This is a genomic window from Rhizobium aethiopicum (assembly GCF_014197535.1).
In the GTDB taxonomy this organism is placed as follows: Bacteria; Pseudomonadota; Alphaproteobacteria; order Rhizobiales; family Rhizobiaceae; genus Rhizobium; species Rhizobium aethiopicum_A.
The window spans coordinates 1-374,756 of record NZ_JACIFV010000004.1; the positions used below are offsets into that span (position 1 = coordinate 1).

At 61.6% G+C, this 374,756-nt stretch carries 333 protein-coding genes, 2 tRNA genes, 1 other RNA gene, 5 pseudogenes and 1 riboswitch; of the genes and pseudogenes, 160 read left to right on the forward strand and 181 right to left on the reverse strand.

Translation table 11 applies throughout. From position 1 onward, the window contains the following. Positions 1-425 precede the first annotated feature (425 nt). The 9 genes from GGD53_RS07410 to GGD53_RS07450 all read right to left on the reverse strand — a co-directional run bounded on the left by GGD53_RS07410 (position 426) and on the right by GGD53_RS07450 (position 8,855). Entirely contained in the window at positions 426-1,556 is a 1,131-nt protein-coding gene (locus GGD53_RS07410; RefSeq protein ID WP_184454855.1) for a calcium:proton antiporter, read from the reverse strand. A gap of 162 nt (positions 1,557-1,718) precedes the next feature. Then, positions 1,719-2,426 carry an SDR family NAD(P)-dependent oxidoreductase gene (locus GGD53_RS07415; RefSeq protein ID WP_184454856.1) on the reverse strand — a complete coding sequence of 236 codons (708 nt, stop codon included), beginning with the start codon at positions 2,424-2,426 and terminating at the stop codon, positions 1,719-1,721. 165 nt (positions 2,427-2,591) lie between these two features. Further along, complete coding sequence (locus GGD53_RS07420; RefSeq protein WP_064805188.1) at positions 2,592-2,942, reverse strand: ribbon-helix-helix domain-containing protein; 351 nt, start codon at positions 2,940-2,942, stop codon at positions 2,592-2,594. A gap of 23 nt (positions 2,943-2,965) precedes the next feature. Beyond that, positions 2,966-3,562 (reverse strand): DJ-1/PfpI family protein, encoded by a 597-nt coding sequence (locus GGD53_RS07425; protein ID WP_184454857.1) that lies wholly within the window; start codon positions 3,560-3,562, stop codon positions 2,966-2,968. A gap of 165 nt (positions 3,563-3,727) precedes the next feature. Beyond that, positions 3,728-4,120 (reverse strand): DUF779 domain-containing protein, encoded by a 393-nt coding sequence (locus GGD53_RS07430; protein ID WP_184454858.1) that lies wholly within the window; start codon positions 4,118-4,120, stop codon positions 3,728-3,730. Positions 4,121-4,333: 213 nt separating this feature from the next. Further along, complete coding sequence (gene adh / locus GGD53_RS07435; protein WP_184454859.1) at positions 4,334-5,842, reverse strand: aldehyde dehydrogenase; 1,509 nt, start codon at positions 5,840-5,842, stop codon at positions 4,334-4,336. A 169-nt stretch (positions 5,843-6,011) separates the two neighbouring features. Further along, positions 6,012-6,971 (reverse strand): helix-turn-helix domain-containing protein, encoded by a 960-nt coding sequence (locus GGD53_RS07440; protein WP_184454860.1) that lies wholly within the window; start codon positions 6,969-6,971, stop codon positions 6,012-6,014. A 181-nt stretch (positions 6,972-7,152) separates the two neighbouring features. After that, on the reverse strand, positions 7,153-8,361 hold the full coding sequence (locus GGD53_RS07445) for a TIGR03862 family flavoprotein (protein ID WP_184454861.1): 1,209 nt from the start codon (positions 8,359-8,361) through the stop codon (positions 7,153-7,155). A 71-nt stretch (positions 8,362-8,432) separates the two neighbouring features. Further along, complete coding sequence (locus GGD53_RS07450; RefSeq protein ID WP_184454862.1) at positions 8,433-8,855, reverse strand: MerR family transcriptional regulator; 423 nt, start codon at positions 8,853-8,855, stop codon at positions 8,433-8,435. A gap of 70 nt (positions 8,856-8,925) precedes the next feature. On the opposite strand from GGD53_RS07450, the gene GGD53_RS07455 reads away from it, so the two are divergent. From GGD53_RS07455 to GGD53_RS07480, 6 genes are all read left to right on the forward strand, one after another. Further along, positions 8,926-11,133 carry a heavy metal translocating P-type ATPase gene (locus tag GGD53_RS07455; RefSeq protein WP_184454863.1) on the forward strand — a complete coding sequence of 736 codons (2,208 nt, stop codon included), beginning with the start codon at positions 8,926-8,928 and terminating at the stop codon, positions 11,131-11,133. 389 nt (positions 11,134-11,522) lie between these two features. Continuing rightward, positions 11,523-11,748, forward strand: a riboswitch (cobalamin riboswitch). Between the two features lie 261 nt (positions 11,749-12,009). Beyond that, on the forward strand, positions 12,010-12,231 hold the full coding sequence (gene nrdH / locus GGD53_RS07460) for a glutaredoxin-like protein NrdH (protein ID WP_184454864.1): 222 nt from the start codon (positions 12,010-12,012) through the stop codon (positions 12,229-12,231). A gap of 13 nt (positions 12,232-12,244) precedes the next feature. Next, positions 12,245-12,646 carry a class Ib ribonucleoside-diphosphate reductase assembly flavoprotein NrdI gene (gene nrdI / locus GGD53_RS07465; protein WP_184454865.1) on the forward strand — a complete coding sequence of 134 codons (402 nt, stop codon included), beginning with the start codon at positions 12,245-12,247 and terminating at the stop codon, positions 12,644-12,646. After that, positions 12,625-14,793, forward strand: a complete 2,169-nt coding sequence (nrdE, locus tag GGD53_RS07470) for a class 1b ribonucleoside-diphosphate reductase subunit alpha (RefSeq protein WP_184454866.1) — start codon at positions 12,625-12,627, stop codon at positions 14,791-14,793. Before nrdI ends, nrdE begins: the two co-directional genes overlap by 22 nt. A gap of 173 nt (positions 14,794-14,966) precedes the next feature. Beyond that, positions 14,967-15,941 carry a class 1b ribonucleoside-diphosphate reductase subunit beta gene (gene nrdF / locus GGD53_RS07475; protein ID WP_184454867.1) on the forward strand — a complete coding sequence of 325 codons (975 nt, stop codon included), beginning with the start codon at positions 14,967-14,969 and terminating at the stop codon, positions 15,939-15,941. A 103-nt stretch (positions 15,942-16,044) separates the two neighbouring features. Further along, positions 16,045-17,268: an adenylate/guanylate cyclase domain-containing protein gene (locus tag GGD53_RS07480; protein WP_184454868.1), complete on the forward strand. Its 1,224-nt coding sequence runs from the start codon at positions 16,045-16,047 to the stop codon at positions 17,266-17,268. 108 nt (positions 17,269-17,376) lie between these two features. Here GGD53_RS07480 and queE read toward each other — a convergent pair whose 3' ends face one another. From queE to GGD53_RS07500, 4 genes are all read right to left on the reverse strand, one after another. After that, the gene (gene queE / locus GGD53_RS07485) at positions 17,377-18,105 is read right to left on the reverse strand and encodes a 7-carboxy-7-deazaguanine synthase QueE (RefSeq protein ID WP_184454869.1); all 729 of its coding nucleotides are present in this window, start codon (positions 18,103-18,105) and stop codon (positions 17,377-17,379) included. Then, positions 18,102-18,458, reverse strand: a complete 357-nt coding sequence (gene queD / locus GGD53_RS07490; protein WP_184454870.1) for a 6-carboxytetrahydropterin synthase QueD — start codon at positions 18,456-18,458, stop codon at positions 18,102-18,104. Before queD ends, queE begins: the two co-directional genes overlap by 4 nt. Then, positions 18,458-19,168: a 7-cyano-7-deazaguanine synthase QueC gene (gene queC / locus GGD53_RS07495; protein ID WP_184454871.1), complete on the reverse strand. Its 711-nt coding sequence runs from the start codon at positions 19,166-19,168 to the stop codon at positions 18,458-18,460. Before queC ends, queD begins: the two co-directional genes overlap by 1 nt. A gap of 115 nt (positions 19,169-19,283) precedes the next feature. Then, positions 19,284-20,336, reverse strand: a complete 1,053-nt coding sequence (locus tag GGD53_RS07500; protein WP_184454872.1) for a substrate-binding domain-containing protein — start codon at positions 20,334-20,336, stop codon at positions 19,284-19,286. A 307-nt stretch (positions 20,337-20,643) separates the two neighbouring features. On the opposite strand from GGD53_RS07500, the gene GGD53_RS07505 reads away from it, so the two are divergent. From GGD53_RS07505 to GGD53_RS07520, 4 genes are all read left to right on the forward strand, one after another. Further along, complete coding sequence (locus tag GGD53_RS07505) at positions 20,644-21,903, forward strand: ABC transporter substrate-binding protein (protein WP_184454873.1); 1,260 nt, start codon at positions 20,644-20,646, stop codon at positions 21,901-21,903. 140 nt (positions 21,904-22,043) lie between these two features. Further along, positions 22,044-22,997: a carbohydrate ABC transporter permease gene (locus GGD53_RS07510; protein WP_184452833.1), complete on the forward strand. Its 954-nt coding sequence runs from the start codon at positions 22,044-22,046 to the stop codon at positions 22,995-22,997. Beyond that, on the forward strand, positions 22,994-23,971 hold the full coding sequence (locus GGD53_RS07515; RefSeq protein ID WP_184454874.1) for a carbohydrate ABC transporter permease: 978 nt from the start codon (positions 22,994-22,996) through the stop codon (positions 23,969-23,971). The genes GGD53_RS07510 and GGD53_RS07515 overlap by 4 nt, the downstream gene beginning before the upstream one ends. A gap of 3 nt (positions 23,972-23,974) precedes the next feature. Continuing rightward, positions 23,975-25,090: an ABC transporter ATP-binding protein gene (locus tag GGD53_RS07520; protein ID WP_184454875.1), complete on the forward strand. Its 1,116-nt coding sequence runs from the start codon at positions 23,975-23,977 to the stop codon at positions 25,088-25,090. 75 nt (positions 25,091-25,165) lie between these two features. Here the strand turns inward: GGD53_RS07520 and GGD53_RS07525 are convergent, their stop codons facing one another. The 4 genes from GGD53_RS07525 to GGD53_RS07540 form a co-directional block, all read right to left on the reverse strand. Then, positions 25,166-27,412, reverse strand: a complete 2,247-nt coding sequence (locus GGD53_RS07525; protein ID WP_184454876.1) for a glycoside hydrolase family 2 protein — start codon at positions 27,410-27,412, stop codon at positions 25,166-25,168. Between the two features lie 284 nt (positions 27,413-27,696). Continuing rightward, positions 27,697-28,608 carry an SMP-30/gluconolactonase/LRE family protein gene (locus GGD53_RS07530; RefSeq protein WP_184454877.1) on the reverse strand — a complete coding sequence of 304 codons (912 nt, stop codon included), beginning with the start codon at positions 28,606-28,608 and terminating at the stop codon, positions 27,697-27,699. Between the two features lie 93 nt (positions 28,609-28,701). Then, positions 28,702-29,523, reverse strand: coding sequence for an SDR family oxidoreductase (locus GGD53_RS07535; RefSeq protein ID WP_184454878.1), 822 nt, complete (start codon positions 29,521-29,523; stop codon positions 28,702-28,704). 200 nt (positions 29,524-29,723) lie between these two features. Next, positions 29,724-30,911 (reverse strand): phytanoyl-CoA dioxygenase family protein, encoded by a 1,188-nt coding sequence (locus tag GGD53_RS07540; protein ID WP_184454879.1) that lies wholly within the window; start codon positions 30,909-30,911, stop codon positions 29,724-29,726. A 93-nt stretch (positions 30,912-31,004) separates the two neighbouring features. Between GGD53_RS07540 and GGD53_RS07545 the strand changes: the two genes are divergently transcribed. Together GGD53_RS07545 and GGD53_RS07550 are read left to right on the forward strand one after the other, a co-directional pair. Next, on the forward strand, positions 31,005-32,030 hold the full coding sequence (locus GGD53_RS07545; RefSeq protein ID WP_184454880.1) for a substrate-binding domain-containing protein: 1,026 nt from the start codon (positions 31,005-31,007) through the stop codon (positions 32,028-32,030). A 64-nt stretch (positions 32,031-32,094) separates the two neighbouring features. Then, positions 32,095-33,312: an adenylate/guanylate cyclase domain-containing protein gene (locus GGD53_RS07550; protein WP_184454881.1), complete on the forward strand. Its 1,218-nt coding sequence runs from the start codon at positions 32,095-32,097 to the stop codon at positions 33,310-33,312. A 22-nt stretch (positions 33,313-33,334) separates the two neighbouring features. Here GGD53_RS07550 and GGD53_RS07555 read toward each other — a convergent pair whose 3' ends face one another. The 4 genes from GGD53_RS07555 to GGD53_RS07570 form a co-directional block, all read right to left on the reverse strand. Continuing rightward, complete coding sequence (locus GGD53_RS07555; RefSeq protein WP_184454882.1) at positions 33,335-34,114, reverse strand: SDR family oxidoreductase; 780 nt, start codon at positions 34,112-34,114, stop codon at positions 33,335-33,337. 70 nt (positions 34,115-34,184) lie between these two features. Next, entirely contained in the window at positions 34,185-34,580 is a 396-nt protein-coding gene (locus GGD53_RS07560; RefSeq protein ID WP_184454883.1) for a DoxX family protein, read from the reverse strand. Positions 34,581-34,676: 96 nt separating this feature from the next. After that, positions 34,677-35,825: a galactonate dehydratase gene (gene dgoD / locus GGD53_RS07565; RefSeq protein WP_184454884.1), complete on the reverse strand. Its 1,149-nt coding sequence runs from the start codon at positions 35,823-35,825 to the stop codon at positions 34,677-34,679. 46 nt (positions 35,826-35,871) lie between these two features. After that, positions 35,872-36,600: a FadR/GntR family transcriptional regulator gene (locus tag GGD53_RS07570; protein WP_184454885.1), complete on the reverse strand. Its 729-nt coding sequence runs from the start codon at positions 36,598-36,600 to the stop codon at positions 35,872-35,874. 235 nt (positions 36,601-36,835) lie between these two features. On the opposite strand from GGD53_RS07570, the gene GGD53_RS07575 reads away from it, so the two are divergent. The 10 genes from GGD53_RS07575 to GGD53_RS07620 all read left to right on the forward strand — a co-directional run bounded on the left by GGD53_RS07575 (position 36,836) and on the right by GGD53_RS07620 (position 49,930). Beyond that, complete coding sequence (locus tag GGD53_RS07575; RefSeq protein ID WP_184454886.1) at positions 36,836-37,819, forward strand: arabinose ABC transporter substrate-binding protein; 984 nt, start codon at positions 36,836-36,838, stop codon at positions 37,817-37,819. A gap of 69 nt (positions 37,820-37,888) precedes the next feature. Further along, positions 37,889-39,394 (forward strand): L-arabinose ABC transporter ATP-binding protein AraG, encoded by a 1,506-nt coding sequence (gene araG, locus GGD53_RS07580; protein WP_184454887.1) that lies wholly within the window; start codon positions 37,889-37,891, stop codon positions 39,392-39,394. Between the two features lie 17 nt (positions 39,395-39,411). Beyond that, positions 39,412-40,362: an L-arabinose ABC transporter permease AraH gene (gene araH, locus GGD53_RS07585; RefSeq protein ID WP_184454888.1), complete on the forward strand. Its 951-nt coding sequence runs from the start codon at positions 39,412-39,414 to the stop codon at positions 40,360-40,362. Continuing rightward, complete coding sequence (locus tag GGD53_RS07590) at positions 40,359-41,249, forward strand: aldose 1-epimerase (RefSeq protein ID WP_184454889.1); 891 nt, start codon at positions 40,359-40,361, stop codon at positions 41,247-41,249. The genes araH and GGD53_RS07590 overlap by 4 nt, the downstream gene beginning before the upstream one ends. Continuing rightward, positions 41,250-42,029, forward strand: coding sequence for an SDR family oxidoreductase (locus GGD53_RS07595; RefSeq protein ID WP_184454890.1), 780 nt, complete (start codon positions 41,250-41,252; stop codon positions 42,027-42,029). It begins immediately after the preceding gene. A gap of 147 nt (positions 42,030-42,176) precedes the next feature. Beyond that, the gene (locus GGD53_RS07600; protein ID WP_011426902.1) at positions 42,177-42,608 is read left to right on the forward strand and encodes an OsmC family protein; all 432 of its coding nucleotides are present in this window, start codon (positions 42,177-42,179) and stop codon (positions 42,606-42,608) included. A gap of 204 nt (positions 42,609-42,812) precedes the next feature. Beyond that, on the forward strand, positions 42,813-43,421 hold the full coding sequence (locus GGD53_RS07605; RefSeq protein WP_085860528.1) for a TetR family transcriptional regulator: 609 nt from the start codon (positions 42,813-42,815) through the stop codon (positions 43,419-43,421). 49 nt (positions 43,422-43,470) lie between these two features. Further along, on the forward strand, positions 43,471-44,610 hold the full coding sequence (locus GGD53_RS07610; RefSeq protein WP_184454891.1) for an efflux RND transporter periplasmic adaptor subunit: 1,140 nt from the start codon (positions 43,471-43,473) through the stop codon (positions 44,608-44,610). Between the two features lie 84 nt (positions 44,611-44,694). After that, positions 44,695-47,838, forward strand: coding sequence for an efflux RND transporter permease subunit (locus tag GGD53_RS07615; RefSeq protein WP_184454892.1), 3,144 nt, complete (start codon positions 44,695-44,697; stop codon positions 47,836-47,838). A gap of 181 nt (positions 47,839-48,019) precedes the next feature. Continuing rightward, positions 48,020-49,930: a beta-N-acetylhexosaminidase gene (locus GGD53_RS07620; RefSeq protein ID WP_184454893.1), complete on the forward strand. Its 1,911-nt coding sequence runs from the start codon at positions 48,020-48,022 to the stop codon at positions 49,928-49,930. Here the strand turns inward: GGD53_RS07620 and GGD53_RS07625 are convergent. After that, the gene (locus GGD53_RS07625; RefSeq protein ID WP_184454894.1) at positions 49,927-50,844 is read right to left on the reverse strand and encodes an ROK family protein; all 918 of its coding nucleotides are present in this window, start codon (positions 50,842-50,844) and stop codon (positions 49,927-49,929) included. The two genes, GGD53_RS07620 and GGD53_RS07625, sit on opposite strands and share 4 nt — an antisense overlap. A gap of 307 nt (positions 50,845-51,151) precedes the next feature. Here GGD53_RS07625 and GGD53_RS07630 point away from each other — a divergent pair, with 307 nt between their 5' ends. The 9 genes from GGD53_RS07630 to GGD53_RS07670 all read left to right on the forward strand — a co-directional run bounded on the left by GGD53_RS07630 (position 51,152) and on the right by GGD53_RS07670 (position 61,042). Then, on the forward strand, positions 51,152-51,730 hold the full coding sequence (locus tag GGD53_RS07630; RefSeq protein ID WP_184455133.1) for an exopolysaccharide biosynthesis protein: 579 nt from the start codon (positions 51,152-51,154) through the stop codon (positions 51,728-51,730). A 113-nt stretch (positions 51,731-51,843) separates the two neighbouring features. Continuing rightward, positions 51,844-52,797 (forward strand): sugar-binding transcriptional regulator, encoded by a 954-nt coding sequence (locus tag GGD53_RS07635; RefSeq protein ID WP_184454895.1) that lies wholly within the window; start codon positions 51,844-51,846, stop codon positions 52,795-52,797. A 144-nt stretch (positions 52,798-52,941) separates the two neighbouring features. Continuing rightward, the gene (locus GGD53_RS07640; RefSeq protein WP_184454896.1) at positions 52,942-54,252 is read left to right on the forward strand and encodes an ABC transporter substrate-binding protein; all 1,311 of its coding nucleotides are present in this window, start codon (positions 52,942-52,944) and stop codon (positions 54,250-54,252) included. Positions 54,253-54,388: 136 nt separating this feature from the next. Then, a complete protein-coding gene (locus GGD53_RS07645; protein ID WP_020922334.1) occupies positions 54,389-55,261 on the forward strand; it encodes a carbohydrate ABC transporter permease in 873 nt (290 codons plus the stop codon). Between the two features lies 1 nt (position 55,262). Continuing rightward, entirely contained in the window at positions 55,263-56,093 is an 831-nt protein-coding gene (locus tag GGD53_RS07650) for a carbohydrate ABC transporter permease (RefSeq protein WP_184454897.1), read from the forward strand. Between the two features lie 16 nt (positions 56,094-56,109). Next, a complete protein-coding gene (locus GGD53_RS07655) occupies positions 56,110-57,108 on the forward strand; it encodes an ABC transporter ATP-binding protein (RefSeq protein WP_184454898.1) in 999 nt (332 codons plus the stop codon). A gap of 82 nt (positions 57,109-57,190) precedes the next feature. After that, positions 57,191-58,672, forward strand: coding sequence for a mannitol dehydrogenase family protein (locus GGD53_RS07660; protein WP_184454899.1), 1,482 nt, complete (start codon positions 57,191-57,193; stop codon positions 58,670-58,672). Positions 58,673-58,769: 97 nt separating this feature from the next. Next, positions 58,770-59,459: an HAD family hydrolase gene (locus GGD53_RS07665; RefSeq protein ID WP_184454900.1), complete on the forward strand. Its 690-nt coding sequence runs from the start codon at positions 58,770-58,772 to the stop codon at positions 59,457-59,459. Beyond that, positions 59,459-61,042, forward strand: a complete 1,584-nt coding sequence (locus tag GGD53_RS07670) for an FGGY-family carbohydrate kinase (RefSeq protein WP_184454901.1) — start codon at positions 59,459-59,461, stop codon at positions 61,040-61,042. Before GGD53_RS07665 ends, GGD53_RS07670 begins: the two co-directional genes overlap by 1 nt. A 10-nt stretch (positions 61,043-61,052) precedes the next feature. Here the strand turns inward: GGD53_RS07670 and GGD53_RS07675 are convergent, their stop codons facing one another. Further along, the gene (locus tag GGD53_RS07675; protein WP_011426888.1) at positions 61,053-61,907 is read right to left on the reverse strand and encodes a MurR/RpiR family transcriptional regulator; all 855 of its coding nucleotides are present in this window, start codon (positions 61,905-61,907) and stop codon (positions 61,053-61,055) included. A gap of 230 nt (positions 61,908-62,137) precedes the next feature. Between GGD53_RS07675 and GGD53_RS07680 the strand changes: the two genes are divergently transcribed. Beyond that, positions 62,138-62,851: a sulfate transporter family protein gene (locus tag GGD53_RS07680; RefSeq protein WP_184454902.1), complete on the forward strand. Its 714-nt coding sequence runs from the start codon at positions 62,138-62,140 to the stop codon at positions 62,849-62,851. Between the two features lie 3 nt (positions 62,852-62,854). On the opposite strand, the gene GGD53_RS07685 is transcribed toward GGD53_RS07680, so the two are convergent. Beyond that, positions 62,855-63,280 (reverse strand): VOC family protein, encoded by a 426-nt coding sequence (locus GGD53_RS07685; RefSeq protein WP_184454903.1) that lies wholly within the window; start codon positions 63,278-63,280, stop codon positions 62,855-62,857. A 76-nt stretch (positions 63,281-63,356) separates the two neighbouring features. Here GGD53_RS07685 and GGD53_RS07690 point away from each other — a divergent pair, with 76 nt between their 5' ends. Further along, positions 63,357-63,935 (forward strand): TetR/AcrR family transcriptional regulator, encoded by a 579-nt coding sequence (locus GGD53_RS07690; RefSeq protein ID WP_184454904.1) that lies wholly within the window; start codon positions 63,357-63,359, stop codon positions 63,933-63,935. On the opposite strand, the gene nth is transcribed toward GGD53_RS07690, so the two are convergent. After that, entirely contained in the window at positions 63,900-64,673 is a 774-nt protein-coding gene (gene nth / locus GGD53_RS07695; protein WP_184454905.1) for an endonuclease III, read from the reverse strand. The two genes, GGD53_RS07690 and nth, sit on opposite strands and share 36 nt — an antisense overlap. Before the next feature lie 22 nt (positions 64,674-64,695). Here nth and GGD53_RS07700 point away from each other — a divergent pair, with 22 nt between their 5' ends. Both GGD53_RS07700 and GGD53_RS07705 read left to right on the forward strand, forming a co-directional pair. Beyond that, positions 64,696-65,193, forward strand: coding sequence for a DUF2244 domain-containing protein (locus tag GGD53_RS07700; protein ID WP_184455135.1), 498 nt, complete (start codon positions 64,696-64,698; stop codon positions 65,191-65,193). Positions 65,194-65,272: 79 nt separating this feature from the next. Then, positions 65,273-66,145, forward strand: a complete 873-nt coding sequence (locus GGD53_RS07705) for a methylated-DNA--[protein]-cysteine S-methyltransferase (RefSeq protein WP_184454906.1) — start codon at positions 65,273-65,275, stop codon at positions 66,143-66,145. 64 nt (positions 66,146-66,209) lie between these two features. On the opposite strand, the gene GGD53_RS07710 is transcribed toward GGD53_RS07705, so the two are convergent. Continuing rightward, a complete protein-coding gene (locus GGD53_RS07710; protein ID WP_064805089.1) occupies positions 66,210-67,193 on the reverse strand; it encodes a sugar-binding transcriptional regulator in 984 nt (327 codons plus the stop codon). Between the two features lie 423 nt (positions 67,194-67,616). On the opposite strand from GGD53_RS07710, the gene tal reads away from it, so the two are divergent. The 3 genes from tal to GGD53_RS07725 all read left to right on the forward strand — a co-directional run bounded on the left by tal (position 67,617) and on the right by GGD53_RS07725 (position 69,905). After that, positions 67,617-68,582, forward strand: a complete 966-nt coding sequence (tal, locus tag GGD53_RS07715; RefSeq protein WP_184454907.1) for a transaldolase — start codon at positions 67,617-67,619, stop codon at positions 68,580-68,582. A 92-nt stretch (positions 68,583-68,674) separates the two neighbouring features. After that, positions 68,675-69,349 carry a DUF1345 domain-containing protein gene (locus tag GGD53_RS07720; RefSeq protein ID WP_184454908.1) on the forward strand — a complete coding sequence of 225 codons (675 nt, stop codon included), beginning with the start codon at positions 68,675-68,677 and terminating at the stop codon, positions 69,347-69,349. 112 nt (positions 69,350-69,461) lie between these two features. Beyond that, positions 69,462-69,905: a DoxX family protein gene (locus GGD53_RS07725; protein ID WP_184454909.1), complete on the forward strand. Its 444-nt coding sequence runs from the start codon at positions 69,462-69,464 to the stop codon at positions 69,903-69,905. An 85-nt stretch (positions 69,906-69,990) separates the two neighbouring features. Here the strand turns inward: GGD53_RS07725 and GGD53_RS07730 are convergent, their stop codons facing one another. From GGD53_RS07730 to GGD53_RS07760, 7 genes are all read right to left on the reverse strand, one after another. Further along, positions 69,991-70,164, reverse strand: a complete 174-nt coding sequence (locus GGD53_RS07730; RefSeq protein WP_004678026.1) for a DUF1328 domain-containing protein — start codon at positions 70,162-70,164, stop codon at positions 69,991-69,993. 120 nt (positions 70,165-70,284) lie between these two features. Then, positions 70,285-71,712: a gamma-aminobutyraldehyde dehydrogenase gene (locus GGD53_RS07735; RefSeq protein WP_184454910.1), complete on the reverse strand. Its 1,428-nt coding sequence runs from the start codon at positions 71,710-71,712 to the stop codon at positions 70,285-70,287. 13 nt (positions 71,713-71,725) lie between these two features. Further along, a complete protein-coding gene (locus GGD53_RS07740) occupies positions 71,726-72,538 on the reverse strand; it encodes an ABC transporter permease (protein ID WP_184454911.1) in 813 nt (270 codons plus the stop codon). Then, on the reverse strand, positions 72,528-73,490 hold the full coding sequence (locus tag GGD53_RS07745; protein WP_184454912.1) for an ABC transporter permease: 963 nt from the start codon (positions 73,488-73,490) through the stop codon (positions 72,528-72,530). Before GGD53_RS07745 ends, GGD53_RS07740 begins: the two co-directional genes overlap by 11 nt. Further along, the gene (locus GGD53_RS07750) at positions 73,487-74,473 is read right to left on the reverse strand and encodes an ABC transporter ATP-binding protein (RefSeq protein WP_184454913.1); all 987 of its coding nucleotides are present in this window, start codon (positions 74,471-74,473) and stop codon (positions 73,487-73,489) included. Before GGD53_RS07750 ends, GGD53_RS07745 begins: the two co-directional genes overlap by 4 nt. Before the next feature lie 217 nt (positions 74,474-74,690). Continuing rightward, on the reverse strand, positions 74,691-75,851 hold the full coding sequence (locus GGD53_RS07755; RefSeq protein WP_184455136.1) for an ABC transporter substrate-binding protein: 1,161 nt from the start codon (positions 75,849-75,851) through the stop codon (positions 74,691-74,693). 119 nt (positions 75,852-75,970) lie between these two features. Continuing rightward, on the reverse strand, positions 75,971-76,879 hold the full coding sequence (locus GGD53_RS07760; protein WP_184455137.1) for a LysR family transcriptional regulator: 909 nt from the start codon (positions 76,877-76,879) through the stop codon (positions 75,971-75,973). 178 nt (positions 76,880-77,057) lie between these two features. Between GGD53_RS07760 and GGD53_RS07765 the strand changes: the two genes are divergently transcribed. Further along, the gene (locus GGD53_RS07765; protein ID WP_184454914.1) at positions 77,058-77,798 is read left to right on the forward strand and encodes a hypothetical protein; all 741 of its coding nucleotides are present in this window, start codon (positions 77,058-77,060) and stop codon (positions 77,796-77,798) included. A 64-nt stretch (positions 77,799-77,862) separates the two neighbouring features. On the opposite strand, the gene lysS is transcribed toward GGD53_RS07765, so the two are convergent. From lysS to GGD53_RS07790, 5 genes are all read right to left on the reverse strand, one after another. Beyond that, complete coding sequence (lysS, locus tag GGD53_RS07770) at positions 77,863-79,356, reverse strand: lysine--tRNA ligase (RefSeq protein WP_184454915.1); 1,494 nt, start codon at positions 79,354-79,356, stop codon at positions 77,863-77,865. Positions 79,357-79,538: 182 nt separating this feature from the next. Then, on the reverse strand, positions 79,539-81,005 hold the full coding sequence (gene gltX / locus GGD53_RS07775) for a glutamate--tRNA ligase (RefSeq protein WP_184454916.1): 1,467 nt from the start codon (positions 81,003-81,005) through the stop codon (positions 79,539-79,541). A gap of 242 nt (positions 81,006-81,247) precedes the next feature. Further along, a complete protein-coding gene (locus tag GGD53_RS07780) occupies positions 81,248-81,997 on the reverse strand; it encodes a TerC family protein (protein ID WP_184454917.1) in 750 nt (249 codons plus the stop codon). Between the two features lie 219 nt (positions 81,998-82,216). Continuing rightward, positions 82,217-83,053, reverse strand: a complete 837-nt coding sequence (locus GGD53_RS07785; protein ID WP_184454918.1) for an AraC family transcriptional regulator — start codon at positions 83,051-83,053, stop codon at positions 82,217-82,219. 107 nt (positions 83,054-83,160) lie between these two features. Further along, positions 83,161-83,841 (reverse strand): TetR/AcrR family transcriptional regulator, encoded by a 681-nt coding sequence (locus GGD53_RS07790; RefSeq protein ID WP_184454919.1) that lies wholly within the window; start codon positions 83,839-83,841, stop codon positions 83,161-83,163. Positions 83,842-83,991: 150 nt separating this feature from the next. Here GGD53_RS07790 and GGD53_RS07795 point away from each other — a divergent pair, with 150 nt between their 5' ends. From GGD53_RS07795 to xylA, 5 genes are all read left to right on the forward strand, one after another. Then, entirely contained in the window at positions 83,992-85,203 is a 1,212-nt protein-coding gene (locus GGD53_RS07795) for an HlyD family secretion protein (protein WP_184454920.1), read from the forward strand. Between the two features lie 44 nt (positions 85,204-85,247). Then, complete coding sequence (locus tag GGD53_RS07800; protein ID WP_184454921.1) at positions 85,248-86,849, forward strand: DHA2 family efflux MFS transporter permease subunit; 1,602 nt, start codon at positions 85,248-85,250, stop codon at positions 86,847-86,849. 206 nt (positions 86,850-87,055) lie between these two features. Continuing rightward, entirely contained in the window at positions 87,056-88,078 is a 1,023-nt protein-coding gene (locus GGD53_RS07805) for a LacI family DNA-binding transcriptional regulator (protein WP_184454922.1), read from the forward strand. 20 nt (positions 88,079-88,098) lie between these two features. Beyond that, complete coding sequence (gene xylB / locus GGD53_RS07810) at positions 88,099-89,553, forward strand: xylulokinase (RefSeq protein ID WP_184454923.1); 1,455 nt, start codon at positions 88,099-88,101, stop codon at positions 89,551-89,553. A gap of 182 nt (positions 89,554-89,735) precedes the next feature. After that, on the forward strand, positions 89,736-91,046 hold the full coding sequence (xylA, locus tag GGD53_RS07815) for a xylose isomerase (RefSeq protein ID WP_184454924.1): 1,311 nt from the start codon (positions 89,736-89,738) through the stop codon (positions 91,044-91,046). Positions 91,047-91,102: 56 nt separating this feature from the next. Here xylA and GGD53_RS07820 read toward each other — a convergent pair whose 3' ends face one another. Then, the gene (locus GGD53_RS07820) at positions 91,103-92,134 is read right to left on the reverse strand and encodes a LacI family DNA-binding transcriptional regulator (protein ID WP_097597195.1); all 1,032 of its coding nucleotides are present in this window, start codon (positions 92,132-92,134) and stop codon (positions 91,103-91,105) included. 258 nt (positions 92,135-92,392) lie between these two features. Between GGD53_RS07820 and GGD53_RS07825 the strand changes: the two genes are divergently transcribed. From GGD53_RS07825 to GGD53_RS07845, 5 genes are all read left to right on the forward strand, one after another. Further along, a complete protein-coding gene (locus GGD53_RS07825; protein WP_184454925.1) occupies positions 92,393-93,919 on the forward strand; it encodes a sugar ABC transporter ATP-binding protein in 1,527 nt (508 codons plus the stop codon). Between the two features lie 77 nt (positions 93,920-93,996). After that, positions 93,997-95,001 carry an ABC transporter permease gene (locus GGD53_RS07830; RefSeq protein ID WP_184454926.1) on the forward strand — a complete coding sequence of 335 codons (1,005 nt, stop codon included), beginning with the start codon at positions 93,997-93,999 and terminating at the stop codon, positions 94,999-95,001. Between the two features lie 86 nt (positions 95,002-95,087). Further along, positions 95,088-96,035, forward strand: a complete 948-nt coding sequence (locus GGD53_RS07835) for a substrate-binding domain-containing protein (RefSeq protein ID WP_011426857.1) — start codon at positions 95,088-95,090, stop codon at positions 96,033-96,035. A gap of 247 nt (positions 96,036-96,282) precedes the next feature. After that, positions 96,283-97,335 carry a sugar phosphate isomerase/epimerase family protein gene (locus GGD53_RS07840; RefSeq protein ID WP_088396187.1) on the forward strand — a complete coding sequence of 351 codons (1,053 nt, stop codon included), beginning with the start codon at positions 96,283-96,285 and terminating at the stop codon, positions 97,333-97,335. Between the two features lie 196 nt (positions 97,336-97,531). Continuing rightward, positions 97,532-98,719, forward strand: coding sequence for a Gfo/Idh/MocA family protein (locus GGD53_RS07845; protein WP_184454927.1), 1,188 nt, complete (start codon positions 97,532-97,534; stop codon positions 98,717-98,719). Between the two features lie 81 nt (positions 98,720-98,800). Here the strand turns inward: GGD53_RS07845 and GGD53_RS07850 are convergent, their stop codons facing one another. Then, complete coding sequence (locus GGD53_RS07850) at positions 98,801-99,202, reverse strand: DoxX family protein (RefSeq protein ID WP_184454928.1); 402 nt, start codon at positions 99,200-99,202, stop codon at positions 98,801-98,803. A gap of 266 nt (positions 99,203-99,468) precedes the next feature. Between GGD53_RS07850 and GGD53_RS07855 the strand changes: the two genes are divergently transcribed. Further along, a complete protein-coding gene (locus GGD53_RS07855) occupies positions 99,469-100,845 on the forward strand; it encodes a GH1 family beta-glucosidase (protein ID WP_184454929.1) in 1,377 nt (458 codons plus the stop codon). A gap of 97 nt (positions 100,846-100,942) precedes the next feature. Further along, complete coding sequence (locus GGD53_RS07860) at positions 100,943-103,156, forward strand: bifunctional diguanylate cyclase/phosphodiesterase (protein WP_184454930.1); 2,214 nt, start codon at positions 100,943-100,945, stop codon at positions 103,154-103,156. A gap of 27 nt (positions 103,157-103,183) precedes the next feature. On the opposite strand, the gene GGD53_RS07865 is transcribed toward GGD53_RS07860, so the two are convergent. The 3 genes from GGD53_RS07865 to GGD53_RS07875 form a co-directional block, all read right to left on the reverse strand. Beyond that, positions 103,184-104,113, reverse strand: a complete 930-nt coding sequence (locus GGD53_RS07865; RefSeq protein WP_184454931.1) for a rhodanese-related sulfurtransferase — start codon at positions 104,111-104,113, stop codon at positions 103,184-103,186. Between the two features lie 86 nt (positions 104,114-104,199). Continuing rightward, positions 104,200-105,108, reverse strand: a complete 909-nt coding sequence (locus GGD53_RS07870) for a CHAD domain-containing protein (protein WP_184454932.1) — start codon at positions 105,106-105,108, stop codon at positions 104,200-104,202. Further along, on the reverse strand, positions 105,086-105,574 hold the full coding sequence (locus GGD53_RS07875) for a CYTH domain-containing protein (RefSeq protein ID WP_184454933.1): 489 nt from the start codon (positions 105,572-105,574) through the stop codon (positions 105,086-105,088). Before GGD53_RS07875 ends, GGD53_RS07870 begins: the two co-directional genes overlap by 23 nt. A 155-nt stretch (positions 105,575-105,729) precedes the next feature. Here GGD53_RS07875 and GGD53_RS07880 point away from each other — a divergent pair, with 155 nt between their 5' ends. From GGD53_RS07880 to GGD53_RS07895, 4 genes are all read left to right on the forward strand, one after another. Further along, complete coding sequence (locus tag GGD53_RS07880) at positions 105,730-106,368, forward strand: 2-dehydro-3-deoxy-phosphogluconate aldolase (protein ID WP_064805034.1); 639 nt, start codon at positions 105,730-105,732, stop codon at positions 106,366-106,368. Between the two features lie 111 nt (positions 106,369-106,479). Continuing rightward, positions 106,480-107,199, forward strand: coding sequence for a tellurite resistance TerB family protein (locus tag GGD53_RS07885; protein WP_184454934.1), 720 nt, complete (start codon positions 106,480-106,482; stop codon positions 107,197-107,199). 117 nt (positions 107,200-107,316) lie between these two features. Next, positions 107,317-108,012 carry a GNAT family N-acetyltransferase gene (locus tag GGD53_RS07890; RefSeq protein ID WP_184454935.1) on the forward strand — a complete coding sequence of 232 codons (696 nt, stop codon included), beginning with the start codon at positions 107,317-107,319 and terminating at the stop codon, positions 108,010-108,012. After that, positions 108,009-108,218 carry a hypothetical protein gene (locus GGD53_RS07895; RefSeq protein WP_184454936.1) on the forward strand — a complete coding sequence of 70 codons (210 nt, stop codon included), beginning with the start codon at positions 108,009-108,011 and terminating at the stop codon, positions 108,216-108,218. The genes GGD53_RS07890 and GGD53_RS07895 overlap by 4 nt, the downstream gene beginning before the upstream one ends. 35 nt (positions 108,219-108,253) lie before the next feature. Here the strand turns inward: GGD53_RS07895 and GGD53_RS07900 are convergent, their stop codons facing one another. From GGD53_RS07900 to GGD53_RS07910, 3 genes are all read right to left on the reverse strand, one after another. Next, positions 108,254-109,330, reverse strand: a complete 1,077-nt coding sequence (locus tag GGD53_RS07900) for a nickel/cobalt transporter (protein ID WP_184454937.1) — start codon at positions 109,328-109,330, stop codon at positions 108,254-108,256. After that, positions 109,324-109,965, reverse strand: coding sequence for a DUF1007 family protein (locus GGD53_RS07905; protein ID WP_184454938.1), 642 nt, complete (start codon positions 109,963-109,965; stop codon positions 109,324-109,326). Before GGD53_RS07905 ends, GGD53_RS07900 begins: the two co-directional genes overlap by 7 nt. 131 nt (positions 109,966-110,096) lie before the next feature. Continuing rightward, on the reverse strand, positions 110,097-110,990 hold the full coding sequence (locus GGD53_RS07910; RefSeq protein WP_064805022.1) for a LysR family transcriptional regulator: 894 nt from the start codon (positions 110,988-110,990) through the stop codon (positions 110,097-110,099). Between the two features lie 531 nt (positions 110,991-111,521). On the opposite strand from GGD53_RS07910, the gene odc2 reads away from it, so the two are divergent. The 4 genes from odc2 to GGD53_RS07930 all read left to right on the forward strand — a co-directional run bounded on the left by odc2 (position 111,522) and on the right by GGD53_RS07930 (position 114,960). Beyond that, positions 111,522-112,655 (forward strand): ornithine/lysine decarboxylase, encoded by a 1,134-nt coding sequence (odc2, locus tag GGD53_RS07915; RefSeq protein ID WP_085860485.1) that lies wholly within the window; start codon positions 111,522-111,524, stop codon positions 112,653-112,655. 95 nt (positions 112,656-112,750) lie between these two features. Next, the gene (locus GGD53_RS07920) at positions 112,751-113,341 is read left to right on the forward strand and encodes a GNAT family N-acetyltransferase (protein WP_184454939.1); all 591 of its coding nucleotides are present in this window, start codon (positions 112,751-112,753) and stop codon (positions 113,339-113,341) included. 196 nt (positions 113,342-113,537) lie between these two features. Further along, positions 113,538-113,738 (forward strand): hypothetical protein, encoded by a 201-nt coding sequence (locus GGD53_RS07925; RefSeq protein WP_246717719.1) that lies wholly within the window; start codon positions 113,538-113,540, stop codon positions 113,736-113,738. 67 nt (positions 113,739-113,805) lie between these two features. Then, positions 113,806-114,960, forward strand: a complete 1,155-nt coding sequence (locus GGD53_RS07930) for a GGDEF domain-containing protein (RefSeq protein WP_184454940.1) — start codon at positions 113,806-113,808, stop codon at positions 114,958-114,960. A 28-nt stretch (positions 114,961-114,988) separates the two neighbouring features. Here the strand turns inward: GGD53_RS07930 and cysE are convergent, their stop codons facing one another. The 5 genes and pseudogenes from cysE to GGD53_RS07955 form a co-directional block, all read right to left on the reverse strand. Then, a complete protein-coding gene (gene cysE / locus GGD53_RS07935) occupies positions 114,989-115,807 on the reverse strand; it encodes a serine O-acetyltransferase (RefSeq protein WP_184454941.1) in 819 nt (272 codons plus the stop codon). 89 nt (positions 115,808-115,896) lie between these two features. Next, a pseudogene (locus GGD53_RS07940) lies at positions 115,897-116,115 on the reverse strand (GNAT family N-acetyltransferase); the annotation flags it as partial. Positions 116,116-116,129: 14 nt separating this feature from the next. Next, positions 116,130-117,119 (reverse strand): WD40 repeat domain-containing protein, encoded by a 990-nt coding sequence (locus GGD53_RS07945; RefSeq protein ID WP_184454942.1) that lies wholly within the window; start codon positions 117,117-117,119, stop codon positions 116,130-116,132. Then, on the reverse strand, positions 117,119-118,207 hold the full coding sequence (locus GGD53_RS07950) for a CobW family GTP-binding protein (RefSeq protein ID WP_184454943.1): 1,089 nt from the start codon (positions 118,205-118,207) through the stop codon (positions 117,119-117,121). The genes GGD53_RS07945 and GGD53_RS07950 overlap by 1 nt, the downstream gene beginning before the upstream one ends. A 145-nt stretch (positions 118,208-118,352) precedes the next feature. Then, positions 118,353-119,141 carry a creatininase family protein gene (locus GGD53_RS07955; protein ID WP_184454944.1) on the reverse strand — a complete coding sequence of 263 codons (789 nt, stop codon included), beginning with the start codon at positions 119,139-119,141 and terminating at the stop codon, positions 118,353-118,355. Positions 119,142-119,226: 85 nt separating this feature from the next. Between GGD53_RS07955 and GGD53_RS07960 the strand changes: the two genes are divergently transcribed. The 3 genes from GGD53_RS07960 to GGD53_RS07970 all read left to right on the forward strand — a co-directional run bounded on the left by GGD53_RS07960 (position 119,227) and on the right by GGD53_RS07970 (position 121,870). Then, entirely contained in the window at positions 119,227-119,739 is a 513-nt protein-coding gene (locus GGD53_RS07960; RefSeq protein WP_088396205.1) for a MarR family winged helix-turn-helix transcriptional regulator, read from the forward strand. A gap of 117 nt (positions 119,740-119,856) precedes the next feature. After that, positions 119,857-120,879: a LacI family DNA-binding transcriptional regulator gene (locus GGD53_RS07965; RefSeq protein ID WP_184454945.1), complete on the forward strand. Its 1,023-nt coding sequence runs from the start codon at positions 119,857-119,859 to the stop codon at positions 120,877-120,879. Between the two features lie 25 nt (positions 120,880-120,904). Continuing rightward, positions 120,905-121,870, forward strand: a complete 966-nt coding sequence (locus GGD53_RS07970) for a 2-hydroxyacid dehydrogenase (protein ID WP_184454946.1) — start codon at positions 120,905-120,907, stop codon at positions 121,868-121,870. Positions 121,871-121,883: 13 nt separating this feature from the next. On the opposite strand, the gene GGD53_RS07975 is transcribed toward GGD53_RS07970, so the two are convergent. Then, a complete protein-coding gene (locus tag GGD53_RS07975) occupies positions 121,884-122,663 on the reverse strand; it encodes a gamma-glutamyl-gamma-aminobutyrate hydrolase family protein (protein WP_184454947.1) in 780 nt (259 codons plus the stop codon). 289 nt (positions 122,664-122,952) lie between these two features. On the opposite strand from GGD53_RS07975, the gene GGD53_RS07980 reads away from it, so the two are divergent. Next, entirely contained in the window at positions 122,953-124,059 is a 1,107-nt protein-coding gene (locus GGD53_RS07980) for a TRAP transporter substrate-binding protein (RefSeq protein ID WP_088396208.1), read from the forward strand. 79 nt (positions 124,060-124,138) lie between these two features. Here GGD53_RS07980 and GGD53_RS07985 read toward each other — a convergent pair whose 3' ends face one another. Further along, entirely contained in the window at positions 124,139-125,629 is a 1,491-nt protein-coding gene (locus tag GGD53_RS07985; protein WP_184454948.1) for a TRAP transporter large permease, read from the reverse strand. Positions 125,630-125,649: 20 nt separating this feature from the next. Next, positions 125,650-126,189, reverse strand: coding sequence for a TRAP transporter small permease subunit (locus tag GGD53_RS07990; RefSeq protein WP_184454949.1), 540 nt, complete (start codon positions 126,187-126,189; stop codon positions 125,650-125,652). Between the two features lie 327 nt (positions 126,190-126,516). On the opposite strand from GGD53_RS07990, the gene GGD53_RS07995 reads away from it, so the two are divergent. The 6 genes from GGD53_RS07995 (at position 126,517) to GGD53_RS08020 (ending at position 133,318) form a co-directional block, all read left to right on the forward strand. Next, positions 126,517-128,820 (forward strand): putative bifunctional diguanylate cyclase/phosphodiesterase, encoded by a 2,304-nt coding sequence (locus tag GGD53_RS07995; RefSeq protein ID WP_184454950.1) that lies wholly within the window; start codon positions 126,517-126,519, stop codon positions 128,818-128,820. Between the two features lie 141 nt (positions 128,821-128,961). Next, positions 128,962-129,714, forward strand: coding sequence for an N-acyl amino acid synthase FeeM domain-containing protein (locus GGD53_RS08000; RefSeq protein WP_184454951.1), 753 nt, complete (start codon positions 128,962-128,964; stop codon positions 129,712-129,714). A gap of 224 nt (positions 129,715-129,938) precedes the next feature. Then, complete coding sequence (locus GGD53_RS08005) at positions 129,939-130,163, forward strand: aa3-type cytochrome c oxidase subunit IV (RefSeq protein WP_011426827.1); 225 nt, start codon at positions 129,939-129,941, stop codon at positions 130,161-130,163. Between the two features lie 206 nt (positions 130,164-130,369). Further along, positions 130,370-131,518 (forward strand): Re/Si-specific NAD(P)(+) transhydrogenase subunit alpha, encoded by a 1,149-nt coding sequence (locus GGD53_RS08010; RefSeq protein WP_184454952.1) that lies wholly within the window; start codon positions 130,370-130,372, stop codon positions 131,516-131,518. Beyond that, positions 131,518-131,916, forward strand: coding sequence for a proton-translocating transhydrogenase family protein (locus GGD53_RS08015; protein WP_003582338.1), 399 nt, complete (start codon positions 131,518-131,520; stop codon positions 131,914-131,916). Before GGD53_RS08010 ends, GGD53_RS08015 begins: the two co-directional genes overlap by 1 nt. A gap of 7 nt (positions 131,917-131,923) precedes the next feature. Then, positions 131,924-133,318 carry an NAD(P)(+) transhydrogenase (Re/Si-specific) subunit beta gene (locus GGD53_RS08020; protein WP_184454953.1) on the forward strand — a complete coding sequence of 465 codons (1,395 nt, stop codon included), beginning with the start codon at positions 131,924-131,926 and terminating at the stop codon, positions 133,316-133,318. Between the two features lie 31 nt (positions 133,319-133,349). Here the strand turns inward: GGD53_RS08020 and GGD53_RS08025 are convergent, their stop codons facing one another. Together GGD53_RS08025 and GGD53_RS08030 are read right to left on the reverse strand one after the other, a co-directional pair. Further along, the gene (locus GGD53_RS08025) at positions 133,350-133,832 is read right to left on the reverse strand and encodes a DUF992 domain-containing protein (RefSeq protein ID WP_184454954.1); all 483 of its coding nucleotides are present in this window, start codon (positions 133,830-133,832) and stop codon (positions 133,350-133,352) included. 59 nt (positions 133,833-133,891) lie between these two features. Then, positions 133,892-135,544, reverse strand: coding sequence for a sensor histidine kinase (locus GGD53_RS08030; RefSeq protein ID WP_184454955.1), 1,653 nt, complete (start codon positions 135,542-135,544; stop codon positions 133,892-133,894). On the opposite strand from GGD53_RS08030, the gene GGD53_RS08035 reads away from it, so the two are divergent. Beyond that, positions 135,529-135,774, forward strand: coding sequence for a hypothetical protein (locus tag GGD53_RS08035; protein ID WP_184454956.1), 246 nt, complete (start codon positions 135,529-135,531; stop codon positions 135,772-135,774). The two genes, GGD53_RS08030 and GGD53_RS08035, sit on opposite strands and share 16 nt — an antisense overlap. A 188-nt stretch (positions 135,775-135,962) precedes the next feature. On the opposite strand, the gene GGD53_RS08040 is transcribed toward GGD53_RS08035, so the two are convergent. The 3 genes from GGD53_RS08040 to GGD53_RS08050 all read right to left on the reverse strand — a co-directional run bounded on the left by GGD53_RS08040 (position 135,963) and on the right by GGD53_RS08050 (position 138,884). Beyond that, complete coding sequence (locus GGD53_RS08040; RefSeq protein ID WP_184454957.1) at positions 135,963-136,829, reverse strand: tetratricopeptide repeat protein; 867 nt, start codon at positions 136,827-136,829, stop codon at positions 135,963-135,965. Positions 136,830-136,964: 135 nt separating this feature from the next. Further along, complete coding sequence (gene rpsU, locus GGD53_RS08045; RefSeq protein ID WP_003585885.1) at positions 136,965-137,177, reverse strand: 30S ribosomal protein S21; 213 nt, start codon at positions 137,175-137,177, stop codon at positions 136,965-136,967. 156 nt (positions 137,178-137,333) lie between these two features. Continuing rightward, positions 137,334-138,884 carry an adenylate/guanylate cyclase domain-containing protein gene (locus GGD53_RS08050; protein WP_246717722.1) on the reverse strand — a complete coding sequence of 517 codons (1,551 nt, stop codon included), beginning with the start codon at positions 138,882-138,884 and terminating at the stop codon, positions 137,334-137,336. 331 nt (positions 138,885-139,215) lie between these two features. Here GGD53_RS08050 and GGD53_RS08055 point away from each other — a divergent pair, with 331 nt between their 5' ends. Beyond that, positions 139,216-141,387: a CHASE2 domain-containing protein gene (locus GGD53_RS08055; RefSeq protein WP_184455138.1), complete on the forward strand. Its 2,172-nt coding sequence runs from the start codon at positions 139,216-139,218 to the stop codon at positions 141,385-141,387. A 6-nt stretch (positions 141,388-141,393) separates the two neighbouring features. On the opposite strand, the gene GGD53_RS08060 is transcribed toward GGD53_RS08055, so the two are convergent. Continuing rightward, entirely contained in the window at positions 141,394-142,410 is a 1,017-nt protein-coding gene (locus GGD53_RS08060; RefSeq protein ID WP_184454959.1) for a FecR family protein, read from the reverse strand. Positions 142,411-142,725: 315 nt separating this feature from the next. Between GGD53_RS08060 and GGD53_RS08065 the strand changes: the two genes are divergently transcribed. The 5 genes from GGD53_RS08065 (at position 142,726) to GGD53_RS08085 (ending at position 148,408) form a co-directional block, all read left to right on the forward strand. Next, the gene (locus GGD53_RS08065; protein WP_184454960.1) at positions 142,726-143,979 is read left to right on the forward strand and encodes a sarcosine oxidase subunit beta family protein; all 1,254 of its coding nucleotides are present in this window, start codon (positions 142,726-142,728) and stop codon (positions 143,977-143,979) included. Positions 143,980-144,088: 109 nt separating this feature from the next. After that, complete coding sequence (locus tag GGD53_RS08070) at positions 144,089-144,430, forward strand: sarcosine oxidase subunit delta (RefSeq protein WP_064804970.1); 342 nt, start codon at positions 144,089-144,091, stop codon at positions 144,428-144,430. Then, positions 144,427-147,420 carry a sarcosine oxidase subunit alpha gene (locus GGD53_RS08075; protein WP_184454961.1) on the forward strand — a complete coding sequence of 998 codons (2,994 nt, stop codon included), beginning with the start codon at positions 144,427-144,429 and terminating at the stop codon, positions 147,418-147,420. Before GGD53_RS08070 ends, GGD53_RS08075 begins: the two co-directional genes overlap by 4 nt. Further along, on the forward strand, positions 147,413-147,961 hold the full coding sequence (locus GGD53_RS08080) for a sarcosine oxidase subunit gamma (protein ID WP_184454962.1): 549 nt from the start codon (positions 147,413-147,415) through the stop codon (positions 147,959-147,961). The genes GGD53_RS08075 and GGD53_RS08080 overlap by 8 nt, the downstream gene beginning before the upstream one ends. A gap of 48 nt (positions 147,962-148,009) precedes the next feature. Continuing rightward, positions 148,010-148,408, forward strand: a complete 399-nt coding sequence (locus GGD53_RS08085; protein ID WP_184454963.1) for a VOC family protein — start codon at positions 148,010-148,012, stop codon at positions 148,406-148,408. Between the two features lie 16 nt (positions 148,409-148,424). On the opposite strand, the gene GGD53_RS08090 is transcribed toward GGD53_RS08085, so the two are convergent. The 14 genes and pseudogenes from GGD53_RS08090 to GGD53_RS08155 form a co-directional block, all read right to left on the reverse strand. Next, positions 148,425-148,913 (reverse strand): MaoC family dehydratase, encoded by a 489-nt coding sequence (locus tag GGD53_RS08090; RefSeq protein ID WP_184454964.1) that lies wholly within the window; start codon positions 148,911-148,913, stop codon positions 148,425-148,427. A gap of 89 nt (positions 148,914-149,002) precedes the next feature. Beyond that, entirely contained in the window at positions 149,003-150,979 is a 1,977-nt protein-coding gene (gene glgX / locus GGD53_RS08095) for a glycogen debranching protein GlgX (RefSeq protein WP_184454965.1), read from the reverse strand. Between the two features lie 13 nt (positions 150,980-150,992). Continuing rightward, positions 150,993-152,624, reverse strand: a complete 1,632-nt coding sequence (locus GGD53_RS08100; RefSeq protein ID WP_184454966.1) for an alpha-D-glucose phosphate-specific phosphoglucomutase — start codon at positions 152,622-152,624, stop codon at positions 150,993-150,995. A gap of 6 nt (positions 152,625-152,630) precedes the next feature. Then, positions 152,631-154,073 (reverse strand): glycogen synthase GlgA, encoded by a 1,443-nt coding sequence (glgA, locus tag GGD53_RS08105; protein ID WP_184454967.1) that lies wholly within the window; start codon positions 154,071-154,073, stop codon positions 152,631-152,633. 3 nt (positions 154,074-154,076) lie between these two features. Beyond that, the gene (glgC, locus tag GGD53_RS08110; RefSeq protein WP_184454968.1) at positions 154,077-155,339 is read right to left on the reverse strand and encodes a glucose-1-phosphate adenylyltransferase; all 1,263 of its coding nucleotides are present in this window, start codon (positions 155,337-155,339) and stop codon (positions 154,077-154,079) included. 18 nt (positions 155,340-155,357) lie between these two features. Beyond that, positions 155,358-157,565, reverse strand: coding sequence for a 1,4-alpha-glucan branching protein GlgB (gene glgB / locus GGD53_RS08115; protein ID WP_184454969.1), 2,208 nt, complete (start codon positions 157,563-157,565; stop codon positions 155,358-155,360). After that, complete coding sequence (locus tag GGD53_RS08120; RefSeq protein ID WP_184454970.1) at positions 157,562-160,024, reverse strand: glycogen/starch/alpha-glucan phosphorylase; 2,463 nt, start codon at positions 160,022-160,024, stop codon at positions 157,562-157,564. Before GGD53_RS08120 ends, glgB begins: the two co-directional genes overlap by 4 nt. 277 nt (positions 160,025-160,301) lie before the next feature. Then, positions 160,302-161,549 (reverse strand): vWA domain-containing protein, encoded by a 1,248-nt coding sequence (locus GGD53_RS08125; RefSeq protein ID WP_184455139.1) that lies wholly within the window; start codon positions 161,547-161,549, stop codon positions 160,302-160,304. Positions 161,550-161,663: 114 nt separating this feature from the next. Continuing rightward, positions 161,664-162,542 (reverse strand): transglutaminase domain-containing protein, encoded by an 879-nt coding sequence (locus GGD53_RS08130; protein WP_184454971.1) that lies wholly within the window; start codon positions 162,540-162,542, stop codon positions 161,664-161,666. A gap of 5 nt (positions 162,543-162,547) precedes the next feature. Beyond that, positions 162,548-164,965 (reverse strand): circularly permuted type 2 ATP-grasp protein, encoded by a 2,418-nt coding sequence (locus tag GGD53_RS08135; RefSeq protein WP_184454972.1) that lies wholly within the window; start codon positions 164,963-164,965, stop codon positions 162,548-162,550. A gap of 37 nt (positions 164,966-165,002) precedes the next feature. Continuing rightward, a complete protein-coding gene (locus tag GGD53_RS08140; protein WP_184454973.1) occupies positions 165,003-168,329 on the reverse strand; it encodes a DUF2126 domain-containing protein in 3,327 nt (1,108 codons plus the stop codon). A gap of 107 nt (positions 168,330-168,436) precedes the next feature. Continuing rightward, positions 168,437-169,819 carry a sensor histidine kinase gene (locus GGD53_RS08145; RefSeq protein ID WP_184454974.1) on the reverse strand — a complete coding sequence of 461 codons (1,383 nt, stop codon included), beginning with the start codon at positions 169,817-169,819 and terminating at the stop codon, positions 168,437-168,439. Next, positions 169,816-170,295, reverse strand: a pseudogene (locus GGD53_RS08150) (winged helix-turn-helix domain-containing protein); the annotation flags it as partial. The gene GGD53_RS08145 and the pseudogene GGD53_RS08150, both read right to left, overlap by 4 nt. Before the next feature lies 1 nt (position 170,296). Then, a pseudogene (locus GGD53_RS08155) lies at positions 170,297-170,500 on the reverse strand (adenylate/guanylate cyclase domain-containing protein); the annotation flags it as partial. 326 nt (positions 170,501-170,826) lie between these two features. Here GGD53_RS08155 and GGD53_RS08160 point away from each other — a divergent pair. The 5 genes from GGD53_RS08160 (at position 170,827) to GGD53_RS08180 (ending at position 175,532) form a co-directional block, all read left to right on the forward strand. After that, complete coding sequence (locus GGD53_RS08160) at positions 170,827-171,873, forward strand: ABC transporter substrate-binding protein (RefSeq protein ID WP_184454975.1); 1,047 nt, start codon at positions 170,827-170,829, stop codon at positions 171,871-171,873. Between the two features lie 293 nt (positions 171,874-172,166). Further along, positions 172,167-173,111: a tripartite tricarboxylate transporter substrate-binding protein gene (locus GGD53_RS08165; protein WP_184454976.1), complete on the forward strand. Its 945-nt coding sequence runs from the start codon at positions 172,167-172,169 to the stop codon at positions 173,109-173,111. Continuing rightward, positions 173,108-173,599 (forward strand): tripartite tricarboxylate transporter TctB family protein, encoded by a 492-nt coding sequence (locus tag GGD53_RS08170; RefSeq protein WP_184454977.1) that lies wholly within the window; start codon positions 173,108-173,110, stop codon positions 173,597-173,599. Before GGD53_RS08165 ends, GGD53_RS08170 begins: the two co-directional genes overlap by 4 nt. A gap of 87 nt (positions 173,600-173,686) precedes the next feature. Continuing rightward, entirely contained in the window at positions 173,687-175,204 is a 1,518-nt protein-coding gene (locus GGD53_RS08175) for a tripartite tricarboxylate transporter permease (protein WP_011426797.1), read from the forward strand. A gap of 157 nt (positions 175,205-175,361) precedes the next feature. Further along, positions 175,362-175,532: a hypothetical protein gene (locus GGD53_RS08180; RefSeq protein ID WP_094299101.1), complete on the forward strand. Its 171-nt coding sequence runs from the start codon at positions 175,362-175,364 to the stop codon at positions 175,530-175,532. A gap of 113 nt (positions 175,533-175,645) precedes the next feature. Here GGD53_RS08180 and GGD53_RS08185 read toward each other — a convergent pair whose 3' ends face one another. Beyond that, complete coding sequence (locus GGD53_RS08185; protein ID WP_184454978.1) at positions 175,646-176,737, reverse strand: DUF475 domain-containing protein; 1,092 nt, start codon at positions 176,735-176,737, stop codon at positions 175,646-175,648. 348 nt (positions 176,738-177,085) lie between these two features. Between GGD53_RS08185 and GGD53_RS08190 the strand changes: the two genes are divergently transcribed. From GGD53_RS08190 to GGD53_RS08200, 3 genes are all read left to right on the forward strand, one after another. Beyond that, on the forward strand, positions 177,086-177,316 hold the full coding sequence (locus tag GGD53_RS08190; protein ID WP_184454979.1) for a hypothetical protein: 231 nt from the start codon (positions 177,086-177,088) through the stop codon (positions 177,314-177,316). Between the two features lie 75 nt (positions 177,317-177,391). Further along, a complete protein-coding gene (locus GGD53_RS08195; protein ID WP_184454980.1) occupies positions 177,392-177,571 on the forward strand; it encodes a hypothetical protein in 180 nt (59 codons plus the stop codon). Between the two features lie 160 nt (positions 177,572-177,731). Then, positions 177,732-178,457 (forward strand): hypothetical protein, encoded by a 726-nt coding sequence (locus tag GGD53_RS08200; RefSeq protein WP_184454981.1) that lies wholly within the window; start codon positions 177,732-177,734, stop codon positions 178,455-178,457. Positions 178,458-178,463: 6 nt separating this feature from the next. On the opposite strand, the gene GGD53_RS08205 is transcribed toward GGD53_RS08200, so the two are convergent. The 4 genes from GGD53_RS08205 to cpdR1 form a co-directional block, all read right to left on the reverse strand. After that, positions 178,464-178,958 (reverse strand): hypothetical protein, encoded by a 495-nt coding sequence (locus GGD53_RS08205; RefSeq protein WP_184454982.1) that lies wholly within the window; start codon positions 178,956-178,958, stop codon positions 178,464-178,466. Positions 178,959-179,559: 601 nt separating this feature from the next. Next, positions 179,560-179,841, reverse strand: coding sequence for a hypothetical protein (locus GGD53_RS08210; RefSeq protein ID WP_302751087.1), 282 nt, complete (start codon positions 179,839-179,841; stop codon positions 179,560-179,562). Positions 179,842-179,940: 99 nt separating this feature from the next. Beyond that, a tRNA-Val gene (locus GGD53_RS08215) sits at positions 179,941-180,015 on the reverse strand. Between the two features lie 84 nt (positions 180,016-180,099). Further along, a complete protein-coding gene (gene cpdR1 / locus GGD53_RS08220; protein WP_003542883.1) occupies positions 180,100-180,462 on the reverse strand; it encodes a response regulator CpdR1 in 363 nt (120 codons plus the stop codon). A gap of 188 nt (positions 180,463-180,650) precedes the next feature. On the opposite strand from cpdR1, the gene GGD53_RS08225 reads away from it, so the two are divergent. Both GGD53_RS08225 and hisN read left to right on the forward strand, forming a co-directional pair. Continuing rightward, positions 180,651-181,532, forward strand: coding sequence for an N-formylglutamate amidohydrolase (locus tag GGD53_RS08225; protein ID WP_184454983.1), 882 nt, complete (start codon positions 180,651-180,653; stop codon positions 181,530-181,532). Positions 181,533-181,800: 268 nt separating this feature from the next. Further along, complete coding sequence (gene hisN, locus GGD53_RS08230; RefSeq protein WP_184454984.1) at positions 181,801-182,574, forward strand: histidinol-phosphatase; 774 nt, start codon at positions 181,801-181,803, stop codon at positions 182,572-182,574. A 70-nt stretch (positions 182,575-182,644) separates the two neighbouring features. Here hisN and GGD53_RS08235 read toward each other — a convergent pair whose 3' ends face one another. After that, positions 182,645-183,619 (reverse strand): alpha/beta fold hydrolase, encoded by a 975-nt coding sequence (locus GGD53_RS08235; protein WP_184454985.1) that lies wholly within the window; start codon positions 183,617-183,619, stop codon positions 182,645-182,647. A 401-nt stretch (positions 183,620-184,020) separates the two neighbouring features. On the opposite strand from GGD53_RS08235, the gene GGD53_RS08240 reads away from it, so the two are divergent. Continuing rightward, positions 184,021-184,491: an Hsp20 family protein gene (locus GGD53_RS08240; protein ID WP_184454986.1), complete on the forward strand. Its 471-nt coding sequence runs from the start codon at positions 184,021-184,023 to the stop codon at positions 184,489-184,491. Positions 184,492-184,563: 72 nt separating this feature from the next. Here GGD53_RS08240 and GGD53_RS08245 read toward each other — a convergent pair whose 3' ends face one another. Continuing rightward, the gene (locus tag GGD53_RS08245; RefSeq protein ID WP_184454987.1) at positions 184,564-185,568 is read right to left on the reverse strand and encodes a bile acid:sodium symporter family protein; all 1,005 of its coding nucleotides are present in this window, start codon (positions 185,566-185,568) and stop codon (positions 184,564-184,566) included. Between the two features lie 92 nt (positions 185,569-185,660). On the opposite strand from GGD53_RS08245, the gene GGD53_RS08250 reads away from it, so the two are divergent. Beyond that, positions 185,661-186,515, forward strand: a complete 855-nt coding sequence (locus GGD53_RS08250; protein ID WP_184454988.1) for a LysR family transcriptional regulator — start codon at positions 185,661-185,663, stop codon at positions 186,513-186,515. 42 nt (positions 186,516-186,557) lie between these two features. Here the strand turns inward: GGD53_RS08250 and GGD53_RS08255 are convergent, their stop codons facing one another. Beyond that, on the reverse strand, positions 186,558-187,610 hold the full coding sequence (locus GGD53_RS08255) for a threonine aldolase family protein (RefSeq protein WP_184454989.1): 1,053 nt from the start codon (positions 187,608-187,610) through the stop codon (positions 186,558-186,560). 538 nt (positions 187,611-188,148) lie between these two features. Here GGD53_RS08255 and gltB point away from each other — a divergent pair. From gltB to GGD53_RS08270, 3 genes are all read left to right on the forward strand, one after another. Then, positions 188,149-192,870 carry a glutamate synthase large subunit gene (gene gltB, locus GGD53_RS08260; protein WP_184454990.1) on the forward strand — a complete coding sequence of 1,574 codons (4,722 nt, stop codon included), beginning with the start codon at positions 188,149-188,151 and terminating at the stop codon, positions 192,868-192,870. A gap of 224 nt (positions 192,871-193,094) precedes the next feature. Next, complete coding sequence (locus GGD53_RS08265; protein WP_184454991.1) at positions 193,095-194,549, forward strand: glutamate synthase subunit beta; 1,455 nt, start codon at positions 193,095-193,097, stop codon at positions 194,547-194,549. A gap of 214 nt (positions 194,550-194,763) precedes the next feature. Further along, a complete protein-coding gene (locus GGD53_RS08270) occupies positions 194,764-195,390 on the forward strand; it encodes a hypothetical protein (protein WP_184454992.1) in 627 nt (208 codons plus the stop codon). A gap of 23 nt (positions 195,391-195,413) precedes the next feature. Here GGD53_RS08270 and GGD53_RS08275 read toward each other — a convergent pair whose 3' ends face one another. Beyond that, a complete protein-coding gene (locus GGD53_RS08275; protein ID WP_184454993.1) occupies positions 195,414-196,622 on the reverse strand; it encodes an SGNH/GDSL hydrolase family protein in 1,209 nt (402 codons plus the stop codon). Between the two features lie 113 nt (positions 196,623-196,735). Continuing rightward, positions 196,736-197,959: a lytic murein transglycosylase gene (locus GGD53_RS08280; RefSeq protein WP_184454994.1), complete on the reverse strand. Its 1,224-nt coding sequence runs from the start codon at positions 197,957-197,959 to the stop codon at positions 196,736-196,738. A gap of 203 nt (positions 197,960-198,162) precedes the next feature. Between GGD53_RS08280 and galU the strand changes: the two genes are divergently transcribed. Continuing rightward, complete coding sequence (galU, locus tag GGD53_RS08285) at positions 198,163-199,050, forward strand: UTP--glucose-1-phosphate uridylyltransferase GalU (protein ID WP_088396021.1); 888 nt, start codon at positions 198,163-198,165, stop codon at positions 199,048-199,050. A gap of 52 nt (positions 199,051-199,102) precedes the next feature. On the opposite strand, the gene GGD53_RS08290 is transcribed toward galU, so the two are convergent. Continuing rightward, the gene (locus GGD53_RS08290) at positions 199,103-200,638 is read right to left on the reverse strand and encodes an outer membrane beta-barrel protein (RefSeq protein WP_184454995.1); all 1,536 of its coding nucleotides are present in this window, start codon (positions 200,636-200,638) and stop codon (positions 199,103-199,105) included. Between the two features lie 143 nt (positions 200,639-200,781). Here GGD53_RS08290 and GGD53_RS08295 point away from each other — a divergent pair, with 143 nt between their 5' ends. Then, positions 200,782-201,777, forward strand: coding sequence for a KpsF/GutQ family sugar-phosphate isomerase (locus GGD53_RS08295; RefSeq protein WP_184454996.1), 996 nt, complete (start codon positions 200,782-200,784; stop codon positions 201,775-201,777). On the opposite strand, the gene GGD53_RS08300 is transcribed toward GGD53_RS08295, so the two are convergent. The 10 genes from GGD53_RS08300 to GGD53_RS08340 all read right to left on the reverse strand — a co-directional run bounded on the left by GGD53_RS08300 (position 201,778) and on the right by GGD53_RS08340 (position 213,081). Next, on the reverse strand, positions 201,778-202,233 hold the full coding sequence (locus GGD53_RS08300) for an NfeD family protein (RefSeq protein WP_184454997.1): 456 nt from the start codon (positions 202,231-202,233) through the stop codon (positions 201,778-201,780). A 3-nt stretch (positions 202,234-202,236) separates the two neighbouring features. Then, positions 202,237-203,268, reverse strand: a complete 1,032-nt coding sequence (locus tag GGD53_RS08305; RefSeq protein ID WP_184454998.1) for an SPFH domain-containing protein — start codon at positions 203,266-203,268, stop codon at positions 202,237-202,239. A gap of 143 nt (positions 203,269-203,411) precedes the next feature. After that, positions 203,412-204,446, reverse strand: a complete 1,035-nt coding sequence (gene hemH, locus GGD53_RS08310) for a ferrochelatase (RefSeq protein ID WP_184454999.1) — start codon at positions 204,444-204,446, stop codon at positions 203,412-203,414. A 122-nt stretch (positions 204,447-204,568) separates the two neighbouring features. Beyond that, positions 204,569-206,542: a bifunctional metallophosphatase/5'-nucleotidase gene (locus GGD53_RS08315; protein ID WP_184455000.1), complete on the reverse strand. Its 1,974-nt coding sequence runs from the start codon at positions 206,540-206,542 to the stop codon at positions 204,569-204,571. 202 nt (positions 206,543-206,744) lie between these two features. Further along, a complete protein-coding gene (locus tag GGD53_RS31620) occupies positions 206,745-207,119 on the reverse strand; it encodes a hypothetical protein (protein WP_082240334.1) in 375 nt (124 codons plus the stop codon). A 174-nt stretch (positions 207,120-207,293) separates the two neighbouring features. Continuing rightward, positions 207,294-208,745, reverse strand: a complete 1,452-nt coding sequence (locus GGD53_RS08320) for a homospermidine synthase (protein WP_184455001.1) — start codon at positions 208,743-208,745, stop codon at positions 207,294-207,296. Between the two features lie 166 nt (positions 208,746-208,911). Next, positions 208,912-209,196 carry a YciI family protein gene (locus GGD53_RS08325; RefSeq protein ID WP_184455002.1) on the reverse strand — a complete coding sequence of 95 codons (285 nt, stop codon included), beginning with the start codon at positions 209,194-209,196 and terminating at the stop codon, positions 208,912-208,914. A gap of 2 nt (positions 209,197-209,198) precedes the next feature. Next, positions 209,199-209,828 (reverse strand): aminotransferase class IV family protein, encoded by a 630-nt coding sequence (locus GGD53_RS08330; protein WP_184455003.1) that lies wholly within the window; start codon positions 209,826-209,828, stop codon positions 209,199-209,201. Then, on the reverse strand, positions 209,825-210,931 hold the full coding sequence (locus GGD53_RS08335; protein ID WP_246717724.1) for an aminodeoxychorismate synthase component I: 1,107 nt from the start codon (positions 210,929-210,931) through the stop codon (positions 209,825-209,827). The genes GGD53_RS08330 and GGD53_RS08335 overlap by 4 nt, the downstream gene beginning before the upstream one ends. Before the next feature lie 293 nt (positions 210,932-211,224). Then, complete coding sequence (locus GGD53_RS08340; RefSeq protein ID WP_184455005.1) at positions 211,225-213,081, reverse strand: M3 family oligoendopeptidase; 1,857 nt, start codon at positions 213,079-213,081, stop codon at positions 211,225-211,227. Positions 213,082-213,288: 207 nt separating this feature from the next. Between GGD53_RS08340 and GGD53_RS08345 the strand changes: the two genes are divergently transcribed. Further along, a complete protein-coding gene (locus GGD53_RS08345; protein WP_184455006.1) occupies positions 213,289-214,833 on the forward strand; it encodes a sigma-54-dependent transcriptional regulator in 1,545 nt (514 codons plus the stop codon). 178 nt (positions 214,834-215,011) lie between these two features. After that, a complete protein-coding gene (locus GGD53_RS08350) occupies positions 215,012-216,853 on the forward strand; it encodes a DUF882 domain-containing protein (protein WP_184455007.1) in 1,842 nt (613 codons plus the stop codon). 155 nt (positions 216,854-217,008) lie between these two features. Here the strand turns inward: GGD53_RS08350 and GGD53_RS08355 are convergent, their stop codons facing one another. From GGD53_RS08355 to GGD53_RS08365, 3 genes are all read right to left on the reverse strand, one after another. Further along, a complete protein-coding gene (locus GGD53_RS08355; protein WP_008533181.1) occupies positions 217,009-217,272 on the reverse strand; it encodes a DUF2312 domain-containing protein in 264 nt (87 codons plus the stop codon). A 91-nt stretch (positions 217,273-217,363) separates the two neighbouring features. Then, positions 217,364-217,669, reverse strand: a complete 306-nt coding sequence (locus GGD53_RS08360; RefSeq protein WP_184455008.1) for a DUF1244 domain-containing protein — start codon at positions 217,667-217,669, stop codon at positions 217,364-217,366. A gap of 26 nt (positions 217,670-217,695) precedes the next feature. Then, positions 217,696-218,484, reverse strand: coding sequence for an N-formylglutamate amidohydrolase (locus GGD53_RS08365; protein ID WP_184455009.1), 789 nt, complete (start codon positions 218,482-218,484; stop codon positions 217,696-217,698). Between the two features lie 200 nt (positions 218,485-218,684). Between GGD53_RS08365 and GGD53_RS08370 the strand changes: the two genes are divergently transcribed. The 3 genes from GGD53_RS08370 (at position 218,685) to GGD53_RS08380 (ending at position 221,368) form a co-directional block, all read left to right on the forward strand. Continuing rightward, positions 218,685-219,170 carry a DUF1036 domain-containing protein gene (locus GGD53_RS08370; RefSeq protein ID WP_011426762.1) on the forward strand — a complete coding sequence of 162 codons (486 nt, stop codon included), beginning with the start codon at positions 218,685-218,687 and terminating at the stop codon, positions 219,168-219,170. Beyond that, positions 219,170-220,609 (forward strand): pyruvate kinase, encoded by a 1,440-nt coding sequence (gene pyk / locus GGD53_RS08375; protein ID WP_184455010.1) that lies wholly within the window; start codon positions 219,170-219,172, stop codon positions 220,607-220,609. Before GGD53_RS08370 ends, pyk begins: the two co-directional genes overlap by 1 nt. Positions 220,610-220,735: 126 nt before the next feature. Further along, positions 220,736-221,368 carry a LysE family translocator gene (locus GGD53_RS08380; RefSeq protein ID WP_184455141.1) on the forward strand — a complete coding sequence of 211 codons (633 nt, stop codon included), beginning with the start codon at positions 220,736-220,738 and terminating at the stop codon, positions 221,366-221,368. Positions 221,369-221,370: 2 nt separating this feature from the next. Here GGD53_RS08380 and GGD53_RS08385 read toward each other — a convergent pair whose 3' ends face one another. Genes GGD53_RS08385 through GGD53_RS08395 form a run of 3 tightly spaced genes read right to left on the reverse strand, consistent with a single transcriptional unit; the run spans position 221,371 to position 222,736 of the window. Further along, positions 221,371-221,922: a DUF4865 family protein gene (locus GGD53_RS08385; protein ID WP_184455011.1), complete on the reverse strand. Its 552-nt coding sequence runs from the start codon at positions 221,920-221,922 to the stop codon at positions 221,371-221,373. Then, positions 221,919-222,320, reverse strand: coding sequence for a cupin domain-containing protein (locus GGD53_RS08390; protein ID WP_184455012.1), 402 nt, complete (start codon positions 222,318-222,320; stop codon positions 221,919-221,921). Before GGD53_RS08390 ends, GGD53_RS08385 begins: the two co-directional genes overlap by 4 nt. Beyond that, positions 222,317-222,736 (reverse strand): tautomerase family protein, encoded by a 420-nt coding sequence (locus GGD53_RS08395; RefSeq protein ID WP_184455013.1) that lies wholly within the window; start codon positions 222,734-222,736, stop codon positions 222,317-222,319. The genes GGD53_RS08390 and GGD53_RS08395 overlap by 4 nt, the downstream gene beginning before the upstream one ends. 117 nt (positions 222,737-222,853) lie before the next feature. Here GGD53_RS08395 and GGD53_RS08400 point away from each other — a divergent pair, with 117 nt between their 5' ends. After that, on the forward strand, positions 222,854-223,750 hold the full coding sequence (locus GGD53_RS08400; RefSeq protein WP_184455014.1) for a LysR substrate-binding domain-containing protein: 897 nt from the start codon (positions 222,854-222,856) through the stop codon (positions 223,748-223,750). Positions 223,751-223,806: 56 nt separating this feature from the next. Here the strand turns inward: GGD53_RS08400 and GGD53_RS08405 are convergent, their stop codons facing one another. From GGD53_RS08405 to GGD53_RS08440, 8 genes are all read right to left on the reverse strand, one after another. Then, positions 223,807-224,781: a threonine ammonia-lyase gene (locus tag GGD53_RS08405; RefSeq protein WP_184455015.1), complete on the reverse strand. Its 975-nt coding sequence runs from the start codon at positions 224,779-224,781 to the stop codon at positions 223,807-223,809. A 122-nt stretch (positions 224,782-224,903) separates the two neighbouring features. After that, on the reverse strand, positions 224,904-226,640 hold the full coding sequence (gene ggt / locus GGD53_RS08410; RefSeq protein WP_184455016.1) for a gamma-glutamyltransferase: 1,737 nt from the start codon (positions 226,638-226,640) through the stop codon (positions 224,904-224,906). A gap of 124 nt (positions 226,641-226,764) precedes the next feature. Next, a complete protein-coding gene (locus GGD53_RS08415; protein ID WP_184455017.1) occupies positions 226,765-227,820 on the reverse strand; it encodes an alpha/beta fold hydrolase in 1,056 nt (351 codons plus the stop codon). Between the two features lie 110 nt (positions 227,821-227,930). Continuing rightward, complete coding sequence (locus tag GGD53_RS08420; RefSeq protein ID WP_184455018.1) at positions 227,931-228,545, reverse strand: tetratricopeptide repeat protein; 615 nt, start codon at positions 228,543-228,545, stop codon at positions 227,931-227,933. A 107-nt stretch (positions 228,546-228,652) separates the two neighbouring features. Further along, positions 228,653-228,778 (reverse strand): type B 50S ribosomal protein L36, encoded by a 126-nt coding sequence (gene ykgO / locus GGD53_RS08425; RefSeq protein WP_003582204.1) that lies wholly within the window; start codon positions 228,776-228,778, stop codon positions 228,653-228,655. 164 nt (positions 228,779-228,942) lie between these two features. After that, positions 228,943-230,019 carry a 5-(carboxyamino)imidazole ribonucleotide synthase gene (locus GGD53_RS08430; protein WP_184455019.1) on the reverse strand — a complete coding sequence of 359 codons (1,077 nt, stop codon included), beginning with the start codon at positions 230,017-230,019 and terminating at the stop codon, positions 228,943-228,945. After that, positions 230,016-230,510 (reverse strand): 5-(carboxyamino)imidazole ribonucleotide mutase, encoded by a 495-nt coding sequence (gene purE / locus GGD53_RS08435; protein WP_064811306.1) that lies wholly within the window; start codon positions 230,508-230,510, stop codon positions 230,016-230,018. Before purE ends, GGD53_RS08430 begins: the two co-directional genes overlap by 4 nt. A 16-nt stretch (positions 230,511-230,526) precedes the next feature. After that, positions 230,527-230,730: a YdcH family protein gene (locus GGD53_RS08440; protein WP_010028538.1), complete on the reverse strand. Its 204-nt coding sequence runs from the start codon at positions 230,728-230,730 to the stop codon at positions 230,527-230,529. A 228-nt stretch (positions 230,731-230,958) separates the two neighbouring features. On the opposite strand from GGD53_RS08440, the gene GGD53_RS08445 reads away from it, so the two are divergent. Then, complete coding sequence (locus GGD53_RS08445; RefSeq protein WP_064804872.1) at positions 230,959-231,132, forward strand: YdcH family protein; 174 nt, start codon at positions 230,959-230,961, stop codon at positions 231,130-231,132. 188 nt (positions 231,133-231,320) lie between these two features. Here GGD53_RS08445 and GGD53_RS08450 read toward each other — a convergent pair whose 3' ends face one another. Together GGD53_RS08450 and GGD53_RS08455 are read right to left on the reverse strand one after the other, a co-directional pair. Further along, on the reverse strand, positions 231,321-231,581 hold the full coding sequence (locus GGD53_RS08450; protein WP_003552646.1) for an ArsR/SmtB family transcription factor: 261 nt from the start codon (positions 231,579-231,581) through the stop codon (positions 231,321-231,323). Between the two features lie 67 nt (positions 231,582-231,648). Continuing rightward, positions 231,649-232,413 carry a sulfite exporter TauE/SafE family protein gene (locus tag GGD53_RS08455; protein ID WP_184455020.1) on the reverse strand — a complete coding sequence of 255 codons (765 nt, stop codon included), beginning with the start codon at positions 232,411-232,413 and terminating at the stop codon, positions 231,649-231,651. 108 nt (positions 232,414-232,521) lie between these two features. Here GGD53_RS08455 and GGD53_RS08460 point away from each other — a divergent pair, with 108 nt between their 5' ends. Both GGD53_RS08460 and GGD53_RS08465 read left to right on the forward strand, forming a co-directional pair. Further along, entirely contained in the window at positions 232,522-233,175 is a 654-nt protein-coding gene (locus GGD53_RS08460) for a thiamine phosphate synthase (protein ID WP_184455021.1), read from the forward strand. 10 nt (positions 233,176-233,185) lie between these two features. Continuing rightward, the gene (locus tag GGD53_RS08465) at positions 233,186-234,268 is read left to right on the forward strand and encodes a tetratricopeptide repeat protein (protein ID WP_184455022.1); all 1,083 of its coding nucleotides are present in this window, start codon (positions 233,186-233,188) and stop codon (positions 234,266-234,268) included. 126 nt (positions 234,269-234,394) lie between these two features. Here the strand turns inward: GGD53_RS08465 and GGD53_RS08470 are convergent, their stop codons facing one another. Beyond that, on the reverse strand, positions 234,395-236,137 hold the full coding sequence (locus tag GGD53_RS08470) for a chemotaxis protein (RefSeq protein ID WP_184455023.1): 1,743 nt from the start codon (positions 236,135-236,137) through the stop codon (positions 234,395-234,397). A 339-nt stretch (positions 236,138-236,476) separates the two neighbouring features. Here GGD53_RS08470 and GGD53_RS08475 point away from each other — a divergent pair, with 339 nt between their 5' ends. The 12 genes and pseudogenes from GGD53_RS08475 (at position 236,477) to GGD53_RS08530 (ending at position 249,374) form a co-directional block, all read left to right on the forward strand. Next, positions 236,477-236,806 carry an STAS domain-containing protein gene (locus GGD53_RS08475; protein ID WP_184455024.1) on the forward strand — a complete coding sequence of 110 codons (330 nt, stop codon included), beginning with the start codon at positions 236,477-236,479 and terminating at the stop codon, positions 236,804-236,806. Continuing rightward, positions 236,803-237,171 (forward strand): response regulator, encoded by a 369-nt coding sequence (locus GGD53_RS08480; RefSeq protein WP_184455025.1) that lies wholly within the window; start codon positions 236,803-236,805, stop codon positions 237,169-237,171. The genes GGD53_RS08475 and GGD53_RS08480 overlap by 4 nt, the downstream gene beginning before the upstream one ends. Then, positions 237,168-239,219 (forward strand): chemotaxis protein CheA, encoded by a 2,052-nt coding sequence (locus GGD53_RS08485; RefSeq protein WP_184455026.1) that lies wholly within the window; start codon positions 237,168-237,170, stop codon positions 239,217-239,219. Before GGD53_RS08480 ends, GGD53_RS08485 begins: the two co-directional genes overlap by 4 nt. Next, positions 239,216-239,726 (forward strand): annotated as a pseudogene (locus GGD53_RS08490) (chemotaxis protein CheW). Before GGD53_RS08485 ends, GGD53_RS08490 begins: the two are co-directional and overlap by 4 nt. A 31-nt stretch (positions 239,727-239,757) precedes the next feature. Then, on the forward strand, positions 239,758-241,461 hold the full coding sequence (locus GGD53_RS08495; RefSeq protein WP_184455027.1) for a methyl-accepting chemotaxis protein: 1,704 nt from the start codon (positions 239,758-239,760) through the stop codon (positions 241,459-241,461). 266 nt (positions 241,462-241,727) lie between these two features. Beyond that, the gene (locus tag GGD53_RS08500) at positions 241,728-243,653 is read left to right on the forward strand and encodes a methyl-accepting chemotaxis protein (RefSeq protein WP_184455028.1); all 1,926 of its coding nucleotides are present in this window, start codon (positions 241,728-241,730) and stop codon (positions 243,651-243,653) included. Between the two features lie 2 nt (positions 243,654-243,655). Continuing rightward, the gene (locus GGD53_RS08505) at positions 243,656-244,132 is read left to right on the forward strand and encodes a chemotaxis protein CheW (RefSeq protein WP_184455029.1); all 477 of its coding nucleotides are present in this window, start codon (positions 243,656-243,658) and stop codon (positions 244,130-244,132) included. A 27-nt stretch (positions 244,133-244,159) separates the two neighbouring features. Beyond that, a complete protein-coding gene (locus GGD53_RS08510; protein WP_184455030.1) occupies positions 244,160-245,017 on the forward strand; it encodes a CheR family methyltransferase in 858 nt (285 codons plus the stop codon). An 8-nt stretch (positions 245,018-245,025) separates the two neighbouring features. Further along, positions 245,026-246,123: a protein-glutamate methylesterase/protein-glutamine glutaminase gene (locus tag GGD53_RS08515; protein ID WP_184455031.1), complete on the forward strand. Its 1,098-nt coding sequence runs from the start codon at positions 245,026-245,028 to the stop codon at positions 246,121-246,123. Positions 246,124-246,322: 199 nt separating this feature from the next. Then, positions 246,323-247,123, forward strand: a complete 801-nt coding sequence (locus GGD53_RS08520) for an inositol monophosphatase family protein (protein WP_085779364.1) — start codon at positions 246,323-246,325, stop codon at positions 247,121-247,123. Between the two features lie 112 nt (positions 247,124-247,235). Continuing rightward, positions 247,236-248,339 (forward strand): MotA/TolQ/ExbB proton channel family protein, encoded by a 1,104-nt coding sequence (locus tag GGD53_RS08525; protein WP_184455032.1) that lies wholly within the window; start codon positions 247,236-247,238, stop codon positions 248,337-248,339. 3 nt (positions 248,340-248,342) lie between these two features. Then, entirely contained in the window at positions 248,343-249,374 is a 1,032-nt protein-coding gene (locus GGD53_RS08530; RefSeq protein ID WP_184455033.1) for a peptidoglycan -binding protein, read from the forward strand. On the opposite strand, the gene GGD53_RS08535 is transcribed toward GGD53_RS08530, so the two are convergent. The 5 genes from GGD53_RS08535 to GGD53_RS08555 form a co-directional block, all read right to left on the reverse strand. Next, the gene (locus GGD53_RS08535; protein ID WP_184455034.1) at positions 249,375-250,625 is read right to left on the reverse strand and encodes an RNA polymerase sigma factor; all 1,251 of its coding nucleotides are present in this window, start codon (positions 250,623-250,625) and stop codon (positions 249,375-249,377) included. Between the two features lie 6 nt (positions 250,626-250,631). Continuing rightward, positions 250,632-250,970 carry a YciI family protein gene (locus tag GGD53_RS08540; RefSeq protein WP_184455035.1) on the reverse strand — a complete coding sequence of 113 codons (339 nt, stop codon included), beginning with the start codon at positions 250,968-250,970 and terminating at the stop codon, positions 250,632-250,634. Positions 250,971-251,221: 251 nt separating this feature from the next. After that, positions 251,222-251,410: a YegP family protein gene (locus tag GGD53_RS08545; protein WP_064804840.1), complete on the reverse strand. Its 189-nt coding sequence runs from the start codon at positions 251,408-251,410 to the stop codon at positions 251,222-251,224. A 160-nt stretch (positions 251,411-251,570) separates the two neighbouring features. Further along, positions 251,571-252,563, reverse strand: coding sequence for a Bug family tripartite tricarboxylate transporter substrate binding protein (locus GGD53_RS08550; protein ID WP_184455036.1), 993 nt, complete (start codon positions 252,561-252,563; stop codon positions 251,571-251,573). 138 nt (positions 252,564-252,701) lie between these two features. Beyond that, complete coding sequence (locus GGD53_RS08555) at positions 252,702-254,501, reverse strand: ABC transporter transmembrane domain-containing protein (RefSeq protein ID WP_184455037.1); 1,800 nt, start codon at positions 254,499-254,501, stop codon at positions 252,702-252,704. 192 nt (positions 254,502-254,693) lie between these two features. On the opposite strand from GGD53_RS08555, the gene rpmE reads away from it, so the two are divergent. Further along, positions 254,694-254,915: a 50S ribosomal protein L31 gene (rpmE, locus tag GGD53_RS08560; protein ID WP_009990270.1), complete on the forward strand. Its 222-nt coding sequence runs from the start codon at positions 254,694-254,696 to the stop codon at positions 254,913-254,915. A gap of 136 nt (positions 254,916-255,051) precedes the next feature. On the opposite strand, the gene GGD53_RS08565 is transcribed toward rpmE, so the two are convergent. The 3 genes from GGD53_RS08565 to GGD53_RS08575 form a co-directional block, all read right to left on the reverse strand. After that, positions 255,052-255,567, reverse strand: coding sequence for a DUF1465 family protein (locus GGD53_RS08565; protein ID WP_004679442.1), 516 nt, complete (start codon positions 255,565-255,567; stop codon positions 255,052-255,054). Positions 255,568-255,958: 391 nt separating this feature from the next. Then, the gene (locus tag GGD53_RS08570) at positions 255,959-256,150 is read right to left on the reverse strand and encodes a DUF1192 domain-containing protein (RefSeq protein ID WP_184455038.1); all 192 of its coding nucleotides are present in this window, start codon (positions 256,148-256,150) and stop codon (positions 255,959-255,961) included. A 159-nt stretch (positions 256,151-256,309) separates the two neighbouring features. Then, positions 256,310-257,590, reverse strand: coding sequence for an MFS transporter (locus tag GGD53_RS08575; RefSeq protein WP_184455039.1), 1,281 nt, complete (start codon positions 257,588-257,590; stop codon positions 256,310-256,312). Positions 257,591-257,762: 172 nt separating this feature from the next. On the opposite strand from GGD53_RS08575, the gene GGD53_RS08580 reads away from it, so the two are divergent. Continuing rightward, entirely contained in the window at positions 257,763-257,927 is a 165-nt protein-coding gene (locus GGD53_RS08580; RefSeq protein WP_184455040.1) for a hypothetical protein, read from the forward strand. A gap of 27 nt (positions 257,928-257,954) precedes the next feature. Here GGD53_RS08580 and GGD53_RS08585 read toward each other — a convergent pair whose 3' ends face one another. The 8 genes from GGD53_RS08585 to tkt form a co-directional block, all read right to left on the reverse strand. Beyond that, entirely contained in the window at positions 257,955-258,878 is a 924-nt protein-coding gene (locus tag GGD53_RS08585) for a PhzF family phenazine biosynthesis protein (RefSeq protein ID WP_184455041.1), read from the reverse strand. A gap of 397 nt (positions 258,879-259,275) precedes the next feature. Continuing rightward, complete coding sequence (locus GGD53_RS08590; RefSeq protein ID WP_184455042.1) at positions 259,276-260,301, reverse strand: class I fructose-bisphosphate aldolase; 1,026 nt, start codon at positions 260,299-260,301, stop codon at positions 259,276-259,278. A 223-nt stretch (positions 260,302-260,524) separates the two neighbouring features. Next, entirely contained in the window at positions 260,525-261,727 is a 1,203-nt protein-coding gene (locus tag GGD53_RS08595; protein WP_184455043.1) for a phosphoglycerate kinase, read from the reverse strand. A gap of 70 nt (positions 261,728-261,797) precedes the next feature. Beyond that, positions 261,798-263,672 carry a potassium/proton antiporter gene (locus tag GGD53_RS08600; protein ID WP_184455044.1) on the reverse strand — a complete coding sequence of 625 codons (1,875 nt, stop codon included), beginning with the start codon at positions 263,670-263,672 and terminating at the stop codon, positions 261,798-261,800. Between the two features lie 329 nt (positions 263,673-264,001). Beyond that, on the reverse strand, positions 264,002-264,178 hold the full coding sequence (locus GGD53_RS08605; protein WP_184455045.1) for a hypothetical protein: 177 nt from the start codon (positions 264,176-264,178) through the stop codon (positions 264,002-264,004). 136 nt (positions 264,179-264,314) lie between these two features. Further along, the gene (locus GGD53_RS08610) at positions 264,315-264,635 is read right to left on the reverse strand and encodes a hypothetical protein (protein ID WP_184455046.1); all 321 of its coding nucleotides are present in this window, start codon (positions 264,633-264,635) and stop codon (positions 264,315-264,317) included. A 132-nt stretch (positions 264,636-264,767) separates the two neighbouring features. Continuing rightward, positions 264,768-265,778, reverse strand: a complete 1,011-nt coding sequence (gene gap, locus GGD53_RS08615) for a type I glyceraldehyde-3-phosphate dehydrogenase (protein ID WP_064811756.1) — start codon at positions 265,776-265,778, stop codon at positions 264,768-264,770. 84 nt (positions 265,779-265,862) lie between these two features. Beyond that, on the reverse strand, positions 265,863-267,836 hold the full coding sequence (tkt, locus tag GGD53_RS08620) for a transketolase (RefSeq protein WP_184455047.1): 1,974 nt from the start codon (positions 267,834-267,836) through the stop codon (positions 265,863-265,865). Positions 267,837-268,169: 333 nt separating this feature from the next. On the opposite strand from tkt, the gene GGD53_RS08625 reads away from it, so the two are divergent. The 3 genes from GGD53_RS08625 to ssrS all read left to right on the forward strand — a co-directional run bounded on the left by GGD53_RS08625 (position 268,170) and on the right by ssrS (position 269,067). Beyond that, the gene (locus GGD53_RS08625) at positions 268,170-268,445 is read left to right on the forward strand and encodes a DUF4164 domain-containing protein (protein ID WP_184455048.1); all 276 of its coding nucleotides are present in this window, start codon (positions 268,170-268,172) and stop codon (positions 268,443-268,445) included. A 16-nt stretch (positions 268,446-268,461) separates the two neighbouring features. Next, positions 268,462-268,839: a cell division protein ZapA gene (locus GGD53_RS08630; RefSeq protein ID WP_184455049.1), complete on the forward strand. Its 378-nt coding sequence runs from the start codon at positions 268,462-268,464 to the stop codon at positions 268,837-268,839. A gap of 69 nt (positions 268,840-268,908) precedes the next feature. Then, a non-coding RNA gene (gene ssrS, locus GGD53_RS08635) (6S RNA) lies at positions 268,909-269,067 on the forward strand. A 78-nt stretch (positions 269,068-269,145) separates the two neighbouring features. Here the strand turns inward: ssrS and GGD53_RS08640 are convergent. The 4 genes from GGD53_RS08640 to GGD53_RS08655 all read right to left on the reverse strand — a co-directional run bounded on the left by GGD53_RS08640 (position 269,146) and on the right by GGD53_RS08655 (position 272,854). After that, positions 269,146-270,618 (reverse strand): esterase-like activity of phytase family protein, encoded by a 1,473-nt coding sequence (locus GGD53_RS08640; RefSeq protein ID WP_184455050.1) that lies wholly within the window; start codon positions 270,616-270,618, stop codon positions 269,146-269,148. A gap of 199 nt (positions 270,619-270,817) precedes the next feature. Beyond that, entirely contained in the window at positions 270,818-271,801 is a 984-nt protein-coding gene (locus GGD53_RS08645) for an NAD-dependent epimerase/dehydratase family protein (RefSeq protein WP_184455051.1), read from the reverse strand. Positions 271,802-271,869: 68 nt separating this feature from the next. Continuing rightward, positions 271,870-272,436: a helix-turn-helix transcriptional regulator gene (locus GGD53_RS08650; protein ID WP_184455052.1), complete on the reverse strand. Its 567-nt coding sequence runs from the start codon at positions 272,434-272,436 to the stop codon at positions 271,870-271,872. Between the two features lie 94 nt (positions 272,437-272,530). After that, positions 272,531-272,854: an ArsR/SmtB family transcription factor gene (locus GGD53_RS08655; protein WP_184455053.1), complete on the reverse strand. Its 324-nt coding sequence runs from the start codon at positions 272,852-272,854 to the stop codon at positions 272,531-272,533. A 55-nt stretch (positions 272,855-272,909) separates the two neighbouring features. Here GGD53_RS08655 and GGD53_RS08660 point away from each other — a divergent pair, with 55 nt between their 5' ends. From GGD53_RS08660 to GGD53_RS08680, 5 genes are all read left to right on the forward strand, one after another. Then, positions 272,910-273,392 carry an SRPBCC domain-containing protein gene (locus GGD53_RS08660; RefSeq protein ID WP_184455054.1) on the forward strand — a complete coding sequence of 161 codons (483 nt, stop codon included), beginning with the start codon at positions 272,910-272,912 and terminating at the stop codon, positions 273,390-273,392. Positions 273,393-273,505: 113 nt separating this feature from the next. Continuing rightward, positions 273,506-274,537 carry a phosphogluconate dehydrogenase (NAD(+)-dependent, decarboxylating) gene (gnd, locus tag GGD53_RS08665; protein ID WP_184455055.1) on the forward strand — a complete coding sequence of 344 codons (1,032 nt, stop codon included), beginning with the start codon at positions 273,506-273,508 and terminating at the stop codon, positions 274,535-274,537. A gap of 206 nt (positions 274,538-274,743) precedes the next feature. Then, positions 274,744-276,858: a mechanosensitive ion channel domain-containing protein gene (locus tag GGD53_RS08670; RefSeq protein ID WP_184455056.1), complete on the forward strand. Its 2,115-nt coding sequence runs from the start codon at positions 274,744-274,746 to the stop codon at positions 276,856-276,858. A 224-nt stretch (positions 276,859-277,082) separates the two neighbouring features. Then, positions 277,083-279,686, forward strand: a complete 2,604-nt coding sequence (gene mprF, locus GGD53_RS08675; RefSeq protein WP_184455057.1) for a bifunctional lysylphosphatidylglycerol flippase/synthetase MprF — start codon at positions 277,083-277,085, stop codon at positions 279,684-279,686. Then, positions 279,683-281,065 carry a virulence factor family protein gene (locus tag GGD53_RS08680; RefSeq protein WP_184455058.1) on the forward strand — a complete coding sequence of 461 codons (1,383 nt, stop codon included), beginning with the start codon at positions 279,683-279,685 and terminating at the stop codon, positions 281,063-281,065. The genes mprF and GGD53_RS08680 overlap by 4 nt, the downstream gene beginning before the upstream one ends. A gap of 47 nt (positions 281,066-281,112) precedes the next feature. On the opposite strand, the gene GGD53_RS08685 is transcribed toward GGD53_RS08680, so the two are convergent. From GGD53_RS08685 to ruvC, 8 genes and pseudogenes are all read right to left on the reverse strand, one after another. Beyond that, the gene (locus GGD53_RS08685; protein WP_184455059.1) at positions 281,113-281,676 is read right to left on the reverse strand and encodes a DinB family protein; all 564 of its coding nucleotides are present in this window, start codon (positions 281,674-281,676) and stop codon (positions 281,113-281,115) included. Positions 281,677-281,713: 37 nt separating this feature from the next. Then, positions 281,714-282,219, reverse strand: a pseudogene (locus tag GGD53_RS08690) (NUDIX hydrolase). Positions 282,220-282,226: 7 nt separating this feature from the next. Then, positions 282,227-283,129 carry a metallophosphoesterase gene (locus tag GGD53_RS08695; protein ID WP_184455060.1) on the reverse strand — a complete coding sequence of 301 codons (903 nt, stop codon included), beginning with the start codon at positions 283,127-283,129 and terminating at the stop codon, positions 282,227-282,229. After that, positions 283,130-284,170 carry a Holliday junction branch migration DNA helicase RuvB gene (ruvB, locus tag GGD53_RS08700; RefSeq protein WP_184455061.1) on the reverse strand — a complete coding sequence of 347 codons (1,041 nt, stop codon included), beginning with the start codon at positions 284,168-284,170 and terminating at the stop codon, positions 283,130-283,132. 82 nt (positions 284,171-284,252) lie between these two features. Then, complete coding sequence (ruvA, locus tag GGD53_RS08705; RefSeq protein WP_126923135.1) at positions 284,253-284,867, reverse strand: Holliday junction branch migration protein RuvA; 615 nt, start codon at positions 284,865-284,867, stop codon at positions 284,253-284,255. A 13-nt stretch (positions 284,868-284,880) separates the two neighbouring features. Continuing rightward, entirely contained in the window at positions 284,881-285,294 is a 414-nt protein-coding gene (locus GGD53_RS08710) for a type II toxin-antitoxin system VapC family toxin (protein WP_184455062.1), read from the reverse strand. Continuing rightward, positions 285,294-285,545: an AbrB/MazE/SpoVT family DNA-binding domain-containing protein gene (locus GGD53_RS08715; protein ID WP_184455063.1), complete on the reverse strand. Its 252-nt coding sequence runs from the start codon at positions 285,543-285,545 to the stop codon at positions 285,294-285,296. Before GGD53_RS08715 ends, GGD53_RS08710 begins: the two co-directional genes overlap by 1 nt. Before the next feature lie 56 nt (positions 285,546-285,601). Continuing rightward, on the reverse strand, positions 285,602-286,111 hold the full coding sequence (ruvC, locus tag GGD53_RS08720; RefSeq protein ID WP_184455064.1) for a crossover junction endodeoxyribonuclease RuvC: 510 nt from the start codon (positions 286,109-286,111) through the stop codon (positions 285,602-285,604). Positions 286,112-286,353: 242 nt separating this feature from the next. On the opposite strand from ruvC, the gene GGD53_RS08725 reads away from it, so the two are divergent. Further along, positions 286,354-288,669, forward strand: coding sequence for a methyl-accepting chemotaxis protein (locus tag GGD53_RS08725; RefSeq protein WP_184455065.1), 2,316 nt, complete (start codon positions 286,354-286,356; stop codon positions 288,667-288,669). A 122-nt stretch (positions 288,670-288,791) separates the two neighbouring features. Next, entirely contained in the window at positions 288,792-289,793 is a 1,002-nt protein-coding gene (locus tag GGD53_RS08730) for an LLM class flavin-dependent oxidoreductase (RefSeq protein ID WP_184455066.1), read from the forward strand. A gap of 214 nt (positions 289,794-290,007) precedes the next feature. Here GGD53_RS08730 and GGD53_RS08735 read toward each other — a convergent pair whose 3' ends face one another. Further along, a complete protein-coding gene (locus GGD53_RS08735; protein ID WP_184455067.1) occupies positions 290,008-290,754 on the reverse strand; it encodes a YebC/PmpR family DNA-binding transcriptional regulator in 747 nt (248 codons plus the stop codon). 141 nt (positions 290,755-290,895) lie between these two features. Between GGD53_RS08735 and GGD53_RS08740 the strand changes: the two genes are divergently transcribed. Further along, complete coding sequence (locus GGD53_RS08740; RefSeq protein WP_184455068.1) at positions 290,896-291,399, forward strand: pyridoxamine 5'-phosphate oxidase family protein; 504 nt, start codon at positions 290,896-290,898, stop codon at positions 291,397-291,399. Positions 291,400-291,430: 31 nt separating this feature from the next. Here GGD53_RS08740 and GGD53_RS08745 read toward each other — a convergent pair whose 3' ends face one another. The 6 genes from GGD53_RS08745 to GGD53_RS08770 form a co-directional block, all read right to left on the reverse strand. Next, complete coding sequence (locus GGD53_RS08745) at positions 291,431-292,276, reverse strand: MBL fold metallo-hydrolase (protein WP_184455069.1); 846 nt, start codon at positions 292,274-292,276, stop codon at positions 291,431-291,433. 101 nt (positions 292,277-292,377) lie between these two features. After that, positions 292,378-293,202 carry a TIGR00282 family metallophosphoesterase gene (locus GGD53_RS08750; protein WP_184455070.1) on the reverse strand — a complete coding sequence of 275 codons (825 nt, stop codon included), beginning with the start codon at positions 293,200-293,202 and terminating at the stop codon, positions 292,378-292,380. A gap of 3 nt (positions 293,203-293,205) precedes the next feature. Continuing rightward, positions 293,206-293,793, reverse strand: a complete 588-nt coding sequence (locus GGD53_RS08755) for a 5-formyltetrahydrofolate cyclo-ligase (protein WP_184455071.1) — start codon at positions 293,791-293,793, stop codon at positions 293,206-293,208. Positions 293,794-293,924: 131 nt separating this feature from the next. Continuing rightward, complete coding sequence (locus GGD53_RS08760) at positions 293,925-294,845, reverse strand: NAD-dependent epimerase/dehydratase family protein (RefSeq protein ID WP_184455072.1); 921 nt, start codon at positions 294,843-294,845, stop codon at positions 293,925-293,927. Beyond that, on the reverse strand, positions 294,842-295,666 hold the full coding sequence (locus GGD53_RS08765; protein ID WP_184455073.1) for a glycosyltransferase: 825 nt from the start codon (positions 295,664-295,666) through the stop codon (positions 294,842-294,844). The genes GGD53_RS08760 and GGD53_RS08765 overlap by 4 nt, the downstream gene beginning before the upstream one ends. A gap of 267 nt (positions 295,667-295,933) precedes the next feature. Further along, complete coding sequence (locus tag GGD53_RS08770) at positions 295,934-297,154, reverse strand: NAD-dependent epimerase/dehydratase family protein (protein ID WP_184455074.1); 1,221 nt, start codon at positions 297,152-297,154, stop codon at positions 295,934-295,936. Positions 297,155-297,295: 141 nt separating this feature from the next. Here GGD53_RS08770 and ybgC point away from each other — a divergent pair, with 141 nt between their 5' ends. From ybgC to serA, 14 genes are all read left to right on the forward strand, one after another. Next, the gene (gene ybgC / locus GGD53_RS08775; protein ID WP_184455075.1) at positions 297,296-297,751 is read left to right on the forward strand and encodes a tol-pal system-associated acyl-CoA thioesterase; all 456 of its coding nucleotides are present in this window, start codon (positions 297,296-297,298) and stop codon (positions 297,749-297,751) included. Between the two features lie 365 nt (positions 297,752-298,116). Then, positions 298,117-298,836 (forward strand): protein TolQ, encoded by a 720-nt coding sequence (gene tolQ / locus GGD53_RS08780; protein WP_004671617.1) that lies wholly within the window; start codon positions 298,117-298,119, stop codon positions 298,834-298,836. A gap of 18 nt (positions 298,837-298,854) precedes the next feature. Then, positions 298,855-299,310, forward strand: coding sequence for a protein TolR (tolR, locus tag GGD53_RS08785; protein ID WP_003566333.1), 456 nt, complete (start codon positions 298,855-298,857; stop codon positions 299,308-299,310). 8 nt (positions 299,311-299,318) lie between these two features. Continuing rightward, entirely contained in the window at positions 299,319-300,464 is a 1,146-nt protein-coding gene (locus GGD53_RS08790; protein ID WP_184455076.1) for a hypothetical protein, read from the forward strand. Beyond that, positions 300,465-300,908 (forward strand): cell envelope integrity protein TolA, encoded by a 444-nt coding sequence (locus tag GGD53_RS08795; protein ID WP_184455077.1) that lies wholly within the window; start codon positions 300,465-300,467, stop codon positions 300,906-300,908. A gap of 22 nt (positions 300,909-300,930) precedes the next feature. Then, positions 300,931-302,241 (forward strand): Tol-Pal system beta propeller repeat protein TolB, encoded by a 1,311-nt coding sequence (gene tolB / locus GGD53_RS08800; RefSeq protein WP_184455078.1) that lies wholly within the window; start codon positions 300,931-300,933, stop codon positions 302,239-302,241. 153 nt (positions 302,242-302,394) lie between these two features. Then, positions 302,395-302,931: a peptidoglycan-associated lipoprotein Pal gene (gene pal / locus GGD53_RS08805; protein WP_064804779.1), complete on the forward strand. Its 537-nt coding sequence runs from the start codon at positions 302,395-302,397 to the stop codon at positions 302,929-302,931. Between the two features lie 158 nt (positions 302,932-303,089). After that, on the forward strand, positions 303,090-304,076 hold the full coding sequence (gene ybgF / locus GGD53_RS08810) for a tol-pal system protein YbgF (RefSeq protein ID WP_184455079.1): 987 nt from the start codon (positions 303,090-303,092) through the stop codon (positions 304,074-304,076). 11 nt (positions 304,077-304,087) lie between these two features. Then, entirely contained in the window at positions 304,088-305,551 is a 1,464-nt protein-coding gene (gene tilS / locus GGD53_RS08815) for a tRNA lysidine(34) synthetase TilS (protein ID WP_184455080.1), read from the forward strand. 97 nt (positions 305,552-305,648) lie between these two features. Beyond that, the gene (gene ftsH, locus GGD53_RS08820; RefSeq protein ID WP_184455081.1) at positions 305,649-307,580 is read left to right on the forward strand and encodes an ATP-dependent zinc metalloprotease FtsH; all 1,932 of its coding nucleotides are present in this window, start codon (positions 305,649-305,651) and stop codon (positions 307,578-307,580) included. Positions 307,581-307,821: 241 nt separating this feature from the next. After that, a complete protein-coding gene (glmM, locus tag GGD53_RS08825) occupies positions 307,822-309,174 on the forward strand; it encodes a phosphoglucosamine mutase (RefSeq protein WP_184455082.1) in 1,353 nt (450 codons plus the stop codon). A gap of 257 nt (positions 309,175-309,431) precedes the next feature. Further along, the gene (locus tag GGD53_RS08830; RefSeq protein ID WP_184455083.1) at positions 309,432-310,268 is read left to right on the forward strand and encodes an outer membrane protein; all 837 of its coding nucleotides are present in this window, start codon (positions 309,432-309,434) and stop codon (positions 310,266-310,268) included. A 186-nt stretch (positions 310,269-310,454) separates the two neighbouring features. Next, positions 310,455-311,633, forward strand: coding sequence for a phosphoserine transaminase (locus GGD53_RS08835; protein ID WP_184455084.1), 1,179 nt, complete (start codon positions 310,455-310,457; stop codon positions 311,631-311,633). Positions 311,634-311,718: 85 nt separating this feature from the next. After that, positions 311,719-313,314 (forward strand): phosphoglycerate dehydrogenase, encoded by a 1,596-nt coding sequence (gene serA / locus GGD53_RS08840; RefSeq protein ID WP_184455085.1) that lies wholly within the window; start codon positions 311,719-311,721, stop codon positions 313,312-313,314. Between the two features lie 106 nt (positions 313,315-313,420). Here serA and GGD53_RS08845 read toward each other — a convergent pair whose 3' ends face one another. Continuing rightward, on the reverse strand, positions 313,421-313,687 hold the full coding sequence (locus tag GGD53_RS08845) for a hypothetical protein (protein WP_184455086.1): 267 nt from the start codon (positions 313,685-313,687) through the stop codon (positions 313,421-313,423). A 455-nt stretch (positions 313,688-314,142) separates the two neighbouring features. On the opposite strand from GGD53_RS08845, the gene mnmA reads away from it, so the two are divergent. Both mnmA and GGD53_RS08855 read left to right on the forward strand, forming a co-directional pair. Further along, positions 314,143-315,342 (forward strand): tRNA 2-thiouridine(34) synthase MnmA, encoded by a 1,200-nt coding sequence (gene mnmA / locus GGD53_RS08850; RefSeq protein ID WP_184455087.1) that lies wholly within the window; start codon positions 314,143-314,145, stop codon positions 315,340-315,342. A 135-nt stretch (positions 315,343-315,477) separates the two neighbouring features. After that, a tRNA-Met gene (locus tag GGD53_RS08855) sits at positions 315,478-315,554 on the forward strand. A 140-nt stretch (positions 315,555-315,694) separates the two neighbouring features. Here the strand turns inward: GGD53_RS08855 and GGD53_RS32110 are convergent. The 8 genes from GGD53_RS32110 to pobA form a co-directional block, all read right to left on the reverse strand. Beyond that, positions 315,695-315,826, reverse strand: coding sequence for a hypothetical protein (locus tag GGD53_RS32110; protein WP_281413899.1), 132 nt, complete (start codon positions 315,824-315,826; stop codon positions 315,695-315,697). 144 nt (positions 315,827-315,970) lie between these two features. Next, entirely contained in the window at positions 315,971-316,801 is an 831-nt protein-coding gene (locus GGD53_RS08860) for a VCBS domain-containing protein (protein WP_097597348.1), read from the reverse strand. 204 nt (positions 316,802-317,005) lie between these two features. Continuing rightward, a complete protein-coding gene (locus GGD53_RS08865; RefSeq protein WP_184455088.1) occupies positions 317,006-317,722 on the reverse strand; it encodes an ABC transporter ATP-binding protein in 717 nt (238 codons plus the stop codon). Then, entirely contained in the window at positions 317,703-318,467 is a 765-nt protein-coding gene (locus GGD53_RS08870) for an ABC transporter ATP-binding protein (RefSeq protein ID WP_085779309.1), read from the reverse strand. Before GGD53_RS08870 ends, GGD53_RS08865 begins: the two co-directional genes overlap by 20 nt. Further along, positions 318,464-319,465 carry a branched-chain amino acid ABC transporter permease gene (locus GGD53_RS08875; RefSeq protein WP_184455089.1) on the reverse strand — a complete coding sequence of 334 codons (1,002 nt, stop codon included), beginning with the start codon at positions 319,463-319,465 and terminating at the stop codon, positions 318,464-318,466. Before GGD53_RS08875 ends, GGD53_RS08870 begins: the two co-directional genes overlap by 4 nt. Position 319,466: 1 nt before the next feature. Beyond that, positions 319,467-320,330 (reverse strand): branched-chain amino acid ABC transporter permease, encoded by an 864-nt coding sequence (locus GGD53_RS08880; protein ID WP_184455090.1) that lies wholly within the window; start codon positions 320,328-320,330, stop codon positions 319,467-319,469. Positions 320,331-320,397: 67 nt separating this feature from the next. Beyond that, on the reverse strand, positions 320,398-321,570 hold the full coding sequence (locus tag GGD53_RS08885) for an ABC transporter substrate-binding protein (RefSeq protein ID WP_184455091.1): 1,173 nt from the start codon (positions 321,568-321,570) through the stop codon (positions 320,398-320,400). A gap of 185 nt (positions 321,571-321,755) precedes the next feature. After that, the gene (gene pobA, locus GGD53_RS08890) at positions 321,756-322,928 is read right to left on the reverse strand and encodes a 4-hydroxybenzoate 3-monooxygenase (protein WP_184455092.1); all 1,173 of its coding nucleotides are present in this window, start codon (positions 322,926-322,928) and stop codon (positions 321,756-321,758) included. A gap of 118 nt (positions 322,929-323,046) precedes the next feature. Between pobA and GGD53_RS08895 the strand changes: the two genes are divergently transcribed. Next, on the forward strand, positions 323,047-323,937 hold the full coding sequence (locus GGD53_RS08895; RefSeq protein ID WP_184455093.1) for a helix-turn-helix domain-containing protein: 891 nt from the start codon (positions 323,047-323,049) through the stop codon (positions 323,935-323,937). A gap of 48 nt (positions 323,938-323,985) precedes the next feature. Here the strand turns inward: GGD53_RS08895 and GGD53_RS08900 are convergent, their stop codons facing one another. The 4 genes from GGD53_RS08900 to GGD53_RS08915 form a co-directional block, all read right to left on the reverse strand. After that, positions 323,986-326,373, reverse strand: a complete 2,388-nt coding sequence (locus tag GGD53_RS08900; protein WP_184455094.1) for a phosphoketolase family protein — start codon at positions 326,371-326,373, stop codon at positions 323,986-323,988. A 70-nt stretch (positions 326,374-326,443) separates the two neighbouring features. Beyond that, positions 326,444-327,622, reverse strand: coding sequence for an acetate/propionate family kinase (locus tag GGD53_RS08905; protein WP_184455095.1), 1,179 nt, complete (start codon positions 327,620-327,622; stop codon positions 326,444-326,446). A 138-nt stretch (positions 327,623-327,760) separates the two neighbouring features. Continuing rightward, a complete protein-coding gene (locus GGD53_RS08910) occupies positions 327,761-329,332 on the reverse strand; it encodes a putative bifunctional diguanylate cyclase/phosphodiesterase (protein ID WP_184455096.1) in 1,572 nt (523 codons plus the stop codon). A gap of 477 nt (positions 329,333-329,809) precedes the next feature. After that, positions 329,810-330,358, reverse strand: coding sequence for a histidine phosphatase family protein (locus GGD53_RS08915; RefSeq protein WP_184455097.1), 549 nt, complete (start codon positions 330,356-330,358; stop codon positions 329,810-329,812). 231 nt (positions 330,359-330,589) lie between these two features. Here GGD53_RS08915 and GGD53_RS08920 point away from each other — a divergent pair, with 231 nt between their 5' ends. The 3 genes from GGD53_RS08920 (at position 330,590) to GGD53_RS08930 (ending at position 332,271) form a co-directional block, all read left to right on the forward strand. Continuing rightward, positions 330,590-330,799 (forward strand): CbtB domain-containing protein, encoded by a 210-nt coding sequence (locus tag GGD53_RS08920; protein ID WP_085779300.1) that lies wholly within the window; start codon positions 330,590-330,592, stop codon positions 330,797-330,799. A gap of 114 nt (positions 330,800-330,913) precedes the next feature. Further along, positions 330,914-331,648 (forward strand): CbtA family protein, encoded by a 735-nt coding sequence (locus GGD53_RS08925; protein WP_184455098.1) that lies wholly within the window; start codon positions 330,914-330,916, stop codon positions 331,646-331,648. A gap of 53 nt (positions 331,649-331,701) precedes the next feature. Continuing rightward, positions 331,702-332,271 carry a hypothetical protein gene (locus GGD53_RS08930; RefSeq protein ID WP_246717720.1) on the forward strand — a complete coding sequence of 190 codons (570 nt, stop codon included), beginning with the start codon at positions 331,702-331,704 and terminating at the stop codon, positions 332,269-332,271. Here the strand turns inward: GGD53_RS08930 and GGD53_RS08935 are convergent. After that, the gene (locus tag GGD53_RS08935; RefSeq protein ID WP_184455100.1) at positions 332,256-332,918 is read right to left on the reverse strand and encodes a sulfite oxidase-like oxidoreductase; all 663 of its coding nucleotides are present in this window, start codon (positions 332,916-332,918) and stop codon (positions 332,256-332,258) included. The two genes, GGD53_RS08930 and GGD53_RS08935, sit on opposite strands and share 16 nt — an antisense overlap. A gap of 109 nt (positions 332,919-333,027) precedes the next feature. Between GGD53_RS08935 and GGD53_RS08940 the strand changes: the two genes are divergently transcribed. From GGD53_RS08940 to GGD53_RS08965, 6 genes are all read left to right on the forward strand, one after another. Next, positions 333,028-334,902 (forward strand): sensor histidine kinase, encoded by a 1,875-nt coding sequence (locus GGD53_RS08940; protein ID WP_281413900.1) that lies wholly within the window; start codon positions 333,028-333,030, stop codon positions 334,900-334,902. Then, the gene (locus tag GGD53_RS08945) at positions 334,899-336,233 is read left to right on the forward strand and encodes a sigma-54-dependent transcriptional regulator (protein WP_184455101.1); all 1,335 of its coding nucleotides are present in this window, start codon (positions 334,899-334,901) and stop codon (positions 336,231-336,233) included. The genes GGD53_RS08940 and GGD53_RS08945 overlap by 4 nt, the downstream gene beginning before the upstream one ends. A gap of 252 nt (positions 336,234-336,485) precedes the next feature. Next, the gene (locus GGD53_RS08950) at positions 336,486-337,469 is read left to right on the forward strand and encodes a tripartite tricarboxylate transporter substrate-binding protein (RefSeq protein WP_184455102.1); all 984 of its coding nucleotides are present in this window, start codon (positions 336,486-336,488) and stop codon (positions 337,467-337,469) included. A 194-nt stretch (positions 337,470-337,663) separates the two neighbouring features. Then, positions 337,664-338,125 carry a tripartite tricarboxylate transporter TctB family protein gene (locus tag GGD53_RS08955; protein ID WP_184455103.1) on the forward strand — a complete coding sequence of 154 codons (462 nt, stop codon included), beginning with the start codon at positions 337,664-337,666 and terminating at the stop codon, positions 338,123-338,125. A gap of 9 nt (positions 338,126-338,134) precedes the next feature. Continuing rightward, complete coding sequence (locus tag GGD53_RS08960; RefSeq protein ID WP_184455104.1) at positions 338,135-339,640, forward strand: tripartite tricarboxylate transporter permease; 1,506 nt, start codon at positions 338,135-338,137, stop codon at positions 339,638-339,640. Between the two features lie 199 nt (positions 339,641-339,839). After that, a complete protein-coding gene (locus GGD53_RS08965) occupies positions 339,840-341,009 on the forward strand; it encodes a M20 aminoacylase family protein (protein ID WP_184455105.1) in 1,170 nt (389 codons plus the stop codon). Between the two features lie 84 nt (positions 341,010-341,093). On the opposite strand, the gene GGD53_RS08970 is transcribed toward GGD53_RS08965, so the two are convergent. After that, positions 341,094-342,866: an SLC13 family permease gene (locus tag GGD53_RS08970; protein ID WP_184455106.1), complete on the reverse strand. Its 1,773-nt coding sequence runs from the start codon at positions 342,864-342,866 to the stop codon at positions 341,094-341,096. A gap of 480 nt (positions 342,867-343,346) precedes the next feature. Here GGD53_RS08970 and GGD53_RS08975 point away from each other — a divergent pair, with 480 nt between their 5' ends. The 6 genes from GGD53_RS08975 to GGD53_RS09000 all read left to right on the forward strand — a co-directional run bounded on the left by GGD53_RS08975 (position 343,347) and on the right by GGD53_RS09000 (position 350,616). Continuing rightward, positions 343,347-344,888 carry a UbiA family prenyltransferase gene (locus GGD53_RS08975; RefSeq protein WP_184455107.1) on the forward strand — a complete coding sequence of 514 codons (1,542 nt, stop codon included), beginning with the start codon at positions 343,347-343,349 and terminating at the stop codon, positions 344,886-344,888. A 9-nt stretch (positions 344,889-344,897) separates the two neighbouring features. Beyond that, positions 344,898-345,329, forward strand: a complete 432-nt coding sequence (locus GGD53_RS08980; RefSeq protein WP_184455108.1) for a GtrA family protein — start codon at positions 344,898-344,900, stop codon at positions 345,327-345,329. Between the two features lie 7 nt (positions 345,330-345,336). After that, positions 345,337-346,659 (forward strand): FAD-binding oxidoreductase, encoded by a 1,323-nt coding sequence (locus tag GGD53_RS08985; protein WP_184455144.1) that lies wholly within the window; start codon positions 345,337-345,339, stop codon positions 346,657-346,659. After that, the gene (locus GGD53_RS08990; protein ID WP_184455109.1) at positions 346,656-347,405 is read left to right on the forward strand and encodes an SDR family oxidoreductase; all 750 of its coding nucleotides are present in this window, start codon (positions 346,656-346,658) and stop codon (positions 347,403-347,405) included. The genes GGD53_RS08985 and GGD53_RS08990 overlap by 4 nt, the downstream gene beginning before the upstream one ends. After that, positions 347,402-349,036 carry a hypothetical protein gene (locus tag GGD53_RS08995; protein WP_184455110.1) on the forward strand — a complete coding sequence of 545 codons (1,635 nt, stop codon included), beginning with the start codon at positions 347,402-347,404 and terminating at the stop codon, positions 349,034-349,036. The genes GGD53_RS08990 and GGD53_RS08995 overlap by 4 nt, the downstream gene beginning before the upstream one ends. A gap of 200 nt (positions 349,037-349,236) precedes the next feature. Continuing rightward, on the forward strand, positions 349,237-350,616 hold the full coding sequence (locus tag GGD53_RS09000; protein ID WP_348647404.1) for a hypothetical protein: 1,380 nt from the start codon (positions 349,237-349,239) through the stop codon (positions 350,614-350,616). 463 nt (positions 350,617-351,079) lie between these two features. Here the strand turns inward: GGD53_RS09000 and GGD53_RS09005 are convergent, their stop codons facing one another. Next, positions 351,080-352,123, reverse strand: coding sequence for a class I SAM-dependent methyltransferase (locus tag GGD53_RS09005; RefSeq protein ID WP_184455112.1), 1,044 nt, complete (start codon positions 352,121-352,123; stop codon positions 351,080-351,082). A gap of 249 nt (positions 352,124-352,372) precedes the next feature. On the opposite strand from GGD53_RS09005, the gene GGD53_RS09010 reads away from it, so the two are divergent. Next, positions 352,373-354,349: a putative bifunctional diguanylate cyclase/phosphodiesterase gene (locus GGD53_RS09010; protein ID WP_432443121.1), complete on the forward strand. Its 1,977-nt coding sequence runs from the start codon at positions 352,373-352,375 to the stop codon at positions 354,347-354,349. A gap of 112 nt (positions 354,350-354,461) precedes the next feature. Here the strand turns inward: GGD53_RS09010 and GGD53_RS09015 are convergent, their stop codons facing one another. From GGD53_RS09015 to GGD53_RS31430, 18 genes are all read right to left on the reverse strand, one after another. Continuing rightward, entirely contained in the window at positions 354,462-356,249 is a 1,788-nt protein-coding gene (locus tag GGD53_RS09015; RefSeq protein ID WP_184455113.1) for an adenine deaminase, read from the reverse strand. Continuing rightward, positions 356,246-357,166 (reverse strand): nucleoside hydrolase, encoded by a 921-nt coding sequence (locus GGD53_RS09020; protein WP_184455114.1) that lies wholly within the window; start codon positions 357,164-357,166, stop codon positions 356,246-356,248. The genes GGD53_RS09015 and GGD53_RS09020 overlap by 4 nt, the downstream gene beginning before the upstream one ends. Before the next feature lie 4 nt (positions 357,167-357,170). Continuing rightward, positions 357,171-358,196, reverse strand: coding sequence for an ABC transporter ATP-binding protein (locus GGD53_RS09025; RefSeq protein WP_184455115.1), 1,026 nt, complete (start codon positions 358,194-358,196; stop codon positions 357,171-357,173). After that, positions 358,189-358,968, reverse strand: coding sequence for an ABC transporter permease (locus tag GGD53_RS09030; protein ID WP_184455116.1), 780 nt, complete (start codon positions 358,966-358,968; stop codon positions 358,189-358,191). The genes GGD53_RS09025 and GGD53_RS09030 overlap by 8 nt, the downstream gene beginning before the upstream one ends. Further along, positions 358,965-359,792, reverse strand: coding sequence for an ABC transporter permease (locus tag GGD53_RS09035; RefSeq protein ID WP_184455117.1), 828 nt, complete (start codon positions 359,790-359,792; stop codon positions 358,965-358,967). The genes GGD53_RS09030 and GGD53_RS09035 overlap by 4 nt, the downstream gene beginning before the upstream one ends. A 62-nt stretch (positions 359,793-359,854) precedes the next feature. Then, on the reverse strand, positions 359,855-360,877 hold the full coding sequence (locus GGD53_RS09040) for an ABC transporter substrate-binding protein (RefSeq protein ID WP_184455118.1): 1,023 nt from the start codon (positions 360,875-360,877) through the stop codon (positions 359,855-359,857). A 1-nt stretch (position 360,878) separates the two neighbouring features. Further along, positions 360,879-361,922, reverse strand: a complete 1,044-nt coding sequence (locus GGD53_RS09045; protein ID WP_184455119.1) for a LacI family DNA-binding transcriptional regulator — start codon at positions 361,920-361,922, stop codon at positions 360,879-360,881. A 165-nt stretch (positions 361,923-362,087) separates the two neighbouring features. Further along, positions 362,088-363,524, reverse strand: coding sequence for an efflux transporter outer membrane subunit (locus tag GGD53_RS09050; RefSeq protein WP_184455120.1), 1,437 nt, complete (start codon positions 363,522-363,524; stop codon positions 362,088-362,090). A 150-nt stretch (positions 363,525-363,674) separates the two neighbouring features. Continuing rightward, a complete protein-coding gene (locus GGD53_RS09055; protein WP_184455122.1) occupies positions 363,675-366,785 on the reverse strand; it encodes an efflux RND transporter permease subunit in 3,111 nt (1,036 codons plus the stop codon). 48 nt (positions 366,786-366,833) lie between these two features. Beyond that, entirely contained in the window at positions 366,834-368,042 is a 1,209-nt protein-coding gene (locus GGD53_RS09060) for an efflux RND transporter periplasmic adaptor subunit (RefSeq protein WP_184455124.1), read from the reverse strand. Positions 368,043-368,200: 158 nt separating this feature from the next. Beyond that, positions 368,201-368,803: a TetR family transcriptional regulator gene (locus GGD53_RS09065; RefSeq protein WP_184455125.1), complete on the reverse strand. Its 603-nt coding sequence runs from the start codon at positions 368,801-368,803 to the stop codon at positions 368,201-368,203. A 108-nt stretch (positions 368,804-368,911) separates the two neighbouring features. Beyond that, positions 368,912-369,856 (reverse strand): phosphoribosylaminoimidazolesuccinocarboxamide synthase, encoded by a 945-nt coding sequence (locus GGD53_RS09070; RefSeq protein WP_184455127.1) that lies wholly within the window; start codon positions 369,854-369,856, stop codon positions 368,912-368,914. 85 nt (positions 369,857-369,941) lie between these two features. Continuing rightward, positions 369,942-371,684 carry an SLC13 family permease gene (locus GGD53_RS09075; RefSeq protein ID WP_184455129.1) on the reverse strand — a complete coding sequence of 581 codons (1,743 nt, stop codon included), beginning with the start codon at positions 371,682-371,684 and terminating at the stop codon, positions 369,942-369,944. A 140-nt stretch (positions 371,685-371,824) separates the two neighbouring features. Beyond that, positions 371,825-372,520 (reverse strand): phosphoribosyltransferase, encoded by a 696-nt coding sequence (locus GGD53_RS09080; RefSeq protein ID WP_184455147.1) that lies wholly within the window; start codon positions 372,518-372,520, stop codon positions 371,825-371,827. Between the two features lie 14 nt (positions 372,521-372,534). Further along, complete coding sequence (locus GGD53_RS09085) at positions 372,535-373,338, reverse strand: pseudouridine synthase (RefSeq protein ID WP_184455130.1); 804 nt, start codon at positions 373,336-373,338, stop codon at positions 372,535-372,537. 156 nt (positions 373,339-373,494) lie between these two features. Further along, entirely contained in the window at positions 373,495-373,701 is a 207-nt protein-coding gene (locus GGD53_RS09090; RefSeq protein ID WP_184455132.1) for a hypothetical protein, read from the reverse strand. A 140-nt stretch (positions 373,702-373,841) separates the two neighbouring features. Beyond that, on the reverse strand, positions 373,842-374,180 hold the full coding sequence (locus tag GGD53_RS09095; protein ID WP_085779272.1) for a hypothetical protein: 339 nt from the start codon (positions 374,178-374,180) through the stop codon (positions 373,842-373,844). A gap of 358 nt (positions 374,181-374,538) precedes the next feature. Continuing rightward, positions 374,539-374,756, reverse strand: a 218-nt coding sequence (locus GGD53_RS31430; protein ID WP_210303122.1) for a hypothetical protein, incomplete at its 5' end; no start/stop codon positions are given.

Below are 374,756 nucleotides of genomic sequence, written 5' to 3' on the forward strand. Positions count from 1 at the left end.
GCGTAAACCTCAATCTCTCGAACCGCCCGGTGCGGACCCGCATGCCGGGTGGTGTGGCAGGGGTGCGATCACATCGATCGCCCCCTATGCCGATTGGTAACGGGTCGAGGAGTTAACGCCTCTTCAGGGGCCTGCAAGCAGGCAACGCCCACGCCGCGGGACAGAATAACCCCAAAGCCTGCCCGAAACCAAAACTCCCTCTCCAAGTATCACAAAGCCTTTATCGCTGGCGGAAAAGCTTCACTTTCCCTTAGCGACCGTAGCTCGTCGTTCGCTAAAGCTCACCATAACCTGAAGGGTCAGCCTGCGAACGGTTCAAATCCCGCCTCCGCAACCAAAATTCCCTTCATCTCCTGCAACACCACGGTCAGTTATGGCCGGCGCGAAGACTTCATCTTTGCTGGTCCGTTCCTGCATGCCGGACATCATTGCTGGAAAATCAACAGGACGTAGGCCAGGAAAAGCACGAGATGGACCGCACCCTGCATCAGATGCGTGCGACCGCTGGCAAAGGTGATGATGCTGACGGCAAGAGTGAGCAGCAGCATCACAAGATCTCCATGCTCCAGACCGAGTGTTACCGGGTGTCCATAAAGGCGGCTGATGACGAGCATCGCCGGCACGGTCAGCCCGATCGTCGACAAAACCGACCCGAGAAAAATATTGACGGAGCGTTGAAGATTGTTGGCGATGGATGCGCGCACGGCGCTGATTGCCTCGGGGGTCGCGACAAGAATGGCCATGACGACACCGCCAAATGCGGTTGGAGCCTGCAGGGTTTCGATAATGTAATCGATCGGCCGCGCGAGTTGTTCGACCAGAAACACCACGGGCCCCATATAGGCGAACAGCAAAAGGGCATGAGGCCACACCGGCGCGTGGTAAAGCGCTGCTTCGCCGGGAGGTTCGCGGCGATTGCTGCCGTCGGTGAAATAGTCCTGATGGCGACCGGCTTGAAGAAACAGAAACGTGGCATAAAGGCCGACGGAGAGTATGCCGAGGATCAATTGACGTGGCGCCGACGGGTGCTGTCCGTCCGGGCCGGAAAGAAATGTCGGCATCACCAGGCTGAGTGTTGCCAAGGGCACGATGACGCCGAGATAGGCGTTGGCGCCCTGGAGGTTATGCTGTTGCTCCGGGCGCCGCCATGCACCCAAGAGCAATGACAGGCCGACCATGCCGTTCAGGATGATCATGACGACCGCAAACAAAGTGTCGCGGGCCAGCGTCGGGTTGTTTTCGCCATGAATCATCACGGCGGAAATCGCCATCACTTCGATCGAAGTGATGGCGAGCGTCAGAATAAGGGTGCCGTAAGGCTCCTTAAGGCGCTCCGCCAGGTGATCCGCGTGCCGCACGACCGACAGAGCCGAACCGAGCACGACGGTAAATAGCCACGCGAAAACGACGGTGAACCAAAGCGGATCGGAAAGTCGGCTGAACAGGTCGTCCTGGAAAACAAGGAACGCCAAGCTCGTCGCGATGCTGACGCCCAGGAACCATTCCTCGCGCATCAGGTCGGTTGCGCCGGTGGGCAATGCCGGCCCGTCAGCCATCGCAACCACCGTAATCCGGCAGATGCCGCCGCAATGCGATCATTGACACCATCGCCTGCCCGATCCTGAGATAAAGTCGTTCATTTGTCGTCGGCCCACAGTAGCAAAAGGACCGTGCTCCAGGCCAGATGGCAGTGACCATTCCAAATGGGCGCAGCTTGCCTATTCGCGGCCGGTGGCCGGAATCGCTGCGCCGGTAACGACGGCTGCGGCGGGTGATATCAGGAAAGCGATGAGCCGGGCGATCGACTGCGGCGATACCCAGGCGTCCGTTTTTGCGTTGGGCATGGCAGCACGATTCTCGGGCGTATCGATCGTGCCGGGCAGAATGCAGTTGGCGGTGATGCGGTCGTCGCGGCATTCGGCAGCAAGCGCTTCCGTCAGCCGGATGACGGCCGCTTTCGAGGCAGCATAGGCGGCTTGATTGGGGCCGGCCTTCAGGCCGGGCATCGCAGCGACGTGTACAATGCGGCCGTAGCCTGCAGCTTTCATCGTCGGCAGAACCGCCGCGCTGATCGTCAGCGCGGTGCGGGCGTTTGCCGTCATCATGGTATCCCATTGCGCCGGGGCCTCCGGCCCGACCGGTCCCATCTGAAAACCGCCGACTGTGTTGACCAATGCGCCTACGCCGCCGAAGCGCTTGACGGCTCGGGCGACGGCGGTAGCGCAGGAGGCATAGTCGGTGAGATCCGTTCCGGCGATCGAGAGAAACTCCGTGGATGCGGGAAGCTCACCGGCCAAAGTTTCCAGCTCCTGGCTCGAACGGTTCATGCAGACGAGTTTTACGCCGGCGCCTGCAAGCTCCCGGACAACGGCGCTGCCGAGGTTGCCGCCGGCTCCCGTGACGATCACGGCTTTCTGGTCGTTCATGGCAAGCGATCTCCTGACGGTGCCGGTGCTGGATGATGCCGCGCATTGTTGGTCCAGGCTGCGCCGTAACGCAACCCCTGCGCAACCGCGCCAGTCAGGTATCTTGAGAAGGCGGGCGGAGCAGAGAGCTCCGCCCGCCTTCATCCCGGCTCGGTCGGGTCGGGGTCAGTGATATTTTTCCCGTTCGCGGCCGAGGATGACCGGCGCATCCAACTCAGAGATCGGGCGGGTGACATCTGCCGGGATGTCACCGGCGAGCTGCAGGTCGAGATATCGGGCGCAGCAGACGCGCAGGAAGGATGTGAAGTTCCCGAGATCATGGCCGGCATCGATCGATTCATGGTGCAGCCGGGTAATCAGCTGCACGACGTTCATGCCGTCGCGCCGGGCAATTTCCTCAAGCTTCGACCAAAAGAAGTTCTCCAGCCTGACGCTGGTGACCATGCCGTCGATGCGCAGCGACCGGGTGGTGCTTTCCCATAGCCGCGCATCCGCCTTGATGAAGAGTTCACACATGTCGTCCTCCCGGCGCCGCCACCTCAGGCGGCGTTGGTTTCAGGTATTGACGAGGCATCGAGCACGGCCATGAACTGCCGCAGCCAGGAGGGATGCGCCGGCCAGGCCGGCGCGGTGACCAGGTTGCCGTCCGAGACCGCATCGGTGATGGAAATATCGGCGTAAATGCCGCCGGCAAGTTCGACTTCCGGCCTGCAGGCGGGATAGGCCGAGCAGGTGCGGCCCTTCAACACGCCGGCGGCGGCAAGCAGCTGCGCGCCGTGGCAAATGGCTGCAACGGGTTTTCCGGCATCGAAGAAATGCCGGACCGATTTGATGACGTCGGCATTGAGGCGAAGATATTCCGGCGCGCGACCGCCGGGGATAACCAAGGCATCGTAATTCTCCGACCGCACGCTGTCGAAAGTGGCGTTCAGCGCGAAATTATGGCCGCGTTTTTCCGAGTAGGTCTGATCGCCCTCGAAATCATGAATGGCGGTGGCAACGGTCTCGCCCGCCTTCTTGCCTGGGCAGACGGCATCGACCGTATAGCCGCAGGCGAGCAGTGCCTGAAACGGCACCATCGTTTCATAATCTTCGGTGAAGTCACCCGTGATCATCAGGATCTTAGAAGCTGGCATCGCATCCTCCCTTGAAACCAACAGACGAAGATTAACAAAGACCGCTCAGCAGCAGGTACTATGGGAATACTACAGACGAAATTCTCGGCCGGAAGCAGGTGAGCATCACGAGCTTTCAGACCCTCTCCCGTATGTAAAACCGTTGCATCTGTCGGGCGGCAGATGTCAGACCGTCCTGACCGTCGCATCCGGGACGGCACAGGCCTCGCCGCCGCCGAAGAGACGGGAACGGGTGAGGAAGCGTTTCTCGCGGCCGTTGTCGAGCGAGAACATGCCGCCGCGTCCCGGCACGACGTCGATGATGAGCTGCGTATGTTTCCACGCCTCGAACTGGCTGATGCTGATATAGACCGGCACGCCGCCGATCTCGCCGAGCTTGACGTCGCTGTCGCCGACCATGAACTCATTGGCGGGATAACACATGGGGGAAGAGCCGTCGCAGCAGCCGCCGGACTGGTGGAAGAGGATATCGGGATGATCCCGCTTGATTTCTGCGATCAGATCAAGGGCCGCATCGGTTGCGAGAACACGCGGTTCGCCGTTGACGGTCGTTTCCATGGTTCTTCCTCCTAAAATTTGGGGAAGAAAAGACCCCTCCCCAAACCCCTCCCCACAAGGGGGAGGGACTTAACTTGTTGAATAGCCTCGTCTAAAAGCGATGTATTGCCTTGCTGAGACTTCGGTAAGGAAAGCTGGTGGAGCGGCATCATAGGCCCCTCCCCCTTGTGGGGAGGGGTTGGGGAGGGGTTACCTCTCCCATATGAAAGCATCTCAGAAGAAACCCAGTGCCTTCGGGCTGTAGCTGACCAGCATGTTCTTGGTCTGCTGGTAATGCTCGAGCATCATCTTGTGGGTTTCGCGGCCGATGCCGGATTGCTTGTAGCCGCCGAAGGCGGCATGGGCCGGGTAGGCATGATAGCAGTTGGTCCAGACGCGGCCGGCCTGGATCTCGCGGCCGAAACGGTAGCAGCGATTGGCGTCGCGGCTCCAGACACCGGCACCAAGACCGTAGAGCGTGTCGTTGGCGATTTCGAGCGCTTCCTTCTCATCCTTGAAGGTCGCGACCGAGACCACAGGTCCGAAGATCTCCTCCTGGAACACACGCATCTTGTTGTGGCCCTTGAAGATCGTCGGCTTGACGTAATAGCCGTTCGCCAGTTCGCCGCCGAGATCGTTGCGCGAGCCGCCGGCCAGAACCTGGGCGCCTTCCTGCTTGCCGATATCGAGATAGGCGAGGATCTTCTCAAGCTGCTCCGTCGATGCCTGAGCGCCGATCATCGTTTCCGGATCGAGCGGGTTGCCCTGTTTGATCGCCTCGACGCGTTTGACGGCTTTCTCCATGAAGCGGTCGTAGATCGATTCCTGAACGAGGGCGCGGCTCGGGCAGGTGCAGACTTCACCCTGGTTCAAGGCGAACATCGCAAAGCCCTCGAGCGCCTTGTCGAGGAAATCGTCGTCCTCGGCCATCACGTCGGCGAAGAAGATGTTCGGGGATTTGCCGCCGAGCTCCAGCGTCACTGGAATGAGGTTCTGGCTGGCATATTGCATGATCAGCCGGCCGGTCGTCGTTTCGCCGGTGAAGGCAATCTTGGCGATGCGCGTGCTGGTCGCCAGCGGCTTTCCGGCCTCGATCCCGAAGCCGTTGACGATGTTGAGCACGCCGGGCGGCAGGAGGTCGCCGACGAGTTCGGCCCAGAGCAGGATCGAGGCCGGGGTCTGCTCGGCGGGCTTCAGAACGACGCAGTTGCCGGCGGCAAGTGCCGGCGCCAGCTTCCAGGTCGCCATTAGAATCGGGAAGTTCCAGGGAATGATCTGGCCGACGACGCCAAGCGGCTCGTGGAAGTGATAGGCGACTGTATCTTGGTCGATCTCGCCGATCGAGCCCTCCTGGGCACGGATGCAGGAGGCGAAGTAGCGGAAGTGGTCGATCGCCAGCGGAATGTCGGCCGCCATGGTTTCGCGGATCGGCTTGCCATTGTCCCAGGTCTCGGCCTGGGCGAGCAGTTCCAGCTTGTCTTCCATGCGCTGGGCGATCTTCATGAGGATATTGGAGCGCTCGGCGGCGGAAGTGCGGCCCCATTTTTCCTTGGCCGCATGGGCCGCATCGAGCGCGAGATTGATGTCCTTTTCATCGGAGCGCGGGATGTCGCAGAGTTTGCCGCCTGTGACCGGCGTCACGTTTTCAAAGTATCTGCCTTCGACCGGCTCGCGCCATTCGCCGCCGATATAGTTGCCGTATTTCAGCTTGAACGGCGATTCCACGATTTTCTGATGAAGCATGTCATCCTCCCTTGATGGTCCAGGTTCCAATCGAACCAGTGGGAGCAAAATGTGCGCGTTTTGCCGAAGGGAACAGGGTGGAGGATCAATACCGCAGCGCACACTGTCGCAGACATGCGACAGGGTCGCGTTTTGATTGCGATGTCCTATGGAACCGCCGGAGCCTGGTTTAATGGAGGCCTAATTTCTTCATCTTTCGGTGGAGCGTGGCGCGGCTGATCCCGAGGGCGATCGCCGCCTGCGAGACATTGCCGCTGGTGCGCGATAGCGCGCGCAGCAGGGCCGCTTTTTCAGCTTCGACAATCTCTTCCTGTTGTGAGACGGTGGCTTCATGTAGCGCATCGGCGGCGGGTATGCCGGCCGCGATCCGTTTGTCGTCCAATTGCAGCGCGATCCGGGCTGCACGGGTGGCGCCGAGGACGAGATCGTGCCTGTCGACGGCGAGCAGGGCGGCCGCGGAATTGGCGCTCGTGGGGACCATCAGGAAACGGGCGCCGGCAAAGGCCGATCGAAACAGATTGAGCTCGATGCGCAACGCCGCGTCGCGCACAGTCTGCGTGAGGATCGCCAGCGTCATCTCGTTGACCTCGTCGCGGCAGGTCGAGATGTCGAGGGCAGCGGCGAGTTCGCCGCGATGATCGCGGATTGGGGCCGTCGTGCAACTCAGGCGGATATTCGAGCAGAAGAAATGTTGATCCCGAAAAATGGCGACGGAGCGCTCGTCGGCAAGGGCGGTTCCAATGCCGTTGGTGCCCATGCTCGCCTCGGTCCATACCGAGCCGGTCCAGAGGCCAAGATCGTGGAAATCCTTGTCGTCGCCGGCAGAGCCCCGGCGCTCCAGCGCGATGCCCTTCCTGTCCGTTAGAAGAATGCAGCAGCCGGCCCTGCCCACCGTGGTGAAGAGGCGGTCCAGTTCCTCGGTTGCGCCGGCGATCAGTTGTTCCGATTGTTTGCGAGCGTCAAGAAATTCCTGGTCGGTCAGGCGCATCGGCGCGCGCTCGTCCTCGGGGACGAGGCGATGCATGGTCATACACCGCCGCCACGACGCGACGATCGGAGAACTCGCGGCAGCGGAATTCCGTTGCGCAGAGGTGTAGACATGCTCCGCATGTGCTGACTGTTCCTGCATCTGCTCCTCCCACGGAACTTCAGCATAGTCTGATGGAAAAGCGGGCGGTTTGCAATTGCACGCTCGGCCGTCTCCCTCTTCGCCCTTGGTGATCAGACGCAGTGCTGAAAAGCTTCAGGGATCGTTGCACGACATCGTGCTCCACGTCATTGATCTAGATCTGGTTCAAAACCATCGATGTCTATCGCGACAGCCAGGCCTCGATGCCGCGCGAGGCCGCCCTGCCGGTCGCAAGGCAGGCGGTGAGCAGATAGCCGCCGGTCGGCGCCTCCCAGTCGAGCATCTCGCCGGCGACGAAGGTGCCCGGCAGCGCCTTCAGCATGAAGCCGTCGTCGATGCTGGTCCAGCGGATGCCACCGGCAGAGGAGATCGCCTCGGCGATCGGCCTTGTATCGAGAACCGGTACCGGCAGAGCCTTGATCATACCGGCGAGACGTTCGGGATCGGTTCGGTCGCGGTCCGGCGCGAGTTCGCGCAGCAATGCCGCCTTGACGCCGTCAAGCCCGGCGCCCTTGCGCAGGCGGTTTGAAAAGCTCGACTTGGTGTCCTGCCGCGTCAGGTCGCGCGCCAGCCTTTCGATCGCCCGACCCGGGGCGAGGTCGAGCGTCAGGGCCGCGCTGCCGTGATGCAGCAGCCGGTCGCGGAGGCTGGCCGCATGGGCATAGACCAGACTGCCCTCGATGCCGCTGTCGGTAATGACGAACTCGCCGGGAAAGGTGCCGGCTTCGGATGTGGCGGTGACCGACTTGACGGGCTCGCCGGCGAAACGCGCGCTTAAGCTGGCGCTCCAGCCGACGATGAAGCCGCAATTGGCGGGCCGGAAGGCGTCGATCTCGACGCCCCTCTCGGCCAACCAGGGCAGCCAGGCCGCATCCGAGCCGAGGCGCGGCCAACTTGCGCCGCCAAGCGCCAGCAGGGCGGCGTCGCAATGGACGATGCTACGCCCTTCCGGCGTTTCGAAAACGTAACCGCCTTCGACAAGGCCGGTGCAGCGGTGGCGGGTGCGCAACGCGACACCCCGCTCTCCCAGCCGCTTGAGCCAGGCACGCAGCAAAGGAGAAGCCTTCATCACCTTCGGGAAAACCCGGCCGGAGGAGCCGACGAAAGTCTCGGTGCCGAGCCCTGCGGCCCAATCCCTGATATCGGCAGGGGTAAAGGCATCGAGAGCGGGACGCAGACAGGCTGAAGCCGCGCCGAAGCGGGTGACGAAGCGGGCATAGTCCTCGGAATGGGTGATATTGAGGCCCGACTTGCCGGCCAGCAGAAACTTGCGGGCGAAGGTCGGCATGGCGTCGTAGACCGTCACCGCATGGCCGGAGAGCGACAGCCGCTCGGCAGCCGCAAGACCCGCGGGGCCGCCGCCGATGATCGCAATCCGGTTCTGGCTCATGATGTCTTCGCCCGATTCTTTCCCGCGCAGTTTTGCCGCGGGCGCTGATCACCTGCAAGGGTGCAGGTTCGTCAATGGTGCGAATGCGTGCATTGACCGTGGTCGGCGAGAACCTCGATGACGCGGCATTGGTCAACGCGGCCGTGGCCGCAGCTCTCCACCATCATTTCCAGCTCGGCCTTTAAAGCCATCAGGCTGCGGATGCGCTGCTCGACTTCGACGAGGCGAGCCTTGGCGATGGCGTCGGCCGAGGCGCAGGACTGGTTCGGATCATCCTGCAGAGTGAGCAGCGTACGGATCGCCTCGATCTCGAAACCGAGCTCGCGCGCGTGGCGGATGAAAGCGAGGCGGCTGATGTCGGCAGGTTCGAAGGATCGCTGGTTGCCTTCGCTGCGGCTCGGGGCCGCGAGCAGGCCGATGCTCTCGTAATAGCGCACCGTCGGCACCTTGACGCCGCTTCGGCGGGCCGCCTCGCCAATCGTGATCTTTTTCATGATTTTTCTCTTGCACCTCTAGTCGCTAGAGGATGTAGGGGGGATGCTTCTGTTTGACAAGGAAGCGGATATGGCTGAGACGAGCGAGACACGATACAGGGTCGGCGGCATGGATTGCGCCGCCTGCGCGAGCAAGATCGATACCGCGGTCAGGCGCGTAGCAGGCGTTGCCGATGTCTCAGTCTCGGTGGTGACGGGCACCATGACCATCCGGCATGACGGCAGCAGCGATCTCAAGGCAGTCGAGAGGAAGGTGACGGGGCTTGGTTATTCCGTCTCGCCCTTTACCACGCCCGCGCGTGAAGGCCGCCCGCACCATCATCACGATCACGCCGCTCATGGCCATGGAGATCACGACCATGCCCATGACGAGAAGGAAATCGAAGGCCTGCATGGGCACGACCATGCGCCGATGGCCGGTCCCTGGTGGCGGAGCAGGAAAGGCCGCCTGGCCATTTTTTCGGGTGCGGCACTCGTTGTCGCCTATGCCGTCGGCCATCTGGTGCCGGCGATCGCGTCCTATGCCTTCTTCGTTGCGATACTGGTCGGTCTGCTGCCGATTGCGCGGCGAGCCGTCATGGCGGCTTTGTCAGGCACGCCGTTTTCGATCGAGATGCTGATGACGATCGCCGCCGTCGGCGCCGTCATCATCAATGCGGGCGAGGAGGCAGCAACGGTCGTATTCCTGTTCCTCGTCGGCGAGCTGCTCGAAGGTGTGGCGGCGGGCAGGGCGCGTGAAAGCATCCAGTCGCTGACGGCCCTGGTGCCGAAGACCGCGCTGCTTGAACACAATGGTCAGATGCGGGAGGTGCCGGCGGAAAGTCTTGCCGTCGGCGCGGTCATCATGGTTCGTCCCGGCGATCGCATCTCTGCCGACGGCGTCATCGTATCAGGCGAGAGCGCGATCGACGAGGCTCCGGTGACAGGCGAGAGCACGCCGCTGCGCAAGGGCGTCGATGCCGTCGTCTATGCCGGTACGGTCAATGGCGATGCGGTGCTCAGGGTTCGCGTCACGGCAGCCGCTGCCGACAATACCATCGCTCGCGTCGTCAAGCTGGTGGAAGAAGCGCAGGAATCGAAGGCGCCGACGGAGCGCTTTATCGATCGGTTCTCTTGCTACTACACGCCGGGCGTGGTCGTGGTCGCAGCACTGGTCGCAGTCGTTCCGCCGCTGTTTTTCAGCGGCGCGTGGGGGGAATGGATCTACAAGGGACTTGCCATCCTCCTGATTGGCTGCCCCTGCGCCCTCGTCATCTCGACGCCGGCGGCGATCGCCGCTTCGCTGTCGGCGGGCGCACGGCGCGGGCTGCTGATGAAGGGCGGCGCGGTCCTGGAGACGCTCGGCAAGGTGACGATGGTCGCCTTCGACAAGACGGGCACGCTGACGGAAGGCAAGCCTCGGGTGACCGACATCCTTTCCTTCGGGTTGAGCGAGGCGCAGCTCCTGTCGCGCGCGGCTGTGCTCGAGCAGGGCTCCAGCCATCCGCTGGCACTGGCGATCCTCGACCGCGCCAAGGCGGACGGCGTGCCCGTGCCGCCCGCCTTCGAACTGGAAGCGCTGCCGGGCAAGGGTGTCACCGGCAAGATCGGCGGCGAGACAGTGGATCTCTTGTCGCCGCCCGCCGCCCGCGAGCGTGGGGCGCTCAACGCGGAACAGGAGGCGCGTATTGCAGGGCTCAATGATGAGGGCAAGAGCGTATCGGTGCTGCTCGTCAATGGCGCTGCGGCCGGCCTGATCGCCATGCGCGACGAGCCGCGCGAGGATGCCGGGGCGGGGCTCTCGGCGCTCAAATCGGCCGGTGTCAAGGCGATGATGCTGACGGGCGACAACAAGCGGACGGCGGCCGCCGTCGCCGGCATGCTCGGCATCGACTGGCGTGGGGAGATGATGCCCGAGGACAAGCAACGGGTCGTCGGCGAATTGAAGCGCGAGGGCTTCGTCGTCGCCAAGGTCGGCGACGGCATCAACGACGCGCCGGCGCTCGCTGCCGCCGATATCGGCATCGCCATGGGCGGCGGCACCGACGTGGCGCTGGAGACCGCCGATGCCGCCGTGCTGCACGGACGCGTCGGCGACGTGGCGCGGATGATCGCGCTTTCCAAGCGCACGATGCGCAATATCTCGCAGAATATCACCATCGCGCTCGGGCTGAAGGCTTTCTTTCTGGTGACGACGATCGCCGGCATCAGCGGACTCTGGCCAGCGATCCTCGCCGATACCGGCGCCACCGTGCTGGTGACGATCAATGCGCTCAGGCTGCTTCGTGTACGGGAATGAATGTTTTGCCGCTGGCGGTTTGAAGACCAGCGATTAGGACCGGTCTCCGTTAGGTCGGCTCTCGGTTTGCTGACAAGGTCTCCTCGGTCATGCTCGGCCTTGTGCCGAACATCTGACCACTGCAATTATTTGGCAGGAAAACTCTTATTTTCAGATGCTTAGTTGACCTGGGTGGGGTCCTCGGCACGAGGCCGAGGATGACGTCGCGGGTTTTGCGTCGTCTGTCGGCAGCCAAGGAGCTGGCTATAGGCCAGCCGTCATCACGGTCTGTTCCACAGCGTCTTTTTCTTAAGATTTCGTTATCCCTGTTTTTCACAGGAACGCAGCGATTTCAAACCTGCCCTAACGCAAGGCGCCAACCATCTGTTGACGTGATTTTTGATTCGCGTACTATATCTAGTGTTTGAGGTTCCCTCGATTCGTAAGGGTCGCGGGCTAAGATGGGAATACGGTGCATTTGCGCCATCATGGCGTGGCAATGCCGGAGCTGCCCCCGCAACTGTAAGCGGCGAGCAACTGTCCGATTTCAGGTCACTGGAGCATGATGCTCCGGGAAGGCCGGGCAGGGTGCTTCGACCCGTGAGCCAGGAGACCTGCCTTGAACGAAACGTCCACGGGCGGGGTGTCCGGAAGGTCGCGTGATCAAAGGCGGAATGATCCGTGCTTGTTGCGCTGCCCCGAACGTCCGCATGAGCACTTCGGGGTTTGAAGCATGTCGAAAACATCAAGGCCGTCGCCCGCGCACATCCTGCGAGGGATGATATCAGGCGTTTAAAGCGCCAACCTTGCCACATCATTATCAAGCATTGTCCCGGACGCCGTACGACGCCCGATCCAGTCCTGCGTCCTGAATCCACTGACATCACGAGGAACATGATGAGCGTTACCGTTTACAGCAAGCCGGCCTGCGTCCAATGCACCGCCACCTACCGCGCCCTCGACCGCCTGGGCGTGGACTATGAAGTGGTCGATATTTCCCAGGATGCCGAAGCGCTCGATCGTGTGCGCGGCATGGGCTACATGCAGGTTCCGGTCGTGGTTGCCGGCAGCCAGCATTGGGCGGGTTTCCGTCCCGACATGATCAGCGCGCTCTCCTGAGCCGAGAAAGGCGATGGGGCTGATCGTCTACTATTCCAGCCGGTCCGGGAACACCCATCGGTTCGTCGCCAAGCTCGGATTGCGCGCGGCGCGCATTCCCCTCGGCGCTGAGGCCATCCACATTCGCGAACCCTATGTGCTGATCTCACCCACCTATTGCGGCGATGGCGGCAAAGGGGCCGTGCCCAGGCAGGTGATCCGCTTCCTCAACGATGCGGAAAACCGTTCCAACATCCGCGGCGTGATCGCCGCGGGCAACAGCAATTTCGGCGAGACCTACGGGCTTGCCGGCGATGTGATCTCGCGGAAATGCCAGGTGCCGTATCTCTACAGGTTCGAGCTTCTGGGGACGGCCGAGGATGTCGCCAATGTCAAAGACGGGATGGGACGATTTTGGACACGGGAACGAATTTGACGCGGGATGCGGGCGCAAAAGCGCTGAAGGCGGCCGAAACGCTCGATTATCATGCGCTGAACGCGATGTTGAACCTCTACGACGATGAGGGCAGGATCCAGCTCGACAAGGACCGCATGGCGGCCAAGCAGTATTTCCTGCAGCATGTGAACCAGAACACGGTGTTCTTTCACAATCTTCGGGAAAAGCTCGATTACCTCGTCAGCGAGGGCTATTACGAGCAGGAGGTTCTCGATCAGTATTCCTTCAATTTCGTTCGCGACCTGTTCGATCAGGCCTATGCCAGGAAATTCCGGTTTCCCACCTTTCTCGGCGCCTTCAAATATTACACCAGCTACACGCTGAAGACCTTCGACGGAAAGCGTTATCTCGAGCGCTATGAGGACCGCATCTGCATGGTGGCGCTGACTTTGGCACGCGGCGATGAGGCCCTTGCGCGCGACATGGTCGACGAGATCATTTCCGGCCGTTTCCAGCCGGCGACGCCGACCTTCCTCAATGCCGGCAAGAAGCAGCGCGGCGAACTCGTCTCGTGTTTCCTGCTGCGCGTCGAGGACAACATGGAATCGATCGGCCGCTCGATCAATTCGGCGCTGCAGCTCTCGAAGCGCGGCGGCGGCGTGGCCTTGTCTCTGACGAACATCCGTGAAGCCGGCGCACCGATCAAGCAGATCGAGAACCAGTCCTCCGGCATCATTCCGGTGATGAAGCTGCTCGAAGACAGCTTCTCCTATGCCAACCAGCTTGGTGCGCGCCAGGGCGCGGGCGCGGTCTATCTCAACGCCCATCATCCCGACATCATGGGATTTCTCGACACCAAGCGTGAAAACGCCGACGAGAAGATCCGCATCAAAACGCTATCGCTCGGCGTCGTCGTGCCAGACGTTACCTTCGAGCTCGCCAGGAACAATGAGGACATGTACCTGTTCTCGCCCTATGACGTGGAGCGCGTCTATGGTGTGCCCTTCACCGAGATTTCGGTGACGGAAAAGTACCGGGAGATGGTGGCGGACGCCCGTATCTCGAAGAAGAAGATCAAGGCGCGCGAATTCTTCCAGGTGATCGCCGAAATCCAGTTCGAAAGCGGTTATCCCTACATCATGTTCGAGGACACGGTGAATCGGGCGAACCCGGTGGCCGGGCGCATCTCCATGAGCAATCTCTGCTCGGAGATCCTGCAGGTGAGCGAGGCGAGCGAATACAATGACGACCTCTCCTACAAACATCTCGGCAAGGATATTTCCTGCAATCTCGGCTCGCTGAACATTGCGGCGGCGATGGATTCAGCCGATTTCGGCAAGACGATCGAGACCTCGATCCGGGCGCTGACGGCGGTCTCCGACATGAGCCATATCTCCTCGGTTCCGTCGATCGAGAAGGGCAATGACGAGAGCCATGCGATCGGGCTCGGCCAGATGAACCTGCACGGATACCTCGCCCGCGAACGCATCCATTATGGTTCGGAAGAAGGCGTCGATTTCACCAATATCTATTTCTATACGGTGACCTATCACGCCATCCGCGCCTCGAACCTGCTGGCGGTCGAACGCGGCACTAGCTTCAAGGGCTTCGAGAACTCGAAATATGTCTCGGGCGAATACTTCGACAAATATACCGAGCAGGAATGGAAGCCGGCGACCGAAAAGGTGCAGGCGCTGTTCGACAAATCAGGCATCGATATTCCGGCGCGGGAAGACTGGGTGGCGCTGAAGAAGGCCGTCATGACCTCCGGTCTCTATAACCAGAACCTGCAGGCGGTGCCGCCGACGGGATCGATCTCCTACATCAACCACTCGACCTCCTCGATCCATCCGATCGTCTCGAAGATCGAGATCCGCAAGGAAGGCAAGATCGGCCGCGTCTATTATCCGGCGCCGTTCATGACCAACCACAATCTCGATTACTACCAGGACGCCTACGAGATTGGGCCGGAGAAGATCATCGACACCTACGCGGCGGCGACCCAGCATGTCGACCAGGGTCTGTCGCTGACCTTGTTCTTCCGCGATACGGCAACGACGCGCGACATCAACAAGGCGCAGATTTACGCCTGGAAGAAGGGCATCAAGACGATTTATTACATCCGTCTTCGCCAGATGGCACTTTCGGGTACGGAAGTGCAGGGGTGTGTGTCTTGTACGCTTTGAGTTGATTTCGGCCGTGAACCTTTGAGTGCGTGGCCCCCTCACCCTGCCCTCTCCCCGAGGGGAGAGGGGATGTCGCGCCTGCCGCAGATGTCTTCTCCCCATAGGGGAGAAGGTGCCGGCAGGCGGATGAGGGGGCTCCGAACGCCATCATCTATTGGAAGGACATAATCACCATGAACATCGCTGTAAAGCCAACCTGCCGCGGGCGCGCCATCAACTGGAACCGCATCGAGGACGATAAGGATCTCGAAGTCTGGAACCGGCTGACCGGCAATTTCTGGCTGCCGGAGAAGGTGCCGCTGTCGAACGATATCCCATCCTGGGCGACGCTGACGGCGGCCGAGCAGCAGCTGACCATCCGTGTCTTCACCGGATTGACGCTGCTCGACACGATCCAGAACGGTGTCGGCTCCATCAGGCTGATGGAGGATGCGGCGACACCGCATGAGGAGGCAGTGCTTTCCAATGTCTCCTTCATGGAGGCGGTGCATGCGCGCTCCTATTCCTCGATCTTCTCGACGCTGTGCTCGACTGTTGATGTCGACGATGCCTATCGCTGGTCGGAGGAAAACGAATTCCTGCAGCGCAAATCGGCGATGATCATCGAGCAGTATCGCTCCGGCGATCCCCTGAAGAAGAAGGTCGCCAGCGTCTTCCTCGAAAGCTTCCTGTTCTATTCCGGCTTCTACCTGCCGATGTATTGGTCGAGCCGCGCCAAGCTCACCAATACGGCCGACATGATCCGCCTCATCATCCGGGACGAGGCGGTGCACGGTTATTACATCGGCTACAAGTTCCAGCGTGGCCTTGAAACGCTCTCCGAAGAGCGCCGGCAGGAGATCAAGGATTTCGCTTTCGACCTCTTGCTCGAACTCTACGATAACGAGGCGCGATATACCGAGGCGCTCTATGACGGCGTCGGGCTGAGCGAAGACGTCAAGAAGTTCCTGCATTACAACGCCAACAAGGCGTTGATGAACCTCGGCTACGAGGCGCTGTTCCCGGCCGAAGCCTGCAAGGTCAATCCGGCGATCCTGTCGGCGTTGTCGCCGAATGCCGACGAGAACCACGACTTTTTCTCCGGCTCCGGGTCCTCCTATGTCATCGGCAAGGCAGTGGCCACCGAGGATGAAGACTGGGATTTTTGAGACTTGATCGCAGTTTCCCCTTATCATTTGCCTGCCTGTCGACCACATACAGCGGAAATCGGATCCGGCCTTTGCCGGTGACGCGGCGTAACGGGAGTTTTTGATGTCGTCTTTTCCAAACAAGGTCGGGAGGGCCGTTGAGGCGGAGGAGGGTGTCTGGCCGATCCGCCGGAGACGGATTCTCGACTGGCTGGTGAACGAGACGCGCGGCGAGCGCTTCATCGACAATATCCTGGTGGAGATGTGCGGCAAGCTGCTTTCGGCAGGGGTGCCGGTGGCGCGGGCGACGCTGCATTTCAGGGTGAACCACCCGCAATGGATCGGAGCGCGCATTCTCTGGAAGGAGGGGCTCACGGAGGCGAAGATCGACACATTCGCCTATGGCGTCGAAAACACGCCGGAGTTTCTGAACAGTCCGATCAATGCGATCCATCAGGGTGCCGAGGAACTGCGCAAACGGCTGGAAGGCGCAGCCGACGGCGACCTGGATTCATTCTATCAGGAACTGCATGACGACGGCCTGACCGAATATATCGCCTGGCCGGTCGAACACACCTTCGGCAAACGGCATGTCGTGACATTTTCCACCCGCCGGCCGGGCGGTTTTGCGAGCGAACATGTCGATTTCCTGCGCGATCTCCTGCCGGCGCTGACCCTCGTCAGCGAAATCAGGCTGAAGAACATCATGGCGCGCACGCTGCTGCAGACCTATGTCGGGCCGCATGCGAGCGAGCAGATCTTGTCGGGTGTCACGACCCGCGGCAGCGGCGCGACCGTCGGCGCGGCCATCATGATCTGCGATCTGCGCGATTTCACGGCGATCTCCGATCTCTGGCCGCGTGACGACGTCATCCACCTGCTGAACGATTATTTCGACGCCATGTCCGATCCGATCGAACGACATGGCGGGGAAATCCTGAAGTTCATGGGAGACGGGCTGCTGGCGATCTTCCCGCTAGCCAAGGAGACGGCCTGCCTCGATCTGCTGCAGGCGATCCGCGAAGGGCAGGCGTCGATGGCCGAGCTGAACGAGGAGCACCTGCGCACGGGACGGGAACCCCTGCGCTACGGCGTCGGTGTGCATGTCGGCGACGTCATGTACGGCAATATCGGCTCGCGCCGGCGGCTGGATTTCACCGTTATCGGCCCAGCGGTCAATGTCGCGTCACGGCTGGAAAGCCTGACCAAGGAGGTTAAGCGTCCGGTGCTCTTGTCGCGGGCCTTCGTCGAAATGGCAGGCTGCGCGAAAGACATGGACGGTCTCGGCACCTTCCCGCTGCGCGGGCTCGGAGAGCCTGTCGATGTCTTTGCTTTCCCGGAACGGTAGAGCATGTCGCGCAAAAGTGCGCAGCGGTTTTGCGACAACGAACTGCGCAAAAACAAAGACCTAAAGCGTGGAGCGAATCTGAAAGATCGCGACACGCTTTAGACGGGCTCAGACGCCTCGCTTGTTTCCCCACAGCAGCACGTGCAACTGCGGCAGCACGCGCGGGGCAAACCATCGGTCGGCCGTTACCTTCTCGACCAGCCAGTGCATGCGATCCATGACGCCGTCGATATCGATGCGGGCGTCGACGTCATCGGGCGGCGGCGGTGTATGGTTGCCCGGCTGAAGGTACAAGGGAATATAGGGGTAGCGCTGGCCCACCTCTCGGGCGAAAGCATAATCGGCATCGTCGAAGACGACGATTTTCAAGGCGATCTCCGGTCCGCCGGCGGTCAGCCGGAGACAGTCGTCGACCTCACCCCAGTCTGTCAGCATCCCGCTTGACGGCGGCTTGGGACTGAGGACCAGGGTGTCGAGATCGCGAAACCAGTTCCGGGCCACACTTCCCTGTGTTTCCAATGCGAAGCGATATCCCTGGGAATGGCCGAGTTCGATCAGCGGCCCCAGTGGCTGGATAGCCGGATTGCCCCCGGAAAGGGAAACCATTATCGGCTTGCCTCCGGAGAGTTTCGTAACCTCCTGCCAGATCGCCTCGACCGACATGGGGGCCCATTGATCCCGGAAGGCGCTATCGACCGCGTGAAGACTGTCGCACCAGGAGCAGCGGTAATCGCAGCCGCCTGTCCTGACGAATACCGTCGGCAGCCCGATCAATGCGCCTTCGCCCTGTATGGTCGGACCGAAGATCTCGCTGACGCGGATGGTCTCCGCGCTCACGGTCTGTACTCCGCCCAGGTCTTCGGCGTTTCGCTGACGCGGACGGACGAAGTCTCGGGGAAGCGCTGCTTGCACCAGTCGTAGAAATGCCTGGCTAGGAACTCGGAGGTGACTTTCGAGTGGCCGAAGACCTCGTTCAGATGCCGATGATCGAGAGCCTCGTCGATATAGCGCTTGAGCGGGGAGAGGTCGTGATAGTCGCGAACGAAGCCATCGTCATTCAGGGTTTCGGCAGACAGTTCGACGACGACGATATAGTTGTGACCATGGAGCCGGGCACATTGATGACCGGCCGGCAGATGATCGAGCTGATGCGAGGCGGAGAGATGAAATTCCTTGGTGATGCGGTACATCAACGCACCTCCGTCGCGGCATGTTGCGACACCGCCGCCTTCCAGAAGTCGCGGTCCTCGTATTCCGTCGGATCGGCGACACCGGCAAGATGGAAGGCTTCGCGGCGTTCGACACAGGTGCCGCAGCGTCCGCAATGAAGCCTGCCACCCTTGTAGCAGGACCATGTTTCCGCGAAGGGCGTGCCATGTTTTGTGCCATCGGCCACGATCGCTGCTTTGGACACCTCGACATAGGGTGCAAGCAGTCTGACGCTGGCATACCCATCCAGTGCTTCGTTCTGCATGCGCTGGAAAGCGTCGATAAAGCCCGGCCGGCAGTCGGGATAGATGAAGTGGTCGCCACCGTGGACGGCGACGGCGACCGCATCCGCCTTTTGCGCGGCTGCCAGGCCGAAGGCGATGGCCAGCATGATGGCGTTGCGATTGGGTACCACAGTGGCCTTCATGGTCTCCTCGGCGTAGTGGCCGTCCGGGACCTCGACATTATCGGTCAGCGCCGATCCGCTGAGATGGCTGCCGATGGCGGCAATGTCGATGATATGGTGGGGAACGGCAAGGCGTGCGGCACATTTGGCGGCGAAGTCGAGTTCCTTGCGATGCCGTTGGCCGTAATCGAAGGAGACGAGGCCGATAAGCTGTTCTTCCGCCGCTATCTTGTGGGCAAGCGAAACGGAGTCGAGTCCGCCAGAGCAGACGACGATGGTCTTCATATTTTGGATTCCCTTGTTTTGACCGGGTGGGCTGCGACCGGATTACGCGGTGCTTTTAAGCCAAATCACGCGCCATGAAAACAGTTTTAATATGACCGCCCTTCGATCCGGCGGGCTAACCGACCGGAAAGTTGATCTGCGGCGGCAGCAGGAGGTGCAGATCCTCGGCGTCGGGATTGTTGATGCGCTGCAGCAGCATGCGGCCGAGATCCTCTCCCGCCGCCGTCAGGTCCTCATGGATCGTGTCGACCTTCGGCTGCAATTGGGTGAGAAGGCGGGATGTCTCCTTGGCGACGATATCATAATCGGTGGCGAGTGTACGGCCGGCATCGCTCATGCCGCCGATGACGGCGAGCGCCGAAACTTCGCCGGGGCAGACGAAACCATCGGGCGCATCTGGTGCGGCTGCGCGGGCGCGCACAAAATCGCGCAACACATCCGCTGGCGTGTCGAGATCGACCTTCTCCGGGACTTCGTATGCGATGCCGGCCTCGCGCACGGCCGTCATGAAACCATGCAGGATATGCTGGCAGAAGGTCAGCCGCTTTGGCGGCAGGATCACCGCCACCTTTGTCCGGCCCTTCGCGATCAACCGGCGGGTGGCTTCATAGGCAAAGGTGAAATTGTCGTAGTCGACATAGGGATGCGGTGTCGAAAATTCGGTGCGGCCGTGACAGATGAAGGGAAAACCGGCTTCGAGCAGCAGGCGGACGCGGGCATCGAGCGGCTCGGTCCGCGTGAAGATCAGCCCGTCGGCCAGGTGGTTGCGGATGATGTATTCGGCAGCTTCGGCGTTGGTCGTCGACAGGAAGTTCGGGGCGACGACAAGATGGTAGGGCGTCTCTTTCAGCGCCTTGGCGATGCCGTACATGATCGAGGTGGTGAAACCGACCACCTCCTCGTGTGGATCGAGCAAGATGGCGACGACGTTGGTGCGGCCGGTCTTCAGACGCTGGGCGGCCCGATCCGGGAGATAGCCGATCTCGCGGGCAATGCGGTGCACGCGCTGGCGGGTTTCAAGAGAGATCTGCGGCGCATCGGAGAGCGCCCTCGACACGGTTGTCACCGCAAGGCCGGCGATCGTGGCGATCGTTCGCAAGGTCGGCTTGCCGCGCTTGTGCGTGATATCGAGATTTTCGCCGCGCTGCGGCCGGGACGGTTCGGTCACTCTAGGCTTTCCATGCTGGAATTGCCGATACAATAACACGATGACCCGAGTGGGCAATCTGGGAATGAAAACGTTTTAAATTTTAACGCTTTATTATCCAATTGGATTATTTCAATATAATTCAATATGTTATGGTAGTAATCATATTTTTCTCGAGAGTCGAGAAAGGGCTTGACGACCAAAGGCTTATAACGTTTTAAATTGTTAACCGCGCGGAGGAGCGCGGCTTCATGCCGACCGCTGCAATGGCGGGACGCATCTGGTGGCGGGGAGGGTCCTGCCGCCGATTTCAAACGGGAGGAAATTCATGCGCAAGTTCATGAGCTCGGCAGCTGTTGCTGTCGTGATGCTGGCTGGTTTGGGTGCGGCGCAGGCTGCTGACGTCAAGGAAGTGCAGATGCTGCACTGGTGGACGTCGGGCGGCGAGGCAGCGGCTTTGAACGTTCTGAAGCAGGATCTGTCGAAGGAAGGCTTTGCCTGGAAGGACGTGCCGGTTGCCGGCGGCGGCGGTGATGCGGCGATGACGGCGCTGAAGGCGATGGTGGCGGCCGGTACCTATCCGACGGCCTCGCAGATGCTCGGTTACACCGTGCTCGATTATGCCCAGGCCGGTGTCATGGGCGACCTGACCGAGACGGCCAAGAAGGAAGGCTGGGACAAGTCGGTGCCGGCCGCACTGCAGAAGTTCTCCGTCTATGACGGCAAATGGGTTGCCGCCCCGGTCAACGTCCATTCGGTCAACTGGCTGTGGATCAACAAGGCGGTGATGGACAAGATCGGCGGCACTCAGCCGAAGAGCTTCGACGATCTGATTGCGCTCCTCGACAAGGCCAAGGCCGCAGGCGTCATCCCTTTGGCGCTCGGCGGTCAGAACTGGCAGGAAGCGACGATGTTCGATTCGATCGTGCTGTCGACCGGCGGGCCGGAATTCTACAAGAAGGCCTTCAACGATCTCGACGAGGAGTCACTGAAGTCGGACACGATGAAGAAGTCGTTCGACAACCTTGCGAAGATCGTCAAATATGTCGACCCGAACTTCTCCGGCCGCGACTGGAACCTGGCGACCGCCATGGTCATCAAGGGTGATGCGCTGGTGCAGGTGATGGGCGACTGGGCCAAGGGCGAATTCGTCGCCGCCAAGAAGACACCGGATAAAGACTTCCTGTGCTACCGCTTCCCCGGAACCGAAGGCAGCGTCATCTACAACTCCGACATGTTCGGCATGTTCAACGTTCCCGACGACCGCAAGGCCGCGCAGGTGGCGCTGGCGACGGCGACGCTGTCGAAGAGCTTCCAGTCGGCCTTCAACGTCGTCAAGGGTTCGGTTCCCGCCCGCACCGACGTTCCCGACACCGACTTCGACGCCTGCGGCAAGAAGGGCATCGCCGATCTGAAGGCCGCCAACGAGGGCGGCACGCTGTTCGGTTCGCTCGCCCAGGGTTACGGCGCCCCTCCGGCGATCGCCAATGCCTATAAGGACGTCGTCTCGAAGTTCGTCCATGGCCAGATCAAGAGCTCCGACGAGGCCGTCACCCAGCTCGTCCAGGCGATCGACGACGCCCGCTGAGACCATCGTCGATGAACAAGGCTTCCCCGCGCGCTTCGCGAGGAAGCTCCAGGCCCCTGACGGAGATGCAGGGGCGATCATGCGGGGACAGGCATGCTGGCCAGCCCCCCATGACGACATGCAGGGAGGAGATGACATCCATGAGCACAGTTGCCACCACCGATCCGGTTCTGACGCCGCGGCAAGCGACGCGGGTCTCACTGCGCGGCCGGCTGCAGGATGCGCTGCCGAAGATCGTGCTGGCGCCGAGCTTCGTCATCACGCTCATCTTCGTCTACGGCTTCATCGTCTGGACCGCCTATCTCTCCTTCACCAATTCCAAGACCTTCCCCTCCTATGCGCTGACCGGGGCGCGCGCCTATCAGCGGCTGTGGCGCTGGACCTTCGAGAACGATCCGCCGTCCTCCTGGTATACCTCGATCACCAACATGGCGATCTTCGGCTTCCTCTATGTCGGCATCTGCCTGGCGCTCGGCCTGCTGCTCGCCATCCTGCTCGACCAGAAGATCCGCGGCGAGGGGCTGCTGAGACCGATCTTCCTCTATCCGATGGCGCTCTCCTTCATCGTCACCGGGGTCGCCTGGAAATGGTTCCTCGACCCCGGCCTCGGGCTCGAGCAGACGCTGCACCACTTCGGCTGGACGAGCTTCCACTTCGACTGGATCAAGAACAAGGACTTCGTCATCTATACCGTCGTCATCGCCGGCGTCTGGCAGGCGTCGGGCTTCGTCATGGCGATGTTCCTCGCCGGGCTGCGCGGCATCGACGGCGAGATCATGAAGGCGGCGCAGATCGACGGCGCCTCACCCTTCCAGCTTTATCGCCGCATCGTCATTCCGCTGTTGCGGCCGATCTTCCTGTCGGCCTTCATCGTGCTCGCGCATATGGCGATCAAGTCCTACGACCTGGTGGTGGCGCTGACCTCGGGCGGGCCGGGCGGCTCGGCCTGGCTGCCGTCCAACTTCATGTATGAATATACCTTCAAGCGCAACGAGATGGCCGTCGGCTCGGCCAGCGCCATCATCATGCTGATGACGATCTCGGCGATCATCGTTCCCTATCTCTATTCCGAACTGAAGGAGAAGGCCCGATGAGCAGCCTTACCTCTTCCATCGGCAGGTCCTCATCGGCAACGGCCGCCGCAGGCGAAGGCGTTGAGAGCGCCAAGCATGCCCGCTGGGTCGGTCGCCTGGTCATCTACGGCCTGCTGGTGATCTTCGCCATCCTCTACCTGATGCCGCTCTTCGTCATGCTGACGACCTCGTTCAAGACGATGGACGAGATCCAGGGCGGCAACATGCTGGCGCTGCCTGAGGCGCCGACCTTCGATCCCTGGGTCAAGGCCTGGGGCGAGGCCTGCGTCGGGCTGACCTGCGCCGGCATCAAGGGCTACTTCTGGAACTCGATCAAGATGGTGGTGCCGGCGGTAGCGATCTCCACGATCATGGGGGCGCTCAACGGTTATATCCTGACCAAATGGCGCTTCCCCGGCCACACGCTGGTGTTCGGCCTGATGCTGTTTGCCTGCTTCATCCCGTTCCAGTCGGTGCTGTTGCCGATGGCGACGATCCTCGGCTCGCTCGGCCGCTTCGGCGTCACCCTGCAGAACGCCACCGGCTGGAACTTCGGCTTCGGCAATTCGACGGTCAATCTGGTCTTCGTCCATGTCGTCTACGGCCTCGGCTTCACCACGCTGTTCTTCCGCAATTTCTACGAGGCCTTTCCGACCGAACTGGTCAGAGCCGCCCAGGTCGATGGCGCGAGCTTCTTCCAGATCTTCCGCCGCATCATGCTGCCGAACTCGCTGCCGATCATTGTCGTCACCGTCATCTACCAGTTCACCAACATCTGGAACGACTTCCTGTTTGCCTCGGCTTACGCCGGCACCGGTGATTCCATGCCGATGACGGTGGCGCTCAACAACGTCGTCAACACCTCGACCGGGGTGGTCGAATACAATGTCAACATGGCGGCGGCGATGATCGCGGCCGTGCCGACGCTCATCGTCTATATCCTCGCCGGCCGCTATTTCGTGCGCGGCCTGATGGCGGGCGCAGTCAAAGGGTAAGTCATGGCCTTCCTGGAAATCTCCGGTCTCAGAAAGCGCTTCGGCGCCGTCGACATCCTCAAGGGGATCGATCTCGAACTCGAAAAGGGCGGCTTCCTCGTGCTGGTCGGCCCGTCCGGCTGCGGCAAGTCGACCCTGCTCAACACCATTGCCGGGCTGGAGACGATCACCGCGGGCGAGATCAAGATCGACGGCCGCGACATCAGCGGGTTGCATCCGTCCAAGCGCGACATCGCCATGGTGTTCCAGTCTTATGCGCTCTATCCGAACATGACGGTGGCTGGAAATATCGCCTTCGGCATGGAGATCCGCGGCATTCCCAAGGAGGAGCGGGCCAAGGCGATCAAACAGGTCTCCGACATGCTGCAGATCGGCCATCTGCTCGACCGCAAGCCGAGCCAACTGTCCGGCGGCCAGCGCCAGCGCGTCGCCATGGGCCGGGCCTTGGTGCGCAATCCGCAGGTCTTCCTGTTCGACGAGCCGCTCTCCAATCTCGATGCCAAGCTGCGCGTCGACATGCGCACCGAGATCAAGCGGCTGCACCAGCGCATGGGCACCACCTTCGTCTATGTCACTCACGACCAGATCGAGGCGATGACGCTGGCGACCAAGATCGCCGTGCTGAAGGACGGGGTGCTGCAGCAGTTCGGCACGCCGGCCGAGATCTATAACAGCCCCGCCAATCTCTTCGTCGCCGACTTCATGGGCTCGCCGGCGATGAACCTGCTCAACGCCACCGTCGAGAACGGTGCCGCCGGGCTGGCGGTCTCGCTCGAACGGCCGAATGGCGCGCCGCTCAGATTGCCCGTCATGGCAGGCAATGACGGGCTGACCCGCTATGCCGGCAAGCCGGTGATCTTCGGCATCCGTCCCGAAGCCTTGACCGATCCCGACGGCGCCGATCGCAAGGCGCGTTCGCTGACCGAGGACGATTGCCTGATCGAGGTCGTCGAACCGGCCGGCTCCGACACCTTCGCCGTCACCAAACTCGGCGGCAAATCCGTCGTCGCCCGCCTGCGCGCCGATGCCGGCATCGCCCCAGGCCAGAACACTCGCCTCGCCTTCAATCTCGACAAGGCCGTGTTCTTCGATCCGGAAACGCAGGCCAGGATTTCGTAAGTGGCGCCACGCGTCCGATAAGACGCGCGGCGCTCTATGCTCTCAGAAAATCGATTTCGATTTTCGGGCTATGCGTTAGGCGACGGCCGTTACGTTGAGGGTCACCGGCGCGAAGCGTGAGGAGACCGCTTCGACGGTAATTTCTCCCACCAGCCCCGTCGCTTCCAGCCAGAAGCCTGATGTGCCGCCCTGCAGCGGCACATTGGTCGGGCCGACGATCCTTGCGGGTCCATGCACCTTCAGCGAAATGCTGTCGTTCATGAAAGGCAGGCGCTGGCCGCACTGGTCGAGGGCGCGGATGATGACGCGGGTGCTGTCGCGTTCGCGAGTCTTCAGCGTCGAGCTGTCGGCGACCATTTCCAATGTCGTCGGCAAGGGATCGGCTGCCAGCTTCAGGCTGGCTACCGCTTCGCCGGCGATATAGCCGGTGAGGGTGCCGTCGATCCATTCCAGACCCCAGGTGCCGAGCTCATCTGATGTGAAGTGCCGGTGATCGAGCACAACAGGCGGATGCGGCAGATGCGGGTAATTCTCGCGATCCGGGCCGACGCGTTTGCTGAGCGCGCCATATTGCAGTTCCACCTCGTCGCAGTTGGTCAGGATGATCAGCGGCAGCACGCCGCCGATATTGCGCTCGCCGCGCGCCCAGAAGGTAACGGGCTTCATGACGATCTCTTCGGAACGATCGCATTGGCTGATATAGGCATAGGCCGCGAATTTCGGTTCGCGGAACATGTCCATGACGCCGTGATAGCAAATGCGATCGCCGGAGCCGAAATCCTTGTGGGTATTGTAATCGAACATGCACCAGCCGATGGCGCCGGAAATATCCGGATCGCCGTAGGCGGCATTCAGCACTTCGAGGTGACGGCGCACATGCTCGGCCTGGCGCTGTTCCTGATCGTAGATCTTGGTCGGGTGCATATGGCCGTTGAACTCGGTGATGAGGTACGGCACCTTATGTGACAGCCCGGTATTTTCCTGCTGGGTGCGGAGCGCGGTGCGCGGGCGGTTGGAGCCCGGCAGTTCCTCGTTGCCGAGGATGAAGTCGTTCATCGTGTAGACGTCTTCGAGCAGCTCGCTTTCGGTGATGTAACGCACGCCGCCGGTCTGGCGGGTGCTGTCGAGTTCACGGGCCAGCCGATTGGTCTCGACGTAGAAATCGTGACTGTCCTGTGATTCGTTGATGCGCACGCCCCAGATGATGATCGACGGATGGTTCCAGTCGCGCTCGATCATGCGGCGGACGTTTTCGATCGATTCCTTCTGCCACTCGGCATCGCCGATATGCTGCCAGCCGGGGATTTCCTCGAAGACCAGCAGGCCGATCGCATCGCAACGGTCGAGGAACCATTTCGACTGCGGATAATGCGAGGTGCGGACGATATTGCACTTCAGCACGCTCTTCATGATGTCGGCGTCGCGCTCCTGGGCCGACCGGCCGGCGGCATAACCGACATAGGGGAAGGCCTGGTGGCGGTTGAGGCCGCGCAGCTTCAGCGGCTTGCCGTTCAGCAGGAAACCTTCAGGTGTGAATTCGGCGGTGCGGAAGCCGAAACGGGTGGAAAGACGGTCGGAGCCGTGCTCGGTCCTGACTTCGACCGTCACCTCATAGAGCGTCGGGTCGGTGATGTCCCAGAGCACGATGCCGGTGAGGCCGCCGAAGGAAAGCGTCGTGCGGTCGCCGATCGTTTCGGTCGCTGCGGTGGCGATCACCGTGCCGTCGGCCTGTTTCAGCGTGGCCGTGACAGTCGCCGAGAAGCTGCGACCCTCCGGGTTGGCGAGATGAACGCGGATGCTTGCCGACTTCTGCTGGGCAAGAACGTCAGCCGTTTCGATCTTGAGATTACGGATCGAAACCGGATCGGTGACCTTCAGCCAGACGTCGCGGTAGATGCCGGCATAAGTCAGATAATCGATGCGGCCGCCGAAGGGTGGGATCTCGGGGTTTTCGCTGCCGTCGATCTTGACGGTCAGGAGGTTCTCGCCCTTGAGCAGCCTGCCGGTGAGGCGGGCCTCGAAGGGTGTATAGCCGTCCTTATGGGCGATGATCTCTTCGCCGTTCAGGTAGACGACGCTATCGGCCATGGCTGCGTCGAAGACGAGGGAGACCTCGCGACCCTCGAATTCCGGTAGCCAACGCAGCACCTTCTGATAGGTGAAGGCACGCTGATAGCTCTTCTCATCGAAATAGTTGAAGGGCAGTTCGACGGCGGTGTGGGGCAGGCTGACCGACTTGGCGGCATCGAAGCTTTCGAGCAGGCGCTGGCCGAAGCCCTCGTGGAAACTCCAGCCCTCATTGAAGGAAACGACGGAACGCATCTCAGGCTCTCCCGGGCGTGGCATCAGGAGCCGTGCGGCGCCCCTTGCTGCGTGAATATCGGATCATCGGGTATTCCTCCTTGATGCAATGAGGTGCGAGCGCTCCAGTGCGTCGTATCAAATCTGATTCATGTGATGCGCTTTAGCTTTTTTCGTGCAGGTCGTCATCCGGAACTGCTGTTGCTCCTTGCAGATGACGCGCCGGGGGCAACACCGTCCTGTCAGACGATGGCGATATCGTCAGGCGTGTCTGTCGAGCGCACGGCGCGCCGTGCTTCCATAAGTTACGGATATTGTGCGCCGTTCGTCTTGGTATAGATCGAATAGACCGAGCGGGTCGCGGTGATGAAGAGTCGGTTCTTCTTGGGGCCGCCGAAGGTGAGGTTGGACACTGTCTGCGGCACTTTGATCTTGCCGAGCAACGTGCCGTCGGGTGAGAAGCAATGCACACCATCACCCGCGCTCGTCCAGAGATTGCCGCTGACATCGAAACGAAAGCCGTCGGGATGGCCGGCATCGAGGCTGCAGAAATAACGGCTGTTGGCAAGCTTTCTGCCGTCGACGACATCGAAAACTCTTACATGGCAAGGCACTTCGTGTTTGCCCGAACCGGAATCGGCAATGTAGAGTTTCGTTTCATCGGGCGAGAAGGCAAGGCCGTTCGGCTGGATGAAATCCTCGACGACGGCGTCGATTCCGCCGCTTGCGGGGTCGATCCGGTAGACGTTGCGGGTCAGCTGCTCGGGTTCGGCCTTATGGCCCTCATAGTCCGAGAGGATGCCGTAGGTCGGGTCAGTGAACCAGATCCCGCCGTCCGAATGGACGACGACGTCGTTCGGCGAATTCAATCTCTTGCCCTTGTAGCTGTCGGCGAGGACGGTGATGCTGCCGTTGAGTTCGGTGCGGGTGACGCGGCGGCCGCCATGTTCGCAGGAGACCAACCGGCCGTGCCGGTCCCGCGTATTGCCGTTGACATAGTTCGAGGGCGAGCGGAAGACGGAGACCGTCCCATCCGGTGTCCAGCGCATCATGCGTTCGTTCGGGATATCGCTCCAGAGAAGGCAGTTCAGGTCGGAAAACCAGACCGGGCCCTCCGTCCAGCGGCAGCAGGAATAAAGCTCATCGAGGGAGGCGCTGCCGATAACCAGAGCGGCGAAACGTTCATCGCGGATCTCATAAAGCGGATTGTCAGCCACGCCAGTTCCTCCCTGAATGCGTCGTCCTTCTCGTAACGATAAATCCTCCCGGGTGCCAGAGCCCGGCAACGGGAAATGTAAGCTTGGGTTTTCTCAGAGAGCGGCGACCGGATGCGGCGAGCCGTCGTAAGCCCCCCAGATCGATTGATCGAAACAGATGACCGAGCCGGTCATCAGGCCGGATTCCGCCGATGACAGGTAGGCGCAGGCGCGCGCCACCTCGTGCGGATCGACGAGCCGGCCGAAGGGCTGGTTCGCCGCCGCCTTCTCCAGCCAGTCGGCAGGTGCATCGTGATATTCGCGCTGGATGCGGTCCTCGCCTTCGGAGGCCATCCAGCCGATGTTGAGGCCGTTGACGCGAATGCGGTTGCGCAGCAGCGCATAGGCGGTGTTCTTCGTCAGGGTTTCCAGCGCGCCCTTGGAGGCGCAATAGGCGGCGATGAACGGCTGGCCGGCTTTGGCCGACATCGAGCCGATATTGACGATGGTGCCTTCGATCTTTTCGCGGCGCATGATCTTTACCGCCTCCTGCATCAGGAAAAACGGTGCGCGTACATTGACGGCGAACATGGCATCGAACAGCTCGGGGCTGGTGTCGAGAATGGTGCCGCGATCGGTGATGGCGGCGGCATTGACCAGGGCGTCGACACGGCCGAAGGCCTGGTCGCAGACGTGCACCACATTTCGGGCATCCTCGACCTTGCCGAGATCAGCTTTGACATAGACGACCCTGGCACCGGTCGCAGCCGAAATCTCCGCGGCCTTCGCTTTGCCCTTGGCTTCGTTGCGGCCGCAGATGACGATGCCTTCCGCGCCGCGTTCGGCGAAGAGACGGGCGATGGTTGCGCCCAATCCCTGCGTACCACCGGTGACGATGGCAATCTTACCGTCGAGGCGGCCGTGATCTGTGCTCATGTGGTTGCTCCTTGGTGATGATGTGCGAATGGCCTCCCGCGGGGGTGCGGAAGGCTCTTAGATTGGTGCCGTGTGGCCCCCTCATCCGCCCTACAGGCACCTTCTCCCCGAGGGGAGAAGAGGAACCGAGACATCGCCTCAAATCTCTTCTCCCCTCGGGGAGAAGCCGGCAGGCGGATGAGGGGGCCCCTATCTCTACTTCAGCTCAATTTCTTCTGCGCCTGCTCGGCAAGCGCTGCCTTAAAAGTCTCGTCGCTCCAGCCTTCCCGCAGCGCCTCGTGCATCAACTGCGCCTGCGTCTTCGGCGCCAGCCCGCCGAGCGGCGGGTCGCGGTCGAGATTGGTGGGGAAGGAATAACCTTCGGCGCAGGCGGCGATGGCGTTGGCGATTTCGTCGGGCGAGAGCCGGTCTCGCAACGCCTTAAGGGCGGGAAAGAGTCTGGCGCTCATTCTCTCTCGGTTGACGGTCTCCATGGCTCGTCCGAAGGCGGAGGAGACCTGCAGGAGGTTGGCGACACGCTTGATGTCGGCCGAGCGGTTGGTGCCGGCGGCGTGGAAGAGGGCGGGATTGAAGAAGACGACGTCGCCCTTTTCGAGTGGCAGCTGGACGTGGTTGGCCTCGAAATAATCACGGAACTCCTGGCGCTTCAGCGCCAGATAACCTGGCACATAGGTCTGGCTGTGCGGCAGGAAGAGTGTCGGACCGCTTTCGAGCGGCATCTCGCAATGGGCGACCGCACCCTGCAGCGTCAACACAGGCGAGAGACGGTGCACATGCGCCGGGAATTGCTCGATGACCGCAGACGACTGGAAGCCGAGATGATAGTCGCGATGGGCCGACTGCGCCGCACCGCCCGGATTGACGCGGTTGACCTGCGCCGTCATCTGGTAGCTCGGGCCGAGCCAGGCTTCGCTTGCGAGCGCGATAATGGCGTTGCTGTAATATTCGGCGAAATTTTTCGGATCGGCGAGGCAGTGTTTTTCCAGCGAATTCCAGATGCGGTCGTTGGCGCCGGGCTTGGCGAAGTGATCGCCGCCGCCTGTCGAGGTGCGGTGCTGTTCCTCGATGATGGCCTCGAAAATCGCGCTGGCGCGGTCGATGGTGGCGGTGTCTTGGTAAGCATGCTTGAAAACGACGACGCCGGGGCCTTCACCGAAAGCTTCGCAGATTTCAGCCAGCACGAGGCGTTTGCCTTCGCCGGTTGCCGCCGCTGCCGTTACCTTGCTGCTGTCATAGATCAGCACGTTCTTCTCGACTGCTGAAGCTGTCGGGTAATCGGCAAGGGCGGTCGTCTTTTGCGCAAGGCGGCGAAAATCGCCGAGGTCGCAGGCGTCTTCGCTGAGCCAGACGCGGTCAGCGCGCAGCTTCTGCGAATTGTCGGCTTTCATGATGGCTCCTCCTCTTTTTGATGAAGGCACTATACGCCGCGATGGCGGGTGATATAGATCAGAAACCCATCAAAAAACCATCAAGCGGATTCCGTGGCCCATCTCTTCCTCGTCAAGGACATTGCCTTCCAGGCCGGCTTGAGCACCGCGACCGTCGACCGCGTGCTGAACGGCCGGCCGGGTGTGCGTCAGCAGACGGAAATGAGGGTGAAGGCGGCGATCGCGGAGCTGGAAAAACAGCAGGCAGTGGCGATGGGCAGCGGGCGCATGCTGGCGATCGATATCGTTATGGAGACGCCTCAGCGTTTCAGCGATGCGGTGCGCGCCGCCTTCGAGGCCGAGATGGCGACCTTCCTGCCCGGCGTCTTCCGCTGCCGCTTCCACTTTGCCGAGGTGATGAAGCCGGCCGAGCTGGTGCAGCTTCTCGATCGCATCCGGTTACGCGGCACGCACGGGATCGTGCTCAAGGCGCCTGACGTTGCCGAGGTCGCTGCCGCCGTCGCGCGGGCGGATGCGGCCGGCATTCCGGTGGTGACGCTGGTGACCGATCTGCCGAATTCGCTTCGCATCGCCTATGCGGGCGCCGACAACCGGGCGGCGGGAGAGACCGCCGCCTATCTGATGGGCGAATTCCTCGGACGTGACGGAGGCAAGGTGCTGGTGACACTGTCGAGCGGGCGGTTCCGCGGTGAGGAGGAGCGTGAAATCGGTTTTCGCCGCATCATCCGCGCCCGTTACCCGGATATCGGCATCACCGAAATCAGCGAAGGGCACGGCAGCGACAGGGCGACGGGAACACTTGCGGCGGCAGCGCTCGCGGCCGATCCCGCCATCAACGCCGTCTATTCGATCGGCGGTGGCAATCGCGCGGTGCTGGCAGCCTTCGATGCCGCCGACCGTCCCGTCCGAGTCTTTGTCGCCCACGACCTCGATGCCGATAACCGCGCCCTGCTTGCCGCAGGCCGTATCGGCTTCGTGCTGCATCACGATCTCAGAACCGACGCCCGCTCGGCCTTCAGGGCGATCATGAGCCGGGCACAAGCACCGGGGCGGGCCGTTCCAGCTTCGCTTTCTTCCATCGAAATCGTCACGCCCTATAATATGCCTACGGACGGTTGAACCAATCGACTTCCTTCCACGCTGAGTTCGGGCTACAGCTTCGGAACGTACAAAGGTGAGCGGCATGGATTACAGCGACGTCAGCACGATTGCAGCCTGGGTTACGGAGCAGGGGCTGAAGGGCGCTTCGGAAGCGGAGCTCATGACCGGCTTCTGCGCGGCCTGTCGCGATGCCGGCCTGCCGCTCGACCGCGGCATGGCGCTGATGGACACGCTGCACCCCGTGCATGAGGGCCGGGCCTTCCGCTGGGACAGCGTCGAGGAGATCGAAACCGAATTCGAGTATGGCCCGACGGGCTCGGGCGAAGCGGCTGCGACCTGGCAGCGCTCTGCCTTCTATCATCTTTGGTCGGGCAACGAGCGGGAGGTCCGCCGACGCATCGGCTTCGGCGATCCGATCGATTTCACCATGCTCGACAAGATCGCCGAAGCCGGCAACACCGATTTCGTAGCAATGATGCATCGTTTCAGCGAAGCCGGCACGATCGGTGAGATGGATTGCTTCTTCTCGCATTTCGCAACCAAACATCCCGAGGGCTTTTCCGATCACGATCTCGCCATCCTGCGCAAGCTGGTGCCGGTCCTCGGATTGGCGATCAAGTGCGTTGCGCTCGGGCGCATCGCCCGCACCATCGCGGAAGTCTATCTCGGCGAGGATGCGGCGCGCCAGGTGATGGAAGGCAAGATCAGCCGCGGTAAATCGGAGCGGATCTCGGCCGCGCTGTGGTTTTCCGATCTGTTGAACTACACCAAGATTTCCGATCGCGTGCCACCGGAGGAAATCATTCCGCTGCTCAACGATTACAGCGAGGTAGCCATCTCGGCGATCCATGAGGCCGGCGGCAATGTGCTGAAGCTGATCGGCGACGGTGTGCTCGCCATCTTCAAGGGCGAGGTACCGGCCGAAACCTGCCGTGCGGCGCTCGGGGCCGAATCGCTGCTGCGGGAAAAGCTCGCCAAGCTGAATGCGGCGCGCGCTGCCGACGGCCGGGCGACGACCGACGTCTATATCGGCCTGCATATCGGCGATGTCTTCTACGGCAATATCGGCAGCCAGGACCGGCTGGACTTCACCGTCATCGGCCCCGCCGTCAACGAAGTCAGCCGGATCGCTTCGATGTGCCGTTCGGTCGACCTCAACCTGCTGATCTCCTCCGATTTCGCCGCGGCCATACCGGCGGAAGAGCGCGCCGCGCTTGCCTGCGTCGGACGTTATGCGTTGCGCGGGGTGCAGCGCGCCCAGGAACTCTATACGTTCGACAGCGCCCGGCTGAACGGCTGATATTCCGCCAAACATTCGAGGCTTACCGCAACAGGCCTTGGCCGCCGTCGATCCAGATAGGTGTGCCGGTGATGTGCCGGGCGCGATCGGAGGCAAGGAAGAGGATGGTTTCGGCAACATCCTCGCTTTTGCCTGCCCTTCCGCCAGCAATCGGAATATCGCCCTGCGGCCAGATGACCGGCACCTCCGTCTCCTCGCGACGGCGGCTATCGGTATTGGCATTGATATTGGTCTCGATCTCGCCGGGGCAGACGGCATTGACGCGGATGTCGTGGCGGCCGAGTTCCAGGGCAAGCTGCTGGACCATGGCGACCTGGCCCGCCTTGGTTGCGCTGTAGGCGGTGGCGCCCGGCGTCGTGAAGGTGCGGGTGCCGTTGATCGACGAGACGACGACGATCGAACCGCCGCGGCGCTTCAGATGCGGAACCGTCAGATGCAGGGTCAGATAGGTGCCGCGCAGATTGACGGCAATGGTCTTGTCCCATTCTTCCGGCTTCAGATCGTCGATCGGTGCCCAAACGCCATTGATCCCGGCATTGGCGACAACGATGTCGAGGCCGTTGAAGGTCTCTGTGAGTTTCTGCACCGCAGCTCGCATTTGGCCTTCGTCGCTGGTGTCGGCGGTCAGCGAGATCGACTCGCCGCCGGCGGCCCCGATCTCGGCGCAGGTCTTCTCGACCTCGTCTGCCGTCCGGCTCAGCACTGCGACCTTTGCCCCTTCGGCGGCGAGTTTCAATGCGGCCGCTTTGCCGATGCCGGAACCGGCACCAGTGACCAGCGCAACCTTGTCCTTCAGCTCCATGGGCGACCCTCCGTAACGTTCTGCAGATAGGCCAATGTTTGGCGCGGCAGTTCGTTCCGGAGGGAAAAGCCTAACGGAGGAACGTTTGCCGCAAGGCCCATCTCTCCGGCCCGTGGACGGCGGCGAAGAGCAGGCCGGCGAGGAAGGTGAAGTGATCGACGAAGAAGCCGAATTCGGCCTGGTTCTGTTGCCAATGGGACGGACCGTGGAAGGCGAACGCAAGGAAGATCACGTAGATGCCCGCCAGCAGGCTCGCCTCGGTGAAGAAGGCGCCCGAGATGAAGGCTAGGGCCAAGGCGATTTCGAAAAAGGCTGCGACCCAGGTGAGGAAGGTCGCCATCGGGAAGCCGGCGGCGGCAATGTAGCTCGCCGTGGCGCCGATATCGGCGAATTTGAAGCCGGCGGCCATGAAGAAGATGAAACTAAAGATGAAGCGGGCGATGATGATTGCGATTGCTCTGGCCATGGGAAACCTCCTCTTGAGCTTCCATTATGACGCAGGAGATGGTTGATATCCTACAATGCGAATGAAAAAGGGCCGCTGGCGCGACCCTTCATTCTCTCACCACTCGGCAAAGCTGCCGTCGGCGTGCCGCCAGATCGGGTTGCGCCAGCGATGGCCCTCCTTGGCGCGCTCGATGACATAGGCCTCGTCGACCTCGATGCCGAGGCCCGGCCCCTGCGGGATCGAGACGAAACCATCGGCATAGTGGAACACCTCCTTGTTCGAGACGTAGTCAAGGATGTCATTGCCGGTATTGTAATGAATGCCGAGGCTCTGTTCCTGGATGAAAGCATTGTAGCTGACGGCATCGACCTGCAGGCAGGCGGCGAGCGCGATTGGGCCGAGCGGGCAATGCGGCGCCAGAGCGACGTCATAGGCTTCGGCCATGGCGGCGATCTTGCGGCATTCGGTGATGCCGCCGGCATGGGAAAGATCCGGCTGGATGATGTCGACATAGCCGTCCGAGAGGACCTGCTTGAAGTCCCAGCGTGAATAGAGCCGCTCACCAAGCGCGATCGGTGTCGAGGTATGATTGACGATGTCGCGCAACGCTTCCTTGTTTTCCGAAAGCACCGGTTCCTCGATGAACATCAGCTTGTAGGGCTCGAGTTCCTTGGCGAGAACCTTGGCCATCGGCTTGTGCACGCGGCCGTGGAAATCGACGCCGATGCCGATATGCGGACCGATCGCCTCACGGATGGCGGCGATGGTCTCGACCGCCCTTTCCACCTTCTCGTTGGTGTCGACGATCTGCATTTCCTCGCAGCCGTTGAGCTTGATCGCCTTGAAGCCGCGGGCAACCACGTTTCTGGCATTGTTGGCGACGTCAGAAGGACGGTCGCCGCCGATCCAGGAATAGACCTTGATGCGGTCGCGCAGCTGGCCGCCGAGCAGGGAATGGATCGGCTGGCCGAGCGCCTTTCCCTTGATGTCCCAGAGCGCCTGGTCGATGCCTGAGATCGCGCTCATATGGGCGGCGCCGCCGCGATAGAAACCGCCGCGATACATCACCGTCCAATGGTCCTCGATCAGGAAGGGATCCCTGCCGATCAGGTAGTCTTCCAGTTCGTGGACGGCGGCCTCGACGGTCAGCGCACGGCCTTCGACGACCGGTTCGCCCCAGCCGACGATGCCTTCATCGGTCTCGACCTTCACAAACAGCCAGCGCGGCGGAACGATATAGGTGGTGAGTTTGGTGATCTTCATCTTAGGTCTTAATCTCTTCTCGGATTTGCGATGGGACAGCGCGTGATCATTTCGTTCTGCCGATCACCTTCTCGGCGGCGGCAAGGTCGCGAACCGCAAGGTCGAGCATGCGATTGGCGCATTCCCTCGCGCCGGTTTTGTCGCGCATGCGCAAGGCCTCGACCAGTTCGCCGTGAACGAGCACCGCATCCTCCCGGTTTTCAACGGCGATGTTGGAGGCATGCAGCGCATATTTCAGCGCCGCGTGAATGGCGCTCGACAGACGGCGGAACACTTGGTTGTGACTGGCGGTCAGCAGCACCGTATGAAACATTACGTCGGCATCGGTGAAGCTTTCCGGATCGCCTGCACTGTCGCGCATCTGACGCCAGGCCTTGTCGAGGTCGGCGATTTCCTGGGCGCTGGCGCGTTCGGCGGCATATTCTGCGGCCGCCGGCTCTATGGTGCGCCGGGCTTCGAGAATGCAGCCGAGCAGGTCGAAGTCCCTGATGTAGGGCCCCATCCAGTCGAGCACCTCGGCGTCCAGGATGTTCCAGTCATCCCGATCGCAAACGGTCGTTCCGACCCGCGGCTTGCCACGGACAAGCCCCTTGGATTCCAACACTTTTAATGATTCGCGGATCACCGTGCGGCTGACGCCGTAGAGTTCGCAGAGGTCGTTCTCGCGCGGCAGCGGCGAGCCCGAGGGATAGCGGTCCGCGCAGATGTCCTGAGCGATGGCCGCCGTCACGTTGCGGCGTACGCGCGGGCGGCGTTCGCTGCCGGAGGTTTCCATTCGGCCTTGTTCCTCAGTCGATTCCAACTTCACCTCTCCGCGCTCTCTCCCAGGCAGCCACCGAACCTGATTAACCGAATTCGATCCAGTTTGCGACGGGTCCATCCGTCTGTCGTCCCTATCCTATTATTCCAATCATCATACATTGGCAATTGACTGGTATGATGATTTAACCTAATTCATTGGGCGCTGCCTGGGAGGCAGTTGCTCGATTTCAGAGTTTAGGGAGAGAGACATGCGCTTGTTCAAAGCAGCTATTCTGGCTGGCACTTTCGCCATTCTGACAGCCGGCTCGGCATTTTCCGCAGACGTCAAGATCGGTTTCATCGTCAAACAGCCGGAAGAGCCCTGGTTCCAGGACGAATGGAAATTCGCCGACCAGGCCGCCAAGGAAAAAGGCTTCACCGTCGTCAAGATCGGCGCTGAAGACGGCGAGAAGGTTCAGTCGGCGATCGACAATCTCGGTGCTCAGGGCGCGCAGGGTTTCATCATCTGCACGCCCGACGTCAAACTCGGTCCCGGCATCGTCGCCAAGGCCGAAGCCAACCAGCTGAAGCTGATGACGGTCGACGATCGTCTCGTCAGTGCCGACGGCAAACCGCTGGAAGAGGTGCCGCATATGGGTATCTCAGCCACCAAGATCGGCGAGACCGTCGGACAGGCCATCGTCGACGAAATCAAGAAACGCGGCTGGGACATGAAGAATGTCGGCGCGATCCGGGTCTCCTACGATCAGCTGCCGACCGCCGTCGATCGCGTCGAAGGTGCAATCTCGGTATTGAAGTCGGCCGGCTTCCCGGCCGAGAACATCTATGATGCGCCGCAGGCGAAAACGGATACCGAGGCAGCGCTCAATGCGGCGACCACCGTCCTCAACAAGCATGCCGACGTGAAATACTGGGTGGCTTTTGGACTCAACGACGAAGCCGTTCTCGGCGCCGTCCGCGCTTCGGAATCGGTCGGAATTCCGGCTGCCAACGTGATCGGCGTCGGCATCGGCGGCGCGGAATCGGCGATCAACGAGTTCAAGAAGCCGGCTGCGACCGGCTTCTTCGGCACGGTCATCATCTCGCCGAAGCGTCACGGCTATGAAACGGCGCTGAACATGTACGACTGGATCGCCAACAACAAGGAGCCGGAAAAGCTGACGCTGACCTCCGGTTCGCTGGCACTGCGCGGCGACTACGAGAAGGTCCGCAAGGAACTCGGCATCGAGTAATCATCGCCCGCGATGATGCATCTCCGGCGGCCGCTTGAATGTGCCGCCGGGACCTTCGGTGGAGTGACGATGGCTTTTCTCGAATTCAAACATATCTCCAAGGGCTATCCGGGCGTGCAGGCGCTGTCGGATGTTTCCTTCACGGTCGAGAAGGGCGCTGTCCACGGCCTGATGGGTGAGAACGGCGCGGGCAAATCGACGCTGATCCGCGTATTGTCAGGCGATCAGGCCGCCGATGCCGGCAGCATTCTCATCGATGACGAAGAACAGAAATATGCCTCGGTGCGTGACGCCTTCCATGCCGGCGTCATCGTCATCCATCAGGAACTGCAGCTCGTTCCGGAGCTGACGGTGGCCGAGAATCTCTGGCTTGGCCGCTTTCCCGGCAAGGGCGGCGTGATTAATGCCAAAACACTGATCGAGACGGTGCGGTCGAAACTCGAAGAGATCGGCATCGATGTTGATCCATCGGCCAAAGTCGCTTCGCTTTCGATCGGCGCGCGGCAGATGGTCGAGATCGCCAAGGCGGTCATGCTCGACGCACGGGTCATTGCGCTCGACGAGCCGACCTCCTCGCTTTCCTCGCGCGAAAGCGAAATCCTGTTTTCACTCATCGACAGGCTGAAGGCGAGGGGAACGGTCATTCTCTACGTTTCGCATCGCCTTGACGAGATTTTTCGGCTTTGCGACAGCCTTACCGTGTTGCGCGACGGCAGGCTTGCCGCCCACCATGCCGAGATCGCGAAGACGACGCGCGAGCAGATCATTGCCGAAATGGTCGGGCGCGAGATCAGCAATGTCTGGGGGTGGCGTGAGCGCCCGCTCGGCGGCGTCAGGCTTGAGGTCAAGGGCCTGTCGGGACCAAGGCTGCGCAATCCCATCAGTTTTTCCGTCCGCCAGGGTGAGATTCTCGGCTTCTTCGGCCTGATCGGTGCTGGCCGCAGCGAGATGGCGCGGCTGCTTTACGGCGCCGACAACAGGCATCAGGGCGAGGTTACGATCGACGGCGTTGCCGTTTCGCCGAACGATCCGAAGGCGGCGATCCGGGCCGGCATGGTGCTCTGCCCGGAGGACCGCAAGTTCGACGGTATCGTCCAGGGCCGATCGATCGAAGAGAATATCGCAATCTCGTCGCGCCGGCATTTTTCGCCATTCGGCATATTGAACCCGAAGAAGGAGGCGGCGATGGCCGATCAGTTCATCGCCCGGCTGCGGGTGCGCACGCCGTCGCGCAGGCAGGACATCATCAATCTGTCCGGTGGCAATCAGCAGAAAGTCATCCTTGGCCGCTGGCTCTCCGAGCAGGGCATCAAGGTTCTCGTGATCGACGAACCGACGCGCGGCATCGACGTCGGGGCGAAGTCGGAAATCTATGAAATTCTTTATGAGCTGGCGGCTGGCGGCATGGCGATCGTGGTGATCTCGAGCGAGCTGCCCGAGGTGATGGGCATTGCCGATCGCATCATGGTGATGTGCCAGGGCAGAGTGGCGGCCAATGTCGCCCGCCCGGATTTCCACGAGCGCAGCATCCTGACGGCGGCACTCCCTGACAAGAACGCCGCCGGCATCATTTAAGACTGGGAACACGGACGATGACTTCGTTGAAAAAAATCCTTCTGGGCGAACAGGGGCTGGTGGTGATCTTCGCCGCCGCCTTCGTGATCGTCTCGCTCTTCGTTCCGAATTTCCTGACCGAGCGGAACATGCTGGGGCTGCTGCAATCGGTCGTCACGATCGGCATCGTCGCCTGCACAATGATGTTCTGCCTGGCCTCCCGCGATTTCGATCTTTCAGTCGGATCGATCGTCGCTTTCTCCGGCATGGCCGCGGTGATGGTGTCGAACGCGACAGGCTCCATTCCCGTCGGGCTGCTGGCAGCCCTGCTCTGCGGCGCCGTCGTCGGTTTCGTCAACGGCATCGTCATCGCCCGGTTCCGCATCAACGCGCTGATCACCACGCTTGCGACCATGCAGATCGTCCGCGGGCTGGCGCTGATCGCTTCGGACGGCCGCGCCGTCGGCATCAACGATCCCGGCTTCTACCAGCTGGCGCTGTCGCGCTTCCTCACGGTGCCGACGCCGATCTGGATCATGCTGATCCTTTTCCTCTTCTTCGGCTTCGTGCTCAACAGCACAGTCTTCGGCAAGAACACGCTGGCGATCGGCGGCAATCCGGAAGCCTCGCGGCTTGCCGGCGTCAATGTCGTCACCATGCGCGTCTGGATCTTTGCGCTGCAGGGTCTCGTCTGCGGCATTGCCGGCATCCTGCTTGCCTCGCGCATCACTTCCGGCCAGCCGAATGCGGCGACGGGGCTCGAGCTCTCGGTGATTTCGGCCTGCGTCCTCGGCGGCGTTTCGCTCGCCGGCGGCCGGGCGGCAATGAGCGGTGTCATCGTCGGCGTGCTGATCATGGGTATTGCCGAAAACGTTATGAACCTGCTGAATATTCAGGCATTCTATCAGTATGTCGTGCGCGGGCTGATCCTGCTGATCGCCGTGCTGCTCGACAATTTGAGATCTTCGGCTGCGGGGCGACGCGGATGAGCCATGAGCGGGCAGGGGACGAAATCGAACTGAGCCACGGCGATCTCGCCGTTCGGGTCAGCCGCCGGGGTGCTGCCGTCACCGCGGCAACATATCGGGAGACGCCCTTTCTCGTCGCGGCCGGCGGGCCGGATGGGGCGATGGCGAATTTTGCGATGGTGCCGTTCGGCAATCGTGTGGAAGGCAACACCATGTCCTTTGCCGGACGTGCCTATACCTTCCAGCCGAATACTTCCGATCCGCTCTATCGGCACGGCGATGGCTGGCTCGGCTTCTGGCAGCTGGAAGAGGCCAGCGTCGAGCATGTGCAGTTCTCCTTTTCCCGCAGTGTCGACAGGGTTTCACCCTATGCCTATCTGACCCGGCAGGAGATCCGTCTCGCCGGCGATAGCCTGGTGCTGACGCTTTCCGTGGAAAACCGCGGCGAAACCGCTCTTCCCTTCGGGCTCGGTCAACATCCCTTCTTCGCCCGGACCCCAAAGACGAGGCTGACGATTGCTGCCGACCGCTACTGGAACGAGCGACCCGACCATCTTCCAGATATGCCTGGGCCTGTGCCTGATGATTTCGATTTCAGGTCCGGCAAGCTGTTGCCGCAGAAATGGATGAATAATGCCTTCGAGGGCTGGAACAGGCGGGCGGCAATCGCCTGGCCGGAGCTAGGAATTCAGGCGGCGCTGAAAGCCGAGGGCGCGCTTGACCGCTTCATGCTCTATATGCCGACCGACCGGAACGACTTCTTCTGTCTCGAGCCGATGAGCCACCTTCCGAACGGCCATCACTTGCCCGAATTCGGCGGGCTCATGCCGCTTGCGCCGGGTGAAGCCCTTGCCGGCAAGGTGATGATCGATCTGTCGGCGCTGCCGCTTCAGCCGGAGGGGAGATAGATGAGCGATCGCCTGCAAGGCAAAAATATTCTGGTCACCGGCGCTGCGCAGGGTATCGGCCTTGCGATCGCCAGGGCTTTCCTCAGGGAGAATGCTGCGGTCTATCTCGTCGATCGCGATGGAGCGCTGCTGGCGCAGGCAGCGGCAGAGCTCGCAAGCACAGGCGGCCGGCTTGGTTATCTGCCGGCCGACATTACCGATGCCGGAACGATTACGAAGGCGGTTGCTCAGGCGAACGACGAGATCGGCCCATTGAATGGGCTCGTCAACAATGCCGGGGTCAACGTCTTTGCCGAACCGCTCCACACGACCGACGAGGAGTGGAGCCGCTGCTTCGATATCAATCTCAAGGGAGCATGGAATTGCTGCAAGGCGGTGCTGCCGGGGTTTATCGAGCGCGGCGGCGGCGTCATCCTCAACATCGCCTCCACGCACGCTTTCACGATCATTCCGCACACCTTTCCCTATCCGCTGGCGAAACATGCGCTGCTCGGCATGACGAAATCCCTCGGCCTGGAGTACGCGCCCCGCAATATCCGGGTCAACGCGCTGGCGCCGGGTTATGTCTCGACACAGAAGGTCATCGACTACTGGAACAGCTTCCCCGATCCGGAGGCAGCTAAAGCCGAGACGATGAAGCTGCATCCTGGCGGGCGGATCGCGACGCCGGAAGAGATCGCCATGGCGGCGGTGTTCATGATCTCCGACGAATGCCCGTTCATGAACGCCACCTGCCTGACGATCGACGGCGGCCTCGGCGTGCAGCAGCATCCCGCCTGAAAGGCTTTCTATTCCGCCGATTTTTACGAGCCTGTCGTCTTCTCAGGATAGAGCGTTATATTGTCTCGCGGGGAGCCTATCCAATCTCCCTCAGGCATGGAGCGGCGCCCTGCCGCTTCCTCAAAACCATCGAAACAGGAGGACGGCATGCAGATCAATCGCACGGCTTCGGCTCATTGGAGCGGCGGCCTCAAGGACGGCAAGGGCCTGATCTCGACCCAGAGCGGCGCCCTGACAGACTATCCCTACGGCTTTGCCAGCCGCTTCGAAGGCATTCCCGGCACCAACCCGGAAGAGCTGATCGGTGCTGCCCATGCCGGCTGCTTCACCATGGCGCTGTCGCTGATTCTCGGCGAAGCCGGTTTCACCGCCGAGCATATGGAAACCTCGGCCAAGGTGACGCTCGAAAGCGTCGAGGGTGGCTTCGCCGTCACCGCCATCCATCTCTCGCTTTCCGGCCGCATCCCCGGCGCCGATGAGGCAACCTTCACCGAACTCGCCAACAAGGCGAAGGCCGGCTGCCCGATTTCCAAGGCGCTCGCCGCCGTTCCGATCACGCTCGACGTCAAGCTCGCCTGATTTTTCTGCTGTCGCCGACGAAGTGCCGCGCGTCTCACGTCGCGGCACTTTTCAATTTTGGCCGACGCTCATCATCACATCGTTTCGAAATTTCATCACGCTCAGCCGCTCGTGCCACGCAGGCGGCATTGACAAATGACGCCTGATATTTTACGACTGACGAAATTCGAAAATCGTCAGTCGTAATTCGAGGCACCAATACTCATGAACGACATTGCGGAAAATACGCTCGACGTCACGCGGCAGGAGAATGTCACGCGCATTCTCGACGCGGCCGAGCGGCTGTTCCGTCACTACGGCTACAGCAAGACGACAGTGGCCGACATCGCCCGCGATCTCGGCATGTCTCCCGCCAATATCTATCGTTTCTTCGCCTCCAAGGTGGAAATCCATCAGGCGCTTTGTGGGCGCATGCTCGCGACCTGCTATCAGCTTGCTTATGACATCCGCCACCAGCCGCTCAGCGCCAGCGAGCGGCTGCGCCTCTATGTCGAGACCCAGTATCAATGGACGATGGATACGATGCTCGACGAGATGAAGGTGCACGAGATGATCGTGGTTGCGATCGAGCGCGACTGGCATGTCATCGAAAAACATATCGATCGCGTCCATGATCTCATCGCCGAAATCATCGCCGAAGGCATCGCAGCCGGCGAATTCGCCGAGCAGGACCCGGTCGTCGCCTCCCGCTGTTTCGGCGCGGCGACGATCAATCTCTGTCATCCGCAGATGGTGGCGCAATGTCTTGCCAAAACCAACCGCGCAAGCGTCGACGAACTGATCGACTACGTCATCAGGGCGCTCAAGAAATAATCGACGGCAGCCACCGTCGATCCCCCGAAACATTCCAGGAGTGCGGAAGATGTTTTCGCTCAAGACCCTCAGCAAACGCATGCCGTCCGTCGCAAGCCTCGCGCTTGTCGGCGCCATCGGCATCGGCCTTTCCGCCTGCTCGGAAGAAAAAGCTGAGGTCAAGGAAGTCATCCGGCCGGTGAAGGTCGTGGAGATCGCCAAGGCCGACGATACTCGCAAGCTTGATTATTCAGGGGCGGTCAAGGCGCGCACGGAGATGAACCTCGGCTTCCGGGTGGCTGGCAAGATCACCGAGCGTCTCGTCGATATTGGTGATCGGGTGACGCCCGGCGACGTTCTCACCCGCGTCGACGCCACGGACTACCAGCTCGCGGTCAAGACGGCGGAGGCCAATCTCGCCGCGGCGGAAAGGGGCGTCGAAACCGCCGATCTCGCCAACAAGCGCGCCGAGCAGCTGTTCGACAAGAGCGTCGCTCCGAAGTCGCAGCTCGAGCAGGCCGCGCTCAGCCATGACCAGGCGATCTCGCAGCGGGACGCAGCGCTCTCGGCGCTGGACCAGGCGAAGAACCAGGTGAGCTATACCGAGCTCAAGGCCGGGCAGAATGGCATCGTGACATCGATCAATGCCGATATCGGCCAGGTCGTCGGCTCCGGCAGCCCCGTTGTTACCGTTGCCGTCGATGGCGAAAAGGAAGTGCAGATCGCGGTTCCGGAAAACGACATTGCCGAATTCAAGCCCGGCAAGACGGTCAAGGCCAGTTTCTGGGCGGACGACAGGCTGGTGCTCGACGGCAAGGTGCGCGAGGTTTCCGGCAGCGCCGACCAGCAGTCGCGCACCTTTGCGGTTCGCGTGAGCCTGCCGAACGATCCCCGCGTGTTGCTCGGCATGACCGCGACGATCGAAGCCGATGTCAATAACGATAACAGCTATGTCTCGATCCCGCTCACTGCGCTGGCCGAGAGGGACGGCAAGCAAATGGTCTGGACGGTCGACCGCGACACGGCGACGGTACATGGCCGCGATATCAAGGTCGCCGATTTCACCGGCGACGGCGTGCATGTGACCGAAGGCCTCGATAGCGGCGATCTCGTCGTTGCCGCCGGCACCCAGTTCATGAGCGAGAACCTGAAGGTGAAGATGCCCGAGCAGCAATCGGCCTCGGCCGATACGGATCAGACCGTGCGCTGATCGCGCAAATTAAAGCAATTTGAGCATGATGTTCCCGAAAACCGCTGACACTTTTCGGCATCATGCTCCAAAGGAAACATGACCATGGACGCCAATACCGAAAAGCGGCCCTTCAATCTGTCGCGCTGGGCGATCGGCCATCCAAGCATCGCCCGCTTCCTCTTCGGACTGATCATCATCACCGGCGTGCTCGGCCTGATGCGCATGGGCCAGCGCGAAGATCCGGAATTCACTTTCCGCGTCATGGTCGTGCAGGCGATCTGGCCCGGCGCTTCCATTCAGGAAATGGAAGATCAGGTCGTCAACAAGATCGAACGCAAGCTGCAGGAGACGCCGCATATCGACTGGGTCAAGTCCTATACGCGGGCGGGCAGTGCGATCATCACGCTGCAGGTCAAGGGCGACACGAATTCGAAGGACGTGGCGGATGCCTTCTACCAGGTGCGCAAGAAGGTTGGCGACATTTCCAGCGAACTGCCGCAGGGCCTGCTCGGTCCCTATTTCAACGACGAATTCGGCGATACCTTCATCACGCTGCATTCGATCAGCGGCGACGGTTATTCCTATCCGGAACTGAAGAAATTCGCGATCCAGGCGCGCGACATGCTGCTGACGACGCCGGGCGTCGAGAAGGCCGTCATCATCGGCGACCAGCCTGAGAAGATCTATATCGACGTTTCGTCCAAGGCGCTTGCCGAGCGCGGCCTGACCATCCCAGACCTGCAGAATGCCATCAAGGGCCAGAACAATGTCGATCCGGCAGGCTCGGTCGATACCGGCCTGCGCTCGGTGCGCATTTCGGTCGAAGGCGACATGAAGAAGGTGGCCGATATCCGCGATCTCAGCCTTCGCGCCGGCGGCCAGGTGACCCGCCTCGGCGATATCGCCACCGTCAGTTCCGGGCTCGAGGATCCCTACCAGCGCAAATACCGTTTCAACGGCCATGACAGTGTTCAGGTCGGCGTTGTCATGGCCAAGGGCTTCAACGTCACCGACGTCGGCAAGGGCGTGGAGGCGACCTATCAGCGCTTCGAAGAGGCTCTGCCTTACGGTGTTGCCGTCGATCAGATCGCCAACCAGCCCGACGTGGTGACGGATGCGGTCAGCGAATTCATGCATGCGCTCGGCGAAGCCCTCGTCATCGTGCTCGTCGTCTCGTTCCTGTCGATCGGCTGGCGCTCGGGCTTGGTCATCGCCATCGCCATTCCGCTGGTGCTCGCCGCCACCTTCGCACTGATGTACGAACTCGGCATCGACCTGCAGCGCATCTCGCTCGGCGCGCTGATCATCGCACTCGGCCTGCTGGTCGACGATGCAATGATCGTCGTCGAGATGATGGAGCGAAAGCTGGAGGAGGGGCTCGTCAAGATCGAGGCGGCAAGTTTCGCCTATTCTTCGACCGCTTTCCCGATGCTGACGGGGACGCTGATCACCACGGCCGGCTTCATTCCCGTCGGTTTCGCGGCATCGACGGCAGGCGAATATGTCCGTTCGCTGTTCTACGTCGTCGGCATCGCGCTTGTTACCTCGTGGTTCGTCGCGGTCTACTTTACGCCGTGGCTCGGCTACATGATCCTCAAGCAGCGCCATCACGCCGGCGAGCATCACGATGCTTTTGACACGAGCTTCTATCGCCGGCTGCGCGGCACGGTCGGCTGGGCGGTTCGCCATCGGGTGATCGTGCTGCTCTTGACGCTCGGAACCTTCGTTACCAGCCTCTGGGCCTTCCAGTTCATTCCGCAGAATTTCTTCCCGCAATCTTCGCGGCCGGAAATCCTGGTCGATCTCTGGCTGCCCGAAGGCACCAGCGTTCGGGAAGTCGAGGTGCAGGCAAAGGCGCTCGAAGCGAAGATGATGGATGATCCCGACAAGCGGTTCATCGCTACCTATATCGGCGAAGGCGCACCGCGCTTCTTCCTGCCGCTCGACCAGCAGCTGCGCAATCCGAACTTCGCCCAGCTGCTGGTCATGGCGAAGGACGAACCGGCGCGCGAACGCTTGATCGTCAAGCTGCGCACGATCCTTGCGGAGGATTTCCCCTCGATCCGCGGCAAGGTCGACCGCCTCTTCCTCGGTCCGCCCACCGGCTGGCCGGTGCAGATGCGCATCATGGGACCTGACCGCCAGGAGGTGCGAGCGATCGCCGATCAGGTGAAGGCGCGTTTCGAAGCCAATCCGATGCTCGGCGCCATCCACGACGACTGGCTGGAGCCGGTGCCGGCGATGAAGCTGGTGATCGACCAGGATCGCGCCCGGGCGCTTGGTGTGACCTCGCAGCGCGTGCGTCAGATGCTGCAGACCGCCATGTCCGGGGCGCCGCTCGACGATTTTCGTGACGGCGAGGAGACGGTCTCGATCGTCGCCCGCGAGCCGGATGCCAACCGCTCGTTGCTGTCGGCGGTCAACTCGGTCTATGTCCCGACCGATTTCGGCGGCTTCGTGCCGGTCTCGCAGGTCGCCAAGGTCGTACCTGTCATGGAGCAGGGCATCGAATGGCGGCGCGACCGGCTGCCGACGATCACGGTGCGCGCGACGCTGCCGGATGGCGTGCAGCCGAACGACGTCGTCATGAAGATGTACGCCGACATGAAGGACCTGCGCGACAGCCTGCCGGCCGGTTACAACGTCGAGATTCAGGGCGGCGCCGAGGATGCGGCGGAAAGCCAGATGTCGATCGCCGCCAAGGCGCCGATCATGCTCGCCGTCATCATCGTGCTGCTGATGGTGCAGCTGCAGCATTTCGGCAAGGCGATGCTGGTGCTCGCCACCGGGCCGCTCGGCATCATCGGGGCTGCGGCCGCCCTGCTGATCAGCGGCGCGCCCTTCGGTTTCGTCGCGATCCTCGGCGTCATCGCGCTGCTCGGCATCATTATGCGCAACTCGATCATCCTGGTCGACCAGATCGACCAGGATATCAAGGCCGGCATGCACCGGCAGGAGGCGATCGTCGGTGCTGCCGTTCGGCGTTTCCGGCCGATCATGCTGACGGCGCTGACCGCCGTGCTGGCGCTGATCCCGATCTCGCGCGGCGTCTTCTGGGGTCCGCTCGCCTACGCGATGATGGGCGGCATCCTGGTTGCGACAGTGCTCACCATTCTGGTTCTGCCCGCCGGTTACGCCCTTTTCTTCGGCCGCGAGCCGAAGGCAAAGGACGAGCCGGGCCGGGATGCCGACGCCATCCAGGAAGAGGCGGATGACAGAGATCCGCCGGCGTTGGCAGCCGAGTGAGGACGGCGCGGCGAAAGCCGCGCCGTTTTCCTTGCAGGTCGAAATCTCACGGTTCTCATCACTGCCCGGTTCCTCTCGACTCGCGCCGATTCCCTTGCCGCCTCGAAAAAGCTAAGCTCGTGAAAGCATGTCGGGAGAGCAGCCGCGATCCCGGCCGCTCATCGACCGAGGAGGCGCGACCATGGCCGATTATCGTCTGGAAACAAGCTGGCGTCCGGTCGAAGGCAGTTTCGGGCGCTTGATCTTCACCCTCTTCAATCTTTCAGCCGAGCCGCTTTCCGGCTTCTCGCTCGCCTATACGTCGGAGACGCGGGTTGCCGACAAACATGTCTGCGATGGCGGCAGCCTGAAGCGACAAGTCGCGCATCTGCATGAGTTCCGGCCGCCAGAGGGGCTGAGCGTGCCGCCGGGCGGCCACTGGCGGTTCACCGTCGAGGGGCTGACCCGAGAACCGAAACATGTGACATCAGGGGTCAAATCGGCCTATCTGACACTTGGCGACGGGCGCCATCTTCCTGTCGGTTTCGGCGATCTCCTTCTCGAAGGCCGGGATGGCGGCATTTCGCCGCCGCTTCTGCCGCCGGGCCGGGTGGAGGAGCCCTATTCGCTGCTGCCCTGGCCGCTGGCGCTCGCGCTGAAGGCGGGAGAGCTGCCGGTCGTCCTTTATCCGGCCGAGAGCACACGACCCGAAGCGGTCAAGGCACTGTCCCTTGTTCTTTCGCTTTACCAGCGGCTCTATCCGGCCGAAAACGTGCCGTTTTCGCTCTGCGGCGTAAAGGGCGGGCGCGCTGTTCGTTTCGTCAACGAATCATCGATCGCTGCGCTCGCCTATGAAATACGATTTACCGCGCATGAGGTCGTGCTCTCCAGCGCGGATGCGGCGGGTCGGCACTATGGCCTGATCAGTCTGGCGCAAATCATGCACGGCGCGCGTGCCGATCGCGAGAGCTTCAGATTTCCGAATTTCGGCACGATTGCCGACCAGCCGCGTTATGACTGGCGCGGCTGCCATCTCGATGTGGCCAGACAGTTCTATCCGGTGGCTGACGTCATGCGGCTGATCGATATCCTCGCCTGGAACAAGCTCAACGTCTTCCATTGGCACCTGACCGACGACGAAGCCTGGCGGCTGGAGATCAAGGCCTATCCCCAGCTTACGGAGATCGGCGCGCGGCATGGCCCGGACGAGGCGCTCGTGCCGCAGCTTGGTGACGGGGCGGAACCGCGCTCCGGCCATTACACGCAGGAGGACGTCAGGCGGATCGTCGCGCATGCCGCCGCGCTGCATATCGAGGTGGTGCCGGAAATAGATGTCCCCGGCCATAGCACCGCGACGCTGTTGTCACTCCCCGGCCTCGTCGACGGGCAGGAGGCGCCGGACAGCTATCGCGCCGTCCAGGGTTATCCCAACAATGCCCTCAATCCGGCGGTCGAATTCACCTATGAATTTCTCGGCAAGGTGTTCGACGAGATGATCACGCTGTTCCCCGGTGAATATATTCACATCGGCGGCGACGAGGTCGCAAGCGGCGCCTGGCTTTCGTCGCCGCTTTGCAAGGCGCTGATGGAGCGGGAGAAAATCGCCGGCACGGCCGAGCTGCAATCCTATTTTCTGAAACGGATCAAGGCCATGTTGTCGGATCGCGGCAAGAAGCTCGCCGGCTGGAACGAAGTCTCACATGGTGGCGGCGTCCACCGCGACGGCACTTTGCTGATGGCTTGGGAAGAGTCCGCTGTCGGCATCGAGCTGGCGCAGCAAGGCTATGATGTGGTGATGACGCCGGGCCAAGCCTATTATCTCGACATGGCGCAGGCGGAAGCCTGGGATGAGCCCGGTGCGAGCTGGGCGGGCCATGCACCGCCGGAACATACCTATGCTTACGAGGCCGAGGGCGAGTTGTCGGAAGCATTGCGGGACAGGATGCGTGGGGTTCAGGCCTGCATCTGGACCGGAAATTTCCTTTCTCGAGCCTACTTCAACCGGCTGGTCTTCCCGCGCCTTCCGGCAGTCGCCGAAGCCGGATGGACGCCGTTGGAACGCAAAGACTGGAGCCGGTTCGCAGCGATCGTGCGGATGTGGCCGGTGCTTTAGGATGCAGCGGCATTGGCTTTCAGTCCCAGCAGCGCTGCGCCGATCAAGCCTGGTTCGATGCGGCATTCGCTCGGCACCACCAGCGGCCGGTCGAACTTGCGCAGGGTGCGGGTACGCACCGCCCGGTCGAGCTCGGCCAGCAGGGGCGCGACATTGGAAAGTCCGCCGCCGACCGGCACGATGGTGGCGCCGGTGATGTTGATCGTCAGGGCGAGCGGCGAGGCGACGAGATCGATATAGACGTCGACGGTGCGCGTCGCCTTCTCCTCGCCGCGCCGCCACTGATCGATGATCTCTTCGCTCGCAAGGTCGAGATCATGCAGCGTCTTGTGCAGGCGCTCCAGGCCGCGGGCGCCGCCGACGGTGTCGACACAACCCTTCTGACCGCAGCCGCAGGCATAGGCGGGAATGGCGACGGGCGGATTGCCGGCCACCGATGCGATGATCGGGCCATGGCCCCATTCGCCGGCAAAGCCTCCGGCCTCGTTGACGAGGCGCCCATCGGCGACCAGGCCGCCACCGACGCCGGTGCCGAGGATGGCGCCGAAGACGATACGGTGGCCGCGGCCGGCGCCGAGACCGGCTTCAGCCATAGCGAAACAGTCAGCGTCATTGGCGATCAAAACAGGCAGAGCAAGTTCGGCTTCGAGGTCGGCTGCGAGCGTGCGGCCGTGGATGCAGGGAATGTTGGCGCAGGTCAGCCGCTGGGTATCGGGATCGACGACGCCGGCGATCGACAGAGCAACGCGGCTCGGCTGTTCGCCGATTTCGGCGATGATGTCGCGCAGGGTCTCGACGAAAGCGGCAAAATCCTCCTTCGGCGTCGCACGGCGGCCGAGGGGAACGATGTCTGTTTCGGAGCGGGCGATGCCGCCCTTGATGGCGGAGCCGCCGATGTCGAACGAAATAATCATTGCCTGCCTGCCGTTTCTCTGACCTTCAGCGTCTGCTCGCACTGTTGGCCAAGAATTACAAGACTTGATGCATCTGCCTGGCATGGGCTTGCTGCGCAAAGGAGAGATAGTCGAACGCAAATAGCCGCCGACAGGTCTTCTCATTGATTTCCTATCCCTTAAGTCATTCAATTGGCATATTGCGCGGCCAAACTCGGACCCTGCACTTCCATCATCTACCGGTATCATGAGCATCGAAAACGCCGATTCCAACAGACGCAGAAGACCCCGTCCGCCACGTCCCCAAGGCCGCCGCCTCTCAGCGGTCCTGCGGCAGCTGGCAGGCGACCGAAGCCGGGAGTGGATTTCGATCGGCGATCTGTTCGAGACGATGGGTGACAGGGCGATCAGTGCTCTAATGCTGATCTTCGCGCTGCCGAACGCCTTTCCCACCCCGCCCGGCACCTCGGCCGTGCTCGGCGCGCCGCTGGTTTTTCTGGCAGTGCAATTGACCTTCGGGCTGAAACCCTGGCTGCCGAAGGCGATCGCAAACCGTTCGATGCGGCGAGAAGATTTCGAGGCCATCGTCGGCCGTATCCACCGCTGGCTCGCCTGGGCGGAGCGCATGCTGAAGCCGCGGCTTGCGATCTTCGCCGAGCCGCCGGCGGAATATTTCGCCGGCCTTGCCTGTCTGCTGCTTTCGATCGTGCTGGTTCTGCCGGTTCCGCTCGGCAACATCCTGCCGGCAATCACCATTTCGGTGTTCGCTTTCGGCATTATGGGCCGTGACGGGCTCTTCGCGCTCATCGGCTTTATCATGACGACCGTGTCGCTCGTCATTGCCGGCAGCGTGATTTACGGTCTCGCGAAGGCGTCGATTTATTTCGTCATGCAATGGTTCGCCTGAGCGGTGGCGTCAACAGGCTCGACATTTTCGGGAATTTTGTTTTGATCTGGCGCATAGAGACTCACATCAAGCCGGCGGCGGCAAGCCGGCTCATTTTGCGCGGTAGGCAGTAGATGGCAAAAAGATCAGAGACCCCTGCACGGCTCGACGATGCAGCCCGTGCCGGCTGGCTTTATTACGTCGCCGGACGCACGCAGGATGAAATCGCCGCCGCGATGGGCATCTCGCGGCAATCGGCGCAGCGGCTGGTGTCGCTTGCGGTCGCCGAGCGTCTGATCAAAGTGCGGCTCGACCATCCGATTGCTGCCTGCCTCGAGCTTGCCAACCAGCTGCGGCGAAAATTCGGGCTGAAACATGTGGAGGTGGTGCCGAGCGATGCAGGTTCCTCATCGACCACCGTCGGCATCGCCGAGGCGGGTGCGGCCGAGATCGAGCGCTGGCTGAAACGGCCGGAACCGATCGTGCTGGCGGTCGGCACCGGCCGCACGCTGAAGGCGGCGGTCGACCAGCTTCCGGCGATCGAATGTCCCAATCATCGGATCGTCTCGCTGACCGGCAATATCGCGCCGGACGGATCGGCTGCCTATTACAACGTCATCTTCAGCATGGCGGATGCGGTCAAGGCGCGGCACTATCCGATGCCGCTGCCGGTGCTCGTCACCTCGGCCGAGGAGCGGGAGCTGCTGCATGGCCAGCAACTGGTGCGCTCGACGCTTGATATGAGCGCGCAGGCCGATGTCACCTTCGTCGGCATCGGCGAGCTCGGCATCGACGGACCGCTCTGCGTCGACGGCTTTCTCGAGAAGGACGAGATGATGGAGCTGATGCGCGGGGGCGCCGTCGGTGAAATCTGCGGCTGGATCTTCGATGTCGACGGCAAACTGCTGGACAACCCGATCAACGAGCGTGTCGCCTCGGCGCCGATCCCCTCTCGCGAGGCTTCGATGGTCATCGGGCTTGCCAAGGGCAAGCGAAAATACAAGGCGATCAGAGCCGCCGTCGTCGGCCACCAAATCAACGCTCTGATCACCGATGAAGAGACGGCTGAGTTTTTGCTCAAAAGCTGAGCAAAAATATAACAATCAAATCAAAGAAAAGGGCGCTGTCTTCGGCATCGCAGCAACGATTGCCAATTGACTTTTTTCGCGGAGTGATGAGTAATTGCTCATGAGCAAAGCGAATGCTCACATCTCGTCTTCTGGGAGGAAGATATGACATTGAGAACTTTCCTGCTGGGCGCCTGCTCAGCATTGGCGTTTGCCAGCATGGCTTCGGCCGAGACGCTGACAATCGCGACCGTCAACAACGGCGACATGATCCGGATGCAGAAGCTGACGGATGACTTCAAGGCGAAGAATCCCGGCATCGACCTTGAATGGGTCACCCTCGAAGAAAACGTGCTGCGCCAGAAGGTCACGACCGACATCGCGACCAAGGGCGGCCAGTACGATGTTCTGACGATCGGCACCTATGAAGTTCCGATCTGGGCGAAGCAGGGCTGGCTGCTGCCGCTCGACAAACTTGGCGACGCCTATGACGTCAACGACCTGCTGCCGGCCATCCGCAGCGGCATCAGCATGGACGGCAAGCTCTATGCCGCGCCGTTCTACGGCGAAAGCTCGATGGTCATGTACCGCAAGGACCTTTTCGACGCCGCCGGTCTGAAGATGCCCGATGCGCCGACCTGGGACTTCATCGCAGACGCTGCGAAGAAGATCACCAACAAGGACAAGGAAATCTACGGCATCTGCCTGCGCGGCAAAGCCGGTTGGGGCGAAAACATGGCCTTCCTGACGGCGATGTCGAACTCCTTCGGCGCGCGCTGGTTCGATGAGAAGTGGAAGCCGCAGTTCGACCAGCCCGAATGGAAGGACACGCTGACCTTCTACGTCAACCTGATGAAGGAAGCCGGCCCTCCGGGCGCCTCCTCCAACGGTTTCAACGAAAACCTGGCGCTGTTCCAGACCGGCAAGTGCGGCATGTGGATCGATGCAACGGTCGCCGCTTCCTTCGTCTCCGATCCGAAGCAGTCGCAGGTCGCCGACAAGGTCGGCTTCGCGCTCGCTCCGGACAAGGGCCTCGGCAAACGCGGCAACTGGCTCTGGGCCTGGAACCTCGCTATCCCGGCAGGCTCGCAGAAGGTCGAAGCCGCCGAGAAATTCGTCGCCTGGGCAACGAGCAAGGAATACACCAACCTCGTCGCCGAGAAGGAAGGCTGGCTGAACGCACCTCCCGGCACCCGCACCTCGCTTTATGCGAATGCGGAGTATCAGAAGGCTGCTCCCTTCGCCAAAATGACTCTCGATTCGATCAACTCGGCTGACCCGACCAAGCCGACCGTCAAGCCGGTCCCCTATGTTGGCGTCCAGTTCGTGGCGATTCCTGAATTCCAGGGCATCGGCACGGCGGTGGGCCAGCAGTTCTCGGCAGCCCTCGCCGGCCAGATTTCGGTCGATCAGGCGTTGAAGAGCGCACAGCAGCTGGCAACCCGCGAAATGACCAAAGCCGGCTACATTAAATAAACCTCCTGAGAAGGGGCGGATCCTTGACAATCCGCCCCTCTGGGCCGCCGATTGCCCGAACCGCATCGGCGGCCTCTTTTCCAGATTAAAGCTGCCTTGCGGCCGCTCCCTGCTTCAGATCAGATCGGTGATTGCCATGGCAACAACACATACTCGCTCCGCGGCGCGCCTGATGATTGCGCCCTCCGTGCTGTTCCTCTTTGCGTGGATGATCGTTCCGCTCGCGATGACGATCTATTTCTCGCTGCTGAACTACAATCTGCTCAGCCCCGGCATGGAGAGCTTTGTCGGCCTGCTGAACTACGAATATTTCCTGTCCGATCCGGCCTTCATCGCCGCGCTGATCAATACGCTGCTGCTTGTTGCCGGCGTTCTTGTCGTCACCGTCGTCGGCGGCATCGCCTTTGCGCTGCTGCTCGACCAGCCGATGTATGGCCAGGGCATCGTGCGCATCCTTGTCATCGCGCCGTTCTTCGTCATGCCGACAGTGGCTGCACTCGTCTGGAAGAACATGTTCATGAACCCGGTCAACGGCCTGTTTGCGCATCTTGCGAAGGCGCTCGGCCTGCAGCCGATCGACTGGCTGGCGAATGCGCCGCTGGTTTCCGTCATCCTCATCGTCGCCTGGCAATGGCTGCCCTTCGCCACCCTCATCCTGTTGACGGCGCTGCAGTCGCTCGACGAGGAGCAGAAGGAGGCGGCTGAAATGGACGGCGCCGGCGCGATCTCGAAATTCATCTACATCATCCTGCCGCACATGGCGCGCGCCATCACCGTGGTGATCCTGATCCAGACGATCTTCCTGCTTTCGGTCTTCGCCGAAATCCTCGTCACCACCAATGGCGGGCCGGGCACCGACAGCACCAATCTCACCTATCTCGTCTATGCGCAGGCGCTCCTGCAGTTCGATATCGGCGGCGCTTCGGCAGGCGGCATCGTCGCGGTCGTGCTTGCCAATATCGTTGCGATCTTCCTCGTCCGCCTCGTCGGCAAGAATCTGGAGGCTTGAGATGGCCAGAAAAGTCACAACTCAGCGCAAGGTCATCATGACCGCGATTGCCTGGACGCTCGGCATCCTGATCTTCTTCCCGATCCTCTGGACGTTCCTGACCAGCTTCAAATCGGAAGCCGACGCCATTGCCTCGCCGCCGCAGTTCCTGTTCTTCAACTGGACGACGGAAAATTATGCGGAGGTGCAGAGCCGGTCGAACTATCTCAGCCATTTCATGAACTCGGTGGTCATTTCCTTCGGCTCGACGCTGATCGGACTCGTCATCGCCATTCCGGCCGCCTGGGCGATGGCGTTCGCGCCCACCAAGCGGACCAAGGACGTGCTGATGTGGATGCTCTCGACCAAGATGATGCCGCCCGTCGGCGCGCTGATCCCGATCTATCTGATGTTCCGCAATTCAGGCCTGCTCGACACGCGCACCGGGCTGGTGATCGTGCTGACGCTGATCAACCTGCCGATCATCGTCTGGATGCTCTACACCTACTTCAAGGAAATCCCCGGCGAGATCCTCGAAGCAGCCCGCATGGACGGAGCGTCGCTGATGAAGGAGATCGTCTACGTGCTGACGCCGATGGCGGTGCCGGGCATTGCCTCGACGCTGCTTCTGAACATCATCCTGGCCTGGAACGAGGCGTTCTGGACGCTCAACCTCACCGCCTCGAAGGCGGCGCCCTTGACGGCCTTCATCGCCTCCTATTCCAGCCCGGAAGGCCTGTTCTACGCCAAGCTCTCGGCGGCCTCGACCATGGCGATCGCGCCGATCCTGATCCTCGGCTGGTTCAGCCAGAAGCAACTCGTCCGCGGCCTGACCTTCGGCGCAGTGAAATAAGAAAAGGGAGACAAACATGGGCAGCATTACCCTTCAGAAGGTTTCCAAGGTCTTCGGCGAAGCCAAGGTCATCCCTTCGATCGATCTCGATATCAACGACGGCGAATTCGTCGTCTTCGTCGGTCCATCGGGCTGCGGCAAGTCCACACTGCTCAGGCTGATTGCGGGTCTCGAGGACGTGTCCGGCGGCAAGATCGTTATCGACGGCAAGGACGCCACCGAAAAAGCGCCGTCCGAGCGTGGCCTTGCCATGGTGTTCCAGTCCTATGCGCTTTATCCGCATATGAGCGTGCGCAACAACATCGCCTTCCCGCTGAAGATGGCGGGCGTCGACAAGGCGGAAATCGACCGCAAGGTGACGGATGCCGCGCGGGTGCTCAATCTCACCGACTATCTGGAGCGCAAGCCGCGCCAGCTTTCCGGCGGTCAGCGCCAGCGCGTCGCAATCGGCCGCGCCATCGTGCGCCAGCCTTCGGCCTTCCTGTTCGACGAGCCGCTGTCGAACCTTGACGGCGCTCTGCGCGTCAACATGCGTCTCGAAATCAGCGAACTGCATCAGCAGCTGAAGACGACGATGATCTACGTCACCCATGATCAGGTCGAGGCCATGACCATGGCCGACAAAATCGTCGTCTTGAACCGCGGCAATATCGAGCAGGTTGGCTCGCCGCTCGAACTCTACAGCCGCCCGCGCAATCTTTTTGTCGCCGGCTTCATCGGTTCGCCGAAGATGAATTTCATCAAGGGCCAGAATGCTGCCGAGCTCGGCGCGCATACGATCGGCATCCGCCCCGAACACATGCTGCTGTCGATGGAGAGCGGCGACTGGAAGGGCAGGGTCGTGGTCGCCGAGCATCTCGGCTCCGATACGTTCCTGCATATCGATGTCGACGGGATCGGCATGGTGACGGCGCGCGGTAGCGGCGATTTTCCAGCAAAGGCCGGTGATGCGGTTTATCTGACGCCGGATCGGTCGCGCATTCACAAATTCAACGAGGGCGGCCTTGCCCTCTGAGCAGGCGGCCGGCTGAGGGCAGGCATGCGAGCCGGGCGATGGCGCCCGGCCGTCTCGGCAAGACCTTCAAGAGGACTGAAACATGACGTGCAAACTATCGCTGGCAACGCTTTCGGACGTGGCGCGCACTGCCGCCATCCCTTCCTATGAGAGGGCATCGCTGAAAGCCGGCATCGTGCACTTCGGCGTCGGCAATTTCCACCGCGCCCATGAGGCGATCTATCTCGACGATCTCTTCAACCAGGGCGCCGATCACGACTGGGCAATTATCGGCGCCGGCGTTCTGCCATCGGATGCCGCCATGCGCGAGAAGCTTGCGGCGCAGGATTTCCTGACGACGGTGGTGGAGCAGGACAACAACAAAACGGCGGCGCGAGTGACCGCCCCGATGATCGACATTCTGCCGGTCGGCGATCCCGCCGCCATCATCGCCAGGCTTGCCGATCCCGAGATCCGCATCGTCTCGCTGACAATCACCGAGGGCGGTTATTTCATCGACGCTTCAGGCACGTTCAATCCGGCCCATCCTGATATTGCCGCCGACGGACAAAATCCCGGTGCGCCGAAGACGGTCTTCGGTCTGATCGTTGCCGGCCTGAAGTCCCGCAAGGACAAGGGCATCGGACCCTTCACCGTGATGTCCTGCGACAACATCCCCCATAATGGCGTCGTCACCGCCAACGCCGTGATCGGCACGGCAGCCCTTTCGGATGCCGCCCTTGCCAACTGGATCAGGACTCACGTCGCCTTCCCAAATGCGATGGTCGACCGCATTACGCCGGCGACCGGCCAGCGGGAGATCGATTTCCTCAGGGACAATTTCGGCATCGAGGACAACTGGCCGGTTTATTGCGAAGAATTCAAGCAGTGGGTGCTCGAAGACAAGTTCACGGCCGGCCGCCCGGCCCTGGATAAGGTCGGCGTCACGTTCGTTCCCGATGTCACGCCTTACGAGCATATGAAGATCCGCATCCTGAACGGCGGACATGCCGCGATCGCCTATCCGGCGGCACTGATGGACATTCATTTCGTGCATGACGCCATGGAAGATCCGCTGATCCGGGCTTTCCTGGCCAAGCTCGAGAAGGACGAGATCATTCCGATCGTGCCGCCGGTGCCGAATACCTCGCTGACGGATTATTTTGCTCTCATCGAGCATCGGCTTCTCAATCCGAAGATCGCCGACACCATCCCGCGTCTGGCGCAGGACGGCTCGAACCGCCAGCCGAAATTCATCCTGCCGTCGACGCTCGACAATCTGCGCCAGGGCAGGGACGTCATCGGCCTGGCGCTGGTCTCGGCGCTCTGGTGCCGTTATTTCGCCGGCAAGACCGACAGCGGCAAGGATATCGCCTTCAACGACGCCAGCGCCGAGCGCCTGCACGCAGCGGCGCTGAAGGCAAAGGACGATCCGTCGGCCTTCCTCGTCTTCGATGATATTTTCGGCGAGGTGGCGAAATCGGACCTTTTCCGAAAGCGTTTCGCTCATGCTCTGAAAACCTTGTGGGAAAAGGGCACGCGGGAAACGCTGCAGCTCTATCTCGACAGCAAGCTCGCAGTGTAAGGGAATGTGGGTGGCGGGATCGGCTGGCCATCCAATCACGTCTTGCGGGCGAAGCGGGACAATCATGCGTCCGAATTGAAGTCAGGTTGGGTCTTTCATGGCTGATGCTGAACCACGGCTGGTCATTTTCGATTGCGACGGCGTGCTCGTCGACAGCGAACCGATCTCGATCAGCGTACTCGTCCGGGCGATGAGCGATCTCGGCGTTTCGATCACCGAAGACCAGGCCTATGAGCGCTTCCTCGGCCGCAGCCTGGCAACCCTCGTCGATACGCTCGAAACCGAGTTCAATATTCACGCCGGCGAGGAATTCCTCGAGCGCATCCGCACCGATCTCTACGCGCGGTTCCGCACCGAGCTGAAGCCGATAGACGGCATCGCAGCGACGATAGACGGGCTCGGCATTCCTTGTTGTGTCGCATCTTCAAGCCAAATGGAGCGAATCCGGCTGTCGCTGTCTGTCACCGGACTTCTCGACAAACTCCCCGACATTTTCAGCGCGACAATGGTCAAGCGCGGAAAACCGGCGCCCGATCTCTTCCTGCATGCCGCCCGGCAGATGCATGTCGAGCCGGGGTCCTGCCTTGTCATAGAGGACAGTCCGGCCGGCATTGCCGCCGCCAAGGCGGCGGGCATGACCGTCTTTGCCTTCACCGGCGGATCGCATGCGAATTTCGGCGGATACCGCGCCGAACTCGACCGACTTTCGCCTGATGTGGTGTTTGACGCCATGCCGGATTTGATACACCTTGTCCGCAACCATAAGCTGGACGGGACCGAGATTTGATGCGTGATCATGTGGTTGCGGTGGATGTCGGCACCGGCAGTGCGCGCGCCGGCGTCTTCGATGCCAGCGGCCGTCTGCTGGCCAAGGCCGAACATCCGATCGTCATGAACCGGCCGCGTGAATACCACGCCGAGCACGATTCCGAAGACATCTGGTCGGCCGCGTGCACCGCGGTGCGCAGGGCTGTGGCGCAATCCGGTATCGTCGCCGCCTCGGTCGGAGCAATCGGTTTCGACGCCACCTGTTCGCTCGTCGTCCGCGACGTCGAAGGCCGGCAGATCAGTGTGTCCACAACAGGCGAGCGGCGTTTCGACACCATCGTGTGGCTCGATCATCGCGCGCTGAAGGAAGCGGACTTCTGCACGGCGACGGAGCACAGGGTGCTCGAACATTCCGGGCACGTCATGTCGCCGGAAATGGAAATGCCAAAGCTGATGTGGTTGAAGAAGAAGCTGCCGGCGACGTGGGAAAAGGCGGGCTATTTCTTCGACCTTGCCGATTTCATGACCTGGAAATCGACGGGTTCGACTGCCCGTTCGCGCTGCACGCTGACGGCAAAATGGAACTACCTCGCCCATCTCGAAACGGGATGGCAGCAGGATTTCCTGCAGCGGATCGAGCTGGACGATCTTCAGGCCCGCGGCGGGCTGCCGGACGAGACTGTGCCGGTCGGCGGCAGTATAGGCCGGCTGACGGCTGATGCGGCCGAGGCGCTAGGGCTGACAACGGAGTGCCATGTCTCTGCGGGAATGATCGACGCCTATGCCGGGGCACTCGGGGCGCTCGGCGGTTATGCCGCCGATCCTGTAACACGCGAGCGGCAGCTGGCACTGATCGCTGGAACATCAAGCTGCATCGTCGCCTTCTCGCAGGAGTGCAAGCCGAGCCACGGCATGTGGGGACCCTATTACGAGGTTGTCTTTCCGCAGTCCTGGCTGGTGGAGGCCGGGCAATCTGCGACCGGTGCGCTGCTCGACCATATCGTGCGCATGCATGCGGCCGGCGGTGAACCGGCGGCGGCGCTGCACCAGAAAATTGTCGCGCGCATCGCCGAATTGCGGGCAGAGGAGGGCGACGCTTTCGGCGAGCGCATTTTTGTGCTGCCGGACTTTCATGGCAATCGCTCGCCGCTTGCCGATCCGCATGCCGTCGGTGTAATCAGCGGGCTGACCCTCGACACCTCCTTCGACGGGCTCTGCGCGCTCTATTGGCGGTCCGCCGTCGCGATCGCTCTGGGCATCCGCCACATCCTGGAGACGATGAAGGAATATGGCTACGTGCCCGATACGCTGCATATCGCCGGCGGACACGTGAAGAACCCGGTGCTGATGGAGCTCTACAGCGACGCCACCGGCTGCAAGGTCGTGGTGCCGAAGATGAACGAGGCGGTGCTGCTCGGCACGGCTATTGCGGCATCCGTCGCCTGCGGCCTGCACGAGGATCTGGCGGCAGCCGGCGAGGCGATGTATCCGGGCGGCGATGAACGGCTTCCCGACAAGGCGAAACAGGCGCTTTACGACCGCGACTACCGCCGTCTTCTGGCCATGCATCGGCACCGTGCCGAACTGGAAGCGATGTTCTAAAAGCTCACATCTAGTGGTTCGCGGTCTCGCCGAGGACGGTCGCAAATTCCAGCATGCGGCGGCGACGGAGGGCTGCCTCCTCTCCGACTTCGAGAATGACGGATTCGGACAGGCAATCGAGCAGCGCGATCAGCGGCGGAAGGTTGTCGAGATCGGGAGCGCGTGCCGGCGGCAAGGACAGCATGACGTTTGACTGATCCGCCATCCAGTCTGCTTGCTGCGGCGAAATCAGCACGACCTTGTAGCCGTAGCGCCGGGCGGTTCTGGCAAGCAGCCGTGCCTTGGCGAAACGGCGGCAGTCGATGATGACGAGCAAAGCGTCGTCGACGGCCTGCCGGGCGAAGAGTTCGGCAAAACGGTTGTCGGTGGCATCGAGCGTGCGAACGCCATCGCGGGCTTGCGTCAGCCGCTGGCAGAAATGATTGGCAAGGCTTGCGAGCCGCGCATGCGTGGCGATCGAGACTTCGCGGGCCGTGCTGATCAGGCGGACGGCTTCGGCCCAAAGCGGCTGCGCCGTCAGATGATAGATGTGATGCAGCGCCTGGATCTGCTCGGCAACCAGCACGGCAAGCGGCTTGCCCTCCGCGGCGTCCGCGTGCAGCTCGCTCATGGCGCTCTGCAACTGCGCCGGCGATGTCGTCACGGTTTCGCGAATTTCCACCTTGACGCTGTCTAAACCCTGGTAGCCGAGCGCGCGCAGGAAGCGCCCGACGGTCATCGGCGAGAGATCCAGCCTGTCGGCGACAGATGCTGCCGTCTCAAACGGCAGGTCGTTCAGGTGCTCGGAGAAATATTTCGCAATGCGACGCTCGGCCGGTGTGCCGCTTTTTACGTATTGCCTGAGTTTGTGCACAAAGTCTTCCACATCAGCCTCCCCGTATTTCCTCAGAGGCGTTCCGTGGATGCGCTAACGCGCCCCTTTGTCTTTGCAACTATTTTCGGAAGCTGCTTCTCAGGCTCGTATTTCTGCGTCTGATAATATTATATTCGTTCTAATATTGCGACAAGTTTCTATTACAGCCTGCAATTTTATTCTCTCTTGTCGGTAGCATTCGCCTTTCCTACATCTTCTGCGTAACCGGAGACGCTGAAGAAATGATTCTTGATGCCGCACGCCTTTCGCTCGCCAATCTGTTCGCGCCGGAGACACGCTCGGTCTTCTGGAAAGTGCTCGGCCTGACGCTTCTCGTGCTCGTCGGCCTCTGGTTCGCGCTACGCGGGGCTTTCATGGCCTTTCTCTTTCCCTGGCTCACCAGCTTCTTTCCCGATATGCCGGATTGGGCCGGATGGTTTGCTCTGGTCTTCGCAATCCTTGCCGGGATCGGCCTTGCGCTCGTGCTGGCGCTGCTGCTTTCGCCGGTTACTGCGCTGATCGCAGGCCTTTTCCTCGACGATGTCGCCGACGTTATCGAAAAACGTGACTATCCCGCCGACGCGCCGGGCGCCGCCATGCCGCTCGGCCCGGCAATGGCGAGCTCCATCAAATTTCTCGGAGTAGTGATCCTTGGCAATATCGTGGCGTTGTTGCTGCTGTTCATTCCCGGCGTCAATCTGGTCGCTTTCTTTCTGGTGAACGGCTACCTGCTCGGACGGGAATTCTTCGAATTCGCCGCCATGCGCTTCCGTCCGCCTCATGAGGCACGGCTCTTCCGTGCCAAACATGCGCCGACGGTCTTTCTCGGCGGGCTGGTGATCGCTCTCTTTCTGGCGATCCCCGCGGTCAACCTGCTGACGCCTCTCTTTGCCGCGGGCATGATGGTGCATCTGCACAAGCTGATATCCGCAAAGGACGCCGGTTTTCGCGCCTGAGGATCACCCCGGTAAGGCTGATGTCTCGTACATTGGCGCAAATTCGGCGCTCGGCGGGATCGGCGTGATGATGTCGATCAGCACGCCGTTCGGATCGGCGGTGATGAAATGCCGCTGGCCGAAATCCTCGTCGCGGATCTCCTGCAGGATCGGGAGGTTTGCGCTGTTGCAGGCCGCGTAGACCGCATCGACATCGGCAACCTCGAAATTGAGGAGCAGTCCGGACACTTTGCCGCGAGCCGCAGGCGGGATGGTTTCGTGGCTGCCGTCGAGGATTGCGAGCGCGACATGCTCCGCCTCGGTCGATTGCAGATGAACGTACCACTCGCTCTCGAACAACGCCCCGAAGCCGAAATGCGCGCAATAGAAGCGGGCGGAACCGGCGACGTCGTCGGTCATAATGACAGGATAATAGCTCGTCGATTTCATCCATTTCCTCCAAGATACAGACAGACTGTATGTTTTTATTCTTAACATACAGTCTGTTTGTATGTAAATGGGGGAGATGAGCCGCAGCAATCGCGAAAGAACGGAACAGACAAGAGGGGCGCTGATCGATGCCGGACGACGCCTCTTCGTCGATAAAGGGTATGCCGAAACGGCGACGCCGGAGATCGCAGCGGCGGCGGGTGTGACACGCGGAGCGCTCTATCACCATTTCGAAGACAAAAAGGCGCTCTTTCGCGCGGTTGTCGAAGTCGAGGCGCGCGCAGTCGCCGAAGCAATCGCGGCATCTTCGGCGTCCGATGATACGCCGCGCGACGCGCTGATTGCCGGCGTTTCGGCCTATTTCGACGCAATGATGGCGGAAGGCCGCACGCGGCTGCTATTGATCGACGCTCCTGCCGTTCTCGGTCTGCCGGCGAGCCAGGCGATCGATGCCGACAACGCGGAAAGGACATTGCGGACAGGACTTGCAGCCATGCTTCCGAGAGCTGGCGCTACGCTTGAGCCTCTGACATTGCTGCTATCGGCGGGCTTCGACCGCGCGGCAATTGCGATCGAGGCGGGGGCCGAACGGCGGAGTTACGAGCAAGCGATCACTGTTCTACTCGACAGCCTCGCCGATCACCTGCGGCGGTAGCTCGACCAGCGGAGCCGGCACATCCGAACTCTTCTCCGGCGATTTGCAAATATCGGCGATGACGCAGCGCTCGCATTCGGGGCGGCGTGCCTTGCAGGTGTAGCGCCCGTGCAGGATCAGCCAGTGATGGGCGTGATAGAGGTAGTGTTTCGGCACCACTTTCATCAATCGCGCTTCGACTTCATCAGGCGTCTTGCCGGGAGCAAGTCTGATGCGATTGGCGATCCGGAAGATGTGCGTATCGACGGCCATGGTGGCCTGGCCAAAGGCCATGGACAGCACTACATTGGCAGTCTTGCGGCCGACACCCGGCAGGCGCACCAGTTCCTCGCGCGTTTCCGGCACCTTGCCGGCGAAGTCGTCGACCAGCATTTGCGAGAGCGCGATGACGTTTTTCGCCTTGTTGCGATATAGGCCGATTGTCTTGATGTAATCGCGAAGCTTGTCCTCGCCGAGATCGAGCATTTTCTGCGGCGTATCGGCCACCTTGAAAAGCGCTCGCGTCGCCTTGTTGACACCGGCATCGGTGGCCTGGGCGGAGAGAGCCACCGCCACGACGAGGGTGAAAGGGTTGGTATGCTCCAGCTCGCCCCGCGGCTCGGGTCGCTGCACCGAAAAGCGACGGAAGATTTCCTCGCGCTCGGCCTGCGAATAGGCGGTTTTGACCGCCGCCGCCGGTTTGCGGCGGGTGATCACATTCGTGCCTTGCGGCGGGGATTTGAGTTTCGGATTCGCCATGGAAACTCTATACTCAGCGCTTATGATGGAAAGCAACGCCAACAGCTCTAGCGAGCAGCCTGTTTTCGCCGCCGAGCTCTTCCCACACCGGTCGCTCGGCCGCCGGGGCTTCAAGGTGCTGCTCATTCTGTCCGGCGCCGTCTGCTTCCTCTATGGGATGTTCTTCATCGCCACCGGCGCCTGGCCGATCGGCTTCTTCTTCGGATTGGATTTCGCGCTTCTCTACGGCGCCTTCTGGCTGAATTACCGCTCCGGGCGGGTGCGCGAACAGGTCACCGTGTCGCGCACGGACGTATTGGTGCGCAAGTTTGCCCCATCGGGGCGGATGGTGGAGCATCATTTCAACCCGTTCTGGGCGCGGTTCCTCGTCCGAAGGCACCAGGAGATCGGCATCCTCTCCATGCATATTTTCGGCGAGGGCCGGCGAACCGATATCGGCTCTTTTCTCAATCCTGACGATCGCGAAAGCTTCGCCAAAGCCTTCAAGGGTGCGCTCGCCACGGTCAAACAGCGTATCTGAGCGTATCAGGCGAGCGCGCAAGAATCGGGTGGTTTAGCCCGGGCCTATTGATTATCTCCTTGTTACAAGGAGAAAGACCATGGATATGATCGCGAACCCGCAGACTGACATCACGCCTGACGGCCCTGATTACGATATCGTCCGTCGGGTCATCGAACTCATCACCGAGGATTATCGCGACCAGCCGTCGCTGGAGGCGATCGCCGCGCGGCTCAACCAGTCGCCGACGCAGCTGCAGAAGACCTTCACCCGCTGGGCTGGCCTCTCGCCGAAAGGTTTCCTGCAGGCGGTGACGCTCGACCACGCCAAGCGGCTGCTGCGCAAGGAAGACATGCCGTTGCTCGAGACGTCGATCGAAGTCGGCCTCTCCGGGCCGAGCCGCCTCCACGACCTTTTCGTGACCCATGAGGCGATGTCACCCGGCGAATGGAAGGCAAAAGGCGGCGGCCTCACCATTCGCTACGGCTTCCACATCTGTCCCTTCGGCGTGGCATTGATCATGGTGACCGATCGCGGTCTTGCCGGCCTTGCCTTCAGCGATTCCGGCGGTGAAAGGGCTTGCCTCGAGGACATGTCCTGTCGCTGGCCGAATGCCGAATACATCGAAGACCTGCAGGCGACGATGCCCTATGCCGCCCGCATCTTCCAACCCGGAAAATGGTCTTCCGAGCAGCCGCTCCGCGTCGTGCTGATCGGCACGGACTTCCAGGTGCGTGTCTGGCAGAGCCTGCTGAAGATACCGTTCGGCAAGGCGGTCACCTATTCCGACATCGCCAACGATATCGGCCGGCCGACAGCGCAGCGCGCCGTGGGCGCGGCGGTCGGGGCAAATCCGATCTCCTTCGTGGTGCCTTGCCACCGGGCGCTCGGCAAGAACGGCGCGCTGACGGGCTACCACTGGGGCCTCACCCGCAAACGCGCGATGCTCGGTTGGGAATCGGCGCATGCGTAAAACATGCCGTGCAAAAAGCACGGCATGAAGCATGGCAAGCCACTCTGAACGATCACGGCGCGCTTCAGGCCTGTTCGGCCAGATCAAGCAATGCTTGCGCGGCACCTTCATCGGTGATCAGCGTGTTGCAGCCGATGCGCTTGATCGTGGCGCGGATGGCGGTGGCCCGGTGGGCGCCGCCGGAGGAAAGCACGATGTGCTTGGCCTCTTTCAACATATCGAGGTCGACGGACATCACGCGCTGGTTGATCGAGTGATCGACCGAATTGCCGTCCTTGTCGAGGAAATTGAACATGGTGTCGCAGACGCAGCCTGCATTGATCAGTTCCTGCAGCTCGGCTTTCGAGATCCAGCCTTCCGATAGCGAGGTCGAGTGCGGCCCGATATCACCGCAGCTGACGATCGCGAGATCGAGGTTCTCGGCGAGACGGTAGATCGTGTCCAACCCGCATTTGTCGATCAGATTGCGTTTGGTTTCGATGGAATCGACCAGAAGCGGTGCCAGGAACATGTAGCATTCGGCGCCGAGCTGATTTGCCAGCCGCCAAGTGTAATCGATCGGGTTCGTCTGGTGCACGGCAACGATGCCGCCGAGCAGCGAGACGACCTTACAATTGGCGCGGCGTGGCGGCCGGAAGCTCGCCAGCGAGGCGGTCATGGTGCGACCCCAGCCGACACCGATCGTATAGTCGTCGGGAATGGCTTCGGAGAGGAACTGGCCAAGCGCCAAACCGACGTTCTTTGCCAACGAATCGACATCGCAGTGAACCGGCGCAGGCACGACGATCGCCTCGTCGAGCCCATAGGCACGCTCCAGCTTGACCGAAAGCTCGACGCAATCGCCGATCGAATCGTTGATCCAGATTTGGACCTCGCTGCGTTTCATCGACTCGTCGAGCAGGCGGATCACCGTCGTCCGGCTGATGCCGAGCTGTTCGGCAACGTCTTTCTGCGTCAGGCCTTCGTTGTAATAGAGCCATGCGGCCCTCAGCCGCAGCGAGGACGCTTCGGAATAGGCGGTATGGGTGCCGCGTTTGAGTTTGACCACATTTCCTCCAGCCGAATTCCCGGCCCTAAATCCCGTTGGGGATGAACGGCTGTCACGGCGCGTTTGTGAAGGGAATAATGACCGGAGTGACACTTATGTCAATTCAAATGCACAAATGTCCTTGACTTTCCCTCAGGCGAACGGCGATAGTCCTGGCGACATGAAGTCGTCGTTCTGTCCGTCCGAGGAGGACATAGTGCGGGCATGCCGAAAGTCACGACCGGCCTTCCAGCCGCAGGCGTTGCCTGCGTTCGAGCGGACGTTTGTCCGCGGGAACACCGCCACTGTCCTTTACGTTTATGAATCAGCCGTGACGGATGCGCGGATTTTCGCCTGCAGCATGCAAACTACCTGTCGGTAGATCACCTTCGCCGGGCGGAACTCGCACCGGTCGTAGCCCAAGTTCAACAAGGATTATTGACCATGACATCCAAGCTTGACCAACTCCGCGAGATTACCACCGTCGTCGCCGATACCGGCGACATCGAAGCCGTCGCCCGCCTGAAGCCTGTGGATTGCACGACCAACCCGAGCATCGTGCTGAAGGCATTGGGCACGCCGATGTTTGCCGACGCCATCAAGGAAGCCGTCGCCTGGGGCAAGAAGCAGGGCGGCAATCCGGAAGCCGTTTCCTCGGCCGTCGCCGATCGCCTCGCCATCTCCGTCGGCGCCGCGCTGGTGAAGCTCGTCCCAGGCCGCGTCTCGACCGAGGTCGACGCCGATCTCTCCTTCGATACAGAGGCTTCGCTTGCCAAGGCACGTTCGATCATCGCCGCCTACAAGGATCGCGGCATCGATCGGGACCGCATCCTCATCAAGCTCGCTTCCACCTGGGAAGGTATTCGCGCCGCGGAAGTGCTGCAGAAGGAAGGCATCGACTGCAATCTGACGCTTCTGTTCAGCAAGGCCCAGGCGATTGCTTGCGCCGATGCCAAGGTGTTCCTGATCTCCCCCTTCGTCGGCCGCATCCTCGACTGGTACAAGAAGTCGACCGGCAAGGACTACACCGCCGAGGAAGATCCGGGCGTCATCTCCGTCCGCGAGATCTACAATTACTACAAGGCGAACGATATCAAGACGATCGTCATGGGCGCCTCCTTCCGCAACGCCGGCGAAATCGAAGCCCTTGCCGGCTGCGACCGGCTGACCATCAGCCCGGCGCTGCTCGACGAACTTTCCAAGGATGACGGCAAACTGGAGCGCAAGCTCTCGCCGGAAGGCCGCAAGCCCGATGCGAAGATCTCGGTCGACGAAAAGACCTTCCGCTGGATGATGAACGAAGACGCGATGGCGACGGAAAAGCTCGCGGAAGGCATCCGCGCCTTCGCCAAGGACCTGTCGACGCTGCGCACCATGGTGCAGAAGGAACTGCAGCTCGCTGCCGCCTGATAGAGCACGCCAACGACCGAAGGCGCGGATGCCGGCTGGCAACCGCGCCTTTTTCGTGCTCTTATCAATGACATATGCTGTCGGAGACCGATATGGCGGATGAGGAACCGGCAAGTTCGCTTGTGGCACTTGCACTTGCCCGCAAGCACGCAAGCTTCATCGTCGCCGCGGTTGCCGGACTGGTGGTCTTCCTGTTTCTGACCTCGCGGGAGGTCAGCGCCGGCAATATCCTGTTCGGCTGGAATGTCAGCGCCATTGTTTTTGTCGCGCTCAGCTGGCGCAAGATGCTGCGGGCGACGGTCGAAACGATCCGGAAACGCTCCGCCGATCTCGATTTTTCCGATACCGTTTTGCTGGCCCTTTCGATCGGTGCTGCGCTTGCGAGCATCGCCGGCATCGGCACCGAGCTTCATTCGATCAAGGAGGCGCCACCTGACGTCGCGCTGACGCGGGCGGGTGCCGCGGTGCTGACGATCCTGATCTCCTGGATTTTTCTGCATACGCTGTTCACCATCCACTATGCCCATTACTTTTATGGCGGGGCGGATGAAGAAAGCGGCCTCAAATTTCCCGACGGCATCGAAGAGCCCGGCTATTGGGACTTCCTCTATTTCTCCTTCACCATCGGCGTGGCCGCCCAGACCGCGGATGTCGCGGTCAGTTCGACCAGCATGCGCAAGCTGACGCTGCTGCATGCCGTGCTGTCGTTCCTTTTCAACACGACGATCCTGGCGCTGGCGATCAATGTCGGGGCAAGCCTGTTATAATGCGCCTTGACCGGCGACCAGAGGATCCACTCCATAGCATCCGGGAGACGGGACGGAAATCAACGCAGGGGCCACACAAGCGGTCCACCTGCTCTGCTAAGCGGAGGGTATGATGAAAAGCGTCGCACGCCGGTTCCGACCAGCCGACCTCGTTCTGCTTCTGGGCAGGCTTCTGCTGGCGCTGATTTTTCTGCACGAAGGCTCGTCTCTTGCGGCAGATCTCGCGGCGACCATCGACACTTTCTCGAAATTGGGGCTGTCGGCGCCGGTAGCCTTCGCCACAATCGCTCTTCAGCTCGGCGCCGGCATTTCCGTCGCTGCGGGTTTCCTCGGTCGGCTGGGTGCCACGGCGCTGGCGCTCTTCTGCCTGGCGACCGCCTTTCTCTTTCATACGAACTTTGCCAGCCAAAACGAACTCTTGCATTTCGAGAAGGACCTGGCGATTGCCGGCGGCATGTTCGTCCTCGCCGCTTCCGGAGCGGGTTCGATATCGGTCGACAATCTGCTGAAAAGGCGGGCTAGCAGCCTTCATCCCTGGCTGAGGGCGATGATGTAGCCAATTGGCCGCAAGCTTTTGCGCGCTATGCACACTCCGCGGCTTTTCCGAGCCGCGGAATTGCTCCGGTTTTTGCGGCGCTCGTTTACAAGACCGCCTGACCGGCCATCAGCGCCAGAACCAGGAAGATCAGGAAGATCACCAGTGCGATACCGAAGAGCACGCGGGCGATGGTCGCAGTGGCGGCGGAAACGCCGGAGAAGCCAAAGAAGCCGGCGATGATCGAAATAACGAAGAATATCAGAGCCCATTTCAGCATGACACATCATCCTTTGCGTTTGTCTGAAAAGACGCGGCAACCGGGAAATTGTTCCACGTCGCGCGAAATTGGATGGCGTTATCTGCTGTCGGCGTTCTATATCCTTGCCGTTTTCGCCGCTCAGCCGTGATTGATCATCACATGGCGCACGGCGGTATAATCCTCCAGCGCATAGACCGACATGTCCTTGCCGTAGCCCGACTGTTTGAGGCCGCCATGCGGCATCTCGTTGACCAGCATGAAATGGGTGTTGATCCAGGTGCAGCCATATTGCAGGCGGGCGGCGGTCTTCATGCCGCGGCCAATATCCCTGGTCCAGACCGAGGAGGCGAGGCCGTAATCGCTGTCGTTCGCCCAGGCGATGGCATCATCGGCGTCGGAGAAGCGGGTGACCGAGACGACCGGGCCGAAGACCTCGCGGCGGACGATCTCGTCGTCTTGCAAGGCGCCGGCCACGACGGTCGGGGTGAAGAAGAAGCCCTTGTCGCCGGATACTTGGCCGCCGGTGGTGATCTCCATATGTTTATGCTCGGAAGCGCGGGCGACGAAGCTTTCGACGCGATCACGCTGGCGCCTGGAGATCAGCGGACCGATCTCGTTTTCGGTATCGTCGGCCTGGTTGAAACGGATGCTTGCGACGGCCGAAGAGAGATCGGCAACGAAATTGTCGTAGACCTTGGCGTCGGCATAGATGCGGCAGGCCGCGGTGCAGTCCTGACCGGCATTGTAATAGCCGAAGGTGCGGATGCCTGACACAACGGCATCGATATCGGCGTCGTCGAAGACGATGACCGGGGCCTTGCCGCCGAGTTCCAGATGAGTACGCTTGACGGTCTTGGCGGCGGCCTGCAGCACCTTCTTGCCGGTGGCGACATCGCCTGTTATCGAGACCATGTTGACCTTGGCATGGTTGATCAGCGCATTGCCGACGCTTTCGCCGCGGCCGAGGATGACGTTGACGACGCCTTCGGGAAGGATGTCGGAAAGCAGCTTCGCCATCTTCAGCGCCGTCAGTGGCGTCTGCTCCGAAGGCTTGAAGACGACGGTATTGCCGCCGGCGATTGCCGGCGCCAGCTTCCAGGCCATCATCATCAACGGATAGTTCCACGGTGCGATCGAGCCGACGATGCCGATCGGATCACGGCGGATCATCGAGGTGTGGCCGGGCAGGTATTCGCCCCCGGCCGGTCCGTGCAAGTTGCGCACCGCGCCCGCGAAGAAGCGATAACAATCGACGATCGCCGGGATTTCGTCGTTCAGCACTGAATTGATCGGCTTGCCGCAGTTCAGCGCTTCCAGCGCGGCGAAACCGGCGGCATCCTTCTCGATGGCGTCGGCGATCTTCAGAAGGTAGCCGGAACGCTCGCCCGGTGTCGTCTGCGACCAGCTCTTGAAGGCTTTTTCGGCGGCATCGACGGCGGCATCGACCTGAGACAGCGAGGCTTCGGGAAGGTCGATCACCGTCTCGCCGGTCCTCGGGTTCAGGATGTGCTCTTCCGTCTCCGTGCCTTTTTCGAAACGGGAACCGATCAACATTTGCATATCCATGATGTTCTCCCTGTTATTTGCCGGCGCCGGCGATCTGGTCGCCGTCGCGGGTGAGGTAATAGGCTGCCAGGATCGGCAGGAAGGTGACGAGCACCACGACCATGGCGACCACATTGGTGACGGGGCGCTGGCGCGGGCGGATGAGTTCTTCGAGCATCCAGATCGGCAGCGTCGATTGCTGGCCGCCGGTGAAGGTGGTGACGATGACCTCGTCGAAGGACAGGGCAAAAGCGAGCATGCCGCCGGCAAGCAGGGCGGTGCCGATATTCGGCAGGATGACATGGCGGAAGGTCTGGAAGCCGTCGGCGCCGAGGTCCATCGAGGCCTCGATCAGCGAGCCGGAGGTGCGGCGGAAGCGGGCGACGGCGTTGTTGTAGACGACCACCACGCAGAAAGTGGCGTGGCCGAGCACGATGGTCCAGACCGAGAACGGAATGTCGAAGAGGCTGAAGGCGGAGCGCAGCGCAATGCCGGTGATGATGCCGGGAAGGGCGATCGGCAGGATGACCAGCAGCGAGATCGCCTCGCGGCCGAAGAATTTCGTCTGGCTGACGGCGGCCGCGCAAAGCGTGCCGAGAACGAGCGCGATCGCGGTGGCGATGACGGCGACCTGCACGGAGAGGCCGAGCGCCGACCAGACATCAGGCCGGTTCCAGGCAATGGCGAACCATTGCAGTGTCAGCCCGGGCGGCGGCCACTGATAACTCTTCTCCTCGGTCGTGAAGGCATAGACGAAGATCAGCAGGATCGGCAGGTGCAGGAAGAGCAGCCCGCCTGCGGCGGCGATCTTCAGCGGCAGCGGCGATGTCTTGAGGTCAGAGCGCATCGAAGGCCCCCAGTCTTTTGGCAAGCGACAGATAAAGCGCCATGATGACGATCGGCACGACCGAGAAGGCGGCCGCCAGCGGCACGTTGCCGGCCGTTCCCTGCTGCGCATAGACGGCCTGGCCGATGAACAGCCTGGAAGAGCCGATGATCTGCGGGATGATGTAATCGCCGAGTGTCAGCGAGAAGGTGAAGATCGAGCCGGCGACGATGCCCGGCAGCGCCAGGGGCAGCAGCACGGTGCGGAACGTCTGGCGCGGCGTGGCGCCGAGATCCGCTGAGGCCTCGATCAGGTTGCGTGGCACACGCTCGAGGGCCGCCTGCGTCGGCAGGATCATGTAGGGCAGCCAGATATAGACGAAGACGATGAAGGTGCCGAGATAGCTGACCGAAAGCGAATTGCCGCCGACGACCGGCAGGTTCAGGACGCCGTCGAGAAGCCAGGAGAGATGCAGCTGTTCGAAGATCCAGGTCAGGATGCCTTCCTTGGCGAGGATCAGCTTCCAGGCGTAGATCTTGACGAGATAGCTCGACCAGAGCGGCAGCATGACGCCGAGATAGAACAGCACCTTCCATTTGCCCTGCGCATAACGCGCCGCGTAATAGGCGATCGGGAAGGCGATCAATGCAGAAGCGATGGTGACGAGCGCGGCCATCATGACGGTGCGGGTGATGATGTCGAAATTTGTTGGGCTCAGAAGCTGGGCGTAGGTCGAGAGCGTGAATTCGTAATTTACCAGTCCGGAGAAATCGTCGATCGAGAAGAAGCTCTGCAGAAGCAGGGCGATCAGCGAGCCGATATAGATGATGCCGAGCCAGAGCAGGGGCGGAGCCAGCATCAGGAAGAGCAGCAGCTTCGGGTGTCGCCAGAAGGCGTCCGACAGCCGGCCGAAGACGCCGCTGCGTCCCGGAAGGATCGATGTCCTGCCATCGGAGATGATGAGTGCCGTCATGCCGCATCGTCCATGTAGTGGATATCGGCTGCCTGCCAGGCGAGGTGGATGCCGTCGCCGACATCCGGCACAGGCGTACCTGCCGGCAGCGTGACATGCAGCCGGCAGCCCCTGAGGTCGACGCTGAGGCGGGTGGCGGCGCCGAGGAAGCTCGCATGCTCGACCTTCGCCTCGATGCCGTCGCTTGCCAGCCGGATCGCCTCGGGGCGCAGGCTCGCCCAGCGTTTCTCGCCGCCGAGCGCGGCCATCAGATCAGGCGCGATCACATTGGACGAGCCGACGAAATCGGCGACGAAGCGGGTTTTCGGGCAACGATAGATATCCTGCGGCGTGCCGTGCTGGACGATATTGCCATTGTTGAAGACCGCGACGCGATCGGCCATCGACAGCGCTTCGCCCTGATCATGGGTGACGAAGACGAAGGTGATGCCGAGCGTGCGCTGCAGGCTCTTCAATTCCTCCTGCATCTGCTCGCGCAGCTTCAGGTCCAGCGCACCGAGCGGCTCATCGAGCAGCAGCACTTTCGGCTTGTTGACGAGGGCGCGGGCGAGCGCCACGCGCTGCCGCTGACCGCCGGACAATTGGCCGGGTCGGCGAGCGCCATAACCCGGCAGCTTGACGAGTTCGAGGGCATCGTTCGCAGCCTTCATCCGCTCTGCCTTGCCGATGCCCTTGACCATCAGCCCATAAGCGACGTTGTCGAGGATGTTGAGATGCGGGAAGAGCGCGTAGTCCTGGAATACGGTGTTGACGTTGCGGCGGTATGGCGGAACGCCGTCGGCCGTCTCGCCGAAAATCTGGATGTGGCCTGATGTCGGCTGCTCGAAGCCGGCGATCAATCTGAGGCACGTCGTCTTGCCGGAACCGGACGGCCCGAGCATGGCGAAGAACTCGCCGGGCGCGATCTCCAGATCGACGCCGTCGACGGCGCGAACCTGGCCGAAATGGCGCGATACCTGTTGGAAACGGACGGCTGACGTCATGGGGGACTCCGGGTCTTGCATGTTTAGAGAGGGCTTGGTCCTGGCCAATAAAGACCCCGCCCCAAACCCCTCCCCACAAGGGGGAGGGGCTTAATCTGCCGCACCCTTTCGCAAATACCTTGGTGTTTCGGCAGGATTCGGCCGGTGCCACTCTTAGTCCCTCCCCCTTGTGGGGAGGGGTTGGGGAGGGGACCTTACGGATACGAGCGGAATTGGCTCACCGCCCGCCGATCACACCGATGTAATCCGACACCCAGCGGTGATAGGGCACGCATTCGCTCTGCGTGGCGCATTTGGCGACCGGGGTTTTCCAGAACTTGATCTTGTCGAAGTGATCGAAACCGTTGGTGGCGCAGCCGGTATCGCCCATCAGCTCGTTGCCCTTGCAGGCGGCGGGAACGGAGGGCACGGCGCCGAACCAGGCGGCGGCGTCGCCCTGGACCTTGGCCTGCAGCGAATGTTCCATCCACATATAGGCGCAGTTCGGATGTTCGCTGTCGGCGTGCAGCATGGTCGTGTCGGCCCAGCCGGTGACGCCTTCATCCGGGAAGGTGGAGGCGATCTTCTGCTTGTCGGCCTGGAGCAGGTTGACCTGGAAGGGCCAGGAGCCGGAGGCGACGACGCCTTCGTTCTTGAAGTCGTCGATCTGGATCATCGCGTCGTGCCAGTAGCGCGAGACGAGCTTGCGCTGGCCGCGCAGCAGATCGAGGGCCGCCTTGTACTGGTCTTCGGTCAGTTCGTACGGGTCCTTGATGCCGAGATCCGGCTTGTGGGCCATCAGATACATGGCTGCATCGGCGATATAGATCGCGCCGTCATAGGCCTGGACGCGGCCCTTGTTCGACTTGCCGTCGGGCAGGGTCTGTTCCTCGAAGACGACGGCCCAGCTGGTCGGCGCCTTGTCCTTGAAGACATCGGTATTGTACATCAGCACGTTCGGCCCCCAGAGATAGGGCACGCCATAATGCACGCCGCCGACCGTGTACCACGGGCCGTCCTGCAGGCGCTTGTCGACATTTTTGAAGCTCGGGACCAGATCGGTATTGATCGGCTGGACGCGCTTGCCGGCGATGAGGCGGAGCGATGCGTCGCCGGATGCGGTGACGAGATCGAAGCCCCCTTCGTTCATCAGCGACACCATTTCATCGGACGTGGCGGCAGTCTTAACGGAAACCTTGCAGCCGGTCTCCTTTTCGAAGCCGGTGACCCAGTCGTAATTCTTGTCGGTTTCGCCGCGTTCGATATAGCCGGCCCAGGCGACGATGCTGACCGCGCCTTCGCCCTTGCCCAAGGCCTTCAGCGGTTCGGCGGCGACCACCTGTGTCGCGAAGCTCAGGCAGGCGAGCGCTGCCGTGCAGGATTTCAAGAGATTCGTCATCATCCGTCTCCCGGTTTGGTGCCACTTCTGTGGCAATTTGTTCCCGGCTGAAAAGGTGACGCGAAAAGCCCGGTTTCGCAAATTCATTTATCAGAAAGGCGATATCGGAAAATCCGATATCAACGAAGCCGGCCGGACCGCATGGTTTCGGCAATGCCGACGAAATCGCGCGCCGCCTGCGGCAGGCTGGAGCCCTTGCGCCAGACCATGCCGACTTGGACGACCGGCAGCGAGCCGGAGACGTCGCGGCTCTCGATGCGATCGCCTTCGAGCGACCAAGGTCGGTAGACGAGATCGGGAAGCAGCGCCACGCCGGCGCCCGTGGCGACCAGGCTGCGCACCGCTTCGACGGAGCGGGTGCGGAAGGCGACATGCGGGCGGGCGCCGAGTGCGGAGAGCAGCTTGCCGGTATTCTCCTCGATCTCGTCGACCGTTAGCATGATCAGCGGTTCGCGGGCGATATCGGCGACGGAGATGATGTCGGCCGACACCAGCGGATGGCCCATCGGCAGCCAGAGGCGATAGGGCGAGGTTTCGAGGATTTCGGCCTGCAGCGCCATGCGGTCGCGCAGATTGGATATCACCATGACGGCCACATCGAGTTCGCCGCCGACCAGGAGATGTTCGAGATAGCCGCCATTGTCCTCGATGGCGCTGACCTCGATGCCCGGACAGGCGCGCCGGTATCGCGCCAGCAGATCGGAGAGAACGTAGCCGGCGACAAGCGAGGTGACGCCGATGTTCAACGTGCCGGAGAGAGCACTCCGCTGGCCGGCGAAGCTGGTTCGCGCATCGGAGACGGAGGCGAGAATCTTGGTCGCGTGCCGGAGGAACTGATGTCCGTTGTGGGTGATCGTCAGGCCGCGCGGATGGCGCTCGAACAATTCGACGCCAAGATCGGTTTCCAGCTCCTTCAGCGCTTCCGTCACCGAGGACTGCGAGATCGACAGGTTCTGCGCGGCGCGTGTCACCGAACCTTGTTCGGCGACGGCCACGAAATATTGGATCTGGCGGAGCGTGAAGGCCATGGGCGTATAGAGCATGGTGGGATGCGCGGTGGCAAGCGGCTGAAAAAGGTGGACCTTTTTTGGTCTTTTTCAAAATGGGGCGGGCTTGGCTTGTTCACTTAAACTTTCGGAAACGTCATTTCCCTAGCATTCTCGGCACCTGTCCTGCGTTGGAGTTTGAGATGGCGGAGCAGTTGGCGTGAAGGCCTTACTGCGCATATTCCGGCCTTCCCGGAAATTGGCAATCATCATCGGCGGAGTCGCGCTTCTGGCGGGCGTTTCCGGCGGCGCGGCCGTCTATGTCGGCAAGGACAGGCTGATCGGTGCCTCCCACCGGGCGTACGGGCTCGAATGCAGCGACGTCAATCTGGTGACGATCAGGAAACAGGACCATGTTTGGGTGCGGAAATACATCAAGACCGAACCGACCGATGGCATGACGCGTGTCCGGACCGCGCTGCGGGTCGCCCAGGCCGTCTATGCCGCGCAGAAACCGGATCTGGTCCAGGTGGTGGTGCTCGATGAGAACGGTCCGACGCTGCGCGCCGATATACGCGGCCGCGCGATCGGGGCCGACGTCGTCTACATCCCGCATCCCGACAGGACCGTTCCCGGCCTCGACGACAAGCCCTATACGGCACGCTACTATGACGGCAAGGCCAGCGAAAATGGGTTGTTCTTCGGCGAGCGTATCGAACTGCCGGCCGATGAGATCGCGATGATCAGCGCTGGCTTCAAGGATCCGGAGGATTGCGTCGATCCGGTCGCCGTCGCCTCGACCAAGAACGAGGAGACGGGCAAGAAGGCTGAGGGCGGCGCTCATGGCGCAGCGCCGGCGGCCGAAACCGAAGCGGCGCCTGCCGCCGAGGGCAACGCCGCCGATGTGGTGGCCGAGGCGCCGGCCGAAGAGCCGCCAGCGGAAGCCGCCAAGGTCCACTGAACAGGCACATGAAAAAGCGGAGCGCCGACCGGCACTCCGCCTTGATCAGTCTTCGTCTTTCCTGTTAGTCGGCCTTGCTGCGGCGGGCCGGGAAGAGGATGACGTCGCGGATCGACGGAGCGTTGGTCAGAAGCATGATCAAGCGGTCGACGCCGATGCCGAGGCCACCGGCCGGCGGCATGCCCTGGTCGATCGCATCGAGGAATTCGTCGTCCAGCTGCTTTTCCTTTTCGCCGCGGGCATGCGCCTGTTCCAGCTGCTCGACCATGCGGCGGCGCTGTTCCTCGGGATCGTTGAGTTCCGAGAAGGCATTGCCGAGTTCCCAGGCGTTGCAATAGGTCTCGAAGCGTTCGACAAGTCGCGGCTCGCCCGGCACTTCCTTTGCAAAGGGTGAGATGTCCTTCGGGAAATGCGTGACGTGAGAGGGTTGGATCAGTGTGGCTTCGACCTTCTCCTCGAAGATGAAGGCGAGGCATTCGCCCCAGGTCCAATCCTTCTCGACTTCGAAACCGGCAGCCTTGGCGGCATCACGGGCTTCTTCGTCGGTCTTCATCGCCAGGAAGTCGATACCGGTGGCTTCCTTGACGGCGTCAGGCATCGGAACGCGCTTGAACGGACCCTTGAAGGAGAGCCGCTTGTCGACGAAGTCGAATTCCGTCGTGCCATGGATGGAGAGCGCCAGGGTCTCGAACAGCCGTTCGACGAGGTCCATCATGTCCTCGTAATCGGCATAGGCCCAGTAACATTCCATCATGGTGAATTCAGGATTGTGCCGGGTGGAGACGCCTTCGTTGCGGAAGTTGCGGTTGATCTCGAAGACCTTGTCGGTGAGGCCCGAGACCAGCGTGCGCTTCAGGAACAGTTCCGGCGCGATGCGCAGGTACATGTCGAGCTTCAGCGTGTTGTGATGCGTCTTGAACGGCTCGGCGGTGGCGCCGCCATAGATCGATTGCAGCATCGGCGTCTCGACTTCCATGAAGCCGTCATTTTCCATGAAACGGCGGATGCCGGAAACGATCTTCGAGCGCTGCTGGAAGCGCAGCTTCGAATCCTCATTGGTCATGATGTCGAGATGGCGCTTGCGGTAACGCAGCTCGATGTCGGAGAGACCGTGCCACTTCTCGGGCATCGGCAGCAGCGACTTCGTCAGCATCTCGATCTTCTGGGCGTTGATCGTCAACTCGCCGCGCTTGGTGCGGCGCACGATGCCGGTAACACCGATGATGTCGCCGATGTCGATCATCGGCAGCAGGGCGCGGGCTTCCTCGCCGGTGACGTCCTTGTGCGAGAAGATCTGGATCTTGCCGGAGGAGTCATGGATATCCATGAACATGCCCGAGTTGCGCGAGGAATAGACCCGGCCGGCGACGGTGACGATGTCCTGCGTCTCGACATCGGGTTCCAGGCCCTCGTATTTCGCGCCGAGCTCAGCATTGGTCAGGGTGCGATGAAAATGCGCCGGATAGACGTCGCCGATCTGCTCGCGCAGCAGCTTCAGCTTCTGGGCGCGCACCTCGGTCGCGTCGGAGGAAAGGGTGTTTTCGGTCTTGTCACTCATGTCTTTTGCCTCGTCGATGGGCATGAACTCTAAAAATCAGCGTTTGCTGCTTGAAGCGCGGCGTCTGGCTCCGCGCTAACTCTTCCCCTTGTGGGGAGGGTCGGAGCGAAGCGGAGGGGAGGGGTTTTCTGGGGAAAAGCCCCTCCCCAACCCCTCCCCACAAGGGGGAGGGGCTTCCACTGTCATTTCGAGCCGACGAGGGCGGCGACCGCCTGTGCGGCGAGCTTCAGGCGCTGGCGCACGACGGAGCGGCCGAGGATCGCCATGGAATCGAAGAGCGGCAGCGAACGCGACGAGCCGGAGACGGCGACGAAGAGGGGTGCCACCACGACCTTCAGCTTCTTGCCCATGCGGTCGGAGATCGCGCGCAGTTCCGCCTCGATCGTCTCGACGTTCCATTCCAGGATCTTTTCGAGATCCGGCTGGACGGTGTTGAGGATCTCCAGGATCTCTTCCGGCGTCGACTTGATCTTGGCGAAGTCGGACGGCTGCAGGCCGAGATCGGATTTCAGCAGGAAGCTGGCGAGATCGGGTAGCTCGCCAAGCTTGGAAATGCGCGTCTGCGACAGACGTAGACCAGCCATCAGACGATCGTTTTCCGTCGCCCAGGTCAGTACGCGCGCCTGGAACTCCTCTTCGGAGAGCTTTTCACGGATCCAGCGGCCGTTCAGCCAGTCGAGCTTCTGGATATCGAAGATCGCGCCTGCTTTGGAGAGGTTTTCCGGATCGAACTTTTCGGACAGTTCTTCCATCGTCAGCAGCTCTTCGCCCTCGGCGATCTGCATGAAGAACAGGCCGAGGAAGTTCATCAGCGCTTCGGGGATATAACCGAGCGCGGAATAGTAGGAGATCGAGGTCGGGTTCTTGCGCTTCGACAGCTTCGACTTGTCGGCATTGCGCATCAGCGACAGATGCATGAAGACCGGCTGCTCCCAGCCGAAATAGCGATAGAGCAGGATGTGTTTCGGCACGGAAGCCAGCCATTCCTCGCCACGCGCCACATGGGTGATTTTCATCAGATGGTCGTCGATGACGTTGGCCATGTGATAGGTCGGCATGCCGTCGGCCTTGATCAGCACCTGCATGTCGACGGAATCCCACGGAATGGACACGTCGCCGTAGACGCCGTCGGTAAAGTCGCAGGAGCCCTCGGCCGGGATCTTCATGCGGATGACCGAGGCTTCGCCCGCCGCCATGCGTAACGTCACCTCTTCCGCCGTCAGGTTGAGGCAGTGGCCATCATATTTCGGCGGCTTGCCGGCGGCGCGCTGCGCCTCGCGCATCTGTTCCAACCGCGCGGGCGTGCAGAAACAGCGGAAGGCATGGCCATTGTCCAGCAGCTCCTGTGCATAGGGCTGATACATCGGCTTGCGGTCGGACTGGCGATAGGGGCCGTAGGGGCCGCCGATATCGGGACCTTCCTTCCATTCCAGCCCGCACCATTTCAGCGCGTCCAGCACCTTCGTCTCGAATTCCGGGGTCGAGCGCGTGGCATCGGTATCTTCGATGCGCAGGATGAACTCGCCACCGTGCTTCTTGGCGAAGAGGTAGTTGAAGAGAGCGATATAAGCGGTGCCGACATGCGGCTCGCCGGTCGGCGAGGGAGCGATGCGGACGCGGACGCCGGAAGCTGTCCCGGAATTTGTCATTGTATGTGCCCGTCAATGAATGCCGGACTGCTTTCACGGGAAAGCGAGGTTCGGCCGGAAGGATGCAGATATCTTCATCGGCAAACCGGCCGAAAAAGGGCATTCGCCCGCACCATTCGCCGATCGTCCGTTCGGCTGGCCTTAGGCCATATTCAACCGGGCGCGTCAAGAAAAACCGCGTCCGCAACGGCTTGCCGGCGCTGAGAGGATGCGCCAATGCGGCGCGCCCTCCCGTATCAGCCTCAATGCGCGCCTTCGCGTTTGCGCTTGCGGGCGTTGCGTGCGAACATGTTCAGCACCTCAACCAGCGCCGAGAAGGCCATGGCGGCGTAGACGTAGCCCTTCGGCACGTGGAAGCCCATGCCTTCGGCGATCAGCGTCGTGCCGATCATCAGCAGGAAGGCGAGCGCCAGCATGACGATCGTCGGATTTCTCTCGATGAAATTGGCGAGCGGGGTCGCGGCAACCAGCATGACGGTGACGGCGGCGATGACGGCGATCACCATGATCGGCAGATGCGGCGTCATGCCGACGGCGGTGATGATGCTGTCGACGGAGAAGACCAGGTCAAGCAGCAGGATCTGGCCGATCGCCGATGCAAAGCCCGTCGTGGCGGACTTCGCGATGAAATCCTCCTGATGATCCACCGGGTCGACCGTGTGGTGAATTTCCTTGGTGGCTTTCCAGACGAGGAACAGGCCGCCGGCGATAAGGATGAGATCCTTCCAGGAGAAGCCGTGCCCGAAGGCCGTAAACAGCGGTTCGGTCAGCTGGACGATCCAGGCGACTGTGCCGAGCAGCGCCAGGCGCATGACGAGGGCAAGGCCGATGCCGATCCGGCGGGCTTTCTCGCGATGCTCGGGCGGCAGTTTGTTGGTGAGAATGGAAATGAAGATCAGGTTGTCGATCCCGAGAACGACTTCCATCACCACCAGTGTGATGAGCGCCACCCAGGCGGCCGGGTCCTGAATGAGCGTCATGATTTCCTGCATCAGCCTATACCCTCTTTGCGTCACATGATGAAACGACGCGCGCAATGTAATGGCGCCTGCCTGCCAGACAAGCGCCACAAGCCGGTATACGAAACTGATATGACTTTTATTCCCTAGAGCAGGATGATTTAAGACCGGGTCGGCCTTAAATTTGAATCCTGTTCCAAATTAAAGAGTTAAAGCATGATGTCGCCCGAAAACCGCTCACACCTTTCGGCATCATGCTCTGATCGGCAGCCAGATTTCGGTGACGCCCATGCCGGTATAAGGATCGAAGCGCTCGTCGTAACGTTCGAACATGTCAGGTGTCTCGCCATGTTCCAGGCCCGACGTTGGCCACCATGTGCCGAAAATCCGGTGCATAGTCAGGGAAATGCCGGAGACATGGCCGCGATGGGTGAAGACGGCGTAGCGCTGTCCCGGAAGCTTGAGCGTCGTAAAATCCGCGGGCAGGTCGCCGGCATCGGAAATTTCGGCTGCGGCCATGTAGCGGAATTTCTCCTCCTCGCCGATATGCCGGCAGATGCCATAGGCGACATTGCCTTTCTGGCCGGGAATATGCCCGAAATGGGTATTGAACTTCTGCCAAAGCGAGGGGATGGCGGCATTGTCGCCATAAGGGTAGATCTCCTCCAGGCCTGCAAAGAGCATTGGTTGAAGAGTCTCGAAACGGGGTGGTTCGAGGGCGTTGAGGTGGTCGGTATCCATTCGGATCGGCTCCAGTAAAACAAGGTTACGGGCGTGCCCCTGTCTGCGCACAGCATCCGGCGTCATGCCGAACTGGTCGCGGAAGGCACGGGTGAAAGCTTCGTGCGAGCCGTAGCCCGCGCAAAGCGCAACCTCGAGAATGGTGGACGAGCCGCTGACCAATGCAGGCACGGCGCGGCTAAGGCGCCGTCCTCTCATGTAACTGCTGATCGAGTGGCCGGTGACGAGCCCGAAGATGCGCGACAGATGATAGCGCGACAATCCGGCTGCTTCCGATATCTCTTCCAGCGATATATCGCTTTCGAAATGGCTCTCTATGAACCAGATCGCCCGTGCGATGGCGTTCATCTTCATTCCCCTGGTTGCGGCTTCTTCCTTAGAGAAAAGCCGGCAGCCGGGTTTGATCGTTCTTGCGGAGTTTTGGTCGAAGGAGAGCGGCAGTCAAGGATGCGGGGTTAGGCAGTCTCGTGCCGGCGCACGCCGTAGGCTGCCATGAAGACCTTGATCGCACCGCGGATGACGCGGTCGATTTCCTCGCGAGTCGGCGGTTCTTCCATGCTGCCGAACAGACGGAGCTTGAAGAAGCTGCCGCTGGCAAGATCGAGAAACTGGCCGGCGGCAAGATCGATGTCGTCGATCTCGAGTCGGCCTCCGGCGATATGCTGTTCCAAAAACTCGCGCATGATGGTGCGCAGGTTTACCGGGCCTTTGAAGAAGCGTTGACAGAGCACCGGCATGCGGTCGCGAACGCCGAGAACGGTGCGCATCGCGCTGATGACCTTTTCATCGGTCATGTGGGTGACGAAGCTTATCCCGAATTCGTACAGGCCGGATTCGGGGTCGTCATGCTCGGCAAGCGCCGTGCGCACGGCCGCCATGAAAGCGGCGCGCTCGTTCTCGATCATCGCCGAAAACAGCTCTTCCTTGTTGGTGAAATAGACGTAGAGCGTTCCCTTGGAGACTCCGGCCTCACGCGTCACGTCGTTCATACTGGCGGCGTCGAAGCCCATCTTCATGAAGACGCGCTTGGCGCCGGCAAGAATTTGCTGGCGTTTTGCCGGATCTTCGCCAGCGGCAAATCGGCCTCCTCCAACGGGTGGGCTGAAGACGGCGGCATGGTCGGGCTTTAGCGTCATATCTCCTTAACCGTGTTCACGGTTTCGTGCTTTCTTTAAAGAAATCGAACCGATTGGTTCTGTACATCTTGATATGACGATAAAACAGGTTTATGTCAACTGAACCGAACCGTTCAGTTCGATTATTACTCCAAGATCGGTAAAGTGGCCATGTCGAGCAATCAGAAGAGCAACGTCGCGCGTATCGTCAGCGAAAACGCCGAAGCCGAAGAGGCGAAGGTCACGGTCGTTGCCGAGGCTCCGACGGCGGAAGCGCTGGAAAAGCCGGCTGCTCCCGCGCAGTCGGCGCCGGCCCAGGCCCCGGTTGCTCCCCCTGCGGCGAAGAAGCGCCGCAGCCCGGTGCTGCCGATCGTCGTGCTTGCCCTGCTTGCGGGCGGCGGCTGGTATGGATACGAATGGTGGATGAACGGCCGGTTCATGGTGTCGACCGACGACGCCTATATCGAAGGCGATATCGCGACCATCTCGCCGAAGGTTACCGGCTATGTCGCGAAGGTGAATGTTGTCGCCAACCAGGAAGTCAAGGCAGGCGACGTTCTTGCTACCCTTGATAACGGCGACTACCAGAATGCCCTCGATCAGGCGAATGCCCAGATCTCGACCGAGCAGCTTTCGCTAAGCCGTATTGATGCGCAGATTGAAGGCGCCAAGGCGAGCCTCGTGCAGGCCCAGGCCCAGAAGACTGCCCTCGAAGCCACGGTGCGTGGCGCGGAAATCAAGCAGAAGCGCCAGAGCGACCTGCAGGCAAAGTCGGTCGGCACCACCGCGGATCTCGATGACGCCAATACGGCACTCGATCAGGCCAAGGCCAATCTTGCCGGCGGTGACGCCAATATCGTAGCGGCGCAGGCCAATATCGCCATCCTCGAAGCCCAACGTAGGGAAGCGGAAGGTTCCGTCCGCACGCTGGAAATCCAGCGCGACAAGGCCGCGCGCGACCTCTCCTTCACCGTGCTCAAGGCACCCTATGACGGCATCGTCGGCAATCGTTCCGTCCAGGAAGGCGATCTGGTCTCGCCCGGCCAGCGCCTGATGGCGCTCGTTCCGGTGCGCCAGCTTTATATCGACGCCAATTTCAAGGAAACGCAGATTCAGCATCTCGTTCCAGGCTCGAAGGTCAACGTCCATGTCGATGCCTATGACGACCATCCGATCGTCGGTACCGTCGAATCGATCTCGCCGGCCTCCGGTTCGGTCTTTTCGCTGCTGCCGCCGGAAAATGCGACGGGCAACTTCACCAAGGTGATCCAGCGCGTGCCGGTGCGCATTGCGCTGCCGCAGGATGCGCTCGACAGCGGGCGTCTGCGCGCGGGCCTCAGCGTCGTCGTCGACGTCGATACCCGCACGGCACCGAACAAGTAAACCTTCGGAGCAATTCCAGCAAAAGGAAAGGCGGAGGTGGTCCGATGGCCGGGAGCGCGACAGCAACAGCGGGAACGATGCCGGCGGTGCCTGCCCACGCCGCGGATCGCATGGATCCGAGGAAGCTCATCGCCTTCTTCGCGATGGTGCTCGGCATGTTCATGTCGATCCTCGACATTCAGATCGTCTCTGCTTCGCTTGCCGAAATTCAGGCCGGCCTGTCGGCCGGTTCCGACGAAATCGGCTGGGTGCAGACGGCCTATCTGATCGCGGAAGTGATCATGATCCCGCTTTCGGGAACGCTGGCGCGCATCATCTCGACGCGCTATCTCTTCGCGATCTCGGCCGCCGGCTTCACCATGGCGAGTGCGCTTGCGGCGACGGCGACGAATATCGACCAGATGATCGTCTACCGTGCCATCCAGGGTTTCATCGGCGGCGGCATGATCCCGTCGGTTTTCGCGGCCGCCTTCACAATCTTTCCGCCGTCGAAGCGCAGCATCGTCTCGCCGATCATCGGCCTGATCGCGACGCTGGCGCCGACCATCGGCCCGACCGTCGGCGGCTATCTCAGCCATGCCTTTTCCTGGCACTGGCTGTTCCTCGTCAATATCGTTCCGGGCATCATCGTCACGCTGGTTACCTGGAACTTCATCGACTTCGACAAGCCGGAACTGTCGCTCTTCAAGAAGTTCGACTGGTGGGGGCTGATCTCGATGGGCGTCTTCCTCGGCGCGCTGGAATATGTGCTCGAAGAGGGCAACTCGAACGATTGGTTCAACGACAATTCCATCGCGCTGGCTGCCGTCGCCTCCGGCGCCGCGGCCATCGTCTTCTTCTACCGCGCCTTCACGATGGAGTTTCCCGTCGTCGACCTGAAGGCTTTTGCGAACCGGAATTTCTCCTTCGGCTCGGTGTTTTCCTTCGTCATGGGCATCGGCCTCTACGGCCTTACCTATATCTACCCCGTCTATCTCGGCCGTATCCGCGGCTATGATTCGCTGATGATCGGCGAGACGATGTTCGTCTCCGGGCTTGCGATGTTCTTCACCGCGCCGATCGCCGGGCGGCTGTCGACCAAGATGGACCTGCGCCTGATGATGGTGATCGGTTTCATCAGCTTCGCCGCCGGCACATACATCATGATCCACCTGACGGCGGATTGGGATTTCTACGAGCTCTTCATCCCGCAGATCCTGCGCGGTTTCGGGCTGATGATGTGCATGGTGCCGATCAACAACATCGCGCTCGGCACGATGCCGCCGTCGCGCATCCGCGGCGCGTCCGGCCTGTTCAACCTGACCAGAAACCTTGGCGGCGCCGTCGGTCTTGCGGTCATCAACACTGTGCTCACCAGCCGGCAGGATGTGCATTACGAGCGGCTGCGGGAGAATATGGACTGGGGCAATCCGGCGGCGATCGACCAGATGAACAACATGGCCGCCAATTTCAACAGTTACGGCATGGACGGCACTTCGGTCGCGATCAAGCAGATGGTTGGCCTCGCCACCAAGCAGGCGGTCATCCTGTCTTTCAGCGATGTGTTCCTGATCCTGACCGCGCTGTTCGTTGCGATGATCCTCGGTGTCACCATGATCAAGAAACCCGCGCCGCAAGGCGGCGGAGGAGGTGGCGGCGGCCACTGACCTCCGGCCCCCGTCCCTCGAAAAGGCCCTCTCCGGAGGGCCTTTTTGTTGCGGTTTTCCAGCCTCCGTGTCATCAGGTGGGCGATCGCTCATCGAATTGATGCCAGCGGCCGGCAAGACCGGAAACATAATGCGCAAATCGCCCCGCTGGTTTTTTTGATTTACGTACATCAAATTTGGCGCTAATGGTCTCGTCAGGAGGAACGATGAGGCCAACTGTTCACGATATCGCCGCTGCGGCGGGCGTCAGTCTCGCGACCGTCGACCGGGTGCTCAATCAGCGTCCTGGTGTGCGTCACGTCACGCGGGAGAAGGTCGAGACCGCAATCCGCGAACTCGGTTATGTCAGGGACGTCGCAGCCGCCAATCTCGCCAAGGGTCGCACCTATCCGCTGGTCTTCATCCTGCCGGCCAGTGACAATTCTTTCATGCACGGGCTCAACGCCGAAATCCGGCAAGCCATCCTCCGCTCACCTGCCGAACGCACCGATATTCGCGCCATCGAGGTGCCTGCCTTCGATCCGGCCGCTCTCGTCGGCGTGCTCGAAGGGCTTTCCCGCGAAAAGCCTTGCGGCATCGCAATGGTTGCGACTGATGCGCCTGAGGTGCGTGCCGTCGTCGACAGACTGGTGCATGCGGGCTTTCCCATCGTCACGTTGGTGTCCGATCTTACCGGATCGCTGCGCCATCACTACGCCGGCGTCGACAATATTGCGGCAGGCCGCACGGCGGCCCGTCTGCTCGGCCGGTTCCTCGGGCCGCGAAAGGGCAAGATCGCCGTGCTCGCCGGCTCCATGCTGGTGCGCGACCATCGCGAGCGGCTGGAAGGGTTCACTTCAGTCATGGCAGAGGAGTTTCCCGATCTTGCGATCCTTCCGGTTCTGGAAGGCCGCGACGATCCGGAGATCGCCCATATGCTCGTCGCGAAGGCACTTGGGAATGCCGACATTGTCGGCGTCTATAGTCTCGGCGCCGGCAATCGCGGCCTTATCCGGGCGCTGAAGGAGAAGGCCGTCGACCGGACGCTGACGGTCATTGCCCACGAACTGACCGCCCACACCCGAGCGGCGCTCATCGACAACACGATTGATGCGATCCTCAATCAGAATGCCGGTCACGAGGTGCGCAGCGCCATCCGGGTGCTGAAGGCCAAGGCGGACGGGCTCGCCGTCATCGAAGCGCAGGAGCGTATCCGCCTCGACATATTCCTGAAGGACAATCTGCCGTAACGGCAAGGGGAGAATGCCACATGTATCTCGGTCTCGATCTCGGAACCTCCGGCGTCAAGGCGATGCTGATCGACGGCGACCAGAAGATCGTCGGTTCGGCCAACGGTGCGCTCGACGTCTCGCGCCCGCATTCCGGCTGGTCGGAACAGGAACCGGCTCACTGGGTGCGCGCGACCGAGGAGGCCGTCGCCGGCCTCAAGGCGAAACATCCAAAGGAATTTGCCGCAGTCAAGGGCATCGGCCTTTCCGGCCAGATGCACGGCGCCACGCTGATCGATGCGAGCGACAAGGTATTGCGGCCCTGCATTCTCTGGAACGATACACGCAGCTACGTCGAAGCCGCCGCACTCGACGCCGACCCGCGTTTCCGGGCGCTGACCGGCAATATCGTGTTTCCCGGCTTTACGGCGCCCAAGCTCGCCTGGGTCAGGAAGCATGAGCCTGAGATTTTCGCGAAGGTCGCCAAGGTGCTGCTGCCGAAGGATTATCTGCGTCTCTGGCTGACCGGCGAATATATTTCCGAAATGTCGGATTCGGCAGGCACCTCCTGGCTCGATACCGGCAAGCGCGGCTGGTCGTCCGAACTGCTTGCCGCCACCGGCCTTTCCAGGGAGCAGATGCCGGCGCTTGTCGAAGGGACCGATCAGGCCGGCAGACTGCGGTCCGAACTCGCGGCCCAGTGGGGCATATCAGGCTCGGTCGTCGTTGCCGGCGGCGCGGGCGATAATGCAGCCTCGGCCTGCGGCATGGGCACGGTCAGCGATGGCGCGGCCTTCGTCTCGCTCGGCACCTCGGGCGTGCTTTTTGCCGCCAACGGCTCCTATCTACCGAAGCCGGAAAGCGCCGTGCATGCCTTCTGCCATGCGCTGCCGAACACCTGGCATCAGATGGGCGTCATCCTCTCGGCCACCGATGCGCTCAACTGGCATTCCGGTGTGACCGGCAAATCGGCCGCCGATCTCACAGGCGAACTCGGTGAGACGCTGAAGGCGCCTTCCGGCGTCACCTTCCTGCCCTATCTCTCCGGCGAGCGCACTCCGCACAATGACGCCGTCATCCGCGGCGCCTTCATCGGCCTCGGACATGAGAGCAGTCGCGTCGTTCTCACCCAGGCCGTTCTGGAGGGTGTGGCGTTCGCCATCCGCGACAATCTCGAAGCGTTGCGTTCGGCCGGCACCGGCATCGCGCGCGTGACGGCAATCGGCGGCGGTTCGCGCTCGCACTACTGGCTGGCATCGATCGCCACCGCGCTCGGCGTCCCTGTCGACTTGCCTGCCGACGGCGATTTCGGCGCGGCCTTCGGCGCTGCCCGTCTCGGTCTGATCGCGGCGACGGGTGCGGATCCGATCGCCGTCTGCACGCCGCCAATGACGGCAGGCACGATCGAACCGGTCGCGGCGCTGAAGGGCGCTTACGAGGACGCCTACAAGCGCTATCGCGCGCTCTATCCGGCGATCAAGTCGCTGGCGCATTGAGAACTGGAGCCGGCGGGCCCCTCATCCGCCTGCCGGCACCTTCTCCCCGCTGGGGAGAAGAGACTCGTTGCGGCGCCTCGTTCCCCTTCTCCCCTGGGGGAGAAGGTGGCCCGAAGGGTCGGGTGAGGGGGCTGGTGGCACGAACGATAAGACTGAAATACGAACCCAAGGAGACCGTAAACATGAGCACCGGATTTTTCGGCGATATCCAGAAGATCAAATATGAGGGCCCGGACAGCACCAATCCGCTGGCCTTCCGCTATTACAAGCCGGACGAGATCGTCCTCGGCAAGCGCATGGAAGACCATCTGCGTTTTGCGGTAGCCTACTGGCACACCTTCACCTGGCCGGGCGGCGATCCCTTCGGCGGCCAAACCTTCCTGCGTCCCTGGTTCGAAGATACGATGAAGGCGGCCAAACTCAAGGCCGATGTCGCTTTCGAATTCTTCTTGCTGCTGGGTGCTCCCTACTACTGCTTCCATGACGCCGACGTGCGCCCGGAGGGCAAGAACTTTGCCGAGAACACCAGGAACCTGAATGAGATCGTCGATTATTTCGCCGAGAAGCAGGCGGCGACCGGCACCAAGCTGCTCTGGGGTACGGCGAACCTGTTCTCCAACCGCCGCTACATGTCGGGTGCGGCGACCAACCCCGATCCAGACGTCTTTGCTTTCGCCGCCGCGACGGTCAAGACCTGCATCGACGCCACGCAGAAGCTCGGCGGCGAGAACTACGTGCTCTGGGGCGGCCGCGAAGGCTACGAGACGCTGCTCAACACCGATCTCAAGCGCGAGCTCGACCAGCTCGGCCGTTTCCTCAACCTCGTCGTCGAATATAAGCACAAGATCGGCTTCAAGGGCACGATCCTGATCGAGCCGAAGCCGCAGGAGCCTACCAAGCATCAGTATGATTACGACGTCGCGACCGTCTACGGCTTCCTCAAGAAGCACGGTCTCGAAAACGAGGTGAAGCTCAATATCGAGCAGGGCCATGCGATCCTCGCCGGCCACTCCTTCGAGCATGAGCTGGCGCTCGCCAATGCGCTCGGCATCTTTGGCTCGATCGACATGAACCGCAACGACTACCAGTCCGGCTGGGACACCGACCAGTTCCCGAACAATGTTCCGGAAATGGCGCTTGCCTATTACCACGTTCTGGCAGGCGGCGGCTTCAAGACCGGCGGCACCAACTTCGACGCGAAGCTGCGCCGCCAGTCACTCGACCCGGCAGACCTCTTGATCGGTCATATCGGCGGCATGGATTGCTGCGCCCGCGGCCTGAAGGCGGCTGCCAAGATGATCGAGGACAAGGCTCTGTCGCAGCCGCTCGCCGACCGCTACGCCGGTTGGGAAACGGCCGAGGCGCAGAAGCTCTTCCGCGGCGAGTATTCGCTGGATGAGATCACCAACTGGGTCGAGAGCAAGGACGTCAACCCGCAACCGAAATCCGGCAAGCAGGAACTGCTCGAAAACATCGTCAACCGTTACGTCTGATAAAGCGCGCCGGCGGCCAGCGGTCGCCGGCGCCACCCTCCTGGATTATTCTCCGTTCAGCGCTTCAACCAGTTGCGCGACGGTGCGGAGACGGAGTTTCGCACCACGAGATCCGGCCTCAGCAGGATCTCCGTCTCGGCCGGCTGGCCGTCGGACAGAAGTTCCAATAGCAGCGCCATCGCCTGCTTGCCGATCGCCGTTCTCGGCTGGCGGATCGTCGTCAGCGACGGCGATATGAAGACCGCCTGCGGCACGTCGTCGAAGCCGGTTACTGAGAAATCCCGCGGAATATCATAGCCTCGCGCGCCGAGCCCGATCATGACGCCGATCGCCGTCTGGTCGTTCACGCACATGAAGGCTGTGGGAAGCGTGTCGCGCATGAAAAGCTGCTCGACCGCATGCCGTCCGCTTTCGATCGTGCCGTCGCCCTCGAGCACGATCCGCAAGTCGGGCGGAACGCCGGCAGCGTCAAGACCAGCGTCGTACCCCATGCGGCGCCTGGTATAGGCGAGCCGGGTGCGGGAATCGCCGATGAAGGCGATCTTGCGATGGCCTTCGGCCAGCAGCAGGTCCACCGCTTTCCGAGCGCCTTCGGTATCGTCGACACCGACATAGGGAATGCCGCCGTTGAAGACCGGTTCGAAAACCCCGACGCTCGGCGGCAGCCGCGCCGTCATGGTCTGGTGACCGAAAGGCAGGATGCCAGTGAAGAGGATCAGTCCGGCCGCCTGGTTGGAGTTGAAGAATTTCAGATATTCCAGGCCGCGCTGGGCATCATTCTGGGTGTGGCCGATCAGGACGCCGTAGCCGTGGGCGCGGGCCTCGTTCTCCAGTCCGACGAGAATATTGGAAAAATTGGGATCGCCGATATCGGGCGCCACCACCAGGATCATGTTGGAGCGGCCGAGCCGCAGGCTGCGCGCCATGGCATTGGTCGTATAGCCGGTGATGGCGATCGCCTGGTTGACTTTGAGCCGTGTCGAGTTGGCGACCTTCTCCGGCGTGTGGATCGCCCGGGAAACCGTCGCGATGGAAACCTCTGCGATCCGGGCGACGTCTTCGATTGTTGCGGGCGTGGAATTCGACACTGGGCTCTGCCTTAAGGCTGTCTTCGCCGCGACACTACACAGACTTGTCGAGAGGTCAAAGGCAAGCGTCAACTCATCTGTGTTAATCCACGATGTAAACCTTTACATGCCCGATGTAAAGGTTTACATAAGGCTCGAAGCGGACGGGAGCCGCATGCGCGTGCCTGTTTGAGAGCCTGAGGCGGTTTTCAGAAGGAAAATGTGCGCTAGTTCAAAACGGAGCGTTGCCGGAGTGCGGCGCTCTAGGGGGAGGGCATAATGACCGTGGAGATCGCCGACACCGCACCCGTGGTGCTGTCCGCCAGGCGCATATGCAAATCCTTCAGCGGCGTGCAGGTCCTCTTCAGCGTCAACTTCGATCTCCGCGCCGGCGAAATCCATGCGCTCATGGGCGAAAACGGCGCCGGCAAATCGACGCTCGTCAAGGTGCTTTCAGGTTTCGAACAGCCGAGTTCCGGCGAAATCCTGCTCGACGGCAAGCCTGTGGTGCTGCCGCCGAATGGTGCCGCGGAAGCGCTCGGCATTGTCATCATCCATCAGGAATTCAACCTCGCCGACCATCTGACCGTGACGGAGAGTCTTTTCCTCGGTCGCGAAGTCACGCATCTCGGCGTGCTCGACCGCAAATATATGCGCGCCGAGACGCGCAAGGTTCTCGACGTGCTCGGTTCGCATGTCGATGAGAATGCTTTGATCAGCACGCTTTCCATCGCCGACAAGCAAATGGTCGAGATCGCCAAGGCGATCAGCCGCGATGCGCGCGTCGTGTTCATGGATGAGCCGACCGCCGTGTTGTCGCGGGAAGAGACCAATATGCTGTTCAAGCAGGTCCGCAAGCTGCGCGACCAAGGCACGAGCTTCGTCTTCGTGTCCCACAAGCTCGACGAGGTGATGGAGCTGACCGATCGGGTGACGGTGCTGCGCGACGGCCAGTGGATCAAGACGTCGCCGACCTCCATTCTCGACGGGGAATCGATCGCACAGCTGATGGTCGGCCGCGAACTTTCCAGCCTCTATCCCGCCAAAGTCGAACCCGATGTCGACGAGGAGGTCGTCCTCAGCATCGCCTCGGTTTCAACAGGCTATGTCAGGGATGCGAGCTTCGAAGTGCGCAAGGGCGAGATCATCGGTTTTTCCGGCCTGATCGGCTCCGGCCGTACCGAGTTGATGGAGGCGATTGCCGGACTGCGGCCCCGCCTCGAGGGCGAGGTGGTCATCAAGGGGCAAGCGGTCCCCTCCGGCGATGTGCATGCGGCCAATCGCTGCGGTCTTGCCTATATGACCAAGGACCGCAAGTCGAAGGGTCTGCTGCTGCGCTCCGGCATGGCGACCAATCTGACGCTGCAATCGCTCGGAAGACATTCGCGCCACGGCTATCTCAGCCCGAACAGCGAGGCGGCCGCACTGGCGAAAGCCAAGCGCCGCTTCGACATCAGGGTTCGCGACACCAACATCGTCGCCGGCCGCATGTCGGGCGGAAACCAGCAGAAGCTGCTGCTCGCCAAGGTCATGGAGACCGATCCTGACATCATCATCATCGACGAGCCGACGCGCGGCATCGATGTCGGCACCAAGCAGCAGATCTATCATTTCATTTCGGCGCTCGCCCGGGACGGCCGGTCAATCATCGTCGTTTCGTCGGAAATGCCCGAAGTCATCGGGCTCTGCACGAGAGTGGCCGTGATGCGCGAAGGACGAATCGTCGGCGTGCTCGAGGGCGACGAGATTTCCGAGCAGGAGATCATGCGTTACGCCGCCGGGCTCAAAAAGAAGGTGGCTGCGTGAGGGCGGAGCGAGATTTCGCCGACGCGCACAATAGATAGGATACCCAGACGAACTGGGACGGGAGGTTGGTTTTGGACATGAGCGCTAACGAGGAGACCAGGGCGATCCGGCGCAGGTCCTGGCGTGACGTTGATCTGCGCGCGGTTGCACCGTTTGCCGCCTTGGCCTTGCTCCTGATTGTCGGCGCACTGGTCAACCCGAATTTCATCGGCATCACCAATCTTGCCAACGTCGCGACACGCTGCGCTTTCATCGCCATTATCGCGGTCGGCGCCACCTTCGTGATCTCGGCCGGAGATCTCGACCTTTCCGTCGGCTCGATGGTCGCCTTCGTCGCCAGCCTGATGATCCTGCTCATCAATTCGGGCGTCATTGCCGATCCGGTGCTGATGCTGACGGCCGCGGTGGTGTTTACGGTGATTGCGGGGGCTCTTTGCGGCCTCGCAAACGGCCTCATCACCACCGTCGGCAAGATCGAGCCTTTCATCGCCACACTCGGCACAATGGGCATTTATCGCGGCCTGACCACCTGGCTGTCGCAGGGCGGCGCGATCACCTTGCGCTCGAGTGAAATCCAGACGCTCTACCGTCCGGCCTATTTCGGCAATATTCTCGGCATTCCCGTGCCGATCGCCGTGATCCTCGTCGTCACCGCGATTGCAGCCTTCATCCTCTACCGCACCCGTTACGGCCGCCATGTCGTGGCTGTCGGTTCGAACAGTGACGTCGCGCGCTATTCGGGCATTGCCGTCAACCGCGTGCGCACCATTGCCTTCGTCATCCAGGGCCTCTGTGTGGCGATTGCCGTGCTGCTCTATGTGCCGCGTCTCGGATCCACCTCGGCAACGACCGGCATCCTGTGGGAGCTGCAGGCCATTACCGCCGTCGTCGTCGGCGGCACGGCTCTCAAGGGTGGCGCAGGCCGGGTCTGGGGCACCATCTGCGGCGCCTTCATTCTCGAACTCGTCGGCAACATCATGCTGCTTTCGAACTTCATCAGCGAATATCTCATCGGCGCGATCCAGGGTGCAATCATCATCATCGCCATGCTGGTGCAGCGGTCGCTGGTTCGCAAATCCTAAGGCAAAGAACTTCTCGGATTGGCCGGGCTTGACAGGGCACCCGGCTCGGATTGGACAAGTCCCTGATATTTTTGGGAGGAAATAGCATGCGCAAGCTCATGTTGGGTCTGGCGGTTGCGGGGGTGGCTTTTGCCGGTGCAGCCTATGCCCAGGACAAGAACTACACGATCGGTGTGTCCATTCCGGCCGCCGATCACGGCTGGACCTCCGGCGTCGTGTTCCATGCCGAGCGTATCGCCAAGAAGCTGATGGCGGAACATCCGGGCCTGAACGTCATCGTCAAGACCTCGCCGGATGCCGCGACGCAGGCAAACGCCGTGCAGGACCTCGATACGCAAGGCATCGATGCACTCGTCATCCTGCCGTCGGATCCGGATCCGCTCGTCAACGCCATCAAGGAGGTCAAGGACAAGGGCAAGTTCGTCGCGCTTGTCGACCGCGCGCCGTCGAATAACGACAATTCCGTGCGCGATCTTTACGTTGCCGGCAACAACCCTGCACTCGGTGAAGTCGCTGGCAAATATATTGCCGAAAAGACGCCGGAAGCCGAAGTTGTCGTTATCCGCGGTCTGCCGATCCCGATCGATCAGCAGCGCCAGGACGGCTTCGACAAGGGTATTGCCGGCTCCAAGGTCAAGGTTCTCGACCGCCAGTATGGCAACTGGAACCGCGACGACGCCTTCAAGGTGATGCAGGACTATCTGACGAAGTACCCGAAGATCGACGTCGTCTGGTGCCAGGACGATGATATGGCCGTCGGCGTTCTTCAGGCGATCGAGCAGGCCAAGCGCACCGACATTCAGTATGTCGTCGCCGGCGCCGGCTCCAAGGACATGGTCAAGAAGGTCATGGATGGCGACAAGCTGATCCCGGTCGACGTTCTCTATCCGCCGGCGATGGTCGGTACGGCAATGGAGTTGACGGCGGCGGCGCTCTACGACCAGGTTCCCGTTCACGGCAACTACATCCTCGACGCGACGCTCGTCACCAAGGAGAATGCCAAGAACTTCTACTTCCCGGATTCTCCGTTCTGATCACCCGGTCAAGAGGGTGCGCCCATTCGCAAGGATGGGCGCATTTTTATGCCTCACGTGGCGGACGGCGAAATGCTGCACGTACCTCTTGCCCGCCACGGCCCATCATGATTAGGTCGCAGCCATACCGCATCTGGCCTCGCGCCAAATCCGGCGGCAAGTGCGAGGAGGCACCTTGCCCCCGCCGAAATGCGTGCTACAAGTTCTTCAGAAACGTTTACGGTCGATATTCAGGGAGGAATCTGACATGAAGACGATCAAGGGCCCGGGCCTTTTCCTTGGCCAGTTCGCGGGCGATACCGCGCCTTTCAATTCCTGGGACGCGATCACCAAATGGGCGGCCGACATCGGTTACAAGGGCGTTCAGGTTCCGACCTGGGCGAGCCAGCTGATCGATCTGAAGAAGGCCGCGACCTCCAAGGATTATTGCGACGAGTTCGCCGGCAAGGCTCGTGAAAACGGCATCGAAATCACCGAGCTTTCGACCCATCTGCAAGGTCAGCTGGTTGCCGTTCACCCCGCCTATGACGAAGCATTCGACGGCTTTGCGGCGCCCGAGGTGCGCGGCAATCCGAAAGCCCGTCAGGAATGGGCGGTCGAGCAGGTCAAGATGGCGCTGACCGCATCGAAAAATCTCGGCCTCAAGGCGCATGCGACCTTCTCCGGCGCGCTTGCCTGGCCTTTCATCTATCCCTGGCCGCAGCGTCCCGCCGGTCTGGTGGAGACCGCCTTCGACGAGCTTGCCCGCCGCTGGACGCCGATCCTCAACCATGCCGATGAGAACGGCATCGATGTCTGCTACGAGATCCATCCGGGCGAGGACCTGCATGACGGCATCACCTTCGAGATGTTCCTGGAGCGGGTGAAGAACCATCCGCGCGCCAACATGCTCTACGATCCCTCGCATTACATCCTGCAATGCCTCGACTATCTCGAGAACATCGACATCTACAAGGACCGCATCAAGATGTTCCACGTCAAGGATGCTGAGTTCAATCCGACCGGGCGCCAGGGCGTCTACGGTGGCTATCAGGGCTGGGTGGAACGCGCCGGTCGCTTCCGATCGCTCGGTGACGGTCAGGTCGATTTCGGTGCGGTCTTCTCGAAGATGACGGCCAATAATTTCGATGGCTGGGCCGTGGTCGAATGGGAATGCGCGCTGAAGCATCCTGAGGACGGCGCCCGCGAGGGGGCGGAATTCGTTGCCGCGCATATCATCCGCGTCACGGAAAAGGCCTTCGACGATTTTGCCGGTAGCGGCACCGATCAGGCGGCCAATCGGCGGATGCTCGGACTTTAAATGAAAGGCGTGCCGTGAGGCTGCCCCTCACCCTAACCCTCTCCCCGTTTTGACGGGGAGAGGGGATTTGCCACACCGGGCGACGGAGTTGGCATCGACGTCGCCGCATATGCCTTCTCCCCGCGAGCGGGGAGAAGGTGGCGGCAGCCGGATGAGGGGCGCGCATCCGCACCAGGTTCAATTTCAGGAGGAATCAATGGCAATCGAAGCTTCATCGGAACAGACCCGCGAGCCGCGCATCCGGCTTGGCATGGTGGGCGGCGGCGCGGGCGCGTTCATCGGTGCGGTGCACCGCATTGCGGCGCGCATCGACGATCAGTACGATCTTATTGCCGGCGCGCTGTCGTCGACGCCTGAGAAGGCGGTTCAGTCCGGCCGCGATCTTGGCCTCGACCCGTCGCGGATCTATTCCTGCTACCGCGAGATGGCGATCCGTGAGGCGAAGCTGAAGAACGGCATCGAGGCAGTGGCGATCGTCACCCCGAACCACGTGCATTACGACGCGGCCAAGGAATTTCTGAAACGCGGCATCCATGTCATCTGCGACAAGCCGCTGACATCGATCCTTGCCGATGCGAAGAAGCTGAAAAAGGTGGCCGACGAGAGCGGCGCCCTGTTCGTGTTGACGCATAATTACACCGGCTATCCGATGGTTCGTCAGGCGCGCGAGATGATCGCGAACGGCGAACTTGGCGATATCAGAGTGGTCCAGGCCGAATATCCGCAGGATTGGCTGACGGAAGCGGTCGAGCAGACCGGCCAGAAACAGGCTGCCTGGCGCACCGATCCGGCGCAGTCCGGCGTCGGCGGGTCCACAGGCGATATCGGCACGCATGCGTATAATCTCGCCTCCTTCATCACCGGGCTGGAACTCGACAGCCTGGCCGCCGATCTCGACAGTTTCGTTCCCGGCCGCCGGCTGGATGATAATGCCCATGTCATGCTGCGCTTCAAGGCGAAGGGTTCGGAGAAGTCGGCCAAGGGCATGCTCTGGTGCAGCCAGGTGGCGCCCGGCCATGAAAACGGCCTGATGGTCCGCGTTTACGGCACCAAGGGCGGCCTGGAATGGACCCAGAAGGACCCGAACTACCTCTGGTACACGCCGTTCGGCGAGCCGAAGCGGCTGATCACCCGCGGCGGCGCCGGCGCCGGCGCAGCGGCCGGTCGTGTCTCGCGCGTGCCGTCGGGGCATCCGGAAGGTTACCTCGAGGCGTTCGCGACGATTTATACGGAAGCTGCGCATGCGATCAACGCCCGCAAGAAGGGCAAGGACGTGGACAAGGCAGTGGTCTACCCGACAGTCGACGACGGCGTGAAGGGCGTGGCCTTCGTCGAGGCCTGCGTTGCCTCGTCCAAGAAGAACGGCGCTTGGGTGAAACTCTAAGCTTTGGCAATCGGCGCCTCAGATGGCGCGGACCGCAAGAAATGCCGAGGCAGTCTTGCCGCCTCGGTTGTCCGCCATGTGTCAGGCCGCAGCGCGGTTGCGCTTCATGAGCGCGTCGACGCTGAGCGGCCCGGCGCCTGCCGCCACCAAATAGAGAAACACGAAGCAGAACAGGATCGCGGCGACGCCGCCGTTCTGCGCGGGATAAAAGCTCTTTCCGGCATGGCCGATGAAATAGGCGAAAGCCATCAGGCCCGAGAGCACGAAGGCTGCGATGCGCGTCTGGAATCCCACCAGAACGAGGAAGCCGAGAGTGAGTTCGATCAATCCGGCAATCCAGGAGAGCGAGCCCATCGGCGGCACGCTTGCCGCGGCCGGAAAGTGCAAAATCTTCTGCGTTCCGTAGCTGAAAAGCACGAGCGACGAGACGATGCGCAGCAGGCTCAGCAGATGCGGCTGCAGCAGATAGATCGAAGACAGCATGGGATTCCTTTCATGCTTGCGAATGTCTCCGCTGTGTAGTGATCATCGCCCTGGAGCAAATCACGACTGCTGACATTCGCGTTATGAGAGCAATCGGAGGCGAAAAACGCGGCAGGTCGAGGCGGCTGGCCTGCGCAGTCGCTGCCGCTCGATAGCCTATACTGTAACGTTGCAGTTTTTCTGCTGCCGGGCCTGTACTTTGCTTACCGGCTTGGCTAAATCCGAGCCCCACGGTCAATTCAGATGCTGAGAGACAGGTTTTACAGATGATCGATGCGAAGACGCTTGCAGGCCGCTTTCCCGGTGATTTCACCTTCGGCGTTGCCACCGCCGCCTTCCAGATCGAAGGCGCCGGCAAGGCCGATGGCCGCAAGCCGTCCATCTGGGATGCTTTCTGCAACATGCCCGGCCGCGTCTACAATCGCGACAACGGCGACGTTGCCTGCGACCACTATAACCGCCTGGAGCAGGACCTCGATCTCATCAAGGATATGGGTGTCGAAGCCTATCGTTTTTCCATTGCCTGGCCGCGCATCATTCCCGAGGGCGCGGGCCCGGTGAACGAGGCGGGCCTCGATTTCTACGATCGGCTGGTCGACGGCTGCAAGGCGCGCGGGATCAAGACCTTCGCGACGCTCTACCATTGGGACCTGCCTCTGCTGCTCGCGGGCGATGGCGGCTGGACGGCGCGCTCGACCGCTTATGCCTTTCAGCGTTACGCCAAGACGGTGATGACCCGCCTCGGCGATCGTCTCGACAGGGTGGCGACCTTCAACGAGCCCTGGTGCATCGTTTGGCTGAGCCACCTTTACGGCATCCATGCTCCGGGTGAGCGCAATATGCAGGCTGCCCTTCACGCCATGCATTACATGAACCTCGCCCATGGCCTCGGGGTCGAGGCAATCCGTTCGGAAGCTCCCAATGTGCCGGTCGGGCTCGTGCTCAACGCCGCTTCGATCATTCCCGGCTCGGACAGCCCGGCCGATCTTGACGCCCTAGAGCGGGCGCATCAGTTCCACAACGGCGCCTTCTTCGATCCCGTCTTCAAAGGCGAATATCCGAAAGAATTCATCGAAGCGCTCGGTGACCGTATGCCCCTCATCGAGGACGGGGACCTGAAGCTGATCAGCCAGAAGCTCGACTGGTGGGGCCTGAATTACTACACCCCCGAGCGCGTCGTCGACGATGCCGAACGAAAAGGCGACTTCCCCTGGACGGTGAAAGCGCCGCCCGCGAGCGACGTCAAGACCGATATCGGCTGGGAAATCTATGCGCCGGGATTGAAGCTCCTCGTCGAGGACCTCTATCGCCGCTATGACCTGCCGGAATGCTACATCACCGAGAACGGCGCCTGCGACAATTCCGGTGTCGTCGGGGGCGAGGTCGATGATACGATGCGCCTCGATTATCTCGGCGATCATCTCGACGTCGTGGCCGACCTCATCAAGGACGGCTACCCCATGCGCGGCTATTTTGCCTGGAGCCTGATGGACAACTTCGAATGGGCGGAAGGCTATCGCATGCGCTTCGGTCTCGTCCACGTCGATTACGAGACGCAGTTGCGCACGATGAAGAAGAGCGGCAAATGGTATTGCGAACTCGCTGCTGAATTTCCGAAAGGCAATCACACGCGCTCAGCATAGCAAACTGAAAAAATAGATGGGCGGAAAGCTGCAACAGGCGGTTGCTTAAACGTTTCTGAACCCTTGACTGGCAAACTCCGCTGGTCAGGGAGCCGGAATGCAAATACTCGAAAAATTGCAGGGCAGGGGATCGGGCATAGGCCGTCACATCACCGTCACGGGTGTGCTGCTCTCCTTTGCTGTCATCGTTGCCGTCGCCACCATCATGGTGTTGACGGCAATCGAACGCGTGGCTGAGAACGCCAATGTGCTTGATGACGAGCGCTCGCGCGAAACGACGATCGGCGCGTTGAAGACCTTCGAGGATCAGCTCGGTGCGACTCTCGACGATTACGCCGCCTGGGACGACGCCGCCGCCAACGTCTATGCGCCCGATGGCATGGCATGGACGGTCAGCAACTACGGCGAAATGTCGGTCAACAGCTCGCTGTTCGACATGGCGATTGTGATCGATGATGCGAAGAATCCAATCATCGCCTATCGCGACGGCAAGCCGATGGAGGAGCCGCTCGCGGATTTCTTCTCGCCGTCGCTCTGGAAATTGCTCGACGCGGTGAAGGCGGCCGGCCCGGCCGATACTCCGCAGGCGGTTGGTTTCATCACCACCAAACGCGGCATTGCCGCTGTCGGCGTGGCATTGGTGCGGAAGAAATCCGGCGCGCTTGATGCACCCGCCGGCCAGCACCGTTATCTCATTTTCGCCCGGCATCTCGATGACGACAGGGTGGCTGGACTCGGCCAGACCTATGTGATCGGCGGACTGAGGCTGACGCCGCCGAGTTTCGCGGCCGAATATCTCGTGTCGATCGATGATCCGACGGGGGTAACGATCGGCAAGCTCGTCTGGAATTCGCGCTCGCCCGGCAATATTGCCTACGCGCAGGTGCGGCCGATGGTCATCCAGGCACTCGGTCTCGTCGGGCTTTTCTTCGTGGTGCTGCTGGCCATCGGCTGGTTGGCCGGCCGCCGCCTGAAGGCGGAGGAAAACAGCGCGCGCGAAGAGGCGCTGCGCGACAGGCTGAGCGGCCTTTCCAATCGCGACGGCCTCGGGCTCGCCGTCGATCGTTTTGTCCTCGAAGCGCGCCAGAGCAAACGCAACGTGCTGCTCCTCTATCTCGACCTCGACGGTTTCAAGGAAGTCAATGACAGCTATGGACACGGCACCGGCGACCAGTTGATCCGCGCGGTCGCGGCCGGCCTTAAAGTATTGATCCCGCAAGGTGCGGTTCTCGCCCGCATCGGCGGGGATGAATTTGCGATCGCCTTTCTCTCCGATGGCGAGAACGCCGCCGCCCTGCAGCTTTCCGAGCAGATCCTCGATTTTCTCGTCGAGCCGCTGGAGATCGGTCGCCGTGTCGTCGTCGTCGGCGCCAGCATCGGCATCGCCATGTCGCCTGCAGGTGCAATCGATCGCGAGGAACTGGTGCGCCGTTCCGACCTTGCCATGTATAAGGCGAAGGAGGCGGGCCGTGCGCGCATGACGCTTTACGATCCGTCGATGGACGCGGACCGGCAGCAGCGCAATGCACTGGAGCTCGATCTCAGAATCGCCATCGAGAGCGGCGACCTGACGCTTGCCTATCAGCCACTGGTCGATGCGGGCACGCATGCGCTAACCGGCGTCGAGGCGCTGGTGCGCTGGAACCGTCCGGGGCACGGCCCGGTTTCGCCCGAGGTGTTCATTCCGATCGCCGAGACCAGCGGCCTCATCGAATCACTCGGCCTGTTCGTGCTGCGCAAGGCCTGCGAGACGGCCAAGCAGTGGCCGGAACTGAATGTCTCGGTCAATGTCTCGCCCGGCCAGTTCCGCAACCCCGCCTTCACCGACTATGTGCGCTACGTGTTGAAGCAGACGGAGATCGAGGCCAGCCGCGTCACCCTCGAGATCACCGAAGGTTATATGATCCAGAATCCGCAGCGTACCCGCCAGTCGATCGAACGGCTGAAGGGGTTGGGGGTCAAGGTGGCGCTCGACGACTTCGGTTCCGGCTTCTCCTCGATCGGTTATCTCAGGCAGTTCGGCTTCGACCGCATCAAGATCGACCGCTCGCTGGTCATGGGCGTCAACGAGGACAAGCGCCAGCGCGAAATGCTGCAGGCGACGGTGGCGCTCGCCCGCTCGCTCGATATCCCGGTGACGGCGGAAGGCATAGAGACCGAGGGGCAGGCGGTCGCCATGCGCCTGTTCGGCTGCGACTGTCTGCAGGGCTATTTGTTCGGAAAGCCTCTGGCGGCCGAGCGAATTACCGAGATGCTCAACGAGCTTCGTACTGCGGAGCAGCCAACCCGGCGCCGCCTCGGCGCGGCCTGACGGCGAGATTCCCGGGGCGCGAGCTCATCAGCTGCCGATATGCCGTTGGCCGCGTTTTTTCGCCAGCGCGATCTGATGCTGCCGCTGACGGTAGCGCAGCCGGTCTTCCTCTGTCCGCGTGTGATAACAGTGGCTGCAGGAAACGCCTTCCTCATAAAGCGGCGAGGCAATTTCCTCTGATGTGATCGGGTTGCGGCAGGCGTGGCACAGCCGGTGCTCACCTTCCTTCAAACCGTGTTCGACGGATACACGCTCATCGAACACGAAGCAGGCGCCCTCCCAGAGGCTTTCTTCCTGCGGCACCTCCTCCAGATATTTCAGGATGCCGCCCTTCAGATGATAGACCTCGTCGAAACCCTCGGCCTTCATGAAGGCAGTGGCCTTCTCGCAGCGTATGCCGCCGGTGCAATACATGGCGACTTTCGGCTTGTTGTGCAGCCCCGTATTCCGGCGCACCCAATCCGGAAATTCGCGGAATGTCTTGGTCTTGGGGTCGAGCGCGCCGCGGAAGATACCGATTGCCGTCTCATAGTCGTTGCGGGTGTCGATGACGATCGTATCGGGATCGGAGATCAGCGCATTCCAGTCCTTGGGCGCGACATAGGTGCCGACCACCTTGTTGGGATCGATGTCCTCGACGCCCATAGTGACGATTTCCTTCTTCAGCTTCACCTTCATGCGCAGGAAGGGCATTTTCGAGGCGCGGCTTTCCTTGTGCTCCAGGCGCGCAAATTCCGGCTGGGCACTGAGGAAGGCGAGCACGGCATGAATGCCGGCATCTGGTCCCGCGATCGTACCGTTGATGCCCTCATGCGCCAGAAGCAGCGTTCCCTTGACGCCGTTTTCCTCGCACAGCGCCTGCAGCGGGGCCTGCAGGCTGGCAAAGCGCGGCACGGATACGAAATGGTAGAGCGCCGCTATGAGGAACGGGCCGGTGTGTGTCAGGCTGTCGGTCATGGGCGGGAAATACAGAAAATTGACCGGTCGCGCAATTGCCTTCCGCGCAGGCGGCCGACCGTCTTCAGGATCGCGCCTGCCATCGCTCAATTCGCAGCCGTCAGCCAGAGAAGCTCGATACGCTCCGATTCCTCGTCGGGATCATCGGTGAAGACGGTTTCGGCTTTGAGGAGGGCTTGCCGCCGGTCTTCCTGCTGGCGGAAGATGATCGCGTCGAGGAGATGCGCCAGATCGTCGTTGCGGGTGAAGAGCTGCGGCTCGGCTTCGACCAGCTCACAGAGGACGGCAAGGTCATGGATGTGGCCGAGATCCTCGACGAGCTCCTTGGCCGCATCGCGCTTGGCCCTCATCGCGCCCGGCCAGATGTCGCGCAAAAGAGCGTGGTAGAGCCGATAATCATAGGTGCGTTTGCGCAGATCATGGAAATCCCCGGCCGATGCATCGCCGTGGCACCTGGCAAGCGCAGCCTTGGCCTTGCGCGCGGTGCGACGCCAGCTCTTCGCCAGCATGCGGGCGTTCTTGCGGTGGCTGCCATCGAAGGAAATGCCATCCAAAGCCGCGATTGCCTCCTTCAGCACGCCTGGGGTTTCCATCAGCCGCTGCTGCAGGCCGCTCTCGGCCTCCGCCATCCAGTCGCGGCGCCCCTCGAGAATGGTGACGATCCGGCCGAGCGCCTCGCTTTCCTCTTTCCCGCGGGCTGAATGCTGCAGATATTGGGCGGTGCCGATGAGCGCGGCAGCGTCGCGGATTGCCGAAAGCGAACGCGCGGCATCGCGCAGCCTTGCATTTTCCTGTTTCTGGAAATCCGGCACCTCGCGCGCGACGAGCCGGTAGAGCGAGCGCAATCGCTTCAGGTTTTTTCGGAAGGAATGGATCGCCTCGTGCGCACCGTCCGGCCGCTCTTCGAGAAAGGTAATGGCACCTTCCAGCTGCTCGGTCGCGGTGCTCCGGAATGCCTCGGTGAAATCGGCGTCAGGCCGAATGCGATAGGCCATGCCTGTCGTGCCCGTATTCTGTGGCAAGGGCCTGGTTGGAGTAGCGGAAATCGCCGGTCACTTCGCGGCCAAGCCAGGTGGGCAGGACGGGTTTGTCGGTTTCCGCCGTCATCTCCACTTCGGCAATCACCAGCCCGCGATGCTCGCCGGCAAAGACGTCGACCTCCCAGACGAAGCCCTCATGGGGAACGCGGTAGCGGGTTTTCTCGATGACGATGCCGATCGCGTTCTGCAAAAGCTCTTCGGCATCGGCGACGGGAATATCGTATTCGAATTCGTCGCGGGTGATGGCGCTGCGACCGATCTTGATCGTCAGTCTCGCTTTCCTGCTGTCGAGGATGCGGACCCGGACGGAACGGTCGTCCATCGAGGCAAGGTAACCCTGCCTGAGGACAGACTTGGTCTCGACGGCGGAACGCCATCCATCGCTGCGTACGAGAAACTTCCGCTCGATCTCTTTCGCCATATCAGTGAACCTTTTGTGACGATTGCCGCACGGTAGACCAATTCCCAGGCATTTCATACCCATCTTCTCACGCAGCCGGGTTTTATCTCGACAAGGTTCGGCGAGGGCGTTATTCGGGATGCAAATTTCAATCGTTTCAAGGAGGTCGTGCGACCATGGGTGAGAAAACAGAGAAGCTCCTTTCCATCCTGAAACTCCAGCCGGTCGTTCCGGTCCTGATCGTTGACGATGCCAGGTCGGCGGTGCCGCTGGCCCGCGCCCTCGTCGCAGGCGGCCTGAAAGCAATCGAGATCACCATGCGCACGCCGGCGGCACTCGAGGCCGTGCGCGCCGTGGCCGCCGAGGTCGAGGGCGCCGAAGTCGGCGCCGGCACCATCCTGAATGCCGCCCATTGGGAAGCGGCCGTCGAGGCCGGCTCGAAGTTCATCGTCAGCCCGGGCACGACGCAGGAGCTGCTTGATGCCGCCGCCGATTCCGACGTACCGCTGCTTCCGGGAGCTGCGACCGCCAGCGAAGTCATGGCGCTGCGTGAGGAAGGATATCAGGTGCTGAAGTTCTTTCCGGCCGAGCAGGCCGGTGGCGCCGCTTATCTCAAGGCTCTCTCTTCGCCGCTCGCCGGCACGCTGTTCTGCCCGACCGGCAGCATTTCGCTGAAGAACGCCAGGGATTATCTTTCGCTGCCGAACGTGGTCTGTGTCGGCGGTTCGTGGGTTGCGCCGAAGGAACTGGTCGCAGCCGGTGACTGGGCTGGCATTACCAAGCTTGCGGCGGAGGCCGCCGCTCTGAAGGCCTGAGGTTGCATGGGCGGGGTATGAGCGCCAGGCACAACCCCGCGCCCTATATTTGTATTTCAGCCGTCGCAAACCTATGTTCTCCTCCGGCCTCAAACAGGGAGACGACGAGGAATGTTCGACGCAAAGAAGCTTCTCGACCAGTTCTTGGGTTCGCAGGTGCCGGGTCTCGGCGGTTCAGTCCGCGACAGGGGGGGCGAGGCCATACAGACGGCAAAGAACAATCCGATGAAGACCGGCGCGATCGCAGCCGTGCTTCTCGGCACCAAGACCGGCCGCAGTATTGCCGGCAATGCGTTGGCGATCGGTGGTCTTGCCGCTATCGCCGGCCTTGGCTATCAGGCCTACAAGAACTATCAGGCGGGCCAAGCGCCCGCGGCCCCCTCGGACGCGCCGTCGGCAAACAATCCGGTGCTCCTGCCGCCGCCCGTCGAATCCGGTTTCGGGCCGGCATCGCCTGCCGGCAGCAACGAATTCGTGCTGGTGCTGATCCGGGCGATGATCGCCGCAGCCAAGGCCGACGGCCATATCGACGATCCCGAACGCGCCCTGATCATGGACAAGATCAAGGCCGCTGACGTCAGCGGCGAGGCCGCCGCTTTCATCGAGGGCGAACTTGCGTCACCGACGGATATCGACGCGCTCGTGGCTGCGGCGGTCACGGAAGAACAGCGCGTCGAGCTCTACACTGCCTCGCGGCTGACCATCGATCCTGATTCGCGCGCCGAGCGCGGTTATCTCGATCTGCTCGCCGGGCGGCTTGGCCTCGCCGATCAGCTGGTCGACCATATCGAAGCGACGGTGTCATCCGCCAAGACGACCTTGTCACAGTGACATCCAGGCCCGTTGCCTTTATCGGGCGACTGGCCTATCCACTCCCGGAGCCTTCCCCGGTTAAATTGACGCTTTCGTCAATTTAACCGGGGAAGGCTCCGGAATAGGGGAGTGAAGATGCGCGATCTTGCAAATTTCAAGGGCTGCCCGGCGCCGAAGCCGGTTACGCTGAAAGGCCGTTTCGTCACCGTCGAGCCCTATCGCCGCGAGGAACATCTCGATGCGCTGTGGGACGGGCTCGGCGGGATGGGCATCAACCCGCTGCTTCTTTATTTTTCGCAGGATGATTTCTCGGGCATCGAGGACTTCGCCAACTGGCTGGAAAACGTCTACACCAAATCCGTGTGGCTCACCCATATCTTTCGTGACAACGCCACCGGCAAGGTTGTCGGCATGGCGAACTACATGCGCGCCGACCCGGCAAACGGCGTCGTCGAAATCGGCGGCGTGGCTCATGGTCGCGAGATGAGCCGTTCACCGCTGTCCACCGAAGCGCACTACCTGATGGCTAAGCATGTTTTCGAGGACCTCGGCTATCGCCGCTACGAATGGAAATGCGACAATAAGAACGAGGCGAGCAAGACGACGGCACTGCGCTACGGCTTCAGCTTCGAAGGGGTGTTCCGTCAGCACATGATCTCCAAGCATCGCAACCGCGACACCGCCTGGTTCTCGATGATCGACGCCGAATGGCCGCTGATCAACGATGCTTTCGAGGGCTGGCTTTCGCCCGAAAATTTCGACGCGGCCGGCAATCAGATCCGCCGCCTGCAGGATATTCGTGCCGATCTGGAAAAGGAAAGGCTCGCGTGAGCCCGGAAAGCCGCTCGCAGGCGATCGCCGCCGCTATCATCCTGCTCGGCGCCGGCCTCGTCCTTTATTTTATGCCGACCATCGTTCTCTGGATCGGCAATTTCTCGCCGACGCTGGGGATCCTCGTCGGCATCTGCTTGATCATGGCGTTTTTTGCCGTCTTCTGGCTGCGGGCGCGCTACCAGCGTCGCAGAGATAGACAGTAGTCTAGGGGCGTCCGGGCACGGAGCCCTGAGGGTGTCTAGCCTTGCAGCGAAGCTCCGAGCAGGACGGCGCCCATCAGGATGACGAGCAGGGCGCCGGCGATTTCAATGGCGTTGCCGACCCAGACCGAAGCCGTCGAGCCGCGTCCGGAGAGACGGACCGCCGCACCTTTGGCGGTGACGGCAAGCGTCGCGAGCACCGAAACCGTGATCGCCGTGCCGAGCGACATGGCGGCGACCGAAAGCGCGCCGCCGAGATAGAGGCCGTTCAGCAGCGAGAAAGTCATGACAAGCAAAGCCCCGGAGCAGGGTCGAAGGCCGACCGCTACGATCGCCGACCAGGCCTCTCGAGCGCTGAACCTGTCGCCGGCGAGCAGGGCCGGATCAGGAGCGTGCGTATTGCCGCAGGTCTCGCAGACCATGCCGGGAACGAAGCTGTGGCCGGCCTTCACGGCCTGCGCCTTGCCGTTGAAGGCATAGGCCTGGCGTTCGGCTGCGTTATTCTTCCAATCCAGCATCATAGACACCGGACCGGCCGACGTCGCCACCAGCCGGCGGCGCGGCAGATGGCTTGCCATCGAACGCAGTTTGCGGAACAGCAGCCAGCCGCCGAAGAGGATGACCATGACGAAGCTTATGATTTCCATGGCATGAGTGGCTGTCGTCAGCGTAATGCCGGTGCCGCGCAGCACCAGCCAGGCGCCGGCGACCAGCGCCACAGCGACGACGCCCTGGATGAAAGCCGAAATGAAGGAAATAACCACGCCGCGCTTCAGCTCGACCTCGTTGGCGATCATGTAGGAGGAGATGACCGCCTTGCCGTGGCCGGGGCCGGCGGCATGGAAGACGCCGTAGGCGAAGGAAAGGCCGACCAGCGATGTCAGCTGCCACGGATCCTCCCGCATTCCCTTCAACGCACCGGTCAGTGCCCGATAGAAGGCCTGCTGTTCGTAGTTCACGTAGAGCAAAAGCGGCGCGAGAGGCCCGCCCGTCGGTTGAAAACTCGGTTCGGCCGTGCCGATGCCGAGCGGCGATTGCGCCTGGGCGAGGCTTGCCGCCGTCAGGAGCGCGAGCAGTGCTGCGGAAAGGACGAGAGACGGGCGTTTTATCAGCATGTGACCTCCAGCCGTGTGGCGAAGAGTTTGGACATGTTGGTGCCGGTGGGGTCATTGAAGAAGGCGTCCGTCAGCGACTGCTTGTTTTGCGAGATCACCTCGTCGGCATCCGGCCTTACCACCTGGTGCTTGCAGGCCTTGAAGCCGTCGCCCACCGTTGCCAGCTCGTTGTCTGTGGGGAAATCGATCGACGTATAGAGCGTCGGATCGTAGACGCCGAAGGTAAGCCTGCCCTTGAGCGGCATCTTCTCAGCCGGCTTGACCGCAAAGAACATCAGGAGCTGGCCGTTCTTATAGTCGACATGGATGATATCCGGCTGCTGGACGGTGATGCTCTTCCCGTTGATCGTCAGGTTCATGTAATAATCGTAATCGGCAAGCGATTGCTTCACCGTTTTGCCGACCTGCGCGAGTTCGTTCGGCTCCAACTTCAGATCGGTGTTCTTGTCGAAATCCATGACGACCGAGGAGGAAAAGACCTCGTCGAAGCGCCAGACATTGCGCAGTTCCTCGACACTGCCGTTAGCGCCGGCCACGACTTCGAGCCGCGCTTCCACGAAGATGTGCGGGTGCGCAAAGGCGGCGGCCGGCGCCAGCGAAAGAAGCGCGGCGATCAATGGTATGGATTTGTTCATGCGTCTCGCTGCCTTATTCGCTCGACCCGAGTTCTTGCCAGAAATTGGGACGGAATTGGGACCGGCTTGTCGTTTGAATCCCGATCGGCACCGCTCCATCGTCCGACCGGACCGGTCTTGCCGTGCAGATCTCACGGATGCTTTTTGAACCAGTTGTGCAGGTAATCGACAAAGATCCTCACCTTGGCCGGCAGGTAGCGCCGGTGCGGGTAGACGGCATAGATGCCGCGGTCGGTCGGAATGTAATCGTTAAACAGCGTCACCAGCTCGCCGCTTTCGATCGGCTTGCGGGCGATGAAATCAGGAATGAGGGCGATGCCGATGCCGGCGAGGGCAGCGCGTAGCGTCGCGTGCGGGCTGTTGACCTCGATCGGTCCCGAGACGGCGACGGCGAAGGTTGTGTTGTCCGGATTGTGGAAGCGGATGCTGCCCTGGGTGCGTGAATTGGTATCGACGATAAAAGGAAGATTGGAAATGTCGCTTGGATGCTCGAGATCGGGATGGCGCTCGAGAAAGTCCGGGGTGGCGCAGAGATGGACGCGGAAATCGGAGATCTTGCGGGCGATCATGCCGGAATCTTCGAGCTTGCTGATGCGGATCGCCACGTCAAAGCCTTCCTCAATCAGATCGACGAACCGGTCATCGGCGGCGATCTCCAGCGAAAGGTCCGGGTTCTCGCCGGCGAAATCGATCAGCGACTGGCCGACGTCGGCGTCGACGAAGGTGCGGGGAACGGAGACGCGCAAACGGCCCTTCAGCTGTGCATTGTTTTCGCGCACGAGATCGGCAAGGTTGTCGATCTCCTTCAAAATATCGGAGGCGCTGCGATAATAGGTGTGGCCAGCCTCCGTCATGGAGAACTGCCGGGTGGTGCGGTTGAGCAGCAACGCTCCGAGCTCGTCTTCCAGTTCGCGCACATATTTGGACAGCAGCGCCTTCGAGCGGCCGGTGCGCCGGGCGGCGGCGGAAAAGCCCTCAGCCTCGACGACATCGATGAAGGCGCGTATGCGCGTCAAAGTATCCATGGTGCGTTCCTAGAACTGTTTCGGAACATTGAACAAATTGGCCCGTCCTGTTCAATTATTTTTTTGGCCACAGGATCAAAAAATCGCTTGATTATGAAGGCGAATATTCTTATCTCCCAGTCAGCCCAAAGTCGCACGTGCCCATGGGTGTCCGCCGAGCCCTCGAATTGGTGAGGAAATCGGTAAGGTACCTGGAATTAACCCCTCCAGTCGCTATTCCGGCCAACCGGAAAATGCGAGGACGCCTGAAGCAACGACGGTGCGGGCCTTTTTGTTCTCTCCCTGCTTTCCATCAGCGGGGGTTACTGAAGAGGCACACCATCATTGCCGGAAGTGCGGTTGGGATTCTCCCTCCAATCCATGGCAGACAAAGCCGAACTTACACCGCGTCCGCGGCGTTGGTTCACTATCCGCGCATCGAGCGCTTGCTATGGTTCCGGGGTCTCCACCGGCTGGTTCCAATGCGAGTTCTCGTATGCCCTTTGTCCTCCGGTTCATGCCGGAGCTCTGGAATTGGAAGAGGGAACTGATATGACCACCCAGCGCATCCGCGACTTTCTCGCAACCCGACGTCCCGACGGTCCCTGCCTTGTGGTTGACCTCGATGTCATCAGAGACAATTTCCACGCCTTCCGTCACGCCATGCCGGATAGCGCCATCTACTACGCCGTCAAGGCCAACCCGGCTCCGGAAGTGCTGAAGCTGCTCGCCAACCTCGGCTCCAATTTCGATTGCGCATCCGTTGCCGAAATCGAAATGGCGCTCGAAGCCGGTGCGACCGCTGCCCGCATCTCCTATGGCAACACGATCAAGAAGGAGCGTGATGTCGCTCGCGCGCATGCGCTCGGCGTCAGCCTCTTTGCGGTCGACAGCCACGAGGAAGTCGAGAAGATCTCGCGTGCAGCTCCCGGCGCCCGTGTCTTCTGCCGCGTGCTCACCGATGGCGAAGGCGCCGAATGGCCGCTGTCGCGCAAGTTCGGCTGCGTTCCGCAGATGGCCGTCGACGTTCTCGTCTACGCTCATCAGCTCGGCCTGCAGTCCTACGGCGTCTCCTTCCATGTCGGCTCGCAGATGACCAAGGTCGATGCCTGGGATTCGGCTCTCGCCGATGCCAAGCGTGTCTTCGTCCAGCTTGCCAAGCAGGGCATTCACCTGCAGATGGTCAACATGGGCGGCGGCTTCCCGACCAAGTATCTGCGCGACGTTCCGTCCGCGGAAGCTTACGGCAAGTCGATCTACCAGGCGCTGCGCACGCATTTCGGCAACCAGATCCCGCAGACGATCATCGAGCCGGGTCGCGGCATGGTCGGCAATGCCGGTGTCATCAAGGCGGAAGTCGTGCTGATCTCCAAGAAGTCGGACAATGACGACGCCCGCTGGGTCTTCCTCGACATCGGCAAGTTCGGCGGTCTCGCCGAAACCATGGACGAGGCCATCCGTTACCCGATCCGCACCGAGCGCGACGGCGACGAGATGGAGCCCTGCGTGATCGCCGGCCCGACCTGCGACTCGGCCGACGTGCTGTATGAAAAGAACCTCTATCCGCTGCCGCTGTCTCTGACGATCGGCGACGAGGTCCTGATCGAAGGCACCGGCGCCTATACGACGACCTACTCGGCAGTCGCTTTCAACGGCTTCGAGCCGCTGAAGGCCTACGTCATCTAAGGTCTTGTTTCTGCTCGCCCCGGAACCAGCCGGGGCGGCAATCCACAATTCTCCGAAGTCACCGTCTGAAACGGTTTTGAGTGCGGGAGGCCACGATGGCCGCTGTTCTTGATTCTGTCCGCGCATTCTTTGCGCCCTCCATTTTCACCATCGACGCCGAAAATCCGTCGGATGTCGTCGCGCGTGAAAACCTGCTCGATCGCGTCATGGGCACTGACCGCCGCAAGAAGTCGTCGGAGAAAATCCGCCGCAACCGTATTCCGGCCGAAGGACTTGCGCTGGTCGCGCGTGACCGCGCTGGCCATCTGATCGGCACGGTGCGGCTCTGGAACGTCGAGGCCGGCGTCAACGCCGAAGGCACGCCGATCAACGCGCTGCTGCTTGGTCCGCTGGCCGTCGATTGCCGTCATGGCGGCAAGGGCGTCGGCTCGGCCCTGATGCGCGCGGCGATCCTCGAGGCGAAGAACCGCGGGCATGGCGCCGTCCTGCTCGTCGGCGATGCCGCCTACTACGAGCGTTTCGGCCTCTTCGCCGAAAAGGCTCGCCATCTTGTCATGCCGGGTCCGTTCGAACGTTCGCGCTTTCTCGCGCTTGAGCTCACCGAAGGCTGGCTCGACGGCGCGGCCGGCATGATTGTCCCCTCGGGACGCATGCTGACCAGCGCGCCGGTTCGCCGCGCAGCTTGAGCTGCGCGCCCACCGGTGGTGATAGGGAACTTTCCCGCCGGTATCCGCGCCGCTGATCACGCAGGCAGGCGGGCCTGACCTGATTGCGGCGCGGATTGTCTTTCCAGCAGAGGATGAGCGCAGGTAGCGGCTCACCAGCAGACACGATCGCGTGAAAAGTGCCATGGGCACACGAAGATGCTGCGGCGATCCTATCATGCGCCGCATGATCCGGATTTTTTCCCTTCTGCTTTTTTTCTGCCTGCCGTTTGGCGCGACGGGCCTGGCGTCCGCCCAGAGCACGGCGTCCGCCGCCGGGCTTGGTCCGCGGCTCGACGAAGCGGCGAGCGATCCGGCACTGTGCGGGGGGCTTGACCGCAGCGCCGGCAGGGAAAACCGCCGATCGTTCAATTCTTAACGAAGGCTCCAATCAAACCGCAAAATGCTTGCTGTAGGTTCCGCCACCAGAACCTCGGAAAAGCGCCATGCTACTGGATCTCAGGACGATCTATTTCATTGTTGCCGTAAGCTGCTTCGTGCTGGGCATTCTCCAGCTCGCAGCCTATGCGACCGGGCGCTTCGAGAGGTGGCCGCTTTGGTGGGGCTTGAGCAACCTCTTCGTCGGTGTCGGTTCCTTCCTCGTCGCGCTGCGCAATCTCGTTCCCTATGCGGTTTCGGTCGACGGCGGTAACATCGTCACCATCATCGGCTATATGCTGATGTTTTTTGCCGTGCGCACCTTTTCGGGGCGGGTTTTCGACCAGCGCATTTTCTGGCTTGCCATCGTTCTCGTCAGCGTGCCTGTCGTGCTGATCGTCAGCGATCCCGCAGCGGTCTCGGCAAGGCTCCTCTACGTCTCCGTCATCTGCTGCCTTTGCGATCTTGCGGTCGCAAGGGAGGCGATCAGCATCGTCCGCCGCGAGAAACTCTATTCAGCCGGTCTGCTGGTCGGCCTCTATGTCTGCACCGCCATGATCTTTGCGGTGCGCAGCATGCTCGCGGCAACCGGCGAGATCGGCGGGCCGGATCCATTCGGCGGCAGCGTGGTTCATAGCTGGATGGCGGTATCGGCGGTGGCTTTCATCATGCTGCGCAGCATGGCCATGGTGCTGATGGCGGCCGAGCGCAGCCGCAATCAACTGACCGAACTCGCCCATCACGATCCGCTGACCGGCGCGCTCAATCGGGGCGGCCTTGCCCAGCATTTACCCGCTCTCGCTTCCCAGCCGATATCACTGCTGATCATCGACATCGATCATTTCAAGCAGCTGAACGACAGGCACGGCCACGCCGCCGGCGACGACATCCTGCGGCTTTTTGCCAGCATTTCCAAGGGTGTCATGCGCTCAAGCGATCTGCTCGCCCGCCAAGGCGGGGACGAGTTCCTGGCGGTGCTGAAAAACATCTCACAGGAAGATGCGATGGCGATTGCCGAGCGCATTCGTCTCGACTTCGCCGCCGCCGCCATGCAGCGGCCGGATCTCGCCGTCTTTCCGACGCTCAGCATCGGCGTCGCCACGCGGAGAGGCGGCGGAGATTTCGAACGGCTCTTGCACAAGGCCGATGAGGCGCTCTATCGCTCGAAGCGCGAAGGCCGAAATCGCGTCGAAGCCTTTTGGGAAAACCAGCAAGCGGCATAGCGCATGGGCGCGACCCTGTAGGGATACCCTAGATATTCTGATCCATCGTCTCGGCCGGGATTTCGTCGGCACGGTGGATACGAACGACGGCGGCCGGCACGCCGGCGACCGTGCAATGTTCGGGGACCGGCTTCAGCACGACGCTGCCGGCAGCGATTTTGCTGAAGGCGCCGATTTCGATATTGCCAAGGATCTTGGCGCCCGCGCCGATCATGACGCCGTGGCGGATCTTCGGATGACGGTCGCCCGTCTCTTTGCCGGTGCCGCCGAGCGTGACGTTCTGCAGGATCGAGACTTCGTCCTCGATGACAGCCGTTTCGCCGATGACGATGCCCGAGCCATGGTCGAGCATGATGGCAGCGCCGATCCGCGCTGCCGGATGGATATCGGGGCCGAAGACCAGCGAGGCGAGATTGGCGAGCCATGTGGCGATTTCCGGGCGACCGGCTTTCCAGAGTGCGTGGGCGATGCGATGGGTCTGCAGCGCATGGAAGCCCTTGAGGTTCAGAAGCGCGTGCAGAAACGTCATGCAGGCGGGATCACGCTCGCGCACGGCGGCGAGATCTGCCTCGACTTTCCGCATGATATCGTCCTCAAGCGTAGACAGGATGAGATCGAACAAATCGCCGGTTTCAACTTGCGGCACCGAAAGCCGCGCGGCCAGCACGCGGGCGAGGATCTCACGGCTGCCGGCAGCGTCCGTCACCTGCTCCGCAAGCAGCCGCCGCAATATCGGCTCGCGCACGGCAAGCTCGTTCGCCTCGGCGCGGATCACGGACCAGATGGATACGTCGCCCGAGGATTGCGGCTGTTGCTCGGCCAAGCCGAGGCCGGTCGATTTCGGCATTGACGTTTCCTCCGTCAGCCACGGCGCGGGCAATGCCTGCGTGGATTTTCATGTTTCTCCCGGCCAAGGCATTTGGCAAGCCCGATCTTCTAACCGGACGGTTTCAGGCTGAGCGTCGGTTTGGGAAGACGGCGCCAATGATAGAGCACGTCAGGCTCTTTTTCCTCGTTGTCGGCGCCGTCGGTCTCTTCCTCGGCGGTAAAGCCATGCCGCTCGTAGAAAGCGCGTGCGCCTGTGTTGCGCTGGAATGTCCAGAGCCGGATCTCATTCATCTCCTTCCTGGCGCAGCCGAGGAGGAGGGAGCCGATGCGGCAACGCGGCCTCAGGCCGAAATGTCGACGACGCCGCAATCGCCGGCTTCCGAGGCGAAAGCAAGCAGCTTGCCGTCCCTGCTCCAGCTCATCGCCGTGATCGCGCCCTTGCCGGGGCGGCGCAGCAGCGCTTCCTTGTTGTCGGCAACGCGAACAGCGAGGATCATGCCGTCAACGAAGCCGATGGCGAGGATATCTTCCAGCGGATGGAATTTCACCGAGGTCGCCATGATGTTGGCGCGGGTGCCGAGTTCGAGCGGCGCCTTGCCCATCGGCCCGTCCTTGCCCTGGAAAGGCCAGACGATGGCCGCCGGCGCGCCCGAGGAGGCGAGCCATTTGCCCTTGACCGACCAGGAGAGGGATTTCACCTTGGAGGGGTAGCCGGTCATGCGCATGTGGCGGGCTTCCGCGCCGGGTTTGCTGTCGAGCTTCCAGCCATGCAGGGCGTTTTCCTGCATCGAGGTGACGAGGAAATTGCCATCGGGGGAGAAGGTGACGGCGGTATGCGCGCCCTTCCATTCGAGGTCGACCGGTTTGGCGCTCATGCCGACCCAATGCAGCGACACGCCGTTGTAACGGGCAGCCGCGATGCGCAGACCCTTCGGCGCGAAGGCGAGGCCTTCGACCGTGCGCTCCTCCGGAAATTCCTTGGTCGTTCCGTCGGCAAGGCGCACGAGCGAACTTTTGCCGTAGGAATAGGCGATGGCGCCTTGCGGGCCGGCCGCGACCTGCGAAATCCATTTGCGCGGTGCGGTCGCGAGTTCGCTGACGCTGCCGTCGGCGGCGATGCGCAGGACCTTGCCGTCCTCGCCGCCGGAGATCAGGCTTTCGCTATAAGGATCGCGGATCGCGGTGAGCATGCCCTGATGGGCTTCTGAAACCCTCTCGCCGCCGTCCAGCCGGTGAAACGTGCCGTTTGCGCTTGCGAAGAAGGGAACATCAGCTAAAAATTCGACGGCCAGAATGTGGCCGTCGAGATCAAGCGGCGCAACTGTCGGCATCAGGCGGCTGCCTCGCAGGCCTTGAACGAAGCCTCGAGTTTTTCGCGGTCGAGATCGCGGCCGATGAAGACGAGACGGCTTTCATGCTTCTCGCCATGCTTCCACGGACGCTGGTGATCACCCTCGATGATCATGTGCACGCCCTGGACGACGTAACGCTGGGGATCGTCTTTGAAGGCGATGATGCCCTTGAGGCGAAGAATGTTCGGGCCCTGCACCTGGGTGACTTTCTGAATCCACGGGAAGAAGCGCTCGGGGTTCATCTCGCCGCCGCGCAGCGACACCGACTGCACCGTCACATCATGGATCGCCGACATCGCGCCATGATGATGGTCGTGCCCATGATGATCGTGATCATGGCCATGATGGTGGTGGTGGTCGTGATCATGATCGCAATCCGGGCCGCAGACGTGGTCGTCATGGCCGTGTTCCAGGAAATGCGGATCGTTTTCGAGCGCGCGCTCCAGGTTGAAGGCGCCCTGATCGAGCACGCGGGCGAGATCGACGCCGGAGCGGCTGGTCTTGTAGACGCGGGCAGCCGGGTTGATGGCGCGGACGATGTCTTCGATCACATCCAGTTCGTCCGGGGTCACGAGGTCGCTTTTGTTGATGACGACGACGTCGGCGAAGGCGATCTGGTCTTCGGCCTCGCGGCTGTCCTTCAGGCGCAGCGGCAGGTGCTTGGCGTCGACGAGGGCGATGACGGCGTCGAGCTCGGTCTTGGCGCGAACGTCATCGTCCATGAAGAAGGTCTGGGCGACCGGTACCGGATCGGCAAGACCGGTCGTTTCGACGATGATGCCGTCGAAACGCCCGGGGCGGCGCATCAGGCCTTCGACGACGCGGATCAGGTCACCGCGCACCGTGCAACAGACGCAGCCGTTGTTCATCTCGTAGATTTCTTCATCCGACTCGACGATCAGGTCGTTGTCGATGCCGATTTCGCCGAACTCGTTGACGATGACCGCGTATTTCTTGCCGTGGTTTTCGGAGAGGATGCGGTTGAGCAAGGTCGTCTTGCCGGCACCGAGATATCCGGTGAGCACGGTGACGGGAATAGGCTTCTGGGTGGAGATCGCGTCGGTCATGAGAACCTCTAAATTAGGCGTACGGCCGAACGGCTAGGGATCGGCCGCTTGAGCGGTTGGTCTCATATAATGGCATGGGCACGGCAGTTCAAAGGATTTTATATGTTATAAGATCACATCGCCGCCCGATGCGGATGATCGCTTTTCAACGGAGCTCGCCGAGGTCGAATGCATCGACATCCTCCAGAAGTTCCACCAGCCCCTTCACCGCATGGGCAATCAGCGCCTCGCCTTTTTCGGCCGTCGCAGCCGCGGCATTGCCCGCCACGCCTTGTTTGTTGAGATCCGACATCTTCCAGCCGAAGGCATGCGGGCCGTAGGCGCGCAGGTGCTTGAAACGGGTGACGAATTCCGTCTGCCGCGAGGGAAAATCCTCAGCCTTTGCCATGTCTACCTTGTCGGGGTGAAGCGCCAGCATGACCGAGGTCTCGATATCGCCGCCATGGATGCCGATCGCCTTTTCCTCCGGTGCAATCACGCCATCCGGCAGGCCGAAGCGGGTCCAGCTCGTCGCCACAGCCAACATGGCAAAGCGCTCCCGCGCCTCGGTTGCGACGATGGTCATGAGGGGCGAATTGCCGCCATGGGCGTTCAGCATCACGAGTTTGCGGATGCCCTGCTTCGCCAGCCCTTCGGCAATGCCGAGCCAGCGGTTGACCGCTTCGTCGAAGGCGAGCGTCTTCGTTCCTTCAACATCCATATGCTCTATGGAGTAACCGACCGATTCGGCGGGCAGGAAGGTGACCGACAGTCCGGCGGGCAGGGCCATTTTCAATCTTTCGGCGATGCCGTCGGCAATCAGCGCATCGGTTTCGAAGGGCAGGTGAGGGCCGTGCTGCTCATGGGCACCGAGCGGCAGCACGGCGATCGGGCGGTGTGCGCCGGGGGCGCAAACCGAGCCGCTGTCGTCGAAGCGGGGCGAAGGCGTCATCATCCGGTCGTTGCCTCTTGTTTATGACGAGATCATGGGCAATGTCATATCGCAGCGGCGTCGGGGCTTAAAGATCAAAGGGATGGCTATGGGAAAGAAGCATAAGGACGGCAAGAAGAGCAAGTCCAAGAAGAAGGACCAGACGGAGTACACGCTCGTCGATCTTTCTCCGGCGCTCACCCAGGCGGCCCGTTCCATGCGCACGGTGCTCTCGCGCAACCTGTTCGAAAGCGGTCTCTATGCCGGGCAGGACGGGGTCATTCTCTCGCTCGCCGAGAGCGATGGCATGACGGCGGGCGGTCTTGCGCAAAAGCTCGGCGTCAAGGCGCCGACGATGACGCGCACCATCGGCCGCATGGAAGCGCAGGGCTTTCTCGAGCGCAAGCCCGATGCCGAGGATGCGCGCCTCACCAAGGTCTATCTCACTGCGCTCGGCCGTGACAGCGTGCGGGCGATCGAAATGGCGGCCTCGGCCTGCGACAGACTGGCGACCCAGGAATTTTCAGAAAAGGAAATCCGCAATCTGGTTCGCCTGCTGAAGGCGATCGACGCCAATTTGCAGGCGGAAGCGCATGCCATCGAAGAGCCGGACGAAGACTGAAATTTCTCCTGAAAGACGAATTGCTTCCGCTGGTTAAATCTTTTAATTAAACAGTTTAAGGGCTGCGCCGTTTCCGGCGTGGTCTTACTGTCTTGCGTGCTGCCTGGAGGAGGACACGTGGCCCAGAAGATCAAGCTTTCGACAATTGCCGAGACGCTCGGCATTTCAACGGCGACCGTGTCGCTCGCCTTGCGCGACAGTCCGCTGGTTGCCGGCAATACGCGGGAGAAGATCAAGGAGCAGGCGCGCGCGCTCGGCTACATCTACAATCGCCGTGCCGCCAGCCTGCGCACCTCGCGCTCCGGCATCATCGGCGTCGTCGTCCACGACATCATGAATCCGTTCTACGGCGAGATCCTGAAGGCGATCGAAAGCGAGCTCGACCGCAGCCGCCATACCTTCATCCTTTCCAACCATTACGACAATGTCGAGAAACAGCGCACCTTCATCGAGACGCTTCTGCAGCTCGGCGGCGACGGTGTGATCATGTCGCCGGCGATCGGTACGCCGCCGGAAGATCTGCAGTTGGCGGAAGAGAACGGCATGCCGGCGATCCTCGTCGCCCGCTCAATGGACGGTCTGGAGCTGCCGACCTATCGCGGTGACGACAGCTATGGCATCTCGCTCGCCACCAACCACCTGATCGGTCTCGGTCACCGCTCGATTGCCATGATCGGCGGTACGGACCAGACATCCACCGGCCGCGACCGCTATCAAGGCTATGTCAACGCGCTACGCAAGGCGGGCATCGAAGTCGATCCGAATCTGCGCATTCCCGGGCCCCGCTCGAAGCAGGGCGGTTTCGAAGCGGCGGTGCATTTCCTCTCGCTGCCTCAGAAGCCGACGGCGGCCGTTTGCTGGAACGATCTCGTCGCGATCGGCCTGATGAACGGCATTGCCCGCGCCGGCCTGGTGCCGGGCCGCGATATCTCCGTCACCGGTTATGACGATCTCGAGGAGGCCTCGATTGCCACGCCGGCGCTGACAACCGTCTGGAACGGTCAGACCGAAGTCGGCCGTCTGGCCGCGCGCGCGCTTCTCGACCGTCTTGCCGGCAGCCACGAACCTGATGGCATGCATCTCATTAAGCCGGAAATGCGCATCCGCCAGTCGACCAGTCCCCATCGGCCCCGCGCCTGAACCACCCCGTCCAAGAGGAAAAGCCATGTCCCGCATCGCCATTCTCGTTCCCGGGAAGATACACGAACGTGTTCTCGAAAGGCTGAAGGATCGTTTTGAGATCATCGCTGTCGCCCGCGAGGAAAAGCTGGCGCTCGACAGCGACACCGCCGGCCGCATCCGCGGCGTCGCCGTCTCCGGCGCTTTTCCCGGCGCCTGGATGGACCAGTTGCCTGGCGTCGAGGTGATCGCCAGTTTCGGCGTCGGTTATGACGGCATGGATGTGAAGTGTGCGGCCGAAAAGGACATCGTCGTCACCAATACGCCAGACGTTCTGAACGACGAGGTTGCCGATACGGCGATCGGCCTGCTCCTGAACACGATCCGAGAGCTGCCGCGGGCCGAAGCCTGGCTGCGTGCCGGCAACTGGAAGCCGGGCACGGCTTATCCGCTGTCACGTTTCTCGCTCAAGGGCCGTCATGTCGGGCTCTACGGCCTTGGCCGCATCGGGCTCGAGATCGCCAGGCGGCTGGAGCCGTTCAAGGTGAAGATCAGTTATCACACGCGTTCGCGCCATGCGGACGCGCCCTTCGATTATCACCCGACGTTGAAGGGATTGGCGGAGGCGGTGGACACGCTGATCGCCATCGTTCCGAAGACGCCGCAGACGCATAAGACGATCGATGCCGATATCCTGGCCGCTCTTGGTCCGAACGGAATTCTCGTCAATGTCGGCCGCGGCTGGACGGTTGATGAAGAAGCGCTGAGTGCCGCCCTCGCATCAGGCGCGCTCGGTGCGGCCGGCCTCGACGTCTTCTACGAAGAGCCGACGGTGCCAGCCGATCTGCTTACGGCCGAAAATGCCGTGCTGTTGCCGCACGTTGCCTCGGCCTCCGTGCCGACGCGCATGGCGATGGCCGATCTGGTCGCTGACAATCTCATCGCTTGGTTCGAGAAGGGGGCGGCGCTGACGCCGGTGCCGGAGACGCCGCAAAAAATCCAGCGCGACTGAGCTCGACTGCCTCCTAGGCGGTCGCCGGTGCCGTGATAACCGGGCGTTTGCCGGCGGCGTAGCCGCGGACTGCGTCGCCGAAGGCGGCAAACAGCCTGTTCGACGCATTGTCGGTTTCGGCCCAATATTCCGGATGCCATTGTACGCCGACGGCGAAGGCCCCGGCATCGATAACGGATACTGCCTCCACTGTGCCGTCTTCGGCGGTGGCTTCCACCTGCAGGCGCGGTGCGGTTCTGGCGATCGCCTGGCGATGCAGAGAGTTCACGTGGATATCACCCGGGCCGAGAATGCCTGATATGCACGAGCCTTCCTTGACATGGACGGTCTGGCGGATGGCGTACATGCCGTCACGGTCGACGCCCTCCGGTCGGCGATGGTCCCAGACGCCGGGCTGCTCGTGGATCTCGCTTGCCAGCGAGCCGCCGAGAGCGACATTCAGTTCCTGAATGCCGCGGCAGATGGCGAGCAGCGGGATGGCACGGTCGATGGCGCGGCGAATGAGCGGCAGACTGGTGGCGTCGCGCGCGGGGTCGAAGGGGCCGTCCCGTTCAGTCGCTTCGGCGCCATAAAGCGCGGGATGCACATTGCTGGCCGAGCCGGATACCAGCAGGCCATCGACGCGGTCGAGTATCGCGTCGGTATCGTAGCCTGCCTCGAAGGCGGGGATCATGAAGGCCATGACGCCGGCCGCATTCAAGGCGGCACGGAGATATTGATGCTGCACGGCATGCCAGGTCGCGCCGTCGAAGCTGCGGATATCGGCAGGAATGGCAACGATCGGTTTCGTCATGTTTGCACCGGTAAAATCTTCTGCTCGTCGTTTTTGCCGCCAGAACGGCGGTGAAGTCAACGCTTGGCTTTGTCAGATGACCAATTGCGCCGCAAACGGCACCGCGGTTCCGGGGCTCGCGCTAAGCTGCTGATTTTGATGGACGCCTCGCGCGCTCCCTATTGCTATCCTGATGCCAAAGGCTAATAGACTAAAGCTTGAATCGCGGCCCCCTCCATGCTTAGCTCTGCCCTCGCTGCGGGTAGGGATGGATTGGCCGCGCAGTGCCATCTATACGGGAGGTTTTTTGATGGATCGTCGTTCGTTTTTCAAAAAGGCGGGAACCGCCGGCGCCGGCGCGGTTGCCGCAACGGCGCTGGCGGCGCCTGCGATCGCGCAAGAGAATCCGAAGATCGCATGGCGTATGACGTCGTCGTTTCCGAAGAGCCTGGACACGATCTATGGCGGTGCCGAAGACATCGCCAAGCATGTTGCCGCCGCGACCGACGGTAATTTCACCATCCAGCCTTTCGCGGCCGGTGAAGTCGTGCCGGGCCTGCAGGCTGTCGATGCGGTGGCCGCAGGGACCGTCGAGGCAGCCCACACCACCTCCTATTATTTCGTCGGCAAGGATCCGGCCTATGCCTTCGGAACAGCCATCCCGTTTGGATTGAACAGCCGCCTGACCAACGCCTGGTTCTACGAAGGCAATGGCAATACGCTGATGAACGAGTTCTACGCCACGCAGGGCATGTATGCCCTGCCGGCCGGCAATACCGGCGCACAGATGGGCGGCTGGTTCCGCAAGGAAATCAATACGCTTGACGATCTGAAGGGCGTGAAGATGCGCATTGCCGGTCTTGCCGGACGCATCATGGAGAAGGTCGGCGTCGTCCCGCAGCAGATCGCCGGCGGCGACATCTACCCGGCGCTTGAAAAGGGCACGATCGATGCGGCCGAGTTCGTCGGTCCCTATGACGACCTGAAGCTCGGCTTCCACAAGGTGGCGAAATACTACTATTACCCGGGCTGGTGGGAAGGCGGCCCGACGGTGCACGCCTTCTTCAATCTGGATAAATGGAGCAACCTGCCGAAGCATTATCAGGCAGCGCTCACCGACGCCTGCGCCTTCGCCAACACCAACATGCTGGCGAAATACGACATGAAGAACCCGACGGCGCTGAAACAGCTCGTTGCGGAGGGTGCGACGTTGCGCCCGTTCAGCCAGGAGATCATGGAAGCCTGCTTCCAGGCGGCAATGGGCATCTACGGCGAAATTTCGGCCAACAACCAGTATTTCAAGAAGATCTACGAGGATCAGACCGCCTTCAAGCGCGACGCCTATCTGTGGATGCAGCTTTCGGAATACACCTTCGATACCTTCATGATGATCCAGCAGCGGGCCGGAAAGCTCTAGCTTTCCGCGACCGGCATCGACGCTGTAGGCGAATGCAAGCAAAAACCCCGGATCGTTGATCCGGGTTTTTTTTGTTCGGCTATTTGGCAGGCGCCGGCGGGGCGCCCGGCAGGCCGTTCAGCGGCGGCAGGGTGAGGCCCGGTATCTGCGGCGAGCCGTTGCCGCCGCCCACCGGCGGCAGGCCGAGCTGGCCGCCAAAGCCCGGCACTTCGATCTTGATCGAGTTCGGATCGACCTTGGGCCCATGGTCCAGCCAGTAGGTAACCGATTGCGGCCAGAAGATCACGATCGCCACCAGGATGATCTGCATGCCGACCCAGGGCAGGGCGCCCATGTAGATATCGGAGGTCTTGACGTCCTTGCTGGCGATCGAGCGGAGGTAGAACAGCGCAAAGCCGAAAGGCGGATGCATGAAGCTGGTCTGCATGTTGACGCAGATCAGGACGCCGAACCAGATTAGGTCGATCCCAAGGCTGGAGGCGACGGGCGCGAGCATCGGAATGACGATGAAGGCGATCTCGAAAAAATCGAGGAAGAAGGCGAGCACGAAGATGAAGATGTTGACGAAGATCAGGAAACCGACCGGGCCGCCGGGAATGCCCGACAGCATGTGCTCGATCCAGCGCGAACCATCCATGCCCTGGAAGACCAGACTGAAACAGGTGGAGCCGATCAGGATCATCACCACCATTGACGTAATATGGGTGGTCGACGTCATTGCTTCGCGGATCAGCGGCCAGGTGAGACGGCGGTTCATGGCTGCCAGCGCCATGGCGCCGACGACGCCGAGCGCGCCGGCTTCCGTCGGCGTCGCAAGGCCCATAAAAATCGTACCGAGCACGAGGAAGATCAGCACGATCGAGGGCACCATGCCCATCAGCACCTTCGCCAAAAGCGCCCAGTTGAAGTCGCCGCGCACCTCTTTCGGCAGCGGCGGCATCGATTTCGGCTGGATGATCGACATCACCAGGATGAAGAGCACGAAAATCGTCACCTGCAGGATCGAGGGGCCGATGGCGCCGAGATACATGTCGCCGACCGATCTGCCCAACTGGTCGGCGAGAACGACGAGCACGAGCGAGGGTGGGATCACCTGGGTGATGGTGCCGGAAGCGGCGATAACGCCGGTGGCAAGGCGCGGGCTGTAGCCATAACGCAGCATAATCGGCAGCGAGATCACCCCCATGGTGATGACGGAGGCGGCTACCGTGCCGGTGATGGCGCCGAGCACGGCACCGACAAGGATGACGGCATAGGCGAGGCCGCCGGGAATGCCGCCGAAGAGCTTGCCGGTGCCTTCGAGCAGATCCTCGGCAAGGCCGCAGCGCTCTAATATCGCCCCCATGAAGGTGAAGAAGGGAATGGCGAGCAAGAGGTCGTTGGAGACGATGCCGAAAAAGCGCAGCGGCAGCGCTTGCAGAAAGGCTTCGCTGAAATGGCCGGTGACGATGCCGATGATGCCGAAGAACAGGCCGACGGCGGCGAGTGAAAAGGCGACCGGAAAGCCGTAGAGCATGAAGATGACCATGCCCAGGAACATGGCCGGCGGAATGATGCCGAAATCAAACAAATCTGTTCCTCCCGGGAGCGCTACTGCAGCGGCTTTTCGTATTTGGTGTCGATGCTGATTTGACCGGTCAGCGCTGCGATCCGCTTGATCAGCTCGGAAACGCCCTGGAGGGAAAGCAGCGCGAAGCCGGCGACGAGCATCAGCTTGACAGGCCAGCGGATCAGCCCGCCGGCATTGCCCGATATTTCCCCCTGCCGGTAAGAAAGAGCGAAGAAGGGCCAGCAGAGCCAGGTGAGGAAGACGCAGACGGGGATGAGGAACAGGATGAGGCCGACGATGTCGATCCAGATCTTCGCCTTGTCGGACACTGCGCCATAAATCAGGTCGACACGAACGTGCTCATTGTTGCGCAGCGCATGCGAGGCGCCGAGCATGACGACGAAGGCAAAGAGATACCACTGTATCTCAAGCCATCCGTTCGAACTGTAGTTGAAGGTGTAGCGGACGACGGCATTACCGGCGCTGATGAGACAGCAGAACAGGACCATATATTCGGAAAGTTTGCCCATGATCCGACTGACCGAATCAATCAGCCGGCTTGCCGCCAGAAGTGTCGACATTCGTTTCCCTTGTTCTTGTCCTGCCATTTTTCGGCAGCGTTCCCTCTTTGGCATCGGTGTAGACCACGGCTTTTGAAATTGGAAGGATAAATGCCTCGCGTTGGAGCATAGTCCAAGTCGCAACGCGCAGCCTGTATGGTTCGCCAATGTTTTAACAACCCCAGCGTGGATAAATTATTTTCCAAATCTCGCTGGTAGGCTGCATTATCTCGCGTAGGCTGTGGTGTTCATCCGCTGGTTTTAGAAAATTTGACCAAATGTTTGATTCGATTGAAATCAATTTTTAAAAGGTTGGGCTTAGAATCCCCGCGCACAGGGAAAGTGTGGATGAAGCCAGATAACCCGAACAGGGTCCCTATTGATGTGTATTTGTCGTTTGTGAGCTCCCTTTCCGGGAACCGCATGACGCTTCTTGTCGGCGTGATCGTCCATGTCGCGACGTGCCTCGCAGTGGCTGCCAAGACGCAGTACTCCCTCTACATCCTGCTGTCGGTCGCCTTCCTTCTGGTCTTCAGCGCTCGCATGGCCATCTTCCGGCAGTTCGATCGTGTCGACAAGCAGAGCCTGTCGCGCGCCGGAATCGAGCGTTGGGAGCGGATTCTTGTCGCGGCCGGATCCTGCACCACCGCACTCCTCGGCATCGCCAGCGGCTACGCTATCTTCGTCGTGCACGATTCCTTTGCGGAGCTTGCCTGCATTTCCGTCACCATGGCGACCATGGTTTCGGTTGTCGGGCGCAACTACGGCTCGCGCTTCGCGGTCGACCTCCAGACGGCCTTCTGCTGCCTGCCGATGATTGTCGGCAGCCTGCTGGCGATGGATTTCTATCGGGGCGTGCTGTCGATTTTTCTTATCCCCTTCTGGCTGACGACGCGGGCGATGGCGAACGGCGTGCGCGAGTTTCTGTATGAGAATGTTATCGCACGCCGGGAAATCACCATCATCGCCGATCGTTTCGACACGGCGCTCAATAACATGCCGCATGGCCTCGTCATGGTCGATGCCGAAAACCGCATCCAGGTCGTCAACCGCAAGGCCTGCGAACTGCTGAAAATCGGTGCGCCGGAGCGACTGAAAGACCGCGATCTTGGCGCCGTGCTGCGCTATGGCGCACGCTACAGCTTCATGGACGCCTCACAGCCGGAGCTCATCCTGCGCCAGCTCACCCAGGTGGCCGAAGGTAACCTGTCGCGGACGCTCATTCATTTTCCCGAGGGCCTGTCGCTCGAATTCTCCGCCAGCCGCAGGGCCGACGGTGGCGCGGTGCTGATCTTCGAAGACGTATCCAGCCGTGTGAAGGCCGAGCAGAAGATCATGCACATGGTCCGCTTCGATGCGCTGACCGGCCTGCCGAACCGCGAATATTTCGGCCAGCTGGTGCAGGAGTATCTCGCCAAACATCCGAGGAAATCCGGGCCGCTTGGCTTTATGGTGCTCGATATCGACGAGTTCAAACACGTCAACGACATGCGCGGTCACGTCACCGGCGACCATCTGCTTTGCGCCATCGCCGCCCGCATCAAACAGGTCTGTGGCAACGCCATCCTCGGCCGGCTGATGGGCGACCAGTTCATCCTGTTCTTCCCGCATGCGAAGGAGCTGGCCTCACTCGACCTCGAGATCCGTCGCGTGCACGCTGCGATCCAAGGCCATTATGAGGTCGACGAGCTGACCTTCCTCATTTCGCTCAGTGCCGGTTACGCCATTCTCGAAAGTTCCGCTTTTGCGATGGACGAATGGAGCGTCAAGGCGGATCTTGCGCTGTTCGAGAGCAAGTCGCGCTTCAAGGGCGGCATATCCGGCTTCGAACGCGAGATGGACGGGCGCTATATCGAACAGCAGAAGCTGAAAGCAGACCTTCGCGAGGCGGTCGCGGCGCAGGCGCTGCATCTCGTCTTCCAGCCGATGTTCCGGGCTGATGGTTCGCGCATCGAATGCGCCGAGGCGTTGGCGCGCTGGGTGCATCCGGAGAAGGGCTCGATTCCGCCTGATGTCTTCATTCGGCTCGCCGAGGACATGGGCATCATCTCCGACATCACTCGTTTCGTGCTGTTCAAAGCCTGCAGCGAATGCATGACCTGGCCGGAGCACATCGCCGTCTCGGTCAACCTCTCGGCGCGGGATTTGCGCGATGCCGACATTCTGTCGGTGGTCGCCGACGCGCTTGCCCATTCCGGGCTCTACGCGGCGCGGCTGCATCTCGAAGTCACCGAAAGCTGCCTGATCGACGAGCCGCAGGCTGTGCGCGCCATCCTGGCGGAACTCAGAGCCCGCGGCATCACCATCGCGATCGACGATTTCGGCACCGGCTTCTCCAGCCTGAGCTATCTCGATACGCTGCCGCTCGATATCGTCAAGATCGATCGTTCCTTCGTGCGTAATATCGTCGAGGATACCCGTCGCCTTAAGCTCTTGCGCGGCACGGTCAACCTCGCCAGGGAACTCGGCCTCAAGATCGTCATCGAGGGGGTTGAGACCGAAGAGCAGCTCGCATTGCTCAACAAACACCGCAGCACCGATCTGGTGCAGGGCTATGTTTTCTCGCAGCCGGTGCCCTCCCAGAACATCCCGCTCCTACAACAGGGCGTCGGCCGCCGCGTCGTCCAACGTCGCCGCCACAAGGTCGCCTGAGCACTCGGCAGCCGCCGATTTTCCTTGTGACACTCCCCCGCCGTTAACCTTAATACTTTATAAACGAACCGAATTATCGGATTTCCTTGCCTAAATCTCGCTGGCGTATGATTAATGATCCGTTAACGAGTGGATCAAAATATGTCAGACACACTGTTCACGCGTAGTGATTTCAGTACGAAAATTTTGGAAATTCTGGATCAGGTCGAATATCGCCGTGTCGAAAGCAGCGAAGACATGGAGGAGGTGGAGCGGCTGCGCTACAAGGCCTACAAGGCCCATGGCGCGCTGTCGCTTGCCCCGGCAGGCCTATTGGACGATGTCGATTTCGACAGCCATGCTTATATCTTCGGTCTCTACTATTATGGCGAACTGGTCAGTACGATCAGACTTCACTATGTGACGCCGGAGCATCGTATCAGCCGGTCCGGAGAGGCCTTTCCCGAGGCGATGGATGAGCTTTTGGACGCCGGGCTGACCTTGATCGACCCGGCGCGTTTCGCGGCCGATCCGGAGCTCACCGCCAACCTGCCATGGGTTCCCTATCTGACGCTGAGACCCGCCATCGTCGCGGCAGCGTATTTCCGGGCTGACCGGGTTATTCAGTCCGTCCGGCCCCCGCATGCCGCCTTCTACAAGCGGGTCTTCTATGCCGATACCATTGTGCCCAGCCGACTGGCGGAGAGTTACGGCGTTGACGTTACACTGATGGCGACGAATGTGGTGGAGGTCGGGCGCAAGCTGTTGACGCGCTATCCCTTCTTCATCTCCAGCGCCAGCGAACAGCGTATGATGTTTTCGCGCACTCCCCACGACACGCTGCCGCCGCTTACCATCATCCCGACGGCGCGCTTCGTGCCGCAAGGTGAACTCGGCACCGACCTGCCGCTGTAATTTCTCCTGCTCTGCGAATGAGGAGAGGTTATACGGCGGTGACAAGATCCGCAGCCGGCGCCCTCACGTTTTTTCCTTGCGGAAGAAGGTGGTTTGGAACCGCGGCTGCGGCATTCTCATGCATTGCGCTTTCGCCTGTCATTGTGTAATTCCTGCAGCCAGGGACTTCCCTCGGCTTAAGAGGGAATCAGGCAGCGCAAAAGCATTTCAGGGAGACGATATTTATGGCCGAACATCATACCGGACCGGTCGAGACCGGCGCGCCGATGGATTACAAGGAACATGAGCAGACCTACAACATGTTCATTGCCGGCACGAAATACGGCACGATGCTTCTCGTCGTTCTCCTGCTGGCGATGACCGCCGGTTTCTTCGGCGGCGCCGGCCTTCTCGGTGGCCTCTTCGTCTTCATCGTTCTTCTCGCCGCCGGCATCTTCCTGTTCCGCTGATCGCGGCTGGCGCATCGGCCTGAAAATCGCAATCGATTTTCGGCAAACGCGATGTGTCGACTGAGGGAATTGGAGCGTCTTTGTATGTCCGGGGGGACGTACGGCGCTCTAAGGGGAGGGGAGGCTTCTCCGAAGCCTTGTGAATTAGGTGCTTGGCCTGCGCAGGCGAGCCTGCGGCGGTCTGGCTGACCCGGAGGAGGGGGCAGTTGGGCAATATTGTTTTCGTTGCAAGGGAAGTCACGGACGGCGAGACGCGTGTCGCGGCCTCCGCCGAGACCGTGAAGAAGATGAAGAGTTTCGGCTTCGATGTCGTCGTCGAAGCCGGCGCCGGTACGGCTTCGCGCATTCCGGACGCCGAGTTCGAAGCCGTCGGCGCCAGAATCGGCAGTTTTGCCGATGCAGCCTCCGCCGACGTGGTGCTGAAGGTGCGCCGCCCGAGCCCATCGGAAATCGCGGGTTACAAGAGCGGCGCCGTCGTCATTGCGATCATGGACCCCTACGGCAATGACGAGGCGATTGCGGCGCTCGCGAGTGCCGGGCTTTCGGCTTTCGCCATGGAGCTGATGCCGCGCATCACCCGCGCCCAGTCGATGGACGTGCTCTCCTCTCAGGCCAATCTCGCCGGCTATCAGGCGGTCATCGAGGCGGCGGCGGTCTATGACCGCGCCATGCCGATGATGATGACGGCGGCAGGCACCGTGCCGGCCGCCAAGGTCTTCGTCATGGGTGCCGGCGTCGCCGGTCTGCAGGCGATCGCCACGGCGCGGCGCCTCGGGGCGGCGGTCTCGGCCACCGACGTGCGCCCGGCCGCCAAGGAGCAGGTTGCCTCGCTCGGCGCCAAGTTCATCGCCGTCGAGGACGAGGAGTTCAAGGCGGCGGAAACGGCCGGCGGTTACGCCAAGGAAATGTCGGCAGACTATCAGGCGAAACAGGCGGCGCTCGTCGCCGAACACATCGCCAAGCAGGATATCGTCATCACCACCGCTCTCATTCCCGGCCGGCCGGCGCCGCGGCTCGTCTCGCGCGCCATGCTTTCCTCGATGAAGCCGGGTGCGGTCGCGGTCGACCTCGCGGTCGAGCGCGGCGGCAATATCGAGGGCGTCGTTGCCGGCGAGGTCGCCGACGTCGACGGCGTCAGCGTGATCGGCTTCGCCAATATGCCGGGCCGGGTCGCAGCCAGCGCCTCGGCGCTTTACGCCAAGAACCTCGTCACCTTCCTCGAGACGATGGTCAACAAGGAAACGAAGGCGGTCGTCGTCAACCTCGACGACGAGCTCGTGAAGGCAACGATGCTGACCTATGCCGGCGACGTGGTGCATCCCGCCTTCGGCGGCGCGAAGAAGGGAGACATGTGATGGCCAGTGAAGCAATGGACAGAGCGCTGCAGCAGTTGAACGACGCCGTGACGGCCGTCGCCACCGCAGCCGCGCATGCCCCGGAAGCGGCAAGTGCGGCAACGGGCGGGGCGATCGATCCCTTCGTCTTCCAGCTGGCGATCTTCGTCTTGTCGATTTTCGTCGGCTATTACGTCGTCTGGTCGGTGACGCCGGCGCTGCATACGCCGCTGATGGCGGTGACCAACGCGATCTCCTCGGTCATCGTCGTCGGCGCGCTGCTGGCGGTCGGCATCTCCACAAGCGGGCTTGCGACCGGCTTCGGTTTCGTCGCCCTGGTGCTGGTCTCGGTGAATATCTTCGGCGGCTTCCTGGTCACGCAGCGCATGCTTTCGATGTACCGCAAGAAGGACCGGTGAGGGATCGATGACCAATATCGCAGCTTTCCTCTACCTCGTTTCCGGCGTGCTCTTCATCCTGGCGCTGCGCGGCCTGTCGCATCCGGCCACCAGCCGCAAGGGCAATCTCTACGGCATGATCGGCATGGGGATCGCCATCCTGACGACGCTGGTGCTGGCGACCCCGAACTTCGGCGGCTTCGTGCTGATCATCCTCGGCCTTGCCATCGGCGGCAGCGTCGGCGCCTATGTCGCTCGCACCATCGCCATGACCTCGATGCCGCAGCTGGTCGCCGGCTTCCACTCGCTGGTCGGCCTTGCCGCCGTGCTGGTCGCCGCCTCCGCGCTTTATACGCCCGCCTCCTTCGGCATCGGCGAGATCGGCCAGATCCACACTGAGGCGCGCATCGAAATGGCGCTGGGCGTCGCGATCGGGGCGCTCACCTTCACCGGCTCGATCATCGCCTTCCTGAAGCTCGACGGGCGCATGTCCGGCAAGCCGATCCTGCTGCCCTACCGGCATCTGATCAATGCAACCCTGCTGGTGCTGATCGTGCTCTTCATCGTCGGCCTTGCCGCCACCGAAAGCCATTTCGACTTCTGGGCGGTCGTGGCGCTGTCGCTGGCGCTCGGCGTCCTGCTGATCGTGCCGATCGGCGGCGCCGATATGCCCGTCGTCGTTTCGATGCTCAATTCCTATTCAGGCTGGGCCGCAGCCGGCATCGGCTTCACCCTCGGCAATCTGGCGCTGATCATTACCGGCGCGCTCGTCGGTTCGTCAGGCGCCATCCTCTCCTACATCATGTGCAAGGGGATGAACCGCTCCTTCGTCTCGGTCATTCTCGGCGGTTTCGGCGGCGAGACGGCATCCGGCGGGCCGGACACATCAGACAAGACGGTCAAGCTCGGCTCGGCCGAGGATGCGGCCTATCTGATGGCCAATGCCTCGAAGGTCATCATCGTGCCGGGTTATGGCATGGCGGTCGCCCAGGCCCAGCATGCGCTGCGCGAACTCGCCGACAATCTGAAGAAGAACGGCGTCGAGGTGAAATATGCGATCCACCCGGTCGCAGGCCGCATGCCCGGCCATATGAATGTGCTGCTGGCCGAGGCCAATGTTCCCTATGACGAGGTCTTCGAGCTCGAGGACATCAATTCGGAATTTGCCCAGGCCGACGTCGCCTATGTCATCGGCGCCAATGACGTCACCAATCCGGCAGCGCGCGACGACAAGACCTCGCCGATCTACGGCATGCCGATCCTCGACGTCGATCGGGCGAAGACCTGCCTGTTCGTCAAGCGCTCGCTTGGTTCGGGTTATGCCGGCATCGACAATACGCTGTTCTACAAGGACGGCACGATGATGCTGCTCGGGGACGCCAAGAAAATGACCGAAGACATCAATAAGGCGATCGCGCATTGAGCCGATGAGCCGCCCTTTGGGGCGGCTTTTCTCATATCTCGCCCGGCGCCAGCGTCATCTTCTCGACACCGATCGCCAGGTTCAGCCCTTCCTGGGCCTGGACATTCAGTGGCTGCAGCATGAAAGCCTTATTGGTGCCGCCGGCAATCACTTTGGCGCCGGCGCCCGCACCGATGCTCGCATCAGCGCCGACACCGTAATATTCGCCGGCAAGGGCGAATTGCGGAATATCGGTGCCGGTCTTTGCCAGGACCTGCCAGATCATCACGCTCTTGCCCGTCTGGCCGATGTCGAGGCCGAACTTCTCGATTTTGCCGGCATAGACGGCTTTGGCGCCGCCGGATGCCGGCGTATAGGTGCAGATGAGGTTCTTCTGCGAGGTGACGATCAGGCCCTGACCGCCATCCGATCCGCAGACCAGACGGCCAAGCGTCACATAATTTTCCGCACTCGCCGGGCTTGCCAAGGCAGCGGCCGTCAGTGCCGCGGCGGCGATCATCGTTTGCTTGAACATGGTCCTTCTCCTTGGGAATGACCTGTTCGAAACGGGTTGAGGTGGCGATTGTTCCTAGGTTATTCCCGCTCCAGCGTGGCGCGCTGGGCTGTCAGTACCCATAACAGGCCTTCGGGCCGGAAATCGACCTGCACCGTGCCTCGGAAGGCGGAAGCGGCATGCGCCTTGATGACGGTCGTGCCGAAACCCGAGCGCGAGGGCTCTGTGACCGGCGGGCCGCCGCGCTCCTCCCAGGTGAAGCGGAGCAGGGCATCCGGCTTGTCTTCGTCCCTGACATTGTGCCAGTCGAAGCGGACGCGGCCCTGTGGGACGGAGAGCGCACCATATTTCACAGAATTGGTGGCGAGCTCATGCAGGGTAAGGCCGAGATTCTGCACCGCATCCGGCTTCAGGACGAAATCTTCGCCCGTGATTTCGATCTGTTCGCGCGATTGCGGGAAGGCCTGCAGATGGATGTCGACGACCCGCCGGAGCGACACGCCTCCCCATTGCTCGCTGGTCAGAAGCTCGATCGAACGTACCAGGCCCTCAAGGCGGTCGGCGACGGCGGCTTGAAAGGTTTCGACGCTGTCGGCCTGTTTGGCAAGCTGGCGCATCATGGCCTGAGCAAGCGTGAGAAGGTTCTTGGTGCGGTGGACGAGTTCATGCATGACGAAGCGCAGCCGGTCTTCGGTCTGACTGCGATCGAATGAGGCATTCGAAAGAGCGATCGCCACCTGGTTCGCCTCGATCACGCTCGTTTCAACGGGTGAGACGATGTGGCCCTGGCCCATGCGGTTCGCCATGTCGGCGATCTCGCGGATGGTGGTGCGGACCTGTCTCGCGACGGCATAGGCGGCCAGCACTGCGACGAGCACGAGCGCAACGCCGCCGATGATGAGGAAACGCCAGGTGCTGAGAATCGAAGCCTGCGCCACCGGCCCCCAGATCACCGTCTTCCAAGACCAGCCGGGAATCTGTGCATAACCGAGAAGCATGTGCGGCAGGATCGACTTATCTTCGAAGACCCCTCGGGAAAAACCAAGCGCCGGCAGGATGCGCGGATCGAAGGGGGTGCCGGGCTTGAGGGCGGCGGGACCGGCGGCAACCACCACGTGGCCGCTTTGGTCGAGAACGGCGGCCGACCAGCCGGGGGCAAGACCCTGGGTCGTCACCAGCCGGCCGAGATCCCTGGCGTCCTGGGTGATGATGAGGGCGGCGACAGGATCGCCCTCTCTTGGCAAAGTGACGTTGTAGACCCACTCGCCGCTGGTTCTGCCGCGAAAAACATCGGACGCCTCGATCCGGCCGGATTTCATCGCGGCATCGAGCGCGACGATGTTTGCCGTCTTTTCGAGCGGAGTGCCGAAAGGCCGGCGTGTGTTCAGCAGTTGCTGACCGGTGCGGTCGACGGCGAGGACATAGAGCGCATTGTTCCGCAGAGCCGCTTCCGTACGTTCGTGGAAGGAGGCGAGGTCGCCGTTTTCGAGCTCCGGGGAGCTCGACAGCAGCCGCAACGTCGTCGCCATGTCCTGAAGCTGGCGATCGATGATGCGCGAAAGGGCAAGCGCGTCCTGCGCCGTCTCGCGCTTCAGCGTCGAGCGCTGGTTATCCTCCAGCTGCAGCAGAAGCAGCGCCACGAAGGCGAAGATCGGCAGCGCGATCGCCACCGCCATCGCCACCAGATAGGTGCCGATCGAAGCTTTGGGAAAAAACAATGCGACGATCTTCATTTATTGCGCGCCGCCGCCACAGTCCCGGTATTGCCGCGTCCTTTGTGCGTCCTGAAAGACGCGCGGCGCTGCTGTGCGCGCTGTCCGCAACAGTTTTCGTCTGCGGTCAGGAAAGCAAAGATCCGCATCTCTCGCAAACCGCCCTCAACGTGTTTTCGCACACCCCGACAGCGGGCTATCGAAGCAGCCGCATGTTAGGGGGAGCAAAAGCAGGTTGCAATATCGTATGACATGCCATGAAGACGGCGGCGGTTTTCCGGCCCTCTTTTCAAAGCGATGCGGTCGCCTTCATGACGGCATGCTCCTGCTGCCCGTTGCTGCGCGCGCACCGGGGCCGGCCATTAATTAAGCGGTTCTGCCGGAGATTTTCCTGCAATGCCAAGGTTCTGGGCATCCGTTGTTTCCGGCGCCCCAACCCTTAGCCGGCTGGAGCGCCGACTCGGGCCAGACCATCGCGGGCCGGCTGGTATTTGGGGTCAAGCCCGACCGCATGGCGATAGGAGCGGGCAGCCTTGGCCTTGTCGCCGCGGCGTTCGTAGACAAGAGCCTGGTTGGCCCAGGATTCGGCGATGTTGCCGTTGAGATCGATCGCGTGATTGAAATCGGCAAACGCGTTGTCATCGTCATTCAGCGCGATGTAGGAAATGCCGCGGCCATTATAGGGCTCGGGCGAATTCGGCGCGAGCGAGATGGCCTTCGAGAAATCGTCGATGGCCTTGTCCTGCTGATTGCGCTTCTGGTAGATCAGGCCACGATTGTGATAGGCGCGGCCATCGGTCGTGCCGAGCTGGATCGCCTTGCTGAAATCGTTGAAAGCTGCATCGTCCTGGCCGGCCATGCGATAGACATTGCCGCGGCCGATATAGGCGACGTCGTAGCTCGGATTGATCTGCAGGGCGGCATTGTAGTCGGCAATCGCCTGTTGCTGCTGGCCCATGTTGCGATAGACCAGCGCGCGGTTGGCATAGGCCTGGAAGAAGCGCGGGTTGATCTGCAATGCCGTGTTGAAATCGTTCAGCGCCTGGCGGAACTGGCCGCCACGGCCGTAGGCGGAACCGCGGACATTATACCCTTCGGGATCCCTCGGATTGGCGTTGATAACAGCCGTCAGCGACGCGATGTTTTCTTCCGAGCCCTGCGCCTTGTCGATGCGGATTACGGCATCCGTCGTATTGGTCGTCTCGCAGCCGGCGAGACCGACCATGGCCGCCAGCGTCAAAGCCGGCAGGAATGCGGTGTTCTTAAAGCGCCAGGCGCGGGACGGATTGAAGGTGGTATCAGCCATTCGGGCTCGCTTTCCCCATGCGGCATATCCAACACTGGGATATGCTGATCTTCAGCGGCAAACTAAAAAGGCGGCGGCGAACCCATCGCCCCCGCCACAATGCATCTGAAAACGTCGAAAAAACGACGGCAACGCTTAGCGTGCGACCAGGCCTTCGCGCTGGGCGCGCTTGCGGGCCAGCTTGCGAACGCGGCGAACAGCCTCGGCCTTTTCGCGAGCACGCTTCTGCGACGGCTTCTCGTAGTAGTCGCGCATCTTCATTTCGCGGAAAATGCCTTCGCGCTGCATCTTCTTCTTGAGAGCGCGGAGAGCCTGATCGACATTGTTATCGCGGACAAGTACCTGCACGAGAATCACGTTCCTTTGGTTTGGTTGATGCCTGAGGCAGCGCAGCGCCAGGGGCAAAAATATAACGTTCGCGCGGCCGCGGCCTTGCGATTGGTGATGCGGGATAGCAGATCGAGTAGGGGAAGTCCAGATGGATATCGGCGGCAGCTGGAAAAATCACATCTGTCCGGCATCCTGTCTCAAGCGAGCCGCTTCCGGCAGGGCATCGTCCAGGGCGGCAATTGCCTCCTTGAGCGCCGTCCTGACCCGGAGTCGATCGGCAGGCTCCAGCCGGCTCATATCCAGATGCAGGTCGAGACCCGAGAGATGTTCACTGAGAACGCGGCTCTTGTGGTCGGCGCCGAGCGTCAGTCCATCGACGGCATAGGGCACGACCTCGCGTTGGATGCCCTTCATGGTGATCGGCGGCAAAGGGTGAGCGTCGACGATCTCGTTCACCAGCGCATAGGTTTCGTAGCTGATGACGATTTCTCCGCCCTGGGCGATCGACTGCAGCCTGGCCGCGAGATTGGCCTCCGCGCCGATGATCGTATAGTCCATGCGATCGCTGCTGCCGAAATTGCCGACGTTGCAATAACCGCTGTTAATTCCCATGCGCACGACGAAAGGCTCCTCGGTGCCGTTTCTGCGCCATCTGTCCTTGAGCTCCCCGAGGCGGCGCTGCATGTCGACGGCCATGCGCAGGCAGGCTTTCGCATCTTCTTCCGGACCCTTCGTTTCCGGGTCGCCGAAGAAGACCAGCATGGCATCGCCGATGAACTTGTCCACCGTGCCGCCATGGGCGAGGGCAATGTTCGACATTTCGGTCAGATATTCGTTGAGCATTTCCGTCAGCGCTTCCGGCTGCAGCCGCTCGGTGGTCGCGGTGAAATCCTTGATGTCGGAGAAGAAAATCGTCAGGCGCTTGCGCTCGGTATGGACGACGACGTCTTTCTGTCCGCTGAAGATGCTCTTGTAGATCTGCGGCGAGAGATAGCGTGAAATCTTCAGGGAAACGCTCGCCAGGAATTCATTCGCCGCTTCGAGCTCGCGGTTGGCGCCGTGGATCGCGCGGGCCTGCTGGCGCTGCAGCAGAATGAAGCTGAGGCCGATGACGGCGACAAAAAGAAAATAGCAGAGCAGATATTTGAAGGCGAAGACGTTGCTTGCATAGGGTTGCTTGATGACCACTTCCTGAATGCCGCGCACATCGCCGACCTTCCAATCGGTCTTCGGGCTCTCCGGATGGCTGTTGTGACAGGCAACGCAGGCCTGGCCCATGACGACGGGCGTGACGAACCGCAGGGTATCGGTCAAACCGACCCGGGTGAGGTCGCTCAACGTCTGCTGCGGATTGGCGCGCAACGCGGCGAGCGATCGTTTCTCGAAATCGTCGAGCTCGTGGGAAGCGCGGCTCTTGAACGGCAGATCGGAGACGAAGCGGTATGTGATGTTGGCCTGCTGCTCCTTGATGACGTCGCCGAGTTCCAGCGAAAGTGTTGCCGGCAGCGGGATGGCGCCTGGGATATTGGCGTAGTTGTGGGAGACGACCGTGCCTGCGGTCGCGCCGCTGGCGTGCGCGGCAAGGACACGTCCGACGACATTGGCGGAATAATAGGAGCGGATGCTCGATATCAGCGAACTCATATCGCGCGCCTGGCGTCTGAGACTATTTCCAGAGAGATCGCTGATGTCGAGCCAGACGGCGAGTGGCAGTCCTGCAAGCATCGCCAGCACGACGACGATCAGCCAATAGCCGCTGCGGCGCACGGCGGTTTCGGAAATCACGGGAGCCCCTCACTCTTCCATCCAAAAGCATTCGCGCTTCGCGCCGTTACAAGAACATTTCACCGCGCGCCCGGCAAGATCGAAGCCGTGTCGTCCAAGCAAAAGCGTGGCCGAACTGACGGCGCCGCCAAATTTGAAGATGCCGTTGCGCCGACCGGCGGGAAGCGGGAGGCTGGAAAGCGAAAGGAAGCGCCGCAAGCGCATGGGCGAATGGCGTTCGGATAGAAAGCGGCGTAGCCTGTCGGTTGGCAGGGGGACACCGGTTGAGATGATGACGCGCGTGCAGCAAATCGGTGTCGTTATCGGCCTGGTGATCGTGGCTGCGCTAACGATGCTGCGGGCAGGCGATCCCGGGATCTTCAAGCTGATCCGTGGCGTGACCTTCGACGAGTATCAGCGCCTGCTTCCGAGAAAATTCGAGCCCATGCCGGTCCGCGTGATCGACATTGACGAGGCGTCGTTGCGTGAATTCGGTCAATGGCCGTGGCCACGGGATCGGTTGGCTCTGCTGGTGGACCGGCTTTCTCAAATGGGCGCGGCGGCCATCGCCTTCGACGTGCTTTTTTCAGAGCCGGACCGGCTGTCGCCGCGCAACGTCGTGCGCGAGGTCGCGGGGCTTGATCCGTCCCTGGCCGAGAAGCTTCCCGACAATGACGAGATCTTTGCCCGCTCGATCTCCGGCAAACCCGTCGTGCTCGGCTTCGGGCTTTCGAACGAGGGCAGTTACCGGCCGCCTGTCAAGGCGGGCTTTGCTTTCACCGGGGAAAGCCCCGTCTCGGCTCCGCCCTACCTTGCTGCATCGACGCCGCTCAGGCCGCAATTGGAAGCCAATGCCGCAGGGCTCGGCCACATCAGCCTCAATCCTGGCAATCCATCGCCGGTGGTGCGGGCGGTGCCGTTGTTCCTGACCGACGGCTTGCAGCTCTATCCCAATCTCGCGGTCGAAGCGCTGCGCGTCGCGCAGGGTGTATCGACCTATATATTGGCCGGCGCGCCCGATCGCGCCGGCGTGATGACATCGGCAAAGATCGGCGATTTCGTCGTGCCGCTGACGGCAGCGGGCGAATTCTGGCTCTATGTCAGCCCCGACCGGGCCGAGCGCTATATCTCCGCCCGCCAGGTGCTCGCCGCCGGAGGCGCCTCTCCCGAGCTCGCTGCCGCCATTGACGGCAGCATCGTCTTCGTCGGCACCTCGGCGGCAGGGCTGCAGGACATCCGTGTCACGGCGCTCGGCGAGAATGTTCCCGGCGTTTCGATGCATGCGCAGGCCGTCGAACAGATTCTCTCCGGCCGTTTCCTATCGCGGCCCGATTGGGCGGACGGGCTGGAAATCCTCACGATCGCGGTGCTCGGCTGCCTGCTCGTCGTGGTGACGACCTTCGTCAGTCCCGCCGTCGCACTGGTCTGCGGCCTGTTCATTACCGCAATGGCGCTCGTGGCCTCCTGGTTCTCCTTCCTCTATGCGGGGCTTCTTCTCGATCCGTTGGCTCCGATCATCAGCGGATCGATCACCCATTTTGCGGCAACCTCGTTCCGCATTCTGGTGATCGACCGGGAAAGGCGCGAGGTGCGGCGCGCCTTCGGACATTATCTTTCTCCGTCACTGCTCCATCGCATCGAGCATAACCGCGATGCCTTGCGTCTCGGTGGCGATGACCGGGAGCTGACGGTGATGTTTGTCGATGTCAGGAACTTCACTGAGATCAGCGAACGGCTGGCGCCGACTGATGTCGTCAGGTTCCTGAACACGCTGCTCGATGCGCTGAGCCGCCATGTCGTCGCCAATGAAGGCACGCTCGACAAATTCATCGGTGATTCGATCATGGCGTTCTGGAATGCGCCAGTCGATGTGGCCGATCATGCAACAAAGGCGGTTCGCGCCGCACTTGGGATGCGCGAGACACTCGCCGAACTGAACGCCAGCGACGCCTTCGGCTTCGGACCCGATCAGGAGGTCGGCATCGGCATCGGCATCCATACCGGCGTTGCTTGCGTCGGCAATATGGGCGCCAAGACCCGCTTCAACTATTCGGCGGTCGGAGATGCGGTCAACGTCGCAGCCCGCATCGAGTCGTCCTGCAAGGAGATAGGCTTCGATATCCTCATCTCCGACAGCACGGCACGCTCAGTGCAGGGAATGGCGGTGATCGAGGCCGGCGCCCTCTCGCTCAAGGGAAAGAGCAGCCGGACGCAGATCCTTGCGGTCATCGGCGATGAACGCGTCGCAGAATCCCAGGAATTCGCCGCGCTCGAGATCGTTCATAAGCAACTGTTACAGGCCCTGCAATCGCATTCGCGGAACAGCCGGAAACTTATCGGCGCGGCAAAGCACTGCGCTGCGCAGGTGCTCGGCGGTCTGGCGGAATTCTACCAACGTATATCCGGCAGAACCGACCATTTCCGGGAATTGCCTGCCGGGATCGAAAAGAGTGCGGCAGATTGACTGGGCTCAGCGACCGCGATTGAAATCGCGGCCCCTGTGGTGGTTCCGATCGTTATCATGATCATCATCACGATCACCATCTCCATCATGGTGGTGGTCGTGCCCCCGATGATCCAGGCCGTGATTTCCCGGCTTGCCGTCGTCGTCGTGCCGGCCATGGCCTTCATGCTTATCGGGCCTATCCGGCTTATCATGATGAGGCTTGTCGTGATGAGGCTCGTCATGGTGCGGCATGTCGGGCCTGTGCGGTCGCTCCTTTTGTGGCTCGGCCTGTCTCTGTGGCGGATCCTGCCTTTGCGGAGCGGGTGCAACTGGCGGCGGCGGCCGGTCTCGATCGCTTCTTTCCGGCAACAGCGAAGCCATGTTGCATCCGCCGAGCATGCCGAGGCCACCCGAAAGCCGCTGGTTGCCGGAGAGGAAGGGCAGGGCGCGCTGGTTTCCAAGGCTGTGGAGGATGTCACGATCCACCTGGCGGGCTGACGTCATATCGCCATTCGGCTTGGCCACGACGCAGTCGCAGCGTTGCTGTAGCTGCCGGCAGCCGCCGGGGCCGCAGAAGCGGGCCGCGCCGTTCAGGAGGACGACGGCGGTGGTGCCGTCGGGGCCGACATAAAAATCGAATGCGGTGCCGCGCACGCCGATCGTGCCTGCCGGCGTCAGGATTTGATAGGCCGAGGATTTGGAATTGCCGCTGACCCAGCGGAAGGTCCCCTTGGCGGCTTTGATGGTGAGTTGCCTGACCGATTGCGAATCGTCGAAAACATATCTGTCGATGACGACGGAGGACCCCCAGCCGACCGCAAGCTTGGTGCCGTCCCTAAATACAAACTGGCCGAGCCCCGACTGCGATGTCTTGATGCGTTCGTCGCGATGAACGCTTGTGTTGACTTCGATCGGGCCGGCTTGTCCCGTTACCTCGGTCTTGATGACGACAGCCTGGCCGACCGGCTCGGCGGCAGCCGCCAGCCCGACGCCGCAAAGCGTAAGAAATAGCGCCTGGAATAATAAACGCTGCCCCCGCATGCACATGATACACCAATCCCGGCAAGGGGGAAAAATTAACATCTCGGCAACTTCTTGTCTGTTCGCCCTCTTGGGTTAGGGGCAGCCCTGCCGGCAGCTGGAAGCGCGGACCTTCGCAAGATCCTGCGGGATGATGTTCGTTTGGGTTTGGGAAGCGGCGCTTGACACCATCGGAAATTGCGCAGTTTTCGACACGATGTCGTTCAGTGTCAAAAGCGAAGCTCTCGCGCGTCGCAAAAGAGCCGTTGTGCCGCATTTGGATTTGCGATTTGTATGGGTGCGAGAACAGCCCTTGCCCGAAGGAGAAGAAGGCGGATGCGGAAATATTCGGTTTTTGCCGTGGCGCGGGAGGCCCTTCGCGGCCACAGAGGTTGGGAGAAGCAGTGGACTTCGCCGGAACCGCGCGCCGAGTACGATGTCGTTATTATCGGCGCTGGCGGACATGGCTTGGGAGCCGCCTATTATCTTGCCAAGGAGCACGGCGTCACCAATGTGGCGGTGATCGAGAAGGGCTGGCTCGGCGGCGGCAATACCGGGCGCAATACCACCATCATCCGTTCGAATTATCTCTATGAAGAGAGCATGCACATTTACGAGCATTCGATGAAGCTCTGGGAAGGGCTTTCACAGGAGCTCAACTACAATGTGATGTATTCGCCGCGCGGCGTGATGATGCTCTCACACAATATTCACGACCAGCAGTCGTTCAAGCGACACATCCACGCCAACCGGCTCTACGGCATCGACAATGAATGGCTGACGCCGGAGCAGGCGAAGGCCTATTGTCCGCCGCTCGATATCTCCGCCAGCGCGCGCTATCCGATCAACGGTGCGGCGCTGCAGCGGCGCGGCGGTACGGCGCGGCACGATGCGGTGGCCTGGGGATATGCGCGGGCAGCCTCCGATCGAGGCGTGCACATCATCCAGAACTGCGAAGTGACCGGCATCCGCCGCGGTCCGGACGGACGGGTGACCGGGGTCGAGACCTCGCGCGGCTTCATCGGCGCCAGAAAGGTCGGCGTATCGGCCGCGGGCCACACCTCGACAATCATGAAGATGGCGGATGTGCGCGTGCCGCTGCAGTCGAGCCCGCTGCAGGCGCTGGTTTCCGAACCGCTGAAGCCGATTTTCCCCTGCGTCGTCATGTCGAACACGGTGCATGCCTACATCTCGCAGTCCGACAAGGGCGAGCTCGTCATCGGCGCCGGCACCGACCAGTATAATTCCTACTCCCAGACCGGCGGGCTGCAGATCATTACGCATACGCTCGACGCCATCTGCGAACTCTTCCCGATGTTCCGGCGCGTCAAGATGATGCGGCAATGGGGCGGCATCGTCGACAATACCCCCGATCGTTCGGCAATCCAGTCGAAGACGCCGGTTCCCGGGCTTTACGTCAATTGCGGCTGGGGCACCGGCGGCTTCAAGGCGACGCCGGGCTCGGCCAATCTCTTTGCGCATCTGATCGCCCGCGATGAAGCGCACAAGTTCAATGCCGGCCTGACGCTGGAACGCTTCCGCAGCGGCCGGCTGATCGATGAAGCGGCGGCTGCGGCGGTGGCGCACTGATGATGAACGTGTTCGCTCAGATGCCCGCTTCTTTCGTTATTTACGCCCTCATCCGCCTTGAAAGCACCTTTTCCCTGCTGGGGAGAAGGGGAGGAGAAGGAAATCTCACATGCTGCTGATCCATTGCCCTTATTGTCAGGAAGAGCGTTCCGAGCTCGAATTCCGCGGCGCGGGTGACGCGCATATCGTGCGGCCGGCCGACATCGCCTCGATTTCGGACGAGGAATTCGAAGAGTATTTCTTTCTGCGCGACAACCCGAAGGGGCTGATCTTCGAGCGCTGGCGGCATATTCACGGCTGCGGCCGCTTCTTCAACGCGGCGCGCGATACGGTGAGCGACAAGTTCATCATGACCTATAAGGCAGGCGAGCCGAAGCCGCGGATCGGTGCCGAGGCCGAACAGCACGGGCCAGTCGAGACCTATGAAGCCGTGGAAGGAGAGGCGCAATGAGCGGCGCAAATCGTATCGTCGGCAAGGGGCGTCTGACGCCTGCAAAGACCGCGCGCTTCAGCTTCGACGGCCAGAGCTATACGGCGCTCGAAGGCGATACCGTCGCCTCGGCGCTGATCGCCAACGGCATTCATCTCGTCGGCCGTTCGTTCAAATATCACCGGGCGCGCGGCATCCTCTCGGCAGGGGCCGAAGAGCCGAACGCGCTGATCGACGTCGCCCGCGACAAGGCGCGTAAGCAGCCGAACGTGCGCGCCACGGTGCAGGAAATCTTCGACGGCATGATCGTCCAGTCGCAGAACCGCTGGCCCTCGCTGGCCTACGATGTCGGTGCGGTCAACAACCTGATGTCGCCGTTCTTCGCCGCCGGCTTCTATTACAAGACCTTCATGTGGCCGCGCTCCGCCTGGAAACACGTCTACGAGCCGTTCATCCGCCGCGCTGCCGGCCTCGGCGTCGCACCGACGGAAGAGGATCCGGACCATTATGCCAGCCGCTACGCCCATTGCGATGTGCTGGTGGTCGGCGCCGGTGTTGCCGGGCTTTCGGCGGCGCTGGCCGCGGCCGAGACCGGCGCGAAGGTGATCCTCTGCGACGAGCAGGCGGAAGCCGGCGGGGCGCTGCGCTACGATGCCGGCGTCAGGATCGACGGACAGGATGGTTACGCCTGGGCGCAGAAAACCGTGGCGCGGCTGAAGGCGATGGACAATGTCCAAGTCCTCATCCGCACGACCGCCTTCGGTTACTACAACCACAATTTCGTCGGCCTTGCCGAACGCGTCACCGATCATATCGCCAAACCATCGAGCGATCTGCCGCGCGAGCGGCTGTGGCAGGTCCGCGCCAAGCGGGTGATCCTCGCCAACGGCGCGATCGAACGGCACATGGTATTTCCGAACAACGACCGGCCCGGCATCATGCTGGCTTCGGCGGGGCGGATGTATCTCAATCACTACGGTGTCGCCGTCGGAAGCAATGTCGGCATCTATACGGCGCATGACTCGGCCTATGAGGCAGCTTTCGATCTCAAGCGAGCTGGTGTTACGGTGGCCGCCATTGTCGATTGCAGACAGGCGCCGGGAGCGGCGGTGCTGGCAGAGGCGCGTTCGCTCGGCATCGATGTTCTCACCGGCCAGTCGGTCATCAATACAGCGGGACGGCTGCGCATCTCGTCGATGACAGTGACGCGCAACGGCGGCGGTTCGCCGCGGAAGATCGCGGTCGATGCGCTTCTGGTTTCGGCCGGCTGGACGCCATCCGTGCATCTGTTCTCGCAGTCGCGCGGCAAGGTGGCCTTCGAAGCGGAAAGTCAGCGCTTCCTGCCCGGTACCTATGCGCAGGATTGCCTGTCGGTCGGCGCCTGCAACGGCACAGACGACCTGCAGCGGACGGTCGAGGAATCGCTTGCCGCCGGCGAGCTGATGGCGCAGGCCGCCGGCAAGAGCGGCGGCGGGAAAATCACGATCTCGGCCGAGCAGCCCTATGACTGGACCGGCGGGATGATCGGCGCTGCCGAAGGCGCCGGGCCGAAGACAAACGCCAAGGCCTTCATCGATTTCCAGCACGATGTCTGCGCCAAGGATATCCGCCTTGCCGTGCGCGAAGGCATGCACTCGATCGAGCATATCAAGCGGTTCACGACCAATGGCATGGCCTCGGACCAGGGCAAGCTTTCCAACATGCATGGCCTGGCGATTGCCGCGGAAATGCTTGGCAAGGAAATCCCGCGTGTCGGTCTCACCACCTTCCGCGCGCCCTATACGCCGGTGACGTATGGTACGCTGATCGGCCATTCGCGCGGAAAGCTGTTCGATCCGACGCGCAAGACGCCGCTGCACGGCTGGGAAGAAGCCCATGGCGCTGTTTTCGAGGATGTCGGCAATTGGAAACGCGCCTGGTTCTATCCGCGCTCGGGTGAGAACATGCATCAGGCGGTTGCGCGCGAGTGCCGGACGGCCCGCGAGTCGGCAGGTATCTTCGATGCCTCGACCCTCGGCAAGATCGAGGTTGTTGGCCCGGATGCGGCGAAATTCCTCAATCTCATCTACACCAATGCCTGGGACACGCTGAAGCCCGGCAAGGCGCGCTACGGCATCATGACGCGTGAGGACGGCTTCGTTTATGACGATGGCGTCGTCGGTCGCCTGGCGGAGGATCGTTTCCATGTGACGACGACGACCGGCGGAGCGCCGCGTGTTCTCCATCACATGGAAGATTACCTGCAGACGGAATTCCCGGATCTGAAGGTGTGGCTGACCTCGGTGACCGAACAATGGGCTGTCATCGCCGTACAGGGGCCGAAGGCGCGCGAGATCGTCGAGCCTCTCGTTGAAGGCGTCGATCTTTCCAACGAGGCCTTCCCGCATATGAGCGTTGCCGAGTGCACGGTCTGCGGCGTGCCGGCGCGGCTCTTCCGCGTGTCCTTCACCGGTGAAATCGGTTTCGAAATCAACGTGCCGGCCGATTACGGCCAGTCGGTGCTCGAAGCGGTCTGGGCCAATGCCGAACCGCTCGGCGCCTGCGTCTACGGCACCGAGACGATGCACGTTCTTCGCGCCGAGAAGGGCTATATCATCGTCGGCCAAGATACCGACGGGACCGTGACCCCTGACGACGCGGGCGTCGCCTGGGCCGTTTCGAAGAAGAAGAAGGACTTCGTCGGCATTCGCGGGCTGCAGCGGCCGGACCTCGTCAAGGAGGGGCGCAAGCAGCTCGTCGGACTCGTTACCAAGGATCCGAAGCTGGTGCTCGAAGAAGGCGCGCAGGTGGTCGCGAGCCCGAACGAGCCGAAGCCGATGACGATGCTCGGCCATGTCACATCGGCCTATTGGTCGGAAAGTTGCGGCAGATCGATCGCCTTCGCGCTGGTCGCCGGCGGCCGGGCGCGAATGGGCGAGACGCTTTATGTGCCGATGCCGGACCGGACGATCGCCGTCGAAGTGACGGATCTGGTGTTCTTTGACAAGGAAGGAGGCCGCATCCATGGCTGATGTCGCAATTCGCAAGCCGGCGCTGGCCGGCCGTCTCGGCGGCTCCGCCACAGTGCGCCTGACCGTCGCACCGCCCGCAAGCCGCGTGGCGCTGCGCGCGCCAGCGGGGTCGCTCAAAGCACTTTCTTTGGCTCTCGGCCTGTCTGTGCCGACCACTCCGAAAACGTCCGGCCGCGCCGCTGCGCGCTCGGCGCTCTGGATCGGGCCGGACGAGTGGCTGTTGATCGACGAAGCGGGCGGCGATCTGATGGCGGCATGTTCCAGCGCCGGCGCGCTGCATTCCGCGACAGACGTCTCCCACCGCAACGTGGCGGTCATCGTTTCCGGGCCGGGTGCGGAGCCCACGCTTGCGGCCGGCTGCCCGCAGGATCTGTCGCTGTCGTCCTTTCCAGTCGGCGCGGCATCGCGCACGGTCTTCGGCAAAGCGGAGATCGTGCTTTTCCGTACGGAAGAAGACACGTTCCGGGTGGAGTGCTGGCGGTCGTTTTCCGATTACGTCTTCGGGCTCTTGGCCGAGGCGGCGGAAGATGCCGGGCACTGAGGCCGGGCTGATCGCAACTGCATAAGTGCTTATTCAGGGGATAGGCGAATGCTGCACCATGCCTCCCTCGGTGTTTCCGATATCGAACGGTCGGCGGCATTTTACGATGCCGCCCTTGCCGCGCTCGGTTATGTCAGGGTCTGGGACGATATCAGGCCGGGAGAAACAGACCAGGCAATCGGCTACGGCCTTCCGGGCGGCGGGGACAAGCTGGCGATCAAACATCGGCCTGATGGCCAGCGTCCGCCGGGTTCGGGTTTTCATCTGGCATTTGCCGCACCAAGTCGCCAAGCGGTTGACGGGTTTCATGCGGCGGCAATCGCGCATGGCGGCCGTGACAACGGCGCTCCAGGTCTGAGGCCCCACTATGGCGAGCATTATTATGCTGCCTTCGTAATCGATCCGGACGGACATGCTCTCGAAGCGGTGATCAATTCACCGGAATAACAAGAGCCTCGATTGCCTACGCGTCTTCCGGGCGGTCCTTCGGATCGAACTGGATGATGGTGATCCATCTTGCCGTCAGCGCCGGCTTCTTCTCGTTTTCGATTTCGATCGTCACGTCATAGGTAGTCATCAGCATGCCGCCGCCGCGGAAGCGGGCGTCGGAGAGCAGAAAGCGGCCGCGCACGCGGGCGCCGCTCTTGACAGGCGTCATGAAGCGGACGCGGTCGAAGCCGTAGTTGATGCCCATGGTCTGCTCGCGCACTTTCGGCAGGCAATTGTAGTTCATCGCCGACAGCAGGGACAGCGTCAGGAAACCATGGGCAATGGTGCCGCCGAAGGGGCTTTCGGCTGCCGCGCGCTCGGGATCGACATGAATGAACTGATGGTCGTCGGTCGCCCCCGCAAAGGCGTCGATCATTGTCTGATCGACGGTGATCCAATCTGAAAGACCCGTTTCCATGCCGATCAATCCCCGCACGTCGGAGAGTGAAATTTCCGTGACCATGAATTCCTCGTGAGAAAAGCCGCCGGGCAAAGCCTTATCGTGCATTTATGACGATTGCGACAAGGATTTGCGTGAGTGGGGGGAGGCGGTCATTTTTCTACGAAAAAGGCGACAGAGCGTGGCTCGACGGTCACGCGGGCGTCGGCCTTCTTCGCTCCCTCCGGCGTCAGCTGGCGCCAGCCCGGCTCGTTTTCCGACGGAAGCGTAAAGAGCTGGCGGCTCTCCGAACGATTGAAAAGCACGGCAAGCCGGGTTTTTCTGCCGCGCGAGGAGCGGTCGCCGGTGGCGAGCAGCATGCCCAGCGTCGAGAGCGACGGCGTCTCCCATTCGGCAACGGTCATCGGTTCGCCGGAGAGTGAGATCCATTCGACATCGCCATTGCCGGAGAGGAAGCCGGTTTCGGAAAAAACAGTGAAGCGGCGGCGCAGCCCCGCGACGAAAGCGGTATGGGCGATGAGATCCTCGTTCAACGCCTTCCAGTCCAGCCAGGTGATCTCATTGTCCTGGCAATAGGCGTTGTTATTGCCGCGCTGGCTGCGGCCGCCCTCGTCACCCGCCGTCAGCATGACGCTGCCACGGGTGGCAAAGAGCGTTGATATCAACGCCATCACGTCATTGATCCGGCGCTTGCGGATTGTGGGATAGAGGGTCTCGCCTTCGACGCCATTGTTCCAGGAATGGTTCTCGTTGTGGCCGTCCCGATTGTGCTCGCCGTTGGCGTGATTGTGCTTGCCGGCATAGGAGACGAGGTCGAACAGCGTGAAGCCGTCATGGGCGGCGAGGAAATTGACGCTGCGCGTCCCTTTGCCGTCGTTGCGGGAGAAGATGTCGGAGGAACCGGCAAGCGCCGTCGCGAGCGCGCCGCTCTTCCATTGGTCGCCACGCCAATAGCAGCGCAGATCGTCGCGTACCCTGTCGTTCCATTCGAGGAAGGGGCTGGGGAAATTGCCGAGCTGGTAACCACCAGCGCCGATATCCCAGGGTTCGGCGATCATGGTGCGGTCGGCGAGCAGATCATCGGCGAGGATCGCGGCGAGCGTTCCCCCATCGCGCTCGAAGCCGCTTGCGGTGCGGCCCAGCACCGGGGCGAGATCGAAGCGGAAACCGTCGACGCCTGAATTGAGCACGAAATGGCGCAGGCTGTCGATGACGAGCAGCCTGACCTCGGGATGATCGCAAGCGATCGTGTTGCCGGTGCCGGTGTCGTTGATGAGTTCGCCGGGGTTGTTTGGGGCGTGACGGTAATAATGCAGGTTGTCGAGGCCGCGCAGCGACAGCGTCGTGCCATAACGATCGCTCTCGCCGGTATGGTTGAAGACGAGATCGAGGATGACGGCGATGCCTTCGGCATGGAGCGCGGCAACGGTCTTGCGCAGCTCGGCCATGCCGCCGGGGACAATTCGCGGATCGAGCGCCATCAAGCCGACGGGATTGTAGCCCCAGCCGTTGGTGAGGCCGAGCGGCGGCAGGTGGCGCTCGTCGATCCAGGCAGTGATCGGCATTAGTTCGACGGCATCGACACCGATCCGCTTCAGATGCGCAATGACGGAGGGATGAGCAAGGGCTGCGACGGTGCCGCGTTCGGCTTCCGGCACATCGGGATGAAGAATGGTGAAGGGCCGCACCGCCACTTCATAGATAAAACCGCCCGGTTTGAAGAGCGGCTTATCGATTGCGGCTGGGGTATCGATGGTGACGATCGCCTTCGGCATCAGATCCTGGCTGTCCTCGCCGTAGAGGCCGAGGCGGGGATCGTAGCGGAACGGCCGGTCGATTTCCTTGGCGTAGGGATCGATCAGCAGTTTGGACGGGTCGAACCAGAGGCCGTTGTCGGGCGCATAGATGCCATCGGCGCGATAGCCGTAGCGGGCGCCTTGTCCAAGGCCGTCGACGAACAGGCGATGGGTATGATTGCCATCGCGGGCCATCGGCAGGCGCGCGAATTCCCTGTTGCCGTCATGCTCGTAGAGGCAGAGTTCGATCTGCGCCGCATGTTGCGACCACACGGCAAATTCGACGCCGGTCTCGAAGACGATAGCGCCCCGCGCCGAATTGCTGTCCCGCATGTCCCCCCCCGGATCAGGTGATCACGGTTGGCTCATCGCGTCCCGTGCGCTCACGAATGCTGGCAATGCTTTCAGCGGCCGCGATCAAGTCGGCGAGCGCTTCCTGCGTTTCGATGTTGTGACGAGTCGAATCCGGCTCGTAGCGCTCGATATAGACGCGCAAGGTTGCGCCAGACGTGCCGGTGCCCGACAGGCGGAAGACGACGCGGGAGCCGCCCTCGAAGAGCACGCGGATGCCCTGATGCTCGCTGACCGATTTGTCGATCGGATCATGATAGGCGAAATCGTCGGCCTTCTCGACCTTCAAGCTGCCGAAGCTCTTGCCGGGCAGGGTGGAGAGCTGGCTGCGGAGATTGTCCATCAGGTCGTTCGCCGCGCCGGTGTCCAGGCCTTCATAGTCGTGGCGCGAGTAGTAGTTTCGGCCGTAGGTCTGCCAGTGCTGAGTGACGATGTCGGCGACGCTCTCGCCGCGCACGGCAAGGATGTTCAGCCACAGCAGCACGGCCCAGAGGCCATCCTTCTCACGGACATGATTGGAGCCCGTGCCGGAGCTTTCCTCACCGCAGATCGTCGCCATGCCGGCGTCGAGCAGGTTGCCGAAGAACTTCCAGCCGGTCGGCGTCTCATACATGCCGATGCCGCGTTTTTCAGCGACGCGGTCGGCCGCGCCCGATGTCGGCATCGACCGGGCGATGCCGGCGAGGCCGCCGGAGTAGCCGGGAGCGAGATTGGCGTTGGCGGCAAGGATCGCCAGACTGTCCGAGGGGGTGACGAAGATACCGCGGCCGATAATGAGGTTGCGGTCGCCGTCGCCGTCGGACGCGGCACCGAAATCGGGCGCGTCCTCTCCCATCATCTCATCGAAGAGTTCCTTGCAGTGAACCGGGTTCGGATCGGGGTGATGACCGCCGAAATCCGGCAGCGGCATGAAGTTGCGAACTGAACCCAAGGGAGCGCCGAGGCGATTTTCGAAGATTTCCTTGGCGTAGGGGCCGGTGACGGCGCTCATGCCGTCGAAAGCGATGCGGAAACCGAGGCTGATCAGATTGCGGATGGCGCCGAAATCGAACAGTTCTTCCATCAGCGCGGCATAGTCCTCGACCGGGTCGATGACCGAGAGGATCATGCCGCCGGGAAGCTCGTCCTTGCCGATGCGGTCGAGATTGACGTCCGCGAAATCGGCGATCTTGTAGCTGTCGATCGTCTTGGAGCGCGCATAGATCGCGTCGGTGATCTTCTCCGGCGCCGGGCCGCCATTGTTGATGTTGTACTTGATGCCGAAGTCTTCGGTCGGGCCACCGGGATTGTGGCTGGCCGACAGAATGATGCCGCCGAAGGCCTTGTACTTGCGGATGATGTGGGACGCGGCCGGCGTTGACAGAATGCCGCCCTTGCCGACCATGACCTTGCCGAAGCCGTTGGCGGCGGCCATCTTGATCGCCTTCTGGATGACTTCGCGATTGTAGTAACGTCCGTCGCCGCCGATGACGAGGCACTTGCCCTGATAGCCTTCCAGCGAATCGAAGATCGACTGGATGAAATTCTCCGCATAGTTCGGCTGCTGGAAGACCGGAACCTTCTTACGCAGACCCGACGTGCCGGGTTTCTGGTCCAGATAGGGCGTGGTGGGTACGGACTTGATCATTTTAGGTCACATGCCTTTCGAGACGAGGCTTGAATAGAGGGCAGCGTAGCGTTCGGCGCTCTTCTCCCAGGAGACATCCGATTTCATGCCTTGCTTTTGCAATTGGGTCCAGAGTTTTCGGTCCGCGTAAAAATGCATCGCACGGCGGATTGCCTGTAGCATGCCCGTTTCGGTCACGGGTGAGAATTGTATGCCGGTTGCCACTTTCGCCGCAAGTGCGGCGTGATTGGCGTCGATCACGGTGTCGTTCAATCCGCCGGTGCGGGCGACGATCGGCACGCAGCCGTAACGCAGGCCGTATAGCTGGGTGAGGCCGCAGGGCTCAAAGCGCGACGGGATGATGATCGCGTCGCAGCCGGCCTGCATCAGATGCGACATCGGCTCGTTATAACCGATCGAGACGCCGATGCGGCCGGGATGGCGGCTGGCGGAGGCAAGCAGCGCGCCTTCGAGCGCTGCTTCGCCGGAGCCGAGCACGACGAGTTTGCCGCCCATGGCGACGATCTGGTCGGCGACGTTGGCGACGATATCCATGCCCTTCTGCCAAGTGAGGCGGCTGATGACGCAGAAGATCGGCGCATCGTCATTGTCGAGGTGGAAGAACTCGGCGATCGAGCGGCGGTTTTCCTCGCGGTTCTTCAGCGTCGTCGGGCCATAATGGGTGTGGACGACGGGATCGGTCGCCGGGTTCCAGACATCGGTGTCGATGCCGTTGACGATTCCATGCAATTCATCGATGCGGGTGGCGATGACGCCTTCAAGCCCCATGCCGAATTGCGGCGTCAGGATCTCGTCGGCATAGGTCGGGCTGACGGTCGTGACCGCATGAGAGGTCTGCAGACCGCCCTTGAGGAAGCCGACCGTGCCGTAATATTCGATGCCGTCGACTGCAAAGGCATGGTCGGGCAGGCGCAGACCGGGAAAGATTTCGGAGCCGAACTGGCCCTGGAAGGCGATGTTGTGGATGGTCAGCACGCTCGGCAGTTCCGGCGTCGGATAATAGCGCATGTAGACCGAGGTCAGCGCCGCCTGCCAGTCGTGGGTGTGGACGAGATCCGGCCGCCAGCCGGGCAGTAGTCCGGCGGCGATCTCGGAAGCGGCGAGCGACAGAGCGGCGAAACGGCGCCAATTGTCGGGATAATCCTTGCCGAGCGGATCAAGATAGGGACCGCCCGGCCGGTCGTAATAAGCGGGTGCGTCGAGGACGAGCAGATCGAGGCCCTCGTGTTCAACCTCGAGCACGGTCGCCCGCTCACCAAGCAGGTCCGGGAATTCGAGTCTTACGACAGGGTCGCGAATGACCTTCATGACGGCGGGGTAGCCGGGCAGGAGGGTCTTGGTCTCGACCCCGAAGGCTTTCAGAGCAATGGGCAGGGCGCCGGACACATCGGCCAGGCCCCCTGTCTTGATCAAGGGGAAGACTTCGGACGAAACCGAAAGAACTTTCATACGTCAGATATCCAGCTTGTCGATCATCGGCTGCGTGATCAGGCAGATGCCGCTCTCCGTCCGCCGGAAGCGCTTGGCGTCGAGCTTCGGATCCTCGCCGACGACAAGGCCTTCCGGAATGACGACGCCATGGTCGATCACCACATTCTTGAGCTGCGCGCGGCGTCCGATCTTGACGTTCGGCAGGATGACCGCTCCCTCCAGCTTGGAAAAGGAATTGGCCCTGACGCCGGTGAAGAGCAGGCTCTTGTTGAGGCTGGCGCCCGAGATGATGCAGTCGCCCGAGACGACGGAGGACGTGGCCGAGCCGCGGCGGTCGTCGTCGTCATGGACGAATTTTGCCGGCGGGGTGATCTCGGCATAGGTCCAGATCGGCCAGGACTTGTCGTAGATATCGAGCTCCGGGACGATGGCCGTCAGATCGATATTGGCCTGCCAATACGCGTCGATCGTGCCGACGTCGCGCCAGTAGGGCTCGTGCTCGAAATCGGAACGGACGCAGGATTTGGCGAAACGGTGGGCGACCGCCTTCCCGTTCTTGACGATATAGGGGATGATATCCTTGCCGAAATCGCGGCTCGAGGTCGGGTCGGCGGCGTCGCGGCGCAGCGCATCGAGCAGGAACTTGGTGTGGAAGACGTAGATGCCCATCGAGGCGAGCGCGAAATCCGGCTTGTCGGGAATGCCAGGCGGATCGGCCGGCTTTTCGATGAAGGCGAAGATCTCATCCTTTTCGTTGACATGCATGACGCCGAAGCCCACCGCTTCCATGCGCGGCACTTCCAGGCAGCCGATCGTCACGTCCGCGCCGGAATCGACATGCTGCTGGAGCATGTATTCATAGTCCATCTTGTAAACATGATCGCCGGCGAGAATGACCATGTATTCGACGCCGTAATCCTCGATAATATCGATGTTCTGATAAACGGCGTCGGCGGTGCCTTCATACCACTGCGTTTCGGAAACGCGCTGCGAGGCAGGCAGGATGTCGAAGCTTTCGTTTCGCTCGGGGCGGAAGAAGTTCCAGCCGCGCTGCATGTGACGGATCAGCGAATGCGCCTTGTATTGCGTCGCGACGCCGATGCGGCGAATGCCCGAATTCAGCGCGTTCGACAGAGCGAAATCGATGATGCGGGCCTTGCCGCCGAAATAGACGGCGGGCTTGGCGCGCCGGTCGGTGAGTTCCTTGAGACGGCTCCCCCTGCCGCCCGCCAGAACGTAAGCCATTGCATCACGGGCAAGTGGCTGAATACGCTTCTCTACCATTTTCTCCTCCCACCAGTCTTAATTTTCAGGTTCAAGCATGATTGTCGCCAAGGGCGGCAGCGTGATCGAGCAGGTGATATTGCCGCCGGCATCGACGGCCTGCACGCGCCCGCCATTGCCCCTGCCGCTACCGCCATAGATGTCGGCATCGGTATTCAGAATCTCCCGCCAGCGGCCTGCGGAAGGCAGGCGTAACAAGTAGTTCTCGCGGTATACGGGAGTAAAGTTGGTGATGACGACGATCGGCTTCTGGCCCGGCGCCTTGCGCTGCCAGGCGAAGACGGAATTCTCGCCGTCGTCGGCAATCAGCCATTCGAAGCCTTCGCCCTCGCAGTCACGCTCATGCAGGGCGGGCTTGCTGCGATACGTGAAGTTGAGGTCGCGCACCAGGCGCCGCATGCCCTCGTGCATGCGGTATTGCAGCAGGTTCCAGTCGAGCGACCGATCCTCGCTCCACTCGCTCCACTGGGCGAATTCCTGGCCCATGAACAACAGCTTCTTGCCGGGATAGCCCCACATATAAGCGTAGTAGGCGCGCAGATTGGCGAACTTTTGCCAGTCATCGCCCGGCATCTTGGCGATCAGCGAGCCCTTTCCGTGAACGACCTCGTCGTGCGACAGCGGCAGGACGAAATTTTCCGAATAGGCGTAGAGGAGGCCGAAGGTGAGCTCGTTGTGGTGGTGCTTGCGGTGCACCGGGTCGCGCTTCATGTAGCTCAGCGTGTCATGCATGAAGCCCATGTTCCATTTGAAGCCGAAGCCGAGGCCGCCTTCATGCACCGGTTGCGAGACTTTCGGCCAGGAGGTCGATTCCTCGGCAATGGTCATGACGTTGGAATGCTGGCCGTAGATGCGGATGTTGAGGTCCTGCAGAAAGCGGACAGCTTCGAGGTTCTCGTTGCCGCCATATTCGTTCGGGATCCATTCGCCGTGCTTGCGGGAGTAATCGAGATAGAGCATCGAGGCGACCGCATCGACGCGCAGGCCGTCAAGATGGAACTTCTCGGCCCAATAGAGGGCGTTGTTGACCAGATAGGAAACCACTTCGGTGCGGCCGAAATTATAGATCGCCGTGTTCCAGTCCGGATGGAAGCCCTTGCGCGGGTCTTCGTGCTCGTAGAGCGCCGTCCCGTCAAACCAGCCGAGGCCGTGTTCGTCGGTCGGGAAATGTGCCGGCACCCAGTCGAGAATGACGCCAATACCGACCTTGTGACAGCCATTGACGAAACGGGCGAAGCCTTCCGGCTCGCCGAAACGGGCGGTCGGCGCGTAAAGGCCCGTCGTCTGGTAGCCCCAGGAGGGGTCGTAGGGATGCTCTGTGATCGGCAGGAATTCGATATGGGTGAAACCCATGTCGACGCAATAGGGGATGAGGCTGGAGGCGAGCTCGTCCCAGGACAGCATGGTGCCGTCCTGCCGGCGCTGCCAGGAGCCGGCATGCACCTCATAGATCGAGATCGGCTGACGGCGCTTGTCGGTTTCGCGCCAGTGCTTCAGATGGGCCTCATCCTCCCAGGCCTGCTCCAGTTCGGCAGCGGCGATCGAGGCGGTCTTGGGTCTGAGCTCGCTGCGGCGAGCGAAGGGATCGGCCTTCAGCGGCAGCAATACGCCGTCGTGGCCGCGGATCTCGAATTTGTAGGCGACGCCGAGCGGCACATCGGGAGCGAAAATTTCCCAGATGCCGCTGTCGGCACGGAAGCGCATGACATGGCGGCGGCCGTCCCAGCCGTTGAAATCGCCAACCACGGAGACGCGCTGGGCGTTCGGCGCCCAGACCGCGAAGTGGATGCCCTGCGCGCCGTCATGCTTGATGAGATGGGCGCCCATCTTGTCGAACAGGCGCAGATGCGAACCTTCGCGGGCGAAATAATCGTCCATCGGCCCGAGCACCGGCCCGAAGCTGTAGGGGTCGGTGACCGCCCATTCGGCGTCGCCGCGCCGGGCGCGGTAGCGCACCGGCTGCAGTTTGGCGAGTGAAACCGGCCCGGCGAAGAGGCCATCGGCGTGGAGCTGGTTCAATTCGCCGACAATCCCGCCATCGAGGGTCATGGCGGTCACTTCCTCCGCACCCGGGATAAAGCACCGGGCAACGAAAGCGTCGCCGGCTTGGTGCACACCTAGGACGGCAAAGGGATTGGAATGTGAGCCGGCAAGGATCGCCGTGATTTCATCTGCCGAAATTTCCCAGGAAAGCTCTACTTCAGGGACGGTTTTCGGCGGTTTCATCCGGCTCTCCAGATTTCGTCTGCATATTGCCTGATCGTGCGATCGGAGGAGAACCAACCCATCCGTGCCGTATTGTTGATCGTCTTCGTGTACCAGGCGGACTGGTTGGTCCAGATCTGATCGACGTCGCGCTGGGCCTGGGCATAAGCGTCGAAATCCGCGGCGACCATGAACCAGTCATGCGAATTGATGCCGTCGATGAGCGCCGCATAACGATTGCGGTCGTCGGGCGAGAAGACGCCGGAACCGATGGCTGAGAGCGCCTGGGAGAGTTCGCGGGACCCTTCGATAATGGCGCGGGGATTGTGGCCGTCGCTGCGGACCTTGGCGACCTCATCGGCCGTAAGGCCGAAGATGACGATGTTGTCTTCGCCGACATTGTCGCGCATTTCGACATTGGCGCCGTCGAGCGTGCCGATCGTCAGCGCTCCATTGAGGCCGAACTTCATATTGCCGGTGCCTGAGGCTTCCATGCCGGCGGTCGAAATCTGCTCGGAAAGGTCGGCGGCCGGAACCATGATCTCGGCGAGCGAGACATTGTAGTTGGGCACGAAGACGACCTTCAGCAGCCCGCGCACTGCGGGATCGTGGTTGATCGTGCGGGCGACGTCGTTGATCAGTTTGATGATCAGCTTGGCATTGTAATAGCTCGGCGCGGCCTTGCCGGCGAAGAGTTTTACGCGCGGCACCCAGTCGAGCTCGGGATGCGAGCGGATCTGGTCGTAGAGGGCGACGGCTTCGATGATGTTCAGAAGCTGGCGCTTGTATTCGTGGATGCGCTTGATCTGGATGTCGAACATCGCCGACGGATCGAGCTTCACGCCCATGCGGCTGGCGACGAGATTGGAAAGGGCCACCTTGTTGGCCCGCTTCACCGCCGCGAACTTCTGCTGGAAGCTCGGATCGGAAGCATGCGCCTCGAGCGGGCGCAGCTTCTCGGCATCATCGAGGAACGCATCGCCGATCGCCTCCCGGATCAGACCGGTGAGGGCGGGATTGCACTGCTGCAGCCAGCGGCGCGGCGTGATGCCGTTGGTCTTGTTGTTGATGCGGTCGGGATAGAGCTTGTGCAGGTCGGCAAAGACCGTGACCTTCATCAGGTCGGTGTGCAGTGCCGAGACGCCGTTGATCGAGTGCGAGCCGATGAAGGCGAGATTGCCCATGCGCACGCGGCGGTCGCCGCTTTCCTCGATCAGCGAGATCGAGCGGATTTCGCTGTCGGAGAAGTTCTTGCCTTTGCGGGCTTCCAGCAGGATCTTGGCATTGATCGCGTAGACGATCTGCATGTGGCGCGGCAGCAGGCGCTCGAACAGCGGAACGGGCCAGCTTTCCAGCGCTTCCGGCAGAAGCGTATGGTTGGTGTAGGAAAAGGTGCGGCGGGTGATATCCCAGGCCTGGTCGAAATCCATGCCGTGTACGTCGCAGAGCAGACGCACGAGCTCGGCGACCGAGACGGCCGGATGGGTGTCGTTCAGCTGAATGGCCACCTTGTCAGGCAGCGAGGTAAAGTCGTCATATTGCTGCAGATGGCGGCGCAGAATGTCCTGCAGCGAGGCCGACGAGAAGAAGAATTCCTGGCGCAGCCGCAATTCTTGGCCGGCAGGCGTAGCGTCGGCCGGATAGAGCACGCGGGTCAGGCTTTCGGCCTTGTTGCTTTCGCGCAGCGCGCCGATGTGGTCGCCGGCGTTGAAGGCATCGAGCAGGATCGGGTCGATCGGCTGCGCAGACCAGAGGCGCAGCGTGTTGACGCGTTTTCCCCGCCAGCCGACGACCGGCGTGTCGAAGGCGGCGGCGATGACGCGCTCGGCCGGCTTCCAGACGTAGCGCGGCTGGTCGTCATGGGTAGTGATGAATTCGACGGCGCCGCCGAAACCGATTTCATAGGCGCTCTCGCGGCGCTCGAATTCCCAGGGATTGCCGTGGGCGAGCCAGTTTTCCGGCAGTTCCACCTGCCAGCCGTCGGCCATCTGCTGACGGAACAGGCCGTGGACGTAGCGGATGCCGTAGCCATAGGCCGGAACATCGACCGTCGCCATGCTTTCCATGAAGCAGGCGGCGAGACGGCCGAGGCCGCCATTGCCGAGCGCGGCGTCCGGCTCCAGGCCGGCGATGACGTTGACGTCGACGCCGAGGGAGCTTAGCGCATCGCGCACCTCTTCCATTAGGCCGAGGTTCGAGACGGCATCGCGCATCAGGCGGCCGATCAGAAACTCGAGAGAAAGATAATAGACGCGCTTGGCTCCGGTCGCATAGACCTCACGCGTGGAGGCCATCCACTTGTCGATGATGCGGTCGCGCACCACCAGGATCGTCGCCGTCAGCCAGTCATGCGGCTTTGCCACCTTGGCGTCCTTGCCGATGCGGTAGGTCAGGCGTTCGATGATTTCTTCGGCGAGAATTTCCGGCCTGGAGCTGCGGGGAGCGGGAGAGGGGATAACCGGCTTGGAAACGGTATTCATGGTCAGATCTCGCCAATTTTAATTTGGTTTCAGGTCGTTATGCCTGATTTAATCGATTTGTCGCCTGCGCTTGCGACAGTTTATGCATCGTTGGGAAGCACTTGCAACAAAGGATTTGGACAAACGAATAATTTGCGAAACCTTCGTATTCGCGCGAATTAAAGGGGTTGATTTCAATTGCTTTTCCCGATCTGATGTGAGGGATAGCGATAACAAAAAGCCGCGCCGATTTGCTCCGGCGCGGCTTTTTGTTCGGCTCTTTCTCCTGGCGGTGTCGCTAGTTAGTCAGGCGCGTCAGTTGTGCGGAAGCCTTCGCTCCGATCGCCTTGAACGCGGCCAGGAGGTCTTCCATTTGTTCCGCCTGGAAATAATGGGCAGCATCGGAGGCGCAATACTGCAGCAGCGCCTGTCCGCCCGGCGGCGCCATGAAGGCAATCGTATAGATTTCGATGCCCTTGGACTTGGCGGTGTCACATGTCGCCCTGGTCAGGGTGTCATAGGAACGGCCGCCGCTGCTATCGTTGTTGTTGTCGCCGTCCGTCATGAAGACGATGTATTTTTTTGGTATTTGCCCGGTCTTCAATTTGTGGGCGGCGTCCTCGGCATCGTTCCCTGCGGCATTCTTTGCCGTGAGGGATGAATACGCCGTGCCCATCGCCCCACTCGAATTGGTGCCACCTCCTGCCTGAAGCGCATTGACGTAGCTCGAGACACCGGCAGTTCCCCAGGCAAGAGTGCTGGGTGTGTATTGAACGATATCGTAAGAGACTGCACCGGTGCGTACGTATTGGGCGTTCGGATCGGCGCTGGTGAGCTGGCCGAAAAGATTGCCGGCGGCCATCTTCAGCGCCTCTATCTTCGTATAGTAGTTCGTACGGCTGCCCGTGCAGGTATCGTAAACCCACTTGCCCTTCTTGTTAAGGTGGGGGTTGCAGTCATAGGTGAAGGGTTCCGTCGGATGATCCTTGTTGACGGTTTCGGTAGGGTCTCCCATCGACCCTGACTTATCGAGCGCGAGGAACATGGAGACGGAGCCCTGGCTATTGGAGCCCGGGGTCTGTGAAGGACCACTGACCGTCGTACTTGACGTCGAAAGATGCTGCGTGCTGAAGCCGACTGCCTGCATGAGCGGATTGACCGTGAAGTCGTAGCTCGGTGTAACGGTTACCTGGTAGGACGCCGAATTGCCCGATGTGCTCGTCTGGACATTGACGCTCGTCGTGCCCTTGATGTCGGTACTGCTCTGCAGGTAATTCGCCATCTGCCCCGCGACGAAGTTCCGTGCGAAGGCTTCGGCCTGAGAGGTTTGGATCGTGCCGTTCCCCAAGGCTGTCGCAGTTGCCAGCGCGGCTGAGTCGGCCGCCTCCTGCAATTGCTGTTTCGACAGCAGCATATCACCGACCTGGATCGCCATCCCGGCAGCGCCGAGCAGAACCGGCGCCAAGATCGCCGTCATGATACCGAAATTACCGCCTCGATCGCTGAACATGCGACGCAGGCAGGGACGCAAAAACGAGGTGCTCATCATGTTCACCCAACTGGAAACCCTGTGAGGTGATTTACGCACGCTGCTTCTTTCCGCAGTCCTTACGGCGTCAATAGAATTTTAACGAATCGGCTAATTTTTCCAATTTTGGGATCATTTCAGCGGAATCACGTCGACCGCCTGAACGGCGCGCTGGCCGCCATAGCTCTTCAATACGCCGATGACGGGCACGACGTCGGAATAGTCGCGGCCATAGGCGACGACGATATGGTCCATACCGGCGGGAATGTTGTTGGTCGGGTCGAGCTCGATCCAGCCGATCGTCTCGCCGCACCAGACCCGCACCCAGGCATGCATGGCGTCTGCCCCTTCCAGCCGTTCCTTGCCGGGGGGCGGAATGGTGCGCAGGAAACCGGAGACGTAGCCGGCCGGAATGCCGAGGCTTCTGAGCGCCAGGATCATGACGTGGGTGAAATCCTGGCAGACGCCGCGTTTGAGCCTGAACGCTTCGAGCGGAGTCGTGTCCACTGTCGTCGCGTCGGAATCGTAGGTGAAATCCTTATTGATGCGGGCGCAGAGCGCATGAGCGATCTGCATGGCTGTCAGCTGGCGCGTGACGCAGCTTCGTGCATAATCGCCAATCTCGCGCGCCTGCGTCAGGCGCGGGCTGTCGCCGAGAAAATGATGCGGTGAATCCGGCGCCAGCGACCAGACGTCTGATATTTCCTCCGGTAGGTCGGCCAGCAGCGGCGAGAAATCGGCGGCGATCGGCTGGCTTTCGACCTGCACACGGGCCTGCATGCGAATGTCGAGGGTCTCGTGCGGCGTCCGCAGCATGAAAGAGGTGGCGGGATGTTGAAAGAAATCGACGAAATGCGACTGCTCGTCCGGCGTCGGTGAGACGGTGATCGAGCCGGCGACCAGGCGTTGCCGATTACTCAGCGACAGCGGCATCAGTCGCATGACGTGGCGAGCGCCGGAGGCCGGCACGTCGTAGCTGTAATTCATGCGGAGCGAGAGATCGTAAAGCACCGCCGTTACCCGAGATAGGTCTGGGCGAGCAGATCGGAAAGCTGCTCCAATTCGCGTTCGAACCGCTGGTAGACCTCGACTCCCATGCCCTCCGGCGTCATCACCGCCAGGCCGGAATGAAGCCGCATCGCCTCGCGGTAGAAGGGCGACATCTGCCCATTGATCAGGGCGTTCGGCAATTGCTCGACCTCATGGTGGATCTCGTTCACCTGGAAGAGGACCGAGCGGGGATTGAGGGGATCGAGCGCCAACAGGTCGGTGACGGTCAGCCGCGCGGTATTGACGTTGTAGCGACGACGGTGGGTCATGACGCTGTCGCCGATCTCGAGCAGCATGTCGAGCGCGCCGTCGGGCGCTTCCGGGCCGGACATGTGGCCGAGCAGGCGCGTCATGTGCAGGCCGCGCTCGATATAGCGGCCGAGCGACAGGAAGCGCCAGCCCATGAAGCGGTACATGTTTTCGTGCACGAGGCCGGCAAAGCCGGCCAGCTTGCGCAGGAGGATCGTCATCGCATGGCTGGCGTCATCGCCGGCCGTGACGGTGGCGTGAAAGCGGCGGGCGGTCTTGGCGAGATCGTTGAGAGCGAGCCAACCATCGGGCGAGAAGCGGTCGCGGATGTTGCTCGCCGAATAGACGGCGCTGTCGATGTTGCGCAGGAGCTTCTCGGGCACGGGCTCGGCGGTATCGATATCGACGGCCGCGAGATAGGCGGAGACATCGGCGAGCAGCGGCTGGCTCGGATCGGCGGCTTCGGCAAAACGCGCATGCCAGGCGCGCAGGATGCGCAGCGCCCCTTCGGCGCGTTCGATGTAGCGGCCGAGCCAGAACAGGTTGTCGGCCGCCCGGCTCGGCAGGCTGCCAGGCATGTTGCGGGTGAAGCTGCCTTCGGCCGGCAGCAGGGTGTGACGCTCGACCGGCTTGTCGCTGACGATCCAGACGTCGGCGGCTGCTCCGCCGGACTGCATGGCGATCGCCGAGACGTCGGCACCGGAGCCGATGCGGGCAAAACCGCCGGGCATGATCTGCCAGCCGTTTGCCGTGCGGGCAGCGAAAACGCGCAGCGACATCGGCCGCGGCACGAGTTTGCCGTTCACCCAGGCGGGCGTCGTCGACAGTGTGACGACTTCCTGACCGACCAGTTTCTGACCGTCCGAATTCAGCCAATCGGCAATGGAGTCCTTGGCGGTCGCCCGCAGCGACGAGCCGAGCACGGATTCGCCGTTGTCGTCGAAGAAGGGCGCACGGGAATAGGCCGGGCCGATCACCATTTTCTCGATATTCTTCGCGACTTGCTCGCGCTCTTCCTTCTGGCCGCACCACCAGGTGGCGATCGAGGGCAGTTTCAGATCCTGTCCGAGCAGATGCCGGCAGATGGTCGGCATGAAGGCGAGAAGCGCCCGGGTTTCGAGAATGCCGGTGCCGAGCGCGTTGACGATGGTGACGCTTTCGGCGCGCAGCGCCTCCACCAGACCGGGCGTGCCGATATGCGAATTCTGGTTCAGCTCCAGCGGGTCGGCAAAGGCCGAATCGAGGCGGCGCCAGAGCACGCCGATCGGCTTCAGGCCGGCGACGGTTCGCACCATGACGCGGCCCTTGACGACGGCGAGATCCTCGCCCTCGAGCAGCATGAAGCCGAGATAGCGGGCGATGTAGGCGTGTTCGTAATAGGTCTCGTTGGCGGGGCCCGGCGTCAGGACGGCGATGCGGTCGTCGCCCGAATGTTTCATGTCCTGCAGCGCATCGCGGAAGCCGCCGAAGAAGGAGGCGAGGCGGTGGACGGGCGTTTCGGCGTAGATATCCGAGAAGGCTCGGGTCGTCGCGACACGGTTTTCTAGCGCGAAGCCGGCGCCGGAGGGAGCCTGGGTGCGGTCTGCCAGCACCCACCAATTGCCGTCAGGCCCGCGGCCGATCTCGAAGGCGCAGAAGTGCAGATAGTGGCCGGATGCCGGCCGGATGCCGGCCAGCGGGCGCTGAAATTCGGGATTGGCGGCGATCAGCGCCGGCGGCAGCAATCCTTCCTCGACCAGCCGGTTCTCGCCGTAGATATCGGCAATGATCGCCTCCAGCAGATCGGCGCGCTGAACGAGACCGGCCGACAGCGCCTGCCATTCGCGCTCGTCGATCAGCACCGGGATATGCGAGATCGGCCAGGCGCGTTCGCCGGCTCCCTTGCTGCCATAGGCACGGTAGAAGACGCCGGCGTCTCTGAGATAGCGGTCGGCGCGGGCGAAACGCTCCGCGAGATCCTTTTCCGGCATTGCGCCCAGATGCGAGAGGAAACGCTGCCAGACGGGCCGGACCGCGCCTTTATTGTCGACCATCTCGTCTGCGGTGCCGGGAAGCGGCGCATAGCCGAAGGCCGCATCCTTGCCGATGCTGCTCTCCGCCTCTTGCCTGCGCTCCACTGCCGGTCTCTTACCCATCAAACCCAACCTCACCCTCGGCCTCTACCCCCGGGCCTCAAATGCCGGCGGGCCGCCTCAGATCCAGCGTCAGCGGGAATTCCGGCGAACCCGTCTCGGCGCGCGGGATAAAACCGCCCGCCGTATGCCCCCACGGTTCGAAGCGGGCGAGCCGCCTTGCTTCCGCCTCGTTGCCGTTGACCGGGAAGGTGTCATAGGTCCGGCCGCCCGGATGGGCAACATGATAGATGCAGCCGCCGATCGAACGCTTCGACCATGTATCATAAATGTCAAAAGTCAAAGGCGTGTTGACCGGCAGTACGGGATGCAGGCCGGAGGCCGGCTGCCACGCCTTGTAACGGACGCCGGCGACAGACACGCCGGAGGTGCCGGTCGGCGTCAGCGGCAGGATGCGGCCATTGCAGGTGACGGTGTAACGCGCCGTATTGCTGGTTTCGAACCGCACCTGAAGGCGCTCGACGGACGAGTCGACGTAGCGCACCGTGCCGCCCACGGCGCCTTCTTCGCCCATGACATGCCAGGGCTCCAGCGCCTGGCGCAGTTCCAGCTTCGAGCCCTCGTATTCGACTTCGCCGCAGTAGGGGAAGCGGAATTCGAGCTGGGCCTTGAACCACTCCGGGCTGACGTCGAAGCCGTTTTGGCTGAGGTCGGCAAGCACGTCGAGGAAATCCGCCCAGACGAAATGCGGCAGCATGAAACGATCATGCAGGGTCGTGCCCCAGCGGACGAACTTGCCGTCGGCGGGGTTGACCCAGAAGCGGGCGATCAGCGCGCGGACCAGCAGTTGCTGTGCAAGCGACATGCGGGCATTCGGCGGCATCTCGAAGCCGCGGAACTCGATGAGGCCGAGCCTGCCGGTGGGGCCGTCGGGCGAAAACAGCTTGTCGATGCAGATCTCGGCGCGATGGGTATTGCCGGTGACGTCGGTCAACAGGTTGCGGAACAGGCGATCGACGAGCCAGGGCAGGGGTTGCTGGCCGCGACCGGGCGCGGGGATCTGCGCCATGGCGATCTCCAGCTCGTAGAGGCTGTCGTGACGCGCTTCATCGATGCGCGGCGCCTGGCTGGTCGGGCCGATGAACATGCCGGAGAAGAGGTAGGAGAGCGATGGGTGGCGCTGCCAGTGGAGGACAACGCTCTTCAGGAGATCCGGGCGGCGCAGGAAGGGACTGTTGTTCGGGTTGGCGCTGCCGACGACGACATGGTTGCCGCCGCCGGTACCGGTATGACGGCCGTCGATCATGAATTTGTCGGCGCCGAGCCTTGTGGCGCGCGCCTCTTCGTAGATCGCCGTGGTGATGTCGACGCATTCCCTCCAGCTCGAAGCCGGATGGATGTTGACCTCAATGACACCGGGATCCGGGGCGACCCGGATGACGTTGATGCGCTCATCTTGCGGCGGTGGGTAGCCCTCTATGTGGACGGGAAGCTTCAGTTCGGTGGCGGCGTTTTCGGCAGCGGCAATCAGCTCGAGATAATCCTCGATGCGTTCTACCGGCGGCATGAAGACGCACAGCCTGCCGTCGCGCGGCTCGACCGACATGGCGGTGCGCACTGCGCCGCCAATCTCCCCGAGCGTCTGTTCGATCCGGCCGCGATTGCTCTCGCCGGCATGGAAGGAGGCTTCCGGCATGGCGCGGCCAGCCGGCACGAAGACATCAGGCAGCGGTTCGCGCGGGATCGTCGGATCGGCGGGATGGATATAGGGATAACGCGCCGGGGGCACATAGGGCAGGGTGCCGAGCGGCAGGCGATAGCCGATCGGACTGTCGCCCGGAACGAGGAAGATCCTGCCGCGGCGGGTGTTCCATCTCTCGCTGATCCAGACACGGCTTTCAGCCGCCCTGGCGTTCCATGCCTGAACCGGGAGGACATAACCCGTGGGAACGGTCAGGCCACGGGCGAAGACCCGGGCGATGCGATTGCGTTCCTCGGGATCCTTGAGCTTCGAATTCGCCGGATCGACGTTTTCGGGAAGATTGCCTTCCTTGATGATCCAGTCGGCAGGGTCCTCATAGGCCGGCTGCACCATGTCAGGTTTGATCGCCAATTCCTTTGCGATGGCCGTCAGAAACCTCCCGGCATCCTCGGCCGTAACGCCGGTATCCTTGCCTTCTGCGGCGACCAGATCGAGGTTCTGCCAGATCGGCTTGCCGTCGCGGCGCCAGTAGAGCGAGAAAGTCCAGCGCGGCAGGCTTTCGCCCGGATACCATTTGCCCTGGCCGTAATGCAGGAAGCCGCCGGGAGCGAAGCGTTCCTGCAGCCGGCGGATCAGGGTGTCGGCCTTTTCACGCTTAGTCGGGCCGACGGCGGCGGTATTCCATTCCTCGGATTGGAAATCGTCGATCGAGACGAAGGTCGGCTCGCCGCCCATCGTCAGATGCACATCCTCGGCTTCGAGGACACGGTCGACCTTCTCGCCGAGTTCATTGAGCTCGTTCCAGCTATCATCGGAGAAAGGCTTGGTGATGCGCGGATGTTCGGCGACGCGCGAGACCTTCATATCGAAGGCGAATTCGGTTTCGGCCTCGCCGAAATAGCCGCCGGAAATCGGGGCAGCGTTGCGGTAATGCGGCGTTGCTGCAAGCGGGATATGGCTTTCGCCGGTCAGAAGGCCGGAGGTCGGATCGAGGCCGACCCAGCCGGCACCCGGTAGATAGACCTCGGCCCAGGCATGCAGGTCGGTGAAATCGACCTCGGTCCCGGAGGGGCCGTCGAGCGCCTTCAGATCAGGGGTCAGCTGGATGAGGTAGCCGGAGACGAAGCGGGCGGCGAGGCCGAGATGGCGCAGGATCTGGACGAGCAGCCAGCTGGTGTCGCGGCAGGAGCCCTTGGCGCTTTCCAGCGTCTCTTCCGGCGTCTGCACACCGGTTTCCATGCGGATGACATAGCCGATCTGCCGCTGCAGGCGGGCGTTCAGACCGACGACCATATCGATCGTCGGCTGGCCCGGCGACCAGTCGAGCGTCGGCAGCAGCGCCTTGAGGCGCGGGCCGGCCGGTTCCGGCGTCATGTAGATCGACAGATCCTCGCGGATGCTTTCAGGATAGTCGAACGGCCACTTGGTCGCCTCCTCCTCGACGAAGAAGTCGAAGGGATTATAGACCGTCATGTCGGCGACGAGGTCGACCTCGATCTTGAACTCGGTCACGGGGTCGGGGAAGACATAGCGGGCGAGGTAGTTGCCGTAGGGGTCCTGCTGCAGGTTGACGAAGTGGTTGGAGGGCGTGACCTTCAGCGAGTGGCTGAGCACGCTTGTCTTCGAATGCGAGGCCGGTTTCAACCGGATGATCTGTGGGCCGAGGCGGACCGGTTTGTCGTAGGTATAGTGCGTCAGATGATAGATGCTGGCTTTGATCGACATATTTCTCTTTTGTCCGGCGCGCATCGTTGTGCGGCTTGCTGTTCCCGAAGTCAGTGTGTGCAATGCAGCGAAAGAAAGCAAGGGCGGAACGCCGGGGACCCGCCGGTTTATACCGCCTTGGCGAAGGTGACCACCGCCTTCAGGCCCTTGCCGCCCGCGCCCGGCTCCAGCGTTAAGGCGGCGTTGAAAAGATTGGCGATTTCTTCGACGATCGGCAGGCCGAGGCCGGCGCCGGGCGCGCCGGAATCATTGCCGCGCGAAAAGCGCCTGCGGACCGCCTCCAGCTTCTCACTGGGAATACCGGGACCATTGTCCTCGACTTCGAGACGAACCGTGTCGGCGGCTGCGATGATGCGGACGGTGACTTCAGCCCCCTTGCCGGCATAGGCGATGGCGTTGCCGGCGAGATTGCGCAGCATCTCGCCGATCAGCAGCGGCTCGGCGCGGATCATGGCCGGGCTTTCGCCCTCGAAGCCGAGATCGATGCCGGCGACGGCGGCCGCCGGGATCTGCTCGCCGGTGATTTCCTGGGCGATTGCCCCAAGGTCGATGGCGGAGGCGGTCAGCGCCTCCTTGGCGGTGGCGGCGTCGATCTTCGCCATCAGGAGAAGCTGGGCAAGGATGCGCTCGGCATGCGCCACGGCCTGGTCTCCCTTCAGCGCCGCCGCCTGGGCTTCATCGAGCGTGCCGGCGCGGGCCGAAAGGGCGAGCTGGGTACGGATGATCGCTAAGGGCGTGCGAAGCTGATGGCTGGCATTGCCGGTGAAATTGCGCAGCGCATCGAGGGCCGACTGCAGGCGGACCATGAAGGAATTCACCGTATCGACCAGCGGATCGACCTCGCTCGGCACGGTTTGTTCGATCGGATGCAGATCGTCAGGACTGCGTTCGCCGATGGCGTCCCCGAGCTTGTAGAGCGGGCGGAGCGCCACCGTGACCGATATCCAGACGATGACCGCCGCGCCCAAGATCATGAAGGCGAGACGCAGCGCCGAACGTACGAGAATCGCCTGCGTCAATTGCCGGCGAGCGATGGTGGTTTCGGCGACCGTCACGACGAAGGGCACGGAGCGGATCCCCGTCGAAGCCGAGCGCTCGAGCGTGGCGATGCGGATGGGCTCGCCGCGAAAGCTGTCATCGGCGAAGGCTGCGGCATTGCCGGGCGTCTTCTTCAGGACCGGCAGGGATTGATAGCCGGTGATGAATTGACCCGGAGGGCCGTCAACGCGGTAGAAGACCCGGTCCTGCGCCGCCGAGGTCAGCATTTCCAGGGCGACATAGGGAATGTCGACCTGCAATGTCCCGTCTTCGGCGACGACGACGCGTTCGGCAATTGCCAGAGCAGAGCCGGCGAGCACGCGGTCGGAGACGATATTCGACGTCTTGACCGCCTCGCGATAGGTATCGGCGAGCGCCAGCGTGCCGATGACGGCGGTCGAAATGAGCAGCCAGAAGAGCAGCCGGCGCCTGAGGGAATAGGCGGCTTTCATGAGGCCTCGGGCAGCTTGTCGAGATAGTAGCCGATCCCGCGGGCGGTCTTGACCGTCAGGCCGTGCGGCGAGAGGCGTTTCCTCAGCCGGCTGACATATTGCTCGATCGCGTTTGCGGAAATGTCGTCGTCGAAGGCTGTCAGCGACTGGATGATCGCCTCCTTGGCCACGACCTTGCCGGCCCGCATGAAGAGGATTTCGAGCAAGCCGAGTTCGCGGGCGGGAATATCAAGAGGGGTGTCGCCTGATGAAAAGGTGCGGGAATTAAGGTCGAAAGAAATGCCGCCGAAGCCGACGGTCGCCGAACGCAGCCCGGCCTGGCGGCGCAGCAGCACGCGTACGCGGGCCTCGAATTCGGCAATATCGAAAGGCTTGATCAGATAATCATCGGCGCCGAGATCGAGACCCTTCACCCGTTCTTCCGGCGTGCCGCGCGCCGTCAGGATGAGGACGGCTGCCTGGTTCTGCCGGGCGCGCGGCATTCACCACGCTCTGGAATTCGGCAAGGATGCCATCGCCGGTGAGTTTGACGATCCGGCCCTTGTAGTCCGAAATACGAACGTCAACCAACTCGCAGCGATGGCGGTTCAGCGCCTGCAAGGTGCCTGACTCATCAATGCCCATCAGTCGGCTGTAGCCGACGACATCCGCAGCGAGAATAGCGCTCAGTCGTCGTTCCATGACCCCTCCCATGGGTCTTCCCAGGTCAATCTAGCTTTTTTAGAGTTTTTTGTCGCGTATAGTCGTCTCCCGAAGAAGTAAATTCGGGCGGCTTCGACGTTTTGACGCGGCAGCGCACCCTATATCGTCCCAAATCTTCATCAATACTCAAAACGGGTGAAGGATGACGCGGAATCATAATCATTTATGGTCAAAGGGGTGTCGGACCGACACGTTGGCTGCTGCGGATCCGTCGCAATACAGGCGACGCTCGCTGCAGGTCCGGTCACGCCCTTGCTCCTCTCTGTATGCTCAGGCATTGTTGCTGCATGAGGAGAATTTTCATCTTGCTGCTGGCGTTCTGGCCGGGTTGCGTGCTGGCCGACCAAGCCTTCTATCCGGCGAAGTCGGGCAATACAGCCGCACCGGTGCTGACGGTCTATTCTTCGCTCGACGAGCCCTTGGCGCAGCCGATGATCCGGGGGTTCCAGGAGGCCAATCCTGATGTCGCGGTCAGATATGAGGACATGCTGACCGGCGAAATCTACGACCGGATCGTCAGGGAAACGGATGCAGGCGGCAAAACGGCGGATTTTGCCTTTTCCTCGGCGATGGACCTGCAGGTGAAGCTTTCCAACGACGGCTATGCGCAGGTCAGCAATCTGCCGATGAGTGCTGCTTGGCCGACATGGGCGAATTGGCGCAATACCGCCTATGCGTTGACCTTCGAGCCGGCGGTGTTCGTCTATCACAAGCCGAGCTTCGCGCACGAGCCGGTGCCGAGCTCGCGTGCGGAACTCGTCGACTATCTGAAGCGCAAGGGCAATGCGGTCTATGGCCGGATCAGCACTTACGATATCGAGCGCTCCGGTGTCGGTTTTCTCTTCATGGCGCGCGACCAGGAGCAATTCGGCGACATCTGGTCGGTGATCGGCGCGATGGGTGCGGCCGGCGTCAAACTTTACTCGACGAGCTCTGCGATCCTCGAACGCGTGGCCGACGGGCGCTTCGTGCTCGGTTATAATATTCTCGGTTCTTACGCCGCTGACTGGGCTTCGCGGCACCCGGATGTCGGCATCGTGCTGCCGAAGGACTATACGGTGGTGATGTCGCGCATCGGGCTGGTGCCGCAGGCTGCAGCCGAGCCGGAACTCGGGCGCCGCTACCTTGCCTTTTTCATGTCGAAGGTGGGCCAGACGATCATGGCGCGCGAGCTGCAGATCCCGGCCGTCAGCCCGGAGGTGGCGGGCGAAAACACTGCCAATACGCTGCAGGAACTGCTCGGCGCCCAACTTCGGCCGGTGCCGGTCAGTCCCGGGCTGATGGTCTATCTCGACCAGGTAAAGCGTGCGCGGCTGATCGCGCATTGGAACGAGGTTCTGCGGGCACAGTGAAGAAGGCCAGGTTTCGGCCGCTTCATGACATCAATATCTGTTACTCCTCGGCGGGCTGCTGGCCCAATTACGGCAAAAAAGTGGCTTCTCCTTCTGGATATCTTGCCGATGTCAGCTAGATGACAGGTTGTTGTGGTGGCTTTGGCTACTTCTTCTCCGTGGAGGCGGAGAATTGAAGCCTTGGGAGGCATTCCGCTCGTCATTCAGGACAACTGCGTCCGCTGGCCGGCCACCCCTCCCGATTCACTCGAGAATAACAGGCGGTTCGCTCAATCGCCCACGGAGGACACATCGTGAAGCATACGTTCATCGCAACCATTCTTGCCGCCGCAATCGCGCTGCCGGCCTATGCGGCCGACTACACCATCATCGCGCCGGCCGCTCCCGGCGGCGGCTGGGATCAGACGGCCCGTTCGCTGCAGGCTGCGCTGCAGCAGGAGAAGATCGCCGGCAACGTACAGGTCCAGAACGTTCCCGGCGCCGGCGGCACCATCGGCCTTGCGCAGTTTGCCAGCCAGGCTGCCGGCAACCCGAATTCGCTGATCGTCGGCGGCTATGTCATGGTCGGCGCCATCCTCACCAACAAATCGCCGGTGACGCTCAAGGATGTGACGCCGATTGCCCGTCTGACCGGCGAATATGAGGCCATTGTCGTTCCCGCCGCGTCCGAGATCAAGACGATGGCCGATCTGGTCGCGGCGCTGAAGAAGGATCCGGGCTCGGTTTCCTGGGGCGGCGGCTCGGCCGGCGGCACCGACCACATCACCGCAGGACTGATTGCCAAGGCTTCCGGCGTCGACCCGACGAAGATCAACTATGTCGCCTTCTCTGGCGGCGGTGAAGCGCTCGCAGCCATTCTCGGCAACCAGGTCACAGCCGGCGTTTCGAGCTACAGCGAGTTCGAATCGCAGGTGAAAGCAGGCATGCTGCGTCTCCTCGCCGTTTCCAGCGACAAGCGCATCGACGGTGTCGATGCCCCGACGCTGAAGGAAGCCGGCACCGACGTCAGCATCCAGAATTGGCGCATGGTTGCCGCAGCCCCCGGCCTGTCGGACGACGAGGTCGCCAAGATCACTGCCGATTTCGAGAAGCTGCACAGCTCTGCCACCTGGCAGGAGACCCTGAAGACCAAGGGCTGGGGCGACACCTATCTTTCCGGCGATGCCTTCAAGGCGCAGCTCGAAAAGGACGTCTCCGCTACCGAGGGCATTCTTAAAGAGATCGGACTTGTTCAATGAGCGAGGATAAGGCCTCCTCGGCAACCACACGCCGCCCTGATTGGGCGGCGTTCATCATTGCCGTTTTCCTCTTCGCCATCGCGGGTGTGATGGCCTGGGATGCAACGCATCTGAAAACGATAGCACAGTACGCCCGCATCGGTCCGGCAACGGTGCCTGAGGTGGTGGCGTTCGGGCTCTTCTGTCTTGGCATCTGGACCGTCGCCGAAGCCTGGCGTGGCGAGTTTCCGGAACGAGACAAGCAAGAAGTGGCGCCCGTCATCTGGATCGTCGCCGGTCTCGCCTGCCAGATGCTGCTTCTGCGCGTTGCCGGCTTCTCGATTGCGACCGGTATACTGTTTGCGCTGACCGCACGCGGCTTCGGAAAACGCAAGCTCTGGATCTCGCTGCCGATCGGCATCGTTTTCAGCTTCGTCGTCTGGTCGATCTTCTCGCAGCTCCTACAGCTGACGCTGCCGGCCGGGCCGCTCGAACATCTGTTCTTCTGACCGCGCGGGACGCGCTGTCAGCTCTTTTGATTTTTCGCGGCGACCGATTGCGAAGGCACGGACGAGAGCGCCGCCTGGGACACCAAGATGAGCACATTCGAATTCCTATGGCAGGGTATCCTGGTTGCGATGCAGCCGATGAACCTGGTTTATGCGCTGGTCGGCGTGACGCTCGGCACTGCCGTCGGCGTCTTGCCCGGCATAGGCCCGGCGCTCACCGTGGCACTGCTGTTGCCGGCCACCTACAAGCTCGATCCGGGCGGCTCGCTGATCATGTTCGCCGGCATCTATTACGGCGGCATGTACGGCGGTTCGACGACGTCGATCCTGCTCAACACGCCGGGTGAAAGCGCCTCGATCGTCACCGCGCTCGAAGGCAACAAGATGGCGCGGGCCGGGCGCGGCGGACCCGCATTGGCGACGGCAGCGATCGGCTCCTTCGTCGCCGGCCTCATCGCCACGCTCGGACTCGCCTTCATCGCGCCCTACATTGTCAAGCTGGCGCTGGTCTTCGGGCCGCGGGAATATTTCGCGCTGATGGTGCTCGCCTTCGTTACCGTCTCCTCGGCTTTTGGAGATTCGGCGCTTCGAGGCCTGACCGCGCTGTTCATCGGTTTCGCGCTTGCCATGGTCGGCATCGACCAGCAGACGGGACAGGCCAGGCTTTCCTTCGGCATTCCCGACCTGCTCGACGGCGTCGAAGTGACGACGCTGGCGGTGGCGATGTTCGCGATCGGCGAGACGCTCTATATCGCAGCGCAGGGCAACCGGGTCGCGGAGCAAGTGGAGGCGGTCAAGGGTTCGCTCTGGATGAACGCACAGGACTGGTCGCGCTCCTGGAAGCCTTGGCTTCGCGGCACGCTGATCGGTTTCCCGATCGGCGCGATGCCGGCGGGCGGCGCTGAAATCGGCACGTTCCTGTCCTACTCGACCGAAAAGCGGCTGGCGAAGAACCCGGAAGAATTCGGCCATGGCGCGATCGAAGGCGTGGCCGGTCCCGAGGCGGCGAACAATGCCTCAGCCGCCGGCACGCTGGTGCCGCTCCTGACCCTCGGCCTGCCGACGACGGCGACGGCGGCGATCATGCTCGCCGGTTTCCAGCAATACGGGCTGCAGCCCGGGCCGCTCCTGTTTGCCACCAATCCGCAGCTCGTCTGGGGGCTGATCGCCAGCCTGCTCATCGCCAATGCGATGCTGCTCGTCCTCAACCTGCCGATGATCGGGCTCTGGGTGCGGCTGCTGACCATTCCGAAGCCGTGGCTCTATGCCGGCATCCTGCTGTTTGCGACGCTCGGAACGATCGGCGCCAACCCTTCGGTGTTCGAACTCGGCATGCTGCTCGCCTTCGGCCTGCTCGGCTATGTGATGCGGCTCTTCGGCTATCCGATCGCACCTGCCGTCGTCGGCCTCATCCTCGGGCCGCTGGCCGAGCAGCAGCTGCGCCGCGCACTGGCGATCAGCCAGGGCGATGTGACGACGCTGGTGATGTCACCGATCGCGGCAGGCCTGCTCATCGTTGCGGCGGCTGCCTTCCTGATCCCGCTGATCCTGCGCATCCGCGGTCGGGGCCAGGTGCTGTCGCAGCTGGCGGCAAACGAAGACTAGAAGAAAAAGACAACCTTACCCCTGCCTGGAGGCCGGCCATGGAACCATGCGCCGGCCTCTTCTTTTTGCATGGCTGCGGTGATTTTACATGCATTGTCGATGCGACAGCGCACTGCCATCTATGAGTGGTCAATCATAAAGCAAGAGGAACAGGACAATGTCCGCCATACGAAATTCAGTCCACGCCGGCTTCCTGGGCCGCGCATTTGCTGCGCTGAGCGCCGCCAACGCCGTCAGCGCCGCTGTCGAAGCCGGCCGTCGTCCGCGCGCCCGCGACCTCAAGGAGCTTGGCATCGATCCGGCTTCGTTCGGTCAGGTCATCCGCTAAGCCGTTCAAGGCATGCAGGAATGAAACAGCCCGCAACCGGATGGTCGCGGGCTTATTTATGTCGGAGTAGCCGCAACGCTGAGGCGCGTTGCGACCTTTAATTGTCTGCCACGTCAGGCGTGCAGTTCTTCCCGCCGGTCGGCGTGATCTTCTGCCCGCTCGCGCTTGTTGTGGCGAATGGACGACCAGAGCGACAGGCCAATCAGAGCCGCGCCGCCGAGACCGGTGATCACTTCGGGAATGTGCACCAGGGTTTGCGCATACATGATCACTGCGAGGATCAGGATGGCGTAGAAGGCGCCATGTTCGAGATAGCGGTATTCGGCAAGCGTTCCCTTCTCCACCAGCATGATCGTCATCGAGCGCACATACATGGCGCCGATGCCGAGGCCGATCGCGATGACGAAGAGGTTCTGCGTCAAGGCGAAGGCGCCGATGACGCCGTCGAAGGAGAAGCTGGCATCCAGCACCTCGAGATAGATGAAGGCGCCCAGGCCGCCCTTGGCGGCAGCGCTCATCGTCTGCTGCGACGCATCGAGCAGTTCGCCGACGACCTCGACGGCGAGGAAGGTGAGCAGGCCGTAGATGGCGCAGTGGACGAAGATGCTGGCTTCCTCGCCGCCGATCAGCCAGGAGAAGACAAGCATCAGCGTCAGCACGAAGGCGATTTCGATGCCCCTGATGGTGGCCGAGCGCGCCATCACCTTTTCAAGGCCGCGAAGCCAATGGATCTTCTTCTCATGATCGAAGAAATAGCTGAGGCCGACCATCATCAGAAAGGTGCCGCCGAAAGCGGCGATCGGCAGATGCGCATCGTTCATGATGCGGGCATATTCCTCAGGTTCGCGGGCGGCCAGCACCAGAGCATCCCAGGGGCCGATGCGTGCCGCGATGGCGACGATCGCCAACGGAAAGACAATGCGCATGCCGAAGACGGCAATGATGATGCCCCAGGTAAGGAAGCGCTTCTGCCAGACCGGCGTCATCTCCTTCAGTTTGTTGGCATTGACGATGGCATTGTCGAAGGAGAGCGAAATCTCCAGCACCGCAAGCACGGCACAGATGAAGAAGACGGTCGCCATGCCGCCGATCGTGCCGGTCGTCTGCCAACCAAGCACGGCGCCGAGAATAAGACCGAGGACCGTGACGATGAAAGCCCAGCGGAAGTAGCCGAGCGAGGATTTAGTGGTCTGAGATTGGTTCATGGCCGCACCTCGCGGCCGCAAAGCGTGTTGGAGAGGGTGGAGATACTATAAAAACGCGGCATGCCACAACGGGCATGCCGACGAGGCATGGTGAGCTTTTTCATCGATGAAAAATCCGCCGGCTGAGCTGCAGGCGGTACCGACATCACGAGAGCGCCGTAAAAACTCTCGCCAGAGGGGCCCGGCACCAATGTTCCCCGTAGCCGATGTCCGGAAGGCTGCGGGATACGCCCTAGGTAATCTACTTCCCGAACCAGTCAAGGCCAAACGCGCCAAAGAAAACGGCAAATTTTCGGGAACCATTGGGGGCCCCGCTCGTTAAACCCTGGTTGAGCTGAAAGGAGGCCGATGATGCACACTTCGACCCATGTTCCCGACAAGCGCACGGAGGCATCCGACCGCATGAAGCGGGCGAAACCGAATCGCATGCAGAAGGCACAGGTGCTGCCGCCACATCATGTCGACCTGACGCTGACGCCCGGCGTCATCCACGACATTCACGTGCCGGCGCATGTGACCGGCGCGGACCTTTCCAAAGGTGGTCCCGACATTAAGAGTCATGCGAAAACGAAGAAATAACGGCTCTTCCGAAGGCCTCTTCGGCGTACTGACGTCGATTTGAAACAGGGCGATTTGAAACAGGGTGAGAAACATATGACAATGAACTTTGTGGCCCGGGATATTGTTATCCGGCACGAAAATGAATGGCAGGCCATCCGCGAGGGGGCCGACAATCGCATCGAGATCGGCAAACGCAAACAGCCGGTCGCTTCGCCGATCAGCGGCGTGGCATCGGCCGGAAAAAACGAGCCTTCGGCCGTCAATCCGGAATAAGCGGAAGAAAGTTTTGCAGAGATAGGCGCTCGGCGATGCCGGGCGTTTCGCTTTCTATCAGCCTTTGTGCCAATCAACACGCCGTTAAAGATAACGGCTGACGCCAACCTTTCGGAAAGGATTGGACAGCGATAATCCCGGCCTCACGGGATTCGGACACATGGCCAAGACAGCGACACGCGGCCGCCGCAGGGCGCCGGCGAGAGGAAAGAGCAGAGCGCGCAGCAGCGGTGGATTGCTGCCCTGGGCGGTGATCGGCATTGCCGCGATCGGCGGTATCGTCGCTCACGACAATTGGAAGAGGCTTCAGCCTTTGCTTGAACGGCAGTCGGCGCCGATCGCACGGGAAATGGCGGAGCCGAGACCAGTCGCCAGGAAGGATGTGCCGCCGAAACAGGTGGCGCTTGCCGCACCGACGCCGAGAGCCGCACCGCCGACGCTGCAGGCGCAGCCGCTGCCGCCGGCGGCAATCCCGACGCCGGCCATTCAGCCGGTCAAGGCGGTGCCGGCCCCGGCCTCTCCCGGGGCTCAGCAGACGGCGACGGGCGCCTTCGGCTATTGCGGGCAGGGCGCGCACATCAATTGCGTCGGCGACGGCGGCGTCTTCTGGTACAAGGGCGAAAAGATCGTCATTGCCGATATGGCAAGCCCAGTGGCCGACCAGGCGCGCTGCGATGACGAACGCAGGGTGGCCTTCGCCGCGAAGCTGCGCCTGCTGGCGCTTCTGAACGCCGGCCCCTTCACCATCGATGCCGCCGGAAAGACCGAGTCCTCAGGCGCGCCGCGGATCGTTTCGCGCGACGGGCGCTCTTTTGGCGTGCAGTTGATCAAGGAAGGGCTGGCGCGCCAGCCGGGGGCTGCCGGCGGCGCGTGGTGCGCCGCCTGACGGGAGCTATTTTCCCTTTTTCACCAGCTTGCCGCCGGTGCGGAAGCTGCCGGTGAAGGAGGAGTCCTTGCTTTCGGCGGTGCATTCGATCGCGATCGGCTCGCCGGCATAGGGATTGCCGAAGGTGCAGAAGCCGGCGACCTTGACCTGGCCGGTCATCTTGTTGCCGACGCCCGTCGTGACGAGGCTCAACGGCAGGCGAGCATTGCCGTTGGAGGCTGGCTTGATGCCACTGCCATCGCCCTGGAAGCCGAGCGCCTTTCCATCTGAAGTGAAGATGAAGGTCACCGAACCGTTGGCCAGAGTGACGCTGGCAAGCTCGTTTTTGCAGCCCTTGGTGGCGTCAAATTTGGCGACGACCAGTCTGGCGCATTTGCCGGAAAGCGTAATGACGCCGGGAGCGCCGGGAAATGTCTCAGGCGGGGAGGCCGGCGCGGCGGCGGCTGGCAAGGCGAGGACGGCGGCAACAAGGCCGGCGACAACAAGCGCGGATAACTTCATTTCGATCTCAAATCCCATGTCCTGGCGAGGCGAATCACCGCTTCACCTTCGATCCGCCATGGCATGGCTCTGTGTCCGAAATTTGGTTCCGTGCAGCATAAAGATTCCGCCGGTCGCCGACGGGCCGAACGTCGGCTGAGCTTGCTGGCTAAAAGGTCCAGCAACGGCATAATTTGCGGGACATCGGCAAGGGAGCGATGTGACGTCCAATAATGGCGGCGCTCATCAGCAATGGTATGCAATTGATGCTCGAATGAGCGCGTCCTCATATGAGGGCGCGCCGCCATCTGCATGACTCGGGTAAAAACCGGACAGTTGCTTGCCTCTTTCACCGGTCGCTATGGTGAAGATGGAAGTCAGGCCGCGGCGGGGGTGACGGCTTGCAAGTTCGTTCGAGCAGCACTTCGTGGGCGCAGGTGCCGTGGAAGCCCGGCGAGGCGAGGGGCGGAAAAACTGCGGCACTGCCGGTCGAGAGGCGAATGCCCCGTACGCCGGATCGGCAAAAATTCACATGGTTTTGTAACCGAAATTGGCTTGGCCACTCTCAGGAGGCGCATCCCTGTGGGGCAAGGACAGTGGTCAACCGTCTATGCTCTGCAAATCACTCCAGAATAGCTTCCTTGCGCGCCACATTGCCGCTCACATCGATGTCGCTGCCCAGCATCGCGCTGCCGGTCAGATCAACGCCGTAGTCCAGGAGGTTTTGCCGCGTCAGATGGAGCATCACCCGGCCAGCTTGCTCGACCGGCCTGCCTCGCAGGTGAGATACAACATATTCGGCAGTGACGGGGTAGCGTCCCTTGGGAAGGCTGATACCTTTTGCCAGCGAAATCTTGTCGTTGGACACCACGAGAGTTTTGCGTCGTTTAATGACCTGCGCCACGCTGAGAACTCCTATTGGCAGATTTATCGAACCTGCGGGCCACTATGTCAAAAGGCCTCTCGATTTCTCGAAAGGCCTTTGCTTTTCAGCGAATTAGGATGGTGGGCGTGACAGGGATTGAACCTGTGACCCCTACGATGTCAACGTAGTGCTCTCCCGCTGAGCTACACGCCCATCCGATGGCGGCGCATAGATCACAAAACCTTCGGAGCCGTCAATAGGCTTTTTTCAGTTTTGTGACGCGCCGCCCGACAAGCCTTACGCGGCAAGCATTTTATTGACCTCATCGACGAGGTCGCGCAGGTGGAAAGGCTTGGAAAGGACCTTGGCATCCTTCGGCGCCTTCGAATCGGGGTTCAGCGCCACGGCGGCAAAACCGGTGATGAACATCACCTTCAGATCGGGATCGAGTTCGGTGGCCCGGCGCGCCAGCTCGATGCCATCCATTTCGGGCATGACGATATCGGTCAAGAGCAGAGAAAACGGCTCCTCGCGCAGCCGGTCATAGGCGCTGGCGCCGTTGTCGTAAGAAAGGACCTTGTAGCCGGCCTTTTCGAGCGCTTTCACCAGGAAACGGCGCATATCATTGTCGTCTTCGGCGAGAAGTATCTTCTGAGTCATCAATCCAGACCGCTAATCAATAGGTTTTGGGTGGGCTGCCAGCCGTCTACACTAGTCTTTGCCCGGTAAACAACCGGTGAATTGCCTGTGCGTGATGGTCATCCCTTCTACATAGTATGGACTTGAGGGCGGGCAACTGGCAACATGAACGAAGCAGCCAGTTCATGACATGGTAAAGAGGGCCGAAAGTGCCGGAAATCCGCGAATACGAGCTTTTTGAGGTCCATGAGCCCGTGTCGCAGACCATTCCCTTCGTCTACAACTCTCCCCATAGCGGCCGCATTTATCCACCGGAATTCATCGCCCAATCGAGGCTGGAAGGCATAGCGATCCGCCGTTCGGAGGACCATTACGTCGACGAGCTGTTCGGCTCGGCCGTCGAACTGGGCGCGCCAATGCTCGCCGCCAATTTTCCGCGGGCCTATCTCGACGTCAATCGTGAGCCCTACGAACTCGACCCCAGGATGTTCGACGGGCTGCTGCCGCCCTATGCCAACATCAATTCGCTGAGGGTCGCCGGCGGACTCGGGACCATTCCGCGCATCGTTGCCGAGAACATGGAGATCTACGCACGGCGGCTGCCGGTGCAGGAGGGGCTTGATCGGGTCGAGGCAGTCTACAAGCCCTACCACGCGGCGCTGCGCCGGCTTATCGCCCGCACCCATGTACAGTTCGGCTTCGGCGTTCTGATCGACTGCCACTCGATGCCCGGCAATGTGCGGGTCGCGGGTTGCACCGGGCGGCCCGATTTCATCATCGGCGATCGCTACGGCACCAGCGCTTCGGCCGAACTTTCACGCGCCGCGATCGCCATCCTCGAGGAAATGGGCTTCGCTGCGATCCGTAACAAGCCTTATGCCGGCGGCTTCATCACCGAGCATTACGGCCGTCCCTCGCGCGGTCTGCACGCGCTGCAGATCGAAGTGAACCGGGCGATCTATGTCGACGAGGTGACGCTGGAGAAGCGCGAGGATTTCGCCGCGGTGGCCGACGCCGTCGCGGCCTTCATGCGGCAGATGGCGGATTATGTCGAAAAATTCGCCGGCGATCGGGCGCTGGCCGCCGAGTAAACCTGCAATTTCCTGATTCTCGGCCTGCCTCCCCAGGCCAAAAAAAACCGCGCTTGTCAGCGCGGCTAAGTCTAGGGAGGAAACACCCAAGGAGGGTATTTACAGTCAGAAGACTGTAATGACGACGCTACTATTGCGTTGCACAAATGTCAAGCAATATATTGCGCTGCGATATCTTTGGGCAATTCGCCTGAAGTTACCCGCTTCGTTTGCATTCCCGCTCGTTTTCGCTATGAAAGCGCATTCCCGCCAGCCAAACGGTGTCACCATGCTTCCTGACCGTTCATTCTTCAATCGTCTGGCGGAGGTCGCCCGCGCCGAGACGCTGCCGCGCTTCCGCTCCGGCCTCGATGTCACGAATAAACTTTCTTCCGGCTTCGATCCGGTGACGGAAGGCGATCGGGCGGCCGAGCTCGCTATCCGGGCGCTGATCGAGGAGAATTTCCCCGACCACGGCATTCTCGGCGAGGAGCACGGCGATGTCGGGCTCGACCGGGACTATGTCTGGGTGATCGATCCGATCGACGGCACGCGCGCCTTCATATCGGGCGTGCCGGTCTGGGGAACGCTGATCGGCCTGCATAGGGAAGGCCGGGCGATCATGGGCATGATCGAGCAGCCCTTTACCGGCGAACGTTATTTCGCCGACGAGAACGGCTCGATCTATACCGGCCCGGAGGGTGAAAGGCGGCTGGTGACGCGCCAGTGCGAGGCGCTTTCGAGCGCCATTCTGTTCACGACCTCGCCACATCTCTTCGCCGGCGGGGAGATGGTGAAATACCGGGAGATCGAGGGTCAGGTGCGGCTCTTCCGCTATGGATGCGACTGCTATGCCTATGCGCTGCTTGCCGCCGGCCATATCGATCTCGTCATCGAAAACGGGCTGAAACCCTATGACGTCGGCGGGATCATTCCCGTCATCGAGGGGGCGGGCGGCATCATCACCACCTGGGACGGCGGACGGCCGGAAAACGGCGGTTCGATCATCGCCGCCGGCAGCCGCGCGGTCTACGAGCAGGCAATTGCCATCCTGCAGCGCTGAACCCGGGCTCGGCAAAGCCGATGCCCCAGGTCGGCAAGGCCGATTCTGCTGGCGGCTCGGTTGATCCGGCTCAGGTGCCGAGGGCGGCGACATCATGATTTTCCTCGGCATCGCTGCCGGGGATGAAGGCGTGGAAGGCCGCCAGCGCCGCGGCGCGATAGATATCCCGTTCCTGGAAGATCTCATGGCGAGCGCCGTTGATCGGCACCAGCTGGCCGGCACGGAAATAACGCGAGAGCCGCTCCTGTGCCGTGTAGGGCACGACGCCGTCACGTGTCGGGGCGATGACGATGGTCGGGATGGTGATCGAGAAGAGATGGTTGGGCGAGGTGACCCGGTCCATGGTCCGGAAGGCTTCGGTCAGCCAGCGGGCCGTCGGCGGCCCGAGCGTCAGTTCCGGATGGGCCTTCATCATCGCTACATTGCGCTCGAAGCGGGTTTCGTCCGAGGTCAACGGATTGTCGCGGAAATCTGGCTCCTTCAGCTTCGAGGTCAGCGGCATGAAGCCGAGGCTGGCGGCCGTCAGCGCGCCGGCGAGGGTGCGGATGACGCGGGGCGAGGCCGACTGGCCGGTCAGGCCGATGAAGGGAGCCGATAGCACCATGCGATCGATGCGGGTGGTGAGATAGGGGGCGGCCGACAGCGCAATCAGTCCGCCGGTGGAATGGCCGAGCAGGTAGAAGGGCAGGCGGGTATCCGGCAGCACTATCTTTTCGAGGAAGGTGTCGAGGTCGCGCTCGTAATCGGAAAAGCGGCGGATATGGCCGTGATTGCGGCGCTTCAGGAGCCGCGACGAACCGCCCTGGCCACGCAGGTCGAAGGTCGCGACCCAGAGGCCCTTGCCTGTCAGGTCGCGGATCGTCTCGAAATATTTCTCGATATATTCGTTGCGGCCATGGATGATGACAACCGTGCCCTTGGCGACCTGGCCACCGGAGCGGAAAACGGCGTAACGCAGCCGGTGGCCGTCATGGGTTTCGAAGAACCCTTCGGTGCGGTTTTCCGGGACGGGATTGTCGGGCGTCGAATAGAGAACCTGATCCATGACTTGCCAATGCGCCGCTGCTGAATGCTTCTCTATCAGGGATACCGCATGGCGCCCGGCTTGGAAAGCGGGGGAAAAAAGGGCCGGCGGGAGCGTGAGGGCGCTCGCGGCCGGCCCAAGTTTAGACTGAAGAAGAAGGGACGATGCACTTCAGCCATCGGGGCCAGTGTCACCCGACATCGTCATTTCTAGGCAGGCATGTCTGAACGCCTACCGAACCGGCCGTTCACGAGCGGTTCACGGCCGGTCGGGGGGATTTCGAAAAGGTCTTGAACTCCCCGAATCGCATCACCATCTCCATCCTGCGGGTGCCAAAAGGGCCCGCGCAACCGTCCCGAGGCCGCCAAGATGGGGTTTCAGGGGCATTTTATCGCAACACGTCGCTTCCCTAGGAGGACATCATGCGTCACGTAGACTTCTCTCCCCTTTATCGTTCGACGGTCGGTTTCGACCGCCTCTTCACCATGCTCGACAGCCTTGCTCAGCCGGAGCAGGCACAGACCTATCCGCCCTATAATATCGAGCGCACCGGTGAAAACACCTATCGCATCACCATGGCGGTCGCCGGTTTCGACGAGACCGAGCTTTCGATCGAAGCCCACGCCCATGTGCTGTCCGTGAAGGGTGAAAAGAACGAGGAAACCGCCGAAGGCGGCGAATTCCTCTATCGCGGCATTGCCAAGCGCGCCTTCGAGCGCCGCTTCCAGCTTGCCGATCACGTCGAGGTATCAGCCGCTTCGCTGAAGAATGGCCTGCTTCACATCGATCTTCTGCGTAATATTCCCGAGGCCATGAAGCCCCGCAAGATCACGATTGCCGCCGAGCCGATCGAGGCTCCGAAGGCGATCGAGGCGCAGGTCATCAGCGGTTAACAGCTGTCCCTCAGGGACAATGGACGGCGCTCTGATCGGGGCGCCGTTTTTTATTGCTGTTCATCTTATTGTTCAGGCCGGGCTGGCGGCGTCCTTCATTTGCTGTTCCGTTACGCGCCGGGCTGCTGCTGCGGCATATTTCTGGGCGATGACGGCGCAGACCATCAGCTGAATCTGGTGGAAGAGCATCAGCGGAAGCACGATCGCACCAATCGACTGGCCGGCGAAGATGACGTTTGCCATCGGCACGCCACTTGCCAGGCTCTTCTTCGAGCCGCAGAAGGTGATGGTGATCTCGTCGGACTTGTCGAAGCCCAGCCAGCGGCTGCCGAACATCGTCAAAACAAGCACAAACGCCAGAAGCACGACGTCGGCGACGACGACAACGGCGATGTCGGCAATCGAGAAAGTGTGCCACAGTCCTTCGACGATCGCCGTCGAGAAGGCGAGATAGACCACCATCAGGATCGAGCCGCGGTCGACCGGCATCAGGATCTTCTTCTTGGCGCGAATCCAATCGCCGATCCAGGGCTGCAGGATCTGGCCAACGATAAAGGGGGCAAGCAGCTGCAGCAAGATCTGCTGAAGCGCGTCGAAGGCGAAGCCGCCATGGCCGCCGACGGAAAAGAGCAGGCCGACCAGCAGCGGCGTCAGGAACATGCCGAAAATGTTGGAGGCCGAGGCCGAGCAGATCGCGGCGGGCACGTTGCCGCCAGCCATTGAGGTGAAGGCGATCGACGACTGCACCGTCGACGGCAGCACGCAGAGGAAGAGAATGCCGAGATAAAGCGGCCGTGGCAGGATCGCGTCGGGGATGAAGCCGAGCCCGAGCCCGAGCAGCGGGAAGATGCCGAAGGTCGTTAGCAGGATGATCAGATGCAGCCGCCAGTGCAGCAGACCAGCAATGACGACGTCACGGGAAAGGCGCGCGCCGTGCAGGAAAAACAGCGCCGCGATGGCAATATCGGTGGCGATGCCGAAATAATCCGCAAAACTGCCGCTCGCCGGAAATAGGGAGGCGAGGATGACGGTGCAGGCGAGCAGGATTGTGAACGTATCGGGCAGAAAGCGGCGCATGGCGGTCTCGCAGCAATAAAGTAACCATTGTTCTGTCGTCCATTATGATCCAGGATGCAAGAAATAACAGTTATCGAGATACTGGATTTCTTATGCTCGACCTCTCGCAGTTGCGTAGTTTCGTCGCCGTCGAACAGATGGGCAGCTTCACGCTTGCCGCGGAAAGGCTGGGCCTCGGGCAATCGACGGTCAGCCAGCATATCCAGCGGCTGGAAGCAGCGCTCGGGCGCAAGCTGCTGGCGCGCGATACGCATAAGGTGATGCTGACCGGTGACGGCGAGGCGCTGCTTTCGCATGCGCGCGCCATGCTTTCGATCGAGGGGCAGGTGCAGGCGCTGTTCAAGAGCACCAGCCTGCGCGGCAGCCTCCGGCTCGGCGTGTCGGAGGATTTCGTCACCAGCCAGCTGCCGGCGGTGCTGGAGGATTTCGTTCGTTCGCATCCGTCGGTCGACCTGGAACTGACCGTGGCGCTTTCAGGCGTGCTTTATGAGATGCAGGACAATGGCGAAATCGATCTGGTGCTCGCCAAGCGCCGGCTTGGCGATGCGCGCGGAAAACTGGTCTATCGCGAGCCGCTCGTCTGGCTGGCGCGCGATCCTGAACGAGTGCTCGCCTCCGGCCCATTGCCGCTGATCGCTTTTCCGCCGCCGAGCGTCACGCGGGCGATCGCTTTGGAAGCGCTCGGGCGAAACCGAGTGGCATGGCGGATCGTCTGCACCTGCGGCAGCCTGAGCGGGCTGACGGCAGCAGCGCGGGCGGGAATGGGTGTGCTGGTGCAGCCGCGCAGTATGGCTCCTTCCGGACTGAAAGAGATCGCCGCGGGAAAACTGCCGGTGCTCGAGGACGTGGAATTCGTCTTGGTGCCGCGTAGGGGCGCGGATCAGGTGCTGGTCGCGGCGCTGTCCGACGATATTCTGCAAAAGGTAAGGGGGTTGAGGTCCGCATGACCCATCGCCGTCACCGATCAGGAAAGCCCTACCGGGCGGCGCTCAGGCAGCCAGACACCTCAGGAAACCATCCACGTCAGCTTCTGTGGTCGCGAAGCTGGTGACGAGGCGGATCAGGGTTTCGTTTTCGGAAACGAGTTCCGACGTTGCCGCAGGCGCTGGCCATTCATAGAATTTCGCACCTTTTTCCTCTGCGGTTCTAGCAGCACTCCTGCTGATGACGGCAAACACCTCGTTGGAGGCGGTCGGCCAGGCGAGGCGCCCGGCGCTGCTGGCGGCAATACCGGCGCGTAAGCGGCTGGCCATGGTGTTCGAATGGCGGGCGAGATCGAGCCAGAGGCCGTTTTCGAAATAGGCATCGAACTGGGCGGCGATGAAGCGCGACTTGGAGAAATGCTGGGCGGCGCGTTTGCGGATGAAAGGCATTTCCTTTGCCCGGTCCGGGGTGAAGAAGACGATCGCTTCCGCGCACCAGCAGCCGTTCTTGGTGCCGCCGAAGGACAGCATGTCGACGCCACGCTTCCAGGTCATTTCGGCTGGGGTGGCGCCGAGGGCCACCAATGCATTGGCGAAGCGGGCGCCATCCATGTGGAGCGGCAGGTTGCGCTTCCTCGATATGGCGGCGATCTCGCCGATCTCCGGCAGCGAATAGACGGTGCCGATCTCGGTCGCCTGGGTGATGGTGACAGCGCTGGCGCGGCCATGACGGAGGGCATCCTCGGGGAAGTGGGCGATCTTTGCCGAAAGCCTGGCCGGATCGATCTTGCCGGCTTCGCCGTCAACGGCCATTAGGCGGGCGGCGCCGGAGAAGAATTCCGGCGCGCCGCATTCATCTTCGATCACATGGGCTTCCGAATGGCAGAAGGTAATCCCGCCGGGCCGCTGGACGCTCGCCAGCGCCAGCGAGTTGGCGGCCGTGCCGGTGGCGACGAAGAAGACGGAAACCTCACGCTCGAAGATCTCGGAGAAGCGGGCCTCGACCTTTTTGTCGAGATCGCCGGCGCCATAAGCCGGAGCAAAACCCGCCGATTCCGTCAGCAGGCGTTCGGCAATGGATCGGTGGGCGCCGGCCCAATTATCGGAAGCAAAGAACATGGCGGAGACCGTGGGGAGTGGAAGGAGCTGAGAGGTTCGCAGCGGACCTTACGCCAAAGCTTCACGGGATCAAGGTTGTCGCCCCCGACACATCACCAAAATTGAATTACGCAATCAATAAAAAGAATAGGGCTTATGTGCGTAATTTTATTTCTCCATCGTGGATTATCTGGCAATCTTCCGTCGCAAAATCACGATTTTTAACGGAACGCTCTTGCGGACCGAGATCGTTTCTGGCATGGAACTGATGAATTAGGGCAGTGTTGCTGTCCTATTTTGGCCCTTGCGGCCGAAGAGGCGCCGAAAACCCTGGCAGCGACGGGCTTTCACGCTATAGTTCCTCCGAGCGTCAAGCCCCAGGCGGCGCGCGGAGGCGAATGGCGGGCGCGGAACGCGACGGTTTGCTTTCCCTAAAGCAGATGTCCGCGGCCGATCTTCACAATGCAACAGCGCTGTCATGCGACGGACCTATTTTCGGGTTGCGGCGCAAGACGAAAAGCCACCCGCGGCCCCGCGGGCTTCGACAGGAGGAAAGACGATGACGAAGACGCCATCCATGGAGTTTGACCGGTTTGCCGCTGCCGAGGCGCGTGCGAAGGCCAAGACGTCCAAATCCGCTTCCGGCCTGCCGAAGAAGCAGGGGCTTTACGATCCTGCCAACGAGCATGACGCTTGCGGCGTCGGCTTTGTCGCGCATCTGAAGGGCGAGAAGTCGCACCAGATCGTCAAGGACGGCCTCTTCATTCTCGAGAACCTGACGCATCGCGGCGCCGTCGGCGCCGATCCGCTGATGGGCGACGGCGCCGGCATTCTGGTGCAGATTCCCGACCGCTTCTTCCGCGAGGAGATGGCGGCGCAGGGCATCACTCTGCCGCCGGTCGGTGAATATGGCGTCGGCCATATCTTCATGCCGCGCGACGAAAAGCAGATCGAGCACTTCAAGAAGGTGATCAAGGACGTCATCGTCGAGGAAGGCCAAGTCTTCATCGGCTTCCGCGACGTGCCGGTCGACAATTCCTCGCTTTCCAAGGCGCCTGATATTGCCGCGACCGAGCCGCATCACGTGCAGGTCTTCATCGGCGCCGGCGAAGATGCCGAAAACAACGATGAGTTCGAGCGCCGGTTGTTCACGCTGCGCAAGGTGATCTCCAACCGCATCTATGACGAGTTCGAGGGCGAGGAGAGCAATTTCTATCCGGTATCGCTGTCGTCGACGACGGTGGTCTACAAGGGCATGTTCCTGGCCTATCAGGTCGGCGCCTATTATAAGGATTTGGCCGACCCGCGGTTCGAAAGCGCGGTTGCTCTCGTGCACCAGCGCTTTTCGACCAACACCTTCCCCTCATGGAAGCTCGCGCACCCCTATCGCATGGTCGCCCATAACGGCGAGATCAACACGCTGCGCGGCAACGTCAACTGGATGGCGGCGCGACAGGCCTCGGTCTCTTCGCCGCTGTTCGGCGAGGACATCTCCAAGCTCTGGCCGATTTCCTACGAGGGACAGTCGGACACGGCCTGTTTCGACAATGCACTGGAATTCCTGGTGCGCGGGGGTTACTCGCTGGCGCATGCGGTGATGATGCTGATCCCGGAAGCCTGGGCCGGCAACCAGTCGATGGCGGCCGAACGCAAGGCCTTCTACGAATATCACGCCGCGCTGATGGAGCCGTGGGACGGACCGGCTGCCGTCGCCTTCACCGACGGCAGACAGATCGGCGCGACGCTCGACCGCAACGGCCTCAGGCCGGCGCGCTATCTCGTGACCGATGACGACCGCGTCATCATGGCATCCGAGGCCGGCGTGCTGCCGGTTCCTGAGGAGAGGATCATCCAGAAGTGGCGCCTGCAGCCGGGCAAGATGCTGCTGATCGACATGGAAGAAGGCCGCATCATCTCCGACGACGAGGTGAAGTCGAAGCTTGCAACGGCGCATCCCTATCGTAACTGGCTCGACCGCACCCAGCTGATCCTCGAAGAGCTGAAGCCGGTGGAGCCGCGGGCGCTGCGCCGCGACGTGTCGCTGCTCGACCGCCAGCAGGCCTTCGGCTACACGACCGAGGACACCAAGATCCTGATGTCGCCGATGGCGACGACTGGTCAGGAAGCAATCGGCTCCATGGGCACGGATACGCCGATTTCGGCGATGTCGGAAAAGCCGAAGCTGCTCTACACCTACTTCAAACAGAACTTCGCGCAGGTGACGAACCCGCCGATCGATCCGATCCGCGAGGAGCTCGTCATGAGCCTCGTCTCCTTCATCGGCCCGCGTCCGAACATTCTCGATCACGAAGGCATGGCAAACGCCAAGCGCCTCGAAGTGCGCCAGCCGATCCTGACCAATGGCGATCTCGAAAAGATCCGCTCGATCGGCCATACGGAAGACCGCTTCGACACCAAGACGCTCGATTTCACCTATGATATCGAGCGCGGTGCCGCCGGCATGCCTGAGATGCTCGACCGGCTCTGCGAGCGCGCGGAGGCGGCCGTCAAGGGCGGTTACAACATTATCGTGCTCTCCGACCGCCAGATCGGCCCTGATAGAATCGCCATTCCGGCCCTGCTGGCGACGGCTGCCGTGCACCATCACCTGATCCGCAAGGGGCTTCGCACCTCCGTCGGTCTCGTCGTCGAGACGGGTGAGCCGCGCGAGGTGCATCATTTCTGCCTGCTTGCCGGCTACGGCGCCGAGGCAATCAACCCTTATCTCGCCTTCGACACACTGCTCGACATGCATGCCAAGGGCGAATTCCCGAAGGAAGTCGATGCCTCTGAAATCGTCTACCGCTACATCAAGGCGGTCGGCAAAGGCATTCTCAAGGTGATGTCGAAGATGGGCATCTCGACCTACCAGTCCTATTGCGGCGCGCAGATCTTCGATGCGATCGGCCTGTCGTCGGAACTGGTCGACAAGTATTTCTTCGGAACCGCGACGATGATCGAAGGCATTGGCCTCGAGGCGATCGCTGAAGAGACCGTTGCGCGCCACACCGCAGCCTTCGGCAAGGATCCGCTGCTGGCGACGACGCTCGATATCGGCGGCGAATATGCCTACCGCATGCGCGGCGAAAGCCATGCCTGGACGCCGGACGCGGTTGCCGCCCTTCAGCATGCCGTGCGCGGCAATGCCGAGGACCGCTACCGCGAATTCTCCGAAATGGTGAACAACTCGGCGCTGCGGATGAACACGATCCGCGGGCTCTTCAACATCAAGAGCGCCGAGGCGCTCGGACGTAAGCCGGTATCGATCGACGAGGTCGAGCCGGCCGCCGATATCGTCAAACGTTTCTCGACCGGGGCGATGTCCTTCGGCTCGATCTCCAGAGAGGCGCATACGACGCTGGCGATCGCCATGAACCGGATCGGCGGCAAGTCGAACACCGGCGAAGGCGGCGAGGAATCCGACCGCTACATGCCGCTCTCCGATGGTTCGATGAACCCCGAACGCTCGGCGATCAAGCAGATCGCATCGGGCCGCTTCGGCGTCACCACCGAATATCTGGTCAATGCCGACGTGCTGCAGATCAAGGTGGCGCAGGGCGCCAAGCCCGGCGAAGGCGGCCAGCTTCCGGGTCATAAAGTCGACGCGACCGTTGCCAAGACCCGCCACTCGACGCCGGGTGTCGGCCTGATCTCGCCGCCGCCGCACCACGACATCTATTCGATCGAGGATCTGGCACAGCTGATCTACGATCTGAAGAACGTCAACCCGACCTCCGACGTCTCGGTCAAACTGGTCTCCGAAGTCGGCGTCGGCACCGTCGCCGCCGGCGTCGCCAAGGCGCGCGCCGACCATATCACCGTTGCCGGCTTCGATGGCGGCACGGGCGCGTCGCCGCTGACCTCGCTCAAGCATGCCGGCAGCCCGTGGGAAATCGGCCTTGCCGAAACCCAGCAGACGCTGGTGCTGAACGGTCTGCGTTCGCGCGTTGCACTGCAGGTGGACGGCGGCCTCAAGACCGGCCGCGACGTCATCGTCGGGGCGCTGCTCGGCGCCGACGAGTTCGGCTTCGCCACCGCGCCGCTGATTGCAGCCGGCTGCATCATGATGCGCAAGTGCCATCTCAACACCTGTCCGGTCGGTGTGGCGACACAGGATCCGGTGCTGCGCAAGCGCTTCAAGGGCACGCCGGAGCATGTCATCAACTACTTCTTCTTCGTCGCCAACGAAGTGCGCGAAATCCTCGCCTCGCTCGGCTTCACCCGGCTCGACGACATCATCGGCGCTTCGGAGCTGCTGGAGAAGGACGAGATGCTGGCGCACTGGAAAGCCAAGGGTCTCGACTTCAGCCGCATCTTCCACAAGGTCGACGCTCCCAAGGAGGCGACTTTCTGGACGAGCCGTCAGCAGCACCCGATCGACGATATTCTCGACCGTGTGCTGATCGAGCAGGCACAACCGGCGCTGACGGACAAGACGCCTGTCGCCTTCGAGGTTGGCATCAAGAACGTCGACCGTTCAGCCGGCGCGATGCTGTCGGGCGAAGTCGCCAAGCGTTACCGCCATCGCGGGCTGAAGGAAGACACGATCAATGTGACGCTTCGCGGCACGGCGGGGCAGAGCTTCGGCGCCTTCCTGGCGCGTGGCGTCACCTTCAACCTGATCGGTGACGGCAACGACTATGTCGGCAAGGGGCTCTCGGGCGGCAAAATCATCATCCGGCCGCCGGAGAATTCGCGGATCGTCGCCGAAAACTCGATCATCGTCGGCAATACCGTGCTTTACGGTGCGACCGAGGGCGAATGCTACTTCCGCGGTGTGGCGGGCGAACGTTTCGCCGTGCGCAACTCGGGTGCGATCGCCATCGTCGAGGGCGTCGGCGACCATGGCTGCGAATATATGACCGGCGGTGTCGTCGTCGTGCTCGGCGCCACCGGCCGCAATTTCGCGGCCGGCATGTCGGGCGGCGTCGCCTATGTGCTCGATGAAGCCGGCGATTTCGCCAGCCGCTGCAACATGGCGATGGTCGAACTCGAGCCGGTGCCGGAGGAGGACGACATGCTGGAGAAGCTGCATCATCACGGCGGCGACCTCATGCACAAGGGACGTGTCGACGTCTCGGGCGACATGACGCGCCACGACGAGGAGCGCCTCTATCAGCTGATCTCCAATCATCTGCACTATACGGGCTCGGCTCGCGCCAAGCAGATTCTCGACAGCTGGGCAGACTACCGTCCGAAGTTCCGCAAGGTCATGCCTGTGGAATATCGCCGTGCGCTCGAGGAAATGGAGCGTAGCAGGATGGGCATCGCCGCGGAATGATTTGAACCGGAGCATCCGCCACCTGCCGATTGCAGGTGGCGGATGACGGAAATATCTCGACGACCCGTAGCAATGACGACGGCGAAAGGCCGCCCGGATCGCGCGGTGTCCTTCAGGAGATCTGTTCCAATGACGGTCAAGACAAGCAACCCGCCCGGGACTCCGGGGACTGACGACAGACAACTGGCCGCGGTGAGGCGGTCATGAGGGTAAGGGACGAAGACATGGGTAAGGTTACAGGATTTCTGGAAATCGACCGGCAGGTGGCGAAGTATCAGCCGGCGTCGGATCGCATCCGTCATTTCCGCGAGTTCACGATCCCGATGTCGGACCCGGAAGTGCAGAAACAGGCCGCGCGCTGCATGGACTGTGGCATTCCCTATTGTCACGGCCCGACCGGCTGCCCGGTTCACAATCAGATTCCGGATTGGAATGACCTCGTCTACAACAACAACTGGGAAGCGGCGATCCAGAACCTGCATTCGACCAATAACTTCCCGGAGTTCACCGGCCGCGTTTGTCCCGCACCCTGCGAGGAAGCCTGCACTTTGAATCTCGAGGATGCGCCGGTCGCCATCAAGACGGTCGAGCAGGCGATTGCCGACAAGGCCTATGAACTCGGTTTCATCCGGCCGCAGCCGGCGACGGTCCATACCGGCAAGAAGGTCGCCGTCATCGGCTCCGGCCCCGCCGGCATGGCCGCCGCCCAGCAGCTTGGCCGCGCCGGCCACGAGGTGCATGTCTATGAGCGCGAGACCAAGCCGGGCGGCCTGCTGCGCTACGGCATTCCGGATTTCAAGATGGAGAAGAACTTCATCGACCGCCGCGTCGAGCAGATGAAGGGCGAGGGCGTCACCTTCCATTGCGGTGTCAATGTCGGCGTCGATGTCAAGATCGAGCAGTTGCTGGCCGACCACGACGCCGTCCTTTACTGCGGCGGCTCCGAGACGCCGCGCGAGGCGGGCATTCCAGGCACCGACCTTGCCGGCGTTCATGATGCCATGCCCTATCTGGTGCAGCAGAACCGTCGCGTCGGACGCGAGAATATCGACAGCGCCGGCTGGCCGTCGGATCCGATCCTTGCCGGCGCCAAACATGTCGTCGTCGTCGGCGGCGGCGATACGGCTTCGGACTGCGTCGGCACGGCCTTCCGCCAGGGGGCCGTCAAGGTCACCCAGCTCGATATCCGGCCGCAGCCGCCCGAGAAGGAAGACAAGCTCGCCGTCTGGCCCTTCTGGGCGACGAAGATGCGCACCTCTTCCTCGCAGGCTGAGGGCGCCGTGCGCGAGTTTCAGGTCGCAACACTCGAATTCGTCGGCGAAGACGGCGTGCTGACCGGCGTCAAGTGCTGCGAGGTCGACGAGCGCCGGCGGCCGGTTGCCGGCACGGAATTCGTCATCCGCGCCGATCTCGCCTTCATCGCCATCGGCTTCCGCGGCCCGTTCACGACAAGCGTGCTGAAGGAGCTCGAAGGCAAGCTGACGCTCAACACCGACAAACGCGGCTCGACCAACGTCGTCGCCAACGACCGCGACTACAAGACCTCGGTCGACAAGCTCTGGACGGCGGGCGACGTGCGCCGCGGCCAGTCGCTGGTGGTCTGGGCGATCCGCGAAGGCCGCCAGGCAGCGCGCGCCATCGACGAGGCGTTGATGGGCTCGACCGTCCTGCCGAACTGATCGCGTCTCATAGAGGCTGACGAAGACACGAACTCCGCCTTTCCGGCGGAGTTTTTTATTGTGTGCGGCGCGTCCGGCGGGACTTCTTTTTGCCGGTGCGACCGCTTGACGCGCCTGGGTGGGACGCAAGCTTGAAGCAATGCCGGGCGGTGAGGCTTATGCCTGACGCGGGCTCAGGAGGAGCCGCCGCGAATGATCGACAAGGATTATTCAAATGGTTTCTGCACTCGATAATACCAGGATGGTTTCGGCCCAATACGCCTTGAAGAATCTTCGTAGCTCCGACGAAAGCTCGGAGGATACGCAGAGTTCGTCGGCGGCAAGCATTCTGAGCAGCTACGGACTCGATTCGAGCTCCGCGTCGCTTCTTTCCAATCAGGCGCTGTCGGGGCTGCTCGACACGCTTTCGTCCAAGGACGACACCTTCGACGAGACCGACACGACTGACGACAGCGCCGATGTGACCAGCGCCTCCTTCATGTCGATGCTGAAGCAGCAGTTGCAGGAAGCGGCCGCGGCCGAAGGCGAAAGCGGCAAGGCTCATGACATGCTGGCTGCGCTCGAAGCAGGCACGCTCACCATCTCCGATCCGACGCAGGGCGTGTCGATCCCCGCCTGGAACGTCGATGATCCGGATGAGGCCGACACGGAAAGCAAGGCCGGCGAGGCGATCGATATCAGCGGCTGGAGCGATTTCCTCGATGCGCATCTGGAGCGCGGTTCCGACGGCGCCTTTGTCAAGGAGAACGGCAGCTATGTCGACCAGACAAACGACAGCAATGCTTTCTTCGGGCTGATCGGCTCGAACTACTATTATCTGAGCTGGCCGCAGGCGGCATAAGAAGGCCGCCTAGCGTAGCCTTTTTATTTCACCGAGACTTCGGCCGGCGTCTTGGCCGCCGGCATGCGGTAGTCGTCGACGCGACCGACAGGTGCCGGCGTCATCTCGCCCTGCTCGACTAGGAGGTCGCGCGGCGATTTCGTCAGGGTCACTGGTGGCGGTCTTGCGCCAAGGAGCTCGGCGCCGCCGTCAAGATTGGGATCGGAGAGGCTGATCGGCACGGTGTGCTCGACCGGATTGGTCGGAAGGCCGAGACCTGGCAAATTGCTTTCGTCGAGGCGCACCAGATCGGGACTTGCCTGGGTGCCGAGAATCCGGCGGGCGGGCTTTTCCACATAGAAGGCAAGCTTGCGCCGGCCAGCCTGCGTGAGGTTGATGCCGTCGGAGGTGCGCAGGCGCACCTGCTGGCCGTTCACGTCGGAACCGGTAACGATGAAATTGCCGTTTTCGTCGACAAAACCATCCCAGATATCGACGAATTCGCCGCCGATGCTCTCGACCTGGTTGCGATAGAGCTGGTTCATCTGGACAGCATCGGCCGTCATCTGATCGGATTCGAAGGCGGGAAGACCAACCCAGAGCAGCGGTATCTTGCGGCTGGTGACTTCCTTGCCGAAAGAAAGGACACGACGGCGATATTCGGCAAACCAGCCATCGGTGCGGAACTTCTCTTTCGCGCTATCGGTCACCATCTGCTGGCGGTCATTGGCGCCGATCATGACGACGACCATTGCCGGCTTCAGCTCGTCGATCATCTTCGGCAATTGTTCCGGCCAGTCGTAATAGTCGTCGCGGACAAGGCCCGAGGAAATGTTGCCGCGGGCTTCGACGATGACGCCCGGTGAAGTCTCGAAGGCGGCGGTAAGCCCGTCGCCGAGGCCGCTGGCAAGGAAATCGCCGACGATCAGGATTTTCCGCGCGTCACCAAGCTTCTGCACGACCGGCTCTTCCTGCACGGGCGGCCGCACAGGCGACGCGGTGCGGGTATTGATCACGGCTTTCTGCGCCGGCGGGCGCTTGCGCTGCTGGCGTCTCGGCTGCTGGACATCAGGGGCCTGCGGCTCGTCGTCGAGATAGCGCCGACCCAGGAAGAAATCGAGGATCGAGCGACGCTGGTAACGCTGCTCCTGGGCTTCGGCAACACGAATGGGCGCAAGCACGCCGAGGCATAGCGCAGCCGTCGTCAAGGCAAGCGCGAGCCAGCGGATTGGGGTTCGATCAGTTTTCGTCATAGCAGTTCCGCATCTGCCGGCATCTTGCACGCAGGGTAGGTCAGCATCCACTCCGCTTATTAGTTAGGTCACGGTTCTGCCGCTTCCAATCAGATATTGTCCGGCGTCCGCGCTTAGCGGCGAAGTGCGTTCAAAAGCGGCAACGAGGGCTCGCCGTTCGGCTGCATGCCGATGCGCTCCTGCACGGCCGATATCGCCGCTTTCGAACCCGAGCCGAAATTGCCGTCAACCTCGCCATTGTAATAGCCGAGCGTCTTGAGACGGGTCTGCAGCTCGAATTTCTCGGTGATGTCGAGCGCGCCGTCGGGACGCGGCCAGCGCTGCTGCATGCCGCCATAGCCGGCGATCTGGTCGGCCAGCAGGCCCACGGCAAGCGCGTAGCTGTCCGACGCATTGTAGTTCTTGATGGTGAAGAAGTTTGCCGTCATCAGGAAGCCGGGGCCGCCGGCTCCGGCCGGCATTTTCAGCACGGCTTTGGTGCCGCCGTCGCGGAAGGCCTTGCCGTTCGGCCGTTTCAGACCGAGCTCCGCCCATTGGGCGAGCGTATGGGTCTTGCCGGCCTGCTTGGCGGCTGCGGCGGGAACGACGACTTCGTAGCCCCAGGTCTTGCCGGTATCCCAGCCGTTCTTCATCAGGAGATTGGCCGAGGTCGCCAGCGCGTCCGGCACCGAATTCCAGATATCGCGATGGCCGTTGCCGTCGGCATCGACAGCGTAGAGCAGGTAGCTTGTCGGGATGAACTGAGTGTGGCCCATGGCGCCCGCCCAGGAGCCGGTCATCTGACGTGCCGGCACATCGCCGTTCTGCAGGATCTTCAGCGCGGCAACCAGCTGCTTCTTGGCGAATTTGGCCCGGCTCGGATCGGCATAGGCAAGGGTTGCCAGTGCGCGCGGCACATAATGCAGCCGGTCGTCCTTGTCGAGGATCGCGCCGTAATTCGATTCCATCGACCAGATCGCCAGCAGAATCGTCTTGTCGACGCCGAAGCGCTGCTCGATCGCATTGAGCGTCCGCGCATGCTTGACGGCCATCTCGCGACCGATCCTGACCGTGTAGGGGTTAACGCGGGAATCAATGTAATCCCAGATCTTCGAGGTGAATTCCGGTTGATAGGCCGCCTTTTCGAGCACGGTCGGGTCGGGTTCGCTCACCCCGGAAAAGGCCTTTTGATAGGTTGCCTTACTGATGCCACTCTCAGCGGCTGTTTGGTAAAAGTCCGCGATCCATTTCTGGAACCGGGAATCGGCTTTCGCGTTGTCGGGGGCCAGCCCTACCTGGGCGGCGACAACGAGGGCGAGAGCAAGGCCACGAAGGGAGTTTTTGTGATTCTGGATCATCGACAGTCGTATCCGTCATCTTCAGTTTTCGGTGCAGCAGGGGCATCATGTCCGCCCAGACCCGAGACTACAGGAACGGAGTCAACAAATTCTTTACCATGGCGACCCGCGGCGGTCACCATTGCAAAACAGTCGCAATTCTATACTAGTCAGACGTGAACGGCTTTATTTAAAAGGCGATTTAGTCAAAGCAGGAGGCCTGTGTGGCGCATCACAATAAAGTTCGTAAGGCAGTTTTTCCGGTGGCGGGGTTGGGAACGCGATTCCTGCCGGCAACGAAGGCTGTTCCAAAGGAAATGTTGACCGTTGTCGACAAGCCTATCATCCAATATGTCGTCGATGAGGCGCTGGAAGCCGGGATCGAGCATCTGGTCTTCGTCACCGGACGCAACAAGCACATTATCGAAGACTATTTCGACATTCATTTCGAGCTGGAACAGACACTGCGCGAGCGCGCCAAGGAGGCGGAAATCACCCTTCTTGCCGAGCAATTGCCGAAGGCCGGGACGGTAAGCTTCACCCGGCAGCAGGAACCGCTCGGCCTCGGTCACGCCGTCTGGTGCGCCCGCGAGATCGTCGGCGACGAACCTTTCGCGCTGCTGCTGCCCGATATGATCATGAAGGGCGACAAGGGCTGCATGAAGGGCATGATCGACCTTTACGGCCAGAGCGGCGGCAACATCATCGCTGTCGAGGAATGTGCCCCCGATCAGGCTCATAAATACGGCATCGTTGGCGTCGGCGAAGCGATCGGCGAAGGCTTCCGCATCACCGGCATGGTGGAAAAGCCTGCCAAGGGAACGGCACCCTCGAATTTCTTCATCAACGGCCGCTACATCCTGCAGCCGGAGATCTTCAGGATCCTCGAAACCCAGGAGCGCGGCGCCGGCAACGAAATCCAGCTCACCGACGGCATGCTGAAGCTGCTGAAGGAACAGGATTTCGCCGGCTACCACTTCCGTGGCACGACCTACGACTGCGGCGCCAAGGATGGCTTCATCCTGGCCAACGTTGCCTACGCCCTCGAACGCGCCGATATCCGCCCATCGGTCGAAGGCGGCTTCAAGGAATTGCTTGCCGGCCTGAATTAAGGTTTGCGCACATGTTGATCGAGCGCCGCGCCTCCCACCGGAGGCGCGGCGTTTAGCGTTTCAGCTTAAGGCCGACGCCGGCGCGCCATTGCTGTGAGTCGTCGCCGTCCTTGCGCGTCGTCAGCTCGTAGCCGAGCGTGCTGGTGAGATCGAGATATCGGTTGATGTTCCAGGTCAGGCCGGTCGCTGCAGTATAGACGAGCTCGTCGTTGATGGTGCTGTCGGTGGGATAGTCGCGCCATATGACGCCGCCGATCATGGTTCCGACCAGATTGTCGCGCAGCTGCTGGGTGACCGTCGTCGTCAGCGCATGCGAGACGTAGCCGCTCTCGCCGGCGGTGGTCGAGGGCTGGATGCTTGTCTGCAGGTCGAGATTGATATCGGTGCCACGGATCGGCGACCAAAGCAGGCTCGCATCGAGCGTGGCCGTATCGATCGAGGCCAGCCGGCTGTCTTTGAAATCCGCCCTTTCGTAACCGATGCCGACTTCACCCTTCAGCTTTTCGCCGAGGTCGACCTCAACGCCGGCTTTGGCGCCATAACTATGGCCTGAGCGCTCGTAACCGGCTGAGTCGCGTGTTTCGTCATAGAGGGTACGGCCGATCGTGGCCTCGATGAAGGGGATGATCGCGGGCGACAGCTCATAGCCGACGCGACCGCGCAGCGTAGCGGTGGTCTGGTTGCGATCGCTCAACGCAACGGTCGTGCCGTTCGCAAGCGTGGCGTCGGAATAGATCGAACGGCTCAGCGCCAGCGCGGTCGTGCCGCGCAGGATGCCGAAATCGCGCTGGACGGAGGCGCCGGCGCTGAACTCCTGCACATCGGACTGCTGTGTGGCATCGGCGATGGCGTCGGGGTCGTCCGTATCCTCGCGGTAGAAATTGTAGCCGGCCGTGAGGTGCGCCACCGTGTCGTCGGCAAGATCCAGCCGGAGGTCGCCGTTGACCTTGAAAGACGGCTGCTCCTCGCCTTCGCCGCTGACATTTCTCTGCCAGGCGCCTTCCGACGTGACGGTCAGCTGGTGTCGTCCCCAGTCGGAGGTGAGCGTCGCGGCTGCATCCGTTTCGAGGAAGGCGCGCTGTTGCCTGGTATTGCCGTCCTTGGTGGTCTCGGTGTTGATGCTTTGGGTCACGCTCGGACGGAGCACGAAGCTGCCGATCGGAATGCCGGGTGTTTCTGCCGTCGAGGCACTTTCGCCAGCCCTGCGGACCGGCGGCGTCTCGTCGATCCGCGCTTCACGGGTGTTCAGTCGGCGCATGTCCTCATCGAGGATGGATCCGGTAATGTCGTCACCGGATTGCGCGTCCGGTATGGCGGGCCTCTGGGCATCGTCTGCGTTTGCGGCTGCGCTGTTTGCCGCCGGCGCGGCCAAACCGTCGCTCTCGTCAGCGAAATCGGCTTCGGCCGCACCGGTCGTGGCGCGATTGTTCTCGGAGGACACTGTGCGGCTTCTCGCCGACTGCAACGAGGCGGACTGCGCGAAAGCCGGCGTTTGGCCGAGAAGCAGGCTGCCGAACGCAGCAAAGCAGACGGCACGGCTCATGGCGCGGAGCGGCGTCACACTGCTCGTCTGTTTTGGTTGGCCCATTCAATTCGCGCCTGACATGCTTTCGGTTCTTACCCAAAGGTAAAGCCTTGTGGTTAATCATTCGTTGCCGGCGGCGGGCGCTGTTCACATTTCGGAAAGTGTGCGGGGTGGACTTGGAAAGTGAAAAGGTCTAACGCATCTCCATGAACAGAAGAGCGATCAAACTCGTTGAAAACAGCGTGCTCGAATCGGCAAAACGCACGATAGAGACCGAGAAACGCGGTCTTGAAGCGCTCGAACGGGCCTTTGACAACGGATTGGCCGGCCCCTTCACCCGCGCCGTCGAGATCATCGGCGACATCTCCGGCCGGGTCATCGTTACCGGTGTCGGCAAGAGCGGCCATATCGGTACCAAGCTCGCGGCGACATTCGCCTCGACCGGCACCCCCGCCTTTTTCGTGCATGCGGCCGAAGCCAATCATGGCGATCTCGGCATGATCGCGCGCGATGACGTCGTCTTGGCGATTTCCAAAGGCGGCGAGAGCGCCGAGCTCAAGAGTATCATTTCCTTCACGCGGCGCTTCTCGATCCCCTTGATCGCGATCACTTGCAGCGAAGCGTCCTCGCTTGCGACGGCCGCCGACATCGTGCTTCTAGTGCCGAACGAACAGGAAGCCTGCCCCAACGGGCTGGCGCCGACGACCTCGACGCTGATGCAGCTTGCCATCGGGGACGCCTTGGCGGTGGCGCTTCTGGAGGCGCGGGGCTTTACCGCCACCGATTTCCACGTCTTCCATCCCGGCGGCAAGCTGGGTGCGAGCCTGATGCATGTCGCCGATATCATGCATATCGGCGAGAAGCTGCCGCTCGTTGCCAAGGGCACGCCGATGCCGGAGGCGATCACGGTGCTGTCGCGCAAGCATTTCGGTTGCGTCGGTGTGCTCGACGAGGACGGACGGCTCTGCGGCATCGTCACCGAAGGCGACATGGCTCGGAACCTGAGCCGCAATCTTGCCGAGCTTGCCGTCGACGACATCATGACGAAGACGCCGAAGACGGTGAAACCGACGATGCTGGCGACGGCGGCCCTGGCGTTGCTCAACCAGCACCACATCGGCGCCCTGATCGTCATCGACGAGGACAGTCGGCCGATCGGGCTGGTGCACTTCCACGACCTGCTGCGGATCGGCGTCGCCTGATCAGGCCGGTTCGACCCGCAGGTCGCGGCCGTGACACGAGATCACCTTCACCTGTGTTCCCACGGGCAAATCAGGCCCCATGACCTGCCATAGCGTATCGTCGAGGCGGATGCGGCCGCGGCCCTCGCGGATCGGCTCCTGCAGCGTGGCGGTGCGTCCGACAAGACTTGCGCCGCGCTGGTTGAGGAAGGGCTCGTCGGTCTCGGCGTTGCGCAGCGTCAGCCGGCGGCCGGCAAAGGTCGTGGCCACGGCCAGAAGCGCAAAAAGGATCGCCTGAAGTTCCCAGACCCAGAAGGCGCTGTCCCAGAAGAGCAGCGACAGTGCGCCGACGATCAAGGCCGCGAGGCCGATCCAGACCAGGAAGAAACCGGGCACGATCATTTCGGCGGCGAGCAGCACGAGGCCTGCAACCCACCAGTTCCATGGACCGAGTTCCGCGATGATCTTCGCCAGCATGGCTTATCGCTCCTGATCCGGATTGAAGGGATTGGGGGCCGGCGGATTGATCGGTGGCGTAGAGCGGATCGGCGCGGGACGCGGACGCGGCGGGGGAGGCGGTGGCGGATTGCCGGCGTCACCGAAGACTTCGCGGGCGATGGCGCCGATGCCGCCGAGCGAGCTCAGGATGGAAGAGGCTTCCATCGGCATCAGCACGATCTTGGAATTGGGCGCCGAGCCGACCGAGGCGAGCGCTTCGGTGTATTTCTGGGCGACGAAATAGTTGATCGCCTGAACGTCACCGGCGGCAATCGCTTCGGAGACCATCTTCGTCGCCTTGGCTTCGGCCTCGGCCAGTCGCTCGCGGGCTTCGGCGTTGCGGAAGGCGGCTTCGCGCTGGCCTTCCGCCTGGAGGATCGCGGATTGCTTGGCTCCTTCGGCCCTGAGGATCTGCGCATTGCGCGCGCCTTCGGCCTCGAGCACCTGGGCGCGCTTTTCGCGCTCAGCCTTCATCTGGCGAGCCATCGCATCGACGAGGTCGTGTGGCGGCTGGATGTCCTTGATTTCGACGCGGGTGACCTTGATGCCCCAGGGTTGTACGGCCTCGTCGACGACGCGCAGCAGCCGGTCATTGATCGCGTCGCGATTGGAAAGCAGTTCGTCGAGATCCATGGAGCCCATGACCGAGCGGATATTGGTCATGGTGAGATTGAGGATGGCATTTTCGAGGTGGGAAACCTGATAGGCGGCCTGGGCAGCATTCAGAACCTGAAAGAAGGCGACGGCATCGGCTGAAACCGAGGCATTGTCTTTGGTGATCACTTCCTGGGTCGGCACATTCAGCACCTGCTCCATCACGTTCATCCGCGCTCCGACGCGCTCGATGAAGGGAGTGATGAGGTTGAGGCCCGGCTCCAGCGTGCGGGTATAACGGCCAAAGCGCTCAATGGTGTAGCGATAGCCCTGCGGTACGGTCTTGATCCCGGCAAAGAGCACCAGAATGACGAAGATGACCAGCACGATCACGACGATGTCGAAGCCGCCGAACAGCATGAAAAATTCCTCCCATCGGCGCATGCGCACGCGCCTCACAACTGATGTGGTGAATTAGCATGTTCTTTGCGAGGAAGAAATGACACGCGCATGCACCACCTCCAGGTGAAAAGGAGGTTCTAGGCAAGGTCTTTAGCTTCTTCTCAGACCCAACCCTGCAATTCGCGGCGGACCACCTTTTCCAGCACCTTCATGCCGTCTTCGCTATCGTTGAGGCAGGGGATATGAGTGAACTTGTCGCCGCCGTTCTCGTGGAAGGAATGCGCGGCTTGTTCGGCGATTTCTTCCAGCGTTTCCAGGCAGTCGGAGACGAAGCCGGGATTGATGACGGCGACGCGCTTGACGCCATCCTGGGCAAGCTTCTCCACCGTCTTGTCGGTATAGGGCTGCAGCCATTCTTCCGGCCCGAAGCGGGACTGGAAGGTGACCATGAAGTTTTCCTGAGTCAGGCCGAGCCGTTCGCGCAGGAGCCGGCCGGTCTTTTGACATTGACAGTAATAGGGGTCGCCCTGCTTGAAATAGGACATCGGGATGCCGTGGAAGGAGGCGAGCAGCATGTCCGGTTTCCAGTCGAGCGTCGCAAGATGCCTTTCGACGGATTGGGCGAGCGCCTCGATATAGGTCTCGTCGTCATGATAGTCCGGCACGGTGCGCAGCGCCGGCTGCCAGCGCATGGAGAGCAGCTTCTGGAAGGCCTTGTCGTTGACGGTCGCGGTCGTCGCCGCCGCATATTGCGGATAGAGCGGGAAGAGCACGATGCGGTCACAGCCTTCCTCCTTCAGCGTCTCGATGCGCGAAGCGATCGACGGCGTGCCGTAGCGCATCGCCCAGTCGACCTTGACATTTTCGAGATCCCGCAGGCGCTCGGTCATCAGTTCCGACTGGTTGCGCGTGTAGGTGCGGAGATAACTTTCGTTCTTCTCCTTGTTCCAGATCAGTTCGTAGGCCTTGCCGACCTTCTGCGGACGGGTGTTGAGCACGATGCCAAAGAGGATCGGATACCATTTCCAGGGCGACCATTCGATGACGCGGCGATCGGTCAGGAACTCCTTGAGATAGCGGCGCATCGAGGTGTAGTCGGTGCCGTCGGGCGTGCCGAGATTGACTAGCAGGACGCCGATCTTGCCTGACTTGACGGCCGGATGATCCGCCGGACGAAGTGAAATATCTGCTGTCATTCTGGCCCCAACGCTCCTTGTCCGTCGGCTGATACGCAGCCTCGAGAACATGGTTCACCCTATAGAAAGAAAAGCCGGCCCGGGAAACCCCGAGCCGGCCGATGGTGTCGAGACAAATCGTCTTACTTTGCAGGAACCTGGATCTCCTTGCCAACCGTCAGGTGGTGCGGATTCGGCTTGCCATTGGCCTCCGAAAGCTTCCGCCACAGCGTCCCATCGCCATAGAAGGTCACAGCCAGATCCCAGAAAGTGTCGCCGGCCGCGATGACGTGGGTGGAAGGCGTTGTTGCGGCGGGTGCGGAAGCCGCCGGAGCCGGTTCCGCCGCGGGCGCGGGAGCTGCCGGTGTTGCCGGGGCTGGCGCGGCCGGGGCAGGCTCGGTGGCTGGTGCGGGTGCGGCCGGGGCCGCAGGGGCAGGCGCGGGCTCAGTGGCCGGCGCAGGTGCCGCCGGCGCGGGAGCAGCCGGTTCGGCAGCGGGCGCCTGTGCCACGGTCGCGCCGACTTCGGTGACGCGGCCATCGGTATAGGGCTTATAGGGCGAATGCGCAGCGACGTAGTCGGCGGTCACATCGGCGAGATCCGGGCCGTAATCGTAAGCATTCTTGCCTTCCTTGAAGATCGAATAGCCATCGCCGCCTGATCGCATGAAGTTGTTGGTGGCGATCTTGTAAGTCTTGGCCGGATCGATTGGCGCAAAATTGTCGCCCTCCTTCACCTGAACATCGCTGACGCGGCTGCCGACAGGCTTCGACTGGTCGAACGAGAACTTTAGGCCGGCGACCTGCGGGAAGCGGCCGGCGCCCTGATCGATCTGGCTGACGCCGTTCTCGAGCGCCTTGACGACGTCCGCGCCTGTGGCTTCAAAAGTGGCGAGGGTGTTCTGGAAGGGCAGGACGGTGATGACTTCGCCCTGAGTGACATCGCCGCCGTCGATGGACGCGCGCAGGCCGCCGCCGTTCTGGACGGCGATGGTGACCCCTTGGTTTTTGGTGCGGTCAAGCATGGCGTCGGCCACCAGATTGCCCATCGAGCATTCCTTGACACGGCAGACCTTGCGGTCGCCCTCGATCGGGCCTTCGGAGGAGCCGATCACCTTTTTGCGCAGTTCCTCGATCGGTTTTGCCAGTTCGGCGACGCGGGTGACGACGGCCGGATCGGGTGTAAAGGACGAGTCGATCAGGATCGGGTCGCCCTTGGCATCCTTGACGACGCCATTATCGTCGAAATTGACGACAACGTCGCCGAGATACTTGCTGTAAGAGGCGGCCTGGACGACCGGCACCTTATAGCCACCGGGGTTGTCGACCATCGTCGGATATGGGCCTTCAGCCTTCGGATCGGTATTGGAGAGCAGACTATGGGAGTGGCCGCCGACGACGACGTCGACATCTGGAATCTTGGCGATAAAAGCGAGATCACGGGGATAGCCGACATGGGTCAGTGCAATGATCTTGTTGACGCCCTGGCCCTTCAGGTCCTGGACGGCTGATGTGATCGTCTGAACGTCATCTTCGATCGTGACATTCGGGCCAGGGGAGGAGAGCTCTGGCGTATCATTGGTGACAGCGCCGACGATGCCGATCTTCTGGCCGCCGACATCGAGCACCAGCGAGGGCTTGATGCGGTCGCCGAGCTTGGAGGCGGCGCTCGCCTTGACGTTCGCCGTCACGACGGGGAATTGCACCTTGTCGAGGAAGGTCGCAAGCCCGTCCTCGCTGTCGTCGAATTCATGATTGCCGACTGTCATGGCGTCGAACTTCATCAGGTTCAAAAATTCGGCTTCGGCCGCGCCCTTATAGGTGGTGTAGAAGAGCGAGCCCTGAAAATTGTCGCCGGCATTCAGGAGAACAACATTCTTGCCCGATAGCGCTTGGCGGCGCTGATCGATCGCGGTCTTCAGGCGGGCGGCGGCGCCGAAGCATTCCTTCTTGCCTTCCTCCTCGGCCGAGCAGGTGGAATCGAATTTGTTGATCGATTCGATGCGTGAATGGAAATCGTTGATGTGGAGAATATTAAGTTCGTAATCGGCAAAGGCGGCGCCCGCGCTCAGCGCCAGCATGGACGCGGTCAAAAGACCGAAGCTGAAAGACTTCGTCATCCCTGTTCTCCTGATTGAGGCGAGAGATCCCCCTGATCCTCGCCGATCCCTATAGTGGTGTCAGGCGGTTTCCCGCTTGCCGATGTTTCAACAAACGACGCGTAGTCGCAAGAGGGAAGCTGGGTTTGCGGCGGCGCTTTCCAAGAGGCCGCAAAACAAAAAAGCTCCCGAGTGGGAGCTTTCGCAGGGCTATATTGAAGCATTACAAACGACGTGTAAGCGTGAACTGCGAATTCGTTGCAGTCGTACAATTCAGCTGACTCGTGCCGCTCAAGGCGCAATTAACAAGGGAAGTCGTCCGCTTAACATTCGAGTAAAGGTTTATCTGAATGATTCCGTCGGGGGTGGTTGTATATGTTCCTGACGCCATCTGGGTATTCGTTCCGTCGCTGGTGCGGGTTACGAATTGTCCATTCGTGAAGGCGGAGGTCAAGCCGTTGGCATCCGTCCATTCGCCTTCAACAGAATTTGTTGCAGGCGGCGCGACTGCGATCGGTCGCTGTTGCGGTCCTGATGAAACGCAGGCGGCAAGAGTGGCCGCTGCACCGACAAGAACGAGACCAGTTCTGATTTTCATAAGGCTTCTCCCGGCGAATCGGCGCGGCGGTCACCCGCCAAGTTCGCGCAAAACATGGCGTGCGTCCGTCATGATGGCAAGGCTTGGAGCAGCGGGGGACGGCATTTATACGGCCAGCGTTACAAAAATGCCCGCCTTGCGGCGGGCATTGTCAAAATCCTGTGAGGACGATTTTCAGCGAACGAGGACGTTCCTGAACTGCCAGGGATCCTTGGTGTCGATGTCCTCGGGGAAGAGGCCAGGACGGCCGTCGAGCGGGGTCCAGTCGGTGTAGTGGCCTTCGACCGGGCCGAGATATGGCATCTGCACGTCGAGGCAGCGCTTGTAATCGATCTCGTCGGCCTCGACGATGCCGGCCTTCGGATTTTCCAGCGCCCAGACCATGCCGGCGAGAACGGCGGAGGTCACCTGCAGGCCGGTGGCGTTCTGGTAGGGCGCGATGCGGCGGGTTTCTTCCAGCGACAGGCGCGAACCATACCAGTAGGCGTTCTTCTCATGCCCGTAGAGCAGGACGCCGAGTTCGTCGATGCCGTTCTCCAGCTCGTCCTCGTCGAGTACGTGGTGGACCGGCTGCGGGGTGCCGCCGTTGCCGAACATCTCATGCAGCGAGAGCACGGCGTCGTTGGCCGGATGGTAGGCATAGTGGCAGGTCGGACGGAAGGTGACTTCGCCGTCCTTGTCGCGGACCGTGAAATAATCGGCGATCGAGATCGACTCGTTGTGGGTGACGAGGAAGCCGTATTGCGGGCCGGGGGTCGGGCACCAGGTGCGCACGCGGGTGTTGGCGCCCGGCTGCTCCAGGTAGATCGCCGCCTTGTTGCCCTTCTTATGCTTCTTGGCGTTCTTCGGCATCCACTGCTCGTGCGTGCCCCAGCCGAGTTCGGCCGGCTGCATGCCTTCGGAGATGAAGCCTTCGACGGACCAGGTGTTCCAGAAGACGTTGAGCGGCTTCGGATGCTTGGTGCGCTGGGTGTCGCGCTCGGCGATGTGGACGCCCTTGACGCCGACCTTCTTCATCAGCTTGGCCCAGCCTTCGCGATCGTGATGGTTCGGTTCGTCGAATTTAACGCCGGTATCATGGGCGAGGTTGACGAGCGCCTGCTTGACGAACCAGGAGACCATGCCCGGATTGGCGCCGCAGGTGGAGACGGCGGTGGCGCCGCCGGGGTTTTTCGCCTTTTCCTTGCGCACCGTCTCGCGTAGCGCATAGTTGGTTCGGTCGGCATTGCTCATGCCCTTGTCGAAATAGAAGCCGAGCCAGGGTTCGACGACCGTATCGATATAGAGAACGTCGAGCTTGCGGCAGAGCTTGATGATGTCGAGCGAGGACGTGTCGACCGAGAGGTTGACGCAGAAGCCCTGGCCTTCGCCTTTCGTCAACAGGGGCTTCAGCAGCTCCTTGTAATTGTCCTTGGTGACATATTCCTGAATGTGGCGAACGCCGTGTTTCTTCAGGATCTCCATGTCGGAGGGTTCTTCGCGCGGGTCGATGACGACCATCCGGCTCTTGTCGAATTTGAAGTGGCGCTCGATCAGGGGCAGGGTGCCTCGGCCGATGGAGCCAAAGCCGATCATCACGATCGGACCGGTAATTTCGGCATATACCGGATAGTTCTGTTCCGTCATTCTTTTCTCCTGTGGAAGGGGACGAAGGCGCTCAGCCTGAAGAATTCTTGTGAGATTGCCGCAGAAATTGCGAAGTGACCGGCTCTAACCACAAAACGGCGTCACAATAAAGAGCGTTGACGGGGAAAGGCCAAATATCGGGGCGACGAGATCCGCCGAACGAAAATCATCGCTTCAGGATTTCCAGTCCTTCAATCGTCGTCGTTATCGCAAGTTCGGTGATTTCGTATTCGGCGACGCCGTGGATGGTGAAGGGATCGGCGGCGACATAGGCTTCGATCGCGGTACGGTCGCCGATGGCGAGGATCGCGCCGCCGGTGCGCGGCACCTTGCGGCCGGAGGCGAGGAACCAGCCTTTGGCGTAACCCTCCTTCACCCAAGCCATGTGCGGCTCCATGTGCCTGTCGGCCTCGTCGTTGGATTTGCGATAGGTGAGGGAGAGGATGAACATGATCAATTCCCGAGGAGATTTGCGCGGATCAGTCCACGCAGCGAGTTGCCGACATAAAGCGTGCCGGCATCGAGATCGGCAAGTGTCAGACGGCCGACGCGAGCCTTGCGCCCACAGATGAATTCGGTGCGCAGCACGCCGGCGAGCAGGCCGCAGGAGATCGGCGGAGTACGCAGAATGCCGCTTCCGTCGTCGAGAAAGATGGAGGTGATGGTGCCCTCGCAGACGTCGTCGCGCTCGTTCAAGAGGATGACCTCGTCGGCTTCCGCCTGAGCATATTCGGCGCGGGCGGTCTCGTAGACGGTGCGCCGTGTGGTCTTGACGCGCAGCAGCCTGTCGGCGGAGTGGAGGCGGGTCTTGGCGATACGGACGCTCCAAACGGTCTCCGGCGCCAGTGGGACGAACGGCGCGCTCGTCACCTCGATCTCGCCTTGCGGGTCGAAGGTCAGGCGGACGCGCAGCGGGCCGCCAGCGCCGGCAACGGCTGCTTCGAGCTTTGTTTGCGCATCGGTCGGTTGCGGAAAACCGAGTCGACGGGCGGACCGGGAAAGCCGGGCCAGATGCAGGCGCAGACGGGTGAAGCCTTCGCCGGGCTGCCAGCGCAACGTCTCGATCAGCGAAAAATCTGTCATCGCGCGATCCACTGGTCGCCGACCGCAAAGCGGGCCTTGAGCAGGCATTCCTCATATTCGGCTTCGGCGGTGGAGTCGAAGACGATGCCGCCGCCGACATTGAAGACCGCTTTGCCGCCGTCGAAAAGCGTGACGGTGCGGATGGCGACGGAAAAACGCATGGCGCCGGTCGGCGAGATCATGCCGATCGCCCCACAATAGGCGTCGCGTGGCGTATCCTCGAGGGCGTGCAGGATTTCCATCGCCCGTATCTTCGGGGCACCGGTGATCGACCCACAGGGGAAGAGGGCGGCAAAGATGTCGCGGATCGATAGTCCGGGGCGCAGTCTGGCCTGCACATGGCTGACCATTTGGTGGACGGTCGGATAGGTCTCGACGTCGAACAGCTTCGGGACATCGAGCGTGCCGACCTCGGTGATGCGGGAGATGTCGTTGCGCAGGAGGTCGACGATCATGCGGTTTTCGGCCTGGGTCTTGATGTCTGCCCGCATGGCCGCGATGATTTCAGCATCCTCGGCAGCGGTTTCGCCGCGCTTTGCCGTGCCTTTCATTGGATGGGTTTCGATCCAACCTTGCTCATCTGTGCGGAAGAAGAGTTCGGGTGAACGCGACAGGATGACCGGACCGCCGAGATCGACCAGTGCGCCGTATTTGACCGGCTGGCGTTCGATCAGCGACCAGAAGGCGGCACGGGGATCGCCGCTCCAGCGGGCTTCGACCGGCATGGTAAGGTTCGCCTGATAGGCGTCGCCGAGCCGCAGGTGCTCGTGAAGACGATCGAAACGCTCTTTATATATAGGGAAATCCCAAGCGGCCTTCGGTGCGGTGAGGAATTCCTCGTTTTCGAGACGCTGTTTCGGCTGGGCAAGCGGATGTGTATCCGGCTGCGGAGCATCGAAGACGCCGAAACAGAGGAGCGGCGTTTCGCGACCTTCTCCGGCAAAGGACGCAAGTTTTTCTTCGAAGAAATATCCAGCCTCGTAGGCCATGTAGCCTGCAAGCCATTTGCCCTCGGCCTTGGCCTCTTCCATCCGAACAAGACCTGCAAAGAACTCGGCGCGCGTCCTGGCAAGGATGATCTCCGCCGGTTCGGCGAAAAGCATCACCTGGCCTGAAGTGTCGTCGCGGAAGAGGATAAAGGGTTCGTCGGCCACGCAACGCTTTCGGTTTGTTCTGCTCCTCATCACTCAAGATGCGATTGGGAGGGCGAGGTATTTTCCCTTCTCCCCGCGGGGGAGAAGATGCCGAAGGGCAGATGAGGGGGGGAGCGAAGCGACGTCCTGAGCATGTGCGAAGGACAGGTTCTACTATGTCGCCCCCTCATCCGCCTGCCGGCACCTTCTCCCCGAGGGGAGAAGAGACTCGTTGCTGCCTCTCCGCTCCTGGCGACGAGAATTCACCCCTTATCTAGCGCTTCCAACTCATCAATCAGCCCTTCGATCATCGACAGGCCCTGGCTCCAGAACGACGGATCGGTGGCGTCGAGGCCGAAAGGCTTCAAGAGTTCAGAATGATGCTTGGTGCCGCCGGCCTTCAGCAGTTCGAAATACTTCTCCTGGAAGCCCTTCTCGGCCGTCTGGTAGACGGCATAGAGCGAATTGACCAGGCAATCGCCGAAGGCATAGGCGTAGACATAGAAGGGCGAATGGATGAAGTGGGGGATATAGGCCCAATAGGTCTCGTAGCCTTCTGAAATATTGATCGCCGGCCCGAGGCTTTCCGACTGGACGGAGAGCCAGAGCTCGCCGATGTCGTCGGCGGTGAGTTCGCCAGCCTTGCGGGCGGTGTGCAGCTTGCGCTCGAATTCGTAGAAGGCAATCTGGCGCACGACCGTGTTGATCATGTCCTCGACCTTCTGGGCAAGCATCGCCTTGCGCTCGCGCCTGTCGGTGGTCTTTTCCAGGAGCGCGCGGAAGGTCAGCATCTCGCCGAAGACGGAAGCGGTTTCGGCCAGCGTCAGCGGCGTCTGGCACATCAGCGCGCCTTGGGCCCCGGCGAGAACCTGATGGACACCGTGGCCGAGTTCATGGGCAAGCGTCATGACGTCGCGCGGTTTTCCCATATAATTGACGAGCACGTAAGGGTGGGCCGAGGGAACCGTTGGATGAGCAAAGGCGCCAGGCGCCTTGCCCGGGCGAACCGGGGCATCGATCCATTGCTCGTCGAAGAAGCGCCTGGCGATATCGGCCATCTCGGGGGCGAAACTGCCGTAAGCCGAGAGCACCGTGTCCTTCGCGTCCGACCAGGAGATCACGGCGCTGGACGTTTCCGGAAGGGGCGCGTTGCGGTCCCAGAAACTCATCTGCTCCATGCCGAGCCATTTCGCCTTCATTTTATAATAGCGGTGCGAAAGGCGGGGATAGGCTTCCCGGACGGCTGCGGCCAAGGCGTCGACAACCTCGCGCTCGACGCGGTTTGCCAGATGCCTGGAGTCGGCGATATCCTCGAAGCCGCGCCAGCGGTCGGAGATATCCTTGTCCTTGGCAAGCGTATTGGTGATCAGCGTGAAGATGCGGATATTCGCCTTGAAGGTTTCGGCGAGCGCCATGGCCGCCTTGCGGCGCACTTCCGGATCCTTCTCCTGCAGCATGTTCAGTGCCACCTCGAGCGGCACTTTCTCGCCATCGATCTCATAGCGAAGCTCCGCCATGGTTTCGTCGAAGAGGCGATTGAAGGCGGAGGCCGATGTCATCGACTTCTCGAGGAAGAGCTGCTCCAGCCTGTCGTCGAGCTGATAAGGCTTATCTTTGCGCAGGTCGATCAGCCAGGGGCGATAATGGCCGGCATCGGGGTCCTTGGCCATGCAAGCATCGATGACGGCGTCGTCGATCCGGTTCAGCTCGAGCGCGAAGAACAGGAGATGGCCGGAGAATTCGGTGATCTTTGCCTGGACGTCGCCGTAGAGCTTGCCGTTGGCCGGATTGGTGGTGTCGGAAAAATAGGTGAGGCCGGCAAAGGAGCCGAGGCGGCCCATGATATCGTCAAGCGCCTCATATTCCTTCAGCGCCGCGCCGATGCCTTCCGTGCCGGTCTTCACTGCTGCTTCAGTGAGTTTGCCCTTCCACTTTTCTTCGAAAGCGATCGCGGCCTTGCCGGCCTTTTCCATGTCGGCGACGAAGGCGGTCGACGTGGCGGAGGGATAAAGATCCTGCAGTTTCCAGATCGGCAGGTCGCCGAGCGCCGGATCGGCCGCCGCCCCGGCTGGCGCTGCTGGCGAGAAAAAAAAGCCGGCGTGCAGGGGCTCGATTTTCATGGGCGCAATTCCTCTCCACATTATAACAGGTCTGTTTGAATAAGCGCGAGAGGCCCCCGCATCAAGGGCCTTTCGGCGCGTGAAAGGCCTCGCTTCGGCACGAAATCGGGTCTTCGCAATCGTTAAAATGCAATTATTTCTCAAAACTGGATGTTCAAGCCTTTCTGCCAGAGTGCGCTTCATGGTTTCGCATGAAGTGGAGCGACAATGACCGGTTACAATGAGCTCAAGGGAGCAGGGCAAATTCTCGTGGTCGAGGACGACCCGGTGCAGCGCCGCCTGCTCAAGAACGCAATCGAGCGTCACGGCCATGTCGTGCACCAGGCGGAAAACGGCCGCATCGGCCTGGAAATGGTCAAACGCGACAGCGGCCTTTTCAACGTCATCGTGCTCGACCTGATGATGCCCGAGATGACCGGCCTCGAATTTCTCGATGCGCTTCATGAATTCGGCACGCAGATCCCCGTCATCGTGCAGACGGGCCAGGGCGGCATCGAGACCGTGGTGCAGGCGATGCGCGCCGGCGCCTTCGATTTCGTCGTCAAGCCGGTCTCGCCCGAACGGATCGCCACCTCGATTTCCAACGCCATGAAGCTCGACCAGCGCGAGGTGAAGGCGCGGGCTGGACGCCGGTCGCGCTCGGGCTCCGTCGGGTTCGACGACATCGTCTCGGCCAGCCCGGCGATGATCCGCGTCATCGATCTCGCCCAGCGGGCGGCGCAATCGAACATCCCGGTCGTGCTCGAAGGCGAATCCGGCGTCGGCAAGGAGCTGGTGGCGCGCGCCATCCAGTCCGGCGGCGACCGCTCCAATAAGCCGTTCGTCACCGTCAATTGCGGGGCGATCCCGCATAATCTCGTCGAGAGCATTCTCTTCGGCCATGAGAAGGGCGCCTTTACCGGCGCGACCGAACGTCACATCGGCAAATTCATGGAAGCCGATGGCGGCACCATCTTCCTCGACGAGATCGGCGACTTACCGCTCGAAGTGCAGGTGAAACTGCTGCGCGCCGTGCAGCAGGGCGAGATCGAGACGGTCGGCGCGCGCACCGCGCACAAGGTCAATGTCCGGCTGATCTCGGCGACCAACAAGGATTTGATCGAAGAGGTCAAGAACGGCCATTTCCGCGAGGATCTCTATTACCGCCTCAACGTCTTCCCGATTACCATTCCGGCGCTGCGCAAGCGCAAGGAAGACATCCCGCATCTGGTGCGCGTCTTTACCGACCGCTTCTCCAGCGAGCAGAAGAACGGCCGCCGCATGACCGTGAATTCAGGCACGCTGGCGCTGCTGACCGCCTATGACTGGCCGGGCAACATTCGCCAGCTCGAAAACGCGATCTTCCGTGCGGTCGTTCTCGCCGAAGGGCCGGAGCTGACGGAGGCGGATTTCCCGCAGATCGCCGCCCAGCTTCCGGAATATGAAGTGGTGGATCACCTGGCGCTCGTTGCCGACAATACCGGCCTCGACCCAGATGAAGCTTATGGCGAGGAATACCGGGCGCCGATGCCGGGTGAGGTGCACCACCGCCTGTCGGAGACTTCCGAAAACGCCATTGCCAGCGTCAATCCCTCCGGAGACGTGCGCAAACTTGCCGACGTTGAGGAGGAGCTCATCCGATTCGCACTCAAATTCTATCGCGGGCAGATGAGTCAAGTAGCGCGCAAACTTGGCATCGGCCGGTCCACACTTTATCGCAAGCTCAAAGATTACGGCATAGATCCCGATAATCCCCAGAAAGATGCGGCTTAGGACCCATTTATTAAGACTCGGGCAACCACGATTTGTTACTGATCATAAACCACTTGTTAGTGGCTCGTTCACTATGTAAAGAAAAGGTTGATCATGTGTGGCATTTTTGCCATCGTGTGACCGCATTTGACAGTCATCTGAGACAGTACGGGACATTGTCTGTCTGACGGGGATCGAGTTGCCGAATCTGAATGGGAATTCCAAGCCTTCGCGCTTGAGCTGGCGCTTGTTGTGCGCCGACATCTGCGGAAAGGCAGTAAGGACGGCAGCGGCCGCCCTTCTTGCGCTCGCGGTTTCCTCACCGGTATTCGTCAGTACACCTTCTGAGGCGGCAGGCGACACCCGCAGCCTCAAGCTTTATTTTATCCATACCGGCGAAAAAGCTGTCATCACCTATAAGCGCAACGGCAAGTTCGACCCCAAGGGTCTGGAGCAGCTGAACCGCTTCCTGCGCGACTGGCGCAAGAACCAGCCGACGAAGATGGACCCGCGCCTGTTCGACTTGATCTGGGAAGTCTACCGCCAGAGCGGTTCCAGGGATTATATCAACGTCGTCTGCGGTTTCCGTTCGCCAGGTACCAACGAGATGCTGCGCGGCCGCTCGCGCAATTCCGGCGTCGCCGAAAAGAGCCAGCACATGCTCGGCAAGGCGATGGACTTCTTCATTCCCGACGTCAAACTCGCGACGCTCAGGGCCATCGGCATGAAGATGCAGATCGGCGGCGTCGGCTTCTATCCGAAATCCGGTTCGCCCTTCGTGCACATGGATGTCGGCGGCGTTCGCGCCTGGCCGCGCATGAGCCGCGACGAGCTCGTCCGGCTTTTCCCGAACGGCAACACCATTCATATCCCGGCCGACGGCAAGCCGCTGCCCGGCTATCAGCAGGCGATGGCCGATTACAAGCGCCGCGTCAGCGGCACGCAGATCGAGATCGCCAGCGCTTCCGAATCGGCGCCGAAACACAAGACGCTGTTTGCAGCGCTGTTTGGCGGCGGGGCGGACGAACAGGAAGATGATTCCGACGATTCGGCTCCCGTTGCTGTCGCCAAGGCGACGCCGCCGAAGGCCGAGCCTGCTCCTGCCGAGCCGCAGCAGACCGAGGTCGCAGCCCTGAACGCGCCGGTGCCGCAGGTTCGCCCGGCCTTCAGCAACCAGCCGGCCGGCAGCGAGATGGCCAGCGCACTGGTGGCGCCGTCTTCGGGTAACGCCGCGCAGCAGGCCCTTGCCGCGGCGCTTCCGGCCGATCAGGCCCAGCCACAGCAATTCGCCGATCTCAGCGCTTACAGCATTCCCGTTCCCTCGCTTCTCGGCCAGCGCCGCGCGCCTGGTGACGCTGAGGTCGCGTCGGTCGATCCGAACATCCAGAACGGAATGCCGGTTCCCACTCCGGTCGAGCGCCCTGCCGTTGCCGAAAATCTGCTTGCGGCGGCGGATGCCGATCCGGAAGCGGAGGCAGACGAGGCCGATCAGGATGGCGGCCTGTCTCCCGCCATCGCCGACGCGCTCGAGCAGCAGAACAAGGATACGGAAAGCCAAGTCGCCTCGCATGAGCCTCAAATGAGCGTAGAGCAGGCAATCGCCGCCGCGATGCCGCAAAAGGCGGCCGCCGAAAAGCCGTCATTGCAGCTCGCTGCCTTGGCGCCGGCGACGAAATCGGCAAGCTTCGGTGACGCTTTCGACGCCCCAGCTGCCGAGAGCTCCGCGCCGCAGCCCCTTCCGGTCAAGGGCGGCCGCCCGACGCAGAAGGAAGCCGCCGCAGCCGATGCCAGCCGCACGACAGTGCGTACCGAGCCGAAGCTGACGCAGAAGATGATCTCGCAGTGGGCGCTGACCAATGCCCGTCTCGAAATGGCGTCCAAGCAGGTCAAGGCGCCGCGCTTCGTCAGCCAGACGATGCGCGCCCAACCGACCGCTGTCTATGCCGAGGGCTTCAACGTCAAGACCGCCTCGGTTGATCCGGCCCGCTTCAGCGGCACGGCCGTCAACTTCATGGAAGTGCGCAAGTTCAACACGAACTAAGTCTGCCGATCTGGTCAGACCGAAAAACCGCCGGAGTGATCCGGCGGTTTTCTTTTCACTGTTTGAGCGGTTGGACAGTTGGTCGGCCAGCAGGATCCGGCGTAAAAGAAAAGCCGCCGGAGGCGGCGGCTTTCGAAAGCAGCGATGTCGGCGAATCAGCCTTCCGGCGGCGCCTCGATCATGCCGAGTGCGTGCAGATAGGTGTCGAGGATTGCTTCCTCCTCCATGCGCTCCTGCTCGTCCTTCTTGCGCAGCGCCACGACCTTCTTCAGGATCTTGGTATCGAAGCCCATTCCCTTGGCTTCGCCATAGACGTCCTTGATGTCGTCTGCGATGGTCTTCTTTTCTTCTTCCAGCCGTTCAATGCGCTCGATGAAAGCGCGAAGCTGATCGCGGGCGACGCCATGAGCATCAGACATCGTGTTCTCCTGATTTTCCGGTGATCAATTCGGGATGCACGTGACTGCCGCGAAGCGGCGTCACGGTCAAGCCTGTTAAAGGCCAAGCGGACTATTTGTGTGGCTTGTTCAGCTCAAAAGCGGCCTTTTGCACAGGCGAGGCCTCCTTCTGGTGGAGGGTTTTCCAGTCCTCGTAGGGCATGCCGTAGATCATCTCATGCGATTCGTCCCGGCTGACCGGAACACCTTCGGCCTCGGCGGCCTCGCGATACCAGTTCGACAGGCAGTTGCGGCAGAAGCCGGCCAGGTTCATCAGATCGATGTTCTGGACGTCGCTGCGGTCACGAAGATGCGCGACCAGACGACGGAAGGCGGCGGCTTCGAATTCGGTCTGTTGTTCCTTGCTGAGCGCGGTCATCTCGCTCTCCTTTCATTCCGTGGACCTCAATAGGGGCCGGTGCGCGACGGATGGACGTCGTATTCGTGCAGGGCCGGATCCGCATTCATCGCTGCAAAAATCGGCGCCAGGCGCTCGGCCCATGCCGATATGCCGGCTTCATCCGCGATCAAATCCTGACGCACTTCGAGCAGGGCATGCGGAATGCCGGTCACCATGCAATGGCGGTACATGGTATCGCCCTTCAGAGCGCCATCATAGGGCTCGTTGTCGCCGACGACGAGATCGGAATCGGCCCGCAGCATGTCGAGCAGCGGGCCGACGGCGCGCCGGTCGCTGTCCCAGAGGACCGCGGCGTGCCAGGGTCGGGGAATGCTCTTCCACGCCGGCGTGAAAGAGTGCAGCGACAGCACCAGCGGTGCCTTGCCGGCGCTATTCGCCACCGTGTCGATCGTGCCTGCCACGGCATTGTGATAGGGGCGATGAAAGGCTTCGATCCGGTAATTCCATTCCTGCGGCGTGATCGGGTGATTGCCTGATATGACGGCGCCGTCCGAGATCTTCATGATCAGCGTCGGATCGTCCTCGCCGCGGTTCGGGTCGATCAGCAGGCGCGAGAAACCGCCGAGCACTGCCGGTACGCCGAGCCTCGCCGAAAGCTGTCGTGTCAGGCCCTCGATGCCGATGTCGTAGGCGATGTGGCGGGAGAAGGCAGACTCGGGCAGGCCGAGCCTTTCATACCGGGCGGGAAGGCGGTTCATCGCGTGATCGGCGAGGATCACCATGCCTTTGTCATGTTTTCCAGGTAGGATTTCGAAGGATTGAAAGTCGTCCATGAAGGAATTTGCCGTTGGCCATTGCGCAGTCGCGCCCAGTGATTGCATGCGCCCGCGACCGGTTCAAGCGCGACAGGCGAAGAGAGCGGATATGAGCCTCCGCGGGCGGTTATGAAAGGGAATATAATCGATTAGCATTGCGTTGACTTTCGGATGAGGGCGGCGCAAGAAGACACGGACATGAATAACCGTGGAGCTATTTGGGAGCCGTGTTGATTCAAGCCGCGCCAAGTTTCCTCACGCGGTCCGGACCGCTGGTCCGACTCGCCCTGTTTGCTCTTGCAGCCGCCATGCCGTTCTTCATCGCAGATGCCGCACGCGCCGATTTTCGCGTCTGCAACGGAACGCAAAATCTGGTTGGGGTGGCAATCGGATACAGGGCCAAGGACGGCTGGATCACGGAGGGTTGGTGGCAGGTGCCGGCAACGACCTGCGCCACGCTGATCGAGGGCGAATTGCAGTCGCGCTATTATTACCTCTACGCAGAGGACGCCGCCCGAGGAGGACGGTGGACGGGGGACGTGCAGATGTGCGTGGCGGAAAACGAATTCAAGATCTCGGGCGTACAGGATTGTTATGCCCGGGGTTACCAGAAGATGGGATTCAAGGAATATGACACGGGCCGCCAGGGCAGCTGGATGGTTCAACTCTCCGACACCCCAGGGACGCAAGAAAGTCAGAATTGATGAAGCGTAATCGCAAAATTAAAATCCTCGCCACCCTCGGGCCCGCCTCCGCCGAGGAATCGATGATCGAGAAGCTGCACCAGGCCGGTGCCGACGTCTTCCGCATCAATATGAGCCATGCGAGCCACGACCTGATGCGAACGCTCATCCAGCGGATCCGCTCGGTCGAGGCGCGCTCAGGCCGGCCGATCGGCATTCTCGCCGATCTGCAGGGACCGAAGCTGCGCGTCGGCAAGTTTACCGACAGCAAGGTCGACCTGAAGCCCGGCCAGACCTTCACGCTCGACAACAATGAAGCGCTCGGCGACCAGAACCGCGTCTATCTGCCGCATCCCGAGATCCTGGAATCGGTGCAGCCTGGCCACCGCCTGTTGATCGATGACGGCAAGCTCGCCCTGCGCGCAGAAAAATGCGACGGCAAGAGTATCGTCACGACCGTTATTTCGGGCACGCGCATCTCCGACCGCAAGGGCGTCAGCCTTCCGGACACGCTGCTCGGCGTCGGCGCACTGACCGACAAGGACCGTTCCGATCTCGACGCCGTGCTCGCGACTGACGATGTCGACTGGGTGGCACTGTCCTTCGTCCAGCGTCCGGACGACCTTGCCGAGGTGCGCAAGATCGCCCGCGGCCGTGTCGGCCTGATGTCGAAAATCGAAAAGCCGCAGGCGCTCGAGCGCATCGAAGAGATCATCGAGCTTTCCGATGCCTTGATGGTCGCCCGCGGCGATCTCGGCGTCGAAATGCCGCTTGAATCGGTTCCCGGCATCCAGAAACAGCTGATCCGCGCCTGCCGTCGTTCGGGCAAGCCGGTGGTTGTCGCCACGCAGATGCTGGAATCGATGATCTCGGCGCCGGTGCCGACGCGCGCCGAAGTGTCCGACGTCGCGACCGCCGTCTTCGAAGGTGCGGATGCCGTCATGCTCTCGGCCGAATCGGCCTCGGGCGACTATCCGGTCGAAGCCGTCTCGACCATGGCCTCGATTGCCACCGCCATCGAGCGTGAGCCGCATTATCCCGGCATTATCTATGCCCAGCGCGCCCAGCCGGAAGCGACCGGCGCCGATGCGATCTCGCTTGCCGCGCGCCAGATCGCCGAAACGCTGAAGCTGTCGGCGATCGTCTGCTACACCTCGTCCGGCACGACGGGGCTTCGCGCCTCGCGCGAGCGTCCGCAGGTGCCGATCTTGGCATTGTCGCCGATCATCAAGACGGCGCGCCGGCTTGCCGTCGTCTGGGGCCTGCATTGCGTCGTCACCCATGATGCGACCGATCTCGACGACATGGTCAACCGCGCCTGCCGCATCGTCGCCGACGAAGGGTTCGGCAAGCCGGGCGATCGCATCATCATCTCGGCCGGCGTGCCGCTCGGCACGCCCGGCGCCACCAACATGCTCCGCATCGCTTATATTGGTTCGGACGGCCAGAGCGGTATCTGATCCGATCGCATCCGTGATGAAGCCCGCTGCCTGAAAAGGCGGCGGGCTTTTTTCGTTCATGTGACGAGGCATTGCCAAGGGATGCGTCGCATGCAAGTCTCGATCTCCGGGTTTGGAGGGATCACCATGGATGTCGTCACTCTTTTGGCTTTTGCGGCCGTTTCCTTCGTCGGTATCGCCACACCAGGGCCGACAGTGCTGCTGGCGTTGACAAATGGTTCTCGGCATGGGCTGCGCCGCGCGATCGCCGGCATGGTCGGCGCGGTTCTTTCGGATTTCGTTCTGATCGGCGCTGTGGCTGTCGGACTCGGCGCGCTGCTTGCGGCATCGGAATTCTGGTTCTCGATACTGAAATGGGCGGGTGCTGCCTATCTCGCCTTTCTCGGCATCATGCTCTTGCGCTCGAAGGGCACGATCGATGCGGCACTGAAATCCGATGAGGCGGCCATGAGATCGACCTTTTCGATCGGGCTGAAGAGCTTCATGGTCGCGGCGACGAACCCGAAGGGCTATCTCTTCTTCTCCGCCTTTCTGCCGCAGTTCATCGATCCCACTCAGCCGCAGACGGCGCAGTATATGCTGCTCGCCCTTGTCTTCGCTGTGCTCGATTTCATCATCATGTTCGGTTACGCTTTCTTCGGCTCGCAGGCGGTCCGTTTCCTGAAAACGTCAGGCGCCTTATGGCTGGAACGGGCCTGCGGCGGCGCGCTGCTCGCTCTTGCCGGGTCGCTTGCCTTTTACCGTCGGGCCACCGCCTAAACTCATCGGGCCAAGGACATATGGCCGACGCGATAGGTCTGTGCATCATCGCCGATCTCGGGAGGCTCTCGCCATAAGCTGAAGCGTATGCGGGTCCATGTCGTCGGTTCGAAGCCGGAGACGGAGGCGAGTGCGCCTGCCGCCAGATCGGCTTCGGCCTCTGCGCTTTCGGCCCGGCGGAGATCGGCAAGCGGTGCGTGGGGTTCCGTCTGCAGAATATTGCGGGTTGCGAACGCGGCAGCGGCGATATGGGGCGAGATTTGCGCCTCCCATACGATCCAGGTCTTCACCTGCGGCCAGCCGAAGGCCCTGGTGAGCGCCTGGAAACCCGTGCCGCAGAGGAAGTCGCCTGCCCGTTCCGGCCTCCGCCAGAGGTAGAAGGGCGCATACAGATTGTCGCGGCTGCCGAATTCGCTGGTGCGGGCGCTGAGATAGGCTTTGAAACCGAGATTGGGGAAGCCGTCGAGCAGCGGCCCCTTGTCGCGGATGCGGCGGTCGATGATCGACATGTCGTAATCGGCCGGCAGGGTAAAGCTGTATTGCATAGCGATCATGGCCGTGCCTCCACTGGATCCAGCCATTCGACAAAGCTGCCATTTTCCGCCGGCTGGATGCTGATATAGGTGAGCGGGCTGTCATCGGCGGCGCCATGCCAGTGGCGTTCGCCGGGCGCAAACCAGACCGCATCGCCGGCACGCAATTCCTCAACCGAACCGCCCTCGTTCTGTGCCAGACCCTGTCCCGCAACGACATAGAGCAACTGCCCCTTGGGATGGGTGTGCCAGCGGGTGATGGTGCCCGGATCGAGCGTGGCGCGCATCGCGGTATTTTCGCCGTCGGTGCCTTCGAGCAGCATCTCAACCCAGAAGGGCGCGGTTGCCACGCCTTCGGGCGAGCGGGTCACCTTACCAGGCCGCCTGACGGTCATCGATTTCGGGTTCGAAGCGCTCATTGCCGGCCTCCGGCTACTTGCAGCCGCCAGTCCGGATCGGTCATTTGGGCGATTCCGTTGCCGAAGGACCAGTCCTCAGGCGCGCTGGTGCTGACGACGATCATCACGTCTTGCGGCCGCAAGCCCGGCGATTGGGCCAGCAGCTCGGCAAGCCGCCGATACAGCGCTGCCTTCATCTCCGCCGTTCGCGGCCGGCCGATCGTGACCGAGATATAGACGAAATCGTCCGAGCGCGGGCCGGCAAGATAGCTGCGGTCGAAGATCAGCTCATTCTCATCATGCTGATGGATGGCCTGGAAGCGGTCGTTCTCCGGCACGTCGAAGGTCTCGACCAGCGCGCGCTGGACGTTGTCGGCAAGCGCTGCGAGATATTCCTGTGACTTGCCTTTGCGAAGAGAGATGCGGACGAAGGGCATTGGGATCTCCATGGTTCGGGCCGTCCGGCGGCCTTGACAACAGCATCATCGCAGCACAGGATGATGCTGAAAATCAGAATTTTATGGATCAACTGTCCCGAAAATTGGAATTATATAATGCGGCGGACGATCTTCGATCTCGATGTGCTTCGGACCTTTTCGACCGGCATGGAGCTCGGGAATTTCGCCAGGGCCGCAGAAAAGCTCGGGCGTTCGACGTCAGCGGTCAGCGCGCAGCTGAAGAAGCTGGAGGAACAGGCGGGCACGCCAATCTTCCGCAAGGCGGGCCGCGGGCTGGCGCTGACCGATGCCGGCGAAACGATGCTCGGTTATGCCAGACGGTTGCTGGAGCTCAATGATGAGGCGGCGGCGGCCGTGCACAGCGTCGAGCTGGAAGGCTGGGTGCGGCTCGGTCTGCAGGAGGATTTCGGCGAGACCTTGCTGCCTGAGGTGCTCGGCCGTTTCGCGCGCGCCCACCCGAAAGTCCGCATCGAGGCGCGGGTGGTGCGCAATGCCGAACTGCTCGAGCGGGTCACCTCAGGCAAGCTCGATCTGGCGCTTGCCTGGAGCGACGGGACACTGTCGGCGCATTGCGAGCGCATCGGCGAAGTGCCGATGTGCTGGATCGGCCCTGCCGAGGGACAGCCCGGCTGGCATGCGGCAAGCGGCGAGCCGATGCCGCTTGCGTCGCTGGAGGCGCCGTGCCTGTTGCGCAGTGCGGCGACCAGGGCGCTCGACGCGGCGGGCATTTCCTGGCGGCTCGCCTTCGTCAGTCCCAGTCTCGGCGGCCTCTGGGCAGCGACGGCGGCCGGCCTCGGTTTGACCATCCGCACGCCGATCGGCCTGCCGGCAAAGGTCCGGGCGCTCGCGCCAGAGGCACTCGGCCTGCCTGAGCTGCCGAAGCTCGGCCTGGTGCTGCATAGAGCCGAAGCTGAGCTGCAACCGGCTGCGGCGCGGCTTGGCGAGCTGGTTCTACAGTCCGTGCATGGCGCGCTGCACGGTATGGCAGGCTGATATCTCGATTGCCTCTGCGAACGCAGGGCCCCATCACAATGAAGCCGCCCTGTTATTCAGCCGAAGCGTTCCAACGCCATGGCGAAGATGTCGGCATCGACATTGCCGCCAGAGGTGACGGCGATGACCGTATCGCTTTCCAGCGCCTCGCCATGGAAAAGAGCGGCAGCCAGCGCCACGGCGCCGCCCGGCTCGACGACGATCTTCAGCCTGACGAAGGCGAGCGCCATGGCGCGCAGCGCCTCGTCGTCGGTGACGACGATGCCGGCGCCGGCGAGGCGCTTCAAGATAGGGAAGGTGATCTTGCCCGGCTCCGGCGTGATGATCGCATCGCAGATCGAACCCGACAGAGAGGCGTTGCGCTCGATCCTGCCGGAGGCGAGCGAGCGGGTGGTATCGTCGAAGTCCCTGGGCTCGCACGGACGGACGCGAAAGCCGGGGGCGCTGGCCTCGAGGGCGAGCGCGATGCCAGACGTCAGTCCGCCGCCACCGCAGGGAACGAGCACCTCGGCTTCCGTTACACCTTCTTCGTCCGCCTGTTCGGAGATTTCGAGACCAGTCGTGCCCTGGCCGGCGATGACAAGCGGTTCGTCGAAAGGCTTGATCAGCGTCAGGCCGCGCTCGGCGGAGAGCCGGGCGCCGATCTCGTCGCGATCCTCCCTGGCGCGGTCGTAGAGCACGACTTCGGCGTCGAAGGCGCGGGTGTTGGCGATCTTCAGCTTCGGCGCATCGCTCGGCATGATGATGACGGCGGGCACCCCGTGCAGCTTGGCGGCAAGGGCGACGCCCTGCGCATGATTACCCGAGGAGAAGGCGATGACGCCGCGCGCGCGTACCGCCGGGTCGAGGCCGGAGACGGCAGACCAGCCGCCGCGAAACTTGAAGGAACCCGAATGCTGCAGACATTCCGCCTTCACGAACAGGCGCCGGCCGGCGATCTCGTTCAGGAAGGGGGAGGAAAGAAGCGGCGTGCGGCGCGCACGACCGCGCAGTCGAGCGCGGGCGGCAACAATCATTTCAATGCTGACCATTCGGAAATCGTCCTGCTTGCGGGATCGCTCATGCATAGGACGGGGCAAACGGTTTGTGAACGGTGACTTTGTCACCGTGACATGAATGACCATTGCGCCTATGCCCGGCGGCTCGCCGATCGTCAATAGCCGCCCGCCGAGCCTTCGGTCGCGCGGGCGTCCATGGCGCCATTGTAACGAGCGCCGCCGCCCTTTTCGATGGCGGCAAGGCTTTTGCCGCCGACGAGGATGCCGGCGGCTTGGCCCCAGAGCGGCGCATCGTTGCCGCCGTCGAAGCTATAGCCCATCGCCGCAAGCGTCTTTTCCGTATCCGGCGAAAGCGCATAGGGCTCGAGATAGACCCTGTCGGGCTGCCATTGGTGATGAAACCGCGGCGCGTTGACCGCCTGGCTGATATCCATGCCGAAGTCGACGACATTCAAAATCGCCTCCAGCGTGATGGTGATGATGCGCGAGCCGCCGGGGCTGCCGATCACCATGAAGGGCTTGCCATCACGGGTGACGATCGTCGGGCTCATCGAGGAGAGCGGCGTCTTCTTCGGGGCGATGGCGTTCGCCTCGCCCTGCACGAGGCCATAGAGGTTGGGCACGCCTGGCTTGGAGGTGAAGTCGTCCATCTCGTTGTTGAGCAGAACGCCGGTTCCAGGTGCCACGACCGCCGCGCCGAAGGAGCCGTTCAGCGTGTAGGTGACGGCAACCGCATTGCCCTCGTCGTCGATGATCGAATAATGGGTCGTCTCGTTGCTCTCCTTGCCGCCGAGCGGTTTCAGGTTCGCCGACGTCCCGGCCCTGTAGGGATCGATCTTTGCTGCGATCTCCTTGGCATAGCTCTTGTCGAGCATTTTCTCGACCGGGTTCTCGATGAAATCGGGATCGCCGAGCGCTGCGTTGCGGTCGACATAGGCGTAGCGCATCGCCTCGACCATCACATGCACGGTTTCAGCCGAGGCGTAGCCGAGATAGGAGAGCGGATAGCCTTCGAGGACGTTGAGGATCTCGCAGATGATGACGCCGCCAGAGGAAGGAGGCGGTGAGGAGATGATGTCGTAGCCGCGGTAATTGCACTCGATCGGATTCAGCTCGCGCACGCCATATTGCTCGAAATCCTCCTTGGCAAGGATACCGCCCTTGGCCTGGCTCGCTTTTACGATCGCCTCGGCGGGGGCAGCCTTATAGAAGGCGTCGGGTCCTTTTTCCGAGATGGCCGCCAGGACCGCAGCGAGATCCGGCTGCGCAAGCTTTTCGCCGGAGCCATAGGGCTTGCCGTCCGGTTTCAGGAAAATCTTCGCCGCCGTCTCGTCCTTGGCAAGGCGCTTGGCGCTGCCGGCAAGGATCGCCGCGTCACCCTGTTCCAGCGTGAAACCTTCCCTGGCGAAGCGGAGCGCCGGCGCTATCAGATCCTCGCGGGGGCGGGTGCCGTATTTCTCGCGCGCCGTCTCCAAGCCCATGACGGAACCGGGAACACCGACGGCGAGGTAGCCGTCGAGGCTGGCCCGCGGCACGATATCGCCCTTTGCATCGAGATACATGGTCTTCGTCGCGGCGATCGGCGCGCGCTCGCGGAAATCGAGGAAGGTCTTGGTGCCGTCTTTCAGGCGGATGGTCATGAAGCCGCCGCCGCCGAGATTGCCGGCCGAGGGGTAGACGACCGCCAGTGCATAACCGACGGCGACCGCCGCATCGACGGCGTTGCCGCCACTCTTCAGCACCTCGACGCCGACATCGGTCGCCAGATGCTGGGCGGTGACGACCATCCCGTGCTCGGCTTCGACTGGTGCGGGCGACGCCGCGAAGGCCGTCGTCAGAGTTAGCGACAATGCCGATATGACGGAGATCGTCCCGATATGCAGGCGGCCCATGATTTCCCCTCCTATGGACAACAACGGAAAGACATATGGGGCTGCTGCGGCGCGCGGCAATGCGAGGAGCAGGCTTTGTTCGAGGAGGCCGGCCGAATGTCCAACAGGGACGCCGCCGGAGAGATCAGACGCCGTGGAGAGCCCCGGGCATGAGCGACGGCTGGATTTGGATCGCCTGATCGCGGAGAGAGGCGGCGAGCCTCTCTTCGGCGCGGCGGGCGGCCGCCTGCAGATCGCGTGGCGCCCCGGCGATCTTTTCCAGGGCGGCGATGGCGACGTCGGTGGCGAGATAATCCGGCTTGTGACCGACGCCGCCGACTGTAACGAGTTCGGAGCCTGGTATATCGCGGGCGAGGCCGCGCGAATGCAGGTGTTCCCAGACGATCTCGTCGCGGTCGCCTGTGATGATGACGGTCGGCGCGGTGATCTGCGAATAGAGCGGCGACTGCTCCTTCACATAGGCGAGCAGTCTTTTGAAATCGGCGGCATTGTTGTGGAAGGTGCGCGGCCGCAGCACCAGCGACGGGCCGGTTTTTTCAATGTAGTCGGCAGGGCGTGGATTGGGACGGAAGACATTCAACGTGCCGCGCTCCAGCCGGCTCAGTCCAAGCGGAACGACGATGGCGTGGTTGAAGAGCCAACCGATGACGGGCACGGTCGCCACATGATAATACCAGTCGATGCCGCCGGGCCACGGATGGGTGGCCGGCGCGAGGAAGAGCAGGCCGGCGGTCTTATCCGCGTGGCGCAGGCCGAAGGCGGCGGTGATCGCACCGCCGAAGGAATGGCCGACGATGATCGCCTTCTCGATGCCGCGCTTTTCCATCAGTCGGGCGATTGCATCGGCCTGGCCCGAGGGTACCGCGTTCTCAGGGCCGCCGCGTTCGGAATAACCGTGCCCGGGACGATCGACGAACAGCATTTCCGCCCGGCCTTCGAGCGGCGCGCGAAAGGCGACGAGCTGATCGAGCAGATTGCCGCTGGCGCCGTGAATGAAGACGAGCGCCGGCAGATCCGCATGTTCGGGACGCTCGACATGGACGGCGTTCATGCGGTAGCCGCCGACATCCGTCAATTCGCCGATATTCGGATAGATCTGTTCGAATTGCCGCGCCTTGTAAGAGGAGTAACCGATGGCGGCGGCGAGCGGGGCGAGAAGAGCGGAAACTTCGGCAAGCATGATCTTAACGGCGACAATCGATGGATTTTGCGGGGGACGGTCGTGTCAAATTCCCTCGACAGTTCTGAAATTGTGCGCTCTGGCCGCAGATCAAGCTCGTTGAAGCGGTTTCAGGTTCGATTGCCGGCGAGTTTTTCCGCAAGCATGTTGACCTGCTCCTGCGCGGTGCGATCGGCGGGATAGATATCGAGGAACCGTTCCCAAGCCTTCAGGGTCAATTGATCATTGCCGGAATTGCTGAGGATCGCGGCCATGCCGGAGAGCGCGCCGAAATGGCGCGGCTCGATATTCAGCACATGCTCGATGTCGGACATCGACTTGCGGTAATTGCCCATGACGAAATTCAGCGTGGCGCGGCGATTCCAGCTCTCGGCATAATCGGGCTTGAGGGCAATCGCCTCGTCGAGGAAATCGAGAGCGGCGGGATTGCGCTTTTCCTCGATCGCCTTGTCGGCCCATTGCATCAGCAGGTTCACGGTCGCACTGCCGGAATCATTCCATTCCAGACGAATTTCATTGGCGATGCTGCTGGCCTTATCAGGATCACGCTCGCGCTTCAGCTGGCTGAAGAGCTGATCGAGACGTTGCTTCGGCGAACTATTGGCATCCTTCCGCTCGACAATGACGTTCTTTTCCGCCGCGGCGGCCGGAAACGGGGAGGTGGAAAGGATGAAGGCGAGCGGCAGCACCGCTGACGTCAAAGCAAAAAAGCGCATGGCGGACATATTAGTCCGCCAGCGCCGAAGATCAAACAAATTAGACGTGATCACCGCAGCGAACACCGGATGTCCGTCGGCGCAATCTGCGCGGCGCACGATCCGGATTCGCGCAATCAGCCCTGGCGAGCCTTGTAGCGCGGGTTCAGCTTGTTGATGATGTAGATGCGGCCCTTGCGACGAACCAGACGGTTGTCACGGTGACGAGCCTTGAGCGACTTGAGCGAATTCTTGATCTTCATTTTTCTGATCCGCGATCTCTATGGGGGAATTCACATTCGCCCGTAACTTTAACAATCAAAAGCGCGCCGTCGGGGCGCGCTCTTTAGGTGGGGGTGCAGATACCTCGTCACCTCCAGCGTGTCAACCACGTGACGGTGTTTTTCCCAGGCAGCAGGAGCGTTTCTCACTGCGAAACCGGCAATTTCGGCGCCAATGTCGTGACATGACCCATCTTGCGGCCGGGGCGCCACTCGCTCTTGCCATAGAGATGAACCAGCGTGTCGGGACGCTGCAGCCAGTCGCGAACGGCAAGGATATCGTCGCCGACCAAATTCTGCATGACGCAGTCGGAGTGCCGCTCGCCATTGCCGAGCGGCAGGCCGGCAACAGCGCGGATATGCTGCTCGAACTGGCTGACGACGCAGGCGGCTTCCGTCCAGTGACCGGAATTGTGGACGCGCGGCGCCATCTCGTTGGCGACCAGGCCGCCATCGGCGAGCACGAAGAATTCGATGCCGATCACGCCGACATAGTTCAACGCGGCGAGAATCTTTTCGGCCGATTGACGCGCGGCCTCCGCTGTCGTCGCCGAGATTGCGGCCGGAACGGTCGAGGTGTGGAGGATGCCGTTGCGGTGGACATTCTCGGCGGGATCGAAGCAGACGACCGTCCCATCCGCGGCACGCGCCGCGATGATCGAGACCTCGCGCTCGAAGTCGACGAAGCTCTCGAGGATGAGCGGCACGGCCCCGAGCGCGGCATAGGCGCCGTCAGGATTGTCGGCGGGCGAGCGGAAAACCTTCTGCCCCTTGCCGTCATAACCGAGCCGGCGGGTCTTCAGTACGCCCTGGCCGCCGAAATCGTTCAGCGCGGTTTCGAGATCGGCCTGGCTGTCGACCGCATGAAAGCGAGCGGTTGATATGCCGCAGCCGTTGAGGAAGCGTTTTTCGACAAGCCGATCCTGGGCGGCCTCAAGCGCCTTGGCAGGCGGATACACGGCGATGCTTGCCGAGAGCGCTTCGGCGGCTGCGACGGGCACGTTTTCAAATTCGTAGGTGACGACGTCGCAGGTGTCTGCCAGTTCGGCCAGTGCCGCCGGATCGTCATAGGCGGCGACGATCTGCCGGTTCGCCAGTTGGGCGGCGGGGCAGTCGAGCTGCGGCTCGAGGACGACAGTGCGGAAATTCAATCTGGCGGCGGCGATGGCCAGCATGCGGCCGAGCTGGCCGCCGCCGACAATGCCGATTGTTCCTATGGTCATTGGTCGTCCATTGGATATTCGGCGACGGCAGCACTCTGGCGCTCGCGCCATTCGTCGAGCCTGTCGGCAATCTCTTCGTCGGAAAGGGCCAGCACGGCAGCGGCGAGAAGAGCGGCGTTGACCGCACCCGCCTTGCCTATGGCGAGGGTCCCAACCGGAATGCCGGCCGGCATCTGCACGATGGAAAGAAGGCTGTCCTGGCCGGACATGGTCTTCGACTGGACCGGCACGCCGAACACCGGCAGCGGCGTCATCGATGCTGTCATGCCCGGCAGGTGTGCTGCGCCGCCAGCACCGGCGATGATGACCTTGAAGCCTTCCGCACGCGCGCCCTTGGCGAAATTCATCATGCGCTCGGGCGTACGGTGCGCTGAGATGATGCGCGCATCATAAGCGATTTCCAGCGCTTCCAGCGTGTCAGCCGCATTCTTCATGGTCTCCCAATCGGATTGGCTGCCCATGATGATGGCGACGAGGGGTCTATCTGTCATCCTGCGGCCGTTCCTTTCAGGCAATGATATCGGGAACGATCTGGTCTTCCAGCTTGGAGAGCTTGTCCTTAATAACGAGCTTCTTCTTCTTCATGCGCTGGATTCGCAGAGCGTCGCATCCGGTCTCGATCATGGCGTTGATCGCAGCGTCGAAATCCTCGTGCTCCTGGCGCAGACGCGCCACCATGAGCCTGATTTCCGCCTGTTCCTGATCGGCCATATGCATTCCCCGTTATCGTCCTCGGACCTTGTCCGATCTGCCGATGATTTCCGCAAGCTCCTATCACCAAATACGGGTAACGGCTAGTTAGTCTTGATCATGAATTTGCCATCTCTTCTTCATCTTTTGGCCTTCGACAAGCCGTCAAAAATATGTCACAGTCCGCCCCGTTGACACCTTGATCCCCGACGACGATGGTCGGGGAGGGTAAGAGGAAGGAAGGGTCAAATGACAGTTGAAGCTCATCTTGAATCACTCCACAAAAAGCATGTCGCTCTTGAGGAGGAGTTGCATGCACTCAGAACAGCTCCCTCGATCTCCGATACAGAAATTGCCGAATGCAAGCGCCGCAAGCTGCGCATCAAGGACGAGATTCAGCGTCTCAAGTCATCCGTCCATTAATCTTCCCAAGGGTCGCCGGTCGATCATCTTGCGCACGAGGTAAATCCATCCATTCCGCCTAAAATTTGCAAGAACCGGTGATTACACCAGAATTGCGCCAGCCCGATGCTTTGTGACGTCGCGGCTGGCGCGTTTGCGTCTGCTTGCAGCAATGGCGTGATAATGAGTGCGTCAGGGCATCATGGGAGTCAGGCCCAGAACTGATCCAGCCACAGATTGAGCTTGTCAAAGCCGCGGTTGTTGACCGCATAGATGCGTTTCGTACCTTCCGATGTCACGGAGACAAGATTGCTGTCGAGCAGTGCCTTCAGGTGCTGCGAGACAGCGGGACGACTGATCGGCAGCCCCTCGGCAAGCTCATTGACCGTCCGCGGCGCGCGCCGCAATTCCTCCAGCAGAAAGCGCCGGTTCGGGTCGGCAATCGCAGAGAAAGGGTCCGTGTTCGACATGGCAGAAACGCTACGTCAAACCGGCCGTTGCAGCAAGGAAATTGTGCATTGCAGCGTGCTGCCGCGCTTACCAGCCGAGGCCTTCGCGCATGATCAGAAGGGCCGCGATCAGCGCCATCGTATACATGAAGGGATAAAAGATCTGCGGCTTCATGCGCCGCACGCACCAGGCGCCGGCAAGAGTGGCGACCGGCGCGAAAGGCAAGAGCGTGGCGGAGGTCGCAAGGTTCTGTGTGTCGAGCTGGCCAAGGGCAAAGTAGGGAATGAGCTTGATGGCGTTGAGGATTGCGAAGAAGCGCACGCTGGTGCCGGTATATTCGCGCGGCTCCAGTTTGAGCGGTAGGGCATAGATCTGGAACGGCGCTCCGCCGGCATGGGCAACGAAGCTGCCATAACCGGAAAACGTTCCCCAGAGACCGGCGGCGACCGGCCGCTGTCCACGCGGCGGGACCGTCTTGCCGGCGCCCGGGCCGAAATTGTTCCAGAAATAGCGCAGGCAGAAGAGGATCGTCACCGCGCCGATGACGACGCGCAGGACGTTGCCGGGAACGAGCGCCGAGGTTGCCCAGCCGAGGGCTATGCCGAGAATTGCGCCCGGCAGCATGATCTTCAGCGTCGCCCAATCGCCATGCCTGCGCCAGATGACGAGCGAGATCATGTCCATGAAGACCAGGATCGGCAGCAGGATCGCCGCCGCTTCGAGCGGCGAGACGACGAGGGCGAGAAAGGGCAGGCCGATCAGCGACAAAGCGTCGCCCATGCCGCCTTTTGCGAGGCCGACAAGCAGAACCGCGGGCACGGCGGCATAGTAGAATGACAAGTCCTGCGGCATGCTTTCGACGTCCTCCTCTTGCAAGCCTCCTCTAACGGAACTACTCACACAAAACGAGTGCGGATCCGTCCTTTCGAGAAGGGAATTCGCAGGAAACGGAAAGACCTCATGACCGAAGCCGAAAACCGCTGCCGCCTGGTGCTCATCGTCCCTGATATCGCCGACGCCGATGAACAGGCAAGAATCGTCGCCGATGCGCTGAAGGGCGGCGATGTCGCCTCCGTCATCATGCCGCAATACGGGCTCGACGACGGCGCCTTCCAGAAACATGCCGAAAAGCTTGTGCCGGTGATCCAGGATGCGGGGGCCGCCGCGCTGATTGCAGGCGATAGCCGTGTGGCGGGACGGGCGAAGGCCGATGGCCTGCATATAACCAGCAGCGCGCAGGCACTGTCGGAGGCGATCGACAAACACGCTCCGAAGCTGATCGTCGGCGGCGGCAATGCGAGCGACCGGCACAATGCGCTGGAGATCGGCGAAGTCAGGCCGGATTATATCTTCTTCGGCAAGCTCGATGGGGATATCAAGCCGGAGGCGCATCCCAAGAACCTTGCGCTCGGCGAATGGTGGGCCTCAATGATCGAAATCCCCTGCATCGTCATGGGCGGCACCGATCCGGCGTCGGCTCTTGCCGTCGCCGAGACCGGAGCAGAGTTCGTGGCGCTGCGGCTGGCGGTATTCGGGGAGCCCGGCCGAGCGCCGTCCATCGTTGCCGAGATCAATGCTCTGCTTGACGAAAAAGCGCCACGGTTTGAGGATTGAAATCCCGCTCATGCCGATCCTGCTCGTCCGCCCTTTGAAATATCTGCTTGCCAGCATGGTCGCCCTCACCGCGGGCGGATCTGATATCGCCGTGGCGCAGGCACCGGACAGTGTCATCAGCCAGCCGGACACTGCGCCGGCGTCAAGCTTTCGCACCGATCGGCTCACCAACGGGGACGTGAAGCCCTCGGACGGTGTCGGCGTTTTCGATCGCATGGGCGCGAAGCTGCCCGACCTCCCGCCTGAGAAGGATTACAAAGGGCCGATCGACGAGGCCTACGGCGCCTATCAGCGCGGTTATTATCTGACGGCGATGGACAAGGCGCTGCCGCGCGCCCAACTCGGCGATCCGGCGGCGCAGACGCTAATCGGCGAAATCCTCTCGCAAGGCCTCGGCGTCAAGAAGGATGTGAAAGGCGCTGCCTTCTGGTACGGCAAGGCGGCCGAGGGCGGCGATCCTGCGGCGATGTTCAAATATGCGCTGATGCTGATGGAAGGCCAGGGTGTGCCGCGCGACAAGGTCAAAGCCGACGACTATATGCGCAAGGCGGCCGAGGCCGGCAATCCTTCGGCCGAATTCAACTGGGCGCAGATTGTTGTCGCCGACAATCCCGGCGAAAAGGGGCTGAAGCTCGCGCTGCCGTTCTACGAGAAATCGGCCGAGCAGGGCATTGCCGATTCGCAATATGCCGTGGCGCAGATCTATGCGACGCTGAAGGACCTGCCGGAGGAAAAGAAGCAACTCGCCCGCGAGTGGATGGCGCGCGCCGCGCGCGCCGGCTTCGACACGGCCGAGCTCGATCTCGGCATCTGGCTCGTCAACGGCGTCGGTGGCCCCAAGGATTACGTCAAGGGTTTCGAATGGCTGAAACTTGCCGCCAATGGCGGCAATGTCGTTGCGCAGAACAAGCTCGCCCATCTCTACATCAACGCCATCGGCACGCCGCCGAATCCGATCGAGGCGGCGAAGTGGTATGTGTTGTCGCGCCGTGCCGGGCTTGCCGATCCTGCGCTCGAGGATTTCTATCTCGGGATCGAGGACGATCAGCAGAAGGCGGCGATCGATGCCGCCAACAAATTCCGGCGGCGATAGCCGCCGCACGTTTCATTTTCTAAAGCATGTCGTGATCTTTCAGATTCGCTTATCATGCTTTCGGTCTTTGTTTTTCTGCATGCCTTTATCGCAAAACAACCGCTGCACAGTTTTGCGAGACATGCTCTAGAAAAGCGCGTCGGCGAAAAGATCCTCGTCGTTTTCGGCTTTGGTGGTCTCGGCGGGCGCTGGAATGCTCTCCTCGCTTGCCTGGATGATGTCGCGATGAATGTTGCGCTCCTGGACCATCGTGTAGAGCTTGAAGATCTTGCGGTCGAGCGGTGCGATGGCCTCCGCGAGATCGGAGATATCGGCGACATCGGTGCCGGCTACGTCTTCGAGCACATCGGCGCAGCGGGCAAGGACATCGCCGAGTTCGTGCTGAAAGTCGAGCTTGCCGATCAGCAGGCCGATCTTGGTGGCGACCTCGCGGCCGTTCTCGGCGAGCACCTTCAGCTCGTTTTCCATGACGTTGGCCGCGGAACGGATGTTGCCGACGGCCGAGGTCAGGCTCTCGCCCAGTCCGCCGGCCGCGGCGTCCGTGGCGGGAGCCAAGCGCCCGGCGGCGGCTTCGAGCGCCGGCAGGCCGTTGACGATGGCGTCGGCGGATTCATCGAGTTTGCCGGCGAAGATGCGCAGCTCGGCGGTGACGACGTTGATCGATTTGCCTTCCTCGCCAAGCCGGCTGCAGCGCAGATTGGTGTTCAAGGCCATGTAATGGATGTCGGTCCTGACGACGCGGATATTGACGATGGCTTCGGAAAGCTTGGCGGCCGTGCCGATCGTCGAATGGCTTACCTGGTCAGCCTGCCGGCTTGCCGTGTCGACCTGCTTGACGATCTCGTGGGCGGCGGAAACGCTGGATTCCAGCGCGCGCATGAAATTGCCGCCGGCTTCGCCGCTTTCCGCGCCCATTTGATCGCGCAGTTTGAGGATTTCCCGCATGTCGTGGTCGAAACTCGCAATCGTCTTGACGACGTTCTCCGAATCCCGCTGGAAATTGACACACATGTCGCTCATCTGCGCCGCGGTCAGATGGTGAACGACATTCTGGAGACGCTGGCGCGCATCGGCATCGAGCTTGGCGCCATCTTCGCCGGCGAGGAAATCTTCAAGCAGCGAAAAGGTTGCCTGTACATGTTCGATGCGCTGACGGGTGATATCGCCGATCTGCAGGGCCGATAGAGTCGAGCTGACCTTGCTCTGGACGCCGCGTGCGATTGCGCCGACCTCACGGGCGATGACCCCGAGGTTTTTGCGATGTTCGGCGATCTTGGCGGCATCATCGCGCAGGGCTCGGGCGACGGCGGGAACGGTATCGGCGTAACCTTTGGAGACGTTGGCCCCGAAGGAGGCGGCGAGTTTGACCTCTTTCTCGAGGCTGTCGAGATGAGCGGCGAAGCGATTGACCTCGTCGGTGCCCGAATAGATACGTTCCAAAATCTCCTGCGCAAATCCGGCGAATTCGGCAAGGCCGGCGCCGGTGATCTTTACGGTCACGGCAAAGGTTCTGAGATAACGCATCGTCTCCTGCATGTCGGCGACGTGCTTGCGCAGTTCCCTGCCGGTTTGCGCCAGCGAGACGAGCGCCTGCTGGCGGTTTTCCTCGGTGACCGGCAATGCAGTCAGGCTTTCCACTGTAGCACGGAGATCGGCGCTGGTGTCGCTCGCCTCGTTGTTATCGAGTGCATTGGCGACGCTTTCGAGCGACTTCAGCAGGCGGTTGAGGACATCCATCACCGACAGCAGCACCGACCCGCCCTCGAGAAAACGCTCCTCGACTTGGCTGCGGGCGGATTCCAGGATCTGACTGATCTCCCGCCCCGGTGTGTAGGCTGCAGCGTTGGATGTTACCAGAGCGTGTGCCACATCTATACCTTTTCTTAAAACGCAGGCCATTTGACTCTATTTTTACGGGCAGAATGGAAATGTCCGGTAAACGCGCCAGACTCGCCTGCGTTGTGATTAATGAAAGGTGTGAGACAAGGCTTTCGGTGCGGCGCATGCCAAGTGAGATCATTTAAGATTTTGTTCTCATTCTATTTATTTCTAAGCTTAGAGAGAAGGATACAACTTATTCTCGATAAGAATTAGGAGTCGCGGAATGCGCTTCACGTCGGTTTTCTACAACCTGTGTTTACGCTGCATTAACGTTGTCGTGAGAGTCCTCTTAGGGTCGAAAGTATTTCTCGGGCCTAGGAGGCTGCATTGGATACTCAGAGTCAATATTGTGAATCTATAACTTTGCCAGCCCTGCTAAACATTCGGCACGCGGCTGAATTACACACCAAGCTCATTGGCGCATTTCGTAGTAAAGATACCATCCTGTTTAGCATTCCTGCTGATGCTGAAGCTGATTTGAGTTTCATCCAACTTATAGAAGCGGCGCGTCGTCAAGCAAAAGTCGCCGGAAAGACGCTCAACCTTTCTTCTCCCGCCAGCGGCTCCGTGCTGAAGGTACTTGAGCGTGCCGGTTTCATCGAATCTTTCGATCAAGAAGACTTAAAGTTCTGGTTGCATAAAGAGGTGACATTATGAGTGCCAACATCCTGACGGTAGACGATTCCGCCAGCATCCGTCTGACTACAAAGGTCACGCTGACCAATGCCGGCTACAGCGTCACCGAAGCGGTCAACGGGGCGGAAGGCCTCATGGCAGCCAAGGGCAGCAGCTTCGATCTGATCGTGACTGATCTCAACATGCCCGTCATGGACGGGCTGACGATGATCGAGGAATTGCGCAAGCTGCCGGCGCAGACCGGTGTTCCGATTGTCTTTCTAACGACGGAATCCGACGCCGATCTCAAGGCACGTGCCAAGGCTGCCGGCGCGACTGGCTGGCTGACCAAGCCGTTCGACCCAGAAAGTCTCGTGAAGATCGTGAAGAAGGTCCTCGGAAGATGAGTACGCTCGACCCCGTCGCCGTATTCCGCATGGAGGCTGCCGAATGCCTCGAAGCGATCGAGGCCGGTCTTCTCGACCTCACTCACCAACTCGACAATAAGGATCTCGTCGACGCGGTATTCCGCGGGCTTCACACGCTCAAGGGATCGGGCGCGATGTTCGGTTTCGAGGCGCTCGCCGCCTTCACCCATCATTGCGAAACGGCCTTCGACCGCGTCCGAAAGGGCGAGGTCGCGGCGACCAGCGAACTCGTCGCCGCCGTTCTCGCCGCCCAGGACCATATGCGTGCCCTCGTTGACCAACCCGACGCCGATCACGGCGACACCGGGCACAAGCTTCTGGCACAGCTGCAGGCCGCGGTCGGCGCCAAGGCTGCGGCGCTCGCCACAGCGACAGCCGGCGTCGCAGCGCCCGCGCAAGAGGCGTCGGCGGAGAAGACGAAGAACAGCTGGCGCATCCGCTTCAGCCTGCCGGCCAATTCGATGGCCAACGGCACCAATCCGCTCGGTCTGCTGGACGAACTGCGCGATCTCGGCGAATGCACCGTGCGCGCCGACACCTCGGCCATTCCGCCTCTCGACGAGCTCACGCCGACGGAACTCTATATTTCCTGGGATGTGACGCTGATGAGCGAGCAGGACCGTTCGGCGATCGACGACGTCTTCATCTTCGTGCTCGACGACATGGAACTCAGCGTCGAGGAGATCGACGGCGCGGCAGCGGCAACGGCCGCTCCGGCTGAAACAACGCCGCCGCCTGCCGCTGCCGCCTCAGCACCACCACCGCCTGTCCCGGCGGCCGCCGTGCCGGAATTCCGTCCCGTCGAAGCGGTTCCCGTCAAGCGTGAGGCACCCGCCGCCAGCCAGGCGAAGGCAGCAGAGAACGTGCGCGTTCCGGCAGAGCGCTTGGACGAACTGATGGACCGCGTCGGGGAGCTCGTCATCGCGCAATCGCGTCTCAGCCAGCTCGCCAGCGCCAGCACCGATATTGCATTGCGCTCCGTCTCGGAAGAAATCGAACGTCTGTCCGGCGAATTGCGCGACACGATGATGGTGCTGCGCATGGTGCCGGTTGCGACCCTCTTTTCCCGCTTCCGCCGCCTCGTCCACGATCTTGCCCGCGAGACCGGCAAGGTGATCGAGCTGGTGATGGAGGGCGAGAGCACCGAGGTCGACAAAACGGTGATCGAGCGGCTGGCCGATCCGCTGGTGCACCTGGTGCGCAACTCGATCGATCACGGCCTCGAAATGCCCGCCGACCGCCTTACCGCCGGCAAGGCCAAGGCCGGCACGATAACGCTTTCGGCCCGTCAGGCCGGTGGCGAGGTGATTATCTCGATCAAGGACGATGGCCGCGGCATCAACCGTGAACGGGTCCGCGCCAAGGCGGAATCCTCGGGCCTCATCCATCCGGGCCAACCGCTTTCGGACCCCGAGCTCTTGCAACTGATCTTTGCTCCCGGCTTTTCGACAGCCGCCGCGATTACCAATCTGTCTGGCCGCGGCGTCGGCATGGACGTGGTCAAGAAGACGGTTGAAGAGCTTCGCGGCGCAATCGATATCGTCAGCGCGCCCGGACAGGGTTCGGAAGTGTCGCTGCGCATTCCGCTGACGCTTGCAATTATCGACGGCCTGCTGGTGCGTGTCGGTGCCGGCCGTTACGTCATCCCGCTTTCGGCCGTCGAGGAATGCCTCGAACTGTCGCTCGAGGAGGATCTGCGCTCGCGTGGCCGCAGCTTCATCTCGCTGCGCGACAGCCTGGTGCCGTTCCTGCGCCTGCGCGATCTTTTCCGCACCGGCACGAAACCCGATGTGCACCAGAAGGTCGTCGTCATCTCGACCGGAACCGAGCGCGTCGGCCTCGTCGTCGACCAGATCATCGGCGACCACCAGACGGTCATCAAGTCGATGTCGAAACTGCACAATGACGTGGCAACCTTTTCGGGCGCCACCATTCTCGGCGACGGCAGCGTCGCTCTCATTCTCGACGTCGGGCACCTGGTTGCCGCGGGTCAGCAACAGGAGGCGCAATTGCGGGTAGCAGGATGAGTGCAACAGCAACAGCCGAGCGTTTCGACAATCATTGGAGCTATGCCGAGGAAGTCGAGGTCCTGACTTTCGATCTCAACGGCGAGACCTTCGCGCTGGAAGCGGTCATCGTCCAGGAAATCCTGGATCTGCTTCCGGAGACGGCGGTGCCGGGCAGTCAGCCCTTCGTCGCCAGCGTCATCAACTTCCGCGGCAAGGTCATTCCGCTCGCCGACCTGCGTCTCGCCTTCGGGATGGAGGCGGCGGAGGCAACGATCGACAGCCGTTTCATCGTGATCGAGATCGATCTCCAGGGCGAGCCGACGCTCGTCGGCCTCAGAACCGACAAGGTGAACGAGGTGACGACGCTCGCAAAATCCGCGAGCGAGGCGCCACCGAGCGTCGGCATGCGCTGGCGCGCCGACTACATCAACTGCCTGGTGAAGAGGGGTGGAGAGTTCATCATTCTCCCGAATCTGCAGGCAATTTTTTTCATCGCGACATGACGCGGCGGGGGCCGTCAATTGACGGCAGATAAATCCAAGAGGGGTTTGGGACGATGAGACTGACAATCAAGACGAAACTGGTGACGGCGTTCACCTTTATTATTCTCATGTTATTGGGCACCGCCGCTTATGGCATTTTCAGCCTTGGATCACTGAACGATACGATTGGCAATCTTCTTGCCGGCCCGGCAGCCCGCCTCGATCTTGCGCAGCAGATCAACATCGCGCAGCTCGAAGCCATTCGCCAACAGAAGAACCTGCTCACTGCCCGTGGCGCCGATGAAGCGGCCGCCGCAATCGACAAGGGCAACGCGGCTCGCAAGGAATTCAGTGATGCCTTCAATCAAGTGCTGACGCTTGCCACGGAAGAAGGCAAGGCGCGTTGGGCTCGTATTGCCGAATTTTCGAAGTCCTTCAACGCAGCCGACGACCAGATCCGCGACTACGTCAAGAGCGGCAACGCGGAAGGCGCAAATAACGTCTCCATCACGACGGCGCGGGCTGCCGCCAACGGGATTGACTCGACACTCGCCGAGATTCTGTCGCTTGAAAAGCAGCGCATGAAGGCCGCCGACGCCGATGCCGACGCGCAGTATGGGACGACACGCACGACGATGATCGCCGTCGCTGCCGTTGCACTGCTGATCGCCGCGATCACCGCCTTCTGGATCGCCAGCACGATCAGCAAGGGCCTCAGCCGCGCCAACACCGTGGTTCGCGAAGTGTCTGAAGGCGACCTGACGAAAATGGCCGATATTACGAGCCATGACGAAATCGGCGAGCTTCTGGGTAATGTCAATGTCATGATCGAACGCCTGCGGGGCGTCGTCGCCGACGCGATCTCGGCCGCCGAGAACGTCTCGTCCGGCAGCCAGCAGCTTTCGGCAAGTTCCGAACAGGTGTCGCAGGGCGCGAGCGAGCAGGCAGCTTCTGCCGAAGAGGCGTCCGCCTCAATGGAGGAGATGGCCGCCAACATCAAGCAGAATGCCGACAATGCCGCCCAGACGGAGAAGATCGCCCGTCAATCCGCTAAGGATGCGGAAGCCAGCGGCGAAGCGGTAACCCGTGCTGTCGATGCCATGCGCACGATCGCCGAGAAGATTAGCATCGTGCAGGAAATCGCCCGTCAGACCGATCTGCTTGCCCTCAACGCGGCGGTGGAAGCAGCACGCGCCGGCGAACACGGCAAGGGTTTCGCGGTCGTCGCCTCGGAGGTGCGCAAGCTGGCCGAACGCAGCCAGTCGGCAGCTGCCGAAATCAGCTCGATGTCGAGCGATACCGTCAAGGCCGCCGCCGATGCCGGCGAGATGCTCGGCCGCCTGGTGCCCGACATCCGCAAGACAGCGGAACTCGTTTCTGAGATCAGTGCCGCCTGCCGCGAGCAGGATATCGGCGCATCTCAGATCAATGAGGCGATCCAGCAGCTCGACAAGGTGACGCAGCAGAATGCCGGCGCCTCGGAGCAGATGTCGGCAACGTCGGAAGAACTTGCCTCGCAGGCGGAAGAACTGCAGACGTCGATCGCCTTCTTCAAGGTCGATACGACCGGCAGCACGCGGCCCGGCGCCCAGAAGACGCCGTCGAAAGGCCCAGCCAAGGTGGCCAAGGCCCCGGCCCGCAAGCCTGCGCCGCAGGTCCAAAGCCAGGGCCGCGGTCAGACGGTTTCGGCTCAGCAGCAGCGTCTCAAGGGCTTTGCGCTCGATATGTCGATGGGCGGTCCGGACGCCAGCGACGACGATTTTCGGGAAAGCGCCTAGGCGCTTCCTGGGGACGTGCATAGCGTTCCCCCGGCGAGGCAGCTGAGCGCCTCCGCCCTCATCGGATATCTCGGGCCGCTCCGTTGGCCCGAGGTGAAAATATCCCCAACGCGTGTAGGCGTTGGCGCTGCGACGATAGATGTCCGGCTGCCGGGAAGTGAATGCAGTCGCTTTCCCTCTTTCAGACACGTCACTCTGAAGTTCGGCGTTCCCGGATCGGAACGTCTCTCTATCCAATCGTTTTGGCGCATAAAATGGGGTATCACATGCGTTTCACTATCAAACTGAAATTGGGTCTCGCTTTCGGGATCATGACGCTGCTGTTGATCGGCATTGCAGTTTACGGAAGCTTCAGCCTCGGCACATTGAACGAGGCGAGCGGCAACATGATCGACGGCCCGATGCGCCGGCTGGAACTGGCGCTGAACGCCAACATCGCCGAAGTTAACGCCATTCGGGCTCAAAAGAACGCGCTGCTTTCCACCGATCCGGACACGGCCGCCGGTTTCTACAGAGAGGCCGATCAGAATCTGCAGGCCATGTTCGACGCTGTCGACGCCGGCTTGGCCATCGCCTCTCCGGAAGGCAAGCCGCATTGGGAGAAGTTGCGGAGCGTTGGCGGGAAATTCCGCGAGAAGTCTGCCGAGCTGCAGCAAGTCGATGTCAGGGGTGACAAGGCAGGCGCGCTGGCGCTTTCACTTGGCGATCTCCGGGCGATGACCGGCGACATGGGCGACGCGATTGCCGCCCTTGCCGAGATTCAGCGCAAAGGCATGCAAGCGACCGATCAATCGAACAGCGATCTCTACAACTCGACCAAGCTCATCCTCACCGCGGCATCCGGGATCGCCGTGCTCGTGGCGCTCGGCGCCGCATTGTGGATCACGCTCGGCATCAACAATGGTCTGAGGAAGATCATGAGCGTCGCAAACGCCGTGGCAATCGGCGATCTTAATCAGAAGGTCGACGTCAGGACCAACGACGAAATCAAGGATCTCATCGATACGGTCAACACCATGACCGCCAATCTGCGCGCGACAGCCGCCCTTGCCGACCAGATCTCTATGGGTGATCTGACCACCGATGCCAAGCCGCTCTCGGACAAGGACACGCTCGGGATTGCGATGCAGAGCATGATTTCCAACCTCAGGACTACGGCGGGGATTGCCAACCAGATCGCCAATGGCGATCTCACCGTGTCTCCGAAGCCGCTCTCCGACAAGGATGCACTGGGCCTTGCCCTGGAGCAGATGGTCGAGCGGTTGCGCGGTGTGGTTGCGGACGCGATTTCGGCCGCCGAGAACGTCTCCTCCGGCAGCCAGCAGCTCTCGGCAAGTTCCGAGCAGGTCTCGCAGGGGGCTACCGAGCAGGCGGCTTCGGCCGAAGAAGCTTCCGCTTCGATGGAGGAGATGGCCTCCAACATCAAGCAGAATGCCGACAATGCCGCCCAGACGGAAAAGATCGCGCGTCAATCCGCCAAGGATGCGGAAGCCAGCGGCGAAGCCGTCTCCCGCGCGGTCGATGCCATGCGCACGATCGCCCAGAAGATTAGCATCGTGCAGGAAATCGCCCGTCAGACCGATCTGCTTGCCCTCAACGCGGCGGTGGAAGCCGCTCGTGCGGGTGAACACGGCAAGGGTTTCGCGGTCGTCGCCTCGGAGGTGCGCAAGCTGGCCGAACGCAGCCAGTCAGCCGCCGCCGAAATCAGTTCGATGTCGAGCGATACCGTGACGGCCGCCCAAGAAGCTGGCGAGATGCTCGGCCGCCTGGTGCCCGACATTCGCAAGACGGCGGAGCTGGTTTCCGAGATCAGCGCCGCCTGCCGCGAGCAGGATATCGGCGCATCTCAGATCAACGAAGCGATCCAGCAGCTCGACAAGGTAACGCAGCAGAATGCCGGCGCTTCGGAGCAGATGTCGGCAACGTCGGAAGAACTTGCCTCGCAGGCGGAAGAACTGCAGACGTCGATCGCCTTCTTCAAGGTCGATATGGCGGGTGGGCATCGTGAACGGGCGCCGGCCACCAGGATGACAGTTCGCAATCCCACTCCCGCTGCGGCCCGAAAGCAGACCGCCAAGAAGCCGGCCGGCGGCAGCGTCGCCGCTCAGCAGGCGCGCGTGAAGGGCTTCGCTCTCGATCTCTCCATGGGCGGTCCCGATGAGGGGGACGCCGAATTCAAGGAAAGCGCCTGATCATGGCTGCGACATCTCTGGAAGCGCAATTCGTGACCTTCAGCCTCGGCGACGAAATTTTCGCCGTGCCGGTCGAGGTCGTGCGGGAAATCCTCGACTATGCGGAAGCGTTCAAGATTCCGAATGGTCCAGACTATCTGCTCGGACTGCGCGACGTGCGCGGGCAGGGCGTGCCGACGATCGATCTTCGATTGAAGCTCGGCATGACGAAGACCGTGCCGACGCCGCATACGCGGGTGCTCGTCCTCGACGTGCCGATGGAAAACCGGCTGCTCACTCTCGGCCTCGTCGCCGATCGCGTCTTCGAGGTCACGCCGTTCCGGCGTGACCAGATCGAGGCGGCACCCGATATCGGCGTGCGCTGGCGCTCGGACTATATTGCAGGTGTCGTTCGCCGGGAAAACGGCTTCGTCGTCATTATCGATCTCGCGCGGCTTTTGTCGCGCGAGGACGCCTCGGCTCTGCAATCGGCGGCCTGACCCTGCATTAACGGAGTACTGCGTTCCATGAGTGTGGCAGCAATGGCGGAAACCCAATTGCCGGGCGACCGGATCAGCAAGCGCAATTTCGACAAGCTTGCCCGGTTCATCTACGATTATAGCGGCATCAAGATGCCGCCGACCAAGCTGACGATGCTCGAAGGGCGGCTGCGACGCCGCCTTCGTGCGACCAATCATTCGAGCTTCGACGATTATTGCGACTTCCTGTTCGATCATGATGGGCTTGCCCAGGAAACCGTCTACCTGATCGACGTGGTGACGACCAACAAGACCGACTTTTTCCGGGAAGCCAAGCATTTCGACTACCTGCAGACCGTGGCGTTGCCGGCGATCGCCAATAGCGGCGTGCGCACCATCCGCACCTGGAGCTCGGCCTGTTCTACGGGGGCCGAACCCTATACGATGGCGATGGTCCTGGCGGAATTCGCGGAAGGCCGCAATGACGTTTCCTATAGCGTGCTGGCCACCGATCTTTCCACCGACGTGCTGCAGACGGCGCGCCGCGGCATCTATCCGGAAGACCTGATTGCGCCCGTGCCGCGCGACCTGCAGCGCAAATATGTGCTGGTCGCCAAGCAGCCGGGCCGCAAGGAGGTGCGCATAAGCCCGAAGCTGCGCAGCAGGGTGGGGTTTGCACGGATGAACCTGATGGACGACAAATATCAGGTTGGCGACTTGATGAACGTCATCTTCTGCCGCAACGTGCTGATCTACTTCGACAAGCAGACTCAGGCGGGCGTGCTCAACCGCCTCTGCAATTGCCTGGCGAAGGGCGGCTACATGTTCATCGGCCACTCCGAGTCGATCACCGGTTTTGACCTGCCGCTGAAACAGGTTTCGAACACGGTGTTTCAGCGTATCTAGAGGCGTTTATGCGCAAGAAAATCCGCGTTCTCATCATCGATGATTCTGCCAGCGTCCGGCAGACGCTGGCCCATGTGCTGGAGCAGGATCCCGATATCGAGATCATGGCGGTGGCGTCCGATCCTTTCGTGGCGGCGCGCAGGCTGCTGGACGAGGTTCCCGATGTCATCACGCTCGACGTGGAGATGCCGCGCATGGACGGCATCACCTTCCTGCGCAAGCTGATGGCGCAGCGGCCGATCCCGGTCGTGATGTGCTCGTCGCTGACGGAGGCGGGTTCGGAAACGCTGATTCAGGCGTTGGAGGCGGGCGCCGTCGACGTCATCCTGAAATCGAAGATCGGCGCCGCCGACAGCCTTGCCGACGACGCCATGCGCATTCGCGAAGTCGTCAAGAGCGCCTCGCAGGCGCGACTTTCCATCGTGCGCCGCGCCGCGGGAACCATTCGTTCCGCTTCCGCCGAAGGGCCGGCCAAGAAGCTGACGGCTGATGCCATGCTGCCGCCGCCGACGGGGCGGGCGATGGCGAAGACGACGGAGATGGTCGTCTGCGTCGGCGCCTCTACCGGCGGCACCGAGGCACTGCGCGAATTCCTGGAGGAACTGCCGGCCAATGCGCCCGGCATGGTGATCGTCCAGCATATGCCGGAGAAATTCACTGCCGCCTTCGCCAAACGCCTGAACGGGCTCTGCGAGGTCGAGGTCAAGGAAGCCGTTGACGGCGATCCGGTGCTGCGCGGCCACGTGCTGATCGCGCCCGGCGACAGGCACATGCTGCTCGAGCGCCAGGGTGCGCGCTATCATGTGAGCGTGAAGACCGGGCCGCTGGTCTCCCGCCACCGGCCTTCCGTCGATGTGCTCTTCCGTTCGGCGGCGCGTTCGGCCGGCTCGAACGCCATGGGGATCATCATGACGGGTATGGGCGACGACGGTGCGCGCGGCATGCTGGAGATGCATGAAGCCGGCGCCTATACGGTGGCCCAGGACGAGGCGAGTTCGGTTGTCTTCGGCATGCCGAAGGAGGCGATTGCCAAAGGCGGGGTCGACCGCATTCTGCCGCTCGATCAAATCGCCCGCGAAGTCCTAATAACGCAACAGAAGTTCTGAGGCCGGTTTCAGTTCGGATGGCAAATAAGGGCGGCCCTTTTCAGGCCCGCGGGCAGCCATGCGTGCCTCCCCTTGAAATTTCCGCGATTTTGTGGTCTTGAGGCCGCCAATCTTTGCAGCGCTGCCTGTCATGCATGTTCAGGGACATTTCCCGCCCCTGGCAGCGCGCGTCCCGTATCAGTCCCAAGGAAATGCGCCGATGGCCCGTTCAGCTCTTCTCAATGTCATGGTTCAGGCTGCCCTCAAGGCAGGAAAATCGCTGGGGCGCGATTTCGGCGAAGTTCAGAACCTGCAGGTTTCGGTGAAGGGACCGGGCGATTTCGTTTCCGCCGCCGACCGCAAGGCCGAAAAGATCGTCAGGGAAGAGCTGATGAAGGCGCGGCCGACCTATGGCTTCCTCGGCGAGGAAAGCGAAGAGATCAAGGGCACCGACGGCGCGCATCGCTGGATCGTCGACCCGCTCGACGGCACGACGAACTTCCTGCACGGCATCCCGGCCTTCGCCGTTTCGATTGCGCTCGAGCGCAATGGCGAGATCGTTGCCGCCGTCGTCTTCAATCCGGCGACCGACGAACTTTATACTGCCGAGCGCGGCGGCGGCGCCTTCCTCAATGACCGGCGCCTGCGCGTCGCTGCGCGCCGCGTGCTGTCGGATTGCGTCATCGGCTGCGGCGTGCCCGCGCTCGGCAAGCGCAATCACGGCAAGTTCCTGGTCGAACTGCGCCACGTGATGGGCGAAGTGGCCGGCATCCGCCGCCTGGGCGCGCCGACCCTCGATCTCGCCCACGTCGCCGCCGGACGTTTCGACGGCTTCTGGGAGGCGGAGCTTGCGCCCTGGGACATGGCAGCCGGTATCCTGCTCATCCGCGAGGCCGGCGGCTTCGCCACCGATTGGGATGGCGGCACGGCCATTCTGGAGGGCGGCGCGATCGTCGCCGGCAACGAACACGTCCACAAGGCGCTGATCGAGGTCATCAAGCGGCCGATTCCCGCCAAGTGAGCCTATGAAAAACCGGCTGTTGTAAAGTCACGGTTTTCGCCTCGGCATACTTCAATTCGGCACAATGTTGCTCTAGTCTCCGCCAGCAATGAGTTCGGAGGCTGCTGAACCTATGGAAAATGTGAATGTGGCGGAGATCGGCTCCACCGAAAAGAGGGCCGGCGGTTATACCTACAGGCTCTCGAGCCCCATGCCCTTCCTCTGGACGATGCTGCTTTTCCTCGTCATTGTCGGGTTCATTGCCGCCATCCTCTTTCGGCAGACGCAGACCGCCTTCATGCATAATCCGGGCCTCAACGGCCTGATCCTCGGCGTTCTCGCAGTCGGAATCGTGCTTGTTTTCAATCACGTGCTGGCGCTTCGACCCGAAGTGCGCTGGTTCAATTCCTTCCGCGCTGCCGGCAGCGCGGATAAGGTCAACCGTAACCCGCGGCTGCTTGCGCCGATGCGGGCGCTGATCGGCAGCCGCAAGGCGTCGGTGGCGCTGTCGACGACCGCGCTGCGTTCGATTCTCGACTCGATCGCCACCCGCCTCGACGAATCGCGTGACGTTTCGCGCTACCTGATCGGCCTCCTGGTCTTCCTCGGCCTGCTCGGCACGTTCTGGGGTCTCATCGGCACGATCGGCTCGATCAGCGCCGTCATCCAATCGCTCGATCCCGGCTCGAACGGCACGGGAGACGTGCTCTCGGCGCTGAAAGAGGGACTTTCCATGCCGCTTTCCGGCATGGGGCAGGCCTTCTCGTCGTCGCTGCTCGGCCTCTCCGGTTCGCTCATTCTCGGCTTCCTCGACCTGCAGGCAGGTCGCGCGCAGAATCGCTTCTATACGGAGCTGGAAAACTGGCTCTCCTCGGTCACCGATGTCGGCTCCGATCTTGCGCCGGCGCTCGACGCCGTTGCCGGGTCTTCCTCGGACGACATGCGCGCACTCTCCGAGTATCTGCGCAAGGTCTCCGAAGAAGGCGGTGTCGGCAACCAGCGCTCTGTCGCCGCCATGGCAAGCCTTGCCGAAGGTATTCAGGGTCTGGTCAAGAATATGCGCAACGAGCAGCAGATGCTGCGTGACTGGATCGAGGCACAGCAGGACGAGGCGAAGGCAATGCGCCGCACGCTCGACCGGCTGGCCGAGCGCATCGGCCTGCAGGAGCGGGGCGGCGAGCGGACCGAGCGCCTGCGCGAGCGCACGAGTCATGCAGAAAAGAGCGAGGGCAAGTAAGCCATGGCACTTGCCCGCAACCGCCGCCGCGAACGCACGGTGGATTACTGGCCGGGCTTCGTCGATGCGCTGTCGACGCTGCTCATTTCGATCATGTTCCTGCTGACGGTTTTCGTCGTCGGGCAGTTCATCCTCAGCCGCGAAATCACCGGACGCGACGAGGTGCTCAATCGCCTCAATAGCCAGATCAATGAGCTGACGCAGCTTCTGGCGCTCGAAAAGGGCAGCAACCAGGATCTCCAGGATTCGGTCGCCAATCTGCAAGCCTCGCTCGCGACTGCCGAAGGCGACCGCTCGCGGCTTCAGGCGCTGCTGAACGCCGGCTCGGGCGGCCAGGATGCGGCTCAGAAGCGGATCGGCGCGATGACGCAGGAGCTCGACGAGCAGAAGCAGGTGAGCGAACGGGCGCTGAGCCAGGTCGAACTCTTGAATCAGCAGATCGCCGCACTCCGCAGCCAGATCGCCGCGGTCGAAGCGGCGCTGCAGGCATCCGAGGAGAAGGACCGGGTCTCGCAGACCAAGATCGCCGATCTCGGCAGTCGCCTCAACGTGGCGCTGGCCGCGCGCGTGCAGGAACTGAACCGTTACCGTTCCGACTTCTTCGGCCGGTTGCGTGAAATCCTGTCAGATCGCGAGAATATCCGCATCGTCGGCGACCGGTTCGTCTTCCAGTCGGAAGTGCTGTTTCCCTCGGGAGGCGCCGATCTCAATCCGGACGGGCAGACGGAGATGGCGAAGCTCGCCGCCGCTCTTCTCGATCTCGCCAAGGAAATTCCCCCGGAGATCAACTGGGTGCTGCGCGTCGACGGCCATACCGACAATGTGCCGCTCGCCGGGACCGGCCGCTATCGCGACAACTGGGAACTCTCCTCAGAGCGCGCGATTTCGGTCGTCAAGTTCCTGATCGGCAAGGGCGTGCCGGCCGACCGGCTGGTTGCCGCCGGCTTCGGAGAGTTCCAGCCGATCGCGCCGGGCGATACGCCGGATGCGCGCGCCACCAACCGCCGCATCGAGCTGAAGCTGACGGAGAAATGATCAACCTGGCGAGGCTTGGCGCACCTGCTCCAGTCGGCTGGCGAGGAAGTCGCGCACGGCGGGACTGTCGCTGAGGCCGATCGCCGTCAGGTAGGCGTCGGCCGCGGCAGCATCGTCGCCGGCTCGTGCCAGAAGAAAGGCACGTACAGCCCAGTAGGGCTGATAGGCTATGACCGCGCGCGGATCGACCTTGTCGAGCAGGGTCAGGCCCTCGGCGGGGCTTAAAGCCCGGCCAATCACCGCCGCTTGGGCGACGCGCGCGCCGAGCGTCGGCTTCATCGTCAGCAACGCGGCATAGAGCGTCGTTAGCGCCTGCCAGTCGGTCGTTCCCGAGACGCGGCGCGCCGCATGCACCGATTGAATCGCTGCCTGGCACTGATAGGGGCCGAAACGGTTGAAGCTCCCTGCCTTGCGCAGCAGCGCGTTCGCCTCCGCGATCATGGTGGCGTCCCAGCCGGCCGGGTCCTGCTCGTCGAGCGGTACATAGCGACCGGCGCTGTCACGCCGGGCGCTCCGGCGGGCTTCGCAGTAAAGCATCAGCGAGACGAGGCCAATCGCTTCCGGTTCATCCGGCAGCACCGTCAGAAGCGCCCGTCCGAGCCAGATCGCTTCGCCGGCAAGCGAATGGTGCGCTTCCTCGCCATCGAGACCGTCCCATCCGAGGCCGTAGGCGGCGTAGATCGCCGAAAGCACGGCGGTAAGGCGCCCAGGCAGGGCGGGCCGAGACGGAATGGTGAAGGGAATCCCGGCGTCCCGGATCTTCACCTTGGCCCGCACCAGCCGCTGGCTCATCGCTTCCGCCGAAACGACGAAGGCTCGTGCAATGGTCCTCGCTTCGATGCCGAGAATCGTCTGCAGCATCAGGGCCGTATGCACGGAGCTGTCGATGGCAGGGTGGGTACAGGCGAAGAGCAGCTTCAGCCGTTCATCGGGAAAAACGGAATTGCTGGCCTCGTTCATGTGTTCCTCGGCTTCCTCCAAGGCCACCGATATCGTCGTTTGCGCATTGGCCTCGACAGTGCGGCGGCGTGCCGCCTGCATCAGGTTGCGGCGGGCGGCCACGAGCAGCCAGGCTTCCGGATTGGCAGGAACGCCGCGCTCCGGCCAGACGCGCAGGGCCGAAGCCAGCGCGTCCGACAATGCGTCTTCTGCCGCCGGCACGTCGCGCGAGCGGGCGGCGAGAAAGGCGATCAGCTTGCCGTAGGACTGTCGCGCCACCTGTTCGGTGGCGCGTCCTGCATCGGGTGGCATCCTTCCTCACATCTGCAGGCGAGGGCGCACTTCGACAGAACCCTTGTCGGAAATCGGAACGCGCATCGCCCATTCGAGCGCGGCGTCCAAATCGGGCACCTCGATCAGATAGAAGCCGCCCAGTTGTTCCTTGCCTTCCGGATAGGGACCATCCTGGACATCGTGATCCTCGCCTTTGCGGCGTATGACCGTGCCAGTCTCGGGCGCTGTCAGCCCGGCGCCGCCGGTCATGATCCCCGCCTGGACAAGCGCCTGGGTGTAGGCGACCCAGCCGTCGCGATAGACCGGGTCGCTACGGCGGGCGAAATCCTCCGGCGCTTCGCGAATGATGAGGGCATATTGCATGGAAAACTCCTGATCTCGTTGTTGGCTTTGATCCAGGCCGCCGACGAAAGCCATCTGGCCTGGTGGAGCGGTTCAGCCGTTCCAAGACAATGAGGCGCGATCGCCGTTCGTTTCGACATGCTTTGAAAAAATACTTGAAAAGGAAAAACCGCGCCGGACATTCAAAGCAGGTGAGGCGGGTTTCAAAGACACCAGCGCCTTTCAAGGCGCGAAAAAGCAGGGCGGCATTCATGCCGCCCGTGCCGTCCTGCTCAGGCTTCGGCCTTGGTCTGATCTACGATGTCGGCGCCGGGCGAGTTCTTCTTGATGGATTCGATGGCGTTCAGGGCGGATGCCTTCGCCTTGTAGCCTTCGGAACTGAACATGGTTTCGCCGTTCGATGCCTTGAATCGGAAACGGAATTCGCCTGATTTATCCTTGTAGACTTCGAATTTATACATTGATGTCTCCCAAAACGCTGAATTCCAACCATCAGCATGGCCGAGGCTAGACCAAAATGGTGAGCTTTTCCACTACCTTAATTAGAAATGAGTTGCACGGCGTCCAATTGCCGTCGCTTCCGTGGAACGCAAGCGAGGCGAGCGGCGGCATAGACCGGCGTCACTCCATCTGGATATTCGCGCCCTTGACGACTGGTCCCCATTTGGCGAGCTCGGCTTTCACATGGGCGGCGAGTTCCTCCGGCGTCGAGCCGACGATGGTGGCGCTGAATTCCTTCATGCGTTCGGCAACGGCTGGATCTTTGAGCGCCTTGTTGGCCGAGGCGTTGAGACGCGTCACCACCTCGCTCGGCGTGTTGGCCGGGGCAAAAAGCGCGTTCCAGGTATAGGTCTCGTAGCCCGGTATGCCCGACTCGGCAATCGTGGGCACATCAGGGAAGGAGGGCGCGCGCTCGGCGGTCGTCACCGCCAGCGCCCGCAGCGTGCCGGCCTTGATGTGGCTGGAGGAGGAGGGCAAGTTGTCGAACATGATCGGCACCTGGTTGCCGATGACATCGTTCAATGCCGGACCGGCACCCTTATAGGGGATATGCTGCATGCTGACGCCGGCCATGGACTTGAAGAGCTCGCCGGAGAGATGCAGCGGCGTGCCGTTGCCCGACGAGGCATAACTGTATTTGTCGGGCTCGGCCTTCAGCAGCGCGATCAGTTCCGGCACGGTTTTTGCCGGTAGTTCCGGATTGACGACCAGCACGTTCGGCACGACGACGAGCAGCGAGACAGGGGCGAAATCCTTCTCGGGGTCGTAGGGGGTCGATTTGAGGATCAGCGGATTGAGGGCGTGGGTCGCGACGGTGCCCATCAGAATGGTATAGCCGTCGGGCTCGGCGCGCGCGACGTTGCCGGCGCCGAGATTGCCGCCGGCGCCGGCGACGTTCTGGACGATCACCTGCTGGCCGAGATCCTCCGACATCTTCTGCGCGACGATGCGGGCGACGACGTCGGTCGAGCCGCCGGCCGCGAAGGGCACGACCATGGTGATCGCGCGATCGGGAAAATCCGCAGCAACAGCAGAGCTGCCGAGCCCCAGCATTGCAGTCAGGCCAAGAGCGAGCGCGAGGCCCGTGCGTCGCGTGATGTTGGAAAGCGCCATTCCTATCTCCTCCCACGATTTCAACAGCAATCCCCACCCAGGGGCATGAAGAGGGTAGGGCAGGAGGCGGTAAAGACAACCGTAGGGAGGCGCAGTTGAGCCAGACTTTAGTCTCGTGCGGCCAGAGGCGCCTGCCTTCTATTTGGCTGCGAGCACATCCTCGTTGGCGGCGTCGAATTGCAGGCGGGCGAGGCGGGCATAGATGCCGCCGTACCGGATCAGGCTCTGATGCGTGCCTTCCTCCACGACGCGGCCCTGGTCCATGACGAGGATGCGGTCGGCCTTCAGCACGGTTGCCAGGCGATGGGCGATGACGAGCGTCGTACGGCCGTCGACCAAGCCGTCGAGCGCCTTCTGCACCAGCGTCTCGCTTTCGGCGTCGAGTGCGGAGGTCGCCTCGTCGAGCAGCAGCACGGGCGCGTTCTTCAGGATGGCGCGCGCAATCGCGATGCGCTGTCGCTGGCCGCCGGAGAGGGTGACGCCGCGTTCGCCGACCTCGGTCTCGTAGCCGTTATCCAGCCGGGCGATGAATTCATCGGCCTGGGCGGCAAGCGCTGCGGCGTGGACTTCCTCACGCGATGCACCGGGGCGGCCGAAAGCGATGTTGTCATGGATCGATGCAGCGAAGATGGTGACGTCCTGCGGCACGATGGCGATGCGCTGGCGCAACTCGTCAGGCGTCGTCAGCCGGGCATCGACACTGTCAATTGCCACGCTGCCCTGCTGCGGGTCGTAGAAGCGCAGCAGCAACGAAAAGACTGTGCTCTTGCCGGCGCCGGAGGGGCCGACAATGGCGACGGTTTCGCCCGGGGCAACGGCGAAGCTCAAGCCATGCAAGGCCGATTTGCCGGGGCGCGAGGGATAGGCGAAATGCACGTCGGAAAACTCGACGCGGCCGCGGCTGGGCGAAGGGAGAGCCTCGGGGTTGGCGGGGGCTGATATCGGCGACACCTCGTCGAGAAGTTCGGTCAACCGGTCGGCGGCGCCGGCCGCCTGCGAGAGTTCGCCCCAGACCTCCGACAGCGCGCCGAGCGACCCCGCGGAGATCACGGCGTAGAGCAGGAACTGGCCGAGCGTGCCGGCAGACAGCGTGCCGGCAAGCACGCCGTGGGCGCCGACCCAGAGCACGGCGACGACGCTGCCGAAGATCAGGGTGATGGCGATGCCGGTCAAGAGTGCGCGCGAGCGGATGGCGGCGCGGGCGGCCTCGTAGGCAGATTCGACGGCGCCGGCGTATCGCCTCGCCGCGGCATCCTCGCCGTTGAAGGCCTGTACCGTACGGGTCGCGGCGATCGTCTCATTGGCGAAGGCGGACGCTTCGGCAAGCGTATCCTGAGCGGCGCGAGAACGCCTGCGCACCGAGCGGCCGAAGGCGACGAGCGGAAAGACGATCAGCGGGATCGCTCCGATGACGAGGCTCGAAAGTTTCGGCGAGGTGACGACCATCATGCCCATGGCGCCGAGACAGAGAATGAGGTTCCTGAGCGCCACCGAGGCGGTGGCGCCGACGGCGGACTTGATCTGCGTCGTATCGGCAGTCAGACGCGAGACGATCTCGCCGGACTGGTTGACGTCGAAGAAGGAGGGCGACAGCCGCGTCACATGGTTAAAGACGTCGCGGCGAAGATCGGCGACGATACGTTCGCCGATGGTAATGACGAAATAATAACGCAACGCGCTGGCGATCGCGAGCACGACGGCCATGACCATCAGCATAGCGAAGTAGCTGTTGATGAAGCTGCCGTCAGACTGGGTGAAGCCGTGGTCGATCATGCGGCGTACGGCGAGCGGAAGTGCCAGCGAGGTCATGGCGGCGAGCGCCAGCGAAATCAGCGCGCCGGCCACCAGCCCGCGATAACGCGTGACATAAGGTATCAGCCTGCCGAGTGGCCGCAGCGACCGCCTTCTGTTTTCCTCAGCCCGTGCCTGTTCTGCCAAATCGTCTCCGATCGCCTGCAGGACCCGCTAATGCGGCCTGTTGGCTCTTGTTATCCCGGCGTCCTTCATGTATAGGCACCGCATCCTAATGGGAAGCCGTAGCCATCACGACTGCGGCTTCATTTATTCAATCGGTTCGTTGGCCGCAACTGCATGCGGCAAATTGAACTCCGGTATCGCAGGAAGATTGTTATGAAGGCAGGCATCCATCCCGACTATCACACGATCAAGGTAGTCATGACCGATGGCACCGAATACGAAACCCGCTCGACCTGGGGTTCGGAAGGCGCTGTCATGAACCTAGAAATCGATTCCAAGTCGCATCCGGCCTGGACGGGCGGCAACCAGCAGCTCATGGACCGCGGCGGCCGCGTTTCCAAGTTCAACAAGCGTTTCGGCGGCCTCGGTCTCTAATCGCTTCTGCTTGAACGACGTTTCGCAAGGAGCCCGGTTCTGCCGGGCTTTTTTGCGTTCGCAGAACGGTGCGCAGCGGCAACAAAAAACCGGCCGCGCACCGCGCAGCCGGTCCAAATGGATTTAGCAGATCTGGTCAGTTGTTGCCGAAGGCCGTCTGTAGCAGGGAAAGCTGCGCCTGGACGCTGTTCTGATTGTCATGAACGATCACGGCTTCGGCCGGACGATAGATTTCGCGATCCAGCAGCGCGATGCGGTTCTGCAGGCGCAGGGAGCGCTCGACGAGGTCGCGGAAGGATTCCGGCAGATCGCCCCAGCCGGGTGCCGCGCGGTCGACGTTGAAGCCGTCGAGGCGGACCTTGTTCTTCTCGGCCAGCACCTGGTCGCGCGACATTTCGCCATTGTTGACGGCGCGCTGCAGCAGCAGCCACGAGGCCATCTGCATCAGGCGGGTGGTCAGCCGCATCGATTCCGCGGCGTAGAGGACAGATGCCATGCGCGGCAGAACCTTGGAGGCTGCGCGGCCTTGGCCGTCGAGATAGGCGGCGGTCTCTTCGACCAGCGACATGCCTTCGGCATAGAGTGCCTTGAACTGTGAGGATGCAGCCGCGCGGCCCGCAAAACTGATCGTGTTCAATCCAACTTCCGACATCGCAATAGTCCCTGTTGCACGCAGCTACTTATGGTCAGGTAACGCCGGGGTTGACGGAAAAGTTTCCGCGTCCGGTCTTTATGACTTTAAGATGGTATCATTAGCGCAAATGCGCAAGCCGTTTCTTAAGAAAGGGTTAATCTCCACAGTTTCATGGAAATGCGCCGGCCGCAGCAAAAAGAAGAGCCGCAAAAGCGGCTCTCAAGGTAAAACAGGGAGAAAAATCAGACCAATTCACCGCGTGGAAAACTGTCTGAGATCCAGAGAAAGCCTGGATGAGTACAGTAATACCTTATAAAGCTTAATGTTTTATTAACATTGTGCCGAATGAAGACTTGAGGCTGGCTCATTTTGCCTGCCTATGGTCTTGTTTTCGGAGGCTTTTAGCGGATCACGAGCGGAAGAAGCTTTCAGCGACCTGCCGCTCGGATGCTTTGCGGGCGGCTTCGGCTTCGAGCCGGGCGATCTCGGTTTTCAACAATTCCACTCGCGCCTTCAGCTCATCCACCGAAAGCATGGAGAGATCGGCGCCGATCTCGTGGGCGGTTTTCTTCTGCGGCCGGTCGTCATCGATAAAGCTCATCGGTTCTCCTCCTTTTGCTGCCGGCAGCATAATGCCGAAAAATGCGGCCGATACGGAATCGGAATTTAGGCCGATCCGGCCGAAATCCAGTCTCGCCTCCCCATTTTCGTTTTTCGTGAGCCACGGAGAAAACCGCAGCGCGGCTTTGTGCAGGAAGGCTTAACCGAACTTTACAGCAGGATCGCTGCTTTCGGGAGATTTGCCGGTGCCACGATCGGCCAGCGACATGCTCTGCGGTGTCAGCATCGGCGACGTGCCGGTCGGGATCGTCGTATAGGCGTCGCGGTCGCTGGCGGGGACGGCGGCGCGGATGCGGCTTCTGATAATCGCATAAACGGTGATCAACACATGGGCGACGGCGGTGACCAGGAAAAGCGCGTGCGGGGTGATTGCCGACATGACGGGGCCGCCGAGCGTCGGGCCGATGACCGTGCCGATGCCGTAGAGCAGCAGCAGGCCGCCGGAGACCTTGACGAAATCCTCCGACGCCGCGAAGTCGTTGGCGTGAGCGACAGCGATCGGATAGAGCGTGTTTGCCACCGCGCCGTAAAGGACAACGAGCCCGATCAGCAAGGCTGGAGATGTCGGGTGAAGCAGAAAGATCAGCAGGCCGGCGATGGCGGCAATCGCCGACAGGGCGGCAAGCACGTAGCGCCGGTCGATACGATCAGAAAGCCGGCCGGCCGGCAGCTGCATCATGGCGCCGGCGAAGATGGTTGCGCTCATCATGATGGCGATGCTGGTGTCGGAAAGGCCGGCGCCGGCGCCGAAGACAGCGCCCAGCGTGCCGTAAGCGCCGTTGGCAATGCCGACGAGCAGAATGCCGAGGCAGGAAACGGGCGAATTGCGATACAGCGCCGGCAGGTCGAGGCGCACGGCCTTCAGCGGCTGCGGTGAAGCCGCGGTCGAGAGCGTCGTCGGCAGCATGGCGATGCAATAAAAGATGCCGCAGATCATGAACAGCACCGGCGTGCGTACATCTTCGAGCGGGATCATCATCTGGCCGCCGACGACACCGAGCAGGGTGATGCCGATATAGAGCGAGAAAATCGCACCGCGGCTCTCGTTGCTGGCGCGCTCGTTCAGCCAGCTTTCGATGATCATCGACGTGCCGGCGGTGGAGAAGCCGGTCACCGCGCGCAGGATCACCCACCAGAACGGATCGATGATTATGCCGCTGACCAGCGCGATGATGGCGATGATCGAGATGAATCCGGAGAAGGCTCTGACATGGCCGACGCGGCGCACCAGTTTCGGCGCCACCAGGCAGCCGATGACGAAGCCGCCGGCCCATGAGGTGCCAAGCAGGCCGAGCGTCGTCGTGGCGTAGCCTTCGAGATTGCCGCGTACGGGAAGCAGGATACCCTGCAGACCATTGCCCATGAAAAGGAAGAGCGTGCCAAAGAGCAGCGCGGCGACGGACAGCAGATTTCTCTTCATTTCCCAGACTCGGTCTTAAGCGATTATGAACGGACATAAGGCAAGACCTGCGCCTGCCCAGCCTCAAGATGATTGATTGTGCCCCGGAATGCCTTTACGGCGTGTGTGATCCTCTTGTTCGCGCGGAAAAATGTCCGTCCTGTGGCATTCGGAAAAACGGAAAAAATAAAGCATGACAAAGCTGATAGCCTTGCTGCTCATCCTTGCCATGGCGATACAGGTGATCAAGCCGCTCGGGCTTCCCGGCCTCCGGCGGCGGATGGATTTCTGGAAGATCGCGCTGATCGCCTTCGGCATATGGGCAGTGGCGTTGCTGTCGCGCGACTTTCTGATGTAAGCCTCGGCAGAAGCCTCGATGTGGCCGTCAGTCCTGCAGGATGATTTCGCCGCGCATCACGGCAACGCAGTTTCCCGAGATGATGACATCGGTGACGAGGCCGCCGGATTTTGCCACGTCGAGGGTGATGACGCTGCGGCGGCCCATTTCCACGCCCTGTTCGATGGTGATGCGGACGTTCATATCGGCCTCCGGCGTCAGCGCGACGAGATAGGCGCCGAGAGCGGCCGAAGCGCTGCCGGTTGCCGGATCTTCGGGTACGTTGTCGAGAGGCGCGAACATGCGGGCGCGAATAGCCCACGGATTTTCGGGTGTCCTAGCATAGACGAAGAGGGAGAAGTCGTGGCCGCTCGTCGTCTGCCGGCCGGCGGCGGCCTGGAAGCCGGCGAGATTCGGACGGGCGGCGGAGAGCGCCTCGAGCCCGTTCAACTCGGCAATGGCGAAGTTCAGGCCGACCGAGGCAAAGACAGGGGCGTGGGCGGTTTTGACGATGGCGCCGGGTTCGAGCCCGATGCAGCGGGCGATGATTTCCTCGGCAATGGTATCGCCGACCGTTAGTGGCTGCGGCGCGCGGATGGCTGTTGCCGCAACCTTTCCGCCGCTGCGTCTCAGGTCGACCTCGACGATGCCGGCTTCTTCCTCGAAGCGCAGCTTCTCGCCGACCGGCTTACCGAAGATCTCCGCCTGCTGGCCGAGCACGTAGGCGGTGCCGACGTTCGGATGGCCGGCAAAGGGGATTTCCATCGTCGGGGTGAAGATGCGCACGCGGGCAGAATTCTCGGGGTCTTCCGGCGGCAGGACGAAAGTCACCTCGGAATAGTTGAACTCGGTGGCGATCTTCTGCATCGCCGCATCGGTGAGGCCGCGCGCATCGGAGATGACCGCAAGCGGATTGCCCTCGAAGCGCGTGAAGGTGAAGACATCGACGGTGACGTAGGAAAGGGTGTTCATCGCGGCTCCTGTTGTGGCGGGCCGTTATGAATAATCACGGATTTAGATGGGACGAAGTGGTTTCTTGTCGCCGTGACAATGAGAAGGAGGGTGTCTGGCGCGTTGGGTTGGTTGCTCCCTTCCCCCCAGCGGGGAGAAGGTAGCCCGAAGGGTCGGATGAGGGGGCCGCGGCAGAACATTTGTTATTGTTGTGAGCGAGCAGGGCAATCAATGCTGTGCCGTGTGGCCCCCTCATCTGCCTGCCGGCATCTTCTCCCCGCTGGGGAGAAGGGGTATGTGGCGGCGCTGAGCTCCTCCCTCAATGTGACGGCCACAGACGTAGCGAGGGAGGCGGGGGGATTAGGCAAGAGCAGCAACATTGTGGTTGCTGCCCTCGCCCTTTCCCAAATGCTCAAAATCAGGCGGCCTTTTCCAGGTCCTTCTTCCAGCTGCCCTTGGCGGCGAGACTGTTCATCTCGGCGCGATGGGTGAATTCACGCTGGCCGGCGGCGACGTTTTCCGGCTTGCCGTTCCAGGCCTTCAGCGCACTGTCCTGCAGGGCGCGGCCGTAGGAGAAGGTGACGAACCAGGGCAGGTCGGCTGTGGCATTGATCGCCGAAAGGTGCGCGCTCGCTTCTTCGGTCGACTGGCCGCCGGAGAGGAAGGCGATGCCGGGAACCGCAGAGGGAACCGTGCGCTTCAGCACCTGCACGGTGCGTTCGGCGACTTCGGCGACCGAGGCCTTGCGGGCGTTCTTGCCGTCGATGACCATGTTCGGCTTCAGGATCATGCCTTCGAGGCTGACGCGGGCATCGGCCAGTTCCTCAAAAACGATGCGCAGCGTGGATTCGGTGACTTCGGCGCAGCGGTCGATATTGTGGTCGCCCGGCTTGCCGTCCATCAGGCATTCCGGCTCGACGATCGGAACGATCTTGGCTTCCTGGCAGAGGGCCGCGTAGCGGGCAAGCGCCTGAGCGTTGGCGCGAACCGAGCCGCGGGTCGGCAGTGTCGAGGAGATGGCGACGACGCCGCGCCACTTGGCGAAACGGGCGCCAGCCTCATAATAGCGGGCAAGGCGCTCGCCGAGACCATCGAGGCCTTCGGTGATGGTTTCGCCCGGAAATTTGGCCATCGGCTTGGCGCCGGTATCGACCTTGATGCCGGGAATGGAACCAGCGGCGCGGATGATATCGACGAAAGGCGTGCCGTCCGCGGCCTTCTGGAAGAGCGTCTCTTCGAAGAGGATAACGCCGGAAATATATTTCTTCATCGCCTCGTCGGAGCGGAAGAGCATCTCGCGGTAATCGCGACGGCTCGTTTCGGTCGATTCGAGATTGATCGTGTCGAAACGCTTCTTGATGGTCGAGGTCGATTCATCAGCCGCAAGCAGTCCCCTGCCGCCTGCAACCATCTGCACTGCAATATCTTCCAGTCGTTCGCTCATTCGTTCTCTCCACAGCATGAAACATCGGCGGTTTAAGAATATAGGACGGCGATAACAGAAGTTTATAGGGAGGAAAATGGAAGGCTAAGTCACTGAAACGATTGAAATCGTTTCAATCGTTTGAAAAACTGGGATTTTTTCCGGCGCTTGAGCAAAAGACCGCGGAAGGCTTCTCGCCGCCGCGGTCTATCCACATGTAAAACCTGCCAAATTCGCTTAGCGCTCATTTGCCGGCGTTGAGGACGGCGACGCCGGGTAACTCCTTGCCTTCCATCCATTCGAGGAAAGCGCCGCCGGCGGTGGAGACATAGGTGAAATCGTCGGCAACGCCGGCATGGTTCAGCGCTGAGACGGTATCGCCGCCGCCGGCAACCGAGGTCAGCTTGCCGGCTGCTGTGCGCTCGGCGGCGTATTTTGCGACTGCAACCGTTGCGGCATCGAAGGGCTCGATCTCGAAGGCGCCGAGCGGACCGTTCCAGACGAGCGTCGAGGCGCGCTCGATCCAGGCATTGATGGCCTGAATGGATTTCGGCCCGACGTCGAGCACCATGGCATCGGCGGGAATGGCGTTGATATCGACCGTCTCATTGGCGGCACCCGCCTTGAACTCGCCGGCGACGACACCGTCTTCCGGCAGAATGATGGCGCAGCCTGATGTCGCGGCCTCGATCATGATCTGCTTGGCGGTTTCAGCAAGATCATGCTCGCAGAGCGACTTGCCGACATTGGTGCCACGCGCGGCGATGAAGGTATTGGCCATGCCGCCGCCGATGACGAGTGCATCGACCTTCTTCACAAGATTCATCAAAAGATCGATCTTGGTCGAGACCTTGGCGCCGCCGACGATGGCGACGACGGGGCGGGTGGGACTGCCGAGACCTTTTTCCAGCGCTTCCAGCTCGGCCTGCATGGTGCGGCCGGCAAAGGCCGGCAGGTGGTGAGCAAGGCCTTCGGTGGAAGCATGGGCGCGGTGGGCGGCGGAGAAGGCGTCATTGACATAGATATCGCCGTTGGCGGCGAGCGCCTTGGTGAAATCGGGATCGTTCTTTTCCTCGCCCTTGTGAAAGCGGGTGTTTTCCAGCAGCAGAATATCGCCATTATTCATTCCGGCTACTGCGGAAGCGGCGGCCTCGCCGATGCAGTCGGAGGCCGTCAGCACCGCGTGATCGAGCACTTCCTCGACGGAAGAGGCGATTAGCGACAGCGACAGATCCGCCGACGGACCGTCCTTCGGCCGGCCGAAATGGGCAAGCAGGATCACCTTGGCGCCTTTGCCCGACAGTTCGAGGATCGTCGGCGCCACTCGCTCGATGCGCGTCGTATCGGTGACCTTGCCGTCCTTGACCGGGACATTGAGGTCGACACGGATGAGCACGCGCTTGCCGCTGATGTCGGAGAGATCGTCGAGGGTCTTGAAAGAAGGCATGGGGAAGATCCAGTCTTGGTTGGCGGAAGTCGCGCCGACCATAGCAAGGATCATTCGAGACGCAAGGCGTTCAACGGCCGTTTTCGCGTCTAGCTTCCTCGCCTCCGGCCGATGCTTTCGGCATGGTTTCGGAGGCCGCCGCTTCGCGGTTGCGGCGTCCGTTCAACCTGTCGTGGATGCGCTGGATAATGTCCTTGAGATTGATGAAGATCGGCAGGGTGGTGGCCGGTTCGACCGCTTCGAGCGACATGCCGACCGAGGTGACGTGGTCGTGCTCGTCGAGATCACGGACGATGAGGATGATCGAGCCGAGACGCACGCGATCGGCATAATCGGCCTTGCCGCCGAGGCGCTGCCGCATCAGTTCCGCGATCGTCAGGCCTTTCTCGGATTCGTTGAGCAGGCCGGGCCCATAGGCGGCATCGAGATCGGCGGCGGGACGGGCGGGCGAGAGCGCGAAGGCGCCGAAGAATTCGGCATCGTCCTCATCCACCGGCGCACGGCTGGCGAAGAGCCGGTCGAGCAGCCGGGAATAGCTCGGCACGATGAAGAGATAGACCAGATCGTTTTCGCGCAGCCGCCCGGCATATTGATAACGCATTGACTTGCCGTCGCGGATGACAAGCGAAGGGGTGGCCCAGCGCGGAATGCGCTCGCCGCGCAGCACCGGACTGTCCTTGATGACACGGTAGGAGAGAAGTTCGTGGTTGGCGGCGCCGGGAAGATCGACCTCGACCTTGTCGACGGCGCCGATGCGCGGCGGAATGATCAGGCCGAGCTTCTTGGCTATCGGCTTGATCGTCCAGCCCTGGACGAGCAGGGAGACCAACACGATGATGAAGGCGGTGTTGAAGAAGAGCTGACCGTTTTCCAGGCCGCCGAGGATCGGCATGATAGCGAGCAAAATGGAGACGGCGCCGCGCAGGCCGACCCAGGCGACGAAACCGATCTCCTGCTGCGTATAATCGAACGGAAGCAGCGACAGCCAGATTGCCAGCGGTCGGGCAATGAAGATCAGGAAGAGGGCAAGCAGGATCGCCGGCACGACGATGGCGGGAAATTGTGACGGCGTGGCGAGCAGGCCGAGCACCAGGAACATGATAATCTGCGCCAGCCAGGTCATGCCGTCCTGGAAGCGTTTGATGGTGCCAAGCGCCTGCATTCTCCGGTTTCCGGCGTAGATGCCGGCGACATAGACGGCGAGGAAGCCGCTGCCGCCGACCGCACCGGCGAAGGAGAAGACGAGAAGGGCAAGCGCCAGCACGAAGATCGGCGTCAGGCCGCGATCGGTGTCGAGCCTGCTGACGATCAGCACGATCATCATGCCGCCGAGCAGGCCGAGGATGACGCCGAGCCCCATCTGCTGCACGAACATGGCGAGCATGCCGATATTGATGCCGGCATAACGCTCGCCGCTCGCCAGGACCTCGACGAGGGCGATGGTGAGGAAGATCGCCATCGGATCGTTGGTGCCGGATTCGACTTCCAGCGTCGAGCGCACCTTATCGCGGATGTTGATGCCGCCGATGCGCAGCAGGAAGAAGACGGCGGCGGCATCCGTCGATGCGACGATCGAACCGAGCAGCAGGCCTTCGAGCCAGGTGAAATTCAACAGCCACATGGCAGCGACGGCAAAGAGCGAGGCGGTGATCAGAACGCCGACCGAAGCGAGCGTCAAAGAAGGCACGGCCGCGAGCCGAAAGGCCTGCATCGGCGTACCGAAGCCGGAATCGAACAGGATGACGGCGAGCGCAATAGAACCGAGAATATAGGCGAGATAGTTGTTGCTGAATTCGATGCCGAGCCCGTCGACGCCGGCGGCAAGGCCGATCATCAGGAAGAGCAGCAGCAGCGGGGCGCCGAAGCGGAAGGCGAGCAGACTCGAAAAAGCGGCAAGAAGCACAAGCGCCGTCGCGACCAGCACCACGATATAGAACGCTTCCATGCCCACCCCTTTCCATCGAATCCTTCGCGGATGCGGCCACCCCCGACCGATCCGTCCGTCTCAACCCCTCCGCCACGCACGTCGATCCATCAGTAAACGGCAAAACGGCAGAGAAGGGTAGGCCTTGCGGCTTAACCTCGTCTCGTGCTGCATCATGCTGCTGAACGGCTGCCGGACGGCCACCGACACGGAAATGCTACGGGAGAAACTCTCTATGAAGAATGTATAAGAAAATCAGGCAAGAGCAGGGCGAAAGGCAGGAAGATCGATTTTTCCTGCGGGTATCCGCAAACCGCAGCAGGATAGACACATTCCTCCATGCGGCCCCGTCAGAACACTGCCTGAAGTATGATGACGGCGAGGAACGAAAGACCGATGAACGCGGCAACCCGGATGGCCAGACGATTAGCCTTTGCCAACACGGCAGGTCTGACGTCCCGCTTGGGGTGAAAGCGCTGCCGCCGCTTGAGGGTGGTTTGGGACAAGCGTTTTTGCGCCTCTGCCATTTATCGCCTCCACTTAGATCATCTCAGCCATTGTGCAGCGCTATTGCATTTCCTCAGTTTATCACGCTTGGCCAGCGAATTGCCAACCGTGATTCCGTTCTTCGGCCGCAACGAACCCGTCGCTTCGAAATGGCTTTCACGGTCCGTCTTCGGTGTCCTCGCCCTCGTCGGTCAGGTCTTCGACCGGCACCAGGAAAACGACGAACTCATCATCGATGGTCCTTTCCGGATCGTCGTCGAATTCATAGGCGTGTTCGACTTCGCTGGCTTCCTCAGCCGTCGCTTTGCGCAGGCTGAGCGTCGCCTTCCGGTCCCACAGGGGCTTGCCCTCGGATTCTAGAATGGTGAGGTCGTCACGAAAATCTTCCGCTTCGAAGAAATGCGTCGCTTCCTCATGGTTCTTCGAGCGAAAGCTGGCGACGGCGCGGCCGGCGACTTCAACGGTAAAGTAAACCATCCATCCCTCTTTATCTCCTCCGGATGGCAACACGGCCCCGGGGCCATCAACGATGCCATGACTGGCTTCACACGCCTATAACAAAAACGGCCCGGTTTCCCGGGCCATCCATGATTTTCAATGATCCACCGCTCAGATGAGCTTGGCGAAAGCCACGGCCGTGTCCGACATGCGGCTCGAGAAGCCCCACTCGTTGTCGTACCAGGACAGGACGCGCACGAAATTGCCTTCCATGACCTTGGTCTGATCGGTTGCGAAGATCGAGGAGTGGCTGTCGTGGTTGAAGTCGCGGGAGACGAGCGGCTCGTCGGTGTAGCCGAGGATGCCCTTCAGCTTGCCGTTGGAGGCAGCCTTGATGGCTTCGTTGATTTCGCCGACCGTGGTGGCCTTCTTGGAAACGAACTTGAAGTCGACGACCGAGACGTTCGGGGTGGGAACGCGGATCGAGGTGCCGTCGAGCTTGCCCTTGAGGTGCGGCAGCACGAGGCCGACGGCCTTGGCGGCGCCCGTCGAGGTCGGGATCATGGAGAGAGCGGCAGCGCGGGCGCGATACAGATCCTTGTGCATCGTGTCGAGCGTCGGCTGGTCGCCGGTGTAGGAGTGGATCGTCGTCATGAAGCCGTGGTCGATGCCGACGGCGTCGTCGAGAATCTTGACGACCGGCACCAGGCAGTTGGTGGTGCAGGAGGCATTGGAGATGACCATGTGCTCCTTGGTGAGCTGGTCATGGTTGACGCCGTAGACGACGGTGAGATCGGCGCCATCAGCGGGAGCCGAGACGAGGACGCGCTTGGCGCCGGCCGTCAGATGGGCGGCGGCCTTGTCGCGGGCGGTGAAGATGCCGGTGCATTCCATGGCGATATCGACGCCGAGCTCGCGGTGAGGCAGCGTTGCCGGATCCTTGATCGCGGTGACCTTGATCGGCTTGCCGCCGCCGACGATGATCGTGTCGCCTTCGACCTTCACTTCGGCCGGGAACTTGCCGTGGATCGAATCGTAACGCAGCAGATGGGCATTGGTCTCGACCGGGCCGAGGTCGTTGATGGCGACGACCTCAATGTCGGTGCGGCCGGATTCGACGATAGCGCGGAGGACGTTACGGCCGATGCGGCCGAAACCATTGATGGCAACCTTGACTGTCATGTTCATTCACTCCCGATAGAATAGGGCCCAGTAGGCCGGGCGGCCTGGAATTGAGGAGATGGAGAGCGCCTCAAGGCGCCCTCTTTAAAGCTTTGCTTCGGCAGCCGCAACGACGGCGTCGGCGGTGATGCCGAAATGCTTATAAACGTCCTTGACCGGACCGGACGCGCCGAAGCTCTTCATGCCGATGAAAGTGCCTTCCGGCCCGATGAAGGCGTCCCAGCCTTCGCGGACGGCGGCTTCGACGGCGATCTTGACCGGGGAGTTGCCGAGCACTTGCTTACGATAGGCGTCCGGCTGTTCGAAGAACAGCTCCGTGCAGGGAACCGATACGACGCGCACCGTCACACCCTTAGCTTCGAGCGCTACGCGGGCGGCAACGGCGATTTCGACTTCGGAGCCGGAGGCGAAGATCGTCACCTTGGCGTCGGCATAGCCGGCAAGCGTATAAGCGCCCTGTTCGCAGAGGTTCTTTTCGCTGTATTCGGTGCGGGCCGGGCTGAGGTTCTGGCGCGTCAGGGCAAGGCCCGAGGGACGGTTGTGGGTCTTGATGGCGATTTGCCAGCATTCCGCCGTTTCCGTGGCGTCGGCCGGGCGGAAGACCAGCAGGTTGGGGATGGCGCGCAAGCCGGCGAGCTGTTCGACGGGCTGGTGCGTCGGGCCGTCTTCTCCGACGCCGATCGAGTCATGCGTCAGAACGTGGATGACGCGGATGCCCATCAGTGCAGCGAGGCGGATCGGCGGGCGGCAGTAATCCGAGAAGATCAGGAAGCCGCCGCTATAGGGAATGAGGCCGCCGTGCAGCGCAATGCCGTTCATGGCCGAAGCCATGCCGTGCTCGCGGATGCCCCAGTGCACGTAACGGCCGGCGAAATCCGTCGGCGTGATCGAGTGCATCTGGCTGGTCTTGGTGTTGTTAGACGGCGTCAGGTCGGCGGAACCGCCAAGCGTTTCCGGCACGAAGCCGTTGATGATCTCCAGCGCGTCTTCGGATGCCTTGCGGGTTGCGACCGTCGGCTTGGTCTCGGCCAGCTTCTTCTTATATGCGCTGATCGCGGCGTCGAAACCCTCCGGCAATTCGCCTGCCATGCGGCGGGAGAATTCCGCTTTGACGGGCGACTTGGCCAGAGTTTCTTCCCATGCCTTGACGATATTGTCGGAACGGGTGCCGGCGGCGCGCCATGCATCGAGAATGTCCGAGGGAACGACGAAGGGCTCGTAATCCCAGTTCAGCGCCTTACGGGTGGCGGCGATCTCGTCGGCGCCGAGCGGGCTGCCGTGAACCTTGTGGCTGCCGGCCTTGTTCGGGGCGCCGAAGCCGATCACCGTCTTGCAGGCGATGAAGGTCGGGCGATCAGACTTGTGGGCGGCTTCGATCGCATCGGCGATGGCGGCCTGATCGTGGCCATCGATTTCGATCGTATTCCAGTGAACGGCCTTGAAGCGGGCGATCTGATCGGTCGAATCCGACAGCGAAACGGCGCCGTCGATGGTGATCGAGTTGTTGTCCCAGAAAAGGATCAGCTTGTTGAGCTTCAGGTGGCCGGCAAGGGCGATGGCTTCATGGCTGATGCCCTCCATCAGGCAGCCGTCGCCATTGATGACATAGGTGTAGTGGTCCTGGAGGTCCGCACCGAATTCGTCGCGCAGCTTGCGTTCGGCGATTGCCATGCCGACCGCATTGGCGATGCCCTGACCGAGCGGGCCGGTGGTGGTCTCGATGCCGGTTGCGTGGCCGTATTCAGGGTGGCCGGCGGTCTTGGAGCCGACCTGACGGAACTGCTTCAGATCCTCGATCGTCATGTCGGGATAACCGGTCAGATACAGCAGCGAATAGAGCAGCATCGAGCCATGGCCGGCCGACAGCACGAAGCGGTCGCGGTTCGGCCAATGCGGCTTCTTGGGGTCGAAGCGCAGATATTTGGTGAACAGGACCGTCGCTACGTCAGCCATGCCCATCGGCATACCAGGGTGGCCGGAATTCGCCTTTTCAACGGCGTCCATGGCGAGGAAACGGATCGCGTTCGCCATCCGGTCGTTTTGTTGGAGAGAGGTCATAGCTTTTCTGCGAGCTCCGGGTGTCGGGGGATGGCCTCGAGCCTCCAAGACCATCGAGTGAAAGCGGCTGACACATAGCAGTTGGGGCTGGCGAGTCAATCAATGGCGGGGCAAATCCCAGCGTCCTTCGGCAATTTTTTGACATTTGATCGCTCGACTTTACAAAAGACCAAACGGGCGCGGCGGGCCTGTCTAAAACGTTCATCCACAGATAGGCAGGCTGGCGGGTGACGGGATTTATTGACGGGCCGTTGGCGAGCTGCATATCCTCTTGAAATCACAAGATCGGCAGATGTGGCCGATTCGCAGGTCCTGCACGGGAATCGGAAAGGCATGATGCCCACAGGCAAAACCATGGAAGCAGCGCTCGACGAATTGAGACAGGCGATTTCGAGCCTCGAAAACGCCGTCGACATGCGTGTCGAGCGGCAGCGCGAGCAGGGGGAGATCGAGGGCGAGGTGCGGCGTGTGCATGCCGACCGCTCCCGTCTGGCCCAGGAGCTCGACCAGGCCGAGTTTCGCGCCAACCGGCTGGAAGAGGTCAATCGCGAGGTATCGCGGCGGCTGGTGACGGCCATGGAGACGATCCGCGCGGTTCTGGACCGCTGATGAGAGAGAATTTGATATGGCGCAGGTGACGGTAACGATCGACGGCAAGGCCTATCGCATGGCCTGCGAGGAAGGGCAGGAGGATCATCTGACCGATCTCGCCACCGGTTTCGACCGCTATGTCGGCCATCTCAAGGGCCAGTTCGGCGAGATCGGCGATCTCAGGATCACCGTCATGGCCGGCATCATGATCATGGACGAGATTGCCGAGCTGACGCGCCGCATCGCGGGGTTGGAGTCCGAACTCGAGTCGCTACGCGGCAACCGCGACACCGTGCTTGCCGCGACCGCCCGCACAGAGGAAACGCTGGCAGCTGCGCTCGGCGAGGTTTCGAGCCGCATTCGCGGCATCACCGACAAGCTGAATGGCCGGGCCGCTCCCGAACTCAATTGATGTCAATAAAATAAAAACGGCCGGCCGTCGCCACTGGCGCGTCGATGCAAACGGCCTTATATATCGCGATGCGGTCTGCGCCTCTCGACAGGAACCACAATCCCTGGGGCCATACTCGATCCAAAGGGAGCTGTCCCTGTCCGGGCTCGTGGGCCTGGACACACGGTGCCCACCTACGTTTGTAGGCGCCCAGGATCGTAAACATCCATCGGTCGACGTGGATCGCACCTTTTCCTTTCATCATCGACGAAGACGCCGGGTCAACGGGCGAACGCTGCTCGCGCGTCCGCCCCTCGTGGCGCGCAGTTACTTCTTCAGACCGGGAAGCGTCACCTGGAAGACCTGGAACATGGTGTCCACGTCGGCGCCGCCGTCAGCCTTATAGGCGGCCCCCACCTGAAAGCCATCCTGCGTCAGGAAGTCGTTGTCGTTGGCGACGAACAGGAAGTAATCGTCCGGCAGCTTCGGATCGAGAACGCTTGCCAGACCCATGGCTTCCCATTTTTCCGACAGATCGTTCTTGTCGTTCGGTGCGCCGTTGTGCAGGCCGAAACGGCCAAGCTCGGCCTCGTCGTTGAGGTCGATGAACGGCGTCAGCGTCGCCGGCGTCAGCGACGGGTCGAGGACACCTTTCGGTGCGACCGCCTTGCCGGCATCGAAATCGCTGCCGGCGATATCGGTCGCGGCGGACAAGTCGACGATGTTGATCTTGCGATATAGAGACGTGTCGCCCTTCACGCCCTGGCCGTTGCCGCTGTCACGGGCAAGCATCAGGAAGGTTTTGTCGGAAAGGGCGACGATCTCGCTCTCGGCGGCGATCGTCGTCTTGCCCTTGGCGTCTTTGAAGACCGGCAGCGGCACGACATATTCGTGCACCAGCTTCAGATGATCGGGATCGGCGGCGTCATAGATCATGGCGCGGGTATTCTGGCGGGTCGAGCCGGAATCGCCGCCGTCCTGGCGGGCCGCCGACTGCAGTACGGCAACGATAAACTTGCCGTCGGGCGTCATTGCCATGCCTTCGAGACCCTGGTTGTTCTGGCGGCCGGTTTCGGGGTCCTTCGGATCGGGAGCGGACCCGCCGGGACCGGGATTGTTTGAGGCGAAGCTCAGCGCGCCCTTGCGCATCGGCAGAAGCGCCTTGGGCGGCTGGGTGGCTGAAAGCAAGTGGCCATCGGCGGAGAAGCGATAGATATAGGGGCCGTATTCGTCGCTGACGAACATAGTGCCGTCGGCCATGCGGATGATCGCCTCATCGTCGAGGGCGATCTTGCCGTTCGCCGCCTGCGGCAGCGGCGGGAAGTTGCCGGCAGCGGCGCGGACGCCGGATTCCGGGTCGAGACCGGTCGTGTCCGCCCCCTTGTCGTCAACAAAGAGCATGGAATCGACGAGTTTCGCCTCGACGCCCGATTGCTCCTTGCCGGCCTCGGGGGCCGCCCCTGGCGCGGTGGGGGTCAGAATGATCGAGAGGGTGTTCAGGCGCGGGTGGTAGTCGACAGTGCCGGCGACATTGTAACCGCGGTCGGGCAGCAGGTAGAGCGTGCCCCTATAGCTGGCGCCATCCCGACTCCAGGCGGCGGGGTCGATCGCCATGCCGGAGCCGGAGCCGAAGGTTTCACCGAATTTGTCGCGCTGGTTGGCCGGAATGCGGCCGACGCCGACCAGGCCCTTATTGACGAAAGTGGCGGAATTCTCCGCCCTTGCCATGGCGGGAATGGCGGCGGATGCCGCGAGAACTGCGGCGAACAGCCGCGATGCATATGGTCTGACGTTCTTCATGAAATAGCCTCTCGGTCAAAAGCGTTCCTGCACGGTTCCTGCCCGCAAGCTGGACACCGTTTCGAATGACATTCCTCGGTTTTGGGAGCGACTCCTCAGAACGGAACACGCCCGGATTTCGCCCCTATCCGGCTAAACGTCTAGGATGGGATCGTGATAACTGGATGACACCCTCGAAGCCTGCAATCAGCTCATTGCCCTAATCGACCGGATAGGGTCCTTCGGTGAATACTTCCTCGTGGTAGCCCTTGGAGCCGACATCGAGCGCCAACGGGCTTCGCCATTCGCGACGCTCGCGCAGGCAATCGACCACGAAGCGGAAATCATAGCGCGGCTGCCAGCCAAGTTCGCGCCTTGCGCGTTCGTTGACGTAGACGCGATCGAGCGTCGGGAACATTTTCCAGCCACGTTCGGCGTAAAGGGTGTTCGCACCTGGAAACAGCCGCTCGACGACAGCAGGCGCGTCACGCCTGAGCTCAGCGACGTCGCCCGATAGAAAAGGCGTCGTGGCCGAGATGATATAGCGGCCGAAGCCGATCACCGGCGCCTTTTCGAGCGCCAGAAAATGGGCGCCGACCACGTCGCTGATATCGACGCGGCGATGAAGCAGCTCGTTGGCCTGCGCATTTTCCGCGGAATAGCTGTTGCGAATCTCGGGATCGTCATCGCTTTCGGGAAAGAAGCGAGACGTCCTGAGGATGACGACAGGCAGGCGGGATTTGCGGGCGAAAAGTTCCGCGATTCCTTCGGCAGCGAGCTTCGTCACGCCGTAGATATTCTTCGCGACAGGAAGCACGTCCTCGGTGACCCACGCCGCGGGCTCGCCGGCGGCCGGCGTCAATGCCGCGCCGAAAGCGCTGGTGGTGCTCGTGAAGACGAAGCTTGCAACCCCCGCGGCGGTCGCCTCTTCGAGCAGGTTCAGCGTGCCGCCGACATTGGTGTCGAGGAAATCGCGATTGCCATGGGTCGCCACATGCGGCTTGTGCAGCGTGGCGGCATGGATGACGTGGCTGATGCCCGACATCGCCCGCCTGACGAAACCAGGGTCACCGATGGAGCCGACCATATTGGTAAAAGCCGATGGCTTGATGTCGATGCCGCGCGCCCACCGGCTCTGCGCGCTCAAGCTGCGCATCAGCGCCTCGCCGAGGTGGCCGGCGCTTCCCGTCACCAATATCGTCATCGCGTCGTCTCCTGGCCCCATTCGCGGCAGAGGCTACAAAAGACCGGCATTTGCGGACAACGCATAAATTATGCAGGAGGGTGCAGGAAAGCTGCATGCTCCGCGACGGTCGTGACGAGACGGCCGGCGCTGCCGTCGGAAAGCCTGATCCGCTCCCAGGTGACGCGGCCGGCGGCAATCGGCAGGCGCGCATTGCCGTTGGCTCCGGTATCGAAGGTCAACGACAGCAGCCTGCCCTCATGCCAGCCGCGCTCCTCCAGAGAAATTTCGGCGGCGGCGATCTCGGCGGAGGCGTAAGAGAAGAGAGAGCGGCCGAGAAAAGCGTCGAGCGGTGCGCGCCATTCCGCCTGCCGCGGACGGGAGGCAGACAGCAGCCGATGGGTGCCATCGCAGATCAGATGCACAGGCCGGACGGAATCTTCGACCAGCCGCTTTAAAGCCGCATCGGCCGCAGCATGTTGCGGCGAGGCGAAAATCCGATCCAGCTTGACGGCTTGGTCGGGCGAGGGAGCAAGCTGGCCGCGCTCCCAGCGCGAAACGGTCGCCTGGTTCACGCCGAGGAGTTCCGCGAGGTGCTGCTGCTTCATGCTGCGCAGCAACCGCATGCGGCGTATGCCGGCTCCTGATATCGTCATTTGTCCTGAGCTCCCACGCTTCTTTTGCCAGGATAGGAGTTCGGCGGGCCGGAAGGCAAGCCGACCCTCACGCCGGAGCATTGTTCCGGCTAATCTAATCTTCGAGATCGCTTCTCAGCCGATCGAGGATCGACAGGGCATGACCTGCATAGGCGCTGATCCAGCGGTCGTAGATGTGCTTGATCGGCAGGCTGTTCAGGTGGTTCCAGCGTTCTCGGCCTTCCTTTCTGGCGACGATCAGATCCGCTTCCTCAAGCACCTTCAGATGCTGCATCACCGTGCAGCGGTCCATGTCCGGAAACATTTCGCAAAGCGTCCCGGTGGTGCGGGGCGCGTCCTTGAGCAGATCGAGAATCTCGCGGCGGCGATGATGCGCCAGCGCCTTGAAGATTGGATCGTCAGTTGATTCGCTTGACATGTTATGTTTTTATAACATAATGGCATCAGACACAATGGAGAAGAGGAGAAGTGCCATGTCTCTCGGAATCCGCGTTTCCGGCCGTATCGGCCGCCCCGTTGCCGAAGTGTTCGATGCCGTCGTCAACCCGAAGAAGCTCAGCAGCTATTTCACCACGATCGGCGGGGCGAGCGCCCCGCTTGTTCAAGGCACGACGGTAACTTGGTGGAAGGATGCGCCGGTCGAGGTTGTCGAACTTGTGCCGGAAAGCCGCATCGTGCTGCGCTGGGACGGCGGCACTGCTGAGGACAAGACAAGGTATAAGACGCTGGTGGAAATGAATTTCAAGCCGCTGGAGGATGGCGGCACGCTGGTGACGATTGCCGAGACCGGTTGGCGCGAGGACGAGGCCGGCCGGCGCGGCACCTATCTCAACTGCGAAGGCTGGACGCAGATGCTTTGCAGCATGAAGGCCTTCGTCGAATACGGCATCAATCTGCGCGAGGGCATGTATCTCAGCGAGATGAAGGGCGAGCCGGCCAGCGCCCCGGATGTTTGACGAGGCCTGTCTCGAAGGAGATCGGCGATCCATCGCCAGACTTTGCTTGCCTGTCACACTGCGGGTGCTAGTTTCCGGAGTCGATATTCATCTCGGTTTCCAGGAGATTCATTATGCAGCTTGGTATGGTCGGTTTGGGCCGCATGGGCAATTATATGGTCCAGCGCCTGATGCGGGGCGGTCACGAATGCGTCGTCTACGACACCAGGCCGGAAAGCGTTGCCGAGCTCGCAGGTCTCGGCGCGACCGGCAGCGCTTCGCTGGAGGAATTCGTCTCCAAGCTCACGCATCCGCGTGCGATCTGGCTGATGCTGCCGGCGGCGATCGTCGACAAGGTGCTGGCGAGCCTGGTGCCCCTGCTGCAGAACGGCGATATCGTCATCGATGGCGGCAATTCCTACTATCATGACGACATCCGCCGCGGCGCGGAGCTCATCACCAAGGGCATCCATTATGTCGACGTCGGTACCAGTGGCGGCGTCTTCGGCCTGGAGCGTGGCTATTGCCTGATGATCGGCGGCGAAAAGGGCATCGTCCAGCACCTTTCGCCGATCTTCGCAACACTCGCGCCCGGCGCCGGCACGACGGAAGCCTCACCGAACCGAACCGCCGAAGCGGCTGCAGCCAGCACCGCGGAACAGGGCTACCTGCATTGCGGCCCACATGGCGCCGGCCACTTCGTCAAGATGGTGCATAACGGCATCGAATACGGCTTGATGGCTGCCTATGCCGAAGGTCTCAATATCTTGAAACGCGCCAATATCGGCGCTGCCTCGCATGAGGCCGATGCGGAAACCGCGCCGCTCGCCCATCCCGAACATTTCCAATACGACTTCAATCTGCAGGATGTCGCGGAAGTCTGGCGCCGCGGCAGCGTTATCACCTCCTGGCTACTCGATCTCACCGCCGATGCCCTGCATGTCGACCCCGCACTTTCGAGATATGCCGGCCGCGTCTCGGACAGCGGCGAGGGCCGCTGGACGATCATGGCGGCAATCGACGAAAGCGTGCCGACGCCGGTGCTGAGTGCCGCGCTCTACGGCCGCTTCTCCTCGCGCGATAATGACGAGTTCGCCAACAAGGTGCTGTCGGCAATGCGCGCGGGTTTCGGCGGCCACGTGGAAAAGCCGGCTCCGAAATCCTGAGGGCCAAGCTGCTCTTCATTGAGCAGCATGCGTCCGTCACACCGCAAATAGCGGGCTTGACGGCCGGGTTCTGGTAGGCGGCGACAGCGTCTTTCCTAACCATCGGTAGGGCTTTCCTACCGCTTGCTGGCGGCAGCAGTCGCGAGTATCCATTGCAAGAAGTCGGTTGCTTTGTGCAAGCGCCGACAATTCATTGGAGGGCGGTCGTGACGCGTAACAGGGCAGGAGGCTTGACGGCCGCCATATCGGGCATATTGGCATTCATCGCGCTTTTTTCCGTGGCTTCGGCCAGCCTTGCCCAGACGCAGCCGGCGCAAGTGCCTGCCGCGACCGCTCCGCCGGCCCAGGTGCGTGAGATGATGCAGCTCATGCAGACGCCCGAGGTCAAGCAATGGATGTCGACTCAGATGGCGGCGACGCCTGCGGGCGATGCAGCGGCGGAAAACCAGATGTCCGTCCTGTCGGGTTTGCTGCAGCATTCCCGTCGTCATGTCTCGATGATTTCCGATGCCGCGATGACGCTGCCCTGGCAGATCGGCAATGCATCCTCGCTGCTTTTCGGCGAAATCGCAGCCACTGGCCGGGTTCGCATGATCGCCCAGTTCTTGGCGATCTTTCTGGTGGGCGCGATCATCGAGAGCATTGCCCGCTATGCGTTCCGCCGCCGCCGTCGCCGTCTGGCTCAGATGGCAGGCATGCATCTGGCGCCGCGTGTCATCCCGGCGCTGATCTTCGCGGCAGCGACGGTGCTGACGCTGCTCAGCCTCTACTGGCCGCCGCTCAGCCAGAGTATCGCGATCGTCTGTGTCGTTGCGCTGATCGTCCAGCGTTTTACGATCTGCATCGGCGGTGTGCTGGTCGATCTCATTGGACTCGCGCGAGCCGAGGAGGAGCGGCAGGGTGTGACTGCTCCAATCATGCCGGGACGCTCCGTCGCGCTCTTCTGGTATCGCCGTTGCGCGACCTTCGTTATCTATTTCGCTTTCGGCTGGGCAGTGATCCAGTCGATGGCGCCGCTCGGCTATACACCGAGCGCTCGGCTTCTCGTCGGCTACTTCCTCGGTATCGGACTGCTGCTGCTCGCGGTCGAGGCGGTCTGGTCGCGGCCGCATAAGGACGAGAAGCGTGGATATGGAATCTCCTGGGCACTCACCATTTATTTCCTGCTGCTTTGGGGACTGTGGGTCGCGGGCTTCAACGGGCTGCTCTGGCTCGGCATCTATGTGCTGCTGCTGCCGCGCGTGCTCGCGGTCTCGACGCTTGCGGTGAAATCGCTGCAGCAGACCGAAGCGAGCTTCCTTGCAACACGCCGCATCGCGACCGTGCTGCTCGACCGTGGCGTGCGGGCGCTGATTATCGCCTTTGCCGCCATCTGGCTCGGGCGGATGCTCGGCGTCGGCGCCGATACGATGGCTGCTGGTGATCGGATGGCCGACAAGATCGCGCGCGGCGTCATCGGCGGGATTGTCATCCTGCTTGCTGCTGATCTGCTCTGGCACGTCGTCAAAGCCTATATTGACGGCAAGCTCCTCGATTCACCTCTGGACGGTACCGCGACGGACGAGGAGAAGGCCAAGCACGCGCGGATCCAGACGCTGCTGCCGATCTTCCGCAATATCCTTGCCGTGGTCATCGCCGTCATCGCGGTTCTGATGGTGCTCTCCGGCCTCGGCATCGAGATCGGGCCGCTGATTGCCGGTGCCGGCGTCGTCGGCGTTGCCGTCGGTTTCGGCGCCCAGACGATCGTCAAGGACGTCATCAGCGGCATGTTCTATCTCTGGGACGATGCTTTCCGTGTCGGCGAATATATCGAAAGCGGCAGCCATAAGGGCGTCGTCGAAGCCTTCAGCCTCCGATCGGTGAAGCTCAGGCATCATCGCGGGCCGCTGACAACTGTGCCGTTCGGCGAACTCGGCGCGGTGAAGAACTTGAATCGCGACTGGACGATCGACAAGATCAGCCTCAACGTCAAATACGACACCGATCTCGTCAAGGCCAAGAAGGTGATCAAGCAGATCGGCCAGACACTGCTCGAAAACCCGGAATTCGGCCCGCACATCATCGAGACGCTGAAGATGAAGGGCGTGGAACAGTTCGGCGAATTCGCGATCGAGATCCGTCTGTCGATGATGACGAAGCCCGGCGAACAGTTCGTCATCCGTCGCAATGCGCTGGCGATGATCCGCAATGCCTTTAAGGAAAACGGCATCGAGTTCGCCGTGCCGACGGTGCAGGTGGCGGGCGATCGCGAGGCCGATTTGGAGGCTGCCGTCGCGCGTTACGCTTCCCATATGCGAGCCAACGGCGAACCGGCGGCATGAATGCCGTCACCTGAACCTCATTATCGCGGCAAGGCATTCGTAAGCTTACGAAAATGCAATGTGCCATCACGTATTCCTGCGCAAATTCGCCCCAATTGAGGATGATTGAGGCGCAGGCGGCGGGGTTGGGTAGCGTCGGGCATGACTTCATAGAGCTTATATGCCTGTCATGTTACGTCTTCGAAAAATGATTCGCGCCGAATTGGAAACTGCGCAGGTACGAGATGTCGGGTCACGGCAATTTGGATGAGATCGAGGCGACGGACGGTTTTTCTTTTCGCACGCTTTTCAGACGTTACAGGACGCCGCTCACGGCAGCCGCGACGCTGATCGTCTTCTGTCTCGTCGGTTACGCCATCATGCAGCTCACCAACGAGGTGCGCTATGACGATGTCGTCGGTGCACTGGCGGCGACCAGGCCGAGCGCGATCTTGCTTGCGCTGTTCTTCACCGCTCTCAGCTTTCTCTCGCTGGTCTTCTACGATCTCAACGCGATCGAATATATCGGCAAGAAGCTGCCCTTTCCGCATGTGGCGCTGACGGCGTTCAGCGCCTATGCGGTCGGCAACACAGCCGGCTTCGGCGCACTGTCGGGCGGGGCGATCCGCTATCGCGCCTATACGCGCCTCGGGCTCTCGCCGGAGGATATTGGCCGCATCATCGCCTTCGTCACGCTCTCCTTCGGCCTCGGGCTCGCGGCCGTCGCATCGATCGCCCTCATCATCATCGCCAGCGAAATCGGGCCGCTGATCGGTGTCAGTCCATTCCTTCTCCGGCTGATCGCCGGCTCGATCATCGCCATTCTCGGGGCTGTGATGATCATCGGCCGCGAGGGCCGCGTGCTCGATTTCGGCGCCGTGGCAATCCGCCTGCCGGATTCGCGCACCTGGTCGCGCCAATTCCTCGTCACTGCCTTCGATATTGCCGCCTCCGCATCGGTGCTCTACGTGCTCTTGCCTCAGACGGCCATCGGCTGGCCGGTCTTCCTCGCCGTCTATGCGATCGCCGTCGGTCTCGGCGTGCTCAGCCACGTTCCGGCCGGGCTCGGCGTGTTCGAGACCGTGATCATCGCTTCGCTCGGCAGCGCGGTGAATATAGACGCGGTGCTGGGATCGCTGGTGCTCTATCGGCTGGTCTACCATGTATTGCCGCTGTTGATCGCCGTGCTCGCGGTCTCGGCGGCGGAGTTGCGCCGTTTTGTCGACCACCCGGCCGCCTCCAGTGTCCGCCGTATCGGCGGACGGCTGATGCCGCAGCTGTTGTCGACCTTGGCGTTGCTGCTCGGCGTCATGCTGGTGTTTTCGAGCGTCACGCCGACGCCGGACCAGAACCTGGAATTCCTCTCCAATTATCTGCCGCTGCCAATGGTAGAAGGCGCGCACTTCCTCTCCAGCCTGCTCGGGCTCGCGCTGGTGGTCGCGGCCCGCGGCCTCGGTCAGAGGCTCGACGGCGCGTGGTGGGTGGCCGTGTTCTCGGCCGTTGCCGCATTGACCTTGTCGCTTCTGAAGGCGATTGCCCTGGTCGAAGCTGCATTTCTCGCCTTTCTCATCTTCGGGCTCTTCGTCAGCCGGCGGCTCTTCACCCGGCATGCGTCACTGCTCAACCAGGCGATGACGGCATCCTGGCTGATGGCGATCGCGGTCATCGTCGTCGGCGCCGTCGTTATCCTGCTCTTCGTCTATCGCGATGTCGAATACAGCAACGAACTCTGGTGGCAGTTCGAATTCACCGCCGAGGCGCCGCGGGGACTGCGCGCCCTGCTCGGCATCACCATCATCTCCTCGGCGATCGCCATTTTCAGCCTGCTCCGGCCAGCGACCTTCCGGCCGGAGCCGGCGACGGAGGAGGCGCTGACGCGTGCGGTCGAGATCGTCAGGAAGCAGGGCAATGCCGATGCCAATCTGGTGCGCATGGGCGACAAGAGCATCATGTTTTCGGAAAAAGGTGACGCCTTCATCATGTACGGCCGACAGGGCCGTTCATGGATCGCGCTGTTCGACCCGGTTGGCGATCATCGCGCCGTGCAGGAACTCGTCTGGCGCTTCGTCGAAGCGGCGCGGGCCGCCGGCTGCCGCGCCGTCTTCTACCAGATCTCGCCGGCGCTGCTTTCCCATTGCGCCGATGCCGGCCTCCGCGCCTTCAAGCTCGGCGAACTGGCGGTGGCCGACCTCCGGACCTTCGAAATGAAAGGCGGCAAATGGGCGAACCTTCGCCAAACGGCGAGCCGAGCCCAGCGCGACGGGCTGGAATTCGCGGTAGTCGAATCCGAGGACGTGCCTGATATCATCGATGATCTCGCCGCCGTTTCCACGGCCTGGCTTGAACATCACAATGCCAAGGAAAAGGGCTTCTCCCTCGGTTCCTTCGATCCCGATTACGTTTCCTCGCAACCGGTCGGCATCCTGAAGAAGAACGGCAAGATCGTCGCCTTCGCCAATATCCTCGTCACCGAATCCCGCGAGGAGAGCACGATCGATCTCATGCGCTTCTCGCCGGACGCGCCGAAGGGCTCAATGGACTTTCTCTTCGTGCAGATCATGGAATATCTGCGTAACCAGGGTTTCACCCACTTCAATCTCGGCATGGCGCCTCTCTCCGGCATGTCGAAACGCGAAGCGGCACCCGTCTGGGACCGTATCGGCAGCACCGTCTTCGAACACGGCGAGCGCTTCTATAACTTCAAAGGCCTTCGGGCATTCAAATCCAAGTTTCATCCGCACTGGCAACCGCGCTATCTTGCGGTTTCCGGAGGAGGCAATCCGATGATCGCGTTGATGGACGCGACATTTCTGATCGGGGGCGGATTGAAAGGGGTAGTGAGAAAATGATCAGGACAATCCTTCTTGCCGCAGCATGCGCCTGCATGCTCGCTGCCGCACCGGCTAATGCTGCCGAGGAAACCACGCAGAGCTTCGAAAGCGGGCTCATCCCGTCACCGCACATCTTCCTGCCGGAAGGGGAGGTGAAGGGCGCCGTGATGCTGATCTCGGATGCCGCCGGGTGGGGCGATTATGAGAAGGCCGAGGCCGACAGGCTAGTCGCCGAAGGCGCAGTCGTCATCGGCGTCGACTTTCCCTCCTATATCCAGGCGCTCAGCCGCTACGACGTCAGTCTCAACGACGGCTGCATCTACACGGTCTCGGATATCGAATCGCTGAGCCAGCAGGTGCAGCGCGCGACCGGTAACAATGCCTATCATTTGCCGATCGTCGCCGGCATCGGCGAAGGCGCAGCCCTGGCGCTGGCAATCGCGGCTCAGACGCCGGATGCGACGATCGGTCAGACGCTTGCGGTCGATCCGCTGGCTGGTATTCCGCTCACCAAGGAGCTTTGCACGCCGGCTTCCAAGAAGGTGATTGGCCAACGCACGGTCTATGGCCTCAGCGACGGCGCCCTGCCGGACCCGATCATATCAGTCTTCACGCCTAAAGCTGACAAGGATGGCCGGACGCACGCCGAGGCGTTGCAGAAATCTCATTCGGCAATCGAGATCCGTGACGCCACCGACGATGCGCAGACAGTATTTGCCGATACGCTCGATGACCTCGTCACTGCCTCCGGCGCCTTCGGCAATCCGCTCGGCCTGCCGCTGGCCGTGCTCGAGGCAACGCCAGCCTTCGATACGATGGCGGTTATCTATTCCGGCGACGGCGGTTGGCGCGACATCGACAAAGAGGTCGGCGGCACGCTGCAGAAGGAAGGCATTCCTGTCGTCGGCGTTGATTCACTTCACTATTTCTGGTCGGAGCGCAAGCCGGAGGAGACGGCCAGCGATCTTTCGAAGATCATCGATTTCTATCGTAAGCAGTGGAAAGTGAAGCATGTGCTGCTCGTCGGCTACTCTTTCGGCGCCGATGTCGTGCCCGCGACCTATCAGCTGCTCAAACCGGCCGAGAAGTCCTCGGTGGTGCAGTTGTCGCTGCTGTCGCTCTCGCACCAAGTTGATTACGTCATCTCCGTTCTCGGCTGGCTCGGCCAGAAGACCGAAGGGGCAGGGGGAGACCCGGTCAGCGACCTGAAGAACGTCGATCCGAAGCTGGTGCAGTGCATCTACGGCAAGGATGATGACGACGATGTCGCCTGTCCGGCACTCAAAAATAGCGGCGCCGAAGTGGTCGAACTGCCCGGCGACCATCATTTCGATGAGAATTACGACCTTCTCACCAAGTCGATCATCGATGGGCTGAAGAGACGGCTGCAGGATTAAGGCTTCGCTAACTCCCGGAAATCGACGCCGATTTCCGGGAGGCGATATTAACACATCAACCTTTCTTCACTCCAGCCGAGTTCGGCGAGTTCCCTGCCGCGAAACCGCGCATCATCGGCGACGATGAATTCGTCAAGCTGCGGCGGGGCAACGCTGGTGCCGGCAAGCATCGCATGGACCTGGCCGCGATGATGGGTCTGATGCTGGAAGAGGTGGGCGAGCACGTCGTCCATCCGCTCCTGCTGAATACGATCGCCGCGATGGAGACTGACGATCGAGATTAGCCTTTCCGGCGTCAGGGCTTCGCAAAGGTCGATCAGGCGCTGATCAACCTTTGCCTGCGCTTGCGTCAGTGACTCGACGTCATCGAAGGGTTCGTCCACCTCGAAGGCCTGGAACCCGAGCGTGCCGCCTTCGATGCCGTCGACATAGAACCAGTCGACCGTGATGATGTGATTCAGGGTCTCCTTGATCGATGGAAAGAAGCTCGTGCGCGGCGCTTCGAATTCGCCGACTTTCAACGCTGCGCAGGCGTGAAGCAGCCGGTGGTTGGCGAGGGCGTTGTTATAGGCAAGCTTGCGAAAGGCCCTGGCGGGATCGAAGATCGACATCGGCGGCTTTCCTCTCCCTGCACTCAAAATGTTTGCGTCAGTCATCGAGATTGCCGTCGCGCCAGGCGAGATGACGTGGTGCCCCGGGCAGGTTCTCGATTTCATCAGCGATGAAATAGGGCGGGATGTCGAGCGCGGTCAGGGCCGGCGCGTTGCCGGCACCCATTTGAATTCGAGATGGTTGTCGCCATCTTCGACGCGATGGATGATCTCGTGTGGCTGAAAGGGAAATTCCGCCGGGATTTCCATCAGGTAGTAGAGGCCGAGTTCATGCCAGTCGCGTTGTTCGTAGTGGAAAAAGTTCTCGACGATCCAGAGCAGGCGCAAGACGGTGACCTCGAGGCCAAGCTCCTCCACCATCTCGCGTTTCAGCGTCTCTTCCGACGTCTCTCCGATTTCCGCCCGACCGCCCGGAACGGTCCAGAAGGGCTCGTGCATGGCGCGATGAACAAGCACGTGCCCATCGCGAAAGCCGAGGCCGGCAATGCGATAGTTGAAACGCGCAGCACCCTGAGTCAGGCGGATGGGGGTGCGCTTGCTCATGTCATTCTTATCCGAGATCGATTACGACGATTTCCGGCGGCACGCCGAAGCGGACCGGAGCAATGGAACAGCCGAGCCCACCGGAAACGATGATATTACGCCCCTCCTCGACGATATGGCCATAGGCGTAGCGATCGCCGTAGCGCGAGGGGACGATCGGTGAACGACCGAAGAAGCGGATCTGTCCGCCATGGGTGTGACCCGAGAGCGTCAGCGAGACGCGCTCGGGCACGCGAGGAAAGATATCGGGCTCATGGGCAAGCAGGATGACGGGCGCGTCATCAGTGACCTGAGCCATCGTTCCATCGAGATCGTCGAGGCCGGTCATGCACGTGCGACCCCATTTCCTGCCGGGGAGCAGCGCCAGCTGATCTTCGAGCCCTGCGAGCCAGAAGCCGCGGCCATCCTTATCGAGCCGGACGGCGCGGTTGCCGTAGACAGGGATGCCGACATCGGCAAGCGCCCGGTGTCCGAAGGTTTCCATCCCGCCGTTGTTCTGGGCGGTCCTGTCCTCCCACCAGTCATGGTTGCCCATGATCGCGTGGACGCCTAGCGGGGCTTGAAGGGTTGCGAGCGCCTTCGACCATTGGCTCGAATGCACATATTGCGTCACCATGTTCATGCCCGATGCGTAATCGCCGAGCAGGATGGTCACGTCGCCTTCGAGTTCATTGGCCCGGTGGCAGATAGAGGTAATGCGGTTTGCCGACATCCAGGGTTCGCAGGCATGGATATCGGCGAGGGCGACAACGCGAAGCTTCAGCCCCGGTGTCCATCCCGGCGGCGTCAGCCGGTAGCGGGCGATGCTGAGCCGCGCCAGTGGTTCATAGGCGAAGGCATAACCGCCGAGCGCCATGGCGCCTGCGATACCGCCGCCAAGAACCTTGAAAAATCCGCGGCGGGTGATCACTCAGTCGTCCTCCTGGAACAGCCGGAACTGCGCAGCCTCCATCTCCTTTGGCGGTTGCATACCCAGATGTTTCCACGCGATTGCGGTGAGAACGCGGCCGCGCGGCGTGCGCTGAATGAAACCCTGCTGGATCATGTAGGGCTCGATAATGTCCTCGATCGCGTCGCGCGGCTCCGAAAGGCCGGCGGCGATGGTTTCTATGCCGACCGGACCGCCGCCGAAATTGACGGCAATCATGTTGAGGTAGCGTTTGTCGAGCTGATCGAAGCCGACATTGTCGACCAGCAAGCGGGTCAGCGCTTCGTCGGCGATCTCGCGGGTGACGGCCTCGGCCCTTGCCACCTCGGCGAAATCACGCACGCGCCGCAGCAGCCGGCCGGCAATGCGCGGCGTACCGCGGGCGCGCCTGGCGATCTCGCGGGCGCCCTCTTCGGTCATCGGCAGGTTCATCAGCCGCGCGCCGCGGCGCACGATCAGCTCCAGTTCCTCGACGGTATAGAAGCTGAGCCGCACCGGAATGCCGAAACGATCGCGCAGCGGTGTCGTCAGCAGGCCGAGACGGGTGGTGGCGGCGACAAGCGTGAATTTCGAGAGGTCGATCTTCACCGAGCGCGCGGCAGGGCCTTCCCCGATGATGAGGTCGAGCTGGTAATCCTCCATGGCGGGATAGAGGATTTCCTCGACGGCGGGATTGAGGCGGTGGATCTCGTCGATGAAGAGCACGTCGCGCTCCTCGAGATTGGTGAGCAGGGCGGCGAGGTCGCCGGCCTTGGCGATGACGGGACCGGATGTCGATCGGAAGTTGACACCGAGCTCCTTGGCCATGATCTGCGCCAGCGTCGTCTTGCCGAGGCCGGGCGGACCGACGAAGAGTACATGGTCCAACGCCTCGCCGCGGTTCTTCGCCGCCTCGATGAAGATCTTGAGATTGGCGCGCGCCTCGGCCTGGCCGGTGAATTCGTCCAGCGACTGCGGGCGCAGCGTCACATCAAGGTCTTCGCCCCGCTTTTCCGGCGATATCAGGCGGGCGGGTTCACTCATGCTCTCATTCCGTTTTGAAACCTGTTGCAGCAATACACCAAACGTCGGGCGCCCCGACACCCATTCATTGGTTTTCCGGTCTTCACCGTGCCAGCTCTTTCAATCCGAGCCTGATCAGCTTGGCGCTGTCGGCGCCGTCGCCGGCCGTTTTCATCGCCGCGGCAACGGCATTTGCCGCCTGGTCTCTGCTGTAGCCGAGGTTGGTCAGCGCGGAAACCGCATCGGCAACGGGTGCGGCGGCGACACCTTCGCCGAGTTCCTGTTTGAGGGCGATATTGATCGCCTCGCCGGCATAGGCCGGCGCGCGGTTCTTCAGTTCGGTGACGAGACGCATCGCCACTTTCGGGCCGACACCCGGCGCGCGCGAGACGGCAGCGCGGTCCTGGAGGGCGATCGCATTGGCAAGTTCGCCTGGCGTCAGGGTCGAGAGCACCGCGAGCGCCACCTTGGCGCCGACACCCTGGACGCTTTGCAGCAGGTTGAACCACTCCCGCTCCAGCGCCGTCATGAAGCCGAAGAGCTTCAACTGGTCCTCGCGGACATAGGTTTCGATGAAGAGCACGCAGGCTTCGCCCGCCGATCCGAGCTTGGACAAGGTGCGGGCCGAGCAATAAGCGACGTAACAGACGCCGTGCACATCAACGAGCACATAATCTTCGCCGATCTCGTCTATGGTGCCTTTCAGCTTGCCGATCATGAGTCGCGGTCTTTCAAGGGTGCGTTTCGGGCGTAATGATTTCAACGGAAGGAAAATAGGAACGATAACCGCCGGCATCGCGGGTCAAAATTCTGTAGCCCCTTATCGCCGCATGCGCGCCGATGAGGAAATCCGGCAATATCCGTTCGCGTCCTCCGCCCGCGCGGCGGTAAAGCCGGAAGGCTTGAGCCGCGGCAAATGCGGCCGGCCACGGCAGGTTCTCGCGGCGGAATTCATCCTGCGGAAGCAGGCGATCGACTTCATCGACATCGTCATACCGAACGGAAAATTCGGAATAGATGATCGGATTTATAAGGACCGGCCCATCTCTGAAGATATCGAGTATCTTCCGGCGCGACCAGTCGTGCCAGTCCGAGCTGATCATAGCCAGATCGACGAGGACGTTCGTGTCGACAAGCGTCGCCATCAGCGATCACGCGTCATAGACATGAGATCTTCGGCATCGATTTCCTGATCGCCGGTTCCCTCCAGACGGCGGATCGTCTCAATGAAACGGTCCAGCCGACCTCTATCCTCGACTTCCTGCTTGCCGTTCTTCGGCGAGAGAACGAGCTTGCCGCCCTCGATCGAGAAAATGACCTCGCTGTTGGTCTCGATGCCGGCAAGCTCCCTGAGATCGCGGGGAATAGTGACCTGACCTTTGGATGTGACACGCATCAGAGGCTCCTTCAAAGTAAGAATTATCCTTACCGCAGGAACAAGTCAAGAACGGATTATCCCGCCAGCGCTTGGCGCATCCGGTGGCCGCCGCGATTGTGGGCGTGACAAATGGCGATCGCCAAGGCATCGGCAGCGTCATCGCCCTTGAACTCGGCCTTCGGCATCAGGATCTTCAACATCATGTGAATCTGCTGCTTTTCGCCGTGCCCGACGCCGATGACCGCCTTCTTCACCGCATTCGGGGCATATTCGGAGACCGGCAGTCCGGCGCGCGCCGGCACCAGCATGGCGATGCCGCGGGCTTGGCCGAGTTTCAGTGTCGCTACGGCGTCCTTGTTGACGAAGGTCTGTTCGACAGCGGCTTCATCGGGCTTGTGAGCGTGGACGATATCGGCGAGCCCGTCATGCAGCTGGCAGAGGCGGGAGGCGAGGTCCATCTCGCCATCGGAGGTCACCGTTCCCGATGCCACGAATTTCAGGGAATTGCTTAACGTGTCGATGATTCCCCAGCCTGTGCGACGGAGGCCGGGATCGATGCCAATGATGCGAATCGTATTTTGCATGGTTCAACCTATAGCGATTGCGAAATAAGTGCCATCGATATGTGAACAAACCGAAAACACCCTCGGTTTTAGAGCGCGCATTTACCGCGAATTAAAAGAGATGTCTGAATTCTAGTTCATCGAATGTGCGAGGGGCTTCGTTCCACAAGAATAAGTCCCCGATGTTCTGTTGACAGGTCAGCCGGCCGGGGATGCACCGCGTGCCCAGGCTGGCAGGTGCCGTTCAGAAGGGTTCATTGTATATGGCTCAGAGATTTCAGTCCCTGTCCTTCAAGGTCATTGCCACTTTCATCCTGATGACCGTGCTGTCGATCGCGGTCATCGACGTGCTTGCCTATTTTGCCAGCAGCCGCATATCCGACGAGCAGGCGCTGAAGGCCAAGGAAAGCGTGCTGATCTTCCGTGGCGACATGTTGCAGGACCAACTGGCGCAGCTTGAGAACCAAGCCAATTCCATCGCGCGCATCGAGGCGCTGCAGATGTCGATCACCAGCTTGAAGAGCGGCTGGAAGACAATCCAGAAGACTTCGGGGGATGCCCGCGCCGAGCTGAAGAAGGTTTTCATCACGGGCAATCCCAACCCGGCCGACCAGCGCGAGAAGCTGATGAAGCCGGAAGGGCCGAGCGGGTTCTATTATTCGAATCATGAGCAGACGCAGGGCGAAGTTGCCCGCGACCTCGACAACACCGCTTTCAGCGATCTGCTGATCGCCGATCTCGACGGTAGCGTGCTCTATTCCTACAAGAAGGACGACGACTTTGCCGAAAACTTGAAGTCGGACGCCTGGAAGACAGCGGGCGCCGGCATCGCATTCGCCAAGGCGATCGAGAATACCGCCAAGGCGACGGATGACGCCGCGCCGACGGGCTTCTCCGGCCTCCGCGTCGATGCAGCAAGCGGCAAGCCCGCGATCTTCTATGCCGTGCCCATCGTCAAGCTCGGAGCGGCCAAGGGTATCATCCTGTTCAAGGTGCGTGAGGACATCGTCACCAGCATCCTTGCCAAGGGCATCGTCCAGGGCAGCACCGCGCGGGCTGCGATCGTCTCCGGCGATGGCTCCGCTATCGCTCTCGATGCCGGCGGCAAGCTTGCGACGCTCGATGCCACCCCCTTCACCTTCATCAAGGACGCGCTTGCCAGCTCCGCGATGACCGTGGCCGATTTCGACCGGGCGGATGGCGCGGCCCGCGCCTATGTCCGCGGCATCGACTATCGCGGCGATCGCTTCCTGGTGGTCGAGAGCGTGCTGCTCAGCGAGCTCAATGCCGGCTCGATCGAGATCGCCACTTTGCTGACGATGATCGGCATGGGCGTGCTCGTCGTCATGGCCATCGCGACCGGGCTCGTCACCAATTTCCTGTTTTCGCCGCTGGCCCGGCTTGCCGGTGTCACCCGCGACGTCGCCGACGGCAAGCTCGACAGCGAGATCGGCAGCCTGAACCGAAAGGACGAGATCGGCACGATGGCCAACGCGCTTGCCCGTTTCCGCCAATCGCTGATCGAAAGCCGCGAACTCGAAGCCGCCAGCGAAGAGACGCGCCTGCAGGCCGAGCATGACCGTCAGCAGAACCTCGCCGAGCGCGAGGCCGAGGCGAAGACGCTGCAGCAGGTGGTCGAGGCGATTGACGAGGGGCTGCATCATCTGGCGAGCGGCGATCTCTCCTATCAGATCGATACTCGCTTCCCGAACGAACTCGAAAGTCTGCGTGTCAATTTCAACGAGGCGCTCGCCACACTCAGCGAAACCATGACGGCGATCGGCGGCAACTCGATGGCGGTGCGCGCCGGCTCCGAGGAGATGCGCACTGGCGCCGACGAGCTTGCCGGGCGCACCGAACGTCAGGCCGGCTCGATCACCGAGACGGCGAATGCGATCAGCGCCATTACCCAGTCCGTTCGCCGCCAGATCGAGAGGGCAGAACAGGCCGAGCGCATCGCCCGCGACGCCAAGAAGGAGACGACCGGCTCCAGCCAGATTATGCGCGAGACGATCGCGGCGATGGAGGCGATCCAGACCTCCTCGCGCCAGATCAACACCATCATATCGGTCATCGACGATATCGCCTTCCAGACCAACCTGCTGGCGCTCAACGCCGGCGTTGAAGCGGCGCGTGCGGGGGAATCGGGCAAGGGCTTTGCCGTGGTCGCCATGGAAGTCCGGGAGCTCGCCCAACGCTCATCGAGCGCGGCAAAGGAGATCTCCAGCCTGCTGCAGAAATCGACGCATGAGGTCGAAAGCGGTGTCGCGCTCGTCGAAAAGGCCGGCGTTGCCCTGACCGGCATCGGCGCCCATGTCGAGGAGATCAACGGACAGATCAACGAGATCATGGAGTCGACCCGCGAGGAAGCCACTACGCTGCGCGAGATCAACAGCGCCGTGGCCGAACTCGACGCGATGACGCAGCAGAACGCCTCAATGGTCGAGGAGACGACGGCGGCGATCCACCGGCTGGCGACGGAAGCTCTGGAAATGGACCGCCAACTCGGCAATTTCACGCTGCCGCAGGGGCATCAAAGACCGAGCGCCGAGGTGCATGTGCTGCGTCGTCACCGGTGAGACGTCGCTTCCGATATTCGACGAGGGCTGCCATCGCGCGGCCCTTTTGTTTGGGTGTACGGTTTGGAATGGGCGGACGCCAACCTACATAGACGGCATCGTTCAACTGCCGGCAGGTTTCCATGGTTCCCTTCTCCATACTCGACCTTTCTCCTATCGCCGAAGGCAGCACCGTGCGCCAGTCGCTCGAAAGCTCGGCGCGGATGGCTCAGAAGGCTGAAGAATTCGGTTACAAGCGCTTTTGGCTCGCCGAGCATCACGGCATGCCGGGCATCGCCAGTGCTGCAACCGCCGTGGTCATCGGCCATGTCGGGGCTGCGACAAAACGCATCCGCATCGGTTCCGGCGGCATCATGCTGCCCAACCATTCGCCGCTCGTCATCGCCGAGCAGTTCGGCACGCTGGAAGCGCTTTTTCCCGGCCGCATCGATCTTGGTCTCGGGCGGGCGCCGGGAACGGACATGCGCACGGCACAGGCGCTGCGGCGCAATATCGAGGCCGGCGCGAACAGTTTCCCGAACGACGTGGTGGAATTGCAGCAGCTTCTCGGCACGCCGGTCGAGAACCAGGCGATCCTTGCGGTGCCCGGCAATGGTTCGCATATCCCGATCTGGCTGCTCGGCTCCAGCCTCTACAGCGCCCAGCTTGCGGCGATGCTCGGGCTTCCCTATGCCTTCGCCTCGCATTTTGCCCCTGATATGCTGCTCGACGCCATCGCGATTTATCGCGACCGCTTCCAGCCCTCGGCGGCGCTCGAGAAGCCCTATGTGATGGTCGGCGTCATGGGCGCGATGGCGGCGACGGACGAGGAGGCGCGCTACCATTTCACTTCCGCCCAGCAGCAGTTCGTCAACCTGCGCCGCAATGTCCGCGGGCCGTTCCCGCGCCCTGTCACCGATATGGAGAGCTTCTGGTCGCCGATGGAGAAGATGAACGTCGAACACACACTGCGCTACGCCGTGGTAGGTTCGCCGGCGACGGCTGAGGCGAAGCTGACGGAGTTTCTCCGGGAAACGGAGGCCGACGAGGTGATCATCTCGATGCCGATCCATGATATCGAGGCGCGGCTGAAGTCGGTGGAACTGTTCGCGGGGCTGGGAAACTTCGCGCGGGCCGCCGCCTAAGATTTTTCCAAGCAGTCGCCAGAGACAGAAAAACCCGGCGCCAAGGCCGGGTTCCGTTTGTTGGCAACGCCTCCACCGTCATGCTCGGCCTTGTGCCGAGCATCTAACCACAGCAATTGTTTGAAAGGGAAATGTTTATTTTCAGATACTTAATCAGGCCGGCGCAGATCCTCGGCACAAGGCCGAGGATAATGTCGCAGGTTTGCAGTGCGGCTCAAGCTGAAAGCTTCGCCAGAACCTCTTCAGAGACCTCGAAGTTGGAATAGACGTTCTGCACGTCGTCATCGTCTTCAAGCGAGTCGATGAGCTTCATCAGCGACTGAGCCTTTTCCTCGTCCACCGGCACGTTGTTCTGGGCGCGCCAGACGGCCTTGACGGTTTCGGCTTCACCGAGGCTCGTTTCCAAAGCTTTCGATACTTCGCCAAGGGCTTCGAAAGCGCAGGTGATGTAATGGCCTTCTTCGTCGGTCTCGACGTCATCGGCGCCGGCTTCGATTGCGGCTTCCATCACGTTGTCGGCGTCGCCTGCGGAAAGCTTGTAGGTGATTTCGCCGACATGGTCGAACGAGAAGGAAACAGAACCGGTTTCGCCGAGAGCGCCGCCGGCCTTGGTGAAGATCGAGCGGACGTTGGAGGCAGTGCGGTTGCGGTTGTCGGTCAGGGCTTCGACGATGATCGCCGTGCCGCCCGGACCATAGCCCTCGTAGCGCACTTCGTCATAATTTTCGCTGTCGGCGCCGGCTGCCTTCTTGATGGCGCGGTCGATGTTGTCCTTCGGCATGGACTGGGCCTTGGCATTCTGGATCGCCAGGCGAAGACGGGCGTTCATTGTCGGGTCGGGCAGGCCGGCCTTGGCGGCCACGGTGATTTCGCGCGCAAGCTTGGAGAACATTTTCGACCGCACGGCGTCCTGACGGCCCTTGCGGTGCATGATGTTTTTAAACTGTGAATGGCCAGCCATGGCACCCCTGTTCACGTCTCATTGTTCGGAATGGGCCGCCTTATAAGAGCGAAACGGCAGCCTTTCAAGGGAAAAGCAGTTCGGAACAAAGGCGAAGGGATGACGTTTCAACCGAACTCCATCCAGCGGAAAGGAACGGTCATGGCAAGTCTCAGCGAGGCGCGGGAGCAACCAGCACGTCAGCTTTGGGATCAGGTCAACGGCGTTCATGCCGGCATGCTCGGAATTTCCGGGCTTGATATGCACATGCAGCCGATGGCGCCGCATGCCGATCCCACCACCAACACGATCTGGTTCTACACCAAGACCGACGCCGACATCGTGCGCGCCATCAAACCCGGCAGCCGCGCGCATTTTTGCGTCATCGGCAAGGATCACGACTATCACGCCTGCCTTTCCGGCGTCATCGAGGTGCGCCCCGACCCTTCCAAGATCGAGGAATATTGGAATTCGATCGTGGCGGCCTGGTATGACAACGGCAAGAAGGACCCGAAACTCACCATGCTTTCGCTGCATGTCGATGATGCCGAGATCTGGGTTTCGACAGGCAGCACGCTGAAATTCGGTTGGGAGATCGCCAAGGCCAATCTCGACGACGAGAAGATGCCCGACGTCGGCGTCAAACGCCACCTGCAATTTGCTTGATCAGCAAGGTTTGCAGGACCCGCCGGGCTTTTTACTGCACGCCTTTCATCACATAGATCAGCGGCTTCTTTGGAAGCGTGCGCATGGAAACGGTGAGGCTGTCATCAGGCGCGTAAGCGATATCGAAGTCCTTTCCAAACATGGAGACGAAAGCATTGACCGGTGGGCCGCGGCGATGCATCGGCAGGATCAGCGACGAGCGCAGCCGCTTGATGACGCGGCTCATGCTGTCGGCGCCCATGGTCAGGCCGCCGTCGACCGGAACCATGACGACGTCAAGGCGGCCGATTTCGGTATAATGGGTGTCCGTCAGCTCGTAGTGCAGATGGCCGAGATGGCCGATGCAGAGACCGGCAATTTCGAAGATGAAAATCGAGTTTCCATCCTCCTGCGAGCCGCCGAGGCCGTAGCTGAAGCGGATATCCGTCGTGACGTTGCGGATATAGGCATCGCCGACGACGAGATTGATGCTGGCCTTCTCGCCCGGCACGTCGCTCCAGCCGTGGAGCACATGCTTGATGTCGGGCTCAGGCGTCAGGGTGAAGTGGGTCGTATGAGCCTTGTTCATCGTGACGACATCGGGGGTCGTCGCCGGCCTGTACCAGCCATTATAATCCGTCGCGATGATGATGCCTCCGGGTGTCTCGATTTCGAAGGTGGAATGGCCGAGATAGGTGAATCTAACATTCTCGCCTTCGGATACGGCCGGCATCGGCGCCGCGGCGACGGAGAAACTGGCGAAGGTCGCCCTGGGCATATTCTCGGCGATCGCGTGGCATTGGCTGGCTCGCTGGCGCTGCTCCAGTGCCTCTGCGGGATCTGATGCGGCGAAGGCCGCCAGGCATGTGACAGCGAGGATAAGATAATGCGGCTTCATGCCACCCCCTCCGGCGCTTTCATTCAGCGGCGGAGGATGCGTCATGAGGTCGCAGCGGTCCAGAGCAGCGATGCTCACATTCGCGTGTTGGAGCGGCTGGATTACCGCCAGAACTCCGGCACCGTTTCCGCCAAACGCGGCCCGAGCCGAAGTGGCGCGATCTTTTCGGCCAGTCCGGTGGCATCAGAAATCTCCACCCCAACGCCGCAGATCGTCGCCGGGCCGCTTGCCGCTTCCATGCGGCCCTTCGGCATCTTGGAGATGAAGCGGTTGAGCGGCTCCTCCTTGTCCATGCCGAGGGAGGAGTCGTAATCGCCGCACATGCCGGCATCCGACATATAGGCGGTGCCGCCGTTGAGGATCTGCGCATCGGCGGTCGGCACATGGGTGTGGGTGCCGACAACGAAACTGGCGCGGCCGTCGACGAAATGGCCGAAGCATTGCTTCTCGCTGGTCGCTTCCGCATGGAAATCGAAGATGATCGCATCGGCCTGCTCCTTCAGCGGGCAGGCATCGAGAATCGCTTCCGCCGATTTGAAGGGGTCGTCGAGTTCCGGATGCATGAAGACGCGACCCATGACATTGGCGACGAGCACGCGCGCGCCGTTCCGGGCATAGAAGAGGCCGGAGCCGCGGCCGGGTGTGCCTTGCGGATAATTGGACGGCCGCAGGAACTGATCATGCCGCCCGGCAAAGGCGACGGCTTCCTTCTGGTCCCAGACGTGATTGCCGGTCGTCACCACATCGGCGCCGGCATTGATCGTTTCGAGAAAGATGTCCTCGGTAATGCCGAAACCGCCGGCGGCATTCTCGCCGTTGACGACGACGAAATCGAGCCTGAGGTCGGAGATGAGACCGGGAAGGCGGTCCCAGACCGCCGTGCGTCCCGTCTTGCCGACCATGTCACCCAAAAAAAGCAGCCGCATTCCCTATCCAATCCAAGAGGCAAAAAAGCGAAGGCCGCTTTCTGTCAGGATGGCATCCAGGCTTATGTCATGCGGCTCGTCGGGCACATGTGCCACTTCCTGGCAGTCGAATGCAATGCCGATCAGCTTGGGATGCAGGCCTTTCTCTCTGAGCCGGCTGATGGCGCGGTCGTAGTGACCGGCGCCGTAGCCGATGCGATGGCCTCTGACATCGAAGGCCGAAAGCGGCACCAGCATGATCTCGGGATCGAGGACGGCGGCGTACTCGGCGGGGCCGACCGTGCCGAAACCGGTTGCGATCAGCGGTGCGCCTTCCGCCAGCTCGCGAAAGACGATGGTCTGCTTGTCGAGGATCGCCGGCACGCAGAGCCGCGCGCCGCGTGCTGCAAAGCGCGCCATCAGCGGCCTGAGATCGGCCTCCGACCGGATCGGCAGGAAGCCGGAGATGATGGTGCCTGGCTCGAAGGCGACCGCCTCGCCGGCGTGATCGGCCATTGCGAGGCTTTTGGAGATGCGCTCTTCGGGAGCGATGGCGTCGCGGGCGGACAGCCGTTCGTTGCGCAACTGCGCTTTCAGTTCTTTTGCGGTCATTCGATCTGCCGGATTGAGAGGTTCGACCGAGCATAGCCGGCTGGAGACCCGATGCAAATGCCGGCTGCGACAGGGCTGCGCCCGTTTCACGTCGTATCGATCTGCGGTTGCCGATCGTCGGACGAGGATGCCTATCGATCCTGCGCAGATTCGTGTCGCGGCGGCACCGGCAGCGTGGCGGCCAGCCGCCGCATCGTTTCCTCGAACAGAGGAGTTCCACCTGGCAGCCAGCCGAGCGCACGGATTTTCGCCGTGTTCATCGGCTTGAGGGCAGCCTTGTCGGCGGTGGACGGCAAGGCGTGAGGACAGCTCGTTTCACGGCGGATAGGCGCGAGAATGTCCTGCGTGTCGACTGTTATGTCCGATATGTTGAAGACCTCGCCAGAGATGCGGGTGCTTTCCGTCTCCAGCATCAGCCGCACCGCGCGGCCGAGGTCGCGGCCATGAACCTCCGTCCCGGCGCGAGCAGCAACAGGCCGGCCGGCGAGATAATCGGCGATGAGATGATCCCATTTGTTCGGCGTGAGATCGCCATAGACACCGGTCGCCCTCAGGCTTACCCCGGCAAAACCCGGTGCCGAGAGATGGGTAAGCGCACCTTCGGCGTCGAATTTGATCTGGCCGTAGAGCGTCTCCGGCTTCGGCGGCATCGTTTCGACAAGCTCGGTTTCCGGCGGGTGGTCGCCATAGGCAGCGCGGCTGGACAGGAAGACGCAACGGCGCGTGCCGGCGCGTTTGGCCGCTTCGAAAAGCCGGACGGTGCCGTCGAGGTTCAATCTACGGAAGCTCTTGGGATCGTCGCCCTCGCCGCCGCGATATTTGCCGGGAACATGGCTGAAGGCGGCATGAACGAAGAAATAGGCGTCGTCGAAGACGTCGATCTGATCCTTGCCGGGATCGAGGGAGAGCGCTGCGAACTCGACCGGGCGGGAGAAGAAGCCCGGCAGCGGCGCGCGGCGTCCGCCGACAATCACCTGATAGCCGGCGGCCAGCAGCTCCTCGACGACGTACCGGCCGACGAGACCCATTCCCCCGGATACCAGTACTTTCATGCCGTCCCTTCCGGATTTCTCAGCGCCGTGATCTCCGGCATATCGCCGCTCTCGTGTATACGGTGCCATAGATCGATCAAGGGTTGTAGATGTTTTGCCTTGGGATGATCCTTTTCCCACGGTTTTTCGTACTGGTAGTGCACGATCGAAATGCTCTTCCAGTCCCAAAGCTCCGGCATGGTGAACCATACATATTGCAGCATGTTGTAATAGACCGGCAGGCCGTGCCATTCCGGGAAGAACGTCTCCAGAAACGTCTGGTCGGTGCGTCGCCAGAAGGCCTCCGGCCTGTCGAGGCTTTCCAGCATGCGCCGGAATGTGTCATGCGAGGGCGTCGCGACGAAGACGCCGGAATTCATCCGGCGAAAATCGGCGAGACTCTCATAGACGTTGGGAGCGGCGGAAAATTCCGGATAGAGGAAGAGCCTGTCGACGTTCTTCAGCACCAGGGCGTCGGCGTCGATGAACACACAGCGCTCATACTCCACAAGCTGCCAGAGCCTGAGCTTGCAGAAATTGTCGAGCGGCGAATGGAACTCCGGCTTACGGCCCTTGGTGAAGGGGGCGGCGGAATGGAGATGGCCGCGGGCGTGGCGCTCGTTGAAGGTATGGGAGAGCGGCAGGTGCTCGACCTGGATCAGGCGGCAGTCGAGGGTCTCGAGCGGGGCGAGAGCGGCTGCGTCAACGCCGCCGGTGTGGAGGACGACGATGTCGGCGCCGGTGCCGGTGCGGTGCAAGGAGCGGGCGAGGGCGGTGGCGCCCATCGCGTAGTCGGCGTTGGTGATGAGGGTGACGTAGGCGAAGGCGGGTGGGCGATTCATCGGGTTCGACTGCTCCGATAAATCTTGCTCCGGTCAAAGAGAGGTGCAAGGCGCGTGCCATACGTCTCTTCTCCCCAGCGGGGAGAAGGTGCCGGCAGGCGGTTGAGGGGGTGAGCGACGAGGGGAGCGAATGCACTGAGCGCGAGCGAAGGGCAATGAATGGCGTGCGGTGTGGCCCCCTCATCCGACCCTTCGGGCCACCTTCTCCCCGCTGGGGAGAAGAGGGAGCAAGCCCAGGACTTCCTCGTGTTCGTCATGTCTCAGCGCTCACGACACCGATTTCAACCGCTTGCCTTCCGGATCGTGATCAATCGTCGCGGCAATGTCCTTGGTCCAGGCGGAGACGGCCGGCACGCGGGAGCGGTCGACGCGATAAGCGAATTTCTTCGCCACGTCGACGATCTCGCCCAGCAGCCCGGCTTCCAGCGTGGTCGGTTCGAGGCCAAGGTCGAGGAACTTTTCGTTCCGGACGATCAGCTCGTTTTCGGCGGCCTCCTTGCGCGGGTTCGGCAGCCAGGTAATCTTGGCGCCGCTTATCCCGGCGATCATCTCGGCGAGGTCGCGCACCCGGTGGGTTTCCGTCATTTGATTGAAGATCTCGACGCGGGCGCCGCGGGCGGGCGGGTTCTTCAGCGCCAGCTCGATACAGCGCACCGAATCCTGGATGTGGATGAAGGCGCGGGTCTGGCCGCCGGTGCCATGCACCGTCAGCGGATAACCGATCGCCGCCTGAATGAGGAAACGGTTCAGCACCGTGCCGTAATCGCCGTCATAATCGAAACGGTTGATCAGCTGCGCGTGGCGGCGCGTCTGCTCGGTATGCGTTCCCCAGACGATGCCCTGATGCAGGTCGGTGATCCGCAGGCCGTCATTCTTGGCGTAGAACTGGAAGAGAAGCTGATCCAGGCATTTGGTCATGTGGTAGATCGAGCCCGGATTGGAGGGGTAGAGAATCTCCTGGCTGACCGTTTCGCCGCCCGCGGTCTCGATGCCGACCGGCAGATAACCTTCGGGGATAGCGGCGCCGACCGTCGAGTAGCCATAGACGCCCATGGTGCCGAGATGGATGAGGTGGGCGTCGAGATTGAGCTCGGTCAGCGCGTTCAGGAGGTTGTGCGTGGCGCTGACATTGTTGTTGACCGTGTAGTTCTTGTGGCGGTCGCTCTTCATCGAATAGGGCGCGGCGCGCTGTTCGGCGAAATGGATGATGGCATCCGGCCGGTGTTCCGAAAGCCATTTCTTCAGAAGTTCGTAATCCTTGGCGAGATCGATCAGGTTGAAGTGGATGCGGCGTCCTGTTTCGGCATGCCAGATGCGCGTGCGCTCCTGGATCGAATCCATCGGAGTGAGCGACTGAACGCCGAGTTCGGTGTCGATCCAGCGGCGCGAGAGGTTGTCGAGAATATGGACGTCGTGACCGGCATCGGAAAGATGGAGCGATGTGGGCCAACCAATGAAACCGTCTCCGCCCATAACCGCAATCTTCATCGCATCGTCTCCTGATCGGTCGCTTATTATCGGGAATAGTTAGGAATTATGACAATCATTCAATGCCTGCCGGCGGCGCATTCAATGCTTGCCTGCCGCGAAGCGTTGCGCCAAAGAGGGCACCTCACTTTGGAGAAAATTATGACGGAACGCCCTTTTTCCATTTCGGGAGAGCTGACGGAGGCCGGACACCGCCTCGTCCAGCGGGTCTATTATGAAGATACGGATTTCTCCGGCCTGGTCTATCACGCCCGCTACCTGCACTTCCTCGAGCGTGGCCGTACCGATTATCTGCGCTGCCTCGGTGTCGAGCAACGCGAACTCGTCAGCGCCGACGAGGAAGGCCTCGTCTTCGTCGTCCACCGCATGGAGATCGATTTCAAGAGCCCCGCGCGCATGGATGACGTGCTGACGATCCTGACGCATACGGAAAAGGCCGGAGGCGCCAAGATGGTGCTCAACCAGCAGATTCGCTCAGGCGAAACCCTGCTGATTGCAGCCAGGGTGATCATCGCCGTCATCAATGCCAAGGGGCGGCCACGGCGGCTGCCGGAAACGCTGGCGGCAAAATTCCTGGAAGGCAGCCAGCCTCTGTAGTTCCGAATCAGGCCTTGTCAAAACTTGAGCTTTATGTGAAGGAATTCCCGCGCCGCAGGATAAGCGCTCTTTCGGCAGCCGGACCATGCTCCGGTCAAGTAATCCACGGAACAAAATCTTCCGAACACAGGCTTGCTGTCACAGTCCGGCACTAACGATCTATTAACCATAATAGTGTCTTACTAGGAAAGTCGGAGTTTGTGCGGTGCACGCCTTCCTTTGACCAAATTTGACGGCAAGAAGGCGGAAGAAGAGCTTGGAAGCTTGACCAGGGCTTTGGGCGGCGGTCGCCGGACACTTCTTGCGAGATCATTTTGTGCCGCCCGGTCCAGCGCCGGGCGTTTGGATTCGGGGATTTTGGATCAATGGAACAAGTAGGATTGGCAGCAGCCACGACGGACGTCAGCCTCTGGTCGCTATTCATGCAGGCCGGCATCGTCGTCAAGCTCGTCATGCTCGGGCTCATCGCGGCCTCGGTCTGGACGTGGGCGATCGTCATCGACAAATACCTGGCCTATGGCCGCGCGCGACGCCAGTTCGACAAGTTCGAACAGGTTTTCTGGTCGGGCCAGTCGCTGGAAGAGCTTTACCGCTCACTGTCGGAACGCAACAATACCGGGCTGGCGTCGATTTTCGTCGCGGCCATGCGCGAGTGGAAAAAATCCTTCGAACGCGGTGCCCGCTCGCCGATCGGCCTGCAGATGCGTATCGACCGCGCAATGGACGTGACGCTTGCCCGTGAAACCGAATATCTCGGCGCCCGTTTGGGATCGCTTGCGACCATCGGTTCGGCCGGTCCGTTCATCGGTCTCTTCGGCACGGTTGTCGGTATCATGACTTCGTTCCAGGCGATCGCCGGCTCGAAGTCGACCAATCTCGCGGTCGTCGCGCCCGGTATCGCCGAAGCGCTGCTCGCCACCGCGATCGGCCTCGTCGCCGCTATTCCGGCTGTTATCGCCTACAACAAATTCTCTGCCGATGCCGGCAAGCTCTCGGCCCGCATGGAAGGTTTTGCGGACGAATTCTCCGCCATACTTTCGCGCCAGATCGACGAGAAGCTGCAGCCGCGCGCTGCCGCTCAGTAACCAACGGAGTATTCTGACATGGGTATGGCTGTTGGAGGCAATGGCGGCGGGGGCGGCGGACGCCGCCGTCGCGGCGGTCGGAACAAGGCCGTGATTTCCGAAATCAACGTGACGCCGCTCGTCGACGTCATGCTCGTGCTTTTGATCATCTTCATGGTCGCGGCTCCAATGATGACTGTCGGCGTGCCGATCGACCTGCCGGAAACGCAAGCCAAGGCGCTGAATTCCGAGACGCAGCCGATCACGATTTCGGTCAAGAACGACGGCGAGGTGTTCCTGCAGGAAACGCCGATCCCGGCAGCCGAGATCGCCGCCAAGCTCGAGGCGATCGCCACCACCGGCTATAACGAACGCATCTTCGTGCGCGGCGACGCGACGGCGCCCTATGGTGTCATCGCCGACGTCATGGCTCGCATCCAGGGGGCCGGCTTCAAGAATATCGGCCTCGTGACGCAGCAGAAGAAGGACCAATAGCGCTCAAAATGAAGGCCAGCGTCGTCACATCTGCTGTTCTGCATTGCCTGGTGCTTACCTGGGCGATGGTGTCGCTCGGCGCGCCGGAATCCTTCAAGGTCGAGGATTTCGAGGCGATGCCGGTCGATCTCGTGCCGGTGGAATCCATCACCCAGATGCAGCAGGGCGACAAGAAGGCTCCGAAGAAGGAGACGTCCGCCCCCGTGCCGACGACTCGGCCGCCGATCGCGCAGCCGGCCGAGAATGCCGGTGACAACAATGCCGACCTGAAGACGCCACCGGTGCCGAACGCCAAGCCCAGCAACAGCGAAGCTGCAGCGGCGAATTCGAGCGAGAAGCCACTGCCGACGATCGATCCCAAGCCGAACGACGTCAAGGAGGTCAACAAGGAAGAGACCGAGGTCGAACAACCGAAGGAAGTCGCCTCCATTCCGCCGCCGAAGCCCGTCGAAGTGACGCCGCCGAAGCCGGAGGAAAAGCCGCCGGAAGAACAGGCGAAGCCCGAAGAGCCGCCGAAGCCGGATGCGGAAGCCTTGCCGGACAAGGTGCCGACGCCGGTCGTCAAGCCGCAGGTAAAGCCGCCGGAGCCACAGAAGACGGCCGAAAAGCCGCCGGAAAAGACACCGGACCAACCGAAGGCTGCGGAAGCGCCGACGGACAAGAAGAAGGCTGACAAGAAGCAGGAAGTGGCGAAATCAGCCTCCTCGATGAAGAGCGATTTCAATGCGGACGAGATTTCGGCCTTGCTGAACAAGACCGACCCTTCCGCCGGCGGTGCAAAGCGCTCGACGCAGGAGGCATCGCTCGGTGCGAAGAAGAGCAATAACGGCTCGAAGCTCAGCCAAAGCGAAGAAGACGCGCTAAAGGGTTTGATCGAGGGTAACTGGCTTGTCACTCCCGGAATGGAAGGCCTTTCCGGCATGGTCATCAAGGTGCATTTCAAGCTCGACAAAGATGGAAACATTATCGGTCAGCCCGAGATCGAGTCTTCCGGCGGAAGCAGCACCGATTCGACGCGTCGTGCGCTGGAAAGTGGCGCTTACCGCGCCGTGATGAAATCTGCTCCCTCGTTCCGCACGACGCTTCCGATGGACAAGTATGACGTTTGGAACGAGGTGGTCCTTAACTTTAATCCCAGCGATATGGGAATTTAAATGTTGAGGAATCCATTCAATTTCGCGAAGTCTTTCGGGATATACGCGGTGCTGACAGGGGCGATCCTTGGCCTCGCATTTCCCTTCGATGCAAATTCAGAGACGGCTGATCGCCGAAGCGATGCAAATTCGCCGGTTCTCAGCGTGGCTGAAGTTAAGGCGGTGCGAGACGCGATCGAACGTCAATTCTTCATTCACAGCCGCCTGAAAGACATCGGCGGCGTGCGTTTGACGATCCACATAAAGCTAACCAGAGACGGGCAGATCGTAGGCAACCCTGATGTGCAGGTCACCGGTGGCAGTGAGCGTGCGCAGAAAAGTCTCACCGATGACGGCCTCCGCGCAGTTCGTCGCGCAGCTCCTTTTACGATGCTTCCGAAAGATAAATACGATGTCTGGAAGGAAGTTGTCTTTAATTTCGACACCAGCGCTCTTATCCAATAAGATGCTGAAAGGCTTGTTTGATATGGTCAAGTGTTCCCTCATCCGCGCTCTGATGGTCATTGCCGGCCTGATTGGGGTCGCAATCTTTACAACGCCGGCGAACGCGTTGGTCACCCTCGATCTTCGAAAAGGTAATGTCCAGCCGATGCCGATTGCGGTGACGGACTTCCTGCAGGGCGATATGGGCGCGCAGGTTTCGCAGGTCATCGCAGCCGACCTGCAGCGTTCCGGCCTCTTCGCGCCGATCAACAAGAGTGCCTTCATAGAGAAGATTTCCAATCCCGATGCCGCGCCGCGGTTCGAGGATTGGAAGGTCATCAACGCCCAGGCGCTGGTCACCGGCCGTGTGACGCAGGAGGCCGATGGACGCCTTCGCGCCGAATTCCGTCTCTGGGATCCCTTCGCCGGCCAGCAGATGACCGGCCAGCAGTTCTATACGCAGCCGGAGAATTGGCGCCGTGTGGCCCACATCATCGCGGACGCGATCTACAAGCAGATCACCGGTGAAGAGGGTTATTTCGACACCCGCGTCGTCTTCGTCTCCGAATCCGGCACCAAGCAGCAGCGCAAGCGTCAGCTGGCGATCATGGACCAGGACGGTTTCAACGTGCGGACGCTGACCGATGGCAGCGACCTCGTGCTGACGCCGCGCTTTTCGCCGAGCCGGCAGGAAGTCACCTACATGTCCTTCGCCAACCAGCAGCCGCGCGTCTATCTGCTGCAGCTCGAAACCGGCCAGCGCGAAGTCGTCGGCAACTTCCCCGGCATGACCTTCTCGCCGCGCTTTTCGCCGGATGGCCAGAAGGTGATCATGAGCCTGCAGCAGGAGGGCAATTCCAACATCTATACGATGGACTTGCGCTCGCGCACGACGACGCGGCTGACCTCGACGGCGGCGATCGACACCTCGCCCTCCTATTCGCCCGATGGTGCGCGCGTCAGCTTCGAAAGCGACCGTGGCGGCAAGCCGCAGATCTACGTGATGAACGCCGACGGTTCCGGCCAGACCCGCATTTCCTTCGGCGACGGCTCCTATTCGACGCCGGTTTGGTCGCCGCGCGGCGATCTCATCGCCTTCACCAAACAGTCCGGCGGCAAGTTCTCGATCGGCGTGATGAAGCCGGATGGCTCGGGTGAGCGCATCCTGACGTCCGGCTTCCACAATGAAGGCCCGACCTGGGCGCCGAACGGCCGTGTGCTGATGTTCTTCCGCCAGGCGGCAGGCGCGGGTGGTCCGCAGCTCTATTCGATCGATCTGACCGGTTATAACGAGCAGCTGGTCAAGACGCCGAGCTATGCTTCCGACCCGGCCTGGTCGCCGCTGCTGGAGTAGCGGGTGCAGCAATGCCTTCATGTCGCCTCAAAGTCGTGGAAACCGGGCGACTACGGGACAAATCAGTAAATTGTTAACCATAATCTTTGAGGGGCGGTTAACCGAGTGCGGTTACTGTCCGGAAACCCTGATGAACTCGCAAGGAGACCGGCCATGAGCCGAATTCATACCCCGGCACTTAGCCGTATGCAGAATTTCGCCCGCAACCCCGTCATGATCGCGCTTGTCGCCGGTCTCGCGCTTGCGGGTTGCGCCAACAAGAAGAACGGCGGCATGCCGAACAGCGCCGGCGACATGGGTCTCGGCGCAGGCGCCGCGACGCCGGGCTCGACTCAGGACTTCACGGTCAATGTCGGTGACCGCATCTTCTTTGACACCGACTCCACGTCGATCCGCGCCGATGCCGCTCAGACGCTCGACCGTCAGGCACAGTGGCTCGGTCGTTACCCGAACTATCAGATCACCGTTGAAGGCCATGCCGACGAGCGCGGCACCCGCGAATATAACCTCGCCCTCGGCGCCCGTCGCGCTGCTGCTACCAAGGACTATCTCGCTTCCCGCGGCGTTCCGGCACAGCGCATGAAGACGATCTCCTACGGCAAGGAACGGCCGGTCGCCGTCTGCGACGATATTTCCTGCTGGTCGCAGAACCGCCGTGCAGTCACCGTGCTCGGCGGCGCCGGCATGTAATTCAAGCTTTAATGGATTTTACGAAGGCGGTCCCATCCGGGGCCGCCTTTTCTTTTTGACCACACTTTGGCCAGACTCCGTTGCTTTTTGACAGCAATTGGAAAAATCTCCTGTTCGCGCCTCAAGGCGCGAAGAATCACTGGGACAGGACGATACATATGAAGAAACTTGTCGTGGCAGGCATGCTGTGCCTGGCGGCTATGACCGGGAGCGAACGAGCGGCCTATTCGGCCTCGTTCTTCGGGCTGCATCTCGGCGGCCGATCCGCGGAGCAGCAGCCGGCCCCGCCCGTCGTCAAGGTGCAGAGCGGAGACGCGGAAATCCGCGTGCAGCAGCTCGAAGAACAGATGCGGCAGTTGAACGGCCGGATCGAGGAGATGAGCTTTCAGCTCCTGCAGATGCAGGAGACGATCCGCAAGCAGCAGGAAGACAATGAATTCCGCTTCCAGCAACTCGAAAAAACCGGTGCCGGCGGCGGCGCCAAGGCTCCCGTCAAGAAGAGCGAGACGGATGCTGCGCCGGCAGCGTCCGGCAGCGACGACGTCGCCAGGGTGATCCAAGCACCGCAGGGGGCCGAAACGGCTCCCTCCACCGATGTGCCTGATAATACCGGCCTCGGCCAGCCGCCGAAGCAGCTCGGCTCCATCGACTTCGATCAGAACGGCAATGCGATTGGCGGAAGCGTCGATAAAAACGCCACCATCGGCTCCGGCCCGATTCCCAATGCCAACAGCGGCACGCCGCAGCAGACGGCCTCGCTCGGGGGCGAGTCGGATCAGTACAAGTCAGCCTACGGCCACGTGCTGTCAGGCGATTACGGCACGGCCGAGCAGGAGTTCAACCAGTACATCGCTCGTTACCCGAGCAGTGCACGGGCGGCGGACGCCAATTTCTGGCTCGGCGAAGCGCTCTATTCGCAGGGCAAATACAATGAGGCGGCCAAGACTTTCCTCAACGCGCATCAGAAATACGGCAGTTCGGAAAAGGCGCCGGAAATGCTGCTGAAGCTCGGCATGTCGCTTGCGGCCCTCGACAATAAAGAGACGGCCTGCGCGACCCTGCGTGAAGTCTCGAAGCGTTACCCGAAGGCGTCACGCGCCGTCATAAGCAAGGTTGCGAGCGAACAGAAACGCCTCGCCTGCTGAGGTCTCCCGGAATGTCTCCGGAAGCCGCATCGCCTCAACAGGCGATCCGCCAGTTTCTCGCAGCGCTTCGAAGTCCTGCGCGTATTCTCGTCGCGATCTCGGGCGGCAGCGATTCCACCGGCCTGCTTCTCCTCCTCGATGAAGCCATAAAGGCCGCGCCCCATCCTGGAATTTCCCTTTGTGCCGCGACCATCGACCACGCGTTGCGCGCCGGCTCCGCAGACGAGGCGCGAGAGGTCGCAGCTCTCTGTGCATCCCTCGGCATTCACCATATGATCGCTAGATGGCAGGGCGAAAAGCCGAAAACCGGCATCATGGCCGCGGCCCGTGAGGCCCGTTACGGCCTTCTGGCCGAGGCAGCCGAAGCGCTCGACGCCAATCTCATCGTCACCGGTCATACGCTGGACGACCAGCGCGAAACGCTTGCAATGCGTGGCATGCGAACGGAGCAGGTTTCGACCGGTATTGCCGATGCCGTGCTTTTCGACCGGCGATTCTGGATTTTGCGCCCATTTCTATTTTCCACACGCCCGGATATCCGCGCTTTCCTGCGGGCGGGGGGCGTGCGGTGGATCGACGATCCGAGCAATGAGGATATCAAATACGAGCGTGTGCGGATGCGCCGGCAGCTATCTGCCGATCCTGCGGCGGAGACGGATATTCGCGCAGCCTGGGAAGAGCGGCTCGCTCTGTCGTCTCGAGCCGCCGAATGGCTGGATCCTCATTTCCAGCTTCACGGCGGCGTGCTTGGGCAGGTGATGCCCGAGGGATTGCGGCAGGACCGTGCGGTCCTCGACTATACGCTCGGCCGTCTGACGGCGGTGTTCGGCGGGCAGCCGTTCGTGCCGGGCAGCGTGCAAATGGACCGTATTCTCGCATTCGCCGCCGGCAGCGGGTCGGGACGGATGACCGCCGGCAGAGTGGTGTTCGATCTCAGGCGCGACGGGCTTTATCTGGCACGGGAAAACCGGGGGATGGTGCCGCTGGTATTGCGGCCGGGGGAGGCTGGGGTTTGGGACGGGAGATTTCAGGTGCGCAATGGGTCAGCGATCTCGATTGCAATCGAATCCGCCGCTACCCACTCTCCCTCATTCCTGTGCTTGTCACAGGAATCCAGCGCGCCCAAGTCCTTGGGCGCGGAAGACTCTCTTCCGCCGCACATGGAGTCATTCACCGCGCGGACGCGCGGTGGCTGGATTCCTGTGACAAGCACAGGAATGAGGGAGCGTCATTTTGGGCACCTGCCGAAGGCGGCATGGAAACGCGCAATCGCGTCGGCGCCTGCCTTATCCTCAGATGGAGCCTATTTATCTCCAGAATCCGCTTCAATGGTTGAACTGGTGCCCTATTTCGCACCCTTCGACCGCTTTTTGACACGATTTGATTTCATCTTTGCCGACAGGCTATCGGCGGTTTTCGCGAAGGCGCCCTATGCGGGACCGCCTTTAAGAAGTATTGACGGAAAAACCATCTGACTTGGGGGATTGCCTTGGCAATAGCGCGGCGCAACCCTATGTTAGAACCTAATAAGACGGTCGCCATGAGGCGGCTGTTGCAGTGCTGGGGAGTTCAATGAACCCTAACTTACGTAATTTCGCATTGTGGGCGATCATCGCGCTTCTGCTGATCGCCCTTTTCAGCATGTTTCAGACGGCGCCGGCGCAGACGGGCTCCCGCGATATCCCTTATTCGCAGTTTCTGCGTGAGGTTGATGCGGGTCGTGTGAAGGAAGTCGTGGTCACGGGCAACCGTGTCTCCGGAAGCTATGTTGAAAATGGCTCCACCTTCCAGACCTATTCGCCTGTCATCGACGACAGCCTGCTCGATCGCCTGCAGCAGAAGAATGTGCTGGTTTCCGCCCGTCCAGAAACGGATGGTTCTTCGGGTTTTTTGAGCTATCTCGGCACGCTGTTGCCGATGCTTCTCATTCTCGGCGTCTGGCTGTTTTTCATGCGGCAGATGCAGGGCGGCTCCCGCGGCGCGATGGGTTTCGGCAAGTCCAAGGCCAAGCTGCTGACGGAAGCGCATGGCCGCGTGACCTTTGAAGACGTCGCGGGCGTCGACGAGGCCAAGCAGGATCTCGAGGAAATCGTCGAATTCCTGCGTGATCCGCAGAAGTTCCAGCGTCTCGGCGGCAAGATCCCGCGCGGTGTGCTACTGGTCGGCCCTCCGGGCACCGGTAAGACGCTGCTCGCCCGCTCGGTCGCCGGCGAAGCCAACGTGCCCTTCTTCACCATTTCCGGTTCCGACTTCGTCGAAATGTTCGTCGGTGTCGGTGCAAGCCGTGTGCGCGATATGTTCGAGCAGGCGAAGAAGAATGCGCCCTGCATCATCTTCATCGACGAAATCGATGCCGTCGGCCGCCATCGCGGCGCCGGTCTCGGCGGCGGCAATGACGAACGCGAGCAGACGCTGAACCAGTTGCTGGTCGAAATGGATGGCTTCGAGGCGAATGAGGGCGTGATCCTGATCGCCGCCACCAACCGCCCTGACGTTCTCGATCCCGCATTGCTGCGTCCCGGCCGTTTCGACCGGCAGGTCGTGGTGCCGAACCCCGATATCGTCGGCCGTGAGCGCATCCTCAAGGTGCATGCCCGCAACGTTCCGCTGGCCCCGAACGTCGATCTCAAGGTTCTCGCCCGCGGCACGCCCGGGTTCTCCGGCGCCGATCTGATGAACCTCGTCAACGAAGCCGCTCTCATGGCTGCCCGCCGCAACAAGCGCGTCGTCACCATGCAGGAGTTCGAGGACGCCAAGGACAAGATCATGATGGGCGCCGAGCGCCGTTCCTCGGCAATGACCGAAGCGGAGAAGAAGCTCACCGCCTATCACGAGGCCGGCCACGCCATCACCGCGCTCAACGTCGCCGTTGCCGATCCGCTGCACAAGGCGACGATCATTCCGCGCGGCCGTGCACTCGGCATGGTCATGCAGCTTCCCGAGGGCGACCGCTACTCGATGAGCTACAAGTGGATGGTTTCACGCCTCTGCATCATGATGGGCGGCCGCGTCGCCGAAGAACTTACCTTCGGCAAGGAGAACATCACATCGGGTGCCTCCTCGGACATCGAGCAGGCCACCAAGCTTGCCCGCGCCATGGTGACGCAATGGGGCTTCTCCGACCAGCTTGGTCAGGTCGCCTATGGCGAGAATCAGCAGGAAGTCTTCCTCGGCCACTCGGTTTCGCAGTCGAAGAATGTTTCGGAGGCGACCGCGCAGAAGATCGACAACGAAGTGCGCCGCCTGATCGACGAAGCCTACACGCAGGCCCGAACGATCCTGACGGAAAAGCACGACGAATTCGTCGCCCTCGCCGAAGGCCTGCTCGAATACGAGACCTTGACCGGTGAGGAGATCAAGGCCCTGATCCGCGGCGAGAAGCCTTCCCGCGATCTCGGCGACGATTCGCCGCCGAGCCGTGGATCGGCCGTTCCGAAGGCCGGCGTGCGGCCTGCCACCAAGGGTGATGAGCCCGAAGCCGGTCTCGAACCGCAGCCGCATTGATCTGCGCGACAATCTCGAAAACAGGCCGGATTTCCGCTATGGGAGATCCGGCCTTTTTCATTGGTAACGGGATATAATCATTTTTCTCGCTAATTTACGTGCCGATTGCCGCAATTTGTGGCATTCCGCTGAAGAGAAGCAAGCATGAATCACGCTCCTGGACTGATGACAATCCACTGAAGCCGGATTTGCTTGGAAAGATGCGCTGCCTTGAATGGCGCGCCAAAGTGCAGGAGTGCAGATGAAAAGACGCTATTTCGGTACGGACGGTATTCGCGGTCAATCCAACGTCTTCCCGATGACGCCGGATCTTGCCATGCGGGTCGGCATCGCCGCCGGCACGATCTTCCGCCGGGGCAACCACCGTCATCGCGTCGTCATCGGCAAGGATACGCGCCTTTCCGGCTATATGCTCGAGAACGCCATGGTGGCGGGCTTCACGGCTGCGGGCCTCGACGCTTTCATTCTCGGCCCGATCCCGACGCCCGCCGTCGCCATGCTGACGCGTTCGCTGCGCTGCGATATCGGCGTGATGATCTCCGCTTCGCACAATCCTTATGAAGATAACGGCATCAAGCTTTTCGGTCCCGACGGCTACAAGCTGTCGGACGACATCGAGGCCGAGATCGAGGACCTGCTCGAAAAGGACCTGAACGCGCAGCTCGCCAAATCCGACGATATCGGCCGGGCCAAGCGCGTCGACGGCGTGCATGACCGCTATATCGAACATGCCAAGCGCACGCTGCCGCGCGACGTGACGCTGCAGGGGCTAAGGGTCGCGATCGATTGCGCCAACGGTGCTGCCTACAAGGTGGCGCCCGCCGTGCTCTGGGAGCTTGGCGCCGATGTCGTGACGATCGGCAACGAGCCGAACGGCACCAACATCAATCTCAATTGCGGCTCCACCAGCCCCGTCGCATTGCAGAAGAAAGTCGATGAGGTTCGCGCCGATATCGGCATCGCGCTCGACGGCGACGCGGACCGCGTCATCATTATCGACGAGAACGGCTCGATCGTCGACGGCGACCAGCTGATGGCCGTCATCGCCGAGAGCTGGGCCGAGAGCCAGCAGCTGCGCGGCAACGGCATCGTGGCCACGGTCATGTCCAATCTCGGCCTCGAACGTTTCCTCGACGAACGCGGCATGGCGCTTGCCCGCACAAAGGTCGGCGACCGCTACGTCGTCGAGCATATGCGCCAGCACAATTACAATGTCGGCGGCGAGCAATCGGGCCACATCGTGCTTTCGGATTACGGGACGACGGGCGACGGTCTGGTCGCGGCGCTGCAGATCCTTGCCGCGGTCAAGCGCACCGGCCGCACCGTCAGCGAAGTCTGCCGCCGCTTCGAGCCGGTGCCGCAGCTCCTGCGCAATGTCCGCATCAGCGGCGGCAAGCCGCTGGAGGATATTCAGGTGCAGAAGGCGATCGCCGATGCCGAAGCCGAGCTCGCCAAAAATGGCCGTCTCGTCATTCGCCCCTCGGGCACCGAGCCGCTGATCCGCGTCATGGCCGAGGGCGACGACCGCGCCCAGATCGAGCGCATCGTCAACGAGCTGATCGGCACGATCTCGAATGTCCGGACCGCTGCCTGATTCTGCGAGAACAGACAATGAAAAGGCCGGTGCGTGAGCGCCGGCTTTTTTTGTTGCGCACGTGAGTGGTATGTATCTCTGCTCAAACCATTTCACGAAGCAGTCGATCTTCTGTTTCATGCGACTGAGATGCTTGAAATCGAAGTAAACAAGCGTGGTTAAGCAGCTTTTAACGTTTCCAATTCATTATCCATGCAAAGCGTATCAGATTGGCAGCGACTGAGCTGCCGACGCAACGGGATTTTGGAGTGAAATCCATGAAAAGAAGCTTGTCCGGCATCTTCGCCGCATTCTTGATAGCGACAAATGCCTATTCTGCGGATCTCGCCCCTGCCGAACCCATTCCGGAGCAGCCGCCGGAGGTGACCGTCAGCGAAGCGACCGGCTGGTATCTGCGCGGCGATGTCGGTTATGCCTTCACAGATCTGCGCGGCGCGCGCTATTTCCAGGGCAGCAACGCCACGGAGGTTGATTTCGACGACGCCGATCTCGACGACGCATGGACCGTTGGCGGTGGTGTCGGTTATCAGATCAACAGCTATCTGCGCACCGATCTGACCTTCGACTATCTCACCCAGGCGGATTTCAAGGGCTCGACATCCGGGCAGTGCGGCTTCCCGCTGGTGGATTGCACCTCGCGCGACCGCTCTTCGCTGACCGCCTATACGCTGCTGGCCAACGCCTATGTCGATCTCGGCACCTACGGCTATGTGACGCCGTATGTCGGCGCCGGTATCGGCGGTTCCTACGTCAAATGGAAAAACCTGCGCAACGTCGCCTGCGCCGATGACGGCAGCTTCTGCGACGATGAGGTCACCCATGGCGGCAAGGGCAACTGGCGCTTCACCTACGCGCTCATGGCCGGCGCCTCGGTCGACGTGACCTGCAACTTCAAGGCCGATGTCGGCTACCGATACCTGCATATCGATGGCGGCAACATGTTCGGCTATGCCGAAAATGGCGGTCCGGGCCGCGACAAGGGCCTCAGCGCCCATGAAGTCCGCGTCGGTGGCCGCTACCTCTTCGGCGGATGCGCCCAGGCGAGCTACGAACCGCCGCCGGAAATCCCGCTGCAGCAGCCGGTCTACAAGTAAATCCAATCTCTTGCATCAGAAAGCCGTCCGACATCCGGACGGCTTTTTTCATTTTGACGAGCTCTCTGCGTCAAAATATCTTCCGCTTGCGACATTTCGATCTTGACTGTGAAGCCTCCGATCCATACACACAGCGGCGGGACACCCTTCCCCAACGAAGGGCTTTCTATCTGAGAGGATAGCATCATGGCGAAGACCGCAAAGCCGGACATCCGTCCGCACAATACCCATTTTTCTTCTGGCCCCTGCTCGAAGCGCCCCGGTTGGTCGCTCGAGGCCCTTTCCGACGCGGCCCTCGGCCGTTCGCACCGCGCGAAGGTCGGCAAGGCCAAGCTCAAGCAGGCCATCGACCTTACCCGTGAAATTCTCGAAGTGCCGGCGGATTACCGCATCGGCATCGTGCCGGCTTCCGACACCGGCGCCGTCGAAATGGCGCTCTGGTCGCTGCTCGGCGAACGCGGTGTCGACATGCTCGCCTGGGAAAGCTTCGGCGCCGGCTGGGTCACCGACGTGGTCAAGCAGTTGAAGCTCAAGGATGTGCGCAAGCTCGAAGCGGGTTACGGCGAGCTTCCCGATCTTTCCGCCGTCGATTTCGACCGCGACGTCGTCTTCACCTGGAACGGCACGACCTCGGGCGTGCGCGTGCCGAATGCCGATTTCATTCCTGCCGACCGCAAGGGTCTGACGATCTGCGACGCCACCTCGGCCGCATTCGCGCAGGAACTCGATTTCGCCAAGCTCGATGTCGTCACCTTCTCCTGGCAGAAGGTGTTGGGCGGCGAGGGTGCCCACGGCGTCATCATTCTCTCGCCGCGTGCTGTCGAGCGTCTTACCACCTATACGCCGGCCTGGCCGCTGCCGAAGATCTTCCGCATGACCTCGGGCGGCAAGCTGACGGAAGGCATCTTCCAGGGGGAGACGATCAACACGCCGTCGATGCTCTGCGTCGAAGACTATATCGATGCGCTGCTCTGGGCCAAGGAGCTCGGCGGTCTCCAGACGCTGATCACTCGTGCCGATGCCAATGCCAAGGTCATCCACGATTTCGTCGCGGCAAACGACTGGATCGCCAATCTCGCCGTCAAGGCGGAAACGGCCTCCAATACCTCCGTCTGCCTGAAGATCGTCGACAAGGACATCGCGGCTCTCGACGACGACGGCCAGGCGAATTTCGCCAAGGGCCTCGTCGGCCTGCTGGAAAAGGAAGGCGTCGCCTATGACATCGGCCATTACCGCGACGCGCCGTCGGGCCTGCGCATCTGGGCCGGCGCCACGATCGAGGCATCCGACATGCAGAAGCTGATGCCCTGGCTTTCATGGGCCTTCGAAACTCAGAAGGCGCAGCTCGCTCAGGCAGCCGCTTGACGTGATCGCATCCGGCTCCGCCACGTCCGGCGGAGCCCAGCATTCCATTTTCACTCATCGCTGAACACTTTTGAAGGAGGCCACAATGGCACCTCGCGTTCTCGTATCCGACGAATTGTCGGAAACCGCCGTCCAGATCTTCCGCGACCGCGGCGTCGAAGTCGATTTCGAACCGCAGCTCGGCAAGGACAAGGACCGTCTGCTCGAAGTCATCGGCAAGTATGATGGTCTGGCCATCCGCTCCGCCACCAAGGTGACGGAAAAGATCATCGAAGGGGCGAAGAACCTCAAGGTTGTCGGCCGCGCCGGCATCGGCGTCGACAATGTCGATATCCCGGCCGCCTCGCGCCGCGGCATCATCGTCATGAACACGCCTTTCGGCAATTCGATCACGACCGCCGAACACGCAATCGCCCTGATGCTCGCCGTCGCCCGCCAGCTTCCGGCTGCCGATGCCTCGACGCAGGCCGGCAAATGGGAGAAGTCGAAATTCATGGGCGTCGAGATCACCGGTAAGACGCTCGGCGTCATCGGCGCCGGCAATATCGGCTCGATCGTCTGCTCCCGCGCCATCGGCCTCAAGATGCATGTCGTCGCCTATGACCCGTTTCTTTCCAAGGAGCGCGCCGAGGAGATGGGCGTCACCAAGGTCGAGCTCGACGAGCTTTTCGCCCGCGCTGATTTCATCACGTTGCACGTGCCGATGACCGACAAGACGCGCGGCATCCTCAACAAGCAAGCCCTGGCAAAGACGAAGCCCGGCGTGCGCATCATCAACTGTGCCCGCGGTGGCCTGGTCGATGAAGCGGCCCTTGCCGAAGCCATCAAGTCCGGCCATGTCGCCGGTGCTGCCTTCGACGTCTTCGAAGTCGAGCCCGCCAAGGAAAGCCCGCTCTTCGGCCTGCCGAACGTCGTCTGCACGCCGCATCTCGGCGCTTCGACGACCGAGGCGCAGGAAAATGTCGCGCTGCAGGTCGCCGAACAAATGTCGGACTACCTCGTCAAGGGCGCGGTTTCCAACGCCATCAACATGCCGTCGATCACCGCGGAAGAGGCGCCGATCCTGAAGCCGTTTATCCGTCTTGCCGACGTTCTCGGCGCCTTTGTCGGCCAGGTCACCGAAGAGCCAATCAAGGAAATCGAAATCCTCTATGACGGTGTGACCGCCAACATGAACACGCGGGCGCTGACGAGCGCGGTTCTTGCGGGGCTGATCCGTCCGCAGGTCGCCGACGTCAACATGGTTTCCGCGCCGATCATGATTAAGGAAAAGGGCATCGTGCTTTCCGAGGTCAAGCGCGACAAGACGGGCGTCTTCGACGGCTATATCAAGCTGACGGTCACGACCGAAAGCATGACGCGCTCCGTCGCCGGCACGGTGTTTTCGGATGGCAAGCCGCGCTTCATCCAGATCAAGGGCATCAATCTCGATGCCGATGTCGGTTCGCACATGATCTACATCACCAATACCGACGTCCCCGGCATGATCGGCTTCATCGGCACGACGCTCGGCACTGCCGGCGTCAACATCGCCAACTTCCAGCTTGGCCGCGACAAGCAGGGTGGCGACGCCATTGCGCTGCTCTATGTCGACGGCGAGGTGGATGATGGCGTCCTCGCGCAGCTGACGGCGCATCAGGCGATCCGGCAGGCAAAGCTGCTGACCTTCAACATCGACTAAAGCGCGTCGCGGAGCGACCTGCTCTGGTTTCCTCCTCCCGAGGAAAACATGGAAAACCCGGTGCCGGAAACGGCGCCGGGTTTTCTACGTTGGGGAAAGATTATTTTCAGTGGTGCCGGCGTTTGCGGCGGACCATCTTGCCGAAGCGGGCTCTGTCATCCTCGGCCTTCGTGCGGTGAAGGAAGGCGAGTCTGCTTCCGTCAAAACCCTGGAAGAACTCGTCCCAGGAGATCTCCTCCTGTGAGTCCGCCGAGAAATCGACGCGAACAGTTTCGCTATCCCTCGCATCCTTGATCCGGGCGGGATGACCGCCGCGCGCCTCGATCCAATCTCTGATCCTGCTGTAATCTGTCGTCGCGCCGAACCTGGCCATCAAACCCTCCGCAGCATTCGATTGCGACATTGATTACTTGCAACGCATGATCGGCGGAATAGTTCCATAGGGTGATAATTAATTGCCAGTTGATGCTCAAGCATTCGTTATTTTGAGTTAATTCATATGGGCTGAAATGGAGGATGATGTGAAACGCTATTCATTCTCGATAATCGGACTGGCGATCGTGTCTGTTGCCATGGCCAATCCAGGCATCGCATTCGCCTGCAACAAGCTGATCGGCACCTGAGCCGCACCCCGCTTCCAAGGCGTGACTTCGGCCGCGCCTTCCTTTGTGACGCGATTGCGAAACGATCGGCTCCCCTTGCGTCCTGCTGCAATCCTTTCTATATCGGTCGCTTACCCAGAAGGCGGCCGATCCCGCCTGAGATCAGCAATCCGCCGCAATTGCAGCGCAAGGGCGGGTTATGAGCGCGCAGAATTTGGCACCACCGTTGAACACACTGGATTTTGATAAGAAGCCGGAAGAGACCCGCGTTGTCGTCGCCATGTCGGGCGGCGTCGATTCCTCGGTCGTGGCCGGCCTTCTCAAGCAGCAGGGTTACGATGTGCTTGGCATCACGCTGCAGCTCTACGATCACGGCGCCGCTGTTCACCGTGCCGGCTCCTGCTGCGCCGGCCAGGATATCGACGACGCCCGCCGTGTCTGCGAAACGCTCGGCATTCCGCATTATGTGCTCGACTACGAGAAGCGCTTTCGCGAAACGGTGATCAATCCTTTCGCGGAAAGCTATGTGGCCGGCGAAACGCCGATCCCCTGCGTTTCCTGCAACCAGACCGTCAAGTTCGCCGACCTTCTGGCAACGGCGAAGGAGCTCGGCGCCGACGCGCTGGCGACCGGCCACTATATCCGTTCGCGACCGAACCCCTCGTCTGAACATCCCGGCCGCCGCGCGCTATTCCGTCCGGCCGATGCCGACCGCGACCAGAGCTATTTCCTGTTCGCCACGACGCAGGAGCAGATCGACTATCTCCGCTTTCCCCTGGGCGGCCTGCCGAAGGCCGAGACCCGCCGACTTGCCGAAGAAATGGGCCTCGTCGTCGCGAAGAAGGCCGACAGCCAGGACATCTGCTTCGTGCCGCAGGGCAAATATTCCGACATCATCACCAAACTGAAGCCGAATGCGGCGCTCGCCGGCGAAATCGTCCATCTCGACGGCCGCGTGCTGGGAAACCATGAAGGCATCCTGCATTTCACCATCGGCCAGCGCCGCGGCATCGGCATCGCCACGGGCGAGCCACTCTACGTCGTCTATCTCGATGCCCGCTCGCGCCGCGTCATCGTCGGTCCAAAAGAGGCGCTGGAAACGCACCGCGTCTATTTGCGCGACGTCAATTGGCTGGGCGACGTCCCGCTCGCAGAAGCCGCTGCCGGCGAAGGTTTCGCCTGCTACGCCAAGGTCCGTTCGACGCGGGCACCGGCGCCTGCCGTACTGCATATCGATGCGACAGGCACCTATGTCGATCTAACCGTCGGCGAGGCGGGCATCGCGCCGGGGCAAGCCTGCGCGCTTTATTCGGCGCCCGGCGACGACGCCCGCGTCTTCGGTGGCGGTTTTATCGAACGCTCCGAACGCGAACCTTCGGCCGAAGCCTCGCTGAAGGCTCTGCTGGCCGGCCCCGTCGCCGCCTGAAACCCATCGAAACGACGGGCGGTAAAGCTCAGCGTTTTTCTCCATCCTGCGCTTGACACAGAGCCGAAGCGCACCTTATAAGCCGCTCATCCCACGAGCCCGCAGCGCTTCGCGAGCAGGTATCGTTTGACCAGTGGCGGAGTAGCTCAGTAGGTCAGAGCAGAGGAATCATAATCCTTGTGTCGGGGGTTCAAATCCCTCCTCCGCTACCATCTCTTTGTTAAAGAATTTGTGATCCTTGCGGCTCCATATTGAGCGGCATCACGCGGGCGCGGTAGCACATTCCAGCTCCAAACGCTGCGGCAAGCGGACAAAACAGTTCAGCCTCAGGATTACGCTACGCCGAGAACGGTTATCTGTAGAGCGCTAACTGCAACAGCGGCATTTTCATCGCGTAGAGATGGGATGCGGCAGCGATGATAGCAGCCCATACGGCCAGTGAGAACATCACCGCCGCTAACTTAACCCCGACTGACTGCATCATTTCCTCCATCCGAGTATGATCGTGCTCCTCCGCACGATCGAAGGCTAGCAGGGTGGAGGTCGATCAGCTATCGCAAGAAATCGCTACCAGAAAAGCCGCTCGCTAAGCTGGGAAAGCCTTCGGGAACCGACGCCTCCCCCATTCTCAAACGACAAAGTAAAAATTGTCGTATTGCGCGCCATAATAATCAGGCCCGCTCGTTTCGGTGATGACGGGTTCGGTGTCGAGTATGAGATAGTCGATCAGCCCATAGGCGCTGAGATCAATCACTTGCGGGTCATGAATGCTGTCGGCGGTCACGTTGACCGTGACCAAGAACACGGTATCGCCGTTCAGCCTGCCTTCGATCGTCAGAACGTTGTCATAGTCTGACGTACCGTTTGCCACGCTGAATTGCTCGATCTGAAAGGTGCCGCCATCTGCGGCCTGGATGGGCGTCCAGAATACGCCGCCCGAGAGATAGTGATTGCCATCAGCTTCCTTTTGTATCGTTGCATCATCGCCATCGTGCCAGGCGCCCCAATCGAAGCCCTTGTAGCCTGTGGGGAAATCGTGTTTGCCGACATCCTCGAAATTGACGAAGATGTCGCCGCGCTCCGGCAGGTCGACAGCGATATTGAGCAAGCCGAAGTCGGTAGCGCCTCTACCGTCCGAAATCTTGAAACTGAACTGGTCGAGGAGTTGATCTCCCGGGCCAAGCGCTGATACCACCGCATTGGAGGGATCGAGTTCATAGGTGTAATAGCCGTTGGAATAGACGGTCAGCGTGCCGTACTTTCCCTCGATCGTCGTCGTGGCCGGTCCATCCGGATTGGGCGGTTGCGGAATTCGCTGCCCGTTCACGAAGTTGAGACGCACAAGATCTCCGTCGGCATCCATGTAACTGGTGCTGTCCAGAATGTTGCCGTCAATCGGCTTGTCGACATCGAAAATAGGCTGGTATACGTCACCTGCGATCGGCTTGTGGTTTGCCATTTCCACCTCCCGTCTGAAGTATTGTTTGAATATGCAACCGTATCGGGTGCTTGGCAACGAAATTGACGGAGCGTCAGATCAATTCAGCTGTCAAGTCCAACAGGCGCAGTTTTTCTGCAGCTCAAATATCCAAGTAGAGGCGTCGGCTTCGACGTCTGCGAGCCGATGATGACGTCATCCCGACGATATACTGCATTGATTGCTTCAATGCAGGCCGCCCACTCCGAGCAAGCTTTCTACTGCTTCGTGATCCTTCGACAAGTCCGACGGCGTTCCGGTCCAGGCCACCCTCCCGCGTTCGAGAATGATGACCCGATCGGCGAAATCGAGCGCGCTCTGAATGCGTTGTTCGACCAGAAGGATCGTCATGTCGCCTGATTTGGCGAGTTCTGTGAAGGCCGCCATCAGTTCCTCGCAGATCACGGGGGCCAGGCCCTCCAACGGTTCGTCGAGCAACAGCACGGACGGGCGTCCGAGAATGGTGCGGGCTGTTGAAAGCATCTGCTGCTCGCCGCCGGAGAGCTGGTTGCCGAGGTTTCGGCGGCGCTCCTTCAGGCGCGGGAACATGGCATAGGCTTCCTCCAGCGCCGTCTTCGACCGCGCCTTCAGACCGACGAAAAGGTTCTCTTCGACCGTCAGCGTCGGAAAGACGCAGCGCGTCTGAGGCACATAGCCGAGGCCCCTATGGGCGCGCATTGCGCTCGGTGCTGCGGTGACATCCGAACCACCGAGGTGGATCTGGCCTTGATACCGCCTGGTCTGGCCGGCAAGCGTTGCCAGGAGCGTGGTCTTGCCCATACCGTTACGGCCGAGCACGGCAAGACGGGCGCCCGCCGGCACGGTGAAGGAGATGCCTTCGAGCACCCGCGTCGGCCCGTATCCGGCCGACAGGTTTTCAACCTCAAGCGACAGGGCTGGCATTGGCATAGCTCCCGAGATAGGCCTCGCGCACGCGGGCATCCTTGGTGACATCGGCCGGCAGGCCGTCGAAGATGATCGCGCCGGCCGCCAGCACGATGACGCGCTTGGCAAAACGGAAGACGAGGTCCATGTCGTGTTCGATCATCAGGACGGCGAGATCGGCGGGAAGGTCGGCCAGCGCCTGTTCGATTCGGCCGGTATCGCTTTGCGGCACGCCGGCCGCAGGCTCGTCGAGCAGCAGCACCTTCGGCCTCAGCGCCAGCGCCACGGCAATTTCGAGGAGCCGCTGCTGGCCATAGGCGATCTCGCTGACTCTGCGATGCATCAGCGAGGCCAGCCCGAGTTTACCCAGGAGATCGTCGACCTCCGCCATGACGTCGGGCATGGCGAGGAAATTCCCGAACATCTTGCGGGTCTTTCCGTCACGCTGAAGGACGGCGAGCCCCACATGTTCGGCGGGCGTCATATCCTGAAAAAGCCGCGTCACCTGAAAGGATCGGACGAGGCCGCGTTTGACCCTGCCGATCGCATCCACCTTCGTCACCGCCTCGCCGCCGAGGCGAACCTCGCCGGAATCGGGGGAGAGATTGCCGGTGACGAGGTTGACGAAGGTGGTCTTGCCGGCGCCGTTCGGGCCGATCAGCGCGATGCGGTCGCCGGGCGCCATTGCCAGCGAGACATCATTGGTGACGGCAAGGCCGCCGAAGGCTTTCCTGAGATTGGTTACTTCGAAGACCGGGCTCATGCGCGCGTCTCCTTCCGGCGGCCGATCAAGGCGGCGGCCGTTCCGTAGAGGCCTTTCGGCGCAAACAGCACTACGGCGATCAGCAGGGCGCCGACCATGGTCAGCCAGTGAAAGGGGTTGGCGGCCGAGACATAATCTTCGAAGAACATGAAGATGACGGTGCCGGAGAGCGCGCCGAAGAGGGAACCGGTGCCGCCGAGCACGAGCATGACAAGCGCTTCGGCCGATTGCGTGAAGGACAGGCTGTCGAGCCCGACGACCTGGGTCGAGATCGCATTCAGCGCGCCGCCGACGCCGGCAACGGCGCCTGAGATCACGTACATCTTGATGAGAGCGGCCTTCGGCGAGCCGCCCATGGCGCGGATGCGCAGCGGGTCTTGCCGGATGCCGCGGCAGAGCATGCCGAAGGGTGAGCGAACCAGCAATCGCAGCAGCACGAAGACGATGACGAGCAGCGTCATTCCGAAGAAGAAGGCGGTGTGGCCGTAGAGATCGAATTCGAAAATGCCGAATATCGGATCCGGCGCGATGCCGGAAAGCCCGTCGCTGCCTCCCGTCCAGGCGGAGGCCTTGTTGGCAAATTCATGGAAGAGGTGGATGAGCGCAATCGACAGCACGAGCTGCGGCAGTCCGTGTGCACGCAGGATAATCGCGCCGCTGAGCAGCCCGGCAACCGCGCCTCCTGATATGCCTGCAAGCATCATCAGCAGCGGATCGTTGATGCCGTAATGCGCCGACAAAATTCCGGCGGCATAGGCGCCTGAGCCGAACAGCGCGGCATGGCCGAGCGTTGCGACACCGCAATAACCGGTCACGAGATCGAGCGACAGGACGAGCAGGGCGATCGTGATCATCCGCGTCAGAAGCGCCAGATTGTCGGGAAAGGCGAAATAGCCGACCGCGGCGATGGCCGTGATGGCCGCTACTCCGAGAAGATCGGCATTCACTGCGCGCCGATGCCGGAGGCGTTCGGTTTCGTTGTTCATGACGAGCGTCATCCTATTTCATCCTTCCGGCAAGGCCGCGCGGGAAGATGCAGATGATGGCGATCACGGCGAGATAGAAGAAGAATTCCCCGAATTCCGGCATCAGATAGCGTCCCGTCGTATCGATGGCGCCAAGCAGCAGGCAGGCAATCAGCGCGCCCGGAATGGAGCCGGCGCCGCCGACGGAGACGACGACGAGGAAGGTCACCATATAGCGAAGCGCGTAGTAAGGTTCGACCGGCAGCAGTTCGGCGCCGACCACACCGCCGAAGGCGGCAAGCCCGACGGCAACGGCAAAGCTCACCGCATAGATGATCTCGGTGCGCACGCCGAGTGCGGCAGCCATCGCCGCATCGTCGACGGAGGCGCGCAGCTTGACCCCGAAGCTCGTTCGCTCGATCGCGAACCACAGGGCGAGCGCAACGGCGAGACCGCAGAAGATGACGAAAAGCCGGTGCACGGGAATGGTGCGGAATCCGAGATCGGCCGATCCCTGCAAGGCGCCGGCAAGCGGTATCGTCTTCAGCGTCGGTCCCATCACGTAGTTCGCGATGCCGATGACGCAGAAAGTGATGCCGATTGTCATCAGCACCTGGGTCAGTTCAGGGGCGCCATAGATCCGGCGGTAGAGAAAACGCTCGAGCGGAATTGCGATGATGATCGTGACGAAGACGGCCGCGACGACTGCGACAGCATAACTAAGACCGAGGTCACGGGCGGCATAGGAGGCGATGTAGCCTCCGATCATGGCGAAGGCGCCATGCGCCAGGTTGACGACACGCATCAGCCCCATGGTCACGGAAAGGCCGATCGAGATCACGAAGAGCGCCATGCCATAGGCAAAGGCGTCGACGGCGATGCTGAAGACTGTCTGCATGAAAATACCTTACTTCGATGCGGCGGGCGCGATGCGCGAGCCCGCCGCCGGTCCGGATGCCGCAATCTTACTTAGCCGCCGCGAGGCCCGGATCGCCCTGCTTCTCGAACGTCTGGATCTCCTTGTTGATGTAGGTCCCATCATCGGCCTTGACGACTTCGCGCAGATAGATGTTCTGGGTGATGTGCCGGCTTTCCGGATCGATCGAGACCGGGCCGCGCGGGCTCACCCAGGCTAGGCCCTTGACCGCGTCGACGGCCTTCTCTGCATCCTGCTTGCCACCCGTCGCCTCGATCATCTTGTAGATGACATACATGCCGTCATAGGCGCTGACCGAGGGGAAGGAGAGCTCTGCCTTGTTGCCGATCGCCTTGGCGGCAGCCTCGACGAAGGCCTTATTCTCGGGCGAGTCGTGGGAAACGGCATAGTGGAAGGTCGTCTGGATGCCGAGTGCGGCATCGCCGAGCGCCGGCAGATCGGATTCCTGCGTCAGATCTCCCGGCGCGAAGAACTTGATTCCGGCGGCCTTCAAGCCATTCTCGTTATAGGCCTTGACGAAGCCGAGCGTCGTCGGGCCCGACGGCAAGAAGGCGAAGACGCCCTCGGCGCCGGAATCCTTGATGCGCTGCATGATCGGGCTGAAGTCGTTGGTGGCAAGCGGCATGCGGATGGCCTCGACCACCTGACCGCCGGCCTTTTCGAAGCCGGCCTTGAAGGCATTCTCGGCGTCGATGCCGGGGCCGTAATCGCTGACGACCGAGATCACTTTCTTGACGCCTGCGTCGAAAGCGACCTTGGCGATCGGCGTCGAGGTTTGCCAGGTCGTAAAGGAGGTACGCACCACGAGCGGGCTCTTGGTCACGATCGCCGAGGTGGCGGCGTTCATGATCACCATCGGCACGTTGCCCTGCTTCAGGATCGGCGTCACGGCCATGGCGTCGGGGGTGAAATAGAAGCCGGCGAGATACTGGACCTTTTCCTTGACGATCAGTTCCTGCGCCAGCGCCTTGGATTGGGCCGGATCGGCCTGCGGCACGTCGCGGTAGACGATCTCGACCGTGTCGCTGCCGACCTTGTTGCCGTTGACAGCCATATAGGCGTCGATGCCGGCCTTGAAATTCTTGCCCTGGAGCGCGAAGGGACCGGAGAACGGCCCGATGACGCCGACCTTGATGGTGTCGGCATAGGCGCTGGTGCCCATAACAATTGCCGCAGCGGCGGCCAGAAACAGCTTCCTCATTTTTCTCTCTCCCTTTTCGGCGTACTCCAGCGCCGTATTGAATTTCTGGTTAGCTTGTCATGCGAAATGGTGATGTAAAATGAAATAAATCCCCAAACACATGATTTGCCGGTTATGGTTCTGCGTGGTCATGACCACTCGTTGTTCGCTGCGTCTATGCGCGACTTTCATGCTCGATCTTCGTGTCAGAACGGCAATCCCACGTAGTTTTCCGCGAGCACCGTCGAGGCCGCACGGGAATGTGTGAGATAGTCGAGTTCGGCTTCCTGGATCTTCTGATCGAAATCGCCGGTATCGGGAAATCGGTGCATTATGGTCGTCATCCACCAGGAAAACCGCACGGCTTTCCATACGCGGGCGAGCGCCGTCTGCGAATAGGCGTCGATGCCGCTGTCGGAGCCTTCGCGGTAATGCTCGAGGAGCCCGCAGAACAGGTAATGGACATCGCTAGCTGCAAGGTTCAGCCCCTTGGCGCCGGTTGGCGGCACGATATGGGCGGCGTCGCCGACGAGAAAGAGCCGGCCGAAACGCATGGGCTCGGTAACGAAGGAGCGTAGCGGAGCGATCGATTTTTCGAAGGATGGGGCGGTCGGCATTGCTTCGGCGTGATGGGCCGGCAGGCGCCGTCTCAACTCGTCCCAGAAGCGCTCGTCGCTCCAGTCTTCGATCTTGGCGTCAAGCGGGCACTGGATATAGTAGCGGCTGCGCGTGGCCGAGCGCATCGAACAGAGCGCGAAGCCCCTCGGGTGGTTGGCGTAGATCAGTTCATGGCTGACCGGCGCCACGTCGGCGAGTAGGCCGAGCCAGCCGAAGGGATAGACCTTCTCGAAACTTCGGATCGCCCGTTCGGGAACGGCTCTGCGGCTTATTCCATGAAAGCCGTCGCAGCCGGCGATGAAATCGCAATCGATGCGGTGGCTGATACCATCCTTCGCGTAGGTAACGAAGGGCGAGCCACGGTCGATATCATGCGGAGCCACATCGGCGGCATCATAGATCGAAAGGGCGCCACAAGCTTCCCGCCGCTCCATAAGATCGCGCGTCACCTCGGTTTGTCCGTAAACGGTCACGCGCCTGCCGCCGGTCAATTCGTGAAGATCGATGCGATGGTCGCGGCCGTCGAAGGCTAGCGAGAAGCCGTCATGCGGCAAGCCTTCGGCATGCAATCTTCTTCCAGCTTTGGCCTCGTCCAACAGCCCGACAGTGCCTTCCTCCAGCACGCCGGCGCGGACGCGGCCGAGGATATAGTTCTTGCTCACGCGGTCGAGGATGACGTTGTCAATTCCAACTTCGGTCAGAAGCTGACCGAGCAGCAGGCCGGATGGCCCCGAACCGATGATTGCGACCTTAGTTCGCAAATGCTTCCTCCCTCGCATTTTTGCGTTTCGTCAAATTCTGCCGTGCCGCCATTGCCGCAACAATGGACATTCCGACCGAAAAATTGCACTTATCGAACATGGGCGCAGGAGAAACCCGATGAGCAGGCATATACCGACCTACGAGCTCTATGGCGAAAATACCGGGCGATCTCCGGAATTCTGGTTGCATTGCGAAACAATCCGCTCCCGCAGCAGCCTGCATCAATGGGAAATTCGGCTTCACCGCCACGAGAGCTTCTTTCAGATATTGTACATCGAAGCCGGTTCGGGCGATGCGATCTTCGGCAACAGGAACCACGTCATCCGCCCGCCTGCGATCATCACGGTTCCCCCTGGGCTTGATCACGGCTTTCGCTTCTCACGTGATATCGACGGCCTGGTGATCACTATCTTGAGGTCCCATCTTAGCCACCCGCCAGGCGAGCGAAGCCAGCTGGGCGAGTGGCTGGCGATGCCGCATCTGACGCCGCTTGATCCCGATAATGCCGAGGCTGCCTATGTCATGCAGACGCTGAGGCGGCTCGGCGACGAATTCGAAAACCGCCGCGGTGGCCGCAACGAGGTATTGGCTGCCTATGTCGGGCTGGCGCTGCGGCTGACGGCGCGGATCTCGCATGAAGGACATGCACAGGAGCTTCCGTCAAACGAGAACGAGCGGCGGATGGAGATGCTGGACGAACTGATCCAGCAGCATTTTCGATCGCACAGGCTGGCGTCCTTCTACGCCAGGGAACTCGGCATTTCGTCGACGCATCTCACCCGTATCGTTCGCTCCATGACGGGAAACACCCCGCATGAACTGATCGCCGGGAAATTGATCGAAGAGGCGAAGCGCCAGCTCGTCTTTACCATCGGCAGCGTTCAGGAGATCGGATTTCGCCTTGGCTTTGCTGATCCCGCTTATTTCTCGCGCTTCTTCCTGAAATATACGGGCGAAACGCCGCGGGTCTGGCGGATGAACGAAAAAGCTCGGCTTGAACGGGCATAGGGTCCGGCATTCGGTCATCCGACATCGCGTGCGTCAGTCGCAGATGTCTCACGCCGCCGGCCACGTCCAGTTCCGCACCTCCGGCATGTCCTCACCATGTTCCCTGACGTAATTATGATGTTCCGCGAGCTTGCCGCGGAAGGCGGCGAGCGCGTCCTTAGCCTTCTCCTTCAGGCCCGGCACGCGCTCGATGGCTTCGATGGCGAGATGGTAGCGGTCGAGTTCGTTAAGGACGGTCATGTCGAAAGGCGTGGTCGTCGTTCCCTCCTCGACGAAGCCGCGGACGTGGATGTTTTCGTGGTTGGCGCGCTTATAAGTCAGGCGATGAATGAGATAGGGATAGCCATGATAGGCGAAAATGACCGGCTTATCGGCGGTGAAGATCGCGTCGAAGGCCTCGTCGGCAAGGCCGTGCGGATGCTGGTCTCTGGATTGCAGCGCCAAGAGGTCGACGACATTGACGGTGCGGATCTTCAGCTCGGGAATGGCCTTGCGCAGAAGATCGACGGCGGCGAGCGTTTCCATCGTCGGGACATCGCCGGCGCAGGCCATGACGAGATCAGGCGAGATCGTGTCCTCCTCGTTGCTTGCCCAGTGCCAGATGCCGATGCCGGCCTCGCAATGTTTCACCGCCTCGTCCATCGACAGCCATTGCGGCTCCGGCTGCTTGCCAGCGACGATGACGTTGACGCGGTCATAGGTGCGCAGGCAATGATCGCCGACCCAGAGCAGGCTGTTGGCGTCCGGCGGCAGGTAGATGCGGACGATGTCGGCCTTCTTGTTGGCGACGAGATCGACGAAGCCAGGATCCTGGTGGCTGAAGCCATTATGGTCCTGTCGCCAGACATGCGAGGTCAGCAGGTAGTTCAGCGATGAGATCGGCTTTCGCCATTCGAGCTCGCGCGTCACCTTCAGCCATTTGGCGTGCTGGTTGAACATGGAATCGATGATGTGGATGAAGGCCTCGTAACAGGAAAAGAGGCCGTGCCGGCCAGTCAGGAGATAACCTTCCAGCCAGCCCTGGCAGAGATGTTCGGAGAGCACCTCCATGACACGCCCATCGCGAGAGAGGTGGACATCATAGGGTTCGATGTCCTCCATCCAGACACGGTCGGTGACGTCGAAGACGCTGCCGAGGCGATTCGATTCCGTCTCGTCGGGGCCGAAGATGCGGAAGTTTGCCGCCTTGGCGTTGAGCTTCATCGTGTCACGCAGGTAATGGCCAAGGATCTCCGTCGATTGGGCGACAACGCTGCCGCGCTTGCCGATGTCGACTGCATAATCCCGAATATCGGGCACGGCCAATTCCTTGCGCAGCAGGCCGCCATTGGCATGCGGATTGGCGCCCATGCGGCGTTTGCCAGCGGGGGCAAGCGCCCGCAGTTCCGGTTTCAGCCGGCCGTCGGCGCCGAACAGGTCTTCGGGATCATAGCCGCGCATCCAGTCCTCGAGAATCTTGCGATGGCCTTCATTCCCGCGGCAGTTGGAGACCGGCACCTGGTGGGCTCGCCAGAAATCTTCCACCTTCTTGCCGTCGACCTCCTTTGGGCCTGTCCAACCCTTGGGGCTGCGCAGCACAATCATTGGCCAGCGCGGGCAGCCGGCTGTGCTCTTGCCGCTGCGGGCTTGCTCCTGGATCTCGCGGATGCGCTCGAAGACCCGGTCCAGCGTCGCAGCCATTTGTTGGTGCATGTCGCGCGGCTCATGGCCGGTGACGAAAAGCGGCTCGTAGCCGTAGCCTTCGAAGAGACGTCGGAGGTCGTCGTCACCCGCCCGGCCGAGAATGGTCGGATTGGCGATCTTATAGCCGTTCAGATGCAGGATCGGCAGAACGGCGCCGTCGCGGGCGGGATTGAGGAACTTGTTGGAATGCCAGCTGGCGGCGAGCGGCCCGGTTTCGGCCTCACCGTCGCCGACGATGCAGGCGACGGTGAGGTCGGGATTGTCGAAGGCGGCGCCATAGGCATGGACGAGGGCGTAGCCGAGTTCGCCGCCCTCATGGATCGACCCCGGTGTTTCCGGCGCCGCATGGCTTGGAATGCCGCCGGGAAAGGAAAATTGGCGGAAGAGCCTGCGCATCCCCTCGGCGTCTTCGGAAATATCGGGATAGATTTCGCTGTAGGTGCCTTCGAGATAGGTGTTGGCGACCATGCCCGGCCCGCCGTGACCGGGGCCGCATATGTAGATGACGTCGAGATCGCGGGCTCGGATGAGGCGGTTCAGATGCGCATAGATGAAGTTGAGGCCGGGCGTCGTGCCCCAGTGGCCGAGCAGACGGGGCTTGATGTGCTCTGACTTCAGCGGCTCGCGCAGCAGCGGATTGGCAAGCAGGTAGATCTGGCCGACCGAGAGATAGTTGGCGGCCCGCCAGTAGCGGTCAATCAGGGTGAGTTCAGCATCGGTCAGGGCGGCGGCGGTCGAGACATGCTTTTCCATTGGCTTCTCCCGTTCGAAAACACGTTCAACGTCAGTATAGCCGTTAGCGCCGGCGCGCCATTGATCTGGATCAGCGGGCGCGAAGAACGGACAGCGCTTCATCGGCGATCACCTGTTCTTCGTCCGTGGCAATGACATGGGCGACAATGCGGCTTTCCCTGGTGCTGATCGTGAAACCATTGGCGGCATTGGCCTTCTCGTCGATCGAAAGGCCAAGCCAGGACAGGCGTTTCGCCACGCCGGCGCGGATTTCCGGCTGATGCTCGCCTATGCCGGCGGTGAAGACGACGGCATCGAGGCCGCGGAGGGTTACCGCCATGCGGCCGATCTCGCCGGCAATGCGCAGTGTGAAAAGGTCGATCGCCTGGCGCGCTTCCGGCCGGCCGTCCTTCAACAGATCGCGCGTGTCGGCGCTGATGCCAGAGACGCCGAGCAGGCCTGAGCGGTGATAGAGCAGATCCTCGATCTCACCCAGGGACCGTTTTCTCTCTCCTGCCAGGTGCAGGATCACGCCGGGATCGAGGCAGCCCGGGCGTGTCGCCATCGGGATGCCGTCGAGGGTCGAAAAGCCCATGCTGCAATCGCGGCTGATGCCGTCTTCCATCGCACAGAGGCTGGCGCCGCTGCCGAGATGGGCGACCACAGCCCTTGCCGTATGCGGCGCCTTGCGAGCGAGTTCACTGGCGATGAACTTATAAGAAAGCCCGTGGAAGCCGTAACGCTTGATGCCCTCCTCATGCAGGGAACGGGGTATGGCGAGGCGGCGAACGAGATCGTCCTGCGTGGCATGGAAGGCCGTGTCGAAGGAGGCTGTCTGGATAAGATGCGGCTTCAGGTGACGGAGCGCGCGGATGAAGCGCAGCGCTTGCGGTTGGTGCAGGGGAGCGAGCGGGATCAGCGCTTCGATCCCATCGGTGGCGGCGTCATCAAGCGCGACGGCGCTCATGAAGCGCTCGCCGCCATGGACGACGCGGTGGCCGGCTACGGCCGCCGCTGCCATATCGAAGTGATCGGCGAGACGCGTGAAGGTCTCGTCGATGACCCCGTGCAGATCGTACGTCACCTCCGCCTTCAGCGGCATATCGAATGTCTGCGATCCCTTGGTCAGGACAAGCGAGAGCGGCTCGGCGCGGAGATCGATGACGCCCTTTCCGAGGTGTCGTGCCTCGGCACCATCAATCGAGAAGACGCCGACCTTCACCGTCGATGAGCCGGCGTTGAATGTGAGGAGGAGGTCGGTGGATGGCATGTCTTCAGAGACTCCGCACAGTCGTCACGATGACCGAACTTAGCGCCGAAACTCCCGCCGGAAAGGCATGGCCGCCCGAGCGCCACATGCTGACGGTGCGTGGCAGCCGTGGGGCAGTTTTGTCGAATTACGCGAGGGTCAGGCGGTTGACGCCAGATTGGCGTTGCGATCGCGGATGAAGATGCTCGCCTCGGCGGCGGGCATCGCCTTACCGAAAAGATAGCCTTGGCCGATGTCGCAGCCGAGCTGCAGCAGGAAGGCAAGCTGGCCGTGCTCCTCGACACCTTCCGCAGTCGTCTTGATGTTGAGGCTTCTGCTGAGGCCAAGCATGGCGCGGACGATTTTTTCCTGCCGTTCGTCATCGCGATAGGTGGCGATGAAGCTTTTGTCGATCTTGATCTTGTCGAAGCGGTAGCGGGCGAGCTGGGCAAGGCTCGAATAGCCCGTGCCGAAATCGTCGAGAGCGATCTGGATGCCAGCCGCATGCAGCTCTTCGAGAATGATGGCGGCGATAGCGGGATCCTGGATCAGCGCGTTTTCGGTGATCTCAATCTCCAGGCGTTGCGGCGGCAGCCGGCTTGCTGAAAGGACCTTGAGGATGCGGGAGGCCAGCAGCCTGTCTTCCATCTGCACCGGCGACACGTTGAAGGACAACGTGACATGCGCCGGCCAAGTGAGCGCATCGCCGCAGGCCTGCGCAAGGAGATCCTCGAACAGGGGGGTGATCATCCCGGTTTCCTCGGCAATGTCGATGAAAACAGGCGGCGGAATATTGATACCATCCTCGCCGACCCACCGCGCGAGGGCTTCGAAACCGCAAAGCTGGCCCGTTTTCAAATCAATCAAAGGTTGATAGAAAGGCATGATCGCCTTGTCGGCGATTGCCGCGCGCAGCCTGCTTTCCAGAGAGGCGCGTTCCGTTACCTTGTCCTGCATCGAAGCTTCGAAGACAAGATAATGGTTAGGGCCTCGTGATTTGGCCTCATACATGGCGAGATCCGCACGGTGGGCGGCGTCTTCCAGCGGCTCGCTACCCTCAAGCCAGCGATCATAGCCGACGCTGGCGCCGACTTCGACGGCAAAGCCATCGATATGGATCGGCCGGGTGACGGCCTGGATCAGCAACTTGGCGAAACGCTCCTCGCGCTCTGCCGTCAGGGAAAAGGCGACGATGATGAATTCGTCACCGCCGAAGCGGTAAACGCAATCCGCGTTGCCAAGCGCGCAGATGCGTCTGGCAACTTCGACCAGCAACACGTCGCCGCCCTTGTGGCCGACGAGATCGTTGACTTTTTTGAAGCCGTCGAGGTCGACGGAGAAGATCGTGACGTTGTCGTCCCATTCCTCGATCTCGGCCTCGCCGCTTCTGACTGGCCGTGAGAGGATTTTGCGCTCGAAGGCGTAGCGGTTCGGCAGCTTGGTCAGATGGTCGTGGGTTGCCGTCCAATCGGCCTTAGCCTGTTCAGTGGCGCGCAGCTCCATTTCCTTGCGCAGGTCGGCGATGCGCAGCACCGAATAGATGAAGCTCATCGCGCCAGCGATGCCGAGAGTCAGAACGAGCTTATCCGCCCCGTACTCGCCGAAATCGGTCATGAAGGAGACGAGGCGGTCGTCGAAGTGCAGCACCGTGCCGAGGATCCAGAGGGTTACTCCGAAAACCACAACCGACACGCATTGCCTTCCGGCCCTGCTTCGGAAAAACGCAGGCATTATCGCATTCTCCATCTCCACCCTCTGCCGGACTATCACGAAAATCTGAAATGTTCGTTGAAACCATAAGGCGAATTGTTGGAGGTGGCAGCCCGTCCGTTGCGGTGCTGTCGGGACGTAAGCCGCGCGCTACGGCGTTTCGCTGGTGCTGCTTCGAAGACTAGAGGATGTCCGGATTCAAGACGAGGGGAGCCCCACGAAAGAACGAGGGCGAGCGTGCTGTCGCATCGCTCGCCCTGTCTCGCCCTTCACGCGGTGACGATCAGCAGCGGAACGCTGACGACCAGACCGACCATAACTAAGGTGAACGTCACGACCCTCATCAAGCGCAGGCGCCGCGTACGCTCCCCACTCCAATCATATGCCATAGCTTCCGTCTCCTTGGGACAAGGAAGTAGTCCCGGTCAGACCCGGTTCAATAGAGATGACGCGATTTGCTTGCGTAAGGCTGGAATAGTATGAGGGATGTCTAATTCTCTAGAGGCGCAGCGACCAGCGCTGTCCATTGCTGGTCATCCGAACGACCACCAGCGGCTCGACATCGACGAGCCAGAAGGAGGGGAGGGGAGCCTGAAGCACATGCGCAATCGCTGTTCTTATAATCGATGCGTGGGTGACGGCTATCACATGGCCGCCGAGCGTGGATTGCTCATCCATCCAGCCGGCGACGCGCGTCCGCAGACCGAGAAAACTGTCGCCGCCATGTGGGGCGGCTTCCGGATCGCTCATCCAAGCCATGAGGTTCTCCGGCTCTTCGGTGCCGATTGCCGCAATCGGCCTGCCGGCCCAGCGGCCATTGTCGCAGTCGGCAAGCCGCTGTTCTATTTGAGCGTCGAGACGGAGGGCTGTAGCGGTCTGGCGGGCACGCAAAGCCGGGCTCGTGACGATCCGGTCGGCGCGAGGCAGGGCAGTCATCCGGGCGGCTTCTTCAGAGGCCTTGTCTTCCAGCGGCTCATCCAGCGGGAACAGGGCCTTGCGGCTCGCCGCCGTGGCGCCGTGACAGATCCAGGTGAGGCGGGTATTCACGGTTGTTCCGATCTTCGCAATACGGTGGGGACGACCCTTCGCCGGCGTCTCGAAGTTTCGTTGACAGTCTCTTCGGCGTCCAGATATAACCGTGCTGTTGCGGGTTTGGAAGCCGGTGGAAATCCGGCGCGGTCGCGCCACTGTGACCAGCGTTTCGAAGTTCTTTACGCTGGAAGTCAGACCCTGCCGCACAACACTCTTTCGACTGAACGCGTCATTCCGGAGGGATACATGTCTGACACCACTTTCGCGCCCGTTGCGGCACCGGCGCCAATCCCTGTAGGGGAAATCCTGCCCTGGGCGGTTTTCGGCGGCCTGCTGATGCTCATCGTTCTTTATTTCGTCGGCACCGAGGAAGGCGCGATGGCGCTGTTCAACGGCATGTATGTGCACGAATTCGTGCATGATGGCCGCCATCTCCTGGGCTTTCCCTGCCACTAAAGCGCATCGCGATCTTTCAGATTCGCTTCTCACGCTTTAGGTCGTCGTTTACGCATGTCGTTATCGCAAAACTGCTGCACACTTTTGTGCGACATGCTTAGTGGGAATATTGAGATGGTTGGAAAGCTTCTGCTTCGCGGCATGCTCGCGGGCCTGATTGCTGGCATCCTCGTTTTCGCTTTCGCCCATATCTTCGGCGAGCCGCTGGTCGATGCGGCAATCGCCTTCGAGGAGGCGAGCGCCCAGGCGGCGGGCGATGCTGCCGAACCTGAAATCGTCAGCCGGGCCACGCAGGCTGGTCTCGGCCTTTTCACCGGCGTCATGGGCTACAGTATCGCCGTCGGCGGGCTTTTTTCGCTCGCCTTCGCCTTCGTACACGGCCGCTTCAGCAGCCTATCGGCGCGCGGCACTTCGGCCGTCATCGCCATTGCCGCCTTCGTGGCGGTCGTGCTCGTTCCCGGCATCAAATATCCGGCCAACCCGCCGGCTGTCGGCAATCCCGATACGATCGGCGTCAGGACCGAACTGTTCTTCCTGATGATCGTCGTTTCGCTCGCTTCGCTGGTTGCCGCGATCGCACTGTCGCGCCGCCTTAGCGAGCGCTTCGGTCTCTGGAACGGCGCGATCATCGCCGGCATCGCCTATCTCGTCTTCATCGGCTTCGTGCTTTATCTGCTGCCGCCTATCAACGAGGTGCCCGAGAACTTCTCGGCGATGGTGCTCTGGCGTTTCCGCACCACCTCCCTCGGCATGCACGCGATCCTTTGGGCAGCGCTCGGTCTGGTTTTCGGAGCGCTGGCCGAAAGGCGTCTTGCCGCCAAGAGTGGACTGCGGCCGGCGTTCCGGTGATGCGGCATATCGGCAGGTTTGCTTTTCTCGGTCTCATTGCGACCCTGTTGCCAATGTTTATCGGAAATGTCCTCGCCCATGGGAGCAGCTCTGGCGGCTCCCATGCCGGGCTCGATATTCCGGCAATTTCCCACGGCGAGATGGCGGTCATTTCGGAGTATCGCAGCAGCATCAGCATGCTGGCGTCACGGGCGGCCGATACGAACGAACCGTTCCGGCGTGTCCTGAACTATGCCGAAATCCAGTATTCCTATTGCCTCTGGGGTCGGATGCCCGGCAGCGTGACGGACGAGGAGAGCCCGTTCAACGAATGCGCCCATGCCTATCTCGCGGCGACGAAAGCCGTGCTGCTGGCGATGCGTGAGATGCCGCGGGAGGCAACCGCGGCGGGCGAAATCATCTCGGCCATCGACGCCGAGATGGCGGGTCGCGGGCTTGCCTTCATTACCTGCCAGTTCAGCGGCGAGGCATTCAATACCGCCAATATCGTCAAGCCGAGCTGGAGCAAGGTGCCGCTTCATCCTGCCAGCATGGCGTCCCTGACGGGGTTGGCCGCCATGTTGGGGCTTGCCATCCTGACGCTTCGCCGTTTCCTGCGGCCGAAGGCTCAGTCGTCGGAATAGCGCTGCTCGCGCCACGGATCGCCATACATGTGGTATCCGTTCTTTTCCCAGAAGCCGGCCTCGTCGGCGGCGAGCAACTCGATGCGGCGCAGCCATTTGGCGCTTTTCCAGAAATAAAGATGCGGCACGACGAGGCGCATTGGGCCGCCGTGCTCCGGTGTCAGCGGCAGGCCTTCCCAGGAGGTCGCCAGGATCGCATCCTCGGCGGCGAAATCGGCGAGCGGCAGATTGGTGGTGTAGCCGTCATAGCTCGTCAGCATCACGTAGGCTGCTTCCGGTTTCGGCATGGCGCGATCGAGCAGATCCCGCGTCGAAACGCCTTTCCAGTTGTTGTCATAACGCGACCAGGTGGTGACGCAGTGGATGTCGCTCACCCCAGTGCTCTGCTCCATCGCCTGGAAATCGGCCCAGGTGAGGGTGAGAGGCGTTTCGACCAAACCAGGCACTTCAAGCCGCCAGCTCTCGGTTGAAATGACCGGCTGCTGGCCGAGATCGAGCACCGGCCAATTCTTGACGAGGTGCTGGCCGGGCGGCAGGCGCTCGGTCTCGGGCCTGCTGATGCGCCCGGTCAGGAACTTGCCCTCTGACGCCCAGCGGCGCTTGGAGCTGGTGAGCTTGCTGTCGGCGGGCGTTTGGTCGTCGCTCATGAATGGGTTTCCTTGCGGTGCAGCAATAGGACATCCGTCCCTGCCGAGTGTCAAGTTCCGGTGAGCCCTTGGAAATCCTCGCTTGCCTCATTAAACTGAGCCGTCGGGCATGCCTTGCTGGGGAGTGAAGGCAGAAAGGGAGGAGCCGGATCTGTCTTCGAGATATCGTGCCATCGCGGCGCTGCTGGTGGTGCCGTTTGTCATCTTCGCCTTCTTCACCTATGGAAGCGCGATTGCGACGCGCGCCTATATGCAGGAGGCTTCCGCTCAGGCGGGAACGGCGCTGCGCCTTGCCGTCTCGGCGCTCAGCGGCCACCTCAACCGCTACGAGGCGCTGCCGGCGCTGATCGCCGATCACGACGATATCAAGGAACTGGTGAGCGCGCCCAACGATATGGCGCTGCGTGATGCGGCCAATCTCTATCTCAAGGAGATCAACGGGCTTTTAAAATCCTCCGACATCTATGTGGTGAAGCCGGACGGGGAGACGATCGCGGCGAGCAATTACGATGGACCGGGTAGCTTCGTCGGCCAGAATTTCAATTACCGGCCCTATTTCCAGGAGGCGATCGAAGGCCGGCAGGCCCGGTTTTACGCACTTGGCACCACATCGCTAAAGCGAGGATATTATTTTTCGGCTCCGATCAGGGTCGGTGCGGACATTCGCGGCGTCATCGTCTTCAAGGTCGATATCGACATGATCGAATCCTCCTGGAGCGGTGGCGAATACAAGATCTTCGTCTCCGATCCCGAGGGCATCATCTTCATGTCCGGCAGCCCGGAATGGCTCTATGGCGCGATCCTGCCGCTGACCGCCGATCGTATTGCCCGCACCGAGGCGTCGCGGCGATACGCCAATGCGAAGCTGACGGCGCTGCCGGTGACGCGCCATCGCTTCGAGCCGCATGATCTGATGACGCTTGCGAGTGATCGGGGCGCAAGCGAGTATCTGGTGCTGTCGCATTACATGCCGGCCGAGGACTGGACGGTGAATGTGCTGATGGAGACAAGCTCCATCCGCGCTCAGGCGCGCACCGCGCTTGTCGCCGTCTTTCTCATCCTTTGCATCGCCGGCCTTGCTGTCGCGGTCATTCGCCAGCGGCGGGCGCGACTTGCCGAGCGCATGCAGATGCAGGCCGAAGCGCGGGGTGAGCTCGAGCGGCGGGTGGAGGAGCGCACGGCGGATCTTGCCCGCGTCAACAGCCGCATCGAGGAGGAGATCGCCGAGCGCCGGCTGACCGAGCAGCAGCTTCGCCAGACCCAGGCCGATCTCATTCAGGCGGGCAAGCTTGCGGGGCTCGGGCAGATGTCGGCTGCCCTTTCCCATGAATTCAATCAGCCGCTCGCCGCCGCCAAGACCTATACGGACAGCGCTTCCGTGCTGATCGATCGAGGCCGGACGGAGGAGGCGCGTGACAATATAATGCGGATCGGCGGGCTGATCGACCGCATGGCCTCGATCAGCCGGCATCTGCGCAACTTCGCCCGCAAACCGAACGAGAAGCTCGGGCCGGTTTCGCTCGACGAGGCGATGCGCGACACGCTGGAAATCATTGCCTGGCGGCTGAAGGCGGCGGACGCCGAGCTCCGGCTCGATCTCGGAACGCGGCCGCCGGTGGTGCGCGCCGGCTCGGTGCGGCTGCAACAGGTGCTGGTGAATGTGATCTCCAATGCCGCCGATGCGGTGGAAGGGCTGGATGACAGGCGCATCGAGGTCTCCGCCTTCGAGGAGGCCGGCAAGGTGGTGCTGACGGTGCGCGATCACGGACCCGGCGTGCCGGCGGCAATCGCCGAGCGCATCTTCGACCCCTTCTTCACGACCAAGGGTGTGGGCAAGGGGCTCGGCTTGGGGCTTTCGATCTCCTACAACATCGTCAAGGATTTCGGCGGCAGCCTGACTGCCGCCAATCATCCTGAAGGGGGCGCTGTGTTCCGCATCGAGTTGCAATCGGCGGCAGGGTCGATGCCGGAGGCGGCGGAATGAATGATGCGAAAATCCTGCTCGTCGACGACGAGGAAGAATTGCGCCGTTCGACGGCACAGGCGCTGGAGCTCTCCGGATTCAGCGTCGAGACCTTTTCGAACGGCGATCATGTGCTGGAACTGATCGGCTACAGTTTTCCCGGCGTCGTCGTCAGCGATATCCGTATGCCCGGCCTGGACGGCATGACCTTGATGCAGAGGATCCGCGAGATCGATCCGGAGGTGCCGGTCATTCTCGTCACCGGCCACGGCGACGTGCAACTTGCGGTGAAGGCGATGCGCGAAGGCGCCTATGATTTCATCGAAAAACCGTTCACGCCTGAAATGCTCGCGGGCGTCATTCGCCGGGCGATGGAGCGGCGCAGCCTGGTGCTCGAAAACCGGATTCTGAAGGCCGTCGCCGGAAAGCGCGACGATCTCGAGGCGCGGCTGCCGGGGCGCACCCAGGTGATGGTGGATCTGCGCTATCGGATCCGCGCGATCGGCGGCAGCGATGCGGATACGCTCATCGTCGGTGATACCGGGGCGGGCAAGGAGGTCGTGGCCCGCGCACTTCATGATATCAGCGCTCGGGCGAGCCGGCCGTTCATTGCTATCAATTGCGCCGCCCTGCCGGCAAATCTGATCGAGAGCGAGCTCTTCGGCCATGAGGCCGGCGCCTTTCCCGGCGCCGTCAGGCCGCGTTACGGAAAATTCGAACACGGGCGCGGCGGCACCATCCTGCTCGACGAGATCGGTTCCATGCCCTTCGACCTGCAGGCGAAGTTCCTGCGGGTGCTGCAGGAGCGGGTGATCTCCAGGCTCGGATCGAACGAGATCGTGCCGCTCGACGTGCGGTTCATCGCGACGAGCAAGGTCGATCTGGAGGCGGAGGTCGCGGGCGGCCGCTTCCGCGCCGATCTTCTTTACCGGCTGAACGTCGCGACGCTGCACGTGCCGTCACTGTCGCAGCGGCGGGCAGACATTCCGCTGCTCTTCCTGCAGTTGGTGCGGGAAGCGGCCGCCCGCTACGGCCGAGACGAGGTGGCCGTGCCGCCGGAGGTGATCTCCGACATCGCCCAGCGCGACTGGCCGGGCAACGTGCGTGAGTTGAGGAATGCCGCCGACCGGCTGGTCCTTGGGCTCGACAATGGCGGACGGCAGACCGAGGAGGCAACCGGACTTGCGGAGCGGGTCGCCGAATTCGAGCGAGGGATTATCGCCAGCGCGCTGGTGGCGCATGGCGGCAGCCTTAGGCCGGTTTATGAATCCCTCGGCATCTCCCGCAAGACCCTTTACGAAAAGATGCAAAAATATGGCCTCGACAAGCGGATGCTGACCACCGAAAGCTGACTTCGGGTTCCCGGTGCATTCTCCGAGGGTAATGGTGCTGCAGCCCTGGAACGTCGCGCGATGGGTGGAAATCCACCCATCGCCTATGCCGTTTGTTTCCAAATCGACCCATGCTGCATTGCACTGCCGCAGAATCGTCTTGCGGACGCGACGGTAGTGATTGCGGCTCGATTTCTCCCGTCGGCAAATAGGCAATCCGAACCGGCGCGGAGGATGTGTCGGCGGGCTTGTTGTTTCATCAGGGAGGAAATGATGAAAATCCTGAAGGCCATGCTCGGCCTGACCGCGGCTGCCGCGGTCTCTCTTCTCGCCGGCGTCGCTTCGGCGCAAACCTATCCCGAGCGCACCATCACCATGGTCGTTCCCTTTGCGGCGGGCGGCCCGACCGATACCGTCGCGCGCCTGGTGGCTGAATCCATGTCGAAGGATCTCGGTCAGCAGATCGTCGTCGAAAATGTCGGCGGTGCCGGCGGCACGCTCGGCGCCGGCCGCGTGGCGAACGCTGACCCCGATGGCTACACCATTCTTTTGCACCATATCGGCATGGCGACCAGCGCCACGCTCTATCGCAAGCTCGCCTACGACACGCTCGGCGCCTTCGAGTATGTCGGCCTCGTCACCGAGGTGCCGATGACGATCGTCGCGCGCAAGGATTTCGAGCCGACCGATCTCAAGGGACTGATCGATTACGTCAAAGCCAACAAGGATAAGGTGACGGTCGCCAATGCCGGCATCGGTGCGGCTTCGCATCTCTGCGGCATGATGTTCATGAGCGCCATCCAGACGCCGCTCACGACCGTTCCCTATAAAGGAACCGGCCCGGCGATGACGGATCTGCTCGGCGGCCAGGTTGATATCATGTGCGACCAGACCACCAACACGACGAAGCAGATCAAGGGCGGCACGATCAAGGCTTACGCGGTGACCTCACCGAAGCGCCTCGACGTGCTGAAGGACGTACCGACGGCTGTCGAAGCCGGTCTGCCGGGCTTCGAAGTCGGCATCTGGCATGGAATCTACACGCCGAAGGGTACGCCGACCGCGATCAACGAGCGCCTGTCGAAGTCGCTGCAGCTGGCACTGAAGGATCCGAATGTCGGCGCCCGCTTCGCCGAACTCGGCACGGCGCCGTCTTCCGATGCAGATGCGACGCCTGCTGCTTTGAAAGCCAAGCTCGAAAGCGAGATCGCCCGCTGGAAGCCGGTGATCGAGGCTGCCGGGGAATATGCGGACTAGTGAGGGATGTGCCAGGAATAGCCCTCACTCTGACCCTCTCCCAGCAAACGGGGAGAGGGGACCTGCCCTGAGCAATCGCGGAAAAGGCGAGAGGCTTGCGGCTTCTCCCCGCAAGCGGGGAGAAGGTGCCGGCAGGCGGATGAGGGGCAATCGCTGCAGCGTCACGTGAACCATCTCCAACTCCAGGAGACACCATGAAATCCATCAGTTTCGATAGTACCAATGCGATCTGCGGCGCGCTTTTCATCGCGACCGGCGCTTTCTTTGCCTATCAGTCGGTCGGGCTCGACCTCGGCACGGCATTGCGCATGGGTCCCGGCTATTTCCCGTTCATTCTTGCGTGCGCGCTGATACTTCTCGGCGCGATCATCTTCATTCAGGCGCTGCGTGTGGAGGGGGAGCCGGTCGATCCCTTCGCCTGGCGCGGCATGCTCTTCATTCTGCCGGCTCCCGTCTTCTTCGGATTGACGGTGCGCGGGCTTGGATTTGCGCCGGCGCTGTTCTTCACAGCCTTCATCGCGTGCTTTGCGTCGCGCAAGATGAACCTGGTGTTCGCGGTCATCCTGTCGCTGCTGCTGACGATCTTTTCGGTCGCCGTCTTCAGCTATGGGCTCGGACTGCCGTTCGAGCGGTTCGGCCCCTGGGTCCGGTTCTAGGAGGCGACGATGGATCTTTTCAGCAATCTCGCGCTCGGCTTTGCCACGGCGGCAACGCTCGACAATCTTCTCTTCTGCCTGATCGGCGTGCTGCTCGGCACGCTGATCGGCGTGCTGCCCGGCATCGGCGCCACGGCGACGATCGCCATGCTTTTGCCGATCACCTTCCAGCTTGAGCCGGTCTCCTCACTCATCATGCTCGCCGGCATCTATTACGGCGCGCAATATGGCGGCTCGACAACGGCGATCCTCATCAACATGCCGGGCGAATCCTCGTCTGCCGTCACCGCGATCGACGGCTATCAGATGGCGCGGAAGGGCAGGGCGGGGCCGGCGCTGGCGATCGCGGCCCTCGGCTCGTTCTTCGCCGGAACGGTCTCGACCTTTCTCGTTGCGGTCTTCGCGCCGCCGCTGACCGACATCGCACTGCAATTCGGGTCGGCTGAATATTTCTCGTTGATGATCGTCGGCCTCGTTTCCTCGATCGCGCTGGCGCATGGCTCAGTTGTCAAGGCCTTGGCGATGGTGGCGCTCGGACTGCTGCTCGGCCTCGTCGGCACCGATATCTATACCGGCACGCCGCGTTTCACGCTCGGCATCCGTGAATATGCCGACGGGCTGAATTTCGTGGCGCTCGCCGTCGGCGTCTTCGGTGTCGCTGAAATCCTGCGCAATCTCGAGGGAGAGTCGACACGCACGGTGCTGATGGCCAAGGTATCGGGTCTCTTGCCTTCGCGCCAGGAATTCAAGGAGATGATCGCGCCCATCATCCGCGGCACCGCGATCGGTTCGGCGCTCGGCATCCTGCCGGGTGGCGGGGCGATCCTCGCCTCCTTCGCCTCCTACACGGTGGAAAAGCGCTTGTCGAAGACGCCGAAGGAATTCGGCCAGGGCGCGGTCGCCGGCGTCGCAGGGCCGGAATCGGCCAACAATGCCGGCGCGCAGACCTCATTCATTCCGCTGCTGACGCTCGGTATTCCGGCTAATCCCGTCATGGCGCTGATGATCGGAGCGATGATCATCCAGGGCATCGTGCCGGGCCCGAACGTCGCCACCGAGCAGCCGGCGCTGTTCTGGGGCATCATCGCCTCGATGTGGATCGGCAATCTGATGCTCGTCATCCTTAACCTGCCGCTGATCGGGCTCTGGGTGAAGCTTTTGACGGTGCCTTATTACGTACTCTTCCCCATCATCATGGCCTTCTGCTCGATCGGGGTCTACAGCGTCAATTCCAACGTCTACGACCTCTATGCCGTCGCCTTCTTCGGCCTCATCGGGTATGTGCTGGCCAAGCTCCGCTGCGAGCCGGCGCCGCTGCTGCTCGGCTTCGTGCTCGGGCCGTTGCTGGAAGAGAATCTCAGACGCGCCATGATCCTGTCGCGCGGTGACCCCAGCACCTTCATCACGCGGCCGATCAGCGCCACGCTTCTGGCAATCGCGGTCGCCGTACTGATCGTCGTCTTCCTGCCGAGCGTCAGGAAGAAGCGCGAGGAGGTGTTCGTCGAAGAAGCATAGAGCATGATGCCGAAAAGTGTCAGCGGTTTTCGGACGAGATCATGCTCTAAGTCTTTAATTGAGAACAGGATTCAATTTTAGGCCTGGCCTAAAATCATCCTGTTCAGGGGTTGAATTCGCGAGTTGTTTGATGAACAACGAATGATCTGACGCGGGCGCCGTTCGGGCGCCCGTTTCACATGGAGGGATATCCAGGCCCATGAGCATTCCTGCCCGGATCAAGGACGATCTGCCGTTCCTCACCGCCTTGCGCCGCGATCTGCACGCCCATCCGGAACTCGGTTTCGAGGAGGAGCGCACCGCCGGTATCGCCGCAAAGCTTCTCGATGAGGCCGGCATCGCCGTGCATCGCGGGCTTGCCGGCACCGGCGTGGTCGGCACGCTGCAAGTCGGCAATGGCACGCGCAGGATCGGGTTGAGAGCCGATATGGATGCGCTCGCCATGCCTGAGATCGCGGAGCGGCCCTATAAATCGACCGTACCAGGAAAGATGCATGCCTGCGGCCATGACGGGCATGCGGCAATGCTGCTTGGCGCTGCACGGCATCTGGCGGCGACGCGGAATTTTTCCGGCACCGTGCATTTCATCTTCCAGCCGGCCGAAGAGGGGCGCGGCGGGGCGAAGCGCATGGTCGAGGAGGGGCTCTTCCGGCTTTTCCCCTGCGATGCCGTCTATGGCCTGCACAATATGCCGGGGCTTGCGGTCGACGAGATCGCCGTGGTCGAGGGACCGCAGCTCGCCTCCTCCGACAGCTGGCGCATCACCTTTCGCGGCGTCGGCACGCACGGCGCCAAGCCGCATCTCGGCCGCGATCCGATCACGGCAGCCGGTACTTTCCTGTCATCGCTGCAGACGATCGTTGGCCGCGTTGTCGACCCGCTGCAGCCGGCGGTCGTCAGCGCCTGCTTCCTGCAGGCGGGCGATGCCAAGGCGTTGAACGTCATTCCCGATATTGTGGAGATCGGCGGAACGGCACGGGCCTATTCGCCTGAGGTGCGCGACCAGCTGGAAACCGAAATCGGTCGGCTGGCGAGTGGGACGGCTGCGATGTACGGCGTATCAGCCGATTATCGTTTTGAGCGGCGGATACCACCTGTCGTCAATGATGCGGATGCGACATCACGGGCGCTTGCCGCCGCCGGCACCGTCTTTGGTGAAAAAGTGCGGAGGAGTTTTCCGCCATCGACAGCCGGAGATGACTTTGCCTTCTTCGCGCAGCACGCGCCGGGCTGTTATGTCTGGCTGGGCAACGGGCCGGCGGTCGATGGGGCGCTGCATCACAACACGGCTTATGATTTCAACGATGAGGCGCTTGGATACGGGGCGGCTTACTGGGTGGCGTTGGTGGAGGGGGAGTTGAAGGTTTAAGCGATGTCCATTGCTCCGTTTTCGCTGTTTTGCGGCGCTGTGGCAGTCACGCACGACTTTTCGGAAGTGAGACGTCGTTCCACGCTAGTTGACCGGCCAGACAAATAGCAGCGCCGGCACGCTAACGAGAATGATCAACGCCGACAGCGGCAAGCCGAGACGCGGATAATCGGAAAACTTGTAACCGCCGGGACCGAAGACGAGCGTGTTGCATTGATGGCCGACAGGCGTGAGGAAGTCGCAACCCGCGCCAATGGCTACCGCCATCAGGAAGGCTTCCGGTCTGAAGCCTAGACCCGTTGCAAAGCTGGCGGCGATCGGCGCCATGACAAGGACCGTCGCGGCGTTGTTGAGGAAGGGCGTAACGGCCATGGCGGTCACCAAGATCAGGCCGAGCGCACCCCATGCCGGCAGATTCATCGCCGCCCCACTCAGCCAGCCGGCAATCAAATCGCTGCCGCCGGAGGTGCGCAAGGAGTCCGAGACGGGAATAAGGGCCGCGAGCATCACGAGGATCGGTCCATCAACCGATTTATAGACATCGGTAAGTGGAACAGCTCGAAAAACGACCATGCCCAGGGCGGCTGCGAAGAAGGCCATCGGAACCGGCGCGAGGCCGACCGCGGTCGTTGCCATCGCGAGCGCCAGGATAAGAAGCGGAATGAAGGCGCGGCGGCGGGTGCCGAGCAGCACCTCTCGCTGAGCGAGTGGCAGCAGGCCGAAATCCTGCAGAAGGGCAGTTAGGCTTCCCCGGTTGCCTTGCAGAAGGAGCACATCACCGGTGCTGATGGTCAAGCTTCCCAGCCGTTCCTTGAGGCGTTCACCGCGCCGGCTGATCGCCAAAAGGTTGACGCCGCGCGTGTAGGAAAGCGCCAATTCTTTGGCGGAAAGACCAGCAAGGGAGGATCCCTGACTAACGATTGCCTCAAGCGAAATGATGTCCGTCTCCGGGTGGCCGCCTTCTGCCAGAGGTTTGCCGGAAAGCTTCAACTTCCCCTGGGACACAATCCGGTCCATCGCTGCCGAAGGACCTTCCAGCAGGACAATGTCGTCAGAGCGGAGCGTGAGATCGGGGAACGGAGCCATTCGGGTACCGCCACGCAGCACGGCGGTGGCTATGACCTCACCATCACCGAGCTTCAGGAGATCACTCAATGCATGCTCAAGCAGCATTGACTGGGCCGTGATCGCGACTTCGCTCGTGTAATTCTTAATTTCGATCGCATCCTCGATCGAGCTGTTCTGCTTGGTGCGGCTCGGTACCAACCAGTGGAAGAACAAGAGAAAGGTGATGCCGACAACCGTGAGAACACCGCCCATCGGCGTGAAGTCGAACATGGTGAAGGAGGCTCCCGTCATCTCCTCCCGCAGCCGCGACACGACGATATTGGGTGAGGTGCCGATCTGCGTCATCAATCCGCCAAGCAAAGCAGCAAACGACATCGGCATCAGGTATTTCGAGGGAGAGGCACCGGATTTTTTCGCGAACTTGAAGGCGACCGGCATCATGATGGCAAGCGCGCCGATATTTTTGATGAAAGCAGAAAGCATCGCCACCGCAATCATCAAGAACGCCAGCTGCGTGTAAAGCGTGTTCAGATTCGGGAAGAATCTCTTGATGGCCGAATCCACAATGCCTGACCGCGCTACGCCTGCGCTGACGACCAGCGCGCTGCCAACGATGATGACGATGTCATCCGAAAACCCCGAAAATGCTTTCTCCGGTGGCACGATGCCGGTCGCGACCGACAATACAAGGGCACAACACGCGACAACATCGTAGCGGAAGCGATCCCATATAAAGATTGCCATCATGAGAGCGATAACAGAAAATGAGATTATCTGTTGTGTTGTCATGCGGACCTGGGAAAAAGGCTGGGATGTCGCCGACAACCGAGCGGAAGAGGATATTCAGAAACGCTGTAATGTTGCGCAAGTTCCTCGGCACCACACTCCCGGCGCTTTGAACTCCCGAATCCAACGTCTTGCGGGAGCGCACGATACACCTGCTTGATCAAGGCGCACCACCGCCGCCTCTGAGGTCTCCCCAGATGACGGCTGAAAATGTCGTCCTTCAACCGGCGCCGAAGACACACTGCCACTATCGACCGAGCCAGCGATTGCGCGAAAAATATGTGGGACGCAACAACGACAGCCGATATCATGGTCGGTTGACGGAACAATTTTTCCGGGAAAACTCTGGCTCATGGCCGAAAAAACTCAACCTGCGATAAGGTTCTCCCAGTCGGACGCACCTCACCCTTTTTGATGATGGAACCAAACTGCTTAGCCGTGGTTCGGCGGGCTTTCACGGTATCAAAGCATAAGGGAAATCCTTTGAACGAGCTGCATCATGAATTCCAGCTGCGAAGAGATTTTCTGCCAAGAGCCGAGGAGGACGAGTGGCCTGAAGCTGAGCCCGCTGCATCGCCGGTGGGCCGCCCACCGAACCTCCAAAGACCGCTGCTGCCCCGCCCTTTAGTGGTCGATCTCGACGGCACCCTCGTTCGATCGGACCTGCTGATCGAGACGGTCTTTTCTGAACTTAGCCGCCGGCCGCATTCGATCGTCGACTTCATCAGGTCGCTGTCCGCCGGAAAGGCGTGTCTGAAGCACCGACTTTCTCAACCAGCGGATTTCGATCCGGCTATCCTTCCTTATGACGCGGAAGTGCTGAAGGTCATCAACGTCGCACAGGAGGAGGGGCGTTCGGTCTATCTCGCTTCTGCAACCCACGAACGGCTGGTTTGCGCGGTTGCCGACCACCTCGGCTTCTTTACCGGCTGGTTTGCAACGAATGAGACAATGAACTGTGCCGCCGAGATGAAGGCGGCAAAGCTCGTCGCCGCGTTCGGGGAGGGTGGCTTCGACTATATCGGCAATGATCTGGCCGACCTGCCAGTCTGGCGCCACGCCGCAAAGTCCTATGCCATAAGGACATCGGCGGCAGTTGCGCGGGAGCTTGCGCGCCAATGCGACGACGTCGAGCATCTTAGCCACGACAAACCGACATGGCGGACTTGGGCGCGTTCGCTGCGAGTGCATCAATACGTCAAGAATGGGTTGGTCTTTGTCCCGCTACTGACAAATCAACTCTTTGACCTCCATAGCCTTGTGAATGCGGGCCTCGCTTTGGTGGCTTTTTCGCTTTGTGCCTCGGGCGTTTATCTCCTGAACGACCTGGTCGATCTGCAGGACGACCGCCGCCATAAAACCAAATGCCGCAGACCCCTTGCCTGTGGCGAGATCCCGCTGTCGCACGCTCTGCTGGCAATCCCGATCATGCTTTTTCTGTCGCTTGCGGTGGCCGCCATGGTGTCACCCGTCTTCGTGCTCGTACTCGCGGGATACTTTGCCCTGACCACGGCCTACTCTTTCTTCCTCAAGCGAAAGATGATCCTGGACGTGGTGGCGCTCGCCTCTCTTTACACCACACGGGTAATCGGCGGCGCTGCCGCTGTCTCCGTGTGGCCATCGCCCTGGCTGCTTGCCTTCATGATGAGCTGGTTCCTCTCGCTCGCTTTGGTGAAGCGATACACCGAGCTCATTTCGCGCCGCGCCGCGCACCTGCCGGACTCCAAGAGCCGCGACTACAGGAAGGCGGATATTGGTATGGTGGGCGCCCTGGCTGCTGGAGCGGGGATGAACGCGCTGACGCTATTTGCCCTCTATGCCGCGAGCGACAGTGCCCAAGACATCTACACCAGGCCAGCCATGCTGTGGTTGGCCGGACCAATCCTTGCCTGCTGGATTGCCCGTATCCTTATGCTCGCCCACCGAGGGCAGATGCATGACGATCCAGTCGTCTTCGCGATCAAGGACAAGGTCAGCCTCGTCACGCTCGGCGTTGCCGGCGTACTTGTCATTGCAGCAATGTGAGGTGGCCGAATGGGTCGTCAGTCCTCAGAGCGAAGCACTTCCGCGGGCCTCGCAACCCGCTACCTCGCCTTCGCCATGCTCTCCACCGCCGCCAACTTCGCGGTCCAGGCTACTGTCATGCAGCTGGCGCCATCGCCGAGCCTCATGCCATCGATGCTCGCAGGGACCGCTGCCGGCTTCGGCTTGAAATACGTCCTCGACAAAAGATGGATCTTCTTCGACGGCTACACGTCACACGGCGACGAGATGCTCAAGGTGGCGCTTTACGGCCTGTTCAGTGTCCTGACGACGCTCATATTCTGGGGTTTTGAAATTGCTTTTTGGACCGTCTGGAAGACGGAGCTCGCAAAATATACCGGCGGAGCGCTCGGCTTGGCGATCGGCTACATCTCCAAATACGCAATGGACCGGAAATTCGTCTTCAAACCAGAGGAGGTGTAACAAACTCATGGAGGGCTGGGGACGCTATCCGCGCCACGAGAGCCAGGCAATCAACTGCCAGCTGCCGGAAGCGCTTTCAGGCACCGTGGCGGCTCGCGTGGGCCTGATCGGGCGCGGAAATGGGCGTTCATACGGTGACGCGGCAATCGGCGAACAGGCCACCCTGATGTGTCGTGGACTGAGCCGGATGCGAAACTTCGATCCCACCGGTGCGACACTGACCGTGGAAGGGGGCGTAATGCTCTCGGACATTTTGCGCGCTTTTGTCCCGAGGGGCTATTTTCCGCCTGTGGTGCCGGGCACGAAATTTGTCACGGTCGGCGGGATGATCGCCTCTGACGTGCACGGCAAGAACCATCATTGCGACGGCGGCTTCGGCGACCATGTCAGCGAGCTCAAGCTGGTAGTCGCCGGCGGAGAGATCCTCATCTGTAGCCGCACGCGCAACCCCGAGCTTTTCTTCGCGACGGTCGGTGGCATGGGCATGACCGGGATCATCGCGGAAGCGACCTTCCGCTTGAAGCCGATCGAATCCGGCTGGATCGCGCAGAAGACGATCGTCGCGGAAAATCTTGGCGACGCGTTGAAGGCGCTGCAGCAGACCGAAGATGTCACTTATTCGGTCGCCTGGATCGATTGCCTTTCGCAAGGCGCTTCCCTTGGACGCTCGCTGATTTTCGCCGGCGAACACGCGACGCGGGATCAGGTCGGCGGCATGCCGGATGCCGGTCGTTTTGCAGCGAAAAACGCGGGGAGGTTTTCGCTGCCATTCGACCTGCCGCAATGGATGCTCAACAAAACAAGCGTAGCAGCCTTCAACGAGATTTATTTCCGGGCGGGAGCGCGAAAGGCGGCCATGACATCGCTGGTCCACTGGGACAAATTCTTCTTTCCTCTCGACGGCATCCTTGAATGGAACCGGCTTTACGGGAGGCGGGGCTTTCTGCAGCATCAGTGCGTGGTTCCTGCCGAGGAGGCGCTGGCGGTCCTGAGCGGCATTCTCGAGCGCTTCGCGCGTTCGGGAAAAGGTTCCTTTCTTGCCGTTCTGAAGAAGCTGGGGGGCGGGAGCGGGCTGCTGTCCTTTCCTGCGCCGGGCTACACGCTCGCACTCGACCTTCCCGTCACGCAGGAGGTGTCTCGGCTGCTCGACGAAATCGACGAGTTGGTTGTCAAGGCAGGGGGGCGGCTCTATCTCGCCAAGGATGCACGGCAGTCACGTCACACATTCGAAGCCGGTTACCCTCGGTTGTCTGCTTTCAAAGAGCTACGCAAAGTAACCGGCGCCGATCGTCACTTTAATTCCCGCTTGGCAAAGAGGCTCGGCATATGAAGGCGATCGGCAAGACACTGCTCCTGATAGGCGGGACATCGGATATCGGTCGCGCGACGGCGCTGATCTATGCCGAGGCGGGATGGAATGTGCTTCTCACCGGACGAAAGCGCTCCGCCGTACAACGCGAGGCCGACGACATCAGCGCGCGGACCGGCGCCGATGTCCTGGTTCACGAGCTCGATATCCTCGCAACCGACCGCTTCGAAGATTTCGTGGGCGTCGTTTCGCCCCTGCCCGACACGGCGGTCTGTGTCGTTGGCGAACTGGGCGAGCAGTCTCGCGCCGAACAGGAACTCGAGCACGCCGCCATGATCATGCGGACGAACTTTGAAGGACCAGCTTTGCTTCTTGGTCTTCTGGCGGAACGTTTTGCGGCGAGAGGATCAGGTACCATCGTCGGCATAAGCTCGGTTGCCGGCGATCGTGGACGCGCGTCCAACTATGTCTATGGCGCCGCCAAAGCCGGGCTGACCGCCTTCTTGTCCGGCCTCAGGAACAGGCTGTCCGGGTCCGGGGTGCGCGTGCTCACCGTGAAGCCCGGTTTCGTTCGGACACGCATGACGAATGCGATGAAGCTCCCACCGCTTCTCACAGCCGAACCTCAGGAGGTCGCGCAAAAAATCTTTACTGTCGCCGAGGGCAGCAGGGGCGGGGACGTCGTCTATGTCAGACGAATATGGCGACCGCTGATGACGGTGATCCGATCAATCCCGGAGCCGATCTTCAAGAGGTTGCGGCTATGACGGAACCAGGCAATCACGCCGCTTACGCGGCCATCGGAACGAGAGCAGGTGCCAGCAAGCGACCGGCGGCGAGGATACGGCGGTTACTGTCGGCGGAAGGCGCGATCATTCTAACAGCATTGGCTTGTGCGGCCATGCTTGCCCTGCCCGGAAGGACCATCAACGCCGCCTTTATCAATGACGTGCTGGTCTTTATCGACGGAGCGCACCGCATCACGTTCGGTCAGGTGCCGAACCGCGATTTCCACACGGCGCTCGGGCCACTCGTCTATTATCTTCCGGCGGCTGGATACCAACTGACGGGGAATTTCGGCGCTGCCATACCGGTCGGAATGGCTATCGTTGTCGTCGCCTTCATCCCGGCGATGATCCGCATCCTCGTATCCCGCCTCAACCCGTCATTGGCGGCCGCGCTCGGCATATTTCTCATTCTCATCCTCGCGGCGCCGATCAATCTCGGCAGTTCCATCTGGTATCCTTCCTTCGCGATGTTCTATAATCGCATCGGCTGGGTCGCGCTCGGCCTGCTGCTGGTCATGTACCTGACGCCGCAGCCCGCGCGCGGGCGCAACGATGCCGCCGATGCTCTTGCCGCCGTCTTTCTTCTGCTCGTCTCGTTCTATACCAAGGCGACCTACGGGCTCGCCGGAACCGCCTTTCTCGTCATCATCCTACTGGATCGGCAGCAGCGCCGCTGGGTCCTGATCGCCCTGGCGTTGACGGGGCTGGCCATGATCGCCATCGAGTTCTTCTGGCGCGGAACCGCTCAGCACATTGAGGATCTGCGGGCGGCGGCGCGTGTCAGCGGCGGCCATGACGTCGCCAGCATCCTGAAGAACCTGCGTGAGAACCTTTCCGACCTCGTCGTGTTCGCGACCTTCGCTTTGATCGCCATCTGGCAAACCCGCAGCTTCCGAGATCTTCTCTTCTCTGGGTTCTGCATAGGCGCCGGCCTGGCGATCATCAATCAGAACGCCCACAGCTGGGGCATCATCACGCTCTACTGCGGCGCAGTCGCTCTGGTGCAGAAAGCCGCCTGGCTTCAGCAAGGCGATGACGGGAGAAGGACAGGAGGTTTGGCTCTTCCTGCCGGCGCTCTTTCGGTGCTCGCGATCTTATTCCTGTCGCCGCCGATCGTACACCATGCCGCGGCCCTCATTCTGCATACATCGCTTGCGGCTGAGAAAGCCGGGCAATCGCTTGGGCTGCCGCGTTTTGACGATGTGCGGGAGATCGATCCGCCCGGCGGCGAGCCTGACTTCATAAGGCGTTATCTCGACGACATCGTCACCGGGGGAGCGCTGTTGCAGGCATTGCCGGTGCCGCCGGAGCGCGTTTTTGTGCTTGATTTCGTCAACCCTTTTTCAGCGGGGCTCGGAATTCGCCCGCCTGCCGGTGACACCGCCTGGTTTCACTGGAACCGCAATATCAACGAAAAAGCCTATATCCCACCGGAAGTGCTCTTTGCCGATGTAAAGATCGTCATGGTGCCTAAAACCGGAATCAACAGCCTGCCCTTGCAGGCGCTGTACGGCCCGTTTCTTTCAGCCCGGTTCGAGGTCGTTCAGAAGACATCGGAGTGGACGGTCTACCAGTGGCGTCAGGCGAAGGCGCAAAGCGAGGCGCAGTGACTGGGACGGAAAGGTCGGTGCAAGCCGCAAACGGCGCATCGCGGTCGGCTTCGCGGTTGAATTGGTCGCAGGCTGTCATCTTTGGCATGGGTTTCGTTTTCGTCGGCCTTCTCGCTTTGCCTGGCCGAACGGCGACGACCAAGTACGTCAACGACCTCTTCGTTTTCCTGGATGGTGCTCATCGCATCGTGCGTGGCCAGGTGCCGAATGTCGACTTCCATTCGGCGCTCGGGCCGCTGACATTTTATATTCCCGCTGTCGGCTATGGCTTGGCGGGCAATATCGGCGGCGCGATGCCGGCTGGAATGGCGATAGTGGTTCTCCTACTCGCGGTTATTGCCGCGGAAATCGTGGGCAGCCGGATGCATAAGGCGTTCGGACTGCCGCTTGCGATCTTCCTGCTCTTGATAGCTGCGGCTCCCGCAAATCCGGGCGAGCGGATAGGGGAGCTGACCTTTGCCATGTTCTACAACCGGATTGGATGGGCGTCGCTGGGGTTACTGCTGGTGATGTATCTGCCTCGCTTGCCGGCCGCCGGGAGTAGCAAGGTAGTCGACGCCGCATGCGCCAGTCTCCTTGTGTTGCTGATGCTCTACACCAAGATCACCTATGGCGTCGTAGGGCTTGCCTTCCTGTTGTTCATGCTTTTCGATCGTCGCCAGATCGGTTGGGTGAGGTTGGCGCTCGGGATGATCGCCTTCAGCATCATCGCGATTGAAATCATCTGGCGCGGCGGGTTCAACTACCTTGCTGACCTTCGCCTTTCAGCAAAAAACAGCGGCGGCCTTCTGGAGTTGACCGCCCTCGGTCACTTGGTGCGGAACAATCTCGCCGACCTGCTTGTCTATCTGGCGGTTGCGCTCACCGTTCTCAGCTTGGCGCCGAGTTATCGGCATCTGCTCTTCGTTGCCTTCTGCGGCACAACCGGAATCCTGTTAATCGGGCAGAATTTCCAGACAGCCGGTATTCTGACGCTGGGTGCAGGCGCTGCCATCATCAGGGAAAGCCTCTTTCGCGCCAAACTCCTCTCCCGATACCGGAATGCGCGGTTCGCCCTGCCGCTACTCCTGGGGTTCCTGTTATTGCCCGCCGCCGTCGGCAACGCCGCATCGCTCGCAATTCATGCCTATTACGCTGCTGGCGGCCGAGGCAAACCAATCCCGCTGCCGGCCTTTTCCGAGATCAGGCTCGTTGAGATGTGGAGCGCCGGCCAATACGAATATTTCGAGGGATACAACAAGACATTGGCTGACGCTTTGGGCGCCTTGTCGCAACTGATCTCCGCTGATGAGCACGTTGCGGTTCTCGATTTCGTCAATCCCTTCTCCGCCGGCCTGGGGCTGACGCCGCCCGTAGGCGACAGCGTCTGGTATCATTGGGGGCGAACTCTTGGACCGTATAATCATCCGGCCGCGGAAGAGATGTTCGCCGACGTTGATTTTATCCTGGATCCGAAATGGCCGATCGAAATTTGGACGGGCAACGGGCTGCGCGATCTTTATGCCCACTATATCGCCCGCCACTATGCGCTGGTGCGGGAGACGGCTTATTGGCGCATTTATCGCAGAAAGGCTTCGTGAGCCGCCGCAGCCTGTCGTTTCAGCTCCGCGGTGATCAGGCCGATGAGCATCAGTACGAGCGCCAGGCGTAAATGGATCCTGCCGTCAGCTGGTTCAAGCGGGAGGTTCCGAAGTAACCGAGTATGACGGGGACCGGGATGACCAGCGCTGCTGCCGCGAGCCATGCCCAAGGGCGCTGCCAATGGTGCAACAGCACGGGCAGCAGGAAGAGCGTGTAGTGGATCCGTTCGAGAGGGAAAGCCAGCAGGGACGCCAACAGCGCGAGGCCACTCACTGCGACGACCGGCGGATGACGGAACGAGGCCCAGCCTGCCAGTCCAAGCAACAACCCCGATCATCACGAGCGGTGGCGCCTTATGATCAGCTGGTATTGTCCGCCTATCTGCGACGCGTGCTAACTCTCTCTAGATGCAAATGTTCCCGGCCGGTCTGTAGCAGTGAGGCCGGGCGCGGCCGTCGCGACTTACGGCAGCTTCCTGATGGTGGCGTAAATGATGTTGCGGTTGGCACCGAACCAGACCGTCTTTTCAACCGTGTTTTCCGCTGCACTGGCATCGGCAATACGCCACATGTCGGCCTCGGAACGCTGGAGGAGCTCCCAATTCATGTAGGATTCCATATATCCGTCATCCGCCATCTCATCGGAGAAGTTAGCAAATAGAAAAACGCCGCCCGGTTTCAGCATTTCCATGCAAATCTGCGTGAGCCGGATTGCTACTTTATCGGCGAGATAATCGTACAGTCCTGCTGCGTAGATCAGATCGAAGGTGCCAAGCTGATGCTTTCGCGCGAGCAAGCCGCGCACGGATCCGTCGATAGGCTCGACAGAAGTCCCATGGAATTGGCTGGCGATCGAGCCAATACTTTGCGGATCCTGATCAAGAGCAACCCAGCGCTTAAGGCGGCCTTCTGCAAGTGCTTTTGATGCCTCGGCCTCGCGAAGGTGACCGGCGGCGATGGCCAGGACTTCGGTGTCCGAACCCGTTTGCGCAGCGGTGTCATCGACGTAGCGGGTCAGGATGTCGCGACGTTCCCTGACCGCTATCGGGCCGGGAGCGTTGATCGTGTATTCAAAGATATCCAGCCCGAGAAGGGTGGACCTGGCCACTTCTTCGGCTACCGCCGGATGCCCATAAATAAAGTCTATGAGACTGGCATCACCGGAATAGCCGCGGGGTTTTTCAAAGGACCAACGCGTGAACGGGCACTGCTGCAGAATCTTTGACGAGGAATGAGCCTGGATAAATGGGATGAGCTTCTGCCATACAACAGCACCGAATTTTTGACGGATGTCATGGAGCTGACCAATTAACCACCTGACTGCACCAGGCAGGTCTTTCCCGGCGCCGAACCGCTGCATTGCAATGTTGATGATAATCGCAAACTCAGCCTCTGCAGTTCGCAGGAGGTCCGTTTGATTATCGTGGTGAGGTGAGGGGAACTGATTGCTGACGGACTGCGGTGTAATCAAGCTTTGGCCATCAAGGGAAAATAGGGGCTGAGCCACGGAAACCTCATTGAGAATAAAGATTTAAACATTGAATAAAATCTTCGTCATTCTCTGGTCAAGCGTCAAGGTTGGAGCACGGTCTTCGTGCACGTCTTAATTTTAGAAAATATTAGTGAACCCGACAGATACTCTGCCTGCTTAGGGCTCGGTGGAGCGTTATCGGTTGATGTGGAGTCTGCGCAGGGCTATCCAGCGTCAGCTAGCAGTGCGTAGGGCAACTGTGGCAGTATGTTGGGTGGCAGGGGCATGATGCACGTGTTAGCCGAGACCGCAGTCGCCACCATAGGGCCGACGCTGTCGCCAGAACAGTTGCACCGTCTCTATAAGCAGAAGAGCGAGAGCGGCCGAAAGTCCGCTACGCGCAACGGCCTCTGGATAGCGGTGGCTGCTTACCTTGCATACTCTTTCACCGACTATCTCTTTATTGGAGACGTAGTCCGGTACACGATCGCCGGTCGATTGGCGGTTGGCGCCGGTGCGCTGTGCGTGTTGGAGCTCTTGCTCTACCGCAAGGCAAAAGCCGATACGGTCGATATGGCTGCGGCGGTGTCCGTGCTGGCAGCTTATCTTGTCTGGCTTCTCACCGCGCAGATGACCACGGTCACGGACGCCTTCTCATACTATATGGTTTTCGGCTCGATCTTTATGATGAGCGTCAACCTGTTCTTCAGTTTCCGGTTTCCGCTAGCTCTTGCGGCCTCCGTAACGAACATGCTCATCTTCATCGGCGCCCTCTGTTTATTCGCGCCGATGCTGCTTCTTCATAAGCTGATCCTCGGAGCGTTCTGCATTTCTTGCTTTATTTTTACCTCTTACGTGAACCTTCAACTCAACAGAGAGCGCTATAAAGTCTTCCTGAATGCTCTTGAAGCGAGTTTGCAGCAAGCTGCTGCCGACGAAAGAGGTAAGGCCCTTTTGCATCTCTCGAACACCGACTCGTTGACCGGGCTGGAAAATCGCCGGGCGATTGATCAACGTCTGCGTGATTATTGGCAAGGCTGGCAGGACCATAAGGCGCCCTTTGCCGTCCTGCTTATCGATGTCGATTATTTCAAACATTATAACGACTGCTACGGCCATCAAGAAGGTGACCGGTGCCTTGTCGCCGTCTCGCAGCTTCTCCAAAGCGTGGCCTCGTCCTGGGGCTCGATCATCGGGCGATACGGAGGCGAGGAATTCATCGTCATCACGCCAATGCCGAATTGGGAAAGAGCTACCGAACTGGCAGAAGCAATTTGTGCTGACGTCCGAGCGTTGGCTTGGCCACACGAGCACAGGCGGGACGGGACCGCCGTCATCACCGTGAGTGTCGGTGTGTCCTATACGCGGGATGAGACCAAACAGGTCGACAAGGTCGTCCATGAAGCCGATCGCGCGCTTTATGCCGCCAAGGCAACGGGTCGCAACACCCTCGTGGTCTTCGATCCCGAAGACCCGCAGACTAGCGATGACAGCGAGGATATAGCCGCGACCTTGAAAATCGCGATTGAACACGGCCTTGTCTCACTCGTCTATCAGCCGATCCGCAACATTCAGACAGGCAAGACGGACGGTGTTGAAGCTTTGATGCGTTTGAGGATGTTGGACGGGACGCAGGTATCACCTGCTAAGTTTATTCCAGTTGCGGAAAGGACAGGTTCGATTGTTGAACTCGGCCGGTGGGCAATTCGCACCGTTTGCCGAGACTTGTTGGCAACCGGCTTGGTGCAAGTTGCCAGCGTCAACGTTTCGCCGATTGAGCTTAAAATGCCAGGTTTCGCCAGCTATGTCGCTGCGACTCTCGCAGAATTCGGCGTGACGGGTGCTCGGCTTGCTTTCGAAATTACCGAAGGCGTTGAGCTGGAAATCGACCAGACCGTGGTTCATTGCATCAGCGACCTGAGAAAGCTAGGCGCTCAAGTCTGGCTGGACGACTTCGGCACAGGGTTTGCCGGGCTCTCGTGGCTTCGCCTCATAGAATTCGACACCGTCAAGATCGATCGATCCTTCCTCCATGATTGCAACACGGAAAAAGGGAAGAGGATGTTGCTTGACATCATCAGCCTGCTGCGCAATCGCGGCGTAAGGATACTCATTGAAGGCGTTGAGACCATTGAACATCAGCGGCTGATGCAGCAGTACGGTATCAACCAGATCCAAGGATATTACATTGGACGGCCCGCGCCGGCAGCTCAGCTTGAATCTGATAACGTGCTGCCATTCGGCCTGGTCAGGAAGGTTTGATTCCGAATGTCTACTTCGAAATAGGCCATAGGTTATGTTGGTCACGGCGACAGATGCCCGTAGGCGGATGGAGGGCTGCACGGCACTCCCCTCGCTTTGAGATGCGTTCGACCTAGAAAATCTCCAGCACCGGACTTTCCACAACCTTCCCCGTCACCACGTCCGCAATCCCCCGGTCCGTCTGGTGCGGACCGGCATTGCAGGCCAGCGTTGCGCCGAAGCAGGCCTTGAAGACGCGGTAGGGCGGTTTCCAGTCGACGATTTTGTCCATGGCCTTGCGGATATCGGAAAAGGCCGAAGCCGTGTCTCTCAGCGATGCGTCGGTGACCAGGCCGGAGAGCGGCAGCGGCAGGATCGCCTGGATTGCGCCGTCCTTGGCGACTGCCATGCCGCCGCCGGCTGCTATGACGGCGTTGGCGGCGAGCGCCATGTCGGCCGCATTACCGCCGAAGACGGTGAGATTGTGGCTATCATGCGAGACGGTGGTGCAGAAGGCGCCGCGCCATTCGCCCCAGCCGGTGAGGAAGCCGATGCGGGGGGTGCCCCCGGCCCTTCCGTGGCGATGGGCGACGGCGATCATGGCGCTTCCGGCCGGCGGTACGACGAAGCCGTCTCGGATCTCGGTTTCGGCTTCGCCCCATTGCGTGAAGCGCGGACGGTCGATGGTGGCGATGCGGACGCGCGCGCCCTTCGCAGGGATGCGGAAATCGGTCTCGGCGAGCGGCGGCAGCTTCACGGAGTTGATGAGCGGCGCCGGATCGAGCGGCTGTACGGCCGCCTCCATGCTGCCGTTGCGGGCGACGATGCGGCCGTCTGATATGACGAGGCGCGCTCGGAATTCCGTGAGATCGTCGAAGAGAACGAGATCGGCGCGGCGGCCGGCGGCGACAAGGCCAAGATCGGAACGCTTCAGCCGCTGAGCGGCGTTGAAGGTCGCGGCGCGCAGTGCCCATTCCGGTTTCATGCCGTAGCGCACCAGGCGGCGGGCGACATCGTCGAGGCCGCCGCTTTGGTAGAGTTCATCGGGAAAGACGTCGTCGGTGCAGAGCGTAACGGTCGGGGGCAGCTGGCCGAGACCGTTCAGCACCTCGACGAATTCCTGCAAGAGATGATCGTGAGAGCCGCGCAGCTCGATCGTCAGGCCGGCGGAAAGCTTGGCGGCGAGATCGGCGCCGGAGGTGAGTTCGTGGTCCGAAGTGACGCCCGCTGCCATGAAGGCGTTGAGGTCCGCGCCGGTGAGGCCGCGAGCATGGCCACAGACGAGCTTGCCGGAGGCAAGGCCCGAGTTGACGATGGCGCTCATGCGCGAATCGCCGTCGATGACGCCGCGCATGTTCATGACTTCGGCAACGCCGCCGACAGCAGGCGAACGCAGCATTTCGGCAACGACGGCGGCGTCGAAATCAGCGCCGGCAAGCTCCAGGCCCGGCGCCGACGGCACGCAGGAGGGGGCGAGCAGGATCAGGCGCAGCGGCAAAACACGTGCCGCCTCGATCGCCCAGCGCACGCCGTCGAGGCCATGGACATTGCCGAATTCATGCGGATCCCAGACGGCCGTCGTGACACCGCGCGGCAGGACGGCGCTCGCATATTCCGCCGGTGTCACCATCGAGCTTTCGACATGCATGTGGGTATCGATCAGGCCCGGCGTCAGGATGCCGCCGGTCGCATCGATGATCTCGATGGCATCCGTGCGGCTCGCCGGGGCATGGACGCTGGAGATGAGCGCGCCGACGAGGCCGATATCGGCTTCCCGAATCAGGCCCGTCACCGCATCGAGCAGTCGGCCGCCGGTGATGAGCATATCGAATGGGGCGTCGCCGCGGGCGGCGGCAACTGCCCGGGCGCGCAATTCGGGATCGTTGAGATCGAAAGGTTCCTGACGAGCAGTGGCGTTCATTTGCGGGCCTCGTTGATCAGGGCGGCGAGAATGATGCTACGCGCCTTCTCGACGTCGATATCGGCGGCGAATTGGGCGTTGAATGTCGCATGCGTGGCGCGGGTCTCGACGACGGTGCGGCCACGGGTGAGGGCGCCCTGCAGTTCGACGTCGATGCGCGCGGGGCGGAAGCTGACGATATAAGGGGCGACGAAGGCCACGGCGGCGGAGGGATCGTAAATTGCCATGCCGGGACGGCCGCGGCTGGTGCCGATGCTGATATAACCGGCGAACATGTCGGCGATCAGCTCGGCATTGGCGCCGCCGGCACTGCGCACCGGCTCGGCATCTTCAGGCCTTGCCAGCACCTTTCGGCAGAGGTCGAGATCGACCATGCGCAGCGGCAGGCCATGGGCGATAACGATCGCCAGCGCCTCGGGATCGGCGAGCGCGTTGAACTCGGCAGAGGCCGTATGGTTGCCCGATGTGACGCCGCCGCCCATCCAGACGAGTTCGGTGATGCGCGCAGCAAGATCGGGGCGGGCGAGCGCCACGGCGGCGATATTGGTGAGCGGCCCGAGCGCCAGGATGCGATGGGGTCCATCGCCCTCGAGCCAGCGGCAGAGCGCGGTGAAGGCATCGCTCTCGGCACGGGGAGGGACCTTCGGCAGACTGGTGCCTGACGTCGGAATGCCGGTTTCGCCGAGGATCGCCTGAGCGGTTTCGAGCTTGCCGAGAACGGGCGCGGCACGGCCGGTATGGATGGGAAAGGTCCAGCCGAAGGCGCTGGCGGCGCCGGCGGCATTCATCCTCACCTGCGCGAGCGGCGTATTGCCGAAGACCAGTGAGACGCCGTCGATCTGATATTTCGATTGCGCCACCACCAGAATGGCGGCGATGTCGTCGAAGCCCATGTCGGTATCGATCCACACACCCATGATGTCACCCGAAGCGTTTGAGATTGGCTGCACCGGCGACCGGCAGATCGAAGGCGAGCGCGCTGCCGATCGCGTGCGGCGGCAGGTTTGCGTCGATCTCGGCCTTGATCGGCCCAAGCGGCGTTTGGAGGAGGTATTCGCGTGTATTGCCGGCGAAAGACGTGCCGTGCACCGTACCCTGGAACGGACCGGAGCCGAGGGTCACTGTCCGCGGGCGCCAGGCCAGGCCGGCTGCAGCTTGCGGCGGCGGATCGGAGAGTGCTGCCGGGCCGTGCGGCGTCACGAGCTTTCCATCCTTCAGGGCGAAGACATTCTCGAAGCCGACGAAATCGGCAACGAAGGCGGAGGCGGGATTGTTATAGATCTCCTCAGGCGTGCCGATCTGTTCGATGCCGCCGTTCAGCATCACGACGATGCGGTCGGCGAGCGCCAAGGCTTCCACCTGATCGTGAGTGACGAAGATCATGGTGACGCCGGTCTCCTTTTGCACGCGCTGCAATTCCGCGCGCATTTCGAGGCGAAGCCGGGCATCGAGATTGGAGAGCGGTTCGTCGAGCAGCAGCACCTTCGGTTCCATCACCATGGAGCGCGCCAGTGCCACGCGCTGCTGCTGGCCGCCGGAGAGTTCAGCGGGCCTGCGGCCGGCGAAAGTGGTGAGGCCGACGGATTTCAGGCCGGCGCCGACGCGGGCATCGAGATCCGCGCCCGAAATGCCCCTGAGGCGCAGGCCGAAGGCGACGTTTTCGTAGACCGTGAGATGCGGAAAAAGCGCGTAGGACTGGAAGACGAGGCCGACGGCGCGCTTGTTAGCGGAGACGCGGGTGATATCGGCGCCGTCTAGGCGGATGTGGCCGGAAGCGGGCTTCAGCAGGCCGGCAATGGCGCGCATCGTTGTCGTCTTGCCGCAGCCGGAGGGGCCGAGAAGAGCGACGAGCTCGCCCTTGGCGATCGCAAGGTCGAGATCCCTCACGGCGACCGTATCACCATAGCGAAGCGTCAGCTTGTCGAGTTGGAGATAGGCATCAAACATAGCGCGAGAATCCCAGGAAGCGTTCGGCGAGAAAGACGATGCCGATCGAGAGGAAAGCGAGAAGGGCGGAGAGCGCCGCAATGGATGGGTCGTAGGTGGTTTCCATATAGCCCAGCATGTCGATCGGCAGGGTTCGGACACCTGGCCCGGAAAGGAAGAGCGAGACCGGCACTTGATTGAAACTGGTGACGAAGCCGAGGATGAAGGCCGCCAGGATGCCGCCACGGATATTCGGGATGACCACGCGGAAAAAGGCGCCGAGCCTGGAGGAGCCGAGCAGGACGGCCGCTTCCTCGATATCCGAGCGCAGGTTGTCGAGGCTCGCCGAAACGACGCGCACGGCATAGGGCAGTACGAGGGCCGCATGGGCGAAGAAGAGCGCGAGCGTGATGTTGAAGCCGAAGGGCACGACGAGATAACGCAGCAATGCCAGGCCGACGATGATGCCGGGGACGATGATCGGCAGCGAGACGATGGTGCGGACAGTCTCTGCTGCGGGCAGCGGGTAACGCGACAGGGCATAGGCGGCCGGGATGCCGAGGATGAGGGCTGCCAGCGTTCCGAAGACGGCGAGGAACATCGACATGGCGAAGCTGTCGCGAAAGCTTTCGATGGTGAAGACCTTCATCACCCAGCGTAGCGACAGGCCCTGCGGCGGGAAGGCCAGCGTATCGCCCGCGGATAGCGAGGCGGCGATGATGATCAGAAACGGGCCGATGAGGAAGACCAGCAGCAGGAAGAGCACGACGGGCGAAAGGAGGCGAATGCTCATCTGCGGCTCCTCGCCGTCGCAAGGCGTTTCAGCAGGATGTTGGCGGCAAAGCTCATGACAATCAGGATGAAGGCGATGACGCTTGCCGAGACGAAATCATTGGCGACGGACACCTGCTGGTACATCAGCGTTTCGAGCATCAGCACCTTGGAGCCGCCGAGGATGGCGGGGGTGATGTAAGCGGTGAGCGAGCCGGTAAAGACAAGCGTGCCGCCGATGACGAGACCCTCGCGCGTGAGCGGTAGGACGACCTTCCAAAAGACCTGGAACCAGTTGGCGCCGAGTACGCGGGCGGCCGGGATCGCATCCCTCGGCATGTTCTCGAGCGCACTGATCAACGACAGGATCATCAGCGGCAGAAAGAGCTGCAGGAGGCCGATGAAGACGGCGGTTTCGGTGAAGAGCAGGCGCAGCGGGTCGGCGCTGAAACCGAGACCCGTTATTGCCTGGTTGACGATGCCGGTGCGGCCGAGAATGACGATCCACGCATAGGTGCGCGCCACCGGCGAGATCATCAGCGGCAGGGTGATCAAGCCGATCATGCGGCCCTTGCCGTTCGCCGGCAGGTTGACGATGGCAAAGGCTGCGGCGTAGCCGATGACGGCCGAGACGGCGGTGACCTCGATGGCGAGCCGGAAGGAGCGCAGGAAAACGGTTCGGTTCAGCGTCTCGGAAAAGAAGCCTGTGTACGCCGACAGTGTCCAGGCGCCGCCGGCGCGAAAACCCTCCGACAGCAGGATTGCGACGGGCAGCAGGAAGACCACCGTCGCAAAGACGGCTGCCGGCAGGGCAAGCGCCAAGGCTTCCGCGCGGTTCTGGAACATGAGGCGCCTTTCCAGGAGAGGAGATGGCCCCGGCGAGCGGCCGGGGCGGCTTCATGCGGGCTTTACTGGCCGACTTTCTCGTTCCAGGTCTTCAGCCAACCGGCGCGGTTGTCGAGGGCGATGGCGGAAGGGATCAGTTTGAGGCTCTTGGCCGTTTCCTCGCCATAGGTGAGGTTGCCGGCGGCAGCTTCGGAAAGCTTGACCTCGCTGTTGGCAGGGCTATCGATCAGCTTTTCGGCGAGCTTGGTCTGGATCTCGGTCGAGAGCCAGAAATCCATGAACTGCATGGCGAGATCCTGGTTTTTCGAACCCTTGGTCAACACCAGCACGTTCATGCCGCCGGTCTGTCCCTCCTTCGGCGTTGCCCAGGCGACGGGAAGGTCGAGCTTGGTGAAGCCGGCCCAGGAGAAACGGCCGATGGGGGCTGCCCAGATTTCCTCCTGCTGCATGAGCTGCACGAGCTGCGAGGACTTTTCGTAGAAGGTGACGATGTCGTCCTTCTTCTCGCCCAGTGCCGCGATCGGGCCTTGCAGATCAGGCGTATCCTTGCCGAGCGACAGGCCCAGCATATAGAGCGCCGGCGGGCCCTGATTGGTGGTGACATTCGGGAAGGCGACATGGCCGACATATTCCGGCTTCAGAAGATCGGCCCAGGACTCGATCTTCATCTTGTCGGAACGATAGGCGATCGAAGTGGCATAGAAAGTATAGCCAACGCTCATGCCGTCGCCGTTGGGATCCTTGGCGACGTCGTAGAGCTTGGCGAAATTGGCAAGTTTCGTCGTATCGATCTTGTCGGTCAGTCCGGCGCGCGATGCGGCAAGCGCATCCGCCATCGAAACGGCGGCGAGATCGACCACGGGGTTGGCCTTGTTCGCCTCCATCTTGGCCAGCCGTTCGACGCTGTTGCCGGTCTCGACCACCAGCTTGCAGCCGCATTGGGCTTCAAACGGATCATAGACCAGCGTCTTGAAGTCGTCCTGGGCGAAGGCATAGACGGAAATGGTCAGCGTTCGTTCGGCTGCGGAGGCGGCAAACGGCGATAGTGCGGCAAGCGCCGCCGACGCCATGAGAGCTTTTTTCATCTTACATGTTCTCCATCTCTGAGGTTTTTGGTGCCGGACTCGCAGGCCCGGACGATTGGCGGACAATCAGCTGCATTGGGACGCGTTCGATTTCCGCGGTAACGAGCGCGCCTTCCCGGGTGCGGCTTTTACTGATGGTATCGGCCAGCGCCGATACCGCAATTCCGGCAATTCTATCCATGTCCATCCTGACCGTCGTCAGCGACGGTGTGACAACAGGCGACCAGATGAGGTCGTCGAAGCCGGTGACGCTGACATCGCCGGGAACGCTGATGCCGGCCTGCTGCAGCTCGGTCAGCGCGCGTAATGCCTGCAGATCGGAAAGAGCCGCGAAAGCGGTAAAACCCTCCCGCACCTTTTCGGCAAGGCCGAGCGGACAGCCGCTGCCGCCATCCTGCTCCACCTTCCCGATCCACAGCGTTTCGGCATGCATGCCCGCGTGCATACCGGCGCGAACCCCATCGGCGCGGTCGTTCTGAACGCTGGATTCCTGGTTGTTGCCGATGATGAGGATGCGCTGGTGGCCGAGGTCCGCGAGATGGAGAGCGATTTCGCGGCCGCCCTGCCAATGGTCGGCGGAAACGGTGTTGCCTGGCGTCGAGGGGGTGTCGATGAGAGCGACTGGGCAGGCGGCGGACGAAATGCGGGTGGCGCGGCGGGGAATAATGACCATGCCGTCGACGCCGCGTTCGACGAGACGATTGATCGCCTCGGTCTGGGCGGCAGCATCGCCGCGGGAGTCGGCGATCAGCACGCCGTAACCGGCGGCGGAGGCGGCAAATTCGATCGCCTGTGCGATCTTCGGGAACAGAGGGTTGGCGATATCGGGCAAAACCAGGCCGAGAACGCCGCTGCGGCCGGTCCTGAGCGCGCGGCCGGCCTGGCTCGGGACATAACCCAGTTCGGCGGCGTGTTCGCGGATCCGTTCGACCAGCTGCCCCGAGACCCGGCCTTTACCGGAAAGCGCATTCGAGACCGTGGCAATGGAGACGCCGAGCGAGGTCGCTATCCTGCTGAGGTTCGGTCCGGAGCGCGATGAAGCCATGGTCAGGAGCATTCTGGTTAATCGTTTAATCAGTCCTACAGCAGCCGTTTCTGTTTGTCGAATCCAAATTCGTCTGGCGCGCGACTATTCCGGGATTCGTCGGGCATGAAAAAACCCCGCGAGGCGATCGCGGGGTTTTGCATTTCCAGGAAGGCGAAATGCCGATCAGCTCTTGGCCTTTGCCGGCGCCGGCGTCACCGCTACTGTGGTCTTGCCGCCGGGCGCGTAGCCGCCCCCGACCGCAATGTTCAGCGAGACGTAGTCCTTGGCCATCTGCTGGACGGCCTGGGCAAGGCTTGCCTGGGCAAGCGAGACCTGGCGCTGTGCATCAAGAACGTCGAGCAGCGAGGAGGCGCCGTCCTTGTAGGACGCGGTCGACAGTTCGAGCGTTTCCTGCGTGGTCTTCACCTGAGCCTGTAGGGCTGCGACCGTGCGGGCGTCGCGGCGGACAGCGGCAAGCGCGTTCTCGACCTGTTCGACCGCGGTCAGCACCGTCGACTTCCAGTTGAGGTAGGCGGTCGCGGCAGTGGACTGCGCCGATTTGACGTTGGCGCGCAGACGGCCACCATCGAAGATCGGCAGGTTGAGGGTCGGGCCGAAGGACCAGGGGGTCAGGTCGCCATGGATGCCGCGCTGGTTGATGTAGGACGGCGAGATCGAGCCGCTGAGCGAGATGCTCGGATAGAGCTGCGCCTCGGCAACACCGATATTGGCCGTTGCGGCAGCGAGATCACGCTCGGCGACGCGAATGTCGGGACGGTTGCGGATCAGGTCCGCCGGGATGCCCGAGTTGATGCCGCCACGGAAGACCGGCTGACCGCGACCCTTCAGCAGCTCGTCGACGAGGGCCGAGGCCGGCAGGCCAAGCAGCGTGGCGATGTGATGGGCTGATATACGGATGTTGGTTTCGAGGCCGGGAATTTCGGCGAGCGTCGACTGTACGAGGCCTTCGGCCTGAACGACGTCGAGACGCGAGGCGGCGCCGGCTTCAAGCTGGAACTTGGTCAGTTCGTAGGTTTCCTGACGGGACTTCAGGTTGGCCTTCGAAAGCGCCAGGCGCTGCTGATAATAGCGAACATCGATATAGCTCGAGACGAGATCCTGCACGAGGGTCAGCTTGGCGACGTCAGCGGATGCGTATGCGGAATCGAGCGAGGCGAGAGCACTTTCGGTGCTGCGCTTGTAGAGGCCGAAGAGATCGAGCAGCCAGGTCAGCTGGACTTCGCCGGCACTGGTGTTGCGTGTGTCGAACTGCGAGCGCAGCTCGCCCTTTTGACCACTGACCGTGTGCGAAGCGCCGACATTCAGGTTCGGCAGGGCGCCCGCGCCGGCGGTGGTGACGTTTGCAGAGGCCGCATTGATGCGTTCGATCGCCTGCTGAACCGTCAGGTTCTGATCGAGGCCGGCATGAACATAGCCATTCAGTTTAGGGTCGTTGAAGGCGGTCCACCAGGCTGCGGTAGCAACGTCACCTACACTTTTCGTGCCGCCTTCTCCGAATTTGGCGGGCAGCGGCATTTCAGGAGGAGCATGATCCGGGCCAACAACGCAGCCCGACAGTAATAACAATAATGCCGGTGTGGCAAAACGAAGAGATACCATTCATTTCATCCTGTACTCGAGCAAGTCAATTCTTGTCCGAAGCTTCATGCTTCACTATCGCAGCCGCGCCTCGTCCTACCACAAACACACACACCGAAGCAGTCGGGCGCAATGTAGCAATCGGAACAGCATTATCACAGTGCATTTATATCACACTCCTGCCGCATTTTTGTCGCGTGTGGCAAAGATGCGTCGAATGACGACGTAGAAGGACGGCACGAAGAAAATTCCGAGCATCGTTGCCGACAGCATGCCGCCGAGAACGCCGAGGCCGATAGCGTTCTGGGCCGCAGAGCCCGCGCCCGTGGCGATCGCCAGAGGCACGACGCCGAGGATAAAGGCAAGCGATGTCATAATGATCGGCCGCAGGCGCAGCCGCGCCGCTTCCAGCGTCGCCTGGTAAAGGCCCATGCCGCTTTCCATGCGATCCTTGGCGAATTCCACGATCAGGATCGCGTTCTTCGCCGCCAGGCCGATGGTGGTGAGCAAGCCGACCTTGAAATACACATCGTTGGCCTGGCCGAAGAGTGTTGCCGCCGTCAGAGCGCCGAGGACGCCGACCGGCACTGCCATGATTACCGAGAAGGGGATCGACCAGCTCTCGTAAAGCGCTGCCAGGCAGAGGAAGACGACGAGTACCGAGATCGCATAGAGCATCGGCGCCTGTGAGCCGGAAAGGCGCTCCTGATAGGAAATGCCCTGCCAGGCGACCGTGTAGCCGCCGCCGAGTTGCTCGGTCAGCGCTTCCATTTCGTTCATCGCATCGCCGGAGGACACGCCAGGTGCGGCGGCACCATCGAGCGGAATCGCGCTGACGGCGTTGAAGCGGGCAAGCGAAGGTGCGCCCTTCACCCATTCGGTTTTGGTAAAGGCGGAGAAGGGCACCATCTCGCCGGCCGTGTTGCGGGCATACCAATGATTAAGATCGTCCGGCTGCATGCGGAACGGCGCGTCGCCCTGGACATAGACCGGCTTGATCTCGCCGTTCAGCGTGAAGTCGTTGACATCGCGGCCGGTGAAGATGATCGACAGCATCGAATTGACCGAGGCGATGTCGACGCCCATGGCGCCGATCTTTTCCTGATCGAGCACGATGCGCATCTGCGGCTCGACTTCCTTGTTGCTGCTGCGCAGCGCCACGATCTTGCCCGAGCTGTTGCCCATTTGGATCAGCCGCTTGGAAGCAGCCGTCAGCGCGTCGTTGCCGTGGCCGCCGGTATCGACGAGATACATGGAAAAGCCGCTCGACACGCCGAGGCCCTGAATCGCCGGCGGCAGGAGCGCGAAGACCTGTGCCTCGCGCATCGCAAAGAAGCTGCGCAGCGCCCGGTTGACAACCGACTGGGCGCTCAGATTTGGATCAGTGCGCAGCGAAAAATCCTTGAGCTTGGTGAAAACGATGGCGCTGTTCTGGCCGGAGCCGCTGAAGCCAAAGCCGAGTGCGCCGAAGACGGATTCGACGGCATCCTTCTCATTCTCGCGATAGTAGTTTTCCACCTTCTCGATGACGGCCTGAGTCTGCTGCGTCGTCGAGCCTGGCGGCGTGGTGACGATGGTCAGCAGCACGCCCTGATCTTCCTGCGGCAGGAAGGAACTCGGCAGCCGGGTGAAGAGATAGGCGCAGCCGGCGCCGACGAGAAGGAAGACCAGCATGACGCGGATCGGCCGCTTCAAGAGATAGCCGATAGTCGTGACATAGCCGTTGGTCGAGCGCGTGAAGTTGCGGTTGAACCAGTCGCCGACGCGGTGTTTCCTGTGTTCGCTGACCGGCTTCAGCATCGTGGCGCAGAGCGCCGGCGTCAGCACGATGGCGACGAGCGCCGACAGCAGCATGGCCGAGACGATGGTGATGGAAAACTGGCGATAGATGATGCCGGTCGAACCGCCGAAGAAGGCCATCGGAATGAAGACTGCCGTCAGCACGAGCGCAATGCCGACGATGGCGCCGGTGATCTCGCCCATCGATTTTTCCGTCGCTTCGAGCGGCGAAAGCTTCTCTTCAGACATGATGCGTTCGACGTTTTCGACGACGACGATCGCGTCGTCGACCAAAAGGCCAATCGCCAGAACCATGCCGAACATCGTCAAGGTATTGATCGAATAGCCAGTGGCCGCCAGCACTCCGAAAGTGCCAAGCAGCACCACAGGAACGGCGATGGTCGGGATCAGCGTTGCCCGAAGATTCTGCAGGAAGACGAGCAGCACCACGAAGACGAGCACGATTGCCTCGATCAGCGTATGCACGACCTTCTCGATCGACAATTCCACGAAGGGCGTCGTGTCGTAGGGATAGGTAATCTTCACGCCTTCCGGCAGAGTGCGGCCGATGACATCGAGTGCTGACCGCACGCGGGCGGCGGTATCGATCGCGTTGGCGCCGATCGCGAGGTTGACGGCAAAACCGCTCGAAGGCAGGCCGTTGTAGCGCGAACTGCCCCCATAGCTTTCCTGACCGATCTCGATGCGCGAGACATCGCTCAGGCGCACGGTCGCGCCGTCCTTTTCGACCTTCAGGATGATGTGCTCAAAATCGGCGACGGTAGTCAGCTGGCTTTGCGCGGTGATGGTGACGTTGAGCTGCTGACCGGGGATCGTCGGCTGGGCGCCGAGCGAACCGACGGAAACCTGAGTGTTCTGCGCCTGGATCGCCGCCGTGACGTCGCTCGGCGTCAGCTGGTATTTCACCAGCTTGAAGGGATCGAGCCAGACGCGCATGGCGTATCCGGAACCGAAGACGTTGATGCTGCCAACGCCCTCCAGGCGCTGGATCTGGTCCTCGATGGAGGTCGACATGAGGTTGCCGAGATCGACCGAATTGCGCTTGCCGTCGGTTGAAACGAGCGAGCCGACGAGGAGGATGCTCGAGGTCGAGCGCGTCACGCTGATGCCGGCATCGATAACGTCGCCCGGAAGCTGCGACTGGACCAGCTGCAGCTTGTTCTGCACCTGCACCTGGGCGATATCGGGATCGATGCTGGTTCCGAAAGTGAGCTGGATGCTGGCCGATCCGGTCGACGAGGTCGAGGTCATGTAGGTGAGGTCGTCGAGGCCGGTCATGCCGTCTTCGATGATCGTCGTTACCGATTTTTCGACCGTCTCGGCGCTGGCGCCACGATAGGTTGCGTTGATGCGCACCGTCGTCGGGGCAATGTCGGGATATTGCGAAATCGACAGGGTGAAGATCGCCAGCAGGCCGGCGAGCATGATGGTGATCGCAATGACCCAAGCGAAAATCGGACGTCGGATGAAAAACTTGGCCATCGGTTGTTCCTGTGCGGCTGAGACGGTGACGATGCGGGCTCGGAGCGATTACTTCGCTGCGGGCTTCTCAGCGTCACCGGCCGCGGGCTGCTCGGCAGCCACGACCACGCCATTGTCGTTGATTTTCATCGGAAGCGGCTTCACCGGCATGCCTGCCGTGACCGACTGCAGGCCGGTAACGATCAGCTGATCGCCGTCCTTGATGCCGTCGGTCACCAGCCAGGAATTGTTGGAGGGCGAGCTATTTTCGAAGGCGCGGGTTTCGACCTTGCCGTCGGCGGAAACGAACTGCGCCGTCAGCCGGCCGTTGGCATCGCGGCTCGTCGCCAGCTGCGGCAGCGCATAACCGGTTTCGGCGCCGAGCTCGACCGTGGCGCGGACATACATGCCGGGCAGCACGATACGATCGGGATTGGGGAAGAGCACACGGATGATGAAGGTCCCGGTGGTCTCGCTGACCACCTGCTTCGACATGTCGAGCTTGCCCTGCTGATTATATTCCTTGCCGTCTTCGAGGATCAGGTGGAAGGCGACATTCTCCGCGCCCTTGATATCGCCGGCGGCCATCGCGTCGCGCAGCCTCAGCAGATTGGTGCTCGACTCGGTGAGCGAGATGTAGATCGGGTCGAGCTGGCGGATCGTCGTCAGCGCCGTCGTCTGGTTGGCCGAGACGACGTTGCCGACATTATAGGCGGTCTGGTCGATGACACCGTCGAAGGGTGCAACGATTCTCGTATGGTCGAGGTCGATCTGCGCGGCGGCAAGCGCTGCTTTCGTCGATTCCACTTCAGCCTTCGCCTGGAGAAGTGTCGTTCTGGCCGTTTCGTATTCGATCTGGGTGGCGCCGCTGCCGACGAGGCGCTGATAGCGTTCGAGATTGCTTTCAGCGCTCGGCACGCTCGCCTCGGCCTTGGAGATGGCCGCCTTGGCCTGCTCGACGGCGGCGATATAGGGCGCATCCTCGATCTGATAGAGAAGGTCGCCCTTCTTGATCTCGCCGCCTTCCTTAAAGGCGATCTCGCGGATGATGCCGCTTACCTGCGGCCGGATATCGGCCGTCTGGAAAGCTTCGGCGCGGCCGGGAAGAATTGTCGTGATCGGGAAACTTGCCTTCGTCAGGGCGATCACGCCAACGGGGGTCGCCTGCTGCGCGGCCGCGCCGGCATTGCCCGCGGGCTTGCCGGCGTTGTCGCTGCAGGCGCCAAGCAATGCGCCGGCCAGCAGGGCCGAGGAGATGAGGACGGCACGCCGAATCATTCTGAATTCCCTCATGCGGTGGCAATCGCCGTTCGATCCACGGGCCCGGCCGGGCCGAGCGCAGGCTTATATAAGCGTCAGGATGAGCTTGGCCTCAAATGCCATAATCCCGAGTCTAACAAAAGCTTTACGAAGTGACGTAAGTCAGCAACCGTCACTTAGCAAGCGCTATTTTGCAGTGCGGCATCGACGAAGCCGACGATTTCCTCGGCACGATGCACCAGCGTCTCCTTGTCGTCGCGGACGATGAGGACAGGGTGCAGCACGCAGGCGAGCACATCGGCGACGGTCTGTGCCGCACGCTCGGGATCGCGGCAATGATAACGTCCTTCCACCATGCCTTTGCGGATTATCTCGCCGATTTTTCCCTCGATACGGGCGCGATAGCGATTGCCGGCTTCGAGTTTGGCCTCGATGGTCGAGAGCACCATTTCGAAAATGTAAGGGTTCTTCTGGATATCCTGCAGATGGCCCTCCAGCAGGCGCAGGACGAAGCGGAGCAGTTGCTCCTTCGCGGGCATGTCCTGGTCGAGAGGGACGAAACGCTCGGCGGCATTGTCGAGATGTCGCCCGGCGATGGCATCGACCAGCGCCACCTTGGAACGGAAATGCTTGAAGACATTGGCGGGCGACATGTGCAGCGCGCCTGATATATCTGCGATCGACACTGCGGCGAAGCCGCGTTCGCGAAACAGCATCTCCGCCATGGAGAGGATGTCCTGTCGCGTTTCCTCGGCCTTGCGTCTCGGCCTTCTTACCATCCGTCCCCCGCCGGGCGTCGCCCGGTACCCCTTTTTGCCGATGCTAGCGCTATTCAGCGAAAACTGCCAAGCCGATGCAAGGCCCGGCGGCTTTCGCACGTCGCCTGTTCAAGGGAAATAGGGGGCGAGGTTGTTGCGGACACGGGCAAGCGGCGTCTCGCCGCTATTGTCCGGGACAAAGCGCTCGCCGGTTATCGCCTCGTAGGCCCTGATATAGACGGCCGAGGTCTGCTCGATCAGTTCGGTGGGGATTTCAGGGATTTCATCCTTGTAGGGGTCGCAACGCTCCGCCACCCAGGCGCGGACGAAATCCTTGTCGAAACTTTCCGGGCGCTTGCCGGCGGCAAAACTTGCCGGATAGGTTTCGGCAAGCCAGTAGCGGCTGCTGTCCGGCGTGTGAATCTCGTCGGCGAGAATGATGTTGCCGTCGCCGTCGGTGCCGAATTCATATTTGGTATCGACGAGGATCAGGCCTTGCTTCGCGGCCATGTCCTGGCCGCGGGCAAAGAGCGCGAGTGCATATTTCGACAAGGTCTCCCACTGCTGGCTGGTCAGAAGGCCGCGCGTGACGATTTCCGCGGGCGTCAGCGGTTCGTCATGGCCTCCGTCGAATTCCTTGCTGGTCGGCGTGATCACGGGTTCCGGCAGGATCTGATTGTCGCGCATGCCGTCCGGCAGACGCATGCCGTACATCTCCCGCTCACCCTTCTTATAGAGGGTCAGGATCGAGGTGCCGGTGGTGCCGGCGAGATAACCGCGCACGACGATTTCGACCGGCAGGATGTCGAGCCGCTTGCCGATGACCACATTCGGATCGGGATAGTCGAGCACGTGGTTCGGGCAAATGTCCTTCGTCGCCTCGAACCAGTAACGCGCCGTCTGCGTCAGCACCTGGCCCTTATTGGGAATACAAGTGAGAATGCGGTCGAAAGCGCTCAGCCGATCTGTGCTGATGATAATGCGGCTTCCGTCGGGAAGGTCGTAATTCTCGCGCACCTTGCCGCGATAGTAGTTCGGCAGTTCCGGGAAATGGGCTTCGGAGAGGATTCGCACGGCGCTCGACTGTCCTTGTATTTGGCTGATGGCTTCCTGCTCTAGTTTCATTACCGGCGAAGTCAAGCCGAGCCGAAGTATCGCATCACAGCCAGAACAGAGCCAGAAGAAACAGAGCGAGGCCGTAAGTTGCAACGGCAAGCGGCCAGCCGGCCCGCAGGAAGTCGCTGAAGCGGTAGCCGCCGATGCCCATCGCCAGCGTGTTGTTGTGATGGCCGAAGGGCGTCAGAAAATCGAGCGAGGCGCCGATGGCGACCGCGATCAGGTAGGCGTCCGGTGCGTGCTGCCCGATCCTCGCAAATTCGAGTGCGATCGGGGCGAGCACGATTGCGACCGTCGCGTTGTTGACGAAAGGCGTCAGCGCCATCGCGAGGAAGAGGATGAGGGCGATGCCAGAAAGCGGATGGTTAACCGGCACGATGAGGCTCAGCCAGCCGGCAATCGTTTCGGCCGCCCCGGTGCTGGCTACCGCCTGGCCGATCGGAATCATCGCCGCGAGCATGATGATGATCGGCCAGTTGAGGTCGGCCATCGCCTGGCGGATGTTGAGATGATTGAGCAAAGCGAGGACGAGGACGACACCCGCAAAAGCGACCTCGGAATGCAGGCCCGCCGCCGACGCCGCGACGCCGCAGGCAAACAATGCGAAAGGCCGCCAGGAGAGGAGGGCCGGTTCGGCTGAAGCCGTCGGAGCAAGCGGCAGGCACTCGCTTTCCTCCAGCGCTTCGGCGATTGCCGCACGCGGCCCTTCCAGTCTCAATATATCGCCAATCGACAGTTGCAGATCGAGAAAGCGGCCTTCGATACGCGGTGTGCGCATGGAAAGAGCAGTGACTGCGATGCCGCGATGGTGGAAGACTTCGAGTGAGCTGACGCGCGAACCCACCAGCGTGCTTTCGGGCATGACGACGGATTCGACCCGGGTGAAATCTGGCGGCTGACCATTCAGATGGGCATCGGCCACCAGAGCCTGTGTGGCGGCAAGGCCGGCAAAGATGTCATCGGCGCCTTCGGCAAGCAGCACGTCGCCCGCGCTGATCATCGACTGGTCGAGGGGGCCAAAAACGAAATTGCCGTCACGGATCAGCGCGTGCGGTTTGATGCCGAAGCGGGTCAGACACTCGGAAAGCCGTGTGCCGATCAGCGGCGAAGCATTGGGAATGCAACGTTCGACGACGATGCGACGCGAGCCTTGGGCGAGCGTTGCCGGCAATGCGTCAGATTCCGGGAACAGGTATCGGACCCGAACGGCGATGAGCAGGATGCCGGCGATTGCGACTGGCAGCCCGACATAGCTGAAATCGAAGAAATGAAAACCAGCACCGGACGTCTTGGCGAGCGCGTCGCTGACGAGCAGGTTGGCCGGCGTGCCGATCAGCGAGACAAGGCCGCCGAGCAAGGCGGCAAACGAGATGGGCATGATGAGCTGACGGCGGGGGATTGAGAGTGCTACGCCGAGCCGCAGCGCCACCGGCAAGGTGATTGCAAAGGCGCCGATATTGTTCATGAAGATGGAAAGAACGCCGGCAAGCGAGGAAGCGCCTGATATGATCTTGAAGTTCGACGGTCTTGCGGCCGCGACACGCGCAGCGAGGCTGTCGAAGAGTTTGGCGCGCGCCAGCACCTGAACGATCAGCAGGATTTCGATGACGGTGATAACGACGGGGCTGGCGAAGCCCGCGAAGATCTGGTCGGCCGGATAAAGTCCGAGCGCATAGCCGGCGAGCAGGCCAGCAATCGCAGTCACTTCGATGCGTATGCGCTCGAGCGAGAAGAGAATGAGCATCGCCAGCAGAAGGATCAGCAGGGATGCTTGCTCGAACGACATGGGCGGATCCGGTGTTTCATCGATGGGGGTATGTCGCTGTACCGGAACCGCTGCAGATTTCCGGGTGACAGGCCTTGGGCGGACTGTAGTCGTTCCTCATCTGCTGTACAGAGGCGCCAGCCGGCAAAAATTGAACAATCTCATCTCTTCGGTCGGGCCGAAACCTGCCAGCGGCCCTCGGCATTCCGCTCCAGCACGGGCGTTGCGAAGACACCGCGGATGCGAGCGATCCATTGCGGCCCGGCGGCTGCGAGGCTATCGCGCCAGCGCTCCGATTGCAGCATGGCCGCGCCGATAACGACAGGTTCGATGCCGGTGGCCGTCAGCAGATCAACGCCCGAGACGATCGAGGCGCCGCTGGAAATGACGTCATCGATCAGGGCGACGCGCCGCCCGGTCAGCAGCGGCAGCATGCGCGGATCGATATAGAGGCGCTTGTCCTGTGTCGGGGTGGTGATCGATGACAGAGGAACGGAGAGTTCGTCGCGGTACCAGAACTTGCGCGAGGTGCCGAGCGGGACGTAGCGGTCGTGACCGAGCTTCTGCGCAACGGCGGCGGCAAGCGTCAAGCCGAGCGTCGGCAGGCCGGCGATGACATCGACGCCCATGGGTTTGATCTTTTCGGCGAGACCGTCGGCCAACGCGTCGAGGACGGCGAAGCTCGCCTGGTTGACGATCAGCGAAGCGAGGGCGTGATCGCCATCTGCCAACACGCGTATCGGCAGGCGAAGCTGGCGGCCGTCTTCCAGCGCGGCGACATAGAAGGTGGTGAATTCCCGATCGTCGGGAAAGGTGCCAGGCGGATGGATCTCCTGCCAGAAGTCATGCGGCGCCATCTCCGGCACATCGGTCAACGTCTCGCCCTTTCCATGCCGGCTCGTCGGCGCAACCCCTGCAACTCTGCCTCTGTCAACGCACGCACGGCGCCCTTTGGAAGTTCCCCGAGTTCGAGCCCGCCGATGGCGACCCGCACAAGGCGCAAGCATTCGGTGCCGAGCGCCTCCAGCATACGGCGGATCTGGCGATTGCGGCCTTCATCGAGCTCAACCTCGATCCACGAGTTCCTGTCGCCCTGGCGCAGGCGTCGTGTGGCGGTTGCCGTCAGCAACTCGCCGTCATGCCGGATGCCGGATGTCATAGCGGCAATTTCCTCGTCGCCCATGAGGCGGTCGATCTGGACATGATAGGTTTTGGTCACATGGGTGATCGGATCGAGCAGGGTCTGGGCGAACTCGGTGTCATTGGTGAAAAGCAGCAGGCCTTCGCTTGCCTTGTCGAGCCGGCCGACCGGAGAGAGGTGCGGGATGTCGAAATTCTTGAGGCAATCATAGACCGTCGGCCTGCCCTCGGGATCATGGCGGGTCGTGACGAGCCCGCGTGGCTTGTTGAGCATCAGATAGATTTTCGCCTCGGCGGCGATGACAAGTCCGTCGACACTGATCCTCGCCGTCGAAAGATCGACCCATGCAGAGGCATCGCTGACGATACGGTCGTCGACGGCGACGCGGCTTTCGGCAATCAGCCGTTCGGCCTGGGTACGGGAGCAATAGCCGAGCTTGGAAAGGGCGCGCGGAAGGGTGACCCGCTTGCCTGCCATATCGGCGGCAGGCTTCAGCCGCTCGCGTGTCTTATGCGATGGGCGCCGGTCCCTCATCTGCCATCCATGTCCAGCCTCGATGCCGCTTCTTGGCACGAACGGCCCAACGATGCCAGCATGACAAACTAAAACCAAGGTATGATAGGGCGCAAAACGATGTCAGCGCTTCGGATAAAGCGCCGTCTGGGTGAAAAACCGGTTGGTCGCGCCGCCTCAGCGGCAGGCCATGAAGCCGGCCAGTTCCTTGCGACTGACGACGATGCCGGCAGCAGCCTTTACTGGGTCGGGATGGGTATAGGACAGGCTTGGCATTTCAGGCAGGTCGAGCGCCTGACGCATATTCATGATGCCGACCGCGTAACGGCCGTTGACGCCGTCGGCGCTGACTTCAATGATGCAATTGGCCCTCTTATTGTCCATTGGTCGTCCTCCCGTTCGTTTTTTATGTTGCCATCTCTCGCATTAAAAATTGGTTTTTCTGAGACATAAGCGTTTACGCACCCTGCCGAAAATGGGTCGGCAGGTGCGTAAAAGAGCTGGCTTCGGGGCGGATTGAGCGCTCAGTGCCACCAATGGCGAGGCTGCGGCTGTGAATTGCCGGATAGCAGGTAGCCAAAGAGGAAGCCGACCGCCCCGGCAAGCACCAGTGCGGTGGTCGTTGCGGCCGCATGCTCGCGGGCGGCGCCGGCGGCGGCTGCCCCTTCGGCCCGGATTTGGGCGACGGCGTTTTTTGCGCGGGGCAAGGCTTCATCGTAGGCCTTGCCGGCGCGGCCGCGCACTTCGTAATAGGCCTCGGCGCCTTGGGCGGAAATCATCTTCTGCAGACGAGAGACTTCCTGCTGGAGCGCAGCGATGTCCTTGCTGACAGATGCTCTGATGTCATCGGTGTTGGCAGCCATGTCGGTCTCCTTCCTTCAATGGGAAAGACAACACCTCAATCGGTGATAGGTTCCGAAATTGCAGCTGCTGATTTGTGACGGAAATCTAAAGCTCGCCGGCCAGCGTAGGTTTAATCCTCGATTAACCATAAATTGGCTCAAAGCACTGTTTTCACGGGATCTTTCGCCAATTACGGGCGGTAATTCGAGGATTTTTTGACCAGCCGATAAAGAAATCTTCGGAAATTTGTCGCTAAAACGCCGCCTGTGGATAAGGAGCGCGAGGAAAATAGCAGCTGAATCAAGATGTTACAAAAATGTCAAAAAACTTTTGCGATGGGCAGTTGACTTAGAAAAGGGGTTAGCTCTATAAGCCCACTCACTGAACGAGGGCGGCGGCGCTGCTGGCGACGAAGTCTTTCGTTCTAAAGAAACTCAAGCGGATTGGCGATTGCTGGTTTGTGTTCTGGGCGCGAGTTTGGAACGGGTTTTGGTGACGGCCGGTGTCGTCGGTTCTTTGACAATTGAAGATGAGAAGAAAGAGAAACGTGGGCGGCGGAGCTTGCGGGATCTGAGAGATTGGATCCTTTGAAAGAG

Coding starts and splice junctions, on each gene's coding strand:
- GGD53_RS08885 (WP_184455091.1), bottom strand. CDS start 321,570: ATGAGGAAGCTGTTTCTGGCCGCCGCTGCGGCAATTGTTATGGGCACC.
- GGD53_RS07480 (WP_184454868.1), top strand. CDS start 16,045: ATGTCGTCTTTTCCAAACAAGGTCGGGAGGGCCGTTGAGGCGGAGGAG.
- GGD53_RS07790 (WP_184454919.1), bottom strand. CDS start 83,841: ATGACGCTAAAGCCCGACCATGCCGCCGTCTTCAGCCCACCCGTTGGA.
- GGD53_RS08535 (WP_184455034.1), bottom strand. CDS start 250,625: ATGCCACCCGATGCAGGACGCGCCACCGAACAGGTGGCGCGACAGTCC.
- GGD53_RS07735 (WP_184454910.1), bottom strand. CDS start 71,712: ATGGATATGCAAATGTTGATCGGTTCCCGTTTCGAAAAAGGCACGGAG.
- GGD53_RS07645 (WP_020922334.1), top strand. CDS start 54,389: ATGGCAACAACACATACTCGCTCCGCGGCGCGCCTGATGATTGCGCCC.
- nth (WP_184454905.1), bottom strand. CDS start 64,673: ATGGCGAATCCGAAACTCAAATCCCCGCCGCAAGGCACGAATGTGATC.
- GGD53_RS08465 (WP_184455022.1), top strand. CDS start 233,186: ATGCCGATCCTGCTCGTCCGCCCTTTGAAATATCTGCTTGCCAGCATG.
- GGD53_RS08630 (WP_184455049.1), top strand. CDS start 268,462: ATGGCGCAGGTGACGGTAACGATCGACGGCAAGGCCTATCGCATGGCC.
- GGD53_RS08250 (WP_184454988.1), top strand. CDS start 185,661: ATGCTCGACCTCTCGCAGTTGCGTAGTTTCGTCGCCGTCGAACAGATG.
- GGD53_RS08015 (WP_003582338.1), top strand. CDS start 131,518: ATGGCCAGTGAAGCAATGGACAGAGCGCTGCAGCAGTTGAACGACGCC.
- GGD53_RS08545 (WP_064804840.1), bottom strand. CDS start 251,410: ATGTATAAATTCGAAGTCTACAAGGATAAATCAGGCGAATTCCGTTTC.
- GGD53_RS08395 (WP_184455013.1), bottom strand. CDS start 222,736: ATGCCCTTCGTCCGCATCTCTCTTCGCAAAGGCAAGTCACAGGAATAT.
- GGD53_RS08935 (WP_184455100.1), bottom strand. CDS start 332,918: ATGAGCGACGACCAAACGCCCGCCGACAGCAAGCTCACCAGCTCCAAG.
- GGD53_RS08450 (WP_003552646.1), bottom strand. CDS start 231,581: ATGTCGAACACGGACCCTTTCTCTGCGATTGCCGACCCGAACCGGCGC.
- GGD53_RS07515 (WP_184454874.1), top strand. CDS start 22,994: ATGAGCAGCCTTACCTCTTCCATCGGCAGGTCCTCATCGGCAACGGCC.
- GGD53_RS08300 (WP_184454997.1), bottom strand. CDS start 202,233: ATGCTGGCGAAGATCATCGCGGAACTCGGTCCATGGAACTGGTGGGTT.
- GGD53_RS08950 (WP_184455102.1), top strand. CDS start 336,486: ATGAAAATCCTGAAGGCCATGCTCGGCCTGACCGCGGCTGCCGCGGTC.
- GGD53_RS08505 (WP_184455029.1), top strand. CDS start 243,656: ATGGCTGCGACATCTCTGGAAGCGCAATTCGTGACCTTCAGCCTCGGC.
- GGD53_RS07740 (WP_184454911.1), bottom strand. CDS start 72,538: ATGCGCTCTGACCTCAAGACATCGCCGCTGCCGCTGAAGATCGCCGCC.
- glgB (WP_184454969.1), bottom strand. CDS start 157,565: ATGAAACCGCCGAAAACCGTCCCTGAAGTAGAGCTTTCCTGGGAAATT.
- glmM (WP_184455082.1), top strand. CDS start 307,822: ATGAAAAGACGCTATTTCGGTACGGACGGTATTCGCGGTCAATCCAAC.
- GGD53_RS07575 (WP_184454886.1), top strand. CDS start 36,836: ATGCGCTTGTTCAAAGCAGCTATTCTGGCTGGCACTTTCGCCATTCTG.
- GGD53_RS09020 (WP_184455114.1), bottom strand. CDS start 357,166: ATGGGTGTGTGGATCGATACCGACATGGGCTTCGACGACATCGCCGCC.
- GGD53_RS07880 (WP_064805034.1), top strand. CDS start 105,730: ATGGGTGAGAAAACAGAGAAGCTCCTTTCCATCCTGAAACTCCAGCCG.
- GGD53_RS08235 (WP_184454985.1), bottom strand. CDS start 183,619: ATGGATCAGGTTCTCTATTCGACGCCCGACAATCCCGTCCCGGAAAAC.
- nrdI (WP_184454865.1), top strand. CDS start 12,245: ATGGGGCTGATCGTCTACTATTCCAGCCGGTCCGGGAACACCCATCGG.
- GGD53_RS07825 (WP_184454925.1), top strand. CDS start 92,393: ATGACCGTGGAGATCGCCGACACCGCACCCGTGGTGCTGTCCGCCAGG.
- tolR (WP_003566333.1), top strand. CDS start 298,855: ATGGGTATGGCTGTTGGAGGCAATGGCGGCGGGGGCGGCGGACGCCGC.
- ybgC (WP_184455075.1), top strand. CDS start 297,296: ATGACGGAACGCCCTTTTTCCATTTCGGGAGAGCTGACGGAGGCCGGA.
- GGD53_RS07560 (WP_184454883.1), bottom strand. CDS start 34,580: ATGGCCAGAGCAATCGCAATCATCATCGCCCGCTTCATCTTTAGTTTC.
- tkt (WP_184455047.1), bottom strand. CDS start 267,836: ATGACCTCTCTCCAACAAAACGACCGGATGGCGAACGCGATCCGTTTC.
- GGD53_RS07990 (WP_184454949.1), bottom strand. CDS start 126,189: ATGTCGACACTTCTGGCGGCAAGCCGGCTGATTGATTCGGTCAGTCGG.
- GGD53_RS08185 (WP_184454978.1), bottom strand. CDS start 176,737: ATGAACCAATCTCAGACCACTAAATCCTCGCTCGGCTACTTCCGCTGG.
- GGD53_RS07620 (WP_184454893.1), top strand. CDS start 48,020: ATGGCCGATTATCGTCTGGAAACAAGCTGGCGTCCGGTCGAAGGCAGT.
- GGD53_RS08255 (WP_184454989.1), bottom strand. CDS start 187,610: ATGTTCTTTGCTTCCGATAATTGGGCCGGCGCCCACCGATCCATTGCC.
- GGD53_RS08875 (WP_184455089.1), bottom strand. CDS start 319,465: ATGACGCTCGTCATGAACAACGAAACCGAACGCCTCCGGCATCGGCGC.
- GGD53_RS08070 (WP_064804970.1), top strand. CDS start 144,089: ATGCTGCTGATCCATTGCCCTTATTGTCAGGAAGAGCGTTCCGAGCTC.
- GGD53_RS08540 (WP_184455035.1), bottom strand. CDS start 250,970: ATGCAATATGCCCTCATCATTCGCGAAGCGCCGGAGGATTTCGCCCGC.
- GGD53_RS09050 (WP_184455120.1), bottom strand. CDS start 363,524: ATGGTATCTCTTCGTTTTGCCACACCGGCATTATTGTTATTACTGTCG.
- GGD53_RS08715 (WP_184455063.1), bottom strand. CDS start 285,545: ATGCGTGTCACATCCAAAGGTCAGGTCACTATTCCCCGCGATCTCAGG.
- GGD53_RS08405 (WP_184455015.1), bottom strand. CDS start 224,781: ATGGTCAGCATTGAAATGATTGTTGCCGCCCGCGCTCGACTGCGCGGT.
- GGD53_RS08685 (WP_184455059.1), bottom strand. CDS start 281,676: ATGTCGATCTTCGATCCCGCCAGGGCCTTTCGCAAGCTTGCCTATAAC.
- GGD53_RS07960 (WP_088396205.1), top strand. CDS start 119,227: ATGGGAAAGAAGCATAAGGACGGCAAGAAGAGCAAGTCCAAGAAGAAG.
- GGD53_RS08485 (WP_184455026.1), top strand. CDS start 237,168: ATGAGTACGCTCGACCCCGTCGCCGTATTCCGCATGGAGGCTGCCGAA.
- GGD53_RS07635 (WP_184454895.1), top strand. CDS start 51,844: ATGGCAAAAAGATCAGAGACCCCTGCACGGCTCGACGATGCAGCCCGT.
- GGD53_RS08180 (WP_094299101.1), top strand. CDS start 175,362: ATGTCCGCCATACGAAATTCAGTCCACGCCGGCTTCCTGGGCCGCGCA.
- GGD53_RS09055 (WP_184455122.1), bottom strand. CDS start 366,785: ATGGCCAAGTTTTTCATCCGACGTCCGATTTTCGCTTGGGTCATTGCG.
- GGD53_RS08330 (WP_184455003.1), bottom strand. CDS start 209,828: ATGACAGATTTTTCGCTGATCGAGACGTTGCGCTGGCAGCCCGGCGAA.
- GGD53_RS07830 (WP_184454926.1), top strand. CDS start 93,997: ATGAGCGCTAACGAGGAGACCAGGGCGATCCGGCGCAGGTCCTGGCGT.
- GGD53_RS08865 (WP_184455088.1), bottom strand. CDS start 317,722: ATGCCAGCCCTGTCGCTTGAGGTTGAAAACCTGTCGGCCGGATACGGG.
- GGD53_RS08945 (WP_184455101.1), top strand. CDS start 334,899: ATGAATGATGCGAAAATCCTGCTCGTCGACGACGAGGAAGAATTGCGC.
- GGD53_RS08060 (WP_184454959.1), bottom strand. CDS start 142,410: ATGCGGGGGCAGCGTTTATTATTCCAGGCGCTATTTCTTACGCTTTGC.
- GGD53_RS08730 (WP_184455066.1), top strand. CDS start 288,792: ATGGTTCCCTTCTCCATACTCGACCTTTCTCCTATCGCCGAAGGCAGC.
- GGD53_RS08090 (WP_184454964.1), bottom strand. CDS start 148,913: ATGGTCACGGAAATTTCACTCTCCGACGTGCGGGGATTGATCGGCATG.
- GGD53_RS07855 (WP_184454929.1), top strand. CDS start 99,469: ATGATCGATGCGAAGACGCTTGCAGGCCGCTTTCCCGGTGATTTCACC.
- GGD53_RS08190 (WP_184454979.1), top strand. CDS start 177,086: ATGATGCACACTTCGACCCATGTTCCCGACAAGCGCACGGAGGCATCC.
- GGD53_RS07410 (WP_184454855.1), bottom strand. CDS start 1,556: ATGGCTGACGGGCCGGCATTGCCCACCGGCGCAACCGACCTGATGCGC.
- rpmE (WP_009990270.1), top strand. CDS start 254,694: ATGAAGGCAGGCATCCATCCCGACTATCACACGATCAAGGTAGTCATG.
- GGD53_RS08515 (WP_184455031.1), top strand. CDS start 245,026: ATGCGCAAGAAAATCCGCGTTCTCATCATCGATGATTCTGCCAGCGTC.
- GGD53_RS07700 (WP_184455135.1), top strand. CDS start 64,696: ATGATGGAAAGCAACGCCAACAGCTCTAGCGAGCAGCCTGTTTTCGCC.
- GGD53_RS08725 (WP_184455065.1), top strand. CDS start 286,354: ATGGCTCAGAGATTTCAGTCCCTGTCCTTCAAGGTCATTGCCACTTTC.
- serA (WP_184455085.1), top strand. CDS start 311,719: ATGGCACCTCGCGTTCTCGTATCCGACGAATTGTCGGAAACCGCCGTC.
- cysE (WP_184454941.1), bottom strand. CDS start 115,807: ATGCCGAAATCGACCGGCCTCGGCTTGGCCGAGCAACAGCCGCAATCC.
- GGD53_RS08030 (WP_184454955.1), bottom strand. CDS start 135,544: ATGAAGATCGTCGCATTGTTTTTTCCCAAAGCTTCGATCGGCACCTAT.
- GGD53_RS08355 (WP_008533181.1), bottom strand. CDS start 217,272: ATGTCTGATGCTCATGGCGTCGCCCGCGATCAGCTTCGCGCTTTCATC.
- GGD53_RS08460 (WP_184455021.1), top strand. CDS start 232,522: ATGACCGAAGCCGAAAACCGCTGCCGCCTGGTGCTCATCGTCCCTGAT.
- tal (WP_184454907.1), top strand. CDS start 67,617: ATGACATCCAAGCTTGACCAACTCCGCGAGATTACCACCGTCGTCGCC.
- GGD53_RS08965 (WP_184455105.1), top strand. CDS start 339,840: ATGAGCATTCCTGCCCGGATCAAGGACGATCTGCCGTTCCTCACCGCC.
- GGD53_RS08120 (WP_184454970.1), bottom strand. CDS start 160,024: ATGAATACCGTTTCCAAGCCGGTTATCCCCTCTCCCGCTCCCCGCAGC.
- GGD53_RS08315 (WP_184455000.1), bottom strand. CDS start 206,542: ATGACGAAGTCTTTCAGCTTCGGTCTTTTGACCGCGTCCATGCTGGCG.
- GGD53_RS07705 (WP_184454906.1), top strand. CDS start 65,273: ATGGATATGATCGCGAACCCGCAGACTGACATCACGCCTGACGGCCCT.
- GGD53_RS07555 (WP_184454882.1), bottom strand. CDS start 34,114: ATGGAGCTGAAGGACAAGGTTGCGCTGGTCACTGGTGCCGGTTCCGGC.
- GGD53_RS07550 (WP_184454881.1), top strand. CDS start 32,095: ATGGATTACAGCGACGTCAGCACGATTGCAGCCTGGGTTACGGAGCAG.
- GGD53_RS09095 (WP_085779272.1), bottom strand. CDS start 374,180: ATGGCTGCCAACACCGATGACATCAGAGCATCTGTCAGCAAGGACATC.
- GGD53_RS08660 (WP_184455054.1), top strand. CDS start 272,910: ATGTCTCTCGGAATCCGCGTTTCCGGCCGTATCGGCCGCCCCGTTGCC.
- GGD53_RS08420 (WP_184455018.1), bottom strand. CDS start 228,545: ATGTCCGCCATGCGCTTTTTTGCTTTGACGTCAGCGGTGCTGCCGCTC.
- GGD53_RS08565 (WP_004679442.1), bottom strand. CDS start 255,567: ATGTCGGAAGTTGGATTGAACACGATCAGTTTTGCGGGCCGCGCGGCT.
- GGD53_RS08580 (WP_184455040.1), top strand. CDS start 257,763: ATGACAAAGCTGATAGCCTTGCTGCTCATCCTTGCCATGGCGATACAG.
- GGD53_RS08830 (WP_184455083.1), top strand. CDS start 309,432: ATGAAAAGAAGCTTGTCCGGCATCTTCGCCGCATTCTTGATAGCGACA.
- GGD53_RS09085 (WP_184455130.1), bottom strand. CDS start 373,338: ATGAGGGACCGGCGCCCATCGCATAAGACACGCGAGCGGCTGAAGCCT.
- GGD53_RS08530 (WP_184455033.1), top strand. CDS start 248,343: ATGGCACTTGCCCGCAACCGCCGCCGCGAACGCACGGTGGATTACTGG.
- GGD53_RS08600 (WP_184455044.1), bottom strand. CDS start 263,672: ATGGAAGCGTTCTATATCGTGGTGCTGGTCGCGACGGCGCTTGTGCTT.
- GGD53_RS08900 (WP_184455094.1), bottom strand. CDS start 326,373: ATGGAAAAGCATGTCTCGACCGCCGCCGCCCTGACCGATGCTGAACTC.
- GGD53_RS07455 (WP_184454863.1), top strand. CDS start 8,926: ATGGCTGAGACGAGCGAGACACGATACAGGGTCGGCGGCATGGATTGC.
- GGD53_RS08125 (WP_184455139.1), bottom strand. CDS start 161,549: ATGAGCACCTCGTTTTTGCGTCCCTGCCTGCGTCGCATGTTCAGCGAT.
- GGD53_RS09030 (WP_184455116.1), bottom strand. CDS start 358,968: ATGAGCATTCGCCTCCTTTCGCCCGTCGTGCTCTTCCTGCTGCTGGTC.
- GGD53_RS08895 (WP_184455093.1), top strand. CDS start 323,047: ATGAGCAGGCATATACCGACCTACGAGCTCTATGGCGAAAATACCGGG.
- GGD53_RS07785 (WP_184454918.1), bottom strand. CDS start 83,053: ATGAACGCCATCGCACGGGCGATCTGGTTCATAGAGAGCCATTTCGAA.
- ybgF (WP_184455079.1), top strand. CDS start 303,090: ATGAAGAAACTTGTCGTGGCAGGCATGCTGTGCCTGGCGGCTATGACC.
- GGD53_RS09065 (WP_184455125.1), bottom strand. CDS start 368,803: ATGGTAAGAAGGCCGAGACGCAAGGCCGAGGAAACGCGACAGGACATC.
- GGD53_RS08040 (WP_184454957.1), bottom strand. CDS start 136,829: ATGGCTGATACCACCTTCAATCCGTCCCGCGCCTGGCGCTTTAAGAAC.
- GGD53_RS07885 (WP_184454934.1), top strand. CDS start 106,480: ATGTTCGACGCAAAGAAGCTTCTCGACCAGTTCTTGGGTTCGCAGGTG.
- xylA (WP_184454924.1), top strand. CDS start 89,736: ATGAGCACCGGATTTTTCGGCGATATCCAGAAGATCAAATATGAGGGC.
- GGD53_RS07840 (WP_088396187.1), top strand. CDS start 96,283: ATGAAGACGATCAAGGGCCCGGGCCTTTTCCTTGGCCAGTTCGCGGGC.
- GGD53_RS32110 (WP_281413899.1), bottom strand. CDS start 315,826: ATGATGCAGTCAGTCGGGGTTAAGTTAGCGGCGGTGATGTTCTCACTG.
- GGD53_RS08240 (WP_184454986.1), top strand. CDS start 184,021: ATGCGTCACGTAGACTTCTCTCCCCTTTATCGTTCGACGGTCGGTTTC.
- GGD53_RS07955 (WP_184454944.1), bottom strand. CDS start 119,141: ATGATGACGCCTTCGCCCCGCTTCGACGACAGCGGCTCGGTTTGCGCC.
- GGD53_RS07595 (WP_184454890.1), top strand. CDS start 41,250: ATGAGCGATCGCCTGCAAGGCAAAAATATTCTGGTCACCGGCGCTGCG.
- GGD53_RS07750 (WP_184454913.1), bottom strand. CDS start 74,473: ATGACGTCAGCCGTCCGTTTCCAACAGGTATCGCGCCATTTCGGCCAG.
- GGD53_RS08100 (WP_184454966.1), bottom strand. CDS start 152,624: ATGATCAAGTCCGTACCCACCACGCCCTATCTGGACCAGAAACCCGGC.
- queC (WP_184454871.1), bottom strand. CDS start 19,168: ATGAAGACCATCGTCGTCTGCTCTGGCGGACTCGACTCCGTTTCGCTT.
- GGD53_RS07570 (WP_184454885.1), bottom strand. CDS start 36,600: ATGGAAACCTCCGGCAGCGAACGCCGCCCGCGCGTACGCCGCAACGTG.
- GGD53_RS08140 (WP_184454973.1), bottom strand. CDS start 168,329: ATGTCGATCAAAGCCAGCATCTATCATCTGACGCACTATACCTACGAC.
- GGD53_RS07930 (WP_184454940.1), top strand. CDS start 113,806: ATGCTACTGGATCTCAGGACGATCTATTTCATTGTTGCCGTAAGCTGC.
- GGD53_RS07835 (WP_011426857.1), top strand. CDS start 95,088: ATGCGCAAGCTCATGTTGGGTCTGGCGGTTGCGGGGGTGGCTTTTGCC.
- GGD53_RS08500 (WP_184455028.1), top strand. CDS start 241,728: ATGCGTTTCACTATCAAACTGAAATTGGGTCTCGCTTTCGGGATCATG.
- GGD53_RS07805 (WP_184454922.1), top strand. CDS start 87,056: ATGAGGCCAACTGTTCACGATATCGCCGCTGCGGCGGGCGTCAGTCTC.
- GGD53_RS08145 (WP_184454974.1), bottom strand. CDS start 169,819: ATGAAAGCCGCCTATTCCCTCAGGCGCCGGCTGCTCTTCTGGCTGCTC.
- GGD53_RS08960 (WP_184455104.1), top strand. CDS start 338,135: ATGGATCTTTTCAGCAATCTCGCGCTCGGCTTTGCCACGGCGGCAACG.
- GGD53_RS08845 (WP_184455086.1), bottom strand. CDS start 313,687: ATGGCCAGGTTCGGCGCGACGACAGATTACAGCAGGATCAGAGATTGG.
- GGD53_RS09035 (WP_184455117.1), bottom strand. CDS start 359,792: ATGTTCCAGAACCGCGCGGAAGCCTTGGCGCTTGCCCTGCCGGCAGCC.
- GGD53_RS09040 (WP_184455118.1), bottom strand. CDS start 360,877: ATGAAAAAAGCTCTCATGGCGTCGGCGGCGCTTGCCGCACTATCGCCG.
- GGD53_RS07615 (WP_184454892.1), top strand. CDS start 44,695: ATGGACGCCAATACCGAAAAGCGGCCCTTCAATCTGTCGCGCTGGGCG.
- GGD53_RS08795 (WP_184455077.1), top strand. CDS start 300,465: ATGTTGAGGAATCCATTCAATTTCGCGAAGTCTTTCGGGATATACGCG.
- tolQ (WP_004671617.1), top strand. CDS start 298,117: ATGGAACAAGTAGGATTGGCAGCAGCCACGACGGACGTCAGCCTCTGG.
- GGD53_RS08075 (WP_184454961.1), top strand. CDS start 144,427: ATGAGCGGCGCAAATCGTATCGTCGGCAAGGGGCGTCTGACGCCTGCA.
- GGD53_RS07995 (WP_184454950.1), top strand. CDS start 126,517: ATGAAGCCAGATAACCCGAACAGGGTCCCTATTGATGTGTATTTGTCG.
- GGD53_RS08770 (WP_184455074.1), bottom strand. CDS start 297,154: ATGAAGATTGCGGTTATGGGCGGAGACGGTTTCATTGGTTGGCCCACA.
- ykgO (WP_003582204.1), bottom strand. CDS start 228,778: ATGAAGATCAAGAATTCGCTCAAGTCGCTCAAGGCTCGTCACCGTGAC.
- GGD53_RS31620 (WP_082240334.1), bottom strand. CDS start 207,119: ATGAAAATCAGAACTGGTCTCGTTCTTGTCGGTGCAGCGGCCACTCTT.
- GGD53_RS08415 (WP_184455017.1), bottom strand. CDS start 227,820: ATGCTTGCCGAAGTTTCCGCTCTTCTCGCCCCGCTCGCCGCCGCCATC.
- GGD53_RS07420 (WP_064805188.1), bottom strand. CDS start 2,942: ATGTGTGAACTCTTCATCAAGGCGGATGCGCGGCTATGGGAAAGCACC.
- GGD53_RS08195 (WP_184454980.1), top strand. CDS start 177,392: ATGACAATGAACTTTGTGGCCCGGGATATTGTTATCCGGCACGAAAAT.
- GGD53_RS09010 (WP_432443121.1), top strand. CDS start 352,373: ATGATGCACGTGTTAGCCGAGACCGCAGTCGCCACCATAGGGCCGACG.
- GGD53_RS08925 (WP_184455098.1), top strand. CDS start 330,914: ATGGTTGGAAAGCTTCTGCTTCGCGGCATGCTCGCGGGCCTGATTGCT.
- GGD53_RS08860 (WP_097597348.1), bottom strand. CDS start 316,801: ATGGCAAACCACAAGCCGATCGCAGGTGACGTATACCAGCCTATTTTC.
- GGD53_RS08080 (WP_184454962.1), top strand. CDS start 147,413: ATGGCTGATGTCGCAATTCGCAAGCCGGCGCTGGCCGGCCGTCTCGGC.
- gap (WP_064811756.1), bottom strand. CDS start 265,778: ATGACAGTCAAGGTTGCCATCAATGGTTTCGGCCGCATCGGCCGTAAC.
- GGD53_RS08790 (WP_184455076.1), top strand. CDS start 299,319: ATGAAGGCCAGCGTCGTCACATCTGCTGTTCTGCATTGCCTGGTGCTT.
- GGD53_RS07945 (WP_184454942.1), bottom strand. CDS start 117,119: ATGCCGACAGTTGCGCCGCTTGATCTCGACGGCCACATTCTGGCCGTC.
- GGD53_RS08590 (WP_184455042.1), bottom strand. CDS start 260,301: ATGAGCGAACGACTGGAAGATATTGCAGTGCAGATGGTTGCAGGCGGC.
- GGD53_RS07900 (WP_184454937.1), bottom strand. CDS start 109,330: ATGCTGATAAAACGCCCGTCTCTCGTCCTTTCCGCAGCACTGCTCGCG.
- xylB (WP_184454923.1), top strand. CDS start 88,099: ATGTATCTCGGTCTCGATCTCGGAACCTCCGGCGTCAAGGCGATGCTG.
- GGD53_RS08280 (WP_184454994.1), bottom strand. CDS start 197,959: ATGATCCAGAATCACAAAAACTCCCTTCGTGGCCTTGCTCTCGCCCTC.
- GGD53_RS09080 (WP_184455147.1), bottom strand. CDS start 372,520: ATGGCGCCGCATGACTTCTGGCAGGAGATCCATCCGCCTGGCACCTTT.
- GGD53_RS08985 (WP_184455144.1), top strand. CDS start 345,337: ATGGAGGGCTGGGGACGCTATCCGCGCCACGAGAGCCAGGCAATCAAC.
- GGD53_RS08175 (WP_011426797.1), top strand. CDS start 173,687: ATGAGCACATTCGAATTCCTATGGCAGGGTATCCTGGTTGCGATGCAG.
- GGD53_RS08385 (WP_184455011.1), bottom strand. CDS start 221,922: ATGATCGCTATGCAATACAGCTTTACCCTGCCGGCCGATTACGACATG.
- lysS (WP_184454915.1), bottom strand. CDS start 79,356: ATGAGTGACAAGACCGAAAACACCCTTTCCTCCGACGCGACCGAGGTG.
- mprF (WP_184455057.1), top strand. CDS start 277,083: ATGTCGGGTCACGGCAATTTGGATGAGATCGAGGCGACGGACGGTTTT.
- GGD53_RS07650 (WP_184454897.1), top strand. CDS start 55,263: ATGGCCAGAAAAGTCACAACTCAGCGCAAGGTCATCATGACCGCGATT.
- gltB (WP_184454990.1), top strand. CDS start 188,149: ATGACGAAGACGCCATCCATGGAGTTTGACCGGTTTGCCGCTGCCGAG.
- odc2 (WP_085860485.1), top strand. CDS start 111,522: ATGACCACCCAGCGCATCCGCGACTTTCTCGCAACCCGACGTCCCGAC.
- GGD53_RS08430 (WP_184455019.1), bottom strand. CDS start 230,019: ATGACCATAGGAACAATCGGCATTGTCGGCGGCGGCCAGCTCGGCCGC.
- GGD53_RS07725 (WP_184454909.1), top strand. CDS start 69,462: ATGAAAAGCGTCGCACGCCGGTTCCGACCAGCCGACCTCGTTCTGCTT.
- GGD53_RS07910 (WP_064805022.1), bottom strand. CDS start 110,990: ATGGATACTTTGACGCGCATACGCGCCTTCATCGATGTCGTCGAGGCT.
- GGD53_RS08400 (WP_184455014.1), top strand. CDS start 222,854: ATGCGGCGGACGATCTTCGATCTCGATGTGCTTCGGACCTTTTCGACC.
- GGD53_RS07875 (WP_184454933.1), bottom strand. CDS start 105,574: ATGGCGAAAGAGATCGAGCGGAAGTTTCTCGTACGCAGCGATGGATGG.
- GGD53_RS07450 (WP_184454862.1), bottom strand. CDS start 8,855: ATGAAAAAGATCACGATTGGCGAGGCGGCCCGCCGAAGCGGCGTCAAG.
- glgX (WP_184454965.1), bottom strand. CDS start 150,979: ATGCGGGACAGCAATTCGGCGCGGGGCGCTATCGTCTTCGAGACCGGC.
- GGD53_RS09075 (WP_184455129.1), bottom strand. CDS start 371,684: ATGTCGTTCGAGCAAGCATCCCTGCTGATCCTTCTGCTGGCGATGCTC.
- GGD53_RS08955 (WP_184455103.1), top strand. CDS start 337,664: ATGAAATCCATCAGTTTCGATAGTACCAATGCGATCTGCGGCGCGCTT.
- GGD53_RS08755 (WP_184455071.1), bottom strand. CDS start 293,793: ATGACCGCAAAAGAACTGAAAGCGCAGTTGCGCAACGAACGGCTGTCC.
- GGD53_RS07425 (WP_184454857.1), bottom strand. CDS start 3,562: ATGCCAGCTTCTAAGATCCTGATGATCACGGGTGACTTCACCGAAGAT.
- GGD53_RS08835 (WP_184455084.1), top strand. CDS start 310,455: ATGGCGAAGACCGCAAAGCCGGACATCCGTCCGCACAATACCCATTTT.
- GGD53_RS07870 (WP_184454932.1), bottom strand. CDS start 105,108: ATGGCCTATCGCATTCGGCCTGACGCCGATTTCACCGAGGCATTCCGG.
- GGD53_RS07890 (WP_184454935.1), top strand. CDS start 107,317: ATGCGCGATCTTGCAAATTTCAAGGGCTGCCCGGCGCCGAAGCCGGTT.
- GGD53_RS08550 (WP_184455036.1), bottom strand. CDS start 252,563: ATGGCGCTTTCCAACATCACGCGACGCACGGGCCTCGCGCTCGCTCTT.
- GGD53_RS08200 (WP_184454981.1), top strand. CDS start 177,732: ATGGCCAAGACAGCGACACGCGGCCGCCGCAGGGCGCCGGCGAGAGGA.
- GGD53_RS08050 (WP_246717722.1), bottom strand. CDS start 138,884: ATGCTTGCAGGACTGCCACTCGCCGTCTGGCTCGACATCAGCGATCTC.
- GGD53_RS08910 (WP_184455096.1), bottom strand. CDS start 329,332: ATGCCTGCGTTTTTCCGAAGCAGGGCCGGAAGGCAATGCGTGTCGGTT.
- GGD53_RS08005 (WP_011426827.1), top strand. CDS start 129,939: ATGGCCGAACATCATACCGGACCGGTCGAGACCGGCGCGCCGATGGAT.
- GGD53_RS08440 (WP_010028538.1), bottom strand. CDS start 230,730: ATGGCCGATCAGGAACAGGCGGAAATCAGGCTCATGGTGGCGCGTCTG.
- GGD53_RS08570 (WP_184455038.1), bottom strand. CDS start 256,150: ATGAGCTTTATCGATGACGACCGGCCGCAGAAGAAAACCGCCCACGAG.
- GGD53_RS07655 (WP_184454898.1), top strand. CDS start 56,110: ATGGGCAGCATTACCCTTCAGAAGGTTTCCAAGGTCTTCGGCGAAGCC.
- GGD53_RS08735 (WP_184455067.1), bottom strand. CDS start 290,754: ATGGCTGGCCATTCACAGTTTAAAAACATCATGCACCGCAAGGGCCGT.
- GGD53_RS08445 (WP_064804872.1), top strand. CDS start 230,959: ATGACAGTTGAAGCTCATCTTGAATCACTCCACAAAAAGCATGTCGCT.
- GGD53_RS07430 (WP_184454858.1), bottom strand. CDS start 4,120: ATGGAAACGACCGTCAACGGCGAACCGCGTGTTCTCGCAACCGATGCG.
- GGD53_RS07925 (WP_246717719.1), top strand. CDS start 113,538: ATGCGCCGCATGATCCGGATTTTTTCCCTTCTGCTTTTTTTCTGCCTG.
- GGD53_RS08205 (WP_184454982.1), bottom strand. CDS start 178,958: ATGAAGTTATCCGCGCTTGTTGTCGCCGGCCTTGTTGCCGCCGTCCTC.
- GGD53_RS07625 (WP_184454894.1), bottom strand. CDS start 50,844: ATGATTATTTCGTTCGACATCGGCGGCTCCGCCATCAAGGGCGGCATC.
- cpdR1 (WP_003542883.1), bottom strand. CDS start 180,462: ATGACTCAGAAGATACTTCTCGCCGAAGACGACAATGATATGCGCCGT.
- GGD53_RS08360 (WP_184455008.1), bottom strand. CDS start 217,669: ATGACCGCGCTCAGCAAGGAACAACAGACCGAATTCGAAGCCGCCGCC.
- GGD53_RS07690 (WP_184454904.1), top strand. CDS start 63,357: ATGAGCCGCAGCAATCGCGAAAGAACGGAACAGACAAGAGGGGCGCTG.
- GGD53_RS07975 (WP_184454947.1), bottom strand. CDS start 122,663: ATGACGAAACCGATCGTTGCCATTCCTGCCGATATCCGCAGCTTCGAC.
- GGD53_RS08065 (WP_184454960.1), top strand. CDS start 142,726: ATGCGGAAATATTCGGTTTTTGCCGTGGCGCGGGAGGCCCTTCGCGGC.
- GGD53_RS07980 (WP_088396208.1), top strand. CDS start 122,953: ATGGATCGTCGTTCGTTTTTCAAAAAGGCGGGAACCGCCGGCGCCGGC.
- GGD53_RS08380 (WP_184455141.1), top strand. CDS start 220,736: ATGGATGTCGTCACTCTTTTGGCTTTTGCGGCCGTTTCCTTCGTCGGT.
- GGD53_RS07850 (WP_184454928.1), bottom strand. CDS start 99,202: ATGCTGTCTTCGATCTATCTGCTGCAGCCGCATCTGCTGAGCCTGCTG.
- glgA (WP_184454967.1), bottom strand. CDS start 154,073: ATGAAAGTTCTTTCGGTTTCGTCCGAAGTCTTCCCCTTGATCAAGACA.
- GGD53_RS07730 (WP_004678026.1), bottom strand. CDS start 70,164: ATGCTGAAATGGGCTCTGATATTCTTCGTTATTTCGATCATCGCCGGC.
- GGD53_RS08905 (WP_184455095.1), bottom strand. CDS start 327,622: ATGCCATCCACCGACCTCCTCCTCACATTCAACGCCGGCTCATCGACG.
- GGD53_RS08320 (WP_184455001.1), bottom strand. CDS start 208,745: ATGACGGAACAGAACTATCCGGTATATGCCGAAATTACCGGTCCGATC.
- GGD53_RS08870 (WP_085779309.1), bottom strand. CDS start 318,467: ATGAGCCCGGTCTTCGAAGTAACCAATCTCAGGAAAGCCTTCGGCGGC.
- gltX (WP_184454916.1), bottom strand. CDS start 81,005: ATGACAAATTCCGGGACAGCTTCCGGCGTCCGCGTCCGCATCGCTCCC.
- GGD53_RS07605 (WP_085860528.1), top strand. CDS start 42,813: ATGAACGACATTGCGGAAAATACGCTCGACGTCACGCGGCAGGAGAAT.
- GGD53_RS08365 (WP_184455009.1), bottom strand. CDS start 218,484: ATGGACGACTTTCAATCCTTCGAAATCCTACCTGGAAAACATGACAAA.
- GGD53_RS08495 (WP_184455027.1), top strand. CDS start 239,758: ATGAGACTGACAATCAAGACGAAACTGGTGACGGCGTTCACCTTTATT.
- GGD53_RS08265 (WP_184454991.1), top strand. CDS start 193,095: ATGGGTAAGGTTACAGGATTTCTGGAAATCGACCGGCAGGTGGCGAAG.
- GGD53_RS08880 (WP_184455090.1), bottom strand. CDS start 320,330: ATGCAGACAGTCTTCAGCATCGCCGTCGACGCCTTTGCCTATGGCATG.
- GGD53_RS07660 (WP_184454899.1), top strand. CDS start 57,191: ATGACGTGCAAACTATCGCTGGCAACGCTTTCGGACGTGGCGCGCACT.
- GGD53_RS08645 (WP_184455051.1), bottom strand. CDS start 271,801: ATGACGATATTGGTGACGGGAAGCGCCGGCCACCTCGGCGAGGCGCTG.
- GGD53_RS08325 (WP_184455002.1), bottom strand. CDS start 209,196: ATGTTCATCCTCTCCCTCACCTATCGCAAATCCAACGACGAGGCCGAC.
- GGD53_RS09060 (WP_184455124.1), bottom strand. CDS start 368,042: ATGATTCGGCGTGCCGTCCTCATCTCCTCGGCCCTGCTGGCCGGCGCA.
- glgC (WP_184454968.1), bottom strand. CDS start 155,339: ATGGTAGAGAAGCGTATTCAGCCACTTGCCCGTGATGCAATGGCTTAC.
- hisN (WP_184454984.1), top strand. CDS start 181,801: ATGCTTCCTGACCGTTCATTCTTCAATCGTCTGGCGGAGGTCGCCCGC.
- GGD53_RS07440 (WP_184454860.1), bottom strand. CDS start 6,971: ATGCAGGAACAGTCAGCACATGCGGAGCATGTCTACACCTCTGCGCAA.
- GGD53_RS08055 (WP_184455138.1), top strand. CDS start 139,216: ATGACGCGCGTGCAGCAAATCGGTGTCGTTATCGGCCTGGTGATCGTG.
- GGD53_RS07520 (WP_184454875.1), top strand. CDS start 23,975: ATGGCCTTCCTGGAAATCTCCGGTCTCAGAAAGCGCTTCGGCGCCGTC.
- GGD53_RS07685 (WP_184454903.1), bottom strand. CDS start 63,280: ATGAAATCGACGAGCTATTATCCTGTCATTATGACCGACGACGTCGCC.
- GGD53_RS08390 (WP_184455012.1), bottom strand. CDS start 222,320: ATGAGCGCTTCGAACCCGAAATCGATGACCGTCAGGCGGCCTGGTAAG.
- GGD53_RS08340 (WP_184455005.1), bottom strand. CDS start 213,081: ATGAAAATCGAGCCCCTGCACGCCGGCTTTTTTTTCTCGCCAGCAGCG.
- tolB (WP_184455078.1), top strand. CDS start 300,931: ATGGTCAAGTGTTCCCTCATCCGCGCTCTGATGGTCATTGCCGGCCTG.
- araG (WP_184454887.1), top strand. CDS start 37,889: ATGGCTTTTCTCGAATTCAAACATATCTCCAAGGGCTATCCGGGCGTG.
- dgoD (WP_184454884.1), bottom strand. CDS start 35,825: ATGAAGATCACCAAACTCACCACCTATATCGTTCCGCCGCGCTGGCTG.
- GGD53_RS07845 (WP_184454927.1), top strand. CDS start 97,532: ATGGCAATCGAAGCTTCATCGGAACAGACCCGCGAGCCGCGCATCCGG.
- GGD53_RS07865 (WP_184454931.1), bottom strand. CDS start 104,113: ATGACCGACAGCCTGACACACACCGGCCCGTTCCTCATAGCGGCGCTC.
- GGD53_RS07505 (WP_184454873.1), top strand. CDS start 20,644: ATGCGCAAGTTCATGAGCTCGGCAGCTGTTGCTGTCGTGATGCTGGCT.
- adh (WP_184454859.1), bottom strand. CDS start 5,842: ATGCTTCATCAGAAAATCGTGGAATCGCCGTTCAAGCTGAAATACGGC.
- GGD53_RS07670 (WP_184454901.1), top strand. CDS start 59,459: ATGCGTGATCATGTGGTTGCGGTGGATGTCGGCACCGGCAGTGCGCGC.
- GGD53_RS08035 (WP_184454956.1), top strand. CDS start 135,529: ATGCGACGATCTTCATTTATTGCGCGCCGCCGCCACAGTCCCGGTATT.
- pal (WP_064804779.1), top strand. CDS start 302,395: ATGAGCCGAATTCATACCCCGGCACTTAGCCGTATGCAGAATTTCGCC.
- GGD53_RS08345 (WP_184455006.1), top strand. CDS start 213,289: ATGACCGGTTACAATGAGCTCAAGGGAGCAGGGCAAATTCTCGTGGTC.
- GGD53_RS07445 (WP_184454861.1), bottom strand. CDS start 8,361: ATGAGCCAGAACCGGATTGCGATCATCGGCGGCGGCCCCGCGGGTCTT.
- ruvA (WP_126923135.1), bottom strand. CDS start 284,867: ATGATCGGCAAGCTGAAAGGCACCATAGACGAGATCGGCGAAGATTAT.
- GGD53_RS09015 (WP_184455113.1), bottom strand. CDS start 356,249: ATGAACGCCACTGCTCGTCAGGAACCTTTCGATCTCAACGATCCCGAA.
- GGD53_RS08940 (WP_281413900.1), top strand. CDS start 333,028: ATGCCTTGCTGGGGAGTGAAGGCAGAAAGGGAGGAGCCGGATCTGTCT.
- nrdH (WP_184454864.1), top strand. CDS start 12,010: ATGAGCGTTACCGTTTACAGCAAGCCGGCCTGCGTCCAATGCACCGCC.
- GGD53_RS07610 (WP_184454891.1), top strand. CDS start 43,471: ATGTTTTCGCTCAAGACCCTCAGCAAACGCATGCCGTCCGTCGCAAGC.
- GGD53_RS07510 (WP_184452833.1), top strand. CDS start 22,044: ATGAGCACAGTTGCCACCACCGATCCGGTTCTGACGCCGCGGCAAGCG.
- GGD53_RS08135 (WP_184454972.1), bottom strand. CDS start 164,965: ATGGGTAAGAGACCGGCAGTGGAGCGCAGGCAAGAGGCGGAGAGCAGC.
- GGD53_RS08930 (WP_246717720.1), top strand. CDS start 331,702: ATGTTTATCGGAAATGTCCTCGCCCATGGGAGCAGCTCTGGCGGCTCC.
- GGD53_RS08970 (WP_184455106.1), bottom strand. CDS start 342,866: ATGACAACACAACAGATAATCTCATTTTCTGTTATCGCTCTCATGATG.
- GGD53_RS07720 (WP_184454908.1), top strand. CDS start 68,675: ATGGCGGATGAGGAACCGGCAAGTTCGCTTGTGGCACTTGCACTTGCC.
- hemH (WP_184454999.1), bottom strand. CDS start 204,446: ATGACAGCAGATATTTCACTTCGTCCGGCGGATCATCCGGCCGTCAAG.
- GGD53_RS07795 (WP_184454920.1), top strand. CDS start 83,992: ATGTCGAGCAATCAGAAGAGCAACGTCGCGCGTATCGTCAGCGAAAAC.
- GGD53_RS08275 (WP_184454993.1), bottom strand. CDS start 196,622: ATGACGAAAACTGATCGAACCCCAATCCGCTGGCTCGCGCTTGCCTTG.
- GGD53_RS08575 (WP_184455039.1), bottom strand. CDS start 257,590: ATGAAGAGAAATCTGCTGTCCGTCGCCGCGCTGCTCTTTGGCACGCTC.
- GGD53_RS07760 (WP_184455137.1), bottom strand. CDS start 76,879: ATGGCCTTCACGCTCCGCCAGATCCAATATTTCGTGGCCGTCGCCGAA.
- GGD53_RS08480 (WP_184455025.1), top strand. CDS start 236,803: ATGAGTGCCAACATCCTGACGGTAGACGATTCCGCCAGCATCCGTCTG.
- GGD53_RS08305 (WP_184454998.1), bottom strand. CDS start 203,268: ATGCTGTTCGGCGGCTTCGACATCGTCGTGATCGTGCTGGTCATCTTC.
- GGD53_RS08650 (WP_184455052.1), bottom strand. CDS start 272,436: ATGACGATATCAGGAGCCGGCATACGCCGCATGCGGTTGCTGCGCAGC.
- GGD53_RS07665 (WP_184454900.1), top strand. CDS start 58,770: ATGGCTGATGCTGAACCACGGCTGGTCATTTTCGATTGCGACGGCGTG.
- ftsH (WP_184455081.1), top strand. CDS start 305,649: ATGAACCCTAACTTACGTAATTTCGCATTGTGGGCGATCATCGCGCTT.
- GGD53_RS07540 (WP_184454879.1), bottom strand. CDS start 30,911: ATGAAAGCCGACAATTCGCAGAAGCTGCGCGCTGACCGCGTCTGGCTC.
- GGD53_RS08020 (WP_184454953.1), top strand. CDS start 131,924: ATGACCAATATCGCAGCTTTCCTCTACCTCGTTTCCGGCGTGCTCTTC.
- GGD53_RS07800 (WP_184454921.1), top strand. CDS start 85,248: ATGGCCGGGAGCGCGACAGCAACAGCGGGAACGATGCCGGCGGTGCCT.
- pyk (WP_184455010.1), top strand. CDS start 219,170: ATGAAGCGTAATCGCAAAATTAAAATCCTCGCCACCCTCGGGCCCGCC.
- ruvC (WP_184455064.1), bottom strand. CDS start 286,111: ATGCAAAATACGATTCGCATCATTGGCATCGATCCCGGCCTCCGTCGC.
- GGD53_RS08525 (WP_184455032.1), top strand. CDS start 247,236: ATGGAAAATGTGAATGTGGCGGAGATCGGCTCCACCGAAAAGAGGGCC.
- GGD53_RS08680 (WP_184455058.1), top strand. CDS start 279,683: ATGATCAGGACAATCCTTCTTGCCGCAGCATGCGCCTGCATGCTCGCT.
- GGD53_RS08990 (WP_184455109.1), top strand. CDS start 346,656: ATGAAGGCGATCGGCAAGACACTGCTCCTGATAGGCGGGACATCGGAT.
- GGD53_RS07680 (WP_184454902.1), top strand. CDS start 62,138: ATGATTCTTGATGCCGCACGCCTTTCGCTCGCCAATCTGTTCGCGCCG.
- GGD53_RS08710 (WP_184455062.1), bottom strand. CDS start 285,294: ATGGCGACGCTTGTCGACACGAACGTCCTCGTCGATCTGGCTATGATC.
- GGD53_RS08640 (WP_184455050.1), bottom strand. CDS start 270,618: ATGAAGAACGTCAGACCATATGCATCGCGGCTGTTCGCCGCAGTTCTC.
- GGD53_RS08595 (WP_184455043.1), bottom strand. CDS start 261,727: ATGCCTTCTTTCAAGACCCTCGACGATCTCTCCGACATCAGCGGCAAG.
- GGD53_RS07920 (WP_184454939.1), top strand. CDS start 112,751: ATGGCCGCTGTTCTTGATTCTGTCCGCGCATTCTTTGCGCCCTCCATT.
- GGD53_RS08605 (WP_184455045.1), bottom strand. CDS start 264,178: ATGGCAGAGGCGCAAAAACGCTTGTCCCAAACCACCCTCAAGCGGCGG.
- GGD53_RS07860 (WP_184454930.1), top strand. CDS start 100,943: ATGCAAATACTCGAAAAATTGCAGGGCAGGGGATCGGGCATAGGCCGT.
- GGD53_RS08025 (WP_184454954.1), bottom strand. CDS start 133,832: ATGTTCAAGCAAACGATGATCGCCGCCGCGGCACTGACGGCCGCTGCC.
- GGD53_RS08750 (WP_184455070.1), bottom strand. CDS start 293,202: ATGCGGCTGCTTTTTTTGGGTGACATGGTCGGCAAGACGGGACGCACG.
- GGD53_RS07640 (WP_184454896.1), top strand. CDS start 52,942: ATGACATTGAGAACTTTCCTGCTGGGCGCCTGCTCAGCATTGGCGTTT.
- GGD53_RS08270 (WP_184454992.1), top strand. CDS start 194,764: ATGGTTTCTGCACTCGATAATACCAGGATGGTTTCGGCCCAATACGCC.
- GGD53_RS07525 (WP_184454876.1), bottom strand. CDS start 27,412: ATGCGTTCCGTCGTTTCCTTCAATGAGGGCTGGAGTTTCCACGAGGGC.
- GGD53_RS09025 (WP_184455115.1), bottom strand. CDS start 358,196: ATGTTTGATGCCTATCTCCAACTCGACAAGCTGACGCTTCGCTATGGT.
- GGD53_RS08920 (WP_085779300.1), top strand. CDS start 330,590: ATGTCTGACACCACTTTCGCGCCCGTTGCGGCACCGGCGCCAATCCCT.
- gnd (WP_184455055.1), top strand. CDS start 273,506: ATGCAGCTTGGTATGGTCGGTTTGGGCCGCATGGGCAATTATATGGTC.
- GGD53_RS07970 (WP_184454946.1), top strand. CDS start 120,905: ATGTCCCGCATCGCCATTCTCGTTCCCGGGAAGATACACGAACGTGTT.
- GGD53_RS08170 (WP_184454977.1), top strand. CDS start 173,108: ATGAGCGAGGATAAGGCCTCCTCGGCAACCACACGCCGCCCTGATTGG.
- queD (WP_184454870.1), bottom strand. CDS start 18,458: ATGTACCGCATCACCAAGGAATTTCATCTCTCCGCCTCGCATCAGCTC.
- GGD53_RS07755 (WP_184455136.1), bottom strand. CDS start 75,851: ATGACGAATCTCTTGAAATCCTGCACGGCAGCGCTCGCCTGCCTGAGC.
- GGD53_RS07780 (WP_184454917.1), bottom strand. CDS start 81,997: ATGCAGGAAATCATGACGCTCATTCAGGACCCGGCCGCCTGGGTGGCG.
- GGD53_RS08760 (WP_184455072.1), bottom strand. CDS start 294,845: ATGAAAGTACTGGTATCCGGGGGAATGGGTCTCGTCGGCCGGTACGTC.
- tilS (WP_184455080.1), top strand. CDS start 304,088: ATGTCTCCGGAAGCCGCATCGCCTCAACAGGCGATCCGCCAGTTTCTC.
- GGD53_RS08245 (WP_184454987.1), bottom strand. CDS start 185,568: ATGCGCCGCTTTCTGCCCGATACGTTCACAATCCTGCTCGCCTGCACC.
- GGD53_RS08510 (WP_184455030.1), top strand. CDS start 244,160: ATGAGTGTGGCAGCAATGGCGGAAACCCAATTGCCGGGCGACCGGATC.
- GGD53_RS08980 (WP_184455108.1), top strand. CDS start 344,898: ATGGGTCGTCAGTCCTCAGAGCGAAGCACTTCCGCGGGCCTCGCAACC.
- GGD53_RS07745 (WP_184454912.1), bottom strand. CDS start 73,490: ATGACGGCACTCATCATCTCCGATGGCAGGACATCGATCCTTCCGGGA.
- purE (WP_064811306.1), bottom strand. CDS start 230,510: ATGACAGATAGACCCCTCGTCGCCATCATCATGGGCAGCCAATCCGAT.
- GGD53_RS08995 (WP_184455110.1), top strand. CDS start 347,402: ATGACGGAACCAGGCAATCACGCCGCTTACGCGGCCATCGGAACGAGA.
- ruvB (WP_184455061.1), bottom strand. CDS start 284,170: ATGAGTGAACCCGCCCGCCTGATATCGCCGGAAAAGCGGGGCGAAGAC.
- GGD53_RS08295 (WP_184454996.1), top strand. CDS start 200,782: ATGAACAGAAGAGCGATCAAACTCGTTGAAAACAGCGTGCTCGAATCG.
- GGD53_RS08085 (WP_184454963.1), top strand. CDS start 148,010: ATGCTGCACCATGCCTCCCTCGGTGTTTCCGATATCGAACGGTCGGCG.
- GGD53_RS08655 (WP_184455053.1), bottom strand. CDS start 272,854: ATGTCAAGCGAATCAACTGACGATCCAATCTTCAAGGCGCTGGCGCAT.
- GGD53_RS07415 (WP_184454856.1), bottom strand. CDS start 2,426: ATGAACGACCAGAAAGCCGTGATCGTCACGGGAGCCGGCGGCAACCTC.
- GGD53_RS08585 (WP_184455041.1), bottom strand. CDS start 258,878: ATGAACACCCTTTCCTACGTCACCGTCGATGTCTTCACCTTCACGCGC.
- GGD53_RS08745 (WP_184455069.1), bottom strand. CDS start 292,276: ATGAAGCCGCATTATCTTATCCTCGCTGTCACATGCCTGGCGGCCTTC.
- ggt (WP_184455016.1), bottom strand. CDS start 226,640: ATGGGCCGCCTGCATATCGGGACGATCTCCGTCATATCGGCATTGTCG.
- GGD53_RS08290 (WP_184454995.1), bottom strand. CDS start 200,638: ATGGGCCAACCAAAACAGACGAGCAGTGTGACGCCGCTCCGCGCCATG.
- GGD53_RS08625 (WP_184455048.1), top strand. CDS start 268,170: ATGATGCCCACAGGCAAAACCATGGAAGCAGCGCTCGACGAATTGAGA.
- GGD53_RS08520 (WP_085779364.1), top strand. CDS start 246,323: ATGGCCCGTTCAGCTCTTCTCAATGTCATGGTTCAGGCTGCCCTCAAG.
- GGD53_RS07590 (WP_184454889.1), top strand. CDS start 40,359: ATGAGCCATGAGCGGGCAGGGGACGAAATCGAACTGAGCCACGGCGAT.
- araH (WP_184454888.1), top strand. CDS start 39,412: ATGACTTCGTTGAAAAAAATCCTTCTGGGCGAACAGGGGCTGGTGGTG.
- GGD53_RS07600 (WP_011426902.1), top strand. CDS start 42,177: ATGCAGATCAATCGCACGGCTTCGGCTCATTGGAGCGGCGGCCTCAAG.
- GGD53_RS08335 (WP_246717724.1), bottom strand. CDS start 210,931: ATGCTTTTCGCCGAACCGGCGGAGATCATCCTTGCCAGGACGCGCGCC.
- GGD53_RS09090 (WP_184455132.1), bottom strand. CDS start 373,701: ATGGACAATAAGAGGGCCAATTGCATCATTGAAGTCAGCGCCGACGGC.
- GGD53_RS08000 (WP_184454951.1), top strand. CDS start 128,962: ATGTCAGACACACTGTTCACGCGTAGTGATTTCAGTACGAAAATTTTG.
- GGD53_RS08455 (WP_184455020.1), bottom strand. CDS start 232,413: ATGCCGCAGGACTTGTCATTCTACTATGCCGCCGTGCCCGCGGTTCTG.
- GGD53_RS07905 (WP_184454938.1), bottom strand. CDS start 109,965: ATGAACAAATCCATACCATTGATCGCCGCGCTTCTTTCGCTGGCGCCG.
- GGD53_RS08765 (WP_184455073.1), bottom strand. CDS start 295,666: ATGAATCGCCCACCCGCCTTCGCCTACGTCACCCTCATCACCAACGCC.
- GGD53_RS07950 (WP_184454943.1), bottom strand. CDS start 118,207: ATGACCGACGCGATCTCCACCCAGAAGCCTATTCCCGTCACCGTGCTC.
- GGD53_RS08610 (WP_184455046.1), bottom strand. CDS start 264,635: ATGGTTTACTTTACCGTTGAAGTCGCCGGCCGCGCCGTCGCCAGCTTT.
- GGD53_RS08740 (WP_184455068.1), top strand. CDS start 290,896: ATGGCAAGTCTCAGCGAGGCGCGGGAGCAACCAGCACGTCAGCTTTGG.
- nrdF (WP_184454867.1), top strand. CDS start 14,967: ATGAACATCGCTGTAAAGCCAACCTGCCGCGGGCGCGCCATCAACTGG.
- GGD53_RS07535 (WP_184454878.1), bottom strand. CDS start 29,523: ATGAGCACAGATCACGGCCGCCTCGACGGTAAGATTGCCATCGTCACC.
- GGD53_RS09045 (WP_184455119.1), bottom strand. CDS start 361,922: ATGGCTTCATCGCGCTCCGGACCGAACCTCAGCAGGATAGCGACCTCG.